The following is a 461,373-nucleotide window of genomic DNA, read 5'->3' as shown; positions in this document are numbered from 1 at the left end:
GGCTGGCTTTTAAATGCAAATCGTAGCCATCGTGTAATACGGGCTTTTTGTAATTGTAGTGCAATGCGTTTTCGGCAAAGCAAATGATACAATCCAGTATAGCCAGTATGTTACCGTTTACCTGTATAGGGGCTATAAATTGTTGCAGCTCCTGTAACAGCTCGTCGTACAAAGCAGATTCGATGGCCGAGATTTTATCTTCTGCACCGGTGATCTTCTCTTCATACTCTTTCAGCTCCGGAGTAATATATCTTTCTGCATTGGCCAGGGTTTGTTTGCGTATCCAATCGGCCGGTACTTTAGATTTATGAGAGTTGGTTACTTCCAGGTAGTAACCGAACACATTATTGAAGCTGATTTTTAAAGAAGAGATACCTGTTTTATCGGCTTCGCGTTGCTGAATTTCTACCAGGTATTCTTTACCGCCACTGGCTATTTTACGCAGATCGTCCAGCTCGGCATGTATACCTGCTTTAATAATACTGCCTTTGTTTACTGCCACCGGTGGGTTTTCGGTAATGGTATTGGTGATTCTGTCGGCAATAGGCAGGCAGGCGTTCAATAATCCGGATAAGTGTACCAGGTAGGCGTTGTCGCTTTGGGCGGTAATTTGTTTTACCTGGTGGGCGGCATACAGGCCTTTGGCCAGATGCAGTATTTCGCGCGGGTTGATTCTTTTTACCGGCACCTTACTTACCAGCCTTTCCACATCGCCTGATTCTTTTACCAGGTGTTGTATCTGTTTGCGCAGTTCGGTGTCTTTGATAAAATGTTCTACCAGGTTCAGCCTTTCGTTAATACGGGTGGCATCGCGCAGTGGTAATAACAACCAGCGTTTCATTAAACGGGCGCCCATAGGGCTTACCGTGTTGTCCAGCACTTTTAACAGGCTGTTGGTTTGCTCGCCGGAGTTGCTCAACAATTCAAGGTTGCGTATGGTAAACCGGTCCATCCACAAATAATCTTCCCTTTCCAGGCGTTGGATGGTGGTGATGTGTTGCAGGTTTGGATGCTCGGTATCTTTCAGATAATGGAGCACAGCACCGGCGGCAATAATGCCTACGGGCATGTTTTCGATACCAAAACCTTTGAGGCTATGTGTATGAAAATGCTTTAACAGGCTTTCGGTGGCAAAGGCTTCGTCGAATATCCAGCTTTCGAGTGTATAGGTGTAAAAGCGACTGCCATAGTTTTCTTTGAACTGCTTCTGGTAGCTGCGCTGGAAAATAACTTCGGCCGGACGCAGGCTTTGTAACAGCCTGTCGATGTATTCCTGGTTTCCTTCTGCTACAAAAAACTCACCTGTAGATATATCCAGGAAGGCGATACCCGATTGCTCTTCATTAAAATGTACGCCTGCCAGGAAGTTGTTGCTGTTATGTTCCAGCAATTTATCGTTCATGGCTACGCCGGGCGTCACCATTTCGGTAACTCCGCGTTTTACAATGCCTTTAGCCTGTTTGGGATCTTCCAGCTGGTCGCACACGGCTACACGGTAGCCCGCTTTTACCAGTTTGTGCAGGTAAGTGTCCAGGGCATGGTGTGGAAAACCAGCCAGTTCAGAAGCACCGGAGGCGGCTCCGTTATTTCGTTTGGTTAAGGTAATACCCAGTACGCGGGCAGTTACAATAGCGTCTTCTCCAAAGGTTTCGTAAAAGTCACCTACTCTGAAAAGGAGTATTGCATCCGGGTATTTTTGCTTGATAGCCCGGTGTTGTTGCATTAAAGGTGTATCGGATGCTGCTTTAGCCATAGGCGGCAAATATAAAGCAGGTGATAAAATGGCCGGCCGGGGCTGCAGGGAATGTGGACAAAATGAGTGTAAGGTGGGAAAGTTATACCTTTGCCGCATGCGGAAACTTAGCATGGACGAACTGGGACGTAAGACTGTAGCGGAATTTAAGCAGGCTTCTAAAAATCCGGTGGTAGCCGTTTTGGATAATATCCGGAGTATGCATAACGTGGGTAGTGTGTTTAGAACAGCGGATGCATTTTTGGCAGAAGGAGTAGTTTTGTGTGGCTATACGCCGCAACCGCCACACCGCGACATTCATAAAACGGCGCTGGGCGCTACGGAGTCGGTAGATTGGGTGTATACACCTACTACCCTGGAAGCCGTATTGCAATTAAAAGAACAGGGCTACCGGGTGCTGGGTATTGAACAAACCGAAGGCAGCATTTCGCTGGAAACCTATACGGCCCAACCGGGTGAGAAAATAGCAGTGGTGTTTGGGAATGAAGTAGAAGGGGTGGATCAGGATGTGCTACAACATTGCGACGGTTGCCTGGAAATTCCGCAACTGGGCATGAAGCATTCTTTAAATATATCTGTGGCGGCGGGCATTGTGTTATGGAAATTATCTGAACAACGCATTATTGATTTAAAAAGAGGATAACACTGTATATGAGTACTGTAAAGAATTATCTGAGCCTGGTAAAATTTTCACATACCATTTTTGCGCTCCCTTTTGCATTGATAGGTTTTTCGCTGGGAGCTTTTAATGGCGGCCTGCATACGGTAAGCCTGAACAAAAGCATTGGCTGGGCAGGTGATATTACCAATGGACTTAACTTTAAAGAAACCAGTATAAAGTTGTTGCTGGTATTGGTGTGCATGGTTACTGCCCGTAGTGCGGCTATGGCTTTTAACCGTTACCTGGATCGCAGTTTTGATGCTAAAAATCCGCGTACCGCCATTCGTGAAATACCCAAGGGCATTATTTCGGCCAACAGCGCTTTACGCTTTGTGATTTTAAACTGCGTGCTTTTTGTTATCGCTACTTTTTTTATCAATTCTATTTGTCTTTTCCTGTCGCCCATCGCTTTGTTTGTCATTCTTTTCTATAGCTATACCAAGCGTTTTACGCCTTTGTGCCACCTGGTGCTGGGGTTAGGCCTTTCGTTAGCGCCTATAGGAGCCTACCTGGCGGTAACAGGCCGTTTTGACCTGCTGCCTATTTTGTTTTCGTTCGCCGTTATTTTTTGGGTAAGTGGCTTTGATGTCATCTATGCCCTGCAGGATATTGATTTTGACCAGTCGCAGGAACTGTATTCTATACCCTCTGTATTGGGTAAGAAAAAGGCTTTGCGTGTTTCGGAGCTGTTGCATGTGTTAAGTGCAGCCTGCGTAATGGCAGCCGGTGTGTATGGTGGTTTTCATGTTATTTTCTGGGTGGGCATTGCGGTGTTTGTGGGGATGCTTATTTACCAGCATTCTATTGTAAAGCCGGATGATTTAAGTAAGGTGAATATTGCTTTTATGACTGCCAATGGTATTGCCAGCGTGGTGTTTGGCGTTTTGGTAATAGCTGATCTGTTGATTTTTTAAAACGTTTATGGCACGTATTATTTGTGTGGATTATGGTGGAAAGCGCACGGGGCTGGCAGTAACAGACCCGATGCAGATTATTGCCACCAGCCTTACTACGGTGGAAACCAAAGAACTTTTTCCGTTTCTGAAAAACTATTTTCAGCAGGAGCAGGTAGAACTGATACTGGTAGGAGAGCCTAAAAACTGGGACGAGAGCGATACACATGCCACCCCTTTGGTGAATGCTTTTGTGAAGCGGCTGGCGAAAGAATTTCCGGCTATGCCTGTGAAAATGGTGGATGAGCGGTATACTTCTAAAATGGCATCGCAGGCCATGGTGGAAATGGGAATGAAAAAGAAAGACCGCCAGAAAAAGGGCAATGTAGACCAGATTGCAGCAACTATTATGTTACAGGAGTATATGCGTAGTTTGCTGTAAGAGATTTTAAAAACACTAAAATTTGTTTAAGTTAGTATATGATTTTACCAATTGTAGCTTACGGTGCACCTGTTTTAAGAAAGGTGGCACAGGATATTACTCCGGAATACCCGGGTTTGGAGAAGCTGATCGCTGATATGTGGGAAACCATGTATGCCAGCAGTGGGGTAGGGCTGGCTGCTCCTCAAATTAACCGCGACATTCGTTTGTTTGTTGTAGATAGTGCGCAGATTTTTGAAAACCAGGAAGAAGATGAAAAGGGCGAATACCCGGACGAACCTGGTGTTAAAAAGGTGTTTATTAATGCGCATGTGATGGCTACAGATGGCAAGGACTGGCCTTATAATGAAGGTTGTTTAAGCATTCCTAAGATCAGGGAAGACGTAATGCGTGCGGAAAAAGTAACGCTTACTTACCAGGATGAAAACTGGAAAGAGTATACGGAAACCTTTAACGGCATTACTGCCCGGGTTATTTTGCATGAATATGACCATATTGAAGGCAAGTTGTTTATAGACTATCTGAAACCTTTAAAAAGAAAGATGTTACAGGGTAAACTGAATGACATTAGTAAGGGTAAAGTACGGGTAGACTATAAAATGACCTTTGCCAAATAATGCGGAGTTTTACCGCGATATTATTGTGTACCGTTGTATCCGGCCAGCTACTGGCGCAGGATACAACGGTTGTTTTTGAAAACACCACGCTGGCACTGCCGCCTGTTATTGTACGTAATAATATGGATTACAAAAGCCTGTTAGAGCGTATTAAGAACGATACCACTTTTTATAAAGCTTTCCGCAATCTTCGTATTGTGGAGTTCTCTGCCCTGAATGATATTACCATGCTGGATAAAAAGGGCGCTTCTATAGCCAGCTATTACAGCCGAACCAGGCAACACAGGGATAATGGTTGCCGCACTACCGAAGTACAGGAGTTAAAAACCACCGGTGATTTTTTAACCCCGGACAGTGGCTTTAACTACCTCACGGGTGAAATGTATGCCAGCCTGTTTTTAACCCGTGGCCGGGTATGTGGCGAAAACAATATTGTGCAGGGTACTGCTATTAGCACAGATGGTAAAAAGGGAATGGCCAAGCATAAAGAACAATTGAAAATGTTGTTTTTTAATCCAGGCAAGAAAATTCCGGGGATACCTTTTGTGGGCAATAAACTGGACCTGTATGACGACCGGGCGCATAAGTTATACAACTACCGGTTAGATTATACAGAGTATAAAGGACATTATGCCTATGTGTTTTCGGTAAAGCCTAAAGACGATTTGGGCACGTTTAAGAAGGATGATATTGTAGTAGATAATATGACCACCTGGTTTGATGCCACTACCATGGAGGTGCTGGCCCGCAACTACTCGCTCAGTTATAAAGCCGGTGTGTACGACTTTGATGTAAGCATGGAAGTGGAAATGACCCGGATAGGCGATTTGCTGGTGCCTGCCGTGCTGCGTTATTCCGGTAACTGGAATGTGATATTAAAAAAGCGGGAACGAGCCCGCTTTACTGCAACATTATTTGATTTTAAGAATTAGCCTTCCTGGTTAATCTGGCTGGCTTTGGCCTTTACATACGTACGCCATTTGTCCAGCACCTGTAAAATATCATCCGGTACAGGCGATTCAAAAAACATTTCCTTTTGAGTTACGGGGTGTATAAAGCCCAGTGTTTTAGCGTGCAGGGCACAGCGTGAACATATGTCAAAACAGTTATCTACAAACTGCTTGTATTTAGTATACACCGTTCCTTTCAATATTCTGTCGCCACCATATTCCCAGTCGTTAAACAGGGTATGGCCAATATGTTTCATATGCACCCGAATCTGGTGGGTACGGCCTGTTTCCAGCACACATTCCACCAGGGTGGTATAATGAAAACGTTCCAGCACTTTATAATGGGTAATGGCATGTTTGCCTACTTCGCCCTCGGGGTAGGCGGCAAACTGCTTTCTAAAGCGTTCGTGGCGTGCTATATGGGCTTCAATGGTACCTTCTTCCTGCTCTACATCGCCCCACACCAGTGCCACATATTTGCGCGAAACGGTATGGTTAAAGAATTGCTTGGCCAGGTGGGCAGCTGCTTCTGATGTTTTGGCTATTACCAATAAGCCGGTAGTGTTTTTATCAATCCGGTGCACCAGGCCATAACGTGGTAAATCTTCTTCTACCAGGCCGGGGTTTTGTTGCAACAGGTGATAAGCAATACCATTGAGCAGAGTGCCGGTGTAGTTGCCTACGCCAGGATGCACTACCATATTAGGTGGTTTGTTCACAACCATAATGGCATCATCCTCGTAAACAATGTTCAGCGGAATGTTCTCAGGTTTAACCTCTGTATAATCAGGGTTCACCAGGCTCATGAGCACTATTTCATCTCCGGGCCTTACTTTATAGTTATTCTTTTCCTGTTTGCCGTTTACCGTTAAAAAACCTGCTTCTATAGCATTCTGGATTTTATTACGGCTGGCACCTTCCAGTCGTATTTGAACCCATTTGTCAATGCGCATAGGTTCCTGTCCCTTATCAACGTGATACACTTTTCGCTCATACACCTCGTCGGGGGTTTCCTCCTGCGGTATGTCCAAATCTTCTGCCATGCCGCAAAAATAGGGGAAGTACGTACTTTTGCACTATGAAAGCCGTTTTTTTTGAAGACCTGGGCATGCGTTCTTACAAAGAAGTATGGGATTACCAGGAGGGATTATTGAAGGAAGGAGTAAGCAGGAAGTCCAGAGAGCCAAAAGAACAGGTGGAAAACCGGCTGATTTTTACGGAACACCCGCTGGTGTACACCCTGGGAAAGAGTGGCAAACCGGAGCATGTGCTGCTGCCGAAAGAGGGACTGGAGGAAAAAGGAATAGAATATTTTCACGCCAACAGGGGGGGAGATATCACTTTTCACGGCCCCGGCCAGCTGGTAGGGTATCCCATTTTAGACCTGGAGCAGTTTAAAACCGACTTAGGCTGGTATTTACGCAGCCTGGAAGAGGTATTTATTTTAACCATGGCCACTTATGGCCTGAAAGGGGAGCGTAGCGCCGGCGAAACAGGGGTGTGGATGGATGCAGATGTGAAGGGCAAAGAGCGTAAAATATGCGCCATGGGCATACGGTGCAGCCGGTGGGTAACCATGCACGGTTTTGCCTTTAATGTAAATACCAACCTGGATTACTTCAATTATATTATTCCCTGCGGTATACAGAATAAACAGGTTACTTCCCTGGAAAAAGAACTGGGCGGCCCGGTTCCGTTCGAGGAAGTAAAAGCAGAAGTAAAAAGAAACTTTGAAAAGGTTTTTGAAGCTAAAATTCTTTAGCGATATAGAATTTGTTGTGCTCCTTTAGTTTTCCATCTTCAAACAAGTCGAAAGAAAACCACCCGGCATGGATAAAGTCACTCTTGTCCAGTGTAAGCTGGGTGTCTTTTACCCGGTTAATGGTATACAGTACTTTGCCGTCGGCATCGTACATCACCACTTTGTAATGCTTTTGCATGGCATCGGGCAGGTGCATCATTACATATCCTTCTCTATTGGTGAAAATGTAAATGCTCGGGCGCCAGGTAGGAGGTTGTGGTATAAAAGGCTTAATAATAATTTCATCTTCGCCAACAGCAAAAAGGCTGTCTTTGGTTTTATACAGGATAGAATCTCTGAATTTTTTATACTGGGCAAACGGGATGCGCGTAATTACAGAATCACTCTTTTTAATAGTGAACAGGGTATTGGAGCTGGAGTCCAGCAAACCAGTACTAACAAAGCCGTCTGTAATTTTTTTAGAAGGTGTGAAAAAATAAGCTCCGCCTTGTAATACGTAGAATATACGATACCACATTTTAGGCGCAGGGGCCTTGGTATCTACAATACCGTTTTGTGGTAACTCGGGAGAAGGCGTGGAGAAAAAGGTTCGGAAGTTTTTTCCACTATCAAAAGAGCGTTGAACGTTCAGTTGAATGCAGGATTCGTAAGGGTTTACCCAACTGATGGATACCCTGTTCTGGCCTAAGTCTCTGATCGTAAATCCGGGTAAAGTATCCTGAGCCTGTAAAGTTGCTGCCACTGCTATCAAACAAACCAGTAAAATATAAATCTTTTTCAACATCCGAGTCCTGCAATTTGCACGCAAAGATAGGCCTGCGCGTGTTATGAAAATGGTAACGTACCTGTAGGTAACGAAAGGTTACCCTGTAATCCGCCGCTATGAATAAAAAGAACGTTACTACCCTGCGGGATAGTATGTGATTGTATCATTTGTTCCATAGCATAAAATGCTTTGCCTGTGTACACAATATCTAATGGTAACTGATATTGCTGCCAGCATTGTTTAATATAGTCAATTAATAGTGCAGGATGCTTGCCATACCCCCCAAAATGGTAAGCATGTTGTATGGTAAATTCAGCTGCTTCCTGCCCGGTGAGTAATTTTTTTACCTGTTGCTCCAATTCCATATTGCCTTTCATGGCGCTAATACCTATTACCTGCTGGCCTGCATGCGCTGCCCTTATTATACCGGCAAGCATGGTGCCTGTTCCCGTAGCGGCAACTATATGTGTATATTTTTCTATATGCGATGCCAGGTGCAGAATACTTTCTGCACCATGAGCGCCTTCTACACCATATCCTCCTTCATTTATCCAGTAGTATGCGGGATGTTGCTGTTGTATGGCTTCTTTGTTTTTGTAAGCTTCCCGGCTGATGTAACACAATTCCATGCCATAAGATTGCGCCGCTAAAAGTGTGTGGGAGAGCACTGCAGGCTTTTCTCCTCTTATAAAACCTTTACAGGGAATTTGTAACAGGTGGCAGGCGAAAGCGGCGGCTACAATGTGATTTGACCAGGCTCCGCCAAAGGTGGCTATAATTCTGGCATTATATTGGGTGGCCTCGTGCAAGTAATATTGGAGCTTAAACCATTTATTACCACTTATTATAGGGTGTATTAGATCTACTCGTAATACATCTACCATGCAATTATGGTGAGCAAAACCGACTGTGTTAACTGGTTGAGTAATAACCTGGTTAAAATCTAGGTAGTCTGCTGTAATGCTGTTAAATTTAATATTGGACACTTAAATCGTTTCAATTAGTTTCGCAAAGTTTAAAAAATAATCTTATGCAACCCACACTCGTGATACTGGCAGCTGGAATGGCCAGTCGTTATGGCAGCATGAAGCAAACAGAATCCTTCGGACCTGGAGGAGAAACCATTATGGATTATTCCATATATGACGCTATCCGCGCAGGTTTCCAAAAGGTAGTATTTATTATACGGGAGGATTTTGCTGACAACTTCAAAGCCATTTTTGAGCCTAAGCTGAAGGGTAAAATAGAGACAGCTTATGTGTACCAGAAGCTGGATGCTTTTACGGGTGACAGAGAAATACCTGCTGAAAGAACTAAACCCTGGGGAACCGGTCAAGCTATTTTATGTTTAAAAGGCACCGTGAATGAGCCATTTGCTGTAATTAACGCAGATGATTTTTATGGAGCTGACGCCTTTGTAAAAGCTTATGACTTTTTACTGAAAAAATGTAACAGTAAAGTATTTGCCGTAGTGGCTTACCGCCTGGTAAATACGTTAAGTGATAATGGTAGTGTTAGCCGTGGTGTATTATCCACCGGTAGCAACAACGAAATGCAAGGTGTTACCGAACATACCAAAGTGTTTAAAGAAGGCGATAAAATTGTGTTTGAAGAGGGCGACCGTAAAGGTGAGCTGACTTCCGATACACAGGTGAGCATGAACTTCTTTTGCTTTGGCCCTAATTTCATTGATTTATGTGAAAGCCTGTTTGGTAGCTTTTTGGATGCCAACCTGCAAAATCCTAAAGCTGAATTTTTAATGCCTTATGTGGCTGACCGTTTTATTAAGGATGGCCATGGTGTTATTGATGTAATTACAACAGACGCCAAATGGTTTGGTGTAACCTATAAAGAAGATGCACCGGTTGTGAAAGCCAGCATTGAAGCCCAGGTGAATTCAGGAGCTTATCCGCCTGCACTGTGGCCATAATGAGATAGAAAGATATTGTGTATAAAAAAGCCCCGTTATTAATAACGGGGCTTTTACATAGCTACCAGAGTAACTTAACTTTTCAAAACTTTTTCTGATGGCTTAGTTATATACGTTTACCAGGAACACGCAGTCTTCAATTTCAGCAATCTGCTGTTTGCGTTCTACTCCTTTTAAATTGGAGTTAACTGGTAACTTAATTCTTTTGGCGGTGGTGTCGGCCTTTTTCATTTCATCCAGCATTTGATAAATGCCTTTAGATTTGATAGCGAACACGGCACCTTCGGTTTGAGTTTGTCTTGAACTTAACACACCGATAATTTCCCCGTTTTTATTGAATACCGGGCCACCAGAGTTTCCTGGGTTGGCTGGTAAAGAAATCTGATAACGGTTGGTATCTCCTTCGTAACCGGTACGTGAGCTTAAATAGCCCATATTATATACAATGTCGTTACGTGGGTAACCTAAGGTAAATACTTCCTCGCCCAGTTCAGAACTATTTTTACGTATGCCATAAGGCAGGCGGGCAGCTGTAGTGAAATCTGAATCGTTGATTTTTAATACGGCCAGATCCTGTGCTGCATCAACATAAATAATGCTGGCGCTGTATTCTTTGCCTTTGTTTACCACCAATAAGCCTTTGGCGTCTTTAATAACGTGCGCATTGGTTAACAGGTAACCTTTTGAATCGAGTAAAAAGGCACTACCGCCACCTTTTAAGGTAACACCTTTGGGCAGTTTGCTTTCTACCTCATTTATTTTGCTATCCTGTTGCTGCTGGTTACGCTTAATCTGGTTTATTTCACGTATTAACAGCTTTAGTTCCGACTTGTTGTTATTAGGGGAGAATGCTGTTACCATCCAGCTGATGGCTAAAGCAGTAACACCTGCAATAGATGCCGCAATGCCTGTAACACGTCTGTACTTATGCCAGAACTGAATTACTTTACCCTTTTGAACAGGGGTGCTGTTTTCGTTAATAGCGCCTTTTTCTACCAGGCGGGTATGTGCATCGTGAAGCGACTGTTTTAAATCGCGGTGTTCAGCGTATGCATCCATCTGATGCAGAAACAGTTTATGCTCTACCACCATCTGGTCTATCTCCGGCGTATTTTTACGCAGTTGTTCAAATTCCGCTTTTTCCACTTCGCTCATGGTACCGTTTAAGTACCGCTCCGTTGCCTCAATTAATTGAATATCTTCCATTAATCTCCTATATTATATTGAGCAAAAAATAACTTCTTTAAACGCATCAGGCACTTGTATTTCTGATTCTTGGCATTGTCTGCGTTGGTATATCCAAAAGAAGCCGCTATTTCATTCATGTCCTGCTTTTTCAGGTAGTAGGCTTCCAGAATACCTTTGCATGGTTCGCCCAGGCTGCCTAAAGCCCGCTCCATAATAGCAAATTCTGTATTCCTTTTTTCATGAATGTCCAGGTCTTCTTCTACCGGCACAATATCTTCCAATGCTTCAGACTGTATTACATACCTGCCTGCCTGTTGTAAACGCTTTAGCCATAATCTTCTGCAAACGGAGTAGATGTAAGTTTTTATCTGGCAGGTTAAAACAAATGATTCGCTTTTCGCTTTTTCGTAAAGAGTAATCATTGCTTCCTGAAAAATATCCCTTGCATCGTCGTACGTTCCATTATTGTTCAAAACAAACGCCTGTATCATACCAAAGTTGTCTTTGTATATGGTGTCAACGGCTTTTGTGTCATTATTGGCCAGTCCTTTCAATAAAACTTGTTCGCTGCTCTCGGCTTTCACGTGTTACATATTTTAATACCCGAAGGCGGTAAAAGTAACCCAAAATAAAACCTGAATTTTTTTTCGAAAAAAAAGCAAAAGGCGGGGTTACCTTTTTCCATTACGGGTATAAATATGAAATTATTAAAACATCCTACGATGAAAAAAGTATTATTCGTTTTAGCTCTGGGCGCTTTCGCTGCTTGTGGTTCTGGTGAAAACAAAGAGAACACTGCTGATTCTACTCCTAAAGTTGATTCTCCAGTTGTAGTTGCTCCAGTAACTCCTGACACTACTGTTAAAGCTGCTGACACTACTGCTCCAGTTGTAGCTGACACTACTAAAAAATAATTAGCTTTTAGCTAAAATAGCTACCAACATATATGTCGGCTTGCAGGCATAGGTAGTTATCAAAATTTTTCATATGGCAAGCAATCGTTAGAGGCCGTCCTTATTCTTAGGGAGGGCTTTTTTTTTGCCTTTTTTGAAAAAAAATCTTTTTGAAGGGGGTTACCTTTCTTCAAAAACGGTATAAACATCAAATTTCCTCAAACTAAAAACTTATTTAAGATGAAAAAATTGTTATTCGTTTTAGCGATCGGTGCTTTTGCAGCTTGTGGTTCTGGTGAATCTACTGAAGCTAAAGCTGATTCTACTGCAAACGTTATTGATTCTTCAGCTTCTGCTAAGAAAGATTCAGTAAGCGCTGTAGCTGACACTGTTAAAAAAGCAATCGACTCTTCAGCTGCTGCAGCTAAAGACACTCTGAAAAAATAATTATCGCAATTATTTTATATAAAGGCTTCCTGTAAAGGAGGCCTTTTTTATTTTCTGCCATATGCAAAAAACAGCTGCTTATCTGCTGTCAGGGGTATTTGGAAGGAACATATTATACCAGAGCAGGGGCAGATAACTGCCTGTTAATAAACGAACAATTGTTTATTACCTGCAAAAGAAATTTGGACGGAATTACTTTATACTTACTTTTGAGGAGTAATGATAACAAAAGGCACATACAACTTTTTCTTTTTCTTCTTTTACTACTTTACCCAAAGTAGACCGGGTTGTATTGTCTAAATGAAAATTAAAAACAATCAGCATACACTCCCGGTCTTCAAAGGCCGGGAGTTTTTTGTTTTATGGCACAAAGAATTTCCATACAAGGGTACGAAGGCAGCTTTCACCAGGTAGCTGCAGAGCAATTTTTCGGCAAAGACGTACAGGTAATACCCTGTGCCACCTTTAGGGATGTAGTAAAAATTGCTGCTGATAAAAAGGAGAGTGAAGGCGGAATTATGGCTATTGAAAACTCTATAGCCGGCAGTATTTTACCCAACTATAACCTGCTGCAAAAGAGCAACTTACGCGTTACGGGTGAAGTATACCTGCAAATACAGCAAAACCTGCTGGTGAACCCGGGAGTAACGCTGGAAGATATCAGGGAAGTGCATTCGCACCCGATGGCCATATTACAATGTATTGCTTTCCTGGAAAAATACAACTGGAAGCTGGTAGAAACCGAAGACACCGCTTTAAGCGCCAAACATATTCACCAGCACAAAAACAAGCATGCAGCTGGTATTGCCAGTAAACGAGCTGCCGAACTGTTTAATCTCGATGTGCTGGCTCCTAATATTCATACACTACAGAATAACTATACCCGTTTCCTGGTTTTGGAAAGGGAAGAAGATGCTTTGCCTCCGGTAGCGGATTCCAACAAGGCTTCGGTAAACTTTGAAACAGATCATTCCCGTGGCAGCCTGGCCCGTGTGTTAACGGCTATTGCAGCGGGTGGCATTAACTTAAGCAAGCTGCAGAGCTTTCCTATACCGGGCAGCGACTGGAAATATAGTTTTCATGCCGATATGGAGTTTGATACATTGGATCAGTTCAACACCGTAATTGACACCATGAAGCCGTTGGTAGAAGAGGTGAAAGTATACGGAGTGTATCGTAAAGGCCAAACCGTTTAATGATAATAAAGGTCATCATCCTACAATAATTACTTACTATGATAGCAACTGCAAAAAGGCTGGATGGAATAGGAGAGTATTATTTCTCTACGAAACTGAGAGAGATTGACGAGCTGAATAAACAAGGTAAAAGCATCATTAACCTGGGCATTGGTAGTCCTGATTTACCACCGCATCCGGATGTGATAAAGGTGTTACAGGAAGAAGCTGCGAAGCCTGGTGTGCATGGTTACCAGAATTATAAGGGCTCTCCCATCTTGCGCAAAGCGTTTGCCGATTGGTATCAGCAGTGGTATGGTGTGGCGTTAAATGCAGATACAGAAGTGTTGCCGCTGATAGGTAGCAAGGAAGGTATTATGCATATATGTATGACCTATTTTGAAGAAGGCGTGGCAGTGTTGGTGCCTAATCCTGGCTATCCTACTTATTCCAGCGCGGTGAAATTATCGGGTGCAACGCCCGTGTATTACAACCTGGAAGGAGAAAATAACTGGATGCCCGATTTTGACAAACTGGACGAACTGGTGGCACAATATGCGCAAGCGCCTTTTAAAGGAGTGCGTGGCCTGTTTGTAAACTATCCGCATATGCCTACAGGGCAATTAGCTACGCCTGAATTGTGGCAGCAGCTGGTGGCTTTTGCTGAAAAACACGACATTCTTATTATACACGACAACCCGTATAGTTTTATATTAAATGACAAACCTGCCAGCATGTTAAGTGTGGAAGGTGCTAAAAACAGGGTTATTGAGTTAAACTCGTTAAGTAAGAGCCACAATATGGCGGGCTGGCGCTTAGGTGTGTTATGCAGTGCCAAAGAGCGTATTGAAGAGGTGCTACGTTTTAAAACGAATATGGACAGCGGCATGTTTTTGCCCATGCAACTGGCGGCTGCCAAAGCTTTAACGTTGGGTGCCGACTGGTATAATGAAGTGAATAAGGTGTACAGGGCCAGAAGGGAAAAGGTATATGAAATGCTGGATGTGTTGCAATGCACTTATTCCAAAGACCAGGTAGGCTTGTTTATATGGGCTGCCATACCAGCGGGAGAGAAAGATGGTTATGCTGTTAGTGATAAGGTGTTATATAATAATAATGTGTTTATTACCCCTGGTGGCATTTTTGGCAGCAACGGGGATAAGTATATACGGATAAGTTTATGTGGTTCTATTGAAAGATTTGAGGAAGCTATTAAGCGTATAAAACAATAAAAAAAGTGGTTGTCGCACCTGTTTTTGGGTAGCAGAGTTCCACTTTACAAAGATTTAACGATTAATTTTTCCTTTAACATTTTATGAAATCTTAAGGTATTGATTAATAATTAGCGACTGTCAATTATGGTAATAACAGTAACAGGGATAGGATTAATCGGTGGGTCAATGGCGCTGGCCTTGAAGGAAAAGGGCTTTGCTATGCGTGTTATTGGTGTTGACGCCAATGCCGAACACTGTAAGCAGGCTCTGGAGTTGGGTTTGGTAGATGAAATTGCTACGCTGGAAGCTGCTATTCCGCAATCGGACCTTATTATTCTGGCTGTGCCGGTAGGCGTTTGCCTGCAATTATTGCCAACCGTAATGGGGCTTATTACCAGCAAACAGGTGGTAATGGATGTAGGCAGTACCAAGGCGGGAATTGCTGAAGTAGTGGCTGACGCTGCTTTAAGGGGCCGGATGGTGCCCACGCACCCTATGTGGGGTACGGAATACAGCGGTCCTGCGGCTGCCGTAAAAGAAGCTTTTGTTAAAAAAGCGACTGTTATATGTGATAAAGAGAAGTGCGACGCAGATGCGCTGGCACTGGTAGAAAAGGTGTACGGCGTGCTGGGAATGCACATTGTGTATATGAATGCGGTGGCTCACGATGTGCATGTGGCCTATATCAGCCATATTTCGCATATCACCTCTTTTGCCCTCGCCAACACGGTTTTGGAGAAGGAAAAGGAAGAAGATGCCATTTTTGAGCTGGCCAGCGGTGGTTTTGAAAGCACGGTGCGCCTTGCCAAAAGTAACCCGGCTATGTGGGTGCCTATTTTCAGGCAAAACCGCGATAACGTGCTGGACGTGCTGAATGAGCATATTGCCCAGCTGCGAAAATTTAAGGCTTGCCTGGAAAAAGAGAACTACGAATACCTGCAGGAATTAATAGAAAATGCCAATAAGATAAGGAAAGTGCTAAATAGAGGGTGAATGGGTTACCTTTGCGGCAAATATTGAATTTCATGACAACATTTGCAGAATTGGGATTGGACGAAAGACTGGTAAAGGCTACCAGTGAATTAGGTTACGTCAATCCCACGGCAATACAGGAAAAGGCTATTCCTGTATTATTAGGAGGCACTACAGATTTTATTGGTCTGGCGCAGACAGGTACGGGCAAAACAGCAGCATTTGGATTACCGCTGCTAAATGTGATTGATGCACAGGCTAAACACCCGCAGGCGTTGGTGGTTTGTCCAACCCGCGAGTTATGTTTACAGATAGTAAAAGAAATAGAGCTCTTTAAAAAACATATGACAAGCGTGGCTGTAACGGCTGTATATGGAGGTACCTCCATCGGCCTGCAAATACGTGATTTAAAAAGGGGTGTTCAGATTGTGGTGGCAACGCCAGGCAGATTAATTGATCTGATTGAGCGTAAAGCTATCAACCTGGAACAAATTAAATATGTGGTACTGGATGAGGCTGATGAAATGCTGAACATGGGTTTCCAGGACGACATTGAATTTATTCTGAAGAACACACCTAAACGCGAAAGTACCTGGTTATTTAGTGCTACCATGCCGCCTGAAATTAAGAAGGTGAGCAAGCGCTACATGAACGATCCTGTAGAAGTGCAGGTAGGTAAGGTGAACACTGCTAACAAAAGCATCGATCACCAGTATTTTGTAGTGTCGGCGCAGCACAGGTATGAGGCTTTAAAGAGATTGATTGATTTTAACCCTGGTATTTACGGTATCATTTTTACCCGTACCAAGGCCGATGCTCAGGAGATCACGGAAAGGTTAACACGCGAAGGATATGATATTGATGCGTTACATGGCGATTTAACCCAGGGCCAGCGTGATAAGGTAATGGGGCAGTTCAGGGATAAAACCCTGCAGTTGCTGATTGCCACAGACGTTGCGGCAAGAGGGATAGACGTACAGGGTATTACACACGTTATCAACTTTGAATTGCCTGATGACGTAGAAGTTTACACACACAGAAGTGGCCGTACAGGTCGCGCGGGTAACACCGGTGTTTGTATGAGCATTGTACACAGCAGGGAATTGTTTAAGCTGAGACAAATTGAGAAAATTGTGCAGGCTCCTTTCCATAAACTGGAAATACCATCTGGTAAGGATGTTTGTCGCAAGCAGTTCTTTTCTTTCATGGACAGATTACTGCAAACGGATATCAGCCATGGCGACTACGAAACGTATGTGCCTATGCTGGAAGAAAAGTTTGCCGATGTAACCAAAGAGGAAGTGCTGAAGCGTGTGGCAGCTATGGAGTTTGACCGTTTCCTGAAATACTACGAAAATTCTGCCGATCTGAACGTAAGAACAGAAGAAAGAAGAACCCGTGGCAGAGATGGAGCCAGCGGACCTGTAGCAGGCGGCGACAGAAGAAGAGAAAGCCGTGAAGGTGGTGTTCGCAAGGAGTTTAACAACAATGGCGATTTTACCAGATTGTTTGTGAACCTGGGTACCAAAGATGGTTTTTACAAGGCTAGTTTTTTACAGTTTATCCTGGATATGAGCGATTTAAGAAAGGATGTACTGGGTAGAATTGATATGAAGGAGATGAACAGCTGGGTGGAGATTGACAAGCGTTCTGCCGGACAAATGATTAAGGCAATCGACGGTAAAAACTATAAAGGAAGAAGAATTAGAATGAACGACGCTAACAGTCGTTAAGATAGATTAAGTTGAATGGTTGACTTATGGTCAGGGTCGGCCAGGTTCAATCTTAATCGATATTAACCTGTTAGCCCTGGAATATTTTTTAACCATTCAACTTAACAATATATGGAAGCGACAAATGCAACCACCATGAAAGAAGTGGTACAGCAAAAATGGGGAAAACGTCCTTTGATTATTGCAGGACCCTGCAGCGCCGAAACAGAAGAACAGGTGTTGCAAACTGCTACTGAACTGCAAAAGACCGGCAAAGTGGATATTATGCGTGCCGGCATCTGGAAACCTCGTACCCGCCCGGGAAGTTTTGAGGGTATTGGAACCAAAGGTTTACCGTGGTTACAACAAGCAAAAAAAATTACGGGTATGCCTGTAGCTGTGGAAGTAGCTACTGCCAAGCAGGTAGAAGATGCACTGCATTTTGATGTAGATGTTGCATGGATTGGCGCCCGCACTACTGTAAACCCTTTCAGCGTTCAGGAAATTGCGGATGCTTTAAGAGGTGTGGATATTCCGGTACTGATTAAAAACCCTATCAATCCCGATCTGGAATTGTGGTTAGGTGCGGTAGAGCGTATTGCAAAAGCAGGTATCAAACAAATTGGTTTAATCCACCGTGGATTCAGCAGCTATGGTAACACAGAATACCGTAATGCTCCCATGTGGCACCTGGCTATTGAAATGAAACGCCGCTACCCCGAGTTAATGATTATTAATGATCCTTCTCATATCTGCGGTCGCAGAGACATTTTACAGGATGTAGCTCAAAAAGCTATTGATCTGGACTTCGACGGTTTAATTATCGAATCGCATATTGATCCGGATAATGCCTGGAGCGATGCCAAACAACAAATTACTCCTGCCCGTTTAGGCGAAATGCTGGATAACATTACATGGCGTAAAGAAGATTCTTCTTCTGAAGAATACCATGCTGCATTGGAAAAACTGCGTCAGCAAATTAATCACCTGGATGACGAACTGATGCAAATTCTGGGTCAGCGTATGAAGGTGGCTGAAAAAATTGGCCAGTACAAAAAAGACAACAACATTACCATCCTGCAAACCAACCGTTGGAACGAGATCCTGGAAAGGGCTTATGCCAAAGGTGATAAGCAAGGTTTAAGCAAAGAGTTCATTACCAAGTATTTTGATGCTGTTCACATGGAAAGTATCAATCATCAGAACCGGATTATGAACGCCTAAAATGACTGGTACAAAATCCTTTATATACGTACACGCCTTGTGGGCGGTAAAAGATAACCAGCCATTACTTTCGTTGCCTGTGCGCAAAGTTTTGTTTGTGCACACGCAGCAGGAAGCGAATGCCAAAGGCATTCAGCTTGTTACCATTAATGGAGTAGCCGATCATATTCACTGTTTGTTTAAAATGATGCCTGTACAAAATCTGTCGGGCATTATTAAACAGCTGAAAGAGATGACTGCTTTCTGGTTAAATGAGAATAAATTGCTGCTACAGCCATTTGAATGGAACGAACACTATGCAGCTTATTCTGTAAGTCCCACTACCATAGATAAGGCATCTGATTACATTTTGAAGCAGGAACAGTTTCATGCCGGCAAAACGCTGGAACAGGAACTGGAAGCGTTTGATAAAATGAATGCGCATTTATGACCACTAAGAAAATTACCTTCTCTTCGCAAACGGTTAACTATTATTTTGATGCTTCGCTGGATAAGCTGGCTGAGTTAACCAACCCGGACAATACTTTTATTATTACTGATGAAAATGTGTTTGCCAAACATAAACGCAAGTTTACCAACTGGCGCACTATTGTATTAAAGGCAGGCGAAGCTTATAAAGTACAGGCCACTGTTGACTCTGTAATTGATCAGTTAATTGAATTGGGAGCCGATCGTAAATCGTGCCTGGTAGGTGTAGGTGGAGGTGTAGTAACTGATATTACAGGATATATTGCCAGCATATACATGCGGGGTATACAGGTAGGCTTTGTGCCTACTACCATACTGGCTATGGTAGATGCTTCCATTGGTGGTAAAAACGGTATTGATGTAGGTATTTATAAAAACATGGTAGGCCTTATAAGGCAGCCTTCGTTTTTGCTGTACGATTACTCTTTATTAAAATCGCTGCCTAAAGAAGAGTGGGTGAATGGGTTTGCTGAAATTATTAAACATGCCTGTATTAAAGATGCCGCCATGTTTAAGCTATTGGAAGAAAACAAACTCACTGCTTTTCAAAAAGACAAGGTATTGCTGAACCAGCTGATTCAGCGAAACGCGTTGCTGAAATCGAAAGTGGTGCAGCAGGATGAGTTTGAACAAGGTGATCGTAAACTACTCAACTTCGGACACACGCTGGGACATGCCATTGAAAACAGCTACGAGTTATCTCATGGCCAGGCAGTAGCGCTGGGCATGGTGGTGGCTGCTGCTCTTTCTGCTGAATATAAAAAGTTTAAGGAGGTAGAAAAGCTGGTAAGTATGATTCAAAAGTATGGCCTGCCTGCTTTTGCTGAATTTGATGCCGTAAAAGCAATGCAGGTAATGCAAAGCGATAAAAAGCGTGTAAAAGGTGTGATACATTATGTGTTGCTGGAAAAAATTGGCAAAGGAGTAGTTACTCCTTTAACTCCGCAACAAATTGAACCTATTGTTAAAAAGTTAGCCCAACCTTCCAAATAAGAATAATGGATATAGTTACTATACAACCTTCCACAGTTACAGGTGCAATTACAGCGCCTGCTTCTAAAAGCTCTATGCAACGTGCCTGTGCGGCTGCCCTGGTAAGAAAAGGCGAAAGCATTATTGAAAACCCGGGTCATTCTAACGACGATAAAGCAGCGCTTACCGTGATACAGGCTTTGGGAGCTACTATTGTATCTGCTGATGAAGAAGAGCTGGTGGTGAACAGCAAAGGTGTGCATGCTGTAAACAGCGTAGTAAACTGTGGCGAAAGTGGTTTAGGTATTCGCATGTTTGCCCCATTGGTAGCATTAAACCCTAACCCCATTCGTATTGAAGGGCAGGGAAGCCTGGTAAACAGGCCTATGGATTTCTTTGATGATACATTGCCACGTTTAGGCGTAGATATCCAGTCGAACGACGGCAGGCTGCCCCTGGTAATAAAAGGTCCTTTGCAACCGCGTAATATAGAAATTGATGGCTCATTAAGCTCTCAGTTTTTAACAGGGTTGTTAATGGCTTATTCCGCAGCCAAGGCCAGCAATGTTACGATTGTAGTACATGATTTAAAAAGTCGTCCTTATATAGACCTCACTTTAAAAGTGATGGAAGATTTTGGATTGGTGGTTCCTGAAAACCACAATTACGAAGCTTTTTATTTTCCACCATTAGAAGAAGAGGAGGAAGATGAATCGCCTTTATATTATACTGTAGAAAGTGATTGGAGCGGTGGTGCTTTTCTGCTGGTAGCAGGTGCTATTGCAGCGGAAGGAAGAATTGTAGTAAAAGGGCTTGATCCGTATTCTACACAGGCCGACAAAGCCATACTACAGGCTTTAATGGATACAGGTTGTTTGTTAAGTGTGCAACAGGATAGTATTGAAATAGGCCCTTCTTTAAAAGCAGATTTACAGCCGTTTCATTTTAATGCTACTGATTGTCCTGACCTGTTTCCGCCTTTAGTGGCATTAGCTGCCTATTGTAATGGTACTTCTGCTATTGAAGGGGTTAGCCGTTTAACACATAAAGAAAGTAACCGTGCTTTAACCTTACAGGATGAGTTTGGTAAAATGGGTGTGGAAGTGGTGCTACAGGGCGATCTGATGCTGGTGAAAGGAGGAGAAGGCGTGGATGGTGCAACAGTACACTCCCGTCACGACCACCGTATTGCTATGGCTTGTGCGGTAGCAGCTTTACAGGCAGAAGGAGAAACGGTGATTGAAGAAGCAGGTGCCATTAGTAAATCTTATCCTGACTTTTACGAGCACCTGCAAAAGCTGGGTGCGGCGGTAAAAATAGAAGGGTAAATCTATTTATTCACTTTACATTCCTCCGGGGAGGGTTTAGTTATGAATTCATTTGGTCGCATTTTTAAAGTAACGATATTCGGAGAATCTCACGGTGAAAGCGTGGGTATTAACATAGATGGCGTTCCTGCCGGTTTGCCCTTATCAGTAGATGATTTTCTCGCTGATATTGAAAGACGCAAAGGTGGTACCCAAAAAGGAACTACACCACGTCAGGAAACAGACTTACCTATTTTTAAAAGTGGCGTATTCAACAATATTACTACGGGTGCGCCTTTGACTATATTATTCGAAAACAATAACACCCGCAGTGGCGATTACCAGAAACAGCGTGCCGTGCCCCGTCCGGGACATGCCGATTTTGTAGCCGGTAAAAAGTTTGGTGGCTATGAAGATTTCAGAGGTGGCGGCCATTTTAGCGGGCGCCTTACAGTTTGCCTGGTGGCGGCTGGTGTTATTGCCAAAAAATTACTGGCTACTTTAGATATCAGCACTGCTGCTACTATATTGGAAATTGGTGGTGAAGCTGACCTGGAAAAGGGTTTGCAAAAAGCCATTGATGCCAAAGACAGTATTGGTGGTATTGTAGAGTGTCGTGTACAAGGATTGCCTGTTGGATTAGGAGAACCCTTTTTTGACAGCGCAGAATCGTTGCTGGCACATGCTGCATTTGCTATTCCTGCGGTACGTGGTATTGAATTTGGTACCGGCTTTGCATCTGCCCGTATGTTTGGCGTGGAGCATAATGATGCCATTGCAGACAGCACCGGTAAAACGGTTACTAACCACGCAGGTGGTATAGTAGGTGGCATTACCAATGGTAATGAAATGGTGTACCGTATAGCTATCAAGCCTACTTCTTCTACTCCTAAAGAGCAGCATACCTGGAATAGTGAAACAAATGAAGTGGAAACCTTCTCCGTAAAAGGGCGCCATGATTTGTGTATAGCGCTTCGCGTACCTGTGGTGCTGGAAGCCGTTACTGCTATGGTGTTTACAGATCTGTTATTATTGGAACAAAGAATTGGCAGGGTTGTAAAACAGGCGTAAGAATGACTTGCTATCTGGTTATTACCAGTTGATATAATACTAAAGCGGCTTAATGCCGCTTTTACTTTTTTGTATGCTCATTGTATTTTTTTGAACCCGCAAAGACGGGGTTACTGCTTCTGTAAATCTTCAAACGAAAGATCTAATAAGGCAAAATTGCCCTTAGTATAGTAGTAATGCCACCATTCAGTGGCCAGGGCAGTAAATCCATGCTGTTCCATTACTTTTTTCAGTAAAGCCCTGTTTGCCAGTGTGGTACTATCCAGTTGCGCGTAATTATGATGTGCCCTTTCGGTAAAATCGTCGAATGGGGTGGGCATTGTTAAATTTTCTCCCGTTTTTATATTGGCCAGTGTTATGTCTACGGCTATTCCCCTGTTATGGCCACTTCCTTTGGCGGGGTTGGCCGCATATCTTTCGTCTGGCACTATTTCCCACATTTTTTCTGTAATCGAATAAGGTCGGTAGGCATCGAAAAAACGCAGGCTCAGGCCCTGCGTTGCCAGCTGCAACTGAATGTTTTTTAATGCCTTAGCCACAGGAAGGCGAACGAAAGCTTCCGGGTGGTTGTATAATACCGTTTTGGTAAAATTGCTGGTGGTGGCATATTGCCAGTCTGTTAACAGTGGCGAAACATAGTTTTTGAGGGCCACCATTTTATTATTGCTGTCTGCAACTACTGTTTGGCGGTAGGCTGTTAAAGTGTGGATAACGGTTAATCCATACCTGTTTTGTGGTATAGTATTTGGCGTTTGGGCGTAAGTCTGTGTAAAAAACAGTACTAAACTTAACAACGGTATACAGGAAGATTTGGTAAATTTCATAATCTGTAATGTAGAGTAGTCAATTGAAATAGGACCATCCGGTACCTGAATCCTTTTTTAAACAGGTTTACTAAAGCTATACAATGCTGCGGTAAACCAAAAACTAAAACCCCCTACGGATGAAGAAAAAAAGTATTATTCTTTTGCTGTGTATGGTATGTACTATACACGCCTGGTCAAGCCCCGACACTACCGCTGCTGCCCGTCAACCAGAAGGCAGTCAGAAGAAAGACAACGATAAAGAAAATGTGGTATATGGTGTCGCCAGCTTTTATAGTAAAAGCCTGGAAGGCACTAAAACGTCAACCGGTGAAACCTTCCGTCACCAGAAAATGACAGCCGCCAGCAATAATTTTAAACTGGGTACCTGGGTAAGGGTCACCAATCTCCGCAATGATAAAACAGTAATTGTGCGTATCAATGATCGCATGCATAAAAAGATGGCAAAGAAGGGGCGGGTGGTTGATCTGTCGTACAGTGCCGCCAAAAAACTGGCATTTATTAGCAGGGGAGTGGTAAAGGTGAAAGTAGAGGCAGTGCCTAAAGGAACAGAAGAATAGCGGCTGTAAATTATAAACAAAAAGCCCCGCGTTTTGCGGGGCTTTTTGTTTTACCGGGTAGTACCTGGTTTTTTATATACTGCTTTTGGTTGTTGGCTTTGTGGTAAAGTTGCCGGAGGGTTACCGGAAGGCTTATTTACCGGAGGTTTGGCCGGAAGCGGTGCCCCACTGGGAGCTGTTCCGCCATTGTTGGGTGAAGGAGCGCTTTCGTATCTGTTCTCTTCTCCTGTGTTCGCCGGTGGCACCTGCTCGTCTCCGCCATAATCACCAGAGTTGCCATTTACACCACCACCATCTTCGCCTTCGTTAATGGAGTCGGTAGAACCGTTCCAGTTATCAAAAATCAGCTCGTTGGTCATTACATCAGGCTTCGCAAAGGTTGATTTGGTATCTATACTCAGCGATTTGTCTTTTGATGCTTTCTCATAGAAATAAGCCCATATAGGTAAGGCCACAGAAGAACCTTGCCCCATAGCGGTGCTGGAGAAACGGATGAAACGGTCGTCACAACCTGTCCATACACCACCCAGCAGTTGCGGGGTATAACCCATAAACCAGGCATCACTGTTATCGTTGGTAGTTCCGGTTTTACCGGCAATATCACCGGTTACATCGTAACTCCACATACGGCGGCCGGTACCATATTTCATTACCTGCTGCATCATGCTGATAACAGAGTAAGAGGTTACCTCGCTGATCACTTCCTTACGTTGCGGTATAAATGTTTCCAGCACATTACCGTTTTTGTCTTCAATACGGGTAATGTACATGGGCTTTACGTTAAAACCTCTGCCCGGGAACATGCTATATGCCTGCATCATTTCATACAATGAAATTTCTGCGCTACCCAGTGCAATAGAAGGGAATGGTTCTATTTTGGTTTGGATGTTACACTCTTTTAAGAAATTCACAAACCTTTTAGCACCATCATTTCCCTGCGGGCCTAATTGTTTCATGATATAAGCGGTGGCGCAGTTTTTAGAAAGTGCCAGCGCTTTAAACATAGGCATGGTTTGGCCGCTACAGCTGGCTGTGGTAGCAGGCACCTGTCCGTAACTGCCAAAGCTTTGCTGAACGTCTTCTACCATAGTATTAGGCGTAAAGCCGTTGTCTTCAATAGCAAGGCTATACAATAAAGGCTTCATAGTACTACCTACCTGCCTTTTGGTATTAATGTTAACGTGGTCGTATTTGAATGTTTTAAAATCAACACCACCCACCCATGCTTTTATTTCCCCTCTTAACGGGTCCATGGCCATAAAACCGGCCTGTAATATCTGGCGGTGATATTTGATAGAGTCGTAAGGAGTCATGATAGTGTCTATATACCTGTTGTTATTCCAGGCAAATACACGCATCGGTATTTTTTCAAAGAAAGTTTTGCGTATCTCCGCATCAGAAGGGGGATTGGGATCTCTAGCGGCATTTTTCCAACGGTCAGATTGTTTCATGGCCGCTTCCAGTATGTTTTCATGTCCTTTCCATACCGATCCGCTTTTGATATCACTTTGAGAAGACAATACCTTTTGCATAGTACTATAATGCTTGGCTAATGCTTCTTCGGCATATTGCTGCATGATAGGGTTGATGGTGGTATATATCTTTAACCCATCTTTATACAGGTTGTAGTTATCGCCGTTGCTCTTTTTATGCTCTTTACACCAGGCTTTCATATCCTCACCCAGCACCATGCGGAAGTAAGGCGCAATACCAGAGGTTTCATCCATCTTTTTATAATTGATGGGGTTGGGTTTTTTCTTTAATCCATCTGCTTCGGCTGATGATAAAACACCGTTACGCACCATCTGGCTTATTACCACGTTTCTTCTTTCCAGTGCCTGTTTAGGAAAACGGCGCATATTGTATACACCACCTTTCAGCATACCTACCAGCATAGCGGCTTCTTCTACGCTTAAACGGTCAGGCTCTTTCTGATAGAAGGTTTTGGCTGCGTTGCGGATACCAAATACGTTATCACCAAAAGTTACGGTGTTCAGATACAGGGTGATGATTTCGTCTTTGGTAAAGTTGCGTTCCAGCTTAATAGCAATAATGCTTTCTTTGATTTTCTGCAGCATACGAAGCACTATGTTGCTGGTGCTCCAGTTTTGCGTAAACAGGTTTTTAGCAGTTTGCATGGTAATGGTACTGGCGCCACCGCTTGAACCAAAAGAAGATAAAGCCCTGCCTAACGAGCGCGGATCTACACCATTATGCTCATAAAAGCGTTCATCTTCTGTAGCTACCAGGGCATTGATCACATGCTTGCTAATGTCTTTAAAGCCAACATTCACCCGGTCTTCCAGGTAGTATTTGCCCATAAGGGTGCCATCTTCGGCATATACCTGGCTGGCCAGCGAAGCTGTTGGGTTTTCCAGTTCAGAAATGGAAGGCATTGTTCCCAAAGCACCTACGTCAGCTAATACAAATAATAATATCACCGCTGCCAGGCCTATTAAAAACAAACTCCATAATATTTTTATCGACTTCTTCATTACAGGATTTTCTGTTTGTACTGGATTTTTCACAAATTTCAACGCACGAATTTATACTATAACACCGATTAAAACTTATTCGGCAGCGCCAGTTTTAACAATTCCTGGTACACTGGTAAGTTTTGTTTTTCTTCCAGCAAGCCCAGGTTTGACGGGCTAATGATAATAAACTCATACTTTTCGGGTGTTAACCAGGGCAATATCCTGCTTCTGGCATTGGGACGCGCTTTATCTACATATTCCAGGGCCAGAAATGCTTTGGCAAACGGGCCTAATAATATGATAGAAGTGCTATCATTGAGCTTACGGTTGGTCATTGCTATCTTGTCTTTGTAGAAATAAGTGTTGTTATATCTTACAAATGCATTTTTTGCTTCATTTACATAAACCGGGTCCACTTTTTTTAGTAGCACCATTACATATTGCGAATCCTGCTCGTTATACGTGTATTCTTTCAGGGTTACGATAGCTACCGTGTCTACTTTGATAGAAATAGGACGGATAGCTGCCATTACTTTAGCCAGCGAGTCACGCTCAATGTCTTTGCGGGTGCGTGCAATGCCCAGCTGCGATTCGTCGGCCAGTATAGGCAAGTCGTCCTCTTCACGGGTAACCTGTAGTTTGGTCAAATATTCTTCAATCTCCTTACGGCGGCGTAACACATCTATCATAGTGGTGGCTTTTTCGGCCAGGGGAGAAGCGGAATCTTTTTGCAGTGTGGTAAGGCGTTGTATGGCAATACTGTCTTCACGCTGTTTAATGTAATACACGGCTTCTATGTACAGCAATTGTGGCGCCCATTTGGTGGTACCATAGGTACTGTCCGCTGTGTTCTTTTCCTTCTTGGCTTCATCAAAACTGCCTTCGATGAACAGGTCGTAAATATGCTCGTATTTTTTAGTAACGGTATTGCTTTGTTCCTGTTCAGGACTAATTCTACGGTCCAGCATTTGGGCAAACTTACCGTTCGGGAAAGATTGACGTAAAGCAGCCTGGGTAGAATCTTCGCCATACCGGTTATTGCTTCTTCTATAGCAGTAATATAAGTTCAGCAGTACTTCCTCTTTCAAGGGAGAAGCAGGATACCTGCGTAATAGCTCTGTGTAAGCAGCTATGGCCGATGGATAATCCTGTAGCTGGTTCTGGAAGGTTTTACCATTGTCCATCAGGGCTTTGGCTATGGCTTCATCAGAAGTGGCTTTTTTCTCCGGGGTGATAGGCAGTTTGTTGAGCATAGCTTCTGCCGAAAGCGTATCGGTAGTAACAGTTTTTTGTTGTGCTACGCTGTCTTCATCCAAGCCAGCCTGGGCCAGGTTTTTGGCTATCTGGTCAATGGCGGCATTCCGGCGCCAGTTATCAGAATTGGGGCGTTTGCCCCAGGTGGTATTAAACTGGGCAACACCGCTTGCTTTTAACGAAGGATTGTTGAAATACCAATCGCTACTGTTGCTGGTGGTTGCTGCAAACAAATCCTGTGCAGGCATGTTCATCAGCATAGCCGGGTTGCTGTTTTCCGAACTATTATCCTCTTTAGCACCCTGCGCTTTCTTTAAACGCTTAATCTCTTTTTTGATAAAAGCCAGCCGGTCGGCAGCTGGCATAGCGGCCAGTAGTTGTAAACTATCCTGGTTATGTATAGTGGCAACGTTGGCGGCAATGGCATTTAAATAAGGCTTGCGTTGTTGCAAACGTTCTTTATCGGCGGTTTTAGCTAATTGATTTTCTTCTACACTATCATAATAGTTATGTGCCCTTACATAATCCTTACTATCGTAATTGATGTCGCCTAACAACATAAAAGAGCTGCTGCGTTGCATGGCGTTGCTGCTACCAGCACCCTGCACACTTTTCAACAATAGCTTCTGCGCCTGTGTGGTGTCGTGCAGTTCCAGGGTTACCTGTGCGGCAGCATAGTAAATAACATCCCTGTACAGGATATACTTATCTTTTTTAGCCAGTTGTAGTAACTGACGTTGTTTTTGCACCAGGAATGCTTTGTCCGTTTTGCTCATTACTCTGATACCACTAAGGGTGGCATAGGCTTCCTGCACAGGGTTTAATGTGTGTGCAGCGCTTTGCATAAAGTAATAAGTTGCTTGTTCGTTATTTTGTGTAAGCTGGTATAGCTGGGCTATCAGGTATTCTTTCCTGGATCTGTCTTGTTTATTGTGGGTATGTTTTAAGGTGGCGATCAAGTGAACAATGGCACTGTCATATGCCTGTTGTGTATAACACCAATAAGCTATTTCTTCATCCAGCTGGTTATGCAGGCGTGCAGGAAATTGTGGATCGCTCTTTAATATTTCCAGTAAGCTGGCTGCTTCATTTACACGGTTGTAATCGGTATAGGTATGAGCCAGCCATAGTAAGGCTTCGTTTCGGGCGGGGTGGTGTGTAGTAAGCTTTTTATAAATGTTGCGGTGTTCGTTGGTAGAGATGGTGAACAGGCTGTCTGTATTGCTGGCATTGCTTCCTATGGGTATATCGTATCCATCATCTTTAGGAGCAAAGGCATAGTTAATGTATCTGAATACTTGTTGTGCGCTATCAAAATCTTTCCGGTAATAATAAGTTTTGCCTAATAAAAGATAGGCATCATCTATCCAGTCGTTGCGCAGGTCGTGCAGCAGCACAGCGGCTGTGCATTTATATATAATAGTATCAATTTCGTTTTTCTCCTGCGAGGTGGCATCCAGTGTAAAATCGTAAAAGGGAAGCAACTGTGTATAGTCTTCCCTGAAATTACTTCTGGCTCTTGCTAAAAGCGCATTTAATTTATTGGTAGCATTGAAATAGTAATTATAATGCGTAACCATATTCTGATAAATATGGCGTGAGGTGTTAAACTTTCGTTCTTCTGTTTTCTCGGAACCAAGTTTTCTGTTTTCGTATTTTTCCGGCTTATTTAAATAAATAGTAGAGCCTGGCTGGGCATGGACACTAACGGCCAAAACCAGCAGTAGCCAAAAAAAACAGCAGAATTGGAAGAGGGCTCGCTTCATAGTACCGCAAAATCGGTGAAATTATTTTAAAATACAACGGTTAAGTCGTTATCTTTATTACGCTTATTTGAACGCATGGCTAAGATTGAAACACAAACTACCCTACGACGGTTGAGAAATCGCTACAGGCTGGTGGTAATGAATGATGATACGTACGAGGAGGTGGTTACTTTTAAGCTATCGCGCTTGAGTGTATACATTGGAATGAGTGTGATTTTTGTATTGCTGGTAAGTTTTACAGTGGCTTTACTGGTTTTAACGCCCTTAAAATTTTACATTCCTGGTTATGGCAGCAGGCAAAGCCGTACTGAATTACAGGTATTAAAAATAAGAACCGATTCCCTGGAGCAATCTATTCGACTGAAAGACCAATATCTTGATAATATTAGAAAGGTGATGACCGGAAACACATCTATACCCCGAGATACAAACGCAATCAGCGTACCCAAGGCTGAATATCTAAACGACTAAACATCATAAAGCTATGTTTGCCCCTAAAAACAAAGCTGAAGAGCCAGTGATTTCTTCAGGAAAAACCAGTATGATTGGGTCTGGAATGACCATTCAAGGCGAGATTAACAGCCAGAGCGACATTCGTATCGACGGTAAAATGATCGGTAATGTGCATTGCACAGCCAAAGTGGTCATTGGAGTTGATGGTGAAGTTGAAGGAAACGTATTTGCATTGCAGGTAGACATTACAGGCAGGGTAACCGGTAATTTACAGGTGAAAGAGCAGGTGACATTACGCAATAATGCTGTTATCAATGGCGATATTCATACCGGCAAATTATCTATGGAGCCTACTGTAAACTTTAACGGTAAATGCTCTATGCCAGGCGCCACTTCTTCTCAGGTAGTGGAATTATTAACTGACAAAAATGCAACAGTCCAGCAAACGGAAAGAAAAATTGCCGCCGTCGCAGAATAACCATCGTTTATTGTGGTTATATGCAGGCCTGGCTTTTCAATTACTGGCAGCACTGGGAGTAGCGGTGTGGGCAGGTATAAGACTAGACAGGTGGATGGTAGCAAAAGTTCCGTTAATGGTTTGGATATTACCTTTACTGGTAATTATTGCGGTAATTGTTAAGGTGATAAAAGACACAGAACGAAAGTCGAAAGGTGAAAAGTAAAAGTTTATTTTTGACATCAGATTTTTACTTTTCACTTTTTGATTTTTTAGTTTGTATCATGGACCGATTAAAAATGCGCAATACTTTTTTGCCGCTGATAGCCATTTTTGTTATTGTTAATGGATTATGCCTGTATTTCCAGGATAAATTATTGCAACATCAGATTGCGCCTAATGTGGTGCAGGGTGGAAACGGGTTATTATTTCTGCTGGCTACCATTAGTGCCATGATGCACTACCGGGCCCTCAAAGCCGAAAATCCGCATGCCTTTGTAAGAAGCATTATGGGAGCTACTGTGTTGAAATTATTTTCCATAGCAGGTGCGGCTTTAATTTATATCTATTTCTCAGGAAAAGCCAGAAGCAAATATGCCATTATGGTGTGTATGGCATTGTATGTTATATATACTATAGTAGAGGTGGCAGGGGCTTACCGGTTGAATAACGAAAAAAATGGCAGCCGCTGAACACCCTATGCAGGCCCTGGCAGCCTACCTGCCGGAAGGAAGTTTTGATAAAGTAGTACAGTACATTCACAATTATAAAGTGCATCTTACTGTTACCCGGGCACGTAAAACCGTGTTGGGCGACTACCGCCATGCCACGCATGGCAAAAATCACCGTATCAGCATCAACGGTAATTTAAACAAGTACGAGTTTCTCATTACGCTTTTGCACGAGCTGGCACACCTGCTTACGTTTGAAGAGTTTGGCAACAGGGTAGATGCCCATGGCAAAGAGTGGAAAGGTGTTTACAGCAATCTGCTGGTAACATTTGTGCAGCATAAACTGTTTCCGCCGGATATAGAAACTGCCTTGCGCAGCTCCATCCTCAATCCTGCCGCCACAGCCAGTGGCGAAACGGAGTTGCTGCTGGTGTTACGTAAGTATAATGCCCGCCAGCGGGAAGGATATCATTTGCTGGAATCCCTGCCGGAAGGCGCGCTTTTTCAAACAGACAACGGGCGGGTATTTAAAAAGGGAGAAAAGCGCAGGAAAAGATATATCTGCCTGGAAGTGAAAACAGGGCATTTATATACATTTAGCCCTATTAGTGAGGTGAAGGTGTTGGAGGGCTAGGCTAAGAAGTAAAAGCCCGGTATAAATAACCCGCAACAAAAGTTATTAAAGTATAAGCGCAAAAAAGGCCCGAAGCTCAACACTCCGGGCCTTTTCTATAGTAATATACTTGCTACTAAGCAACAGCTTGCTTTACTAAGTCAGCCGCTTCGCTTAACAGGATAGCAGACTGTACTTTTAAGCCACTCTCATCAATCAGTTTCTTAGCTTCTGCAGCGTTAGTGCCTTGTAAGCGAACGATGATAGGAATGTTGATGTCACCCAGTTTGTTGTAAGCTTCAATAACACCGGCAGCAACACGGTCGCAACGAACGATACCGCCGAAGATGTTAATCAGAATTGCTTTAACGTTAGGATCTTTCATGATAATGCGGAAACCAGCTTCTACGGTTTGTGCATTAGCGGTACCACCTACGTCCAGGAAGTTAGCAGGCTCGCCACCGCTTAATTTAATCATATCCATAGTAGCCATTGCCAAACCGGCGCCGTTTACCATACAACCTACGTTACCATCCAGTTTTACGTAGTTCAGGTTAAACTGACCAGCTTCTACTTCAGTAGGATCTTCTTCTGAAATATCACGTAAAGCAGCCAGGTCAGAATGACGCATTAATGCGTTCTCGTCCAGGCTCATTTTACAATCTACTGCAATGATCTTCTCATCACTGGTTTTGAACAGTGGGTTAATTTCTAACATACCACAGTCTAAACCAACGTAAGCATTATATAAGTTAGTAACAAACTTTACGCAGCTTTTCAAAGCTTCGCCGCTTAAGCCCAGGTTAAAAGCAATTTTACGTGCCTGAAAACCTTGTAAGCCGCCGGATGGGTGTACCCACTCTTTGAAAATTTTATCAGGTGTGTTATGTGCCACTTCTTCAATGTCCATACCACCTTCGGTGCTGTACATGATTACGTTCTGGCCTTTAGCACGGTCTAAAAGAATTGACAGGTAAAATTCTTTTACAGGGTTAGGGCCTGGATAGTATACATCCTGAGCAACTAATACCTTGCTTACTTTTTTACCGGCTGGTCCTGTTTGAATAGTTACCAGTGTACCACCTAAAATGTTTTTAGCAATGGTGGATACATCTTCCAGACTTTTACCAACAGCAACACCGCGCTGTTCGCTACCTTCTATTTTGCCCTTACCGCGACCACCGGCGTGTATCTGCGCTTTAACCACAGCAAAGTTGTTGTTTGTCTGTGTTTTAATTTGACGATACGCTTCTTCAGCGGCCATAACGGTATCTACTGCAATGCCTTCCTGTACGGGAACATTGTATTTCTTTAATAATTCCTTTGCCTGGTATTCATGCAAGTTCATACAGTAAAAAATTTGATGGCGAAGATAGGGCAGATGGCGGGAAATGAAAAAAGACATTTTAGTAGTTTTAATACGGATATTTGATTAATGCGTACCCGAAATGAAGAAAATGAAATGAAGCCGGATGCGGAGGATAAAGCCAGGCAGGCCCTTCATGCCGCTGGTATGGGCATATGGCGGGCATTTCCACTCAGCAACACGCTGGAATGGGATGATATATGTATGCAGCTTTTTCACTGGCCCCAGCCAGAAGTATCTCTGACACAATTTATTGAATGTATTCACCCTGATGATCGTGGACTTGTTTATGCTTCGCTTGATAAAAGAGCAGGGATACAGCCGGAAGAACCGGTGTTAATGGAGTATCGTTTTACCAGTCCGCACGACGCCGCTACAATATGGATAAGGGCCAGGGGTAAATGTTCTTTTAATGCTGATGGCGTTCCCGAACTTTTTATAGGTACTGCTGCCGACGTTTCGGCCATTAAAGAAAAAGAAGCGGCAGAACATCGGGAGATGCGGCGGTTTCAATCGGTGTTTAACAGTGTAGCGGCAGGTATTTTCTTTTCTACGCCCGATGGTATTTTCATAAAAGCCAATCAAACCTATTGCAGCATTACGGGCTACACCGAAAAAGAATTGACTACATTAAGTTTTGCAGCACTGACGCATCCGGATGATTTACCACATTGTAGCGAGCTGGTAGCGCGTTTGCTAAAAGGAGAAATACCTTCTTTTAAAGTAGAAAAGCGCTATATCCGAAAAGATGGCCAGGTGGTGTTTGTCAGAAGCAGCAGCTCGCTGATACTGGATAAGAACGGGCAACCCGAAAACGTGGTTACCGTAGCTTATGATATTACAGAAGAAAAAAGGAAAGATGCGGAGTTGACCACCATGAGTGAAAGATTCAGGCTTGCTTTTGAAAATGCGGCGGTAGGTGTGGTGATTTTAGATCCGAAGGCCAATATTCAAATGGTGAACCGCTCTTTTTGTAAAATGCTGGGCTATACGCCGGAAGAGTTATATAATGTAAACCTGCAGGAGATTAGCCACCCCGAAGAAACGGCTTCGAATAAGCAGTTTGTGCAGTTAATGATAAAAGGAGATATTCCTTCGTTTGTAGTAGATAAAAGGTATTATACTAAAGACGGAAGAGTGGTATGGGGGAGGATCAGTTCGTCGCTGGTGCGTAAAGCGGATGGTACACCGGATGTTTTTATCAGCATCATAGAAGATATTACCGATAAGGTGGCTGCCCGTACAGAAGAACTGAAAAAAAGCAACCTGGAACTGCAAAAAGCCAACCTTCGTTTACAGCAATCGAATCAGGAGCTGGAACAATATGCTTATGTGGCTTCACACGATTTGCAGGAACCGTTGCGGAAGATCCGCGTTTTTTCGGAAATGCTGAACGATATGGACTGCTTTCCGGATAAAGCGGGTATTTTATTACAACGTATTATTAAGTCAAGCGACCGGATGTCGCTTTTAATTAAAGACCTGCTGGAATATTCCCGTTTACTGCAAACAGAAAACGAATTTGTAGCTACCGATCTTAATGTGGTATTGCAAAACGTGATGTCTGATTTTGAGTTGTCCATAGCTGAAAAAGGAGCTCATGTTAAATTGTCTGAGTTGCCGTTGATAGCGGCGAATTCGTTGCAAATGAATCAGTTGTTTTACAATTTATTCAGCAATGCCCTTAAGTTCACCCGTGCCGATAAAGCGCCTTACATTACTGTTTCGTCCCGCATGGTGGATAGTAACGAACTGGAAAAATACGATCTGCCCAACGAGCGGCAGCTATATTATGAGATCCGTTTTACCGATAACGGAATAGGCTTCGATCCTAAATACAGCGCCCAGATATTTGAAATTTTCCGTCGCCTGCATGGGGTGGGAGAGTACCAGGGAGCGGGTATAGGACTGAGTTTGTGCAGGAAAATTGTACAAAACCATAAGGGAATCATTTATCCTGAGTCGGAGGAGGGCAAAGGCACTACCTTCTATATTATTTTGCCTGTTAAGCAGGGGTAAGTTTCTTTATATTTGCGCCCTAACAGTATATCCGCATGGCAACACAATTAATGCAGCAACTACGTGAATCCGTAAATTTTATTCAAAGTCGTTATAAAGAGGTTCCCCAGGTAGCAATTGTGCTGGGCAGTGGTTTAGGCAATTTTACCCAGGAAATTAAAGTAGAGCATGAAATTGCCTATAACGAAATTCCTCATTTCCCGGTAAGTACTGTAGAAGGCCATAGCGGAAAGTTATTATTTGGTGAATTAGGTGGCAAGAAAGTGCTGGTAATGGCCGGCCGTTTCCACTTTTATGAAGGATATACTGCACAGCAGGTTACTTTTCCCGTACGTGTAATGAAATTGTTAGGTGTACAAACCTTGTTATTGTCTAACGCGGCAGGTTCGGTGAATAAAACTTTTAAAGTGGGCGATCTGATGTTAATTAACGATCACATCAGCTTTTTCACCGTTAACCCACTGTTAGGTAAAAATGAAGACGAGCTGGGTACCCGTTTCCCTGACATGACCGAACCTTATAGTAAAGACCTGTTGGCTAAAGCGCGTGCTATAGGCCAGCGTTTGAATATTGATTTAAAAGAAGGTGTATATACGGCAGTTACCGGCCCTACTTTTGAAACCAAAGCCGAATACCGTTTAATATTAGCAGTGGGCGGTGATGCCGTGGGCATGAGCACCGTACAGGAAAATATAGTGGCCATACATGCAGGCATGCAGGTATTTGCCGTAAGTGTTATTACCGATTTAGGCATTCGTGAAGATGAAAATGTAATTACACACGAAGAAGTGCTGGCCGCTGCTAAAGAAGCAGAACCAAAACTTACAGCCCTGTTTAGAGAACTGGTGGCTGCTATTTAGTATTTACCATTTCATTTACAGGTTTCGTTTTATTTTGCAAGCAATGTCACACCTCAGTCGCCTGGTAAAATTTGTATGTTGTGTAATAGCCATGCTGGCTGTTACACAGGTCGTAAATGGTCAGATCAGTAACTATTCCAGTAGCGATACTTCCTCTATCAGTTACGATAGCCAGGGAAGACCTATTAAAAAACAGAAAGGAAACGACTCGTTACAGCACCGCGATCCGCTGGAAGATTCTATCACTATTTCTTACAGATTTTACGATTCTACACGGCCCCGTAAAATAGATTCCTCTTTAAACGATTTTACTACCCGTTACCCGGTGCCGTATGATTATGTAGATTTAGGTAATTATGGCAATGCCACACATTCACTCACGTTTTTGCCCAATATGCAGGCTGGCTTTGATGCTGGCTTTCATGCGTATGATATTTACCAGTATAAAATAAGCGATACCCGTTTTTTTCAAACAACACGGCCGTATACCGAGCTGGCTTATATGCTGGGGAGTAAATCGGAACAAACCATAGGTGTGCTGCATACTCAAAACAGAAAGCCGAATTTTAATTTCACGTTTGAGTATCGTTTTATCAACTCGCCGGGTTCCTATAAAAGTCAGAATACCAGCCACAACAACATTCGCTTTAACACCTTTTACCAAAGCAAGAATAAAAGATATACTTCTTACCTTATTTTCATTACCAATACCATTAAGTCTGGCGAAAACGGGGGCGTACAAAATGATACAGCGGTAAGCAGTCTTTCTTCACAATCGTTAAGTGATCCGTTTACGGTAGCCACCAGGCTTGCCAACAATGTAACAGCATCTTCTAAAAATTTCTTTAGTTCTGATATCGGAACCAGTACGCAGTATAACAATGTTACCTTTTTATATCGCCACATGTACGATCTGGGGCAAAAAGATTCTATTGTTACCGATTCCAGCGTAGTACGTCTTTTTTATCCGCGTATTCGTTTTCAACATACTTTAAACTATAACTCTTCCCATTACCAGTTCAAGGATAACGAGCCTATACAAGCCAATTATCTTGAGTATTTTAACCTGCTGGTAACCAGCAATCCGTTAACGTATAAAGATTCGTGGAAGAGCCTTACCAATGAATTTTCTATCATTTCCTTTCCTGAAAAAAACAATCTTAACCAGTTTTTAAAACTGGGTGCAGGTTACCAGACCATGAAAGGGGAGTTTTTGTATTATGGTGGAGATACCACTTTTGGAACATCCTTCAACAACATATATGGCGATGCGGAATATCGTAACCGCACGCGCAACCAGCGTTGGGATATTGCGGCGGCGGCCAGGTTGTATTTAACAGGAGCATATTCCGGTGATTATTCGGCCCAGGCTAGTATCAAAGGTGTACTGGGTGCTAAAATCGGCTCTATTCAGCTAGGATTTCAAAACGTAAACCGCACGCCTTCTTACATCTATAATAACACGTCGTCATTTCCTTCTCTTTCAGGTATCAATTTCAAAAAAGAGAATACCACCCGCTTATTTGCGAATGTGGAAATACCTGCCATACAGCTGCGCTTAACAGGCGATTTTTACCTGTTAAACAACTATACTTATTTTGATGGTTTTATCAATGCCAACCAGGATACCTCTTTGTTTACTTTGCTACATGTAAGCGCTCAAAAAATGTTTAAACTAAGCAAATACTGGCATTGGTACACTACCGTTCACCTGCAGCAAAAAACAGGGGATGCTCCTGTAAACGTGCCTTTGGCCTATACTACCAACAGGCTGGTGTATGAAGGAAACTTCTTTAAAAACCTGTTCCTGGCAACGGGTATGGAATTACGTTACTACTTGCCTTATAAGGCCGACAGCTACTCGCCCTTAACCGGCCAGTTCTTTTACCAGAATAGCTGGACCACTTCCAACCGGCCGGATATTAATGTGTTTCTGCATTTTCGTATCAAAAGCTTTAAAGGTTTTTTACGCCTGGAAAATATCAACACTTTCGACCCTACTCAGGGCTTCTCGTTTAGCAAATACAATTTTGCAGCACAACATTACCCACAACGTGGCATGGTATTCAGATATGGCATATGGTGGAACTTCGTGAATTAGAGTTAATTACGCGTTTGGCACAGGCTTTGAAATTGTAGTTGCAAAACAACTTATATGAAAACGTACAAGCAACGCGTATTATCTTTCACTTTTTCTGTATTTGCAGTTACCATGCTTGCCATAGCAGGTAATGCACAAGGCTTTCATCTGGGCGCCAAAGCAGGTGCTAACCTGGGAAAATTAGATGGGGTAAGATTTAAAGATGGTTATGAACTGGGCTTTCATCTTGGTGGTTTTGCCGAAATTGATTTCAATAAAACCATCGGTATTCAGCCAGAGTTGTTGTTTAACCAAACCAACACCAAAGTAACCAATCAAACCAGTGATATTTTTAAACCAGGTGATAACATTCATCTTAACTACCTGAGCATTCCTATCCTTTTACGTATCAATGCAGGGAAGTTATTAACTTTAAATGCTGGTCCACAATACAGCATTCTGTTAAACAACCATAAAACCACTTTACAAAATGCCGGTGATGCTTTTAAATCAGGCGATTTTGCATTGGCTTTTGGTGCGCAGGTAAACTTAAGCGCTTTACGTATCTATGGCCGTTACAACATTGGTTTATCTGATGTAGGTGATGTAGCCTCACAGGATAAATGGAAAAATCAGCAATTACAATTAGGCGTAGGCTTACGTATTCTATAAATAATATTGATTTTTCACCGGAAATAATCAACCGGAAGCAAAAGGTGCCTGATTCACTTCATTACCTATTGTTTCCGGTTGTTCCGTTTTATCATCTGCTGATCTGCCATTTTTGGTATAAAATTTCCCTTTACTTCCCTTTGGCATTTTAATTGACCCCATATACTTCTGCCTGTTAGGTGTGCACCTACAGCGGCTTAATGACATTTTGACCACTAGAACCGGAGTATATGAATAATAATCAATTCTTTCTAAAGGGAGACGATGATACCGAATTTCTGCCCATAATACCCATTAACGAAGTTGAAAGCGATCTGGATAAAAACCTGGAAATCCCCGATTTACTTGCTTTACTGCCTTTACGCAATACTGTATTATTTCCTGGCGTGGTGCTGCCTATTACGGTAGGTAGAGATAAAAGCATTAAAGCTGTAAACGACGCTTATAAAGGTGGTAAGCTGGTAGGTGTGCTGGCGCAGAAAGATGGAAGCATTGAAGAACCCGGTTTAAGCGATTTATGCGATGTGGGTACGGTTGCCCGCGTAGTAAAAATGATAAAAATGCCCGATGGTGGCACTACCATCATTATCCAGGGCAAGAGACGTTTTAAAGTAACCTCTTTTGTGGAAGAAGAGCCTTATTTCAGAGCTAAAGTAGACTTGCTGCCGGAAGATGTATTACCGGAAGATGAAAGCTTTGAAGCGTATACAGTAACCATTAAAGACCTCGCTTCCCAGATTATACAGTTGTCGCCTAATATGCCTGCCGAAGCGGCTATTATCCTGCGCAACATCGAAAGCCCTTCTTTCCTCATCAATTTCGTGAGCAGCAATTTAAACAGCGAGCTGAAAGAAAAGCAGATATTACTGGAAGCAGATGATGTAAAGCAAAGAGCAGAAAGATTAACTGAGCTGTTACAGCGCGAACTGCAGTTTGCTGAGCTAAAGAATAAAGTAACCACCAAAACACGCACTGAAATAGATAAGCAGCAACGTGAATACTTTTTACAACAACAGTTGAAAAGTATTAAGGACGAGCTGGGTGGTGATAGCAACGACCGTGAAGTAAACGAACTGAAGAAAAAGGCGGAGTCGAAAAAGTGGCCGGAAACTGCAAAGCAGATGTTTAAAACCGGTATTGAAAAACTGGAGCGTATGCACCCCAGCACACCGGATTATTCGGTAGTATATAATCACGTGGACTTAATGCTGGATTTGCCCTGGGAAGAATATTCGCAGGATAATTATGATTTAAGCCACGCTCAGGACACGCTGGATGCCGATCATTATGGCATGAAAAAGATTAAGGAGCGTATACTGGAATACCTGGCAGTGTTAAAGCTGAAAGGAGATATGAAAAGCCCTATCCTGTGTTTTGTAGGCCCTCCGGGCATTGGTAAAACCTCTTTAGGTAAAAGTATTGCCCATGCAGTAGGTCGCAAATATGTTCGGGTAAGCCTTGGTGGGTTACATGATGAAAGCGAGATACGTGGCCATCGTAAAACCTATATCGGGGCAATGCCAGGTCGTATATTACAAAATATCAGGAAGGTGAAAACTTCTAACCCGGTAATGATCCTGGATGAGATTGATAAGATAGGTACCGACTTTAAAGGCGATCCTTCCAGTGCCCTGCTGGAAGTGTTAGATCCTGAACAAAACAATGCATTTTACGATAACTACCTGGAGCTGGAATACGATTTAAGCAAGGTATTGTTTATTGCTACTGCCAATAACCTGCAAAACATACAGCCCGCTTTACGCGACAGACTGGAGATTATAGACCTGAGCGGTTATGCTGTAGAAGAGAAGGTGGAAATAGCTAAACGTCATTTGGTGCCTAAGCAAAAAGAAGCGCATGGCTTAAAGGATGTAACGCTTACTATTGCAGATAAGGTGCTGGAGAAGGTAATTGAAAGTCATACCCGTGAAAGTGGTGTGCGCGAGCTGGACAGACAGCTGGCCAGCATTATGCGTTATCAGGCTAAAGAGTATGCTATTAAAGAAAAGATCAAAAGCACACTTACTGTTGCTGATGTAGAAAAAATACTGGGTTCGCCACGTTACAGCAACGAGATATACAAAACCGCCAATATGCCTGGTGTGGCTGTTGGTTTAGCCTATACCTATGTAGGTGGGGATATCCTGTTTATCGAAACCTTGCTGAGCGAAGGCAAGGGCGAACTGAAGCTAACGGGTAACCTGGGTAATGTGATGAAAGAAAGTGCTGCTACTGCTTTAAGCTACCTGCAAAGCAATGCTAAGAAGTTACAGCTGAACAGCGAAGTGTTTTCACAAAAAGGAATTCACATCCACGTTCCGGAAGGAGCTGTGCCTAAAGATGGTCCTAGTGCCGGCGTTACCATGCTTACGGCTTTGGCTTCTGCCTTTACGGGACGTAAGGTAAAACCCTATCTGGCTATGACAGGTGAAATTACCCTACGCGGGCAGGTGTTACCAGTAGGAGGGATTAAAGAAAAAGTACTGGCAGCCAAAAGAGCCGGGCTAAAAGAGATTGTAATGTGCTGGCAGAATGAAAAAGACGTGAATGAGATTGACAGCAATTTTATAAAAGGAATTGATTTCCATTACGTTAAAACAATGCAGCAAGTGCTGGAACTGGCACTGGTATAATATTACGTGAAAAAAACAGCCGGGAGTGCAACCAAATCCATTTTAGGTTGTAATAACTGGTATAAGATTTTTTTCATGTTGGTTGTTTTAAGGGTTAAAAGACTCCCCTATTTTCATAGGGGAGTTTATTTTTTATAATACCCATCGTTTTCTCTCCTGCAGTTTTTGGGTTGATCAAAAGAGCCGTCTTACTCAGGCTATTTACATGGCCATCCTACCTATTAGCTCACTAACTCAGTATCCTAATCCTTAATTTCAGATATTGGTAAAACAATATTGCACATGAAAACAAAACTAAAGCTAATGAGCTGGGCTTTGTTTTGCGCATTGGCAGCACAAGCGCAAAACAAGCCGGGAGGTAGTATGGAAGCTCCCGCAAAATCAACAGAAAAGCCTTTGCCGGGTATTACCGCCTTTACACAGAATTACAAAAAGTATGAAGGGTATTACAACTTCTATTACGATGAAAAGAGTGGTAAAGTGTACCTCGAAATCAGTGAATACGGAAAAGAATTCCTGTACTTTAATGCATTGCCTGGTGGTGTAGGTAACGGCGGGCCGGAAAGGGGGCAGGCCGCCGCAGTAATCACCAAATTTGTAAAAGCAGGTCCCAAAGTGTTATTATATCAATGTAATTACAACTACCGGGGAGCTACTGCCGATGAGCAGAATACAGTAGATAAAGCTTTTGCGGGTTCGGTATTGTGGGGCTTTTTACCGGTAGCACTAGAAGGGGATAAGGTGTTGGTAGACATTACACCTTTTCTTATCCGGGATAGCCAGAAAATAGGTGATAAGCTGGCTTCCGGTGGCAGAGGTGGCGGTGGCAACACCCGTTCTGCAACTCCGGCAAGCGGTGGTGCAGGTTACAAAGTGGATGAAACCCGTTCGGCAGTGTATTTGCCTAACACCCGAAATTTCCCGCTCAATACAGAGTTTGAATCGCTAATCACTTTTACAGGTGGCAGCACTACAGGGGCATTTAACTATGGTGGTGGCGCACCGGGTATAGCGCCTGATGTAAATGCTGTTACAGTATATATGCATCAGAGCTTTGTGGCATTGCCCGATAGCAATTACCATCCACGAAAGTTTGATCCCCGTTCCGGGTTTAACCTGTTCAGCTATATGGACTTTTCCGCTCCTATTGATGAGCCTATGGTAAAACGCTTCAGCCGGCGTCACAGGTTACAGAAAAAAGATCCTGCAGCGGCGGTAAGTGAAGCCGTTGAACCCATTGTGTATTACATAGACCGGGGCGCTCCTGAGCCAGTTAAAAAGGCATTGATAGATGGCGGTTCGTGGTGGAACCAGGCTTTTGAAGCGGCAGGCTATAAAAATGCTTTCCAGGTAAAAGAACTGCCGGCCGATGCAGATGCTATGGATATCCGGTATAATGTTGTTAACTGGGTAGATCGTACTGGCAGTCCTGCCCGAGCTTTCTCTTATGGCTCTTCTTACATTGATCCCCGCACAGGTGAAATTATCAAAGGTGTAGTTACTCTGGGTTCAGACAGGCACAGGCAGGATTACCTGATAGCAGAAGGCCTGCTGCAACCTTATGAAGAGGGCAAACCGGTTTCTTCCAAAATGAAAGAACTGGCTTTTGCACGACTGCGCCAGTTATCTGCACACGAAATAGGACATACCCTTGGTTTGTTTCATAACTTTTCATCCAGCTCTAAAGAGCGTGCTTCAGTAATGGACTATCCTTTCCCCCGGTTTACCTTACAAACCAATGGTGCTATTGATGTATCTGATGCTTATGCCAAAGGTATAGGCACATGGGATAAACGCGCCATTATATGGGGCTACCAGGATTTTCCTGCTGGTACCAATGAAAATGCAGCCTTGGATGCTATTATGAAAGAAACGCTGAAACAAGGGCATATATTCATTCCGGATGTGGGTGGTGGTGCGCACCCCTCTTCACACCAATGGGATGACGGGGTTGATCCGATAGATGAGTTAAACCGGATAATGGTAGTGCGCCGGCATGTGTTGGATAACTTTTCAGAAAAGGCCATTGTAAAAGATGCCCCTATGGCCACCCTGGAAGAAGTGCTGGTGCCTGTTTACCTGTTACACCGGTACCAGGTAGAAGCGGTAGCCAAATCGGTAGGGGGCTTGTATTTTACACATGCTGTTAAAAATGATGGCCAGGTAATTACCCGCATGGTAGAGCCTGCAACACAATGGAAAGCCTTTGACGCTTTGGTAAATACCGTAACGCCGGAAGCACTGGCCTTACCGGAAAAACTGATCAGTAAAATTCCTCCACGACCTTCAGGGTATCCTGCTTCCATTGAATCCTTCCACGGTAACACCGGTCCTGCTTTTGATCCTATTGCAGCAGCGGAGTCGGCAGCAGCTACTACCTTGTCTTATTTATTAAATGAAGAGCGTGCTGCACGGTTAATTGAATATCATGCCCGTAACAATAACTTACCCGGTTTTCTGGATATAGTAGATAAGCTGTTGAATAAAACATGGAAAACTACTCCTGCAAGTGGTTATCATGGTCAGTTACAGATGCTGGTGAATAACCTTACTTTAAAATATCTGTTACAACTGGCTGCTAATACTAAAACTGCCGAAAATGTACGCAGCGAGGCTTTATTAGAGATAGAGGAACTGAAAGAGTGGATGACGGCCAAACTACCTGGTGCAGAAAGAACATACAAAGCCAATTTGCTGTTTGGGCTTTCACAAATAGAAGCCTTTAAGCAGGAACCAGATAAATTTCAACCTGTTCCGGCAGCAGAAATGCCCCCTGGCGCTCCTATTGGAATGCCGGCGATGTTTGAAGAAGATAGCTGGTAACAAACAACATAAATGTAAAACGCCCCGGCATTGTTCGGGGCGTTTTACATTTATGTTGTTTTATAAAGCATTCAGTAAATCAAGCATCTGCTGCTGGCTGCACTTATGCGGTTTAGGTTTGGCCAGCTGCCAGTTGGAAGAGGTAAAGGTAATAGCATCGGTGTAATAGTTGCCATTTACCTTTCCTACAACGATCAGTATCACTTCTGTTTTGGTAGGAACGTTAGCTGAGCGGAAAGTGCGGGAGTTTAAGTTAGGACTCACCCGTACCACGCTACGCTGGTTGCGCGTTACTATATACACGCTACTGTTTTTATTGGTAAAATTAGGTGGTAGTAATACTTCTAATTTGCCTGTATCGGCAGCGTTGTTGTCTGCTATCCGGCCACAGCCTATCCAGCCTGCCTGCGTGCATTTCATGTCGTAGCCAATATAATTCCCCGTGTTATCCGATCCTGCAAAGGGTTGTAGCAGGCTGTTGTCGGTGTTGATATTCCAGGTAAAGTTGCCGGTATTACTCACTGTAGTGTCACCATTTAGCACCTGGTTATTGGAGTTAAAAGGAACACCTATCCTGAAATGTAATTTTATAAAGCTGCCCGAAGCAATGTCCAATGCCTGTCCGTTTTGCGAAACACTTACTTTAAAAGCGGCTGTATTATCCAGCAAGCCATCTGTTTCACTGAAAGTGGGTCTTGCATAACGCACAAAGTCACCTTTACTTTTTAAATACAGTAATGATACGTTTACATTACCCGAAACAACACTGCCATTATTGGCTGCAAATCCCGCAGGGAAAACAACATCCGCATAATTGCTAAAATGCAACGTACCACCTGTGGTGGCATTGGCGATGATGGTTTCTGTATTAGCCGAAGTAAACAGGGTGTCCAGCGGGTGTATAAAACTGCTGGCAACAGGACCCCATACCGTATCCTGTGTTGGATAAGGTACAAAAACTTCTGAGGACTGCTTTTTACAGGAGCCCAGAAGAAGAATAAGGATAAAGGAAAAACAGGACACGAGTTTCATACAAGCTTCCATTTATTAATCAGATACCAACACGTTTAATAACGTTGCCCGCCATTAATTCTATAACGTATACCCAGTGATAATCCAGCGGTGTTGAATTTCTGGTTAAAGGCCTGACCTTTTTGTGTCATATCAGATAAGTTGTACCGGAAATAAGGTTCGGCAAACAGATCGGTATTTTCATTAATCGATTTAATAATGCTGAAACCGGCATATAAACCTATGCCTATATTGTTTCTGTATATGCCACTTCCGTTTTTAACAGGCTGGTTAAGGGTGTCCGGTATTTCGCCGGAATACCAGGAACGGAGGTTAATAATAGCACCTCCGTTGGTGGCAAAACGCCAATTATTATTTCCCCACTCATAACTTAATATCACCGGTATGTCTATGCTGCGATAGCGGTTTTTAATGTTCCGCTGCAGGTAACCAATTTGTTCGTAGCTGCTGGTATCGCGCACCGTTATGGTTTGGCCATTGGCGTCAGTAATAGTGTGTGTGGTAATCACCGTTACCTGTTTACGTTCGTTTTCCTGCTTATACTTATAATCTTCATTAATCTGTGAGTATTGCAGTCCTGTTTTAATGAGCAGGTTTTCGGTCAGTGCTTTGCTAATGCGTACGCCGGCTGTAAAGGAAGTACGCAGCGATAAACTGCTGTCCCTGTTTACCATATAATTGCTGGCACCGTTATTGGCCGAAGTGCTGCGGAAAACCATATCAGGAGAAGCATAGGCTTCTATATATAAATCATTCGGTACCGGGTTGCGAACGCTGGGGCAACGTATAATAGGCGTAAACTTATTTTCCTGTGCTTCCAGGTTATGTTGCAGCGCTGTACGGTAATCTGCCTGCTGGTTGTTAATAACTGCTATAGCAGAAGGTAAGGTACCAAAACGCTCAAAAGCCGTGGCCTCCTGTGTGGCAGATACCTGTTTATTTGCCTGGTAGGCGTTGTAGAGCGTATTACTTTCTTCGTCAGTAGGATTAGTAACGGGTTTGCGGCGCTGGAATAAACGGTTATGCGTGGCTTTTGCTGGCTTTTCCTCACTGTTGTCAATGTTTGCTGAAGCATTGTGAGAAGCATCTGTATTGTTGTAAACAGTTGGCTGGTTGGGTTGGGCAGCTGTACCGGAGGTATTATTATCGCTATTCGCAGGCACATGGTTGCTAACCGTAGAGGAATGGTCGTTGCTGACAATTTTATCAGCATCTCCCGCGTTAATAGCAGTACCGCCTGTTGCTGTGCTTCCTTTGAAAGTGCTGCTGCTAGCGGCGTTGCTGGCCGATGGGGTAGCAACGGTAACTTCACTGGTATGTGAAGCTGACATATATAGCCACGCGGCGGAGGAAAGGGTTAAAACTAAAATAGCCGCGGCCCAATACCAACGGCGGAAAAGAAACACTTTTCTTTCCTCTTTATCTTCTTTGAGTTCTTCCTCTATACGGGCCCACATACCTTCCGAAACCGGAGTACTATGGTTGTGAAGCTTGTCATGTATAAAGTTGTCGAACAGTTTGTCTGTCATTGTTATACAGCAATTTTCTGCAGTTCTATTATTTGATTTTGCAGCATCTTCCGCGCTTTTACTAATTGGCTGCGGCTGGTGCTGGGTTGTACGTTCAAAAGTTGAGCAATTTCTTCGTGGCTATACCCTTCAATTACACTCAGGTTAAACACCACGCGGTATCCTTCCGGTAGCGCGTTAATCAACTTCATCAGTTCCTCTTCTCCAAGATTTGCATAAACGTACGGGTCAAGGCGCGGCGAACTGTCGTGATGATCAGAAATTTCTTTAAATACGATCCTCTTTTTCTGTAGCTGTTTCAGCGCACTGTTTACCACAATGCGGCGTAGCCAGCCTTCAAAAGAGCCTTCAAATTTAAACTGATGGATATACGAGAAAATACGGATAAAGCCTTCCTGCAGAATATCCTCCGCTTCACTCGCATCCGAGGCGTAGCGCATGCATACAGACATCATTTTACCAGCATATAACTCAAAGAGTTTACGCTGGCATGTAGCATCTTTTTTTATGCATCCTCTAATCAGTTCATGTTCTGTCACCAGGCAGTACTGTTTTACGCACCTTATAATAATAGATACCTAAAAGTAGCCTTATGCTGCTCCTTCCGGGTGGAAATTGCTGCATAAGCCATAAATGTCGCTACAATCGTCAAAATTATCTACCACTTACACTAAAAACTGTTTATGAATGTAGTCAGTTACAGCGGTAAGACTTTGGGTTTGATGGTATACTGCCAGTTGCCGGTCGGCGCCTGTTCCCTGTTCTAAAATCCGGTTTACATAAGCAATAGCATGCCGGCTACCCAGGTGGTCCAGCACGTCGTCGGTAAAATCCAGTAGTTCGGCTATCAAAACCCTTGTATTCACCTCCTGCTCCTTACCAAAATCAATCAAATCGCCGTCAATGCCATAACGGCTTGCCCGCCATTTGTTCTCGTTGATCAGCGAACGGTGATACATATTAAAGTTAAGATTCTGGCTTCGTAGTTTGTATAATTTGGCGCAAATAGCCTGGAATAAAGCTGTAATAGCAATGGTTTCTTCCACCGTCATCGGCACATCGCAAATTCTAAACTCTACTGTATTAAAAAACGGGTGAACACGCAGGTCCCACCATACCTTCTTGGCATTGTCAATACAGTTGGTTTTAATCAGCAGGTTTACATAGCTTTCGTATGCTTCCATGCTTTCAAAAAAATCAGGTATGCCGGTGCGGGGAAATTTGTCGAATATTTTGGTGCGGTACGATTTATAGCCTGTAGTGCGTCCTTCCCAGAAGGGAGAATTTACGCTAAGCGCATATACGTGCGGCAGGAAATAACGGGCCGAATTGGCAATGTGAATGGCCATTTTACGGTCTTCCATGCCCACATGCACATGCAGGCCAAAAATGAGATTGCTACGGGCAGCTTCCTGCAACTCGTTTACAATCTGGCTATAACGTATATGATCGGTAATTAGCTGGCTTTCCCAGTGACTGAAAGGGTGGGTGCCGCTGGCACCCAGGTAATAACCTAAATCGCCGGCCACTTCCGATACGGTTTTGCGCAGGTTAGCTACATCGTGCCAGGCTTCGTCTATGTCGGCGCAGATATCCGTGCCCACTTCCACTACTGCCTGGTGCATTTCTGCTTTAATCTTATCCTTAATCAGTTTGTGTCCTTCCGTAACAATCTTCTGCTCATGGCTTTTGAGCTCATACGTTTGAGGGTCCATAACCATGTATTCCTCTTCAACGCCCAGGGTAAAATGCTTATAATTGAGGTTGCCCATTCGGTGCAAAAATTACAACTTCTTTTCAACATAAAAGCCATCCGTTTCAGGGATGGCTTTTACTAAATGCTATTGGTAAACAATTATTCACCTATTACTTCAAACTCCATTTCAGTAACGTTACCGTTGCCAAAATCGATAGAAGCTTTGTAAGTGCCTAATTCTTTTACTTCGTCAACGATAGAAATACGCTTGCGGTCGATTTCGTAACCTTTTTGGTCACGGATAGCGCGTGCAATTTGTAAAGAAGTAACGCTACCGAAGATTTTACCACTGGTACCTGTTTTAGCACCTACTTTAACAGCAGATTCTTTCAGTTTACCAATTACTTTGTTAATCTCAGCCAGCATAGCTGCTTCTTTCTTCGCTTTCACTTTCAACTTCTCTTCCAATTGTTTCAGGTTAGAAGGAGTTGCTTCGATAGCGAATTTCTGAGGAATCAGGTAGTTACGTGCATAACCGTTTTTCACAGTTACCAGTTCGCTGCTACCGCCCAGGTTGTCTACGTCTTGAATTAAAATTACTTGCATGTTACTTTTTTTAGTATCCCAAAGAGCCCAATCATTTCTTTCAAAATTGATTCAGACTGTCTCCTGCATTGCGGCAGGATTAGGGAATGGTTACTAGATAAATGAAAAATCAACAATCGGGTGATTGTTGATTTTTCTACAATTCTATTTCAACAGATCGGTTACGTATGGTAACAGAGCCATTTGGCGTGCTTTTTTAATAGCTTCACCCACTTTACGCTGATACTTCAAAGAGTTACCAGTTAAACGGCGTGGTAAAATTTTACCTTGCTCGTTTACAAACTTCTTTAAAAACTCAACGTCTTTGTAGTCGATGTACTTAATACCGTATTTCTTGAAACGACAGAATTTCTTCTTAGGCTTCTCTTGCTTAATAGCGGTCAGGTACTTAATTTCATTTGCTTTTGCCATGGTAATTAACCCTCCACTTTTTCGGTTCCGGTAGATACACCACTTCTTTTCCTTGTGTTGTACTCGACGGCGTATTTATCGAGTGCAGTTACCATGAAACGCATGATTTGCTCATCGCGTAACATCTGGATTTTAAACTTCTCATTGAAGTCGGATGGCGCAGAATACTCCAGTACCCAGTAAATACCAGTGGTCTTCTTCTGGATAGGATACGCCAGTGATTTTAACCCCCAAGGGTTACTGTGCGCTACGTTTCCGCCGTTTTCTTTGATGAAATCAGCGTACTTTTTCTGAGTAGCTTTGAACTCGTCCTCAGAAAGCACAGGGGTAAAAATCACCATCAATTCGTAATTGTTCATTACCCTGAATTTTGATTAATTAAATAATTTGGGCTGCAAAGGTATGAATTCCCTATCGAAATTCAAAAGCATTTCTAAAATCAGAAATAAGTTGATTTTCAATAGGTTAAGTCTAGGATTACTTTAACATATTCCTCTTTCTCTTTTCTGCTGCTGGTATTGTTCTTGCATAAGTAAGATATAGAAAACCTACACTATGAAAAAGAATACCAATCCCGCTACAGAAAACGATTTAAAAAACGTTGCTCAACAATCGCCCGATTCCTTTAAAGTAAGGGAAGGACAGCCAGACAGTTCTATTCTGGCTGATAAAGACCCCATTACACGGGAAAATAAAGAAGATAAGCCCTATAAAGAGCAGGATGAGTTTATCAGCAGCAGCAGTAATAAAAATACTAAGCAGGATTAATTACAAATTGTGACATAGGTGGAAAATACAGCATCTTTTTCCAGTCAATGGAAAAAATCCTTTCTAAAACATTCTTCAGCTCAGGGAGGGAAGAAGGTTTAATAGCGTAAAGATTAGAGCCTTCCCGGTAGCAAAATTCAATATTGTTTAAATCCTGAAGGGAGGAATATACAATAATGGGAAGGGAGTCGTATTTACTGTTGGCCCTTATTTCCTTTAAACATTGATGGCCCGACTTGCATGGCATCAACATGTCCAGGAAAAGTATGTCCGGATGTTTTTCTTCCAGCAATTTCATCAACATGTCGCCATTTTCTGCCCTTGTTAGCAATACCGCAAAAGAAAGCTCATGAATGGCCAATGAAAATACAAAATAATCATCGTCATCATCGTCGGCCAGCATCACGTGGGTAGGATCTTCATGTAAAGCATTCATAAGTGATTATTTTTTTGCTATTCGGTATCGCTCATCAAAAGTAACTCATTGAGCTATTAAATGACAAGAACGCAAAATATTAAAAAAAATCATACAACTATGTGTACATTTACAAACAAGCCTTACGGGCCACCAATGGAACATTCAGATAAACTTATTGTGTTACTGCACAACCACTGTAGCCAGTGGCAGGAGGTGGCTACTGTTCTTGCCGTATGTTGGCCCGACGCCACTATAGAAGTTACAGAAGCTTTGGCTGACCTGTCTGCATTAATGAATAGGCAGGTGCCGCATCTGATTATATTGCTGGGGCTGGGCAGAGGAACGGAATATATCCATTATATAAAGAACATGCGAAGCAGCAGTGATAACCATCATATACCCATCCTGGTGTATAATACTATTCCCACACCGGAAGATGTAGCATTATTACGGCAGCAGTTTTCTGCTTCTACTTTTTAAGGCAGCTGACTGGCTGCCTTTTTTAATAGGATGATGTATACCGGAAAATGATCGCTAAATCCCCCGCTTGCCTGTATGCCATCCCAGAAACGTTTAGGATACCCCTTGTACCGCCCTTTGTTTTCCTGCATAAATTCCTTTTTAAATACATGGGCTGCATAAAAATAAAAATCAGTTTGCTGCAATAGCCAGTTACTGCTGATAATCACCTGGTCAAAAAGCCCCCACGCATCTCTGAAGGCCAGTGTGCCATCCCCCTTTTTATAGTTACGAACCCAGGGATTATATAATCTTGCCGGGTGTATAGTGTCTGCATCAGCATGGGCTTGTAAATAACGCGCTATACTCGGGCTTACGGGATCATCGTTAAAATCTCCCATCACCAATACTTTTGCCTGCGGATATTTTTTAGAAAGGGAATCGCTATGATGTTTGCATAACAAGGCGGCTGTTCTGCGGGCCGAGGCGGTGCGGGCTTCTCCTCCTAATCTGCTGGGCCAGTGATTTACATATATATGCACGGCTTCCCCATCCAGCTTGCCCTTTACCCATAATATATCCCTGGAATGATAATAGAAATTATCTTCCGCTACATCTTCTGAGGTTGTTTCCTGTTTGTCTTTAGCACGGGCAGCAGTGCCTTTAATCAGCACAGGCAGGCTACCGCTGCTGTCTGGTATAAAATACACCGGGTTGTATAATAGCGCCACATCTACACCACGCGCATCTTTACTGTTATAATGAATAATGCGATAGTGGCGTTGTTGCAGCAAAGGATGTGTTATGATATCTTCCAGCACAGCTTTGTTCTCCACTTCTGCCAGGCCGAGTATGGCCGGCCCGTCCGGATTGGCTTCTGTACCTATTGCTGCAATGACACGTGCCAGATTGTTGAGCTTGCAACGATAAGCTTCTGTATTGTAGTGACGTTCGCTTCCTGGCAAAAAATCGTCATCATTCGTAAGCAGATCGTTCAATGTATCATAAAAATTTTCACAGTTATAAAAAGCAGCAATTGCTATTTTATATTTTGTTTGTGCGGATGATTTATTGTAATAAATATATATGTATGCGCTGAATAGCCAGCAAATGCATACTATATGATGTTTTTTAATAATCATTTATGTAAAATAAGATGTAAATTTTAATTGGCAGATTAAAATGGAGACTACACATTTGCGCCAACCAATTACTAATGCTATGAAAACATCTGCAAAATTTGCATGTATTTTCCTGCTGTTACATGTGCGTCTTTCCGCACAGGATAGTATTCGGCTGATTACTATGGATGCGCTATTGCAAAGTGAAGAGAACACCACATTTATAGCCTCTTTGCTTACGGCATCCCGTGATAATATCAGTAACACGCTTGCATTTCAATTCAATGCTTTCCGGTTCAGGCAAAGAGGATATGGTACAGATATGTATGGCACATATGTGAACGGGCTTCCTGTGCAAAGCCTGGAAAATGGTAACACCTGGTGGGCATCGTGGAGTGGTTTAAATGATGTAATGCGTAACCGGGAAGGAGTTGCCGGCTTACGCAATGCCACCTTTGCCTTTGGGGCGCCCGGCGGAAATACGCAGATGGATGTGCGTGCAGGCAAACAACGTAAACAAACCAATATTACTTATGCTTTCAGTAACAGGCAATACACACATCGCCTGTCTTATAGTTATGCTTCGGGATACAATTCCAAAGGGTGGGCTATTGCCTTTTCACTAAGCAGGAGATGGGCTGCTGAAGGATATGCGCCTGGTACATCTTACAACAGTAACAGTTATTTTATGGCTATCGATAAAAAGGCAGGTAGCCATCATCTGTTGAGTTTGGTACTGGCAGGCGCCACCACCCGAAGCGGTATGCAGGCTGCTGCAGTGCAGCAAACTATTCAATTAACAGGTAATCCATGGTACAACCCTTACTGGGGTTACCAGGATGGTCGTAAGCGTAATAGTAACATCAGTAATGTTCATCAGCCACAAGTGTTGTTTACACACGATTTTCATCCTGCGTCACATACTACGCTTATCACTACTATAGGTTATACAGCAGGCGCCAGAAGCGTATCGGGGCTGGATTGGTATAATGCAGCAGATCCCAGGCCCGATTACTATCGTTACCTGCCCGATTATGTCGATAACCAGGCGCAGAAAGACCAGCTTACCCAAGCCTGGTCGGCTTCCCATTCTTCTGTCAGCCAGATTAACTGGGATCGATTGTACAATGTCAACAATAGCAATGTAACCACCATCTCCGATGCCAATGGTATAGCCGGTAATAGTGTAACAGGCTTACGTTCCAGCTATATCCTGCAGCAGCGTATAACACAGGTAAAGCAGGTGGCCATCAGCAGCACCCTTAATATACAACCATGGACACATGTATCTGTAACTGCCGGTGTATTGTATCAATGGCAACGAAACCGGTACTATAAAAAAGTAGAAGACCTGTTAGGAGGTGATTGGTTTGTGGATGTGAATCAATTTGCCGAAAGGGAGGAGCCGGATAATAAAGAAGCCTTACAAAACGACTTATACCATCCCAACCGCCTGGTGACAAAGGGAGGATTGTTTGGGTACCATTACGATGTAGTAATGACTAATGCTGCTGCCTGGCTGCAGTGTAACTATTCATTGGCCCATGCCGATGTGTTTGTTGCCGGAACGGTATCCTCTGCACAGTTTTATCGTATAGGCTATATGCGCAACGGGCTGTTTCCATACAGTTCTTTTGGTACATCGCCGGTAAATAGCTTTATGGGGTATGCCGGAAAAATGGGGCTTACCTGGAAATTCACTGGAAGACATTATGCGTTTGTACATGCAGGGTATTGGGTAAAACCACCTTATGCCAACAGTGTATATATATCGCCCCGCACAAGCAGTGCACAGCAGGATAAAGTAACAGCAGAAATAATACAACTGGCCGAAGCGGGTTATCAGTTAAATGCACCTAAGTTATCTGTGAAAACTGTGTTTTACCTTACACAAACACAGCATGGCCTTAAAGTACTTAGCTTTTATCACGATGAGTATAGAAACTTTGTAAACTATGCTTTGAGCAATATTGGCAAATGGTATGCTGGTATAGAAACGGGTATAGAAGCAAAGCTAACCCCAACGCTTACCCTTAGCATGGTGGCTGCGGTGGGCCGGTATTATTACCACCAGCGTCAACAGGCTACCGTTACGGCCGATAACAGCGCTGCTGTGCTGGAAAAAACCACTGTGTTCAGTAAAAACTACCGCTTAGGAAACTCCCCACAGGAAGCATATAGTGCCACGTTGATGTATCGATCGCCGGACGCCTGGTTTGTGAGTGCTTCCGGTAATTACGCACGTATGCAATGGCTGGAAGCCAATCCTCTTCGGCTTACGCCACAGGCCACAGACAATGTAAGCAATACAACACCGCTTTTTCAGCAGATAATACAACAACAGCAATGGCCTGCACAAGCTACCGTAAATGTGTTTGCCGGCTATACTTACCGGAAGGTTTCTAAAAAGAAAAAAAGCACTTACTACAACCTATACGCCAGCATTAACAACCTGCTCAATAACCGTAGTATAGTGGCCGGTGCTTATGAGCAGTTGCGATTCGATTTCGAAACTAAAAACCGCAATACATATCCTCCCAAACTATTATACGGCATGGGGGTAAATTATGCCATCAGTTTGGGAATCAGGTATTAATTCACATAAAGCAAGGATAATGAAATATCAGCTATGGGTGGCCTGCGTGTGTATGCTGGCCTGCAATAAACCTTTTGATAAACCGGAAACTTATGAAAATCCGGACATCACAGCCAACATCAGTATCAAACAATTAAAAACATTACACACGGTAAAAGGAAAATTTGAATCAATAACGGAAGATTACATCATTACAGGTGTGGTAACTGCTGATGACAGGTCTGGCAACTTTTACAAAAGCATTGTAATAGAAGATGCTACAGGGGGCATTTCATTGGTGTTATCGCGGGCTGCGCTATATAACGATTATCCGCTGGGCAGAAGGCTTTTTATTAAAGCAAAAGGGTTGGTACTGGGCGATTACCGGGGTTTAATGCAGTTAGGGGCAGGTATAGATGTAAGTGATCCTTCCGATCTGGCCGTTGCCGGTATTGCAGCACCCTTACTCAGCAAGTACATCATAAAGGGTAATTTACATAATACCGTAACGCCTGTTATTGTAACAGCTGATAAGCTTACCACTGCTTTACAGGATGAATACCAGAACAGGTTGATTCAATTGCAGGATGTGCAATTTGCAGCGGCCGATAGCATGGCCACTTATGCCAATAGTGTTACCAGGCAGGCCGGTAGTTTTACCCTGCAAAATTGTGAAGAAAGCGTAATCACTCTGCGAAACAGCGCCTATGCCAACTTTGCTTCAGCAGCACTGCCGCGTGGCAGGGGAAGTGTTACCGGTGTGTATACGGTATTTAACAGTGCAAAGCAATTGATGATAAGAGATACTGCCGATGTACAATGCAGGGGCGAGCGTTGTAATAAAGTACAGCCGGTAGAAGAGGACGTGCCTTACGAACAGGGAATACAACTAAAGGGATCAGGTAGCGTGTTATTTGATTGCAACAGGTTAGATAGTATATGGCCGGCAGGTATAAGTTTGCATACAGATGTTACTGCTATAGATTCTGGTGTTGTAGCGTCTTTTGCTGCTACTAAAGCATCCTGGGCTGCTACTACCGGTGGGTTTAAAAATTATGCTTCTGCTACAGGGTTATCAGTGAACAGCACACAGGCGCAACAACAGGCATCTGTTAACCGGGCCTTGGGCATCAGGCAGGTGTCCGCTACAGATAAGGGAGTAGCATTTGTGCTGGCTGTTAATAATACCTTGCAATGTAAAAACATCACCCTCAGTTTTCTGTTGCAATCACTGGATGCAGCTTCGGGAAGAGCTACTACATGGGTGGTAGATTACGCACAGGGTAGTTATCCTACTACATACACACCTGTTATTACTACACCTGAGTTGTTGGTAACAGGTAAAAACAGTTTTACCAGCACAGCAGTAAAGGTTGTATTGCCAGAAGCGGTAGCAAATAGCAACAAAAAATTAACTATTCGCATTGTGGCGCTTACGGCCACTACAGGCAGTGGTAGCAGGGCTTCTACGGCCATTGATGATATTAAATTAGAGTGGAATTAAAAAAATGGCAATAGCTACTATTACAGTATAACACATGCGGGTTGTATTTGATATGTCATTTAGCTTTACCTTGCAGCATCGGAAATTATAACCAGGGTTTAAAAAGGTAATTTATAGGTACGTATGGGTAAAAAAATAAGGATAAAAGACTTTTTAGGTCTTTTGCGCGATGCCTTCCGGCTGTTAATCAGTAACGATCCGTTACGGCTGGCCGGGGCTACTGCTTTTTTTACCAGCTTTGCCTTACCACCCATTCTTATCATCCTAACGCAAATATTAGGGTTACTGTTTAATCGCAAAAACATCAGCGCCAATCTGTATCACAGACTGGAAGAAATAGTGGGGGCTGATAGCACACACCAGGTAATTACTACGTTGAAAGGGTTTCGCGGCCTGGCGCATAACTGGTTAATTGGCATTGGTGGTTTTGTGTTCATGATATTTGTGGCTACCACGTTGTTTAAGGTTATTAAAAGCTCTATGAACCAGCTGTGGATGATTCGTGTGCCTGTAAAGCAAAATTTCAGGGCTACCCTGGAAGACAGGCTGCGTTCACTGGCGGTGATATTAATAGCCGGTATTCTTTTTATGGCCAGTGTAGTGGCAGAAAGTTTACAGGTGCTCATGGGGAACTATTTACAGGAAATGCTGCCCCAGGTAGCCCTCATATTCAATAATGTGCTTACACAGGTTATTTCTGTTATTGTAGTTACTGCCTGGTTTACCGTTATGTTTCGGTATTTGCCGGATGGCCGTCCTGCCTGGCGGGTAGCATTAGTAGGGGCTTTATTAACCAGCCTGTTGTTTACAGTAGGTAAGGTAGTATTAAAACGTTTATTGCCAGGTAGCAACATTGGTGTTATTTTCGGAGCATCAGCATCGTTGGTACTGCTGCTTTTGTTTGTGTTCTATTCTTCTATGATCCTGTACTTTGGAGCTGCCTTTACAAAAGTATGGAGTGTGTATAAAGGGTATCAGATACAACCTCAACGTGATGCATTGTTTTTTGAGTATTCCGATATTCCCCAGGAAGAAAAAGATTAAAAATATTTTTCGGCAGTGATACCAAAGTTCAGTAACAGGTTTTCGCGGTGTGTGCGGTTGAGCAGGTTGTAGTTAACGGTAGTAGTAAAGCTGAGCCATTTACGCAATTTCACTGATAAGTTAGTTACTGATTTTATAATATAATCTTCACTGTGCAGCAATGAGTTTTGCAGGAAGTGCGTGCCATCTATTACAAAAATATCTTTGATCTCAAACCGCAAACGCACACGTAGGGAGTTACGCGGCGTATGGTATATTTCCCGGGTGGTATCATTCAGCATCAGGTTACTCTTCTCGTATAAAATTCCATCACTCAGGTTTAAAAACATGGTTTTATTGTCAACAAAGGAATAAGCTACGCCTGCACCAGTCTGGTAACGTTCATTAATCTTCAATGAAAAGCTGTTATCGTAATTGGCCAGCCCCCAGTAGAATAGCTTGCTTGTGCGGTAAATATTAAAATCAAGCGAGGTGGAAAAATCATTGTTGGTAAGCGACTGGTTGTTCTGTCCGTATATCCAGCTATTGGTAGAGTTGAGCGAAATACTTTTTTTACGAACGTTAAAAGCAAACGCATTGTTCAGTACATACGAGTTGGCATCGTTGGTGTGGTTAATGATACCTGTAGTGGAATAGCTTACATGATAGTGCGTGCTGTCGTTATACTGTGCCATGCAAGGGCAGCAGCAAACAAGCAGCATTGCCAAACAAAGTATTTTCATGCAGGCGTATAACACAATTACTATGCCTGCCCGTTACAAAGCAATGGGTAAAAGCTTACTCAGTTATGGTTGCGCCAGCAGGGTGTTGCGGTTGTTGGCCCTGTTTTTAAACCATACAAAAGCGGCTATAGCGGTTAGGCCAATAGTACCTTCCACAAACACAGTGGCACGTGCGCCCCATATCTGTGCCATGTAACCGGCCAGCAAACTACCCACGGGTATAATGCCCTGGTAAGCCATTACATAATAGCTGATAGCGCGTGAACGCATGGCAGGCGCAGCGTGTGTTTGAATGTAGGTGTTGATGGCCGATGTTTGCGCCATCATGCCCACACCACTCAATCCCATAAATAGCAACGCCATGGGCAACGAACTGCTACAGGCCAGTAATAACAGGCTGGAACCAAAAATAACGGTGGCCACCGTCATTACGGAAATCATGCTTTTGCCATGTTTCAGATTGGCCAGGTAAATAGCACTGGCTATAGAACCCACGCCAGCCATGCTTTCAAACCAGCTAAAGGTTTTGGCTGTACCATTAAACAGGTCTTTGGCAAAAATGGGAATCAGGGTGTTAAAAGGTATTACAAACAGGCTGCTTATACCTATCATAGCAATCATGCTGCTTAATTGCCTGTCGCCCGAAACATATTTAAATCCTTCCTGTAATTCATTCCATATACTGGTGTCTTTAGAGCTTACAGGTGGCAGTTGCAGACGCATCATAAACAAGCAAAGCAACACAGGCACATAGCTTAAAAAGTTGCTGAAAAAACAAAAATCTTCGCCCAGCGTGCTTAGTATAATACCGGCGCCTGCGGGGCCGGCAATACGTGCAAAATTGGCCATGCTCGAATTCAAGGCAATAGCGTTAGGCAGGTCGTCCTTATCTTCTACCATTTCCATCAGCAACGACTGCCGGCAAGTAACGTCAAATGCGTTGATAATGCCTTGTATCAGGCTCAACAGCACTATTATGGGAATATTGTATATCCGAAAGTAAATAAGCAGTGCCAATGCGCCTGCCTGTAACATAGAAGCCACCTGTGTGGTAACCAGCACACGGTAGCGGTTACGCCGTTCTATATAACTTCCTGCCAGTGGCGATAGCACCAAGGAAGGAATTAAACTGGCAAACCCTACCACACCCAGCAAAACTGCCGATCCGGTTAAACGGTAAACCAGCCAGCTCACGGCTGTTTTTTGCATCCAGGTGCCTATTAACGAAATAGATTGTCCGTAAAAGAAGAGTTTGAAATTTCTGTATCTGAGCGATCTGAATATATGCATTGCCACGGGTACCATCCTTTTTTATTCACCAGCAAATTTCCCGCTATTCGCTAAATTTGAAAAATAGATTGTTTTAATGATATTGATTACCAAAAACGATTGATGTATGGAGGTAAGACAATTGACCTATTTTGTAAAGGCAGCTGAAACCCTGCATTTTACCGATGCGGCAGCAGCTATTTATGTTACGCAGTCTACCTTATCGCAACAGATAAAACAACTGGAAGAAGAGTTGGGAATGCTGTTGTTTGACAGGATAGGAAAGCATGTGGTGCTAACCGAAGCAGGGCAGGTGTTTCTGGAGCATGCCAGGCGTATTTTATCTGAAATAGACAAAGCCCGGCAGGCCATTATCGATTTAAATACCAGTGTATCCGGTGAACTTAAAATAGGTACTACCTATGCTTTTTCATCATTGCTGCTGCCAGTGTTATCGCCCTTTACTCAAAAGTATCCGCATATAAAAATACTGGTGGATTATGATGCGCCGGGAGCGCTGGAAAAGAAACTGCGTATGTCTGAACTGGATTTTATCCTTTCTTTTCACAATCATCCTGGCGATGAAGATTTAAACAGCCAGCCCTTGTTTGCGTCACGCATTGTAATGGTAGTAGCCAAAACCCATAGCCTGGCTGCGCTTAAAAAGGTTACTTTAAAAGAAATCGGGAAGCTAAACCTGGTGTTGCCAGGTAAGGGATTTATATCACGCGATTTCCTGGATGAATTGTTTGCCAAAAACGATATTATCCCCAAAGTACGTATTGAGCTGAATGATGTGCACTCGTTGTTATCACTGGTTAGAGATGAAAACTGGGTAACCGTACTAAACGAAAAGGCATTGATGGGGTGGGAAGAGCTGGTGCCTATTCCCATTACAGGCAAGGAGCTATCCAAGCAGTCTTTTATATTGTGGCAAAAAGGCGCTTACCGTAAAAAAGCAGCTTTATTGTTTGTGGAGGAAGTATTTAAGAAGCTATAATATCTTTATTAACAATCTGTTAATGTAACAGGCGCTTGCCACAAAAAACAAATAAGTGAGCATTGCAAACTAAACTCTATAGATATGCACAAGAGAATAGCAGGTATGTTGTGGTTGCTGCTGATAGCAGGTATATTACACGCACAGGAATACACGGTGGGCACTTTTAATCTCAGGTACGATAACAGGTACGATTCCGGTAATTTATGGGAAAACCGCGCGCCGGTGGTAGCTGCTTTAATCCGTTTTCATGGCTTTGATGTATTAGGCACACAGGAAGGCCTGCAAAATCAGCTAGCAGATATTAGCAAAGCGTTGCCCGAATACCAACGGTATGGTGTAGGGCGCGATAATGGAATTGATTCCGGAGAACACTCTGCCATCTTTTTTAGAAAAGACAAATTCACCTTGTTGAACAAAGGCGATTTCTGGCTTTCTCAAACCCCTGCTAAACCATCTTTGGGTTGGGATGCCAAATGCTGTAAACGTATTTGTTCGTGGATACAGTTGAAAGATAAAACTACCGGAAAATCGTTCTATTTCTTCAACGCACACTACGATCATGAAGGGGTAGAAGCCCGTATAGAAAGCAGCAGGCTGATGTTGCAAAAAGTAACAGCCATTGCTGGTAAAACACCGGCATTGATCACCGGCGATTTAAATGGTGGATACGAAACCGACTGCTATAAAATACTGGCTACCTCTGGTGTAGTAAAAGATGTAAGAAATGCGGCAGCCATTAAATATGTAAACAATGGCAGCTTTAATAACTGGGGTAAATCGGTAGAGCGGGCAGATGTGATAGACCACATCTTTGCTACCAGCCAGTTTACTGTAACTATATACGGTATTCTTACAGATACCTACCGTGGCAAATATCCTTCTGATCATTTCCCGGTATTGGCTAAGATAAAATTATAAAGCACTATACCTTAGTTAAGTTACAAAGCTTTAAAAGTCCCTGTTGCAACAGCAATGGGGACTTTCTGTTTTATACATATAACTTAAAAAAAAGTTTTAAAAACTTCTTTTATTCAAAATGCTTTTCTATTTTGTAATGATCGCTGCATATAGATTCATGAGAAAACAAATAAAAAAACGCTAACTGTTCTCCTTCGTGAACCTGAGATAAAACTGCCTTTTAGTATACCTCATACCCCCATGAGGAAGGATTATTTATCTTAAAAACTACATTACATGAGACAAACTATCGCTCTCTTTTGGGGGCTTATACTGCTATGCAGTATAACAGCCTTCCCTCAGTCCAGGTCTATTACCGGAAAGGTTACAGATGAAACGGGCCAGCCGGTAGATGGAGCATCTGTGCTGGTAAAAGGAACAACACGAGGTGCTGTATCCAATGCCACCGGGCTGTTTACTATTATTGCTGCACAGGGAGAGGTGCTGGTAATAACAGCCACCAACTATGCTGCCACAGAAGTAAAGCTGGGAGCAGGCAACACAGTGGCTGTGAAGCTGCTTCGGAAAGACAATGTTATTGATGAAGTAGTAGTAACGGCAATGGGCATAAAGCGTACCCGTAATTCATTACCCTATGCTGCACAAACCATAGCTGGTGATGAAATCAGTAAAACCCGTACTTCTAACATTACGGCTGGCTTGTCCGGCAAAGCTTCTGGCATAGAGATAAGACAGAACAATTCTATCGGTGGATCTACCAACGTAGTGATACGGGGTAATAAATCTCTGGTAGGTAACAACCAGGCGCTGTTTGTTATTGATGGTATCCCTATAGATAACTCCAACACCAATACCTCGCAGCAACGTGTAGGTAAGGGGGGCTACGATTATGGCAATGCTGCGGCAGATATTAACCCCGATGATATTGAATCGGTGAACATATTAAAGGGGGCAGCAGCCAGCGCGTTGTATGGTTCACGCGCTTCTAACGGGGTAGTGTTACTTACTACTAAAAAAGGGCGCAAAGGCAGTTTAGGGGTTACGGTAAATGCAGGCCTTACATTGGGGTCTATTGAAAAATCAACCTTCCCCAAATATCAGAAATCGTATGGGGCTGGCTATGGTACTTACTATGATACTGCTACGGTTCCAAAGGGCTGGTTCTTTAACATGGATGTGAATGGAGATGGTACTCCAGACAGGGTAACGCCTACTACAGAAGACGCTTCCTGGGGCTATAAATTCGATCCCAGCCTGCAGGTATACCAATGGGATGCCTTTGATCCGTCTTCACCTTATTATGGCAAATCCAGGCCCTGGGTAGCAGGCGCTAATGATCCTACTACTTTTTTTGAAAAGCCGCTGGCTTATAATACCAGCATTTTTGTTGATGGTGGTGGAGATAAAGGCACCTTTAAAATAGGATATACCCGTGTAGAAGACAAAGGGGTGATGCCTAACAGCAGCGTTAAAAAAGACCTGTTCAACTTCGGTGCTACACACAATATAACCGATCAGCTTACTGTGGGCGGCGCCGTTAACTTTTCTAAGATCAATGGCCTGGGACGCTACGGATCTGGATACAGTGGCCCTCACACGGCTAATATGATGACTAATTTCAGGCAGTGGTGGCAAACAAACGTAGATGTGAAAGAACAGAAAGAAGCTTACCTGCGCACCCGCAAGAATGTTACGTGGAACTTGTCCGACCCTTCTGATCCCGTGGGTGGCATCGTGCCGGCCTATTGGAACAATCCTTACTGGATACGTTACGAGAACTATGAAAACGATAGCCGTAGCAGGTATTTCGCCAATGCTTATGTCTCTTATAAAATCACATCGTGGCTGGATGTAATGGGCCGGGTAAGCCTGGATTAGTATGATGAAATACAGGAAGAACGTGTGGCAGTGGGTAGCCTGGAAGTGCCTTACTATTCCAAGTTCCTGCGTTCGTACAGAGAATACAACTACGATCTGCTCATTAACTTTAACCGCAACCTGAGTAACCAGCTTAACCTCAAAGCATCGCTGGGGTCTAACATCAGGCGCAACAATGTCAACTCTACTTTTGCTTCTACCAACGGTGGGTTATCGGTACCCAATATTTATGCGCTAAGCAATACCAAAAGCCCGGCTGTTGCCCCCACTGAAATAGTCAGTGAAGTAGGAGTGGATGGTTATTTTGGAACGGCTACCCTGGGCTACCTGGATTATCTTTTCTTAGATGTAACCGGCAGGCAGGATAAGTCGTCTACCTTACCTGCCAATAATAATTCTTACTTCTATTACTCCGGATCGCTGGGCTTTGTTTTTTCCAAATTAATCGCCAATGCTCCCTGGTTAAACTATGGCAAGCTAAGGGCTAACTATGCACAGGTAGGTAACAGCGCCGATCCGCAGTCGCTGATCGATTATTATGCTATCAATCCCAGTTTTGGTAGTGCAGGCTTATCAACACCGGGTAACAACAACTCTTATGCAGCGCTTACTCCCGAGCTGGTTGTCAAAAACAATCCTGGCCTGAAACCGGAGAAAACAAAGTCGTATGAAGTGGGTGTGGAAATGTCTTTCCTCAAAAGCCGGCTGGGGTTTGATGTTACCTACTACAATTCCAAAACCACCAACCAGATAGTGCCGGCTCCCGTATCCAGGGCCACTGGCTATGATGGCAAGTACATTAACGTTGGTGAGGTAGATAACAAAGGATGGGAGGTGATGGTGAATGGTACACCTGTACGTACCCGCGATTTTTCGTGGAATGTTACGGTCAACTGGACTAAGAACAGAAGCAAGGTGGTATCGCTGGGATCGGGTATCAAAAACTTTCAGCTGGGCTCGTTTCAGGCAGGGGTAACTATCAATGCTGCATTAAATGAACCTTATGGTACTATAAGAGGGGAAGGGTTTGTGTATAAGAATGGACAAAAGGTTGTAGGTGATGACGGCTTTTATGCCTTCTCTGGTAATACCAATGATATTATAGGCAATGTAACGCCCAACTGGACAGGAGGCATCACTAACTCTTTTAAATACAAAAATGTTGCTGTAAGCTTTTTAATAGATGTGCGTAAAGGCGGTGATGTGTTTTCGTTGGATATGTATTACGGACTGGCTACGGGCTTATATCCTGAAACCGCTGGTGTGAATGATCTGGGAAATCCTGTACGTGATCCTGTGGTCAATGGCAAAGGCGGCGGCGTAATATTTCCGGGGGTATTGGCTGATGGGACACCTAATACGCAAAGGGTAGATATCAGTGAACGTTTTGGTGCATTTGGTTACCGGCGCAACCCGGCTGCTACGTTTGTGTATGATGCCAGCTATGTAAAACTGCGCGACCTTACTATTACTTACTCATTACCTGAAAAAGTGATTGCCAAATTGAAGCCCTTCAAAGGTATTGACCTTTCCTTGTTTGGCCGCAACCTGTGGGTGATTCATAAAAACCTGCCTTATGCCGATCCCGAAGAAGGAGTAAGTTCCGGTAACATACAAGGTTACCAGGTAGGCGCCAACCCAATGGTGCGCATTATGGGAGCAAACTTAAAATTAAGGTTCTAAAATCTACTACAATGAAAAGATATATCATCATAGCGCTGGTAATAGCATGTGTCTCCTGCACTAAACATATCGAAGATCTTAACGATCAAACCAAAAAGCCTACGGGTGTACCTCCGGCATCTTTGTTTGCCAATGCCGAGAAAAACCTGGTAGATATTATGACCACACCCAGTGTAAACTATAATATTTTCAGGTTGAATGCGCAGTACTGGACCGAAACCACCTATAACGACGAAAGCAATTACGACCTTACTACCCGTAATATACCACAGTCGTTCTGGAATAGTTTATACCGCGATGTACTCTATAATCTCAAAGATGCCAAGCGGGGCATTCCGCAGCAGGACCCACAGTTCACCACCCCGGAACAGATCCGGAATGAGCTGGCCATTGCTGACATATTACAGGTATATGCCTGGTCGGTGCTGGTAAACACTTTTGGACACATTCCTTATTCACAAGCCCTGGACATAGATGCACATCCTTTGCCTGTATACGATTCGGCCCGTGCAGTGTATTACGATCTGTTCACACGCCTGGATACCTCTATCAATGCTCTGGAAACCGGTGCGGCCAGTTTTGGTTCCAGCGATATCATTTATGGGGGCGATGTTGCTAAATGGCTGGTATTTGCCAACTCCTTAAAGCTGAAACTGGGGCTGATTGTTGCAGATTTTGATCCGGTGACTGCTAAAAAAGTAGTAGAAGCGGCGGCTCCTTATGTAATGACTTCTGCCAATGATAATGCGGCCCTGATTTATAAAGAATCTCCTCCCAACACCAACCCTATCTGGGTAGAACTGGTGCAAAGCGGCCGGCATGACTTTGTAATTGGAAAAACATTTGTAGATAACCTGGTAGCGCTGAACGATCCCCGGGTGCCTTTGTATTTTACTGCCGATGCAGCAGGGGGGTATTCCGGTGGGGTGATAGGAGGGGATAACAAATACTCCACCTTCTCCAAACCGCTGGACCGTATCCAGGAGCCTACGTTTGAAGCATTGTTGCTGGATTATGCCGAGGTGGAATTGCTGCTGGCAGAAGCTGCGGCACGGGGCTTTGCTGTAGGGGGCACTACTATTGCGCATTATAATGCTGGGGTAACCGCTTCTATTGTATACTGGGGTGGTAGCGAAGCCCAGGCTGCGGATTACCTGGCTACCACGGGTAATTATGCAACCCTGCCGGGAACCTATAAGCAAAAAATTGGCCTGCAAAAATGGATAGCCCTATATAACCGGGGATTTGATGCCTGGACAGATATCCGTCGTTTTGATTATCCTGTTATGGAAACGCCCGAGTACGCTATATCAGGATATCCCCAAAGGTATACCTACCCGGCGCAGGAAGAAACCCTGAACACTGATAATTATGACGCCGCCTCTGCTGCTTTAGGGCAGGGAGGTGATGCCGTAAGCACGAAGCTTTTCTGGGACCTGCAATAGCGGTACAGAACTTGATATAATCAAAGCCGTACAGCAAAAAACTGTACGGCTTTCTAATAATACTGTTAGAATGTGCTTCAAAATTTTTTCATTACCGTAGCACTACCGATCTTCGTGTAAGAACAATTGTTAGTATGAATCTATCCTTTGATAATACAAGCGTGGCTTTTGCGTATAAGAGTGACAAAGAGTTGAAAGTTGCCCGTTGGCTGTTTGAAACCATGGGTTTGTCATGGGTGTCAGCTGCCGGAGTTCGCCTAACCCCGTTTTTAATGAAAACAGGTTTGCCGGTACATGGCATAATCCGTAAAACCATATTTAAACAGTTTGTAGGGGGCGAAACGCTGGAGCAAACAGCCGCTGTATGCAAAACCTTAGGAAACTACCATGTTCAGGTAATACTCGATTATGGGGTAGAAGGCAAAGAAGGCGATGACGCGTTTGAACACGCTACCCAGGAATTTATTCGTGTAATAGAGTATGCTGCTACGCAAAAGAATATCCCTTTTATCAGCATTAAAGTAACTGGTTTTGCCCGTTTTGGGTTATTGCAAACGCTTAATGAAGCCCCGCGTTTACGCAGTGGCATACACGACCATGAAGTAGAAAATGAAGAATGGAATAAAGTGCGTGAACGTATGTACCGCATTTGTGAGGTGGCTGCAGAAAAGGGCATTGGAGTGTTGGTAGATGCAGAGGAAAGCTGGATACAAGACCCCGTAGACAGGCTTACTATGGAGATGATGGAGGAGTTTAATAAAGAGAAAGTGATCATCTACAATACCATTCAGCTATATCGTCACGATAGGCTCCGTTTCCTCAAAATGTCGCACCAGATTACCCAAAAGCAGGGGGTGTTGTTAGGTGTGAAACTGGTACGTGGCGCTTATATGGAAAAAGAAAGATTGCGTGCTACACAGAATGCTTATGCGTCACCTATACAGAATGATAAATCGTTTGCCGACGGCGATTATAATGCAGCCGTGGAATATTGTATCAATAACCTGGAGAGTATAGGGGTTATCATTGCTTCTCATAACGAATACAGCAATCTGCGGGCTGCCGAACTGTTAGATGCCAAAGGTTTACCACATAATCATCCGCATGTGCACTTTTCCCAGTTATATGGCATGAGTGACAATATCACTTTTAACCTGGCTAAAGCGGGCTTTTCGGTGAGCAAATACCTGCCTTTTGGTCCTATCCGTGATGTTATACCCTACCTTATGCGCAGGGCACAGGAAAACAGCAGTGTAAGCGGGCAAACAGGCCGCGAGTTGGGATTGATTAAAAGAGAGCTGAAAAGAAGGCACAACGGCAGTGAAGTATAAATAGGTTATAGGATAACCACTTTGTTTTTGATAGCATATACGGCCAGGCCTACCCGGCTTCTTATCTGTAGCTTTTCAAATAATGTATCCCGGTAACTGTCTATAGTGCGTGGACTTAGTTTCATTTTATCTGCAATTTCCTTGTAGGTATAGTCACTGGCTGTCCATTGCAGAAATTCTGTTTCTCTTTCCGTTAAAAAAGCAGGTTGTTCACTATCGTTGGCACCCTGCTTTTGTGTTTGACTGTTTAAGTGGTTTATTCCTCTGCCTATTTGAACAGTCAGCAGCTCATTCACAAAGTATTCTCCTCTTGAGGTAAATAAAATGGCATTCTGTAGTTCCTCCGGATCACATTCTTTCAGTACATATCCTTTTACACCTGCCTGTAGCATTTTTATCACATTCAGTTCATCGTTCAGCATGGAAAGGGATAGCGTGTGTATTTGCGGATACCCGGCTGCCAGGGCCCGGGCGGTGTGGTAGCCATCTAAAAAGGGCATATTTACATCCAGTATGGCCACCTGTGGTAAAGTGGTGGCAGCAGCCAGTAAATCAAGTAACTCCTGTCCGTTTCCTGCCTGCATAATTACCTGGCAATTGGTAAAATCGTTAATCAGCGAAACCAATGCCTTCCGTAATAGTGTGTGATCGTCTGCTATGGCTATCGTTATCATAGTGGGTCGTCTTACGTATTAAATATAACATCTTCACAGCTATAATCATCGCTAAAAAGCAAGTTTTTGCTGCCTGTAATCAGGCAGTTACCGGCATTATGTTCATAAAATATAACATATGGCATGGTTTTCAGTCCCCTAACAGATCATACAAAAGGCGCATCTTTTTGTATCTTGCACCGTTATGCAACAATACCTACAATTACTTCAACATATTATAGATAACGGTACGGTAAAAACAGACCGCACCGGTACTGGCACTACCAGCTGTTTTGGTTACCAGATGCGGTTTAACCTGCAGGAAGGCTTTCCGTTGGTGACCACCAAAAAGCTGCACCTGAAAAGCATTATATACGAACTGTTGTGGTTTTTGAAGGGCGAAACCAATATAGCCTACCTGAAAGAGCATGGTGTGAAAATATGGGATGAGTGGGCGGATGCCGATGGAAACCTGGGGCCGGTATATGGCAAGCAATGGCGTAGCTGGGAAGGAGCCAATGGTGCTACGTTTGATCAGATTTCGGATGTAATAAAGCAAATTAAAACCAACCCCGATAGCCGCCGGATGATTGTAAGCGCGTGGAACGTGGCCGAGTTGCCCGAAATGGCATTAATGCCTTGTCACGCACTTTTCCAGTTTTATGTTACACCTGCCAGGGCAGAAGGGGAGCGTGCTAAACTATCCTGTCAGTTATACCAGCGTAGCGCAGATGTGTTTTTAGGGGTGCCTTTCAATATCGCTTCTTATGCTTTATTAACGATGATGATAGCCCAGGTGTGCAACCTGGATGCCGGTGAGTTTGTACATACTTTTGGCGATGTGCATTTATACAGCAACCACCACGAGCAGGCAAAGCTGCAATTAACCCGCGCGCCACATCCATTGCCGGTAATGAAAATAAACCCGGCAGTAAAGGATATCCTGGAGTTTACATTTGAAGATTTTACACTGGACAATTACCAGGCGCATCCACATATCAAAGGGGCAGTTGCCATTTAACTTATTACACTATGAAAATTTCGCTGATAGTTGCTGCGGCAACAGATAATGCAATAGGAAAGAATAACCAGTTGTTATGGCATTTGCCCAACGATTTAAAATTCTTTAAGAATATGACCTGGGGCATGCCGGTAGTAATGGGGCGTAAAACCTTTGAAGCTTTATCGGGCCAGCCATTACCAGGCAGGTTAAATATTATCGTTACCCGCCAGCAAGGTTGGCAACAAGATAAAGTAGTGGTGGTGAACAACGTAAAAGATGCGTTGTTTCTGGCACAGGAAAACAAGTATGCCGAAGTGCTGATATCGGGCGGTGGCGAAATTTATAAAGAAACCATAAACGAGGCAGATAAGATCTATCTGACACGTGTGCATGCTACTTTTGAAGGAGCAGATGCTTTTTTTCCTGAAGTAGATAAACAAAAATGGCATCTGACTTCTCACCAGGATTTTTTAGCAGATGACAAACATGCATACGACTATAGCTTCCAGGTGTGGGAGCGGAAATAAATCAAAATATGTATTCTAAACTACAGTTAGCTGTAAAGTATTTTCAATATTGGTGGAGAGGAGAGAACGGTAAGGGACATGGAGTGCATTCCCCGTTTGTATTTAGCTTTATAACAGATGTGTTAAATGATAACCGTGCTTATTACTGCTATCAACAGATAGAGAAGCAGCGGGAAAAATTATTGCAGGATAACACCTGGCTGGAAATAGCCGATTTTGGAGCCGGTTCACGTGTAAATTCGCACAAGCGCCGCCAGGTATCTTCTATAGCCCGCAGTGCTTTAAAGCCGGCAAAGTATGGCCAGCTGATGTTTCGCATGGTTAACTATTATCAGCCCGCTGTAATAGTGGAGCTGGGTACTTCTTTAGGTATTACCTCTTCCTATCTGGCCAGCGGCAATGGTAAAGCAGCCGTTACCACTATGGAAGGCGCACCTGCAGTGGCTTCGGTAGCGCGGTCGGGCTTTGCTGCATTGGAGTTGAAAAACATCCGGTTGGTAGAAGGCAATTTCGACGAAACGCTGGAGGATACTTTAAAAGCTTTGCCGGCCAAGGTGGATTTTGCTTTTGTAGACGGTAATCACCGCTATCAGCCTACTATGCAATATTTTCATCAATTGCTGGAAGTGGCGCATGAACACACCATCATTATCCTGGATGATATACACTGGAGCAGTGAAATGGAGCAGGTATGGCAGGAAGTGCAACAGCACGAAGCGGTTACTATGACCATTGATCTGTTTTTTATCGGAATAGTGTTGCTGCGCAAAGAATTTAAAATAAAGCAACATTTCACCGTGCGGTTCTAATAAAAGGGTATTGAAGCGTTACATGCGTATTACAGTTAATTTTGACGCTTCAAAATACCTATCATTTGTCAGGCAAACTACCCATAGCATTACTGGCCTCGCTGGAACAGTGTGCAGGCTTTAACCGCAATACTTTTGAAGCAGTTCATGCAGCAGAGGAAAAAGTAACTTCTGTACGGTTTAACCCGGCAAAAGGGCCGCAGCGCCTGGCTTCCGGGTTACCGCTTACGCCTGTTCCCTGGTGCAGGTATGGAGCTTATCTGCCCGAACGTCCTTCCTTTACTTTCGATCCGTTGTTTCATGCCGGCACTTATTATGTGCAGGAAGCCAGCAGCATGTTCTTATGGGAAGTGCTGCATCAGGTAGCGGGCAATCCCGCACAGCAAAAAGTATTGGACTTGTGTGCTGCCCCTGGTGGAAAAAGCACCTTACTGGCTTCTTATTTTGCCGATGGGCTGGTAGTGGCCAATGAGGTGATACGTAACCGCAGCAGTATACTGGCCGAGAATATTACAAAATGGGGTGCCGACAATGTGGTGGTTACCAATAACGATCCGGCTCACTTTCAGGCATTGGCCGGGTATTTTGATGTAATAGTGGCCGATGCGCCCTGTAGCGGCAGCGGACTGTTTAGAAAAGATCCTGAAGCTATTGAAGAGTGGAGTGAAGATAACGTAGCCTTATGCAGCCAGCGCCAGCAACGTATTCTGGCGGATATCTACCCGGCTTTAAAAGAAGAAGGTATACTTATCTATTCCACCTGTTCTTACAGCAAGCAGGAAGATGAAGAAATACTGGACTGGCTGATGCAAAACTTTGCACTGGAAAGCTGTTCTATCTCTTTGGAGGAAGAATGGGGCATTATTCCCGTTCTGTCAGAACAATACAAAGCTGCCGGTTACCGTTTTTATCCTGATAAGGTAAAAGGAGAAGGTTTTTTCATAGCCGCTTTCCGGAAAAAAGAAAGTAGCAGCGGAACCGTATTTGTTAAGAAAAACACATTAAATACCTTAACCAAACAGGAAGTGCAGGTGGTGGGCGATTGGTTAAAGGATACTGCTAACTTGTTTCTGTTTAAGCAGAAAGACACTATTATTGCGGTTCCGGAACAGTGGAAAGCCGAGGTGCTGACATTGCAGCAGTCGTTACATATTAAAAAAGCAGGGGTGGCTGTGGGCATGTTAAAAGGAAAGGATCTGGTGCCTGAACATGCACTGGCATTAAGCTTGCATGTAAAAGATACCTTACCAAAGCTGAACCTGGAACTGGAGCAGGCTTTACAGTATTTACGTAAGAAAGAGGTAGATGCAGGAGATGCCCCCAAAGGGTGGACGCTGGCACAGTTTGAAGGTGTGAATCTGGGGTGGATGAAGGTGTTGCCCGGTAGAATAAATAATTACTATCCGGTGGAATGGAGAATATTAAAAGATTAAAATTACCCGTATTTTTAACGCATGATGAATCGTATTGTAGTATTGATATCGCTGGGGATGTTTGTGAGTGGAGTTGTAAATGCGCAAACGAAGTTTACCACACATACCATAACAGCAGGCGAAACCTTATCTGGCTTGAGTGCGAAGTATAAAACCACTGTTGGTGATATCATGCGCTTAAACGGAATGAACTCGAACAGCAAACTGGCTATAGGACAGAAAATAAAAATCCCGGCAGCAGGAACTTCCGTTCCCAAACCAGCAACTCCGGCTGCTACTACGCCTGCCCAGGCTCCACAGCAAGTGGCTCCTGCAAGCAATGGCGCTGCAACGGTGCATGTGGTGCAGCAGGGTGAAACCTTATACAGAATAGCTACTAAATATCATGTGAAGGTGGATCAGGTAAAAGGCTGGAACAGCCTTGCTTCCGATAATGTTTCTGTAGGTCAGAAATTATACATTAATGGTCAGGCTCCGGCAGGAGGTGGCGAAGTGGCAGTGCAACAACCACAGCCCACCGCACCTAAGCCGCAACCGGTTCAACCACAACCGGCTCAGCAACCACCAGTGCAACAGGCAGCGCCAACCGAAGCCCCAGCTGCACAGACTCCTGAAGCTCAGGCGCCTAAGCCGGTAGTGGATACCAAGCCTGTTGTGAAAGAAGAAGTGGTGATTGATCCGTCTAAAGTGGGGCCTAAAGGATATTTTGAACCACTGTTTGGTAAAGATGTGGCGGGCCGCTCTTTAGAAACAGCATCAGGTGCAGCAATGACCTTTAAAACATCCAGCGGATGGAATGATAAGAAGTATTATATCCTGATGAATGATATCGCGCCTGGCTCTATTGTAAAAATAACTGCGCCGGCCAGCAATAAAACTATTTATGCGAAAGTGCTTTGGAATATGGGTACCCTGAAAGAGAATGAAGGGTTAACCTATCGCATTAGCAATGCAGCTGCCGATGCACTGGGCGTAACAGAACTGAAATTTCAAATCACAGTGGCTTACTACGATTAGTAGTAGCCACTGTGGCTTTTTTTAGGGCCGGTATCCTCTCAGGAAATCCTGCACGGCCATACGCTTTTTTCCTTCCAGCTGCATTTCCAGTACATGCACATAGCCATCTACACAGGCAAAGCGTAAATAGCTTTTCCCATCCGTATCTACAGTGCCAGGCGTTTGCTGGTGAGCAATCCACTCTTTTTTACTACGAAATATCTTCAGTGTTTTATCCTGTAAAATGGTAAAAGCCCCCGGAAAAGGACTTAGGCCGCGTATCTGGTTATGAATATCAGTGCAGCTTCTCTGCCAGTTAATAACACAGGTTTCCGTAAATATTTTAGGGGCATGCTTTAAAGTGGCTTCCGCATTTTCTGAGGTGCCAGATGCTATAGAAGATTGTGCTTTTTCCGATACATTACCAGTTGCCAGTTCTTTTATAGTGGTTACCAGCAATTGGGCCCCCAGTTCTTTCATGCGGTCGTGCACTTCACCGGCGGTTTCATCTTCGCCAATGGGCATAGATGCCTGTAGCAGAATGTTGCCGGTATCAATTTCGTGCTGTAATTTAAAAGTGGTAACCCCCGTTTCTTTTTCCCCGTTGATCACTGCCCAGTTGATAGGAGCAGCTCCACGATATTGCGGTAGCAATGAGCCGTGTACATTGATGGTGCCTAAAGAAGGCATATCCCATACTATTTCCGGTAACATACGAAAAGCCACTACTACCTGTAAGTCGGCTTGTAAAGCCTTTAATGCTTCTATAAAAGCAGGATCTTTTAGTTTCAGCGGTTGCAACACAGGCAGGCCTTTGCTTTCGGCATATTGCTTCACGGCACTTTGTTGCAGTTTCATACCCCTGCCTGCCGGTTTATCCGGGGCAGTTACTACGCCTGCAATAGTACAGCCAGCTTCTACCAAAGCATCCAGAGATGCTACGGCAAACTCGGGTGTACCCATAAAAACAATCCTGGTATCTTTATAACTCATAGCACAAAAATAATCATCAGAAATCGGCGTACAACAGGTATTTCTTCCTGATCTTTTTAAACGCCGTAAGATCGGGCTGCCAGCTGTTACGAATTTCGGTTTCCGTAAATCCCTGAATCAGCTGTTGCATCAGGTTACTATTGCCTGTCAGTTTATTGAAGAAATAATCCTCGGGCTTTCCGCTTGGGGCATTGATAAAAAAGTCTTCCTTGTCAGGAAATAAAGCATAAGCGTTGAGCAGCCAGCTAAGATGCAGTTGTCCTTTCAGGGTTTGTAAAGTGCTTTGCTCATCGGTATATACATTCCATCCATAGCAGGTAACATCTTTTAACTTAGGAGCAGTTGCGCCTTCCTTGCTGCGTGGCGTAAATGCATACAAGGTATCGGGTAAAGAAGGATGGCCGAATAGTGCAAACGGATGTTCGGTGCCCCTTCCTTCACTCAATACCGTGCCTTCAAAAAAGCAGGTAGAAGGATACAGGTAAATAGAAGTCATATCCGGCAGGTTGGGAGAGGGCTTCACCGGCAAACGGTACAGGCTTTTGTGTGTATAGTTTTTACAAGGTATTACCGTTAAGCTAAAACCCTTGCCAGTGGCAGGTTTGTGTGTAAGCCACTGCTCACCCACCAGCATTTTAGCATACTCGCCAATGGTCATACCATATACCACCGGCACAGGTTGCATGCCAATGCCACTGGAATATTTTCTATTCAGCACAGGGCCATCTACGTAAAAGCCATTAGGGTTGGGCCGGTCCAGCACTATCAGCGGTTTATTATTGATAATAGCGCTTTCTATATACTCCTGTAAAGCATTAATGTAAGTGTAAAAGCGTACCCCAACATCCTGTAAATCAAACAGCATCACCTCTACATCTTTCAAATCATCCTCCGAAGGCCTTACTTTTTTTCCATACAACGAAACAACTGGTATTCCTGTTTGTTGATCTGTATAATTGGCTACGTGCGCACCTGCATCGGCTGTGCCGCGAAACCCATGTTCAGGACCGAATATTTTCACAATAGAAACACCCAGGTGTAAAAGCGTATCAACAAGATGTGTATGATGAATAACAGAAGTAGGATTGGCAAAAACACTTATTTTTTTCCCTTTCAGCAGTGGGAGATAATTATTTAACTGCCAGGCACCGGGATAAACAGTGTTTCCCTGGCCATTGCCTGCCAGGAAAATAAAAAGAAACACCGGAAAAAGAACGGTTATTTTTTTCATGTACAATTAATTTACTGGTGCTGCATGGTGGTTACGATTCACAAAATAAATTCCTACCTTGCCCGCCTGTATAATGATTTTCGCACCTTAAAGAAACAATTATTTACCGCCGTTGCAAAGCGGAAAAGTGTAAAAAACTGCGGATAACGAATAAAACAAACATTTATGCAACAAGTAAAAAAAGGTGACACAGTAAAAGTGCACTATCATGGCAAGTTAACTGATGGCACCACTTTCGATAGCAGCGAAGGACGCGAACCACTGGAATTTGAAGTGGGTAGCGGTATGGTTATCCAGGGCTTCGATAATGGAGTACTGGGTTTAACAGCAGGTGAAAAAAGAACTGTGCATATTCCGGTAGATCAGGCATATGGTCCTAAAAGAGATGATCTGTTTATGGAGTTTCCATTAGACCGTTTCCCGGCCGACCTGACTCCTGAAAAAGGAATGGTGTTGAACATGAGCAATGGCGAAGGGCAGCAAATGCCTGTGGTAATTACTGATGTAAGAGAAGATGTGGTGGTACTGGATGCAAACCCGCCATTAGCCGGTCAGGATCTGGTATTCGACATTGAGCTGGTAGAAATTAAAGGCGGCAGTCCTTTAATTATTATGCCTTAATTCATCTGCCAGAAAATTTCTGGTGATATATTATAATGTGGGCCGGTGTTTCACCGGCCCATTTATATATATGCTACATTCTTCGGGGTGCATCATTCCAATGCAGTGATAGCAAGGAGTTTGGTTTCGAAAACAGCTGTTTGGAAGTGACTGGTTGCCCTTCAAAAAGGAGCTTTCCGTAGCCTCGTCCTATAGGACGAACAGCCCGCTCTATAGGACGAACAGCCCGCTCTATAGGACGAGCAGCCCGCTCTATAGGACGAGCGGCCCGCTCTGTAGGACGAGCAGCCCGCTCTGTAGGATGGGCTGCTCGTCTGTTGTGCTGAGCAAAAAGTTCTATAGAGCGAGTTGCCCGTCACTGCGGCCGAGTTGCTCGCTCTATAGAATGAGCATTGGGGTTGCACGAATCAGCAGCCTGGCCGATAGTATGGGCACGAAAAAAGCACGCTTCAGGTGCTCGAAAGTGCTTTCCCAGGCCTCGTCCTATAGAGCGAGCAGCTCGTACGCTAGGACGAAGTACCCGTCTGTTAGAATATGAGGGCAGAAAATGCTACTTTTCTTTATGCAGGTATTCAGGAAGCTTGTCGCCATTGCGCTTTATTTTTCCTGGTATGGGGCTGACCAAAAGGTTTAGCTTAAAAAAAGGTCGGACTCTAGTATTAAAATATACACTGACCTAAAAATAGCCAAAACCCTCAGTCGGGATATTGTATTTTAGGTGGCTGGCAGATGGTAACCGGCCCTACTTCCGTACCCTCTCCCCAAAGCAATAACTTATTCCCAGCTGCTTCATGGAACAATTGACTGCTTATCAGTCTTCTTCTCTGGAAAATATTTGCAAAAAGGGGTAATTATATTTGGTAGCGTAACAAAGGTTCTTATCTTTGCCGCCCACTACACAAATAGCGGGCAGTTCTTTAAACAGCAAGCGGTAAAAAAGGTTGAGAAATAACTAAAAATAAATTTGGTGAATGTTTCGAAACTGTTACCTTTGCACTCCCAATAAAACGGGAACAGTTCATTGAAAATCAGCGGTTTACAAAGAATTAACTTCAAAAATAATTCAAAAATAAATTTGCTAATTTGAAATAAAAACTGCTACCTTTGCAACCCGAATGAAACGAAAGTGACAGACGGAAACGCAAAAAAAGCTCTTCTACTTTGAAAATGATGACCGGCTCTAAGGCCTACGGGATCGAAACCTGACCATCAGCAATTTTTAAGTTCTTTGAAAGAATGGAAGCAACAGTACTACTTTAAATAGTAGGTAAGTGTAAGCAACGTAACAAAATTAAAATTCACAGACGCAATTTCGAGAGAAATTAAGTTAGTGATCAAAACTCATTTACAATGGAGAGTTTGATCCTGGCTCAGGATGAACGCTAGCGGCAGGCTTAATACATGCAAGTCGAGGGGTAGCACAGTATAGCAATATATGGGTGACGACCGGCAAACGGGTGCGGAACACGTACACAACCTTCCTTCAAGCGGGGAATAGCCCAGAGAAATTTGGATTAATGCCCCATAGAATAACGGCTCGGCATCGTGTTGTTATTAAAGATTTATCACTTGAAGATGGGTGTGCGTTCGATTAGGTAGTTGGCGGGGTAACGGCCCACCAAGCCTACGATCGATAGCTGATGTGAGAGCATGATCAGCCACACGGGCACTGAGACACGGGCCCGACTCCTACGGGAGGCAGCAGTAAGGAATATTGGTCAATGGACGCAAGTCTGAACCAGCCATGCCGCGTGGAGGATGAAGGTCCTCTGGATTGTAAACTTCTTTTATCTGGGACGAAACAACGTTTTTCTAAATGTCTTGACGGTACCAGATGAATAAGCACCGGCTAACTCCGTGCCAGCAGCCGCGGTAATACGGAGGGTGCAAGCGTTATCCGGATTCACTGGGTTTAAAGGGTGCGTAGGCGGGCATGTAAGTCAGTGGTGAAATCTCAAAGCTTAACTTTGAAACTGCCATTGATACTATGTGTCTTGAATTTCCTGGAGGTTAGCGGAATATGTCATGTAGCGGTGAAATGCTTAGATATGACATAGAACACCGATTGCGAAGGCAGCTGACTATAGGTGAATTGACGCTGATGCACGAAAGCGTGGGGATCAAACAGGATTAGATACCCTGGTAGTCCACGCCCTAAACGATGGATACTCGACATACGCGATACACAGTGTGTGTCTGAGCGAAAGCATTAAGTATCCCACCTGGGAAGTACGACCGCAAGGTTGAAACTCAAAGGAATTGGCGGGGGTCCGCACAAGCGGTGGAGCATGTGGTTTAATTCGATGATACGCGAGGAACCTTACCTGGGCTAGAATGCAGTTTGACCGTGGATGAAAGTTCATTTTGTAGCAATACACAGATTGTAAGGTGCTGCATGGCTGTCGTCAGCTCGTGCCGTGAGGTGTTGGGTTAAGTCCCGCAACGAGCGCAACCCCTATCTTTAGTTGCCATCAGGTTAAGCTGGGAACTCTAAAGAAACTGCCGTCGTAAGACGCGAGGAAGGAGGGGATGATGTCAAGTCATCATGGCCTTTATGCCCAGGGCTACACACGTGCTACAATGGTAACTACAAAGAGCTGCTACTTGGCGACAAGATGCTAATCTCAAAAAAGTTATCTCAGTTCGGATCGCAGTCTGCAACTCGACTGCGTGAAGCTGGAATCGCTAGTAATCGTATATCAGCAATGATACGGTGAATACGTTCCCGGACCTTGCACACACCGCCCGTCAAGCCATGAAAGCCGGGGGGACCTGAAGTCGGTAACCGCAAGGAACTGCCTAGGGTAAAACTGGTAATTGGGGCTAAGTCGTAACAAGGTAGCCGTACCGGAAGGTGCGGCTGGAATACCTCCTTTTTAGAGCGACGCTATACTTTTTAATTGTTGTTTCCTTCTTCTTTCAATTTTTATTTGTCTGATTAGATAAATAAAAAACGTAACTAAAAAATAAAGATCTTTCAGATACTGAATAGTATGACTCGTACAGACCCGTAGCTCAGTTGGTTAGAGCGCTACACTGATAATGTAGAGGTCACCAGTTCAACTCTGGTCGGGTCTACTTAATGTTTTACTGGGGGGTTAGCTCAGTTGGCTAGAGCATCTGCCTTGCACGCAGAGGGTCATCGGTTCGACTCCGATATCCTCCACTTTAAAAGCTGTAAGCAGGATGCAAACAGCAATAACACAAGTTCTTTTGAAATTAATGAGATACGGCATAATGGCCTAAAGGTTCGTAACCTTATTATCTACTAAAGTTCTTCCATTCGATCGCAAGAGAGGATGGGATGAATAGAGTTCTTTGACATATTGGGAAAGCAAAATTACTAAAGAGAGATTTTATATAGTGGAGTTCATTTTAGGATGAACAAATGCTGAATAAAAACATGTAAGTTTTTTAAAGCGAAATAAGGGCGCATGGTGGATGCCTAGGGTCTGAGAGGCGATGAAGGACGTGGTAAGCTGCGATAAGGCAGGGGGAGCTGCACACGAGCGTAATATCCCTGCATTTCCGAATGGGACAACCTAATATACTGAAGGTATATTACTCGAAAGAGAGCCAACCCGGAGAACTGAAACATCTAAGTACCCGGAGGAAAAGAAAATAACAATGATTCCCAGAGTAGTGGCGAGCGAAAAGGGAAGAGCCCAAACCGAAATAGCGTGCTGTTTCGGGGTTGTAGGACTACGTTTAGAAAGTGTTATCAAATCGAACTATCTGGAAAGTTAGGCCATAGCAGGTGATAGCCCTGTAGATAGAAATTAACATGGACGAGTAGTATCCTGAGTAGCGCGGGACCGGAGGAATCCTGCGTGAATCTGCCAGCACCATCTGGTAAGGCTAAATACTCCTCAGACACCGATAGTGAACCAGTACCGTAAGGGAAAGGTGAAAAGCACCCTGAACAAGGGAGTGAAATAGTACCTGAAACCGTGCGCCTACAAGCGGTCGGAGCTCAGTAATGAGTGACGGCGTGCCTTTTGCATAATGAGCCTACGAGTTGCTCCTCACTGGCGAGGTTAAATTCGTGAACGAATGGAGCCGTAGCGAAAGCGAGTCCGAATAGGGCGACTAGTCAGTGGGGGCAGACGCGAAACTTTGTGATCTATCCATGGGCAGGTTGAAGTTCTGGTAACACAGAATGGAGGACCGAACCCGTTGACGTTGAAAAGTCTTGGGATGACCTGTGGATAGGGGTGAAAGGCCAATCAAACTGAGAGATAGCTCGTTCTCCCCGAAATGTTTTTAGGAACAGCCTTGTATATAGAAGTTTAACAGAGGTAGAGCTACTGATTGGGCTAGGGGGCTTCACCGCCTACCAAACCCTGACAAACTCCGAATGCTGTTAAATATCTACAGGAGTGAGGCTGCGGGCGCTAAGGTCCGTGGCCGAGAGGGAAATAACCCAGACTAGCAACTAAGGTCCCTAATACGTAGTTAAGTTGATCAAACGAGGTGGGATTTCAATAACAGCCAGGATGTTGGCTTGGAAGCAGCCATTCATTTAAAGAGTGCGTAACAGCTCACTGGTCGAGAGATCCTGCACGGAAAATAATCGGGCATCAAACTACGAACCGAAGTTCTAGATTCAGATAATATCTGAGTGGTAGGGGAGCATTGAAATTGCATCGAAGCTGTTAGGCGACTAATGGTGGAGCGATTTCAAAAGAAAATGTAGGCATAAGTAACGATAAAAGAAGTGAAAAACTTCTTCGCCGAAAGTCTAAGGGTTCCTGATCAACGTTAATCGGATCAGGGTTAGTCTGGTCCTTAGGAAAACCCGAAAGGGGCATCTGATGGAAAGAAGGTTAATATTCCTTCACCTGCTATACATTAAAAGTGACGCATCGACGTGGTGGTTACGTACTGACAGAATAGTGCGTAGAGATGAATCTTCGGAGGAGTCGAAATCATAAAATTGGTGCCGAGAAAAGCGAGTATAGCAGCCAGTACCGCAAACCGACACAGGTAGACGGGATGAGTATTCTAAGGCGCTCGGGTGAGCCGTGGAGAAGGAACTAGGCAAATTGACGCTGTAACTTCGGGACAAGGCGTACCGTAGCGATACGGTCTCAGTAAAATGATTCAACCAACTGTTTAACAAAAACACAGGGCCCTGCAAAATCGAAAGATGACGTATAGAGCCTGAAACCTGCCCGGTGCTGGAAGGTTAAGGAAGGATGTTCGGCGCAAGCCAAAGCTTCTGACTGAAGCCCCAGTAAACGGCGGCCGTAACTATAACGGTCCTAAGGTAGCGAAATTCCTTGTCGGGTAAGTTCCGACCTGCACGAATGGTCTAATGAGTTGAATACTGTCTCCTCCACGAGCCCGGTGAAATTGTAGTATCGGTGAAGATGCCGGTTACCCGCCACGGGACGGAAAGACCCCGTGAACCTTCACTACAACTTTGCATTGATCTTGAGTAACAAATGTGTAGGATAGTTGGGAGACTATGAAGTAGCTTCGCCAGGAGTTATGGAGTCAACGTTGAAATACCAACCTTTTGTTACTTAGGACCTAATCCTGAGAAAGGAGACATTGCATGGTGGGTAGTTTGACTGGGGTGGTCGCCTCCTAAAAAGTAACGGAGGCTTGCAAAGGTACCCTCAGTACGGTTGGTAATCGTACGTAGAGCGCATTAGTATAAGGGTGCTTGACTGTGAGACAAACAAGTCGATCAGGAGCGAAAGCTGGCTAAAGTGATCCGGCGGTTCTGTATGGAAGGGCCGTCGCTCAAAGGATAAAAGGTACTCCGGGGATAACAGGCTGATCTTACCCAAGAGCTCATATCGACGGTAAGGTTTGGCACCTCGATGTCGGTTCGTCACATCCTGGGGCTGGAGAAGGTCCCAAGGGTTCGGCTGTTCGCCGATTAAAGTGGCACGTGAACTGGGTTCAGAACGTCGCAAGACAGTTCGGTCCCTATCTGTGGTGGGCGTTAGGAAATTGCGGGGACGTGACCTTAGTACGAGAGGACCGGGTCGCATGTACCGCTGGTGAATCTGTTATGCCGCTCGGTGTATTGCAGAGTAGCTATGTACAGTCAGGATAAACGCTGAAAGCATCTAAGCGTGAAACCTACCTCAAGATGAGTTTCCTTTTAAGGGTTGTCAAAGACTATGACGTTGATAGGCTATAGATGTAAAGTTGGTAACAACAAAGTCGAGTAGTACTAATTACCCGTAAGCTTTAATTTTTTTAATATCGCTCAAAAGCAATGGAGAGTAAATAGATATTAATACTCTTTAGTTGAGCTTCCCAATATGTATCTTATTACGGTTGAGAGATTGTAGTGCAAGTCAGTGAATAGAGTAACTGATAAGAAACGACTACAAACTAACAATTTAAGATCTTATGGTGATTATGCCGAGGGTGTTCACCTCTTCCCTTACCGAACAGAGAAGTTAAGCCCCTCATGGCCGATGGTACTGCAAAGAAATGCGGGAGAGTAGGTAGTTGCCATATTTATTGAAAGCGCCTCACTGGAAACAGTTGAGGCGTTTTTGTTTTGTATATATCCCATCTTGACTGGGGTTATCCCAACATATCCTGCTTGCTTGACTCTTCCCAATTATATCCTATTTTATTGTATTTATTGCTGCTACTCAAGCGTGTATTTTACCCTTCCATTCTTATACCTTTCTTTTAAACTACCAGTCAATTATTTCATTCAACGAAATGCTAATCTGTTGAAAATGAACAAAATGAATAACTTCTGAATATAATAGCGCTGTATATTCATTAGCTAAATGATTGCTGTGCCTATGGCAAATGAATATGATAAAATTCTTAAAGAGAGTGTTAGAGAACCTAAGCTAAACTTATTAAAGCAGTTACTGGGCATAGACACAAAGTATGTGAGAGCTGCCCCACCACGAATACAGCAAACGATTGTAGAAAGAGAAGCTGATACGGCACTGGAAGTGGAAACTATTGATGGCCGCAAATTTCTATGCCACATTGAGTGGCAATCTACGAATGACAAAAGCATGGCTTTACGGATGGCTAAGTATGACATTTTACTGATGGAAAGCTATGAATGTGAGGTAATGGGTATCGTGATTTACGTAGGTAATAAAGCGATGAGTATGAGGGGAAATATTCAGTCTTTTGGCTTGCATTACGAATGTCCGGTCATAGACATCCGCGATGTTCCTCCCAACGTATTTTTATCTTCAAAAGACCCTGGGGAGCTAATACTGGCTATTCTAACCGGAAAAGAACCAGAGCGGATGATCCGGGAAATTTTGATTAAATTGCAAGTACTAACAAAAGGAGATCAGGTTTATTTTAAAGAAAAAGTGAGACACCTGGAGGTGTTATCTCAACTACGTGGAAATGAATTACAAAAACAAGTAATAAAAGAGGAGGAGAATATGCCTATTACATTAGATATAAGACAAGACCTGAGATTCCAGGAAGGGGTACAGGAAGGGCGCTTATTGGATGCCCAAAAAATGATAGAAGAAGGCTTAAACCTTCCTTTAATACAACGAATTACTGGTCTTGAAATGGCTAAATTACAGGAACTGAAAAAGCAACTGGAAGCTTAGGTTTATAATGATACTTAAAGCAAACCGTCTCAACTGTTTCCAGTGAGACGGTTTGTCTTTTATACCAGCTTACATGACTTAACGTGTAGGGGAGTCGACAGGAATTGTCATAAAAAAAGGAGGAACCGCAAACGATACCTCCTACAAGTAAATGTTTCATTTGACAAACAGGTTATGATTGCCAACGAATTATGTAATTATTTGATCCTTTGCAACTTCGTACTGTTACCTCTGTACATGTCGCCCACCCAGAAAGTAACACCAATTACTGTAGCCAGTGCTACCACCGAACCTTCAAAGCCAAAGCTTCCTCCGGTGATAATATCAGAACCATCCAGTGATTGCTGCAGTACGCTGTTTACACTAATGCCGCTTACGGAATAGCCTAGCAATGGACCCTGAACCAGGTTCCAGCTAAAATGCAGGAATATACCAAACCAAAGGTTTTGTGTGTAAATGAAGTTGATGCCCAGTAATAAACCCAAGGCAAACAAGTTCACCAATGGTAAAATACCGATTGTAGGGTTAGGAAGGTGCAGTAATGAAAATATCAGCGCACTGATAACCAAAGCATACATGGGTGGCAGGCTCTGCATCAGGTTGCGGAGTATATAACCGCGACCTACAATCTCCTCTACAAATGCTACAATGGCAAAAAAGATGATGGCATATAACAATTGCAGGAAATTAGGCAATACGATAGATAAGCTTAAAGTACCTGTTATCAGCAGTATTAACGTTCCGGTAGATAACAGGTTAATGCCTGCAAAAAAGCCTGTCCACGCATCGGCTTCATACTCGCCCCATTCAAACCCCAGGCTTGAAAAAGATCTGCGGTCTACGAACCTGCAAAACAGGTAAGCGGGAATCAGCATAAAGCCGTTGGTGACCAGGTAGGATAGATATAACATCGGAAACTTCATCCCGGTAGTGTCATACAGCTCCCTAAATGGAATATATTGTTGTGTCGCCGGCAAAAACACCAGTAAGCCTGGCGTGGCAATAAGGATCACAAAAACTACTACACGTAACCAACCGTGCTTAATCAGGGGTTTCTTATTCATTCTCTTACGGGTTGTGAATTCGCCGGGTCAAGATACAACCATTTATTCAATTGGCTTGATTAAAGTGATATAAGTAGGGAAATGGTCGCTGAAACCACTCATATAGTTATCAAAATCGTAGGTACGCTTAGGATAACCTTTATACCTTCCGGTAGTCTGCACCATGTCGTCCCGCTTAAAAATATTGGCCTTGTAAAAACGGAAATGCTTAGGCATGGTTTTATCCAGCCATGATTGCGATAGGATAATCTGATCGAATAATGCCCAGGCATCCTGGTAAGCTAACGTGCCAATGCCACGGTTGTAGAAATCGGCCCATGGATTAAACAGCATATCCTCTTTCAGCTTATCCATCTTGCCGCCTGCTTTTAATACTTTGGTTACGCTTACGTTATCGGGGCTGTCGTTCAAATCGCCCATTACAATAATGTTGGCTTTGGCATCCAAACGGGTGATAGAATCTATAACCCGGCGTACAATACCTGCAGCCAGTGAGCGGTTGTCCGCTGCGCCTACGCCACCCAGGCGTGAAGGCCAGTGGTTTACCATTACATAGCAATATTCGCCATCCAGTTTACCTTTTACCACCAATATGTCACGGGTAGTGTGCGGTGTGGTGTCGTTGGGCGAGCCGGGCAATACTACAGGAACGGGAAAGCTGGTCTCAACGGTAAAGTATTTGGGATTGTAGAGTAAGCCTACATCAATGCCCCTGAAATCGGGCGACTCGTAGTGTTCTATTTTGTAACCTCTGCCGGCAATAGCTTCCTGTTTTACCAGGTCTTCCAGCACATTTCTGTTTTCTACTTCGCTTACACCGATGATAGCGGCGCCATCCGGACTTACATCGGTGCCAATGTCACGTAAAACAGTGGACAGATTTTTTAATTTGTCGAAGTACACAGCCGGGGTATATTTTTTAACGCCGGTGGGTAAAAAATCAAAGTCGTTCTTTCCTTTCGCATGTACTGTATCAAAAAGGTTTTCGAGGTTATAAAATGCCACGTTAACCACCTTGTACTGTTTTTGTTGTGCGTGTAAAACCGAAGTAGAAAGAGCAAATGCAAGTAGTGTGTGTAATAATCTTTTCTTAATAAACATATTGGATACCAGGGATTAATTAAGGCTGCAAAGGTAGTCAATGTACAAAAAACATTGAATATGTTAATTTTTGTATTTAATTTGTTAATTAAATGATCACTATTTGTTAATGTTGCGCCGTCAATGTTTGTCTACTTTTGCTGCCGTTTGAGAAGTTGCTACTTATGTTCTATACCGCCTAACTGTTAACCTAGGGGAGGCATGCACTGTCAGTATTTGATGATAAACCACATTACACACACATGATTAAAAAAACTGCCCGTGCCTGTTTAACTATGCTCGTGCCCTGTAGTTTGCTACTATTAGGTACTTCGCGGAGTTATTCACAGGTAAAAAAAGACAGTACAGAGCTACAGGAAGAAATTAAAAGTAACATTCCTGTGATCGTACTTGACGACAACGATGCAGAAAACGGTTCCAGTTCCTCGGGACAAAGTATCTCATCTATCCTTTATGGTGGTCGCGACCCTTATTTTTCCAGCGTATTTAATTGGAGTGCCGCCAGGTTTAAAATCCGCGGTTACGATGGTTCTTACACGGAAACTTACATTAATGGCGCGCCCGTAAAAAAACTTACCAACGGTTACACCTCCTGGAGTTTATGGGGAGGATTGAACGATGTAATGCGCAGCCGTGTTACTTCTAACGGCCTGCGTCCGGTAGATTACGCTTTTGGCGACATTGGCGGTACCAACTACATCGACACCAGGGCTTCTAAGCAAAGTCCGGGTTTAAATGTAAGCTACGCTTACTCTAACCGTAACTTTAACCATCGTGTTATGGCCAGCTGGGCCTCGGGCATGAGCAAAAAGGGCTGGGCTTTTGCAATATCAGCTTCTTACCGCTATGCCGATCAGGGCTATGTTAAAGGCACTTTCTATAATGGTGCTTCTTATTTCCTTTCAGTGGATAAGAAGATCAATAGTAAGCACCTGCTGTCTTTCACCACTTTTGGAACGCCTACACAAAATGGTATGCCTACAGCTGCTACGCAGGAAGCATATAACCTGGCAGGTTCCAACTACTATAACCCATCGTGGGGTTATCAGAATGGAAAGGTGAGAAGCAGCAACTATTACACTATTTTTCAGCCTTACTTTATTCTTAACCACGAGTGGACTATCAGCAGTACCAGTAATTTAAAAACGTCGGTATCTTATTCTTTTGGAAACAGAACCCGTACTACATTAGACTGGTATAACTCGCCGGATCCAAGACCTGATTACTACCGCAATCTACCTAGTTATCAGACTGATGATGCTGCCACAGCTAAGCTGGTAGCAGATCGTTTCAGCACCGACGAGTATATACGCCAGGTGAAATGGGACCAACTATATGATGCCAACCGTATTAACAAGCAAACGGTGAACGGTGTTACCGGACGCAGATCACGTTACCTGTTACAAGACAGGGTAACACATACCGATCGTGCTTCTTTCAACAGTGTATATAATTCCAAGCTGGATAAGCATGCCGACTTTACTGCCGGTATTACTTACAGCATTCAGAAAGATCATAACTATAACAGGGTAAACGATTTGTTGGGTGGTGATTACTATGTGAACAGAAACCAGTTTGGTGAGCGTTCTTACCCCGGTGATTCTGCTAAAGGCAACCCTAACCTGGACGATCCTAATCCGATTAAAAGAGTGGGTGATAAGTATGGTAACGACTACAGCCTGAACCTGAACGAGGCGAAGGCATTTATGCAAACCAACTTTACTTTTAACCATGTTGACTTTTTTGTAGCGGGTTCTTATGCTGCTACTACTATGTGGCGCGAGGGTTATGCACGTAACGGTTTGTTCCCTACTACCTCTCAGGGCAAATCACAGGAGTTAACCTTCCTGAACTATTCAGCAAAAGCAGGTGTTACCTATAAGATAGATGGCAGAAACTACATCTTTGCCAACGGATCGTACGGTTCACGCGCTCCTTTTATTGAAAACGTGTTTGTATCGCCACGTATCAGAAACACTATCCAGGATAACGTGCGTAACGAGCAGGTGATCAGTGCAGAAGCAGGTTATGTATTAAACTGGGAAAAACTGAAGTTTCGTTTGAATGGTTATTATGCCCGCTTTGCACATGCAGTGGATGTAATGAGCTATTATGATGACAGCCAGCAGAACTTTGTAAACTATGCGTTATCTAACATAGGCAAAGAAAACTTTGGTTTGGAAATTGGTTTTGAAGTGCCTTTATATAAAGGACTTACTGCTAAAGGTGCTGCCAACATTGGTCGTTACTACTACACCACCCGTCAGGAAGCTATTGTAACTGTAGATAACAGTGCAGCAGTGGTGGCTAAAGAAACCGTGTATGCTAAAAACTACCGTGTTGGTCAAACTCCACAGGAAGCCTATTCATTGGGTTTGAACTACTCTGGCAAAGGCAACTGGTTTGCGAACATTAACTGGAACTATTATAATAGCCTGTGGATAGATATTAACCCGGTTAAACTCACCGATCGTGCTACGGAAGGGGTGAAAAATGGTTCTGATCAGTGGAAGAGCATCTTAAAACAGCAAGAGATTAACGGCCAGTACACTGTCGATTTCTATGGTGGTAAAACATTCCGCGTAAGAACAGGTAGAAAATCTTCTACGGTGGTTTTATCTGCTGGTATCAACAACCTGCTGAATAAGCGCAACCTGATTACCGGTGGTTTTGAGCAATTACGTTTCGACTACACAGACAAAAACGTAAACAAGTTTCCGCCAAAGTACTACTACGGTTATGGTATCAACTACTTCATAACCCTTGGTTTAAAATTATAATTACAACTACTCTTTGTTAAACATATTTATAAACTGATTATAATGAAAAAGTTTAGTAAACAACTGATGCAGCTGTCGGCTCTTTTATTTGCCCTGGTTGTAATAGTAACCGCCTGTAAAAGAACATTTGACGAGCCGCCTTACAGAAGCGGAGACCCTGATTTAAAAATAACGCACACCATTAAGCAATTTCAGGATTTATACAAGGGCTCTGCCCTTACCATTACGGATGATGTAATTATTGCAGGTGTGGTTGTAGGTGATGATGCTTCTGGTAACATATTTAAGTATATCGTTATCCAGGATAGCACTGCAGGTATGAACGTTCAGCTGGATGCTTCCAGCCTGAATGCAACTTACCCTGTAGGTCGCAGAGTTTTTATCAAAGCAAAAGGCTTAACATTGGGTACGTATGGTGGCATGCTGGAACTGGGTTTAGGTGTGGCATCTGCAGGTTATCCTGCCCGTATTCCACAGGCGCAGATTGCTGACTTCCTGGTAGCAGGTAGCACTGAAAACGTAGTAAATCCTATTGAGCTGAACATTGCCGATGTAAAAAACGCTTACCAGAACATGCTGGTAAAATTAAAAGGAGTGGAAGTGGCTAAGGCTGATTTAAGCAAAGCATATGCAGATACCTCTTTAGTGAGCACTGCTGTAAACATTTCCCTGGAAGATTGTAACGGTGGTAGCATTGTTTTACGTTCCAGCAGCTATGCTAACTTTGCAGGAAGTAAAGTGAAACAAGGTAAAGGTGATATCGTAGGTATCTATACTTTCTATAACACTACACCTCAGTTTGTAATTCGCGATACTACTGACGTAGCTGCTATGACAGGTACCCGTTGCGACGGTTCTACCGGCGGAACTGCTCCCAGCACTGGCACCAAAGTTGATTCTATCAGAGCGCTGAGAAATTTATATGTGGGTAGTGATGTAATAGCTTCTGGTACTATCACCGGTGTGGTAATTTCTAACATCAGCAACGAATCTTCTGCTAACTATAGAATTGCCCAGGAAAACAACCAAGCTGGTATTCTGGTGTACACTAAAAGCGCTAACAGCAGCTTAGCTTTAGGCACTAAAGTACAATTGACTTTAACAAATGCGGATACGCTTACTACTTACAATGGTGATCTCGAATATAAAAGCTTTACCACTACCAACTTCACTACTTTAGGTACAGGTTCTGTAACGCCACGTGTAACTACTATTGCAGCTATCAACGCAAACAGAAGCCAGTGGTCATCTACAATGGTTACCCTTAATAATGTTACCATTGCTGCTTCTACCACTAACGGCACAGGTACTAACTACACTTTAACAGATGCTACCGGTTCACTGGTAACTTTCGTGAGAAGCGCAGCTAATATTACTGTAACGCCTGGTACTGCTACTTCTGTAACGGGTTATGTGTCTATTTATAAGCCTGCTGGTGTTGATACCACTACACAGCTGACTATCCGTAACACGGCTGATATTGTAATGGGTTCTACTACACCGCCAGTTACAACCGCTAATTTTACTGGTTTGTATGGCTTTGGTTCTGTAACAGCAACTTCAGGCACTACCGATCCTACTGCTGTTCCTACAGCTGATAATATGACCTTTGGTTCTTTCACTGCTAATGGTGTAAGTGCTAATCCTAATACGAGTGGTCGTTTCTCATTCACTACATGGGCTACTGGCGCAACTAACGGTTCTAATACCTTTACCGGTTCACTGGATGCAGCCAAATATTATGAAGTAACTATTACGCCGGCTTCAGGTTATAAACTGAATTTCGATTCACTGGCATTTACTGTTCAGCGCTCTGGTACTGGGGTTCGTCAGTGGGCCGTTCGTTCCAGCGTTGATGGATATGCCAGCAATTTAGCTGCTTCTATCAGCAATGGTAATGCAAATCTTTCTGTGGTAAGCACTGATGTGTTCCAGGTAGATGATGCTATCTCTACTGCACAGGAAGGAAGTAAAATCACTTTCAGCACTGGTTTTACTAATCTAACAGGTGCTGTTACCTTTCGCTTCTATGGCTTTAATGCAGAAGGTACAGGTGGTACATTCAGCTTAAATAAAGCTGCTTTCTACGGTTCTGCTGCAAAGCAATAAGTAATAATAGTTTTTATATAACTGGCCCCGTCAACAATATTGGCGGGGCTTTTCTTTGTGCATATATCAGGCATATATGACCTTGATCATCTATAGAAATGATATTGATCTATTATTTGTTTTGATAATATTATAATAATGATAGAATCCTCTAATCAATATATATAACCTGCAACTTTGCCTTCGATTTTTACACACACACACACTTTAAACGTAATGAGAAAAAGAATTTTACCCTTACTGGTATTCTTTTTGCTTGCCGCGAACTTTGCTTATTCCCAGCTTATTTTGAATGAAGTATCGCAGGGAAGCAGTGGTACAAAAGAATACTTTGAGTTTGTGGTTGTAGGTACCCGCACCTGCACCGACAGTACAGCCGATTTGCGTGGCTGGATTATTGACGATAACAACGGATGGATTCAAGCCGGCAGTGGCAATGGTATAGCGCAGGGAAATATACGCTTTGCCAATGTAAGCAACTGGGCTAAAGTGCCATACGGTTCAGTTATCCTTATTTACAATCCTACTGATAAAAACGCAAGTATTACTATAGCGGATGATGCTACTGATGCTAACCATGATTATACGTATGTATTACCTACCAGTTCTACTTACATAGAAGTGAATACTGCTACGCCGGTTTCACCCTCCAGTGCCACGTTTACTTATGGTACAACCGGGTATGCGAGCAGAACTACAGGTTCCTGGGATCCGGTTGGACTTGCCAATGGCGGGGATGGCGTAATTATTGTAAAACCAGACAATCTTTCTAAAGCCTATTTCTCATTTGCTTTTGCTATTGGTAGTGCTGCTACGGCAACTATCTATAAAACAAGCATGGCGGCTCAAAAGAACTGTTATTTAAGTGACGCTAACTATACCACTACAGCCAGTTGGATTGTAGGTGATGCTCCGGCTAATGAAACACCAGGCAAGCCTAATGGTGGTGATAACACTATTTGGATTAACAGCATGCGTGTGCAGGTGAACCCACCAACTGTGGGGGCTATCAGTGGCAACAATACCGTATGCGCAGGTGCGAAAACTACCTTATCTAATTCTACCAGCGGTGGTGTATGGAGCAGCAGTAATACTGCTGCAGCTACCATTGATGCCAGTTCTGGTGAAGTAACCGGCGTAGCTGCCGGCAACACTACTATTAGTTATGTAGTAACGAGTGGTACTTGTTCAACTACGGCAACCTATGCTGTAACTGTAACTGCGACACCAACTGTGGCAGCTATAAGCGGTAATAATAAGGTATGTGAAGGCGCTAAAACCACTTTAGCCGACGCTACCAGTGGTGGCGTATGGAGCAGTAGTAATACCGCTGTAGCTACTATCGATGCCAGTAGTGGTGAAGTAACCGGCGTAGCTTTTGGAAATGCTACCATCACTTACACGGTTACCAGTGGCAGTTGTTCTGCATCGGCTACTTATGCCATTACTGTGCAGGCTTTGCCTACAGTAGATGCTATATCCGGAAATAATACATTGTGTGTAGGTTCTACCACTACATTACAAAATACCACAACAGGTGGCACCTGGAGCAGTAATAGTGCTGGTGCTACTATAGCCAGCAATGGGGAAGTAACAGGTGTAACACCTGGTAATGCTACCATCAGCTATGTGGTAACCAGTGGAACCTGCTCTGCAACGGCTACTTTTTCTGTTACTGTGCAGGCGCTGCTGACAGTAGGCGCTATTTCGGGTGATAATACTATATGTGTAGGTTCAAATGCTACTTTACAAAGCGCTACCACGGGTGGTGTATGGAGCAGTGGTAATACTACAGTGGCTACTATAGATGCCAGCAGTGGTGAAGTAACCGGCGTGGCTTCCGGAAACGCTACTATCACCTACACAGTTACCAGTGGTAGCTGTACAGCATCGGCTACTTATGCCATCTCTGTACAGAGCTTGCCAACAGTGGCAGCTATTTCAGGCAGCCAAACGGTATGTGTGGGTTCAAAAACAACTTTATCCAATACTACCAGTGGCGGTGTATGGAGCAGCGATAATACCACTGCGGTAACCATCGATGCCAGCAGCGGTGAAGTAACCGGTGTGGCTTCCGGTAATGCTACTATCAGCTATACAGTTACCAGTGGCAGTTGTTCTGCAACGGCTACTTATGCTGTTACTGCACAGGGTTTACCTGTAGTAGATGCTGTTTCAGGTAACAATACAGTGTGCGTAGGAGCAAAAACTATTTTATCTAACGCCACAAGCGGTGGTGCATGGAGCAGCGATAATACAACAGCGGCCACCATCGATGCCAGCAGCGGTGAAGTAACCGGCATAGCTTCCGGCAATGCCACTATCAGCTACACCGTAACCAGCGGTACCTGTTCTGCAACGGCCACTTATGCTATAACCGTGAATGCGAAACCTGTAGTACAGGCCATTACCGGTAACGATATTATTTGTGTAGGATCAAAAACTACGTTACAGAATGCTACCAGCGGCGGTACCTGGAGTAGCAGTAATACTGCCGCGGCTTCTGTAGATAACACCAGTGGGGAAGTAACGGGCATGACTGCCGGTAACGCCACCATCAGCTACACAGTAACCAGCAACGGTTGTTCTGCCAAGGCAACTTTCAATATTACCGTAAAAGAGGTTCCTGTGGTGCCGGCTATTACAGGTAATAACAATGTATGTGCGAATGAAACTACCGCTTTGAGTAATGCAACTACGGGTGGAACGTGGAGCAGTGGCAGCACTGCAATAGCAACCGTAAATGCTACCAGCGGCGTGGTTACCGGTATTGCCGGCGGACCTGCCATTATCACATACACTGTAAACAACGGCGGTTGTCAGGCAAGCGCTAATTTCTCTATCACGGTAAATGAAGCTCCTGCTTTAACAGTAAGTAATAATGTAACCATCTGTAAAGGCGCTGCTACTACATTGCAGGCATCTGGTGCAGGTACCATTCAATGGCAGGGACAGGCAGCGGGTAACAATGTGGAAGTAAAACCAGAAGCTACTACTACCTACACGGTAACAGCCACCAGTAATGGCTGTACCACTACCAAACAGGTAACTGTGTCTGTTGATGCTTTCAGTATGCAACTTACAGCTACGCCCAACCCAGTGGCGAAGGGCACATATGTGGCCTTTGCTACTTCGGCCAATACCAGTTATTCGGTAACTGCATGGCAGCCTTATACTGATTTTTCGAGCCAGATAGCCAATACACAAACTATTGTAGCCAGCGATTCTAAAGAGTACTATGCAGTAGGCAAGTCTGCCAATGGCTGTATAGATACGGCCCGTGTGATGCTGCAGGTATCAGTAAATGAATATGACGTATTTGCTCCTAACTTCTTTTCTCCTAACGGTGATGGAAAGAACGACTTGTATTATATATATGGAACGGTGATTAACGCCATTGACTTAAAAATCTTTAATCAGTGGGGAGAGCTGGTGTTTGCGGCCAAAGATAAAAATGTGCCATGGGATGGCACTTTCAAAGGCAAACAGCAGCCTGCAGGGGTGTACATATTCGTAGCGAATATTACACTTAACAATGGCGCCAGTGTGCAGAAAAAAGGTTCAATTAACTTAATACGCTAAGGAACATGAAAAAGATAGTAACAGTTTTATTCACTGTATTCATGATAGGGTACACAGGTGCATTGAATGCGCAGGTTGACCCACACTTTTCACAATACTATGTGTACCCTATGCAGTTAAACCCTGCATTGACTGGCACCATGAATGGCGACTACAGGGTTACGGCTATTTACCGTAACCAGTGGAACAACATTACCAATGCCTTTTCTACAGCGGGTGTATCGGCCGATTTTGCTACAAAAAAGAACATCAATTTTGGTGTAAACATACTCAGGCAAACTGCGGGTGATGGTGGATACACTTATACCAATGGCATGGCTTCTGTGTCTTACACAGGTATTAAATTCGGTGCAGCCGGTAACCATAGAATCTCCCTGGCCTTACAGGGAGGTTTTATAGGCCGCAGATTTGATGTTACGAAATTTAAAGGCGGGGAGCAGTGGGTGCCGTTAATTGGTTATACCTCTACTTTGCCGTTAAATGAAATGTTGTCAAAAACTTCTGCTACTGTATTTGATGCAGGTGCTGGTATTGCTTATTATGATGCTTCTGTTGATAAAAAAGTAAATTTCTTTGCCGGTTTCTCTGCTTCGCACCTTACCCGCCCGGAAGAGCCTTTTTTACAAGGTGGCAATAAAATGACCTTACCAGTACGATACAGTTTGCATGCCGGCGCCAGGATATATGTGTCGGAAGGAACCTACTTTGTGCCCAACGCTTTATACACCATCCAGGGCAATGCCAGTGAAAAAATGGTGGGTGGGTACATGCAGCTGGCTGCCAACGAAGTTACCGACTTTATGTTTGGGGTAAACTATCGCTTTAAAGATGCGATAGCGCCCTATGTAGGGTTGGTATATAACAACCTGGCTATTGGAGCCAGTTACGATATCAACATGTCGCAACTGGGCAAAATGGCTCGGGGCAGCAACAGCTTTGAGATATCATTAACGCTGCTGGGTAAAAAAACAGAAACAGTTGACTATTTTAAATGCCCCAGGTTTTAAAGACATTTTACATGACAACGAAGAATACAACTCTATATAAAAAATGGCTTGTGTGGGGCATGCTATTGCTGGCAACCGGCAATAATGCATCAGCCCAATCTGGAAGCTACATTCGCAAAGGCGATTTGCATTTTGAAAACCATAGTTATTATGAAGCAGCGCAGTGCTACGAGAAATTTTTGAATCCTTCTTTACGCAACGGAGCCGTCGAACCTTATGTACAACGTAAAATAAGCTACTCCGATAAAACAGCCACTACCAGCAAACCTGCGGATATATGGTATAAACTGGGAGAATGTTATTTATTACTGAACATGTACACGCTGGCAGAAAAAAGTTACCGGCAGGCTATACAACTGGATAGTATACAACAAATGCCGGCGTTTTTAAAACTGGCAGTATGCGAGTGGTCGAATGGAAAATTAGCGGATGCTGAAAAACATCTGAATCAACTAGCAGCAAGCAAAGAGGTTGATGCATCATTGCGTAACCAGGCTGCTAAAGCATTGGAAAGTTTGCAATGGACAAAGCAGCAATTGCAAAATAGCGAGCCGTTTGCTACTGTTAGTAAACTGAATGCAGGCAGCAACTTTGCCAATGGTATCTATGCCCCCTTTATAACTAACCTTAACGGGCAGCTGGTATTTACAGCTATCAGTAAAGAACAGGCTAAGCAATCGCCGTTGTATATCAATGGTATTTATGCGGTACAATGGAATGACAGCATAACAGCAGCTCCTGCTGTATTACAGCATAGTGATGAATGGCATTATGGAACGGCTTCTTTTACCAGTGATGGCAAATACATGTACTTAACGGCTAAAAAAGTCAAGGGAACGAATAGTAGCTGTATAATGGTGGCTATAAAAGACAAGCAAGGAAACTGGAGCACTCCTGTTGCATTAAATGCAATAGTGAATGTGCCTGGTTACAATAGCATGCAGCCTTTTATCAATGCCGAAGGCAACCGTCTTCTCTTTTCCAGCAACCAGCCTGGAGGTATAGGTGGTAACGACTTGTGGATGGCTGATATAGATGCTGCCGGTAAAGTAGTAAAGGCTAACAACCTGGGATCTGTTATCAATACGCCTGCTGATGAAGAAGCGCCTTTTTATCAGGCGAATTCACAAACACTGGTATTTGCCAGCAATGGCCGTATTGGCATGGGCGGCTTTGATTTATACAGCAGTAAAGGCGAAGGTGTTCATTGGCAAACACCTGTGAACCTGGGCTATCCTGTAAACTCGCTAAAAAACGACATTTACTTTTTCAGCAATGCAACTAATGACATATTACAGCATGCATTGATCAGTTCTGACAGGGAATCTGATTGTTGCTTGCAACTGTATGCTGTTACTCAAAAGCCTGCGTCGGTGAAGCCTGCGCCGCCTGTAGCAGAAAAGGTACCTGTTACGCCGGAAACGCCGATGGCTGTGCCGGACACGGTAGCAACACCCGTAACACCTGAGCAGGTAGGGTTAAAAAGTGTTACGTTGGAAATGGCAGTTCGTTTTGCTTTTAATAAGTCAACGCTGGATAAAAGCGGCCGCACTGTATTAGATTCTCTGGTACAAATGATGAAGGAAGATACAACGGCAATTGTTGATATCACTGGCCATACAGATGCGGAAGGTGCAGCAGCTTATAACCTCCGGTTATCACGCGCCCGGGTAAACAGCTGCCTGGAATACCTGAAAACAAAAGGAATAGATACTACCCGCGTTAACAAGGATGTGTATGGAGATACCCGCCCGGTGGCAGCTAATAAAATAGGAGAGAAAGATAACCCTACCGGAAGACAGGAAAACAGGAGAGTGGAGATTAAAGTAAAGTATACAAAACAATAAAGCCCCCCATCAACCCTAAATCCATAAAAAAAAGCAGCTCCCCACCAGGAAGCTGCTTTTTTATTATCGCTACAGCATAAACTATTAATTATATTTTTTCTTTTTCAATGCTGCTTTTACAGTAGCATTCAGGTTAGACAATAAGTCTAAGTTTACACCATACAGCTTAGCATCAGCCTCCAGATCGTTAATGGTAGTAGTATAATTTTGCCATGCGCTTTTACCAGCGCTGTTGGTGCTATATAAATTGTCATAGTTAGGCATGTTAACAGCCAATATGGTTGTGCTTTCGGTAATACGGTTAAGATCGTTGTTACCAGCTGGCAATATCACCGCTATCTTCCATACTTTTTTAGGTACTGCTACACGGCCTTCGTCTAAAGTACTAACTGTGTCGGTATGGTTACGGCCTAAACCACCGCTGCCGTAGTTACCCATAATAATATAAGCTTCTCCCGAAGTGCTTACCAGGGTGTTGCGGATATAGTCTTCCAAACCTTCCCATGGTCCCTGGTTCAGGTAGGCTGCCTGTGGAATCATGTTGGTCATATAAAACGTGGTGCTGTTGGCGGCAGTGGTGCTGGTGCGGTCGCCGGAAGGACAGTTGTGTCCTCTGTCAAAGCCGGAAGCGCTTCCATTATAACTGGATGCACCTACCTGATACCAGCCACTGGGTAAACCTGTATACGGTCTGAAATCATCCTGTCTGCTGGCAGTGCCTACATCTGAAGCCTGTAAATGCCAGCTCACCCATACCGGGATACCTCTGTCGCGGCTATACGCTTCTGCGTAATAGGTTTGGTTGATCAGGTAGTTGTTGGGATAAGCGCTGTTGGGTAATGCATTGGTGGGGTTACCCAGCAACAGGTTGTTGTTATCACCCGCTGTAATGGTATCTTTAACCTCTACAGGGATAGTTACATTAATAGTGTCGGGAGTAGTGGCTGGTGGCTCTTCCGCTTTGTTTACGGTTTGTTTGGTACAGGATATAGTAAACAATAATGCTACTAATGCCCCTGGTAAAAATTTCTGCTTGTTCATGTGTGTAATTAAAATAAGTAAGGCATTGGATAAAAAGTGCAAAGAAATAAACAGTTAGGCTATAAAATAGGTTTTTATACGATAATTTGCCGCATTAAATTTAGGTTATGTTTACGAATTATACATTTACAGTTGTTGAAAAGTTCATGCGTTATGTGCAGGTGGATACACAGAGCGATCCGGCATCTGCTGCTGCTCCTACCACAGAAAAGCAGAAGAACCTGGGCAGTGTGCTGGCAGAGGAATTAAAAGCAATGGGGCTGGCCGATGCGCATATGGATGAGTATGGATATGTATATGCAACAATACCTTCCAATATTACGAAGCAAGTTCCGGTGATCTGTTTCTGCAGCCATGTGGATACGGCCCCTGATTGCAGCGGCACTCATGTAAAGCCTATCCTGCATAAACAATATAATGGTGCAGACATAGTTTTACCTGACGATGCCACCCAGGTTATTTCTGTAAAGGATTACCCATATTTACAACAACATATAGGTCAGGATATTATCACTGCCAGCGGCTTAACCTTATTAGGTGCAGATGATAAAAGCGGTGTAGCGGAAATCATGGATATGGCTAACTACCTGTTACAACATCCGGAGGTAAAGCATGGTGAAATTAAAATACTGTTTACACCAGATGAAGAAGTAGGCAAGGGCACTGCTCATGTAAACCTGAAAAAGCTGGGAGCGGAGTTTGCCTATACATTGGATGGCGGCGAGCTGGGCACCTTTGAAGATGAAACCTTTAGCGCCGATGCTGCTAAAATTACCGTGAATGGTGTAATAGCGCATCCGGGCTATGCAAAAGATAAACTGGTAAATGCCTTAAAAATAGCAGGTGAAATACTGGCTGCACTGCCTGCAGGTGAGTTTAGCCCCGAAACTACTTCCGGCAGGGAAGGTTTTGTGCACCCTGTGGCTATAGGTGGCATTGCTGAAAAAGCTACTATTGATTTTATAGTACGCGACTTCACTACTGCCAACCTGGTCAAACACGAAGCCAGGTTAAAAGGTATTGTAGAAGAGGTGCTGAAAAAGCATCCCCGTGCTACCATGACTTTTGAAGTACATGAGCAATACCGTAATATGAAAGAGGTGTTGATAAACCATCCCCAGGTAGGTGCTTATGCCGAAGAAGCATATCAAAGAGCCGGTTTACAGGTAACCAAAGAGCCTATCCGTGGCGGCACTGATGGCAGTCGTTTAAGTTTTATGGGACTGCCTTGCCCTAACGTATTCACCGGCATGCAGGCTATTCACAGCAAGCACGAATGGATTGGGGTAAGGGATATGCATAAGGCTGTAGAGGTGCTGGTACACCTGGCACAGGTATGGGCCGAAAAGTAATGCTGGTATAACCGCCTGCGGATCAAATTAGCTCCGCAGGCCGTAATTATAGAATGTTTCGTATTTTGTTACCCTAAACTCGTTGAAAATGACCGTTCCAATTGTAATTCTTGTAGTAATTCTGCTTATTCTACTAAGCGGACTGGCTACAGTGAACCAGGCTACCATTGCGGTAACTACCGTATTTGGAAAGTATAACCGTATTCTTCGCCCGGGATTGAATGTAAAGATCCCGTTTATTGAAAACATCTATCGTCGCATCAGTATCCAGAACAGATCGGTAGAGCTGGAATTCCAGGCTGTTACTATTGATCAGGCTAATGTGTACTTTAAAAGTATGCTGCTGTATGCTGTGTTAAATGCCGACGAAGAAACTATTAAAAAGGTAGCATTTAAGTTTATTAGTGACCGCGATCTTATGCAGGCGCTCATCAGAACTATTGAAGGTAACATACGTTCTTATGTAGCCACTAAAAAGCAGGCAGAAATACTGGGCTCCAGAAGAGAGATTGTAGATTCTGTAAAGTCGGAGGTAGACCATGTGCTGGAAGAGTGGGGATATCATTTGATGGACTTGCAGATCAACGATATCACGTTTGATAAAGCAGTAATGGAAAGTATGAGCAAAGTGGTGGCCAGTAATAACCTGAAAGCCGCAGCTGAAAACGAAGGTCAGGCTTTACTGATTACCAAAACCAAAGCTGCCGAAGCAGAAGGTAATGCTATTAAAATTGCTGCGGAAGCAGAAAGAGAAGCCGCCAAATTACGTGGTCAGGGTGTGGCGCTGTTCCGTGAAGAAGTGGCACGTGGTATGAGTCATGCTGCTGAACAAATGAAGCAGGCTAACCTCGATACCAATGTCATCCTTTTCAGTATGTGGACAGAAGCCGTGAAAAACTTTGCGGAAGCAGGTCAGGGAAATATCATTTTCCTGGATGGCAGTCCCACCGGTATGGAAAACAACATGAACCAGATTATGGGCATGATGAAGATGGGGATGGACAAAAAATAGGATAAATTCTTCTTAAAATGGCAAGACAACGAAATTTATTAACACTCAGAGCGTTGTTTTGCCATACACTCTATTTTAGCGCTCATATAAAATTGTAAGAATGGGATTACTGTTACAGGTGGATAGTGCCAAATTGTTGAATGCAGCAGCCAATGCTGTGCAACAGGCACCTCAGCAAATATCACTTTGGAGTTTGTTGAATAAAGGGGGCTGGATCATGTATCCCTTGTATTTACTGCTGGTAGCATCCATCTTTGTTTTCTTTGAAAGATTGATTGCCATTCGCAAAGCTTCCAGGATTGATTCCAATTTTATGAGCATTATACGGGATAATATCATGACCAATAATTTGTCTGCTGCCCGCAATATGGCCCGCAATACAGACAATGCCGTGGCGCGTATTATCGACAAAGGCTTACAGCGTATAGGCAAGCCTATTGATGTGATTGAGAAAAGCATGGAAAACGTAGGGCAGCTGGAAATGTATAAAATGGAAAGAAACCTGAACATTTTGTCACTGGTGGCTGGTATTGCACCCATGTTCGGATTTCTGGGTACCATTGTAGGTATGATTCAGTTGTTTTATGAAATCAACAGCACCGGTAATTTCGAGTTAAGTGTTATTGCAGGTGGTATCTACGTGAAAATGGTTACTTCCGGTACCGGTTTAATCATTGGCTTAATTGCCTACGTGTTACATAATTTCCTCACTACACAGGTAGATAAAACAGCTAATAAAATGGAAGCGGCCAGTGCTGAATTCATAGATATTTTGCAGGAGCCGACAAGATAGTAGTTGTAGAAGCGTTTATTAATTGATTATTTCCAAACAGTAGTATGAATATAAGGAAGCGTAAAAAGTCTCATACCGAAGTGCATACAGGTGCATTAAATGATATTCTGTTCATACTGCTGTTGTTTTTCCTGATCGTATCTACCCTGGCCAATCCCAATGTAGTAAAGGTGAATAACCCCAAAGGCCAGAAAGACACCAAAGCCAAACAAAACATCGTAATTTCTATTGATAAAGATCAGAAGGTGTACATGGGACAAACAGAGGTGCCCCGTGAAATGCTGGACTCTTTATTGAAAATGGAAGTGACAAAATATACCACTAATATTGACACCCCTTCTGTGGTGATCAATGCCGATAGCATCGCGTTTTATGGCGAGGTATTCCGTATTATGCGGGTAGCTAAAAAATCGGGTGCTAAAGTGGTTGCCAACGTGCAATAAAACTGTACGTATAGCCGTGCTAACCGGCTTTTACTGCCTTTATCATCCGGTCTTTACCCTGCATGTCTTTTTTTAACTCTATTTGGGTAAAGCCATTATGGGCAAGTAGTTGCACTGTTTCTTCTCCCAGTGCTTCATTAATTTCAAAAAACAACAGGCCCTGTGCTTTTAAGTGTTGTTGTGCAAAAACGGCAATAGTGCGGTAAAACAACAGCGCATCCCTGTCCGGTACAAACAAAGCCAGGTGGGGCTCGTGCTCCAGCACATTGGAGTGCATGGCTACTTTTTCCATCTCACGGATATAAGGAGGGTTACTTACCACCACGTCAAAAACCGGAAAGGTAGTCCAGTTGGCGGGTTGCAGAATATCGGCCTGGTGAAAGGTAACCGCGGCTTCCAGCTTAGCCGCATTTTGCCTGGCCACGGCAAGCGCCTGTAGCGATATATCCAGCGCATGAACCTGCGCTTGTGGCAATTGTTTTTTTATAGCAATAGGGATACAGCCGCTTCCTGTGCCAATATCCAGCAGAGCAGGGGCCGGTAAGTGAGTGGCTTCCTGTACAATCCATTCTACCAGTTCTTCTGTTTCGGGACGGGGAATAAGCACATGGGCATTTACCAGAAAGGGCATATTGGCAAACCAGGCTTCTTCCAGCACATACTGCAACGGCATGGATTGTAGCAGTTGCAGGGTGTACAAAGTAAGCTGGTTGGCTTCGGAATGCGTTAAAGACCGTGTGCCATGTATCAGCCTGTCGGTACGGCTTAGCCCCGTAATATGCACTATTACCAGCTCGGCTATGTTGGTTGCCTCCCGGCTGTCGTATAACCCCGCTAATTGTTCCTGCGTGCGTTTGTAAGCCTCCTGAACGGTCATACTGCAATGTTAGCACCATTTCAACTACTTTTGCACAAAATGTTCAGCCACGAATCATATATGCAACGATGCCTGCAGCTGGCAAAGCTGGGGGCGGGCAGAGTAGCGCCCAACCCTATGGTAGGCTCGGTGCTGGTATATGAAAATCGTATTATAGGCGAAGGATACCACGAAGTGTATGGAAAAGCGCATGCTGAGGTAAACTGTATAAACAGTGTACGCCCCGAAGATGCACATCTGATACCGCTTGCTACCATTTACGTGTCACTGGAGCCTTGTGCGCATTTTGGTAAAACCCCACCTTGTGCTGATTTAATTATTAAACACGGCATTCAAACGGTAGTGGTGGGCTGTCGCGATCCTTTTAAAGAGGTGAATGGCAAAGGCATTGAAAAGTTGCAACAGGCGGGTGTTACCGTAATAACAGGTGTGCTGGAGCAGGACTGCCTGGAATTGAACAAACGCTTCTTTACTTTTCACACCCGGCACAGGCCCTATATGATATTGAAATGGGCCAAAACCGCTGACGACAAAATAGCATCTTATAGCAATACCAGGCTTATTATCAGTAACGAATTCACTAACCGGCTGGTGCACAAATGGCGCACCGAAGAAACGGGTATACTGGTAGGTACGCAAACTGCACGGGTAGATAATCCGCAGTTGACAGCCCGCTTGTGGCAGGGAAAGCACCCGGTAAGAATGGTGATTGATAAAGACCTGAAACTGCCTTCCTCCCTGCATCTGATGCAGGGCAGCCCGGTAACCATTGTGTTCAATACGCAAAAGCACAGTGAGGAACTGGATGCTAAATTAGTGAATGCCCGCATCGAAGGTGTGTATTATTACCAGGTGAACAATGATACCAGTTTGCTGCACCAGGTATTGAATGCCTGTTATCTATTACAGATTCAAAGTGTGCTGGTAGAAGGGGGGGCTTATTTGCAACAGTCTATTATAGCGGAAAACTGCTGGGATGAAGCCCGTGTTATTACCAACGAACAGCTATGGGTAAAGGAGGGGCTGGCTGCTCCTAAGCTGGAAACTGCTACACCGGTAGCTACTTGTCAATTACAAAACGACCGTATCGATACTTACATTAACAATCAACAATAAAGGAATTGCATAAAAGGTTATGACGGACCCTGAATTTTTTCAAACTATTGCCCAACCCACCACTGCTGAGTTTAAAGACAAAGGAAGCCGCTTCCTGGCCTATGCTTATCCTGTTTCCAGTGCAGAGCAGTTTAAAGAAAAACTGCAGCAACTGAAAAAAGAACATCCCAAAGCCAATCACCATTGCTTTGCCTATCGTTTGGGCATTGATGGTAATAACTTTCGCGCCAGCGATGATGGTGAACCCAGCAGCAGTGCAGGTAAACCCATACTGGGGCAGATTGACAGTAAAAAGCTAACAAATGTAGCGGTGGTTGTGGTACGCTATTTCGGTGGCACTTTACTGGGCGTGCCGGGATTGATCAATGCGTATAAAACGGCTACGGTAATGGCTTTACAGCTAACCCCTACTATACAAAAGCCCATTGAAGTATTGTACGAACTGCAATTCGATTACACCCGCATGAATGAAGTGATGACACTGGTAAAGCAGCACGATTGCTCTATTCAGAGCCAGCAGCAGCAGCTGTTTATGCTGTTAACTATTGGCATTCCCAAAGCGCGTCTGGAAGAAATGCTGTACCGGTTAAAAGACATGCATTATGTAACTGTACAACGTTTGCAGAAATAGTTATTGGAAGCTTTTACTCACTACCAGTTCTTTTGATCCGGCGGTGTAAACATAAAAACCTTCCCCACTTTTTACACCCAGTTTGCCGGCGGTTACCATATTCACTAATAACGGGCAGGGCGCGTATTTAGGATTGCCAAACCCATCGTGCAGTACGCGCATAATGCTCAGGCAAACATCCAGGCCTATAAAGTCGGCCAGTTGCAAAGGCCCCATAGGGTGGGCCATACCCAATTTCATTACGGTATCAATTTCCGATACACCAGCGACACCTTCAAACAGGCTGTAAATAGCCTCGTTGATCATGGGCATCAGAATACGATTGGCAATAAAACCAGGATAATCATTTACCACACAAGGCTCTTTACCCAGTTGTACACTTAGTTGTGTAATGGTTTCTGTTACCTCTTGCGTAGTAGCATAGCCATTAATAATTTCCACCAGTTTCATCACTGGCACCGGGTTCATAAAATGCATGCCTATTACCTTACCGGGGCGTTGGGTGGCAGCTGCAATTTTAGTAATGGAAATAGAAGAGGTATTGGTGGCTAATATAGTTTCCGGAGCAGCCAGCTGATCCAGCTGTGTAAAAATTTTCAGTTTTAAATCGATGTTTTCAGTAGCTGCTTCTACTACCAGTTGCACACCGGCTAGTCCGGCCTGCATATCGGTATAAGTAATAATACGTGATAAGGCTTCGTTTTTCCCGTTTTCTGTTATCAGCCCTTTGGTTACCTGTCTGTCCAGGTTTTTGCCAATGGTGGCCACTGCCTTTTCCAGCTGACTGGCATTCACATCAATCAGGCTAACAATAAAACCTTTCTCGGCAAATACGTGGGCTATTCCGTTGCCCATTGTACCTGCACCAATAACAGCAACATTTTTCATATGGCAAATGACTTAGTACTTCTTTTTCTTAAAATCACCTCGTTTCCAGGCCTTGATAAAGTCAGCCCAGGCAAACGGGTTAAATAAATTGATAGGCGGCTGCTGGCCATTGTAGTAATATTTGGTGGCCTGCTGGCGCAATTGCATGTTTACTGCTTCGCGGCCATCTTTAGGCAGGGTAGCTGCTAAAATGCGCCGGGTAGCTTCGTCAGTATTCTGGCGGGCAATTTCCAGCTGATCGGCCGGAATGTCGGTATTGGCAAAATCCCGCTCAAATTGTTCCCGGCTGGGGCGGGGTTTTAAGATGGTGGCGGGAAGGTTTACCGTATCATTCACCAGTAACTGAAACACATAATAATCGTTTCCAGACAATGTGTCAGGAACGGTAATGATCTTGTCTTTAAAACCGGTACTGGAAAAACGGATCTGTTCGCCGCGTAGCACCACAATAGAAAATACACCCTGATCGTTACTTAAAGTACCTCGTCCGGTACCCTCTACAATCACACTGGCCTGAGCAAGCGCACGAAGGCTGTCGGCACTCATAATAACACCATACAATTGTACAACCGAATCTTTTGAAACCGTTTTGGTTTGTGCTTCGGATTGGGTTACTGACAAAAAAATAAAACCTAAAAGAAAAAACTGTAAAAGTCGCTTCATGCCAAACAGTTAATTATTCTTCAATGATACGTATTTCTAAGTAATCTATACTAACATAACAAAGTAACCCCCTCATGGGTTAACTTTGCGGCAGAATTTCTTTTTTAACAAAATTATGGGTGATGACTGAATCTGATATTCTAAAGGCTTTGAGCAACGTGCAGGAACCCGATTTAGGTAAGGATCTTGTGACGCTGAATATGGTGAAAGACATTGTAATAGAAGGGAATAATGTATCATTTACAGTAGTACTTACCACACCTGCCTGTCCTATGAAGGACATGATGCAAACAGCATGTGTTAACGCGGTTAAAATACTGGTGAATAGGGAGGCAGTGGTGAAGGTGAACTTTACCGCCAATACCAGCTCCAACCGTAAAGATTCGCAGATGCTGTTACCGGGTGTAAAAAATATTATAGCAGTAGTGAGCGGTAAAGGTGGCGTGGGTAAAAGCACGGTAGCTGCCAACCTGGCACTGGCCCTGAGCAAAGGCGGCGCCAGTGTAGGATTAATGGATGCGGATATTTACGGCCCCAGCGTACCTATTATGTTTGGCGTACGTGGCCAGCGTCCGATGATGCGTGAAGTAGATGGCAAAGGCATTATTGTGCCGATGGAAAAACACGGCATTAAACTGATGAGCATTGGTTTGCTGGTAGATGAAAAAAATGCAGTGGTTTGGCGTGGCCCGATGGTAAGCAGTGCTATCAGGCAGTTTGTTACCGATGTAGATTGGGGCGAACTGGATTACCTGGTTATTGATATGCCGCCCGGCACCGGTGATATTCACCTCAGCTTAATGCAAACAGTGCCTGTTACGGGCGTGGTAATTGTAACCACTCCGCAGAACGTGGCCCTGGCAGATGCTAAAAAAGGTATTGCGATGTTTGGGCAGGCGCAGATTAAAGTGCCTATCATTGGACTGGTAGAAAACATGGCTTACTTTACCCCGGCCGAACTGCCTGATATGAAATACTACATCTTTGGCAAAGAAGGTGGACGTAAGCTGGCTGAGGAATATGATCTGCCCTTCCTGGGACAAATTCCACTGGTGCAAAGTATCCGCGAAGCAGGTGACGAAGGCATACCGGCTATCATTAACAATGATCCGGCTACCGTAGCGGCATTTGAGGCTTTTGCAGGTGCAGCAGCACGTAACATTGCCATCCGTAATGCATCAGCAGCGCCTTCACAGGTGTTAGCGTCAATTGCATAATTCCGTTGACATACAAGATATACTTTATACCATTCAATGCTTCTTGTTCGGGTGCTTGGGCGCTTAGGCAAGAAGCATTGTTAAACATACTATAACCGCGTACAATAAAATGAACAAACAACAGCTGGTTGCAGCCATACAGTCGTCCAAATCGTATCTCTGTGTTGGCCTGGATACAGATATCTCTAAATTACCTGCACACCTGAAACAGCATCCTGATGGTGTTTTTTTATTTAATAAAGCGATTATTGATGCTACCAAAGCATCTTGTGTAAGCTATAAAATCAACACTGCTTTTTACGAAAGCATGGGATTGAAGGGGTGGGAAGCCATGGAAAAAACATTGCATTACATACCTGATACCCATTTTACCATTGCCGATGCCAAAAGAGGGGATATTGGCAACACCTCAGCCCAATACGCACGCACTTTTTTCGAAACCTTACCTTTTGATGCTGTTACGGTAGCACCTTATATGGGGGAAGACAGTGTACGTCCTTTCCTGGAATACGAAAACAAGGTGGCTATTGTGTTGGGATTGACTTCTAACAAAGGCGCAGAAGATTTTGAACTGCAACAGGCCGGTGGCGAAAAGTTGTATGAAAAAGTATTGCGAACTGTAAGCAGCTGGGGAACATCCGATAACCTGATGTTTGTGGTAGGGGCCACCCAGGCTTCTGAACTGGCTAATATCCGCAACATTGTTCCTGAACATTTTTTACTGGTTCCGGGTGTGGGCGCACAGGGCGGTAGTTTAAAAGAAGTATCTTCCTATGGCATGAATGCACAATGCGGTTTACTGGTAAATGCCAGCCGTGCTGTTATCTATGCCAGCAGTGGAGAAGACTTTGCCGTTCGTGCACAACAGGTATCGGAAGAATACCAGCAGGAAATGGCGTTATACCTGAACAAATAAACCTATATACGATGGCTGCCCGTACAGACTTATTTCAATCGCCCGATTACTACCAGCTGGATGAGCTTTTTACCGAAGAGCAAAAGCTGATACGTGACACCGTGCGCACTTATGTAAAAAAGGAAATCTCCCCTATCATAGAAGACTATGCGCAGCGTGCAGCATTTCCCGAACAGATAGTAAAGCAGTTGGGAGAGCTGGGATGTTTTGGTCCCACTGTTCCGCAGGAATATGGAGGTGGCGGGTTAGACTATATTAGTTATGGTTTAATGATGCAGGAGCTGGAACGTGGCGATAGCGGTGTGCGCAGTACTGCCAGCGTGCAGGGCTCGCTGGTGATGTTTCCTATTTATGCCTATGGCAGCGAAGAACATAAAAAGAAATACCTGCCTAAACTGGCCAGTGGCGAATGGCTGGGATGTTTTGGCTTAACCGAACCCGATCACGGCAGCAACCCTGCCGGTATGGTTACCAGTTTTAAAGAGGCAGGCGACCATATTATACTCAACGGTGCTAAAATGTGGATCAGTAATGCGCCATTTGCACAGGTGGCTGTGGTGTGGGCTAAAGATGAGCAGGGAGATATAAGAGGGGTGATTGTAGAAAGGGGAATGGAAGGTTTTTCCACGCCTACTACACATGGTAAGTGGAGCCTGCGTGCCAGCGCTACCGGTGAACTGGTGTTTGATAATGTTAAAGTGCCTAAGCAAAACATACTGCCCGGTGTAAAAGGCATGAAAGGCCCTTTAAGCTGTTTATCCAAAGCCCGTTATGGCATTGCCTGGGGGGCATTGGGGGCTGCTATGGACTGCTACGATACTGCTTTACGTTATTCCAAAGAGCGTGTTCAGTTTGACAGGGCTATTGGCGGATTTCAGTTACAGCAGAAAAAGCTGGCTGAAATGATCACTGAAATTACCAAAGCGCAGCTGCTGGTATGGAGGTTGGGTGTGCTGATGGATAAAGGCGCCGCCACACCGGCACAGGTAAGCATGGCTAAAAGAAACAGTTGCGAAATAGCTACTAATATTGCACGCGACGCCCGGCAAATGCTGGGGGGCATGGGTATAACGGGGGAATACAGTGTTATGCGACACATGATGAACCTGGAAAGTGTAATAACCTATGAGGGCACGCACGATGTTCATTTGCTGATTACCGGCATGGACGTAACAGGATTGAATGCGTTTAAATAAAGAGGATGAAGTTATTTTTAATTGGAATGATGGGTACCGGAAAAAGCCATTGGGCAAAATACCTGTCTAAAAAAGTAAAAACCGGTTGTTACGACCTGGATTACCTGGTAGAAACCAGCGAAGAGAAAACGATTACAGAAATTTTTGCAGAAGACGGCGAAGATCATTTCCGTAAAGCAGAAGCGAAAGTGTTGCGTTGGTTTGGTGAAAAGAAAGCTTATGTGTTGGCTACCGGTGGTGGCACTCCTTGTTTTTCGAATAATATCCAATGGATGAATAAAGAAGGGGTGACTATCTGGATTGATGAGCCGGTGGAAACATTAGTAGATCGCGCCAAACAACAAATAGAGCATCGCCCGGCTATTCAGGGATTGTCTGATGATGAAATTCTGCAATTGTTTCAGAAACGACTGGCTGAAAGAACACAATACTACAGCCAGGCACAGTATCACCTGAAGGGAGAGGGAATTACAGAAGCTGCCCTTTTAAAAATTGTAAAACAGCATGCATAAGCCATTTTTTAAACTAGCGGCTTTTTTAGGGGCGCTGGCAGTTATTTTGGGAGCATTTGGAGCGCATAAGCTTAAAGAAATAGTTCCCGCACCTGCATTGGCTATTTTTGAAACCGGAGTAAAATACCAGTTTTACCACGTTTTTGCCTTATTGATTACGGCACTAGCGTGGAAAGAGTTCCCCAATAAGTGGTTGCAATATGCAGGAACTTTATTCGTATTAGGAATTATCTTATTTAGCGGATCATTGTATGTGCTTACGTGGTTAACTGCTGCTTCTGAAGGAGGGCCATTACCTGCAATAGGCAAAGTGATTGGTCCTGTAACGCCTGTAGGCGGCTTATTTTTTATTGCCGGCTGGTTACTGCTGGCAAAGGGAGTAATGGAGCATAAAGATTAAAAATGGTACGATCAGAAAGGACCTTTGACGTATTGGTGAATAAACTACTATGTTGAAGGTCTTTTTGATTGGCGCTATTTTTAACTCTGGTCATTGTTGTAGTGGTAGTTTTATTGGTTTTTCTCGCTAATTGCAGATAGGGAGTTGCTTTACCTGCAATTTTGTTCCTCATTTGTTGGTTTTATTCCTTTTTCAGTATTAATCCCTGTCTTTTTCCCTGTGATCATTAAACAGTGGCTCGCTGTCGTCCAGCAATTCACGTTCAATTTCTTCCATCTGAACAATATCCCAGGCTTCTGTTTCAGTAGGTGCTGCATTTAAAAATTCCAGTATTTCCAGTTCTTCCAGAAAGTCTTCCATTTTTTCGTTCAGGCAACAAATCACAAAAGAAACGTTGTACTCGTAAAATTTTTGTTGCAATGAAGCCAGCGTACCAGCAAAATCTGCTTCCATGTGCTTTACCTCTTTCAGGTTAAGTACAATGTTTTTTATGTCTTTTTGCAGGTAAGGCAAAAGCATTTGGGTAGCCGATTCTGCTAAATTGTCATATAACACAGGGTCTACAGGCGTAATAACTGTAAATTTTTCCTTGGTATCAATTTTGACCTGCATATTCATATTATTAAATGATTAACACGGGGTGCACAAAAGCAGCGTGTCAAGGCTCAAAAATATTCGTTATAATTGTATCACCGCTAATTAACATAATTATTTTATCATGGATAATAACTTTTCAGCCCAGGTAAAGGAGATCATTTCGTTTAGCAGAGAGGAAGCACTTAGGCTGGGGAATGATTTTATTGGTACCGAGCATTTATTATTAGGTTTAATTCGGGAAGGCGAAAATACAGCTATTAAGATTCTAAAACAGCTGAATGTTGATTTGTATGAACTTAGAAAAGAGGTAGAACTAGCTGTTAAAGACAAAACCGGTAAAAATATTGCCAACATCAATAGTCTGCCATTAACCAAGCAGGCCGAAAAGGTGATACGCGTAACCGTTTTAGAGGCAAAGGCGCTAAAAAGTCCATTGGTGGAAACAGAGCACCTGATGCTTTCTATACTGAAGAATAAAGAGAACATAGCTACTCAGATTCTGAGCCAGTTTGATGTTGATTATGACATTTTTAAAACTGAATTAGGTATGGTAAGAAGCAACGATCCCCGTAGCGAGTATACGGAAGACAATGACGACGAATTCGAAGACGAAAAAAGAAGTTTCTCTTCCTCACAACAACGCAGCAAACAACCGGGCAATGTTAAAAGCAAAACTCCGGTGCTGGATAACTTTGGGCGCGATATCACCAAGCTGGCCGAAACAGGGGCATTAGACCCGATTGTAGGCCGTGAGGAAGAAATTGAAAGGGTTTCTCAGATTTTATCACGTCGTAAAAAGAATAACCCTATACTCATCGGTGAACCTGGTGTGGGTAAAACTGCTATCGTAGAAGGCCTGGCCCTGCGTATAGTACAACGTAAGGTAAGCCGTGTATTGTTTGATAAAAGGGTTATCTCTTTAGACCTGGCAGCCCTGGTGGCAGGTACCAAATACCGTGGCCAGTTTGAAGAGCGTATGAAAGCGATCATGAATGAACTGGAAAAAAACAGGGATGTAATTCTGTTCATTGACGAAATTCATACCATCGTAGGGGCAGGTGGTGCCAGCGGATCATTAGACGCCAGCAACATTTTTAAACCAGCGCTGGCTCGTGGCGAACTGCAATGTATTGGTGCTTCCACACTGGATGAATACCGCATGTACATTGAAAAAGATGGTGCATTAGACCGTCGTTTCCAGAAAGTAATGGTAGACCCACCAACCGTGGACGAAACCATCCAGATTTTAACCAACATCAAAAGCAAATACGAAGAGTATCACAACGTAGCTTATAACGACGAAGCAATTGAAGCTTGTGTGAAGTTGAGCGATCGTTATATGACCGACCGTTTGTTACCTGATAAAGCAATTGATGTAATGGATGAAGTGGGCGCACGCGTTCACCTCAAAAACATCAACGTACCACAAAATATTCTTGACCTGGAAAAACAGATTGAAGAAATCAAACAGGAAAAGAACAAAGTGGTAAAAAGTCAGCGTTTTGAAGAGGCTGCTGCACTGCGTGATACGGAAAAGCGCCTGGGCGAAGACCTGGAAAAAGCGAAAGGTATCTGGGAAGAAGAAAGCAAACACAAGCGTTACCCTATTGATGAAGAGAACATCGCAGAAGTGGTAAGCATGATGACTGGTATTCCTGTTAAACGTATGGTTCAGGCTGAAAGCGAGAAACTGCGCAAGATGTCTGACGATATGAGAGGTATGGTAATAGGCCAGGAAGATGCGATCTCTAAAGTGGTGAAAGCCATTCAGCGTAACAGGGTAGGTTTGAAAGATCCTAAAAAGCCCATTGGTACTTTCATTTTCTTGGGACCAACCGGTGTGGGTAAAACAGAGTTAGCCCGTTCACTGGCCCGCTATATGTTCGACTCAGAAGATGCGCTGGTGCGTATTGATATGAGTGAATACATGGAGAAATTTACTGTAAGCCGTTTAATAGGTGCGCCTCCCGGATATGTAGGTTATGAAGAAGGTGGTCAGCTTACTGAAAAAGTACGTCGTAAGCCTTATAGCGTAATTCTGCTGGATGAAATTGAAAAAGCACACCCGGATATCTATAACATTCTGTTACAGGTGCTGGACGATGGCCAGTTAACAGATGGTTTAGGCAGAAAGGTAGATTTCAAAAACACATTGATCATTATGACCTCTAACATTGGTGTACGCCAGTTGAAAGAGTTTGGTGATGGTGTAGGTTTTGCTACTGCTGCCCGCGTTCAAAGTCAGGATGAGAACAACAAAGCAGTGATTGAAAAAGCACTGAAACGTACATTCTCTCCAGAGTTCCTGAACCGTATAGATGATGTGGTGATCTTTAACTCACTGAGCAAAGACAATATCTTCCAGATTATCGATATCCTGATGCAAGGTGTGTTAAAACGCCTGACCACATTAGGCTTTACACTGGAAATTACGCCTGAAGCGAAAGACTTCATTGCCGATAAAGGTTATGATGTTCAGTTTGGTGCGCGTCCGCTGCACAGAGCTATTCAGAAATACCTGGAAGATCCATTGGCAGAAGAAATTCTGAATATGAATGTGAAGCAGGGTGATGTGTTAATAGCCAACCTGGATAAAGAAAACAATAAGATTGTTTTTGAACTGGGCAGAAGGAAAGAAGAAGCTGCAGACGTCAAATAATCAGAGGAGCAAACATCCATAAAAGATAAATCCCGCTTGGAAAAGCGGGATTTTTTCTTTAATAAACCAACCAATCTATAACTATGAAAAAATCAAAAATCCTATGAACAAAGCACCAAATATGGTGGAGTAATCTTCTGTTGTATTAGTTCATTCCCATAATAAAATGGAAAGCCGGTAGTTCAGCTGCCTGGTACAAATCGAAACTTCTTTTGCGACTGGTAATTTTTTTATGCTTGCGCATATCGAAAATTTCGTACGCGTTACGAAACATGAAAAACGATGAAGCGAATGCAGTGATGTCATTGATTCGTCTTGCTTCCAATTCCAGGTTCTGTGTGCTGGTGTTGTTGTTGTATTGAACCAGCAATATTTCGTTTGGCATATGTAGCTGTTTAATTACAGTACAAGATTACGCCACATCTGCACAATAGGGGGTTTAAAACCACTTAAAAGAATGTTGATAACCCATTAAATAGGCTTAAACCTTTTTAACCGTAGCGCCAATGCTAACCTATTTTAGCATTGGCACTTGCAAAAGTGACTGTAATTGAATCAGTTAAAGGACTGGCAGAGCAGAGGCTGCTTTCTTTTTAGCATGGATGGCAAAATAGTAAATAGGAATGCCCGAAAGGGTTATCAGCAATCCTGGCCAGGTGTAAGTGGGCTTATAAGCTATCAGCAACAGGCAAAAAGCCAGGCCCATGATAATATAGATTACCGGTAACACGGGGTAACCAAAGGCTTTATAAGGACGTTCAGCCGCAGGCTGCTTTTTGCGTAAAATAAAAATACCTGCAATGGTAAGCATATAAAACACTACTACCACAAATGAAATCATATCCAGCAAATCGCCGTATTTACCGCTAAGGCTCCAGCCACAGGCAAACGCGCACTGAATCCACAATGCAAAGCCGGGCACCGCCTGCTGGTTTAAATTGCCGGCTTTTTTAAAGAAAAGGCCGTCCGATGCCATGGTATGATATACCCGTGCACCAGCCATTATTAAACCATTGTTGCAGCCGAAAGTAGATACCATAATCAGTAGCGCCATAATCATGGTGCCGTACTGTGCAAAAATGACCTGTGCGGCCGAAACGGCAACCCGGTCTTTATCGGCAGCAGCAATTTGCTGTAACGGTAATACTGCTGTGTACATGATATTGGTAAGCAGGTAAATAAGCGTAACAATGAGGGTGCCCAGAAACAAGCTTAAGCCGATATTGCGTTTGGGATTTTTTACTTCGCCTGCAATAAAGGCCACGTTATGCCACGAGTCGCTGCTGAAAATAGAACCCACCATAGCGGAAGCAATAGCGCCCAGGGCAACAATGGTGGTATAAGAAGAAAGCGAGCCATCAGGTGCCATTTTTTGCAGGGTAAAAGCGTTGGTCCAGTTACTTTTGAGTACGCCGGAATTGGTGGCTAAAAAGCCAAAAATGATAAGCCCGAAAATGCTTACCAGCTTCGTCAGCGTAAAAAAGGTTTGCAGTGTTTTACCTGTTTTTACCCCACGGGTATTGAGCCAGGTAAGAAACACAATTACCACAATGGATACCAGCTGTGCAGCGGCTATTTTAAAATTGCCAGCCTGCAGCACAATATGATCTTCACTTAAGGCGGGTACCAGGTAAGCGGCAAATTTGGCAAAGGCCACGCCCACTGCGGCTATGGTAGCAGTTTGAATCACGGCAAAAAAACTCCAGCCATACAAAAAGGCGGTAAGTGGGTTGTACGCTTCTTTCAGATATACATATTGTCCGCCTGCTTTCGGATACATGCCACTGAGTTCTCCATAGCTTAATGCAGCAATAATGGTCATAAAACCGGTAATAATCCAGGTAAGCATCAGCCAGCCTGCGCTGCCTGTGTTTCGGGTGATATCGGCGCTCACTATAAAAATGCCCGAACCAATCATACTACCCGCTACCAGCATGGTGGCATCCAGTAAAGAAAGAGAAGGTTTGAAAGAAGAAGCGTGTTGTGTCATATTCTCAAATAGTTTGCAGTTTGTGTTGAGTTTAAAGCTAGCAATGAGAATCACGCTTGTCTACACCATTTTTATCCCTTTGTAGCCCAATATTGTCTTGAATGTTAAGCGCATAAAAAAAGCCGTTGCTATGCAACGGCTTCAAACAATTTAAAGAGTTTGTGGCTAACCAATCACCTTTACGTTAACTGCGTTCGGCCCTTTCTTGCCTTGCTCTATATCAAATTCAACTACGTCGTTCTGCTTAATCTGATCAATTAAACCATTAGAATGTACGAAAGTTTCTTTTTCTGAATCGTTATGCTTGATAAACCCAAATCTCTTTTCGTCATTAAAGAACTTTACAGTTCCTTGAATTTTTGTGCTCATAATTGTATTGATGTATAAAATTAGGTACAAGATAGTGTTTAACGCGCAGAACGGTTCATAAAATGGAGGTTTAATTATTTTTCCAAATTAACTGTCTCATTTCGTGCTCGATAAGTAGCTGTTTTTGGTGTATGACGGAAGTGTGTGTGGTCAATTCCTGCAAAAGCCTTCCTTTTAACGGAAGGTGCTCTTTTGTGTGCGGGCTGGGGTGCAATGGCGTAAAAGGAATAACGCTGGCGGGCAGTTTTTCCAGTTTGTCGAAATAGGCATTCAGCACGTTCTTTTTATCATAAAAGCTGGCGGCGCTTTTAATGCTTTCTTCAATATGGCAGGTATAGAAAGACAGGAAGTCCTTTTCGTTATAATCCATAGACACCAGCAGCTCAATAAAGGCATCTTCAAAGGTGATGCTGCTTTGGTGCTTACGCAGCAGATCTTCCAGGTTCTTTAACAGGTCTTCTGTATATAAAAAACGTTGCCAGCTAATGCGGGTATGCTTTTCAGGCTTGCATTTTCTTACCAGTGTGCGCATCACTGCATACAACTCATCCTGTGTAATCATCTGGCTCATGCGCTGCTGTACCCAAAGCCAGCGTGGAGTGAGGTTGCGCATTTTTTTATATGAAAAAGCAGCAGGCACTTTTAACTGAAGGTAATTGCAGGAAGGCCATTTGGAAATGATGGTAGTAATGGTATGGCTAAGATTATCTGTAATGTTACCTAGAAAAGTAATTTTCTGGGGTACATGCTTTTTGATAAGCATGCTATAATGATGTAGCTTGTCCGAACTGCGTGTAATACTTTTCAGGTATTGGTTAACAATAGCAGCCGGCTGGGCTATTTGCTGTGCAGCTATATAACCACCTAATTCTTTTACTATATTCTGACGTACTTCTTTAAATTCTACCAGGGTTTGCAGGCCTAAACACATTTTTTCCGGCCCCGTTATTTTTTCAGCCAGACAATGTAACCGCATCAGTGATGGGCATTGGGTTTCGTCGAAAAAATATTCCATGTTATACATAAACAGGTACAAATACGTTTTGGTTACCAATAAAAAAGTTATGTAAAATGGCTTTTTGAGGGGAGATAGAGCAATAATGCCTTACGGTGATTACTGCGGAGGGCTAAGTTAACTAAAAAAAACTTATTAAAAGAAATGGGGATAAGTATTTTGCCCCCAATAGGGGCTTTCTACTAAAAATGAGTAGTAGCCTGGTTGGCTCAGGAGATAAAATAATATCAATGTCAGCCGGTTATTAGGAGAGCAGGATCATAATTGTATCAGAAATTTTCAATGGCTTCCGAATGAAAATCCAATACCTGTAATATAAAATCTTTGATAGGGGGTAAGCTATCGTTTTCGTCTGTTGCAATGTGAAAGCAAAAAGCTGGTTCAGTAGGTTGCATCAGGTCTGTTTTATTATAAAAGTGGGTAAGTAGTTCTTTTTTATCCTGGTAACTGTCAGCATTAGCAATGCTGTTTTCAATATGCTCTATGTAATAACAAATAAATTCCTCATCATAATATTCCCAATACAGCAGCGAGTCGGTGAAAACTTCATCCACAGGAATGTTACGGTCAACGGTAGCCAACAGGGTTTGCAGCTTATCCAGTAAATGATTGTTATACATTAATCTGCGCCAGCATAATTCATTATCCAGTGAAGGGCGGCATTCTCTTACCATGTTCATTGCTACCAGCTTTATTTCCGGGTCAATGATGCGTGCTACCAGTTGCTGGTGTATGGAGTGCCATTTATGACGGTTCGCTTTCATATCGCTGGCTATAACAGCCAGGTGCACGCGGCCGGCAAGCGGATCAAAACGTGGCCAGTGATAAGCCATCATCATAATCATTACCATCAGGTTTTGATGAATGGCTTCGATAACGGCTGCCTTTCCTTTAAATTTTCTTTGAATAAGCTTTTTATACTTGTATAAATCGTCGCTGATTTTACGAATAGCTTCCAGGTATTGATGCATTAGTTGCATCATATCATCGTGCTCTGTGATGGACTCAATGGATGCACGAAAATCTTCAATCAGTGGTTTATTCAATAAACTTACATTTTGACCCACCGATTCCGGAGGAAGGGGGGAGGAATTGGTTATTATATCCCTTACAAATATTTCCAGTACGGTTAACGTTCGCCATTGTACTGGTGTATGTGCTCTGTTAATCATAGCATTGACTAGTTATAAATAGGAAAAGCGTGCAGCATATACGCTGCAAGGGTTTAACAGAGAAGATTGGATCGGGAAACAGCCTGTGGCTGTTAATAGATAAGAAAGATAGTAAATTATAGCATTCGACAAAAAGAAATGCTGAAAAAAGTTGAAGGTGATATAGGCGCAGAATAAAGTATAATAAAAATGATGTATTGATGTTCCTGCTTTCTGCAGCTGTGTTCCCGGTGAGGTTGTAGTGAAAATATTATATAGCGTAGGCAGGGCTTGTAATAAAAAAAACTCCTGGAAACCATAGTGTGTTTCAGGAGTTTTTAAAGAAGGTATTGCGTTAATTCTCCGCTTCGTAGCCTACATCTACCAGCAGGTTTTTGCCATCGGCAGCCTGTGTGGCCAGTTGGTCGCAACGGTTATTGTAAGGGTTATCGGCATGGCCTTTCACCCAACGCATTTTAATGTTAAAGTCTTTAGACAGTTTATAGAAACGTGTCCACAGATCCTTGTTTTTTTTGCCACCTTTAAAATCGTTTTTAATCCAGCCATCTACCCATTTTTTTTCGATGCTGTTTACTACATATTGGCTATCGGTAAAAACGGTAAGTGCTACGCCTTTTTTAGTAAGGGCTTCCAATGCAACTATTACGGCCAACAGCTCCATCCGGTTATTGGTGGTGCGACGGTAGCCGGCAGAAAGTTCTTTTACTTTCTCACCCCACATTAAAATAGCTCCATACCCGCCCGGTCCGGGGTTGCCCCTGGATGCTCCGTCGGTATAAATAATCAGTTGATGGCCTTCAGACATGTATGCAAATTTTCGGGCTGCAAAGTAAGCACATTATCATACCTGAAAAACGCCCAGCTTCAAATCATTTATTACCGGGTTGTGATTTGCTGCTGCAATGCCTTCGCTGATTACTTTTCGCGTATCGGCCGGGTCAATAATTTCATCCACCCATAGCCTTGCTGCTGCATAGTAGGGGCTGGTTTGGCTGTTGTAACGGTTTTTAATGGTTTGCAATAACTCCTGCTCTTCCTCAGCTGTAATGGTTTTTCCCTGGCTTTTAAGGCTGGCCACCTGTATCTGTAACAATGTTTTAGCTGCCTGATCGCCTCCCATCACTGCTATTTTAGCACTGGGCCACGCATAAATAAAACGTGGGTCGTAGGCTTTGCCACACATGGCATAGTTGCCGGCGCCAAAGCTGTTGCCGGTGATGATAGTGATTTTAGGCACTACACTGTTGGCTACTGCGTTCACCAGTTTGGCCCCATCTTTAATAATGCCTGAATGTTCGCTACGGGTGCCTACCATAAAGCCGGTTACATCCTGTAAAAACACCAGGGGTATTCTTTTCTGGTTGCAGTTTAATATAAAGCGGGCAGCCTTATCGGCGCTGTCGTTATAAATAACGCCACCCATCTGCATTTCGCCTTTTTTATTTTTGATCACCAGGCGTTGGTTGGCTACAATGCCTACGGCCCAGCCTTCAATACGGGCATAGCCACATACAATGGTTTGGCCATATTCTTTTTTAAACTCGTCAAATTCACTGTTGTCCACCAATCGCTCAATCAGGTCTACCACGTTATAGGGTTTACTGTTGCCTTCGGGGATAATGCCATACAACTCGTCGGGGCTTTTGACAGGAGCTACTGCTGCAATACGGTCAAACCCGGCAGTGGGGGAGTGTCCTATTTTACTTACCAGTTTTTTAATATGGTCAAGACATTCTTCTTCCGTGGTAAAGCGATAATCGGCAATGCCGCTTATTTCAGTGTGTGTGGCGGCGCCGCCCAGTGTTTCGGCATCGACTTCTTCGCCAACGGCTGCTTTTACCAGGTAGGGACCGGCTAAAAAAATGCTGCCGTTGCCTTCTACCATTAGTGTTTCATCGCTCATAATGGGCAAATAGGCTCCCCCGGCTACGCAGGGACCCATTACAGCTGCAATTTGTGTAATGCCCATGGCGCTCATTTGCGCGTTATTGCGAAAAATGCGTCCAAAATGTTCTTTGTCCGGAAAAATTTCATCCTGCATGGGCAGGTATACCCCGGCACTGTCTACCAGGTAAATAACCGGTAGGCGGTTTTCCATGGCAATTTCCTGCAGGCGCAGGTTTTTTTTGCCGGTGATGGGAAACCAGGCGCCTGCTTTTACTGTTTGATCGTTGGCCACTATCACGCATTGCCGGCCGCTGACATAGCCTAAACCAGCTACGGTGCCGCCGGCGGGGCAACCCCCATGTTCTTCATACATCTGGAAGCCGGCAAAAAGCCCCAGTTCTGTAAAACGGCTACCCTTATCAATCAGGTAATCAATACGTTCCCGCGCAGTAAGTTTGTTGCGCTCTTTTTGTTTTTCAATGGCTTTTTTACCACCACCCTGTTTAATGCGTCCTGTCTGCTGTTTCATTTCACTCAGTAACAGACGCATCCAATCTTCGTTCCGGTTAAATTGTATGGTCATAAATGTATCGTTAGAACCAAAAAATATGCTGGCCGGATAAATTTACAGTTATTTTAAGGGTATTTGAATCTCATTTTAAGTAGTTGCCAATCAGTTATATGTACTTTAGCAACCTCTATTCATGACCAACACGCTAGAAAATGGATGTAATACAACGGAATAATATCAAAGTATTTGGCAACGACAGCGCAACGCAAACAATGCTTTTCGGCCATGGCTTTGGTGTAGATCAAACATCTTTTAACCAGTTAGTACAGTTTTTTGGTAAAGATTACAGGGTGATCCTGTATGACAATGTGGGTGGTGGAAATGCTGATCCGGCGGCTTATAGTTCTGAGCGTTACAGTACGCTCAATGGCTATGTGGCCGATCTGCTGGATATATGCAATTATTTACATTTGAAAGATGTCATTTTTGTAGGACATTCTGTTAGTGGCATGGTAGGTATGTTGTCTTCTATCAGAAACCCCGAATATTTTAGCAAGCTGGTGTTATTGGGGGCTAGTCCACGGTATCTGAATGAGGAAGCGACTGGTTATATCGGAGGTTTTGCACAAGAGGATCTGGAAGGGTTATACCAGGCAATGAGCAATAACTATTATGCCTGGGCCAGTGGTTTTTCGGCTTTGGCAATGAATAATCCCGATCGTCCGCAACTGGCAGAGGCTTTTGCCAGCACTTTATCTGCCATCAGGCCGGATATAGGTTTGGCGGTAGCGCGGGCTATTTTTGAATCAGACCACCGCAATGATCTGGGTAAAACTTCAAAGCCAACTTTGATTGTGCAGTCCAGTGATGATATAGCCGTACCTGCTTATGTAGCCAATTATCTGCATCAGCATATTCCGGGTAGTAGCCTGGCTAATATTAATTCAAAAGGACATTTTCCGCATATGAGCTCGCCTGGCGAAGTAATTTCGGCCATGCAGCAGTTTCTGTAATTATTTTCGTAACCTATAACACAACCAACATTTATCAGTGCTTAACTGGAAAGCTCTTGCTGCAAGCTTTGTAAACGGTATCACCAGGGAAAGTGATAAACATGGTAAAGACCTTTTGCCCGCAGGCATTACTTTACTGCGTAATTTAACCGGTGCCTATGCCTCTATGCAGGTAATGTTTGCTGATAAGGTAACCGCTAAAGTAAAATATACTACCCCCTCTTTTCTGGATGAGCTGGTGTTGAATCCAGCGCCTATACAAGAATTATTAAAAGCTTATCTCAACAAACCATTTGCCTGGCCCGATATTCCTGCCAAGCAAAACGTATTTCAGGAGCTGCTTACCGCTTTATCTTCCGCAGTGATCATTCCGGTTAATTTTCATCAGCAATCAGGTGTGATCGTATTAGGCTGGAGCGAGCCGCAACACTTTGATGCTGGCTTTGCAGAAGGTGCACGTATTATCAAAGAAGCATTGGAAAGTGCTTTAGAGCAAAGCAGCCGCACCGAAACGTTACAGCGAAGCAATGCTTACCTGAGTGCTATACTGGAAAGCCTGTCGCAGGCGGTGATATTTATTGATGATAATGGATACACCGGTTGGGTGAACAAGCAGGCGGCACGTTTATTAAAGCTGCCTATGTCGGGCGAATTACCTCCCAGTGAATTTGCGGGCGCATTGGCTGCCTGGCGTAACGCTGCCACAAACATTACGGATATCAACCAGCAGGCAGCTGCCTTTTTTGCTAAACCTGGTAGTGCTATTAAAGACTGGATATGGCGTTTTGAGCAACCTGAAAAAGTGGTGTATAGCGTTAGCTGTACGCCTTTGAAAACAGTTCAGTTTTCTGGCAAAGTATGGGTGTTTGATAATGTTACACTCTTTTTTTTCTGAAGCATTATAGTTTTAATAATCCATACTTGTGTAAAGTGTTTACCGGTTTGTTATCCCAAAACAGTTCAAAATCTTCCAGGCCGGCAGCTTCATAACTGTCTTTCACTTCCTGTAGTGTATGCACTTTCATGTTGGCAGAAGAAAGCTGTTGCAACATATCTGCCAGCCATATGCCTTGTGGCTGGTTTACACTTATCTCCATGCTGTCTTTCTTGCCCTGAAATGTAAGGGTAGACATTTCCCAGGTATTGCCTTTTTTGCTTTTGGTGAAGTTTACCACCTGCGGCTTTTTGCCCAGCCACACTACTTTGGTAGTGGGTTTAAAATTGATGATCTCAGGTTCTAGCAGGGCATTGGTAATAAAGTCGGGCGCCACCTTTGTTTTAGGCACTTTAAACTCAAACCATTTTTGCAGGGGATAATCAAAGCAGGCGCCGTGCATGTAGTTGAGCAATGATTTTTTTAAACCATATCCAAACGAATCATGATCGGCCCCGGTAGGATCTACATGTACTATATCATTATTGGCAAAGGTGCCTATGAGATCAGATTCTTTTTTAACGCCGAATTTCTCAGGATTCAGGCCCACAGGGCTGTGTGCTGTCATCGCAAACTGGTGCCAGAAGGCGCTTTGTAAAATGCCGGCCTGAAACATTTGCCGCACCATTTCCAATGAGTCTATGGTTTCCTGTTCTGTTTGTGTAGGAAAGCCATACATGAGGTAAGCGTGTACCATAATGCCAGCTTCTGTGAAGTTGCGGTTTACACGTGCTACCTGAGCCACTGTAATACCTTTCTGAATCAACTCCAGCAAACGGTCACTGGCCACTTCTAAACCGCCCGAAATAGCAATGCAGCCAGATGCTTTTAACAGCAGACACAGATCGCGCGTAAAGCTTTTTTCAAAGCGTACGTTTGTCCACCACGAAACGGTCATTTTACGGCGGATGATCTCCAGGGCTAATGCACGCATGAGGGCAGGAGGGGCTGCTTCATCTACAAAGTGAAAACCGGTTTGCCCGGTCTGGCGGATAATCTCTTCCATCCGGTCGCATAGCAATGAAGCGGCAATAGGTTCATATACCTTTATGTAATCCAATGAAATATCGCAAAAGGTACACTTGCCCCAATAGCAACCATGCGCCATCGTAAGCTTGTTCCAGCGGCCATCGCTCCACATACTGTGCATGGGGTTTACCACCTCAATGGCACTGATATACTGGTCCAATAAAAAGTCGCTATAGTCGGGAGTGCCTACCTGGCCTTGCTTGTAATCGCTACAGGCCTTATTGTTGATGTAAGTGACATGCCCGTTTACCAATGTAAAAGTGCGTTTCAGCTCTTCTACTGTTTTCTCTCCTTTTACATGCTGTATCAGATTTTCAAAAGGTGCTTCCCCATCATCCAGCGTTACAAAATCATAAAATTCAAACACCCGTGCATCTGAAAGTGAGCGCAGTTCGGTGTTGGCAAAGCCGCCACCCATGGCCACTTTTACACCGGGGTAATGTTGTTTAATCCATTGTCCACAACGTAATGATGCATACAGGTTGCCCGGAAAAGGAACCGAAATGGCTACCAGGGAAGGTTGCACGGTTTGCATGCGTTCAGAAAGGAGGGATAGCAGTATACGGTCTATATAAGTATGTTCCTGTTGTAGGGCGCTGTACAGCTCGTCAAAGCTGTTGGCGCTGCGTCCCAGGCGTTCTGCATAGCGGCTAAAACCAAAATGAGCGTCCACGCATTCAGTGATCAGATCAGAGAGGTCTTCCAGGTACATCGTGGCAATATGTTTTGCCTTGTCCTGTATGCCCATGCTGCCAAAAGCCCAGTTTAAATCATCCAGTTGGGCAAAACGGCTGGCTTCCGGTAAAAAATCCCTTTTGCTGATGAGGTGCGCCAGTGTTGGATTTTTGCCTTGTAAGAATAATACCACATCGTCAATGGTTTGCAGGTAATCGTCCTGTAAGGCCAGGATACGGCGAATATTGTCCGATAAAGTGCCGGTTTGCTGGTTCACCTGTTCAAACAGCTGTTGCAGGCCCTTTTGAGAGAATAAGGCCAAGGTAACCTCAATACCCAGGTCGGCCTGAAATGAAGAGATGTTTTTTGTGTTCAAAAAACCTTTCAGATAGGCGGTGGCCGGGTACGGCGTGTTCAGCTGCGTAAACGGAGGCGTGATCAGAAAAACCGAAGCGCTCAAATTCTAGTGATTTAAGCCGCAAAAATATCTTTAAATAGGCAAAAAAGAGAGGGGATGGGCGGGAATCTGCTTAGGGGTGTTGCGCTGCTGCCTGTATTTCGTCTATTTTTTTGTCCAGCTCAGGCCATTGGTCATTATTGTAGATGGTGTAGTGTTGGTAAGTTTCTAAAAATTGCCTGATTTTTTGGCTGAGTTCTTCCGGCGTAACATAGCCTTCCAGGTAATCGTCATTGATATACTCAATGTAGTAAATAGTGTTGGTTTCGATGCCATTTAAATTGGTAGTGATTGTTAAACTATAGAGAGTTTGGATGGTTTTGGCCAGGTCAAAATTGCTGGATTTATATTGGTGATGTAGTAACCCTAATAAAGGCCGGCCGTGAATTGTATCAGCATCACCCTGACCGAGATAATGGTAAGTCTCCTGTATGCTTTTAGAGCCAGAAAGTACTAAGTCAATAATAATGATATCGGGTTGTTCTTCCTGGTCTATAATGTGATAGGCCCAATTCATCACATCCTCCTTAGTCAAAAGTCCGTGTGTTAAAGCTGTATATATAACAGGAAGTGTATGTGTGAGATAGTTGTTATTATCAGATTGCATCTGAGTTCAATGATGATTGTGATCTACTTATTTGAACGCCACCCTTATGTGGATAGGGGATATATCCGTCTGCCGGTGATGGTAGTTGGACTTCACACGTTGCTGAGCATATATTTGCCAGCAAAGGTAATACATCAGTACCCACTTCTAATGAAATCCATAGTTGATTGGTTGCTGCATATGTCAGCTCTTTATTGCAAATACTGCATTGTACATGGTTCCCATGATAGCGAACAGGATTGTTTTCGAGGTTAGGAAACCCCTTCCTGTTTTTATAGTTGCCATACAAAACACGTGTGCTGACACAACTGTCGTTAAGATATTTACATTTTGTGATTTCATAAGGAAACCAGAATAAATTGTAGGAGGTATATGGAATAAAGTTTTCCATATGCTCCATATAGCCTATTTCTGGTGGAATGCGTTTTAGATTGCTACCATACAAATTCACCTTTTTTACTTTGGTAAGTTTTGAAATGGATTCGGGTAAAGTATATATCTGGGAAAATAGCTCACGACCAATTGCTTCTGCTGGTGAAAATGTTTCATTACCTTCTTCTGCAACTTTATCTATGTAATCACATAAGGCAATCCATGCAGGGGAATTTCTATCCTGTACATCGTTTTCTATCCTTTTTATTAAGTTATTCATAGTTACTTATTCATCAACTTATCATAAGCTTCTTCCGTCATGTATTCGAGAATTTCGCCGGGCTGGCAGTCCAGTACACGACAAATTTCTTCGAGGGTTGAAAATCGGATGGCCTTGGCTTTGCCGCTTTTCAATATACTTAAGTTGGCTAGTGTAATGTCAACCTGTTCGCTCAGGTGCGTAAGGCTCATTTTGCGTTTAGCCAGCATTACATCCAGGTTCACTACTATGGGCATGGTGCTAAAGTAATTAAAGTTTTATACCGTTAAATCATGCTCTTCCTGTAATTCCAGGCCGCGTTTAAATGCGCCGGCAAATAAAAAAAGCAAATAGCCCGGAGCCAGCGATAGAATGTTGGGGCCCTCCTTGTTAATAAGGAAGACGTCGCCGCCAGCCTTAGGTAGGTAAATCCATGTCATGATAGTGCTTACAAGCCAGTTAATAAAGAAGGGAGTAAAAACGGCAGCAGCTATAATGTATAACCGGTCAAGGTTTTTAGGCGTGAAAAATTGACCATCAGCAATAGCCAGGCATAATCTTATCACACAAAACAGCACACAGAAAAAAGCCACGCCATAAGAGAACATGGAAAGATAAAAGAGGATTTTAAAAGTTATATAACCGGCTTTGCTGGCAGGAAAAAGTATAGCTTTTTGACTTTCATAATAGTAGAAGGGGGATGCTTTTTTACGGGTTACCAAACTGTCTTCTACATGTTCATATTGTCCTCTGGCAGGCACCAGATCCCAATATTTAATGGAATCTTTTCCGTTGTTGTGAAAGAAGACAGGTTTGTCTGCAATACTAATCTGGTTATTTATCTCGTATCCGGATATGCCCATGTAAAAAACGGGATCTTTAAAGTCACTTACCGAAGGGAATGTAGGCGTTTCCACCCTGGTGTTTTCTTCCATGTGGTAATTGGGAAATTTAAGAGAGCCGCTGATGCCTGCTACCCCATTACCTATCGAAAAGGCTTCACTAATAAAGAAGCTGAATTTTTTATGTTGTTCCACTGCCCGAACACTATCTGTTAGCCTTTTATATAGATAATGAGGAAGGTCAACTGATAAGGTATCCAGAAAAGCGGAATCAGGATCACGTATTTGCCCAAGTATATAATCACTGGCATCCCGCGGTAAATTATTCCGGACATATTTGGGAAGATAATTATAGATGAAAACAATAGAAAAAAAGATAACCGGGGCAATTTTAAGGATTCGGGTGAATTTTTTCATGGACAGTATTATTTGTCCATAAAGGTATATTGTTTATTGAAAAACGATAAATAAATGTTGGTAATTAATGTTTGAGGGAAGCGATGCTATGCCAGTATTTATACACTGACTTCATCATATCTTCCAGCGATTGATAGGTAGATGGTTTAGTGATAAAGGTGTTGGCGCCTGCATCATAACTATAGGAAATGTCCACTTTATTGGTGGTGGTAGAAAAGATGATCACGGGAATAGATTTAAAAACAGGGTGCTTTTTTATCTGGTCCAATGCTGCTTTTCCGCCCATTACGGGCATATTTAAGTCTAATAGAATTAACGATGGCATGGCGCTTTCTGTGGCGTATAACTGTTGCAGGTGATGAATTAATTCTGCACCATGAACAACAAAGTCTAGTTGTACGTCATTGGTAAAGCTTTCAAAAGCGGTTTTAATAAAGTAACGATCGTCTTCATCGTCCTCCGCTACGAGTATATGCAGGTGTTTTCTCAAGTACGTAGTGCGGTGTCCTTTTTTATGTATGAAAAATGAGTGAACAGGCTGTAAATCAATAATAACGAAGGGCCGCAACCGACATAAATGAAAAAACTATGCCATCTTATAGTGTAGAAAGTTAAAACAGGTTCAGTTGTTGACTGGCAGGAGGTTGTGCCTTACCCATCACTGTACGGCCCTGGTATTTCCACGAGTCGTTACGTTCTTTTTCAATCAGTTCGTCAAAGCGGGCGTTAGGGGTAAAATCCTGTTCGGCCTGCTGTGCTATTTCGGTGAGCTTTTTAATAGCCTGTAGTTTATCGCTGCGGTCTATTTTAGCTTTTTCTACCGCGTTCTGCAATACACGGATGGTATCGTCATACACTGTCTCCGGAACTGGAAAAGGATGTCCGTCTTTACCGCCATGTGCAAAAGAAAAACGTGCAGGGTCTTTGAAACGGGAAGGAGCACCATAGATCACTTCGCTTACCAGTGCCAGGGATCGCAGGGTACGTGGGCCAACACCTTCCAGTAGCAGCAGTTCGGCAAAGTCGGCAGGCCGTTTATCATGTGCCAGCCATAACACGCTACCCAGGCGTTTTAAATCCACATCTTTGGCTCTTACTTCATGATGGCCAGGCATAAGCAGGCGTTGTGTTTCCAGTATTATTTTCTCCGGTCTTTCATCCGCCATTTGTAATACGGTTTGCCGCGCACTGGCCGCCTGGTGGTGCGTCATGTTTAATATCATGCCTGCATTAGCACCGCCACAGATAGCAGTATGTGGTTCTTCTACAAAAGACTGAATGCTGGGCGAGTGCCAGTGATAACGTCGTGCGGTGCCACTGTTTTCGCGCATGCCTTGCTGCACCACAGCCCAATGTCCTTCGTCGCTTACAATAAAGCTGTGCAGGTATAGCTGAAACCCATCCTGTATGGCGGTATTGTCCACCTTGGCGCTCAGCTTACTGCAACGCGAAAGGTAATGGCCATCTAATCCTGTTTTTTCACCAATGGCCAATAGCTCGGCAGGAGTTTGACGGGAGTGTTTGCCTTTGCCGCCACAGATATAAATGCCCAGTTCTTTGGAAAGAGGATTGATCGATTTTTTTAAGGCACCCATTACCGAAGTGGTAATGCCGCTGGAATGCCAGTCCATGCCCATTACAGCACCCAGGCTTTGAAACCAGAAAGGATCGCTCAGGCGGCGTAACACTTCTGCTTTACCATATTCGGTGATAATAGCTTCTGTAATAGCCAAACCCAGCTTCGCCATCCGTTGTGCCAGCCAGGGCGGCACGGCACCGGAATGTAAAGGCAAATCAGCTGTTCCTGAGCGTTTCATGCTAACGAAGTTAGCGTAAAATAATTACACCTTCAGCCCGCCGAACATGCTGGTAAGAATGATACATAGCACTATCAATGTAATCACCACATACATCTTATCCTTCTCCAGCATAAAAGAAATGAGGGATAGTACTATTCGCAGGATAGGAGTGGCAATAAGAATGCACACCCCCAATTGTATAATTTCACGGGCGCTGCCGCTGCTAAGTCCTTTGATAATGCCGGGCAGGCTGGTGTAGCCTGCCTCTTCGCCATGGAAAGTGCCATAGTCGGGCATTTGCTGCATACCATTACTCACCAGGTACAGCAGCCCGCCTACCAGGGCTACCCCACACGATACCAGTGTTCCCAGGCGTAAAAACCTGCCTATAAAAATCTCTATGTTTTTATCGTCTATAATTGCTTTGCTTTCTTGTTTCATAACAGGTGTAATTGGGTGTATGAATTAAAACTTCTGCTGCAGGCCGTTATAAATCATTTGCAGGGCCACCAGGGTGATAGCGATGCTGAATATCAGGCGCAGCTTCTTAGGATTAATGCGCATCAGCAGCTTTGTGCCAGTAAAAGCGCCTGCCAGCACACCAATGATCACCGGCATAGCCAATGCAGGATCTATATAACCTCTCTGTAAATACACCACAGCACTGGCAGCAGCGGTGACACCTACCATAAAGTTGCTGGTAGTGGTACTTACCCGAAAAGGAATGCGCATAGCAGTGTCCATTGCCAGCACCTTTAATGCACCGGAACCTATGCCCAATAAGCCTGATAAAACGCCGGCCAGTGTCATGATAGAAAAACCGCCGCCCACATTTCTGAGTTTGTAATGCACCACGCCATCTTTAGTAGGGTAGCTGCCATTCAGCTTTAACTTCTCGGCCCATGGGCTGCCGTTGCTTTCTGCATCTTCATGTTTTTTGCGCAGGGTCATAGCTGCCGAAAATATAAGCGTGGCGCCAAATAATATAGCTACCAGGTTCACGGGTGTGTACACGGCTATTAATGCACCGGTAACTGCACCTATGGTAGTAGCTATTTCTAAAAACATACCTACTCTTATATTGGTAATGCCTTCCCTTACATAAGCACTGGCGCTGCCCGATGAAGTGGCAATAGAGCTTACCAGCGCTGCACCAATGGCATAACGCATATCAATATGAAATGCCAGTGTTAGCAGGGGGATAATAACCACACCACCGCCTAAACCTGTTAACGAACCTACCAACCCGGCCAGGTATGCACCTGCCAGTAAAATGAGTGTAAAAGTGAGAATATACATAGGGTACCTATTTGTTATTAGCTATAATTTGCTTTACCACCGAAACCGCCTGCCGGGGCTTACCATTTTTAATGGCTTCAAAAAGCTCCACATGCAGGTCGTGGCTCGCCGCAAAAAAACGAACCGTAGTAGCATCGCGTTTGTCGAAGTATTCCCGCATTACTACGGTAAAGCCTTTGTATAAATCGGCCAGTACGGCATTGCCCGAAGCGGTGGCCAGGGCCAGGTGAAAGCCTATATCTGCATCAGCGCACTCTTTTGCCTGCTCGTGCGCAATGGCTTTAGCCCGTTTATCCAGCCATTGGCTGATAGCAATAATATCTTCCGGAGTTTTGTGTGATGCGGCTAAGCGTACAATTTCTTCTTCCAGCAGCACACGCACGCTGTTAATGTCAACAGCATCGGCGCGACGCAGGCGCTCATCCAGCGTTTCGCGTTGTATGGCACCGTTTACATAGGTGCCGTCGCCTTGCTTTACACTTAGTATGCCGCTGATGGCTAACGTTTTCACGGCTTCCCGTACCGTAGAGCGTCCTACATTATATAAATGCATTAACTCCGGCTCGGCAGGAATTTTTTCGCCGGTTTTAAACGTACCCTTGGCTATATCACGTTGTATAGCTGCAATGACTTTATCAGAAAGTTTTGCCATAATACCTTCATTTAAACATCTGATGTTTCAAAGGTACGGCTTTTAGGTAATAACGTCTGATGTTTTATTGGAGAGAGGATATTATGGTTTGTGTTGTACAGCGCGCCAGGCGGTTAAATCCGTAGCGTCGAACTTTTCTTTTTCCATCAGGTCAATGGTTTTGTTAATCATTACCATCTGGCTGTTGTGCAGTGTGTCTTGCTCGTTAAAGGGCGATTCATAGTTTTTATCTACCAGTATATTGCCACTGATCACCTGTACTTCTTCTCCATCTTCTTTAGAAAAGGCTATTACACGAAAAGAAGCTTTGCCTTGTACAGTCAGCTGTAGCAGGCGTGTGTTAATGATTAACGGGGTAGGCTCGTCTGCCACATCCAGGAAGGCATCTCCATCTACGGTAAGCTGGCGTTTCTGCGGAAATCCATCAACAGGCGTGATGCGGGTATCTTTTTGCAGCCATACTACTGAACTATCTTTTAAAGTAGTTGTTTGTACAGGCATAGGTATAGGACCTGTATAAGCTGGTGGTGTGCTGTAAATACGATAAATGGGAATAGCGCCGGCTGCTGCTATCACAACAGTGGCAATAATAATAAGCAGTTTCTTCTTGTTTTGGTTGATAGGCATGCTGCAAACTACAATAAAAAAAGGAGGGAAAAAATACCCCTGTATGTATATAAGGTTATTGGCAAAGGAATTGCAGCCGACATAGTAAGTTTTAACCGTAGCTTAAATATACACTATGAAAATTGTAATTGTGGGAGGTGGCTTTGCGGGCATTAATATGGCCAAAAAGCTGGCCGATAACGAGCATACACAGGTGGTACTGGTTGATAAAAATAATTATCATTTCTTCCCGCCATTAATTTACCAGGTGGCTACTTCTTTTATTGAAGCCAGTAATATCAGCTATCCGTTCCGTAAACTGTTTCAACATAAAAAGAACCTGCGCTTTCATTATGGCGCTTTGTTACAGGTGGTGCAGGACGAAAATAAAATCATCACTACATCGGGCGAAGTAACATACGATAAGCTGGTGCTGGCCCTGGGCACCGAAACCAATTACTTTGGCATGCAAAACGTACAGAAGCACGCCATTCCTATGAAAACGATTAACAACGCCCTGGATTTGCGCAACCATTTACTGCAGGTGTTAGAGAAAGCAGCCCTTACCAATGATAAACATGAAAAAGAAAAACTGTTAAATATTGTTATAGCCGGCGGTGGCCCTACCGGGGTTGAGCTGGCGGGAATGATGGCTTATATGGGTAAGCATATTGTTAAAAAAGATTATCCCGATTTGCCCGCTGCCCGCCGCGCCAACATATACCTGGTAGATATGTTGCCTGTGTTGTTGGGGCCTATGAGCAGGAAGTCGCAATCTGAAGCCTATAACGTACTGGATAGTATGGGGGTGAAAGTAAAGCTGAACAGCAGTGTAAAAGATTATGTGAATGATGAAGTTGTGTTTGGTGATGGCACTACTATTCCTACCTATTCACTTATATGGGCGTCGGGTGTAATAGCCTGCGAAGCGCCAGGGCTGCCCAAAGAAAGCATTGGCAAGGGGCGGCGTATTATGGTAGATGCTTTTAATAAGGTGAATGGCACTACTAACATCTACGCCATCGGTGACGTGGCTTTGCAAACAACCGACACGGCTTTTCCCAATGGGCATCCGCAGCTGGCGCAGGTAGCCATACAGCACGGTCAATTGCTGGCGCAAAACCTGGCCCGCGAGCAAAAAGGCCAGCCTATGAAGCCATTTATTTACAATGATAAAGGCAGCATGGCTATCATCTCCAAAAATAAAGCGGTGGTTGATTTATCAAAAAATGTGTTCTTAAAAGGCTTTTTTGCATGGTTGATATGGTTGTTCATTCATATTCTTCCTATTGCTGGTTTTCGTAATAAGTTAAAGCTGCTGAATAACTGGATATGGAGTTTTATCAGTAACGACCCCAATTTGCGCCTTATCATAAGGCCTAAAAACGATTGGGCCGCCGGTACAAAGCAGGAATGAATCGTTAAAATTTCCCTCCTTATCTTCATCTCGCGAAAAATACTATCATATTTGTAAAACGGAACTTTTCGTAAGTACCCTTATTTTAAATGAAAAGCAGGTTGAGAATGAAAAAATGGAATGTGTTGCTAGCTATATGTGGCACACTTACAATAGCCCACGCCCAGATGCCTAATTGGCAAAACCTTGATTTACAAAAGGACTCGGTTTTTGGCATTAGCACAGAAAGGGCCTACAATGAATTGCTGAAAAACAAAAAAGGCACTAAAGTAATTGTAGCAGTAATAGATAGCGGGGTAGATACTGCCCATGAAGATTTGAAGTCGGTTCTCTGGATCAACGCCAAAGAAAAAGCCGGTAACAATAAAGACGACGATCGTAATCATTATGCAGACGATATCAATGGCTGGAGTTTTATTGGCAGTGACAAAGGCAATGTAGTATACGATAACCTGGAACTTACCCGCATTATACGTAAGCAACAGGCCCGCTTTGGCAGCCTGAACAGCGTTCCGGAAGATACTACCGGCTTAGGCGCTTACAAACAATTACGCACCGAATACGACAGGCAGTTACTACAGGCAGAGCAACAACTGAAAGGTGTTACTCAATTTGCTACTGTGCTGGATTCGTTAGTGGCACATATAGGCAAAACCCCTGTTACGCTGGCTGATTTAAAAGCTTACAAAGCCACCAATGGTGCGGAAGCGCGCATTAAAGGTATACTGGAACAACAGCTGGAACGTTATCCGGATGTGGCTACTTTCAAAGAAAGAGAAATTCAGGGTGCTTTAGATCATTTTAAAGAACTAGTAGATTATCAATTGAATTTATCCTACGATAGCCGCCCTGTGGTAGGCGACGATTATAACAATGTTACGCAGCGTTACTATGGTAGCAGTGATGTGTGTGGGCCCGATGCAGATCATGGTACACACGTAGCTGGTATTATAGGTGGTATCCGTCATAACGGTTTGGGTATAGATGGCATTGACGATCAGGTACAGATTATGGCTGTAAGAGCAGTGCCTAACGGTGATGAAAGAGATAAAGATATTGCCAACGCTATCCGTTATGCAGCAGATAATGGCGCAAAAGTCATTAACATGAGCTTTGGTAAGCCTTATTCACCTGATAAGAAAGAAGTGGATGATGCCGTGAAATATGCATTGTCAAAAGATATTTTATTTATCCATGCCGCGGGTAATGATGGCGAAAACATTGACAGCATCAATGTATTTTACCCACGTCGCGAGTTTTTAGATGGCACTGTTGCCAACGCCTGGATAGAGGTAGGCGCATCTGGTATGGCAGATGACGAAAATCTGGTAGCTTCTTTTTCTAACTATGGTAAAAATACGGTAGACGTGTTTGCGCCGGGAGTGGCTATCTATTCTTCTGTACCAGGTTCTAAATATGCTTATCACGATGGCACCAGTATGGCTGCTCCGGTGGTAAGTGGTTTAGCCGCTTTAATCCGTTCTTACTATCCTAATTTAACTGCTGTGCAGGTAAAAGATATTATATTGAAATCGGCTGTGCCTGTAAAGCACCCGGTAGCTATTGCTGCAGAGGGCAACGAAGAACCAGCCATGGTTTCTATGCTGGACTTATGCCGCACAGGTGGTGTTGTAAATGCTTACTATGCGCTTAAAATGGCAGCAGGTATGTAGTAATAACTTTATTTACAGAGAAGCCGTATATGTCATGTATACGGCTTTTTATTTTCGCATATGTGAAAAAGGCAGGCTGGGATTGAGTGTTGCAGGGTGAGAACCTGGGTTAAGGATGGATTGCTGCCAGTACTCTTGCATACAGTTGAGGATGCCCTTTAGGGATGTGTTTTAATAGCTGCCTGGATTCCCGCAAATACACTTCGGCAAAATCGGTCTCCTGTAGCATAATCTCCATACCGTTGTCCAGTATGTCGGCATATTTAATGGTCTGTGCGTCAGCGCAGGTTTTTTCCATGCGCAGGCATTCGTGTTCTTTTCTTTTCCGTCTTTTCCAATGCGGGTAGCTATTTTTTACATACACATCGGTTAGGTCTATTACCAGTTGCATGGTTTTGCCAGTGTCTGCCGGGGATAGTACCGTTAGCAGAAATTCCTGAATCATTTGTTCGGTTACAGGGGTGTCTTCCAATACATCATGTAGCAGCGCGGCTGCCAGCACGGGCAGCTCTGATGTATACTCTCTGCATATTTCCATTACCCGTATAGGATGTACTATATAACGTTCTGCTGTAAACTTTCTTTGCTGGGTACCATGTGCCTGATCGGCAAAGTTTTTTATCTGTTCTAATACTTTATTCATCATTCGTGTACAAAATAAAAGAAGAGGTGCGCAATGGTGTTGCGTAGTGTTTGGTGGCCCTGATGTACCTTCTCATTATTCCTTATTTTTGGATACAACGGTGTTGTTGAAATGTATCCGGTATAGTTGTGAGAGTATATAAATTTGAAGTCTTTACCTCAGACATCGAGCAAAATATCCTTAACGGGGTATATAAGCCAGGTCACAAACTGCCTTCTGTGCGGGAGCTGAAAAAGCAGTACCAAACAAGCGTGAATACCATACAAAGTGGCTATGAGCATTTAATGGCAACAGGTCTGGTGGTAAGTATTCCTAAATCGGGGTATTATGTGGCTTCGCTGCTTCATAAACCCGAAGAAAATGTCACCTCACTTCCGTTGGTGGTGCGCGATGCTACTTTTGAACGCCATGTAGAGTTGACCACTTCTTCGCGGGGGAAAAAGAAGATAGCCGAGTTTAATGTGGCTATGCCGGGCGATCTGATCATTTCTCAGAAGCTATTGTTACGAACCATGCAACAGGTTATCCGGGAAAACGGAGTGGCCTTGTTGAGGTACTATCCTACCAGCGGTTCGGAAGAATTAAAAGCTAATATTATAAAGCATGCAGCCAGCTATCAAACCCGTATTCATCCACAGGAGTTATTAATTACAGATGGAGCCTTACAGGCGCTGCATATTGCACTGGCTGCCATTTGCAAGGCCGGGGATATTATAGCAGTAGAAAGTCCCTGCGTGTTTTCTGTATTAGAGGTGATAAGGGTGTTGGGACTTAAGGTGATTGAAGTGCCTGTAGATAGTACGAGTGGATTTGATATACATTTTTTCAAAAAAGCCTGTGCAAAAAAGAAGATCAAAGCACTGGTTATTACGCCGAACTTTCATAATCCCACAGGTGCGTTGCTGGCCGATGAACAAAAGAAAGAATTGGTTGCTATTATACAGCAACATGATGTAGCTGTGATAGAGAATGATATTTATGGCGATCTTCATTTTAACAGCAAGCGACCGGTCACACTCAAAAGCTTTGATGAAAGCGGACTGGTGCTAACTATAGCATCCTACGCAAAAACGCTGGCGCCGGGTATTCGTTTGGGGTGGTTGTCGGCAGGTAAATTTTTTAAACAGGCCGAGCAGATCAGGTTCTCGATGGGGAGTTCTGTTTCTCCTGTTTACCAGGAAACCGTAAATCATTTATTGTCTTCCAATAGTTATGCCCGTCACATCCGGGCTTTCAGAACACAGCTTGCTACAAACGCCCACTTTACCTTACAGCTTTTGTCTACGTATTTTCCTGCCGCAACACGGGTGGTGCTACCTGCCGGTGGTTACAATATCTGGGTGCAAATGCCGGATAATATAGATATGGATGGCTTTTATAAACACTGCGAGAAAATAGGGGTGAAGTTTACGCCCGGTTATACCTTCTCTTTTTCCGGGATGTTTGAAAGATGTTTCCGGATTGTATTTGCTGATAAATACGCTGCTGCCAAGATAAAAGCGCTGGAGTTGGCGGGGGCATGGGCTTCCCGTTAACTGTACTGGTTAGTTTTAAAAGATGTGTACCCAAGCCGTGGTGGGAGCGGCTCCTAATTTTGGTGTATTAACACAAAATAATGGACTCAAAAATTGTTACTCAATTTGTAGTGGCCTCAGAGCAAGGTGTGAAGGCATTGCTGGAACTTGCGCAAACCATTACCCGGGAAAAGTTTGCTTCCCTGTTATCTCCACAAAAAACAGACAAGTACCTCGCTGCAAAGTATAGCAAGCAGGCGTTGATTGATGAGGTGAACAACCTGTCTAATCAATGGCTGGTGGTGTATGTGAATGATAAGCCTACAGGCTTTGCCAGGATTACTTCTAAAGGAGAAAGACCAGAAATGCTCGCTCAAAAGCGTGTAGTAAGAATTGCTGATTTTGGAATACTGAATGCATGTGCCAACGAAATGGTAAGGCAATCGTTATGGGATAAGTGCTGTGCTGTTTGCAAATCCTATGAAGCCATCTGGATGCATGAATATGCCGAAAATCCACTGATCGCTTTTTTTGAATCGCAAGGTTTTCGCCAACAGGAAGAAGCAGCCGCTCCGGATGAGTTGTTATTACCATCTGTTTACCTGATTAAACAAGCATAAACATACCTGCAATTTAGTATCAGATATGAGTAACCCATCAATAGCTATTCAGCCTGCCAGGGCCACAAAGGGGGAGGTGGTGCTGGTGTCGCTTGCCACTTTCCTTGTTTTCTTTCAGGGTTTTATGGTGGCTCCTTTATTGCCGGAACTGGCAGATTTTTTTCACACCTCTGTCCGGCGAATGAGTTTTATAGAGCCTGTTTATTTATTAGGATATGGTTTGTTTACACTTGTGTATGCTCCGTTGAGCGATCGTTATGGCAGGTTTGCTATCATAGCGTTTTCTTTATCCCTGTTTGTTGTTTTTACTTTTAGTACGGCATGGGTAGCAAATGCGCATCAAATGATTTTGTTACGGCTGTTAACGGGCATCAGTGCTGCCGGTATAGCGCCTACCACCATTAGCTGGATCAGCGATCGCTTTCCTTATAAAGAAAGGGGATATGCGTTAGGTGTGTTCTTTGGTTGTATGGCAGGAGGAACGGCTTTAGGCTCTAGTACCGGGGCGTTGTTGGCTGGTGTAGTGGGATGGAGAGTGTTGTTTGTGGTTGTTGCATTTGCCGGGTGTATGGTATTGTTGTTGAATGTGTATTACCGGCGTCGCATTTTTCTGCAGGTGCCCCGCCTTTCGCAACAAACCTCCCTGGTAGCCACTTTCAGAGAAATACTATCCACGTCAAGAGCAAGGGGTACTTACTTTTTCGTTTTTGAGAATGGATTGTTTCATAGCGGGGTGTTTGCCTGGTTAGGGGTTTATTTCTATCACTATTTTCATTTAAATGAGCGCGAGATTGGATTGGCGCTTCTAGGGTATGGCATACCGGGTTTGTTATTGGGTTCTGTGCTCGGGCGTATGGCAGATAGAATAGGTAGAAAGAAAGTGATTCCGGCAGGTATTCTGTTAGGGGGCTGCGTTGTTATTGCTTTAAGCTGTATCCCGCCGTTGTTTATTGCATGCGTACTTGTTACTTTATTATCGTTCAGCTTTGATCTTACCCATCCGTCATTAGCAGTGATTGTAACCTCTTTTAATAGTAAAAATGCAGGTGGCTCTACCGGGCTATTTGCTTTTTTTCTTTTTGCCGGATATGGTTTTGGAAGTTTGCTGTTTAGTTTATTGGTTTCGGCAGGGTTTGTTGAAACACTGCGTGTATTTGGTGTAATGGCGGTGCTGGCATCTTTGGCAGCAAGGATGTTTTTTAAAAACGAGCATTAAAGCCAACCTTCCATGGGATAACAGTGTAACATGCCATCTGCTATGTCAAAGGCGGTTGCACTGTTGCCATTGGAAAAACCTATCACTGTCATCCCCGCCTTTTTTCCTGCCTGTATGCCATGGTACGAGTCTTCAATCACTACACATTCTTCCGGCAGTACCTGTAGCTTCCTGGCTGTGGTAAGATATACATCGGGGTGTGGCTTACTGTTGGCTTCCTGTTCTGCAGAAGATACCACATCAAACAAATGCGCTATCCCGGCACGCTCCAGGCATAAGGGAATAAAGAAAGCCGGCGAATTGGTGGCCAGGCCGATTTTGAAACCTTTTGATTTTAAATGTTGTATAAATTCTCTGATATATGCAATTTCGCAATCAGTAGTTTTTATCAGCTCCATTACTCTGGCTATTACCATTTGTTCTACTTCTTTAACAGCCACATGTGCCCAGGGGTATTTTGCAAACCAGAACAGCGACGCTTCCGTCATTGTCATGGTGCGGGTTAGCTGGCAGTCTTCCTCCGTCATGGTTACGCCCAGTGAAGTAAAAACTTCGCGTTCTGCTGTTGACCAGAATCCTTCACTGTCAATAACAACTCCGTCCATATCAAAAATCACCGCCTTCTTGTTGTAAAAGAGTTCTTTCATTGCGTACTGTATAAAACCGGGAGATGATAACAGCCTATATTATATACGCTGTGTTTAATATATGTGCTTCAGGAGAAAACGAAACAAACGGGAGGTTGATAACTGGTTCCGGTTGCTTTTCCCTTCGTCGGTATTAACCGCATCAGGTTCAAAGAGTTTTTCTCAATTCTGCTGTTTGGCAGAATACCCCTAAAGCACTACAAAGATAACTGGCCGGCTACCTGAAAAACGTGATTTTGTACAATAATTTCCGGATATGGGTATTGTGCCCTAGTTTTGCTGCACTTTATTAACAGTATTTGCGACATCTTTCTGTTATATTACTCCTGGTAGCTTTTCTTGCACAATGTTTTTGCAAGACGTTTATCGTTGCAGATTACTATGTAAATACGGCGGCCTTTGCACAGAATTGTGAAAACAAGGCCAAACCGATGATGCATTGTAATGGTAAATGCCAGATGATGAAAAAGCTGAAACAGCAGGAGAATAAAGAAAAACAAAACACCGGGCAGAAAGGCGAGAATAAAACAGAGGTGTTATCCAGGCAATCTTACTTCGCTAGCGTAGAGTATACTCAATCATCCTTTTCACAAAGCTTCTTTACCCGGAACAACAACCTGGTAAAAGACATGGCTGCCGAAATCTTCCATCCGCCTGCAGCATAGCCTGCCTTCTTTTCAACAGCACATGGGGTGTATCATGCACATGCCGTAATAGCGGTATCTGTTCTGTTATATCTGTAGCTGTATTCATTATTCCCACTTTCATTTTATCGTTCCAGGCTGGTATGCCTTTTATCTGTATCACTCTATAGTGATGTACGGATAGGGATAGGTGTGTCCGGCTGGTGCATTCAACTGTATTTAAAAAAAAAAGGATGAAAAAGATATTGGCATTCGTGTGCACCATATTCCTGTTTGCCTATGGGCATGCGCAAAAGGCAGGAATGTTTACGGGTAAAGTATATGATGCATTGAGTAAAGAACCTGTGGCGGGCGCCGTAATTACCGGGGTAGACACACAAACGGTTATTACTGATGTAAACGGCAGTTTTACTATTTACACCAACGGTACCACTTTAACCGTTTCGTGTATGGGTTTTGAGAAAAGGACAATTAACGCTGGCAATACCTCATTAGCGGTGGCATTAAAACCATCGGACAAACAATTACAGCAGGTGGTGGTAAGCGCCAACCGCACTGCCGAAAAAAGGAACGAGGTGCCTGTAGCCATTGCAGTCATCAGCAAACAAACTATTGAAGACACCAAAGCGCAGCGTTTAGATCAGCTGCTAAACAAGGTGAGTGGTGTGTTTATGGTAAACCTGGGTAACGAGCAGCACGAAATGAGCATCCGTCAGCCCATGACCACCAAAAGCGTTTTCCTGTATATGGAAGATGGCATACCTATTCGCACCACCGGCGTGTATAACCACAATGCGTTACTGGAAATGAACATGGCAGCAGCTAAAAGCATAGAGGTGATTAAAGGGCCTTCTTCTGCCTTGTATGGTGCAGAAGCTATTGCGGGCGCTGTCAATATTATCACACAATCTGCTCCTGCGTATACGGCTGGTACTGTAAGCGCACAAATGAACAACAAAGGATATAAAAGAACCGATGCACAAATAGGTACCTCTATTGGCAAATGGGGCATTATGGCCAGTGGTTATTATGCCAACAGAACCGATGGGCCTATTGAGTTCAGCAATTTTCATAAGTCTATTGTATCGCTGCGTACAGACTATCGCGCCAGTGATAAGCTTACCTGGGCCAATACTTTTACCTACATGGATTATAACTCTGATATGACCGGCACGCTGGACAGTATCAAGTTTGCGCAGAAAAACCTGAGTTCGCAACAATCGTTCACCTACCGTAAAGTATATGCGTTGCGTTACAAGTCTATGCTCAATTATCAATGGAAGCAGGGTAGTGCCAGCAATGTTTCTTTCCTGTTCCGTGATAACTCGGTAAAGCAAAATCCTTCTTATTCTATTGGCACTACTACTGATGCTACCCGTTTTCGCGGACAGATTAATGAAAACGCTTTTCGTACGTTTGCTTTGTTCCTGCAACACACACAGCAATTCCATTGGTTGCATAGCAAGTTGATTGCAGGCGCCAGCGTGGATGTAAGCCCGCAGCGTTACAAGGCGCAGTTTATTTCTATTCATAAAGATGTGGCTTCTGGCAAGTATGATAGCTATTCTACCAACACGCCCGATTCTTTGCTGAGCAATTATACTACTGGTATCACCAATTATGCCGCGTATGTAGATTATGAAGTAAGTCCCATGCGTAATGTGAAACTGGTGGGTGCTGTCCGTTACGATGCTTTCCGGTATAACTATACCAACAAGCTGCCGGTAAGTACTACTTCTGGCGCGGCTTCTACTATTAACAACTACAGTAGAATAGCGCCTAAATTAGGGGTAACGTACAATACGCGTTATATAGGCTTTTACGGCAACTACAGCCAGGGCTATGTACCGCCTCAGTTGACTGAGCTGTATAGCGGGACAGTGAATGCCCCTTACCTGCAACCACAAACTTTTTATAACTATGAAGTGGGTGGCTGGATTTCGTTACTGGGCAATAAACTGTATGCCGATTGGAGTGTGTACCTGATGAATGGCAGCAATGAAATTATATCTGTAAAGCAGCCGGATAATACCTACGTGAACCAGAATACGGGCAAAACAAGGCATAAAGGTATAGAGTACGGGATTACCTATCGCCCCGTTGCAGATGTAGCTGTAAGGTTGAGTGCTACTAATGCCAAACACACTTTTGTAGAAAACGTAGTAAAGGGCGTGGATTATAGCGGTAAGGAAATGAGTGCTGCACCACGGTTTACGGGTAATGCAGAAATTACCTACAAGCCTCATTTTATAAGAGGTTTACGCATCAGTGCGGAGTGGCAGCACCAGGGTAAGTATTTTATGGATGATTTGAATAAGACCACTTACACCGGTTTTGATGTGATTAATGTGCGTGCAGGCTATTTGATTGGCAGGATGGAGTTTTGGGTAAACGCATTGAACGTGGCCAATAAATACTATTCCACTTTTGCTTCTAAAAATGCGGCCAGCAGTGGCACTGCTGCTTATTCTTATAACCTGGGCGATCCCCGGGAAATTACGGTGGGCATTGCCTGCAGGTTTGGAAAAAAATAGCGGATATATAATTGAATTACATGCTTAGGAAAAATATATACAAATGGCACCGGGTGTCTTCTCTTATCATAGCCATACCGGTGCTGTTGTGGGCGGTGAGTGGCTTTCTGCATCCTATTATGACCAATATCCGTCCACAGGTAGTCACACAGGGTATTGCACCTGCGGTAATAGATAGCGGTAAGGTAAAGGTGTCGTTGCAGGCGGCTTTGCAACAAAATAAAGTAGACAGTATTTATAGCTTCCGTTTCATTCATATTGATACCAACTGGTTTTACCAGGTGAAAACGGTGGTGGATGATGAGCTGCAGTATTACAGTGCCCTTACGGGCAAACGTTTAAAAAAGGGCGATGTGTTGTATGCGCAATACCTGGCCAGGCTTTTCCTGGAAGGGCCGCCGCATGCGCATGATTTGGGTAAGCACACACCGGCAACAGATGCACCGGCAACACATGACTGTTGCGATGCGGCCACTTCCTGTGTGCTGTATAACCCAACAGGGGCGGGCGTGGAAGACGTAACCCGCGTAACAGATTTTGATAAGGAGTATAAAAGCATTAACCGTTTACTGCCTGTGTACAAGGTAGCCTTTAACAGGGAAGATGGTATACGCATTTATGTAGAAACAGGTCAAAGCCGTTTTGCATTGGCGGTAGATAACAAGCGGGCTGCGTTTACACAATTCTTTACCCTGGTGCATACGTTTGGCTGGCTTAGCTTTTTAGGAGTGGGCAGGCTGTGGGTAGAAGCATTACTTTGTGCATTGGCGTTTATTACCACGTTAATGGGTTTGTATATCTTCTTTATCACTAAAACTAAAAAAGCGAATGGTAACAGCGTGGTAAAGGCAAGGCGTAATCACCGCTATACTGCCTTGGTAGCTTCTTTGTTCACACTGATGTTTACATTTAGCGGCGCATGGCATGCTTTGGATAAAGTGAACGGTGAAGTGGAAGAGGTGCACACGGCGTTGCCGGCAATTGCTGTAACAGCCATACATGATAGCTTACCGGCTTTGCAGGCAGTAGTGCAGCAACCTATCACTAACCTGGGTTTGGTACAGTTGCAAAATAAATGGTGCTGGCAGGTGTATACGGCTTCCAAAGGCAAGGCGCCTGCGGGAGGAAAAGACTTGATGAAAGAGATGAAAGCAGCACCAGCGCAGGTATGTTATGTAGATGCGGCCAGTTACCGGTTATATCCCCAGGCAGAGCAGCAGTATGCCAAAAGCCTGGCAGGCTATTTTACCGGTTACGATACTGCTGATATTACTTCTGTTACACTGGTTACTGCGTTTAACGAGGAATATAACTTTGCCGATAAACGCCTGCCGGTGTGGCGTGTGCAGTACAAACGAAATAAGGGGGAAAGGGTATATGTAGAAACGGGTTCGGCGGTACTGGCCAAGCAAATCACCGATAAAGACCTGTACCAGGGCTACAGTTTTGCTCTATTGCACAAGCATCATTTCATGGATTTTGCCGGCAAAGCCTGGCGTGATGCCAGTACCCTGTTCTGGGTGTTTGTACAAATTGTAATGGTAGTGATGGGGCTGGTATTGTATTTTCGATGGCGTAATAAAAAAAGATAATATGTGAAAGGCTTGCCATTGGGCAGGCCTTTTTTATGAGAAAACCATTAGGATTTTAACCGTCCTAAACACATTTTTAATCTGTTTCGTCCCTCTTATCGGCTAATTTTGCAGCTCAATTAATAACATTGTCATTAACAACGCTATAAATTGAAACATACTGTACCTGTACTGATGTATCACGCTATTTTACATGAGGAGGATGATACATCAGGTTATATACATATTTCATTGAATGCGTTCGAGCGCCAGATGCAATGGTTGGCGCAGCAAGGCTACCAAACTGTCACAGTTTCTGAACTGGGGCAGGGAGTGTCTGCCAGTGCGAAATGCGTGGCCATTACATTCGACGATGGGTACTACTCCCTTTACCAACTGGTTACGCCGGTATTACGGCGATATGGTTTCACGGCAACCCTGTTTCTTACCACGTTTCCGGTAGGTGCGTCTGGTTATGATGTATTGCCGCAACTGGAAAAATCATATCCGGTTGGCGACAGGCCTTTAACCTGGCAGGAGTTAACCGAAATGGAGCAATCGTGCTGGGATATTCAGGCGCATGGGCACAGGCACCTGGTGCATAATGCTTTGCCGGAAGAAGAGTTACACCGGGAGATAGAGGAGAGTAAGAGTTTAATTGAACAGCACCTGCATAAAGTGGTAACGTATTATGCCTTCCCGTATGGACGATATAATAACTTATGTCTGCAGTTGTGTAAACAGTTAGGGTTTGGCGCGGTTTTTACAGTACAACCAGGATTGGCGCCAGATGCTAACCAGCTTTTTGCACTACCAAGGGTGGAGATAAACAGGTGGGTGAATGATGAAGTGTTTGCTACTAAAATGCGTACCGGTTATAGCAACCGCAAACAGCAATGGAAGTGGGCTTTTGGAAAAATATTGTATCGGAATATCAGGTTGAAAGATGTCTTGAAAAGGATGTACGATAAAGTAAAAAAATAAAATGGCGAGCGAGATGATGTGCTATAAAAACATAACCTTACTGATTACACACTACAACAGAACAGTATCTTTAGAACGGTTATTACATTCTATACAACAACTGAATATTTTTTTTGCTGAAATCATAGTGTCTGATGATGGCAGCGATACCGGGCATATCAGGCTGTTACACGCTTTGCAGCAAAAATATCCTTTTCGTTTAATTACCACCGCTAAAAACCAGGGCTTAGGCGCCAATATCAATAAAGGACAACGTGCTGTTGTAACTCCCTATATCCTGTATGTGCAGGAAGATTTTGAAATAGCCCCATTGTTCATTACTACGTTAAAGGAAGCATATGACATTATGGAAACAGACACCGGGCTTGACCTGGTGCGTTTCTTTGCGCATTTCCGCTATCCTTATTTAAAGCCGTATAATAATAACTTTGAAGAGGTGGCTATTCCAGCATTGGCTACTGATTATAATAAGATATACTCCTATAGCGATACGCCGCATTTAAGACGTGCAACCTTTGAGCAAAAGTTTGGTCCTTACCGGGAAGATCTGGCTTCTGACAGGATGGAATACCGTATGTGTATTTCGTTTATCGTTAACGGAGGGCGTTGTATTATCAGCAATTATTTCAGTTCGCTGTTCATTCACGATAACCTGGCAGTAGAACCCAGCACGGCAGTAAGGCCACCACGCCAGCGCAGCAGGGCTATGATAATAGCTGTTGCCCGCTTCTGGTTCAGGCAGCTGCGTTACAACTGGGATTTGATACGTACGCCTAAAAATGCCCGTGCTTACGAGGCATAATTAAATTGTATGTCAATTTTACGTGCCGTCAATTGCTCCCACTGTGCAGTTGCTTTCAGGTTGGCTATACGGGTAATGAAATCATCCAGCACAAACTTTTCAAAATCGCCTATTGTGGGCATGCCTGGTACCAGGTGAATATTAATTTTGCCACTAAAGCCTGCATCCTGCTGACCAATCAATTGTTTGCAGGCCTGCAACAGGGTATAGGTAAGGTAACTGGCATTTACATGCCCTGCATACATCACTTCCCGCGTAAGTCCATCCGCTTCGGTAACTGTTTGGGTGGCTATGTTGGCGGGTTGCAGTTGATAGGGGATAGGTGTTTGCCCTACATACACAGGTAAAGGCACTTTATTGCTAAACAGCACGGGTTTGCCCACCCGCTTAAAAAGCTGGCCGCTTTCAATGCCCAGTATCTTTTGACCTATCATTACGCCTAAGGTGGCGCTATTATCAAATCCTTTTATCAGAATGATATCCTGGTCTTCTTCCAGTCCGTTTTGTATGCGGGCTTCCACGCACATTAATGCCTGTTCAAACGGATACAACAATTGCTGTAAGGCTTCGTCAAATAAAGCATCGGGTTTGTCGCCAATCACTTCTCTTACCTCGCTTATTTTGCCGCCGTTAAAAAACAGCATAAAAGGCAGTAAGGGTTTGGGTGATTGATGACGCAGCCATACTGCATAATCAACGCCTGCATATAAAGCGGCTTCCAGTTCTTTGTTTTCGCTTAAAACATCCATGTGCTACACAAATAAGAGCCGCAAATATAGGGCACTTATGCGGCCCTGTATGCAGAAGGCGTGAGTGCTACCTGCTTTTTGAAGAAATTATTGAAATGTGCAGGCTCTTCAAACCCCAGGCAATAGCTTATTTCGGATATGTTCCAGCTGGTATGTTTCAGTAATGCCTTTGCTTCGCTAACCAGCCGTTCAAAAATATGCTCGGTAGTGGTTTTGCCCGTAGTTTCTTTAATGGCTCTATTCAGGTGGTTTACATGCACCGACAGTTCTTTGGCAAAATCGTTGGCCGAACGGAACAGAAAACGCTGGTTGGGCGATTCAATGGGAAACTGACGTTCCAGTAGTTCGGAAAAGATAGTGGCTATGCGTGATTTGGCATCCGGATGTTTGTATAAGGTTTCAGTAGGTTGCATTTTCAACGCATAGTGTATGGTTTCGGTAACATAGTTCCTTATCAGGTCATACTTGTATACATAGTCCGAATTAATCTCGGTCAGCATTTTTTCAAACACCTCCGACACTTCTTTATCCTGCTGTTCGTTTAAAAAATACACGGGTTTGGCTCCTGGGGCAAACATGGGGAAGTCGTTAATGCTGCCACGCAGTTTTTCTGTAAAAAAGGCTTCTTTAAAAATGCAGAAGAAGCCGGTATTGTCCGGGTTGTGACACTCAAATTTGTAAGGCACGTTGGGATTAAAGAACATCAGCGAAGTACCGCTTATTTCCAGGCTTTTATCTGCATAATGGCAAATGTTATTGCCGCGTATCAGGCTTATTTTGTAAAAGTCGCGGCGACTGTATCGCACCGGCTCCCGGTGGGGGCCGTTAAAGTCTTCCATCCTGAACACATTAAAATGGCCCATATCCTGTTTCAGGTTGTCGGGTAACCAGTTCATTTTCCGCTGGTAAAAGTCTTCTAATGTTTCTAGTTTTTCCATTGGTGAAAATTGATAGCTCCACAATACAAATACCCGACAAAATTACTACTCTACCGGGAAATGTGCTTGCAGCTATCAATCTCAAACTTGCAAAATTCAAACAATTTTGCCTACAGGTCCATAAACTCCCAGGCGCTCTGGTAGGCGTTCTTTTCCTCGGCGTAGGCTATAAAATCGGCATAAAAAGCCAAATTGCTCAAAGTGCCGCTGTCGCCAATCACTACCAGTTTTTTGCGTGCCCGCGTCATGGCCACGTTCATACGCCGGATATCAGATAGAAAACCGATTTTGTTTTCGGTATTGCTACGTGTTAAGCTGATATACACAATATCCCTTTCCTGCCCCTGAAAACTGTCAATGGTATTGACGGTAATATATTCCGCATAAGGCTGCAGTTCGGGTGAGTGCAGCAGTTGCTCTTTCAGCAGCTGCACCTGTTGTTTGTAAGGCGAAATCACTGCTATGCTTGGGAAGTGACCGTTGGTATAATGGCCCTGTAAACCTGTAACAAATTGTGTTAAGTGTTTAAACAGGAAGGCGGCTTCTTCGGGGTTGGTGGTGCTGGTGCCTTCTATTTTTTCGTCAAAGCCACAACCTGATGTATCTACAAAGTTAAGCGCGGTATCTGCATCGTGCAGCAGGTGTTGTGCTACAGAGGTGTGTGCTTTTAACCGGCCTTCATAAAACACCTGCGAGCTGTAGCCCATAATGTTTTCATTCATCCGGTATTGCTCTTCCAGCAGGGTTACTGCTTCCGGGTGCAGGGCGGTACATTTTTCCAGCAGGGTAGTGCTTAAGCCATTGCGGGCTGCTTCAGACGATTTTACGGTAGGCGGCAGCTGACAATGATCTCCCGCCAGTACCACCTTTTTGGCTTTTAATATAGGAATCCAGCAGGCTGGCTCTAATGCTTGCCCGGCTTCGTCTATTACTACAGTATGGTATTTCAGGTGGCGCACGGTGTAGTGGTTAGAACCCACTAATGTGGCAGTAATTACCTGTGCTTTGGAAATAAGGTCGTTCACAATGTATTGTTCCGTGGATTCTACCGACTTCATAATATTACGGGCTTCGGTAAACAATGCCTGGCGTTGTTCCCGCTCCGCTTTACCAAAATTGCGCTTGTATTTATGTGCCATATCCCTGAACTCACTGGCCTGCCTTTTCAGTTTTTTAATTTCCTTCATGCTGTTGTGTTCGGAAGCCTTGCTGTCCAGTGTTAACGACATCAGCCTGTCCGATACTTTGGCGGGGTTGCCTACACGCAGCACATTCAATCCTTCGTCTGACAGCTTTTCGGTAAGCAGGTCTACTGCTGTGTTGCTGGGGGCCACTACCAGAATTTGTTTATGATCCTGTTTCCATAACGCTTTAATAGCCTGCACCAGGGTAGTGGTTTTACCGGTGCCGGGAGGGCCGTGCACAATAGCCAGTTCGTTCGCGTTCAATATTTTGTTCACCGCCTCTTGTTGCGATGCATTGAGAGAGGGAATGGTATAATGCGGAATATCTGTATGAAAGGTAGGCTGTTTAGCGCCGGTCAATATCTGAATCAACCGGCCTTCTTCCGGCTTCTCCTGTAAGGTGGTAGCCAGTTTCAGGGCGTTTTGCATTTCATCATAGCTGTTGTCATCAAACAACAGGTCTATGCCCAGCTTGCCATCACTGCTCCAATCGGGCAGCTCATCTGTGCGCAGGGTTATTTTAAGGGTGTTGCGGCTTTGATAAGTAATAGTGCCTTCTACCCGGTTGTTTTTGGCGTCGTGGTTGGAAAACAATACGGCAGATACGCCAAAGCGAAGCTGATGGGCTACATCCTGGTGCGTAGTCCTTTCTACTTCTACCGTAAGGTAATCTCCCCGGCTCATTTCCGAACCCCTTATGGCAATAGGGTACCAGCAGAGTCCATTGGCCCTGCGTTCGGCTACAGAGGATGTTTCGGTTAGTTCCTGGTAGGCTTTTCTATCCTCTTCCCGTTCCGTTTTCAGTAAATCCAGCAGCTTCTTAAAATAATCCATCCGGCAAAGGTAACTGATGCCGCTGTTTTTTTCTATATGGTCACTACCAGGCCTTCCAGGTCCATTTCTTCCGGAAGGTTCACTTTTTTACGAATGCGCTGCCGGGTTTTTTTGATGGTGTCGGGCGATACGCCCAGCATTTCGGCCATCTCTTTTTTGGAAAGGTTAAGCTTCATCAACGCCAGCAGCCGTACTTCCGATTGGGTGAGTGCGGGAAACTTACGTTTCAGCGAATCGAAAAAGCCTTTCTGCACTTTCTCAAACAAATGCCTGAACTCGTTCCAGTGCTCTTCTGTTACAATAGTGTATTTTTTCAGCTTGTCCGAAATCTCTTCTTTCTCCTTCAACATATACCGGTAGTCGGGCATGGCATGCAGGCTTTCAATCTCTTTTTTAAATTTTTCAATCAGGTCGTTTTTTTCCTGCAGGCTTTCCAGGTAAAAGTTGAGCTGGTACACCGCGTTGTTCAACAGCTCTTTGTTCTTCTTCTGTTTTAACTGTTGGCGGAATATGAGTTGCGCAGCTACCAGCAGCAATAGCATAATCACTACAATAATAAAATTGCGTATCAGCACCGCTTTTCCTTTCTCACTTTCCATCAGCTTTAACTCGGTTAAATACTTGTCTACCTCCATGTTCTTTTCTATCTGTGCCAGCAGTATCACATCCTTCCTGTTGGTAACCCTGTTCTGTAATATCCGGGCAGAGTCGAGGTATACGGTGGCGCATTCAAATTGTTTCAGTTGTTTACAAAGCCGGGCTTTGGCTATGGTATACAAGAGCATCATTTTGTCATCGCCAATTTCATTGACCATTTGCAATGCTTTTTGTAAGGCTTCATCTGCTGCATGTGTGTTGCCCTGGTTCAGGTATATTTCAGCCAATACGCATAAGGTGTTGCCTGCACTGATGGTTTCTTTATTCTTTACGCTCAGGTCGTAGTCATTGAGCAGCAAAGGCATGGCTTCGTCAAACTTTTTCAGTTTGTAGTAGATCATGCCCAGGTTGCCCGATGCAATGCCTACCCAGGCGCTGTGTTTAAGCTTATGCGCCAGCTCAATGGCTTTCTGAAAGCAGATGGCTGCCGAATCGTTATTGCTCATCGACCGGTAGGTAAGGCCCAGGGTATTATACGTTTCAATGGTGCGCACGGTGTAGGTGTTGGTATAATACAGCGCTTCCTGTAAGTGTTGTTTGGCTTTAGGATAGTTGCCAAAATCGTAATACACCAAACCAAGGTCGTATAAATAGCGGCAACTGTTGGGGTATCTGCCGTAGCCAATACTGTATTGGATAATACCGTTGGCTTTGAATAAATTTTCAAATGCCTGGGCAAATTTATTTTGCCTGTACAGTAGCAGGCCGGTGTTGTGATATACTTCGGCAGTAAGTTCCTGGTGGTGGTATTGTAAAGCTAAAGCCAGCGCTGCTTCAAAATGTAGCAAGGCTGGCAGTAATGTGTCGCGGTAACGTTCTTTATAATAAATGCCCAGTGCTTCTGTAAAATAAATCTGTAATCCTTCGTCCTGTATTTTATCTGCCTTGCTTTTCAAATCTTTCATCGCTGCAATGGCAGCGGTGGAGTCAAGGTGAATGATCTGGTTTTCGAAAATGTCTTTTGCAGTGTTTAATCTTTGTTCTCCACTAGGTTGCTCAAAAATTTTCTGGTACTGCTGACAGTATCCTACAGTACCGAAAACCCATAAAAAAATGAAAAGGTGTAAATGTTTTGCCATCTGTTTTCCATTTATGTGCTTTGGGGGAATAGGGGGGCCAGGCCCCTGTTACCAGGGGCGGGATGGCCAATCTAAAACAGGCAGCAGGGTTCATATGTATCTTGCCGTGGTGCTACTTAACGCCGGATACTTTGAATTCTACTCTGCGATTTAATTTTCTACCGGCAGGATTGTCTTGCCCGTCTGGCGTAAACTCTTTTTCAGCCGGACAGCATTCTCCATAGGCTTTTATAGTTAACCGGTCAGCATTGATATGTTTTTGTTGAACTAAATATTGGTAACATGCTTCTGCTCTTTTTTGCGAAAGGGCAATGTTATATTCTTCTGTGCCTTTACCATCTGCATAGCCTGCTATTTCAATGGTGAGCGCAGGCGCTTTAGCCAGCACAGTTACCAGCGAGTCCAGCAAGGTGTAGGCGGCAGGAATTAATATGCTTTCATCAAACTCGAAATATATTTTTATTTCTACAGGTTTGGCTGGTGGGTCGTTCACTACTACACTGGTAACCGGTGGGGTAGTAGCTGTGTCTGGTTTTTCCACGGGCGGTACTGTTACCACTACAGCAGGTGGTGGTGGCGGTGGTACGGTGTTAATGGCATACAGCTCCAGGCAGCAGGTAGAAGAACGGTCAGAGCTTAGCCACGCTTCTTTTAACAGTGTATCGCTTCCTGCACTGGCAAAATAAATATCATCCTTAATGGAGTTTACCGGATAACCCATGTTTTCAGGAGCCGTCCATTTACCGGAAGTGATATTGCCATTAGTGATATACAGATCGTAACCTCCCATGCCCGTTCTGCTGTCTGATGCAAAAACCAGCGAAGCAGATGGCTGATGATAAAAAGGAGCCTGCTCATTACCAGTGGTGTTGATTTGCCGACCTGCATTGTTAGCCTTTTTGTGGCCGGTAAGTGGAGTGTACCAGATATCAAAGCCACCAGCGCCACCGGGCCGGTCCGATGCAAATAGCAGGTATTTACCATCCGGTGTAATACAAGGTTGCTGTGTGTTATAGCCTTCTATATTTAACAGGCTGTCGGCCTTAGGTTCACTCCAGCTGCCATTTGCAGTTAACTCGCTGGTGAATAGAGAAGAGATGTTTTTGTTCTCAGCATTTTTTTGCCAGCGGGTAAGGTACATTTTTTTACCATCGGGAGTAATGGAAGCCACACCCTGCTCCCAGCTGTCTTGCTCTGGAATTCCAGCTTTTTCGGTACCGCTGCTGTCTTTGCTAAACTTGTACAGGTTGTTGAAATACGGGGCATCTTTTCCCTTGCCGGCAGTGTCGCGTCGTGTGCTGGTAAAATACACTGTGTTGCCACTTACTGCCGGGGCGTAGTTGGCAAATCCCTTCGGATTCACTGTGCTGTTGAGTTTTTGTATAGCGTAAGTGATGCTGTCTTTTTTTGCCAGCTGTGCTTTGATAAAAGAAAGGTTAGCTAATTCTTTACGTGCGCTTTGTGAATAAGCGTCTGTTTGACCATACGTTTTTGAAAACTGTGTCAATGCTTTTTCCGCTTCGGTATACTTACCATTGGCGCGCAGGATTATGCCATACCAGTACAAAGCCAGTGGATAGTTATTGTTACTGTTATTAACTGCTGTTTTTGCATACCACTTTTCGGCGTGCTCATAATCGTTCAGCTGACGGTAGCTTTCTGCCAGTTGATATACTGCCTGTAATTTGTTTTTGCTATAGGTTTCTTCTTCGTTAGATTTATCGCCTTGCTTTTGAATCACATAAGGATTTTGCCGGGCGCTTTTGGTTTTGCCGCTGCTATCCAGGAACAGCTCGTAATATTTAGCAGAAGAATAGTAGTCGTGGCCGGCATAAAAAAGCGCTGCTGTGCGCGCATAGTCTTCTTTATACTGTCCCAGGCTTATAAAAGGCAATGCCATCATGCCGGGAAGCAATAAAGCTGTAATATGGTATCGTTTTATCATTGTATACTTCGTTGGGTGTCAGGTAAAGGTTTACAGGCGCGGACAGGTGAAGTAAGCCCGGCTCAGTTTTTTGTTTTTAGGTGCGATGAAGGATAGGGCAACTTCAAAATTGCCTGCTTTGGTGGTGCCTGCTATGCTGCCCAGGTCGGAGGTGTTTACATCGTAACTGGCCGATAAGGTAAAGCCATTGTAAAACACGCCTACGTAAGGCGCTGCGGCATCTTTAAACCGGTAGTTGGCGCCTACCAGTAAATCGGTAACATCATTTACCATAATCTGCAGGTACCCGCCTGCCATTTTTTCCTCTGCATTACCTTGTTTCATATACAACAGGTTAGGTACAGCAGTGAGTGTTTCGGACAGGAAAATTTTGGCGCCACCATGTATGGTGTAACGAATGGGGAGTTTGGTTTTAAAACCTTCTCCTAAAAACGGATCTTGTGGCTGGTTCAGGTGAAAGGCAGAGAAGCCGCCAAAGAAATTCACCTTTTTATCGGGTGCACTATCGTAATACACTACTCCGGCACCCATATCTGCCGCCATGGCTGATGTTTTGGTAAGCGTTTCGTTGCCGGGCAAGGTTGGGTCGTAGCCAGTACCATTCCATTGGCTGCCATAGTTAAATTTGGCAGGGTTGAATTTACGGTTGATAACACCGCCTGATAAACCTATGGAAATAATCTGCTCCCCATTTTGTCCAAACCGGATTCCGTTATAGGCTACCGATAAATAACCGTTCAGGTAGTTGTAGCCACCACTACCCGCTGTCTGGTTCATAACGTTCATGCCCAGGCTTAGATTTTTGCCTGTGTTCACATCTGCCGAAATGCCTGGTGTAGAAAATGCATTGCTAATGCCCGACCATTGGTTGCGGTAAATACCTGTAATGCGATAGTCGCCATCAAATGCACCCGTTAACCCCGGATTTAACCAACCGGGGTATATATAATATTGGGTGAAATGGGGATCTACCTGTGCTTTTACCTCCTGGTTGGCTACCCAAAGCAACAGCGCTGCCGTAACTGCTGAAATTTTTCTCATAAAAGTTCTGGTATATGTGTTATTTGTTTTTCGTAGTGCTTACAAGTTGCATCATCTATTGTGTATGGCCTTGTTTCAGGGGGGACAATATGGTGACATTATTTAATAAGCTTCCTGGTTATCTTTTGATTACCAATATTCACCACTAATAAATACATGCCCGATGCCAGCCTGCTTACATTATCTATGCTAACGGGTGTGTAGCCTGGTTGAAAAGTTTGCTGATTGCGGTAAAGTAAACGGCCGCTGATATCGAACAACTGTATGTTAGCAGATGCGGTTTGTGATGTAGTAATGCCAAACTGGATAATGTTGGTGAAAGGATTGGGTTTTACATCGGTAATTTGTGCATCGCCGGAATTTATTACCGGGATAAGTGGTACTATGTTACTATATTTATAATTACCATCTTTATACAGCAGTTTTACTCTGTAATAATAGATGGAAGCATTTATGGCAGGCTGGTGTGTGGCAGTGTAAGTATTTGTTACGCTGCTGTTACCTTTTGCCGGTATGGTTGCAACTGTAACAAAGCCGGTGTCGTGAGTAGAAAATTGTAATTCAAAATTGCTTGTGTTGGTTTCTGTGCTGGTTTCCCAGTGTAGTTGATTTGTGCTGCCTTCATTTTCTCCTGTAAGCCATAGCAGAGAAGCCGGTAGTGTAGATGCTACTCTGAAATATTGCGTATAGCCACATCCAAAATCGGCGGCAAGTGTTGCAGGGTATGCCGGCAATCCGTTAGTTAATGGCAGATAGCTACCTGCACTGTTGGCTGCATATAAGTAGCCTTTGCCTGCGCTGGTATTGGCCCACCAGTATAAGCCGTCACAACCATTATCTGTTACTACCAGTTTATAACAGCCATCGGCCAGGTTTTTAATCTCGTCGGTGTAGGTAGTATTAGCGGCAACAGGTGAACGTGCTGCTATCACTGTTCCAAACGAATTCTCTATACGCCAATTCGTTTCTGTTGCTTTGCTGTTAGTTTTTAATACTACTTTAAATTGCTCCGGCCAATCAGGTGTAGTTACAAACGCGCTTTGTATCGTATTGTTAATAGCATAGCCATCAGTAGCTCCGTTCACTTTAATAATATGTGCTACAAATTTGCTGGTGTTGCCACCGGCAATTGTTTGCAGCGCTTGTAATGTTTGTAAAGTAAGCGTGGTGTCTTGTAGTGAAGTCAGTGTTAAGTTGCTGATAGTATCCGTTGTTAGTGGATAATTTTCTACACCATATTCAATGATAATGCTGTTGATGGTTGCTGAGCCGTTGTTTCGGATCACTACTACAGGATTGCTACAGATGGGATTGGCTCTGAAATCGCCTTCATAATCAGAAGGAGCCACCACGCGTTCTAAGGAAGCATCTGTAGTATAATTATAAGCGCCATAAAAAAACAAACCTGTTTCGGTTATATAAGAAGCGCCTCCGTTGCCTGAATACGATTGAAAGTTAATATCTATGGGAAGAATGCTGCCAGGTGTTGCCACTGTAATAGGGTGTATGTTAGGGTATATGAGTTCGCCCGGACACCAGTTGGCTCTGTTATATACCCAGGTGCCCGACTGTGGATACAAATCGTTGCTGCCACAGTTGTCTTTCCAAATATACTTGCGTGCCAGTAAATTATTGGCGGCATATACATCATAATATTTACTACAGAATTCTGAACAGTAGTTTTCATCGCTGCCATGACCGGTTACTGTAAATTTAATAGCAGCCTGTTGGGTGCCTGCCGGTACGGTTACGTTTTGTGCAGCGAAATGATTTTCTATCGGATCGCCTGCTTTACCATAAGCAAAAGCACCGCTCCATAAGCGTTTAATGCCAGTTACGTTGCGTGGCGGTGTGCCTTCGATAAACGCAAAGCGAATACTGCCCGTAAAACCTCCGGAATAGTTGTGATAACTTAAACGGATGGCCGCATTGTTTTTTAAAACGGGGTAAAAATCGGTAACGTCAAAATAATAGCGCTGCTTCCAGCTCCAGGGCGTGCGTGGATAGCTGGCATTGGCATAAGGTGTAATTAAACGTGATAGCTCAAAAGTATCTGTTGGGGTCATCAGATAATTTTGTACGGTATAATCCCAATCGCCGCAATATTGTTCAGTAGTGCCACACTGATACTTGCCCAGCGTAAACTCCATAATTATTTTCCGGTAACTGGTATTGCCATTCGGGAAAATAACATTCACATCAAAGTCGTTGTAATAATCCAGTTGTGTGTTATTGTGAGCTTGTATCCAGGTAGTGTCCCCTGGTGCTGCATAGGTTTTACACAACGTAACTAATAATAGAACTAATAAAGTAAGTCGGGGTTGTAACACAGTCTTGATTTTGCAGTTAATAATGGATGTATGTGATCAGCGGTCCGCTACTTATAAAAATAGAATCAGGTAAGAGATAACGATTGTATTTCAAGGGACAAAAATTGGACAAATGCGTTGTCCCTTTTTTGTCCCCTGAGTAAAATGGGAAGGGTAAGCAGGCTTGTATACTTTCAGTTTATCATATTGATTCAGGAAATATTTTAAACTATACAGGTCATTTATGAAAAACTGCTTATCGGGATTACTCTTTTTATTATTGTCGGCGTATGCCTCGGGGCAAACTTTTTCGCCTATTGCTGTCACAGGCTTTAATCATGATGTTATTGCGGAAGGTACAGGTAGTAGCAGTCTTACTACTACTACCAAAGAAATGGATGCTATTTCTATATCCAATAATGTTATTTGTACCAAGCAATTTGCTGCTGCCAATGGTGGGCCCACCTGGTTTGGTATTCCTAACGACGGTTTAATTGCCAATGGTACCAGAACCTGGCAACTGGCTGGTTATACAGGTAATAATACCTTAAGCCTGCTTACTCAGGAAAGTGGTACGCTGGCATTAACCACTCCGGATATTTATGGTAGAATTACATTACTGGCCACTTCTACTGAGGGAAACAGTACGCTTACCGTTACTTTTAACTTTGATGATGGAACTACTACTCAGTTTACCAGCCAGGTTTTTTCTGACTGGTTTAATATTACTACTAACGTGGCTATAGCGGGTTATGGGCGTGTGAAAAGACAAAATGGCCCGTTTGCTGCCGGTGATTGGGATGGCAGTTCTACCAACCCGCGTATGTATTTTAAAGATTATTTGCTTCCCTGTTTTAAAAAACTGGTATCTATAAGCTTTAAAAATAATTCTTCTACTATTGCAGGAAGCGGTAGCTTTCGTACTTATATATTTGCTGTGGGTGGTTTAAAATCACCGGTACCTACCAAACCTGTTGCTGCTGATGTTTCTTTATGCGCGGTAGGGCCGGCTACATTAACGGTATCCAATACTTCTTCCGACTTTACCTATGGTTGGTCTACACTGGCGGGAGCCACATTGGCTACCTCTGCTACCGGCACCTTTACTACGGGAACGGTAACCAGCGATTCTACTTTTTATGTTGGGGGCATCAATAATATTGGATGTGTGGGTGAACGTACACCAGTGAAAGTAATTATATTACCGAAGGTTCCTTCTCCTAAAACAGATACGGCCAAGTTGTGCGGTGCTTCTACTGCTACTATAACGGTCACAGATCCTAATAGTGCACTTACTTATAATTGGTTCAGCAGTGCTGCCGGTGGAACGGTTATAGGCACGGGTACCAGTTTTACGTCCGGAACAGTTTCGTCAGATTCGGCTTTTTATGTAGTAGCAGTAAGCAGTGCCAATTGTGCCAGTGAGGTAACTCAGGCCAAAGTAATTTTTGTAAACCCGCCTTCGCCGCCGGTGGTGGATGATATCAATGTATGTCCGGGCAGTTCGGCAACATTAACTGTAGACAATGCACAAAGCGGAATTGTGTATGAATGGTTTGATGCGGCTACCGGCGGCACTTCTTTAGGCACGGGTACCAGTTATACTTTTCCTTACAGCAGCGGTGCTACCACTTATTATGTATCGGCCAGCACCAACAGCTCATGTGTGAGCACCCGTACAGCAGTGACGGCTACTGCTTTAACTGCTATTGCCAAACCTGTGGTAACCGCTACTTCTATTGGTATTGATGAGGTTACTTTTACCTGGGGCTTAGTGTCTGGCGCTATTGGTTATGAAGTGTCGGTAGATGGTGGTGCGTATCAAACGCCCAGCTCCGGATCGGGAGCCAATGCTACCACGCATACGGTAAAAGTTACCGGGTCGCAGCAGGCTACGGTTTCTATCTCTGTTATTGCGTTGGGTCAGCAGGAATGTCAGAACAGTGCGCCTGGCCTGGCTAGTGCCAAATTGCTGGCTAAAGAGGTGTATGTGCCCAATGCCTTTACGCCTAACGGCGATGGTAAGAACGATGAGTTTAAAGTGTATGGTAATGGAATAGCCACTATACAACTGAAAATATTTAATCAGTGGGGCGAACTGGTGTTTACTACTTCCGATGTAAACAAGGCCTGGGACGGCACCTTCAATGGAAAGCAGCAACCTGTAGGGGTATATATTTATGCAGTAAAACTAGTTTTAACAACAGGGGAAGAGGTTGTTAGAAAAGGTGATATCAACCTCGTTAGGTAAGGGGTTATGGTATCATGTATAGAGAGGGCAGCGGTAATGCTGCTCTCTTTTTTTCTTATCCTATGTTAAGTTTAAGGGATAGGTTTTAAGCGCCACGTGGTTTGCAGTCTTCCTGCTTTCTGTAGTTTTAATAATTGTGCTTCTGTAGCATGTTGTTGTAACCAGGGCATGCTGCTTAATTGTGAAATATCTGTACGTGCTTCTTTGTCAATTTCAAAACCTACCTTGTTAAAAAAGAGTTCTGCTTCTTCAAAGCTGTCAAACATTTTTTCGGTAATGCGGTGTTCTTCAAAAAAGTTGTTCAATTGATCATCCAGTTGTTTGCTTACACGCTCGTGTTTGTTCTTAATATAAATATCACCGGTGATCCAGTAACCGCCGCGTTTTTGCAATATGCTGCGTATAATCTGGCAAAGGTGTTCTTTTTCGTGATTGTCCAGATACATTAACAATCCTTCATTTACAAAGTTAACAGGGCCGGTGTGAAAATGGGAGCTGGTATATTGTACCTGCTGCTGGTCTAAAGCATTCATTGATACAATTTCTAAACGGCTGCCAGGGGCAGGTGAAGTAGTTTGTAAGGCGGGTATCAGTGATTTTTTTAGTGTAATGATACCAGGCAGGTCGGTATCTATATAATGAATGCCGGGCTTTTGTAATGCTTCCAGGCCACGGAACGAAAAGCCGGAGCATATTTCCAGTATGTTATGAACGGAGGTTTCCCATAATAACTGATTAATATTTTTATACCTTTTTTCAAAGTGCAGCACTCTTGCCCAAAACTTGAAATCAGGATTGGCATAATCCGGCTCAAACCTGTTGGGATATAATAACAGGGAAGCGGCTTCCCTGGCAAAGGGAACATCTGTATGTCCTTTCATTAACAACAAAGCCCTCGCAGAGGGGCTTATAGTGCTGTAATCGCGTGGGTTGGTGTGGTGCAGATCGGTTTCATTCATATGGTTACTTATTATAGTATAATTTATAAAAAATAAAGCGTAAAAAAGCAAAAACCTTCTCTGCTTTTTTACGCTTTATTCTGCTTTGTAACAGCGTTTATCTGATTATTCCGATTTCAGGCTTTTTACCGGGTTGGCAAGTGCTGCTTTAATACTCTGGTAACTTACCGTTAACAAACTGGTAACCATAGCGCAGATGCCTGCCAGTAAAAATATCCACCAAGGGATGTTGGTGCGATACTCATAATTACTTAACCATTGCTGCATGCCGGTGTAGGCAATGGGAACAGCGATGAAAAAGGCTATTAACACTAATAACATAAAGTCTTTGGATAACAGCTGCCATAAGTTGATAACTGATGCTCCTAATGTTTTGCGAATCCCTATTTCTTTAGTACGTTGCTCGGTAACAAAAGCGGCCATACCAAATAAGCCCAGGCTACTGATGAATATTGCCAGTATGGCAAAAAAGCCGGCAAGTTTTCCTATACGTTCTTCGCTGTTAAACTTCGCTGCAAAGTCTTCGTCCACAAACTGGTAACGGAAAGGTGTGCTGGGAATAAACTGTTTAAACACGGCTTCGGTGCGTGTCAACGCTTCTTTTACCGGCAATGCTGCGTTGAGCCGAAGGTTTAAATAGGCCACATCACGATCATCTATATAAAAAATAGTTTGTTTAACAGGCGAATAAGGAGATTGCATCAGCAGGTTTTTTACTACGCCTATTACCTGTATTTTTTGTTTGCCCCAGCGTAAAATGCTGCCTACAGGATTTTTCAATCCCATATATTCTACGGCTGCTTCGTTGATGATAACAGACATAGAATCACTGCTAAACTGTGAAGAAAAATCACGGCCTTCTTTGATTTGCCAGCCTACTGTTTTACCAAATTCGTGCGACACATTAATAGTGCCTATATCGCTGGTCATACCGGGTGCTTTGCCTTCCCATTCAAGGCTGCTGCTGTTGCTGTGTAGCCCTGTAACAGGACTTCCGGAAGTAGCTACTGCTGTTACTGCCCCGGTTTTCAGTAACTCGTTGCGTATAGTCAGGAAATGGGTGGTTAATTCACGTGTTTCGGCTTCTATAGAAATCAGGTTGGCATTATTGTAGCCGGTAGGCCGGCTTTTGGCAAATTCTATCTGCTTAAAAACGACTACAGTACCTGTTATTAATATCACAGAAACCGTAAACTGCAACACTACCAGCACCTGACGGGGCAGTGCTGCTTTCCAGCCTGTTTTGTATGTGCCTTTTAAAACTTTTACGGGTTGAAAAGAGGAAAGATATAGAGCTGGATAGCTGCCGGCAATAAATCCGGTGATCATACCCATAACCGCCAGTGTAAGCCAGCACCAGCCATTGAGCCAGGGTAGTTGTATTTGTTTATCGGCAACCCTGTTAAAAGCAGGTAAAGCTAACCACACCAATAATATTGAAACGGATAATGCAAGAAACACCGTTAACATCGATTCACAAAAGAACTGGATAATCAATTGCGATCGTAAGGAGCCAACGGCTTTGCGAATGCCTATCTCCTTACACCTTTTTTCGCTGCGTGCGGTGCTCAGGTTCATAAAGTTGATGCAGGCCAGTAATAATACAAAAAGACCAATGCCGCCAAACAGCCATACAAACTGTATGCGGCCACCGATGTTTACTCCGTTTTTAAATTCTCCATATAAATGCCAGCGATTCATGGGGTGTAGCAATATCACCGGTTTAAAGCTGGCCATATCCTTGTCCACCACTTTTAACTTAGCGTCTTTTACATGTTGTGCAGATTGCTGGTAATTGATATTGTTCTGTAGCTGTGCAAATAGCTGGAAAGAATTGTTGCCCCAATCGGTGTAACAACGTTTAACCCAGGGGTCGGCAGCATACAGTTGCCAGGTAGCAATGAATTGCAGGTTGCGGAAGGTTGTGTTGTAGGGTAAATCTTCATACACGCCTGTTACTTTTAATACATCCTGATTATCGAGCTTCAGGGTTTTACCTAAAGCGGATGTATTGCCAAAGAGTGCTTTGGCCGTAGCTTGCGACAGAAACACCGCGCTGGGATCGCGCAGGTCGTTTGAGCTACCTGCCAGCATATGCAGCCCAAGCAATGCCGGGGCATCTACATCCATATAGTTACCTGTTTGGGATATGGTGTTATTGCCATTACTGAGTACATGGTGATTGTTCCAGGAAGAAAGGACAAGGTATTTAAAATCGCTGCCATAACTTTTACGAAGTTCTGCATCCAATGGAATAGGAATAGCTTCTCCGGTAAGCGTTTTGCCTGCAAAGGTTTGAGTTTGCATTACCTGCACAATTTTATCGTGCTGTTGATGGTAATGGTTAAAAGAAAGTTCGTCCCATATCCATAAACTGATTAAAACAGCCACGGCTAAACCCGCAGCCAAACCAGCTATATTAATGAACGAGGCCGCTTTGCTTTTGGCCAGGTTGCGCCAGGCTATTAATAGGTAATTTCTAAACATAAGGTGCTGTGTTTTTAAAAACAGTGGTTATGTCCTGAAAAATATGCCAAAGGGTATTACTGTTGGTTTACAACAGGTTGTATTGATTTAGCCTGGGGCAACTGTCCGTTTTTGCAACACTGTTTGTTCGTTTTCAAAGGTTGTCTGAAATAGCCCTGCATATTGGCGTTTTTACCCAACCCTTACTCCTTTGTTATAATTAGGTTTGTTATCTCTTCTAAAATACAAAATCAACACATATGGCAACAATTAATCCCTACCTGAATTTTCCGGGTAATACAGAAGAAGCTTTTAATTTTTACAAGTCTGTTTTTGGAGGTGAATTTCTTGCATTACAACGTTTTAAAGATGCGCCGGCAGATGCACCAGGTTGCAGTGATATGTCTAAAGCTGATGGTGAAAAAATTATGCATATTGCTTTACCAATTGGTAAAAGCAATGTGTTGATGGCTACAGATGCCCTGGAATCGATGGGGCAGAAGCTGGAAGCAGGTAACAACTTTACATTAAGCCTGTTTACTGAAAGTGAAGAAGAAACAGAACGTTTGTTTAACGGTTTGTCGGCAGGTGGTACCATACAAATGCCATTGGAAAAAACATTCTGGGGCGCTTATTTTGGCATGTTCATCGATAAGTTTGGTATGCGGTGGAATATCAACTACGATTTACCTAAGTAAGCAGCAAAGTACTAACAAAGGTGGCAGGTTAAGGCCTGCCACCTTTGTTGAGTTACCATTTTTGCCCGATCTTACTGTAATGAATCACATTCGCCATTACCTGGAAAAGCTGGCCCCGTGCAGTGAGGCAGACTGGAAGGAGTTTTCATCCCGCCTTGTGCAAAGGGTATTTACACGCAAAACGGTGTTACTGCCTACCGGTAAAACCGAACAACACCTGTCTTTTATAGAAAAAGGCATTATTCGGTTTTATATACCCGGAGAAGAAAACGATCTTACTTTCAGCTTTGCTTTTGAAAACAGCTTTGTTAGTGCTTACGATTCTTTTTTAACGCAATTACCCTGCACTTATCATGTGCAGGCAATTACTGATACGGTATTATGGAGTCTTACCTATGCCGATTTACAGGCTATTTACCAATCTACTACAGTAGGTAATACCATCGGGCGTTTGGCGGCAGAAGATCTTTTCTTAAAGAAATCGCGCCGGGAATTATTACTGCTAACACAAACACCTGAGCAGTTATACCATTATTTGCTTACAGAACAGCCGCATTTAATAGCCCACATACCACTTAAATACCTGGCGTCTTATATAGGCATCACGCCGCAGGCGCTTAGCCGCATTCGCAAACGTATTTCTTAACCCGGGTTCATTTTTTGAAAGCAGGTGTGTGCCGAAATTTGTGATAAATACACAGCTATGAAACCATTTATTGTATTACTGACAGGTACCCTGCTGGCGTTAATGATTACGCGTTGGGTTACAGGTGCGTGGCAATGGCAGCTGGCGGCACGCATTGGGTTAAGTATGATGTTAGTTTTTACTGCGATAGGGCATTTTGCCTATACCAAAGGCATGGCCATGATGTTGCCGCCAGCAGTGCCTTTTAAGGTGGCATTGGTATATATCACCGGAATATTAGAAACAGGTGCCGGGTTGCTATTGCTATTACCCGCTTTTACTGCTTTTACAGGATGGTTTTTGATCGTGTTTTTTATATTGTTGCTGCCTGCTAATATATATGCCGCCATTCATCATATTAATTACCAGACGGGCAGTTTGGATGGGCCGGGTTTATCCTACTTGTGGTTTAGAGTACCTATGCAACTGGTGTTGATAGCATGGGCTTATTACGTAGCTGTGTTTTAATAGTTTTGGGGTGTTATGTGTATGCTGTTTACAAACGTTGTGGCTTCGGGCATTTCATATCTGGTGTTGTGAAAGTAGTTGCCGCGGAAGCGATACTTCACGCGGCAACTATATTGGGTTAATGGAATGTTTTTTCCAGCTTAAACAAAAAGCTCGTTTCCGAGCGGGTAAGGCTACTGTCTGATATCGCTTCCTTAAAGGGTTTGTGATACAGCTCATCGCCCACTTTGGCATGTTGTTGCAAAATGGTAGGCATGTCTAATGATAAAAGCTTTTTCAGCATTTTCAACCGTTTAATCTCCGTGTCAGATACATACAGATTTTTTAAGCAATGCTGCAGGTAGGTGGCATAGAACGCAGCTACATGTGCTCTGAAATCTTTTTTGGCGTACGCTTTATTCTTTTTTTCAATAGCGGCTATTTCCGATATAGAAATGTTTTCGATAGAAAGGGTTGCCAGCAAATTGTTGATTTCTATTACAGCAATGTCGGGCGATGGTCTGTGAAAAAGTTTTTGAAAAAGGTTTCGTTTTTTTAATGGCATGCGTTTGAATGCATTGTTAAACATAGTAATAAAGTTGTTTTGTTACTTGCTAACTCAGCAGATCTACAAGACGGGGGACATGTGTAGCTGTAGTTGCTAAAGAATGTTGTTGTTACAGGTTGTGTGTTCTCATTTGTTGTGCATGGCTCCAATCATTTATAGGTTTACAGATAATAATACCATGTTACCCTGCTTCAAAAACAGGTAACCGGGTTTGTATAGCCTATTGGATTTTGAGTAATCTGGTGGAGGAGTTATCCAAATATAATAAAAAGCGGGCAAAATGCCTATTTTAGCAAATCGGGTTTTTATGATAGCATAAGCCGGATTACCCTTAAAAAATGGCATGAAAAAAATACTCTTTGCATTGGCTTTGTTGGTTGGAATAACAGGTTGTGATAGCGGCAATAAAAGCACTCAACAACAGTCTTCATCAACCTTTGCACCTGTAGATAGCAATATTATTTCCAATATTACACCTGTCAATGATAGTGTAGCCATAATCTCTTTATTAAAAAAGGTGTACCAGTGGCACAATGCTAACCAGGATAGTTTACGTGACTTTGAAGTAGTGGTGGAACAGGATACCTTACAAACCAGGCTTGATCAGGCATCGTTTGATAAAACTTTCTACGCCCTTCGGAAAACGGGCTATTTTTCCCACTCTTTCCTGGAAGGTTATGATGCATTGGGAAAGCTTGTAGACAGGACGCTGGTGGATGCGCAGCCTAAATACCTGAACGAAATTAACTTCGATTTTCAGGATGCTGATCCATGGACCTGGTTTCAGGATGATGCCGGACAATTCTGGAATACCTGGGTTATCAATAATTATCATGCTACTGTTAACACTGCTTCTCTGCAATGGAGTCTCAAGGACAGGTTGGGTGATACCCAGGGATATGAAGTTGGATTTTTGAAAGAAGATGGCCAGTGGAAGGTAGATCATTTAGAAGGGTTTCATCTGGCGCGTTACCTGGAAAAGAAATGATTTTACAAAGTAACAATAACTGAATAGTAAGGTAGCGTGCGCTACCTTTTTTATTTGCCGATTTACGCTAATTTTAAATGCAGCTGCTATCCATGAAAAAGTGGTGGTACATCTTAATAACATGTTATGCGCCTGATCGATTATTTAGATATACTGGTATTCGCCGGCTCTATCCAGGGAATTATTACCGGAATTCTTTTGCGCTATGCAAAGCCGCGTCGTTTATCTAACCGGTTGCTGGCGGTAACGGTATGGTTGATTGCTCTACCGGGTATTCATTTATGCGCCCACCATGTACATTTCTTTGATGGCTCTCTGGCTACAGACTGGATGCATGCACTTGTGCCCTGGGTGGCTATTATGGCATTAGGGCCACTTATTTACTTTTATATCCGCTCTGTTCATGAACCTGCTTTTGTATTCAAACGAGAATATTGGCGGCATTTTCTGCCGGCTGGCTTAGACCTGGTTCCTAAAATAGTAGAAATACTGTTTTTAGTAAACCTGGTTCCTGTGGCGTGGATGCATGGGCGGGAGCAGTTGATTGGCTTTCTTGATACGTATAATAAATATGCGGACTTGCCACGCTGGTTATCATTGGCTTATTATATATACCTCTCTGGTAAATATATCAGGCAGGTAGCCCCGGATAGCAGTGCAGCTACCTGGACAAAGCATTTTGTTGTTGCTATGCAGCTGTTTGTGCTGGTTTGGTTTGTTTACCTGGTGCCTTATTTAATACCAGCCTTCTCGGTAGTGCTGGCGAAAAGAGTAGGTTGGTTTCCGGTATATATTCCATTAGCAGTGTTGATTTACTGGATTGGTATAGCCGGATACAGGCATATGCTTTCAATCGCTTATGAGGTGAAACCAAAAGTAGCCGAACCCGGGTATGCCCGCGAGTTGCTGGTACAAACAGCAGAAAAGCTAACCGCCTGTATGGAAGCGGATAAATTGTACCTGAATCCCGAACTGGACGTGGCAGGTTTGGCGCAGGCAATTGGCGTACCGGCAAAGTTAATTTCGGCTACATTCAATCAGCACCTCAACAGTAATTTCAGCCAGTTTGTAAACGAATACCGGGTGGCAGCGTTTCAACAAAAATTGCAGCAGCCCGAAGCGGGGGAGTTAACCCTGGCAGGACTGGCTGCTTCCTGTGGTTTTTCTTCCCAGGCTACTTTCCAACGTATCTTTAAACAGCTGACAGGGGTTACGCCGGCTGCATACCGGAAAGCCGGAGTGCAGCAGCCCGAAGAAGCATCCAATAATGCTCAAATCCGGATTTGAGCAGGCTTATTTTTGAATGGCGCAGGCGAATTTCCCAGCTTTGAAATCAAAAACAAATGCGGACTATTGCCTTATTTACCAGCCTGTTACTGTTTGCCCATTCTATTACACAGGCGCAAGCTTTCTCCTTATCCTCCCTGTTAGAACCTGCGGGTATGAAAGGTGATTTCAGGTACTTGCGCACCAGGGTGGAACAAACCTATCCGGCCTTATATGTGCACCAAAGCCGGGAAAGAATGCAATGGATTTTTGATAGCCTGGAAAATACTTTACAACAGCCTTTGCCTTTTGGAGAGTTTTATAAAAAGATCGCCTTCCTGATAGCGGAACTTCGGTGCGAACATACCTATTGCAGCACGGGAGCAGGGTATAACCAGCTGGTAAAACAATTCGCTTTTTTGCCTTTGCAATTGTTTCTGGCAGGCGATAAGCCGTTTGTGATGGTGAATTTTTCAGCGGACACTACCATTTTTCCCGGTGACGAAATTATCAGCATTAATGGTCGCTCTGTAGATAGCATTTGCCGGGAGTTGTACCGTTATATGCCTTCGGATGGATTTATGGAGGTGTCTAAAACCTATGCGTTATCTTCTATGGCGTTTGGGATAGCTTATAATATGTTTATTGAGCAGCCCCGTAGTTATACGGTAGTAGTAAAAAACAAGAAAGGGAAGTTGTTGCAGCGACAGTTTACCGATCATCTTTCTATCGATGAGTTCAGCAATATAGCGCTTAAAAACCCGGCGAACAAAGTGATATGGGATGCAGAGAAGCGGGCGAAAGCATTGAACAGCAAAGACTGGCGGTTAGAAATATTACAGCCAAAGACCGCCTTGCTTGTTATCAGAACATTCAGTGCCGATAAGCATGATTTTAAAAGGGCTATGGATGGTTATTTCAAAACCATCCGTGAAAACCAAATAGAGCATCTTATCATTGACCTTGGCTGGAATGGTGGGGGAGAAGAAGAATTGTCGGCCTATGCAATGAGCTACCTGATAGATACGCCTACCCGTTTTATGGATGCAGAATACTTGATCACAGATGCAGATTCGGTGCTGGCATCCAGCAATGTGCCTGATGAGATCAGGAAAAACAAGTATGCCTATATTGAACCGTTGAAAAATGGTAGAAGCTATGCGCGCATCAGTGAATATGCCCGGGAATTAGAGGTGATGCAACCTAAGCCTAACGGCTATCATGGTAAAGTATATGTGCTGGTAAATGGGGTAACCTCTTCCGCAGCTTCCACTTTTGCTGCAGTGGCGCAATCTAATAACCGTGCTGTTATTATAGGACAGGAAACCGCAGGTTCTTTCCTTGGCGGAGGCACTGTGCTGGGGCTGGATCTTACATTGCCTTATTCTAAAATAGCCACGCATACTTCCATTGTTTATCAGGAGTTCAGCACCCATGGCCGTGATGGTAATAGAGGTGTTGTGCCGGATAAAGTGTATAAACCCACTTTTGAAGATATGACAGGTAGTTATGAGAATTGGAAAAAGAAGTTGTTGCAGATGGTGTTATAAAGAGTGAATATTATTTACACAAAAAGTCCTCCCTCAAAACGGAAGGAGGACTTTTTTATACCTATATGTTTATAACTGTGCTGTCTGGCTGATGCCTTAATTTCTGTTCCAGAAAGCGGGTGGTTCTACACCCAGGCTGCGCAGGTATACAAAACCCTGGGCGCGATGGTGTATTTCGTTGTCAATGAAATACAGGAGACTGGAATATACATGGCCTTCATATTGGCCAAAGGATTTTACGGTTTCCTGGAAACGTTCTTCGCTGATTTGAGGAAACCAGTGAATGATGGCTTCGGTAGACAGGTCCCATTGTTGCAACAGGTATTCCTTGGTCTTTTGCTCGTCTGTCATGTGGTGGTTATTGAAGTCTGTAGTGCCCCAGTCGTTGGTAACCATCCCTTTTACACCTGTTGCGCCAATGTCCAGCAATTCTTTTACCATGGCTCCAAAAGTACGCATACCACCTATCTGAAAAGTGAATAACTGGTCTTCGGGGAAGGCTTCAATCACGCGGCGTGTCAGGCGGCGGTGTCCAATCCACTCGTTCAGCAGGTTCTCGGAAGAGATAAATGTTTTTACTTCTGTTGCGGTGTCAGCTTGTTGCATAGTCATACTGTTGATTTTTACTGTTTGATACAACAAAGTAAAAACCGGCTACTGACAACCCTATGTCAGTCTGTTTCTGACGAAATAAAAAATGATCTGTTTTAATTCAAACTAGCCTGTTTTCTAAATTCCAGGGGTTTCATTCCTGTTTGTTTTTTGAATAACCGGGTGAAATATGATGAATTTTCAAATCCCAGGTAGTAGGCTATTTCGGCCACGCCCTGGTCGGCTGTTTTCAACAGGTTTTTGGCTTCCGAAATCAACGCCAGGTGAATCAGCTCCAAAGCTGTTTTCCCGGTTTCCTGTTTCAGCAGGTCGGTAAGATAGCGGGGTGAGAGGTAAAGCCGGCCGGCTATATTATTCACCGATGGCAGCCCCTGTTCCTGCAATCCCCCGTCTTTAATATACTGCTGTAATGCTGCATTGAATTTGGTCACCATCTTACCCGATAGGTCGGTGCGGTTGATAAATTGACGTTTATAAAACCGCTGCGAATAGGTAAGTATAGATGCCACATGACCCAGCATAATTTCACGACTGTACTCGTCCTGGTTTAAGTTATATTCCGTTTCTATTTTATCCCGCAGCTCCCATATAGTAGCTTCTTCTTTGGGCGACAGATGTAATGCTTCATTCACTTCGTAATCAAAGAACCCGTATTTCTGGATGATATTGTATAACTCGTGTCCGTTCAGGTAATCTTCATGTATGAAAATCATAAAACCTGCCTCTTCAAACTCCAGGCCGCTCATCTGAATAATTTGCCGGGGCTTCATAAAATACATCGACCCATTGGTATGGTCGTATGGCGTGCGGCCATACATGATAACACCGGCTTTCAGCTTTTTAAAAGCAATCACATAAGCATCTGTTGTAAACTCCCGGTCGCCCAGGGGACACGCTTGCTGGCAACCCGCCATGCTGATCATTGTATTTTCCGGCAGCGGCCATCCGTTTTCACGGTGAAGCTCGGTTAAGGTTTTAAAATGTTTCATCCCTGTAAATTTAGTGAAAAACTGAAGCAGTTGTTATTAGCCATGCGCCGCTACAGCAACATCATTCCAAAGTTCCCACTCCGCAATTTTACCTGCGAATTCTTCTTTGGTTTTGCGCAAACCCAGGTTGCCCAGAAACAGTCGCAAAGGTGGATTTTGAGCATCTATCAATTGCAATAGGGCAGGTATGGTAGCTTCGGGGTTGCCATATTCTTCAGCGGGCATACCTTCCGTTCTAAACAGCTGTTCACGCACGCCGTCATAAGCGGCGATAGGATTGCTTCTGACGGCCGAACCTCCACCAAATTCTGTTTTATAACCATTGGGTTCTACCAGCGTTACATGTATGCCAAAGCCTTTCACTTCATGCGCCAAAGCTTCGCTCAAGCCCTCTACTGCAAACTTGCTGGCATTATACATGCCCAGGATGGGTAACGACCAAACACCTAATACGCTGGACAGTTGTATAATATGTCCATGGCCCTGGGCTCTTAAAATAGGTAAGGCTGCCTGTGTTACAAATAAAGTTCCCAGTACATTGGTATCCAGTATTGCACGGGCATCTGCTTCTTCCAGTTCTTCCACAGCGCCAAACAGGCCATAGCCGGCATTGTTAATAACTACATCCAGCGAACCAAAGTGGGCTTTGGCCTGGGCTAATGCTTCGTTAACTGCTTGTTTATGGGTAATGTCCAGCGTCAGGGGTAAAAAAGTATCAGGATATTTTTTCACCAGGTCGTCGTAGGCATGGATGGTTCTGCTGGTGGCTACTACCTTGTCACCTCTTTCCAGTAATGCATTGGTCCATATTCTGCCGAATCCTTTAGAAGCGCCTGTTATAAATATTGTTTTTGACATGATGTTGTATGTTTTATATGTTGAGTGATGATTAATGTCCGTGTGCAGCAATGCTTACTTCTTTCCAGTTTTCAATGTCTTTCAGCCTTTGGGTATATACCTGCTGCATGGCATGGTAGGCTATTTTGCCCAATAATAATCTTTGAGGTGGGGTGGCGCTGTCTATCACTTCTAAAATAGGTGCTACCGTGGCTTCGGGCTTGCCCCAGGTGTCAGGATTCTCGCCGGATTTAGCAAAACCTTCCCTTACTGGTGTATAGTCGGCAATAGCAGCACTGGTTTGTGTGGCGGAAGCTCCTGCCCATTCTGTAGCAAAGCCATTGGGTTCTATCAGCGTGGTTTTAATACCTAAATGTGCCACTTCCAGGCCAATGGTTTCAATTAATCCTTCCACTGCAAATTTGGAAGCGTTGTATACACCCAGCATAGGTATGGCAGTTAAACCCAGGAAGCTGGACACCTGTATGATATGACCGCTTTTTTGTTTACGCATTACCGGTAACACTGCCTGTGTAACCCATAACGAACCAAAGAAATTGGTTTCCATCTGCAATCTTGCCTGCTCTTCCGATGTTTCTTCTGTAGTGCCAAACAGGCCATAGCCGGCGTTATTGATCAATACGTCAATACGTCCCAGTTGCTTTTCTATGGTGCTTACTACAGACAGTACTTCGTTTCTGTTATTTACATCCAGTTTAATGGGTAATACGTTGTTGCCATATTTTGCTACCAGGTCGTCCAGTGCAGCCACGTTGCGGGCTGTGGCTACTACTTTATCACCACGCTGTAACAAGGCTTCAGCCCATAATTTCCCAAATCCTTTCGATGCACCTGTAATGAAAATGATCTTGCTCATATACTATTGTTTTGAATGATTTTGATAACACAAAGCTAGCAGGGGAGGTGCCGGAGAAATAGCTCATTTGAGCGGAAGAATAGCACAGAAATACAGAAAAGAGATGCTTACTTTTGGGGCCTTAAAAAACAATCCTATATCCTTTATGCGCCCTATTCTTCTGTTAGTTATCTCCTGTATGCTGATGCAATGGGCTTTTGCACAAACCCGTAGTACAACACAAACCACTGTGAAAGGCCCGGCAAAAGAACCGGTAAATGTATATGCTATTACCGATTCGTTGGCTTTGCTGGTGCCGGAGTCTGCCACACATACCACTGATGGTATCGCTGCTTATATCTCCGCCCATTTTAAAAGTGACACGGATAAAACCCGCGCAGCTTTTATATGGATCACCCATAATATTCATTACGACGTGAAAAATATGTTTGCCATCAACCCGTATGTGAGTGATGCAGAAAAAATCAGGAAAGTGCTGGATACCCGTAGCGGCATTTGTGAGCATTTTTCATTGTTGTTTCAGCAGATATGTAGCAAAGTGGGTATTGACTGTCATATTGTAAGTGGTTACACCCGTCAGAAAGAATATGTAGATTATATAGCGCATATATGGTGTGCTGCCAAGGTGCAGAATAAATGGTTTTTGTTTGATCCTACCTGGGGGGCGGGATCTATTATCAACGGGACGTTTGTTCCTTCTTTAAAACCGCAGTACTATAAAGCAAAGGGTACCGCTTTAATGGCTTCGCATATGCCTTTTGATTTTATATGGCAGCTGCTCAACTATCCTGTTACCGGCGACGCCTTTTATACAATGCCTGTAAGGCCGGATTCTTCCCATGTCTATTGCCAGTATGCCGATTCTATTAAAGCTATGGAGCAAATGGATACTGCGTTGCAATACGCTACTCAAATGAGAAGGCTGGTAAGCAATGGGGTAAAAAACACGCTTTGTGTAACGCAGCTTCAATATTGGCGGATAAAGTTGCAAAACCTGGCGGTAGTGGATTATAATGCAGGTGTAATGGGGTTTAATAAGTATATTGACTATTATAATAAGCAGTTTAGGCCTGCAAGGCCGGATGCTGAAATACAAGGCATGCTTACACAATGTACTATTCAGTTGAAGGCAGCGGCTGATAAACTGAATATAGCAGAAGCGCAGTGGGAAGGGTTGGACGAGAGCGGCCGTGCACTCCGGCGTCAGATTACGGATATGCAGGCTAAAGTAAAAACTCAGGAAGAATGGTTGCAGCAGCATTTTTCCAAAAAAGCAGGGTAATAAATAAAATAAAAAATAGTAGAGATGAGTCATGAACATGCTAAAGGTGACCAGGAAGAAAGGCAAGATATATTGGACAATATAGAGCAATATGGCTGCCACCTGGCTTTACTGGAACCGGACAATTATCTACCGGGTTTTGCTTATTCCATTGGATTGTTTAAAAGGTTTGCACACCCGGAAATTATTTGTTTTGGGTTGACTACAGAGGTGATGTCTTCGGTGCTGAACCATGCCTGTGAATTGATTAAAAAAGGGGAAACATTAGTGGCTGGCAAGCTGTATCCCGGTTTTCTGGATGGGTATGATGTACAGTTTATAGAAGTGGATAAGTCCTATTATCCTGATTATGTGGGGTATGCAGGATGGTTTTATGACAACTCATTTGATTTCCCGTTATTGCAGTTGGTATGGCCTGATAAGGCCAGTCATTTCCCATGGGAAAATGATTTTAACGCCGAATGGAAATTCATACAGCCCTTGCTGGACAGAAACACAGATTTTAAATTTTACGAAGAAAGAAACCTGGGTGTTTATACCACAAAGCAGGTGTTAGCAGGTGAGCCTGTACTATATGTATATCATGATGCGGATGGCGACTGGCAGTTTCATGCTGTTGCGGAGCCTGATATGAATGATGCAAAACTGGTTTGCCTGGAAGAGCTGGTAAAGATGGACACATCCATTAATGAGATATTTCATTTGCAACTGGGATGGCGCGCCTGGCGGGATACAAAGGAAGATGATTGGCAATACGATGAGGATGGTGAGGAGGAAATGGAGTAATAGTTGACTCATTCATGCAAGACCCGGGAAGGATGGCAGTTTGAAAAAGCAGTACTGGCGCGTGCTGCGATATATGTGGCGTGGCAATTCTGATAGCTGCAGTAAAATGATGTATACCTCGCGCACGGCAATGTACATTTGGGGCACGCTACTGCACAGTTGGCGCATTGCGGATCAGGTATGATGAAAGATTGTGCATATGTGCCTGCACAAATTGTCAGTTGGAGTGACGGAGGGTGAGTGTTGATGTATACCCGGGTGCGGGTGTCGGGAAATCAACCTTATCTGCCTGAGCAAAAAGAATAGCTGGCGGATGGGAATGCACATTGGCACGATCATTAATAATGTTTCCAGCAGGCTGTTGTGCAATACCCCGGGGGAGTATGCGATGTTGAAGGGGATGGTGCAGATGTGCATGGTAACGCGTACTATGTGAAGTGGGATGGGCGAAGTGTGCAGTAGCGTGCGCCAGGTGTGCATTGTCATGCGCCGGATGTAATCTGCGACACGCCAGACGTGTAATGTCATCCGGGAGAGGGGCAATATTTCGGGCGGCATGTGTAAGCTGATAGTGCATATGTGCATTAGGGTGATGCAGTTGTGCCGCCGGGTAAGGTATAGTGACATCAGTGAGGTGCAAATGTATGGCAGGATGCGCCACCATTACCTTGTGTTAAGGCGGTTATGCTTTGTTATCGGCCAGAGCTACCCTCCATTTGTGCAATAATCTTATTGACTTCGGCTTCTGTGGATTTCAATTTGGTTTGACAAAAAGTAATCAGGTCAGAAGCCCGCTTTACTTTTACGGCCAATACATCTACCGAAACAGATTCGTTTTCGATATCCTGTGCAATCTGTACCAGCTCCTGGTACGCATCTTCATATGTTAAAATCTCTTCCATCGTAGGGGGCTTTGCTGGTAACTGTGGCTTGTATTTCTGTACTGGATAAAATTACCTCAATACTATCGCCCGGCAAAATATCGGCGGGATTGCTGGTAACGGCCTGGCGTGCTTTTACAATAGCAAATCCTTTTTTCAGAATATTATCGGGCGACATTAATTTTATCAGGCTGCTGTAATGGCCCAGGTGGGTGGCCTGGTTTTTCAGCAGCTGTGTGTTAAACACTTTGATATGATGGATAGCGTTGCTCAGTTCATTTTTTTTATCCTGCAATATCATACGGGGTAAAGCGGATAGTTGCGAGGATAGGTTTATCAGTTCGGTTTTCTGATTAAACACAATAGAACGGGAGGAGTGAATAACCGCCTGGTTTAATGAGGTTAAGCTGTCTTTATAGTCGGCAATAGCATCCCGCGTATTGTTAACAATACCACTTTGTAAAGCAGCCAGTTGTTGCCATTGCAGTGAAAACAGTTGCTGCGATTTTATAACAATGTGTTTTTGCAACAGTAGCAGGGTGTCTTCAAACTGCTTGTTGTGGCTGATAATAAATTCAGCTGCCTGCGTAGGTGTTTTAGTGGCGGTATGCGCCATCATATCGGCAATGGTTTCATTTTTCTGGTGACCAATACCGGTGATAACAGGAACAGGAAATTTGGCTATGGCTTTTCCTACCTGGTAATTATCAAATAACAGGAAATCGGTTTGTGCCCCTCCACCACGAATGATTACTACCGCATCGTAAGGCTGGTTTGCCTGAAAAATGTCAATCAGTTTCTGCACCAGTAAATCGGCGTTATTTTCACCCTGTACAATGGTGAAAAAGTTATCCAGGTAAAACTGGTAGCCATAGGGGTTATTAGCCAGTGTATGCCGGAAGTCTTCACCGCCGGCAGAGGTGGCAGAAGTAATAACGGCTACGCGTTGTATTACTTTGTTAAGCGGTAGTTGCTTATTGCGGGTATCATATACCTCCCCTCTTTTAGTAATAAAACCGGGATTTTCATCCACCAGTTTTTGCAGGGTGGCCTGCCGTTGCTGTTCCAGCTTACCCAGTGTAAAGCTGGGGTCTATATCGTGCAGGTTTATCTGCAGCCCATATACGGGATGGAACTGTACCGATATGTTTACCAGCACCTGTATGTTGTTGGTAAAGGGTTGCCCGGTAATGGCTTCAAACCGGGTAATGCTGGTGGAGCCCATGCCCCAGGCTTTGCCGGATATTTTGGCGATGATATTATTGGAGTGCGTGTCTTTCTCTACCAGGTCAAAACTGTGGTAGTTTTTAGCGGCCCGGTAAGTATGGCTGGTTACATCGGCAATCACCCAAAAGGATACAGATGAAAAGGCCTGCTGAACCACCTGTTGAATTTTGTCGTTCAGCTGCGATAGCCTTATATGTTTTTCTGCCTGCATGTGTTTATTTCACCAGTTTTTCTGCACGGAATATATTGTCTGCCGCTTGCAATATTTTATCTCTCAGTTTGGGATTATAGCCCGGATGCGTTTTTAGAAAGTTGCGTACAATGTTGCCGGCAGCAGTGGTTTGATAGTAACCCAATGTGGCGCCCAGCCAGTTTTGCGGAAAAAAGATATCGCCGGTTTGTTGAATTTCTTCCAGCATGTGAAGGCTTTGCGGCAGGTAGCTGATGGCTTGCGAGGTGCGTAACGGATGATGCAGATAGCTTAACGCGGTACCTACCCAGGCTTCTTTGCTACGATTGCTGCGTTGTTGCAGTGAAGTGAAAAACTGGCTGCGTTGTGCTGTATCGTTGGATAAAGCAGGAAGCAGGAATTGCCAGCGCAACTTGCGGTCGGCATTTTCTATACGTTGTAACTGAGCCAGTAAAACAGTGTCATAACCAGGGTAGTTTCTGATAGCCAGGGTGGCTGCCAGGTTCTGGTAATCATCTTCATACAGCTTTACCTGTAAAGGCGGTTGTTTCTTTTGCCAGATATGGAAAAGCGTGTCCTGTGCACCTTTGGTTAATGCGATGTTGCTATAGGCTTTTAATAATAATTTTTGCTGGTTAGGGTAGCTGTTGCGGTTCATGGCGTCCCATAAAGCTATTTCCAGGGCAGGCGCCAGATCGGTACGTTGTTGCTGGGATAAAAAACGCCAGAACACACTGGAAAACTGGTCCAGTAACAGGGTGAGGTTGAGTTCTTCTCTTTCCTGTGTAAACCCTTTGTGGTATAGCTGAATAAGTTGTAACGGGGTAATGCCTTTACCGCTTAATGCGTTCTCGTAACAGTTTAAATAAAACGAAGCGCGCATAAGTGGCGTAAACAGGTTATAAACAGGAGTGTTACTGGCCAGTGTGGCAGGGAATACCCCATAGCCCTGGCCATTGGCATTAAACACCAATGCCTGTGGCACCGGCCGGCCGGATAACTGGGAAAGGCGCATGATGGCGCTGTCTGTTGACACGGTTATTTCTTCGGTATGATCTTCATACACCAGTGCTATTGCAAAAAATTGCGGCCATATTTTTTTACTGCCATCTTCTGCGTGCTGGGTAAGTACAAAGTGCTGGATAATGCCGCCGGTGGTGTCCATGGTGTAATCAAACACCGGACGGCTGGACTCATTTACCCATACTTTGTTCCAGGCCTGCAGGTTGGCTGTACAATGCTTGTCCAGTATATTAATTAAGTCGGGCCAGGATGCATTGCGGTTGGCATAGGTGCGCAGGTATTCGCGCAGACCTTCGCGTAACGAATCTTCGCCCATCAGCAGTTCCAGCTGGCGCATCATAATGGGCGCTTTGTGGTAAATAATATTGCCATACATACTGCCTGCATCTTTTAAGTTATCCAGTTGCTGGCGTATGGGGTGTGTGCCTTGTGTGCGATCGGTGTTATAGGCGGCGGGGTAATGATCGGTGAGAAATTTAAGATCGAAGTTGTTGTTGGAAACGGTGAGGTTGCCAATTTTATCTGCCATAAAGTTGGCAAACACTTCTTTCATCCATACATCGTTAAACCAGCGCATGGTTACCAGGTCGCCAAACCACATATGAGCGGTTTCGTGCGAAAGCAGGTTGCTGCGGGCATTCAGCTGGTCTCTGGTAGCGCTTTCTTCCAGGAAAAGGGTAGATGCTTTGTATTCAATAGCGCCGGGATGTTCCATACCTCCAAATTGAAAATCGGGAATAGCGGCAAAATCGAATTTTTTAAACGGATAGGGAATGCCGGTGTAGGTTTCCATAAACGTAAGTGCATCGTATTGTATCGCAAACAACGAATGCAGGCTGGCGCTTAATTTGGCGCTATCCGTTTCGCGATACAACCCGTGTATGGTGCGGTTGCCGGAGGTTACTTCGGTTTGGGCAAAGTTACCAGCTACAAAAGCAAACAAATAAGTGCTGATGGTATCGGAAGGTTGAAAATGATATGTTTTGCTGTTGGCGTTAATAACAGAATCCTGCAGGGGGCCGTTGGCAATAGCCTGCCAGGCCAATGGCAGCTGCAGGGTTAGTTGAAACACCGCTTTGATATTGGGCTGATCGAAGCAGGGAAATACGGAACGTGCTTTTTCGGGCACCAGCAGGGTATACAGGTAGTCGGCATTGCGGTTTAAAGAGGTACTGCCGGCTATAAACTGTATTTGCACGGTATTGCTGCCGGTACGCAGCCATTGCATGGGTATTACCAGGTGCTCGTTGCGTATGTCGGGTTTTACGGTTTTGCCGTTCACCAGCAGTTTACTTATGGCATCGGGTGGTGCTTTAAAGTCAATTTGCAGCGGCTGGCTGTTGCCCAACAATTTAAAACGTATGGTTTCTGTGGCAGGTATAGGAGTGGTTGGTGCTCCGGTAACGTTCAGGTCTAATGCATATTCTACCTGTTTAATGTTTTTACTGCGGTAATCGGCCAGGGGTAGTGGCACACCGGTGGTTACGGGTAAAGATTGTGCATTCGTAAACAAGGGAAACAGGAATGCCGCCCATATATGCTTTACATACTTCATAAACAGGGGATATTTTACACCTGTAAAGATGCATGATTTTGTTTAACCGGCAGTAACAGCCATTTGCCCGTTTATGGGCATCCTTAACATATTAAATGTGGTGGCTACTGTATATTCGCATCATTTTTAGCCCTTTCGCCTTATGTATAATCGTATAGCCCTGATGTTTTTTATTGCCTGCCCTTTTTTTACCGGATGCGACAAAGCTGCTAAAAAGCAGGCCGGTACGCAACAGCAGGGAGTACTGGAAACTCCATACCTTACCTACACACAGCAGCTGGATGTTGCTGATATTCAATCTGCCGCGCTGGCGGTAAAACAATACTGTAAACTATTTACCGGTGCAGGCCAGGATTCGTGCGATGAGGGATTTGTGATTTTTGAAAATTTTTGTAAACAGCAATGTAATACGTTAACGCAACTGGTACAAAACAAAGAAGAGTATCAATCGCTGGTGGCAACAGATGAATGGGGGGTAACCCGTGAACTAACCGGTGAACTGAAAGTGTTTAGTAACAGGTTACGGGAGAATGGGTATAAGGTAGTGCTGGCAGGAGGGAAGATGATGGTGGTGCAGGATTGGGATTTGGTAGCGGCCCGTATGTCGAGGTTTGTATCGCCCGATGTAAATGCCTATATCGCCCGCATGAACAAAGAATTTAAAGAGACGGTGAATGTGCATACGCAGGTGGCAGTATCTCCGGAAACTTTGATTGAAAATATGATCTGGCGCGAAAACTTTGGAGCACAGCATGCAGCTTTTATTTTACAAAAGGATATGAAAGAAAGCCATAGAACCCTGCTTACTTCGCTGATGCGGGGAACAGACAGTGTGTTCTTTCTCTCGGCCTGTGCTTATCTGGGCAGGCAATACCCGGCTTCCGGAACTAACAAAATTGTGGCTCCTTACTACAAAGCCAGGCAGGAACATAATTTGTCTTTTGCTAATGCGTTGTTAGACAGGTATTACAAGCAAGGGTACATTTATAACGCACAAAGGTAGAGTCCTTAGTTTAAGGGGTGTAAATAGGCTTTGTTCAATAGCCTGCTTTTTAGATATTGTAGTAATTTTCCACCAAACCTCCCCCTGCTATGACTTACCGTTCTATCCCTACATCCCTGAGGTTAAAAGCTATGCTTGTTGACCACTTTTGTATGACTTGTATAAGTCTTTTCTTCGCCATTCCGTTAATTGTATACCTGGTAATAGACCCGTTGGGTTATGCTCATTTTGAGCTGGCTACTTACCATAATCTGTATTACCTGCTGGTGTTTGGCTTGTCGTTGTATTTCTGCAAAGACAGCTTAAACGGGCAGAGCTATGCGAAGCGTAAGTATGATTTTCAGGTAATTGACAGAATCACCGGCCAACCGGCTTCACCGCTGAAATGCCTGGTGCGTAATATTTTTTGCCTGGTGTGGCCGGTAGAGGTACTGGTTTCGCCCGAAACCATGCATAAAAGAATAGGGGATAAAATTACCGGTACCGAACTGGTAAAGTCTCCCCGTTTATCTGAGGTGCCTAAAGTAAAATACGGCCAGGTAGCACTTTGTGTATGCATTTCCTTTGCCGTACATGCAGGTGTATTTTTCCTGATCTTTTAAGCCAGTTCTTTTTGTAAATAGCCTTCGATCATATCGCAGGGTACAAACATAGGCTTATCCGTAATGTCTACATTTAATGTTTCACCTGCTACGGTGTAATTGCCATGCACAGCTCCCAGTGGTGTTTGCACTACAAAATTGCCTTTGCTGCTATCTCCATCGAAAGAGCCTTTGGCGGCGGTAATACGCGATCTTAATTTTTCTACTACTGCATCTGCAGTATTGTTTAAAGGAACGTTGAAATTGCACTTAGACATGGATAAATAGATTTTAGAGCGTGTACAATCATTAGTTAAAAGTCAAACTTAAGCTTTTCGGAAATACAACTTCTTCATATTGTATTTTTCCTGCCTTCCCCGGCGCCCTTTGTAAATTTTTTAACCTTAGCAGGCCTGCTACCAGTTCGGGTACTGTAACCTCACTGATATATTTTCCGCTGCATACATGCGGACCATATCCAAAGTGCATGTATTCTACGTTGCGATTAGGATCTATCTGTTTGGCGTTATGTACAATGTCTTCATCAAACATGGCCGACAGGGTGGCGGCATAGATAGTGCTACCTGCGGGTACACGGCGTTCGTATGGGGTGTCTTTGCCTATTACTGCACCATGTTTGCAATAACGCAGTATGATGGGGTTATGTGGGTTAAAGCGCAGAATATCGAAGCAGTAACTACGCAGTGTTTCCATATCATTAGCATGCACTGCCTGTTGGCAGGCTTTCATAATATCAGGCCGCTTTAACAACTGGTCGATAATATGGGTAACTACTTTGCTGGTGTTTTCCACTACACCCAGGATGCATAGGATGTTTCTTCTGACTGCATCGTTGTTTAGCCAGCTGTTGTAAGGTTGTAGCTGTATAAGCCGGTTCAGCACATTGTCTTCCAATGGAGTGGTTTGCTGCTGGCGTTGTTGTATCAGCTGGTTTAAGTGGGCGGCTATTTCTTTGGCTGCAATCATGCCTCTTTCGCGAATGGCCTTGTTATCGTTGAGGTTGGCAAAGGCTTCGCTGAAAATGCTTCTTTGCCAGCGCATCATGGTTGCCTCATCAGCCGGTACGCCAAAGTATTGTGCCACCACCCTTACCGATGCCAGGCGTGCATAACCGTTAACGGTATCAATAGTATGGTTAGGTTGGGCCTGTTCCAGCAGGTCGTTGGCTATGTGGCGTATCATTACGCGTATAGTTTTCAGGTCTTCCCGTTTTATCACCTGTCTGAGTATATCACGGTCGCGCGTGGTTTCGGGCGAGGCGTCCATGCCCAGCACAAACGGGTTACCCATTCTTTCCATTTTATACCCGTCAATTTCATACACGGTAAAATCGGTTTCCCTTTTTAACACGTCCATTACATCTTTGTAGCGTGTTACTACAACAGTTTTGCCTATACGCGCTACCGGTTTGTATTTGCGCAATATCGAAAACACCGGGCGTAAAACGGGAGCACTGCTCACCCATACTTTCAAAGAATTACTGATGCTCATATAAGGCGGTGTTTATAAAGTGGATAAATAGGAAAGGGCTTTAATGCCCGGCATAAAAAAGTAAGCGCCACCCTTTACAGTTACAAAGGGGGGAATATTGCTCAGTCTTTTACGCAGCCCGTTGCGGGGCGTACTGAAGAAGCCTGATTTGTGTTCATCTTCCGGGTGATGGTTGTTGCCTATAATGGGATCACGTTCATTATTAAGATTAAACAGTTTGGGGTTGTTTACCCAGGCATTTTGTATAAACTCAAACTGGCGTGCGATACTGGTATTGAAGCAGAGGAAGTGCAGCCCTCTTTCGCCCTCAAAGTTTTTGGAACTGAGTATTTCGGAAGGCTCCAGGCTTTCACATACAGGCTTTCCATAGCTGCGGCCACGGCGCAGGATACGGTGTTTGTTGGATATTTCTATAGAGGTTTTTAAATCCACATCCATAGCATCACGCGGATTGGTGCGCCGGATGTGCGAACCTATAGGGCATTTCAGGCCTTCACTGTCCGATGCCCGGTAGGCAAAGCTGTCGTGATTTTCCATGCTGCTGTCGTCTTTGTCCGGCGAAAGGCATATAGGAGCACCACTGGGCCAGCGTCCCATCATTTTGGCAGCCAGCTTAATCATTTCCTCTGCATTGGTTTCGCCGTTTTCGGCAGTAGCATCGTGCATGTATTGCCAAAACTGCTGCACGTTCTGTTCCATTTGCCGGAATACCAGGTAACTACCGTTTTTACCAAGATCGTGCGTGTTGTTTGTAGTGGCTTCCGGTAAATGTGTAGCAGCAGGTGTGCTGGTTACCACGGGACTATCGGGGTATTGCTGGTAACTGTTTTTGTAGCCAAGTATAAACTCTCCGGCTGCTACGGTGTTTTCCGGTGTGTCAGTGCGGCTTAAGCCTTCAATAGTAGGCTGTGCTATACCATCCCTGAAACCAAAATGTTCTTTCCGTTTGGATAATACAGAGGTTTCCAGTTTTTTAATTAATCGCACCCCCGTTGGTAACTGTTGCACTTGTTGCTGGTATAATTCATCCAGCGTGTCTTCGTCCAGTGCATACAGCATTAACAACGCATGTACGGGTTCATTGGTTGGTCCGCCCCAATGCCATTTTCGTGGATCGTTATAGTCAAAGTCGCCCAGGAATAATTGTTTATGCGGGGTGGTCATGCCGTCTTCCAGTTCCAGCGGAAAGGTTTGCATGGCATCAGCAGGCAGGCCTAATGCCTGTAGTCCTGTATAGGTAAAAGCAATGTTTAACGCCTGTGTGGTGGGCTTGCGGTTGCCGGGCATCACCTGTTCGGCCACTTTTTGTAACCAGGGCCCCACCTGGTTGTTAGAGTCTATGGCAAGTAATAGAAAATGACTTGCCGGTAGCTGGGCATATCCTTTCAGAATAATGCCTTGTATATCGTGTGTGTCTAAGGTGTTCATATGTGTTTGTTTAAATAAGGCTTAACCATTGGGTGGCCTCTTTTTCTGTAAACTGGCCCGACAGGCCTTTGCGTATACGTGAATTGCTGAAAACATTTTTTACGGTCACTTCTTTATTGGCAGTGTACCACACATTGGTGATCACCTGGTGGTGCCGGGCCCATTCCATAAACTTTTTGGCATCTTTGGCGCCACCGAAAAGCATCAGGTAGGTGCGTGGGTAGTTAATGGTGTGCGAGAACAATAGTGTTAACTGTTTGGCTGCTATATTAATAAAGTCGGTAAGATAACTTTCCGAATTGCCATCAAAGTTGCTGAGGAAAAGCATTTGCCTGCCTTCGTTGATAATGAGCCAGCGGGCAAAATGCACAGTAGGGATGCCGGACAGCTTTCCTTTGCTAAACAGGTAGGGCGCCAGAAAATTGGTGAGCCATAACAGAAATTGTATGGTATTACGGCGTAGAAAACCGGGCTTTACATTACCTACTGCTGAAAACTGTGCCTGTACCATGCCTGTTTCGCGGTCGGTTAATGCACGCAGGTGTTCCTTTGTAACTATATTGGGTTGTGGTTTATCTCTTATTTCATCTATTACTATTAACAGAAGCCAAAGCACCAGCAAAGGCAACAAGGCTATAGCCAGTACCAACAGTAACAGCACGCCGCCCACCAGCTTTCCATAATGTTTTAACTTCCACGCCAGGCCAGGTTCGGGCTCAGGCTGCAAGGCCCAGGCAAACGATGGAATACCTGCTATATGTTCTTTGATTGCGTTACGAATGTCTATGGCACTTTTGTTGGCGAAACTGGCAAATTGTGTGTCGGAAAAACGTTCTATTTCTTCGCGCAGCAACCGCTCCTGTCGTATTTGCTGTACCGACCGGTAACCAACACCTACATAAAAAGTAGCTGGCTTTTTGCTGTGTTGCAGCAGGTAATTGGCCAGATCGTGCTGATTATAAACACCTCCGGGAAACTGGGTGCAGCACGAAAATACTTTCCATAAGCCGGGTCCTGCCTGCGTAAGCAGCTCTTCCAGGTGTGGTTGTAAGGCGCCGTCGTAATTAGTAGTAAAGGCCAGTTGTGCAGGAATGTTCTTGCCGGTTACATCCGTTCGTTCGGGCAGTAACACAAACCGGGCAAAATGGATAGTAGTTACCTGGGTAAAGGGAACGCTGCTATTCGCATCATTCTTCTGTAATTCAATATCAGCCAGCAATTTACTCAGCAAATCCTGCATTCCCGGCTGTACGCCGGCGAGCACAGATAATGCGCCATGTTCTGTCATGAGGTGTATTTTGGTTATCGTGTTATCAGCCCCCTAATAGGCAGGAGTGGATAGTGTGATAAATTATATATTATAAAATATTTACACGCTTTTGGGGGAAGGCGCTTCTGCAATATACAGTTTCCTGTACCTATATAAAAGAAGAATGCCGGGTAAATTTGAGAAAAAGCGTTATTTTTCTATTGAATATATAATTTATTATTAATGCTTGTCATCATCAGCGATCTGCATCTTACCGATGGAACATCCGGCGAAATCATCAGCAAATCTGCCTTCCGGTTATTTAAAAACCGGTTAAGTAATATGGCCTACGATGCATCGTGGCGCAGGGAAATAAAGGATTGCTCTACATGCACGAACGGTAAGGTGTGCAGCAATTGTTACCGGCCCGTGGAATGTATAGATATATTGTTGCTGGGCGATATATTAGATGCCATACGTAGTGAAAAATGGAACAAAACGGTGAGTGATGTTGTGCCATGGACCACGCCCCGGGATAATGGTTTTTACCAGGAAATAGATAAGATAGTTACCGGTATACTGGATTATAACTCAGACTCGTTGCGCATATTAAGCGGCCTGGTAAAAGATAGTGACATTTCTATTCCACTGGAAATGTACAGGGCCACCCAGCAGGATAAAGACAAGGAGAAAATTGATTACAGCGCCAGTAAGGAGCGGTGGAGGGTGCCTGTGAAAATATATTATATGGTAGGCAATCACGATTGGTTTTTTCATATTGATGACCCTCGTATGGTGGCTATTAATAATAAAGTGATTGACCGGATGGGGCTGGCTAACGAAAAAGGAAAGCCTTTTCCTTACCATCGTTGTGATAGTGCCGCTATAGCAGCTACACAGGATGCACACCGGGTGTTTGCAGAGCATGGCGACCGGTTTGATAAAACCAACTGCCAGTACCCGAACCGCAACGAGTCGTCGGTAGGAGATGTAGTGGTAGTGGAATTACTGAACTGTATTCCGGAGCTGGTGGGTGAATATTTGCAGCAGCATGCCGGCCGGCGGTACGGAGCCAAACAGATAGAAGCGTTTGTGAACCAGTTAAGAGAAATTGATAACCTGCGCCCCTATACATTGGCACCGGCCTGGATAACGCATGTGAAAAAACAACTGGGTATGGAAGATCCCGTAGTGAATGATGCTATTAAACATACTTTACAAACTGTGTTGCAGGCATTTATTAAAAGTCCGCTGGTGGTTCGTAACAAAGGTCTTGTGTGGAAAATGAAGTTAGCCCGCTGGTTACTGGGGCATATTAGTGTAGATACATTAGCCAGCTTATTGCAGCGAACACCGGTGGTAAAAGACAATATAGAAACTTACCAGGCCTATGCCCGGCAGCTGGCTGCCGGGGAATCGAAAGACTTTTTTGTAATGGGGCATACGCATTATGCCGAAGTAGTGCCGTTGAGCACTTATATAGGAGAGGATGGCGAGGTGCGCAGCAAAATTTATATTAACACCGGCACCTGGCGCAGTGTGCACCTGCAAGGGGTGGAAGGCCGCTTTTTTATCAGTTACAAAACCATGACAATGGCCGGCTTTTTTAAAGGAGATGAGCGGAAGGGGCGCCCGTTTGAATGCTGGACTGGTTCACTGGCCTTATAGAATGGCCGGAAGGGCATGAATGCTATGGTTGCCTTGTTTTTCCTGTAGTAGCAAACTTGCTTTCAGTTGCTTGTATTCCGCGTAATATTGTTTAATTACCGAAAAGGGTTCGTTATTTCTTATCGCCTGGAAATATTGCATTTCCATCCTGGTAAGCAGTTGATTTTTATCAGTTTCTCTCAGGTGTACGCTCATATGCGAATAAAATAGATTTAAGTGGGCTGGTTAAGGCGTTTGGGGGAGTTGTTCTTTTAGCAGCCTACATATAATAAAGAGTAGTTGGGCGAATAAAATACGTATAGGGGAACTGATTTTTTTTTCGGTCAATGCCTGGATTTCTATTGTTTGCTATACCGCAAAACACATTAAATTGCGGCGTAACGAATCAACCCCTTTATGACCCAACGATTTATTGTAGCCGTATTGCTTGCATTTTCCGGCATTTTTCAGAGTAGTGCGCAAACCGGAAACACTTCAGATGATTATTATACACTGGTAAGCGATATGATGGTTTCGTATGGCAACCAGCAATACGATAACGCGCTGAATACTTTTAAAAAGGTACTGGTGTTTAAAGAGCAATGTAATGCAACCGATTATTATTACGGGGCTGCCTGTGCAGCTATTACTCACAAACAGGCACTGGCATTTACCTATTTAAGAGAAAGCGTAAAAAAAGGCTGGCTGGACACCTTGCGTATACAGGAGAACAGCGAGTTTGATACGGTGCGTATGGCCAAAGAGTGGAAGCCCTTAATACAGGATATCAGGGCCCGCTATCAAAAATTACTGGAAGTGTTTAAAGGGGTGAAAGGTAAAAAAACGGACGACCTGGTGCCCTATACTAACAATGGCAACTGGGGGTGGATGGATAAAAATACCGGCAGGGCTGTATCGCCGGCGTTTTTTGATGAAACCGGTTTTGCCGAACAGGGTGCGCTGGTGTTTAAATACAAGGATATGGATTACCATTACCTGAACAACAGGATAACGGTTTTAAACCTGGAAGCGGGTATGGAGTTAAAGGATATGGAGCGCCTGGAAGATGCTGTGCCTGCAACGGATGGCGGGGAGCAAACCGTTGAAATAAGCCATCCGGGTAATGTGCCTGCTGAGCTGGTGAAGCGTTATGTGGCTGTAAAAACTGCCAAAGGCTGGAACGTATTGGATAAAAGCTCCCAAAAGGTAATAGGCAAACATGATTACCAAAGTATTAAACGCATAGCGGGTAATGTATACTTTTTGGTAACTACTGCCAGCCGTGAATTTTATATGGACGCTAACGGCAAGGAATATATAGTGGCAGCCCCGTAGTTTGCCGCCAGCGTATTGCGCAGGAACCGGGTTTTTATCATGCTGGAAATGATTCATTTTTGCATGGTAAAAACCCGGTGTTATGTTGGAGCTGTTTAGTGAAGCGGTAGATAAAAATAAAAACTGGTTGCCAAAGGATGGTACGGTGCACTATTATGGGAAGCTGCTAACCCTGGCACAAGCCAATCATTACCTGCAGGTGTTGCTCAGCACTATTGAGTGGAAAAACGACGAAGCCGTTATTTACGGGAAAAAGCTGGTGACCAAACGGAAGGTTGCCTGGTATGGTGATAAGCCTTTTGCCTACACTTATTCTGGCGTAACCAAACTGGCTTTACCCTGGACGGCCGAACTGCTGGAATTGAAAATGATGGTGGAAAAAGCCAGTGGTGAAACCTATAATTCCTGTTTACTCAACCTGTATCATACCGGTGAAGAGGGTATGGCCTGGCATAGTGATGGGGAAACTGATTTGAAAAAAAATGGCGCTATTGGTTCGTTCAGCTTTGGGGCCGAACGCAAATTTGCTTTTAAGCATAAACAAACACAGGAGAAGGTGGAGTTAAAGCTGGAGCATGGTAGTTTGCTGGTAATGAAAGATGTTACGCAAACGCACTGGCTGCACCGGTTACCGCCTGCAAAGCAGGTAAGAACAGCACGGGTTAATTTAACTTTCCGTACCATTATGCAGCCGCTTTAGGGAATATGTTCTACTTTTGGCCGGAACCTTTAAAAACTCTGGCTATGAAATATTTTCTGAAGCTGACTTTCTTTTGTGTAGTGGTAGTTGTGATGTTCAGCTGCAGCACCTCCAAAGCAACGGTAGATAAAGCGTTGTTATCCGGCGAGTGGATTACGATTACTCCTGAAAATTCTCCCAACGTTACCATTGAAAGCGACAACAGCTTGTTTATGCTGATGTCTGCTGAAGAAGAAGGAACCATCGATACCCTGCGTTTTAATTTTGTGCTGAAAAAACGGAAGCTTACTTTGTTTATGGATCAGAAAGAGGTAAGTACCAGTGAAATTAAAAAACTAACCCGTGATTCGCTGGTGTACAGGCGTGAAAGGGATAATGAGGTTTTCTCCTATAAAAGGCGTGCAAAATAGTTACATTCATTAACTTAATGTGAATAAAGGATAAGCGGTAAGCCTGCTTATCCTTTGTTTTTTTACACTTGCCGAAGGGGTGCGGTATTGTGTTTGTGGTATGGTAAATCTGTTTACATTTAGCGTAAATAGGTGGGGAAATTCTACTCTTCAAATGTGAGTTATGAACAAAAAGCCGGGAATTTTGAGTTTACTAAGGCCTTACCGGGCGTTGGTGCTGGTGTTGCTATTGTTTACCCTGTTGGGTAATGCCATTAACCTTGTTCTTCCTTCTATTATTGCACATAGTATAGATGCTTATACGGCGGGTACGTTTGATAGCGTGGCCGTGTTGTTGCAGTTTGGGGTGGCAGTGGGTTTTATTTTTATATTCACCTATCTGCAAAGCATTATTCAAACCTATGCTTCGGAAAAGGTTGCCCGTGATTTGCGCACGCGTTTGTCGGATAAAATATCCCGGCAAAGTCATGCATTTATTGAGCAGGTAACGCCGGGTAAACTACTTACCAATTTAACGGCCGATGTTGATTCTATTAAAATGTTTATTGCACAGGCCATTGTTTCTATCATTTCTTCGGTATGTATCATTGTTGGAGCCAGTGTGTTGCTGCTTTCTATTAACTGGAAGCTGGCATTGTGTGTAATAGCTATTATTCCTATTATCGGTATTACTTTCTTCCTGGTATTGCGCAAGGTGCGTGGTTTGTTTATTCAAAGCCGTGCAGTGATAGACTGGCTGAATAAGGTAATTAATGAAAGTATACTGGGCGCTGCTATTATACGGGTGGTGAACTCGCAGCAGGGTGAGTATGTAAAGTTTTTAGAAGCAAGTACCAAAGCGCGCAATTTTGGGATGGCCATTTTAAAACTGTTTGCGGGGTTGATACCGGTAATTACGTTTACTGCCAACATGGCCATGTTAAGCATATTGGTGCTGGGTGGGCATTATGTTATTACGGGCAGCATGAGTTTGGGTGAGTTTGCCGCCTTTAACAGCTACCTGGCCATGTTGATATTTCCCATACTGGTTATCGGGTTTATGAGCAATGTGATAGCGCAGGCAACTGCGGCGTTCGATCGCATACGTGGTGTGCTGGATGCGCCGGAGCCGGAAGAAACCGGGACACTTACGCATGCTTTGCAGGGGGATATTGCTTTACGGGGAGTGAATGTATTATATGGGCAAACGCCGGTGTTAAAGAATATTTCTTTTGAGGTGAAGGCGGGGGCTAAAATTGCCATTATCGGTCCTACGGCAGCAGGTAAAACGCAGTTGCTGTATTTGCTTACCGGTTTAATAAAGCCGGCAACCGGCGCGGTTACTTTTGATGGACATGTGTTTACCGATTATAACAGTGAAATTTTTTACCGCCAGGTGGGCTTTGTGTTTCAGGATAGCATCATCTTTAACATGAGCATTCGGGAAAACATTGCGTTTAGTGATAAGGTAACAGATGCTGCGTTGCAAAAAGCAATGGAAACAGCCGAACTGATGGATTTTGTAAACAGCCTTCCGGATAAACTGAACACTATTGTTTCGGAACGGGGCAGTAGTTTGTCGGGTGGGCAAAAGCAGCGTATTATGCTGGCCCGGGCATTGGCGATAAATCCGAAAGTGTTGTTGCTGGACGATTTTACGGCACGGGTAGACGCCAATACAGAAAAGCGTATACTGGACAATATTGAACGCAATTATCCGGGTATTACTTTATTGAGTGTTACACAGAAAATAGCTACGGTAGAACATTATGATCAGATATTATTGCTGATGCAGGGCGAACTGATAGCCAGTGGTAAGCATGATACGTTGATGCAAACCAGCCCTGAATATGTGCAGTTATTTAATTCACAACAAAGCACCAGCAATTATGAATTACAATCTTAATCAACTGGGGCAGCAAAGGCCCAAAACATCTACACTGGCTGCTTTAAAAAGCCTGCTGCAATTGATATCGCACGAGCGGCGCAATTTGCTGATTGCATTGGTAGCCATTTTGTTGAACTCTACCTTAAACCTGTTAGGGCCTTACCTGATAGGGCATACTATTGATACTTATGTAGTGCATAAACAATATCATGGGGTGTTGGTGTTTGCCGGCATACTGCTTTCTATGTACCTGGTGGCTTTATTCACCAGTTACTTTCAAACCAAACTAATGGGTGGCGTGGGTCAGCGTATGTTGTTTACCCTGCGCAACGAAGTGTTTCAAAAGTTGCAGGTGTTGCCTGTTGGCTTTTTTAATGCGAATAAAGCGGGTGATTTAATATCAAGGGTGAATAACGATACAGACAAGATCAACTCTTTTTTCTCGCAGTCGCTTATGCAGTTTATTGGCAGCATTGCTACTATGACGGGAGCAGGTATTTTTTTACTGGTGATTAACATCCGGCTGGGGGTGGCGGCATTAGTGCCCGCGGTGTTGATTGTGTTGTTTACGAGAATTGTATCGCCCTGGGTAAAGAAGAAAAATGCGGTGAACATGTCCAGCGTAGGAGGCATGAGCGCAGAGATACAGGAAAGCCTGGGCAATTTTAAAGTGATCATCGCTTTTAACCGCCGCGACTATTTCAGGCAGCGGTTTCAAACGGCGAACCAGCAAAATTATACTACTGCTAAAGGCGCAGGTTTGGCCAATAATATTTTTGTGCCGGTATACAGTATGCTGTCCAGTATGGCGCAGCTTACAGTGTTGTTGTATGGTATTTACCTGATAGCACACCAGGAGTTTTCGGTAGGGCTGCTGGTGAGTTATCTTGCCTATGCCACTAACTTCTACAATCCTTTGCGGCAGCTGGCTGCTTTGTGGACCAGCTTTCAGGTAGCCATGGCCGGCTGGGACAGGGTATCGGTTATTTTATCGCTGGATACTAACTTGCCGGTGATGGAAACGGCAGAAGAAGTGTCGGCTGCCGGGCCTTTAATTGAATTAAAGAACGTGCATTTTGGTTACCTGCCTGGTAAGGAAATTTTGCATAATATATCCCTGCAATTGCAAAGGGGGAAAACTTATGCTTTTGTGGGCCCGACAGGGGGAGGTAAAACTACTACCGCGTCGCTAATTGCGCGTTTATACGACCCGGTAAGTGGTACTGTTTTGCTGGATGGCAAAGATATACGCAGCTATACGGCAACAGAAAGGACTAAAAAAGTAGGCTTTATTTTACAGGAGCCATTTTTGTTTACCGGTACCGTGAAAGAGAATATCCTGTATGGTAACGAACAGTATGCAGCCTATAGAAACGAAGCTTTGGAAGAGGTGATTAAAAATGCCAACCTGCAAAGTTTGCTTACTATTTTTGAAAACGGATTGGAGACAAAAGTTACTTCCGGTGGCGATAGCATCAGCTTAGGACAAAAGCAACTGATTGCTTTTATGCGCGCGGTGTTGCGTAATCCGGATGTGTTGATACTGGACGAAGCCACTGCTAATATAGATACAGTGACAGAGCAATTGCTGGAGGATATTTTAAACAAGTTGCCGGCAACCACCACACGTATTATTATTGCGCACCGGTTAAATACCATTGAAAATGCGGATGAAATTTATTTTGTAAATTCTGGTGAAGTAACCCGTGCCGGTTCTTTTGAAGATGCTGTAGATAAATTGCTGAAAGGAAAACGAGTAAGCTAATTACATTCCGGGTTGCTGGCTTATGACCGGAAGGCATAAACGTGCTGTGCCTTCCAGGGGCCTTTCATATACAGCCATGTTTTAAAGCCTGTGGTGGGGATGGAAAACGGTTCAAAATTTTGTTGCAGGTGCTGATGCACCTGTTTTGCTTTATACTCTGTTGTTTTATTCAGAATGGTAATGTGTGGATGTAATGGCTTGCTGTCCTGTTTACAAAGCCAGGGCGCAAAGGCTTCCTGCATTTGCAGGTGCAGTGCTTGTAATGCAGGTGATTGCAGGTGATAGGCTACCCAGTTACCGGCTTGTTTTATTTGCACTACGTCCAATACCAGGGGCGGGCGTTGGGCAAACTGTTCCAATGCAGCCTGAATGCCTGGTTGGTGGGAAGGTAGTTTGTAAAACAGGGTGATATGTGCATCGAGGTAATTGGCATGTGATGGGAAAAATTGTGTGCGCAGGAGGTTGAACCGGTGTTGTTGTTCTTCTTCCATTTCCAGTGTAATGATCAACGGGCGGGAAGGCAGGTTACTGTAACGCTTCATTTACCAATTTATTCAGGGTTATATACCGCTCTTGCCTGCCTTCGCTTTTTATATAAAATGCCATGAGAAAAGCGCAGTAATGATGTGTGTTGCTGATCCAGGGAAAGCTGCCAAACAAACCAGGGCTGGTAATAGATTCGTTGCCGGTGGTGCTGGTGCGGTTGCCCATTACCCACTCGCCAAAGCCATAGCCAAACTGCCCGGCTTCGGCAGGGGCGTACGCTACTGTTACTTCTTTGGTAACGCGGTTTACCTGCATGGCGGCTATGCTGCTTTCACTCAAAATTCTTTTGCCATTGAACAGGCCTTTGTTCAGTATCATTACCAGGAAGTTCATGTAATCATTAGGCGTGCTGAATGCGCCACCGGCGGGTAAGGCTACTTTGCCTTTACCAAAATCGGTGTTTTGCATATTCAGCGGCCGTGCAATGCGTTCGGCAAAAAGTGTTTCAAAGCTTTTGCCGGTTATTTTTTCCAGCACAGCACCGGCTATTTGCAGACCGGTGTTGCTATAGCGGAATACTTTACCGGGCTGGCCTTCCATAGGCAGGACGGCAATGTTTTCAATGGCTTCGTCCATGCTGTTCACCTGGCGCATTTCCTGCAGGCTTTCTTTTAGGTCCGGTGCATGTATGGCGGTAAGGTGCGACAGGCAATGACTGATAGTGATATTGCCTTTGCCATGTTGCGATAGCACGGGCAAAAACTTTCCTACTGTATCGTTGAGCTGTAGTTTGCCTTCATCTACAAAAGTCATTACCAATGCAGCGCTCAGCCATTTGCTGCAGCTGGCTATGGCCTGGCGGCTGGTGGTGGTGTAATCGTCCAGGTTGGCTTCCTGCCCCTGCCGCCTGGCTATGATCTTATTAACGGCTTTTTGCCGGAAGTTCATACTGTTGACCGATTGATTATATACAATCTTTCCATCTTTATACACCATCAGAATAGTGCGTCCCCCTAACTGAGGGGAATTGGTGGTTAACCAGTTATCTACTTTGCTAAAGTTATACTGGGCAAAAGCATTACTTGCAGGCCAGTATATAAGACCTGCTAACAGTACAATATTCAACAGTGATACAAGGGTACAGTTCTTTTTCATAACTATAGGGGTAGGTAGCTAATGTAGAGATAATTGCAGGGCCGTCAAAATAAAATTACTATTACCCGGAGGGGGGATATTAAAGGGGGGCGTTCATAGATTAAAATGTATTATTTTCATTTTTCAATGCCGTAAGTAAAATTAACGGAAACATGAAATTCAGACAAGCTACAACTGCGGATATACCACAAATCCAGGTTGTGCGACATACCGTGAAAGAAAACACTTTATCAGACCCCGGTTTGGTAACTGATAACGATTGTGAAATATTTATAAACCAACGCGGCCGTGGCTGGGTTTGCGAAGTAGATGGTTTACTGGTGGGTTTTGCTATTGCCGATTTACAGGACAATAATATCTGGGCTTTGTTTATACGACCCGAATTTGAAGGAAAGGGTGTTGGAAGGCATCTGCATTCCCTGATGCTGGAATGGTATTTTTCACAAACCCAAACAACGGTGTGGCTGGGTACGGCACCGGGTACACGTGCTGCTGTTTTTTACCGGAAAGCCGGTTGGACAGAGGTGGGGATGCACGGCTCGCGTGAAATTAAGTTTGAAATGACTTATGAGGATTGGATGAAACAGCACACTTAACAATATATTTGTAAAACCTAAACCGAATTACTTTTACAACCCGCCCTAAACTATATGACTACACAATATGCTATTTTATTGTTAACCTCTATAGCTACCTGTGGGTTTGTGCAACAACGAACCGAAGAACCAATATCTGATATATCCCCTTTAATTAATAACTGAGATCAATGAAAACAATCTTGAAAAGAGGCTACCTGGCAGCAATCTGCTTATGCGGTATGGTAAGCAGCTATGGCCAGGCAACGGAGAAAATTGACATAGTAAGTACTGCTGTGCCATTTTTACGTATATCGCCGGATGCACGTGCCGGTGGCATGGGCGAAACCGGTGTATCCACTTCACCCAATGCCAATTCTCAATTTTATAATGTTGCGAAATATGCGTTTGTGCACGATTTAAGTGGTGTAAGCGCTACTTATACTCCCTGGTTAAAAGACCTGGGTTTAAAAGATGTGTATTTAGCATCTGTGGCCGGGTATTACAAACCCGGAGAAGAGCAGGCTTTTTCTGCTTCGCTACGTTACTTTAGCCTGGGTAATATAGAAATTTCTGATGCAGATGGTAATGATCTGGGGCATCAGAAATCGAGTGAGCTGGGGTTTGACCTGGGATATTCGAGAAAGCTGACTGCCAATCTTTCGGTAGGGGCAGCCTTACGGTATATTTATTCCAACCTGGCAGGTACAGTTTCTACTACGGGAAGTATGTATAAAGCGGGTAATGCTTTTGCTGCCGATTTGGGAGTGTATTATAATAAAGTGGATGAAGCGGGTGAGGGCTGGCATGCAGGTGCAGCGCTTACTAACCTGGGCAGTAAAATAGGGTACACCAATGATGCTACCCAGAAAAATTATTTGCCTGCCAACCTGGCTTTAGGAGCGGGTTACAGCTGGGTGTTTAATGAGGTGCATAAAATAAGCCTCCATGGCGAAATTAATAAGCTGATGGTGCCTAAGCTGCCCGATGCGTCTGATTCGGCTGCTTATGCCAAGTATGGCAGTGAAGGATCGTTAAGCGGATTGTTTAAATCATTTGGCAATAGTGCTATGGCCTACTCTATAGGTAGTGAATATGTATATAACCGCTTATATGCACTAAGGTTAGGCTATTATACCGATAGCCGCAGCATGGGTAAACGTAACTATTTAACCGCAGGCGTAGGTATTAACTATAGCATGTTTGGTGTAAACTTCTCTTACCTGGTGCCTTCGGGTAGCGGGGTAACGCGCAACCCATTATCCAATACGCTGCGTTTTAGCCTGCTTTTTTACATGAGCAAAGAAGCGAAATAACAATCCCCTTTAAAAAAACTATATGACAACGGAATTCTATTCTTTTCATAAACAACAAACGTTGCCCAGGTGGCTGTTTGTGGTATTATTGATAGCAGCCTTAGGTGTTGGCAACAATGCCTGGGCGCAACCTTCGGGCTGGAAGTATAAAACAGCTATACGTATTACCAACGCCACGGCTACGGCTACCATCGACTTTCACCAGATGCTGCTGATAGATACCAAAAGCCTGGTAGATGCCGGCCAAATGGACGCCAGCCTGAAAGATCTTCGTTTTGGTAAGGATGCAAAGGGTGTTACCCTTTATCCTTATTTTATAGAAAGTGGCGCTAATACGGCCAGTACTAAAGTGTGGGTGAAAATAGATTCGGTGCCTGCTAATGATGTGGTGATATTTTATATGTTCTATGGCAACAACGCGGCAGTAAATGCTTCTACTTTAAACACTTTCCTGGGGCCTTTTAATACTACCGATTCTACTACAGAGAAGCAGGTGGGTAGTCCGGCTAATAACTCGCAACGAGGGATCTGGTTCAGGCCCAAACAGAATATGTTGTTAACCGGGCTGGGTAAACAAATGCCTGTGGCTTCTACTAATACGGTAACGCTTTTTGATCTGGATACCGAAGATATCCTGGAACAAACCAGTGTAGGTGGTGCAGCGGAGCAGTTTAACTATACTTCTCTATCTAATTATCGTTGGTTGAATAAAGGAGCGGATTATGTGGTAGAGTTATTTGTGCCCAGCGGATTGTATTACCAGGCCAACCTGCAGAATGTTAACAAGTATATGAGCATTCCCCGGATGGTATTTTGTAATGGTTGTGATGCTTCTACTTTGCCTGATCCTACCTCTAACAGTACCAGCTTTGCGGGCTTTAACGGTGGGTATGCCGATATGCAGTTTTATGTAAGGAATGATTCTATCGATATGCCTTCTTATGAATTCGGGCCTTTCATTATGGTGTCGCCCGATACATTAAAACATCCGGTGTATAAAATAGCATTTGCAGATACACTTACTGCTACAGATGGTATAGAGCCATTTACCTATGAAGTGTATTCGGGCAGTTTGCCTAAAGGGTTTAATTTAAGCACCACAGGTATTATTACCGGTACGGCTAATGATATGGGCACTTATAATTTTGTGGTAAAGGTGACGGATGCTTCGGCAATTAACGGGGTGCCTGCCTTTGTGACCAAAAAATATACACTGACGATAGATAAAGCGCCACAGACCATCACTTTTAATAATCTGGTGGACAGGGTGTATGGCGATACTTCTATGATATTGAGCGCCACTGCTACATCGGGCTTGCCGGTGACTTTTTCTGTAGCGGGTGGTCCGATAGATATTAGAAATGATACGGTGGTAATGATCCAGGGCACAGGTGGTGCTTTGATAACAGCCCGTCAAGCGGGAAATGAATATTATTTGCCTGTAGTGTTTTCGCAGGGCTTTATGATCAATGCCCAGCCACTGACGCTGATAGCAGATGATAAAGACAAGATATATGGAGACGATAATCCTGCATTAACGGTTACCTATGTAGGTTTAGTAAATGGCGATTCTACAGTGCCAGGTGTAGTGGTTACCACCAGTGTGGTGAAAAACTCTGATGCCGGAGAATATGAGATTGCTGTGGATGCTGATGGTAATACCAATTACGAGTTAAGCTACCAGGCTGGTAAATTCACCGTGAAGAAAAGGGATATTCATTTTAGTCTGAATGCCAAACCCGCCATTTCCAAGGTGTATGATGGTACTGACACGGTAATTTTATCTAAAGATAACTATATGGTTACGGGCATTGTCCTGGATGACGCTATTGAAGTAAAACGTACGATACATTATTCTGATGTCAATGCAGGTATGGCTAAAACCATTACCGCTGACAATATAGAGGTAACCGGTGCTAAAAAAGACAACTACCTGCTGGTGGATTCTTCTGCTACTGTTACGGGTGATATACTCAAGCGGGAACTGAACTTTACCTTAAGTGCCAGCCCGCTGATTACAAAAGTGTATAATACCAATGATACGGCTGTATTAGCAGCTGCCAACTATCACCTGGATAATGTGGTATCTACCGACACTTTAAGCGTTAGCTGTGTAACTACTTATTCAGATAGCAAGGTGGCCAATGGTAAAACCATTACAGCCACCAACCTTGTGCTGAATGGAACGGCTAAAGACAACTATACCTTACTCACTACCACCACCACTACCACGGGTAATATTACTACGCAGCCGGTTTCAGTTACATTATTGTCAACGCCGGTGATTGCTAAAACTTATGATGGTAACGATACCGCTGTTATTGCAACTGGCAATTACAGTATGACAGGGGTGATAGGAAATGACAATGTAGTGTTGAACAACCCTGTGTATGGCTCTTACGATAGCAAGCATGCGGGTGAAAATAAAAAGGTTACCGTAAACGGCTTGCAGTTATTAGGTAGCGATTCGGCTAACTATAAACTTACTGCTACTTCTGCTTTTGCCAGTATAGGTACTATTGTGAAGAAAGATGTAAGCGTAATTGCCGACTCTGCCAGCAAGGTATACGGTGAGGAAGATTCTGTGTTAACTTACCAGATTACCGGCCTGGTAGCTAAAGAGTCGTTGAATGGTGCTTTACAAAGGGAAGAAGGCGAAAATGTAGGGAAATATGTAATTACCATGGGATCGCTGGCGAATGATGATTATAAGATCATTAATTACACGCCGGCTTACTTTAGCATTACACCAAAAGAGATTGTGGTTACAGCAGATGACAAAGAAAGAGAACAGGGACAGAAGAATCCGGAATTAACGTACACCTATACGGGTTTTGTGCGTGGCGAAGATTCTACGGTGTTTACCAGCCCTATTCAGATAGCTACTGCTGCTATTCCTATTTCTCCTATCGGTTATTACGATATTGTTCCTTCCGGCGCAACAGCTGCTAACTACTACTTTACTTTTGTAAATGGTAAGTTAACCATTGTGCCTGCCAGCGACAAAGTGCGGGTATGGTCCAGCAACCGCAGTACCATGCAGGTAAGGATATTCAGCGAAAGAACACAGAAAGTAACGATACAGATGTTTACCGAATCGGGCCAGCGTGTGTTGGCGCGCCAGGAAACTATAGTAGACGCTATTAATAATTTTGTAATACCAGTGGGACATTTACCGGCTGCTTTCTATGTGGTAAGAGTAGATGCAGAAGACTTTATGGAAGCACATAAAATAAATATCAGGTAATTATAACCTTTTGGATATCTGTAACGAAAACGGCGCTGATTCAGCGCCGTTTTTATTTTTTGCCTGTTGGAGTATTCATCCTGTATCTATAATATACAATAAATGACTGAATAGTGCAAGGAGCATTTTGATGCCGAAAAATTACTGTAACTATAACGGGAGAAAATATGAAATATAAATATTAAGATATATATTGCTATACATACAGAGGTTCGGATAACAGGTGTGTTTAGCTTACCGGAAAAAAATCAGCAACCTTGAGTAAGAAGTATAAATATTATTACAGACCGGAATACGGATCGGACAAACTGCTGATAGAGTTTTTTGAAGGGGTAGGTGATGACTCCTTTTTTAAAGACCTGTTAGAAGCTATTGCAGATATTCAGCCCGTGGTAAAGCACATTGAAGATATACGGGTAATAGATGACATGGCGCTTACCATAGAAACAGACTATGGTGAGTTTTTGTACTCTAAGGATATCTGGAATATGGCTATTATTATGTCGGAAAGCAATCAACGTTTAATAGACGCTATTGAAGAGCATTTGTCGGTAAGTCCCTATTTTGAAAGGGAAGCCTGGGTAAATGCGTAAACAAACGGGGCTGTAACATGTACAGCCCCGTTTGTTTTATTCAATGCCTGCCTTTTTGCTTAAGGACCTGCGTTGTATTTCTTTTTTAATTAACGACAGTTCCCTGCCCGTTTGTCCTGCCACGGAGCTGTTCTCCTGCGCCCTGCGCATGAGGTAGGGTATTACATCGGCAATGGCGCCGTAAGGAAGGTATTTGCTTACGCTAAAACCACCCTTTGCCAGGTTATAAGTGATATTATCGCTCATGCCATACAGCTGGGAAAAATGAACCGGCAGAGATTCGTTGTTCGTTGATTTGTTCTCCATCAAACGCACTGCCATCAGGTTGCTATGCTCGTTATGAGAAGCCACAATGGTATGAATGGACTGATGAAAGTCTATACAATAAGCCACAGCCTGGTTAAAAGCTTTATCGGTATCTTCCTTTGTATCCTGTATGGGGGATGAATAGTTGAGTTCGGAAGCGCGTTTCCTTTCTTTTTCCATATAAGCGCCGCGTACCAGTTTTACTGCCAGTATATAGCCATCGGCCTGCGCCAGCTCGTGCGATTGTTTTAAAAAAGTATATCCTCTTTTACGATAGAGTTGAATGGTGTTGTACACCACTGCTGTTTCGAGGTTGTACATGCGCATAAGTTCGGTAGTGGCTGCGTCAATGGTATCCTGTATCCATGATTCTTCTGCATCTATCAGCACACTGGTTTGGTGCAGGGCTGCCTGTTGGGCAATGCGGTGCAGTCGTTGCATCACGGCTTGCCATTCGGCAGCTTCCGCTGTGGTAAGGCTGCTGGTATTCAGGGTACAGTTATCAGGGGTTACCAGGGAATTGCATTTTTCCAGCAGGGCAAACCGGGCAATGGCGGTTAGTTTTACACTGATAAAAGGAATGCTGTTGTTGCCGGATGCATATTCGATAATACGTAAGAATTCACTCGTGGCGGCTTCAAAGCTTTCTTCATTTTCGCGGCCTTCTGCACCATAGTCCAGTATTACTGCTACGTTGTGCTGTTTCAGGTTGTTAATTACCGGTGCGGTATCGGGCAAACTTTTACCGCCTACAAACTGGGCAAAAATGGTTTTTTCAATCAGCCCATTGATGGGAAACTTCCATTTCAGTAATAAAGGGGTAATGATAGTGCCTGCTTTTACCAGCAAAGGATAATTCATCATATTAAACAACTGGTGGGCATTTTTCAGCTGTTTGTCGGTTTTATGAATAAAACCCTGTTTGGTATTGGAAAACGATATACGGGTCAGTTGCTCGTGCATGAATGCGTTTTGCCCGTAAAAATAGCAGTGGGAAATACACAACCGGTAAAATGACAATCTATGCACATCATTGGATAATTTTGCGGTGGATAAGGTGTTTCGCGGATTGTTCTTCTGTTAACCGTAATTGTCCATAGGGGAGGGGTTATTGGGGGAAAATGGCCGACTTGTTTAAATTAGCTGTGCATTTTACTGCTTTTGATAGAAACTGCTATGTTTGACGCGATGAACCCAAAAACAACGAAGTGATGAAAGCAATTCCTTACCTGGTATCTGTGCAAAAGGAAAGTTCAATTGTGGTGGAGGCAGATGAATTGCCCTTTTTTTATAACCAGCTGCATCATCATAAGGAAATGCAGATTACCCTTATTGAAAGTGGCGAAGGGGTGTTGATTGTGGGTAATTATTCACAACCCTTTGAAGCAGGGCAAGTGTATATCATCGGCGCTAACCAGCCGCATATGTTTAAAACAGATGCTTCGCTTATTCAGAAGAAAACCAAATCGAAGGCGGTGCATATTTTCTTTGATATGGAAAAGCTACGCCCCTGCTTTGGATTATTACCAGAACTTACCGCCGTAGAAAAACTGGTAAGCAGAGCTTCCTGCGGTTTGCAGTTGAACGAGGGACATCGCAAACAAATTGGCCGTGAAATTCAGTTTATAGAAAAATCGGAAGGGCTTACCCGGTTAACCACCTTATTGCATTTACTGGAATATATAGCAGCCGAAGTGCAGCTTTGCCGCGATTTGGGCACAGGAATAAGCAGTCCGGCCAAAACATTCAGCGGTTTTAGAATGGATGACGTGTATAAATACACTCTGGAAAACTATCATAAAGACGTTTCCATACAACAGATAGCAGAGGTGGCCTGTCTAACCCCGCACGCTTTTTGCAAGTACTTCAAAAAACACACCCGCAAAACATATCTTACTTTTTTGAATGAAATAAGGATCAGCGAGGCTTGTAAAAAGATTACACTAGGCGAATATGAAGGGCTTTCGTCGTTAGGATATAGTACCGGTTTTAATAATGCGGTTACTTTTAACCGGGTATTTAAACGGGTAATAGGAATGGCACCATCGGATTATGTTAAAAAAGTAAGGGGAGAGCGGGTAATGAGTGAGTAAATTACCTGTACGATGAAAACGAATGTGCGTGCTTTATGTATGCTGCTGCTGATAGCGGCAGTAGCTGCCACAGCCTGGCAAATAGTTACTCCTTCTTATCCGCAACGTAACTACCTAACCAATGCCTTGCAGGGCAAACCAGTTACCTCTTATATATCCAACATCGCTGCCTGGCGCGCTACACAAAAGCAGACGCTGGAACAGAAAATAGCCGTTTTGCCGGATTCGGTGAAAAAAACATTGTTAAAGCAGGCCGATGCGGGTATGGCATTCGACTGGCCCACCTTATCCGATTCGCTATACCTGGAATACAAAATAACCGGCAACCGTAATCATTTTGAGGATAAATATAATAGCAGGCGTAGTGTGCTTAGCAACCTGGTGATTGGCGAACTGCTCACGCATAATGGGAAATATATGCCGCAGATTGTAAAGGGTTTACAGGTTTTGATGGAAGAGAAAACCTGGGTAGCACCTGCACATATAGGCATGCAGAAGGCCGGGGTAGGATTGCCGGATACCCATGAGGTGGTAATTGATTTGTACAGCGCCATTACTGCTGCTACCGTAGCTGCCACCCAATGGATGCTGTATGATCAGCTGGATGCGGCTTCGGCAGGTATGAATAAGCGTATAGCGGCCGAACTGGATACACGTATTATGCAGCCTTACCTGCAACGGAGCGATTTTTTTTGGATGGGCTTACAAGGCCAGGTGGTGAACAACTGGAATGCCTGGATCAATACCAATGTGCTATACACGGTGCTGTGCACGCAGCAAAGCCAGGTGCTGGATGATATAGTGCCTAAAATACTCAAAAGCACAGATTGTTTTATTAACCAATATCCCGAAGATGGTGGTTGTGATGAAGGGCCCGGCTACTGGAGTGTGGCAGGTGGTAAACTCATACGTTTGCTGGCATTGCTGCAAAGCGCCAGTAACGGTAAGTGTAACTTTGCCAACAAGCCTTTATTGCAAAGAATGGGCGATTATATTTATAAACTGCATATTGCCGATAACTACTTTGTAAACTTTGCCGATGCTCAGCCTGTTACTTATCCCGGTGCAGAAAGTGTATACTATTATGGCAGTATGTTTGGCAATGATACCATGACGCATTTTGCTGCCTATCTGTTCCGGCAAAACAAACAACGATTGGGCAATGGCAGCCTGGTTGATTTTTTACAGCAGGTTGCTATGTATGATAAGCTTGCTACCACTACACCAGGAGAAGGCTTGCCTGCTGTGTCGTGGTTGCCCAACCTGCAGGTGCTGAGCGTAAGAAGCAAGGGCGGAAGTACGGAGGGATTGTTTATGGCTGCGAAAGGGGGCAATAACGGCGAAAGCCACAACCATAACGATATTGGCAACTTTGTATTGTATGTGAATGGCAGGCCGGTGATAGTGGATGCAGGTGTAGGTGGTTATACCCGTAAAACATTCAGTAAAGACCGCTATTCTATCTGGACCATGCAATCGCAATGGCATAACTGCCCTACCATTAACGGCGTGATGCAGCAGGACGGCAGCAAGTTTAAAGCCACGGAAGTGAGCTGCAAGCATACGGCACAGCAAACACGGCTGGATATGGATATAGCAGGGGCATATCCTCCCGAAGCCATGGTGAAAAGCTGGAAGCGAAGCCTGGTATTTGATGCTGCCAAAGAGCAGGTGCAGGTAAATGACAACTACCTGCTCAGTGAATATAAAGAAGCTACCCGCATTCATTTTCTTACCTGCGACCAGGTAAATGAAGCCGAACCAGGGCAACTAACGTTTACTAATACAAAGGGGAAAGTGCAGTTATTACTAAAGTATGATGCAGGTAATTATACAGCTAGTATAGAGCCCAGGCCTATTGATGATGATAAAATGAAACCAACCTGGGGCAATAGTCTGTACCGGGTTAGTTTCATTACAAAGAGTCATCAATTACAGGGTAGCGCAGGGTTTGTGTTTAGCCTGCCGGTAAGGTAAATGCTAACTATGGTTGCTGGTATAAGCTGCGGCCGGGGTATTCCAAATATTTGCCGGATGCGGCTTTGATAATATCAGGTTTGTTGTAAGGCTGATACAGGCGTGATTGCTGTTGTTTTTCCGGTGTATGATAAGGTGTAATCAGTAGCGCGAAGTTGTAGTATAGCACATCGCCTTGTTTCAGGTTACGCGGGCCATTATAGGTTTCTGATAGAATAGACTTCCCTTTTAATGCCAGCCAGGTGCTGCCCTTGCCTTCATTGCTCCAGGAAGCAGGAATGTTAAGCTTTTTTTGAGTGGCAGATTTACCCGTAGCAGGGCGGGTGTATTTTTCGTCATACAGGGCGTATTGCAGTCCACCATTTACGTTGCCAATCCATGCACCGTTGTTTTGTGGCGTTTTTGCATTCCAGGTCCATTTTACAGAGTCGGGGCGTGCGCCACCTTTCTGGCCGGGGGCCATTACATATTTGGCTACGTTAAAATTAAAAGGGAGGTGGTACCGGATATCATCCAGGTTTACGTTTTGTAAAGCGGTGAGTTTTACCACAAAAAACAGGTAGCCATCCAGTTCCAGCGATCCGTTCACCTCCATTTGTAAAAAGGGGGATATGTTGGTGGCCTGCCATTGAATATAATGGGGTTGTTGTTGCGTATAGGTGACGCCCTGGCTGGTAAAGGCAATGTCTTTATGGGTGGCATTGTTCACGATATGGAAGTGAACCGGCTCGATAATAAAGTTATTGGCAGCGGTGTCTATACTATTGCCATCGGGTGTAAAAAAGGTGCGTATTTGCTCAGGAAAACCGGTTTTATTTACCAGCACCTGCTTGCCATACCAGCTGATGGTATTACCCGTTTGCTGAAAGGGGGCAAACAGCGCGGCGGTATCTGTGGTTTGCGCCTGTGCGGTGTGCAGCTGGCAAAGGCTGGTAGTGGTTACCGCGGCAATCGTAAGCAAGCGGAATAAGCGGGAATGCAATAACATGAGGTTGATTTAAATATAGCTTCAAATCTAAGCGTTCTGTGGTGGATTTTGACAGGCGGTAACTGCCCGAATACCGAAAATGGTAACTTTATTGCCGCTTTCCGCGATAAAAAAGGTGAGCAATGGCAAAAGATGAAAAAGCAATGGAGAAAGTTAGAAGAATCGGCAAATTACAAGGACAAGCGTTTCCAGAACCTGTCGCTTACACCCACTATGGCAGAAGGGGTAAGCATGGCAAAAATACTGCGTGAGCAGTTTAGTCCGCTACCTACTGTGAGGCCTGCACAACCTGTGCCTTCTGTGCGCACAGATTTAAAATCTCTTTATTCAGAGCAACCGGTAATTGTATGGTTTGGGCACTCCTCTTACCTGATTCACTGTAAAGGAGTGAATATTTTGGTTGACCCTGTGTTCAGTGGGCATGCTTCGCCCATCAGCACCATGGTGAAAGCGTTTCAGGGCGCTGATGTGTATAAGCCGGAAGATATGCCTGCGATTGATTACATGATCATCACGCATAACCACTACGACCACCTGGATAAGAAAACCATTGGGGCATTGCGCCCTGTTACCAAAGCGTATTATACCTCGTTGGGAGTAGGAAAGGATATTGCTGACTGCACAGGCGACAATGGTAATATTACCGAAATGGACTGGTGGGAAACAGAAACACTGGCCGAAGGCATTACCTTAACAGCCACACCCGGCCGACATTTTTCAGGAAGAGGATTAAAGCGTGGTGGATCGTTATGGTCTTCTTTTGTGCTGCAAATATTTGGTTACAAATTGTTTATTGGTGGCGACTCGGGCTACGACAAACATTTTCAGGAAATAGGTGCGAAATACGGCCCCTTTGACATTGTGATACTGGAATGTGGTCAGTACAATGAAGCCTGGCCTTATATACATATGATGCCGGAACAAACGGCACAGGCGGCGGTTGAGTTGCAGGCAAAACTATTGTTGCCGGTGCATTGGGCGAAGTTTAAACTGGCTTTGCATCCGTGGAACGAGCCTATAGAACGGGTAACGGCTGCGGCGGCTGCCTTGCATATGCCTGTTACTACGCCTATGATTGGCGAGCCGGTGCAGGTAGGGGCCGATTACCCTCAACGCCAGTGGTGGCGTTGAGCGGATAACCAACGGTAAATGGCGGCTAACGGTATTTATACCATGCGCCTGTGTTGAATAGCAAGGCTGTTTCATCCTGATGAATCCAGTCTTTTTCAATCAGCTTTTTTAGTCCTTCGTAGGTAGCGCTGCCTTCCGGAGAAAGCAACAGACCTTCGGTAGCCGCCATTTCCTGCATACCGTTTTCTATTTCATCTTCTGTTACTGTTAAAGCTGCACCATCGCTATGGTGCAGTACTTCCAGCATCATGTCTTTAGCAAAAGGCTCGGGAACGGCTAAGCCATAGGCCATTGTAGGTATCGCCTGAAAACCAGGCGCTATTTTACCTTGTTCAAACAGTTGTATCATGGGTGCGCAATTTTGAGTTTGTATTACTACCATACGGGGTAGTTTGCCGGTTATCCAGCCCAGTTGCTGCATTTCGCGAAAGGCCTTCCACATGCCAATTAACCCGGTACCACCACCGGTAGGATATATGATAACATCGGGCAGCTGCCATTGCAGTTGTTCGGCCAGTTCGTAGCCTATTGTTTTTTTTCCTTCCAGCCGGTAGGGTTCTTTCAGGGTAGACATATCAAAAGCACCTGTTTCTTCTACCATTTGCCGGGCCAGTTTGCCACAGGCATTGATAAGCCCGTCTACCAGTATTAGCTCTGCGCCATACATGCGGCATTCTTCCTGTAAGGTAACAGGAGTAATGCGTGGCATGATCACTGTGGCTTTGATGCCGGCTTTGGCGCAATAGGCGCTTAATGCCCCCCCTGCGTTACCGGCTGTAGGGATGATACAATGTGTTACGCCCAGCTCTTTGGCTTTGGATACGGCCACGCTGATGCCCCGTGCTTTAAAAGAGCCCGTGGGGTTTACACTTTCATCTTTTAGCAGCACCTGCCGGCCAAAGCGTTGTTGTATTTTTTGCAGCGAATGAATAGGCGTCCAGCCCTCGTTGAGACTTACAATATTATCCGGGTTTAGCACGGGTAACATTGTGGCATAACGCCACATATTGTATACGTTATGTGCTATGTCCTGTTTGTTTGCTGATAAATGATAACGGGTAACCAGTGGTTGCTGGCAACAGGTGGCATAACCCTGTAGCTGATGCATAGGGTAGGTTTTGCCGCAGGAAGGACATTGTAATGTGCTTGCCAGGGATGTTGTATTGGCCACTAATTCCATTGCATAAAAGTAGGCCGCATCTATAACCTTGCAGATACCTTTATGTTATAACCTATAACTTAACGTTATACACTTTACGCGCCTGCTGTATCAGTTTTTTATTCATTTCGCTGGTTTCGCCCTTGCGTTGTATGAAATAAAAGCTACGTTCTATCAGCAATCCATCGAAGTGAATTTCTGTTAACTCGCCGTGTTTCAATTCTTTAGTAACAGAGCGTTGTGGTAGAAAGCCTACACAGTCCGATTCAATCAAAAAGTTTTTAAGCGCTTCCGTTCCACCCAGCCGGGCCTTTACCTGCAGGTCGTTTAATCCTATTTTATGTTTTTGTAAAGTGTATTTTAATGCTTCCAGTGTTCCGCTACCGCGTTCCCGTAAAGCAATAGGCATTTGTGTTACCTCCTGCAAAGCATATTTCTTTTTAGCTGCAATACTGTTTTTTTTGCTGCACACAGCAATTACCCGGTCGTTCATAAAAGGCTGATACACTACGTTGGTAAGCTTTTCACGGCCTTCTATAATGCCCAGGTTAATCTCCTGATTTAATAAGGCTTCCAGCACAATTTCGGAGTTGCGGTTGAGCAGGGTAACTTCCATCTGTGGGTACTGTCGCAGGAACATGGACAACACTTTGGGGAGTATATACAAAGCAATGGTGGTGCTGGCGCCCAGTTTTAAAATGCCTTTGCCGGGCGACTGATGATTTAACAGCGATAAATCGAACTCGGTTTCTTCCTGTATGGCTTTTACCTGTAGCACCCGTTGCTGTAGCAGCTTGCCGGCTGTAGTGAGTTCAATATGAATGCCCTTTCTGTCGAACAGTTTTATCTTATAGTATTCTTCCAGCTGTTTAATATGCTTGCTGATAGCGGGTTGGGATATAAACAGCGTATCGCTGGCTTTGGAAAAGCTTTTTTCCCGGGCAACCTCTATAAAAACCTGGTGGTGAGTAGAAAGCATAACAGAAGGCAGGTTAATGAGTAACAATGTTACGCCAAAAAGCGGGAACTGGCTTAAAGTGTAAAATGTCGGCCAAATGCCCCAAATTTGGCAACGGAAACATGGTATATACTTTTTACAACTTTGATATAAAGCAACTTAACACGCTGTTGATTCAACGTGGCAGGGGAATGGCTTTGCATACAGATGCCCGGGGCTATAACGAGCTGCGCCCGTACACGCTGCAGGTGAATGCCGCTGGCTTTACTGTAGATGTGGCCCCTTATACGGTTACGGTGGTAAAGGAAGACGCGGTGCTGGTGGTATCGTGTACCTGCCAGGCTTCATCAGATAAGCTGTGCGAACATGGTGCGCAGGTATTGTATAACATTTCGGAGCGGGAAGACCTGCGTATGTTTTTTGATGAAGCACTACGCAGGCAAAAGCTACAGCAGTTTGCAGCTGCTTATGGCCTGCAACATGAGTATTACCCGGAACATTTTTTTGTGCTGGAATATATAGATGGGAAAATAAGCATGCGGCCTAAAACGCCGGAGTTATATCCTGTAACGGCAGAAAGTACCCGTTTGTTGCATAACAGGTTGTTTGCGCCGCAGGAGCATACGGTGATAGAAAGGGTACAAACGCATGACCTGTTTACCAGGGCAGTGGTGTTAAAGCAACATAAGTATTACCATCACCTGGTAATAGAATTATATGAGGGGGAAACCACTAAGTCAGGTAAGCTGAAAAATCCGTTGCAGCAGGTGCATCCCATAGAAGCAGTATGGAAAACGGATCATGCACTGGAAGTAAAGTTTTATACCGGCATCAGCCGTTTTCAAAACCAGGTAAAGGAAGCGCAGAGTGCAGCGGATATGAACGCGCTGAAAGCTATTGTTAAAAACCCCTGTAAATATGCTTTTTACCGGCTCAACGCTGCTGCATCGGAAAACGTTACGGCTACCAGTATTGAACAGGTGGTAATAGGGCAGCTGATTTATCATATTACATTGGTGGTGCATAAGAAGGGACACTTTTTTGAAGTGATGGTGCAGATTCGGATGAATGGGGAGGGATACCGGTTAGAGCAGCTGCCTTTGGAATACGATTATTTTGTAGCTATTAACAATGTGCTGCATTTGCCTGCCAGTTTTCAATTGCTAAAGGTGCTGCAGTTTTTTAAACAGCAACAACGCCTGCTGATACACGACTCTAAGTTCAAAACCTTTCAACAGGAGATACTGGATAAGCTGGAGGAAACAGTAACGATAGACTATACTTATCTGAAACCTGCTACTCCCGAACAGCTGGCAGAACAGGCGTTAGATAAGCCTTTTGAAAAGATGATCTATCTTACGGAGAGTGAAAATTATGTGTTGCTGAACCCGGTGATCAAGTACGGTGATATTGAAATTGCTGTGCGTACCAAAAGGCAGATCTATGCCAAAGACAGCAAAGGGGAGCTGTTTACCGTGAAGCGGGATGATATGGCAGAACTACAGTTCACTGCCCTGTTAATGAAACAGCATCCTGATTTTTACGAGCAGATAGATAATGAACTTACCTGGTTTTACTTACATAAAAGCCAGCTTTTAAACGAGAACTGGTTTTTGGATGCTTTTGAAAGCTGGCGTAATGATGATATTGCCATCTATGGCTTTAATGATATTAAAAACAATAAGCTCAACCCTTATAAGGTAAACATTAACATACAGGTTACCAGTGGCACCAACTGGTTTAATATAGACATTTACGCGGGTTATAACCGTAGAAGGGCATCGTTGAAAAAGTTACATAAAGCGGTAAAGAACAAAAGCAGGTATGTAGAGCTGGACGATGGCACTATAGGGATATTGCCGGAAGAGTGGCTGAGTAAAATGGAAGCTATATTCCAGGCCGGTGAAATAGAAGACGAAGTACTGACCATGCCCAAAATATGCTTCTCTGCTGTAGAACAGTTGTATGAAGATAGCATGATGGATGAGCAGGTGAAGGAAGAACTGAAAGAATACTCCCTTCGTTTTTCGCGCTTTGAATCTATTACCGAAGTGCCTGTGCCGGAAGCATTGGCAGGAACGCTACGCCATTTCCAGTGGCAGGGATTGAACTGGCTGAACTTTTTGGATGATTTTAGCTTTGGCGGTTGTTTGGCAGATGATATGGGATTAGGGAAAAGTATACAGCTGATTGCATTTATATTGCATTTACGGCAAAAGAAAGGCCCCTCTACCCATTTACTGGTGGTGCCCACCTCGCTGGTGTTTAACTGGCGAGAGGAGTTGCAAAAGTTTGCCCCCTCTTTAACGTGGTATGTGCATCATGGGCAAAGCAGGGATTATCATGTAAAAGCTTTTGCCTCGTATGATGTGGTGATTACCACTTATGGCACTTTGGTGTCGGATATCAAACTATTAAAAACTTTCGGGTTCAATTATGTCATAGCTGACGAATCGCAGAATATTAAGAACCCGGAATCGCAGCGATACAAGGCTATACGGTTATTACAGTGTAACAACCGCATAGCGGTAACCGGTACGCCAGTGGAAAACAATACTTTTGATCTATATGGGCAACTATCATTTGCCTGCCCCGGCCTGTTGGGAGGGAAACAATACTTTAAAGATATTTATGCGCTTCCGATAGACAAGTTTAAGGATAGCAAACGGGCAGCTGCTTTGCAAAATATCATTAACCCTTTTATGCTAAGGCGTACCAAGCAACAAGTGGCAACAGAGCTGCCGGATAAAACGGAAATGGTGTTGTATTGCCCTATGGGCGAGGAACAGCAGAAAGCCTATGATGCTTTTGAAAAAGACCTGCGCGATTACCTGGAAGGAAAAGCGGACGATGATATGCCGCAATCTACCATGCATGTGTTAAAAGGCATCACTAAACTCAGACAAATTTGTAACTCGCCGGTGTTATTATCGGAAGAAAGTTTATATGGTAATGCTTCTGCTAAAATAGAAGTGTTGCTGGAGCAGCTGAAAGAAAAAACAGGCAAACATAAGGTGCTGGTGTTTTCACAGTTTGTGGGCATGCTTGACCTGATAAAAGACGGGCTGGATAAAGAACGGATTGCCTATGCCTACCTTACAGGCAGCACTGCTAACCGCGAAGCGGTAGTGCATCAATTCAGGGATGATGAAAACACCCGTGTATTTTTAATCAGCTTAAAAGCGGGTGGTACAGGGCTAAACTTAACAGAAGCAGATTACGTATTCCTGGTTGATCCCTGGTGGAACCCGGCCGTAGAAAACCAGGCTATTGACCGCAGCTACCGCATTGGCCAGAAAAAGAATGTAATAGCGGTGAGACTTATTTGCCCGGATACTATTGAAGAGAAGATTCGTAAACTACAGGAGAATAAAAAGGAGCTGGTGAATGAACTGATTAAAAATGATATGTCGTTTTTTAAAGCATTAACGCGTACTGATCTCTTGTCGTTATTAAAGTAATGGGCAGGGTTTCCCTTTTTTAAAGTCTACCAGCGGCCATGCAAGCGCCGCCGGTAGCTGGTATAAGATGCTAATCTAGTCCTGGTAATGAATACTCTCTCACATAATCGCGTGGCGATTTACCTGTAACGGTTTTAAACACCCGGTTAAAGTTGGTGATGCTATTAAAGCCGCAATGATAGGCTACCGTAGAAATACTATCATAGGTACCATCTGCCAGCTTTTTACATGCCTCATTAATACGCACTTCGTTTAAGAAAGCCACAAACGTTAAGCGGGTATGCTTTTTAAAATAGCGGCAAAATGCCTGTGGGGTCATGTGTGCGTGTTTGGCAATATCTTCCAGCATAATATCGGTATCGTAATGCTGCATAATGTAGTTATAGATATGCCCGATGCGCAACCCCTCATGATCACTTACAGAAGATAGTTTAGACCCGGATACCAAAGGTTCTAACTGCGGGGCTGCCTGCAGCAGTTTCAGCATTTCTATAAAATGGATAAACTGATCAACCGGCCTGGCCTGCTGAATGCGTAGCATACAGGCAGCTACTTCGGCTACCATTATCTCGGGCAGTTTAAAGCCGTGCTGATACTTGTTTAAAAAAGCTTTGATGTTCTTCAGCTCTTCCAGGTTGAAAACAGGACCCAGCTTACCATCGGGGTTAAAAAAGATGTTGAGCGACTGGATTGTTTTTTTACCTCTGCCGGAAAAATAAGAAGGATCGTTTTTAAACAGATGTGGCTGGTTGGCGCCCAGCCAGAAAATTTCGTTATGCCGGAAAGCATGCATGTTGTTTTCGGCAATTAAAGTGCCTTCGCCTTTCTGTACCCACGTTAATTGAATTTCTTCATGCCTGTGCAGGTGTGGGTAGAAGTGCGGCAACACATCTTTTTGTACGATAATGGTTTTATCGTGTGCAACAGGAATGGTAAACTGAAGAACTTTCATAAGGAACTATTTTTTTGTTGGCGGTCATTTATTAAGCAGTTATATGTAAATGTGCAGAAATTATCCGATAGAATGGTTCTGGTAATATTATCGGTTAAAATATGAAAGTAAATTACTAATAAATGCGAATTGCCCCCGGTTGCAGCCCGTTAATTTTGAAAAAAAAGATTTATGAGTTTACAATGGAAAGGGGTGTTCCCGGCTATTACAACCAAATTTACTGCAGAAGGAGAATTGGATCTGGCTGGCTTTTCGGCTAACGTAAAGGAGCAGCTTGCTGCTGGTGTGAATGGGATTGTGTTGGGCGGAAGCTTAGGCGAAGCAAGTGTATTAAATACGGCAGAAAAGGAGTTATTGGTGAAAACCACATTAGAGATTACAGGAGATAAAGTGCCTGTAATATTGAACATTGCGGAAAGCGTTACTACAGAAGCAGTAAGGCAGGCTAAGCTGGCTAAAGAATGGGGAGCCAGGGGGTTGATGTTGCTGCCACCTATGCGCTACAAAGCAGATGACAGGGAAACAGTTACCTATTTTAAAACGGTAGCTGCTGCCACTGATTTGCCTGTGATGATATATAACAACCCGGTTGATTACAAAATAGAAGTAACCCTGGATATGTTTGCCGAGCTGGCAGAAGTGCCTACCATTACTGCGGTAAAAGAGTCGTCAAGGGATGTTACGAATGTAACCCGTATGATCAATCGTTTTGGCGATAGATTCAGCATATTATGTGGTGTGGATACTATTGCTATGGAAGAGTTATTACTGGGTGCTAATGGCTGGGTTGCCGGACTGGTGTGTGCTTTCCCACGCGAAACAGTAGCTATTTACCGTTTAACCAAGGCAGGAAGGATTGAAGAAGCCACTAAAATATATCGTTGGTTTATGCCCTTGCTGGAATTAGATATTCATCCTAAATTAGTGCAATACATTAAGCTGGCAGAAAAGCAGGCTGGTATAGGTACTGAGTATGTAAGAGCCCCCCGGTTAACCTTGATTGGTGAAGAGCGGGAAAGAATACTAACTGTTATTAATACTGCATTGGCCAACCGTCCTCAATTACCTGAATATTTATCTATTGCTGTTCATTAATTTATATACACAGTAACGCAACCGCATGGCAACAGAACTATTGGAAGAGAAAAGTGTACAGGCTGCCACTATTATGCAGCAGGCACAGGAAGCATTTGACAGTTATAAGAAGGCAGGTGCTGCCGTTAAAGCTGCATTTTTGCAGCAGATAGCCGCAAGTATTGAAAGCTACCGGGAAGTATTGGTAGCGACAGCACAAGAAGAAACGCATTTACCTTTACCAAGACTGAACGGAGAAATTTCACGAACTACCGGACAACTGCAGCTATTTGCCAATGTATTACTGGAAGGCAGCTGGGTAGAAGCAGCCATAGATATGGCTGATGACACCCGCACACCTGCGCGGCCCGACATTCGTAAAATGAAGGTGCCTTCGGGGCCTGTGATTGTCTTTGGCGCCAGCAACTTTCCTTTTGCTTTTTCTACTGCCGGTGGCGATACGGCCAGCGCGCTTGCTGCTGGTTGCAGTGTGGTGATTAAAGCCCACCCTGCTCATGAGAAAACGTCGAACTTAGTATATAAAGCTATTGAAGAAGCGATACAAAAAAGTAACCTGCATCAACATGTGGTACAGCATGTTAGCGATAAGGGCAATGCCTTAGCCAAAGCACTGGTGCAGCATGAGCATGCTGCTGCTGTAGGCTTTACCGGCTCGTTGGCAGGTGGAAAAGCCATCTGGCAATATGCCAATGAAAGAGCATGTCCTATTCCTGTGTTTGCAGAAATGAGCAGCATAAACCCTGTAGTGTTATTCCCCGATAAACTACAGCAACAACCGGCCCAACTGGCGCAGCTATATGCTGCGTCCATTACCGCCGGCATGGGGCAGTTTTGTACCAACCCCGGTTTATTGCTGGCGGTAAAAGGCGAAGGGTTTCAACTGTTTTTACAGCATTTGGGTGAAGAAATTGGCAAGGTTGCGCCGCAGCCTATGCTGCATGAAGGTATTTACTGTAACTGGCAGCGTGCTTCGGAAGAAATATTGCAACAACAAAAGGTAGAGATTGTGGTGCAATCGGCACAGCAAGCAACAGGTATTTGTCCATTACCTGTAATAGCCAAAGTGCCCGCGGCCACTTTTATACAAAACGGTGTGTTGAAAGAGGAAGTGTTTGGTCCGCTTTCGCTGGTAGTGGAATGTGAAGATGTGCATGAACTGAAGCAGGCGTTGCAGCAGGTGAAAGGGCAGCTGACCACTACCCTGATGGCTACCGAAAAAGATTTAGAACAATTTACAGATATTATAGCGCTGCAGCAATCATTGGCTGGCAGAATTATCATTAACAGTGTGCCTACCGGTGTAGAGGTTTGTGCAGCCATGGTGCACGGGGGACCTTTCCCGGCAACTACTGATGCGCGTTTTACCTCGGTGGGTAGCAGCGCTATACAAAGATGGGTTAGGCCTTTATGTTTTCAGGGTTTTCCCGATGCATTGTTACCTGATGAATTAAAGAATAGCAATCCGCTTCATATCTGGCGCATAGTAAACAATCAACTGACTAATTCTGCTTTGTGATGAAAAAAACATTCTTCTGTATTGATGCGCATACCTGCGGTAATCCCGTGCGTTTGGTAGCCGGTGGAGGACCGGTGCTGGAAGGGAATAACATGAGTGAAAAGCGCCAGCATTTTTTAAAAGAATATGACTGGATAAGAAAGGGGCTTATGTTTGAACCCCGCGGGCACGATATGATGAGTGGCAGTATACTGTATGCCCCGCATGATAAAGCCAACGATGTAGGAGTATTGTTTATTGAAACCAGTGGTTGCCTGCCCATGTGTGGCCATGGTACCATCGGCACTATTACTATTGCTATTGAGGAAGGCCTGATAACGCCCAGGGTGCCGGGCATTGTTCGCATGGAAGCGCCTGCGGGCCTGGTGATGATCAACTACCGGCAGGAAGGAAAGAAAGTAAAAAGCGTAAAGCTTACCAACGTGCCTGCCTACCTGGATTCGACAGAGTTAACGGTAGAGTGTCCTGAATTGGGCGAGCTGGTATTTGATGTTTCTTACGGTGGTAATTTTTATGCCATTGTGGATGTACAAAAGAATTTTAAAGGACTGGAACATTACAGTGCCGACAAACTGATTGCCTGGGCCAGGGAAATGCGCAGCCGAATTAATGAGAAGTATCAGTTTGTACATCCGGATAACCCTACTATTAATGGATGCTCGCATGTATTGTGGACGGGAGCTGTTTTAGACCCTACCTCTACCGCACGCAATGCGGTGTTTTATGGTGATAAGGCAATAGATCGCAGTCCCTGTGGTACCGGTACATCGGCACGGATGGCGCAATGGTATGCTAAAGGCATGCTGAAAAAAGAGGATGTATTTATTCATGAGAGTATCATTGGTTCTACCTTCCGGGGAACTATTGAAGAAGAAACCACTGTAGCGGGCAAACCGGCTATCAGACCTGGTATTGAAGGGTGGGCAAAAGTTTATGGCTACAATACCATTACTATTGACCCCGAAGATGATCCATATGCTTATGGATTCCAGGTAATATAACTTTTGCGTAAACCCGTTAAACAACATTACAGATGAAAGCTATTGTTATAGGTGGTGGTATTATAGGATTAAGCTCGGCCTGGTTTTTAAGAGAGGGTGGTTGGGATGTTACTGTCATTGATAAAGGTGATTTTACCGATAACTGTAGTTATGGTAACGCCGGTTATGTTTGCCCCAGCCACTTTGTACCGATGGCCGCACCCGGTATTGTAATGCAGGGTTTTAAATGGATGCTGAACCCGCAAAGCCCTTTTTATGTAAAGCCAAGGGTGAATGCAGCTTTGCTGCAGTGGGGGTTTCAGTTTATGAAAAGCGCCAATGCGCGTAACGTAGAGAAAAGTGCCTTGCCTTTGCGTGATATAGCGCTGTTAAGTAAAGCGCTGTATGAAAGCTGGGCTACTACGCCTGGTTTTGATTTTGCGTATGAAACAAAAGGGATGCTGGAAATGTTTCAGACCGAAGCAAATGAGCATCATGCCCATCATAGTGTTGAACAGGCAAAGAAGCTGGGCCTGGATGCTGTTTTACTCAGCAAAGAAGAAGTGGCCCAACTGGAGCCACATACACAACTGAACATAAGAGGAGCGATACATTTTAAATGTGATGCACACTTATATCCCGGCAACCTGATGAAGAACCTGTTAAGCCAGCTGGCACAGCGGCAGGTTACTTTTATAAAGAACGAAGCCGTAACCGGCTTTGAAAAGAACGGTAAGGACATAAGCAAAGTAATTACTGCCAACGGGCGTTATGAAGCTGACCTGGTGGTAGTGGCCGCCGGCTCGTGGAGTAAGGGGGTGGCCGATATGTTACATACTACTATGCCTATGGTAGGAGGACGTGGCTATTCTGTTACATTTGAAAACTCGCCCTACCGCTTACAACATCCGGCTATATTAACCGAAGGACGGGTGGCGATATCCCCTATGGATGGTAATAAGATCCGCTTTGGAGGTACTATGGAAATTACTGCGCTGGATGCGCCGCCTAATTTTAAAAGGGTACAGGGTATACTCTCCTCCGTAAAACAATTTTTGCCGGAATATGATATTCCTATGCCGGAAGCATCTAAAGTATGGTATGGCTACAGGCCCTGTTCGGCAGATGGGCTGCCCTATATTGGGTATCTGAAAAAAGTTCCCAATTGTATTATGGCAACCGGCCATTCTATGCTGGGGGTAAGCCTGGGACCCGCAACGGGTAAGCTGGTGAGTGAGCTGGCTGCACAAAAAGCCACATCTTTAGATATGGCTCCTTTTACTCCCGAGAGATTCGCTAAGTAAAGTTTCTTTATTTTCAGAATATATTGAAAGTTTAGAAAGTGTATTTATATTTGTGGTGTCATTAAAGCACTACAATATGAAGACCTTAAAAGACCATCTGATTTTATACGACGCCGATTGTCCTATGTGTCACCTGTATACCCGGGCTTTTGTTAAAGCGGGGATGCTGGACAACAATGGGCGGGAAGCTTACCAACATACAGCATCACATAGCTGTTTTGATATTGATATGCAAAGGGCGGTGAATGAAATTGCCCTGGTAAACAGGCAAACCGGTGAAGTTACCTACGGCATCCAAAGCCTGTTTACCATTATTGCCCATTCCTTTCCTGTTTTCAGGCGCTTGTTTCAAAGCAGCTCTTTTATTAGCGTGATGGGGCGTTTATACGCTTTTGTATCCTACAACCGGCGGGTAATTATCCCTTCTGCCGATGCTACCCATCACTTAGCCTTACAGCCTTCTTTTAAAAAACGGTATCGTATTGCCTGGCTGTTGTTTACCTGGCTGGTAACGGCCTTTATTCTTTCGGCTTATGCATGGCGCATTACTACCGTACTGTCTGCCGGCGGTTTTTACAGGGAATATCTTGTGTGCGGGGGGCAGATTATTTTTCAAGCGTTTGTACTAAGCCGCATTGCACCACAAAAGACCTGGGACTACCTGGGTAATATGATGACTGTTTCACTGGCAGGAGCTTTATTATTGTTATTGGGTATGATGGTGGGTAGCCTGTTGCATGCCAGCGTTGTTTTTTATGTAAGTTTTTTTATGACTGTGGCCGGATTGATGTTCCTGGAACACCTGCGTCGTTGTTCTTTGCTCGGGTTGAATTATATCCCTTCTGTTACCTGGGTACTGTATCGTTTATTACTACTGGCAGTATTGCTTAAACTCTACTAATATGTTGTATCAGAAAATTGTGCTGGCAGGTGGCAATGGCTACCTGGGGGGAGTGCTTGTGCGTTACTTTAAGGATAAAGCAGCTTCTATTATTATATTGGCGCGCAAAGCCAGCCCGGATGTTGACAATGTTCAAACCATAGTGTGGGATGGTGTTACACAGGGGGCGTGGTGTACGGCGTTGGAGGGAGCAGATATGTTGGTAAACCTATGTGGTAAAAACGTAAACTGCCGGTATACTGCACAAAACCAGCGGGCACTTCTTGAGTCACGGCTATTGCCTACCCGCGCATTAGGTGTTGCTGTGACAGGCTGTAAACTGCCGCCTGAGCTTTGGATCAACGTTACTTCGGCCACCATTTACCGGCATGCAGAGGATAAGCCACAGGATGAGGCGACGGGACAGATTGGATATGGGTTTTCGATCGATATCTGCAAAGCATGGGAATCTGCTTTCTTTGATATGTCTGCGCCCCGTACCCGCAAAATTGCTTTACGTATGGGTATTGTGTTGGGACGTAAAGACGGTGTTTTTCCAAGATTGCTAAATATGGTAAAGCTGGGGCTGGGTGGCAAACATGGCGTTGGTGAACAATATATTGCCTGGATACATGAGCAGGATGTAGCAGGAAGTGTGGAATGGTTACTGCAGCATACAGAGATAGAAGGTGTGATAAACTGCACGGGACCGGAACCTGTGCGGAACAAAGACCTGATGAAAGATATTCGCCGTGCCTATGGCGCTCCTTTTGGTTTACCGGCTCCGCAATGGTTGCTGGATGCCGGAGCGATGCTGATTGGAACGGAAACGGAACTGCTTTTAAAAAGCAGGTGGGTGGCTCCGCAAAAATTATTGGATAGTGGTTATGTATTTTTGTTCACCCGTGCATCTTATGCCATACACGACATATTAAGCATACGCATATAACACTAACTCTTATGCCGCTCATTCAATTAGAAACTTATATTAACGCCCCGGTAGATGTTTGTTTTAATTTATCCCGCAGCATTGACCTGCACACCCAAAGTATGGAGCAGGCCGGTGAAAAGGCCATAGCGGGTGTAACCTCCGGTTTTATTAACGAAGGAGAAACGGTTACCTGGGAAGCCCGCCATTTTGGAATTGTGATGCATATGACCAGTAAAATCACGGCCCTGCAGCAACCACATTATTTCAGAGATGAAATGGTGGAAGGGCCTTTTAAGAAATTGAAGCACCATCATATTTTCCGGGAAGAGAACGGAGGAACCTTAATGATTGACGAATTTGAGTTCGCTTCCCCCCTAGGATGCATGGGGAAATTAGCGGATATATTGTTTTTAAAAACATATATGAAGTCCTTACTGCAAAAGAGAAACAGCGTAATTCAGCAGGTAGCGGAAGAGCAGGTAAATGTGGTAGTGCGATAGATGGAATAGTGCGTGAAAACGATTATGTTTGCGCATACCGTAAGGCTATGGACTATACCAGGGAGTTTAGGAAATTTATCACGGGGCAATATTTGCATTCAGGCATACGTATTACGGCAGGGGCTGTTATACCGGCTGTAGTATTATATCACTTTGATTTGCTGGCTGCATGGATGGCCATGCCGCTGGGCGCGCTTTGCGTAAGCTTAACAGATAACCCTGGTCCGCCGCATCACCGCAAGAATGGTTTAATTGCCAGCATCCTTATCAATTTTGTAGTTGCTATCATTACTGGCTTTAGCAGGGAATTGCCCTGGTTGCTGGGAGTGGAAATAGTGGTGTTTGGGATGTTTTTTACCCTGATAGGCGTATATGGCACCCGCATTAGCAGTATAGGGCTTATTGCCCTGCTGGTGTTTATATTTAATGTAGACAGTCATTTACAAAGTCACTCTATCTGGTGGGATGCCTTGCTGTTTGCGGCAGGCGGTACCTGGTATGCTTTTTTAAGCATGGTATTGTATAATCTGCGTCCGTTTTTACATATACAACAGTTGATGGGGGAGTGTTTAATTGACATGTCAACCTACCTGCGTATTAAATCGGGCTTTTATAAACTGGAGCCGGATTACGAGCATTTGAATACAGAGCTGATGCGTTACCAGGTACTGATTCAGCAGCATCATACCGATTTGCGGGAAATGCTGTTTAAGTCGCGCCAGTTTGTAAGCGAGTCTACCACCAAAAGCAGAACGTTGATGATGATGTTCCTGGATAGCATTGACCTGCTGGAAAGGGTAATGACATCGCAACAGGATTACACATCGCTGCATGAAGAGTTTGATAACTCGGACATACTGGAAGATTATGCCTGGATGATTGCGGCGTTGGCGGATGAACTGCATGAAATTGGTTTGGCCGTACAAAGCGGTACAGCCAGCAAAAGCAAGAATGACCTGGATGCTTTGCTGAAAGTGACCATGGATCATTTTTTTGAACTGCGTAAAAAATACCTGAATCCGAACACCATTGAAGGCGTTATTAAACTGCGCCAGATATTATACAGCATACAGGATATTACAGAAAGGATTAAACGTTTGCATGCAGCTACTGCTTTTGATAAGCGAATAGCTCGCCAGTTTAAGGTGCAGGAAGATGTGAACCAGTTTGTGACCCGCTCGGAGCTGGACCCCAAAATTCTGCTGGCCAACCTGTCGTTGAAAAGTGCCAGTTTCCGGCATGCGGCCCGGGTTACCGTGGCGCTGATGATTGGTTATATCATATCCCTGTTTTTTACATTGGGGCATGGCTACTGGATATTGTTAACCATTGTCACCATTATAAAACCGGCCTACAGTATAAGCAGGAAACGAAACCTGCAACGTTTGGCAGGCACATTAATAGGTGGTGTAGTGGGCATGGCCATATTGATATATGTGCATGACAGAACCGCCTGGCTGGTGTTTATGTTGCTGGCCATGATTATATCTTACAGCTTTTTAAAGTTGCAATACCTGGTGGCTTCGGCCTGTATTACTATTTATGTATTGCTCAGCTTTGCCTTTTTAAATCCTGCGGGATATGAAGCGGTGCTGCACGACAGGGTGCTGGATACTTTTATAGGCTCGGTGGTGGCGTTTATTGTTGCGCAGTTTGTGCTGCCAACCTGGGAACAGGAACAGGTAACCACTTTAATGCTGGAAGCTTTGCAGAATAACCGGTCGTATTTTGATGCTGCCGCGGAATGCTTTACGGGTAAACAACCGGATGTAACTACATTTAAACTGGTGCGTAAAAATGCTTTTGTGGCCCTGGCCAACCTGAGCGATAACCTGCAACGGATGCTGAGTGAACCTAAAGACAAACGCCCCAAGCTGAAACATTATCATCAGTTTGTAGCTACCAGCCATATGTTGACTTCTCATATAGCAGCCCTGAGTTATTATGCACAGCGGAATGCAGCACAATATGAATCACAGGAATTTCAGCCATTGGTGCAGCAGGTAGACCTTCAATTCAGACAGTCTATTGAACTACTGCAACACCACCGTTCGGTGGAAGTGCTGAATGTGGCTGCCAAGCTACCTATCAGTGACAAAATTCAGCAGTTGATGGACATACGTCGCAAAGAGCTGGAAAGCGGCGGTACGGAAGATGACGGCGCTGCCACCCGCAAAACATTAAGTGATATGAAAACGATCACTGATTCGTTTGAGCTGATCAGTACCATGACAGTAGACCAATTACGGATTATACAGAAGCTGGTTAGCGAACAACCAGATGGTGACAATGATTAAGTAGTTCAGGACTGTGTATTCCAGCGGTAGCTGGTAATATCCAACCCTGCCAGATCCAGCACGCGATCGGTTACTGTAGCAGCTACTTCTTCAATGGTGGTGGGCTTGCTGTAGAAGGAAGGGGTGGCCGGACATATAATGCCGCCAGCCAGGGTAACCGCTTCCATATTGCGGATATGAATAAGATTGTAAGGCGTTTCGCGGGCCAGTAATATCAATTTTCTCCTTTCTTTCAATACTACATCAGCAGCGCGGGTAATAACATCATCACTGATGCCATTAGCTATGCGGCCCAGTGTGCCCATGCTACAGGGAGCTACAATCATAATATTATAGCGGGCAGAACCTGATGCAAATGGCGCCTGGAAGTTATGCTTATCGTAAAATTGTACGGGATAGTTGAGGTAGCTGGTGTTGTCCAGTTCGGTTTGCCATACTTCTTTGGCATTGTTACTCATCACCACACTTAGCTCATCCCATTGCTGTGGTATCGTTAATAATTTTTCTATCAGCAATTTGGGATAAATAGATCCGCTGGCCCCGGTAATAGCAATGACAATTTTATTAGGCATATGCAAAAGTACAAGCTTATTGGCTGTAAAAAGAAATCCCGCCTTGTGGCGGGATTCTTTACCTGGACTTTCTCATGCGTGTACTTAAAAACGGAACTATTTATAGAGCAGTTCGTAATACTCATCGGCCATACGGTTACTTTCAAATTTCAGTAACACGTCGCGCATACCGTTTTGTACTATCTGCCGCCACGTGTGGTAGTTGTTGTAATACAATGGAAGAATTTCATTCTCCAGTATTTCATATAGTTTATCCAGATCGTACTGATCCTGCTCTTCAGTGCTCATGCTGGCATAGTTGCCTTTAGGCACCACAAAGCTGTTGTTGCCATGATCGGCAAATTCTGGTATCCAGCCGTCATCGGTAGAGAGGTTTACAGCACCGTTCATAGCGGCAGTCATGCCACTGGTGCCTGATGCTTCGCGTGGAACGCGTGGGTTGTTTAACCAAACATCGGCAGCCTGTTTTAGTCGCTTGCTTAAAGCCAGCTCGTAGCCGGTAAGCACTGCTATGTTCTTATAGTTCTTACTCAGGCTAACCAGGTGGTTAAATTGGTTAATAGCAGGGTAGTCACTCGGATAAGGTTTACCAGCCCAGATAATTTGAACAGGGTAATTGTTGTCGTTGATCAGTTTTTCAAAACGCGCCATATTTTGCGTTAAGAAATCAGCGCGTTTATAACCAGCAAAGCGGCGTGCCCACACTATGGTTAATGTATCGGGGTTAAACTGCTTACCGGTTTGGTCGGCTACAATTTCAAAAGCTCTCCACTTTAACCACTTTTTGCGGTCGTCGAACTTTTCATGGTTCTGCTCGTCTGAAAAACGGTATAACTGTTTATCGGCCCAATAGCGCAGGTTTTGTGCGTTGGTGATAGAAATGATAGGACATACACCAGGATATTTCTGCCACATTTCGCGGGATACATGGCCGTGCAGTTCAGACACGCCATTGGCTAACCGTGCAAAGCGTAGGGCGGCCAGCGAGTGGTTGAACAGATCGTCCTGGATGCCGGTAACCTTTCTTACCTCATCAATGCTAAGGCCACAGAAATAGCTCATTTTATGGCACAGGTAAATGTCATGTTTTTCGTTACCTGCTTCTTCCGGTGTGTGTGTAGTAAACACCAGGTGTTCGCGCAGGGTGTCAAGGCTTTTAAACTTATTCAGCAGATAAAAAGCGGCTGACAGGCCATGTGCTTCGTTGAGGTGATAACGGTCGGGGTTGAAGCCCAGCTCATCTATTAATTTAGCGCCACCCACACCCAGTAAAATAAACTGTGCCACTTTGGTGGCTACGTTGGCATCGTACAGGCGGTGTGTGATGGTTTGTGAAATGTAATCGTTTTCAGGAAGATCGGTGCTTAATAAAAACAAAGGCGCCGTGTTAAAGGTGGTAGGGGGCAGGTACATTGCCTTTACCCAAACCGGTGAATCGTGTATCAGAATCTGGTAACGGATGCCGGTATCTTCCAGAAAATTGTATATTTTCTCGGTCCAGGTAACCTGCAGGGTCTGATCCTGGTTACGGGCCTGGTCGTAATAGCCGAACTTCCATAAAATGCCAATGCCAATCATATTTTGACGTAATTCATAGGCACTGCGCAGGTGAGAACCGGATAAGAAACCAAGTCCGCCGCTGTAAATTTTTAAAGGCTGGTGTACAGCAAACTCCATGGAGAAATAAGCTACCTTCTTTGCATAACGTTCGTTTACCTGGTATGGAACCTGGAAATTTCTAAAATTCATTTATTGCGGATTTAGTCAAAAATCGTGGCGAATATAAAGGAAAATGACAAAATGTATTTTTTACACAATGGCTGGTTGGTGTTATTTTTTCTTTTTCTCCTTCTTTTTGGTATAGCTATCATTGAATAAACACCTGATACCGCGATGGTTACCACAGCTGCCTTGCTCTTTCACAGATATGCTGCCGGTAGAGAAAGAAAAATCTATAACGCAAGGGTCGCCGTTTTGTTGGTATATGGCTTTATTGTTAGCGCCTACTGTAAACTCGCCTTTCAGCTCACCGGTACAGGCTCCATTGTTCTTTTCAAAGTGGATAAAGAAATAATAGTGCTGGTCGTTTTTACCATCACGTACGGCAATAAAATTCTTCTTGTTTTCTATATAATCACCGCTGAACTTGTTTTTACGTGGCAGAGTGTCGATAGGATTGTATATGTCGGTGCTTTTCTTTTGTTCGTCGTTGGTTTCATTAATAACCATCATAAACTCAGTAGAGCCATCCAGATAAGCATATCCATTACGGGTATAAAGCAGCTGGCTGGCGCTGACAAAACGTTCTTTATTTAAGGTAAACGTAGGTTCTTTATTAATAGACACACTGTAATGGTAGTCATTATCACGCTTAGCAGGTAATATTTCCAGTGCGGCTTTGTAGGTATTCTCTTTATCAAAGAAGAAAGCGGCTACAGAAGTACGTTTATTATGTGTAAAGGTGGTAATAAGGTAGGTGCCGTTTTCTTTTTCAATTTTCCCCAAAGGATTAATGCGGGTTTTGGCTGTGTATTTACTGCCTCCTTCCAGTTTGGTGAGGACACTATCAGGCACAAACTGCACCAGCACCTGGTGGCTGATAGAAGTAGTATCTTTTAGCCTGTTTGCATTGGAGTCGGCTATAAGGGCCGGAAGTTTGAGGGACGTAAAGGCTGCCTGCAACTGTTTGGCCGTTACAGGGGCATCGCCGTCTAATGCAGCTGTTTTGCTTTTACAGGCTGCCAGCGAAAAAAGAACCAGGGTGATTGCCAGACAGGTTTTACGCATGCTGAAAAAAATTTAAAGTGATACCGGGGATTGGTTATTACTCAAATATGATGAATTTTTTATTGCCATGATGCATTTTTTGCGGTAAGATGTTTCGTATTTATAACTTAGATTTGTCTAACTATGGCAAGGCTTCCCGTTAGCAACAGCAATCAATCATTAGGAGAGGTACATGAAAGCGTAGATGTTACCACAGGTAAAAAAGGTTGGCGTCGTTTTCTGGCCTATATCGGTCCTGCTTACCTGGTAAGTGTGGGGTACATGGACCCTGGTAACTGGGCCACTGATTTACAAGGTGGCGCGCAGTTTGGATATAAGCTGATATGGGTGTTGCTGATGAGCAACCTGATGGCTTTGCTGTTGCAGGGCTTAAGTGCCCGCCTGGGTATTGTGCGCCGGCGCGATCTGGCGCAGGCTAACCGCGAAGAGTATCCGCCCGTTGTTAATTTTTGTTTATACCTGCTGGCCGAGCTGGCCATAGCTGCCTGCGACCTGGCCGAAGTGCTGGGGATGGCTATAGGCATTCAATTGCTTACGGGGCTGCCGGTATTATATGGGGTACTGATCACCGTATTTGATACCTTTTTATTGTTTTACCTGCAAAAGCTGGGCATGCGCAAAATGGAAGCGTTTATTATTGCATTGATTGCAATAATAGGTGGTTCTTTTTTAGTGCAGCTGGTGATTGCCAAACCCGACCTTGCCGATGTGGCCAAAGGTTTTGTGCCTACATCGCTTAACACAGGTGCCTTATATATAGCAGTAGGTATAATTGGAGCCACTGTAATGCCCCATAACCTTTACCTGCATAGTGCATTGGTGCAAACACGGAAAATAAAGAGTGACCCGCATAGTATTAAAACGGCTTTGAAGTTTAACCTGGTAGACAGTACCATAGCCTTAAACCTGGCCTTTTTGGTAAATGCGGCTATCCTGGTGCTGGCAGCTACTGCTTTTTTTACTACTGGTAATACACAGGTAGCTAAAATAGAAGATGCACACCGCCTGATGGAGCCTATGCTGGGTAGCAAACTGGCGCCATTTTTATTTGCGGTAGCCCTGATAGCTGCGGGACAAAGCAGTACGGTAACAGGAACACTGGCAGGGCAAATTGTAATGGAAGGGTATCTGCGTTTACGTATCAATCCTTTAATACGCAGGTTGCTTACCCGTGTAATTGCCATAGTGCCTGCGGTGGTGGTAATATTGATTTATGGTGATCAGGAACTGGATGCCCTGCTGGTATTTAGCCAGGTGATTTTAAGTCTGCAACTGGGTTTTGCCATTATTCCCCTGATACATTTTGTAAGTGATAAAAGCTCGATGGGCCAGTTTGCCATTCGCTGGCATGTGAAAGTGCTTTCGTGGCTGGTTGCTGCTATACTTATCTTTTTGAATGTGCAGCTGGTAGCTGATTCCAGCATCAGTGCCTTTGCGCAGCCGGGACATGTGGGCATGAAAATTCTGATAGTAGTGGCCTGGGTGTTATTTGCCTGGTTGTTTTTGGTAATGACTTTTTTACCGCTGGTGCACCGCCACCGGAAGAAGGCCAATATGAACATGCATAGTGAAGTAACGCCTTTGAACAATTTGTCTATTCCTAAAGTGAACACCATTGCAGTGGCACTGGATTTTGGTCCGGCAGATGAAAAGGTGATAGCACATGCATTGGCGCAGGGGCACACGCATGCCACTTACCTGTTGCTGCATATAGTGGAAACGGTATCGGCCAGTTATTTAGGCGCTTCGGCAGATGATTATGAAACCCGTAAAGACCAGGAGCGTTTGCAATGGTATGCTTCGCAACTGGAAGGCATGGGGCACCAGGTGCAAATTGCGCTGGGGTATAAAAACCGTATTAACGAAATTGTGCGCATTGTAAAAGACGTGAAGGCTGATATGTTAATAATGGGAGCGCACCGGCATACGGGTATAAAAGATTTTGTATATGGGGCCACAGTTGATCAGGTAAGGCATAAATTAGCAATTCCTGTTTTGATTGTGAATTAAATAGAAATGGAACACATAGAGAAAACGCCCCTGATAAGGGAGATTGCATCTGCCGATAATGCGGCATTGGCCAGTATTATTCGTGCTGCGTTAGCAGAATTTAAAGCGGATAAACCGGGTACGGTTTATTTTGATCCTACTACAGACCATTTATTTGAGTTATTTCGTACACCCCAATCGGTATACTGGATACTGGAAGTGGATGGTGTAATTATGGGCGGTGGGGGTATATTTCCTACCGAAGGACTGCCGGAAGGGTGCTGCGAGCTGGTTAAATTATATTTAAGTCCTGCCAGCCGTGGAAAAGGATGGGGGAAGCTGCTGATTGAAAAATGTGCGGCTTCGGCTGTGGCTACCGGTTTTACCTCGCTATACCTGGAAACCTTACCTGAACTGAGTAATGCCGTGGCTTTGTATGAAAAATGTGGCTTTACCATGTTGGAGAAAGCACTGGGTGCATCGGGTCATTTTGGATGTAATATCTGGATGTTGAAACAACTGTAAAATGTAACGGAAACGATTGCGGAAATCGATCTGAATTACGAATGTTACAAACCCCTACTTTTGTACCCGTTTTTAGTAACCAAAATTTTTTGAAATGGCTGAAAAAATTAAAGTAGCCAATCCGGTGGTGGAACTGGATGGCGATGAAATGACCAGAATCATCTGGAAATTTATTAAAGACAAGCTGATACTGCCTTACCTGGAAGTAGATATTAAATATTATGACCTGGGAATGGAATACCGTGATGAAACGAACGACCAGGTTACTATTGACGCTGCCAATGCTATTAAACAATATGGCGTAGGTATTAAATGTGCTACCATCACTCCTGACGAAGCCCGTGTAGAAGAATTCAAGCTGAAGCAGATGTGGAAAAGCCCTAACGGAACTATCCGTAACATCCTGGATGGTACTGTGTTCCGTGAGCCGATTGTTTGTAACAACGTTCCCCGCCTGGTACCTAACTGGACCGCACCTATCTGTATTGGCCGTCACGCTTTTGGCGATCAGTATCGTGCTACCGACTTTGTAACCAAAGGAAAAGGTAAACTGACTATCAAGTTTGAAGGTGAGAATGGTGATGTACAGGAGTTTGAAGTGTTCAATTTCAAAGGTGATGGCGTAGCGCTGGCTATGTACAACACTGACGAAAGCATTAAAGGTTTTGCACGTGCTTGTTTCAACCAGGCATTAAGCAAAAAATGGCCTTTATACCTGAGCACCAAAAACACCATCCTGAAAAAATACGATGGTCGTTTCAAAGATATCTTTGAAGATATTTATCAGAACGAATTTAAAACTGCATTTGCAGAAGCAGGTATCGTTTACGAACACCGCTTAATTGATGACATGGTTGCCAGCGCTCTGAAATGGAACGGTAACTTTGTTTGGGCTTGTAAAAACTACGATGGCGACGTACAGTCTGATACCGTAGCACAAGGTTTTGGTTCATTAGGTTTAATGACCTCTACCCTGGTTACACCTGATGGTAAAGTAATGGAAGCAGAAGCTGCACACGGCACTGTAACCCGTCACTACCGCGAGCATCAGAAAGGTAAGCCAACTTCTACTAACCCTATCGCGTCTATCTTTGCATGGACAAGAGGTTTAGAGTTCCGTGGTAAACTGGACAACAACCAGGAGTTAATTGACTTCTGTCATGCCCTGGAAGCTGTTTGTATTGAAACAGTAGAAAGCGGTAAAATGACAAAAGATCTGGCTGTTTGCGTTCACGGTAACAAAGTAGAGCATGGTAAACACTACCTGTATACTGAAGAGTTCCTGGAAGCACTGGATCAGAACCTGAAAGCTAAACTGGGTAAATAATCCTTGTTGCTTTTAGTAAGCATAGTAAAACGGCCCGCAATTGCGGGCCGTTTTAGTTTTTGGGCATAAAAATGTCAGAGAAGTTAGGATTGTATGTTAATTTAGATAGATTCAGAAGCTATAGGCATTGAAGTGTGCCGAAGAACATCCCATAGTTTCTGGAAGCACGAATTGCTTACCAGCTTACCCGATATATTAAATATTCAAACAGTGCAATTTTCTTTACTGTTGTCAGAAATTTATGAGGGAACTTTACTATATGAACAAGTATGATGTTTTGATTGTGGGCGGAGGACCTATAGGATTGGCATGTGGTATAGCTGCAAAAAATGCAGGATTAAGTTATGTGATTATAGAAAAGGGGTGCCTGGTAAACAGCTTGTATAACTATCCGCTGTTTATGACCTTTTTCAGCACCAGCGAGCGATTGGAAATAGGGGGCGCGCCCTTTATGTGCATGGCTGCCAAGCCGGGCAGGCAGGAAGCAATAGAATATTACAGAAGGGTTACACAAATGCACACACTGGACATTCATTTGTTTGAGCAGGTGGAAAACGTGCAAAGCAGCACAGTACCCGGATATCGTTATAGTGTTACTACTTCTAAAGCTGAATATGCAGCTAAGAATGTAATTGTGGCTACCGGTTTTTATGATATTCCTATTTACATGAATGTGCCCGGTGAAGACCTGCCTAAGGTAAATCACTATTACAAAGAGCCGCATTATTATGCGTTCAGGAAAGTGGTGGTAATAGGGGCTAATAACAGTGCGGTGGATGCTGCATTGGAAACCTGGCGCAAGGGTGCGGATGTAACGATGATTATAAGGCAGGAAGGTATAGGAGAACGCGTGAAATATTGGGTAAAGCCGGATATTGAAAACCGCATTCAGGAAGGAAGCATTAAAGCTTATTTTCAATCGTCTGTAGCCGCTATACGGGAAAACGAAGTGGATATTCAGACGCCTGATGGAATAGTGACTATAGAAAATGATCACGTATTGGCAATGACAGGCTACAGACCCAATTTTGACATGCTGGAAAGGTTTGGTGTGGCGTTATCTGACGACTGGAAAAAATGTCCGGTATATAATGCAGATACCCAGGAAACAAACCTGCCAGGCATATACCTGGCAGGAGTGGTTTGTGGCGGAATGGAAACCCATAAATGGTTTATAGAAAACTCAAGAGACCATGCCGATAAAATTATTCAACATATTCTTACTTCATCACCTCTTCAATAACATGACCTACGCAACCGCTGGGCATTTGAATGTGTAATAAAGCAGAGATTGTTGCGGATATATCAGTCATATATGTTTCGCGGTTGGTGCTGCCATGCTTAATGCCCCAGCCGTAAAACAGCAATGGAATATGTGAATCATAAGGGTTCCATAAACCATGCGTGGTGCCTGTTGCGCCCACGTCCATATAACCAGGCTTTAAAATATATTGTATATCGCCGCAACGGGTAGGATAATAACCGTTGGTAATTCTGTCTTTGATAGTAGCGGTTAGAGTAGTTTGCGCCAGCTTGCTTAATTCAAAAGCATTGGCTACACCATCCTGTTTCATCAGGTAATTGATAATAAACTCCACTACATCATCCCTGTTCAGGTCGGAGCTGTCTACCAGTCCTTTATTCAATACCAGCTGATAGTTAAATCTGCCTTTTACAATATCGTTTTTGCCAAACTTCACTTTCAGGGCTTCGTTAATATCTTTTACCAGTGTTTCGCCAAATGAACCACCTGGCAGGTTGTTTTCTTTAGAAAAACCAGGAACGTGCGCTACACCATGATCGGCAGTTAAAAACACGGTCCACTGATTTTTGCCTACCTGTGCATCCAGGTAATCAAAGAATTTTCCCAGGGTTTCGTCCAGCTTAATATAGTCATCCAGTTGTTCCCATGAGTTAGGACCAAATGTGTGTCCGATGTAATCAGGAGAAGAGAAACTTACGGCCAGGAAATCGGTATTGCCATCTTTACCCAGGTGCTCTGCTGCTACTGCTGTTTTGGCTAATTCGGCAGTGATGGTATTTCCCTGTGGAGTAGAAGACAGTTTTTCGTAATCGGAGCCGGCATACTGAGATAAGGTATACGGCATGCTCATGGCCTCTTTGCCAAAAGGACGGCCTTCGTAATTTTTTATATCATCTGTGCAGTACTGGCTGTACACTTCTTTGGGTAAAGACAGGTTCCAGTTCAGCGCATATAATGAATCGGGTAATTTTCTATCATTAAACTGTTGAACCCAATCTGGTAATTCGCTGGTGTACCAGGTGCTGGTAACGAATTTGCCGGTTTTACCGTCGTACCAGAAAGCGCCGTTGGCAGTGTGGCCAGCAGGCATAATAGCGCCGCGGTCTTTTAAGGCAATGCCAATTACTTTACTGTTGAAATTAGTAGCTACACGTAATTCGTCGGTTACGGTAGTGGCCAGCAGGTTGCGGGGGCTCATCTGGCCAACTGCAACGGTGCTGCTGCCTACGGTGCTAACAGTGTTGTCATCGGCACAGTATACTGCTTTTTGTAACAGGTTATCGTACCAGTTATTACCGGTAACACCATTGATGGCTGGTACACTGCCGGTATATACGCTGGCATGTCCTGCTGCAGTATAAGTAGGCGTATAAGGAATAAATGTGTTTTCGCAGGTGTATCCCTCGTTTAAGAACCTTTTGAAACCACCGTTTACCTTAAACAGGTTGTTAAAACGGTACAGGTAATCCCAACGCATCTGGTCAATTACTATACCTACTACCAACTTGGGACGGGCTACGCCGGAAACCGGTTTGGCCACAGGTGTAACCGTCTTTTTCTGACTAAACAGGGCAGACCCGGCCGTCAGTAAGGAAATAACAATGAGTACACATCTTTTCATCAGATTGGATCGTTTTATTAGATGGCAAATGTATTACTTACCAGCCTGTTAATTCCGTTAACAAAAGGTGAATGCTTAATTTAAACCGAATAAGTTATTTTTGCGACAAATTTTACTGAAACCCCAAATACCAGAGTAAACGTAAATACGTATGGCAGACATTTTTGAAAGATTAATTAAGAATTACGGCCCCATTGGTCAGCATCGTGAGAGAGCGCATGGCTATTTTGCATTTCCTAAGCTGGAAGGTGAAATAGGCAGTCGTATGAAATTTCGTGGTAAGGAAATGGTGGTATGGAGCCTTAATAATTACCTGGGTCTTGCCAATCACCCCGAAATACGTAAAGCTGATGCAGACGGTGCTGCGCAGTATGGTTTGGCTTTGCCTATGGGTGCACGTATGATGAGCGGTAACAGTAACTTTCACGAGCAATTGGAAAGAGAACTGGCCGAGTTTGAAGAAAAGGAAGACGCCATTCTGATGAACTTTGGCTACCAGGGCATTATGAGTGCTATTGACGCTGTATGCGGCAGGCATGATGTGATTGTGTATGATGCGGAAAGCCATGCCTGTATTATTGATGGTTTACGTTTACACCCCGGCCATCGTTATGTTTTCAAACACAACGACATGGAAGATTTTGACAAGCAGATGGAGCGTGCTACTGCCCTTATTCAAAAACAAGGTTCTGGTGGTATACTGGTGATTACCGAAGGTGTGTTTGGTATGGCAGGTGATCAGGGTAAGCTGAAAGAGATTTGTGATTTAAAAAGCAAATATGAATTCCGTTTACTGGTAGACGATGCACACGGGTTTGGTACTCTGGGCAAGCGTGGCGCTGGTGCGGGTGAGTTACAGGAATGCCAGGATGGTATTGACCTGTATTTCTCCACTTTTGCCAAATCAATGGCTTCTATCGGTGCATTTTTAGCAGGTCCGCGTGTTATTATCGATTACATCCGTTATAACATCCGTTCCCAGATTTTTGCGAAAAGCCTTCCTATGCCCATTGTTACCGGCAACTTAAAAAGGCTGGAAATGCTGCGCACTATGCCTGAGCTGCGCGAAAAACTGTGGGACAATGCTTTAAAACTGCAGAAAGGTTTAAAAGAGCGTGGTTTTGATATTGGTTCTACCAATACCATGGTTACGCCTATTTATATGAAAGGTGGGGTAGAAGAAGCTACCGCAATGGTAATGGACCTGCGTGAAAACTATGGTATCTTCTGTTCTATAGTAGTATACCCTGTTATTCCTAAAGGACATATCATTTACCGTTTAATTCCTACTGCGGCGCATAACGATGAGGATATCCAGCGTACTTTAACTGCTTTCAGCGAAACCAAAGCCCGTTTGGATGCTGGTGCTTACAAAGTAGAAGCCATCCCGGATATGGCTGATGCCCGATAAAACAAGCGGTTTGTATATAATTAAAATCCCGCCGGCTGTTTCAGATGCCGGCGGGATTTTTTATGTATTTACTACCAGTAAAGGGTAATGGTTATTCAGCCACTTCGGCTTCCTGTGCTTCGGTAGCTACAGCTGCGGCAGCTTTGGAAGCTTTGGCAGGCTTGGCTGCAGGAGCTTCTGCTACCACATCACCGGTTACCAGTTTAATGTTCAGTGTAAGCTCGCTTTCAGGAGCGTCGAAGCTAAACACCTGTGGTATGTTTTGCGGATTTAACTGGTACAGTTCTTTATAGCTGCTGGGAGCCAGGATGTCCAGTTTTATCAGTTCTTCAATTGCTGCTTCCACTGCTGCTGCGTCTAATTCTGTTTTCTCTTTCACTTCTTCCAGCGGCATACCACTGTACTTGCCAACCTTCTCTGCTTTAGTGGCAAACTCCAATACTTTAGAGCCGTTAGCTGAAAGAGGGTTTAAGGTATCCTTGATAAAGGAATAAAGGCTGCTTAATTGTTCAGGGGTGACGTTAAAATTACCTTTCAATGAGGCTGCTTTCATACTAAAAATTTTGGTATGTAAATGTATTGCTTTTATTCATTTGGCAAAGGGGTAGCTGTAATTTCTGCAATAATTTCTTGATCATTTAATGCAAAAATGAAAAAACAGCCAGCTGCTTTGCTACATTTTGCCGGTTGTTGATCGTTTATTGATCTGTTGCTTGATAACATAGGCTATTATGCCGGCCACTGTTACCGCAACGCCCGATAGCATCATGTAAGGCCCGGTAGAGTAGAAGATACCTGCCCATATTACAATGGCCAGCAGCACAGGAAAAGGGTATAATGGCATGCGCCATTTGAAAAAGGAGCGTCCTTTTTTCCGGCTTAATAGCAGTAATCCGATTGCCTGGGCAATAAATTGGATTAAAATGCGCATAGCTAGAATGGCGTTGATCACTTCTTTTATTTTAAACAGGAGACTAAACACAAAAGCAATTCCTCCTAAAAATAATAGCGAAATATAGGGGAAGTTTTTAGAAGGGTGCAGTTTGGCAAAAATGGAGAAAAAAGCCCCGTCTTTGGCAGCTGCATATGGAATACGGCTATAACCGAGTGTGGCAGAAAACACAGAGGCGAAAGCTACCCATAAAATAAGCACGGTGGCTAAGGTAGCAGCACCAGGGCCGGCTATTTCCTGAATAAACTCACTTACTACAAATTGGCTTTTGGTTATTTTTTCCAGCGGCAACACAGAGGCTACGCTGATATTCATCAGCAGGTACAGCACCGCTATACCACCAATAGAAATGAACATGCTGCGGGGAATATTTTTTTCGGGGTTTTTTATTTCACCGCCCAGGTGGCATACGTTATAATAGCCCAGGTAGCTGTACATGGTTTTAACACTGGCAAAGCCGAGTGCGGCAGCAAAGGCATGATTCAGCTGCAGGCCATCGTTCATGTGTTTTACCGGGGCTAAAAAGTTACCATGCAGCATGCCGCCGCTGATAATCCACACCATAGTTACTAATACACCGCACCACAGTAGTACACTTATTTTACCAATGGTTTCAATATTGCGGTACAATAGCAATACGATTAAAATAACTACTCCACCACTTAACAGCTTACTTTCTACGGTGGTTAAAGGCATGATATAGCCAAAATATTGCGCAAACCCGATGGCGGCCGAAGCTATTACCAGCGGCGCCTGTATCATGGTTTGCCATACAAATAAAAAGCTCATCAGCTTGCCCCATTTAGGGCCAAACCCTTCTTTTAAGAAATTATAGCTACCACCCGCTTCCGGAAAAGTGGCTCCCAGCTCGCTCCATATCATTCCATCTGTAAAAGACAGCACTGCACCAGCCAGCCAGGCATATAAAAACCAGGGACCATTCATGGCTTCTGCTACCACGCTTAGCACCACAAAGGGGCCAATGCCTACCATATCGGTCATATTAATAGCAGTAGCCTGTAAAAGACTTATTCTTCGGGAAAGTTGAGGTTGGGACATGTGTTGGTAAAAGTAAAACCTTACTTGTGAAAATTAAAACCGGAAACTGGTGCGCATTTTGACTTTTGGTTGGTAACTTTTTACTTTTGAAACATATGAACAAACTTTTTGACGCTGTAGCGTGGGGAGACGGAGCGAACATATACGAGGTAAACATCAGGCAATACACGAAAGAAGGCACTTTCAGCGCTTTTGCGGAGCATTTGCCCCGTTTAAAAGACATGGGAGTGGAAATTTTATGGTTGATGCCTATTACTCCTATTGGTGTGGAAAAAAGGTTGGGAAGCCTGGGCAGTTACTATGCCTGTAAAAGTTATGTGCAGGTGAATCCGGAATTTGGTTCGCTGGACGATTTGAAAGCATTGGTAAAGCAGGCGCATGATTTGGGTTTTAAGCTGATTATAGATTGGGTTGCCAATCACACCGGCTACGATCATGAATGGGTAGAGGGGGGCCATACTGACTGGTATGTGCTGGATGAAGCAGGGAATTTTACAGAGAAATATGGCTGGAATGATGTGATAGACCTGAACTACAACAATAATCATATGCGTGAGGCTATGATTAATGCCATGCAGTTTTGGATAAACGAATGTGATATTGATGGTTTCCGGTGCGATATGGCTCACCTGGTTCCATTGGATTTTTGGGTGGAAGCACGCAAGCGGTGTGATAAAGTAAAACACCTGTTCTGGCTGGCTGAATGCGAGGTGCCTGCCTATCATGAAGTGTTTGATGTGAGTTATGCGTGGCAGTTTATGCATGTGACCGAGAAATTTATGCAGCAACATGCTTTGCTGAATGATGTAATACATGTACTGGAACAATATGCTCATTATCCTGCGGGGGCTAAGAAATTGTTTTTTACATCCAATCACGATGAAAATAGTTGGAATGGTACGGAATATGAAAAATACAGAGAAGCAGCTAAAGCCTTTGCCGTATTTACCTGTACCTGGCCAGGCATGCCATTGGTGTACAGCGGGCAGGAAATGGCTAATAAGAAGCGCCTGAAATTTTTTGAAAAAGATGCGCTGGAATGGACGCCTACCCCGTTGCTGCACGACTTTTATAAAACACTACTTCATTTGCGCCGCAATAACAGCGCTTTGCAAAATGAAAGCAGATTAGTGAAACTGCCCACCAATGTAAATGAGCAGGTGCTGGCCTATTTGCAGGTACACGATAACCAGAAGGTGCTGATAATAATTAACTTTTCCGGTTCGGGTCGTTTGAAGGTAGAGATGCAGCATACCGATTTGCCTGGCAAATACTATAACGCGTTTACCGGGATAGCCCATCAGTTGGAATTTGATGCTTCTTTTGAGCTGCAGCCCTGGGAGTTTATTGTATGGACTACTTCATAAACCTTTATTAACTATATGCGAAAATTACTACTGCTTATGTTAGGCCTGTGTATTACAGGCTGTATGTTGGCGCAACCGGCGGTAAAAGTGAAAAAGCGCGACCGGAAGAAAGATGTGGAAATGGTAACTACAGAAGGAACTATGATGCTGCGTTTATCTGATTCCACACCTTTGCATCGCGATAACTTTATACGACTGGTGAAGACACATTACTTTGATAGCTTGTTGTTTCACCGGGTGATTCAGAAATTTATGATACAGGGAGGGGATCCTGACAGCAAGCGGGCTGTTGCCGGTAAGCCGTTAGGAGAAGGTGGCCCCAGCTATACTATCCCGGCGGAATTTAATCCGGCTTTATTTCATAAAAAAGGAGTGCTGGCAGCTGCCCGGGAAGGAGATGATGTAAATCCTAAAAAAGCCAGCAGTGCCAGTCAGTTTTATATAGTGCAGGGTAAGGTGTTTACTGATGGTGGACTGGATACTGTAGAAAACACCCGGTTAAAAAGAAAGATTCCCCCGGCTATACGTGAAGTATATAAAACGTTGGGTGGAGCTCCTCACCTGGATATGAATTATACCATCTTTGGCGAAGTAGTGAAAGGGATTGAGGTGGTAGATAAGATTGCAGCAGTTCCTACCAGTAAAGGTGTGGACAAGGACAGACCTGTTACAGATGTAAGGATCATAAGTGTGAAGCTGGTAAAACGCAGAAAGTTTTCATGACATCAATTGACTTGTTATGAGCGGACATAGGCTAAGCTGCCTGAATTGCAGTGTCTCATAAATACCACATAAAAAAAGCGGATACATTTGGATGTATCCGCTTTTTTTATGTGGAAAATGGTTTAAATCCGTTTACAGGAAAATGTTATTGGTTGTCGCCATTTTCTTCTTCACCAGCACCGCTCAGGTTTAATGGATAACCATAAGTGCCTTCGTAGCCTGGATATATACCTTCTAACTGAATTTGACCACTTGCGCTTTTCAGCAGATCGGCCAGCTCGTCAACAGTTTTTACATCCTGACCGTTTACGCGGGTAATGATAAAGCCAGCTTCCATACGTGTGCCTTTTAACAGGCCGCCATTGATCTTTTTCACTACTACACCACCGGCAATATTATTTTTTTGTGCAACAGCTTTATCTACTGTAGCTAAATCGCCACCCAGTTTATTGAGTATATTGGTGGGTTCGTTTTTAACGATATCCGTATTGCCTGCAATGTTTTTCAGTGTAACATTGGTAGTATATTCTTTACCGCCGCGTACATAAGTAACTGCTACTTTATCACCTGGTTTGAAGCGTGTAACCTGCTCTTGTAATTGGGGACCGGTTTCTACTGAAACGCCGTTGATTTTAGTGATGAAGTCTCCTTTTTGAATACCCGCTGCTTTGGCTGCACCATCAGATGGAACACCGGTAACATAAATCCCTTCTCCATCTTTAATACCCGCTGCTTTTTTCTGCTCGTCGGTGGCTGCTTCATTAGCAAACTGAATACCGATAAAACCTCTTTGAACAGCGCCGTATTTGATAATATCATTTACAATTTTCTTGGTGATATTAACCGGAATGGCATAAGAGTAACCTGCGTAAGAGCCGGTAGGAGAAGCGATAGCACTGTTAATGCCGATTAACTCGCCATTGGTGTTAATTAAAGCACCACCGCTGTTACCAGGGTTTACAGCGGCATCGGTTTGAATGAAAGATTCTACCGCATTTTTGCTTTTGTTAATGTTAATAGAACGGGCTTTAGCACTTACGATACCAGCGGTTACCGTAACATCCAGGTTTAATGGATAACCTACTGCCAGTACCCATTGGCCCAATTTCAAATCATCACTGTTACCATATACCAGGTAAGGAAATTTGCTGCCTTCAATTTTAATTACTGCCAGGTCGCTGCTGTTGTCGCGGCCAATAACAGTGGCTTTGTAGCTTTTTTTGTTGGCTAAGGTTACATTGATTTCATCGGCACCTTCTACTACGTGGTTATTGGTGATGATGTAACCATCTTCACTGATTAATACGCCGCTACCGCTGGCTCTTTGTTCAGGAATCATCTGAACACGTGGGCCACCGAAGAAATCAGAGAACGGATCGTCGTCGCCAAAAAAGTCGCTCAATGGGTTCCTGCCTCTGTTAGGTAGATTGTTGGTAACCTGCTTGGCTTTGGTGCGGGTTTTAATATGCACCACTGCCGGAGTGGCAGAAGTGGCTGCTGCTGTGAAATCAACTGGTCCTGCAGGGGCATTGTTCTTATCAAAGAAGCCGGCGTAATTAACAGGAAGTTTACCTGATTCTTGTGTACCGGCATATTGTTTTTGCATCCACTTACTATATCCCCATACACTCAAAACTGCTGTTAACGCACTAATTACAACTACTAATAAAATGCTTTTGAGTTTCATATGCATCTATCAATTTAAATGAGTCAAATAGAATTCTTATATATTCAAATAGTATACCTTTTCGATAGCAAATAAACGAATCTGTTTAATAGTCAGTAACTCCCGCCAGGGCTTTTAACAAAGAATTGACGAAGGTTGTCGTAGATCTGCCTTTATGCCAATTTGGCCAGAAACTCCATCGTGTCTACTCCATCTGCATAATCTGCTAAAGAAGGTTGCTGGGCACTGCCAAAAGGAATATGTCCGTGACCTGTTATACATTGAATATCGGAAGAAGTTTGCAGTTGTTCTTCTATAACAGCTTTATTATCGTAAAATTGGTAATGTATCTGGCTTACCGGTGAAAAAGGGGATACGTTTTCGGCCAGTATAACGCTGCCATTATTCATGTAAAACTTACTGTTCATGATAAGCAGGGCCAGGTGGTAGTCGAAATTATGCTTGTATTTATGGTTGTCGGCTACATAATCATAGGCTTTCAGTGCCTCCAGCAGGGGAATGAAATCGTAGCCCTGCGGCACAAACAGCTGCGTAATATTACGACATCCCATTCCAAAGTACAGTTGAATATCGCCTGCCAGCAATGCCAGTTCCTGTTCGCTTTCGGAGCCATCGATAATGGCCACCGAAGTACGGTTGCGACGGATGATGTGCGGGTATTTGCTGAAATAGTATTCAAAATAGCGGCCGGTGTTATTGCTGCCGGTGGCTATGTAGGCGTCGCAGCCTTTAATAATGTCGGCAAAAGTGAAGTAGTCGGCCAGGCGGTTGTCCCATTGCTCCAGCAGGTTTACCAGGTGGGGGATCAATATTTCATCTTTGGAGCTGAGCTTAATTTTTGCCTTGTGGCCCTGTATAAACACACACAGAAAATCGTGAAAGCCTACCATGGGAATATTTCCTGCCATTACAATTCCGACAGTTTTAGGCGCAGGTTGCTGGTTGGGTACTTGGTAATGCGCGGCCCAGCGTTGTAATTTTTCCTGTTGCAAAAACTGGCTGGCAATATTATCAGCGGCCAGTTTTATAAATTCAGGCGCAAACCACGCATTGTTACGGCTGGCTTTTTCAGTAGCCGCTTGCCATTCTACTCCGTTCTGATGCAGGTAGTTGCCCAGTTTTACCAATAATTCTATTCTATCCTGTAAGTTCATTGACAGTTATTTAAGTATCATAAGGTGTGTACATAGTACAACTTTATCCTATTTACCCGTATTTTTACACGCGCAAAAATATTCTTATTAAAATAACAAACACGGATTTATATGTCGATTAAGATAACGGAAGAGTGTATTAACTGCGGCGCCTGTGAGCCGGAATGTCCCAATAACGCCATTTATGAAGGCGGTGTGGAATGGGCCATTGCCGACGGAACAAGCGTAAAAGGCGCATTTACCACTTCCGAGGGTACTGTGATAAATGCAGATGAGCGTTTTGCTCCTATTAGTGTTGATACCTATTATATCGTTCCAAATAAATGTACCGAGTGCCAGGGGTTTCATGAAGAACCTCAGTGTGCAGCGGTTTGCCCGGTAGATTGTTGTGTGCCTGACGAAATGTACCAGGAAACTATCGATCAATTAATGGCTAAAAAAGACAGATTACACGTATAAGTCTGGAAAACTGCCAAATTTTAATTGGAATCCGGATTTCGATAGTTGTAACTTAGTATAACAATGATTGTTGCTTTATGGCGACAAAAGTAACGGTGGGTGATATTTCCCGCTCATGAAAGGTGAAGGATGGAGTTTTTATTCCCTTCACCTTTTTTTGTTATATTCTCCATTTCTTTTATTTCTTTGCCAAAATCAATAGACGAGGAAAACCGTTTCATCATGCAGAAGAAAATTGCCTTAGTTACCGGAGGTTATAGCGGTGAAGCTGAAATAAGCTATAAAAGCGCTATAACTGTTGAGAATAATGTAGACCGGAGCAAATTTGATGTATACAAAATTGATATAAACCCGGAAGGATGGTATTATTTGCCTGCAGATGGCGAAAAGGTTCCCGTAAACAAAAGTGATTTTACAGTTTCGTATAATGGCACTACCATTCATTTTGATGCGGTGTTAATGTGCATACATGGCACACCTGGTGAAGACGGTAAATTACAGGGTTATTTTGATATGCTGAACCTGCCTTACACCAGCTGTGATGCAGCCACCTCGGCACTTACTTTTAATAAAAGATACACAGTAGCAGTAGCTTCTTTTGCCGGCATTAAAGTGGCTAAAAGCGTTCTGCTGATAAAAGGCAGAATGGAAAATGCCGATGAAGCGGCATTGTTGCAGTTTCCGGTGTTTGTGAAACCCAATAACGGTGGCAGTAGCATAGGTATGAGCAAGGTGAACAGCAAGGATGGGCTGCAAGCTGCTATTGAAAAGGCATTTAAGGAAGACAACCAGGTGTTGGTGGAAGAATTTATACAGGGACGTGAGTTTACCATTGGTGTGTTTAGAAAGAAAGGCGAGATTATTACTTTGCCTATGACAGAGGTGGTAAGCAAGAACGAGTTTTTTGATTATGAAGCAAAATACCTGGGTAAAAGTGATGAGATTACACCAGCGGTTGTGGAGGAAACTATTGCAGAAAAAGTGCGTGAAACAGCCCGGAACATTTATACGGTATTGAATTGCCGGGGCATTGTACGCATTGATTTTATTTATAACGAAGCAGCGGGCGCTCCTTATATGCTGGAGGTAAACACGGTACCAGGGCAAAGTGATGCCAGCCTTGTGCCACAGCAAGTACGCGCTATGGGCGCTACTTTGCAGGACTTTTATACAGATGTAATTGAAGAGGCGTTATCGTAATTATCTTAACTTGTGAATTAAACCGATAGTAATACAGTGTTCAAATTCTTAACCAACCGACCCTTTTGGGTAAACTTACTGGTAGCAATAGGTATTGTTGTTTTGCTACTGGTGTTACTTTTCAGCTCACTGAGTTTTTTAACCAGGCATAATAAAAATTCCAAAGTTCCCTCCGTAACCGGCCGCAATGTAGAGGAAGCCAAACGCTTGCTGGAATCGCTGGGATTTGATGTAGAAGTGCAGGATTCGATTTACCTGGATAATGCAGCCCGTTTATCAGTAACGAAGCAGCAGCCCGAAGCTGATGCGGTTGTAAAAAATGGCAGAACGGTATATCTTACCATTAACAGGGCAGTAGCTCCTTTGGTGGAAATGCCTGACTTACGTGGTTTTTCCTACCTCAGTGCCAAGCTGTATCTGCAAAGCCTGGGTTTAAAAATGGGGGATACTTCTTATACGCCTGATATTGCCAAGAACGCAGTAAGGGAACAAAAAATACATGGCAGGCCTGTAGCTCCTGGAACAAAGGTGAATATGGGTACAGAAATAGATTTTGTGCTGGGTAGCGGAATAGGTAACTCGGAAATGAATGTGCCAGATCTGTTAGGAATGACTGTGGGACAGGCACGTGAGTTTCTGGCCACTTTAAGCGTGTCGTTGGGTGCGGTGGTTACAGAAGCCGGCGACGCTGTAAGCGATACTGAAAATGCCTACATTACCCGCCAGAAGCCTATGCCCTACGAAATTTTGTCAGATGGTTCCAGAAGTTCCAACAAAATTCGCTCTGGTCAGTTATTGGATGTATATATTAGCAGCAAGCCGCCATCTGCGGATAGTGCACATTAACATAAACTAACAGCCATATGAGAAAAAAATAAACATAATCAGATACCCTAATTAATTATAATATACAAGTACAAGTATGAACACAATTACATTTGAAGAACTCAAACCACGGATGGATAGTGGGGAACAGGTAAATCTGCTGGATGTTCGGGAAGACCATGAGAGAGCTGATTACAACATAGGCGGAGCACATATTCCACTTGGCAAAGTACAGATGATGCAGTTGGATGATATTGAAGACTGGAAAGATAAGGAGGTGATCGTTTACTGTCGCAGTGGTAACAGAAGTGTAGTAGCAGCTATGTTTATGGAACAGATTGGTTTTAAAAATGTAGTGAACCTGGTGGGTGGCATGTTAAACTGGAAGGAGAAAGAAGAACAGCAACACGGCTAATATTTTTCCGGGTATTATACAGGCATTAGAGAAATCAAAATAAAAAATGGGGTAGTGATCGCTACCCCATTTTTGCTTTTTATACCAATAAACTATTACAGTTTGATGTTAACACCCAACATAAAGTTAGTGCCTGCCATAGTAGAGTAATAGATGTAGTTAGTAGGTGTACCATCATAAATACCGGGGTAATTGGCGCCATTAGCTTCGTATTTCCGGTTAAACAGGTTGTTTACCTGGCCGGTAAAATTCCATTCATTAAACAGGAAGTGTTTTACAGTCCAGATTACTCTGGCATCCTGTACATAGTAATCGTTTAGCTTACGCTCATTATCCTGCGTGTTATCCAGGTATTGTTTGCCTACATATTTGCTTAGCAGGCTTAGCTCCAGGTTTTTTACCGGGGTAAGGTTAATGCTGCCACCTACAATAATAGCAGGAGAGAAGGATATGTCTGTGTTACTATAAGCTGTAGCCTGTTGTCCTAACAGTTTGCCATTGCCGTCATATTCATCTATATAAGAGGTAAAGGCTTTTATTTTGTTGCGGCTGATGGTGGTGTTGGCCTGTATATTTAACCATTTGTTCAATACTACGCCACCTTGTAATTCCAGACCCAGACGATAGCTGTTAGGCGTATTGATGCGTGTGTAGGCGCCTACATCGTTTCTCGCGCCTGTTAGCACCAACTGATCTTTATATAACATATAGTATACAGTAGCGCCCCAGTTGTAACGGCCTTGCTTTCTTTCCACGCCCAATTCAAAATCGTGCAGGGTTTCTTTTTTAGGCTGTTGAACCTGTTGTGCTTCAAAATCGGTACGGTTGGGCTCTTTATTCGCTAAAGCATAGCTGAAATAAGCGTTCCAGCCATTACGGTTGTAGCTGATGCCTGCTTTGGGATTAATGAAGTTGAAGTTGCGCTTGATAAATAAACCAGGATTACTTTCAAAGCCATCTATATTGTATTGTACGTGTCTGTATTGAAGGTCTCCAAATAGGCTCCAGTTACGGTTGAGCTGGTGAAGCCATTTGGCGTACGCATTCATATCTGTTTTACGGGCAGTAAGATAATAATATTGATAATCTTTAGGAATGCCCATGTTGGCCCAGATGATGTTGCCATAGTGCTTGCCATCGTAAATAGTCCAGCTACCACCAAAGGTTATTTCATTACTAGGTTGCTTGTATTGCAATGAGAAGGTTTGTCCATAAAAGTAGTTGTTCAGCCACAAGTCTCTTACCAGGTCGGTAGAATCGTAAGAGGTGCCATTGAGCACTACGTTTGGTAAGCCATAATCGGCATAAAACTGGTTGGCTACATACTCTTCATAATAGCCTTTACCCCTGGTTAAGAAAGATGCTATGTTCAGAGTCCAGTCGTTGCCCAAAGCCTGGTTCACAAATAACTGGTAGTGATCCTGCTGGTAGTTATCGGTTTGGTTGTCGTAAGGAGTTCCGGGTTTGTCCAGGCCGGCAGGGTTATAGGTTCTGTTGCCGGTTGCCAGTATATAATCTGGTACACCATACCAGGCCTGGTAGGTTTTTTCTTTGCCGGTAATAAGATTAAAACGTACGGATGTGTTTTTGCTTACATAAGCTCCGGTAAGGTATAGTGCTTTCAGATCGGAAGATGCTCTGTCTATATATCCATCACTTTGTAAACGACTGATACGTGCATCTACTGTAAAGTGATCGTTAATAAGGCCTGTACCTGCTTTAATAGTATTTTTCCAGGTATTGAACGAGCCAAAGCTGTTATTGCTTTCGGCATACGGCTTTTCACTGAACTCGTTGGTGGCTATGTTAAGGGTGGCTCCGAAAGCACCGGCGCCATTGGTAGAGGTACCTACACCCCGTTGTATCTGAATGCTGCTGGCAGAAGATGCCAGATCGGGAAGGTCTACAAAAAAGCTACCCTGACTTTCCGCATCGTTGTAAGGGATACCGTTTAATGTTACGTTAATGCGAGAGCCATCGGTGCCCCTGATGCGCATGGCAGTATAACCAACACCATTACCTGCGTCTGAGTTGACAATCACGGAAGGCGTTTGATTGAGCAGGAAAGGTAAGTCCTGCCCCAGGTTTTGTTTAGCGATGTCTGCTTTATCAATATTGGTTTTAGTAAAAGGAGCTTTGTCGGATGCCCGGATAGCGCGAACTTCCAGTGGAGCTAACATGTAGTCCAGCTCTTCCAGCGTAAGTGTAAGGCTTGAAGCGCCCTGCTGTAAAGTAACGGACTGCTTCACTGTTTTTTTACCTACCGCTTCCAGCGTCAGGTCGTAATTGCCGGTTTCACCTGGTGTAAATACAATATCTCCGCTATTGTTGCTGATGATGGTCCACTTTTTACCCTCTTTGCTGAAAGTAGCGTTGATGCCTGCCAGTGGCTGGTGTTGCTGGCTGTTTACTTTTAAGTTTAGAGTTTGTGCTTGGGTAAAAACGGCTGCCAATACAGCGGTTAATGTTCCCAGAAAATGCTTCATGTTCCTGTTAGTTTACTTGCGTTAAATAAATGAGGAACAGAGAAATAGTACTGGCAGAGGAAAGAGGGCACACATATACACAAAAGAAAGCTGGCCTTTCCCTTCGCAGGCATTACCCTGTTCAGGTTCTACGGGTATTATCTCAGCCTTTTGCCTGTTACAGCGCAAAGCACCCCGAGGAATATTGTTTCCGGTGTTAGACCCGGAATAACGCTGCAAATTAAACACAGAAAATTTAAATTCACTGTAACATTATTTTTTTACAGCCGTTACACGTATAAATTCGTTGATATGAAATTGAAGTTAGTAGCCCTTTTAGGAATATTCTGCCTGGTGGCAGGTTGCGATATCACTGCCCAGGAAACGATAGTGCACGATGCCAATGCCCAGGTGCGTACTGTAGGCGCTTTTACAGGCGTGGAAGTGGGCGGGGCCATGGTGGTATATATATCACAGGGAAAAACACAGGCAGTGGCTGTAAGCGCCAGTGATGAAAAATATGTGGCCAAGATTAAAACAGAGGTAAAGAATGGTGTTTTATATATTCATCCGGAGTCTGGTGCGTGGAATGGCTGGAACTGGGGTAATAAAAATATTAAAGCCTATGTAACTGTTACTGAATTAAACAATCTGGAAGTGAATGGCGCTTCAACGGTGCAGGTAAGTGGAAGCATTCATGTGAAACAGCTGAATATGGAAGTTTCCGGTGCCAGTTCATTTAAAGGTGCATTAGCCGGTTCCTCCATTAACCTGGAAGCTACAGGGGCATCCAGTGTTACTGTATCTGGTAGTGTGGATGTGTTCAATGTAGAAGCCAGTGGCGCCAGCAGTGTAAAAGGCTACGACTTAACTACTGCCACCTGCAATGCAGAAGCTTCCGGTGCATCGGGCATCAGCATTACTGTAACTAAAGAATTAAGTGCAGAAGCCAGTGGTGCTAGCAGCATAGGATATAAGGGTAGCGCGGTTGCTAAAAACATTGAAACAAGCGGCGCTTCTTCTATAAAGAGAAAAGATTGATAAACAAAGTATTAAAAGATTTGGCGGGTGTACTAATTGCTCCTACATTTGCAATCCAAATCGCGAAGTAGAGCAGCGGTAGCTCGTCGGGCTCATAACCCGAAGGTCAGAGGTTCGATCCCTCTCTTCGCAACTTCTGAAAGGTCTCATTCGAGACCTTTTTTCGTTTATGTATTATCCTTGGAATTAATAGTAAAGTATATCTGGTCATGTATGTGGTTTATATACTTGATCCGGCTATTCTGCTCCACAAGTTTTACACGGTCCCTGATAAAATTTATGAATCGACAACACTTCTTCGTTAGGATAAGCACAAGCTAAAATTCTTAAAAAAATAATTTCTTCTTGTTTATATCAGTAATAGTTCTACATTCGCTGTCCAAATCGCGAAGTAGAGCAGCGGTAGCTCGTCGGGCTCATAACCCGAAGGTCAGAGGTTCGATCCCTCTCTTCGCAACTTAATAAATAAAAAAGGCTTCATTTTGAAGCCTTTTTTATTTTCTTTAATCTTTACTTCGTTGATTCGAGTGCTTTAATTCTCTCTTTCATTTCCTGCATGTCTTTATTTTGCTGGATAATATACAGCGTAAGCTCTTCTATTTTTTTTAGCAGCAATACTTGGTTGGTACCTAAATCAATACCGCCTGTCTCTACTTCAGCAGCAGTAGGAATTTCAGGTAAATGTTTATTCTGCTGAATATATGTTTCTACCTGGCTCAGAGACTTTAAAGGATAAGAGGAGTCAAATACATAGTCCGCCCAATCTTTTAATGTTACTTTTATTTTTTGAGAAGTAATAGTGCCTTTTACTGCTAGTTCACTTTGGGGAGCCACAGTACCAATGCCAACTCTTCCAGCATAAGCACCTGTTAAGCCAATATACATGCTGGTTGATGCTCCTTGATAATTTTGAAAATAAAATCCATTATCACTGCTCGAATTATTGGCTCTGTAAGCTCCATTAATGGCATCCTGGTAAAAGCCTTGTACTCCGCTTCCTATAACTGCATAATCAAAACGGCTGGTACCACTTACATCCAGCTTGTAGGCAGGCATAGAAGTGCCAATGCCAACATTGCCAGAAGGTTTTAAAAACATTTGTGAGGTATGACCACCCGAGGCAAATAAGACATCACCTACATCATTTCTTATTCCCAGGTCATTGATTCCATTGATAGTATTAATGAACATGGTACCATCTCCAAAATGTTGGGTTTTGTTATTAAAACCTATTCTTGTTTGAAAATCTGCTGTTCCATTAACAGACAACCTGCTAACAGGCGATGCGGTGCCTATTCCAACAAAACCATTGCCATCAATGGTAAGCCTTTCTGTTGTGTTTGTCCATAAGCTTAAAGGGTTATTACTACGTTGTATGATTCTAAAGCCCTGAGCATTGGTGTTATAAGCATTTACCTGAACCGGCTGCAGACCATTAGAATTCATATTGATAAAATCTGTCGTCAGGGTCATATTGATAGAAGTTGTGGTGCTGTTGCCTCGTTCCATTACAGTTTGTAAAGTTTCTGGATCTGAGGAGGAGGGCTGGGTAGACGACTGTGCAGACAATGTTTTACAGATGAATAAGGCTGCTGATAATAAAATGATGTGTTGTTTTTTCATTTTTTAGGATTGAGTATTGAAAATGTAAATGCAAGCTACTCTCTAATAAAACCTTAGATAACTATTTTCTCAAAAAACTAATTTCTTCTTGTTTATATGAATAATAGTTCTACATTTGCAATCCAAATCGCGAAGTAGAGCAGCGGTAGCTCGTCGGGCTCATAACCCGAAGGTCAGAGGTTCGATCCCTCTCTTCGCAACCAAAAAGGCCTCTTAGGGGGCCTTATTCATTTATAGCAACGGAAGTGCTAGTTTTATAGTATATGAAGGCAGGTTTTGTTAACATATTCGGTAAGCCCAACGCGGGAAAAAGCACCTTGTTAAATGCATTACTCGGTGAAAAGCTAGCTATTGTATCTTCCAAAGTTCAAACTACACGCCATCGCATCAAAGGCTTTTTAACAGAGCCAGGTCAATACCAGATCATATTTTCCGATACACCGGGCATTATAGAGCCTAAGTATAAGTTGCATCAAAAAATGATGGGCTCGGTAAAAAATGCATTGGAAGATGCGGATGTGGCGCTGTTGATGGTGGATGCCAAAGACAGTAAGGAAGAAAACCATGAACTGTTTAGTAGTTTACGGTTGAAGGTGCCTTGTGTGGTGGTGATTAATAAAACGGATGCAGTAAAGCCGGCAGCGCTGGAAGAAGTGAAAGCCTTTTTTGCGGCACAGCCTTATGCCAAACAAGTGATTACTATTTCTGCGTTGAAGCAAAGTAACCTGGATGAATTAAAAAATGCCATCATTCATTTTTTACCGGAAGGTGATCCGTTTTACAATGATGAAGATCTGACCGATTTACCCACTAAGTTTTTTGTGGGCGAAATGGTACGTGAAAAGGTGTTTCTGTTGTTTGGTGATGAAATACCGTATCATACGGCGGTGTTGGTGAATGAGTTTAAAGAAAAGGATACATTAATAAAAATACAGGCAGATATTATTGTTCAGCGCGAATCGCAGAAAGCGATATTGATAGGAGAGAAGGGTTCTATGATTAAACAGATAGGCTCGGCTGCGCGTGAAGACATTGAAGCCTTTTTGCAACAAAAAGTATTTCTTCAATTGTTTATTAAAGTGCGACCTAAGTGGCGCGATAATGACCAGCAATTAAAAGAATACGGTTACCATTAATAATAGTTATTATGTCATTTACTGTAGCGATAGTTGGTAGACCCAACGTGGGAAAGAGTACATTTTTTAATCGTCTTCTGGAATCGCGTAAGGCGATTGTGGACGATGTAAGCGGTGTTACGCGCGATCGCCAGTATGGCATAACAGACTGGAATGGGAGAACTTTCAACGTAATTGATACCGGTGGTTTTGTGGTTGGTTCGGACGATGTGTTTGAAACCGAAATTCGCAAACAGGTAAAAATAGCGATAGATGAAGCTGATGTGCTGGTGTTTATGACAGATGCAGCTGTGGGTATTACGGAGCTGGATGAGGCTATGGCTGATATGCTGCGTCGTACTAAAAGACCAGTGTTTTTAGCAGTGAATAAGGTGGATAACAGTGAAAGGCAATTGGCTGCTACTGAGTTCTATAGCATGGGCTTTGATAGTATCTTTTTCCTGAGCAGCATGACGGGAAGCGGCACCGGCGAATTACTGGATGCTGTTACTGAAATGATGCCTGTTGATGCGGAAGAAACTGAAATAGGTGAAAATGAATTGCCACGTTTTGCTATTATGGGGCAACCGAACGTAGGTAAGTCATCTTTATTGAATGCACTGATTGGTGAAGAGCGTACCATTGTAAGTGATATAGCTGGCACAACACGTGATACTATTCATACCCATTATAACCTGTATCAGAAAGAGTTTATATTAATTGATACAGCCGGTATTCGTAAAAAGAGTAAGGAAAAAGACGATCTGGAGTTTTACTCCATCATCCGTGCTATTAAAGCAATGGACGAAGCGGATGTGTGTTTATTGCTCATTGATGCCGACAAAGGCATTACTGCACAGGATATCAATATCTATTCTTTAGCTGCCCGTAAGGGTAAAGGTATTGTAGTGTTGGTGAACAAGTGGGATTTGATTGAAGGAAAGGAAACCAACACTGCCCGTGATTACGAGAAAAACCTGAAACAACGCCTTGCACCGTTTAATGATGTGCCTATTGTGTTTATTTCAGCAAAAGATAAAACCCGTATTTTCAAAGGCATTGAGCTGGCTATAGAAGTATTTGAAAACAAAAAGCGCAAAGTACAAACCAGCGTGTTGAATGAAGTGATGTTGAAGGCGGTGCAGGCTTATCGCGCACCGGTAGTGCGTGGGCATGCCATTACCATTAAGTATGTGACCCAGTTGCCTACTCAAACCCCTTCATTTGCTTTCTTCTCCAACTTCCCGGATGATATTAAGCAGCCTTATAAAAACTATCTGGAAAATCAACTGCGCAAAAACTTTGATTTCAAAGGGGTGCCGGTGAGATTGTTTTTCAGGAAGAAGTAAATTGTTTTTATTCGTTAGAAATATAACTAAGTATAACGCATGACTAAAAAGCTATTGTTTGCTTTGTGTATTGGTTTGATGGCAATGAGTTGTAGTAATAACGAGCAAAAGGAATCTACCACTCAGGATTCTGCTATTGCAACGAAAGTTACAGCAGATAGCGGCGCAAAAACAACAGCAAAGCCGCAATTAAGTATTGCAGATAGCGTAAAGCAATTGGAGGAAAAGGACACCGCCAGTAAAATGATTGAAAGTGCTCCTGCTTCTGTAAGCATTCATTTAGATAGCATTCCACAATAAAAAGATATTATAAGCGCACATAAAAAGCCGGTAAATCAATTGATTCACCGGCTTTTTTATGAATACACGGTATGTTATAATGCCAGTGTTTTTTTAAGTGCTTTTACCTGCCGTTTTAATGTGGCCAGTTCATCCTGCTGTTGTTGAATAAAGCTGTTTTCTTCCAGCTTACCCACTACCTTATCCATTTCCGCTTTGTTGCTGTATACCATTTTACGGAAAGCGTTCTGATAGTCTTTAGCCCTGGAAGAATAGATACCTTCTGTCATCCATTCTTTGGTGTTGATGACACTGTCGAATATACTGGTAAACACAGCCTCGTCTGCTTTTTTTATGTTTGTTTCCAGTATTTCGGAAAGGCTGGAAAGTGCATGCTTCAACTTCTGTTGCGGATACCTGTTACTGGCTTCTGCATAATAATTGTGTACCGCGTCCCAGGATTTAATTTTATTCTCTTTAATCCTTGTTTTCAGCGTTTGCACATCTTCCGCAGGCATTAATTGTCCGCCAATATTCAACCATCCGCCTTCATTACCACGGGCAAGAGATGGAGGAAGGGCCGCTTTTATTTCGTTTAAAGAAGTGAGTTTGTTTTCTTTAATAAAGCCTATCAGTTGTTGGCCACCATAGTATATAACCAGGTCTCTGAATATGCTCCATGCTTTGGCGGCTTTGATGATCACTGTTTTGCGCTTTGCATTTTCAAAGCCATCTGCTACTACTTCCAGCTCATTTAACACAGTATTGTTGGCTGCCAGCAACTCTTTGCCTTTGTTTTGGCAAACCGTGTCGGAAGGAGTGGCTTTGCCAGGACGTTCTTTTGAATACCAGGCTTTGCCTATCAACTTTTCCAGCAGATAAATAGAGGTAAACAATTCATTTACACTATCAGGAGCCAGGTAGTCGTATTCGAGGTATTGCGATTTATCAGTGCGCTTGTCTCTGTCTTTGTACTTCCAGGCGTTGCGGGCCAGGGCGTACATGTTATACATAAGCCAATAACCAGGCATAACCGTTAACTGGTTCAGGCTTTCATTAATGCTTACCAGCGAGAAGGGCATTGGAATGTTCAACTCATAATCGTAGTTGCCTTTTGCCAGTATGGTAAAGCTGGCTACACGTGAGTTGTGTTTAATGCTTACGCATAAGCCTGGCCAGAAACCGCGTCCGGCAATAAATTCGCCATCTGGGCTGCGTGAATTGTGATTAGAGCCGATAGTGGCACCAGCGGCAATATTGCTTTGCCCCATAATCAGCGCAGCGCATAAGAACGAGTTGTTATGGTGCTGCTCGTGTGCAGGAAATATTAAAGAGTTTAATACCTCACAGCAGGATATGGTGGCATTGCTACCGAGATAGGAGTTGATAAGACGCGCTCCATATTTTAATTGAGAGTGGGAAGCCATTACAAAACGTACCGCCTTCACTCCATAGAAAATACGACAGCCAAAACCTATAATACCATTTACTATTTCACATCCTTCTCCTATCTGGGTTTTGCCCTCAGGACCGGAATTGATGGTGAGGTTTTTAAGCTTGTTAGCACCTTTGATATAGGCATCTGAACCTATCCACACATCTTTAATAATGCTGCTGTTTTTAATAACAGTTCTATCGCCTATTTTACCGTAATACCCTCTTTCTTTTTTAAACTGTTGCTCGGTAAGTATTTTAAACTGCTGCAGCAAAGCGTCGTCGTCACGGTATTTGCTCCATAAATAGGCATCGCCAGGTAACATGCCGTTGAATGGAATGACACTGCGGCCCCCGTTTTCATTGCATATTTCCAGCCATATGCGTATAGATTCGTTTTCGCCGTCTTTTATGATACCGTTTCCAAACTTAGCATGGTCGGTAGCAGTAAGCTCGTTTACATTTACAATGATCACCTCATTGCCTATAATGTAATGCGATAGGTAGTTAACGTTATCTATTACCACATTATCGCCCAGGTCGCAGGCAATAATGGTAGAGTTATAAAGACCTACGGCTACTTTTAAATCGCTGAACTCCAGACAATAGGGCTCCAGTTTGCCTATGCGTACCAGGCCGTAAAACTTGCAATGCTTTACCTGCTGCGGGTTAAAGGCATCTGATACCAGTATGTTGTTCCAGTCGTCGCTGGTGTTGCCATTCCGTACCAGTATCTCTATTTCGTAAGCGGTGAGCTTACGGTAAGCAATCCCACTTCTGTTTTGCAGATTGCGCAGGTAATATTCATCTTTATTTTTAGGTAAGTATTCGGGTTTGACAAAGCCATACCCGATACTTTCAATCGCACTTTTCCTGATTATGTTTTGCGACATATGGCAATGGTTTATTCAACGGTAACGCTTTTAGCCAGGTTACGTGGTTTGTCTACATCGTAGCCTTTGGCAACTCCTACATAGTAAGAGAATAATTGTAAAGTAATTACACTTAACATGGGCGCTACTATTTCATGTGCAGCGGGTATGATAATTACATCGTCTGCCAGTGTTGGAGTAACGGTGTCTCCTTCTGTAATTACTGCTATGATCTTGCCTTTGCGGGCTTTGATTTCCTGCATGTTGCTTACCACTTTCTCATGATAAGAATCTTTAGTGGCAACAAATACTACCGGCAACTGATCGGTAACCAGTGCAATAGGACCGTGCTTCATTTCTGCAGCAGGGTAGCCTTCGGCATGTATGTAGGAGATTTCTTTCAGTTTTAAAGCGCCTTCCAGTGCTACCGGGAAATTGTAACCTCTTCCCAGGAACAAAGCATCAGCAGCGTCTTTGTATTTTTCAGCCAGTGCTTTTATCTGGCTATCCAGCTTCAATACTATTTCTGCTTTCTCTGGTATCGCAGCCAGTTCTTTACATAATAACAGAAACTTGTCTCTGTCTAATGTGCCTTTTTGCTGACCCAGCATTAACGCGGTCATGGTAAGAACAGCTAATTGTGCAGTAAAGGCTTTGGTACTGGCTACGCCTATTTCTGGTCCGGCATGGGTGTATGCGCCTGCGTGAGAGATGCGTGCAATAGAAGAGCCTACTGCGTTTACTATGCCTAATATGATAGCGCCTTGTTCTTTTGCTTTTTCAATAGCTACCAGGGTATCGGCTGTTTCGCCGCTTTGTGAAATAGCTATAATTACATCGCCTTTGTTAATGATAGGATTGCGGTAACGGAATTCCGATGCGTATTCTACCTCTACCGGTATACGACACAGCTCTTCAATGATGTATTCTGCTACCAGGCCTGCGTGCCAGCTGGTTCCGCAGGCTACAATCATGATACGGTTGGCGTTCATGATCTGTTCGGCATATTTTTGAATACCACTCATGGTGATATTGCCGGTCTCCGCATCCAGTCTGCCGCGTAAGCAGTCGTAAATGGTAGTGGGCTGTTCAAAAATTTCCTTCAACATAAAATGGTCATAGCCGCCTTTTTCAATAGCAGTTAAGTCCATATCCAGTTTGGTGATGAAAGGAGTTTGCTTTTCGTTACCCAGGTTTTTCAGAATCAGTTCATCCGGGCGTACAATCGCAATTTCATAATCATTTACATACACTACTTCTTTGGTGTACTCTATGATGGGAGAAGCGTCAGAAGCCAGGAAGTGTTCCCCTTTGCCAATGCCAATTACCAGCGGACTTCCTTTACGCGCAGCAATGATAGTTTCCGGATCATCTTTATGAATTACCAATATACAATAAGCGCCTACTACGCGGCGAAGGGCTATACGTACCGCTTCTTCCAGTGGGCATTCATTGTTAATACGGATGTCGTCAATGAAGTTCAATAAAACTTCTGTGTCGGTATCACTTTTGAAAGTATAGCCTTTGGCCAGCAGATCCTGCTTTAACTGGGCGTAGTTTTCAATAATGCCGTTATGAATGATGGCTATTTCACCGCTTTGAGAAAGATGGGGGTGGGCGTTGCGATCGTTAGGTTCGCCATGTGTGGCCCAGCGTGTGTGGCCGATGCCGATATGGCCTTCCATGTTTTTACCAATCAGTGTATCTTCCAGTTCTGCTACTTTCCCTTTTTTCTTATACACATGCAGGCCACCGTTTAATAATGCTACACCTGAACTGTCGTATCCTCTGTACTCAAGCCTTTTTAATCCTTTTAACACAATAGGATAAGCCTGGCGCGGGCCTGTATAACCAACTATTCCACACATAGGTATAATCAATTTAAGAATGCAATATGCTGCATTTTGTTGTAATAAAATATCGGCTAAAACCTAAAAAAACGTATAAATTAATACGATACGGTTTTTTGCCGGTTTAGTTGCTGGTTGTTTCGGGGATAATGGATTTTATGATATGATACCTACAACAGCAAGCCCTGTAAAAATAAGTAAGCCACGCTAAAGTATATCACCAGGCCGGTTACGTCTACCAGGGTAGCCACAAACGGAGCAGAAGAAGTAGCGGGGTCGGCGCCCAAACGTTTTAAAACCATGGGAAGCATTGAGCCGCTAAGCGATCCCCACATTACTACGCCTATCAATGAAAAGCCAACCGTAAGACCAATCATAATGTAATGTTCGCCATACAACCCGGGGGCAAAGCTGTGCCAGGCAATAATGCGGAGAAAGCCGATAATTCCGAGTACGCAACCCAGCAAAAAACCGCTTACGATTTCTCTTTTCATTACACGCCACCATTTGCTCAGGGTAATTTCTCCCAATGCCATGGCCTGAATAATTAAAGTAGAAGCCTGCGAGCCGCTGTTACCGCCGCTGGAGATAATTAAGGGAACAAACAGTGCCAGCACAGTGGCTTTGGCTATTTCATGCTCGAAGTAGCCCATGGCGGTGGCGGTAAACATTTCACCAATAAACAGCACTATCAGCCAGCCAACCCTTTTACGTAATAGTTTCAGCAACGGAATATCCAGGTAGGGTTCGTCCAGTGCTTCGGTACCACCAATTAACTGCATATCCTCGCTATATTCTTCATTGGCAACCCATAACATATCGTCGATGGTTACAATGCCCAACAATACGTTGTTGTTATCGGTAACCGGAAGAGCCACACGGTTATTCATTTTAAATACCTGGCTGGCATGTTCCTGGTCGTCCGTTACATTCAGGGCAATGACGCGGCCGTCAATCAGTTCGTCTACCTGCTTGTCGGGCGCTGCAAGAATTACATCGCGTATCCGGATATCATCTACCAACTCGCCTTTTTCATTAATAATGTAAATGACGTCAATGGTTTCGCTGTTTTTGGCAAACTTGCGAATGGTGGCAAATACTTCTTCTACGGTGTTATGGGCGTATACGTATACATAGTCGGGCGTCATTAAACGCCCCACGCTGTCTTCCGGGTAGCCCAGCATAGAGAGTGTGATTTTCCTTTCCTCCGGGTCCAGCAGTTTCAGCAGGTCGCGAATTACCTCTTTAGGCAGTTCTTCCAGGAAATCGGTACGGTCATCCGCGGGCAGATCATTCAGCAGTTCGGCTGTTTTAAACGAGGGCAATTCCAGAATAATATCCTTCTGTGTGCTTACGTCCAGTATTTTAAATACACTGGAAGCACGGTGAATAGCCATATTGGCTATTATCTGCGAGGAGAAATCGGGATATTCGTTAATGAGATTGGCTACATCACTGATATTCTGGTGATTGAGGAAATCCCTTATCTGCAACTTGTCTTCCGTTGCTATAATACGCTCAAATTGTTCAAAAAGGTCTTCCTGCTCCAATTCCAAACTCATATCCGGTAATTTTTTAATGCCTGCAAATGACTGGTAAAAGTGGGTGGCAAAATTAGCTGTTAAAACCCGAAAAACCGGGTTTTATATCAGGCAACTAGTCCACTGCCAGGTGGTAGGCTGGATCTTCCATAATATTTACTTCAATTACAGCGCCCGCGTTTTGCAATAATTGCCTGCATTCGCTGCTTAAGTGGCGCAGATGCAGTGTTTTACCTGCTTTTCGGTAACGTTCAGTAAGCTTGTTCAGGGCATCCATGGCGCTCATGTCGGTTACACGGCTTTGTTTAAAGTCTATTATTATTTCGTTACTATCCCCTTTTACATCAAACAATTCCAGGAAAGTAGTGACAGAGCCAAAAAACAGCGGCCCATATATTTCGTAATGTTTCACGCCAGCTTCATCCTGCCAGCTTTTTGCCTGAATTCTTTTGGCGCTTTGCCAGGCAAACACCAGTGCGGAAATAATCACGCCTGCCAGCACTGCCAGCGCCAGGTTATGCAGCCACACGGTAATGGCGGCTACCAATATACCCGTGATCACATCGGCCCATGGCATTTTATTAATAATGCGCAAACTTCCCCATTCAAAAGTGCCAATAGCTACCATCATCATCACACCTACCAAAGCCGCCATCGGTACTTTTTCAATAATGGGAGCGCCCAGCAGTATCACCAGTAAAATAGTGATAGCGGCAATAATGCCCGATAAGCGTGCGCGGGAGCCGGCACCCAGGTTTACAAAGGTTTGCGCAATCATGGCGCAGCCGCCCATGCCGGTAAACAAGCCATTGGCTATGTTGGCGCTGCCCTGTGCTATACATTCTTTATTGCCACGGCCGCGGGTGCCTGTTATTTCGTCTACTACATTAAGGGTTAGCAATGTTTCAATCAGGCCAACGCCCGCCATTACCAGCGAATAAGGGAAAATGATGCTTAATGTTTGCAGGGAAAAGCTTACCGCAGGAATATGGAAAGGCGGGAAGCCACCACTGACAGAAGCGATGTCTTTTACTGTTTTAGTGTGAATGCCTAAAAGCATTACCACACCAAACACCGCCAAAATTGCTACCAGGGAAGCCGGAACGGCTTTGGTGATTTTAGGCCAGAAAAGTACAATCAACATAGTAAGCGCTACCAGGCCCAGCATCGTGTACAGGTTGGTGCCTGAAAGCCAGGCAGCTGCAGCACCACTACCGGTTTTAAACTGTTGAATTTGCGACATAAAGATGATAATAGCCAGGCCGTTTACAAAACCATACATAACAGGCTGTGGCACCAGGCGAATAAATTTGCCCAGTTTGCATACGCCCACTAAAAGCTGTAAAACACCTGCCAGCAACACTGCAGCAAATACATACTCTACCCCATGTGATTGCATTAAGGCTATCAGTACAACAACTGTAGCGCCAGCGCCACCTGAAACCATTCCGGGCCGGCCACCAAAAACAGCTGTCACCAGCCCCATAATAAAGGCGGCATACAAGCCTGTTAAAGGAGAAAGACCTGCCAGGATTGCAAATGATAATGATTCGGGAATCATAGTCATAGCTACGGTTAGCCCTGCCAATAGTTCTGTTTTATAGTTTACTTTTTGAGTAAAGTCAAATAAGTTTAAGTAAGCCTTCATGCTAATGAGATATAAAAAAGACAACAGTAAAAATAATAAGGGAATGCGTCTGCCAGGTATTACAGCAGATCAGTAAATAGTGGGTACCTGATTATCAGGGTGGGGTAATATCCGAAGGTATTATTACGCTGTTCATGCAGCGCGAAAGTACTGCAAAACGCAATGTAAACCAAAGCAGGCAGAAGAGCTAGGCGTTGATGCAAGGCTCGTGAAAGGTAATTTGCAGCTTCTCTTTCATGTGCTTTATTTCCATATACAGCTGCTTCACCAGCACAAAGGCTTCATTTTCCTGAATGGCTTTAGCGTACCTGGCTTCCAGCTCTTTCAATAATGTTATTTCTGCTGCCACTGGCCTGTTAATTTCAGATTGGTTTAGCATAGAACATGTTTTAGGAGAAGAGAGAGTTTAAAGTTAGGGAATAATCCCCCCTAACCCAATGGCTTTTTCTTAAAATTACAAATGACCAGAAAACGGGTGAAGTGGATAATATTTTCAGGTTGAATTCGTTACGGCATTTTTGTTTCAAATGGGGATGCAGGCATTAACGCTTTGTTATATAAATTGGCAGACTGCGGTTTACATCCCAGGCATATGTTACTGGAACATGCTGTTACTGTAATCCATGAAGCAATATTATTCATAAGGGGCAGGCACATGATTATGGTTCTAAATATATTTAATTTTGGAGATGGCTAAAAGTAAAGCAACGGATTTACTGGCATCTCATAAAAAAATACAAACCACACTTTCTACGCCTTTTAATGTAGGAGTGATAGCATTAACTCCGCAGAAGAGTAATGTGGTGTACAATCGCCGGGATTATTATAAAATTTCATTGATTACCAAAGGTTCCAGTAATATTATTTATCCAACCCGCGGGCTACATGTAGACAGGCCTGCATTGATTTTTGCTAATCCGCGTATACCCTTTGCCTGGGAAAATACCAGTGAGGATATCACGGGTTATTATTGTGTGTTTAAAGATTCCTTTTTCCGCGATAAAGAGCGCCGGGAAGTGTTTCGTGATTTTCCTTTGTTTAAAGCAGGGGGTGACCCTGTGTTTTTTTTGAATGATGATCAGTTGCCTTACCTGGTATCGTTATTTGAAAGGATGAAGGTAGAACTGGAAACAGACTATGTGTATAAGTACGATGTATTACGCAGCAGCCTGCACCTGGTTATTCATGAAGCATTGAAAATGCAGCCTGCCAACAATTACATTCCCAATGTAAATGCCGCGAACCGAATTGCCAACCTATTTGTGGAATTGCTGGACAGGCAGTTTCCGGTTGATTCGCCACAGTTTATTTTTCAATTAAAAAAGCCCGCTGATTTTGCCGCTAACATGGCTATTCATGTAAATCATTTGAATGCGGCTGTGAGTGAGGTAACAGGTAAAAACACAACCACGCATATTAATGAAAAGGTGATGGCAGAAGCCAAGGCGTTGTTGAAGCATACGGACTGGCCCGTGGCTGATATTGGCTATAGCCTGGGGTTTGAATATCCTTCTTATTTCAATATTTTCTTTAAAAAACACGAAGGAGCTACACCACTAGCCTTTAGAAAGACACTTTGAAAATTATAATTTTTGCTTTGAAAGCTGTTATAACTGCCCTGCCCGGATGATTTAATTTGCTGAAATAAATCATTCTATATGAAATACAGAGTATTAGGAACAACGGGTGAAAAGCTTTCTGCACTGGGGCTGGGATGTATGGGAATGAGTTTTGCCTATGGACCTGCTGACAAAAATGAATCGCTGGCTACTTTACACAAAGCATTGGAGCTGGGTGTTAACTTCTTAGACACTGCTGATTTATATGGCTTTGGCGAGAACGAGCTGTTGCTATCGGAAGTGCTGGTGCCTAACAGGAACAAGATTTTTTTAGCTACCAAATTTGGGTTTCAGCAAAAGGATAACGGATATATTATCAATGGACGGCCTGAACATGTAAAGGCTGCAGCTGATGCCAGTTTACAACGTTTAAAAACAGATGTTATTGATTTGTACTATGCCCATCGCATAGACCCTGATGTGCCTGTTGAAGAAACAGTGGGCGCTATGGCCGATCTGGTAAAAGCTGGCAAGGTGCGTTACCTGGGTTTGTCAGAAGCTTCTGTGGAAAGCATACGTAAAGCACACGCTGTTCATCCAATATCTGCTTTACAAACCGAATACTCTTTACTTACAAGGGATGTGGAAGCTGCTATTTTACCTGTGTGCCGGGAACTGGGGATAGGATTTATTCCTTATAGTCCGCTTGCCCGGGGAATTGTTACTGCTGCTATTACCGATATCAACTTATTAGACCCCACCGATTATCGCAGGGTAAATGGTCGTTTTACAGGGGAAGCCTTTGAGAATAATAAGAAACTGGTAGCTGAGTTTGCCCAACTGGCAGCTCAAAAAGGCTGCACGCCTGCTCAATTGGCTATTGCCTGGGTACTGGCGCAGGGAGAAGATATTATTCCAATACCTGGTACCAAAAGAGTGAAATACCTGGAAGATAACCTGGGAGCCATCCAGGTGGAGGTAACCGAAGCCGACAAACAACAGCTTGATGTGCTGGTAAAGAAATACCCGAACGTTGGCGCCCGTTATGATGAGCGCAGCATGAGCATGGTAAACAGATAGAACCTGGTTTACTAAAACGGGAAATTCTTAAAAAATGTAAAAAGTAAGTAATTAATTGTCAATAGGTTGAAAATGGCACAAAGGTTGACTTTGTCGGGTGTCCGTTTTTAATCCTGATCAGGGCCTTGAACAAAATGAGTGACTGTGAAGAATCGTCTATAATCGCTTGTTTGTAGATGATTCTTCGCTACTCTGACTGTTTTTACTCTACAACTTCTGTCCCTTTCTTCTATTCTCCACGTAGTTTTCTCTTGCTCTTCGTCTGAAAAACGGCAACACCGGAATAGCTATTTATATTCCGGGAAAGGCAGGAAGCCCAGTATAATAAATAGAACAATAAACATGAGATCCCAGATTACTCCTCTGGTAATAATCCTGCATTCTATTCCTGCAATATGCTTATTCGGATAAGAATATGGCTAGATAGAAGGCATAATCTATTTAATTATAGTTTCTTAACCCTTGCCTTGAACTGTCATTAAAATGTCATGTTTCGAAAACCATAATACTTTTTCCCGACCTCGTAAACAGTTAAGAAATTGTAAAATCACCTTTGCGGTCTAATTACTTGTACATGATCTCGAAGTTTTTGACCCCCATGTGTCTTCTTTTGACACTATTATTTTCCACAACCATATTTGCACAAAAAGAAACAGGTTCTATCAACGGCGTAATTACCACCAGCGAAGGCAAGTCGGCTGCAGCGGTAACTGTTAAATTGAAAGGAACTAATAAAGCAGCTTTAACCGAAGAAGATGGTGACTTTGTAATAAGCAACATCAAAGCTGGTGATTATGAACTGGAAATATCCCTGGTAGGATTCCAGACCTTGTTATACCCCGTTAAGATTAATGAGGGCAAGATGACTCCTGTAAAAATTCAGTTGAGTGTAACCGACAAACAGCTGGAAGCGGTAATCATTTCTACCACACACAATAAGTTCAGGCCAGCTAACAGCCCTACTGTAGCAAAGTTGCCTTTAACTTACCTGGAAAACCCACAGGTGTATACTTCTGTGAACAAAGAGCTGATTCAACAACAGGGGTTATTTTCTGCCGATGAAGCCATGAAAAATACATCTGGTGTGGTTAAAATATGGAATGCTACCAACCGTGTAAATGATGGTGGTGCATTGTATACTTTAAGAGGTTTTCAAACCGGCGCTTCTTTACGTAATGGTATTACCGGAAACATTACCACTACTGTAGATGCGGTGAACCTGGAAAGACTGGAAGTGGTAAAAGGTCCTTCTGGTGCTTTATATGGCAGTACCCTGGTATCTTATGGTGGCCTTATTAACAGGGTAACTAAAAAGCCTTATTCCCGTGTAGGTGGTGAGGTTACTTTATCAGGTGGCAGCTATGACTTTAGCAGGCTGAGCGCTGATTTCAATACGCCGCTGGATACTGCTAAAACTGCTTTGTTACGTATTAATACTGCGTATAACAGCATTGGTTCTTTTCAGGACAACGGCTTTAGCAAAAACTTTGCCTTTGATCCTTCTTTCTCTTATAAAGTAAACGACAAGCTTACTTTATACCTGGATGCGGAAATCAATCATTTGAATGCAACTGTACCTTCTATATTCTATATCAACACTGCTAATATTGGAGTAAACAGCGCAGATAAGCTGACTGTTGATTACAAGAAATCATATCAATCTGATGATCTGGCTGGTACATCTGATGTAGCTAATTTTTACGGGTTGATAGATTATAAACTGTCTAAAAACTGGACTTCTCAAACCAATTTCAGCACTGGCAGAAACCAGTCTACCGGCTATGGTCCTTATTTTGACCTGGACGCAGGTAATGCTTCTATTACCCGCCACGTATGGATACTGGATGGCCATTCTAACAGCTTTCAGTTTCAGCAGAATTTCATAGGCGATTTTACCATTGGTAAATTAAGAAACCGCCTTGTGGCAGGTGTGGATGTGTTGAACCAGAAGTATGATATGAGAATTGTGGCTTCTAACCATGGTTATAATTTTGACCAGGTAAGCACTGTAGGTGCGGCAAGCAACTACTACAACTTTAATAAATTTTCTGTAGATACTTTCTTTAATTCAGGTCAGGCTGTATATCCATACCTAAGCAATATTTACATGTACAGTGCTTATGCTTCTGATGTGCTGAACATTACGGATAATTTAATGGCAATGGTAAGCTTAAGAGTTGATCACCTGAATTCAAAAGCTATTCCTGATCCTTCTTCCGGTACAAGTTCAGAAGCTTTTACCCGTACCAATGTGTCGCCTAAATTTGGTTTAGTGTACCAGGTAATTAAAGATAAAGTATCCTTATTCGGAAACTACATGAATGGATTTAAAAACCCAACTGCGCCACAAAACAAATATGATGCTGCTTCCAACACATTAAAGCCACATGTGTTTAATGCAGAACAAGCTAATCAGTGGGAAGGTGGTGTTAAAGCTGATTTATGGGATGGCCGTTTAACCGGTACTATCAGCTATTATAACATTGCTGTAAAAGATATTGTTAGAACTGACGTAGCTCATTCTGATGCTGCTAGCTTTGTAACCGCTTACATGCAGGATGGAACGCAGTACAGCAAAGGTTATGAAGTGTCATTAACCGCAACCCCTGTTGCTGGTTTAAACCTGATTGCTGGTTATTCTCACAACGATAGCAAACTGGATAAAGCTGATGCGAGTGTAAACGGCAGAAGACCTGAAACAGCAGGCCCTGCCAATACAGCTAATTTCTGGGCCAGTTATACAGTAAGTGCCGGTAAGGGCAAAGGCTTAGGTGTTGGCTTTGGTGGTAACTATGCCAGCAAAGCATATGTTATCAATAATGCCAATACAGGTGAGTTTTATGCACCATCTTATACACTGTTGAATGCCGGTGTGTTTTATAACCTGCCTAAATTCCGTTTCTCTGTAAACGTAAACAACCTTACAGACAAGAAATACTGGACTGGTTACGGCTCTATGATTCCTCAAATGCTGAGACAAGTGATTGCCAGTGTTTCTTACAAATTCTAATCAACGTTTCAATACAGTGATAAAAGCGGGAACTCCAGGGTTCCCGCTTTTTTATGGCATTATGGCAAGTGGTTATCATTAGCTTGTGGTAGTTATTTTTATTAATTTCCGCTCTCAATGTTGTAATTGTATGATGCTACCGATTTTATTTATTGCACCTTCCAGCAAAGGTGGAAGAGGAGTTTTTGCTACGGAAAAGATTGCTGCCAATACGGTGCTGGAAATTTCCCCGGTAATTGTGTTTTCTGTGGCAGACAGGGCTATTATCGAAAAGTCAAAGCTGTATAACTATATATTCGAGTGGGGGCCTTCTCATAAAAAGGCGGCTTTAGGTATGGGGTATGTGTCTATGTATAACCACGATTATAACGCCAACTGTGTGTATGATATGGATTTTGAAACCGAAACCATGACTATTCGCACGATAAAAGGAGTGAAGAAAGGAGAAGAGTTGTGTATTAACTACAATGCCGACCCTAATGATGAAACGTTGGTGTGGTTTCATAAAACAGAGAAAAGCCGGAAGTAACAATATAAAAAAGAAGCCGCCCTTGCTTACGCTCGGGCGGCTTTCATCACCAAAACCAACTGTAGAGAAAGTTTTACCAGTATTTGTAACCCATTAATCTGCTCAGCTCAATTTTAGCCTGGCATAACTGGTATTCATATTGTAATTGTGTATACAAAGCACGTTGATAGTTACTGCTTGCATTAGTAATATCAAGGTTGGTACCTGTACCGTTCATAAAACGACTGGAAGCAATTTGTTGTGCTGCGCGTGTTTGTTCTATTTGGGTGTACGTGTTTTTAATACTTGACATGTTAGAATTGATATCCGTTAATGCCTGTTGAATGTCTTTCAGGTAAGTATTGTTCATGGTAGCCATAGCCAGTTCGTTCTGGTGAATGTTGCTTTCGGCCAGTTTTACCTGCTGCTTCATTTTGTTACCATTGTAAATAGGCACATGCAGGCTAACACCCGCGATATAGTTAAAGCGCAGCTTTTCCACAGCAGGCACATAACCGTTTTTGTAGCCGGTAGCACCACTCAGGTTTACAGAAGGCTTATCAGCCAGTTTAGCAATATCCCTGTCGCTTTGTGACTGCTTTATTCTGTCTTTCGCCAGCACAAACTCCAGGTTGTTGGCTTGTGCTTCACTTAAAGCGGCATTGGCATCTTTTAAAGTAACATCAAAGTCGAAGGTTTTGCCAGCACTTTGTTGTGTGCCTGTGGTATAGCTCAGCAGGTTTAACTGCTTTTGCAGCTGGTTTTGCAGGTCTATCTTGCGATTTTGTTCCTGGTCCAGGCTGGCTTGTATATTCAGCAGGTCTATTTTAATGGCATCGCCATTTTTCAGTTTACTTTCAATTACCCTTTTGTTTTCGGTAAGGTAGGCCACTACCGAATCTTCAATTACCAGTGCTTTCTGAAAATATACAATGTTGTAATAGATAGCGGCAACCTGATAGGCCAGCTGGGTTTTAGCATAGTCTACATTGTCTTTTGCATATTGCAAATCGGTTTTCGCTTTTTCTACATTGTTTTTGATGCGTCCGAAGTCGAACAGTTCATAATCTACATTGATAGAAGCACCGCCACTATTTACAGGAGCAAACTGGAATTCCTGCGTTTTGCCGTCCACTTGCAGTGGAAGGGTGATTTTTGGCCTGATATAATTGTAATTAGCATTACCACTTATTTCGGGCATTCTTATCTGTGCTATCTGCACACGCTGCTGGGCAGTACTTACTGCGTTCTCTGCCTCTTTCAGTCTGGGGAAATATCCGAACGACTGATTAATCAGCGATTGTAATTCTGTATTGCTCTGCACTTGTGCATAGGCGCCATGTGCCAACAATACAGCGGATGTTATGATGAATAATTTTTTCATTGTTTCTTTTTTATCAATGTGACTCAGCTACTGCTGCACGGGCTGCTGCTTCTTCTTCAGCGCTTTTCTTTTTCGTTTTCAAAAACACCGCCAGTGGCAGCACTATTATAAAAAACAGGGCAATCAGGCGGAAGGTATCCAGGTAACTGAGATAGTAGGCCTGCCTGTCTACTGCACTACTGATCATTGCATGTGCAGTATGTGTAGCTGTGTTAATATCGGCTCCTGTTTTGCTGATAATGCCTTGTGCTATAGCGGTGGTACGTTGTGTTACCAGCGCAGCGCCATCGGTGATATTAGCCACCAGATCACTTCTATGTTGTGCATAGCGGTGCGAGATATACGTGTTAGCCAATGCAATACCGAAGGCCCCACCCAACTGGCGAATCATGTTGTTTAAGGCAATACCTGCCGGATAGTCTTTCGGTTGCAGGCCTGCTACTGCCTGGTTAATCAATGGTAACTGAACCATAGATATACCAAAGGCGCGTAATGCCAGTGGGAAAAAGAACGCGCTGATACCTACTTCAGGGCTAACCCGCGCTGTAAGCCAGCAATATGCGGCAAACAGCACTAAACCTACCACCACAAAGCGTACTGCGGGAACCCCTTTGGCCATAGACTTACCAATAATGGGCATCATTAACACGCCTATCATAGTAGGGGCTAACAGGGCCAAACCCGTTTCGTATGCGGTATAGCCTAACACTCTTTGTGCCAGTACAGGATATACGAATACGGAGGTGAACAGCCCTAAGCCGGTAACAAAGGTGAATATGGTAGTAAAAGCCAGGTTTCTATCGCCGAGTACACGCAGGTTTACTGCCGGGTTTTTAATACGTAGTTCGTACCACACAAACAGCACCAGGGTAACAGCAGCTACAATGGCACATATACGTATAGTTTCACTGCTAAACCAGTCGTCTGTTTCGCCACGCTCCAGCACATATTGCAAGCATCCTATCCCTGCTGCCAGCAGTAGTATGCCGTTGTAGTCAATATGTATATTCTTCCGGTTCTTGCCTTCATTGGGTTTCTTTTCAATGTAGGTGTAGGTAAGAATAGTAGCGATGATACCAATAGGCAGGTTGATCATAAAGATCATGGGCCAGCTGAAATGTTCTATCAGGTAGCCACCCAGGGTGGGGCCGAGTGTAGGACCCAGTACCAGCCCCATCCCAAACAAACCAGCCGCAATAGGCCTGTCTTTCGGTTCAAAGGCATCGAACAGAATCGCTTGTGAGGTAGATAGTAACGCACCACCTCCAATACCCTGTACAAAGCGCCATATGATAATTTCCATCAGGCTTCCAGATTCGGCACACATGTACGAGGCTAGTGTAAACACGATCATGGATACCAGGTAATACCGTTTCCGGCCAAAGTATTCGGCCAGGAAGCCTGTAAGGGGTATGATGATAACGTTAGCAATGGCGTAAGCGGTAATTACCCAGCTTACATCTTCAATGCTAACCCCCAGGCTACCTGCCATATCACTCAGGGCAACGTTTACGATAGACGTATCTATCAGTTCCATTACCGCGGCTGATACAGTAGTTAAAACAATAATGAATTTTGCAAATCCTTTCGCAGCCATGTGAAATTATTTTACAGGCACACTTACATCGGCGCTTAAGCCGGCACGCAGTATACCCCTGTATTTGTTGATGTCTTTAATAGCAATTTTAACAGGTACACGCTGCGTCACTTTTACGAAGTTACCGCTGGCGTTATCCGGAGGTAACAGGCTGAAACGTGCGCCGGTAGCTTCACTCAGGCTTTCGATAGAACCTTCTATTTTTTCACCGGGATAAGCATCCAGTTCAAATTCCAGTGGCATGCCTTCGTGAAAATGTTTGATCTGGGTTTCTTTAAAGTTGGCAACTATCCAATAAGTAGTATCATTCACAATAGAGAACAGGGGAGTGCCTGCCTGTACAAACTGACCTAAGGTAATGTTACGTTTACCAATTTTACCCGCTTGTGGAGCATAGATCTTTGTCCAGGAAATTTTTAATTTCTGTTGCTCAATAGCTGCTTTTTTAGCGTCCAGTGCTGCTTCTGCTTTTTTAATGCTGGCTTGTATTACTGAAATATGGCTTTGTGCCGAACCTAAATCGGTATGGCTGTTTTGTTCTTGCTGTAAAGCCTGCTCGTAAGCAAAGCGACTATCGTCCAATTGCTTTTTAGTAATGGCCTGATCGGCAAACAGGTTTTTGTTACGGTTGTAATCTTCTGTAGCCTGCTGCAGTTTTACTTTGCTTAAGCTGATATCGCCTTTGTTTACATCCAAACCAACCACCGTGCTGTTTAAGCTGGCTTTCGCGTTTTGAATATCTGCTTCAGAAGCTTTCACGTCCGCTTCCATCTGCAACAGTTGTGTTTGCAGTTCTGCATCGTCCAGTTCCACAACCAGCTGACCGGTTTTTACACTGTCATAGTCATTGATAGCAATGGTTTTTACATATCCGGCTACGCGGGGTAATACGGGTGTGATCTGTGTTTCTACCTGTGCGTTATCGGTTGATTCGTGGCTAAGAGCATAAGAGATTTTCTTGTAGCCAAATATCACGCCCACTATCAGTACAATACTTACCACTACGGTACGTATGAGTGATTTTTTCTTCTTTTCGGGGGTTACTTGATTTTCCATAAAACTTTGGTGATAGTAATTAATATATAGTAGTTACAATTAGGCTTGTTTCTTTACCAGGTAGCCGCATATCATGTTTTGTAAATGGCTTTTTACCCTGTTTTTTACCTCTTCATCTTCGTAGGGATCGTAATTGGGAACGTCTTTGTTACCCAATATTTTAGAACAATAGCCGCTGGATAACAATATCTGATTAATAGTGCCTACCAGGGAAACGGTTGTTAATTTGGCATCTACCTGGTTAAACTCGCCGGCTTTAATACCATCATCAATAAGGGCGCTGATAGTACGGGTATTAGGATAGATGATGTTATTAACTATGTTCAATTGTAATTCGGGACGGGTGTTGGTCACCAGCTCGTGATACAACAAGCGGTGAAAATTGCGATTCGAGAACAACCGGTCTACATAACCATCAATGATCTGTGAAATCTTCTGCTGATAACTTAACGTGGTATCGTTTACCAGGTCGGCAATGGCACCGCGTGAATAGGTAGCCTTATAATCGATAATGCTTTCGAAAAGCTTTTCTTTCGAGCCAAAGTAATAATTGATCATGGCCAGGTTTACGTTGGCGGCTGCCGCTATTTCGCGGATAGAAGTGCCTTCGAAACCCTTGGTGGCAAATAAATTGATGGCGGTGAGAATGATATGTTCTTTTTTATCTGTACTCATATCACTAAAATGAATTTGGTACAGCAAAGTTAAACGTTTGTTTGATTTCAAACAAACGTTTAATTAAAGTTTTCTTTAAAAGAACCTTAAGAAGGAATTAACTCTTGTATTATTCCGTTGAAAATATGTCGTTTACGTTTCTCTGAATGTTTTCTGATATACGTTGTAAAGGTAAATCGTTAGCGTCGCTACCAAAAGGATCTTCAATTTCCTCGGCAATTAGTTCCAGGCTGGCCATTACATAAAACACAAAAACCACTACCGGAATATTCAGGTAACCCAGTTTAAAGGCAAAACCGAAAGGCAGGGTCATGATATAGAAGAAGATGAATTTTTTAATGAACGAACTGTAAGAGAAGGGGATAGGTGTGTTTTTGATGCGCTCACAGGCTCCACAGATATCCATAAAGGATTGTATTTCATTATTCAGCACTATCAGCTGGTCGCCGGTAATTTTATTTTGCTTGTAGAGCTGGTTAATTCGGGAAGTCATTAGCGACATTACCTGGACGGGCACATGTTTGCTGGTATCAAAGTCAGGAATTTCGGGGTGTGGCTGCACATCCAGTTGCAGTCGGGTGCTTTCTTTTTGCAAATGACGTTGCAGTTCGAAGGCAAACCGGGAAATGAGTTTGGCGAAAAAAGCGCGGGACTGGGTGTCTTCTGCCGGCAAAAAGGCATTGATTTTAATGGCCAGGTTGCGGCTGCTGTTTACTAATGCTCCCCAACTTCTACGCCCTTCCCACCAGCGGTCGTAGGCGGTGTTGGTGCGAAACACCAATAGCATGGAAATAGCAAATCCCAGCAAATTGTGCATTAACGGGATATTTTCCACGATGCCTTTTTCGGCCAGGTGCATATAGTGTAGCTCCAGGTAACTAACAAGGAAAGTGTACACAGCTATTACCAGCATTAAAGGCGCTAATAAGCGAACAGTGTCGGCCTTATGAAACCGGAAAATAAACGTGAGCCAGTTTTTGGGGTTATAGCTTATCATAGATTCAAATATATTCAGAATTGTATTGTGGCATCTCCGTTGATGGGGTAGCCCTGGCAGGTGAGTACCCGGCCTTTGGCTATTTCATCATCCATCAGCACTTCATTATAGGCCATCCATATATCGCCCCGGGTGCAGGTGGCGGTGCAGCTGCCACAGCGGCCTGCTTCACAACTATAAGGTAACACTATTCCCCGGCTTTTAGCTGCTGCCAGAATGCTTTGAGGGTATTGTACGGTAATACTATGTACTTGTTCCGCTACCTGTATCTCTACCTGGTGGGCAGTGATGTCGGGCGGCTGTGGTTTATGAACCGGTTTAAAAGGACTGAAATCTTCTTTCTTAATATTAGCTGCCGGTGTGCCTTCTGTTAGCAGCGTAATGCTAATGGTGCGCATGTATTCAAAGGGGCCACATAAGTAAAACGCACATTGAGCTAAGGGCACCTGTAACAGCTTTTTTAATAACTGCAACAACAGCCAGTTACTCAGCCTGCTTTTGTAAACACTGGAGTGGGAGCTGTTTAAAAACTCAATAGATAATCGCTGTGGGTACTGTTGCTGTAGCTGTTGCAAGGGGGCCAGGAAAATGGTTTCCTCTTCCGACCGGTTACTGTATACCAGGGTTACCGGTAAACTGGTGGTATGCAATGCTGTTTGCAGCAAGGCGTATACCGGGGTAATGCCACTGCCGGCAGCCAGGAAAAACAGTTGCTGCACAGGAGCATTTTTTTCAGGCAGCCGGAAATACCCGCTGATACCGGAAGTAATAAATATATCCCCTTCCTGTGTATGGTCCAGTAAGTGGCGGGAGTACATGCCATTCACAACTCTTTTAATGGTAATGCGCATGGGCTGGTGTAGCTCGGGGGCGCTGGAAAAAGAATAGGAGCGTCTTTCCTCTGTGCCGTGATGGGTAAACACCAGTGTAATAAACTGGCCGCTCTGATAACCGGGTTGCCAGCCATCCAGTGGGGTTAACTCAAAAGTAGATGCATTGGCTGTTTCACGTATAATACGTGTTACCTGCACTCTTTTATAAATAGAATTATTAGCCTGCATAATGGGTAGTACAATATAGGGCAAAATAAAACCGGAACCTGTGTGGAAGGCTCCGGTTTATATAGTTACAGCATTGTAACGGTATTAGTTACCAGCTACCTGCTTTCTGATAATGTTTAATGCACCGCCTGCTTTAAACCATTCAATTTGTTGCTGGTTGTATGTGTGGTTTACCAGGATGGTATCAGAAGAACCATCTTTGTGGTTTAGCACTACTGTTAATGGTTTACCTGGTTCAAAAGAGGTAAGGCCAATAATATCTACTTTATCGCTTTCTCTGATTTTGTCGTAGTCAGCTTTATCTGCAAATGTTAACGCCAGCATACCTTGCTTTTTCAGGTTGGTTTCGTGAATACGGGCGAACGATTTCACCAGCACCACACGCACACCCAGGTGACGGGGTTCCATAGCTGCGTGCTCTCTTGAGCTACCTTCGCCATAGTTTTCATCACCTACCACGATAGAACCGATACCAGCAGCTTTGTAAGCGCGCTGTGTAGCAGGTACAGGACCGTATTCGCCAGTAAGGTCGTTTAATACGCTGTCTGTTTTATCGTTATAGTAGTTTACCGCACCAATCAACATGTTGTTAGAGATGTTGTCGAGGTGACCACGGAATTTTAACCATGGACCCGCCATGGAGATATGGTCGGTAGTACATTTACCTTTTGCTTTGATCAGCAGGTTCAGGCCTTTCAAATCGGTACCTTCCCATGCAGCAAACTGGTCTAACAGTTGTAAACGTTTAGAGGTAGGAGATACTTCTACTTTTACGCCAGAACCATCTGCAGCAGGAGCCTGATAGCCCGGATCGTCTACTGCAAATCCTTTTGTAGGTAATTCATCACCGCTTGGAGGATCTAATTTCACCTGCTCGCCTTTTTCGTTGGTTAACGTGTCGGTAAGCGGGTTAAAGGTTAAGTCTCCTGCTATGGCTAAAGCAGTAACCAGCTCAGGGCTTGCTACAAACGCGAAAGTGTTGGGGTTACCATCGGCACGCTTTGCAAAGTTTCTGTTGAACGAGTGTACGATGGTGTTTTTTTCCTGCTTTTCGGCACCTACTCTTTCCCACATACCAATACAAGGGCCACAAGCGTTGGCAAATACGGTAGCACCAATTTGCTCAAACACGTTCAGGAAGCCATCTCTTTCAATGGTGAAGCGAACCTGCTCCGAACCGGGAGTGATAGTGAAATCTGCTTTGGTTTTCAGGTTCTTTTCAGCCACCTGTTTAGCCAGGCTTACTGCGCGGCTGATATCTTCGTAAGAAGAGTTGGTGCAGCTACCAATTAAACCTACTTCTACTTTGGTAGGCCAGCCGTTTGCAGCAGCAGCTTCTTTCATTTTAGAGATAGGAGTAGCTAAATCCGGAGTGAATGGTCCGTTCAGGTGTGGTTCCAGTTCGCTCAGGTCAATTTCAATTACTTCATCGAAGTATTTTTTAGGATCTGCATATACTTCCGGATCGGCATTCAGGTGTGCTTTTACAGCATCGGCAGCTTCTGCTACATCTGTACGGCCGGTAGATTTCAGGTAACGGCTCATGCTATCGTCGTAACCGAAGGTGGAAGTGGTAGCACCAATTTCAGCACCCATGTTACAGATAGTGCCTTTACCAGTACAGCTCATGCTGGTAGCGCCTTCTCCAAAATATTCTACAATAGCACCGGTACCACCTTTTACGGTTAAGATACCAGCTACTTTTAAAATCACGTCTTTAGGGGCAGTCCAGCCGTTTAATTTACCGGTTAATTTTACACCGATTAATTTAGGCCATTTCAGTTCCCATGGTAAGCCGGCCATTACGTCGCACGCATCAGCACCACCTACACCAATGGCAATCATACCTAAGCCACCTGCGTTTACTGTATGAGAATCAGTACCAATCATCATACCGCCCGGGAAAGCGTAGTTTTCCAACACTACCTGGTGAATGATACCTGCACCTGGTTTCCAGAAACCGATGCCATATTTATTAGAAACGGAAGAAAGGAAATCGTACACTTCTTTGCTTTCGGCGTTAGCCACTGCAAGGTCTACTTTCGCTTCTGTTTTAGCAGTGATCAGGTGATCGCAGTGTACGGTAGAAGGTACCGCTACTTTAGGACGGCCAGCCTGCATAAATTGCAACAGGGCCATTTGAGCGGTAGCATCCTGCATGGCTACACGATCTGGTGCAAAATCAACGTAGCTTTTTGCACGTTCAAAGTTTTCCAGTTTTTGATCGGGATGCAGGTGGGCAAATAAAATCTTTTCTGCTAGTGTTAAAGGCCTGCCTAATGCCTTGCGTGCAGTCTCTACCTTTCCAGGCAAAGCGGCGTACACGCTTTTGATCATTTCAATATCAAATGCCATGACTATTCGTTTAAGGTAAACTATAAAAAAGTGATCCAAAATTACGAGAATTCAGATTAACGCCTGTTCCTATAGTTTTTTTACTCAATATGATAGGATTTTTTTATATTGCGGGTATGAATAAGTTGAGACATTTCATCGAATGGCAGGCATTTGGTGTATGTTCAGCCTTAGGCGAAAAACTGGGAATTGCTACCTCCCGCATCAGAATGTGGTTTATCTACATTTCTTTTCTGACTATGGGATCGCCGGTGGTAGTTTACATGATCATGGCTTTTTGGTTGAACATAAAGAACTACATATTGTCAGCCAGACGTAATCCATTGAAATACCTTTAAAACTGTGAATACGGATGATGTTTTAAAGATTGAGTATGATCACATAGACTATGATGATCTGCTAAAGTATTACTCCCGCATATTTAAAACGAAGTATCACAACAACATCCTGGAAATGCCCGGTGACTTTGGTGAGGGGCATATGAAACTGTTAGAAATTCCCAACGGGCTGCAATGCCTGCTGGGTAATTATAAAGTAAATCACAACCTTGTTTTTCAACGCACCCGTAATGAAACTCCCTTTTTTGTATTGCGTTTTGATGAGTTGAAAGATGATGAGGAGAATCCACAGGCACAACCACGTTCTGCTGCCTGTTTAACCAGTAGTGATGTTAGCGGTCATTTCATAATGGAAACCAAAGGTTCTAAAATCAAGAGCCTGAAAGTAAAAATAGGAGAAGACTGGCTGAACAATTTTGTAAAGGATGAACCGGCAGGCGAAAAACTAAAACATCATCTGTTACACAAAAGCAGTGTGTTTAGTTATGAGCCTTTGGATAAAGAGTATAAAGAGCTGCTGAACCAGATATTATATCCCGATTGCGATGAGCGCTTTCAACTGCTGTATCTGCAAAACAGGGTAATGTTGCTAATTGAGCGTTTTTTTACGCATTTTCTGCGCCGCGCCGAGTTGAATATGGTAAACATTAAACTACCTAACAGTGATATTCAACGGCTGAAAGAGGCCGAGCGTGAGCTTACGAGGGATTTAACGAACAATCCTTCTATCAGCGTGCTGGCAAGGAAAATAGGTATGAGTGAATCGAAGCTGAAAGTGTGTTTTAAAGAAATGTATGGCCTTAGCATTTATCAGTATTTCCAGCGTTACCGGATGCAGATGGCTAAAGCAAGGCTTATTTCTAAAAAGTACACTATCAGGCAAATAAGTGAAGAGCTGGGGTATGATAATACGTCCAGTTTTTCTAAGGCATTTTATAAGGTGTTTGAGCAATATCCAAGTGATGTAACAGGAGAACCGTAACCAGGAATGCGAACTGATTGCTTTTCCAATTTTAATTAAGTTGCCTGTGTTGACCCTACAGTATAATTCAGATAATTACGTTGATTTTCTGCGTGTGATTGCCAGTAAAATGCAGGCAGACATTACAGGCAATCAGATGGTTGTACCCGAACAATTCGGGCAGGGATGTATTAAAGCGGTAAGTATGCCGTTTAATGCTTCGGTAATGGTAGGGGAGATAACACCAGTAGCAGATCTGGCACTGGAAAGAACGGGTGGCACCAATGCCTTTTATTCTTTACAGTTTACGGAAGTACTGGAAGAAAAGCCGCAAACGGTTGCTGCCAGTAAACAACAGGTGCTTTCTTACCTGGATAACAGCTTTATTGCTTTGGCAAACGGCCAGCTGGAAGCTAAAAATGTAATAAGGGCCGGTACCCGTTTACGTTTTGTGCTGGTGATATTTGAGCGCAAACACCTGGCGCAGTTTTTTGAAGAATCGGTGATTGATCTTTTCCTGGGAACTTATTTTGCGCAGCAATTACAGAAAGGGCATTTTATGCCTATTGATGCCGACTATCGTTTGCTGATGCAGCAATTGATGGAGGTGCCTGCCGACGATCCTTTGTGCAATAACTATATTACCACCCGTTGCATGTTGCTGCTGGAGCGCTTCATTACCCGCTTTATGCAACGTGCAGAAGCGGGCAAGCCTTTAAGTATTAAAACGGCTGATGAAATTAACCGGCTTATGCGGGTGGAGAGTAAGCTGGTGCGTGATTATACGCAACCACCGCCTACCATTGACGTGCTTTCGAAGGCGGCTGCCATGAGCCCTACTAAGTTGAAGAAAGATTTTAAGCAGTTGTACGGACTGCCTATCTATGAATATTATCAAAAAAACCGGATGAGAAAAGCGCATACTTTACTATCCGGTAATAATTATTCTATTAAAGAGGTTGGTATAATGGTAGGTTATACCAACCTCAGCCACTTTGCGGTAAGCTTTAAAAAAGAGTTTGGCGTGTTGCCCAGTGAGCTGCTTACCCGTGATGAGGTGCTGCCCATGGGCGAGCCAGATTTATAATGCCGAACTTATATCACCGCTTTTCTCAGCTTCACCAGTTGCTCTAACAATGGTTCCAGCAAATCTAAACGTAACATATTAGCGCCATCGCTTTTTGCTACAGCCGGGTTGGGATGTGTTTCAATAAACAAACCGTCTACACCTGCTGCAATAGCTGCTTTGGCTATGGTGCCAATTAATTGTGGGTTGCCACCGGTTACGCCGCTGGTTTGGTTAGGTTGTTGCAAACTGTGTGTGCAATCCATTACCACGGGAACACCATGTTCCTGCATCCAGGGAATATTACGGTAGTCTACCACCAGGTCCTGGTAGCCAAAAGTGGTACCTCTTTCGGTAAGGATAATTTTATCGTTACCCGCTTTTTTCAACTTATCCACTGCAAACTGCATAGAAGGTCCGCTCAGGAACTGGCCTTTTTTCACGTTTACAATTTTGCCGGTTTCGGCAGCAGCTACCAGCAAATCGGTCTGGCGGCATAAAAAGGCCGGAATCTGCAAAATGTCGATATGTTCAGCTGCAGGCGCTGTTTCGTCGTGCGCGTGCACATCGGAAGTGGTAGGCAAATGGTATTTTTTGCCAATCTGGTTTAACAGCTGCAACGCATTGTCATCGCCAATTCCGGTAAAGGAAGAAGCGCTGGTACGGTTGGCTTTGCGGTAGCTGGCCTTAAATACATACGGAATTTCCAGGCGGGCACAAATGCGGGAAACAGTGCTGGCTACTTCTTCCAGCAACTCTTCACTTTCTACCACGCATGGGCCGGCTATCAGGAAAAAATTATCGGGATTGTAAGATTGTTTTTGAAACAGGTCTTGTAAGTAAGATGGTATCATACAACAAATGTATTAATTATCTGAATTTTACGAATAAGACGAACGTATGTTAACTTTTGCTTTCTTTGCGCAAAATTATCAAGCTATATGTCGGCTATAAAGGAAAAAATTCTGGTGATCGGCGCCAGTGGGCAAATCGGCGTGGAGTTAACGCTGGCCCTGCGTAAAATTTATGGTGGCGCTAACGTAATTGCAGCAGACCTGCGTGAAGAAAATGAATTGTTAAAAGGATCGGGGCCGTATGTAAGCCTGGATATTATGAATAAAGAAATGCTGCACGTGCTGATATTGCGTCAGAACATTACGCAGATTTACCTGCTGGCAGCTATCCTTTCTGCTACCGGGGAAAAAAATCCAAACCTCGCCTGGCACCTGAACATGCAGGGTTTATTGAATGTGCTGGACATAGCACGTGAAGAAAACCTGCATAAAGTATACTGGCCCAGCAGCATTGCCGTGTTTGGCCCTACTTCTCCCAAACAAAACTGCCCTCAGCAAACCATTATTGAACCTACTACGGTGTATGGTATCAGTAAATATGCGGGTGAGTTCTGGTGTAACTACTATCACCAGCGCTATGGGGTGGATGTAAGAAGCCTGCGTTATCCCGGATTAATCAGCTATAAAAGCGCTCCGGGCGGTGGTACTACCGATTATGCGGTGGAAATTTATCACGATGCACTGGAAGAGAAGCATTACGAGTGTTTTTTGAGCGAAAACACGTATTTGCCTATGATGTATATGCCGGATGCTATACGGGCCACTATTGAGTTGATGGAAGCGCCGCAGGAAGCTATTAGTGTGCGCCATTCCTATAACTTATCGGCTATCAGTTTTTCGCCTAAAGAAATTGCAGCATCTATTCAAAAGCATATTCCTGACTTTACTATCAGCTATAAACCAGATTCCCGACAAACTATTGCCGACAGCTGGCCGCAAAGTATTGACGACAGCGTAGCGCAGCGCGACTGGAATTGGAAGCCGGAGTACGACCTGGATGCTATGACGGCAGATATGTTGAAGAACCTGACTAAGTAGTTCAATCTATTTCAATAAAAAAACCGGCCTGGCCGGTTTTTTTATGAGTTACAAGCTGAGGGCAGCTATATCAGCAACAGTTCGTGTTTCGAGGATGGACAACGATGCATCCCGCACATCACCCATTACCTTGTTTAAACCGCAGAATTTTTCATCGCAGTTTTTACATCGCTGGTAAAAATTTAAACTTACGCAAGGCAGTAAGGCTATAGGGCCTTCCATCAGGCGCATAATTTTTGCCAGGTATACGGTATTGGGCGCCACGGCAAAAAAGTAGCCGCCACCTTTCCCTTTTTTGCTTTCTAAAACGCCGCCTTTTTTTAGCTCCAATAGAATATTCTCAAGGAATTTTAATGGAATTTTCTTCTTTTTGGCAATCTCCGCAATTAAAACAGGCCCCTCATTGTGTCTTTGTGCCAAATACATTAATGCCTTGAAAGCATACTGCGTTTTCTTAGAAAGCATAAATTAAATAGTATTTCAGTAATTTAAAAACCAACTTTTCGGTAGGTTTGAACCGCTAAATTACATTTTTATGAACATGCGCCTCGCTTTAATGTTCCTGTTAGTTGGAACATTGTTTTTTTCTCATGCTGGTAAAGCACAAAAACTGTTTTTTGTGTATGCCAACGGTATGTACAATACTCCAACCGGAAAGTTTAAAGAGAGCCAGTACAACTATGGTTTAGGTGGTGAAGCTGGTGCAGGTTTTGGACTGCTAAGTTCCACATTTATTACCGGAAGTATTGGTTATAATACTTTTCACAACAAGGTGGATGGTGTTTCTAATTTGAAGGTTACTCCTATTAAGTTTGGTTTACGTCATTACCTTTTCGCTAAAATGTTGTTTGTTAAAGCAGATGCCGGCGTGGCAGCTATTAAAGGGGATGGCGATTCTAAATCGAAGTTCACTATGGGAGCTGGTGCAGGTGTTAAATTTGCCGGTTTAAACCTGGGAATTGATTATAACACAGTTAATACAGGTATTTCCGGGGCAAACTGGTATGGCTGGTTTGCATTTAAGGCTGGTTTCTCTATTGGAATATAAGCGTTAACCCAAAAGCATTAAAAAAGGTAGCTATGTTATACAGCTACCTTTTTTGATGCTTTTGGTATATGTCCGGTATTAAAAACCGAGTACCTGCTTCATATTGTATACACCTTTTTTGCCAGCCATAAACTCGGCTGCTAAAACGGCGCCGCTGGCAAAACCCTGTCGGTTATGAGCGGTATGGATAATTTCAATATCATCAATAGCTGAATGGTATTTGATGCTGTGTGTGCCGGGAGTAGGATCTACACGTTCGCTGATAATTTCCAGGTCAGCGGCATTATCTGTGTGCTCATTTACCCATCCTTTTTTACCGGTAATATGGGCCATTACACCCTCTGCCAGGGTAATGGCTGTGCCACTGGGGGCATCTTTTTTCTGAGTATGGTGTATTTCGGTCATACTCACATTGTATTCGCTGTGTGGGGCCATTAAACGGGCCAGGTAATTGTTCAGCTCAAAAAATAGGTTTACACCCACGCTGAAATTGCTGGCGAATAAAAAACCGCCGTTTTTCTGTGTATTGTAGTCTATAACTTCTTCCCAACGCTCTAACCAGCCTGTTGAGCCACATACTACTGCTACTCCGGCATCCAGGCACTTTTTAATATTGTCTATGGCCAGGTGCGGGTTAGTGAACTCTATAGCCACATCCGCTTTTTTAATGGCTTCGGTGGTGAAATCAGCAGTATTGCTGCTGTTGATTTTCAATACTATCTCATGGCCTTTGGCAACGGCTATTTCTTCAATGGCTTTTCCCATTTTGCCGTATCCAATTAATGCTATTTTCATGCGTTTGTGTTGTGGATGCTTATCTTACTTCGGGTAAGGGCTTTAACCTGTGTTCCGGCTTTTTAAGGCTGAAAGCCAACCCTATATTGGTTCTGCTACTTTCCATATTAAAAGTGGGCTTCACTTTCATACTTAAATCGTCGCTGATATCAAAGTTTTTCAGGTGGCCAAACACGGTAGCATCTACCACGTTTACACCCCAGAGTATCAGAAACCAAAGCACGGAATAATCCCGGTTTTGGCGGTAGAAGTTTCTGTAGGTGGAATAGGTAGATAACGTAAAAGGCTCGCCGGTTAAGCTGTTAAGAAGCTCCGCATCAATACCAGCCAGGTCGTTTTTGTCTCCACTCAGGCTGTAATTGTACACCTTTTCGTAAGCTACTTTGGTTTTGTGGTAGTATTTGTTATTGAATACAAAAGTGGCTACGGGTATAGCTAAAGCCCCATATACAATAGGTATTTTCCAGTACTCCCTGTTGTAAGCCTGACCCCAGCCCGGAATAATGGCCGAGCGAATGGTGGCTTTACGTGGGTCGTGTACTCTTTTCTTTACTATAGAGGTGCTGTGAGCGGTATCGGGTGGCAGCGTGGTGCGCGAATTAATGATAACCGGCTCTAGTTTGGGCTTAGGCTTTGATGCTGATGTGTCGAACATGCTTCGCCCCATTAATTTCTGCTTGGTAGAATCCTGGGCAGAAAGAGTAAAGCATGCGCTGCAACACAGCAGCAATATGAGAAACAGTTTTTGTGACATTGTGCTTTTAGCTGGCCTGCACATTCATTTGTTCAAGAATTTTGTTCAGCTCCTGCAATGAAAAATATTCAATGGTAATGCTGCCGTATCCTTTTTTGTTGTGCGCCAGTTTTACTTTGGTTGAATAATGTGAAGCTAAGTTATCTTCTATACGCTTATAGGCAGGAGGTAAGTCGGCTTTTGAAGATACTTTAACATCGGCAGATGCCTTGTCGGTTTTGTACAGCTGGCGTACCAGGTCTTCTGTCTGGCGCACGTTCAGGCCCTTTTCCTTTATCTGTGCGTAAACGTATAATTGTTTATCAACCGTGTCAATGTTCACCAGTGCACGTGCGTGGCCCATGCTCATGGTGCCGTTGCGCACAGCCAGTTGAATATCTGGTGGTAATTTTAATAAGCGGATATAGTTGGTTACGGTGCTTCTTTCTTTTCCCATGCGTTCTGCCACCTGCTCCTGCGTATAGGTTAATTCTTCCATCATACGCTTGTAACTGAGGCCAATTTCAATGGCATTGAGGTCTTCACGTTGTAAGTTTTCCAGCAATGCCAGCTCCAGCAGTTCCTGGTCGTTAGCCTGGCGAATGTAAGCGGGAACGTCTTTTAGCTCGGCAATTTTAGAAGCGCGGAAACGGCGTTCGCCGGCAATCAGCTGGTATTTGCCATTAGCCAGTTTGCTAACAGTAAGTGGCTGAATAATATCGTGCATTCTGATAGAGGTAGCCAATTCGTTGAGGGCCACTTCGTCAAAATCTTTACGTGGGTTTTTCGGGTTAACCTGAATTTCGTCCAGGGATATACGTGTAATGCCCACCGCCTGTTCTACAACATTGCTTTTTAAAGCTCCGGCACTGGTTTTCAGGTCGGAGTCAATATTCTGCAACAGGGAACGAATACCCTTTCCCAGCAATTCTTTGTTATTGTTATTCTTTGGCGGTGTCATTGTAAAATCAAAATTTTAAAGTCAAAAATTAAAATGCAAAAAGGCGAAACCAACCTCTTCCATTACTCTATAATCCGCTCTTCGTTTTTAATTTTCGTAAGATCGTTCTTTTGTAATACCTCTTTAGCCAGGTTCAGATAATTGACTGTGCCCTTGCTTTCAGCATCGTATAGAATAACCGGCTTACCCACACTCGGCGCTTCGCTTAAACGGGTGTTACGGTGTATAATGGTAGAAAATACTATTTCATCAAAGTGACGGCGAACCTCACTTACTACCTGGTTACACAGGCGTAAACGTCCGTCGTACATGGTCATTAGAATTCCTTCAATTTGCAGGGCTGGGTTCAGGCGGCTTTGAACAATTTTAATGGTGTTCAATAACTTGCCTAAACCTTCCAGGGCAAAGAATTCGCACTGAACCGGTACAATTACGCTGTCGGCCGCTACCAGGGCGTTAACGGTAATTAAGCCCAGGGAAGGAGAACAGTCGATGATAATAAAGTCGTACTTATCTTTTACAGGCTCCAAAATCCCTTTCATTACATTTTCCCTGTTGGGGTAATTGATCATCTCAATTTCCGCACCTACTAAGTCAATATGTGAAGGAATCAGGTCAAGATTAGGTATTTCACTTTTGAGTATTACTTCTTCTGCAGTCGTATTATTAACCATGCAGTCGTATAAACTGTTGGTAATATTATGCAGATCAAAACCCACGCCAGTGGTACTGTTAGCCTGCGGATCCGCATCTACCAGTAACGTTTTGTATTCGAGTACTGCAAAACTGGCTGCCAGGTTAATAGCCGATGTGGTTTTACCTACTCCGCCCTTCTGATTTGCTACACCAATGATTCTTGCCATTTAATTTGGGGTTGTTAAGTTGCCTGCTTATCTAACTAAATATCTATTGTTTCACCTATTCCCGGTAATATTAATATTTTTTCCGCTGCTGCAAACGATGCCTTTGCTTTTTCGGTATCAATGGCAATAGGGGGGAAGGTATCGTAATGAATGCCTACCACCTTATTACATTTTACAAAATCGGCTGCACGAATAGCATCGTCTACATCCATTGTAAAGTTGCCGCCAATTGGTAAAACAGAAAAATCAAGTTTTGCCCATATGGCAATTAATTGCATATCAAGAGTTAAGCCTGTATCGCCCGCGAAGTAAAAATTACCCGACGGGGTGGTGAAAACAAAGCCTAACGGGTTGCCGCCATAGCTGCCATCGGGAAAGCTGGACGAGTGCAAAGCACTAACCCCTCTTACCTGGCCAAAAGGAAACGAAATAGGCCCGCCATGGTTCATTCCATGCACATTTTTAATGCCTTGTTTGCCTAACCAACCGGCCACTTCTGCTGCGCCTACACATACTGCATCGGTATTGGCGGCAATTCGTACCAAATCGCCAATATGATCGCCGTGTGCATGCGAAACAAATATATAATCAGCTTTAATGCTGTCCACATCAATATGTGCCGCTTTACTGTTTCCTGAGATAAAAGGATCAAATAAAACGGTTTTATCCCCAATTTCTACCGAAAAGCACGCATGTCCGTAAAATGTCAGTTTCATAGCTCGTCAAATTTTTAATTCGATTATTTCAAGGGGCGACAAAAATAAACGATTTTTACTCACTTATATCTAATGATCGTTCGTGTAAATTTTATGGTGTATGAGAAATTGGGGTAGTTGGTGGGGAGTGGCTTTGTGTATGCTGGCTTTAGACTGGTATGTTTTTATGGCTTTAAGGGCTGTAACAAGGCGTTTTCCTGTCGTTGTTAAGCGTGTGTTATATATTATATATTGGGTTTTAGCAGTGGGCTGCGTGGTATCTATTGCCTATTTCCCTTATATGCAGGGGGTGGCTGCCGCCAAATTTTTCCGCAACTACCTGTTTGCCATTTGTATAGGAATGTTTTTTGCCAAACTGCTGGCCGCTATATTTTTTGCACTGGACGATATCCGCCGCTTGTTTCAGTGGCTGGCACGCCGCTTTTTTCCACCTAAAAAGGTATTAGACGATGATAACCCTGAAGCAATTCCCCGTTCGGCTTTTTTAAGCTGGCTGGGTATGGGCATTGGCGGTTCGCTGTTATTGTCTCTTATATATGGTTTCTCTAACAAATACCGCTATAAGGTGCACCGGGTAAAACTTTCTTACCCCAACCTGCCACCTGCTTTTAAAGGTTTACGCATTGTGCAAATCAGTGATATTCATAGCGGAAGCTTTCAAAACAAGCCAGCCGTGAACCGCGGGGTGGATATGATACTGGCCGAAAAAGCTGACCTGATATTGTTTACCGGCGACCTGGTAAATGATCGCAGTGAGGAGATGGAGAACTATATGGATGTGTTTAACCGCCTGAAGGCGCCTATGGGGGTATATAGCACCCTAGGCAACCATGATTATGGCGATTACCTGGTTTGGCCTTCGGACGAAGCCAAAGTAGCCAACCTGGAAAGGCTGAAACAAATTCATGGCGAGCTGGGCTGGCGTTTATTAATGAACGAACATGTGGTTTTGGAGCGGGAAGGCCAGAAAATAGCCGTGCTAGGTATTGAAAACTGGGGTGCTAAGGGCAAATTCCCTAAATACGGCAAAATGGATCAGGCTTACGCCGGAGCAGAGCAATATCCTTTTAAAATATTATTGAGCCACGATCCCAGCCATTGGGATGCAGAAGTAAGGCCGCATTATCCTTCTATTGACCTGGCACTGGCTGGTCACACCCACGGTATGCAATTTGGCGTGGAACTGCCCCATTTAAAATGGAGCCCGATTAAATATATGTATAAAGAGTGGGCAGGTTTGTATGAAGAAGGAGCGCAGAAATTATATGTAAACCGGGGTTATGGATTTTTGGGGTATCCGGGAAGAGTGGGGATATTGCCAGAGATTACAGTGATTGAATTGGTATAAATAGAAAAGCCGGATTACATCCGGCTTTTCTATTTGCTTATTTATTGACTTTCCTTAGAATGCAAAACGGAATGCTAAACCGGCATATAAGTTAAAATCAGAGCCTTGTGTAAGGCGGAAAGTTGGGTTAAGGTCTAATGCTACATCAATAGGAGCGCCAGTGATCTTATAGTTAAGACCGATGGTGCCTTTTAAAGCAAGCATAGCATCGTTATCACCAGGACCAGAATAGAAACCTAAGTTAGCACCTGGGCCAACATACCATTTTAAGCCTGGTGCATCGTTAATGTTGCCGTGCCATTCGTACATACCTTCCAGCATGACAAAATGACTTTTGAAATAGATACCGCCTTCAATTGCGCGGTCTTGTCTGATAAAATGCTTTACGTTTATACCTCCAATAGAGCCATCACCAAAATAACCTTTAAAGCCTAAAGCTGTTTTGTAAGTGCTTCCGGTGCTTTGAGCCTGGGTTTGGTTGCTTATAGCAAGGGCGCTGCAGGTTAACAACAAGATAAAAACGATTTTCTTCATAAAAGGTGACTTTTTGTTAAAGCCCATTAACCAAAAAGTTTGCCAACATAGTAAAATAAGTACCTAGAGCATATTATATATGACGAATTATTATGAAGGGGGCTTTTTAACAACACTATTGTTTTCTAAGAGCTTTTGATTTGCCCAGGGCGGTAGCATTAGCTGGCCAGATGGTTGTAAGTTTTGCGAAGAGAAATGGTATGTTTCGTCAAGAAGTTGCTTTATACCATCTTGAAGAGTCTTCTAAAAGAAATGAGATATAAAAACAGGAGAAGTTGGTGAATAACCTCTCCCGTTTTTATTTTATAACTGTTGCAAAGCGCTTCCAATAATATCAATGCTTTCCAAAACCTGCTCTTCTGTAATGGTAAGGGGAGGGGCAAAGCGAATTTTATCGCCATGGGTAGGTTTGGCCAGTAAACCTCTATCTTTTAACTCCAGGCACAATGTCCAGGCTGCTTCCGGGTCTTTGTGGGTAATCACTGCTGCGTTCAGCAGGCCTTTACCGCGAATGGTGGTGATATGTGGTGATTGCAGTGCAGCCAAACGGGTTCTGAATAATTCGCCCATAGCAGCTGCATTTTCCGCCATGTTTTCTTCTTTCAGCACTTTTAAGGCTTCCATTGCTACTGCACAGGCCAGCGGATTGCCGCCATAGGTAGAACCGTGTTCGCCGGGGCGTATGTTCAGCATTACCTCGTCATCTGCTAACACAGCCGATACGGGTAGGGTGCCGCCGCTGAGGGCTTTACCTAATATAAGAATGTCGGGGCGAACGTTTTCGTGATCGCAGGCGAGCATTTTGCCGGTACGTGCCAGCCCTGTTTGAATTTCATCGGCTATAAATAACACGTTGTATTGGGTACAAAGTTCGCGTACACGGGTAAGGTAACCGGCATCAGGCACTACCACGCCTGCTTCGCCTTGTATGGGTTCTACCATAAAGGCAGCTACGTTTTTATCCTGCAAGGCTTTTTCCAGTTCGGGAATATTGTTGTAGGGAACGAGTTCAAAGCCGGGCATATAAGGGCCAAAGCCTTTATAGCTGGAAGGGTCGGTGCTGGATGATATAGCGGCCAGAGTGCGGCCCCAGAAGTTGCCTTCGGCAAAGATGATCTTAGCCTTGTTCTCTTCCACGCCTTTTTTATCGTAGGCCCAGCGGCGTGCCAGTTTAATGGCTGTTTCGCCACCTTCTACGCCGGTGTTCATGGGAAGCACTTTCTGGTATCCAAAGTACTGTGTGATAAATTGCGAGTATTCGCCCAGCAAATTACTGTGAAAAGCGCGTGAGGTAAGTGTAAGGCGTTGCGCCTGTTGTATCAGGGCCTGTATTACACGTGGATGGCAATGCCCCTGGTTTACAGCGGAGTAACCACTTAAAAAATCGAAATAGCGTTTGCCCTCTACATCCCACACAAAAACTCCTTCGCCTTTTTCTAATACTACGGGAAGGGGGTGGTAATTGTGCGCGCCATATTGTTCTTCCAGGCCCAGGTAATAAGCTGATTGCCCGGCCATTGTTTGAGTAGCCATAACAAGTGAATTATAATGTAAATAAATGTGAGGGAACGTATAGTTTCCCTATATGAGTTGCAGTTGCACCAAAAGTTATATGGAGGTAATTATCCCCAAACGGGATGATTCAGTAAGTCCAGATTATAAGATAGGAAGTGCCTCATATATCCTCAAAGCTATTGAATTTATATGAGAAACTACTGTGGGTATCGCTCTAGTAGTGGGGATGAATTATAGCTGCACTATGTATTTAGTATAGCTGAACTACGACTGATGCCTATACACGTATCGCTATAAGGTCGCTATAAACACGCTGTAAGGTCGCTATAAACTCGCTATGACTAAGTAGGTTCTGATAAATATTCTGTAATAGAATAGTACGTTACCTGCTATACAGGCGTAATGGAGTGATAATTAGAGCTAATTTAGTCAAAAGTGGTGATAAATTGGGTAGAAATGTGAAGAAGCTTCCTAAAAACATTGGGAAGAGCAAGTGTAAAAACGTACCTTCGCGCCGAACAATCCTTTTTAACAATACGGGGTTGCAAATGTTTTCTTTTCCAGAATTATTTTAAAAAATAAAGTGTTTTTCTTTTGGTAGTTCGGTGGATTTGACGACCTTTGCCGTCCGAAAAAATTACTGTCATGGCTAGAGTATGTCAGGTAACAGGTAAAAAACCAATTGGTGGTCATTATGTTTCTCACTCAAACATTAAGACTAAACGTCGTTTTTTACCAAATTTACAGACGAAACGTTTTTATTTTGCTGAAGAAGACCGTTGGGTAACTTTAAAAGTATCCACAGAAGCATTAAGAACTATTAATAAGAACGGTCTGTCCACTGTGATCAAAGAATTGAGAGCGAAGGGCGAGAAGATCTAATCTTTTCATTACCAATAGCTTTCAACATATTTAAAGTTTATAATAATAAATTGCTTATACAATGGCAAAGAAAGGTAGCAGAGTTCAGGTGATATTGGAATGTACCGAGCACAAGACCAGCGGTCAGCCTGGTACTAGCCGTTACATCAGCACCAAGAACAAAAAGAACACTCCAGAACGTCTGGAGCTGAAAAAGTACAATCCAATCCTGAAGAAGGTGACTGTACACAAAGAAATTAAATAATACGGCAACGTTTTAAAATAGTAAGACAATGGCAAAAGCAGCTTCCAAGAACGCGAAGATTAAAGATGCTAAGGCTTCAGCTGAAGCTAAAAACTGGACTAAAGTGATTAAGGCTGTTCGCAGTCCTAAGTCTGGTGCCTATACTTTTAAAGAAGCTATTGTGCACAAAGACAAAGTTAAAGATTTCTTAGCTGAGAAATAATTTAGCTTTAGCCTGATAATATTCAAGAGCTTTCATGTAAGTGCATGAAGGCTTTTTGTATTTATTTTTGGTTTATTATCCTACAAATAGTACAGGTATGAGTTTTTTAGGAAAATTGTTTGGTAAGAAGGAGAAAGAGAGTTTAGACCAGGGATTGCAGAAAACCAAAGAGACCTTTTTTTCAAAGATCACCAAAGCCATTGCAGGCAAAAGCTCTGTTGATGAGGAGGTGCTGGATAATCTGGAAGAAGCATTGGTAAGCGCCGATGTGGGTATTGAAACTACCATACAGATAATCAAAAGAATTGAAGCGCGTGTAGCACGTGATAAATATGTAGGGGCCGGCGAACTGAATAAGTTGTTGCAGGAAGAAATTGAAGCGGTGCTGGTAGAAGCACCTGAGCAAGGCTATCGCAACTTTGAGATACCGGCCGATAAAAAACCTTACGTAATACTGGTTGTAGGTGTGAACGGTGTGGGCAAAACCACTACTATTGGCAAGTTGGCGCATAATTATAAGAAGGCAGGCAAGCAGGTTATTCTGGGTGCAGCCGATACTTTCCGTGCAGCCGCTGTTGATCAGCTGACTATCTGGAGCGAACGTGTAGGGGTGCCCATTGTAAAACAGGCTATGGGTAGTGATCCTGGTGCTGTGGCTTTTGACACCATGCAAAGTGCTATGGCTAAAGGGGCCGATGTGGTAATTATAGATACCGCGGGCCGCTTGCATAACAAAGCACATTTGATGGAAGAGCTGGGTAAAATTAAAAGGGTGATTAAGAAGGTGGTTCCCGATGCGCCGCACGAAGTGTTGTTGGTGCTGGATGGTTCTACCGGACAAAATGCCCTGGTGCAGGCGCAGCAGTTTACTGCTACTACCGATGTAAGCGCTTTGGCCATTACCAAACTGGATGGAACCGCTAAGGGTGGTGTGGTGTTAGCCATTGCCAGCCAGCTGAAAATTCCTGTAAAATACATAGGTGTGGGAGAGAAGATTGATGATCTGTTGATATTTGACAGACATGAATTTGTAGATAGCCTATTTAAATTGTAAGTACAGCTAATAAACTTTTTTGGGAAAACACCGTTTATTATTATCGTATCCGTTTTTTCACCCAAAAGCCCGTGATATATGACTATGAAACTACTACTGGTGATGGCATTTTGCACGCTGACCATTAATAGCCATGCTGAGTATAAAGCATTTACCCTTTATAAAGGCAAAACAGTAGCTTCTGCCAGCGCAATCGTTACGCGTCTGTGTTCCGAAATCACTATTACAGCAGATCAGAAAACGAAGGTTACAGAAATTATCAGCACTTTTATTGATGAAAAAAATAAGATTCTTCCCTTACAGGAGTCTAATAAAGCAGCCTATGAAGAAAAACGGGCCAGCTATTTTAAAATATTAAAAGCGAAATTATCAGAGGTGTTGCTGAAAGTGCAATTGGAGAAATTTTTACAACTGAAACCCAAAGTCGCTGAAACAGATAATACTTTGTATTATCTGTTTTATTAATACAGGTTAACTGGGTTTTATTGTATCACTATATTTAATCAGGAGGTGAGCCAGTAATACTGTGCTTTCCTCCTGATTCTTTTTTTTGGGGGGGTATCTATTAAAGAGTATACCGTATGCCCAAACCTCCCCAGCCTCCTTCAAAGTAACTGTAGCCGATCAGGTTTAAAGATGGTTGCCAGTCGAGACTGATGTTAATGGGGGCTCCGGAAATTTTATAATCCAGGCCTAAAACGCCATCAATACCCAGTGCAATGCCGCTGCTACGATCGGGGTATTTGTCTTTCCAGTTATTATTGTAAAAGCCCAGGTGCGCGCCGGGGCCTACATACCATTTTAATCCTTCTGCGCCTTCAATATCACCATGAATTTCATATAAGCCGGTGGCTCTAAAGCCATTGCTCCAGAAATAGGCCAGGCCTTCTATGGCTGTGTTGTCGTTGGTGAAGGTTTTAAACGAAAGAGCGCCCGGGTAAACTTTTACACCAATAGCAGTTTGATAATCACTACCCAGGTTTTGGGCTTTAACACCGGATAGCATTGCAAGTGCGATAACGAGTGCCAGCATTGATTTTTTCATGTGTGGTTCTTTGATTTTTGTATAGATAAATGCCTGTCTGCTTAAAACGTATACCTGATAGCAATGCCGCCAAAGTTGGGGGTAAAGCCTTCCGAACCGGCTAAAATGATAGATGGTTGCCAGTCTAATGATATGTTAATGGGTAAATCTGGGATTTTATAGTCTAATCCGAGAATGCCGTCAATGCCAAATTCAGCCGAACTATTCGATTCAGGCTTGTATTTATTCTTCCAGAAACCTATATGCGCACCTGGGCCGGCAAAGGCTGCAAGCCCCGGAACTTCGTCAAATGTGTAAAAGGTAAATTCGTACAGGCCGCCTACCCGGAAGCCTTTTTGCCAGAAGGTAGCCTGGGCTTCGATGTTTTGCGTGGGGTTCAGAAACTTTTTCCAGGTAACAGATAAGCCGCCGGGAAATTTAAGACCCAGGGCCTGGTCGTAGTGGGCATCCTGCGCACGTGCCTGCAGGCCCAGCAGGATAACCACCAGCAGAAGCAGTATTTGTTTTTTCATGTTGTTATTTGTGGCGTAATAGCAGGAAGTGTACCAAATTTAGCTTTAACCCCTACTTTAAACCTGAAACGCTACCTTTGCATTCTTTATTATGAAGGCGAGAACATTACAGAAAGATAAAGTAAACATTATTACCCTTGGTTGCAGTAAAAACCTGGTGGATAGTGAAGTGTTGAGCGGGCAACTAAAGGCCAATGAAATTGACGTAGTACACGAAAATTCCAAGCTCGATCATAACATCGTTGTGGTAAATACCTGTGGTTTTATTGATAAAGCCAAAGAGGAAAGTATTAACACTATTCTGGACCAGGTAGCTTTAAAAAAGAAAGGCAAGCTGGACAAGGTATATGTAACCGGTTGTTTAAGTGAAAGATACCGTGGCGACCTGGAAACTGAAATTCCGGAGGTGGATGCCTGGTTTGGTACGTTTGAACTGCCTTTGATATTAAAACAGTTTGATGCTGATTATAAAACAGAACTGGTAGGTGAGCGCTTTTTAGCTACTCCCAAGCACTACGCTTATATGAAAATAAGTGAAGGCTGTAACCGTACCTGTTCGTTCTGTGCTATTCCGTTAATGCGTGGGCAGCACGTGAGCCGTTCTATTGAATCACTGGTAGCAGAAGCGGAAGGGCTTGTGCAAAAAGGTGTGAAAGAAGTGATGTTGATTGCACAGGAGCTTACTTATTATGGTTTAGATCTGTATAAGAAAAGGCAGCTGGATGTGTTACTGAATAAACTGGCCGATGTAAAAGGGCTGGAATGGATTCGTTTGCACTATGCTTATCCGAATAAATTTCCGATGGAAGTGCTGGATGTAATGCGCGAGCGTGATAACATTTGTAACTACCTGGATATGCCTTTACAGCATGCCAGTGATAACATGTTAAAAGCTATGCGCAGGCAAAGCACCCGCGCCGAAATGGAAGATATTATTGCGGCTATACGCGATAAAAATCCGGGTATTTGTTTACGTACTACTTTAATCACCGGCTTCCCGGGCGAAACCCGTGATGATGTAGAGGAGCTGAAAGACTTCCTGGTAAAACAACGCTTTGACCGTGTAGGTTGTTTCACTTACAGCCATGAAGAAAACACCAGCGCTTACGATTTGGAGGATAACATTCCGGCTGATGAAAAGCAAAGACGTGCACAGGAAATTATGGAAGTGCAGCAGGAAATCAGCTACGAGAAAAACCAGGAGAAAATTGGTAATACTTACAAAGTAATTATAGATAAGAAGGAAGCGGGCCGTTATTTAGGACGTACTGAATTTGATAGTGTTGAGGTGGATAATGAAGTGGTGATACAATCTGATAAAAAACTGCCGGTAGGCGAGTTTGTAAATGTAAAAATTACTAAGGCATACGACTACGACCTGGAAGGTGAGGTGGTAAGCCAGTAGTTGGGAGTGGATAGTTGGTAGTTAATCGGGGCTGATAGAACAGGCATTTATAGTAACTGACAGTTAAGAATTGTTTAAGATGAGTGAAGCAACTTTACAGCAATTGATGAAAACGGATTGTAAGTATATCACGTACAACGAAACCGGTTACTTTAGTAAAATTGTTTCTGACTACTTATCGCGTGATGAGAAGATGAAGCCTTTTTACGAGCATGAAACTTCGTTGGAAGGTATTAAGCAAGCTATCCGTAACAGGCAGGCATTTGCTACCAACAGACCGTTATTGGTAAAGGTGTTGAAAGAGCAGTATCAGGGGTTGGAAACAACGGCCCTGGTTCAGCAGCATATAGAAGCGTTAGGTGATGATAAAACCTTTACCGTTACCACCGCACACCAGCCTAATATTTTTACCGGTCCTTTTTACTTTATATACAAAATACTGCATGCCATTAAACTGGCCGCTTCTTTAGCGCAGCAGTTGCCAGAATACAAGTTTGTGCCTGTGTATTACATGGGTAGTGAAGATGCCGATCTGGACGAAGTAGGCACTACTACCTTACAGGGCAAGAAGTATAAATGGGAAACCAAACAAACAGGTGCTGTAGGTCGTATGAAAGTAGATAAAGCTTTTATACAGCTGATTACTGAAATGAAGGGGCAGTTGGGCGTTCTTCCTTTTGGCGAAGAAGTAACCGGGCTGTTTCAGGCTTTTTATACAGAAGGTACTTCTATACAACAAGCTACCCTGGGTTTGGTAAATGCTTTATTTGGCAAATATGGTCTGGTGGTGTTAGTGCCCGATCATGCGGAGTATAAGCGTGCTTTTGCTCCGGTGATTGAAAAAGAACTGAAAGAACATTTTTCTCATACTGCAGTGGCAGAAACGCTGGAGCAGCTGAGCAAGCACTACAAGGTGCAGGCTGGCGGCCGCGAAATAAACCTGTTTTATCTTACGGAGAACAATAGGGAACGTATAGAAGAACCAGCTTTTCCTTTGGCGCAAATGCTGGAAGAGCTGCAAACGAATCCAGAGCGCTTTAGTCCTAACGTTATTTTACGCGGTGTGTTACAGGAAACCCTGTTGCCTAACATTGCCTTTATTGGTGGTGGTGGCGAGCTGGCTTACTGGCTGGAACTGAAACAGGTGTTTGCTGTCGCCCAGGTGCCTTACCCGGTGCTGTTAGTGCGAAACTCCTTTGTGTGGGTGGAAAAGAAACGTGCAGATCAATTGCAGGAGATGGGGCTGGAACTGGTGGACCTGTTTTTATCGTTACACGACCAGATGACCAAGGTTACCAAAATTAAAAGCGAAAACCCCACCAGCTTGCAAAGCGAAATAGCGGCTGTAAGAGATTTGTATGCCACTATTGAAAAAGCAGCCTCTAAAACAGAAACCAGCTTATCGCAGCATGTGCAGGCATTGCGCACGCAGGCGGTGAAAAAGCTGGACCAGCTGGAAAAGAAAATGCTGAAGGCCGAAAAACGTAAGTTTGGCCAGGAAGAGTTTCGTTTACAGCAAATAAGGCAAGCTTTATTACCCAATAATAACCTGCAGGAGCGTGTAGAAAACTTCTCTACCCTGTACAGTCAATATGGGAATAAGATACTGGATGTGTTGCTGCAACATTCGTTAACACTGGAGCAGCAGTTTGGAATTATTATTACTGATTAGGCGGTTACAAATCGTTTTGTGTAACCAGCCCGCTACTATAATTTATTTCATCCTGTGGTATTAACCATTGCCACAGGATGCTTTCTACAGGCACAGTAAACACCTCGGCCAACGTAGCATCGTGATTAGCCCCTGTTCTATCCAATGGTAAGTTTAAGCGTTTTAAATCGAGGAAACGGAATCCTTCTCCCCATAATTCTGTGCGGCGTTGTCGCATTATTTCGGTAATCAGCGCCTGACCTGTGCGTGTAGATTTTGTATACATAGAGTCGCGCTGAAAAGCTAGTTGGTACAGTGCATCCTGCGCGCCACCATTATCCCCGGCGCGGGCTTTGGCTTCTGCTTCAATTAAATACATTTCGGCTGCCCGCATATTGGGCACATCGCCAATGCTGCTGCTGGTAGCAGTTAAAAACTTCCGGTTCATATACTGCTTACGAACGCCATTGGCGGGGATTGGGAAGCTGGTATTGGCCCCGGTAGAATCCCACAACTGCTTTCTTACATCCGTTTTGCTAATGTTTCTATACAGCATTGAGCTGATGGCTTTGGGGTTGGTGCGAATGTCGGATGACGCATAATTCGCACTCATATAAGCAAAGAAAGAATAGAAGTAGGTGGTTTGATCGGCTGTTTGCTGGCTGCCCCACATCCACTCTATATTGGAAATGTTATTAAAACCCGTGAGGTAGTCGGCGCGGCTCATCAAGCTGTAGCCTTGCCTTGCAGTGGCGGCATACACTGCGGCGCTATCCCAGTTTTGCATGGTTAAGGCCACCCGGGCTTTTATTCCCTGTGCTACCTGCACGTTAAAGTGCGATTTATAGGTTCTGTTATAGCCTGTTAAGTTGGTGATAGCGCTGTCTAAATCTGTATTCACCTGTGTGTATACCTGTTCCACAGTGGCACGTGCCAATGGATCGGTGCTACTGCTTAAACGTAAGGGAACGCCGGGCTGGGTATTAGGCGCTGCGTCTTTGTTGTACCTTTTCCCGTATAACTGCACCAGCACAAAATGAGCCCAGGCGCGATATACATAGGCTTCGCCTTTGATAGCCCTTTTGTCAGCAGCGGGTCCGGTGGCCCTGTCCACATTTTCAATGATCATATTGGCATTGTGGATGATTTTATAGTAAAAGCGATAAGGATATAAATCGGTAGTTCCGGTAACGGCCCGGTGTGCTTTCCAGCGGTACGAATTGGTGAACCAGCCACTGCCTGTGCCTGTTTTTACCAGGTCTTCGCCCATATAGTCCAGGTTAATGGCCACTGAGCCTTGTCCACCCTGATCCTGCTGGGCATATTGAATGTACAGCGAGCGATGAATGCCGTTGATAGCACCCCATGCGGTGGTAGTGTTGGCAAAAGCTTCGTCTATAGTTGCGCTATCGTTGGGGGTGGTGTTGAGGTACGACTTTTTACAGCCAGTGAGTAAAAGACCGGTAATAACCAATGATGTAAGCGATATGGACTTTAAAAGATACATTCTATAAAGTTATGTTTAGGCCCAGGGTGTAAATGCGTGCCGGTGCGTAAGCATTAAAAGCTAAACCCGAGTACGCTTGTTGCGGGTTCATGCCTTTGCGTGCTGTTAACCAGCCCAGGTTTTCGGCTGTAATATAAAGCAGGGCATCCTGTATATGCAATAACGCCGTTGTTTTTGCGGGTATTGCCCAGGTAAAGGTTGCTGAGCGAAAGTTAAGGTAGCTGCTACTTACCAGGTAGCGGGTGCTTTGTTGCTGGTAGTTGCTTACCTGGCTGTAATCCATACGCGGCACATCGGTAATATCGCCCGGTTTTTGCCAGCGGCGTAATACATCGGTATGTAACGCTTCGCCATAATTACCGGTGTTCATCAGGTAGGCATAAGGGGCATCGTAAGTTTTGCCGCCTACCTGGTAGGTGATTAAAAAGCTTAGTTTGAAGTTTTTGTAGGCTACCGTGTTGCTAATGCTGCCATAAAAATCAGGTATAGCAGTGCCGGAATAAGCAAAGCGGGCATTAGAGTAATCGGTTGTTACAGTATCTCCTTTTGCGTTAATGCGTGTGGTACCAGCCACAAATTTATCGGCTACAAACAGGCCTGCTCCATCATTTGGGTCTACTCCGTACCATTGACGCAGCCAATAGTCATAGATAGAATGCCCCACCATTCGTTTGCTGGTTTCTTCAATAATTTCCTGTTGGGGTTGGCTGGTAATTTTATTAGAGAAAATAGTCCAGTTGAGGGTAGTGGCCCAGCTAAAGTTTTTCTTCTGCAACCAGGTGCCAGTAAGCTGCACTTCTAAGCCGCGGTTGTAAGCGGTGCCAATGTTCATGTTCTTAGCATCAATACCTCCTGAAACCGGCAGGGGAACACTGTACAACAGATCGTATGAGTTTTTGTTAAAGTATTCTATGGTACCGCTCAACCGGTTGTTGAATAAGCTAAAGTCTACACCCAGGTCCAGCTGTCGGTTGGTTTCCCATTTCAGGTCTTTGTTTTCCAGTGACGATTGCAGGTAACCGGGTTCCAGCGCGTTGTTCCTGTTTAGCTGGTACAGGGCCTGCCAGGCGTAGTAGTTGTTGTCGCCGGTAGAGTTGAGGATAAAGTTGTTGCCTACCACACCATACGAGCCGCGCAGCTTTAACATATTCACCCATTTCAGCTGGCTGATATATTTTTCCTGGTCTAAACGCCAACCTGCACCTACCGACCAGAAATTACCCCAACGGGCATGCTGGTAAAAGCGGGAAGAACCATCACGGCGAAAGGAAGCTGAAAAAAGGTATTTGCTTTTAAAATCGTAGTTGATACGTGATAAATAGCTTTCTGTACGGTCTTTATAGGTATAGGAGGTGAGGTCTGTAGTAGTGGTAAAGTTGATCAGTTCTGTATTGTTTTCTAATATCTGTCCGGAGCGTGCCCCATAAGAATACCGGTAATTGAAATCGTAGTTTTCGTGACCGGCCAGCACATCTATATGATGCTGGTTGAATGATTGGTTATAGGTGAACAGCTGGTTAAAAGTATAGCTGGTGGTGGCGCTGCTGGTTTTGCTGGCCCGGCCATTGTCGCCTGCTCCATCACCTACAATTTTGTTGTCGTAGGTAGGGTTGTCGAGGTTGGCGAGGTCTACACTTATGTTGGAGGTAAAGTTTAAGCCTTTATACAGGGTGATGGTGCCGTAGCTGCGGGCGCTGATAGTGTTTGTTTTTTTGATGTTCTTATTCAGAGCGGTTTCAGCTACTACGTTGCGGCCTGCTTTGCCACCTGATGCCCGGTTTAGGCCCAGCTCGTATTGCTTTTGACCGTTATTGTCCAGTATAAATGCGCCTGTGGTGGCATTGTGCTGGTACACGGGGTAAATAGGGCCAATGTCGCGTGTAAAGAAGAAGGGGTTTACGAAACCGGTACTCAATTCGTCGTTGGCATTATTGCCATTGGCTATGGCAGCCGACAGGTTAAGGCCGGTTTTAAACCAGTTCAGGGGCTGAGTGTTCACATTTACACGGCCGGTGAACCTGCGAAAGTCCGACTGGTTAATAAACCCTTTTTCATTGTTGTAACCCAGGGAAATATAATAGTCCCTTCTTTCTGTGCCGCCGCTGGTGGCCAGTGTATAGTCCTGCCGCTGGCCGGTGCGTGATAGCGCTTTGTACCAGTTGAGATCATCTGGGTATAATAATCGGGCATTGGGGTTAATGGTGCCATCCACTCTTACTATATCTGTGCTGGCTACGTTAAACGGGTTATTCACCAGCAGCTGGCTGATATCGGAATAGGCGGTGCCATTGTAGTTTTGTTTGCCAGCATTGGCACCTGTTGTAAAACGGGGATACACGCCGGAAGCCAGCTGGTTGGCGTCTGCTATGGGAATTGCATTAGTGCCGGAGGCCGGGTATACCAGGCTGTTACGCAGCGCTTCCCACATTAAAGGATAGTATTGATAGGCATTCACCCGGTTGTATTCGGGCATGCCACGGGTGTAAATGCCCTGGTTCACCCGCAGCTGCACGCGGTTTTGCCCTCTTTTTCCTTTTTTGGTGCTGATCATAATAACACCATTCACGGCTTTATTACCATATAAGGCGGTTGCGGCCGCGTCTTTTAAAATGGAAAAGTTGTCAATATCGTTGGCGTTAATATCGGAGATGTTGCCATCGTAAATAGCCCCGTCCAATACAAACAAAGGCGCGTTGGAAGCGCTAACCGATCCAAAGCCCCTGATGCGTATGGTGGGGGATGAGCCGGGCTGCCCGTTGGAGGAAGTGCTTTGTATGCCTGGTGCAGATCCTTCTATATAATTCAGTACGTTGGTTACGGAGCGTTCGGCTATTTTTTCTGAATTAATCTGTGCTACTGAACCGGTATAAGCGCCTTTACGGGTGGTGCCATAAGCTACCACCACAATTTCGCTGAGCGATTCGGCAGTAGCTTCCATCATAATGCGATAACGGGTAATGCCGCTGCTAACGGTTAATTCACGTGGTACAAAGTTTAAAGAGCTAATATCTAAAGTAAAGGCCGGTGCTGTAAGTGAAATGCTGAATGTGCCGTCAGGCGCACTGCTAATGCCTTTATTGGTTCCTCTTACCTGTATAGCTGCGTTGGCAATAGGTTTGCCGTTTTCATCTACTACGGTACCATGTATGGTAATAGTATCGGGTAGTTGTGGATAGGGCGGAGGAAGGGGAATAGAAGAGGGCGCTGTTAAACGGGTATCGGTAATGCCTATTACCTTTTCGCTCATCAGGCGGTGGCTAAGCCCCAGCTGTTTTAGCGTGCGGGTAAGTAGCGTTTCCAGTGATTCGTTTTTGGCCCAGATATCTACCTTTTTGTGTATGGGAATAACAGCTGCGCTGTAAGAAAAGCGGTAGCCGGTTTGGCTTTCAATGATATTGAAAAATTGTTCGAGGCTTATTTGTTTTACACTTAACGTTACCCGGGCGCTTTGTGCAATGCCTTTATCGGCAAAAAACAGGCAACCACAGAGTAACACAAAGGTGGTCAATCTCATCATGCGAAATAAATAGTTTAACCCTTTAGGTAAGGGCATGCCAGGATATACAATTTTGTATACCTTAGTTTTGGTTTTGTAAGTTACGGGAAATGCAAGAGCCTCGCAAACCTTTACATTCTCCCTGGTAACTTTTTTAAAGAGAAGAGGCGCCGGGCGGCGCCTCTTTCTTTTGTCTTTCTCATGTATATACCCCGTTAGTACAGGATTAGTTTTCGACTACCCTCCATTTTGTAATGGAGCATAGGAATAGAATATTTAATGGCATCCATCACTTTTTCAAGTGTTTCGCCTTCAAAACTACCGGTGTAAGGAATGTTTTTAATGGCGTCGTTTTTAATTTCAACGGTAATGCCATACCATTTTTCCATTTTATCGGCCACTGTTTCCAGTGTAGCATTGTCAAATGCCAGTTTATTTTCGGTCCAGGCTGTTTCGGGCAGGTTGTTCAGCAATCTGTTTTTAAACAAACTGTCTACATGTGGCGTTGGACTGCTTACCGTGTGGTTGTTAGCCGAATCGCCCTGCCTGCTTTTTGCTACCACCAGTTTTTGCATGGGCAGCAGTATATAGCTTTTGCCTGATTCTCCTTCTTTTTTCAGTGTTACCTGCACCTTGCCGCGTATAAGCGAGGTTTCTTCTGCAGCTTCATCGGGGTAAGAGCGCACATTAAATGCAGTGCCCAGTACCTCTATATCCATTGTCATAGTGTGTATGATAAATGGATGTGCAGCGTTTTGCGAAACATCGAAATAAGCTTCTCCGGATAAAGTCACTTCCCTGTTGCCAGTAGTGAAGTTTTCCGATAAAACCAGGTTGCTTTCACCGTTCAATATCACTTGTGAGCCGTCGGGTAAACGAAGACTTCTTCTTTCGCCCGGCTGTGCTGCAAATGTTTTTGTTTTTTCTACTATGGGCGACAGGTTTTTGAACCCCCAATATCCCACTACCACCAGGCCTGTTACGGCAGCGGCTGCGGCATAGGTGCGCCAGCTTAACTTTACCTGTTTGGCAGGTTGGGTTTGCCGGATCACTTCCGTGTCTACCAGTTTTTTTATATTGTCCAGCTTGTTTTGCAGTGTGGCGGGAATAGGTTCTCCATTTTGCTGCAAAGCAGTCCAGTTAGTGATGTGTTGTTCCAGTAGCTGCTGCTGCTCTTCTGTTAATTCGCCGCTTGCTAACTGCTCCATTAGAAAAGCAGTTTCTTCCGGTGAACAGTTATTGTTCAGGTAGCGGACGAATATGGTATTGAAATCAGCCAGCGGCACTTTCTCTCTTTTTATTGAAGACGCGCGGTGAAACTTTTCCATCGGCTCTGTTTTGAAAAAAAAGTGAATATTTTTTAATTAGTTGTTTAGTGTGCTGATAATGAGTAAGATAATGGGAAAATATCTTTTGATATGTTTGGTAGCTTTTACGATATGATCGTTTACCGTGCTTACACCGATGCCCAATTCTTCTGCAACTTCGTCGTATGATTTTCCTTCCAGTTTACAGAGCTTAAACACCTGTTGGCGCACAGGAGGAAGGGTGGAAATGGCGCGGTGAAGGAGGGTGCGATTTTCTTTAGACAGCAGGTTTTCTTCAATATGGGTGTATTCTTCGGCGGCTACAGCTATTATTTGTGAACGCAGCTGTTTGTCCTGTTTCGCTTTTCTAAAGAAATCATACACCAGGTTCTGGCTTATCTTAAACAGATAGTTGCCCAAACCTGTGTGTATGTCCAGTGTATCTTTCTTATTCCAGATTCTTACAAAAATCTCCTGTAACAGCTCTTCGGCAATGGCTTCCGATTTGGTAAGCTTTAACAGGTTCAGGTACAGGGGATGGCTGTATTGCTGATACAGTTGATCAAACGCCAGTTTATCGCCTTTTGATAAACGCGTTAATAGTAGTTCATCCCCAACCTGCGAATTATTCAAAATATGCTTTGCTTACTAATCAAAGTTGTTAGGCCAGTCTTTGCTTAATTTACCCGCTTTATCCAATACGGCCTGGTTCATGTTAGCTTTATAGGTATCCATCTTTTGCGCAATAGCACTGTCGGATGTGCCAATGATCTGAGCTGCCAGCAAACCGGCGTTTTTGGCTGCATTTAAAGCCACGGTAGCTACCGGAACGCCATTAGGCATTTGTAAAATAGACAATACCGAATCCCAGCCATCAATAGAATTAGACGATTTAACGGGAACGCCAATTACCGGTAAAGAAGTAACAGAAGCTACCATGCCGGGTAAATGTGCTGCACCACCCGCACCGGCTATAATTACTTTTAACCCACGTTGAGCCGCCTGCTGTGCATAGTTAATCATGCGCAGGGGAGTGCGGTGGGCCGATACTACCGTTAATTCAAAAGGAATTCCAAACTCCTGCATTACTGCAGCAGCATCCTGCATAATATTCAGGTCGCTATCGCTACCCATTATAATACCAACCAGTGGTGCGTTTTGTGCTGTCATATCCTATGCAGAAATTACTTTTAAAGTGTTTTTGATTTTATGTGCCTTATAGGTAAGGTCAATTCTTTCGTTGCTGATGATGGTAACGTGACCCATTTTACGGCCCGGTTTGGTTTCGGTTTTACCGTACAGGTGTACAAACACGTTTTCCATTTTCAATACTTCGTCCAGCCCTTCGTATACGGCCTTGCCGGTGTGTCCTTCGGAACCTAAAATGTTTACGATGGAAGAGGGCAGTATGGCGGCTGTGTTACCTAAAGGATAACCCAGCATAATGCGCCACAGCATATCATACTGGCTGCAATAGTTGGCTTCAATAGTATGGTGGCCGCTGTTATGTACACGTGGTGCGGTTTCGTTCACCAGCACTTCGTCTTTTTCGTCAATAAACAATTCCACTGCAAACAAACCTGGGCTTTGCAGGCCTTTTACCACCCGCAGGGCAATGGCTTCTGCTTTCCACAGTTGTTCTTTTGGTAATTGTACGGGGCTTAACTGGTAGTCGAGCAGGTTTAATACCTGGTCAAACACCATTTCGGCAGGAGGGTAAATAGCCGTTTCGCCTTTTTCGTTCATAGCCACAATCAGGGCTATTTCCTTTTTAATCCTTACCATTTTTTCTAAAACGGAAGGTGCGTTAAAGCCTTTTTCCAGGTCTCTGGCATCCTGTATTACCTGAACGCCTTTGCCATCGTAGCCACCTTCGCCTACTTTATGTACGGCTGGTAAAAAGGAAGCAAGGTTTTGCAGGGCGGCCAGGTTTTCGGTTACTTCAAAAGGGGAGGTAGGCACTTCCTGCTGCTTATAAAATTGCTTCTGGGTTATTTTATTCTTGATGGTTTTAATAGCCGAAGGGCGTGGAAATACTTTTACGCCTTCTGCTTCCAGCTTTTCCAGGGCTTCTACGTTTACGCTTTCAATTTCAATGGTAATAGCGTTTAGCTGTTTGCCAAACTGGTATACGGTATCGAAATCACGGATATCTCCTTTCACAAAGTGGTGACACAAATGCGCTGCAGGGCAGTTTTCGTCGTTTTCCAATACATAGGTTTCTACTACATAATTGGCTCCCGCCTGTAATAACATACGGCCCAGCTGGCCACCGCCTAAAATTCCAATCTTCATAATGTGGTAAATCTGTAATCTGCGAAGATAAGGTTACGGTTTGGTATCTCTTTTCGGTTCTTTTGTTATATTTGTTAGCAACGATGCTACCAGATTACCCACATAAAAGATTTGGCGACCGCCGTGGTGGTTACGTGTTATTAATGGAGACCCTGGCCATGGGTTCGCTATAGTATCTCTCCTTTACTGTATTTACACAGAAATATACTACTGATCAGATAGTTATCATTAACGCTTATTACAATTATTTATGGAAACGATGATTGCCGGAAAGGCTGCGGTAGATGCGCAGGCCGATTTCCTGCCTTTGGAAGGCACGGATTATGTTGAATTTTATGTAGGAAACGCCAAACAAGCCGCCCACTATTATATGAGCGCCTTTGGTTTTCAGGCCCTGGCCTATGCGGGTCCTGAAACAGGGGTAAAAGACAAATCCAGTTACGTGGTGCGTCAAAACAAACTCACTTTTGTGTTAACCACGCCTATCCGCCCGGATAACGAAATAGCCGATCATATATATAAGCATGGTGATGGGGTGAAAGCCCTTGCCCTGCGCGTGAATGATGCCACCGATGCCTGGGAAAAAACCACCCAGCGCGGCGCCGAAAACCATTACATTCCACAACGCCTGGAAGATAAGGATGGTGCTGTAGTGTTAAGTGGTATTAAGCTGTATGGCGATACGGTGCATTTGTTTGTAGAGCGTAAAGATTACAATGGTGTGTTTATGCCGGGTTATGTAAAATGGGAGAACCCCCATTTTAAACCTACCTCTACCGGCTTATTATACGTAGATCATTGCGTAGGCAACGTAGGCTGGAACCAAATGAACAAATGGGTAAGCTTTTATGAAGATGTAATGGGCTTCCGCAACATTCTGTCGTTTGATGATAGCGATATCTCTACCGAATACTCTGCTTTAATGAGTAAGGTGATGAGTAACGGCAACGGCTTTGTAAAATTCCCGATCAACGAACCCGCTGAAGGCAAAAGAAAGTCGCAGATTGAAGAATACCTGGAGTTTTACAATGGCGAAGGCGTACAGCACGTAGCCATAGCCACCAATGATATCGTGGCCACCGTAACGGAACTGATGAACCGCGGCGTTGAGTTTTTAAAAGTGCCCAGCACTTATTATGATGACCTGTTAGACAGGGTAGGTAAAATTGATGAAGATATTGAGCCGCTGAAAAACCTGGGTATCCTGGTAGATCGTGATGATGAAGGCTACTTGCTGCAATTGTTCAGCAAGCCGGTACAGGACCGTCCAACCCTGTTTTTTGAAATTATACAGCGTAAAGGCGCTAAAAGCTTTGGAAAAGGAAACTTTAAAGCCCTGTTTGAAGCCATTGAGCGCGAGCAGGAACTGAGAGGTAACTTATAAAATAGGTTTATAAATTCGAAGTGTACAGTCCATGACTTTTCCAAGTCATGGACTTTTTAATTCTTCCCTTTTAGCAGCATTTTTAAAATAAACCTTCCTTTGTTGCGTTAGTCTGCATGTACGTATAATAGAAATTTAAGTATTCGTAAATGGCGTAAATGCCATTTATTAGATAATTTCGACTCTATGAAGAGAAGTATTCTGGCCATTATTTTGGTTTCCTGTGTAAATGTGATGTTTGGACAACAGACTTTTTTAGATCTGCAGAAGGCGCAACCCCGTGTGGCTTATGCGGTTAAGTTGAAGGAGGATACCTTGAAAAAACAGTTTGCAGCGGCTGGTTTACAGTGGCCTGCAAAACAGATATATGTTCGTTCTTTTAAATACGATAGCCAGCTGGAAGTATGGGTGCGTGGTTCTAATGCAGAAGACTTTAAGCTGTTTAAAACTTATAAGGTGTGTGCTATGGCCGGTTCTATAGGGCCTAAACGTATTTCGGGCGATTACCAGGTGCCGGAAGGTTTTTACTATATCAACGAGTTTAACCCGCGTAGTGTGTACCACCTGTCGTTAGGTTTGAACTATCCGAATGCTTCTGACCGTATTTTAAGCGATTCCTTAAAGCCCGGTGGTGATATTTATATTCATGGTAGCTGTGTAACCGTGGGTTGCATTCCTATTCAGGATTCACAAATTGAAGAATTATACATACTGGCCGCCAATGCTAAAAGCAATGGGCAGGACTTTATCCCCGTTCATATTTTCCCCATCCGTTTTAATAACCCTAAAAGCATGGAATACTTTTCGAGGGTTACTAAAGACGACCAGGATTTACAGCACTTTGCTGTGAAACTGAAAGAAGCTTACGATTTCTTTGAGAAAGAAAAGAAACTTCCCCTTATCTCCGTAAACGGCAAAGGGGAATATGTTCTGATGAATTAATTATAGTACAGTACCTGTGTTGTTTCTTTGGTTTTTTGTACCAGCACAATGTTTTTATCTGCGGTTCTTTCTTCGGCCTGCTGTGGGGTATAGTGCCTTATCGTTAACAGGGTAAGGTCTTTTTCTACCTGCACATCAAACGTGTTGCTTACTGCTGTTGCCAGTTGCTCAATTTTATCGCTGTTATTATCCAGGCAAATTTGCAGGCTAATAGCGCCGGATTGCACCAGGTTAGGAGTAATATTTAGTTGCCCAAACACCTGGTATAACTGGCTCATAGGTTGCTCTCCCACAAACGAGAAATCGTGTGTACGCAGGTGTATCAATGCCTGGTGTTGCTTTACCACCATAATAGGAGGTAGGTTTTTTACCCGTTGGCTGCTGATAACAGTACCTGGTAAAGAGGTATCTAAAAAGCATTTCACCAGCAGGGGAATGCCCTTGTTCTGTAAAGGTTTGATGGTTTTGGGGTGAATTACCTGTGCACCATAATACGCCATTTCTATCACCTCGTTAAAGCTGAGTGTTTGCAGCAACTGCGCTTCCGGAAACTCTTTTGGATCGGCATTCATTACGCCTTCCACATCTTTCCAGATAGTGAGGTTTTCAGCTCCTAATATATTGGCAAAAACAGCGGCCGTGTAGTCGCTGCCTTCGCGGCCCAATGTGGTGCTTTCGTTATCGTCGGTGCAGCCAATAAAGCCCTGGGTGAGTACAATGTTGTCTACGTCTTCCACAGCCTGTTTCACGCGGGTTTCCGTTTCGGTCCATTGGATATTGGCGTTTCGGAAATTGTTATCGGTGCGTATAATGTCACGCACATCCAGCCAGGTGTTGTTGATGTCTACTTCCTGCAGGTAAAAGCTTACAATAGTGGTGCTGAACAGCTCGCCAATGCAAACAATCTGATCGTAGTAATAGGCATAATCACGCACGGGCTTGTCGTGTAATAGCCATTCTACTTCGGTGAAAAAGTCGTTCAGCTGTGCGTAACAGGCGTTGTATTGTTTTACCAGCAGGTATTTGGCAGTGGTAATATGTTGGTTTTTAATAACGCCAAACAGTTCCAGCGCTTCTTCTTTTTTACCAGCATAAAAAGCTTCCGCTACTTTTTCCAGGGCGTTGGTGGTTTTGCCCATGGCGGAAATGATGATGACCAAACGCTCTTCGGCACTGTATTCGCGAATAATAGCGGCTGCGTGCTGAATTCTTTCTATGCTGTTAACACTTGCTCCTCCAAACTTAAAAACTCTCATATCTGATAAATGCTATTGTATTATTTGGCCAGGCTTTGAATAACATCGTATTTGGTTACAATGTGGTAATCGCCTTTTTCGTCTTTTGCCAGTACGGCGCCGTTGTCTTTATTAATTAAGTTGCTTAAACGTTCTACCGGGGTATCGAACGATACTACGGGGTAGGGAGCTTCCAGTACTTCCTGTACCTGCGCTGTTTTAATTTCGGGGTTGCTGAATATTTTCTGAAACAGCCCGCCTTCGCTAATGGCACCTATCAGTTCGCCTTCTTTAATAACGGGGATATGTTCAATGTCAAACTTCTTCATCAGCTCTACCGTCTCTGCCACTGTGGTTTCGGGTGTGGCGGTAACCAGGCGTTTGCTGCTGCGGCTGTTGACAATATCTTTAAACGATTTCACATCCAGGAAACCTCTTTCCATCATCCACTGATCGTTGTATATTTTGGCCACATAGCGGCTGCCGTGGTCGTGAAAAATACATACTACCAGGTCACCTTCTTTCAGGTGGTTTTTCAACTGTAGCAAACCTTGTAAGCAGCTGCCAGCGCTGTAACCGCAAAACAGGCCTTCTTCTTTGGCTATGCGGCGTGCCATAATAGCCCCATCTTTATCTGTTACCTGCTCAAAGTGGTCAATCACGCTCATATCGTAGTTTTCGGGAACAAAGTCTTCTCCAAAACCTTCCGACACATAGGGGTGTACTTCATTCATATCCGTTTCGCCGGTATGAAAGAATTTGGTTAACAGCGAGCCGTATACATCAATAGCCCATACTTTAACGTTGGGGTTCTTCTCTTTCAAATACATGGCTGTACCGGTTACGGTGCCACCTGTTCCGGCTGTACATACCAGGTGGGTGATACGGCCTTCGGTTTGTTCCCATATTTCGGGGCCGGTGGTTTCGTAGTGCGCCAGCCTGTTGGCCAGGTTATCGTATTGATTAAAATGGTAGCTGTTGGGTATTTCAGCTGCCAGCTTTTTAGCGATGGAATAATAACTGCGCGGGTCGTCGGGCTCTACATTGGTAGGGCATACAATCACCTCAGCGCCTACGGCTTTTAATATGTCTATCTTTTCTTTGGATTGTTTGTCGGTAGTGGTGAAAATACATTTATAACCTTTTACCACTGCGGCCAGTGCCAGGCCCATGCCGGTGTTGCCGCTGGTACACTCTATAATGGTGCCGCCGGGTTTTATTTTACCTTCTTTTTCGGCCACTTCCAGCATTTTCAATGCCATGCGGTCTTTGATGGAGTTACCGGGGTTAAAGTAATCTACTTTAGCCAATACGGTAGCGGGCAGCTCTTTCGTTATTTTGTTTAACTGTATCATAGGTGTGTTACCTATGGTTTCCAGTATGTTGTTTAACCACATATATTAAGGTGTATTATAGATTTTACGGTTATTGCTATAAAAGTAGAATAATAAAAGGCAACAGAAAAAATAATGCCTGATAACTGACGAAGGCGAATCTTTATCAGTTACCAGGCATTGTATATAAGAAGTGCGGTGGTTTATTGTTCCAGCGCCTTTTTAATCATAGGGTCCTGCATGTTCATTACCTCAAAGTAACCTTCTGTACGCCAAATCTGGCGGGCCAGGTAGGCTTTAATGGTTTGCAAAAAGTCTGTTTTGCTTTTACCGGTAATAGGTTTCAGGTCAATAGAATCTCTGCGGGCATAATTGGAAATCGCTTCCCATTCTTTATCACCGGCATTAAAGTCGCGTGCAAAATCGGTTGCTGATTTAAACTGCTTAAAGAAGCTTTTGTTGTTTACATAATAGTTATATACAAAGCTGTTTAAGGTTCCTTTTAAATACAGTTCAATGATCTGGCGTGGCTGACTGGCTGTGTCAAAAGGCACAAAAATATCAGGGGTAATGCCACCGCCACCATATACCGTATGGCCTTTCGCTGTTTTATAAGCCTTGCCTTTAGGGGTGCTGGTGTCTGCTTTTACCAGCTCGCCATTGTGCAGGCGTTCGATGAGGTCATCTTCGTATTTGTCTTTGCCTTTGTTATAAGGCTTTTGAATGTTGCGGCCTAACGGGGTATAGTAGCGTGCAATGGTAAGGCGTAACATGCCTCCATCACTCAGTTGAAATGGTTGCTGCACCAGGCCTTTACCAAAGGTTCTGCGGCCGATAATAGTGGCGCGGTCCCAATCCTGTAAAGCACCTGCTAAAATTTCACTGGCCGATGCAGATGTTTCATCTACCAGCACAACCAGTTGGCCTTTTTCAAATAAACCATCCAGTTTGGCATTGTAATCCTGGCGCGGCGTTTTGCTACCTTCGGTATATACAATCAGCTTGGTATCGCTTAAAAACTGGTCGGCAATGGCTACTGCTTCGCTCATGTAACCGCCGCCGTTTCCGCGCAGGTCTAACACCAGCTTTTTCATGCCTTTTTTCTGCAGGGTTTCCAGGTTAAACATAAACTCCTGGTAGGTAGTTTCTGAAAACTTGTTCAGGCGTATAAAACCGGTTTCTGGGGTAAGCATATAAGCTACATCCAGTGAAGGAAGTGGAATAGTGCCGCGGGTAATGGTGATTTTTTGGGTATCGCCGTTGCGTAAAACAGTCACCACTACTTTGCTGCCACCAGCGCCGCGCAACAGTTTTTTTACGTCATCGGCTTTAATCTTCTTACCGGCTATCATAGCGGTGTCGTTTACCGCCAGTATTTTATCGCCCACTTCCAGGCCTGCTTTATAAGAGGGGCCGTTTTCTATTACGTTTAACACGTTCACGGTATCTGAAAATACCTGGAACTCAACGCCAATACCCTGGAAATTGCCGTTCAGGTCTTCTGTAGCGCCTTCAACCTCTACCGGTGGAATGTATACCGAGTGTGGGTCCAGGTGAGCAAGCACATCTTCAATCACCGCATTGCTTAAACTATCCTGGTTAATATCATCCACGTATCGGCTGCGTACCAGGTCGTATACTTCCTGTAAGCTGTTTTTTTTCGCATTTTGAAAGAACCCCGGTGTTACAGTCTCTCCTCTTAACTTAAACCCTAAAAACATACCTGCTGTCAATACCAAAGCAAAAAGCAGTGGTAGCCAAACCTTCAATTTTTTACTTACCATTGGGCTGTTGTGTTTGATCCTTTGTTTTCAAAATGCGAATATCCAACAAATACATTAAAAACACAATCCTGCATACACCAGCGGCGAATGCGCATTTTTATGCGTTTTTATTGGCTTATTATTAAATTACACGACATTACATCTAAATTTCCTTTTATGGCAGTGAAGCTAATAGCCGATAGTGGCGCCACCAAGTGCGAGTGGCAGCTTTTGGATGGGGGTAAGAAGAAAAAAATGATGACATTGGGCATTAGCCCCTACTTTTTATCATCCGAACAGATTGTGGCTTTACTGCAAAAGGAGCTGCTACCCAAGCTAAAAGGGGTTACTGTGGAGGAAGTGTATTATTACGGCACCGGGCTTAGCAATCCCAACAATGTGCAGATTATTAAAGGCGTGCTAAAAAAGCTGTTTCCGCAGGCGCATAAAGAGGTAAACCACGATATGTTTGGCGCTGCCCGTGCCTTATGCCAGCACGACAAGGGAATGGCCTGCATATTGGGAACCGGCAGTAACATTTGCTATTACAACGGGAAAAAGATTGTGAAAGACAGCCCGGGTTTGGGCTATGTGCTGGGTGATGAAGGCAGTGGTGCGTACCTGGGCAAAAAGGTGATTCAGTACTTTTTGTATAACACGTTTGATGAAGATTTGAAGGCGCGTTTTGTAGCCCGCTTTGAAACCAATGGCGTGGAGATATTGGAAAACGTGTACAAGAAGCCACTCGCCAACCGCTACCTGGCTTCTTTTGCGGTGTTCCTGGCCGAAAACCGCGGACACTACATGATTGAGAATATTATTGAAGATGGCCTGAACGACTTTTTCTTCCAGCATTTATATAAGTTCCGGGAAAGCTGGACCATGCCTATTCACTTTGCCGGTAGCGTAGCCTTCGGTTTTAAAGATGTGCTGAAAGACCTGTGCGGTACATACGAGCTGGAACTGGGCCGTGTGTTAAAAAGCCCCATGCAGGGTTTGATCCAATTCCATTCCTGATGCTATATTACTATGAATAACCTCATAAAGGTAACAGAACAACCATCACACTATCGCCACCTGGAGCAAATGCAGGTGAGCGAGCTTTTAATGCATATCAACCAGGAAGATCAGCTGGTGCCGCAGGCGGTGCAAAAAGCATTGCCGCAAATTGAGCAACTGGTACATGCCGCGAGCGATAAAATGCTGGCAGGTGGCCGCCTGTTTTATATTGGCGCAGGCACCAGCGGCAGGCTGGGCATATTAGATGCCAGCGAATGTCCGCCCACGTATGGTGTGCCTTATGGCCTGGTGGTAGGTATTATTGCCGGTGGCGATAATGCCATTACTATGGCGGTAGAATTTGCCGAAGACAGCCTGGAACAGGGCTGGGCCGATCTGCTGCATTACCAGGTATCGGCAAAAGATGTAGTGGTAGGGGTGGCAGCCAGTGGCACTACTCCATATGTGTTGGGTGCTTTAAGGCAGTGTCGTAAAAAAGGCATTACCACGGGGTGTATTGTATGTAACCCCGGTAGTCCGGTGGCCGAAGCGGCTGACTACCCGGTGGAGGTAATAGTAGGCCCTGAGTTTGTTACCGGCAGCACCCGTATGAAAAGCGGCACCGCACAAAAGCTGGTACTAAACATGATCAGCACCAGCGTGATGATACAACTGGGGCGTGTGCACGACAATAGCATGGTGAACATGCAGCTGAGTAATGATAAACTCATTGACAGGGGCGTTAAAATGGTGCAGGAGCAGCTAGGTAATCTGCAACTCAGCTACGATAAAGCCAAAGAATTACTGTTAGCGCATGGCAGTGTAAAAAAAGCAGTAGAGGCGGCAATGGCTTCTTAATAACATTGCTGGTGTACCTTCGTGGCTAGTTTATGTTCGCATGAGAAAAAGCTTGGCTATATGGGCTGCTTTCGGCCTGGTGATGTGGTGTTTTCCGGTTTTTGCGCAGCGTATGGTGGCTGTTACCCCGCAGCTGGAAGAACATATTTTTGTGGCAGATGAAATCTCTTTTCTAAAAGACAGTTCTGGCTCCATTCCTTTTTCTACGATACTGCATTCGGGCGATGCCCTGTTTCAAAAAAATCAAGGGCCGGGTACTCCACAGATTGTACAACTAGGTATTTATTACTGGTACCGGGTAAAAATAAAACACGATTCGGCAGTAAATAAGCCGTTTATCCTGGAATTTTTCGATCAAACCATTGACGATATCACGGCCTACCTGCCAGATAACCAGGGAAATTACCATGAAACGCGTATTGGCGATTTACAACCGTTTGAACACCGTTTGTTCCGTCATAAGAATTTTGAGCTACAGGTAGATAATAACAATAACCGGGAGCAGGTGTACTACTTCCGCATCAAATCGTCGCAAATTGCCGACATTATTATTGTATTGCGGTCTGTAACCCGTTTTGTGGGGTATGCCTTAGACGAGTATTTATCGTTCGGGCTTTTTTATGGGATGATCTTCATTTTTGCCCTGTACAACCTCATCGTGTTTTTTGCAGTAAGGCAAATGCAATACTTATATTATGTACTGTATATATTAAGTGTGGGCCTGTACGAAATGTGTATTGATGGCATTGCTTACCAATACCTGTGGCCACATGCCATCCATTGGAACCAGTATGCTTTTGCGGTGCCGCAGCTGGGGCTAAGCGTGTTTACCTTGTTATTTGCCAGCAAACTGCTGCATGTGAAGGAAAGCCTTCCCCGTGTGTACCGGCTTATTATGGCGGTAATAGCCTTGCGGGTAATCTTTTTTCTGTTTTGCTGGTGGATAAAACCGGTTTGGTTCAATTATAAGTTTTTAGAACTTATTCCTTTGTCGGTAGCTTTTGGAGCGGGCATTTACCGTTTTAAAACAGGCTACCGGCCCGCCCGCTTTTTTGTGCTGGGCTACAGCTTTTTGTTTACAGGCTTTATGCTCAAGTTTTTTATTATGCTGGGATACCGCTGGTTAAATTTTGGAGCGGTAAGTTATTATAGTCTTACACTGGGTTTTATTCTCGAAATGTTTTTCCTCTCTTTTGCTATTGGCGATAAGGTGCGTTTGTTGTTTATCAAGCGTGAGCGTGCCCGGCAGGAAGTGATTAAGCAAATGACTGCGAATGTGCTGTTGAAAGATGCTTTAAACCAACGGTTAGAGCAGCAGGTGGCAGAAAGAACGAAAGAGCTGGTAGAAAAGAATAGCGTTATTGAGCTGCAAAACAACGAGTTAAATGAAGTAAATGTGCTTTTGCAGCAGCAGGCAGAAGAAATTTCGCGAATGAATGCCCTGCTGGAGCAGGATAATAAAAGCCTGCGCACGAATGTAGAAAAGGTAACCAAGGCGAGGGTGCTTTCTGCATCGGTTGATTTTGAAGAGTTCAGCAAAATTTATCCGGATGCAGATAGCTGTTACCAGTTTTTGGCGCAATTAAAATGGGGCAGCGCTTATGCCTGTAAAAAATGCGGGCATCACCACTATTTTGCCGGACACCAGCTATTCAGCCGCCGGTGCGGCCAGTGTGATTATGAAGAATCTGTGCTGGCCAATACCTTGTTTCAAAACAGCCGTATTCCCATTACCAAGGCTTTCTACATGGTTTTTTTGATCTATAATTCCAAAGGGAAAATCTCTTCCCAGAAACTTTCCGACACTATTGGCATCCGGCAAAGCACCTGCTGGACCTATTTAAACCGGGTGCGCACCCTAATGGAAGAGCGTAAAAAAGAACTGAAACAGGGGGATGAGCAGGGGTGGAGCAAGCTGGTTTGCTAATTTATTTAACGGTAACAAAGCGTATTAGCTTTTTTCCGGCAACTGGCTTTGCACCAGGGAAACTGCCTGTAAAACAGGCATTTCCTGTTTTTATAGTTACGGTAATGAAGCGTATTGGAATTGCTGCAATTGTTTATTTATCAATTAGTTACGTGAAAAATATTTGTTTTTGCCTTTGAATTCTCTCTAATTTTGACTGGTAAGTTTTAACATTTCAACCAGCTAGGAACATTCGGATTGCTTGTATCAACCCCGTACTTCTTAACAACGATTTGCAACGTCCTCCGTATGCCATTAGCTGTTTAGTGAACAGTTCTTCAATTACATCAAACATTATGAAGCAAAAAATTTTGTTGCTGACTGCTTTCTTTATGATGCTTTGCCTGGTGTCAATAGGGCAAACTACCATTAAGGGGGTAGTTAAAGATTCTTCCGGTAATGGAATTGCCGGAGTATCTGTTCAGGTTAAAGGTACTGCTGTGGGTACTGTAACCACTAGTAATGGAGAATACTCCATTGCGGTAAAAGATAGCAGGGCTGTACTGGAATTTTCATTTATCGGGTATGGCACGCAAACTATTCTGGTAAATGGCCGTAACGATTTTAGTGTAACATTATTACCTGCCACTGGCGAAATGGATGCGGTGGTAGTGGTGGGCTATGGCTCGCAAAAAAAGAAAGATCTGACAGGTTCTGTAGCAGTGGTTTCTGCTGCCGACCTGGCCAACAGGCCATTGGTTAATGCCGGAGAAGCATTACAGGGTAAAGCGGCTGGTGTGCAGGTAACCTCGGTTTCGGGTAAGCCTGGTGCAGGGCTTTCTATCCGTGTTCGTGGTTCTTCTTCCATTAGTGCCGGTAATGACCCTTTGTATGTAGTGGATGGTATTCCTATGACGGATATCAGCGCTTATAACCCTAACGATATTGAATCTATCTCTATATTAAAAGATGCGGCTTCTGCTGCTATATATGGTACCAGGGCTGCCAATGGGGTAGTGGTAATTACTACTAAAAAAGGCAAGAACGGACAGTCGAGGGTAGATCTTACTTCTTACTACGGCACCAGCACTACTACTAAAAAGCTGCATGTGCTGAATGCGAAACAATACCAGGACTATGCCAATGAATTATATCAGTCTACTATTGTTACAGATGCTATGGTAGCTGCTACAGATATTAACTGGCAGGATGAAGTGTTTAAAACCGGTAATCAACAAAACTACCAGGTGGCTGTTTCCGGTGGTAGTGAAAAAACGCAACATTATCTGTCGTTGGGCTATATGGACCAGACAGGTATGGTAAAGCCGGCTTCTTTCAATCGTATGAATGCCCGGTTAAACCTCTCTACCAAAGTAAGCAAGTGGTTGACTTTAAATACTTCTACCCTGGCATCACGCAACAGAAGTAATGATGTAACTGATAATGCCGGTGTGGCAAGAGGTGGTGTGGTGCTGTCTGCATTGGCTACGCCTTCTACCGTTCCTTATTACCAGGCTAATGGTCAATATATTGGTCAAAACCCGCAAACGGGATGGGAAAACCCGCTGGGTGCTATCAAAGGCCAGTATAGCAAAACAGTAAACGACCGGTTTGTATCTAATTTAGGAGCAGATGCTACTTTGTTAAAGGGTCTGGTGTTTCAATCTCGTTTTGGTATTGACTACAAATCCAACGAAAACCATTATTACAGAGATCCGGTAGCTACGCAGCAGGGCCGCACCGATCAGGGCTCGCTTAACGAAACCACCAGCAGGGAATGGGTATGGTTAAGTGAACAAACTTTAAACTATACCAAAAACTGGAACAGCCATCACTTTTCTGCACTGGCAGGGTGGAGTGCGCAGGACTCGCATTTTGATCAAACCTATATTTCTGCATCCCGTATCGATTCGCAATATCGTTATGAAGACTGGAACCGTTTGTTTGCCAGGGCTAAGGTAAAAAGTGCACCTTCCAAAACCATTGATGAGTGGGGCCTGATGTCTTATTTTGGCAGGGTTACTTACGATTATGCCGGCAAGTATCTGTTCCAGGCTAATATGCGCGTGGATAAATCTTCCAAATTTGCACCAGGCAACAGAACAGCCGCATTTCCTTCTTTCTCTGCCGGTTGGAGAATTTCAGAAGAAAATTTCATGAAAAATGTGCGTGTGGTGAGCGATTTAAAACTGCGTGCATCCTGGGGTAAAAATGGTAACCAGGAAGGTGTAGGCAGCTACGAATATTTAAATCTGAACAACTTCACCAGCACAGGTGACCAGTCGGTAGGTACTATTGCGCCGCTTTCGCTTACCTGGGAAAAGACCACACAAACCAACGTTGGTATTGATGCGGCATTCTTAAACAAGCGGTTAACCTTTACTGCCGATTTTTATGTGAAAAGAACCAACGATGTGTTGGTGCGTGTACCGTTAAGCGGACAAATTGTATCCAGTGTGCTAATGAACAGTGGTTCTATGCGTAACATAGGGGAGGAGTTTGTGATATCCAGTAAAAACATTCTCAAAAAAGACTTTAGCTGGACTACCGATTTCAATATTGCCTTTAACCAAAACAAGGTACTGGCTATTGCAGGTGATATTGGTAATCTTACTGCATTTGGCGCTATCTACGATAAGGGTAATGCTATCAGCCTTTCTAAAGGATATGGTTTAGGTCAGTTCTTTGGATACCAGGCTGCTGGTGTTGATCCTGCAACGGGTAAGCAGTTATATGTAAATAAAAATGGTGAGCAGGTGGATTATTCCGGCCTGGTGCCCTCTGACCGTAAGTTTATTGGTAGTGCTTTACCTACGTTTACGTATGGTATGACCAACACGTTTTCTTACAAAAACTTTGATCTGAGCGTGTTTTTGCAAGGTTCACAGGGTAATAAAATTTATAATGGCGTAAGGTCTGAAACAGAAAGTATGAAAGACTCGCGTAACCAAAGCACAGCGGTATTGCGCAGATGGCGTAAGGCAGGTGATATTACCGACATTCCGGGTGTAGAACGTGCCAGTGATAATAACTCTGCTATCTCTACCCGTTTCCTGGAAAATGGTTCTTACCTGCGTTTTAAAACCATCACTCTTTCTTACAGGCTGGATCAGAAGCTGATGAGTAAAATAGGTTTCAAAGGCGCTTCTGTATACATCTCTGGCCAAAATCTGTTTACTATCACTAAGTACACTGGCTTTGATCCGGAAGTGAGTTCTTATGGATCTTCCAACAACAGCCAGGACAACAGGAACGTATCACTGGGTATTGATTATGGAGCCTATCCGCAGGCTAAAATATTCCTGGCGGGAATTAACGTAAACCTGTAATTACAAAGGGTAATCACCAAAAAGCTTTACAATGAAAAATAAAAATATATTATATAGTTTACTGGCGGCAGTCATTACCTGGGGGGCAGCGGGCTGCTCTAAAGTGCTGGATAAATCGCCTGTAACCTCTGTAGTGCGACCGGATTCTACAATAAACATTACGGCAACAGATGCAGAAAGCCTTATCTCTGGCATGTACCTGTATTATAAAGGGTACGATATTATGGAGTTCAGCATCCTGGACAGGATGACTAATGGTGACGCCGTTGCTGATAATTGTTATGCGGGGGGTGATAACACCGCTAACATTACATTGGACGAGTTCACTGCCAATTCATTAAATGCCAATCTTAACCGTGACTGGCAGTATGCCTACAAAATGATAGGCCGTACCAACATCATTCTGCCACAGATTGAAAGCTGTACTGATGCTGCGTTAACAGCAGTACGTAAAAGCCAGATGCTGAGCGAAGCCAGGTTTTTCCGCGCGTTTTGTTATTTTGATTTGGTGCGCCTGTTTGGTGATGTTCCATTGTTGTTAAAAGCACCGGATGTTTCATCTTCGGAAAGCCTGTTAAATTCTACTATTGTAGCCCGTTCTTCTATAGATACTGTATACACCGCCATATTAAACGATCTATGGTTTGCAAAGGCAGGTGCAACGGAAACGAATAGCGCGGCTACCAGGTATTTAATTACCAAAGGTGCTGTAAATGCATTGCTTGCAAAGGTGTATGCTTCTATGCCTACCCCAAACTGGGATTCGGTGGCGTATTACTGCAACCAGGTAATACCACAGTATAGCCTGGTAAGTGATTATGCTTTTCTTTGGGACAATAACCACAAGAATAACAGCGAAGCCATCTGGGAAGTGAATTATTTTGGTTATGGCGGTGCAGATAATATTGGTAACTGGATTCCTTCTAACCTGATAGGCGGACAAATAGGTAAGTATGAGGGTGGATCATGGAAGAAGTTTAATATTCCTACCAACGACCTGGTAAACCTTTTCAATACGGAAAATGATGCTGTACGTTTAAACAGTTCTATTGCCTTTTTAAACATCACCGGCTCGTTCTCCGATCCTAACTGGCCAACAACCGCTTATCCATTCATTGTGAAGTATAACGATCCTTCTACCGGACTCAACGATTTCTATATTATGAGGTTACCCGATATTATGTTGCTTAAAGCAGAAGCATTGGTAAAAAACAACGACATTACGGGTGCCATGGCGTTGGTGAATGCAGTTAGAGAGCGTGTTCACCTGGGCGAAAAATCGGCAACTACTGCTGCTGATGCGGAAACGATTATAGCCAATGAAAGAAGGATGGAACTGGCTTTTGAAGGCCATCGTTGGTTTGATCTGGTACGTACCGGTAAAGCCATTCAGGTGATGAGTGCGCAGCAGGGTGGCATTGTAAATGGTGTACAAAATCAGCTACATTATAATGTGCAGCCTTATCGTTTGCTAATGCCTGTTCCGCAAAATCAGATTGATTTAAACCCGGCATTGATTCAGACTCCGGGTTATTAGCGTATAGTGTGTTAAAAGAGCCCGGAATACATCCGGGCTCTTTATATTGAATGTATTAAAACAAGTATTGGACTATGAAACATATAGCGCTGGTTACGGGTGCTTTTTTTTGCCTGGCAGGGAGTTTCGCGCAAAAAGCTCAAAAGCAAACGCCTGAGGTGTGGGTTACTGATGCTAAAAAACAGGTATTATTTCAGCGTAGCAAATTGGATATAAAGGCTACTGCCATTACTTCCGGTTTGCCTGTTATCAATATAGATGATAGCAAGCGGTTTCAGCAGATGGATGGTTTTGGCGGAACGCTTACGGGGGGGAGCGCCATGGTAATGGAGCGTATGGAAGCCAAAGCCCGCAAAGCTTTGTTGCTACAATTGTTTGATACCACCGGCAGTAATATTGGCATCAGTTATATCCGCATTAGTATAGGCGCTTCGGACCTGGATGAAAAAACGTTTTCTTACAACGATTTGCCAGCCGGCCAAACGGATACAGCTTTAACGCATTTCAGTCTGGGGTACGATACTTTATACCTGCTTCCCTTGTTAAAAGAGATACTGGCCATTAACCCGCGTATTAAAATACTGGGCTCTCCCTGGAGTGCACCGGTATGGATGAAAGATAATGGTGATACCAGGGGTGGTAGCTTGCAGGTAAAATATCAGCAGGTATATGCAGAATACCTGGCCAGGTATATCCGGGAAATGAAAAAAGAGGGTGTTGTAATAGACGCTATTACTGTGCAAAATGAACCATTACACCCCGGTAATAATCCAAGCATGTTTATGACAGCCAGCCAGCAGGCCGATTTTGTAGGCAACCACCTGGGGCCTGTATTTGAAAAACAGGGTATCAGCACAAAAATTATTGTATACGATCACAACGCCGACAGGCCGGATTACCCTATTGCTGTAATGGATAACGAAAAAGCACGCAAGTATGTAGATGGTAGTGCTTTTCACTTGTATGGAGGTACTATTGATGCGTTAAGTAAGGTGCATGAAGCTTATCCGAATAAAAACCTGTACTTCACCGAGCAGTGGCTGGGAGCACCGGGAAACCTGGGTAAAGACCTGGCCGAGCATGTGCAAAACCTTACTATAGGTGCTTCACGAAATTGGTGCAAAACTGTATTGGAGTGGAACCTGGCGTCAGATACGCTGTATAATCCGCATACAGACAGGGGCGGTTGTGACCGTTGTTTGGGCGTAACTACTATTGGCGGCAATGCTTTCTCTAAAAATCCGGCCTGGTACATTCTGGCGCATTCGGCCAAACTGGTAAGGCCGGGATCGTTTCGCATTGCATCGGATGAGTTGGCCGACCTTAAAACTGTTGCTTTTAAAAGGCCCGACGGCAAAAAGGTACTGATTGTGCTGAATACAGGCGCAACATTGAGGCGTTTTGACATTAACGATAATGGCAAAAGAGCTGTTACCAGCCTTAACGCAGGGGCTGTAGCTACCTATATATGGTAAAACAGGGCAGGAATGATTACCTTCGTGCCTTGTTATGTTTCAATCAAAGAAAAATATAATAGCCGGGCGTAACCCGGTTACAGAGGCTTTAAAGGCCGGTCAGACTATTGACAAGGTATTAATGTTTAAAAATGCTTCCGGCGAAGCTATTAACGAAATAAGACAGTTAGCAAAAGACAACAACGTTCCGGTACAGTACGTGCCCAATGAGAAACTAAACAGTCTCACTAACGTACAGCATCAGGGCGTTGTTGCTTTTAAGTCGGCTATACGTTACCAGGATTTGCAGCAGGTAATTGACTGGGTGAATGAAAAAGGCGAAGTGCCTTTGTTTTTGATTCTGGATGGTGTAACGGATGTAAGAAACATTGGTGCTATTGCGCGTACAGCGCTTTGCTGTGGCGCACAGGCCATCATTATTCCTGACAAAGGGGTGGGAGCGTTGAATGAGGATGCTGTAAAAACCAGCGCAGGCGCGTTAGAGTTAATACAAATTTGCCGTGTGAACAGCCTGATGAAAGCGGTGGACGAACTGCACTTAAACGGTATTAAAGTGTTTGCCAGCGAAATGACGGCTAAAAAACGCCTGTTCGATCTGGAACTAAAGGAGCCTGCCGCTATTGTAATGGGCGGTGAGGAAAAAGGCGTATTCCCTGCTTTAATGCGCATTTGCGACGAGCAGTTTCATATTCCCATGTCTAATGGTTTTGAAAGCTTAAACGTATCGGTAGCTACCGGTATGATTTTGTATGAAGTGATGAAACAGCGCATTACCGGGTAAGGATGTTTCCTGTATTCCGGTGCATTTGTGTTATCTTGATGATATGTTGCAGCACAATGAGCATATGAAAATAATCGAATGTCCGCGGGATGCCATGCAGGGCTGGCCGCATCACATACCTACAGCAGAAAAGATACAATATATCAACAGCCTTTTACAGGTGGGTTTTGATACTATCGACTTTGGCAGCTTTGTATCGGCCAAAGCCATTCCGCAAATGGCCGATACAAAAGAAGTGCTGGCCGGGCTTGATTTGAGTAACACCCATTCGCGATTGCTGGCTATTGTGGCCAATGTACGTGGTGCAGAAGAAGCCCTGGTGTATGATGCAATAGATTACCTGGGTTTCCCGTTTTCGTTATCGCCCACTTTTCAGCAGCGCAATACCAACAGTACAATGGAAGAAAGCCTGCAACGTGTGCAGCAGATACAGGAGCTGTGCCTGGCAAAAGGTAAAACCCTGGTGGTGTACCTGAGCATGGGCTTTGGCAATCCTTACGGGGATGCGTATAGCGAAGAGGTATTACTGCAATGGGTGGGTCATATGGCGGGCATGGGTATTGGTATTATTTCACTGGCCGATACGGTAGGTATGGCTACACCAGAGCAGGTGCATACTGCTTTATCTACTGTTATTCCGCAATACCCGCAGGTGAGCTTTGGTGCGCATTTGCACAGCACCCCTTACGGCTGGCACGATAAATTACATGCTGCCGTGCAGGCCGGATGTACGCGTATAGACGGTGCATTAAAAGGCATTGGGGGATGCCCTATGGCACAGGACGAGCTGGTGGGTAATATGGCCACCGAAAATATATTGCATTACCTGGCACAGCAGCAAGTGCCGGTATCTGTCAACCAGGAAGCGCTGGCGCAAAGCATGCAAATAGCCAACTACTTATTTAATTCATCTCATTAATATACCGTTTTGCAGTTTCAGGTTCCTATACACATAAAGCCGCTGGACACTCCTATCACTTACCGCGATAAGTTATTATTGATGGGTTCGTGCTTTACGGAGCATATTGGTAATTATCTGGCCGATATGAAGTTTCAGGTACTGCAAAATCCTAACGGTATTCTGTTCGATCCCATGGGTGTTTGTAACAGCCTGGTGTCTTACATGGAAAACAAACAATACACCACGGGTGATCTGTTTCAACTGAATGAAGCATGGCATAGCTGGATGCACCACAGCCGCTTTTCCCATATAGATGCGTCGGAAGGTTTGCGTATTATCAATGCATCGCAACAACAGGCGCATACTTTTTTAAAGCAGGCAGATTGGCTGATTATTACGCTGGGTTCCTCTTTCGTATACAAGCTGAAAGAAAGCAACCGGGATGTGGTGAACTGTCATAAAGCCCCGGCGCAAACGTTTAACAAGCACCTGAGTTCGATAGAGGAAATGGTAACAGCACTGGATGGCACCCTGCACAGGTTGTTTCATTTTAATCCTCATGTGAAGGTGATATTTACCATTAGTCCTGTACGGCACATACGCGATGGGGTAGTGGATAACAACCGCAGTAAAGCCCGGTTGATTGAAGCGGTGCACCATCTGGTAAACAAACTGGATCGTTTATATTATTTCCCGGCCTATGAGCTGGTGATTGATGTGCTGCGTGATTATCGTTTTTTTGATATAGACATGGTGCATCCGAATTACCCGGCCACACAGTTTGTACTGGAGCATTTTACGGCCAGCCACCTGCATAAAGATACACAGGCGTTAATGGAGGACATGAAAAGCCTTGTTATTGCGCGCAAGCATAAACCTTTTCATCCCACCTCACAGCAGCACCTGGCGTTTTTGAAAAAACACCTGGACAAAGCGCTGCTGTTACAGCAAACACATCCTTATCTGAACCTGGAAGAGGAAATTGCTTATTTCCGTCAGTGAATGCGATCGCCACGCAATTCCAGCTGCGACATTACTTCCACTTCGTGTTGAAGCCAGAAATGCCAGCGTTTGCGCACTTTTTCTTTATCCATATACAGCTCGGCGAGTTCTATAAACAGGGCATAATGGCCGGCTTCGCTCTCCATAAAGCGGCGGTAAAAGTTTCGCATGTACTCTTCTTCCATGCCTTCGCTTAGCAATTTAAAGCGCTCGCAGCTGCGGGCCTCAATGAGGGCGCATACCAATAGCTCGTCCAGCAGACGGTTTTCTTCCGAATCACCTTGCAGCCTTTTGTTCATCAGCAGGTTTACATATTCGTCTTTCCGCTGTTTGCCCAATGGAAGATTGCGTTTGCGCAGCTCCTGCAGCACCAGGCGAAAATGCCCCCATTCTTCTGTAACAATAGGAGATAACTGGTTCACCAGTTCTTCTTTTTGTGAGTAGCGTTGTATGATGGAAATGCAGCTCAACGCCGCTTTTTGCTCGCAATAAGCATGATCGGTTAAAATAGCTTCCAGGCTAATTTCGGTGAGGTTTACCCAGCGTGGGTCGGTAGGTAGCTGTAGGCCAAGTATATTTTTAAGCGCGTCCATTGAAAAAGTGAAATGGCAAATGTCAAAAAGGGAATATCCCCGGCGTCAAAAATAAAAAATTGCTTGTAAGGGTGGGGATTTTACTTTTGGTTCTTTACTACCATACACATGTATAACGATCTGTTTTTGCAACCAGCTTTAGCGCAACGAACTGAAAATAACGCTTTCCGTAGCTTGCGCCTGCCTTCGGGCAGCATTGATTTTTGCAGCAATGATTATCTGGGGCTGGTGCATTCAGGGGTGTTGGCACGGCAAATAGCGGAGCAAACACTTTACGCTTCGGGTAGCACAGGTTCGCGGCTGCTGGCAGGTAACAGTGTGCTGGCCGAAGAAACAGAAGCCATGCTGGCAGGCTTTCACCAGGCTGGGGCAGCCCTTTTGTTTAATTCGGGGTACGACGCCAATATTGGGGTATTATCTGCTATTCCGCAAAAAGGGGATACTATTATATATGATCAGCTTTGCCATGCTTCTATCCGTGATGGCATTCGCCTGTCTTTTGCTCAGTCTTTTTCGTTCCGGCATAATGATAGGGAACACCTGCAACAGCGGCTGGAGCGTACCACAGGCAATGTGTTTGTGGTGACGGAATCGGTATTCAGCATGGATGGAGATACCTGCCCATTGCCGGAGCTGGTAGCTTTGTGTGAGCAATATGGCGCGCATATGATCATAGACGAGGCACATGCAACAGGCGTAATAGGCAACAGGGGAGAAGGATGGGTACAATACCTGGATATGCAGGAGCGGGTGTTTTGCCGGATGCACACTTTTGGTAAGGCCTGTGGTTGCCATGGCGCTGTAGTGTTAGGTAGTAAGCGGTTGAAAGATTTCCTCATTAATTTTTCGCGCAGCTTTATTTACACTACCGCCTTGCCCGACCATGCCATTGCTGCTATCCGGGCCAGTTATGCCCTGTTTCCGGGCATGCAACAGCAACGTGCTCATTTGCAATCGCTGGTGCAACAATTTACCCATAACCCCCTCTCTTATCAGCTAACAAGCTCTAACACCCCAATTCAAGGGGTGTTGGTTCCGGGCAACCTGGAAGTGAAAAAAATGGCCCGGCATTTACAGCAGCACAACCTGGATGTGCGTGCTATACTATATCCTACAGTACCCAATGGCAGTGAGCGTTTGCGGGTGGTACTGCATGCCTATAATACGCCGGAAGAGGTGGGTTTATTGCTTTCGTCTATTGAAAATCAATAATATTACTAAACCGTTATAGGGGTTCCGCCGGGGGGCAATTGGCCCAAACATGTTTGCCAAACAGCAAAACATATTTATATTGCCTCCGCAAATGTATTTTTTTCAGACTTTTTAAAACACTCAACCTGCTCCTCATGAGAGTGATACCCTCTATCCTGGGTGCTGCCGTTACCATTGGGCTGATCATCCTGCTTAATATACAGCTGCCTGTTGCCGGCACCCAAACCCCAAGGTTGGGTAATTTCCTGTGCCCGCAAAAAGGTTTCTGGCAAAACGCAGAAAGCGCCAGTACTTTATATGTGGTTGAAATTAAATCCGACGATTTAAAAGGCAAAGTAGAGGTATACCTGGATGAAAGGCTGGTACCGCACGTGTATGCTGAAAATGAAAACGACGCTTACTTTGCACAGGGCTACCTGCATGCCAAATTCCGTTTATGGCAAATGGAGTTTCAGACTTACTACGCGGCCGGTCGTTTAAGTGAAATCATGGGCGAAAAGTCTAATGGTATCGATTTTCTGGCAGTAGATAAGAAATTCCGCCGCCTGGGCATGGTGTACGCTGCTGAGCGTTCACTGGAAGCCATGGAAAATGATAAGGCTACCAAAGATGCGCTGGATGCGTATACCGCGGGTGTAAACAGCTATATTGATCAGTTAGATCCTAATGATATTCCTGTTGAATATAAATTACTGGATTATAAGCCAGAGCATTGGACTAATTTAAAAACAGCGCTGTTTGTAAAATATATGGCCTACGACCTGGCAGGTAGGGAAGAAGACTTTGAAAAAACAAATGCACGTTCTGTTTTTACTGCAAAAGAGTTTGAAAAATTATATCCCTACGGACAGGACCTGATGGCGCCTATCATCCCTAAAAATGCGGTGATGTACGAGCCGGATGAAAGATTGCCTGTTCCGGCTATTGCCGATTCGCTGTACTTTTTGTTTAAGCCGGAGCCTATACCAGATTCAACAACATTGGCATTGGCCGATAGCACACGCAAAGCAGATAGCCTGGCAGCAGCAAAAACTGCACAACCTGCCAAAGCAGCCCCGGTAAAACCGGTGAAGGGTGGTAAAGCACCGGCTGTAAAAGGGGCAACTGCAAAGCTGGATCAAACCAAACCAGATAAAGATAATGGTAGCAATAACTGGGCGTTAGCGGGCACCAGAACACAAAGCGGTAAGCCTATTTTGTGTAACGACCCTCACCTGGGCCTTAATCTGCCTGCTATCTGGTACGAAATGCAGATTACCACACCAGCGTTTAATGCCTACGGTGTTTCATTCCCGGGTGCGCCTTATATCGTAATTGGTTTTAACGATAGTTGTGCTTTTGGTATGACCAACTCTGAGCGTGATGTAAAAGACTACTACGAAATTAAATTTAAAGATTCCTCTATGCAGGAGTATTGGTACAATGGCGCATGGCAGCGTACCAGTTTCCGCGATGAAGTGATTAAAGTAAAAGGCGGTGCTAACAAGGTAGAACATATAGCTATGACTGTATGGGGCCCTGTAATGTACGATGCGCATTATCCCGATCCGTTACAAAGTGGCAAAGCTTACGCTTGTAAATGGATGGCGCATGAGCCCAGCAACGAATTAAAAACCTTTAGCCTGTTAGACCGTGCCAAAGGATATATCGATTACCTGGACGCATTATCTTATTTCAAGTGTCCTGGCCAGAACATGATTTTTGCAGCCAAAAGCGGCGATATCGCTATCAGGCAGCAGGGCATGTTCCCGGCTAAGTGGAGAAGACAAGGTGATTTTATTATGCCTGGCACTGACAGCGCTTTCGGCTGGCAGGGGGATGTGGCTATTGAAGAAAACCTTACGATGTATAATCCGGGTCGTGGCTATGTAAGCAGCGCCAACCAATATCCTTACGATACCACTTATCCTTATTACCAGGGGGGTACGTTTGAGTTGTTCCGTGGTTTAACCATCGATCGTTACCTGGCATCTTTAGAGAATGTTACCGTAGCGGATATGCAGCACATGCAAACAGATAACTATAACACGTTTGCCGAAATAGCACGTCCTGTGTTATTACGCAACCTCAACGAGAGCATTCTGAATGCGGATGAGAAAAAGTATATAGATCTTTTTAAATCATGGAACCTGCGCAGCGATGCCAAAGAGAAAGCGCCAACTGTATTGAAAATATGGTGGGATAGTCTGACGGTGTGCATGTACCAGGATGAACTTTCACAGTCATCTAAGCCCATGCCCATGCCTGAAAAAGCTACCCTGATAGAAGCTTTGTTAAGGGAGCCTGATTATGTATTTGCAGATGACATTTATACTCCGGAAAAGGAAACTGTTGCAGATATCGTATTGAAAGCTTACCGTAAAGCTATCCCTGCCCTTAAAAAGGCCGAAGCGGATAATCAGCTGGAGTGGGGTGCTTATAAAGATGGTGCGGTAACTCACCTGTTACGTTTACCTTCTTTCAGCCGTTTGCATGTATTAGGTGGCGGGGGTGAAAATATCATCAATGCCTTTAAAGGTAAACATGGTCCCAGCTGGCGTATGGTGGTGGAATTAACTGATAACATCAACGCATATGGTGTGTACCCTGGTGGACAGAATGGTAACCCCGGCAGTAAGTATTACGATGCTTTTGTTGATTCGTGGGTGTCTGGTAAATACTACCGTCTGGAAATGGCTCCTAAATCCAATATGGTAAAGCATAAGGGGCTTACAGGGAAACTTACATTTGAAAAAAATACTAAATAAGAATACATGAAGTTTTTAGTAGCTACCGTATTAACAGCTTTATTAGGCTACACTATTACTTTATTTTTACCCTGGTGGTCGTTTGCTATTACTTCACTGATAGTAGCGGTAGCCATCTGGCAAAAGCCATTGCTCGGTTTTTTAGCGGGCTTTACAGGTGTATTCGTATTGTGGAGTTTTCATGCCTGGGTAATTGATAATGCTAATAACCACGTGCTGGCTCCTAAAATAGGGCCCATCCTTCACCTGGGTGAGTCGTACATGACATTGATACTGGTTACTGGTTTCGTGGGTGGCCTGGTTTCGGGTTGCGCTGCTATCACCGGTAGTTTTGCAGGCGCGCTTACTGCCGCTCCTAAGAAATAACGATACTTCATATTGGCAGGTATTTTGTCATACCTGCCAATATGAAACCTATCAGTCTCCTATGTTTACTGCTTTTTTTCTCTCTTCCGCTTTTTGCGCAACAGCATGCTGATAGTGCCTATTCCGTTATCGCTAACGCCATTCAAAAACGTCCGGTTTACGAAAAAGAACTCACCCGTTTTCAGGATCAGATTTACATAGAAGGTCATTTACAGCTTCGCGATTATCCTGATCGTTTTTTGGGGCATCCTGTGTATTTAGGGGGTGATTCGGGTAAGCCGGTAAATATTTATACCGTACAAACCATGGCCATTCATTCTATGGATGGGCCTGAAAAGTACAAGGTGCAGGTACTTTCTTCCACAGTTACCGGCGATGGCAGTGCATATGGGTTCAGTTATCCGCAATTATTCTCTTTTTACCAGCCGGTGGTAAAAGTGGGGGATAACCTCAGTCTGCGTGGTTTTCTTTCGCCGTTGGCTGATAATGCTTTTCAACACTACCGGTTCCGGCTGGATAGTGTGTATAATGCAGGTAACATCAAAGTGTTTCGTATAGCGGTTACACCTCATAAAAAGTATGAACCGCTGTTTAGCGGGCATATAGATATTATGGATGGTAGCTGGCGCATTTATGCCGTACATTTTCAGTTGTTGAAGCAACAGCAAATGCAAATTCTCGACACACTTAACATAGAGCAACAATATGGTTTGCAGGACAGTGTTTGGGTGGTTAAAAGAGTAAAGCTAACCCCTACAGTGAAACTACTGGGTTTTGATACACGCGGCAGTTTTGTGCAGGTTCATCGCTATAACCTACATCCTGCTTTTGAGCCAGGGTATTTTAATAACGTAGTGCTGGCATTTGATACTACCACCAACAAAAAATCACTGCCCTACTGGGATACCGCCCGGGCTTTGATTGTACAGTCTGACGGGCTTACCGATTATCATATCAACGACAGTTTGCAGGGGCAGAGCCGCAGGGCTTATTACCTCGATTCTATGGATCGTATACGTAATAATCCAAGCTGGTTTAGCTTGTTCATCACCGGCGAAACGTTTAGCCGCGCCCGCAAAAAACGGTATATCAGCATGCCGGGTATTATTGATATGGTCAATTATAATACGGTAGAGGGTTGGGTGGTGAATATTGCTCCTGAAACGCGTAAATACTGGAACAATGGAACCTACCTTAACCTGCTTACCAATGTGCGCTATGGTTTCAGTAACAGGCATTTTAATGCCCATATAGCAGGGGTGTACCGCTTTTACCGGTCGCTCAGTGCTGTGCGTTTTTCGGTGGGGCAGCGCGTGCTGCAGTTTAACAACGATCAACCTATTACTCCCCGGGTAAATACTATCAATAGCCTGTTGTATCGCAGCAATTTTATGAAGCTGTACCAGGCCAGATTTGCCAGCCTGGGTTATGATTATGACCCCGGTAAATTTTTCGCTATTAAAGGAACAGTAGATTACCAGCAACGTACACCGCTGGTAAATACCTCATTTAGTTCTATAGGTCATCCCAAAGGCAAGGATTTTACTCCTAACTATCCGGTAGAACTTACCGATACCAGCATGGTAAAAAACAATGCATTGTCCGCCACCATTCTGCTGCGATGGCAGCCGGGCACCCGATATGTGCAACTGCCCGATCGTAAAGCCAGCATAGGGTCGCCTTATCCGGCGTTTGAGCTGTCTTACACACATGGTATTCCTAACCTGTTAGGCAGTGATGTGAATTACGGTAAATGGTATTTGTCTGCCACGCAAAGCATTGATTTAAAAATGAAAGGTGTGTTTAGTTATAAGGTATTTGGAGGAGGATTTGCGAGCAGGAAGAAGGTGTTTTTGCCCGATTATCAGCACTTTAGTGGTAACGATGGATTGTTTAACTCTAACTACCTGGGAACTTTGCTGATGGCTTCGTTTTACAAATACAGCACCACTGCATCTGTTTACGGCGGTGCCAGTGTGGAGTGGCATTTAAATGGCTTGCTCAGTAACAAAGTGCCCCTGTTGCGCAAACTCAACTGGTTTTTTATTATTGGCGGAAACAGCCTTGTGCTGGAGGGTGGTAATGATTATGCCGATATTTTCTTTTCTATAGAAAACATTTTTAAACTGGTGCGCATCGACTTTGTGCAGTCGTTCAGAAGCAACAGCATTAACCGCTCGGGCATTAAGCTGAATATTCCGCTGGTAATAGGTAAACGGGAGCCCTGATAGCTCTTTTTAGGTAGTGGCTGTGTTGGTAGTATGGTTGCCGGATGGTAATAGCGCTTCTAACCGGGTTAACAGCCAGTACATAGTTCTATCATGCACTTTTGCAAACAGATAGCCATCTACAATTCTATCGGTCCATATAATATATGTCAGTGTTTTTAATACCACTTCCAGGGGCATGTGTTGAATGTGATGCTCCGGGTTGGGGTATTTGGCGGTGTGCTGTTGTATAATATCGTAATCCGTATCAGCCAGTTGATGCTCGCAAAAAATATTTACAAAGGCTTGTACCTGTTTCTTTAAAAAGCTGCCAGGAGCGGTTTTGAGTAAGGTTTTAAAACTCAAATGATGGGTGTTTTCGTCCGGAGTCAAACTCTGCTTATACGTAAGCAGTTGACCTATTCCATGTAGTTGATATGACGTAAAGTTTTTCATTGGGATTGCTATGAAAGGTTATACGAATGTACAGGGCAATAGACATAGAATCAGGTTATTAAGTTTATTTTATACTTATTTTAAGCCCCCCTGATTTCTATGTCGGTGAACTCCAATATATTTGCGGCGAAATTTTGCCCACCCTGCAAGTGGGTCCATAATTCACTCATGGAATATTAGACTTTAGGGTCTGATGTCTGAAATTGTAAAACATGGCAGTACTACACAACAGAGTTTCCCAGGAGGAACTGAAGCGCCGTTTGTATGAAGAAACAGAACCGCGCACTACAATTAGTTTTTACCAGTATTTTCCTATTGTTAATCCCCAGGAGTTTCGCGACAGCTTATACAAAAGCCTGGTGACGTTAAAAGTTTTCGGACGCATTTACGTGGCGCACGAAGGTATTAACGCGCAAATAAGTGTTCCCTCTTCCAATTTTGAAGAGTTCAAAGCTGCTTTATACGCTATTGAGCCACTCAACAACCTGCGTTTAAACATTGCGGTAGATGATGATGGTAAAAGCTTTTGGGTATTAAAGATTAAAGTGCGTGAGAAGATAGTGGCCGACGGCATTACCGATGCCGGATTTAATATGGAAAACAAGGGCAAGTATGTAAATGCTCAACAGGCCAACGATTTAATCAACGACCCTGAAACGGTGTTTGTAGATATGCGTAACCACTACGAATATGAAGTGGGGCATTTTGAAAACGCGATAGAAATTCCTTCCGATACTTTCAGAGATCAGTTGCCTATGGCAGTAGATATGCTGCAGGGCAAAGAAGATAAGAATATAGTGATGTATTGTACCGGTGGCATTCGTTGCGAAAAAGCCAGTGCATGGATGTTGCATAAAGGTTTTAAAAATGTATTTCATCTTGAAGGCGGTATTATTAATTATGCCAAACAAATAAAAGAGGGAGAGTTGCCCAGCAGGTTCATCGGTAAAAACTTCGTGTTCGACGATCGTTTAGGTGAGCGTATCACGGAAGATGTGATTGCAAAGTGCCACCAGTGCGGCAAGCCTTGTGATGAACACACTAACTGTAAAAACAACGGCTGTCACTTACTGTTTATTCAGTGTAAAGAATGTGCTGAACAATACGATGGTTGCTGCAGCACAGAATGTAAAGACACTATTCACCTGCCACAAGAGCGCCAGAAAGAATTACGCAAAGGCATTGATAAGGGGCAGAACATATTTAATAAGTCCAGGGTGCGTTTACGCCCACGCTTAAATGAAAAAGAAGAATAATATTTATTAGATATTGTAATAGCAAAAAGCCTTAGCAGTAATCACTGCTAAGGCTTTTTGCTATTAATGATGTGGCGGTTGCCCGTGGTGGCGTTCGTGATGTCCGCTACGTCCACCTTCTTGTGGTGGCCTCACACAGGAAGTATACATAGTGGTAAATGCTATCGCCAGTAATGCCAGTGCTAATAATCTTTTAGTCATAATCTAAGTTTAGTGTTGTAGCGTCAAAACTGTGCCATCAAAAAGCAGCAGTGCAGCGCATTGTGCGTATGCTGTAATGTTGTGTTAGTTCGTCTACACATTCTGCAACTACATCGCTGAAAAAAAATATAAAATTTATCAGGCATTGAATTTGCCTGCAGCTGCCGCTTTTCACCTGTGTAATAATTGCTTTATATGTATTCGTGTGTATGTCATTTGAACATACTACGCTGGTATTGTGGCATATGTTGCAACAATGTTTTTGTATGTCGATGAATTTTGCAAGTACATCGTTTTAAAACAATGGAAGGTATATCAGGCATCCGTTTTGATTTACATAGAGCAAAACCATTTAGTATGAAAAAGTTAATGACCCTTTTAATCGCTGCTACTGTTTTTACAGTAACCGCTAATGCCCAGGTGAGTGTTAGCATTAATATTGGTACCCAGCCTGTTTGGGGTCCTACAGGTTATGATCATGTGGATTATTATTATTTGCCTGATGCTGATGTTTACTATTATGTACCTGAAAAAGTATATATCTATCAAAACGGTAACACCTGGCGTCGTTCCAGCAGCTTACCTGCCCGTTATAAAAACATCGATTTGTACCAGGCACATAAAGTGGTAATCAATAACGTTGATAAGCCTTACTTAAATCATGCACAGTATCAGAAGCAATACGCCAGCTTTAAAGGTAAACACGATCAAACACCTATTCGCGACAGCAAAGAAGAGAAGTACTTTGAAAACAGGAAACATCCTCAGCACAGTCAATGGGTAAAAGATCATCCTGATCAAGGTAAAGGAAACAACGGAAAAGGTAATAATGGCAAAGGCAATAACGGAAACGGTAAAGGTAATGGAAGGCATTAATGGATACTATTCAAGATAGCAAGCGCCACTTCGTAAGAAGTGGCGCTTTTTGTTTTACTACACATGTTCATTATGTTGTTGCATTTATTATATGGAGAGTTACGTGTATTGCAGATAATATAATACAGATGCTGTTTGATATTGTACAAAAGCATTATGTGCAGTAATGCATTAAGGAGAGCGCTAAACATCTGCATTATTCCGGATTATATCTTATGGGAAATAAAGCAAATCTGCAGTGCAGGGATACATATGTGCATTGTTTTAGGTAATATCTTACGTGTAGTGCTGAATATGTGTAACGTGATGTTGTAATTGTGTACTACGGGGTTGCAGGTGTTTTTTGTGCTACTGCACATATAACGCGAAATATTGCAGATGTTATGGAGTATGCAGTAAATGTATTTCAGGATGCGGAAGATGTTAAGGGAGTTGTTGCATATGTGCAGTATGTTGATGAACATGTGCAATGGTTGCCGTACTGTTGTACGCGTCTTATGTACAATGTACTGTATGACAGGTAACATAGAACAAGGCATATTGCAAATGTACATTGGTACACTGCAGATGTACAATGCTACGCGGCACATGTTTTTGAAAATATTGCATATGTGCAAGAAGATGCAATAGATAGTGCTAAAAATGGGTAAGGTGTGCAGGAGCTTAGTAGCTAAGTAAAAAAAAACAGCATACTACTAATGGTAGTATGCTGCAATAATAGGTGAACCGGTAAAGTGTATTAGATAGTATTTGATCTGACAAACGAGGATTAAAACAAAGATATTAAGCTGCTGAATATAGGTCATTCAGCAGCTTTTGTTTTGCTAAAGGTAGTGATTCGATAAATGTCTGCATAGGAGTTTTACCAAAGCAATATCTGCCACTATGTGGTCTTTCATTGTTGTAGTACTCCATCCAAGCATCCAGATCATTTTGCAGATCGTCGATGCTGTCGTACAGTTTTTTCCGGAATGTGACCGCGTAAAATTCTTCTTGCATAGTCCTGTGAAGCCTTTCACAGATACCGTTCGTCTGTGGATGCCGCACCTGGGTTTTGGTGTGATCAATACCCTCGATTTGCAGGTATAGTTCATATTCGTGGTGCTCTGGTTTGCCTTTGTACTCAGTGCCACGGTCTGTAAGAATTCGAAGAAGTGGGATCTGATGTGATTCAAAGAAAGGCAATACCCGATCATTCAGCGTATCTGCTGCTGTAAGGGCTGTTTTGCCGTCATAGAGCTTGGCAAAGGCCACACGACTATAGGTATCAATGAAGGTTTGCTGATAGATCCTGCCCACGCCCTTAATTGTGCCCACGTAGTAAGTATCCTGGGAACCGAGGTAACCTGGATGCATAGTTTCTATTTCACCCTGGGATTCCCGCTTTTCTTTTTTGCGCTCCATTGCTATCATCTGAGCTTCGGTAAGTATCAGACCATCCTGAGCCACACGGGCTTCTAATGCTTTCAGGCGCTTATCAAATACTTCCAGATCATGGCGTTGCCAAACACTACGAACACCACCGCCTGAAATAAAAATACCCTTCTTGCGCAGTTCATTACTGGTCCGCTGCTGCCCCCAGGCAGGATTCTCGAAGGCCATAGTAACCACTGCTTCTTCGATGGCTGGCTCAACGCGATTCTTGATAATAGGTTTCTTTCGGCTGATTTCGTGAAGGGCATTTTCTCCTCCGGTATCGTACAGCTCTTTAATTCTGTAGAAGCTGTCGCGACTGTAGCCCATTACCTTGCAAGCTTGAGATACATTGCCTAAATGAGCCGCTAAATTGAGGAGTCCTAACTTGGTTTTGATTAACTTAGTTTCAGATTTCATGGTCTGACATTTTGGGATTGGTTAAAAGTGTGGTTACTTAAAATTAATCCCATTTGTCAGATCAAATCTTAACTTCTACAGGTAAAGTGTAATTATTTCACTACTTTTTCCAGTTCTTTCGTAGTAGCTTCAAAGCGCTGATCGTCTGTCCAGTCTTGTGGTACAAACTTTTCGCCAATGATCTGCTCGTATAATTCAATATAGCGCTGGCTGATAGTGTTAATCCATTCAGTGGTCATTTCAGGCACAGTCTGTCCTTCTTTACCCATGAAGTTGTTAGCAATAAGCCATTCGCGTACAAACTCTTTGCTTAATTGTTTTTGTCTTTCGCCGGTGGTTTGTCTTTCGTCAAAGCCATCAGCATAAAAATAGCGGGATGAATCGGGGGTGTGTACTTCATCCATCAGGTACACCTGTCCGTCCAGTTTGCCAAATTCGTATTTGGTATCTACCAATATTAAACCGCGTTTTGCAGCTATTTCTTTGCCACGTGCAAATAAAGCCAGTGCATATTTTTCCAGGATGGCCCACTCTTCAGTAGTGGCTAACCCCTGCGCAATAATCTCTTCTTTAGAAATATCTTCATCGTGTCCTTCGGAAGCTTTGGTAGAAGGAGTGATGATAGGAGTAGGGAAAAAGTCATTTTCTTTCATCCCTTCGGGCATGGTAACGCCGCATAGAACACGTTTACCACTGCTGTAAGTACGCCATGCGTGACCGGTAAGGTTGCCGCGCACTACCATTTCAATTTTAAAGGGCTCGCATCTTTTGCCTATGGCTACATCGGGTGCAGGGGTGGCTACCAGCCAGTTAGGGCAAATATCGGTAGTGGCTTTCAACATATAAGTAGCTACCTGGTTCAATACTTGTCCTTTGTAAGGGATAGGAGCAGGTAATATTACGTCAAACGCCGAGATGCGATTGCTGGCTACCATTACCAGCCAATCCTTATTAATAGTATATACATCTCTTACCTTGCCTTTATAAAATGCAGTCTGCTGCGGAAATTGAAAATTTGCCATGCGCAAAAGTAAATAAAGAATTTGTTTTGTTTTCCGGCTAAATTAAATGAAGATTAATGTTTATGTATGTTAATTTAATTCATGTGTAACAGTAATATCTTGTATTAATATTGTAAATTCAATTATAAAGCCTGCCTAAAATGAGAAATTTACTAATCCAAACAACTGCGGTGATAGTAGTATTGTTTGCTATTATCAGTCCGTCTTTTTCGCAAAACGGGGTTGTTGTGTCGGGAGTGATCAACAACAGCAATACTGGCGAAAAAGTGTCTGCCGTATCGGTTACCATTAAAGGAACCAAAACCGGCACTTACACAAATGATAGAGGATTCTTTCATTAACTGTTTTCAAACTACCCGTAACACTGGTTATCAGCTCCATCGGCTTTGCCAGCCAGGAACTGGTGGTAACAGATGCTACACCTGTTACTATTGCTTTGGCTCCCGGCTATGTGCTGGGTGAAGAAGTGGTAGTGGCTGCTTCCCGCGTACAGGAGCGTTTGCTGGAAAGCCCGGTTTCTATTGAGCGGGTAGGAAGTTCTACCATCCGCAATGCGCCTGCTGCCAACTATTACGATATCATTGGCAACCTGAAAGGGGTGGATATGACCACTTCCAGTATTACCTTCAAAACCATCAGCACAAGAGGTTTTAATGGCAGTGGTAACCTGCGGTTTAATCAGCTGGTAGATGGTATGGATAACCAGGCACCCGGCCTTAACTTCTCCGTGGGTAATATTATTGGTTTAACCGAGCTGGATGTAGATAACATGGAGCTGCTGCCCGGCGCTTCTTCTGCCTTATATGGTTCAGGAGGCATGAATGGTACGCTGTTGATCAATAGCAAAAATCCTTTTAAATATCAAGGTTTTAGCGCACAGGTAAAACAGGGTGTTATGCACCTGGGCGATCCTGCACAAAAGGCAACACCTTACCACGATATCAGCATACGCTGGGCGCATAAGTTCAGCGATAAATGGGCGTTTAAAATAGGGGCACAATATATTAAGGCAGATGACTGGCGCGCCAGCGATACCCGCAACCTGCAACGTAACAACGTGTTAAGCCAGTTAAAAGGCGGCGATCGCAGCAGTGATCCTAACTACGATGGTGTAAACGTGTTTGGTGATGAAGCCAGCGCGGGTATGCAGGCATTTGCGCAGGCGGTAAAAGCTCAATTTGTAGCGGCTGGTGGTACCCCGGTTGTTACAGGTGTAAATACCCAGGTAAATGCAGGTTTAAGTCCTACAGCTATTTATGGAAGTTATCCGGCTGCTTATCAGCCATATGTTCCTTTTTTAATACCACTGGCTCCTAATAGCCCTAATAATCCATATGCCGGTACGTTTGGAGCACAACTGGTAAGCCGTGATGGATATAATGAAAGCGACCTGGTTGATTATAACTCTTACAACGTAAAATTATCTGGTGCATTACACTATAAAATAACGCCGAAAGTAGAAGCTTCTTTAGCGGCTAACTGGGGCACAGGTACTACGGTATATACCGGGGCCGACAGGTATTCTCTTAAAAACCTGCAAATGGGCCAGTATAAACTGGAAGTGAAAGGGCAAAACTGGTTTGGCCGTGTATACACTATACAGGAAAATTCAGGAGATTCTTATACTGCCAACACGGCTGCTATAGCCATTAACCGCAGCTGGAAAAGTGATGCTACCTGGTTTCAAACCTATACTGCCGCTTATGCAGCCAATGCTTTAGGTATTACCACGGGCGGAACGCCTACCTCCAGCGCAGTGGCACATCAAAATGCCAGGTTAGCGGCTAACGTGGGGAGAATTTTACCGGGAACAGCTGCTTTTCAGCATGTACTGGACAGCGTAACCAGCATTTCCATTAAAAACGGCGGAGCCAAATTCGCTGACAAATCTGCTTTATACCATGCAGAAGGCCAGTACAACTTAACCGATGCGGTAAAAGTGGTAGAAGTATTGGTAGGTGCCAGCTTCCGCAGGTACTCCCTCAACTCTAACGGAACCATTTTTGCCGACACCACCGGTGCCATTGGTATTAATGAATATGGCGGGTACCTGCAACTGCAAAAACAGCTGTTAAGAAATGTATTGAAAGTAACCGGTTCACTGCGTTACGATAAAAATGAAAATTTCCAGGGCAGGTTTACGCCACGCTTTACCGCATTGGTAAAAGTGGCAGAAGATAATAACCTGCGTTTTTCTTATCAAACAGCTTATCGTTTCCCTTCTACGCAAGATCAGTGGATTAACCTCAAAACTCCTGCGGCTACATTAATAGGCGGCTTGCCTTCTTTTAATAAATTTTACGGGTTTGATAACAGCCCTGCTTATACTGCTACCAGCATTGTAGACTACCGCAATTCTATTGCAGCCGGTGCGCCCGATCCTACTAAATTAAAAGTGGGCACTTTTGCCCCGGTGAAGCCAGAGAGCGTGCAATCGTTCGAAGCTGGTTACCGTGGTGTGATTGCTAAAAAACTGTTGATTGATGTGTATGGCTACTACAGCCGCTATAAAAACTTTATAGCCCGTGTAGCGGTTGGTCGCGGCCAAAGCGCCATTCCTGCCAATGCTTATACCGAGCTGGCCAGTCCGTTCACTACCACCAACTACTCTTTTGTATATAATGTAAACGAGCCGGTAAATGCGTATGGCTGGGGCGCAGGCCTGGTGTATCAGCTGTATAAAGGCTATAATGTCAGCGCTAACGTGTACAGCGATGATTTAACCAAAGTACCTGAAGGAGTGGTTACTTTCTTCAATACCCCTAAAATAAGGTATAACCTGGGCTTTGGTAACGATAACGTGTACAAAAACATCGGTTTTAATGCTATCTACCGTTGGCAGCAAAAGGTAAATTGGGAGGGTACTTTTGGTACCGGCGAGGTGCCAGCCTACGGTGTGCTTGACGCACAAGTGAGCTACCGCCTTACTTCCATTAAATCACTCATTAAATTAGGGGCCACCAATATCACGAACAAGTATTATACGAGCGCTTTCGGAAATCCGCAGGTAGGAGGTTTATATTACATCAGTTTTGGATATAATGTGTTTTAATTTCGGGTTTACTTTTCTTTTATATGGCATAAACCTATATTTTTGCCGTGCTTTTTTGAAGCGCTTAAAACAACAATCGATCAATTATTATGCGACAAATTGCTTTTCGTGAGGCTTTACGTGAAGCCCTGAGTGAAGAGATGAGAAGGGATGAACGTGTGTTCCTTATGGGTGAAGAAGTGGCTGAATATAATGGTGCCTATAAAGTAAGTCAGGGTATGCTGGCTGAGTTTGGTCCTAAACGTGTGATTGATACTCCTATTGCCGAGTTAGGTTTTGCTGCTGTTGGCGTTGGTGCCGCGCAAAACGGCCTGCGTCCGGTAGTAGAGTTCATGACCTGGAACTTCGCAGTTCTGGCCCTGGATCAGATTTTGAATACCGCTTCAAAAATGCTGGCGATGAGTGGTGGTCAGTTAAGCTGTCCTATCGTTTTCCGCGGACCTAACGGTAGCGCTGGTCAGCTGGGTGCACAGCACTCTACAGCTTTCGAAAGCTACTACGCTAATATCCCCGGTTTAAAGGTAGTTTCTCCATCTAATGGTTACGATGCCAAAGGTTTGTTGAAACAAGCTATCCGTTACGAAGAAGATCCCGTGATGTTCATGGAGAGTGAAGTAATGTATGGCGATAAAATGGAAGTTCCGGAAGAAGAATATTACATCCCATTAGGTAAAGCTGACGTAAAAAGAGCTGGTACCGACGTAACTATCGTTTCTTTCAACAAAATGATGAAAGTTGCTTTAGGTGCTGCGGATGAATTACAGAAAGAAGGCATTAGCGCTGAAGTGATCGACTTACGCACTATCCGCCCTCTGGACTGGATGACTATCCTGGAAAGCGTTAAGAAAACCAACCGCCTGGTAATTGTAGAAGAGCAGTGGCCTTTTGCATCTATCAGCTCTGAAATTTCTTACCGTATTCAAAAAGAAGGTTTCGATTATCTGGATGCGCCTATTCGTCGTATTACCTGCGCCGATGCTCCTATGCACTACGCGCCAAACCTGGTAAACGCTTACCTGCCAGATGTGCCACGCACTGTTAAACTGGTGAAAGAAGTAATGTACATGAAGAAGTAATTCTTCTGACAATAAATTCGATAAAAGGGTTGACAATTATAAAAGTTGTCAACCCTTTTTATTTTGCATGCGATTTGATGTAAACTGCAACTTATGATACTGCGCATTTCTGCTACTGCCATTTTACCACTTATTGTGCTGCCAGCCTTTGCCCAATCGTTAGGTAATAGTCGCACCGGCGATACTTTAACCCGCATTACACAGCCCGATACCGTAATCGTTACTGCTTTTAACAGCGCCAGCCGCTGGAAAGAAGCGCCTGCAGCTGTGTTTGTAGCTGATCAGCAGGCATTGGCGCGCACCGGACAGCCATCACTGGTTCCGGCCTTGAATGCTGTAGCAGGAGTGAGGATGGAAGAGCGGTCACCGGGAAGTTACCGGCTATCTCTCCGGGGCAGCTTGCTGCGTTCTCCTTTTGGTGTGCGTAATTTGAAAGTATACTGGAACGATATTCCTTTAACCGACGCCGGGGGCAATACTTATTTCAATCTGGTAGATATCAGTCAGTTGCAATCGCTGGAAATTATCAAGGGGCCTGCTGCCAGCATGTATGGGGCTAACACAGGCGGGGTAGTGCTGCTACACAGCGATGACAACAGCGTTTTGCCAGCTAAGCACAGCTGGCAGGCGGGTGTTACAGGTGGGGCCTATGGTTTGTTCCATGAAAATGCAGGTTATCGTTATGCAGATACGGGAGTGAATATACAGGTGAGCCAGGTGCATTACCAGCGGGATGGGTATCGCGAGCAATCGCGTTTTCGCAAAGATGGGGTACAGGCTACCGGCACTATTCGCCTTAACCGCGCGCAACAGCTATCAGTAATGGGGTTATACACTAACCTGATGTACCAGACGCCGGGTGGTATTACCCTGCAGCAGATGCAAACCAACCCGCGTTTAGCCCGTCAGAAAACGGCTACGCTGCCATCTGCAGCAGATCAGCAGGCGGCTATTTATAATAGCACTGTGTTAGGAGGTATTTCCTTACAAAGCGCTATTAGCAGGCATGTTTCCAATACTACCGTAATCACGCTCAATCATACCAACTTTAGAAACCCGTTCATCACCAACTACGAAAAACGGAACGAATGGAATTATGGCGGGCGAACAGCCTTTCATTACTTTGTCCAACAGGGTATTGCCCAGTGGCATGTTACAGCCGGGGCAGAATGGATGCATAACACTACGGGGGACGATAATTATGATAATAACGCCGGGACTACCGGTAATGTGCAATATAAAGACAAGCTAAAAGCCACACAATCTTTTGCCTTTGTACAGGGCGAAGCCCGGTTGGCTAATGCCTGGGTACTACAGGCGGGTATAAGCCGCAACCTGCTTACTTATCACTATCAGCGTGTAACGGATAATACGCCTGAGCAACAGCGGGAAATGGGTAGTTTATGGGCGCCGCGTATTAGCCTGCTCTATAAAATTTTAGCATCTGTATCGGTATACGGCATTGCCAGCCGCGGATTTTCACCGCCATCCCTGGCGGAGGTAAGGCCCTCAGATGGTAATTATTATGGCGATTTGCAGCCTGAGCATGGCTGGAATTACGAGTTAGGGGTTAAAGGCTTTTTGTGGGATAACCGTATTCAGTTTGATGTAAATGGCTATTATTTCCGTTTGCAGGATGCTATTGTGCGCCGCACTAACGAAACCGGTGCTGAGTATTTTGTAAATGCAGGCGGCACTTCTCAAAAAGGGGTGGAAGTTTTTGTGCGTGCCCGGCTGGCTTCGTGGATATCGGTATTCAACAGCTTTAGCTATCAGCCTTATACATTTACCAACTATAGCGTAGATAATAAAAATTACTCCGACAATCATCTTACCGGCGTGCCACGTACCGTAAATGTTTCGGGGCTGGATATTAGTATACCACATGGCTGGTATGCAACGGTACAGTTGAATCAAACCTCCTCCATTCCGCTGGCCGATGATAACAGCGTTTTTGCTGCCCGTTACCAGCTTTTACAGGCTAAAGCAGGCTACACGCATTATTGTAAAAACTTTAACTGGAACGTATTTTTAGCGGGAGATAACCTGCTAAACCAGGTGTATAGCCTGGGTAACGACATAAATGCACTGGGAGGGCGCTATTACAACCCTGCTCCTGGCCGTAATTTATCAGTAGGTATGGCAGTTCGTTGGCGCTAAACGGCTATTTTCTTCTAAATTAGCAACTTAAACTACGGTGAAATATATGTCCACGATTCTGATTATAGATGATGAAAAGGCGATCAGGAAAACCCTGAACGAGATATTGACCTTTGAGGGATATAAGGTAACAGAAGCTTCTGATGGGGAAGAAGGACTGAAAGTATTTGGCTCCACAGTATTTGATGTGGTGTTGTGCGATATAAAGATGCCTAAGGTAGATGGCATAGAGTTTCTGGTAAAAGCTACCGAGCTGAACCCGGATGTGCCTATTATTATGATAAGTGGCCACGGTACTATTGAAACAGCGGTAGATGCTGTGAAGAAGGGCGCTTTTGATTATATCTCCAAGCCACCCGATTTAAACCGGATGCTTATTACCATTCGCAATGCGATGGATAGAAACCAGCTGAGTAAAGAAACCCGCACGTTAAAACGTAAGGTGGGCCGTATTCAGGAAATGATTGGTGAAAGTGAAGGCATTGCCCGCATTAAAGATACCATTGAAAAAGTAGCGCCAACCGATGCCCGTGTACTGGTTACCGGCGAAAATGGGGTAGGTAAGGAAATGGTAGCCCGTTGGATACACGAAAAAAGCAACCGCAATGGTGGCCCGATAGTAGAAGTGAACTGCGCGGCTATTCCTGGTGAACTGATTGAAAGTGAACTATTTGGTCACGAAAAAGGTTCTTTTACCTCTGCCATCAAACAGCGTATTGGTAAGTTTGAGCAGGCCAGTGGCGGTACTTTATTTCTGGATGAGGTGGGCGATATGAGTTTAAGCGCCCAGGCTAAAGTGTTGCGTGCTTTGCAGGAAGGTAAAATTACCCGTGTAGGTGGCGATAAAGAGATTTCGGTAGATGTGCGTGTGGTAGCTGCTACCAACAAAGACCTGCTGAAAGAAGTAGAAGAGAAGAATTTCCGTCTTGACTTATACCACCGGTTAGGTGTGATTTTAATACACGTTCCTTCTTTGAACGAACGTCGTGATGATATTCCGTTGCTGGTAGATAAATTCCTGGGTGATATTGCCAGCGAATACGGACAAGCGAAAAAAGGTATTGATAAAAAGGCCATGGATGCGCTGCAAAGACATAACTGGTCGGGCAACATTCGCGAATTGCGCAATGTGGTAGAAAGGCTGGTTATTTTATCCGGCAAAAGCATTATGCTGGAAGATGTAAATAATTACGTGTTGCCCAGGTAAGCGTTTCATGGAAATTTTAATGTAGAAGGTTTTGAATTGTGTAATTATTATAGCCGGCCCTACAGCAGTAGGTAAAACAGCTTTATCACTGCAACTGGCGCAGCATTTTAATACGGCTATTATTTCGGCAGACAGCCGTCAGTGTTTTCGTGAGCTGAATATTGGCGTAGCCAAGCCTGAGCCGCAGGAGCTGGCGCTGGCCCCACATTACTTTATCAATTCTCATTCTATACAGGAAGAAGTGAATGCTGCGGTTTTTGAGCAATATGCGCTCGATGCCGCAGCATCTGTTTTTACACATAATCCCGTGGCTGTAATGGTAGGAGGCACCGGCCTGTATATCAAAGCTTTTTGTGAAGGGTTGGACAACATTCCTCCTGTTCCTGACGAAATACATGAACAGGTAGTAGCGCAATATCAGCAACATGGGTTGGAATGGCTGCAACAACAATTACAGGAAAAAGACCCGGAATTTTGGGCTGTGGCCGAACAGCAAAATCCTCAGCGCCTGATGCGTGCGCTGGAAGTATGGAATGCTACGGGTGCTTCCATTCATTCTTTCCGGGTAGGCAAAAAGGAGCAGCGTTCCTTTGCGGTAATTAAGATAGGGCTTGAATTAGATCGCCCTGTATTGTACCAGCGTATTAATGCCCGGGTAGATATTATGATGCAACAAGGTTTGCTGGCAGAAGCCACCGAATTATATCCTCAAAAACACCTCAATGCCCTGCAAACGGTAGGCTATCGCGAGTTTTTCGATTATCTCGATGGCAAAACCACACTTCCACAGGCAGTAGAACTGCTCAAGCAAAATACACGGCATTACGCCAAAAGACAAATGACCTGGTTTAAAAAAGATGCAGCCGTGCAATGGTTTCATCCGGCTGATAGTGAAGCTGTTATAGCATATGTTACCACTATGTTAGCACAGTTATAAACAAAAAACGCCCGTATTGCTACGGGCGTCAAGCAGGTATGTTTGGATTGTCATCCCAAATTTAAGGGAAATAATTTTCATTTCCTACTATCTTCCTATACTTTTAAAAGTATAGTTGGGCATTATTTTCTTCATTATTCAAGGCAAAACCTGAAATAATCTCCGGAAATGCCTGGTTGTATATTCTCCTAAATCTTAAACCCAATTGTCATAATCAGGTTGCCCCTGTTATTATTTAAAGAGGAAAATGTATTAGCTGCATCATTTAACCGGTAGGGAAAGTCAACATCTTTGTTGAACATATAGGCATAAGTAACATCTATAAAAATGCCCCTGTTACGGTAGCCAATACCACCGCTGGTCATCATTCTGTTTGCTTTTAGCTTTTTATCCTGGTAAGGGCTGCCATAATAGGCTGCACCCAGGCGTATCATCCAGGGGGCAAACTTAATTTCTCCGCCTACTCTAAAGTTGAAAGCATTTTTTAAATAGCCTTTGGTAGCTTCATTTACAGCTTTGTAATAAGCTTTCAAACCTGGATTATCATCTTCCGAAGTAGAGTAACGGGATCCTCTATGGTTAATATATTCAATATCGGCGGTAATAAAAGCACGCTGGCGTCTGGTGTTGGCCGCTTCTCTGAATACATAGCTACCACTTACAATGAAGCGATAGGGAGTAAGCTGGTTATAATTACGTTCTACTGCCTTGCCGCTGTTCAGGTTGTCTGAGGTTTCGGTGAATACCCGGTAGCCGGTATAATTTTCCAGATCGGTAGTAATGGATGCTCTTAGTTGATCTTTAAAGGAAATGAGGGAGGGGGTGTGGAAAGCAAAACCAAGACGGAAATAGTCGGTTGGCTTATAAATAACACCCAGTTTGGCATTTAAGCCAATGCCGGAGGAAGTGAATTTTTCGCGATATTGAAAAGAGTTGAAGTCATTATTCGTGTTGCCGGTTGCATCTGTTTCCTGATAAAACAGTTCCCGGTGATAAGATACAATGGGGATGCCCAGGCTACCGCCAATATAAAACCGGTCGGATTTATTACCGGCAAAGGCCAGATTTATTTCATGAAAACCACCACGGGTTACTGCATTGTATTGCTGGTAAATACCGCTTGCAAAAGGAACCAGGGTTTTATAACCTATCTGAGCGCCGCTGCTGTTGTTTAACGTATCTACCAGGTAAGTGCGAAAGGCCAGGGAGCTACCGTTGATATAGTTGTTTTCAGCGGCATAGCTATCTGCGTTATCACCTGCCAGTTCTTCTACATACTGTTCAGAAAAAGAGCTGTAGTTATTATAACCTGCATAAGAAACCTGGTTGTTGTAGCTGGCTAATTGTGTTACAGTTAAGGCAAAAGCCGAGCTGGTCCATCCATTTCTTCTGCCTTCCGGGTTGCCCAGTACAAAGCCGATGGGGCCATAGGCAAAACCGGTTTTAGATGATTTGGTAGTGCTATCTCTGAAATTGCTTTTTACGCTATTGAACACAAAGCCGGGTGTAAACACAATCTCTTTGGTTTTGTACAAACCTATGCCGGCAGGGTTTACACTGGCGGCACTAATGTCGCCACCTAACGATCCCATCGCACCGCCAATGGCCATGCTTCTGGCGCTTCCTCTGGGTATAAACCAGCTGCTGCGTAAGGCGTCGTCCGGAGTTTGTGCCTGACCTGAAACGCAGGTCAATAGCAATAGAGTAGTAGCTGCAATGCTGCAGCAGGTAAATTTTGTCATAATTCTATTCATGGGTTAGTGACCTCTTGATGGACGGCTGCCTGCGCTGCCTGAACCGCTAGAGTTATAACCGCCGCTGCTGCCACCAGCGCTGCCTGATGGGGCCGAACCACTGCTAAATGTTCTGGTTTGGCTGCTGGTACCATAGCCATTGTTGTTATAGCTGTTGTTGCTGGTATTGTTGGTAGAACGGCTGGGAGTGTAGTATCTGTCGCCGTTGCTGTTACTATTGGATGTGCTGTAACGGCCACCATTGCGTCCACCGTTGTTGCTGTTGTTGTAGTTACTGTTGTTATAGCTACGGTTGCCAAAGGCGGTTAAGTTTTTATTGCTGCTGTAAGTGCGGTAAGTGTTCGGGTTTTTATACCAGATTACCGTTGAATACGGGTTATAATAGCTGTTACAGTAGTTACCATAATAGCCATACCAACCCAGTCCCATGCCCATGTAGTTGAAATAATAGCTGTCATTCCACATCCACGGGTTATAATAGGCGTAGTTATTTGTGTAGTAATAATTATTATAGAAATTAAAGTCTGAATAATAATAACGGCTATCGTTCCAGTAGGAATAGTCGTCAATATCCGACCAGCGATAGTGATCACGTACCTTCATTCTCAGGTAGTTGTCATCACTGGATGTGGTATAGTCTTCATAGTAGCCCATGCCATCGTCATCTACGCTTTCGCTTTTGGCAGGGGAATAATACACATCATCCGGTGTCTGGCTTGATTTATATACGCCGGAACAGCTGCCCAGCAGGGCTATAGCTGCAAACAGTATGGGTAATATTTTCATTTTCATGGCGTCCTCCTTTTAAAAGGTTTATTAGGTCTAAGTTCCTACATTTGCGGTCGGTCTTTGTAAGCTACAAAAACGCCCTTAAAACTAATGCTAACGAATGTTAAAGGTAGTTTAAATGGTGCTAATAGCAGATAAAACCGGGTAATTAGTCGGTAAAAAGAAAAAGCGTTGACTTTAATTATATGAGTAAAGAAATTACTTCAAGAGCGGAAGATTATTCCAAATGGTATAACGACCTGGTAGTGAAAAGCGACCTGGCCGATCATAGTGCAGTACGTGGTTGTATGGTTATTAAACCCTACGGCTATGCATTATGGGAGAATATGCGTGATGTGCTGGATAAAATGTTCAAAGAAACCGGCCACGTAAATGCCTACTTCCCTCTTTTTGTGCCCAAAAGCCTGTTTGAAGCAGAAGAAACCAACGCAGAAGGCTTTGCCAAAGAATGCGCAGTGGTAACCCACTACCGTTTAAAAGGCGACCCCAACAATAAAGGAAAACTGATTGTAGATCCGGAAGCTAAACTGGAAGAAGAACTGGTGGTTCGTCCTACCAGCGAAGCTATTATCTGGAACACTTATAAAGGCTGGATTCAAAGCTATCGTGATTTGCCTATTCTCATTAACCAGTGGGCCAACGTGGTGCGCTGGGAAATGCGTACGCGCCTGTTTTTACGTACGGCTGAATTTTTATGGCAGGAAGGCCATACTGCACATGCTACCCGTCAGGAAGCAGTAGCAGAAACTACTAAAATGCTGGATGTGTATGCCGATTTTGTAGAAAACTGGATGGCAGTGCCGGTGATTAAAGGGGTGAAAACACCTAACGAGCGTTTTGCCGGTGCAGAAGATACCTATTGTATCGAAGCTTTAATGCAGGACGGTAAGGCGTTACAGGCAGGTACTTCCCACTTCCTGGGGCAGAATTTTGCCAAAGCGTTTGATGTGAAGTTCAGCGATAAAGAAAACAAACTGGATTACGTTTGGGCTACCAGCTGGGGCGTTAGCACCCGCTTAATTGGTGCCTTGATTATGGCGCATAGTGATGATGAAGGTTTGATCCTTCCTCCTAAAATTGCTCCTTTACAGGTGGTAATTGTACCTATTTATAAAGGCGACGAACAAAAAGCGCAGATAGATGCTAAAGTAAAAGGTGAAATTGTCCCTGCTTTAAAAGCAGCGGGTGTTTCTGTTAAATACGACGATAACGATAATGCCCGTCCAGGATGGAAATTTGCCGAGTATGAGAAAAAAGGCGTTCCTGTACGTATTGCCATTGGTGCACGTGATCTGGAAAACAATGTGGCAGAAGTGGCCCGTCGTGATACCAAAGAAAAAAATAGCTACAGCCTGGATGGTTTACCAGCTAAAATAGTGGCGCTGCTGGATGAAATTCAGCAGAACATTTACAACAAAGCCCTGAATTTCCGTAATGAGCATATTACAGAAGTGAATAACTGGGACGAGTTTGTAAAAACACTGGACGAAAAAACGGGCTTCGTGGCAGCACATTGGGATGGCACCGGCGAAACAGAAGAGAAGATTAAAGAGCTTACCAAAGCAACTATCCGTTGCATTCCGTTGAATAACAAACAGGAAGAAGGTGCGTGTGTGTTAACCGGAAAACCTTCTACGCAGAGGGTGTTATTTGCGAGGGCCTATTAATATGAAGCAGAAGCCGGTTCACGAGGCTATGAAACCATACCTGGAAGGTCAGGTAATGCTGGTGGATAAGCCACTGAGATGGACATCTTTCGATGCAGTTAAAAAGATACGTAACCTTACGGGAGTGATGAAAGTGGGGCATGCGGGTACATTAGACCCGCTTGCTTCCGGCATGCTTATTATTTGCACGGGCAAATTCACTAAGAAGATCAATGAATACATGGGCATGGAAAAGGAGTACACAGGAACTTTTACCCTGGGTGCTACCACGCCTACTTATGACCTGGAAAGTGAGCCGGAAAATTTTAAAGATATATCCCAGCTTACAACAGAGCAGTTGCATAAAGCTACCCAGCCTTTTACGGGACCTATTATGCAAATGCCACCCATTCACTCTGCTATTAAAAAAGATGGCAAGCCGGTTTACCTGGCTGCCCGCAAAGGAGTGGAAGTGCAGTTGGATCCCAGGCCCATTACTATTTATAGTTTTGAAATTACTAAAATAGAGCTGCCTGTAGTGCATTTTAAAATAGTATGTTCTACTGGAACCTACATTCGTAGCATGGCCAACGACTATGGCAAAGAGTTGGGGGTAGGCGCTTATTTAAGCAGTTTGTGCCGCTCCCGGATAGGCGAATTTTCGCTGGATCAGGCGCAGTCGCTGGAACAGGTGATGGAACACTTAAAACAACTAAAAACAGATAAGGAAGCCGGCAGTTAATGCTGGCTTTTTTTATGTTATCCGGTAATGATGTTGCTAGAAGGGTAAACCAATGCCCAGCTGTATAGCGTAGTTGTTGCGGTTGATTAAACGTTGGCCAGAAGCATCTGTGGCATCCTTAATGGGCTGAAACTCATCGTTACGCCAGGTAAAACGGGAGATATCAAGCCAGCCATTGTTGGCCTGGCGGGCGGGGTCTTTTAGTTTAATGCCAAAATCAACACGTATCAGGAAATAACTAAAATCCATCCGTATACCAGTGCCTATGCCTATGGCAACATCTTTGCCCAGGCGTCTTAAATTAAACTCGCTGTTGGGGTTGCTTTCCGTTCTTTTAATATTCCAGATATTGCCAATGTCGGTAAACAAAGCGCCACCAATACGCACGCTGCCCATAGTAGCCAGCGGATAACGGTATTCTGCGTTTACTTCCAGCTGCATATCGCCATAACGGTCACGGAACGATCCGGATGTGTCGCTGAGAAGAGAAGAGCCTAAACCCAGCTGGCGCAAGCCCCAGGCGCGCATACTGTTGGGGCCGCCAGCAATAAATTGTTTAAAGAAGGGGAGTGTAGAGCCAAACTTTGCCTTGTCGCTGTAGCTAAGGCCTATGCCGCCATAGGCACGAAGCGCCACAGTGGTTTTACGGAAAGGAATGGTGCGTTTATACTCGCCTTCAAACTTGATGTATTGGTAAATGCGATCCTGCATTTCCTTAAATCTGCCCAGTAAAAAACCGGCTTCTTCCATGCTGAACCTTACATAGTTGTTGATGCCGGGATTCTTTTTATCGGGGTAGCTTACAATATAACTTAACTGCTGGCTCACTACCGATCCGGTGTTAAACGCAGTACGTAATAAAGGATTGGTTTGGAAGGCTTCACGCAAGCCTTGTAAGGTATCCAGTGCGTATAGCTCAATGTTCAATGGCTTGTAGGTCCAGATCCTGTTCTTGATTTTCCATTCATATCCCCAACCGGTTACCAGCGAACGCAGTTCGTAATAGTCGCGCCTGTTGATGTAAGAAGCGTTTACGCTAAAGGCGGTTTGCATGGCGTCCAGCTTATTGCTTCCTTTAATGCGGAAAGGCGTAATAAAGCGGGGGAAGGTAAAGCGTTGACTGGCTGATGCCTGGGTTGTTTGAATAAGGTTGCCGTTATTGCTGTTGTTCAGGTTCAGCTCCACGCCACCACGCAGGCTGGTGGCCGACTGTATGGCGCGCTTTGCCACATTTCTATGGCGATAGGTAACGCTGGAGGCAATACCGAAAAGACTGTTGGCGGCACCAATTACATCTCCGGTGTTGTAGCTGGCTTCCAGATCGTAGGTAATGTTCTGCCTTACAGCTGGTACCAGGAACATGTAAAAATCTACAGAGTCGCCACGTATTACACTACGGGTATCTACCCGGGCCCACGCCCCTATATTAGAAAGGTTGTTTACCGTTTTATAATAGAGGTCTTCGTTATACAATGTGCCACGACGCATATAATTATGATCACGAATAGGCCTGTCTATAAAAGTGCCTTCTTTGTAAAACATGGTAAACGACTTATGTTCTTCGGCTTTAAAGCCGTTCGCATTCATGAGCGTGTCGGGTATTTCGGTGGCTTTGGTTTCGGGGAAATAGTACAGATTGCCAATATAATAAGGTTTTAAATTAGCGGAGTCCTGGATAGAGCTGTCTGAATAATGCTTCCGGTAATAATCGCCCCGCTGAAAAACGGCTACGTCAACAGTAGGGTTCTTTTTACGGCGGTCTGCTGCCGAAGCCAGGCGGCTGGCCAGTTCAAAGGGGTCAATGGTTAATTGTAATAATGCTTTATCTGTAGTGTCTCCTTCTGCGATCAGGTAGTCACGGGTGAGCAGATAGTAACCATTCTGACGATACTGGTTCACCAGCCGGTCCAGTTCGCTGGCTACTGCTTCTTTTGAATAAGGCCCCCCGGGTTTTAACTTGCTATCCTGTCGTTTGGCAAGGGCCAGTTGTTGCAGGTTACTATCCAGCAGGCTGTAATATACCGAGTCTATTTCCATGTTCTTGCCAGGCTCTATCGTAAGCTCAACGGTTGTTTGCAGTTGTAAATCCCGTTTTTTGTGCCACCTGCGGTATCTGCGGTACTTCCTGATATAAAAGGTGTCCTGGTATTTGGGGTAGTAATATCCCTGTGAGTTTAAATAGCCGTTCATAAACGTGGTGGTACGGCTAATGTTTACGCTGTCGAACAACGGTGGATTTTTCAGGGTGTAAAAAAACAGGAATATTTGTTCTCTTCGCGCCAGTAAACTGTCATCCCAGTAATTCTCCAGTGCGGTTAATAGTCTCTTTTTCTCATCTTTGGGCAAATTTCCTTTCAGAATAATTTTGTTGTTGTACACGAAAGGCGTGTCTATAGGAAAGTTTTTCACTACTGTGCGCCTTTGTTCCGAACAGGATATTGTAAACGTGCAAACCGTTGTCAGCAAAAACAAAACAATAAAAATGGGTTTGCAGTTAAACATCATATGATATGGTTAGTAAAAACGAGGTCAAATATATCCAAAGTTTATACCAGAAAAAAAACAGGATGGAAGCGGGGCTTTTTGTGGTAGAAGGCCCCAAATTGGTAGAAGAACTGCTGCAATCCGGTTTTGAGGTAAAAACGGTGTACGCTACTGCTGATTGGTGCAAAGCGCACCCTAAGGTAGTAACTATTGAAGTAACTGCCGACGATCTGGCAAAATTAAGCCATCACCAAACGCCTAACCAGGTGCTGGCCGTGGCTGTGCAGCAGGTGCAAAACGGTTTGCCCACCCTGAAAGATAACGTAACCCTGGTACTGGATGGTATTCAGGACCCCGGTAACCTGGGCACTATTATACGTATTGCCGATTGGTTTGGCATCCGCCAGATTGTGGCTACGGACGATACTGTTGAGTTATACAATCCCAAAGTAATACAAAGCACTATGGGCAGCTTTCTAAGGGTGAAGGTTTGGTATAGCGATGTGGCAAAGCTGCTGTCAGAAAGTACAGTGCCTGTATATGGCGCTCTTTTAAACGGAACCAATGTGTTTCAGCATCCGGCTGTAAAAGAAGGCCTGCTGGTAATAGGGAATGAATCAAAAGGGATACGGGAAAACATTATGCCGCGTATTACGCATGCTATTACCATACCCAGGATAGGGGAGGCCGAATCGCTCAACGCAGCAGTAGCCACCGGCATTCTGTTATCACATATGATTCCGCAATAGCGATATTAACTAAAACGGATAGCTTTTACCGGCTTAATGGTTTTTACCAGCAGTGTGGGAATGATAAGGGTGGCTATACATACCAGCAAGGTAATAAGGCATATGGCAGCCACCTGCCACCATACCACATGAATAGGCGCTACGGAAACATAGTAAGCGCTTTCGTCCAGGGTAATAAAGCCGGTGTACTGTTGAAACAGGCAAATGCTTAACCCGGCTACCAGGCCTATGGCTATGCCCCTGCCCGAAATAATAGCGGTATGGTAGAGGAATATTTTCTGAATGCCCCAGTCAGGGTTGCCCAATGCCTTTAAAATACCCACCATACGCACCCGTTCCAGCACCAGTATCAGCAGGCAGGTGATGAGGTTGATAATGGCTATTATACCCATAATAGCAAACAGTACATTCTGGTTTACATCAATAATATTCAGCCAGTCGAAAATATTGGGATATACTTCCCTGATGGTGCGGCTTACCCAGGCATCCGGCAGCTTATCGTACAGCTGTATGCTAAGAGTGTCCATATCGCGGTAGTTGTTCAAAAACAACTCATAGCCGCCTATCTCGTTATTATCCCATTTATTAATGCGGCGCAATAACCGTATATCGCCAATAGCAAACAGGTTATCATATTCTTCAATGCCGGTTTTATAAATACCACATACCTGCAACTTGCGAAAATTGCTTTTGCCTGTTTCGGGAGATATGAAGTATACGTTTACGGAGTCGTTCAGCTGTATATTCAGCTGGCGTGCTACAATCTGTGATACAATAATGTCTTTGCTATATAAGCTATCGGTAAAACGTGGCCAGCGCCCTTCGGTTAAAAAGTTATCCAGGTTGCTAAAGTCGTAGTGTTCATCCACGCCCTTAAACATCACGCCTTCTATTTCCCGGTTTTTATCAATGACGGCCGATTTGGTGGCAAATGCCTGTACCTGCTTTACACCTGGCGTATGTTGCAGAATCCGTACCACTTCCTGGTTTTGTGCCAGGGGCGTTTCTTCTGCTACCAGTGCTTTGCTTGGCTCAAACTCCTGCACACGGATATGGCCCCAGAAGCTGAATACTTTTTGACTGATGGTGTTTTGAAAACCATTTACAAACGAAACGGTAATAATCATAGCCGCAACACTTAATGCAGTGGCGGCAGTTGCCAGGCGTATAATAAATCTCGAAAAAGAGCGTTGCCTGTTAAATGCTATTCGTTGTGCTATAAAAGCCGGTACATTCATTTGTCGGGTAAAGCTAAGGAATAGCCAGTGAAAAAGTTTTATTTTCGGTGCTGTGCTACAAAGCATTACTCATTTTAAAAAAATAAGATGAAGCAATATTGTATCCTGGCTATAGGTGTGTTGATGACGGTAACAGGTATGGCGCAGCAGCGCTTGCCCGATCAGGTGTATATGGATAATATACAGGCTGTAAGTTTGTTTGCTGCAGGCGATCAAACCACTTATCCTGCCATGACCACCGGATCGATAGGGGCGTTGGAGCTGCATTTTGACGATCTGGATGCTTATGTTAAAAACTACAGCTATACTTACCAGTTATGTAATGCTAATTGGACGCCGGTTGATTTAAGTCCGTTCGATTACCTCGCCGGCTTTACACAAAACCGGTTGACGCAATATCGTAATTCTTCTATAGCCACCACGCAATATGTACATTACCAGGCCACATTGCCCGAGCGTAACTGTGTGCCTAATAAAAGCGGTAACTATTTGTTGAAAGTGTATTTGAATGGCGATACCTCACAGCTGGCTTTTACCCGCCGCATACTGGTGTTTGACCAGGTGGTGCCTGTGAGCGCCCAGGTATTACAGCCTTTCGATCAAACTAAAATACGCTCACACCAGAAAATACAGTTTACGCTGGATAAAACGGCATTGAACATCTTAAACCCATCGCAGCAATTGCAGGTGGTGGTAATGCAAAACTATCGCTGGGATAATGCTATTGCCGGTAAGCAGCCCATGTTTATGCGTGGTAACCTGTTTGAATATAATGGTGAGCGCGACTTTCTGTTTCCTGCCGGAAAAGAATACCGTTGGGTGGATTTGGGAAGCTACCGTTTTTTAAGCGACAGAATGGATCATGCCAACCTGAAAGAGCAACCTTTTCAGGTATGGCTGAAACCGGATGGGGAGCGTACACAGGGTCGTTACATGACCTATGCCGATTTAAATGGTTTTTCGGAAGCCAGATCTACCGACAATATTAATGTATGGTGGCAGGGGGATTATGCTACCGTAAACTTTGTATACGTGCCGCTGAGCCGTCAACCCTATCCGGGTAAAGATGTGTACCTGGCCGGGCAGTTTACCAATTATCAATATAACGATCAAACGCGGTTAACCTTTAATGCAGAAAAGGGTGTGTATGAAACTACTATGTTTTTAAAACAAGGCTATTATACTTACACTTACGCTACCACCAACACCGGCGAAAGCAATCATGCCGAAGTTGCCTTAACTGATGGCAACTACTGGGAAACCGAAAATGCTTACACCATACTTGTATATTATCGTGGTTTCAGTGATCGTTATGATAGGTTAGTAGGCTATACTACCATCAACAGTCGTACTGTAAAAGATTCCTCTATAAAATAGAGCGAAATATTTGGCGTTCAATTGCAAATGACTACATTTGCACCCGGCAGGTCATACACGACCAGCTCCTGCTGAACTCCCCCAGGACCGGAAGGTAGCAAGGGTAGGTGGTTGAGCGGTGCGATGTATTAAGCCTGCCTTTTTTCTTTTATCCTCCTAATCCCCTGAAGGGGGTGATTATCATAAGTTTCTCAGGGGTTATTATCTAACTCAAATTGCGCCCGCTCCGGGTAAATTTTATGAAATTTTTTATCGACACGGCCAATCTCGACCAGATCAAAGAAGCCAACGACTTAGGAATTTTAGATGGTGTTACTACTAACCCTTCATTAATGGCAAAGGAAGGCATTAAAGGTACTGATGCTATTAATAATCATTATAAAGCCATTTGCCAGATTGTAGGTCAAAAGGATGTTAGTGCAGAAGTGCTGTCTGTGACTTTTGAAGAAATGGTAGAAGAAGGTAAAAAGCTGGCAGCTTTAAATCCGAACATCGTTGTAAAAGTTCCGATGATTAAAGATGGTGTAAAAGCTATCAAATGGTTTACTGATAACAAAATCAGAACCAACTGTACTTTAATATTCTCTGCTGGTCAGGCTATTCTGGCTGCTAAAGCAGGAGCTACATATGTTTCTCCATTCCTGGGTCGTATTGACGACAGCGGTTGGGATGGCGTTCAACTGATTGAGCAAATTGCACAAATCTTTGCTGTTCAGGGCTTCAAAACTGAAATCCTGGCTGCTTCTATCCGTAACGCTAACCACATCATTCGTTGCGCAGAAGCTGGTGCAGATGTTTGTACTTGTCCTTTAGATTCTATCCTGGCGCTGTTAAAGCATCCTTTAACTGATATTGGCCTGGCTAAGTTTCTGGAAGATGCTAAAAAAATGTAGTCTTAACTTACTGATCATAAAAAAGGCTGATGCATTTGCATCGGCCTTTTTTATGATCTTATATTGATGATGTATTTCTATAAAACTTTTAAAGCTGCCATAAAAGAGGAAGCCTGTTGTTCGTTTTTTATAATCTGATGCAAAGATGATCTACGGCGTATAGCAGACACCTTCGCCTTAGATAAATCTGCTTTAGGCTTTGTTTTTGCTTTTTCAATTAAGAACGTCACTTTATCTTCTTATCCTTCATGTACATAAAGTTACAATTTTTTAAATGGAGATTTCTGGATTAGTTAATTCTTGTCTTTGTTGTTAAAAATGAAATAGTTATACATATGATCAACTCGTTTAGGGCTGTCTTTTGTAATTTTTACAACTTCAGGGAGTATATCTGTGAAGTCGAATGGATTTTCGTAGTGCGTTTTTCCAAAACGGGTAATTCGGACATAGTATTTTAAAGCCCCCATGTTAAAATGTTCATCCAGGTAGGCGAAATTTCGAAGCATTTGACGGTAATAGAGAAAAGCTCTTGCATTGTTAGAACCATCTATGCCTAAATAATGATCCGGATATAAGGTTAGGTATGCTTTGGCATGAAGCAAAATTGTTGAAAAGACTTTTGAATAGTTTTGATGTGTTAGTTCAGCGCTGTCGTCTAACTCTCCTTTTTTATCATGTGGGCCAAAGGCCAGATTGTATACTTTAGGCAATAAATCACTTGGTGGCTGAATTTCTATCCAAAGTGGTGTAATTGTTCCATCTGTAAGAATAGTAGAAAAGGTTGCAGAGGTCATCTCTTCGGATTCCGGATCTATCTCATATACATCGTCAAAGTCAATTTTTACAGCAATGGCCATAAGTTGTATTTGAATAGTGAATTTGTTAGCAATACTTCTTTATAAGAAGTGAAAAAGGTGTTTTTCGAAACTTTTAGTTCACTAAAAAATATCTTGCTTTGGCTACCATCTTCTTTTCAACTCCGCTTCTGTTTTCAACGGAGGGTCAGGCAATACTTTCATGTATATTTTAACACTGCGGGTTAATTCCGGTCTGGATTTCAATGTTGCTTTTACTTCTACATAAGCGCCTTTAAAAGCGGTGTCAATAATCAGGCTGTTTTCATCCCACTTGCCATAGGATGTTTCCAATAACAGGTCTTTGCTGGTTAAAGGACGCCAGCTGCCGTTGCTCATTTTGGCATCTACGTTAATATAATTGTACACGCCTTTTTTCAGGCTGTCGGTATATAAATGGAAGTAAATACTGTCCACCACAGGAGGTTGCTGGGCTTTAGCAGTAGTGCTGCACAGGATGAAAAACAGGCAAATGGCCGATAAATGCATCAAACGCTTCATAGTAGGATATACTTGTAGGTGGCAAAGCTAACTACATCGGTTAATACAAAGCGATTAGTAGTAAATTTGTTCACTAGATCCCTTACATATGTACATGAAGAAAGTAACCGTATTGGTAATGGCAGTGCTGGCCTTTGGACAGTTTGCAGCGGCGCAAAATAAGTTGACTACCGGAAAATGGCGTGCTTTACTGCACCGGGCAGATGGTAACGATATTGTTTTCAATTTCCAGCTTGCCTGGCAAAAGAGCAAACCTGTACTATACATTCTGAATGCGGCTGAAAAGCTGGCGGTAACAGATGTGCAGTTGCAAGGTGATTCTATGAATTTTAATATGCCTTTCTTCGAATCGGCCTTTCGTACCCGTATCTTCTCTAAAGACAGCATAAGTGGTGTTTGGGTAAAAGCCACTTCATCCGGTAAAAACATTGAAATGCCATTTACGGCTTCTACCCGTTATACCTACCGTTTTCAGCCGCAGGCAGGTAGCACTGCAGGTACGGTAACCGGTAAGTGGTCTGTGCAGTTTTTAGATAAAGAAGGCAAACCCGATGAACCCGCTATTGGCGTGTTTACCCAAAAAGGAAAAGCGGTTACCGGTAGCATACTAACTCCTACAGGCGACTACCGTTTCCTGGAAGGGCGTATGAATGGTAACACCCTGCTGTTGTCTACTTTCGATGGCAGTCATGCTTTTGTAATCAGGGCTGAATTAAAAGAGGGGAAATTGACAGATGGCATGTTCTACGCTGGCTTAACCAGCAAACAGGGCTGGACAGCTGTGCGTAACGATACCGCTACTTTGCCCGATCTGGCTGCTATGTATGTGAAAAAAGGCGAAGAGGGATATCCCGATTTCCGTTTTAAAGACATGGAAGGCAAGGAAGTAAGCATCAAAGACGATCGTTTTAAAAACAAGGTGGTGATTATTCAGTTAATGGGATCCTGGTGTCCTAACTGTATGGATGAAACCGCTTTTCTGAGCGAATACTACCGCAAAAATCAGGCGCGTGGGGTAGAGATAGTAGCATTAGCGTATGAGTATACTACCGATTTCAACCGTTCACAGCAAAGCCTGCGTAAATTTCAGCAGCGTTTTAATGTAACTTATCCTATTCTTATTACCGGAGTATCGGTAACGGATACTTTACGCACCGAAAAAACCTTACCTCAATTTACCAGAATCAAATCATTTCCCACCTCTATTATACTGGACAGAACGGGTAAAGTAAGGAAGATTGACAACGGGTTTGTTGGTCCGGGCACCGGCGCTTATTTCACCACTTATAAGAATGAATTTGAAAAGCTGATGAATGAATTGCTGGCCGAAGGAGCGGTAACAAAACCTTAACACAGCAAATTGGAATAGCTGTTGCATGTTTGCTGTTAAATATGCAGGCACTATGAGCGTAATCCACAAGGGGGGTAAACTGGCAGCCAGCCAGTTTGGTGATGATTTTTTGTGGGGAGTGGCTATGGCAGCCCAGCAAAATGAAGGAGCTTATAACATTGACGGTCGCGGGTTATCCATATGGGATGTGTTCTCGCGCCGTCAGGGCAAAATAAAGGGAGGTCACAAACCTTACGAAGGATGTGATTTTTACTACCGTTATAAAGATGATCTATTATTGGCCAGGGCATTGGGATTTACGGTGTTCCGTTTCTCCATATCCTGGCCACGTATTTTACCGGATGGCACTGGTAAGGTAAATAAAGAGGGCATTGCCTTTTACAATAAGGTAATTGATGAATGCCTGAAACTGGGACTGGAACCTTATGTTACCCTGTATCATTGGGATTTACCACATGCCCTGGAAAAGGAAGGGGGCTGGACCAGCTACCGCATGACCCGCTGGTTTACCCGTTACGCTACCATATGTGCCGAAGCCTTTGGCGACCGTGTAAAAAACTGGATTATACTCAATGAACCTATGGGCTTTACCTCGCTGGGATATATGCTGGGTAAACATGCTCCCGGTAAAACAGGCATGTCTAATTTTCTTCCCGCTATACATAACGCTGTTATGTGCCAGGCCGATGGTGGCAGGGTTATACGCGACCTGGTACCGCATGCCCGTATAGGCACCACTTTCTCCTGCTCGGAAGTAATCCCTTATAGTGACCGTACAGAAGATGTAATGGCTGCTAAAAGAATGGATATTCTGTTAAACCGTTTGTTTGTAGAGCCGGCATTGGGAAGAGGTTATCCCAAAGATGATTTTAAATTCCTGGAGAAACTGGAAATACACGCCAAAGCCTGGAAGTATACCGAGCGCATGCGTTTTAATTTTGACTTTATAGGTTTGCAAAACTACTTCCCTATAGTAATCAAGTATAGCCCTATCATACCTGTTATACAGGCTATGGAAGTAAAAGCCAAAACCCGTAAGGTGCCTTACACAGGTATGGGCTGGGAAATTAATGGCGAAAGCTTTTACCGGTTAATTAAAAAATTCTGGCTGTATGGCGGAGTAAAAGAAATCATTATCTCTGAAAACGGCGCTGCTTTCAAAGATGAGCTGGTAAATGGAGAAGTGAAAGATGAAGCGCGCATTGCTTATTTTCAGGAATACTTACAGGCTGTGCTAAAAGCCAAGCAGGAGGGAGTAAATATCAAAGGTTATTTTGCCTGGACCCTGATGGACAACTTTGAATGGGCGGAAGGCTATAAAGCACGTTTTGGATTGATCTATGTAGATTTTGCTACCCAACTGCGTACCATTAAAAATTCAGGCTACTGGTTTCGTGATTTTTTACATAAGAAGAGTAAGTAGCCGCTAAAAAATACTGTTATTGTCGTCGTTATTCAATTGAATAATGCCTGGTGCTTTAATATAAGTGCTGTTAAAGCGGAAGTTGAGCCCGGTGTTGATCATAATTTTAAACTGACTGGTATAGGGTAGCACCTTTGGATAATACAATGCCCGTAACTCAATCGTTCCAAATACAAAGTTCTCGTTACGGGTTCTTACACCACCTCCGATGAAATAATACAGATCTGACTTTTGAAGCGATGCTTTTTCCGGAGTAATATAACTGGCATCGCCAAATACAAATGGTGCAAACTTAAAGCCGAATAACTTGTATTTCAGAAAGAAGTAAGTTTCGCTGTGCATGCTGAAACGACGGTTGCCTATAGCGCTGTCTGAGCTAAAGTAGCGTATGCCAAAAGGATTGTCAATGCGTAGCGGATCAAATGTTAGCCTGTTATACTGCCGCGTGGCACTAAAACGAAAATACTGTCTCACCTTTGTATTACGCATCATTAACAGCCTGCTGTAATAACTGGCGCCAGCCAGTATAGCGGCATCCTGCAGGTCGCCCTCGTGCATAAAGCCCCGGGCACGTAAAAAATACTGGATAATATTGCCTCTCAGAGTAACAATATAACGGTTGGCATCCACACCGGCATAAGCCCTTCCCAGTGTGTTTTGCTCATACCAACCACCTGTTAAAGCCACATTGTAGCCATAAGGTACATCCTCTGTAGTACCAAAGCCGTAGAGGTAGTTGGTTTTATAAAAGTTTTGTTTAAAGAATGTATATGAACCTAATATGGCTTGTTTGCTGTTGTACCTTTCATCGTACTTGTTGCCAATTTGCGCAGGCTGAAAAGCAAAAGGTGTGTTCATATACCGGAAGCTTATCAACTGGCGGTTATATTCTGTAGTACCTGTACGCAGGTTATAACCAATCCAGCCATCAATTACCTTATACCGGTAATGGTAAAACACACTGTCTGGTTGGAGGTAGTTGTTGAACGATTCGCTGGTGCCCAGTACCAGTGCCCCGGTATAGTGTGCGTATTGTGAATATAAAGGCCGGTCGAAGCTTACGCGCCAACTGGTTTCATTTTGCCGGCCATCACGCAGGTTATTGTTAATGCGGGAATAGCTTAAACTGGCGTTTACAAAAGTATTGCACACGTTGTTTTTGGTATATAAAAATTCAAATCCCGATCCCGGCTCGCGCTGTTTTTCAAATAACCATCTCACCTGCATCAATTGTCCCATACCAAAAGCATTAGCATCGCCAATTTTACCCCTGGCCCTGTCTGTGCTGGCATCGCTTAGCTCAAATTGAATAGAGAACAGGTCTTTGGTAATTACTTCCACATCTACCGAATCCTCATCATTGGCAATAGGTTTTACTATAATCCTGGCATCCTGTATAAAATTAAGCGAACGTAAATAGCGTTCGTTATCGGCCATTCTCAAAACACTGATAGGATCGCCCGCTTTTATAAACAGGTTATTTCGTATTACCCAATCCCGTGTTTTACGGTGGGTGTTGTTAAGCAGGCGGGTGCCAAAATAAGTGATACGGTGCGAAGTGTCGGTAATGGGGTTTTCAAAACCCAGCTGTTTAATGTAAATGCTCCGGATAATTTTATCCTTATAGGGCAGGTAGGGGTCTTCTACTCTTACGTTTAAAATAGCCTGCGTGCTATCGTTGCCTGCGCTGCGGGTTACGGTATTCAAGATAAACTCGCCCGCTTTTTTAAAAATGTTGTCGTGCTTTTTAGGCACTTTCTGTGTGCTGTCTGCGGCAGAGGAAATAATGCTGTCTTTTTGCTGGCTTATACCTGAATAGTACAGGCAAACAAACAAACAGAACAGAGATATTTTAGTAATAAAACCCACAGTTGGTTGAAAAAATTTAAACTACCAAATAAGATGACACCTTAATGAGCATGAAATATAACGCTTTGTTGCATACAATAATTATGCTCAATAAAGCTGTGTAATAAACTGTACAAATGGATTGTGGTTTTCCGTAAATCGATAGCCCTGAAAACGGTTTACGGCTGCTGTTTTATCGGTATTTGAGTCGTTTACGTCGGTAATGTTTTAGGGGAGCCTGCCTGAAAATGCAACAAATGGTTTTGAAAAGACAACAAATATAGTTTTGGCATCGGGTTAAATAATTGAAAAATCAGTTCCAATGTTAGTTTACCGGAGTAAGGGTCAGATTTAGGGGAAATGCTTTATTGCTGCATAAAATACCTTAAAGCAAAATGTTCCTCTTCAGGAGCACACAATTAAATAAAAATGAGCAACCTGTTTTTCGTTAGAAGGAATAATGAAACGTTGGATAAGAGCTTGTTTAAACAGAAAATTGTTTAAATAATAAAAAAGTAATTTAACAATGCAGGCTTACTTTCTGCGCATAGATGAGCTTATATTATATATTGTGAAAAGATTTACTATTAAGCAGATAAGGGGCTATAACCTTAAATAAGCAATAAAAAAAAGTTAAAAATACTCTTGTTTATTACATATTCTTTCTACATTAGCTGAAATCCATCCTGGAAAAGCCATTGTAAGTAGGTTTTTTATTCATCAATATAAACCAATCTCAATGGAAGCGTTCTTATCAGCAATTCTCTTATGGGCCGCAAATTTTGCCCCACGCGGCTGGGCATTTTGTCAGGGGCAGATCCTTTCTATTGCTCAAAACACTGCTTTATTTTCTTTGTTAGGCACTACTTATGGGGGGAACGGACAAACCACTTTTGCATTACCCAATTTTGCCAGCCGTGTTCCGGTAGGTACCGGTCAAGGCCCGGGGCTTAGCAGTTATGTACTGGGACAGCAATCAGGTGTGGAAACTGTTACTTTAATCACCACACAGATTCCGCAACATACACACATTGCAACAGTGGCAGCCGGTTCGGGAGCAAGCAGTGCTACTGCAACCTTAAAAGGTATTAACGGTCCTGGCGGTTCTGATTTGCCTGGTGGCAATTACCCTGCGCAGGATACTGCTGCGGGTGCTACTGTTTATGGCAGTGCAGGTACACCGGTAAACATGAATGCAGGTGCAGTTACTGTTTCCAATATCACTGTTCCGTTACCTACAGTAACCAACAGCCTGACAGGCGGGAATCAGCCACACGATAACATTCAGCCTTACCTGGCTATTAACTACATTATTGCTTTGGAAGGTATTTATCCATCCAGGAACTAATTCAACAAACATACTACTTCACGCCAACGCATTGTAAACACCCTTTTGTTATGCCTATACGCATCGGTTTGCTTGTTCCATATTCTTCCATCTACCCGGAATTGTCCGGAGCCCTGGTAAGTGGCGTTTATGCTGCATTGCCGCAAGCTATTATTAAAAGCGGCTTTTTCGAGTTTATCCCCGAATATGTAAAACAAGGAAGCCAGAAAGAGGTGGAAGAGGCTGTTAAGAAGTTATTGTTTTTTAACCAGGCCGACATTATTGCCGGCCTGGTTAGTTATAAAACTGCAAAGGCGCTGGTGCCTTTACTGGAAACTGCTAACCGTATAGGTTTTTTTACAGATATGGGCGAGTGTATTCCCTCACAGGAGTTGCAGTCCAGTCACGTTTTCTTTAACAGTTTTCAATTCTGGCAATCGGAATATGCTTTAGGTTATTGGGCACATAAACAATTTGGCGACAAAGGTGTGGTGGCAATGTCGGTGTACGATGCGGGCTATCATTTACATAGCGCTTTTCGCCAGGGTGCTGTGATGGCCGGGGCCACAGTAATGGATTACGAAATATTGCATGGGGGAGATTTAAGCAGAAGCATGGTGCAACAGCACATACATGTATTTGTAGAAAAAATGCGTGCTAATCCACCCGCTTATATACATGTAATTGTATGTGGTAAAGAGGCCATTGAATTTTTAAAGGCTTACAAAGAGTCTGGATTAAGTGAACATATTCCGCTGCTCATCAGCACGCATATGGCGGCTGATGAAATGTTGCAGCAGGTGGCCGATTTGCAGTTGGAGTGCTATGCAGCTCCTATGTACAACTACGAATCGGAAGAACGAAATAATACAGAATTTAAAAAGGCTTACATCCACCTCACAGGAAGAAAGCCTGATGTATTTGCACTGCTGGGTTACGAAATGGGCCTGGTGCTTACGGCACTTTTTCCCGAGTTGCAAAAACGCGATTGGGCAAAAGTGCAACAGTTGTTACAAAGCCAGGTAGTGTATAGCCCCCGTGGCGAGCGGAATTTTTATCTGAACAGTGCTTATAAAACTCCTCTCATTGATATAGAAAAAATAAAACTGGGTGCAGGTGCAGTTGCCAAACTGGTGATAGCACAGGGGCGCTCATTAGAATATAATCACGATGTTTTTAAACAGATACACGACGAAAATGTAAGCGGCTGGCAAAACCCTTACCTGTGTGTATAAACTAACTTTCACTTTTTGAACCGTACCATATGATTACATTTCTACTCCAGCGTAGTAAACGCTTGTTTTTACTGTGTTGTATGCTTTGCTGCCTTTGTAAGGTCAACGCACAAACGCTTAGTCCCGGTGATATTGTAATGACGGGTTGGAACACCTATACCAACGTTGTAAACTTTGTTACGCTGGCCACTATTCCTTCCGGAACGGTGGTTAAATTCACCGACTATGGATGGAACAACAGCACCCAGCAATGGACCGGCACAGCTACCGGAGATGGAGTATTCACCTGGACGGTAGGGGCAACAGCTGTTCCGGCAGGAACATTGCTATCCATTCGTTTTCAGCAAAAGAATTCAGACCCCAACAGTGGCCCCAAAATGGCTAACAATTCTACTGGTGACAGTTTGAATGCACAGCTTTCCAATGTGGTAGGTTATACGGTAACTGATCCTATTACCAATACTGGTGATGGGATTTTTATTTACCAGGGAGCTGATAATAATCCATATTTTATTTATGGGTTTAATAACACCAATGATGGCGCAGTAGATGCTACGGGTTGGAATACTGTTGTGACTATGTCCTTGCGCGATTCCAACTTTCCTGATGGAAACGGCAGTCAGAATACACTTACCAAAGGTACTACTGCTGTGGGCATGACGGGAGGTGCGGGTTTTCAGAGGAACGTACAATATAACGGGCCAACAACCTTTACTGATAAAGCTACCTGGCTGGCCCGCTTAAACAACACAAGTAACTGGACGGGAGATAACACCTCACCTGGTTCTACTACCAATGGTATCAGCACCACTTCTTCTACCTTGAATATTAATATTCCTCCTGTTTTTGCGAGAACTTCTCCTACTACATTGGCATATTGTCAAAACGGGGGAGTGGTAAACTTAAATACTTTGTTAAAAGGGTATGATGGTAATACCGGTCAAACGCTTACCTGGAGTGTAACTACTGCACCCGCACATGCTACACTAGGTGGTTTCCCTTATTCTACTACTTCTACAGGAGATAGTGTTACACCTGCTGGTTTAACGCTTACACCTAATACAAGCTATACAGGTACGGATAATTTTGTGATTACATTAAGTGATGGTTCTGCTTCTAGTACTTTAACTGTAAATGTTACTGCTAACACAATGCCGGCAGTCGCTGCCATTACGGGCACCACTACGGTTTGTGCCGGTTCAACAACCCAACTGGCCGATGCTACAGCAGGAGGTAGCTGGAGTAGCAGTAGTACAGGCATCGCTACTATCAGCAGCACAGGTCTGGTAACCGGCGTATCTGCTGGTACTGCCACCATTACATACACTTATAACAATGGAACCTGTACGAATACTGCCACCACTACTGTAACAGTAAACGCTCAACCAGCAGTGGCTGCTATTACCGGCACCACTTCCGTTTGTGCAGGTTTGACTACCCAACTGGCCGATGCTACCACCGGCGGCAGCTGGAGCAGCAGTAATACTGCTGTGGCTACCATAGATGCCAGTGGGCTGGTAACCGGTGTATCTGCTGGTACGGCTACAATAACTTATACCTATAATAATGGTACCTGTACCAACACGGCCACTGCAACGGTTACAGTAAATGCGCTGCCGGCAGTTGCTGCCATTACAGGCACTACATCTGTATGCGCAGGTTTGACTACCCAGCTGGCAGATGCTACTGCCGGTGGCAGCTGGAGCAGTAGTAACACTGCGGTAGCTACTATCAGCAGCACGGGCCTGGTAACAGGCGTGTCTGCAGGAACCGCTACAATAACTTATAACTATAATAATGGTACTTGTACCAACACGGCCACCACTACTATTACTGTAAATCCAGTGCCGGCAGTGGCTGCCATCACTGGTGTAACTACGGTTTGTGCCGGTTTAACAACACAGTTGGCAGATGCCACTACCGGGGGCAGCTGGAGCAGCGGTAGCACAGGCATAGCTACCATAGATGCCAGTGGGCTGGTTACCGGTGTATCTGCCGGAACCGCTACCATTACCTACACTTATAATAATGGTACCTGTACTAACACGGCTACAACAACGGTAACCGTAAATGCCTTACCTGCAGTTGCTGCCATCACTGGCACCACATCTGTATGTACCGGGTTCACTACTCAACTGGCCGATGCTACCACCGGCGGTAGCTGGAGCAGCAGTAACACTGCTGTGGCTACCATAGATGCCAGTGGTTTAGTAACAGGTGTAACAGCCGGTACTACTACCATTACCTATACTTATAATAATGGAACCTGTTCTAATACGGCTACGGCAACCATAACTGTAAATGCCACTCCGGCAGTAGCCGCTATTACCGGTACCACATCTGTATGTGCCGGTTTAACTACCCAGTTAGCCGATGCTACCACTGGTGGCAGCTGGAGCAGCAGTAATACAGCTGTGGCTACCATTAACAGCACTGGCCTGGTAACGGGCGTGTCTGCTGGTTCCATTACGATTACTTATACCTATAATAATGGCACCTGTAGTAATACGGCTACCACTACTGTAACGGTCAATGCCTTACCTGCAGTTGCTGCCATCACCGGCACTACTACTGTTTGTACAGGTTTAACCACCCAACTGGCCGATGCTACTGCAGGGGGCAGCTGGAGCAGCAGCAATACAGCTGTGGCTACCGTTGACGCCAGTGGCCTGGTAACCGGCGTAACGGCAGGTTCTGCTACTATTACTTATACCTTTAACAATGGCACTTGTAGTAATACTGCCACTGCTACAGTAACGGTAAATGCAACACCGGCAGTAGCTGCTATTACCGGAACTACTACTGTATGTGCCGGATCTGATACACAGCTGGCTGATGCTACCTCTGGTGGCAGCTGGAGCAGTAGCAATACGGCTGTAGCCACTATCAGCAGCACAGGCCTGGTAACCGGTGTTTCAGCTGGTACTACTACTATTACCTATACTTACAATAATGGCAGCTGTACCAACACAGCTACTGCTACCGTAACAGTAAATGCCGTTCCTGTAGTGGATGTTATTACAGGAACTACAGCCGTGTGCGCTGGTTTAACCACGCAGCTGGCTGATGCCACTGCCGGTGGTAGCTGGAGCAGTAGTAACACTGCTGTGGCTACAATAGATGCCAGCGGGCTTGTAACCGGCGTATCTGCTGGTACCGCCACTATTACTTATACTTATAATAATGGTACCTGTAGCAATACGGCTACTGCTACCATTACAGTGAATGCTTTACCGGCAGTAGCCACTATTACCGGCACCACAACTGTGTGTGCCGGTTTAACTACACAATTGTCAGATGCTACTACCGGCGGCAGCTGGAGCAGCAGCAACATTGCTGTGGCTACCATAGATGCCAGCGGGCTTGTAACCGGCGTATCTGCTGGTACCGCCACTATTACTTATACTTATAATAATGGTACCTGTAGCAATACTGCTACTGCTACCATTACGGTGAATGCTTTACCTGTTGTAGCTGCTATCACCGGAACCACATCCGTTTGTGCCAGCTTAACTACGCAACTGGCAGATGCTACCGCTGGTGGCAGCTGGAGCAGCAGCAACACTGCTGTGGCTACCATAGATGCCAGTGGGCTTGTAACCGGTGTATCTGCTGGTACCGCCACTATTACTTATACTTATAACAATGGTACCTGTAGCAATACGGCTACTGCCACCATTACGGTGAATGCATTGCCGGCTGTTGCTGCTATTACTGGTACTACCTCTGTTTGTGCCGGCTTAACTACCCAGTTAGCTGATGCCACTACCGGTGGCAGCTGGAGCAGCAGTAATACGGCTGTAGCTACTATAGATGCCAGTGGGCTTGTAACCGGCGTATCTGCTGGTACTGCCACTATTACTTATACCTTTAACAATGGTACCTGTAGCAATACGGCTACTGTCACCATTACGGTGAATGCATTGCCGGCTGTTGCTGCTATTACTGGTACTACCTCTGTTTGTGCCGGCTTAACTACCCAGTTAGCTGATGTCACTACCGGTGGCAGCTGGAGCAGCAGCAATACTGCTGTGGCTACAGTAGATGCTGCTGGCCTGGTTACGGGTGTAGCTGCGGGTACAGTCACTATCACCTATACTTATAATAACGGTACCTGTAGCAATACTTCTACTACAACCGTAACTGTAAATGCTTTACCTGCAGTAGCCGCTATTACTGGCACCACTTCTGTGTGTGCGGGTTTAACTACCCAGTTAGCTGATGCCACTTCCGGTGGTAGCTGGAGCAGCAGTAACACAGCTGTAGCAACCATAGATGCTGCTGGTCTGGTAACCGGCGTATCTGCTGGCACCGCCACTATTACTTACACTTATAATAATGGAACCTGCAGCAATACTGCTACTGCCACAGTAACGGTAAATGCTTTACCTGCCGTAGCTGCCATCACGGGCACTACTACGGTATGTGCGGGCTTAACCACGCAGTTGGCGGATGCCACTACCGGTGGTACCTGGAGCAGCAGCAATACTGCTGTGGCTACCATAGATGCAGCTGGCCTGGTAACCGGCGTAACTGCGGGTACTACCACCATTACCTATACCTATAATAATGGAATCTGTACCAATACGGCTACAGCAACCGTTACTGTAAACGCACTGCCAGTAGTTGCTGCTATTACCGGTACCACTTCTGTGTGTGCGGGACTTACTACGCAACTGGCGGATGCAACCACCGGCGGTAGCTGGAGCAGTGATAATACGGCTATAGCTACAGTGGATGCAGCTGGCCTGGTAACCGGCGTAACTGCTGGTACCGCCACTATCACCTATACTTATAATAATGGAACCTGTACCAATACGGCTACAGCAGCCGTTACTGTAAACGCACTGCCAGTAGTTGCTGCTATTACCGGTGCCACTTCTGTGTGTGCGGGACTTACTACGCAATTGGCGGATGCTACTTCCGGTGGCAGCTGGAGCAGCAGCAATACTGCTGTGGCTACCATAGATGCCAGTGGTTTGGTAACCGGTGTATTGGCAGGAACTGTTACTATTACCTATACCTATAATAACGGCACCTGTACTAATACGTCTACGGCAGCTATAACTGTAAACGCATTACCTGCGGTAGCTGCTATTACAGGAACAACCAGCGTGTGTGCTGGTTTAACCACTCAATTATCTGACGCTACTACCGGTGGCAGCTGGAGCAGTGATAACACTGCTATAGCTACCATAGATGCTGCTGGCCTGGTAACAGGTGTGGCAGCAGGTACCGCTATCATCACGTATACGTATAATAATGGTATTTGTACCAATACGGCTACTGCTAGCCTCACTGTAAATGCACTGCCGGTGATAGATGTTATTACGGGCACTACCAGTGTATGTGCCGGCTTAACTACCCAGTTGGCTGATGCTACTACCGGTGGCAGCTGGAGCAGCAGTAATACAGCTGTTGCTACTATAGATGCCAGTGGCCTGGTAACCGGCGTGTCAGCTGGTACCACCACCATTACATATCTGTACAATAATGGAACCTGTAGTAACCAGGTTACTACTACGATAACCGTAAATGCGTTACCTGCCGTAGCTGCTATAACAGGCACTACCACGGTGTGTAGCGGTTTAACTACGCAGCTGGCCGATGCTACTACCGGTGGCAGCTGGAGCAGCAGTAATACGGCTATCGCTACTGTAGATGCCGCTACCGGCCTGGTAACCGGTGTGTCGGCAGGAACAGCCATTATCTCTTATACCTATAATAACGGTACCTGTGACAACACTGCCACTGCTACTATAACCGTAAATGCCACTCCTGTGGTAGCACCTATTACGGGTAGCACCACTGTTTGTTCGGGACAAACCACGCAGCTGGCCAATGCTACTTCAGGTGGCACCTGGAGCAGCAGCAGCACCGCATCAGCTACTATCAGCAGCACGGGACTGGTAACTGCTATAGCAGCGGGAGCCTCTACTATTACTTATACTTATAGTAATGGTCTGTGTACGAATGCTGTTACTACTGTAGTAACGGTAAGACCGTTGCCGGCAGTAGAAGCTATAACAGGCACAACGTCTGTGTGTGCAGGATTAACTACACAGCTGGCCGATGCAACCGCAAGTGGTAGCTGGAGTAGCAGTAATACTGCAGTAGCTACTATCAGCAGCACAGGCCTGGTAACCGGCGTGTCGGCTGGTACATCTGTAGTGTCTTATACTTTCAACAATGGAACCTGTAGCAATGCAGCAACGGTTACTATTACCGTAAATGCTTTGCCGGTGATGGCGGCTATTACCGGAACTACTACTGTTTGTGCAGGACTTACTACCCAGTTGTCTGATGCCACTACCGGAGGTAGCTGGAGCAGCAGCAACACTGCTGTGGCTACTATTAGCAGCACTACGGGGCTGGTAACCGGTGTGTCAGCTGGTTCTACTACTATTACCTATACTTATAATAGTGGCACCTGCGTAAATGCTGTTACTACTACAGTAACTGTCAATGCGCTGCCTGCTGTAGCGGCCATTACCGGAACAACTGCGGTATGTGCGGGCTTAACCACACAACTGGCTGATGCTACTGCTGGTGGCAGCTGGAGCAGTAGTAACACTGCTGTGGCCACAATCAATAACAGTGGTTTGGTAACTGGTGTATCTGCTGATACTACCATTATTACGTATACTTATAATAATGGAACCTGTAGCAATACAGCCACTGCTACCGTAACAATAAATGCCTTACCGGTATTGGCAGCTATAACTGGTAACACAGCTGTTTGTACAGGATTAACCACGCAGTTGTCTAACACCACCGCCGGTGGAAGCTGGACCAGTAGCAATACTGCTGCGGCTACGGTTAACAGCAGCACTGGTTTGGTTACGGGAATAGCCGCTGGTACAGCTGTAATCACTTATACTTATAGCAATGGAACCTGTACGAAGGCTGTTACTGCAACTGTAACAGTAAGCAATGCACCTGCTATACCGGTTGTTACGCCTGGTGGTCCTTTAAACTTCTGTTTAGGTGCCAGTGTAACACTTACTTCCTCATCAGCTACCGGTAATCAGTGGTTTAATAATGGGGTGGCTATTGCGGGGGCTACAGGAAGCACTTATAGTGCTACCGCCAGTGGTATTTACACGGTGCGTGTTACCAATGGCGCAGGCTGCTCGGCTGTATCTCTGCCGCAGATAGTTGTAGTGTTTACCTTACCTACAGCACTGGTAACGGTAAGCGGTACATTAAACATCTGTACAGGAGGCAGTGTAACGTTTACTTCGTTGTCTGCAACCGGCAACCAATGGTATCTGAATGGAACGGCTATTTCCGGTGCAACCGGTCAGTCTTATACCGCTACTACAGCGGGTACTTATTCACTCACTGTTACCAACGGAAACGGATGTATGGCTACGTCTCTGCCTTATGTAGTAACGGTAAGCCCATTACCGGTACTTACTGTAAGCAGTGCGGCAAGCAGTGTTTCTAAAGGAGATGCCACAAAACTGTCTGTAAGCTCTACCACTACTATAGCTATTGCCAGCTGGACTCCGGCTGCTTCGCTTACCTTCCCATTAAGTACATCGCCAACGGCCCGTCCGTTTGTAACCACGCAATACACGGTAGCGGTAACGGATATTAATGGCTGTAAGGCAACAGGGAATGTGACTGTACAGGTAGTTGAAGACTTTAAAATCACTCCACACGTGATCATTACCCCTAACGGTGATGGTATTAACGACAAGTTTGTGATTGATAACATTGATGCTTATCCGGATAACGTGCTGCGCATCTTTGACCGTAGCGGTAAAATGATTTATGAAAAAGAGCATTACAGTAACGACTGGGAAGGTAAATTAGCCCTGCGTGTGTTCCAGGACGACACTTATTTCTATGTGTTAACTGTGCAAGGCAGGATTATTAAAAAAGGAACCATTACACTTACCCGTTAACAGTATTGTAAACAAGAAAATCAGGAAGTATGAAAAAATATATAATTGGGATGGTATTGATCAGTTGCCTGGCCTTACAGGGTAAAGCGCAATTGTATTACAATAACCAGTCTGCCCGTTTCTTCCGTAATAACTATCTGGCGAATCCTGCTTATGCAGGAAGCCGTAACCAGCCTTTTTTATATGCTCTGGTAAATCGAAGCTGGATAGGATTTGATGGTGCACCTACTTTAATACAGTTTGCTGGTGACCTGCCTTTCGGTGCCCATTCAGGTGCCGGTCTACAGGTCGCTTCTGACAAAAGTGGGATGTTACAACGTACCTACGCCAAACTCAGCTACGCTTATAAAATAAAGCTGGGTGGTAATTCAGAATGGATAAAGCTGGGCTTTTCCTTAACCGGTTATCGCCAACGGTTGGATGCGGCAGCTGTTTCCAGCGGTGGCGCTATCGACCCGGCAGCCAAGGCGTTTAATGATCAGAATTGGCATATAGATGGCGATTTTGGTGCTGTATATCAGACAGAGGGATTCCAGTTTAGTGCTACTACTTTTAACCTGCGCAAGTGGTTCCCCGACTTTAGTAATCAACCTGTTGACCTGGAAACCCTTGCTTTAATGACTTCTTACACCTTCCAAACATCTGATAATATAGAATTGAAGCCTTTACTGGCTGCCCGTTTCTTCACCAAATCGAACTGGGTAGCAGCAGTAGGTGGGCAATTATCGTACGATCATTTGTTTCATGCAAGTGCCATATGGCAAAATACAGGAAGCGTTGTTGGTACTTTAGGATTAATGGTAAAGCAGCTGGGTGAGCTTAATTTTACCTATGCTACCAATAATAAGCAGGGGTATGGGCAACAATATGAAGTTGGGCTGGGTGTAGCTTTACCTGGTAAAAAATTGAATGAAGTGAAACAAAAGCAGTAAACCCACGTAGTAAGGTTTATAATATTTAAGAAAGGCCCCGATAGTAAATGGCTATCGGGGCCTTTTTGTGAAAAATGTGTTATGCTGCTATCTGCCGAATACAAAACGGGCGCCTATTGACACTGAGCCTATATCAGAAATCTGGCTCAGATTGCTGCCAATATTAAAATCGCTGGTGGTGCTTTGGTCGGTGGTGTAGCTATATTTTGTTTTAGAACGATTATAACTTACATAGGCAACATTGTTCAATTGTATCTCTAATTGAAACTTCTTGTTAATGTCGTAGGCCAGGCCAGGAGAAATTCCTGCGTTAGCGCCATATGATTTTACCTCTGAACTTGTTGGGGAAGATTGATTTCCGAATCCGTAGAGAAGTGTTAGTCCTTCCTGCGCAAAAGCGTAAAATCCTTTACCAAGTGGCTGATATTGTCTTAGAAAAGCAGTTACACCAAAGTTATTTGATTTCTGAATGTAAGAGGTTTGAAGGTCGGTGCGGGCATAAAGCAGTGATAAGCCCCAGGCGAAGTTGTCTTTATAAGCGAATGCAACAGATGGAGATACGCCTACGTTAATTTGTTTGTAATCTTCATAGCCGTTGTTTCTGATATTGCTTCTGCCGTAACCTACGTTACCTCCGAGGTAAACTGAGCCTTTGTTAATTTGTGCGGAAGCGGTAATGGCGGTGGTGATAACTACTAAGACTGTTAAGAGTAGAATTTTTTTCATAATAATTGGTTATTGATTTAAAGGCTAAAATAGGGGAGTTGGTGTATAGTTAACAAACCACTGGTGTTTGTTTAACAATAACTTATGTTGAATAATAAATATGTGTTAATGTGGTATGTAAACAGGTAGGGTGGACGTATGCTGGTGTGTTATAAATAAAACGAGGTGTGTCATAGTTGATACACCTCGTTTGGGGAAAGATTGGTAGAGTGGAATGTTGTGCTTGATTCTTAAGGAGTGTGTGGCTTTTAATAAAGCCTTACTGTGATCTGAAATAAATACTACTATTTAGCTTTTTTTACATACTTCTCTAACCATTCATATTCTTCCCAGAACATATGCAGTAAGTTTTCTTTACCACGATAGCCATGCGCTTCGTAAGGCAGGCTTACAAAACGTACCGTGCCACCATGTCCTTTAATCGCATTGTATAAACGTTCGCTTTGAATAGGGAAGGTGCCTGGGTTATCATCAGCATCACCATGAATCATTAGTAATGGTGTTTTAATTTTATCAGCAAAGCTGAAAGGGCTCATGTCGTTGTATAGCTTTGGTGCTTCCCAGTAAGTACGTTCCTCATTCTGGAAACCAAAAGGAGTAAGTGTTCTGTTATAGGCGCCACTGCGTGCAATACCAGCTTTAAACAGACTGGTGTGTGCCAGCAGGTTGGCGGTCATAAATGCTCCATAACTGTGGCCACCTACCGCAACACGGTTTTTGTCACCTACACCTAGCTCGCTTAATTTATTAATAGCTGCTTCTGCGTTCATTTGCAGTTGCTCAATAAAGTTGTCGTTCGGTTTAGTTTTCTCATCCTTGCCTACAATGGGCATCTCTGCATTATCCAGTATCGCATAGCCTTGTGTAACCAGGGAGATGGGCGATCCGTAGCTGAGTGTTGTAAAGCGGTATTGCGATCCTCTTATTTGTGCAGCATCTGCAGCAGAATTGTATTCACGAGGATAGGCCCATATTAACACAGGTAATGGCCCGTTTATAGCAGCATTATAGCCTTTAGGCAAATATAAATCGCCGGTAAGTGTAACACCATCTGCTCTTTGGTAAGAGACCTTTTGTTTGCTTACGCCTTCCAGTTGTGGATAAGGGTTGGCAAAATGGGTAATTTGCCTGTCGGCAATACGTAGTACCAGGTTTTTAATAAAGTAGTTGGGGGCATCGGTCTGTGTTTCGCGGCGGGTAAGTAATACCAGCTTTTGTGCATCCAGCACATCGCTTACATATTCAAAGCTGCCTTCTTTACAGCGCCAGATAATTTCGCTTTGTTTGCTTTGAAGGTTAAAGCGTGCAAGGAAAGGTAAATCGCCTTTAGGGGAGCTGCCCGTTTGGTTATTAAACAATAATTGCGAACCGTCTCCTGTTATCAGCAGTACATCACGTCCATAATTGTTTTTAGTTGTTACTGCCGAGCCTGGACTATTATAGGCATCTGTAGTATTACGCTCAATCAGCTTTTCTGTTTCGCCGGTAGTGGGGTTTAAACGGGTGATTGCAGCGGTTTGTTTGCCTTGTAAACCATCGTACAGTAAAGCCAGTGTACTGTTGCCCCAGGTGATGCCCCTGAAACGGTTTTGTGTTTTGGCCAGTTCTTTGGCAGCACCCGTAAAAGGCGCGCTCAGGCTGTATATCACATCGTGATACGGTACTTTATTTTTAATCATACCACTGTCTAAAGGATGTACCCAGGTTACAGTAGCAGCTTCATCATCACGCCAGTCAAAGCGTCTGTCTATATTTTGTACGTTATCAAAGCCGGAGGGCGAGGTTTCGGCAGAAGGTAATTGTGCCAGCACTTTTACTGTCTGACCGCTAACGGTCAGTATGCTTATTTCAGATGGGAAACCCGAAGCTCCCACCAGATAGGAGTAGGGCTTTTGAATTTGTTCGGCCAGCAGGTATTTTTTATCTGGCGATACAGCGTAGGATTGCCACACTGCCGGCTTGCCAACGGCTGTTTCTACTCCGTTGGTGTTTTTTACCAATTGCGCAGTGGCATAGAAACCGAACAGCTGTTCGTCGTAAGGCGATTTAATTAAATCCTGGTAAGTACGGCTTGGGGCGGCTTTACCCAAGTTCTGTTGTACAGTAGGGCCCTTTGGCATGGCAGGTTTGGCAGGTGCTGCCGATGCAGGCTGTGTAATCACTTTATATAATAGTGTGTTATTGTCCAGCCATTCTATTGCATCGCCCAACACCACGTTTAACGGTTGTTTGTTTACACGGGTGGCTTTACGTGTAGCTATATCTATCACATATAAATCCACCTGTTTGCTGGTATTGTTGGTAAAAGCAATCTTCTTTTCATCAGGGCTCCAGTGTACATCGGTAGCCAGCATATTGGCTGGTAAGCCGGTTACAGTAAAGGTTTGGCCACTGTTTACCTGTTGCAGGGTGAAGTTGTTAATGAAGTTTTGACGGCTGGGCGAGAAGTTGTTGGGGTTTAACCGTAAGCCTGCGATGCGTAATTCAGGGCGCGCCAGTTCTTCTACCGAAGGGTAGCTGTTGCGGTCGCTTATCAGCATCCAGCTTGCTTTTGCGTCAATACTAACGCCTGGTGTAGGGCGGGCGGTAACTAAGTCCGCCATGGCTTTCGGGGGCGTTTGGTAACCTATAGCATCCTGCGCCTGTAAGCCTATGCCGATGCATAAGGCTACGGCCAGCAATGCCGTGTCCAATTTTCTCATCATGAATATTGCTTTTAAAGGCTAAAGTTAAGTTGCTGTAAATTTTAAAACTTTCTTTTGCAAAAACTTCGGTGAAATAGAAATTCCTGTACTTTTGCCACCATGAATACACAAATGCATATCCATCACCATCATCATATCTTACCGAAAAGGTAGGCCGGTGGTGTTTTGTGCATTACATCATAAAAACATTAGAAGGGCTTACCGCAAGGTAGGCCCTTTTTTATTTTCCATAATTCAAACGTAAAAAGCGAATATCAATCATATGGCACAGCAAAATTCAAACGCACCCGTAGCTAAATTGAAACTGGCAATCCAGAAATCGGGCCGTTTACACGACGACTCTATGCGTTTGCTGAAAGAATGCGGTATAGACATTAGTAATGGTGTAAACAAGCTAAAAAGTGAAGCCAGCAACTTTCCGTTAGAAGTGTTCTTTTTAAGAGATGACGATATTCCGCAATACGTTGAAGACGCCGTGGCAGATATTGGCTTTGTAGGTGAAAACGTAGTGTACGAAAAGAAAAAGAAAGTAGACGTTACTGAGAAACTGGGCTTTGGCAAATGCCGCTTATCTATAGCCGTTCCTAAAGGAGAAGACTACGGTTCTGCGGCCAGCCTGCAGGGCAAAAGAATTGCTACCAGTTATCCCGTTCTGGTGCAGGATTTCCTGGATCAGCAAGGTGTAAAAGCTGAGATACATGAAATCAGCGGTAGTGTTGAAATTGCTCCCGGTATAGGTTTGGCCAGTGCCATCTGTGACCTGGTAAGCAGCGGGTCTACCTTGTTTATGAATGGTTTACAGGAAGTAGAAACCATTTTGCAATCACAAGCTGTATTGATCAGAAACAGTAACCTGAAGCCAGAGCAGCAAGCGATCCTGGATAAGTTATTGTTCCGCATACAATCCGTAAAAAAAGCGCGCAATACCAAGTATGTATTGTTAAATGCGCCTAACGATAACCTGAAAGAAATCATTTCCCTGTTACCTGGTATGAAAAGCCCAACCGTGTTGCCACTGGCCGAAGAGGGATGGAGCAGTGTACACAGTGTGTTAAGCGAAAGCGAGTTCTGGGATATTATCGAAAAGCTGAAAGCAGCTGGTGCACAGGGTATATTAGTAGTTCCTATTGAAAAAATGATCTTATAAAGCCGTACACATGCAGGTATATATCAATCCCGCCAAACAAACCCGCACTGCTTTATTACAGCGCCCCGCCATTGATGCCACTGCCTTACAGGAAAAAGTAAAGCAGGTGTTGAATGATGTACAGCAACAGGGCAATGCTGCATTGCAGAAGTATACGCAACTATTTGATGGCGTTACACTGGATAACTTCCAGGTAAGCGATGCAGAAATGAAGGAAGCTGTACAAACAGTATCTGATGAGTTAAAGCAAGCCATCGATATTGCCATAGCCAACATCACTACATTTCACCAGAAGCAGGTAGCTGCTCCTGAGCTTATACAAACCATGCCTGGTGTACAATGCTGGCGCAAAAGTGTAGGCATTGAAAAAGTAGGGCTGTACATACCCGGTGGCACGGCACCTTTATTTTCTACTATCTTAATGCTGGCCATACCCGCACGTATTGCAGGATGTAAAGAAATTATCCTTTGTTCTCCTCCGGGTAAAAACGGGTTATTGCACCCGGCTATTTTATATGCAGCTTTCAAAACAGGCGTAACCCGCATTTATAAGCTCGGTGGCGTACAGGCTATAGCTGCTATGGCTTATGGCACAGAAACCGTACCACAGGTATATAAAATATTCGGCCCGGGTAACCAGTATGTAACCTGTGCCAAACAACTGGTGCAGCAGCAGGGCATAGCTATTGATATGCCGGCAGGTCCCAGTGAAGTATGTGTGTTGGCTGATGAAACTGCCAATGCAGCATTTGTGGCAGCTGATCTGTTATCGCAGGCCGAACATGGTATAGATAGCCAGGTGTTGCTGGTAAGTACACAGGAAGCATTGGTGCAACAGGTGCAGCAACAAATAGCAGCGCAACTGCAACAATTGCCCCGTCAGGATATTGCCCAAAAAGCACTGGAAAACAGTACTGCTATAGTGGTGGGTTCTATGGAGGAAGCTATTGAACTGGTGAATGAATATGCAGCTGAACACCTGATCATTTCCTGTAAAAATGAAGATGCCATCAGTGATCAGATCATCAATGCAGGTTCGGTATTCCTCGGTAATTACTCGCCCGAAAGTGCAGGGGATTATGCCAGTGGCACCAATCACACCCTGCCTACCAATGGTTTTGCCAAAGCTTATAGCGGTGTAAGTGTAGATAGCTTTGTAAAAAAGATCACTTATCAGAAGCTTACTACCGAAGGCATACAAAATATAGGTAATGCGGTGATTCAAATGGCCGAAGCAGAAGGGCTGCAGGCGCATGCCAATGCTGTAAAAGTACGCCTGCAAAACCTGTAACAAACCAACACAACTAAACTAGCAATCATGTTCGATATCAATAAACTGGTACGTAGTAATATAAAAAATCTGGCTCCTTATTCTTCTGCCCGCGATGAATTCAGTGGCGAAGCAAAAGTATTTTTAGATGCCAACGAAAACAGCCTGGGCTCTCCGTTAAATAAATGGTATAACCGTTACCCCGATCCACACCAGGTAAAAGTAAAACAGGCAATCAGCCAGGTGAAATCTGTAGCCGCTGAAAGCATTTTCCTGGGCAATGGCAGCGATGAATGTATCGATCTGTTGTACCGTTGCTTCTGTACACCGGGGAAAGATAATATCATTATCTGCCCGCCTACCTATGGTATGTACCAGGTGAGCGCTGAAATTAATGATGTGGAAATTCGCAAAGCGCCATTGCTGGACGATTTTCAGTTAAATCTTGCACACCTGGAAACGCTGGCAGATGAGAATACTAAAATCATATGGATCTGTTCTCCTAATAATCCTACCGGTAACAGCTTACACAGGCAGGATATAGAAACCGTACTCAACAATTTTAACGGCCTGGTAGTAGTAGATGAAGCCTATATCAACTTTGCCCGCCAGAAATCGTGGGTGCAGGAGCTGGCTGAGTATCCCAACCTGGTGGTGCTGCAAACATTCAGTAAAGCCTGGGGGCTGGCTGGTTTACGCCTGGGAATGGCATTCGCGTCCAAAGAAATTATCAATGTCATGGACCGAGTGAAGCCGCCCTATAATATTAACCAGGTTACACAGGAGCTGGCGCTGAAAGCATTGGAAGAAGTGGGACAGGTAAACGATATGATCCGTTTGCTGGTAGATATGCGTAATGCATTGGCAGAAGTGCTGGTGCAGTTGCCCGGTGTGCAGAAAGTGTATCCTTCCGACGCTAATTTCCTGCTGGTGAAAATTAATAAGGCGCGTGACGTTTATAATTATCTGCTGGAAAAAGGCATTGTAGTGCGCGATAGAAGCAATGTGCTGTTGTGTGAAGATTGTTTGCGTATTACCATTGGTACAGAAGAAGAGAATACGGCGTTGGTTGATGCCCTGAATCAGTTAAATTAGCAGAGTATAAACAGATATACTATGAAAAAGAAATGGCTGTACGCATCGCTCATCGCCTTCACAGCTTTTGCAGTGACTCAAACCGCAATGGCCGCCGGTGATGATAGCGCCAGGATAATAAAAGCAACCGTAACACCAGACGCTGATAATGCCGGATTGGTATTGCCCTCCGGATTTAAGGCCCTGCAGGTGGCAGATGGCATTGGAAAGGCTAGACATATAGCTGTAACCGCAAAGGGCGATATCTATGTGAAATTGCAAAGAACAAAAGATGGCAAAGGTATTCTGCTGCTAAAAGACACCAATGGCGATGGTAAAGCTGATAACATTACTGGCTTTGGCAATTTCAATGGCACTGGTATTACTATTAAAAATGATTACTTATATGCATCTTCCGATAGTGAAGTTTTTCGCTACAAACTGGATGCGCAGCAACAGGTAGTGAATAAAACTGCACCGGAAAAAATTATCACAGGCTTGTTATTCCGCCGCCAGCACGAAAGCAAGTCTATAGTGTTGGACAACAACGGAAACATCTATGTAAATATCGGCGCACCTTCTAACTCCTGCCAGGAGCAGGACAGGCAAAAAGGTTCTAAAGGCAAGTATCCTTGTCCATTGCTGGATTATGCAGCCGGTATCTGGCAATTTAAAGCCGATAAACCTGGCCAAAACTTTACAGAAGGCACACGCTATGCCACCGGCCTGCGTAACGTAGTAGGGTTAGACTGGAACAACACCAATAACCAGCTGTTTGTAATGCAGCACGGGCGTGATGGTTTGTTTGATATGTTTCCTGAATATTACAACGAGCAACAAGGTGCTGAATTACCTGCAGAGTGTTTGTACGCATTAAAGCAGGGCGATGATGCCGGCTGGCCGTATATCTATTACGATCAGTTACAGAAAAATAAAATGGTGGCTCCTGAATATGGTGGCGATGGCAAGAAAACAGGTGGTGAAAAAGCAATAAATCCTATCTATGCTTTCCCTGGTCATCTGGCGCCTAACGGACTGCTGTTTTATACCGGCACTATGTTCCCTGAAAAATACCGTAATGGTGCTTTTATTGCTTTTCACGGTTCATGGAACCGCTCTCCACAACAACAAGGTTACTTTGTAGCATTTGTGCCTTTCAAAGATGGCAAGCCTGCCGGTGAATGGGAAATTTTTGCCAACAACTTTGCCCTTGCCGATAAGATTGTTTCTACCGGAGAAGCCAAACACCGTCCTTGTGGACTGGCGCAGGGCCCGGATGGATCACTGTATGTAAGTGATGATGTTACCGGTCGCATATATCGTATTATTTACCAATAGAAAAAGGAATTCGTTACTGTATGAAAAGAGTTTTGTTTATAGATAGAGATGGCACATTAATAAAAGAAGCGCCGCCCACTTACCAGATTGATAGCTGGGAGAAGCTGGAATTTTATCCAGGTGTGTTCACCTATCTTTCCCGCATTGCGGCAGAACTGGATTATGAACTGGTAGTAGTGAGTAACCAGGATGGGTTGGGTACAGATAGTTATCCCGAAGATACTTTCTGGCCTATTCAAAACTTTGTTATGAAAAGCCTGGAAAACGAAGGTATCCGTTTTAGCGCGGCCTTCTTTGATAAAACATTTGCAAAAGATAATCAGCCTACCCGCAAGCCTGAAACAGGGATGCTTACGGCGTATATCAATAATCCGGACTATGATCTGGCCAATAGCTATGTTATTGGCGACCGTATTACCGATGTAGTGCTGGCCCGCAACTTAGGTTGTAAAGCTATCTGGTTAAACAACGATCCTTCATTGGGTGCCGAAGAGCTGCAAAAACAAACACCACCTGCTGGCGGTTGGGATGCTTGTATTGCATTGGAAACCACGGAGTGGAAGCCTGTTTATGAATATCTGAAACTGGGCCTGCGCCAGGTAGTACATGACCGCAACACCAGCGAAACTAAAATTCATGTGGAATTAAACCTGGATGGCAGTGGTAAAGCAGCGATTCATACAGGACTGGGCTTTTTCGATCACATGCTGGATCAGATTGCTCGTCATGGTAAAATGGACCTCACTATCCAAACACAAGGCGATTTACATATAGATGAGCATCATACCATTGAAGATACCGGCATTGCGTTAGGTGAAGCATTTGCCCAGGCACTGGCAGATAAGCGTGGTATGGAACGCTATGGTTTTGCGTTACCTATGGATGAAGCAGAAGCTAAAGTGCTCATCGATTTTGGTGGTCGTAACTGGATTGTATGGGATGCCGAGTTTAAAAGAGAGAAGATAGGAGAGATGCCTACAGAAATGTTCTTTCACTTCTTTAAATCGTTCAGCGATGCTGCTAAATGCAACCTGAATATTGAGTGTAAGGGTGAAAACGAACATCATAAAATCGAAGCTATTTTCAAAGCATTTGCCAAAGCCATACGTATGGCGGTAAAACGCGATCCGTTGCATAATTACCTGCCCAGTACCAAGGGAGTGTTGTAATATTTTGCAGAAAAATTGATTTTATTTGGTGGTATCAAATCTCTGTCGCAATTTCGTAGGGTTATGAAAGTACAGTTGATCAATAAAATTTGGTGGTGGCATACTAACTCCTGTCGGGGCTGGTAGCGGCATTGCCAATACTCAACTATATTAAAAGGCCTCGACAGACGTGTCGGGGCCTTTTTGTTTTTACCATGTACAATTGAAAATTAAAAAATGAAAAAAGTAGCCATTACTACCCGGTGCAAAAAGATGCTCTCGGATGTGTACACACCGGTAGGAATTTACCTCAGGTTGCGGGATCGGTTCAGAGATACCATATTGTTGGAAAGTACTGATTACCACGCCGCTGAAAACAGTTACTCCATCATTGCCATTAACGCCATTGCAGGCATAGAAATTATCAATAAAGAAACGCTGGAGTTAAAATACCCTACCCAAAAGCCTGAAAAACAATCCATTAAAAACACCCAGGACGTACCACAGATCATCTGGAGTTTTATGGATTCTTTCGAAGCGGCTGAAACCAGCGAGGCGACGGCCAGAATAGCACAGGGTTTATTTGGTTACACTTCTTACGACGCCGTTCAGTTTTTCGATACCATCTCTTTTTCTCCCAAACAAAATGCTGCCGTTAAGCCGGCCACTATAGCCAACGAAACAAGGCCTTCACTGCCTTTGATGCGTTACCGCTTATATCAGTATGTGATTGCTATTAATCATTTCAAAGATGAAATGTACATCTGCGAAAACCAGGTGCCCGGTTTGGAAAGTGAAGTGAACATGGTAGAGTCACTGATCAGAAGCAAAGACGTTCCTGTATATCCTTTCAGCCCTAAAGGCGAAGAAACATCCAATATGGAAGATGAAGATTACAGGGCTATGGTGCAAAAAGGCATTCAAAGCTGTTTAAGAGGGGACGTGTTTCAGATTGTATTAAGCCGCCGTTTTCAGCAACAATTCACTGGAGACGACTTTAACGTATACCGCGCATTGCGCAATATTAATCCGTCACCCTATTTATTCTATTTCGATTACGGCGATTATAAATTAATGGGCTCCAGCCCCGAGTCGCAGCTGATTGTAAAAGATGGCGAAGCAGTAGTACATCCTATTGCCGGCACTTTTAAAAGAACAGGTGATGCTGAGAAAGACAGGCAACTGGCAGCTGAATTGCTGGAAGATGCCAAAGAAAATGCAGAACATACCATGCTGGTTGATCTGGCCCGTAACGATTTAAGTCGCATCAGCCATAACGTTACGGTAAAGCATTACAGGCAGGTGCAATACTATTCGCACGTGATACACCTGGTAAGTGAAGTGACCGGTAATACAGAAAAAGGCGTGAATCCTTTCTCTTTACTGGCTGCCACTTTCCCCGCAGGTACTTTAAGCGGTGCGCCTAAGTTCAAGGCTATGGAGCTGATTAACAGCAACGAACCCACACAACGTGGTTACTATGGTGGTTGTATTGGTTTTATGGGCTTTGATGGTAGTTGCAATCACGCTATTATGATACGCACTTTCTTAAGCAGGCAAAACACGTTGTACTACCAGGCTGGCGCCGGTGTAGTAGCTGCTTCCAAACCAGAAAGTGAATTGCAGGAAGTAAACAACAAATTAGGTGCGCTGAAAAAGGCTATTGTGCTGGCCTCAGAAATCTAAACATTGCTCAAGCATTAAATAAGAATACCGTGTCTAAAATATTAGTGTTCGATAACTACGATTCATTTACCTATAACCTGGTTCACCTGGTGGAGAAAATTACCGGTGATAAGGTAGATGTAGTTCGCAACGATAAAATAGCATTGGAAGAGGTGAAAGCTTACGATAAAATTATCTTATCGCCCGGCCCTGGCATTCCTTCCGAAGCAGGCTTGTTACTGCCTTTGATTAAAGAGTACGCCGCTACCAAATCTATACTGGGTGTATGCCTTGGCCATCAGGCCATTGGTGAAGCTTTTGGTGGTACGCTCACCAACCTGTCTACCGTGTATCATGGTGTGGCCATGCCTATGAACATACTGGCTACAAAGGCTCCTTTGTTTGCAGGTCTGCCCTCCCGTATGGATGTGGGACGCTATCACTCCTGGGTAGTAAGCAAAGATAATTTTCCCGCAGAACTGGAAATTACTGCAGAAGACGACTTAGGTTTTATCATGGCATTGCAACATAAAACCTATGATATACGTGGTGTACAGTTTCATCCCGAAAGTGTGTTAACGCCCCAGGGAGAATCCATTATCCGCAACTGGCTGGCCCAATAAATAACCACAGTAACGGAAAACCGGATTTCAACACATACACAACAGATAACAATGAAAAAGATATTACAATACTTATTCGAACATAAAACACTTAGCCGCGAGCAGGCTAAGGAAATTCTCACCAACATATCTAATGGTCATTTTAGCGAGCATGAAGTAACCGCCTTTATCACGGTGTTTTTAATGCGCAGCGTAACTATTGAAGAATTACAGGGTTTCAGGGATGCGTTATTGGGCTTATGTGTGAAGGTGGATTTGGGCGATCATAAATTGATTGATATAGTTGGTACAGGTGGTGATGGTAAAAACACCTTTAATATTTCTACACTGGCTTGCTTTATTGTAGCAGGTGCCGGTCAGAAAGTAGCCAAGCATGGCAACTATGGCGCTACCAGCATCAGCGGTGCTTCTAATGTAATGGAGCAACTGGGGTATACATTTAAAAGTGACGCGGCCCAGCTGAAAAAAGAAGTGGAAGAAGCGGGCATCTGTTTCCTGCATGCACCGGTGTTTCACCCGGCGTTGAAATCAGTAGGGCCTATCCGTAAAAACCTTGGGCTGCGTACCTTTTTTAATATTTTAGGCCCCATGGTTAACCCGGCGTCTCCTGCTTACCAGCTGGTGGGGGTGTATAACCTGGAAATGGCCAGGGTGTATAATTATCTCCTGCAGCAGTCCGGCAATCCATTCGCTATTATTCATAGCCTGGATGGGTACGACGAAATTTCTTTAACTGCCGATACCAAGGTAATCACCCATTCCGGTGAAGCTATTATGACGCCGGAGCAACTGGGCAAACGCCAGGTGGCGCAGCAGGATATTTACGGTGGTAACACACCGGAAGAAGCTTGTAAAATATTCAAAACCATATTAAAAGGCGAAGGCTCCTGGGCACAGAATGCCGTAGTGCTGGCGAATGCGGCTATGGCATTGCATTGCACCGGAAACTATGCAACGTATAACGATGCGTATGTGGCTGCGGTAGATAGCCTGGAATCGGGTAAAGCCAATGCCTGTTTGACTAAATTGATTGCCTTACAGTAAATCCAATACTATGAACATTCTGGATACCATTATAGCAAGGAAAAAAGAAGAAGTAGCTATTCGCAAAGCAACGGTAAGTCTGGATCAGCTGGAAAAAAGCCAGCTATATACCCGCCCCACGTTGTCGCTGGCTGCTTCACTGGTGCATCCGCAGCGTACAGGTATTATTGCGGAATACAAGCGTAAATCGCCTTCCAAAGGCATTATCAATGCCAACGCCCAAGTGGCTGATGTAACCAGGGCGTATACACAATTTGGCGCATCGGGGCTGTCGGTATTAACGGATGAGCATTTTTTTGGGGGTAGCAGCGACGATTTGCTGGCGGCCCGGGAAAATAATATCCCCATTCTGCGGAAAGATTTCATAATTGACGAGTATCAGATAGCAGAAGCTAGGGCTATTGGCGCAGATGTAATACTTTTGATAGCAGCGAATTTAACCACTGTTCAGGTGCAACAACTGGCAGCATATGCCAAAAGCCTGCAGCTGGAAGTGTTACTGGAAATTCACGACGAAACGGAACTGGATCATATTTGCGACGAAGTGGATATGGTAGGTGTGAACAACCGGAACCTGAAAACCTTTGAAGTAGACATTAATACCTCTTTGCGCCTCATTAGCCGTATGCCGGCCCACAAGCCGGGAGTAGCGGAAAGCGGTATCAGCAGCCCGGAAACCATCAAAACATTACGACAGGCTGGTTTTAAAGGCTTCCTTATCGGGGAAAACTTTATGAAACAACCTGATCCTTCGGTTGCCTTTGCAGATTTTGTTAAACAATTGTAACTAAAACAAGCAGGGCTATGGAACAGAGCACGTACGACAATCCAATGCATCCCGGCGCTTCTATTGAAGCGCACCGTGGTATCAGAGTAAAAGTATGCGGAATGACCCGCGTAGAACAGGTACAGGAACTGGACGCACTGGGCGTTGAATTTGCCGGGTTTATTTTTTATCCGCGGTCGCCGAGGTATGTATTCAAAAGCATGCCGGCATCGGACATTAAAAAAATAAGAGGGCGTATCAACAAAGTTGGTGTGTTTGTAAATGCTGCTATTGATGATGTACTGCGCACGGTAGATGAATGTGGTTTATACCTGGTACAGCTGCATGGTGATGAAAGTCCGCGCTATTGCGAAAAAATAGCCGACTACGTTACGGTAATCAAAGCGTTTCGGGTGTCAGAAGAAGATAACCTGATGTGGAAGATTAAAGATTACTACGATACCGCAGATATGTTCCTGTTCGACACGGAAGGTTCTGGCTATGGCGGCACGGGCAAAAAGTTCAACTGGGAACTGTTGAACGGGCTTAACATTCAGAAACCCTATTTTCTCAGTGGTGGCATTGCCCCCGAAGATGTGGACAAGCTGCACGAATTTCAGAAAACTGCTGTGGCTAAAGATCTGTTTGCTTTAGACATCAACAGCAAATTTGAAGTACTACCCGGTGTAAAGGATATGGGCAAAATACGCACCTTCCTCGACGGGCTTAAACTATACTAAATTATCATGGCTACTACAACCTACCAGCAACCAGATAAGCAGGGCTATTACGGCGCATTTGGCGGAGCTTATATCCCCGAAATGCTGCACCGCAATGTAGAAGAGCTACGCAGCCGTTACCTGGATATTATGCACGAAGCTGGTTTTCAGCAGGAGTTTCAACAACTGCTGCGCGATTATGTGGGCCGTCCCACGCCTTTATTCCTGGCCGAAAGGTTAAGCAAAGCTTTTAACACCAGCATTTACCTCAAAAGGGAAGACCTTAACCATACGGGTGCGCATAAAATCAATAATGCTATTGGCCAGGTATTACTGGCGCAGCGTTTAGGTAAAAAGCGCATTATAGCCGAAACCGGTGCAGGTCAGCACGGGGTGGCTACTGCTACCGTGTGTGCATTAAAAGGCATTGAGTGTATTGTATACATGGGCTCTAAAGATATTGAACGCCAGGCGCCCAACGTAGCACGTATGCGCATGCTGGGTGCCACGGTAATACCTGCTACCAGCGGTAGCCAAACGTTAAAGGATGCTACCAATGAAGCTATTCGCGACTGGATTAATAACCCTACCGATACGCATTATGTGATAGGTTCTGTAGTAGGCCCGCATCCTTATCCCGATATGGTAGCGCGTTTTCAAAGTGTTATCAGTGAAGAAACGCGCTTACAGTTAAAGCAACAAACCGGTAAAGAGCTGCCTACTCATGTAATAGCCTGTGTAGGCGGTGGCAGTAACGCTGCCGGTGCATTCTATCATTTTCTGGACGAACCTTCGGTGCAACTGGTGGCGGTAGAAGCTGCCGGTCATGGTGTGCATTCCGGTATGAGCGCTGCTACTACACAACTGGGCAAACCTGGTGTGTTGCATGGCAGCAAAAGCCTGGTGATGCAAACAGAAGATGGTCAGGTGGTAGAACCGCATAGCATTTCGGCAGGATTGGATTACCCTGGCATTGGTCCCTTGCATGCACACCTGTTTCAAAGTGGCCGTGGCAACTTTTTAAGTGCTACGGATGAAGATGCAGTAAAGGCCGCATTTCAGCTGTGTAAGCTGGAAGGCATTATTCCTGCATTGGAATCGTCACACGCACTGGCAGCCTTAAACCAGCTGAAGCTGGCCGCTACCGATACGGTAGTGTTATGCTTGAGCGGCCGTGGCGATAAAGATCTGGCCACCTACATGAAACATTTATAATTGAACCAGTAAAAGCCAAAAAGGATGAGTCGTATAGCTGAACTTTTTGCTCGTAAAAATAACCGGGTGTTGAATGTGTATTGTACCGCAGGATACCCTGCCCTCGATAGCACACTGCCTGTAATGAAAGCCCTGCAACAGCATGGTGCTGATTTAATTGAACTGGGAATGCCCTATAGCGATCCCCTGGCCGATGGCCCGGTGATACAGGCCAGCAGCATGAAAGCGCTGGAAAATGGCATGACCATCGCTGTTCTGTTAGGTCAGTTGAAAGAAATGCGCAAAGAGGTGAATGTGCCTGTGATTTTGATGGGCTACATGAACCCTGTGTTGCAATACGGTTTTGAGAAGTTTTGCAAGGATGCCGCAGCTGCTGGTGTAGACGGGTTAATTTTACCCGATTTGCCCGCTTATGAATTTGAAACAGAATATGGAGCTGTTATTAAGCGCTATGGTCTTGATTTTATTTTCCTGGTAACGCCCGAAACTTCCGAAGAACGTGTGCGTGCATTGGATGGTTTAACTACCGGTTTCCTGTATGCGGTATCTTCATCTTCCACCACAGGTAAGGATAAAAACATGGCCGATCAGGAAGCGTATTTTAACAAGCTGAAACAAATGAACCTGAACAACCCGGTTCTCATTGGTTTTGGTATTAAAGATAAAGCTACGTTTAATGCAGCCAGCAGTTATGCCAATGGCGCTATTATTGGCACAGCGTATATCAAAGCGCTGGATAATGCTAATGGCGATGTTGCCCAACCCACACAGCAATTTTTAGAAAGCATATTACAATGAACATCGTAATTATAAAATACAATGCAGGTAATATCCAGTCCGTATTATACGCACTGGAACGTATTAATGCCGAAGCATTGGTAACTGACGATCACGAGCTGATAGCCAAAGCCGATAAGGTAATTTTTCCCGGTGTAGGCGAAGCCAGTAGTGCTATGCGGTATTTAAGAGAAAGGCAGCTGGATAAAGTGATCACCAGCCTTACACAACCTGTGTTAGGTATTTGCCTGGGTATGCAGCTGATGTGCAAAACATCGGAAGAAAACAACACCGAGTGCATGGGGATATTTGAAGAGCCGGTGAAAAAGTTTATCGCTACAGATGTAGCGTTTAAAGTGCCGCAGATAGGCTGGAATAATATCTACGACCTGCAAACGCCTTTGTTCGACCAGGTGCCGGAAGACAGTTACTGTTATTTTGTGCATGGCTATTACGCGGCGTTAGGCGAGCATACTATTGCCACTACCAATTATATACAGCCGTATAGCTCTGGCTTACATAAAAACAATTTTTTCGGAGTGCAGTATCACCCCGAAAAAAGCGCTAATGTGGGCGAACAGATATTAAAAAATTTTATTGAAAAAATATAGGCAGGCCACCCGCAGGTAAGAAGCATGGAGATAAAAGAAGTACCACTGGATATTATATGGCAAATGCGCAAAGAGGTGATGTATCCAAGCTTTACCATTGATGAGGTAAAGTTAGCGGATGATGCCACCGGTTTGCATATGGGGGTTTATGAAGCAGACACACCGGTTTCGGTGGTATCAGTTTTTATTAAAAACCAGCAATTGCAGTTTCGCAAATTTGCCACATTAACCACTTTACAGGGTAAAGGTTATGGTAAAGCTTTGCTTTCGCATGTAATGCAACTGGCGCAGCAACAACAGTGTACGGCCGTATGGTGTAATGCCCGTGTAAGTGCAGCCCCTTTTTATCAGAGGTTTGGCATGCAGCCGGTGGGGGAGCAGTGGCAGCAGCATGGGCACGAGTTTGTAAAAATGGAAAAACAGTTATAACAAATGCAGATCATTCCCGCCATAGATATTATAGATGGCAAGTGCGTACGTCTTACGCAAGGCGATTATAATCAGAAAAAAATATACAACGAAAATCCGCTGGAAGTAGCCAAGGTATTTGAAGGGGCAGGTTTACAACGCCTACACCTGGTAGACCTGGATGGCGCTAAAGCTGGTGCCGTGAAGAACTGGAAGGTACTGGAAGCACTTACTTCCAAAACCAACCTGGTAATAGACTTTGGTGGTGGTATTAAGCAGGAGGAAGACCTGACCATCGTATTCAATTCCGGAGCAGCTCTGGCTACAATTGGCAGCCTGGCAGTAAAAAACGAAGCACAGTTTGTAGCCTGGTTACAGCAATACGGCGCTGATAAGTTTTTACTGGGTGCGGACGTAAAAGACGAGAAAATTGCAGTAGGCGGCTGGTTAGAAACCACAGATGTTGATATCTACAGCTTTATCCATAAATACATGCAGCACGGTATACAACAGGTGTTTTGCACCGATGTAAGCAAGGACGGTTTGCTACAGGGGCCTTCTGTTGAACTGTATACAAACATTATTGGCCGCTATCCGAAGCTGCATTTTATTGCCAGTGGTGGTGTGGCTACTGTGCAGGACCTGGAAGACCTGCATAAAATAGGATGCAGCGGTGTAATTGTAGGTAAAGCCTTTTATGAAGGCCGCATTAGCTTAGAGCAGCTTGTGCAAATGAACCAGGCATAAACGTAGCTACTGGCTACATTCAACTATATCTTATGTTGGCAAAAAGAATTATCCCCTGCCTGGATATTAAAGATGGCAGAACCGTAAAAGGTGTCAATTTTGAAAGTTTGCGCGATGCGGGTGATCCGGTAGAGCTTGGTGCCTTATATGCACAACAGGGAGCCGATGAACTGGTGTTCCTGGATATCACCGCTACCAACGAAAAGCGTAAAACACTCAGCGAGCTGGTCAACCGCATTTCACACCATATCAATATTCCTTTCACTGTAGGTGGGGGCATCAGCAGCGTAGAAGATGTGCAGGTGCTGCTGCAAAACGGGGCCGATAAAATATCGGTGAACACGGCTGCTTTTAAAAGGCCGGAACTAATAAAAGAGCTGGAAAAGGAGTTTGGTAGCCAATGCGTTGTGCTGGCAATAGATACCCGCCTGGAAGAAGACGGTGAATGGTATGTATATTTGAACGGAGGCCGGGTAAAAACCGATACCCGCTGTATTGACTGGGCTAAACAGGCGGTAGACCTGGGTGCCGGCGAAATATTGCTTACTTCAATGAACCACGATGGCACCAAACAAGGCTTTGCCGTTGATATTACCCGCACGTTGGCTACACAGCTGTCGGTGCCGGTAATTGCTTCCGGAGGTGGGGGCAATATGCAGCATTTTGAAGAGGTGTTTCGTGAAGCAAAAGCCGATGCAGCCCTGGCCGCCAGCATATTCCATTTTAAAGAAGTGGCTATACCCGATCTGAAGCAATACCTGAAAGCAAAAGATATTGTGGTAAGAACTTAAAAATAGAGCTTTATGCGAATTGACGTTCCTGTTGGTCTTATTGCTATTTTTATGGCGCTGTATTTTTTTTACGCGTTCATCAGGATACGAAAGCGCAAAAAGGAGCAAAGACAGCAACGTCATGCCGGCATGTTGGATGCATTGCTGGAAATGTTAAAAAATAAGCCGCACTGATTATGAAAATGAACATTGACTTTAATAAATATGCCGATGGACTGGTGCCTGCCATTATTCAGGATGCCAGCACCAATAAAGTGTTGATGCTGGGTTTTATGAACCAGGAAGCGCTGGATACTACCGAGCATTCGGGCCGTGTAACCTTTTTTAGCCGCAGCAAACAACGCCTGTGGACAAAAGGCGAGGAGAGTGGTCACTTTCTGATGCTGAAAGAAATTAAAGCAGATTGTGATGATGATACCCTGCTGATTAAAGTAGAACCTATGGGGCCGGTATGCCATACCGGTGCTGATACCTGCTGGAACGAAACCAATGAACAGGATGACTTTTTATCGCATCTTGAACAGGTGATAGCGTTGCGCAGGCATGCTTCGCCCGACGAATCGTATGTGGCCAAACTGTTTCAGAAAGGCATTAATAAAATAGCACAGAAAGTAGGGGAAGAAGCAGTGGAAGTGGTGATTGAAGCCAAAGACAATAATGATGAGCTGTTTAAAAGCGAAGCAGCCGATCTGTTGTTTCACTACCTGATATTGCTGAATGCCAAAGGTTACTCTTTAAAAGATATTACGGCTGTATTACAACAGCGCCACAAATAATCAACAGCATACTATAAATAATCTACTAATGAAGCGCATCGTTTCCGCATTATTACTGGCATTACCTGTTGCGTCTATCGCACAAAACGGTTTTACCATCCAGGGCAACATCAAAGGTTTGCCGGATAATTCATTGGTATACCTGGCCGGCAATTCTGAAACAGATACCATTGCCAGGGACTATGTAAAAAAAGGAAGCTTTCTGCTGAAAGGAAAGGCCGATGAAACCAACACCCGCATGTTGGCCATCCCTGCCCTTAATCAACAACAGGTAGTTTTTATGGGTAACGATGCCTTAACTGTTACAGGTGACGCCACGGGTAAAACAGGGGCGAATGCAACACCGGTAGAACTGGCTGTAGCCGGTACCGGACCTCACCAGGATTATGAAGAGTTTATCTACTACATCAAGCCTTTATATGATTATGTAGATTATTACCGCCAGCTGATGCAGAATGCCCGTATCCGGGAAAGTAAAGATTCTGCTATGATCATGCTGAATACGGCGTATACCCTATATCAAACCAGTATTGATCGTTTTGTCAACCGTAAGCCTGCCAGCGCCATGTCGGCCCTGTTACTGGCTTACAGCTACGATACCGATCCTAATAAAGATGTTTCCTTGCTGGAAAGGCGTTTTGCTACTTTAAAAGGCGATGCGTTGAATAACCGTTTTGCCAAAGGTGTACAGGAGGTAATAGCTACCAGCAAAGCGGGTGCTATTGGTACACAGGCCATACCTTTTACACAAAACGATGTGGATGGTAAGCCGGTTTCCTTATCACAATTTAAAGGGCAGTATGTGCTGGTTGATTTCTGGGCCAGCTGGTGTGGGCCCTGCCGGATGGAAAACCCCAATGTAGTGGCTGCTTACAAGCAGTTTAAAGACAAAGGTTTTACCGTGCTGGGCGTATCGCTGGATCAAACCAAAGATGCCTGGGTAAAAGCCATTAAAGCAGATAATCTTACCTGGACACAGGTAAGCGATCTGAAATACTGGAACAATGAGGTGTCCCGTGCTTATCATATCGAATCTATTCCCAGCAACCTGCTGATAGATCCGAATGGTATGATTATAGGCAAAAATCTGCGTGGGCAGGAATTGCTTAAAAAGCTGAGTGAAGTATTAAAATAATAGCTGGAATGGGCATCTGCTTCTTATCCCGGAAGTAGATGCTCATCTATATAATTTCTGATCTGTATCATTGAGTCAAAAAAATACTGCTGCGCTATCCCTTTAGTAATGCCCAGGTCCCGGGCAATATCTTCGTAAGGTTCCTGATAATAATATCTCAGTTCAAAAACCTGCTTCATTTGCTGAGGTAAAGTATTAATAGCTATCGGAACAAATGTTTTCAATTGTTCTTCTGTCATAGGAAGGCAAGGGCCTGTAAAAAGGCCACTGGTGAACTTTTTAATCAATTCTCCCAGTAAAGTGCTGTTCTTCTTCAACAATAGATATTGTTTGGTAATATGGTCCAGCGTAGTGCTGATGTAATGGTCGCCATTCTCCACGGCGGTAAGCAGTGTTCTGCTTTTCCAGATATTGTCGAAAAAGCCTTTGGTTATCTCTTCCGCTGCGTTCCAGCATTGGGTTTCCTGGAAAGCCTTTCCCATAATTTTATGCTTATACAGGTGCGAAAACTGGTCAAAAGCGCTGACATCACCTGCTGCAATAGATGTAAAATAATCGTGTAACACAATATCCTCCTGGCTCATAAAAAACTTGTTGTTAAAACGTGTTATAAGTCTTATCAGGCTCAGCACTGAAATGGGCAGGTAAATAATATTACCTGTAGAGGATATTGGATGTGCTGAAGAACAAAGCTAAGATAAGCTTATTGGCATTTCCAGGCAAAATAATAGCATAAAAACCAAAAAGGCTAACCGTGCGGTTAGCCTTTTTGAAAAGCTTTCTGGTAGGCATCTTCTTCAAAACCAAGGGCTACCACTTTATTATTTTTTTCAATTAACGGGCGTTTTATAACGCTTGTTTTTTCCTGCATCAGTGCAATGGCGGCTTTTTCACCGGTAACCTCGGCCTGTGCAGCTGCATCCAGCTGACGCCAGGTGGTTCCTTTTTTATTTACCAGTGCTTCCCAGCCGGTTTGTGCGGCCCACGACCCTAGTTTATCGGCAGTAATGCCTTTTTTCTTATAGTCATGAAACTCGTATTGGATACCGTGCAGGTTTAGCCAGTCCAAAGCCTTTTTTACAGTGTTACAATTAGGAATGCCGTAAACAGTATACATAATTTGCTTCACTCTTACTTAATAGTAAATTTCACTACATGATCGCCCCATAATAAAGAAACTTCACCGCTTTTGCTGATGGTGTAAGTAAGCGTTTCTGTAAATGTTCCTTTACCGTCTTTTACAGTTACCTGTAAAGCGTCTTCTGCTTTGTTTTTCTCGTAATCGTAAGCGCCCCAGGTTTTAGACACCTTGTTGAAGATCAGCGTCCATTCCTTGTCGTTGTGAATAGTGAAAAAAGCATATTTACCGGCTGGTAAAGCTTTGCCTTCTACGGTTACTGCTTTGGATACTTCAAAAGTAGTGGCAGCGTTAGCACCTGCACGCCATATTTTGCCAGGCAGGGGTTCCAGGTCTTTACCAATGGTTCTGCCTTTTACTGATGGGCGGCTGTATACGATAGAAACAGCAGCGCCGCTTTTAATGGTGGCAGATACACTGTCCAGCGGACTAGCGGGTTTCTTTTGCTCTTGTGCAAACACCGATCCGCTAATGGCGCAAACAACGGCCAGCAATCCGAGTACTCTTTTCATGATTGTAATAGTTTATTTAAATGTAATAATTCCGCAAAAACTATGCGAGCTGTCTTTTATACAGTTGCACTGCATTTTCGTAACCCAGGTATAAAGCATCACAAACCAGTGCATGGCCAATGCTTACCTCATCCAGCCAGGGAATACTTTTGCTGAAAAAATCCAGGTTATACAAGTCCAGATCGTGCCCGGCATTCAGGCCCAGACCCAGTTCTTTCGCTTTCTGCGCTGCAGCAACGTAAGGGGCTACGGCTTTTTCTTTATTGTTCTCAAACTTACGGGCATACCCTTCGGTATATAATTCAATACGGTCGGTGCCTGTTTTGGCAGCGCCTTCTACCATTTCCATCACAGGATCTACAAAAATGCTCACCCGTATACCGGCTTTTTTAAAAACACCGATCATTTCGGTCAGGTAGGCCTGATGTTCAATGGTATTCCAGCCATGATCGCTGGTAAGCTGGCCCAGGGCATCCGGTACCAGGGTTACCTGGTGGGGGCGTGTTTCCAGCACCAGGTCAATAAACTTCTGTTCGCTGCAGTTGCCCTCAATATTAAATTCAGTGGTGATTTTTTTTCTGATATCCCTTACATCCTGGTAGCGGATATGTCTTTCGTCCGGACGGGGGTGTACCGTAACACCATCAGCCCCAAAACGCTCTGCATCAATGGCAGCCTTTAAAACATCGGGATTATTACCCCCGCGGCTATTGCGCAGGGTGGCAAATTTGTTTATGTTAATACTCAACTTGGTACTATGGCTCATGGGGTAAAGTTAGCGGGTTTCACAATCTTTTTGTAATAATACACTCGCCTTCAATACCAATATACCTGTAGAATGGTATTTTTGTCACCACTAATTTAAAAAATATGGGTTGGATCATCTTCCTGGTTGGTATAATTGGTTGGCACATAGGAATGTATGGAATGTTTAAGAAAGCGGGACTGAACCCCGTGCATGGACTAATTCCCTTGTATAACACCTGGCTTATTGTTCAAAAAACCGGTATACGCAAAATCTGGTTCTGGTTACAGTTAATTCCCATTGCGGGACAGTTTATCACTATCTGGATCACTATTATCTGGGTAATGCATTTTGGTAAGTTTACTTTAATTCAACATGCCCTGGCCGTGTTTGTACCTTTTGTGTATCTGCCTTACCTGGGCTTTTCCAAAGATGTACGTTATGGCGGTCCGGAAATATTGACCAAGTATAAAAAATCACCTGCCAGAGAATGGATCGATGCTGCTGTGTTTGCCATAGTAGCTGCAACCATCATCCGCACGTTTGTATTTGAAGCGTATGTGATTCCTACCGGTAGTATGGAAAAAACATTGCTGATAAGCGACTTCCTGTTTGTAAACAAAATGACCTACGGTCCGCGTGTTCCGCAAACGCCGCTGAGTTTTCCTTTTGTGCACAACACGCTGCCGTTCTCTAAAACTTCACCATCTTATATATCCAGCGTACAGCTGCCTTATAAAAGACTGCCGGGTACTTCACCCGTACTGCGCAACGATGTGGTAGTGTTTAACTTCCCGGCGGGCGATACCATTATCAATTTACCGGAATATGGTTCGGCAGTGCCTTATTATGATGTGCTGCGTGAAAGATATAATGGCGACAGGGAAGCCCTGATGAATGAATACCCTATCCTGGTACACCCCATGGATAAAACAGATAACTATATTAAGCGTTGTACGGCTATTCACGGCGATGAGCTGCGTATTGACAAAGGCGTTTTATATATCAATGGCCAACCTGCTTTAGTACCGGAAGATTCACAGATCGATTACCGTGTAGAAACCGACAGCACCGCTTTAAATCCTGAATTTTTAGAGCAGGAGCTGGGTATTGAAAACCTGGATGAGAGCGATCAGCTGCGCAAGCCTAAAGGCAATTATGTGTTCCTGAACATGACCCCTTCCGAAGCGGAGAAAGTGCGCAAACAGCCGAATGTAAAAAGTGTTACTATTGAGCCATACCCGGTGGTACAGGTGTTCCCTTACGATCAGTACCATAACTGGAATGTAGACAGCTTCGGCCCGATAAAAGTACCTGCCAAAGGCGCCACTGTAACCCTTACACCGGAAAATATGGGCTTGTACAGACGTATTATCACTACTTACGAGCATAACACACTGGAAGAAAGCAACGGCAAGTATGTGATCAATGGCACACCCACTACCACCTATACTTTTAAACTGGATTATTTCTGGATGATGGGAGATAACCGTCACCGCAGCCAGGATAGCCGCTTCTGGGGTTTTGTACCAGAAACCCATGTGGTAGGTAAAGCTTCCCTTATCTGGTTTAGCTGGAACGGTGGCCCACGCTGGAAGCGCTTGTTTAAAAGCATCCATTAATTACTTATCTTTATATCATAAGGATTGTTAAATCCTCATAGCTACCAGCTATGAGGATTTTTTTTCCTTTAGAATCTGATAATTATGCACACACACACACAACGCTATCACTTCGATTTCGAAGAATACAATTCTATTCATGAGTTGTTACCAAACGACGCACAACTGCTAAAAAAGGCGCAGGAGGTAACTGCCATGGCCTACGCACCCTACTCAAAATTCCATGTAGGCGCCGCAGCAATATTATCAAATGGTGAAATTATTACCGGCACCAACCAGGAAAACGCCAGCTTCCCCGCCGGAACCTGTGCCGAACGGTCACTGTTAACTACTGCTGCTACTTTGTTTCCTAATGTGCCTATCCATACCATGGCCATCAGCTACCATAATCACAACGGCACCAGTAATTCCCCCATCAGTCCTTGTGGCATTTGTCGCCAGGCGCTGGCTGAATATGAAACCAGAACCCACCAGGGGATACGGTTGATATTGGGTGGACAGGAAGGGAAGGTGTTTGTGATTCCCAGGGCTACTATGTTGTTGCCGCTGGTGTTTACGGCGGAGGATATGAAGTAATGAGGGAGCTAATAAGAATATAAACTGTATTATACTACACATTTGTGTTAAAATGGGTTTGTTAATCCATGGATGTTTTATGTACCTTTGTCACGAACTCATAACAAACCCTGACTCACTATGAAACGACCCTTAAAATTAGTTTTGTTTACTGCCTGGTAGTAACTGTTTGTACAACTGCAAACTCCTTATTAAAAGTTAGTAACCGTTATCGAAATTTATAAAGTTTTTCAACCCTTATCGTAATGAAATATATGCAACTGCCGCTGCCTGCCATTGCATTCTGTGAAAATAACACAGATCCATTCCCGGCTGGCTATTCAAACTGTTTCGGATAATTATAATATTTTTTTCTATTGCTGCAATAAATGCCGGGTATAACCTTATGCTGATAAGTATACTTGTATGTGTACTGCATATAGCTGGAAGAATAACGCAGCCTGTTAACGCTTAAATAAACCTTCAACCTTATACTCATAGTGAGAACATCGCTACTGTACATAGTTCCTATTATAGGTATATGCTTATGTAATAAGCTGTACGGCCAACAGGCTAACCCTGGCGGTAAGGTAGCTGTTGTAGCGCGTCCTTATTATATTCCCAAAGATTCTGCTTTTCGCACAGGTTACACAGATACACTACATCAAAAAAAAGATACTTTACAAAATGTCTTTATCATGCCTAACACAAAGCAGGCTGGTAAAGAGGGGTATGCATCTTATGCTAATCTGCCGGAGCAGAAAAAAGTGAGGATACAAAGGGTAGAAAGAGAAAACGGGAAGCAAGAAGATGCATTGTTGAAGATACACGGCAATGTGTTATATAATGTAGACTACCGTTCCTATATAGATACGCCTTATGCAGAGCATGACGTGTATTACCATACCATTCAAACATACCTGGATGTAACTTACAAAAAAAATTACCCGATAAGGATATATCTCACCAATCGTTTTAGTAACTCTTCTTTTACACGCCGGTTTACAGATGTGAACATGCAGTTTAATACGAATGATTTTCGTAACAGGTTAAGGCAGCGGATAAAAGAATACAGGCCTGTTGATATGTTAGCTGATTCTTTACAGTTCTGGCAACGGTCTATCTCATTAAAAAAGATGGAGTTTTCTCAAATGAACAGCTCTGTCAACAGTTCTGCTGCTATTCAAAAGGTGATTGAACAGAAAGAGCGCATGGCGTATCCGGAGGTGCAGGAAAAAAAGAATGAGTTTCCTGAATTACCAGATCCAGGTTTTAAAAAGCCGAATGCACCCGCTTTTAAAAAAGTGCCGGATTATTTAGGTGATTGGTTTGGCAAGCATGGGCAGGAACAAGTGGAGAAGCCCAAACAACCCGCTGTTGATACAGGATTTATACAAAGTTTGGAGGCTAAAAAAAGGAAGATGGATTCTTTGCAACAGGAAATTATGGCAATGGAAAAAAAATACAAAGATTGCCGTAACCGTTGGGAAGCATTACAGAGCCGTAAAAATGCGAAGCTGGATCAGGCAGGAAGTATAGAGGAACTGGATGCGGAAATAAAAGCACGTAATATACCAGATACAGCATTGCCGGCAGGATATAAAACACTTTGGGCAGTTAAAAGCTTTGGAATAGGGCGTACAATGGTGGATTATTCAGAATTGTCTGCCAAAAATGTAAGTATTAAAGGTGGCCAGGTTGAGTACAATCCTGGCTATTATATAGCCGTAGCCGCTGGCACGGTTGATTATCGTTTCAGAGATTACGTTGTAGAAAATAAAGCCACACGCGGGCAATATCTTGCGCTGGTAAGGGTAGGTAAAGGGCTGAAAAACGGCAATAATATTATCCTTACCTGGTACACCGGGAAAAAGCAATTATATAATAGTAGCTCTGCCAATGCCAGTCAGCCCGATTATCGTTTGATGGGTTTTACATTGGAGGGGAATTATAGAATAACACCATCGACGTATCTTACTGCAGAAGTAGCAAAATCCTCACTTCCATTTTATAACAGACCCGAAGCGGCTAAAAGCCTGCTGAAAACAGCAGTAAACTTTAATGAGCATTCTAATGAGGCTTATTCTATAAAAGTTCAATCTGTTATTAAAGCTTATGGCACAAGGTTGTCTGGCTTTTACAAACACTATGGTGCAAGTTTCCAGTCTTTCAGCCTTATAACAACAGGGGTAGAACAGGACGCCTGGATGGTAAAGGTAGATCAACCTTTGATGCGTAATAAGCTGATGCTGGGCGCATCTGTAAAAAAGAACGATTACACAAATCCAACAACAGACTTAACGTATCAGAGCAATATGGTATTTAAAAGTGTACAGGCCACACTGCGTATTCCTAAATGGCCGGTGCTGTTTGTAGGATATTATCCAAGTTCCCAGTTAACAAAGCTGAGTGATAATGAATATATAGAGAACATGTTTTATTCATTGGTGGCGAGCGCTAATCATTATTATAAAGCGGCAACTATTAATATGAGCACTACTGCCATGTATACGCGCTTCTATAATAAAATGTCCGACAGTGCTTTTATTTATTCCAATAGCAGCACCTTTTTATTTAACCAGGCTTTATTTTTTAAACAGTTAATATATCAGGCAACCGCTACCGTATCGTTAAGTGCCGATTATAATTTATATACCCTGCATAATAACGTTCAATATAATTTATTGAAATGGCTTACTGCTGAAGGAGGTGTCAAATTCAATAAACAAACCAATTACAATATCGGGCAAACAGGCGTGAATGCAGGTGCTATTATTAAAGTAAATAAACTGGGAGAATTTCAGTTTTCTTATGAAAAAGGATTTATTCCGGGTCTGAATCGTCAATTAGTATCGAATAATACAGGTCGTTTTAGCTATTTCAAAATATTCTAAATATAAAAGTATGCGTCTTCGGGTAATAGTGGTTTTGGTACTGGTGACATTATCGGTCCGGGCAACAAGCCAGGTAAGTATGGCGTTGCAGGTGCCGCCAACAGGAGTTGTACAAAAAAGCCAGCTTTGGAATATGGTGCTGGTCAATGGCAGCAATGAAACTTATAGCATTGATATTACTTTAACTTTATTAAGTACCGCTGATAATAATCCTGTACTTACAGTAATCAGCCGTGGTATTATTTTAACCAAGGGAGCACACCAATTGAAATATGCGGATGTAAGCCCGGTAAACTACCGGTATACGTCACCCGCTTTTGGTGCAGATATGCGCCCGGAAGGATTATTGCCTGTTGGTAGTTATACTGCGTGTTATACCATTAACAAATGGAAGGGGGATATTTCGGAACCATTGATGGAAGATTGCATCAGTCTGGAAATACAGCCATTGAGTCCTCCGATATTAACTACTCCGGCCGATAAAGATTCTATTGAAACCGACTATCCGCAGTTTACCTGGTTGCCACCTTCGCCGATTTTATTGTTTGGCGACTTATCGTACAACCTGGTAGTGGTAAAGGTATTACCCGATCAAAGCCCTTTACAGGCTGTACAGCAAAATATTCCTTTGTTTAATCAAAGCCGTCTGCGCCAGCCATTCTACAATTTATCCTCTGCAACAGCAGGTATAGATACGGGTAATGTATATGCCTGGGGGGTTATAGCTAATAACAATAACCAGTTTATTGCTATTAGTGAGGTACGAACCTTTACGCGAAAAGGGATTGTGAAAATAGAAACATCTTTGCCTGTTGCGGCTTATGTGCAATTAAGCCGTGGCGAAGATGGCAGTGTGATTGTTACATCCGGAGCATTAAAGCTTATATATAATAACCTGCTTTCTGATGCCAGGCTTACTTATAAAATAACCAACTTATCTGATAAAGGCAATGCCTTAGTCGCTTCCGGAACTACGGTGCTGACAACCGGCAGCAATTTCATCGATCTGGATGTGCTTAAAACGAGCAGGCTGGAAAATGGAAATACCTATCAGTACACTGCTACTAACTCCAGAGGGGAAAAATGGACCATCAAATTCATTTACCGGAAAGAAAAATAACAAAATTGACTACCAATATTACTAGAATGATAGTTTCTGTTTCGTACTATAAGAAGTGTATAGCACTTCTGTTTATGGTGATTATGTACAGTGAGTTTGTGCTGGCAGGATATACTTCTGTATTGCATTACAATAATAATACCGTCACCAGTAACCGGCAGCGATATGTTGCTGCTACAGGTAACCGGGTAAAGGAGAAAAGTGATGCATATGCTGTTTCAATAGACAGTACTTATACTCCTGCTTTTTCTGCCACGCCTGATAACCGGGTTGTGGAAGAAGCATCCGCAAACTTCGGTAGCGGTCCTACACAGCCAGAAATGTCAGCTTTCCAGTCTGTCGGTTCTGGTAACATGGTAAATCTGTTTTCAGGTGATTTCTCTTATAATATCCCACTAATGGATGTTGGTGGTTATCCTGTTAACATATTCTATCAAAGTGGCATTACTATGGAACAGGATGCCAGCTGGGTTGGACTGGGCTGGAATATTAACCCGGGCGCTATTACGCGTAACATGCGTGGCTTGCCTGACGATTTTACCGGCAAGCAGGATTCTATATGGAGAAGTATTTCCCTGAAAGAAAATAAAACAGTAGGAGTTACCGCTGGTGCGGATGTGGAGTTGAAAGATGTGCCGATGGATCTGGGATTTAGCCTGGGTGTTTTTCATAACACTTATAAAGGCTGGGGCATGGAAACGGGATTAAATGCCAGTGTGCGTGTGGCGTCAGGGTCAAAAGGAAAATCCACAGTAGGACTTGATTTGAATAATAACTCACAGGAGGGCTTTTCCATTTCGCCTTCTTTCCAATATAAATTGCATGGGAAAAATTCAGACGATATCAGTAATTCTTTTGGATTGTCATTTCCTATGAATAACCGTACAGGATTAAAGGCCATACAGTTGTCTTATGGTATGAGCAAATACAAGACTGATCCCAAAAATAGTGTCTCAGGTGGGCTTGGTTCTTCCCTTATTTCTTTTTCACGTCCTGCCTACACACCCACTATGTCATATCCCATGACTAGTACGCAATATACTTTTACGGCTAAAACAGGGGGGCAGTTATGGGTCATTCACCCTAACGTTTCTCTTTCCGGTTATGTAAGCACTCAAAAAATAGAAGAGGCGGATAAACGCATGTACATTCCCGCCTATGGCTACCTGAATTACCAGGCAGCCATGAGCAACCCTTCGGTATTGCTTGATTTTAACAGGGAAAAAGATATTGCCTACAGTGAAAAGCCGGTTGTTTCCAGCATTGCAGTTCCTGCCTATACATATGATGTGTTTTCTATTACCGGGGAGGGTACGGGAGGTATGTTCCGGGCTTACCGGGGCGATATAGGATATGTATATGATAACTTTTTGAAATCAAAAGATAATTCGTTGCGGGCTAGTATTGATCTGGGTGGGGGGGCTCTAGCTCACAGCGGTGCCGACCTTAATCTCAACCGCGCATATACACAAACCGGGCCGTGGCAGGATGCTAATGCTATGCGTACAAACGTAGCATTCCAGTCGTCGGATAAAAATTTTGAAGCGGCCTATTTTCGGAACCCTGGCGAAAAAAGTATTAATTCCAGGGAATTTTATAAGGCTATTGGCGATGATGATCTGGTAACGGTGAAGCTGGCTAAAAGTGGTAGCTATTTGTCTGCTACCAATATACTGAACAGATATAATAAATCCGGCGTATTGGCTGAGGAAATAAAACTTCCGGCATCGCGTGCGGTGAAGCCTGTTCGTGATAAAAGAGCGCAAGTAATTTCTTATTTAACGGCACAGGAAGCGAGTATTGCAGGCGTAAATAAATATATAGAAAACCATATTTTAAATACATACGGGCTCAATAACTGTAAGGACAGTATCAACGATTTGAATTATGGTGCCGGTGAGGGACTTATGGGGTATTACTACAACGATAAAACATTTAGCAACCTGTTTGCTACCCTCAACGATGAAACCATCAATTTTTCTAATTACTCGTATATCTATGACCCGATGGGTCCAGACTACAGGAATTTTGACAAAGTAATTGGTCAAAGCAGGCAAAAATTCAGTACCAGGTGGTTGGGCCGGATAAAAGCACCTGCTACCGGTACTTTTAAATTTATGATTGTTTCTGATGACCAATCAGGCTTATATGTGAATGACTCATTGCTTATAGCAGGAACCAAGCCTGGTGGTGTTTATACCAGTGTTCCATTGAATATGGTGGAAGGGCAATTTTATAATATCAAGGTCGATTATATTCAGGATGCCAGCAGCATTGTTATGCACCTGGGATGGTCTTATAATGGAGGTGATTATAAAACTGTACCGAAGGAATGTTTATATCATGTGGCTGAGAAGTTACAGGATACAGTAAGTAATTCCCTGGTTATAGAAAAGCGTATCAACTCATTCAGAAAGCCTACGCACATTTCTCAAATCAACGTATTAAATCCGGATGGCAGAAGATATGTGTATGGTATACCTGTTTATAATCTCTATCAGCGTGATGCTACTTTTTCTGTAAATGCAGCAGGAGGTAATTTAAAGGATGGACTGGTAAAATATGAGCATGGTGTAGATGATACCACTACCAACAACCAGGGTAAAGAAGGGTATTATAACGCAGAAGACATGCCTTCTTATGCGCATAGTTTTATGTTAACCAATATTCTTTCTCCTGATTATATTGATTTAACGGGTGATGGTGTTTCGGATGATGATCCGGGCGATGCCATTAAATTTAACTATAGCCGTGTGGCAGGTTTGGATAAGCCTTTCGAATGGCGTGCACCTGCAGTGGCAGATAGTGCTTCTTATAATGAAGGGTTCCGGTCTTATAGCAGAGATGATAAAGGCAGTTATTCTTATGGCCGTAAAGAATTATGGTATCTCAATTCTATTGTGTCTAAAAACATGATAGCTACTTTTAAGGTGTCTGACAGGGAAGATCTATTGTCGGTGAATCAGCGGGGTGTGAAAGATCGCAATCGCCACCTGGCTAAAAAGCTGGATGAAATAAACCTGTATTCTAAAGCCGATTTCTTAAAGAATGGCAGTAATGCCACTCCTGTTAAAACAGTGCATTTTGAATATTCGTATGAACTATGCAAAGGGGCTAACCGTTTAAAAGATACTACGAATGGATATTCAGGTAAGCTTACTTTAAAAAAGATATGGTTTAGCTATAATGGCAATAATAAGGGAAAACAAAATCCCTATAACTTTTATTACCATTCCAATAACCCCGGGTATAATTTAAAATCTTTTGATCGCTGGGGCAATTTTAAAGATCCTTCACAGAATGTGGGAGCTACAGCTGGCAATCTGGTTACTAACCAGGAATACCCTTATGCGCTACAGGATAGTACGTTGGCGGGATATAATGCTGCAGCCTGGACATTAGATTCTATCGGGTTGCCGTCAGGAGGAAGTATCAAAGTGCAGTATGAAAGCGATGACTATGCATTTGTACAGGATAAAAGAGCGATGCAAATGTATCGCGTTGTGGGGCTTTCCCGCTACCAGCCTACTCAATTGCCATTAACGGAAGTGTCTTTGTATTCCAATAAAGGAGAGCATACTTATGTAACGGTGGCTGTAAACGATCCGGTGAGCAGTAATCAACAGGTATTTAAAAAATACCTGGAAGGATTGGATATGATCTATTTCAGGATGCGGATAAAAATGCCTAAAGATGATTGGGGAGAAGGATTTGAAAATATACCCTGCTATGCATATGTGGATAAAGATGGTGGCTATGGATTTGTAGATGCCAATCATATCTGGTTTAAAATAAAGCATACTCAAATAGACACTTTTGGTATTACGAATGCGAGTCCTTTATTCAAGGCTGCCATGAATTACCTGCGTTTGAATTTGCCTTCTAAAGCCTACCCGGGATCGGAAGTGATGGACGATTTTGGTCCTGTAGATGCCATCAAAGGTATTTTTGGATTAATCGCCAATATTGTAGACATGGTCAGGGGATTTGAAAGTAAAGTAAAGTCTAATAACTGGACCAATGTGGTAGATACCGCACGCTCTTTAGTACGTTTAAATACCCCATTCTATAAAAAATATGGTGGGGGGCTGCGTGTGAAAAAGGTGCTGATCTACGACAACTGGAAAAAGATGAGCAAAGGCAATGCAGAGTCGGTATATGGCCAGGAATATGAGTATACAACCCTTAAACAAATAGATGGAACAGACCGGTTGATAAGCAGTGGTGTTGCTGCCTACGAACCATTTATTGGCGGAGAGGAAAATCCTTTTCACATGCCCGTTCAGTACGGAGAGCCTGTTTCTGTGATGGCACCTACTACAGTGGGATATGCAGAAGAACCTTTAGGGGAAACATTTTTTCCATCTGCGAGCGTGGGGTATAGTAAAGTGAGAGTGAAATCTATTCATACTAAAAATGTGAAATCTGCTCCGGGATATGAAGAAACGGAGTTTTATACAGCTTACGATTTTCCTACTGTAGCAGAAAGAACGGTGTTGGGAGATAACAAGGAACGATATTTTCCATCTATCCTTAATTTCTTAAAAATAGAGTCCAGTCATTTATTGGCGTTATCGCAGGGGTTTAAAATTGAACTCAACGATATGCATGGAAAAGTGAAGAGGGAATCGAGCTATTCATCTAATAATAGTTTAATCAGCCAAACGAGTAATTATTATAAAACGGAGCATACAGGGAAAGAAAAAGAAAAACTGGCTAATACTGTTTGGACGATTGGGCCAGATGGGAAAATTGATACAGCATCGGTGATAGGGAAGGATATTGAAATTATGATGGATATGCGGGAGGAGCTAAGTGAAACTGCTGCCAAAAATTTCAACGTTGATGGAGATATGTTCCAGGCAGGTGTATGGCCTGTTATATTATTGGGTACACTCAATATGTTTCAACATGACAGAACCGTTCTCAAATCTATTGCTACTACCAAAATTGTTCAACGATATGGTATATTAGATAGCATTGTTCATGTGGAGAAAGGGAGCCGTATTACCACCCAAAACATCCTGTATGATAGCGAAACCGGCGATCCTGTGCTTAACCGTACCGAAAACGAGTTTAAAGATTCTATTTACACCTTCAGCTATCCTGCGCATTGGAGTTACGAAGGCATGAGTGGAGCTTATCAGAATATCGATTTGTCGTTAAAGAACGTATTTATCAAAAGCGGAAAAATAATCAGTGGAATTACAGAACCGGATAGTGTCTATTTCGCAAGTGGCGATGAAATATTGATTGGTTCCAGGCAAAAGACCGATCTGGCCAATACAACCAGTTGTAAAGATACACTTGCCTGGTATCCAAGTTATGGCCAAATGTGGGCAGTAAACGTTAATGAACTGAAAGGTGGCCCTAAGGACTTTTACTTTATGTGGCGTGATGGAAGTCCGGTAACAGCTAATGATGCTACTTTAAAAGTAATCCGTTCCGGCAGAAGAAATATTGCCGCTCAACTGGGTCAGGTTGCTTCGTTGCATAGTCCTGTAGTGAAGGCTGGAAGCGGGTACCAATTACAGTTTGATGTAAATACAGGTATTATCAATGCTTCTGCTGTGGAATACAAGCAGGATTGGAAAGTGGAAGATAAAATGAAATCAAAACTGCAATGTCTGTTGCAATAAATAATTATATATGAACAAGATACTTATAGTAGTGATGTTTTTGATGGGGTTTTCTATCATTTCTGCTGCTCAAACAGATAATGCGTCTTTAACGTTGTCCGGAACCTGGACATTAGATACCGTCCATTTAAAAGTGTATGATTTAACCACCAAGGTGCTTTTAAGAGAAAAAAATCTGGTTTCCAGAGATTCTATGTATAGAGTGCCAGGTGTATTACCCTATGTAATGCGTTTTGTTGAGAACAACCTGGTGCAGATAGAGGGAGTTGCTAAAAACAGTTTTCCTGGCAGGTATCTTATACAAACCGGAGACTTTTTACTCTGGAATGTAAATACTGGGTCGGGTAGCGGCGATGCTGTACAAGTCCCATCCTGCCAGTATAGATATGTACCTAACGGCGAAAACAGGATGGAGTTGCAAATAAAATTTGCTCATAAGGAAAAAGCTTCCGGTAAAAATGTGGTGATTCATTTTGCCTATAAATATTCACGTAAAAGCTGATTGAAGAACACGATTAATAAAGAAACTTATGGGTGTATATAATTTGCTAACAAGAGGGAGAAAGGCATTAATGGGTGCTTTGCTACTTTTTATAGGTCAGGCATCGGTTTTTGCACAATGTGATTTTGGATTTTATACAACTGTAGAAAATTCGGCATGTTATGCTTCCGGAAAAATTACAGTAACTCTAACAGGTGGTAATACTTCCAGATTTACGAGTATACTGTATAGTATAGATTCTGAAACGGGAACCGGCTACCATGTTTCCGCTAACCCTTCTCCCGTTTTCGAGAATGTGCCTCCAGGTACACATACGGTTACCGTACAGATAGTATGCGATAGTGTTCCCTACAGCCAGACTTCCACGGCTACTGTAGGCGGCAATTATCAGGCTGTAGAAGCGACTGTTGCAGAAGGCAGGCGGTCGCTTTCGTGCGGCGGTTACGGACAGGCTGTTGTAACAGTTACAAAAGGTTTAATGGCTTATCAGGCAGTTATTGTAAATGCTCCACAGGGATATACAGGGGCTACTACGTTTAGCAATTTTGGCTCTCCTATTTATATTGATAGCCTGGTTGCTGGTGAGTATTCAATAGTGGTAAAAGATAGATGTGGAACAGCTACCTCGCCTATGTCAGTTACTATACATACTATTGATAAAGTTGATGCATCCATGTTTTATATCATAGCATTGCCGGGAACTAATAACGAAGAAGATTGCAGTGTTTTTTATGCTACTAAACCAGAGTACGCCGGAGGTTCAGTATTGAGTGGTTACACCGGAAGCCTTAATTCTTATTATGCAGTAAGTCTTGACGGTATTCCCAAAAGTGATTATGTTCCTTTCGGAGAGGCTGCTGCAATTCATTTGCCGGAAGGGGTTAAGAAAAGCGATACGTATGACAAGAATATCTATTATCATATACGCCCGATTTGTGGCGACGAAATTGTGATAACAAGTTCTACGTTTGGGGTGGGGTCGACGACTGCTTATAGCTATAATTGCAATACAGGATTTGATATATGGAATGATTACCCGCATCGTTATATTTTTTGTTACCCTATGTATCTCACCGTGAGAGATTCTGCTACTGGCATGGAGTATAAGGATACTGCCTATACCTATGGTCCAGGTAAAAAAATAAAAAACTTACCGTTTGGTAAATATTATATTACTACACAAACAGGAGATGGTTATTATGTAACTAACAACCAGTTATTGAATATTGCGGCGCCTGAAACAGATCGGTATTATGTTAGTCATGGACAATTGTATGGTCAATTTGGAAATGATGGTGCCTGTTACTTTTTTGTAAGCCCCTCACAGGGATTAGTAAAAGAAGGAACAAAAGTGGAGATAATAGGTAATGGGGTGTACGGATCAGCCATATATGACAGCAAAGTGAATTCGGGAGGGATAGCTATTAGTGCAGATAGTAGTGGCCGTTTTTTATACCCGGGTGAGTATGTTCTTCGGGTAACAGACGAATGTGGTGTATATGAGATGACTGATATAGTTACAGATGATGATGTGTACAAGTACACCATTTCGCTGAAAAATGAAAGAACATGTGATGGTTTAACCGTTACGCCTTCTGGAACATGTCGTTACCAGGGACAAAACTATCCCGTTTATTTTCAATTGACTAAACTGGAACCATGGCAGCAATGGGGAAACCCTATCCCGACAGGGCAATCCTGGAAGATAACCGCCGGAGGCACCTATAATGCAACCGTAGGAGCGGTTTCTAACCTTGTTAATAACTATACCTATACGGAAGGTGGGAATGTTGCAGTATTAGTGTACAATCCCAATCCTGTAATGGTTGATGTAAATAAGTCGGGTGGTTATGTGTGTCCCCGCGATTCGATAAATGAAGGTAAGATAAGAGTAACGGGCAAAGGTGGTTTATCTGATAATTATACTTTTAAATTGGCTGCCCAGGGTACAGGAGCCACTGGTCCGTATTGGGCTACCAATACTACGGGAGAATTTAATAGTATGGACAGCATGGATAATGCTGGTACACCCTATATTTTATATGGCAATATGAATTACGATGTACAGATAACTGACACATGTGGTGCGTCTTCTGTACAAACCATTAAAATCATTGAGTTAAAAACCGCGCAAATTGCCAGTTCCGATAAACAAAGTTATTGCATTGGCGACCCGGTAAAGTTTTCTGTTATTAATCTTCCTTCTACAGCAAAAAAATTCACCTGGACAGGTCCGGATTATTTTAGAAGCGAAATGGAATCGCCCTCTTTCAGTGCTGGCCCTAATAGTGCGGGAACCTATCATGTGGTTATTAATTCTGATGCCTGTCAGGATCCTATAGAGGCAGATATACCTATTGCCATCTATCCCTTTATGTCTGTTTGTTATAGTGCAGTAACAGATACAGTCGTAAACCCTTATCTAACAGGCATGCTGGGTAACTGGCACACCAATAAGTCGTATGTATATTATAGTCGTCGTGCAGAATCTGATCCTTTGCAGGAAGTGAATTTGAGAAAAAACGGAACCTACGCAGAGTTTTCTTCTTTCTGGTCATTCCTGGGAAAGAAAATGAATGTGAACCCTGATAAGGGCAAGTGGGTTTGGAATGCTGCCAGTACTTTGTTTAATAACAGGGGGGCAGAGATAGAGAATAAAGATCCATTAGGCAGGTATAATGCAGGTTTATATGGTTATGCGGGTACATTACCAACAGCGGTGGTACAAAATGCCCGCTATAGGGAAAGTGTTTTTGAGGGTTTTGAAGATTATGGCTTTTTCGCTACAAGATGTGATAATGCCTGCGCAACAGGTCGTCACTTCGATTTTAGCGGGTATGCTGCCTATATGACTACCAACCAAAGCCATACAGGTAAATACTCCTTGCTGATACCTAAAGATAGTGTTGTAAATATGCTTACAGCTGTGGACGCACCGGAAAGTGATGATGTGGAGATGAGTATTACGCTAAAGGATAATAGTTGTGTGCCTAGTGGGAAAGGGTTGGAAGGAGTACGCACTACCAGTAACACCTTACTTCCTGTGTTTAAACCGGTTAAAAATACGCGTGTTTTATTCAGTGCCTGGGTAAAAGAGGCTGTGCCTTGTAAAGGGCTTTCTTACACGGGTAGCCAGATTGAGCTGGCTGTTGGGTTAGAAAATGGTACGGCACAGTCGGTTATCATCTATCCCAAAGGCAACATTATTGAAGGATGGCAGCGTTTTGAGCAGGTGGTGGATGTGCCGGCTACTGCCAAAAGCTTTTCGGTGATACTGAAAGCTACTGGTGATGCCGATATATATGTAGATGATATACGCATTCATCCTTACCTGGCTAATATGAAATCGTTCGCCTACGATCCGGTGTCGCTACGTTTGATGGCAGAACTGGATGAAAACAACTACGCGACTTTTTATGAATATGATGACGATGGAACGTTGGTGCGGGTGAAGAAAGAAACAGCGCGCGGCATTTCTACTATTAAAGAAACCAGGAGTGCGTTGTTAAAAGAGAACTAGCATTTTAAAATATTATAATACTATCAGGGTGAAAGCATTTTTATTATTCATGGGTTTGTGGGTAGCACAGTTACAGGCTGTGGGAGCTGATATTGACCCTTATATGATATTCACTAAAATACAGCAGGCATATAGCGGTGCCGGTTATATAAGCTTTAATATGCATTATAAATATGCGGCTAAAGCCACGCCTGCTATTTTAACGGACTCGCTGGAAGGGCGTGCTGTTATTCATGGAAACAATTATTATGTGGTACTGGACAATGTAGAAAATATGGCAAATGACAGGCATGTATTCCAGGTGTTTCCTAAAGAAAGTGTGATTGTTTTATCCAACAGAACGGCAGCCAATCAAAGCAATGCCGCTTTACCCGGAATGCTACCAGATACTGCCATGATCAGGAAAAATGGTTTGCTGCTAACAGCAGTAGAGAATGGGAAGAATTACCAATTGACTATTACGTTTCCTGCCAGGCATACCTATAAAAAGATAACCCTCCTTGTGGCTGCCAACAGTGGATATATTCAGAAGGCGATTTATGAAGTAGCATCTGATGCTTTGGCAAATGGCGAAATAGCTAAACAGGAAGGAGGAAATCAGCAGTCTGGTTTGTCTGGAGAAGACGCTTTGGTTACTGTTCTTTATTCAGATTACAGCACTGCGGCTATTGATGAATCTATTTTTACCGACGAACGGTTTGTGGTGCAGGAGAATACAGAAAAGAAGCCTGCCAGCAAATACGCCGGATATACTATCTACAACACCAACCCTAAATAGCAAAGAACAAAATGAGACATAAAAACTCATGTTGGAATAGCAGACTACTGCTGTTGTGCGCAATGATATTGCTGAATATAGCCAATGCTGCTATGGCACAAACGGAAAAGATATTCCAGGTAAGATTGACTGGTGCCGCTAATGAAATTAAACCAGGCGCTTCCAGTACCATTTCCGAAGCGGGCGTATTTGATGCTGCCGCAAGGGCTAAAATGCTGGCAGATTATCCTATTAAAAATAGTGTGAGCCTGATATTGGATGAAAATTCACCTGTTTACCTGCGGGATAGCTTTTCCCTGGTGGTAACCGTGCGTATTCTTTCCAAAGATGTGAACGGGGTGCTTGACTCCTTAGACAAACAACTGAAAGTTACTTATAGCAAAACGGGCAAATACCAGGCGCTTAGTACGTATGTAACCAGGAATAAACATGAGGTTACTACAAAAGTGATAAATGTAGCTTCCTCCGTAAGCTGGGATGTAATGCCTGTGATGATATTGGAAACCCGTATGGATATGCAGCCGCTTTTTACTTTTTCGTGTGATAATGATAAGGTAGAAGCATTGAGCTATAATAGTGTTATTGCTGACGGGGTTGATGAATTACAAGTAAGCTGGGCAGGCGTATTAGGTATTGATATGTATGACCTGGAATGGTGTTATATAGATACTTCTGCATTGAAAGGAAAAAAGAGTAACAATATTTATGATCCTGCTTTGATCTTTACCAATAATGCCAGCCGGGTAAGTATTACTGGTACTTCGTATAAAATTCCGTTGTTGTATGATGGGGATGGTATGCTATTCTTTAGGGTGCGTCCTGTACAGATAAAAGCCGGAGCAGGAAGGTTGGAAGGTAAATGGAGCAGTGATTTTACTACAGGTTTAGGTGCCGCTTCTTTTACAGGACATGAGCGTGGATTAAACTGGCAGGCAAGTACCAGTTTTGCAGAAGAAGGAAAAAGGAAATCGGTAGTGCAATATTATGATGGCAGTCTTCGTAACCGACAAACGGTAACCAAAGACAACACCACTGATACTACTATTATAGGAGAAAGTTTTTACGACTACCAGGGGCGTGCAGTGATACAGGTGTTGCCAACTCCTTCTTTAAGTAATGTCATTAAATACACAAGAGGATTTAATGTGGGCCTGAACGGTGCAGAATACGACAAGGAGAAGTATGATGTGGTGCTGGACGAAAAGTTGTATTGTAATACAATGGCGCAGGGTATGTCTGCTGAAAAAGGGAGTTCCAATTATTATTCCCCTCAGAATCCTGCTAAACAGTATGGAATGAACCGGTACATTCCAGATGCGGAGTTGTTCCCCTTTACCCAAACAGAATATACCAATGATAACACAGGGCGGGTAAGTCGCCAGGGTGGCCTGGGACCTAACTATCAATTAAACAGCGGGCATGAAACCCGGTATTTTTATGGTGGTGCACCTGATAAAAATGAGTTATATGCCTTGTTTGGCACAGCCGTAGGAGATGCCAGCCATTATGTAAAAAATTTAGTACGTGATGCCAATGGGCAATATAGCGTAACCTACCTGGATATGCATGGCCGCACTATTGCTACTGCCTTAGCCGGAAATGTTCCGGATAGCATCCAATTGCAGGCTTTGAGTAGTAATAAAGATACCATGCAGCTGGAAACCATTGGAGGGCCAACCGGTAACGTTGTGAACGACCTGGTAATGGAAAGTCAGAAGGCTTTAGTTGTTACCAAACAATCAGACTATGTATTTGACTATTGGCTTGATCCCGAACGTATCAAAATGGAGTCGTGTACGGTGGGAGATACTATCTGTTATGATTGTTTGTATGATCTTGAAATTATTATTACCGACGATTGTAATAACCAGAAATTAGGGCGTGCTTTTGATACGGTGTTTCATAACTTCTCGCTTGCGAATAATCCTACGCTGCAAACTGATTGTAATAACAAGCCGGCAGGGTTTCATATAAATTTCACCCTGCCAGGACTTCCTGAGGGGAGTTACCTGGTAACCAAGCGTTTGTCTATTAGCAGGTATGCAGTAGACTATTACCGGGATAGTGTATTTGCTATCAGGAATACCTGTAAAAGCCTGGATTCGATTATCACAGAGCGGCGTGAATTGCAAATGCAATCAACCTGCTTTCCTACCTGTGACGAATGCAGAACCAATATGGGGAGCTGGACCATTTTTCGAAATAAATTTTACCTGCAAACGGGTATAGTGGCAACCGAAGCGGAAATAGCAACGCTGGATACAGCTACATACACCGCACAGGTAATGGTTGCCTGGAAAGATGCACTGGCTGCCTGTAATGAATTGTGTGATACCAATACGGATATTGATAAAGTGCGTAGCAGCATGTTGCTGGATATGTCGCCTCCTTCCGGACAGTATGCCAATATTTCTGATACGCTTGATCCGTACTCTATATTCTATTTTGACGCCAATAATAAAAATAGTGACCCGATATATTCCAACTCTTCTATTGTGTATAGAGAGCTAGATGGAACTATCAGCAGGGTATATAGCAATGCCACCAATACGGAAGGATTACCCCAAGCATTAGATAGAAATGAATTTGCTTCAAAGTTTGTTGCTTCCTGGGCAGAATCTCTGTTACCTTATCACCCCGAATACTGTAAGCTGCTTGAATATGAAAAATATCGGGAAAGCATGCTGTGGGATAAGAAAATGCAGGAAATTAATACCTACCAGGAAGCTTTAAATAGAGGATATCTGAACCCTATCGGGTATACTGATGCTCCCTATAATAAATTTACTATAAAGGATAGCATTGATCCTTTATTTAAAATACCTGCACTGCAATCCAAATTGAGAGCGGGCATGTTATCGTATGCAGTTGATAATAATACGGCTGTTTCTATATGGAGTGTTGCCAGTATTGTAACCGCTTGTGGCTCTACCAATACACAAGCTTGTAAAGTTAAATACCAGGATGGAAATAATGCCTTTGGACCGGAAATGTGTGAAGGGGATAAAGATCTTGCCTGGAGATCTTTCCGGGAGTTTTACCTACAATTGAAAAAAGATGTTATTGCGGCGCAGGTTTCAGCTGCCAATTGTGCTGGTAAGCCGTCCAGTGCTGTGCTGTCTGCCACCCATGCCTTAAATTTTATTGTAGCTTCAGAAGCTATGGCTCAGGAAGGCTTGTCTGACATCCTGAATGCAGCCAACCCTGATCAAACCAAAGCGAATGTGAGTGCAGCCACAGCCCAATACTATGATGATAACTGTCGCGCTTATGCTGTCATGTGGTTAAAACAGCTGGCACCTTGTGTCAACTATAATTCTGTTAAGAATGAGATGATAGAGGAGCTGGTGAAGGTTTGTAAAAAAGGCTCTGATGGAAACCATCCTTACGGTTCAAGGGATATCAGCCCGGATAGCACGAATACCTACAAAAGCTTTGACGAAGTAATAGCTGCTTACAACCAGCGTTTAGGCGTAACAAATGCTGCGCTTATTAATTGTAATGCGGAAGTGCTCACCAATCCTTTACCTTATAATCAGCAGCAGGCTTATAGTAAACCTTTGTACACAAAACCGTCTGATTGTGAATGCGAACGAATTCAATATTGGCAATCGAAATACAATGCTAGTAAAAAATCTGGTGAAGTCTTTTCAGCATTCCTGGCCCGTATGGCTGGTACTACTATCAGTGAAAGCAACCTTACAGCGTTGTTGAATATGTGTAGTAGCACCAATACCAATTGTACATTTTTAAGTAATCCTATCACACTGCCGCCAGCGCTACAATGCTATACTGGTGATGTGTGTGCTGATTGTATTTTGGTGGATAGTGTGTATAATAATTATAAAAGCATTTATCCGGCTTATTTGCCTAAGGTGGCTTCTGATTCTGTTCAGATTGATAGTATCCAGGAGACGGCTAATGGGTTGTTTGAGAAATACATGAATAACCATCTTGGTTTTAGTAAGCAAACCTGGGAGTATTTACAGTTTATTGATAGTTGTAAGAATAGTGGGCCGTTTTATGAGTCTCAATTGCAGTCTACTACGTTTTTAAGAATGTATAATAATGCCGACGGTACAGCATCTGTTATCAATGGCATGATGGGGACTGCTGATGGAGGAAGTATTGTAGTAGGGGAATATAAAAATACCGGACGCGGCATTTCAGATAGAGCTGGATACTTTAGCAAGGTGGATAACAGAGGAAGTGTGGTATGGGCTAAAACTTATGAATTGTACAAAGAGGTAAACCTTAATAAAAGGATAAGTTTTAACAAAGTTGTGAAAACTAATGATGGAGGGTATATAACAATCGGCTCTTTTATTGTGGAGGGTGTTGAAAATGTTTCCAGTTACTTTCTATTGGTAAAATTTAGTGAGTCTGGTGAAGTGATATGGCAAAAAGCATATAGAGATGGTAATATTTCTTATTATGGAGAACAAGGACGTGATCTCTATGCATTAACAGGTGGTGACTATGTGTTTGTAGGAAATTATAATTATGGTACAACGGGTACGCATACAATGGGCCGTATAGGTAATGATGGTTCATTGAAGTGGCTGCGCAATTTTGAAGGCGACAATGATTTCGGCACAAAAACCGGATATGTTGCCGAAAATGGAGATACATTAGCTATTGCGATTTCAAATCGTAGCCCTGGTGCTGCATTCGGGTTGTTTAAAATGTCTAAAGAAACGGGCGTGGCATACAGGGGTACTTATTATGCTTTTGGGGGAACTTCAGGAATCAGCGGTCTGTATTATAGTGTGCCTTATAAAGTTGACAGGGAATCTGATGGATATCTGGTATTAAGCATGTGTTCACCTACAAGTGGTAGTGGTTTGAATAATGTAAGTTGTCTTTTTAAAGTGAACGATTCCGGAAATGTGGTTTCAAGGGTGGTGTTAAATAAAATGCCTAATTCTCCGGCTTCTTTATCCTTGTCCGGCGTACGTCTTAAGAATGGTGGCTACCTGGTAGTACAATCAGATACAATAGCAGGAAATTATAGTTCTTTATATATATCAAAAGTAAATGCAACATTTGATGCCGTTACTACAACATATCGTGTTAGAACAGACAGACATATGGTTGTATATGATGTAAAAGAAGGCGAAGACGGAGAAATTACTATAGTAGGGAAGTCCAGACGTAACGATGATAAGCCTTTATTGATAAAGTTAGATAGCGTTGGCAGGAGTTTTTGTTATGATTCTACAATTGCATTAGGAGAATTGGGTATGAATATCACTCCGCGTGCAGTACCATCATTTACTCAATCAGGTGTTGATGCGATTGACTTTGCATTGAGCTCGATTGTTGTTTCAAGTCTGAATGAAGGAACTGATACTCTTAATTGTTATGTCACAAAACCTGTCGGTGGAGCATATGCAGGTCCTGTTCTTTGTGGCAGATCCGTATGGCCTTTGGATAATGCCACTTTTACACAGGTAAGTGACTGCTCTGATAGTTTGTCTTATGCTATTAATAAAGCTACTGACATCTTCATAAGAACCAAAGATTCGTTGAGAGGTGCGTTCGAGTCGGCCTACCTGTCTAAGTGTTTGCAGGCAACAAAGTATGAGAAGTTTACTGTTTTGCATTCCGCGAACGAATACCATTACACTCTTTACTATTACGATCAGGCAGGTAACCTTGTTAAAACCATTGCACCACGGGAAGCGCACCCTAATCGTAATGCAACATGGCTGAATGAGGTAGATGGCCTGGTTCAAAACAAAAATGGCGAGAAATATCCTGATCATGGCATTGGTACAAACTACCGATATAATACATTAAACCAGGTAGTAGCTCAAAACTCTCCCGATGGCGGAACCAGTCATTTCTGGTATGATACACTTGGAAGGTTGGTGCTATCACAAAATGCACAACAGCAACAGGAAGGTAAATTCAGTTATACGTTATATGACCCATTGGGGCGAATTACCGAAGTAGGACAAACTGCTTCTGAAGAGAAGGTAGTAGATAGTATTGCCAGGAGTACTCAACACTTATCGGGTTGGTTGGCCAGGGCTGCTTCCCATAAAGAGCAGATAACAAAAACGGTGTATGATGCGCCTTATGGCCTGATTGATACTGTTCTGGCAGCAGAGAATGTTAGGAGTAGGGTGGCTTACTCTGCCATTTTTGAGAACAATGATAATCTGATCGCTAATAAGTATACTACGGCAACCCATTTCAGTTACGATATTCATGGAAATGTAGATACCTTATTACAGGACTATCGTATAGGCGCGATGGCTGATGGTGGTAACCGGTTCAAGAAAATAGTGTATCAATATGATTTAGTCAGCGGAAAGGTGAATCATGTAGCCTATCAGCCGCAAAGCTGGGCAAAAGATGCATTTTATCACAGATATCAATATGATGCAGAAAATCGGTTAACGAATGTGGAAACCAGCAGCGATAGTATCCATTGGGCGAATGACGCTTTATATAGTTATTATAAACATGGGCCATTAGCACGCCTGGAATTAGGAAATAAGTTGCAGGGCATTGATTATGTGTATACTCTACAGGGATGGATTAAGACGGTGAATCCTTCCATGCCTTCAACGGATAATGGTGATGGAAGCTCGGGCTGTCCGGAAGGTTCGGCAATAAAAGACCTGGTAGTAAGCAATCGTCCTGTGAATGGTCCGGCTAAATATACTGCTATCGAATCGATCTCTTTCATCGAAGAATTTGATTCTTATGGGGAAGAAATGGAAAGTGTGCTTGACTCTTCCTTACTTGTATGTAATAGTAACATTGAAAAAAGCGAAGAGGAACTTGCTGGCGTAGCTCCGGATGCGTTTAGCTATGTATTAAATTATAATGATAAGGATTATAAAGGAATCAATGTTGTTAGTGTAGATGCACAAGTGAAATCCCTGCTGGGTAGTAATTATCGACCACTGTATAATGGTAACATTACCGGTATGGGAGTGAACATAGGCAAACTGAACAAACCTATCTGGTATAATTACCAGTACGATCAGTTAAACCGGCTTGTTAATATGGATGCCTATTACGCTTCCAATGCAAATTGGAATTCCTTGCAGCCAACCACAGACTATCATGAAGGTATTACGTACGATCCTAACGGAAATATTCTCAGTTACCAGCGCAATGCTACACCTGTGACTGGGGCTACTGATGGTAATGTGATGGACTTGCTTACTTATAATTACAAGACAGGTTCCAACCAGTTAGATCATATTATAGATCATTCTGCGGATGTTTATCATAACGATATTGTTACACAAAATCCTGGAAATTATCAATATGATCATATCGGTAACCTGATTAATGATAATAAGGACACTATTTATTGGAATGTTTATGGTAAAATAAAAAACATTAGAAAAGCGAACGGCGATAAAATTTACTATTCATATGATGCGTCTGGTAACAGAATTAGTAAAACAACAGGTGATAATATTACCACCTGGTATGTACGGGATGCTCAGGGCAATGTGATGAATGTGTATACTTCTGGTGACGCAAATGTGAATGATGCGAGATTAACACGGACAGAGTCACATTTGTATGGCAGCAGTCGTCTTGGTATTTTACATGACAATGTTGATGTTACAGTTGGGTATGAGAATATTAGTTATCGATATTATGATTATATTAGAGGAAATAAGTTCTTTGAGTTAAGCAACCATTTAGGGAATGTGCTGGCTACTGTGTCGGATAAGCGTTTGCAGGTGAGTGCAGGGGGGAGTGCAGTGGATTCTTATGCGGCTGATGTAGTGAGTGCGCAGGATTATTACCCTTTTGGGATGCTGCAGCCGGGTAGGAGTTATAATGCTGGTGGGTATAGGTATGGGTTTAATGGTAAGGAGAATGATAATGAGGTGAAGGGGGATGGGAATAGTGTTGATTTTGGCGCAAGGATTTATGATCCTAGGATTGGTAGGTGGTTGAGTACTGATCCTGATAAAAGAGGATGGTTTAATCCATATCAGTCTTTTGGTAACAATCCGATACTATATAAAGACCCAGATGGAAGATGGCAAACAGATGGCCACTACTGGACAGTGTTTTTGTTGGCAACTATTTTGCAATTGCCTAACGCTGAGCAAATAGCACATTATACTGAATATCCAGATACTTATATTCATGGAAACAGAGCAGACGAAAGATATACATGGGCGAGTCCAAGCGAGCAAACTAGAACACATTCTTTAACTGGTGGATATCACACGGAAGAAAGGGCTAATACAATAAGTGATTTATTAGCTGTTCCTGCTAGCAATATTGAAGAATTTGGAAGGTTAATGCACAGACTTGGAGATACTTATGCTCATTCTAAACTTACAAATGGTGATAGAATGTATGGTGCAGGGCACTGGTATAATGCAGGAGGAGGATATACATTTGATCACTTGGTTTCTGCTGGGTCAGAACCAGATATGATATATAACAGAATTGGAGATAATGGAAAGTATGTAAGCTATGCGAAAGATGTTCTATTTGTTTTATCTCAGAAATTTGATACAAAAGTTAATTATTCTGCTGCTCTTGAAAAGGCATTGCCAATTTTGAAAAGTATGATGGAATATGCATCTAAAAACAGGGTTTCTTTAATAGGGATTATTAATTATGAATTAGCTAATTTAAAAGGTGAAAATAGCTTTTATGTGTATGCTCCACAAAGCATTCTTTCTACAGACTATCAAACACATTTAGTGAATACTAAAAATTACCTAACTTCTAAAGGAGTTAAGTTCACTGAAGAGAAAAAATATGAGAAATATACAACTACTGAGAGCGAGTTTGATTCAGATGGAATGTATTTGGGTGAACGTACAACTGAACATCAAAGAGAAGTTGGCACTAAATTTACCATTCAAAAATAAAAGCCTAGCATGAAGCAGTTTTTAATTAAGATATTTATACCGGGCTTACTCACTTTAATTGGTACAATTTTTTACTTTGGCTTAAAAAAGGGCAATGATGATCGGTTAAATCTTCTTTTTTGTGTTGGATTTCTAATTTATCTTGCTATAGGAATTGTCATCTTTCTATTAACTTTTTTTTGTGCAAAACTCCTTGAATTAGATAGTAAGGCGACTAACCTCTTTACGAGCTTGGTAATTATATTGTTTACTTGTTTTTGGTATTTAATATTTTATCGAGGTGATTTTGGTGTGACTTGTTTTTTATTTATATTAATACATTTGATCATTTTATGGGGTGAAAGAAAGAGGGGTAATGGGTAATGTACAAAACGTCACCTGGGTAGTGTACACAACGTCACCTGCGTGATTTATAAATTTGTAAGGGAGCTGATAATCAATCGGCTCCCTTATTTTTGTCTGGTAAAATAAGGTGTGTGCCTACGTATCTTTTATAGTTTATTGTCACGGAAAGCCCACTATTATTGAGTTTAATAAACCCTCGTGTACACTTTGTCACCTGCTCATGAAATGTAAGTATTGTCAGGGAGTCTGCATCAAAAAAGGATGGTATAAGACTGTTCAAAAGTATCGTTGTGTAGAATGTGGTAAATACCAACGGAGTCTTTATCGCATCCGCCGATATACTTTACATACAGAACAGCAGGTGCGGTTATTGAATAATGAATGCGTGGGAATAAGTTCTATGTCACGTATTTTGCAAATACCTAAAAGCTCAGTTCAAATGTTAGTTCTGAGGGCCGCCTCTAAAGTGACAAGGCCTATGTTTTCTTCTTCTCACGAATCTTATGAGGTGGATGAGATGTATACTTTTATCGGCAGTAAAAATACAGCCTGTTATATTGTATACGCAATCAACAGGAAAACGAGGCAGGTGTTTGATTTTATTACTGGTTCGCGCAGCAAAGAACAGATTGGCGGATTAATAAGAAGGCTCTTGTTAGTAGCACCAGCCAAAATTTATACGGATAGATTAAATATTTACAAATCTTTAGTGCCACGAAGTGTTCACCGTACCTTTCAATATATGACTAACAGGATAGAGCGAATGAACTTAACGTTAAGAACTCATTTGAAGCGGCTAGTAAGAAGGGGGATTTGTTTCAGTAGAAGCGCTGTAATGCTTGAAGCCTGCTTGAAATTATATATGTGGGGCAAAAGTTCACCCAAGGTTCATTGAAGAGGTGAACCATACAAATCCTGGTCAGGTAAAAGCTTCGGCCAAAAGTTCATCGAAATGGAACACAGGATATAAGCGAGACGGAGAATATAAAGCTCAGGGAGGGTAGGGTGAGCATAAATGGAACCAAAAGGAATAATGAAGGGGTTTTGTTATCCGCAAAGCTGGTAATAGGATTACACAGTTACCTGGAGCTATTACCACCAGACCAGGAGAAACTGTTTGATTGTAATGCCAGGAATGCATTATTTACCATTATGAACGAATTAAAGGGCAGCAATCCAGTTATACAGAATGCAGTATACATACGGAGCTGTGTAATATTAAGCTGCTCCGTAAACATAATAAAAAGCAGGTACAGTATATTGCAGGGCATGATGTTCATAAGAAGGTACAGGCATAAATCTGTTATGAACACATGTTGCTTTATAGACCCAGAGTGATTACTTATCTTTGCATAGAATTTATAGGAACAATCCTTTATCCCTTAACTCTTCAGTATGAAAAAGCTATATCTGGTGCTGGCAGCAGCCATTGCGCCATGGCTGCCGGCAATAAGTCAAACCGAACAGCCAACGCTACAGTCGGTCACCACAAATGGCAGCATCACCACCAATCCCATTAACATTAACAAAGCAGTAATTACTACAGCGGCCAACGCGGTGTCTCCCATACTTACCCTACGACCTGAGTATAACCGGGTAGGGGCAGTAACCATGATTCTTGATGCCACTTATCCCAATGCAGCAGTGGGTACATACTCCGTTTCTCCTACCAATGTTACGGGAACAGGTACTGGGCTGGTAATTTCTCTTACCATCACGGCAGGGGCGCTGGCTGGCAAAGCAACGATTGTAAATGGAGGATCGGGCTATCGTGTTAGTGATGTGGTGAATGTGCCGATAACATTAGTGGGCGGTACTATTGCCGGATCTTTTAATTTATTTATTACAGATGTTTCCGGCGCCAATTTATACGACATTAAAAATGCACCGTTGGCTATTACCCCAGGTGTTAATGAATGGGGATTTGAAAATGCTTATATGCCAGTGTATCAGTTGAAGACGCTTTTTAGAAATGATACACAGGCATCGGAAAACGCGCTATCATTTGGGTATGCCTGGCGGAATTCTCAAAAAGCGTACTGGGCTTTTAAACTGGATACCAATTATATAATGGGTATGGATAGTGGTGTTGTTGATATGCCACTACTTAGTTCATCCAGGGGCACTTTTCAAACTACAGCCAGTGGAGGTATCGGGGCTACAGGCAGTATGGTGAATGTGGGTCAGTTTAATCAATCTTTCGTAGATAATGTTTTCAGGGAGTACGGATATAATGATACAACGGGGAGTTCGTTTGTTTCCCGTCAGAATATTATTCCGGGCACTATTGGTGATGTAACTCTTGTCAATACAGGTTCTAACTATCGTATTGGCAGGTATACGAATGTGCCTGCAACCGGAGGGTCGGGTACTAATCTGTTCCTGGATATTACTGTAGGTCAGGATGGAAAAGTGTTTGGGGTGGTGGTAAGCGCTGAAAAGCCCAATGCAGGAACGGGTTATGTGGATGGCGATTATGTGAGGGCAGATTTGCCGGGAGGCGCTGGTTTTATAGCTTCTGTTACCACTAACAAAGGCAATAACAGTTTTGCAGCACTCTCCAACAGCAGCATTTATAAAAGTAAAACAGCAGACAGCTTTTATACGGTAAGGTCGGTACCAATAATTAACCAGGTAACTGGTGCAACAGGTAATGTATTTGGTTTTTATCATAATCCTAACCTGTTAAACCTGCAAGGAAAGAATATCGCTTTTCACAATGTTACTGGTGATGTATATTTCTCCACTAAATCCGGTAATGTAGGTATAGGTACTACTAATCCTACGCAAAAGCTTTCTGTAAATGGTACCATGCTGGGACAGCGAATAAAGATTACGGAGTTGTCAGCTGACTGGCCCGACTATGTGTTTGCTGCATCTTATAAAAAATGGTCTGTTGAAAAGATTGCTGCCTTTATAAAAATGAATGGTCATTTGCCGGAAGTGCCGGATGCAGCTACAGCAGCCGTTGATGGTGTTGATTTGGGAGATAACACTGCCGTTCTGTTAAAAAAGATAGAGGAATTAACCTTGCTGATGATAGAACAGAACAAATTGATGGCACAGCAGGCTAAACAATTGGCAGTGCTGGAAAAGGAGAAAAATTGATTGTCGTAAAAGCTGTTTACAAAACACAACACCCTTAACAAAACAAGAAATGAAAAGAATTATTATCATAGCCATATCAGGAATAGTATTAGCAGCAGCAGCAGGGCATGCTCAAACTTTGCAAACTGTTACAGATAACGGTGGCAATACTACAACCAACGCCATCACAATTTCGCCATCGGTTACGGCTACTGTTGCCAATACGGTAGCGCCGGCATTAAATCTTAACCCCAATTATAGCAGGGTTGGTCCTGTAAGTGTCATTGCTGATTTTAATAGTGTGGATGGAGTGGCAAAAACATATACTAGTATTTATCCTGCCAGTGTAACGGGTTCGGGCACAGGGCTGATGGTGAGCATCACTGTAGCGTCGGCCAGTCCCAGGATTGCTACTGTAGCTATTGTAAATGCGGGAACCGGCTATAACGTAGGGGATGTACTTTCTATACCGCGGTCTGCGGTAGGTAGTGCCACTGCTGGTTCATACTTGTTGTATGTAGGTAATGTAAATGCTACCGCTTCTTTTAGCGTAAACAATGCGCCTTTTATAATTAATGGTTATTCGCAAGGGCATTCTTACCAGGGCGCATTTACTCCTATGATGAATTTTAGCGCTACTTTCAAAAATGGCTCTCCGGCGGTTTCGCATCCGGCAGCCTTTGGTTATTACTTCAAAACCAGTCAGAATCCTTTTTGGTCGTTCCTGTTCAATGGTACCTATGCTTTAGGGATAAGTGGAACAACAGGGGTAGATATTCCTTTGCTAAATGCAACCAGGGCTAATATCGATTTTATTAATACCGGGTATATTAACAATTCCAATGGGTATATGATCATCAGCGGAACTACCAATAGCTCTTACCTGGATAATTCTGTTAAGTTTTATGGCAATACGGCTGTTACTGGTAGTTCATTTGCGGCTAATTCAACCATTGTTTCCGGAGCTGTTACTACGCTCAATATTACTAATGCGGGTAGTGGTTATGCTCCGGGCACTTATTCTAACTTAAAGGCAACAGGTGGCTCTGGCTCGGGATTGTACATTACGGTAATAGTAGGTTCTGCCGGTACGGTTACTAATGCAGTTGTTGCCAACGGTATCTCCTATGCAGGTCAGAATTATGCTCAGAATGAAACTGTATCTGCTCCTTTATCCGGTGGTACCGGGTTTGCAGCAACTATAAATCTGCGAACCAATCATAATTTTTCTGCGTTGGTTAACGTATCCACTTTTAAAACTAAAACGGCAGATACTTTCTTTACCGTTAAGTCTATCCCTAACATCAGTCAGGAAACGGGCGCTACAGGCAATGTGTATGGCTTTTTCCACGACCCGAGAATTACCAGCTTACTAGGTAAGAATATTGCTTTTCAGAATATAACCGGTGATGTATATATGGGTACCACTTCGGGCAATGTAGGCATAGGAACCAGCAACCCTACACAAAAATTATCCGTAGCCGGCACTATCCTGGCTAAAAGGGTGAAGGCATCGGTGGCAAAAGAAAACTGGCCTGATTATGTGTTTGCCAGTGATTACCAGCTGCCATCATTGGAGCAGGTGGATGCCTATATCAAGCAAAATCAGCATTTGCCGGAAGTGCCTTCGGCCGATGCGGTGAGTAAGCAGGGGTTGGATGTAGGAGATAGCCAGGCATTATTGTTGAAAAAAATTGAAGAGCTTACCCTCTACCTGATAGATCAAAATGAAAAGATTAAAGCACAGGGGGAGCGCATTAAAAAACTGGAAGAAAAGAAAGCTATAGGTGTGGTACGCTAGTGTATATAAGATAAACAAAAATAAGCTGTTGGGGGAATGTATAGCAAATAGTGTTCTTCTCCCATATGTAAAAGCCCGGTACCAAACAGTACCGGGCTTTTGCATATCAACTAAAACGAAAAACATCGCATCTGCTTCCTCGATTTACTATCCCCTTCTTTCTTCACATAATACCCCACCGATATTTCATGCGTACCATTATTATAGCTACGATACCGGTTCAACGTATAATCATAAGCATACCCTATACGCAGCTGTGGCGTAGCATACAGCTCTATCATGCCCACGGCTGCACTACGTTTGGTAAGGTCGCTCTGCAAATTATTTTTGGGATAAATAGTAACAGCGGTACGGTAACTTACACCCACCCATAACATGCGGTTCAGCAGCACAAAACTGTTCAGGTCTATATTAGTAGGGCCGCCGGTATCATCCTTTAACAGGAAGGAGGGTTTTAAGTAAATATCATTCCCCATATCCAGCAATGCGCCTGCGGTAAGATAAATATGCGGTTTGGGCGTAGGTACAGTAAACGTAGAGGGCTTTTTATTATCCAGGTGTTGTGCGGTAATATTATCTACGGAGGCCCCCACAAAAAAGCGGGTATTGCTGTAATAGATACCCGCCCGTGCATCCAGCAGGGTAATAGTTTGCTTGCCGCCATTAACCCCGGGTTCAGCAGTGGTGGTAGTAAGCAGGCTGCCGTCCAGCCCCGGTTGTATAATACCTGCGCCAATGCCCAGTGCCAATGTAGCGTCTTCTTCATTTAACGGAAAACGGTAAGCGTAGTTGCCATACATGCTAAGCATGCTTTGCGCGCCAATTTTATCATAGGCCACCTGCAATGCCAAACCCACACGATTATCGTTCAGGCTGCCGTCTATGGCCATAGACATGGTTTGCGGTGCGCCGGCAACGCCTACCCATTGATTGCGGTAAAAGGCATGGGCGTTCAGTTCTTGCCGGTACCCGGCGTAGGCGGGGTTAATATAAATGCCGTTGAAAATATACTGGCTGAATTGGGCATCCTGCTGTGCAGCAGCGTGCCAGCAGATGCAATATCCTATACATAAACAGATAAAACGTTTCATAACCTCATTGTTGAGCAGATTATTTAGGACGCAACAGCGTAATGTATCCTTTAAACTCCTGCCACTTGCCGCTGTTGTCTTTGATGCGTAACAGGTAGAAATAAGTGCCTTCGTTCAGTCCGTCGCCCTTCCAGTTGTTCTGATATCGTTTCTGTTCAAATACGTGATTGCCCCAGCGGTTAATAATAATCATCTCGTTGTCGGTATAGCTGGCCAGCCCCGAAACAATAAACTGGTCGTTGTTGCCATCGCCATTCGGTGTAATGGTGTTAGGTATCATCAGCCCAAAAATCTCTTTGGTATAAGAAGCCCGGTTATTGTCCTGTACACTGTCGGGGGTAGTAGCGGTAACTGTTGCTATGTTCTCTACCTGTCCTTTGTCTTTGGCGGTAACGGTGTAGGTGAGTCGTGATGACTGATTCACGGTTAACTGCGGAATCTTCCATTCAATAGTGCGGCTACCGGCATCGTAAGTGGCGGTGCCATCATCCGCTGTTAAAGCGCCGCTAAGTGTAAGTGGTGCCGGCAATACATCGGTAACCACAATACCCGAAGCGCTCACCGGGCCGTTGTTGAGTATAGTGATATAATAGTTGTAGGGTTGGTTCATCACTACCGGCTTACTGTCGGCCTGCTTACTCACGGCCAGATCGGTATTGGCTACCGGACCTCTATCGGCTATAATGGCTATACGTATGGGGTCGGAAATGTCCGATCCGCAATCTGTACCATTAAAAGCCTGTATGGTGTATTCTCCGGCCTGGTTGGCCACATAAGTAGTGGTGGTAGCGCCGGTAACAGGTTGACCATTCCAATACCATTGGTATAGTGTAGCATTGGTGGCAGTAGCTGTAAGCGTAACCCATTCACCCTGGTGTATGTATTTGGTATAGACATGCGGGGTTAGCTGTGCTACAGCTTTTGCCGCACATCCATACATACAAAGGAGTAATATAATGGTCTTCTTTAGCATATTGCCTTGCAGCTGCTATAATTACTGGATAGTGATAGTTGGTTTGCCTGGTTTAGGTGTAACAGTTACGGTAGCGGTAGTGGTGCTGCCGTTTAAAGTAGCTGTGCCTTTATAAGTACCACACGCTTTTACAGAATAGGCCGCTGTTAATTCGTAGGTATACTGTGTAGTGGTAGTGGCGCCTGGTGTAGCGGCTTCTACAATGGTGTAATCTTTAGTAGAAGCAACGGTAGTGGCGGCGCTGGTGGCTACGTTAATTTTTTGCCAGGTATAAGTGACCTCAAAATCATTTATGGTAAGGTTTTCCAGTCCTGGTAAAGCATTAGGTGTGCCGTCAAAAGCTACACTACCGGTAAAGGTGATAGCATCAGCAGGGGCAGTAGGGGCGCCGTTTTCCGCACAATACGTATGGGAAGCCGCGTCTGCTTTGTTACTGGAGGCAGTTACTACCAGCTTAGGCAGTACATATACATTGTAGTAAGCGGGCTCTGGCGGACACGCATTGCCTGCCAGCGCTGCGGTAACCCGGTAAGTATGCCAGCCAGGTGTGGCGCTGGTAATTACCAGCGTTTCGTTAGTGGCAGTGCCGCTGGTAACGGGGCCAAAAGTAGCAGCACCGGTTTGTTGTTCTTCCCAGGTGTAGCCGGTGTAAGTGGCATGGGTTACCGGATCGGTAGTGCTCGACTTTAACGTAAAGCCGCTGTTCTCCGCACAGAATAAGGTAGTACCGTCGTTGGTAGAAGTACCCTTGGTAGGGGCGGCGGTTACGTACAAGTCGGCTGGTACTTTTACGGGTTTGGTAACGGTTTGTGCTGTTGCCTGTAAGGCGGTCATCAGCAGTAAGCCTGCCATACTTCTTTTTACGCAGCTTAGTACAAAAGTTTTCATTGTCGTCCTGTTTTTGATATTATTTATTATTGCTGTGATATACATATTGAATGATTATGGATGAGGTAGAATACTTAATGTGGGCATGCCGGGTTTAGGAGTAACTGTTACGTTACCGGTGCCACGGCTGCTGCTGGTGCAGCCGGTGCTTGTGTTGGTAGCTTCTGCATAATAAATGGCGGCAGCAGGTATGCCGGTAGTATAGCTGATGCCGTTGGTAACGGTATTGCTCAATGCGGTGGTGCCCAAAGCTGTGCTGTACCAGGCATATTGTACGCCGGTGGCGGCATTGCTGATAGTAAGCGTAGCTGCCTGATCTATACACACGATAACCGGTGGTATCACAGGCACATCGGGCAGCGATAACACCGTAATGGCTACAGGCGTTTGCGCAGTGCTGTTGGTACAGCCTTGTCGCGATGCCTTTACATAGTACTCGTAGGTGCCGGCAGTGGTAATGGTTGGCGCATAGCTTAACCCACCATTGCTTACCCCCGTAGTAAGCTGGTTGTTGCCGGCATCATACCAGGTATAAATAGCGCAGCTTTCGTTATTGGTTACGCTAAACTGTAAACCAGCGGTCTGGTTTAAGCAAAGCGGTCCGGTTGCGGGTATGCCGTTTACCGTAAGTGTGCTGGTGGCTGGCACATGCCGTATACGGCTGATATCATATATGCGTAAATTGGCTAAGGCGCTGGCTACACCACCCATGGTTATTTCTATCCTGTCGAAAGGCGTATTCACCGCAGCAGTAACAATGTATTTATCAGCGCTGCCGGGTAATAACCGCAACGAAAGAAAGGTAGGATTGTTGGTAATAGCAGGTCCAGCCGTGGTATTGCCCAGGTAAGGTTGTATGGTAAAGCCGGTAAGCAGGCTCAGGTCTAACAGGCCACCACCAGGATTTTGTACTACAATACTCACCGAATCACCCGCCACAGAAGGTGTTTGAAAAATAACGGTTTCAAATACATTACTTAACACCTGCACACCGGTGCTCATTAAAGCGTAAGTGGTATAGGTAGGGTCGTTGTCTACTGCATTCCACGGATTGGTAACACTACCGGTGGCACTGGCCAGGTTGGCCAGCACGTTGCCTTTAACACCGGATAGTACATCTATTCTGTCGTCACACCCAATATTCCCGGTGGCGTCCTGCATAATATAAGCGTGAAACACATTGGTGCTTAATGCCAGCGATACCAATGGTGCATTCAGTTTTACATAAACGCCATTATATATTTCCGCCGGGGTAAAAGTAAGTTCTACTTCTCCCGCTGCGTTTAAAGCATCTACTACCGTAGTGCCGGTATAATATTGTGTTTTGGTGGTGGCATCGTAACCGGCATTATTCCCCAGGCCTATAAACGCTGTTTGTTGTGCAACAGTATGTAAGCCACTAAAGGTGCCTATTTCAATGCTGTTTAACACTCCAAGCAAACTGGTGGGTACGGTAAATTTCACTGTTACGGGGGTACCTGTGGCAATGGATTGCGCTGTAGTACCGTTGGAGGTAAATTGTAAAAACTGGGTAACACTGGCCAAACCCAAAGCGGTTAATGGCATATTGAGGGTGGATGCGGTAGCGGGGTTGTTATCCGTTGCATAGTTGTCGTTGGTAACGCTGCCATATAATACAGGCAATCCTAAAGCGTATAATACCGTTTCATACTTTCCCTGGAAATCGGCATACTTTCTTATCTGCCTGGTACATTGCCCGTGCACTTCTCCAATAATAATAACAGTAAATAACAGGAGTAAAAGCGTGCAGGAAGTCACCCGCCCGAACCTCATAGAGGAAGAGATTGTTTTTTGATTAATATGTGCATACGCCCGTTTTTGTAGCGGTGTGTGCATAGATTAATTGGATTTAGGGTGACAGATTAGTTGTTTAAATATGATTCCAGTATGCAAATGAATAGCACACCTGCTGCATAAACAACGAACCGGAAAAAGGAACAGAAAATGAACAGGAGGGGTGTTGTGAACAGAATGAACGGGAAAGAAGAAAAGATAAAGGAGTTTTGATTGTCAGCAGGTTAACACAAAAAAGGCTGGTGTATACACACCAGCCTTTTCTATACATGGGAGATTATTAAATAGAATCGTAAATCACCACTTTCTCAAAAAACACCCTGTTTTCTTCCAGGAATGCTTTGTGCAGCGGGTGCACCTGGTACACATCGTGACCAGCCATATCTTCAAAAAACAACACCAGTGAAAAAGTATAGGTGGTGTCAACTACAGCACGCTCAATAGTAGAGGGAACGCCTACGTGAAAAGCTTTTACACTTTCTACTTTCTCTAACGATTCCAGTCCTTTGCGAAAATTCGCCTTTTGTTCTTCTGTAGTATCGGCTTTCAGCCAGAATAATACGTGATGTGCTAACATAACCTCGTTTTTATTTGTTCACAAATATAAGTGTAACTCCCTTTTACAGGTGCGTAGTGAAATAATCAGTGATCTTTTGCATCAGGTGCACACGGTCTTTACCATACACATTATGCAAATGGCCGGGATACACAAAGTAATCTACCTGCTTGCCATTGTCTACACAGGCTTTGATAAAGTCAATGCTGTGCTGCCAAACCACCACATCGTCACTGGTGCCGTGTATCAGCATCAGGTTGCCCTGCAGGGCCGGGGTTTTGGTAAGCAGGTTGGCTTCGGCATAACCGGCAGGGTTTTCCTGTGGAGTATCCATGTAGCGTTCGGTATACATTACCTCATACATGCGCCAGTCAATAACAGGGCCACCAGCTACGGCTGCTTTAAACACACCGGGCTGGCGTAACATGATAGAAGTGGTCATAAATCCGCCAAAGCTCCATCCATGTAAGCCCATACGGCTGGCATTTACATAAGGTAATGATTTCAGGTAAGCCACTCCCTGTAACTGGTCGTCTATCTCAACAGTGCCCAGGTGGCGGAAGGTGGCCTGCTCAAATTTCAAGCCTCTGTTGCTGCTGCCGCGGCCATCCATGGTAAATACAATAAAGCCATGCTGTGCCATATACTCATACCACAGGTTGCCGCTGGCAGGGTAGCTGTTATGCAGCAGCTGAATGCCAGGGCCATTATATAAGTATACAATAACAGGATATTGTTTGGTGCTGTCGAAGTTTACCGGCAGTATCATTTTGGCATATAAAGGCGTGCCATCATTAGCCTGTAACTGTATGTTACGTACGGTAGGACGTTGAAAGCCGGCCAACGGATCGGTAGCTGTTAATATATTCTGCTGCCATTTACCGGTAACATCTGTAACCCTGGCCACGTAAGGCGTGGTTCCCGAACTGTAGGTATCTAATATATATTCACCGGTGCTGTTGCTAATGGCATCGTGCCAGCCGGCAGCGGTGGTTAGTTTGCGCACCTGGCCGGTTACGGTACTTACGGCGTAAATATGTTTTTCCATAGCACCTTCCGCACTGGAAGTGTAAATCACTTCTTTACGCTGACTGTTAAAGCCGATGATATCGTTTACCAGCCAGTTGCCTTTGGTAAGCTGGCGTACAATTTCGCCTTTGGTATTGTACAGGTATAAGTGATCAAATCCATCACGCTCGCTCCACCAGATAAACTGATCGTTATTCCAGGGTATAAATTGGAGAGAGTGCATAGGGTGTACATACTTGTCGTTCTTTTCTTCCAGCACGGTACGTAGCAAAGCACCGGTGGTGGCATCGTACTGATTTAACTGCAGGTGGTTTTGTTCCCTGTTTAACAGGGCAATGTACATAGAAGCTTCATCGGGTGACCAGCTTACACAGGTAAGGTATTGATCGGCAGGTTTGCCCGTGGCCATATATACCGTTTTGCTGCTGTGTGCGTCATGTATGGCCAGGGTTACCTGGTGGGAAGAATCGCCGGCCATGGGGTAACGGATATTGTTTACTCTGGCGGGAGTGGCGGTCCAGTCAGGAATAGGGTAATGGGTAACCATGCTTTGGTCCATGCGGTAATAGGCTACCTTGTTTCCTTTGGGTGAAAAGAAAAGGCCGTGGTCGATACCAAACTCATCGCGGTGTACACTCTGGCCATATACAATATCGGCACTGCCATCCGTGGTAAGGCTTACCTGTTGTCCTTCCTGGTGACGCAATACCAGGTTATGATTTACTGTATAAATAAATTGCTGGCTGGTTTTGTCGAAGGTGATATTCTCGGCCTTGTCCTCAAATTTGGTTTGCGGCAGCCATTGGAAGGAGTTGTTTGCCAGAGTGCCTATATAATACACATCGTCTTTGGCAAACCATGCTTTATTCTCCGACAACCAATGAAGCGCCGGTAATGCTTTCAGTGGTGTTTTGGCAAACAGCTGACTGTTCAAGTCGGCCAGTTTTAATAAGGTATCCGCTTTTAGCGAAGGCAGGGTATAACTCACCCAGCATTGTTGCTGATTAACGGTCACCACCCGTGTAAATGCTTTTTTACCGGGAATCCATTCAAACTGTTTTAATTTTTCGGGGGCCAGTTCCTGCCGGAAGCCGTTGGTGGCCTGCGCCATGGTAAACTGGCGGTTTTGTGCAAAAGAGATAGAGGTAAGGCTGCCCAGCAAAGCAACAACCCAAATATGCCGGCTCAAACGCATGGTACAAATTTTAGCCGGGCAAGGTAAGCAAAAGCGGCTAAAACAGGGTTTGCACGCCGTGGGCAATTTTAAACTCGTGGTCCAGCAGCCATTTCTTGCGCCACAAGCCGCCGCCATAGCCTACCAGCGATTTGTTCTGCCCAATCACCCGGTGGCAGGGAACTATAATAGCCAGCTGGTTTTTACCGTTGGTGGTGCTTACGGCCCGTAGGGCTTTAGGATCGCCCAGGCGAATGCTTTGCTCCATATAGCTGATAGTGCGGCCATAGGGAATAGCCAGTAGCTGGGCCCATACCCGCTGCTGAAACTCCGTGCCTTCCTGGTGCACGGGGATGGTGAATTGCCGGCGGGTGCCATTAAAAAACTCAATTAATTCTTCTGTGCATTCGTGCAAAAGGTCTGGTATGCCAGGCTCGTCGTGCACAATATCATCTTCATTGTCTACAAAATGCACTACCGAAATATACTGTTCTGTACCCCCGATCTTTAATAACCCTACCGGACTCTGGTAATAGGTATAATACATGGCGGTTTGGTTAGCCAACAGGTTGCCCGTTGGCTACCGGTGTTGCTGGCTGTAATAAAATTACCTGATTATTTTCATCGTACACACCCAAAACCAGGCATTCGCTGAAAAAGTTAGCAATTTGTTTACGGGGAAAATTCACAACAGCCACAACCTGTTGACCTTTTAGTTGTTCTTTCGTGTAATGATGGGTAATTTGCGCAGAGGATTGTTTTGTACCCAATGGCCCAAAGTCGATGGTGAGTTGATAAGCAGGTTTGCGCGCTTGGGGAAAGTCCTGAACATCTATAACTGTACCGGTGCGTATTTCAATTTTTTCGAAGTCGTCCCATGTAATCATTTGTCCTTTTTTATTAAAAATAATACATATGAAGAGAAATGCAACAGCCGTGTGGAACGGGTCTGGCAAAGAAGGTAACGGAACACTTACCACTCAAAGCACCGTATTAAATGAAACCCAGTATTCTTTCAACTCCCGTTTTGCGGAAGGTGTGGGCACAAACCCCGAAGAGCTGGTAGCAGCGGCCCATGCTGGTTGCTTTACTATGAAATTAAGCTTTGTGTTGAATGAAGCTGGTTTTACGGCTGACACCCTGGAAACAAAAGGTTTCATCACTTTTGAAAATGGTGAAATCACCAATTCACACCTGGTGTTGAAAGCAAAAGTGCCTGGTATCAGCAAAGAGCAGTTTGATGCCGCTACTGCGGATGCTAAAGCAAACTGCCCTATCAGCAAATTGTTGAATACCAACATTACACTGGAAGCAGAGCTGTTATAAGCACAAAAATAAAAGTCAACATACGAAAGGATAGTTGCCTCTCCCTTTTGCATGTTGACTTTTACTTTTACCGGATCAACCGGTACACCTGTTACCTTACACTAAGTAGCTTCTGATAAACCAGGCCCACTTCTCGTGTTTCTCCATCAGGCCGGTAACAAAATCGGCATTGCCTTTATCGTGGTTGTCTTCCAGCGTATCAATGTCGTTCCTTAATAAACGGATAATGGTTTCATGATCGTCCAGCAGAATTTTTAACTGCTTTTTCTGATCATTGGTATATTCTTCTTCCAGCAGGCTGGTTACCTGTAAAAAATCTTTTAAACGCCCCTGTGAGTAATGGCCCAGCATGCGAATGCGTTCTGCCACCTCGTCAAACACCTCGTCCAGCTCGTTATATAACCGCTCGTAAAACTCGTGCATGGCCAGAAAGTTTACACTTTCAATGTTCCAATGGTAGTTTCTGGTTTTAGTGTATAATAAAAACTCGTCTGCCAGAATTCTGCCCAGTATCAGGGAAGAACTCTGTTTTTGTTCTTCTGTTAACCCAATGTTTGCCTTCATAGAAAAAAGTGTTTTGATCTACATAAAGTTATTCATGTATTTGGAACAAACAACAGGCCACAATGTTAATTCATGATCAATGTAACAGAGATGCTAATTCCAACAATTCTTTTTGCTTGTATAAGTTGAGTGGAGCAGAAAAACAGCGGGACAATTCTTCGAGTAATAGCTGGATAATGCTAATGTGGTTATAAGGTTTGAAGTATTCGGGCATGGCAGGAGTGGCCGTTCGCTTAAAATACAGCTCCAGGTCGTTATGGCTGAAAGGCTGACCTGTTTTGCCATCCACATAAAAATGAATTTTATGCTGTGGGTTGCCTTTATAGGTGCAGGCGTCGTAATCGGTATGAAAAAAGGCCAGCACAAACTGCTGGGGTATATGAATGGCTTTTACCGAAATATCTAATTGTTCGGCCAGTATCAGGTAAAGGATACCATTGGAAACGGAGTTGCCTTTTTTGGTGCGCAATACCTGGTGAATAAAGAAATGATCGGGATTGGTATAATCCAGATCGGCCCCTTTTAAACTGTAGTAGTTGTATACAATGCTGGAAATTACATTGGCCTGCTCTAATGGCGTGAGGTAGCTATTCAGCTCCAGCCATACATTGCGGCGTATTTTTTCCATTTCCTGTAACACAGGGGTGGTATGCAAATCGGGATATTGAAATTTGGCTACCAGCAAAGCGCCAAATAAAAGATCGTGGTAAGCGCCATCGCGCCACTCGGTTAAATCTGTTATCAGGTCGGTATAATGCAGGCGGTGTATCAGCATTTCAATGCGGGTCTGCATGTCTTCGCGGGGAGAGTTTTCCCAAAGGTTCTCTAAGTTGGGTATGATGTTCCTGCCGTAGTCAACGATCCGCTGCGATACCGTAGAGAAGACCTCCTCATCGGGATCATCCAGTAAATGAAAAAGTGCTGATATTTCTCTATTTTCCTCCATAAGCCAGGACCCACTTTATAATATACAAACTAAACAATTTTTTTATAATAATGCTAAAATAAGTTATCCAGTATTGTGGAAAAAGCCATTGGTTATCAATCAATGTGCGTATGTTTTTAAAGCCGTGTTTTCTATACACAGACCTCTATTCTATAACGTGCTTTCGTTAATATTGTTCAAATCCTTTACAATGAAAAACCGAGTAACACTCGCATTGGTACTCTGTGTGTTTACCACACTTGTTCAAGCACAATTTTATAAGTCGGTACTCCCTTCGCCCGGCTTCACCAACGCCCTTGAAAAAATCGTTCTTGACTTCAGGCTCGATTACAAAACCATTCAGGGAGAGCAGATTTCCCGGGAGTCGGAAGTGGAAAGTTATCTTTCCGGTGTGGCTTTGCCAGGAGCTAAAGGCTGCACCATCTCTCGTTTTCACTCCAAGCAGGACACTACAGCCAGCTGGCAGGCGGTGATGTATGAAGGAGATAGTTATGCAGACGCCGTGAAGGAGTACAAGAACGTGGTGCGCCTGGTAAAGAAAAGCCAGATGCGCTGGATTGACAGAAGCGTGGTACATTTTGTAGGTGAAATGGAAGAACCCAGTGAAGAAGTAGGTTTTGCAGTAACCATTCTGGGGCTGGACGTGGCCGATAAACGCTATACGCATTTTGTGGCAGAGATTGAATTATCGGGCAGTGAAGCCGAGTGGTCGGTGAGAGTGAACCTGCATAAGAAAAGAGACGACAGGGATATGTAAAATATTACTTACTCAACAGCATGATGGTAATAAGTACACCGGCCAGTAAAATGGCCAGCGGAATTTTATACTTATTCCATAACATCTGTCTCTTTTTTTCCAGTAAACAACTTTGAATATCCTCTTCGGTTTGTGGTAACACAGGCGTGATATTCTTTAACAAAGCACTTATCGGCTGCACATATTCATAAGGCAGCAGGTAAGTGCTTTGTAGTATATTGTTGATAACAGCGCTGTTGGTATGTATCTCGCCCTGCAACTGCAGTATGCGTATGTAATCGTTGCTGAGCAGTTGTTTTATCTGCGCAAACAAAGTATCCTGGTTTAAACGAAAGGGATCCTGGTTGCTGTACTTTTTATATAGCTGAATGCTTTGTTGTAAGATGTCATCGGCCGAGTAGGCAGTGGGAGCGCTTTTTTGCAGTGGATTGTAGTGCTGATAATGCCAGGCATCCCGTTTTTGTTTATCACATAGCACCTCGTAAGCTTCTTTTATCTCCTGGAAACGTAATTGGGCCAAAGGGTTGCCCGCATTTTTATCGGGGTGAAACCGTTGGGCCAATGCACGGTAGGCTTTGCGTATTTCCTGGCTTCCGGCGCTGGGTTTTATCTCTAATATGCGGTAATAATCCTTTGTTGACATATGTTCTGCCACGTTCTGCATGCAGATAATACAAACTTACGCTTTAATTGTTGGGATGTGGTTACCTTTAAGCCTGATGAGGCGGAACATTCGGTTATTATACTTTGTATTACTTTTTAACTGCATAACAACCTGGCCCGCAGCCCACCTGCCGGCACAGCGTTCGGCAGCGCCCGTGCAGTTACATTTGTTCAACACGGCAGGCGGAAAAGCTATTGCTGCCGGCGACAGCTGCATCAATCAATACCACGAAACCTTTACGGTACGCAATTTTCGCTATTATCTTTCCCATATACAACTGGCAGATAGCACCGGCAAATTTTATGAAGCCGGGGAGGCAGAAACCTACCTGGTAGATTTTACCGACAGCAGCTCGCAACACATTACTTTACATCACCAGGGTAAAGCCTGGTTTATCCGTTTTTTACTGGGTGTAGATAGTAGTAAAAATGTATCGGGCGTACACACCGGTGTGTTAGACCCGGCCCGCGGCATGTATTGGACCTGGAACAGCGGTTATGTTATGGCTAAGCTGGAAGGCCGGAGTGAGCAATCTACTGCCCCTGGCAGAAACTTTACCTATCATATAGGGGGCTATAAACCACAACAGCAAACGGCCCGGAGCATTACGCTTGCTTTGTCACCGGCTGTAGCAGCCTCAAAAGATATTACCTTGGTGGCCGATATATTGCAATGGTTTGGTGGTAAAGAAAACATATCCATCGCTACGCATCCCATCTGTCACGAGCCCGGTGCGCTGGCGGTAAGTATTGCCGATAATTATACGCGCATGTTTACAGTACAGGAACCCGTGGAAACCGAGCCATGAAAACGGGTATTGTCATATCAGCTATTGTATTAGGTGTGTGCCTTTGCACTGCCTTTGTAGCCCGCTATGGTCCGCACCCGCATATTACCCGCGTAAACTTTCCACAACCGGCTGGCTGGCCACAGCCTCATTATAATTTCAAGGCTAACCCGTTAAGCCAGGAAGGTATTGCGTTGGGGCGCCGTTTGTTTTACGATGGCAGGCTGAGTAAAGACGGCAATTTTCCCTGTGCCAGCTGTCACCAGCAGTTTGCCGCTTTTACCAACTACGATCATAACCTTAGTCACGGCTTTAACAATACCCTCACCACCCGCAATGCGCCGGGTTTGTTTAACCTGGCGTGGCAACAGGAGTTTATGCAGGATGGAGGTATTAATCATCTTGATCTGCAACCGCTGGCTCCCTTAACGGCGCCCAATGAAATGGCGGAAGACATAGACAGTGTGTTGATGAAACTACGTGCCGACAAGCCATACCGCCGCATGTTCAAAGCTGCTTTTGGAGATACGGCTATCAATACCCAGCGCATGACCAAAGCGCTGAGTCAGTTTATGCTGATGATGGTAAGTGCCGACAGCAAATACGATCAGGTGATGCAGGGGAAGGCGCAGTTTAATTTGCCGGAACGACTGGGGTATGGCATCTTTCAGCAAAAGTGTATTACCTGCCATCCACCACCACTGTTTACCGATTTCAGTTATCGTAACATAGGCATGGAAGATGATCCTTATAACCACGATATGGGCCGCATGAAAATAACCGGTAAGCGGGAAGATTCGCTGAAGTTTCGTGTGCCTTCGCTGCGCAATGTAATGGTAACCGCGCCTTACGGACATGATGGCCGTTTTTTCAGTCTTATTGAAATATTTGAGCATTATCGCAAACGGGTAAAGCAAATGCCCAACACCGATTCGCTGCTGCGTAAAGGCATTCCTTTATCCAACTTTGAAATAGGCCAGTTGACGGCTTTCCTGTATACTTTAACCGACAGCACTTTTATTACTGATAAACGGTTTGATGTGCCGGATAATATGTTGGTGTCGCAGGCTGCCGATGCAGCAGATCATCCCTTACCTGCGAAGAAAAAGCTGTGATAATCATACGCGTATGCACATGGCATAGATTTTGGCTAACATAGGGCAACCGATCAATTCTCTTAAAAAGTAACAAATGAAAAAACACGCTCTGCCTTTCATTGCAGCCGCTGCCTTAGTGTACGCCTGTAATGGCCCGGAAAACCACACCGTTCATGACACCGTTGTTCAGGAAGTTCATGTTATTGATACTTTACCGGATACTACTCCCCAACCTATAGCAGTAGAAACGTTTGATATTACCAATATCCCGGTAAGTACGCAGGATATCGGTATTTTTCCTTTTTTCAAAGCGCCGGAAGGATATAAATACCAGAATGCTGAAACCAGTGATGCGGGTAAACAATACCTCGCTATCAATGGAAAACTGGTGCCTTTTGAAGGAAAGGTGTTTAATGCCAACCTGGATATTGACCAGCTGAAAAACAAAAGCACCTTCAACGCCGCCTTACTGGAAAAAAGTTACAACAAACTGATTGTTGACCTGGGCGGGGTAAAACTCAACAGTGCCCCTGTTACCAACACCGAAATGGAGCGGATTGGTAAAGGAGAGCTGATTGAGAAAAAAGCAGGCTTTGCACTGGATTATAATGGCCGTACCATACACACGTATGTGATCAGGCAGAAGGATGCAGAAGTATGGATTCAGTTTTCTTTACTGGATAAAGAATCGGGCAATATTACCATTCTGCAAAAAGGGGATGCGCAAACCCTGAAAATAGACCTGTTGAAAGCTGATGATATAAAGAAGGAAATTGCCGCCAAAGGCAAGGCCATATTGCATATCAACTTTGATGTAGATAAAGCTACATTGGGTATGGAGGGGCAGGTAGCGGTTACCGAAATTCAGAAATTATTACAGGAAGATGCTTCTCTGAAATTATCTATTGAAGGACATACGGACAATACCGGCAGCGCTACCAAAAACAAAGAGCTGTCACTGGCCCGCGCCAATACCGTGTTAAACACATTGGTGAAAGCAGGCATAGCCAAAGACCGGCTGAAAGCCAAAGGTTTTGGTGCTGAAAAGCCGATGGTGTCTAATGATACCGATGAAGGCAAAGCGCAAAACCGCCGCGTAGAGCTGGTGAAAATATAGCAGGTAAAAACTGGTAAACATGGCGCGTTGTGATACTTCTGCAGAAGTACTACAACGCGCCATATATGTTTTGCAGCATGCCTTGTGCCTATTGCAGCGTCACGGGGGAGTGTTGCCATACGCCAGGTGCATATTCCTTCACGCCACGAATATATTGTTGCCTTGCCGGGGAATATGGCAGCATCCGAAACCGATATTACTATACACTGTGTAACTGTTGCCATGTGGCAAAGGAGTACTGCATGATGGCTGGTAAGTACTACACCTTACCGGGTAGATGTTGCGGCATTACGGGGAAGTATGGCAGCAAGAGAGGGAAGGTGTGCATGGTGGCATGTGATTGTTGCAGGAGGAGGGGAGGAGCTTACAATACGCCGGGTAAGTTGTGCGGCATGCCTTGTCATAACTGCTATGTAACCGTAGAATGTTGCACTGCCGGGGTGCAGTACTGCCATGCGGCAGGGAGATATTACATAGGGCTGGGAGAACATTGCAGGGTGCTGAAATAGTGCTGTAGCAGAACGGGGGATTCCTGTAGTAAGATATTGCAGTGTTTTCGGAGGTGTCAGGAATGTTCCTGGTTGAATGAGGAAATTTTTTGGATGAACAGGAAAGCTTTTCTATTGGTTCGGGAAGTTTCCTGGTTTAGTAGAGAATATTCCCGGATTGGCAATGAATGTTTTCTATTGAGTAAGGAAGCTTTCTGGTAGTACCGAAAAACTTCCTCATTCAACCAGGAAGATTGCGGATTCGGTAGGGAAGTTTTCTGACTTGTCCGGGAAGATTGCTGATTAGGTAGGGAAGCTTTTGAGGTTGTTCAGGAAGATTCGGGATTCTGTTGTGAAGTTTTTCGGTTTGTCCAGGAAGGTTTCCGGAGGAATCGTGAAACTTCCCGGTTGCCTCGTGAAGCTTTCCGGACAAACAGTGAATATTCCCCTCTTAGCGGAAAAGCTTTCCGGTTCTGTGGAGAAGTTGGCTGGCTGGCCGGGGAACGAACAGATTCTGCGATTACGCAAGTTTCGATGTATACAGGGGCAGCGTAATGCACCCTGGTAAAAAGCTTTGTGAATATACGTATAAAAGTAAAGGACCACTTTCGCGGCCCTTTACTTTATTTATAATGAAATAATTTATTTCATGTCCCATACTAAGGCGCTGGCGCCCAGTATAGCTGCATCGCTCTCTTTCAGCTCGCTGAAAAGCAACTGTACCTTATTCTGGAAAATAGGCAACAGGTTGGCTTCCATATGTTCCCGGGTAGGGTTTAATATCAGGTCGCCTGCTTTACACAAACCACCAAACAGGATGATGGCTTTAGGAGAAGAGAACATTACAAAATTGGCTAATGACATACCCAGTACCTCGCCGGTAAAACGGTATACTTCATTGGCCATAGCATCGCCCTTCATAGCACAGTCATACACTACGCGGCTGTCAATTTTGTCGGCAGGATATTCGCGCATCAGGCTGGGCTGATCCGGGTTTTTCTCCAGCATTTCCAGTGCGGTAAAGCGTACTCCGGTGGCAGAAGCGTAAGCTTCCAGCGAACCGTGTGCGCCGGTAGAATAGTGTTTGCGGCCACCGGGAATAGCAATAGTATGCCCCAGTTCGCCCGCAAAACCATCATGACCGTACACCAGCTGGCCATTTACAACAATGCCGCTGCCTACACCTGTGCCCAGGGTAATAACGATAAAGTCTTTCAGGCCTTTGGCAGCACCATACATCATTTCGCCTACAGCGGCTGCGTTAGCATCGTTGGTTAATGCGGCTGGTATGCCAAACTTATTGGTAATTAATTCCGCCAAAGGAATAATACCCTTCCAGTTCAGGTTGGGGGCATATTCAATAGCGCCGGTGTAAAAGTTACCGTTAGGCGCGCCTACACCAATGCCTTTGATATTTCCTTTGCCACCCATTTCTTTAATGGCAGGGGCTATGGCGTTATATAATTCGTTAATGTAATCTTCTACGTTCTCATGCTTTTTGGTAGAAATAGCACCTCTATACAGAATGTCGCCACGGTGGTCAACAATGCCAAACACAGTGTTGGTGCCCCCGATGTCAATTCCTAAAGCAAGTTGTGGTAAACCCGCGCTCATTGTTTTCTCTGTTTATGTATATAGTATGTAGAAATATCTAGTATTAGTGACCACCTTCAATTTGCTGGTCAAAATCGAGTCCCTGCGCTTTCAACACACCTCTTAATTTCAGCGCCAGGAATGCCAGGAAGGCAAAGCCCGCAGCCGCTATAATATAAGAGTGGTGCATGCCAATAGCAGGAATATCGCCCAACACGCCCTGGAAAGGAGGAATTACCGCACCGCCCAAAATCATCATAATCAGGAAGGCAGAACCCTGGCTGGTGTATTTACCTAAACCGGCAACACCTAGTGCAAACACACAGCTCCAGATTACCGAGCAGCAAAGACCACCCGCTATAAAGGCATATACACTCACAATGCCATTGGTAACAATACCAATTAACATGGCAGCGGTAGCCAGTACAGAAACGGTAAGCAGGGTTTTCACCGGCTTATCTTGTCCAAAGAAGAAAGCTGCAATAATCAGGGCAATGCAAATAACATAACCATACAGGTCGCTTACATCACTGCCATTGAGTTTGTTTACATACAGGATGATAGCAAATGCGATAAAAGGAACCACAATAGTGGCGATTTTTTTCCCTATTGAGCTGAGGTTGAACACGCTGATGGCACCAGTCCAGCGACCAATCATTAAACTACCCCAGTACAGAGAAACATAACGCGAAATCTGGCTTTCGTTTAACCCTTCGGCCGTTAAATAGCCCGGAGTTTTTAACAATGCACCAAAGTTGTTGTCGATGGTTACTTCCACACCTACATACACGAAAATGCCAATCATACCGTAAATCAGCTGCGGGTATTTCATAGCACCCCAGCCTTCCGGATTTTTAATGGCCGCGCTGTTGCTGGCAAATAAAATAGCTACCACGCCAATAATCACTGCTACCAGTAATATCAGTTTAGATACATTGGTAAACTGACCAATGAGAATAATAGCCATTACCAGGCCTGTTAACTGTAATAGGGAACGGGATGCTTTGGGGGCTTTTTCAAATGCCGTATCGTTTTTGCCATCGGGCAGTTTGGATATAGCAAAGATGATGGCCACTAATGCAAACACGGCTGCTACAATCATGTACAGGGTTTTGATGCTGCTTACCGAAGTGGCTTCTGCATCGCTGGTAACGGTACCAAACAGGAAAAAGCTTACAATGATAGGCCCAACAGTGGTACCAAATGAGTTGACACTACCACCCAGGTTTAAACGGGTAGCGCCTGTAGCCGGGTCGCCCAGCATAATAGCAAAGGGCTGTGCGCAGGTTTGCTGCAACGAAAAACCTAACGCAATAATGAATAACGCCAACAAAATGAAGGGGAAGTTACCAAACGCCACCTGCTCACCTTTCAGGGCTTGCACAATAGCTTCGGCTTTGTCATCAGCAAAAGTGGCGGTTACTTTACCTTGCTTACTGTTTTCTGCAACATGAAACGCAGTAGCCAGGTTAGAAGTAATTGCCGGATTGTTGATAAAGGTTTTACCCTGTTCGTTGTTGGTAACGGTAATACTGTAACCGGAAGCCTCTTTTTTCAACGTTACTGCTTTGTCGGCAGTCGTGATTTTTTGATCGTGCTTCAGGTTTTTCACCGTTTCCACTTTCTGCTCAATTGGCTGCAAATTTTCATTGCTTACCGCAGGGATCATCAGCAAAGCCCCCGCAATAGAAATAGCCAATCCCAGGATGATTCCTTTTTTGTATCCAATCTTGTTTAAGAGGTCGCTTCCACGGCTTTCAGAAATAACGTACAACACAAGCGAGCCGATGAAATAAGCTCCGTAGAAAGCGGTACCAATTAACTGGGATTCAAACTGGGTAAGGTTAAAAAACGTTTTACAAAAGGGGATAAAAATGCTGTTGGATGCAGCAATGAACCCCCAAAAGAAAAAAACCAGCACCAACGTAGCTAACGCGCCTCCATTGGTTTTTTGGGAAGATGCAAGGTCCTTCATGAATGTTGGTATGAAATTAGGTTTAAAAAAAAGCCCAAAATAAGCAAAAATGTAAAGCGATTTTTTTTTACCCGCATTATGGCGGTATTCATTTGATGCTTAACTTGTATGCGTATGGAAATAGTTCATGTAAGTGCGGAATGTTATCCGGTTGCGAAGGCCGGCGGATTAGGAGATGTAGTAGGGGCTTTACCGAAATACCTAAGTAAATCAGGCCATACAGCCAAAGTGGTAATGCCTATGTACCGGACCAAATTTCTGTATCAGAATGAATGGACGGTAGATTTTAAAGGCAGGGGCCAGATGGGAAGTTTTTGGTTTGATTACACCATTATCCGTGAAAAACACGATAAACTCGGCTTTCACCTGTACCTGGTGGATATAAACGGCCTGCTGGACAGGGAAAAGATATACGGGTATGGCGATGATACCGAACGGTTTATTGCTTTCCAGATTGCGGTTACCGACTGGATTAACCACTGGCAGCACAAACCGGATGTAATACATTGCCACGATTATCATACAGCATTTATACCCTTCATAGTTAAACATTCCTATCAGTATAATCGTTTATCTGATATACCAACGGTGCTTACCATACATAACGCCCAGTATCAGGGTTGGATGGGTTGGGACAAAGCCGCGCTGCTTCCGGTGTTTGATACCTGGAAGGCAGGATTGCTGGAATGGAACAAAACCATTAACCCCCTGGCAGCGGGTATCAAAGCTGCCTGGAAAGTAACAACTGTTAGTTGGAGCTACCTGGAAGAGATGAGATACCACGCCAATGGCCTTGAAAAGTTATTGGAATATGAAAAAGGAAAATGTGCAGGCATTTTGAATGGTATTGACACGGATGTGTGGAACCCTGAAACAGACCCTTTCATTCATACCCATTATAATTATAGTAACGTAGATGCCGGTAAGGAAGCGAACAAACGCCAGATATGCCAGGAGTTTGAGCTGGAACAGCACAACCCGCTGGTAGTGTTCATTGGCCGTTTGGTAGGCGAAAAAGCTGCTGATATTTTACCGGATGCTATTTTATCATCGTTGTACAGCCTGCAGGGCCAGGTAAATTTCCTGGTGCTGGGTAATGGCGAGCCGCATGTAGAATGGCAGCTGAACCAATTGAAAGAGCATTTTCCGGGTAACTACAATGTTTTTATAGGATATGATGAAGCATTGAGTCATCGTATTTATGCTGGCGCGGATTTTTTATTGATGCCCAGCAGGGTAGAGCCATGTGGCTTAAACCAGATGTATGCCATGAAGTATGGTACCGTGCCTATGGTGCGCAGCACCGGGGGCTTAAAGGATACCGTAACCGATATGGGCGATTGGCAGGGATGGGGCATACGCTTTAACCATGCCAGTGCAGGGGATGTTTCGTACTCAGTAAACAGGGCGGTGGATGTATTTGCAGACAAGAAACAAATGACAGCCATGCGCACACATATGATGCAGATTGATCATAGCTGGGAACACTCCGTGCAGCAATACGTTGACATTTATCAAAGTTTGAAATACTAGTACCATTTATGTTTAACATCTCAACCTCCGTTCTTGCTGTGATATTGGGAGGTGGTGCGGGCACACGATTGTATCCGTTAACTGCCAGCCGCTCAAAACCAGCAGTGCCTATAGCCGGGAAATACCGACTGGTGGATATTCCCATCAGTAACTGTATTAACTCAAATATCAACCGCATGTTTGTGTTAACACAGTTCAATTCCGCTTCCCTTAACAAGCACATTAAAAACACTTACCAGTTTAACTCGTTCAGTACTGGTTTTGTAGACATCCTGGCAGCAGAACAAACCCCCGATAACCCAGGCTGGTTTCAGGGAACAGCCGATGCAGTAAGGCAAAGCCTGCGTCATATCTACAACTTTGATTTTGAACACCTGTTAATTCTCAGCGGCGATCAGCTGTACCAGATGGATTTTCAGGCTATGATTAACGATCACCGCGCCCGTGGTGCAGACATTTCTATCGCTACCATTCCGGTAACTGACAGGGATGCTTCGGACTTCGGTATTTTAAAGGTGGATGAAGAAGGTTTGATTTCTTCTTTCATTGAAAAGCCGAAGAAGGAATTGCTGCCTGAATGGGTAAGCGACACCGGAGAAGAGATGCAAGGTGTGGGGAGAAATTACCTCGCTTCGATGGGTATTTATATCTTCAATCGCAGCACCTTACAACAAATTCTGAAAGGCGATTTTCCGGATTATCCTGATTTCGGAAAAGAAATTATTCCGCAAAGTATTTCGCGTTACCGGGTAGCCAGTTATCAGTATGATGGGTACTGGACAGATATCGGAAATATTTATTCCTTCTTTGAAGCCAATATTGCATTAACCAAGGATATTCCGGAGTTTAACCTGTTCGACAGAACCAAAACTATTTTTACCCGCGCCAGAATGCTGCCGCCGGCAAAAATTAGTGGTCCTGCTATTCATAATTCTATTATTGTAGAAGGTTCTATTATCCTGGGCAGCAAAATAAGCAACAGTGTAATAGGTATCCGCGCCCGCATAGGTAAAGGCACCAGCATTGAAAGCGCGTATGTAATGGGTAACGATTTCTACGAAACCCTCGAAACCATTGAATTGAAAAGACAAAGTGGTATACCGGAGCTGGGTATTGGAGAAGATTGTTTTATTAACAACGCTATTATCGATAAAAATTGCCGCATTGGTCATGGTGTAAGAATTAACGGCAGTACCGATCTGGAAAATACCGATCATCCCCTGTATACTATTAAAGATGGTATTGTAGTGGTGAAAAAAGGTGCTGTGCTGGAAAACGGCTTCACCATCGGATAAACCGGCTTTTCTGAACTCTATAATTAACATCCTTTACAGGATGTTTTTTTTAATTCGCTTGGGCAATATGTAGTTTTTACACACTTTTGTAACCTAAACGATTGTTATGTCGCTTTCAACCTCACCGTCTTCGCCTTCCGTTAAACCACGTTTAAGCCTGCCGCAGATTTTTACGATGAGTGTGGGGTTTTTAGGAATACAGTTTGGCTTTGCTTTGCAAAATGGTAATACCAGTCGCATATTACGTTCTTTTGGCGCGGATGTAGAGCAGTTGCCTATGTTCTGGATTGTAGCCCCATTGATAGGCATGATTGTACAGCCGCTGATAGGTCATTACAGTGATAGAACCTGGAACCGTTTGGGCCGTCGTAAACCTTACTTTCTTACCGGTGCTTTGTTGTCGTCCCTGGCACTGGTGTTTTTACCTAATTCCGCTGCTTTGTCTGCTATCGTTCCGGCCCTATGGGTAGGGGCAGGTATGGTAATGATAATGGATGCTTCTTTTAATGTGGCTATGGAACCCTTTCGCGCACTGGTGGCAGATAACCTGCCCGACTCGCAGCGTACGCAAGGGTTTGCTATCCAAACTTTTTTAATAGGCGTAGGTGCGGTTGCCGGTTCTTACCTGCCTGGCTGGCTGGCAGATTTGGGAGTATCGCAGGTAGGTGATGCCACGCATGTGGCAGATAATATTACCTGGTCGTTTTATATAGGTGCAGTTGTATTTGTCATCGCTATCCTGGTTACCGTATTCTTTTCTAAAGAATATCCACCGGAAGAATATGAGCGGTATCACGCTAAGCCGGATGCAGTGCCCGCAGCAGAGGTGGAGCCTGTGGCAGGTGAGTTTGATCAACCTAAAGTGGCAAAGCATAGTGGCCTGCAACAGATTTTTACCGATTTTAAAACGATGCCTGTTACGATGCGACAGCTGGGGCTGGTGCAGTTTTTTAGCTGGTTTGCGTTGTTTAGCATGTGGGTGTTTACTACCGATGCAGTAGCTACCCATGTATATGGCTTATCAGGCGCCGACACGCATTCTGTTGCTTATAACACTGCCGGCAATAAAGTAAGTGCGGCTTTTGGTACTTATAACCTGGTAGCAGCTGTGTATGCCTTGCTGTTGCCTGTGCTGGCTAAATTCATTGGACGTAAAGCCACACACGCGTTTTCATTAACCGCAGGCGGCATTGGGTTAATCTCTATTTACTTTATTAAAGATCCCGAAATGCTTACCTGGTCTATGATAGGAGTAGGGTTGGCATGGGCCAGTATATTGGCCATGCCGTATGTAATATTAAGCGGCGCTATACCGGCAGGCAAGCTGGGTATTTATATGGGCATATTCAATTTCTTTATTACCCTGCCGCAAATAGTGAATGGATTGCTGGGCGGCTTTATTGTAAAGCATTTGTACGGCAATCAGTCCATTTATGCCATTGTGCTGGCGGGAATCTTTTTGTTATGCGCAGCCGTAAGTGTGCTATTCGTACTGGATGTAGGGGAAACAAGAAAAAGCAGTAAGACTATTATTAAAGCATAATTCAGAAGTATCACATGAGAACGTTGTTTATGGGATGGGGCCTGTTTTTGCTGGCTGTTTGCAGCAACGCAGTGCAGGCGCAGCAGGTAACGGTGTACCCTACCAACTGGTGGGCAGGTATGAAGTATAACAAAGTACAGTTGTTGTTGAAAGGGGAAGAGGGGCTGAACAAAAGCCAGGTGCGCATTAGCTATCCCGGCATTACGTTGGGCAAGGTGCATACTATAGAAAACAACAAATACCTGCTGGTAGATATTACGGTGCAACCCACTGCCAAACCGGGAAATGTAGCCATACAACTAACAGCTGCCGGCAGCAAAACACAAACCCTGCAATGGCCTTTGCTGGCACGTGCTAAAGGCAATGGAACCGTATATGCAAAGGGAGTAACATCGGAAGACTTTATTTACTTTCTGATGCCTGACCGCTTTAGTAATGGCGACACTACTAATGACAGGGTGCCGGGCATGCGAGATCAATCGTTGAACAGAAGTGATTTAGGCGCCCGGCATGGTGGCGATTTACAAGGCATTATCAATCACCTGGACTATTTGCAGAACATGGGGGTAACCGCATTATGGTTAACGCCTGTGCTGGAAAACGATATGCCGGAGCGCACCGAACATGGCTATGCTTTTACCGATCACTATGCTATTGAAAGAAGGGTAGGAGGGGCAGCAATGTATAAAAAGCTGGGTGATGAATTGCATAAGCGTGGTATGAAACTGATACAGGATGCGGTGTATAACCACACCGGCAGTTTTCACTTCTTTATGCAAGACCCGCCTGCCAAAGACTGGTTGCACCAGTGGCCCACATTTACACAAACTAATTTTAAAGAGCAGCCGGTGTTTGATCCGTATGCCTCTGCCAAAGACCGTAAAATCACTTCTGATGGCTGGTTTGTGCCTTCTATGCCCGACCTGGATCAAACCAATCCTTATGTGGCCAACTTCCTTATCCAGCATGCCCTGTGGAGTGTAGAAGCTTTTGGTGTGGATGGCTGGCGCATTGATACCTATATCTACAACGACTTACCGTTTATGAACCGTTGTAACAAAGCCCTTACCGATGAGTATCCTAACATGACCATGTTTGGCGAAACCTGGGTAAATGGTACTGCCAACCAGGCATATTTTGCTGAGAACAACATCAACGTTCCGTTCAAAAGTAACCTGCAGGGTGTGGTTGATTTTCAGTGTTTGTTTACAGGCATTAAATCAGCTTTAACCGAAACTAACAACGGCGATGGTGTATACAAGTTGTACAATACACTGAGTAATGATTTTTTATATAAAAACCCGATGCGCAATGTGATATTCCTCGATAACCATGATATGAGCCGCTTTTTTTCAGAGGTGAAAGAAAATGTAGCTAAGCAGAAAGCGGGGATAGGCTGGTTGTTAACCGAACGCGGTATTCCACAAATGTATTATGGTACAGAAATACTGATGAAAGGCTATAGCAATCCTGATTTGCTGGTGCGGGCCGATTTTCCGGGCGGCTGGGAAGGGGATGCTGTGAATGCCTTTACAGGTAAAGGACTTACTGCCGATGAAACGGCTATACAACAGTATACGAAGCTGATAGCGAACTTCCGCAAAAGCAGCAGCGCTATTAAAACGGGTAAGCTCATGCAGTATATGCCCAACAAAGGCACCTACGTATATTTCCGCTACGATAGCAGGCAAACAGTCATGTGCGTGTTAAACACCGCCGATACTGCCGTGCAGGTAAATTGCGCGGATTATGCAGAACGTACCAGCGGTTTTACCAAAGCACACAATGTGGAAAGTGGTATTATTTTGCCGGTAACAAAGGCGTTGGAAATACCGGCTATGTCGTTACAGATACTGGAGTTACAGTAACTTCTTTTTATACAAAAGTCAGCAGGAAAATCAGGTTCATAATTTTTCCTGCTGACTTTTAATTTTTGCTATATCTTCGCTTTTTAATGAAACTATCTACGCCACATCTCCTTGGTATTAAAGATCTTACGCGGGAAGATATTAGTCTGATTCTTTCCACCGCACAACAATTCAAAGACGTTTTACAAAGACCGGTTAAAAAAGTTCCTTCTCTCAGAGATGTAACTATTGTGAACCTGTTTTTTGAAAACTCCACTCGTACGCGTATGTCGTTTGAGCTGGCAGAAAGAAGGTTGTCGGCCGATGTACTCAATTTTACAGCAAGCGCCAGTTCGGTGGCGAAAGGAGAAACTTTACTGGATACCGTGAATAATATACTTAGCATGAAGGTAGATATGGTGGTAATGCGCCATAGCGCCAGCGGAGCCCCGCACTTTCTGGCTAAGCACATTTCGTGTCCGATATTGAATGCAGGTGATGGTATTAACGAACATCCTACACAGGCTTTGCTGGATGCTTTTTCCATGCAGGAAAAAACCGGTAAACTGGAAGGTTTGAAAGTAGCTATCATTGGTGATGTAATGCACAGCCGTGTGGCGCTGAGCAATATTTACCTGCTTACCAAAATGGGCGTGGAAGTAACGGTGGCGGGTCCGCCAACATTGATACCCAAGCACATGGCCGAAGCGCTGAACGTGCGTGTGGAATACAATGTAAAAAAAGCGTTACAGTGGTGTGATGTGGCCAACGTGCTGCGCATACAGCTGGAAAGGCAAAGCCAGCCTTTGTTTTCTTCTTTACGGGAATACAACCAGGCTTATGGTATTAATCGCAGAATGCTGGAAAGTTTGAACAAAGAGATTGTTATTATGCACCCCGGACCCATTAACAGGGGTGTGGAGCTGGATAGCGATGTGGCAGACGGGCCGGCTTCTATTATATTAAACCAGGTGGAGAATGGTGTGGCTGTTCGTATGGCAGCACTGTATCTGCTGAGGGTAAACAGGGAGAATTAAACGGATTCCCCTAACTTGCACAAAACATACTGCAATTATGCAACGTATTTGTTTGTTTCCCGGCACCTTCGATCCATTTACACTGGGCCATCTGGATATTGTAAAACGCTCCGTAGGATTGTTTGATAAGCTGGTAATTGGCATTGGTAAGAACATCAATAAAAAGCCCATGTTCAGCGATGAACAGCGTCTGGTATGGGTAAAGGATATTTTTAAAGAAGACCCGCGCATAGATGTGATCATTTACGAAGGTCTTACGGTTCAGTGCTGTAAGAAGATTGGTGCCAAGTACATTGTACGGGGTATACGCTACGTAAACGACTTTGAATACGAAAAGGTAATTGCAGATATGAACCGCAGCCTGGATGCCGAAGTGGAAACGGTATTCCTTACCTGCTCTCCTCAATTTACATCTGTGGCTTCTACCCTGGTGCGCGACGTGTTAATGAACGGCGGCGATGCCAGCCAGTTTTTACCCGAGCCGGTAAAGAGCCATATCCTCAACATGCAAAAAGACAGGCAACCCTAAAAGCGTTTCTGGTCTTCTTTTTGCACTTATCTGCGCAGCGTTAACAATAGCAGATATGGGTAAACATTTGTATCAGACAGGTTTAATTGGAAATTGCGCCTTCCTGGCGCATGTGCACAAGAACACAAACATTGAATGGCTATGCTGGCCGCGCTTTGACAGCTCGTTTATTTTTGGCGGGCTGCTGGATAAGCACAAGGGCGGGGAGTTTAGTATTAAACCGGAAGGAGAATTTACTTCCCGGCAATACTATCTCGAAAACACCAATGTGCTGTGCACCGAAATTGAATGCGAAAGCGGCAGTTACCGTGTTACCGATTTTGCTCCGCGTTTTTATCAATACGAAAGATATTTTAAGCCGTTGATGCTGGTGCGCAAAGTGGAAGTGCTGAAAGGCTCGCCACGCATTTGCGTTACCTGCAAACCGGTGCGTTGCTACGGGCAGGAAAAGTTTGAAGCATTACGTGGCAGCAGTCACGTAGAGTATGTAGGGGATGATGAAAAGATAAGGCTCACCACCAACATGCCCATTAACTACGTGTTCGATCAGCAACATTTTACCTTAAACGAAACCAAGTATCTGGTGCTTACTTATGGCAAACACCTGGAAGCGCCACTGGTAAGTACGATGGATTCGTTTTTGCGTGAAACCATACAGTACTGGCGCACCTGGATTAAACGCACGAGCATTGCCCAGTTTCACCAGGAAGTGGTGATTCGTTCGGCGCTGGTGTTAAAAATTCATCAGTTTGAAGATACGGGCGCTATTATCGCCGCCAGCACCACCAGTTTGCCGGAGTTTCCGGGTAGTGGCCGTAACTGGGATTACCGCTACTGCTGGATGCGCGATACCTATTATATACTTACCGCGCTCAACCACATTGGCCATTTCAGCGAAATGGAGAACTACTTTAACTACATTACCGATATTTCGTTTAACGAGCCCAACCGTTACCAGCCCTTGTATGGCGTAACCGGTAAAAAACAGCTGATAGAAAAAGAGGTGGAGCTGGAGGGCTACTTAGGCAATAAACCGGTGCGCATAGGTAACCAGGCTTACGAGCATATTCAGAATGATATTTACGGGCAGGTGCTTATTTCGGTGCTGCCCTTGTACACCGATCATCGTTTTATTTTCTCCGAAAGGAAAGATTCTGCACGGGTGGTAGAATACCTGCTGCATAAAATTGAAGCTACGGTAGATGAAAAAGATGCGGGTATATGGGAGTTCAGAAACTTTGCCAATATACATTGCTACACCAATCTGTTTCAATGGGCGGGTTGCATGGCGGCGGCAAAAATGGCGCGTACCATTGGCAACGAAGCGCTGGAAAAAAGGGCGCTGGCCCTGCGCGATCAGGCCGCTGCACATATTGAAAGCTGTTACGATGAAAAGCGAAAAGTATATACCCATGCAGCCGGTAGCGAACACCTCGATGCAAGCACGCTGCAATTAATTATGATGGGATATCTTGATCCTGCTTCGCAACGCGCCAAAGATCACCTGGCGGTATTGGAAGCTGCATTGAAAACACCAGGCGGATTATTTTACCGTTACTTACATGCAGATGATTTTGGTAAACCTAAATCAACCTTCCTGGTGTGTGCTTTCTGGTATGTAGAAGCATTGGCCTGTGTGGGCAGGATAGAAGAGGCGAAGGAAGAGTTTGCCAGACTGCTGCAATACAGTAACCACCTGCTTTTATTCAGTGAAGATGTGGATGAAGAAAATGGCAGCCAGTGGGGGAATTTTCCGCAGGCATACAGCCATGTGGGATTAATGAATGCCGCTTACCGGATAGCCATGAAATTAGACAGGCCCATATTTGCATAAATACCGGATATTGTCAATGAGACACCCCGCTCATTGACTATTTTTGCCCCATGAACTACAAGTCTTTAGAAGAATGTCTTACTGACCTGGAAAGTGTTGATCAGCTGGTACGCGTTACAGAAGAAGTAGATCCTCATTTGGAAATGGCCGCCATACACCTGCGGGTGCATGAAGCCGGTGGTCCTGCACTGTTATTCGAAAATGTAAAAGGCTCGCCTTACCGGGCCGTATCCAATATATTCGGCACACTGGACAGAAGCCGCTTTATCTTTCGCTCCACACTGGAACAGGTGCAGCAGCTGGTAGAGTTAAAGAACAATCCCGCCAAAGCATTCAAAGCGCCTTTTAAACATATGAGTGCCGGCTTATCGGCATTAAAAGCATTGCCTAAGCACAGCTACCTGAGCAAGCCGGTAATGGCCGATCAGATACAGATAAGCGATTTACCTTTAATCAAACACTGGCCTAAAGATGGGGGTGCTTTTGTAACCTTGCCACAGGTGTACAGTGAAGATGTAAACCGCCCGGGTATTATGAACAGTAACCTGGGGATGTATCGCATACAGTTATCGGGCAATCAATACGAACTCAATAAAGAGATAGGACTGCATTACCAGATTCACCGGGGCATAGGGGTGCATCAGGCGGCAGCCAATGCAGCTGGCAAGCCTTTAAAAGTGAGCATTTTTGCAGGCGGACCTCCCGCACACACACTGGCAGCAGTAATGCCATTGCCCGAGGGATTAAGTGAATTAACCTTTGCAGGGGTGCTTGGTGGCCGGCGTTTCCGGTATACATATGAAGATGGCTATTGCATTAGCACAGATGCCGATTTTGTAATCACCGGCGAAGTGCATCCTGGCGAAACCAAGCCCGAAGGGCCGTTTGGCGATCACCTGGGGTATTACAGCTTAACCCACCAGTTTCCGTTAATGAAGGTGCATAAAGTATATGCCCGTAAAAACGCCATCTGGCCGTTTACGGTGGTGGGCCGTCCGCCACAGGAAGATACCAGCTTTGGTTTGCTCATTCACGAACTTACCGGTAAAGCTATCCCTTCAGAGGTGCCGGGATTAAAAGAAGTTAATGCCGTAGATGCGGCAGGGGTGCACCCTTTGTTGCTGGCTATAGGCAGCGAACGCTACACACCTTACCAGCGTGTGCAACAGCCGCAGGAACTGCTTACCATTGCCAACAGGGTGCTGGGTACAGGGCAGTTAAGCCTGGCTAAGTTTTTATTTATTACTGCTGATGATACCAACCAGCTTTCCACACATCATATTATAGCGTACATGCAATATGTACTGGAGCGTATTAACTGGCAGCGGGATGTGCATTTTTACACACACACAACCATAGATACCCTGGATTATTCCGGTACTGGTTTAAACAGTGGCAGTAAGGTGGTGTTTGCAGCTTATGGCCCCGTACAGCGGCATTTGTGTACCGAAGTGCCATCGCTGTTGAAAGAACTGAAAGGTTTTGAAAATGCGCAAATGGTAATTCCGGGTGTGGTGGTGGTGCAAGGGCCTGCTTTTATCGATTATGGTACCGCCGCGGAAGAGATGCAATTGCTGGATAAACAGTTACGTGCTGCTGATTATGAAAACGGGCTTGCTTTAGATGGCGTGCCTAACATGGCACAGGCACCATTGATCATTGTTACAGATGATACTGACTTTACCGCAGCTACACTGAATAACTTTTTATGGATCACCTTTACCCGTTGTAACCCCTCACATGATATTTATGGTATCAACAGTTTTTATGAAAACAAACATTGGGGATGCCGTGGATCGCTGGTAATAGATGCCCGTATTAAAACGCACCATGCGCCGCCATTAATAAAAGATGCTGCTGTGGAAAAGCAGATAGACCGGTTATTTGCTAAGGGCGGAAGCTTGTTTGGAATGATCTGATAATGAAGGAAGTATATAAAAGAAGAAGGGGCTGTGGGAAACCACTGCCCCTTTTTTCAACCCTAAACCCTTAAAAAACTGATATTAAAAACGAAAAACCCTGCCGGTTATTGTGGCAGGGTTTTAATTTTTTGCTTAGAAACGTTCTAAACCAGAGAAGAAGAAGTTTCCTTCGATGGCTGCGTTTTCATCGCTATCGCTACCGTGAACCGCGTTTTCTCCGATAGAAGAAGCGAAGTTTTTACGGATAGTACCAGCATCAGCTTTAGCAGGATCAGTTGCACCGATCAGCGTTCTGAAATCAGCTACCGCATTGTCTTTCTCCAGAATGGCTGCTACGATAGGACCGCTGCTCATGAAAGATACCAGCTCGCCGTAAAATGGTCTTTCTTTGTGTACTGCATAAAACTCGCCGGCTTGTGCAGTGCTCAGGTGAATCCATTTCATTGCTTTTACTTTAAAACCAGCTTTGATAATCTGGTCCAGTATAGCGCCGGTATGCCCTTTAGAAGTAGCATCAGGCTTAATCATAGTAAATGTTCTGTTACTCATATAAAGTGTTATAACTTTTCGCCGGCAAAAGTAGTAAAAATTGCGAAGGCCGCTAACCGCCTAAATAATATTTGAAGGAATGACCCGAATCCCTGAATTTTGCCGGCACTGTATGCAAAGTATTGAATATTTTTTCCCATTACTGGCTAAGCCGCACAAGGCTGTAATTACCATGCATCAAAAGCCGGATGGCGATGCTATGGGGTCTACTTTGGGTTTATATCACTTTTTAAAAGCACTGGGGCATGAGGTGGTGATTATTTCGCCAACCAACTGGGCCAGCTTCTTAAACTGGATGCCCGATTGTAACAAAGTGATTGATTATGAAGCTAATAAGGAGAAATCAGCCACAATAGTAAATAATGCCGATTGGCTGTTTTGCCTGGATTTTAACGTGCTGCACCGTACCAAAAACATGGAGCAGTTGCTTACCCAGGCTAAATGTGTTAAAATATTAATAGATCACCACCAGCAACCACAGGAAGAAGCTTTTAACTATGGCGTTAGCGACACTGCTAAAAGCAGTACCTGCGAAATGGTATATGATTTTATAGCCGCTTCGGGTTATGCCGATAAGCTGGACGTAACTATTGCCACCTGCCTGTATACGGGTATTATGACCGATACCGGTTCGTTTCGCTTTCCGGGCGCATCTGCCCATGTGCACCGTATTGTGGCGCATTTTAAAGATCTGGGGCTGCAACATTCCCCCATTCACCAGAACATTTATGATAGCTCACTGGAAAACAGACTGCGTTTATTAGGTAACGCCCTGTTAAACCGCATGGAGATATTATATGAATATAACACTGCCATTATGGTAGTGCCCAAAAGCGATTTATTGAAGTTTGACGCCAAAACCGGCGATACAGAAGGGTTGGTAAACTACCTGCTTTCTATACAGGGTATTAAAATGGGCGCCCTGGTAATTGATCGTGACGAAGAACGTAAATGGAGCTTCCGCAGTAAAGATGGTTTTGATGTAAACGCCTTTGCCCGTGAGCATTTTGAGGGAGGTGGCCATAAAAATGCTGCCGGCGGTCGCAGCAGCGATTCGCTGGATGTAACAGTTCGCAAATTCAAACAAGTTATACAACAATACGAAGCACAACTACAGTAACATGAAGCAATTACTATTTGTAGCCGCCATGGCAGCTACATTCACTGCATGCCAGGTGAAATACGAAAAAACTAAATCTGGCTTATTGTACAAGATCACCAAAGGCAAAGGCGGCGAAAAGCTGGGCGGCGGTGACTTTATCAAATTCAATATCACTTACGCTTTACCTGAAAAAGACACCGTTTTAAACACTACTTACGGTAAAATTCCAGGTTACGCTATGGTAGATACCAGCCAGCGTGCCAAATTCACTTTCATGGAAGTGATACCACAATGTTCTGTAGGTGACAGCATTGCTTTCAACCTGAGCATTGATACCTTAAAGAAACTGGGCGCTATTCCTGAATACAACAATGTATTTACCAAGGGTGGTATGATACATGGTACTGTAAAAATCTTAGGTCGCTTTAAGTCTGAAGCAGAAACTACCGAAGATTACAAGAAAGAAATGGAATTGGCCAAAACAAGAGACGTAAAATCAGTAGAAGACTACCTGACTAAAAAAGGCATCAAAGCGCAAAAGACCAAATCCGGTGCGTTTGTAGAAATCACTGTTCCTGGTGATGCTGCTTTAAAAGCTGATTCCGGCAAACAGGCTTCTATTATGTATAAAGGTACTTTAATGTCTAACGACAAAGTATTCGATACCAACATGGACACTTCTATGCACCACACCGATCCGTTTAAACTGGTTGTAGGTGTTGGTCAGGTGATTAAAGGCTGGGACGAAGCTTTACCTTACTTTGGTAAAGGCGGTAAAGGTAAAATCTATGTTCCTTCTATGCTGGGCTACGGTCCACAGGGCATGGGTGCTATCCCTCCTTCTTCTAACCTGGTGTTTGAAGTAGAAGTACTGGACGTTACTACACCTCCTCCGCCAGCAGCTGGCCCTGCTATGCCTGGCATGCCACCACACGGCGCTGTTCCAGGTGGTGCACCACATGGCGCTCATCACTAGTATAAGCTTTATCCGTATAAAAAAGGGAGTTGCAGCAATGCAGCTCCTTTTTTGTTGCTGGTACCGCAAACGCTTGCAGGGGAACAGTTTCAGAAAGTGCCGCCGCCGGTAGATGCCCCCAGTTTACGGGACAACAGCGTGACTGGTAATACTTTATTTTTAGAGTATAGCAATATCCTGTTTGTATAAAGAATTTAATGTAGATTTTATACTTTCATAACAACAAGGAAACAGGGGAAAGCTTATTTTACAATACCAAATCCAAATAATCCCCCATGTTATCCCTGAAGCGTGCAATACCCCTGTGCCTGTTACTTTGTGTATTCTATCAACTGAATGCGCAGGTGGTAACACTGGACAATGCTTTTTCACACAACGACTACTGGCGTAAAAATCCTTTATATGATGCATTGTCTAATGGCTACACGTATGTAGAAGCGGATGTGTATTTGCGGGGCGAGAACCTGGTGGTGGCACATCTGTTACCCTGCCTGAGAAAGAAGCAGACATTGGAGCGTTTATACCTGGAACCATTGTTAACCGGAAGCTATAAAGATGGTAAGGAATTACCCGATCATCCGATCACTTTACTGATAGATATTAAATCCAACGCAGAAAGAACTTACCGTGTACTGGAGGTGCTGCTGGAAAAATACAAATCTATTATCACCAGCTACGAAGATGGGGTGGTTACCAAGCGCAAGGTAACGGTGGTAATAAGCGGTCACAGACCTTATAACACCCTGCTGGCGCAAACCAGCCGTCGTGCCTTTATTGATGAAGATTTAAAAAAGCTTACCCGCGATTCGGTAATAGCACAAACTACTGTTACTGCCAGCTGTAAATACAAACGCCTGCTTTCGTGGTCGGGCAAGGGTGATTTACCAGCCGGACAACGCGCCAGGCTGTGCCGTTTTATACAGATAGCGCACCGCAACGATGAAAAGGTAAGATTGTATGCTGCGCCGGAAAATGCCAAAGTATGGGAAGCCCTGCTTACCTGCGGCGTTGACTTAATCAATACCAACAAGATCGTTAAACTTAAAGAATTTCTGTTGTCGCGCGAAATGCAACAACCGGTATCTGGTTTGTAGGCGTGGTTACAGGTGTTGCATCAGTTGTATTGCCTGCATGGCTTCTTTCACATCGTGTGCCCGTAAAATAACCGCACCGTTTTGCAGCCCCACGGTATGTAAAACGGTGGTGCCGTTTAAAGCTTCTTCGGGTGTAATATGCAGGGTTTTGTAAATGGTAGATTTGCGGGAGATACCCAGCAAAACAGGTTTTTCCAGTATTTGCAACAAATGCATCTCTTTTAACAGCTGAAAATTATGGGCTATGGTTTTGGCAAAGCCAAAGCCAGGGTCGATGATCACGTCATGAATACCTGCCTGCCTGCAGGCTTCCAGCCGTTCTATAAAAAAATCCAATACTTCGCGGGTCACGTTTTCGTAATGGGCAAACTGTTGCATGGTTTCGGTGGTGCCTTTCATATGCATGCACACATAAGGCAGTTTCAGGCCGGCTACCGTATCCAGCATAGCCATGTCGAGCGTGCCGCCGCTTACATCATTAATAATGCAGGCACCTGCTTCGGCGCTTTCCCTGGCAACCTGGGCAAAATAAGTATCTACTGAAATAAAGGCTTCCGGAAAACGCTGGTGTATGGCAGCAATTACGGGTACTACACGGGCAGCTTCTGTGGCGGCATCTACCTGTGGTTTACCGGGGCCGGTGCTTTGTCCGCCCAGGTCTAATATAGTAGCTCCATCCGCCAGCATCTGTTCGGCCTGTGCCAGGGCGGTATCTATATTTTGCTTTCTGCTATCGCTGTAAAACGAATCGGGAGTGGTGTTGATAATGCCCATAACAACCGGGCGGGTAAGCGCTAATAAACGGCCATTACAATTGAGTGTATATGCACTGCTTTTTCGTTGTACCATGTGCAAAAGTAAACACATTGTAGGATAAACGCTTATTTTTGGGCTTCTTACAAACCACATCAAAAGCAACCGATTATGGCTGATACCAGCACGCAGTACGATGAAATAGTGGAAGCAGGCATGGATATTTTTGTGAAAAAGACGAAAGACTATGGCACCTCGTGGCGGGTATTGCGTACCATTTCTGTAGTAGACCAGATTTTTATTAAAGCTTTGCGCATTCGCACCATACAGGAGAAAAAGCAGCAGAAAGTAGCGGATGATATCTCTTCTGAATTCAAAGGCATTATCAATTACGGTGTAATAGGGTTGATTCAGTTACAGCTGAACAATCCCGCAGTAGAAGACGTACCTGCTGAAACAGCCGCAGCCTGGTACAAAGAACAGATAGTGGTGGCTAAAAACACCATGCTGAATAAAAATCACGATTACGGAGAAGCATGGCGTAGTATGAGCCAGGAAAGTTTTGCCGACCTGATATTGGTGAAACTGCTGCGCATTAAACAGATACTGGCTAATGACGGCAAAACGCTGATCAGTGAAGGCATTGACGCTAACTATATCGACATTATTAATTATGCCGTGTTTGCATTAATTCTGTCGTATGAGAAAAATAACTTAATTTAACCGATACCCTTAATCAATTGTAGCATAATGAAAGTTGTATTGACTATTATACGTTGGATAGTAGGATTGTTGTTTATCTTCTCCGGCTTAATTAAAGCCAACGATCCATTAGGATTGAGTTATAAAATGCAGGAGTTTTTTGAAGTGTGGGGCTGGGATGCTTTTCATAACTACACCCTTTTCTTCTCTATTGTAATGAACGTGTTTGAGGTGCTGGCTGGTGTGGCTATTATTATAGGCTGGCGCATACGCCTGTTTACCTGGTTGTTGCTGCTGCTGATTATCTTTTTCACCTTCCTTACCGGATATGCTTTGTTATCGGGCAAAATAAAAACCTGTGGTTGTTTTGGCGACTGTTTACCGTTATCGCCATTGCAATCTTTTATGAAAGATATTTTTCTGCTGGTGCTGATTCTGGTGCTGGTGTTTAAGCAAAAGGCTATTGGTACGCTGCCTTCTTCTTCGGCTTTAGCCGGACTGGTGCTTACTGTGGTGGCTACCGGTGGTTTACAGTGGTATGTGTTGCAATACCTGCCTATTGTGGACTGTTTGCCTTATAAAAAAGGTAATAACCTGGTGAAACAAATGGAAGTGCCAGCGGGTGCGGTGATCGACAGTTTTGCTATTACTTTCC

At 43.9% G+C, this 461,373-nt stretch carries 381 protein-coding genes, 5 tRNA genes, 3 rRNA genes, 1 other RNA gene and 2 riboswitches (2 of these 392 running past the window's edge); of the genes, 234 read left to right on the top strand and 156 right to left on the bottom strand.

The window, feature by feature from the left end:
• On the bottom strand, window positions 1–1,753 hold the 5' portion of the coding sequence (gene mutS / locus FLA_RS21870; RefSeq protein ID WP_076382572.1) for a DNA mismatch repair protein MutS. 884 nt of this gene lie to the left of the window's left edge; 1,753 of the gene's 2,637 nt are visible here — the first part of the coding sequence; its start codon is at window positions 1,751–1,753; the stop codon falls past the left edge of the window.
• Between the two features lie 97 nt (window positions 1,754–1,850).
• Here mutS and FLA_RS21865 point away from each other — a divergent pair, with 97 nt between their 5' ends.
• The 5 genes from FLA_RS21865 to FLA_RS21845 are packed head-to-tail and all read left to right on the top strand — an operon-like array spanning window position 1,851 to window position 5,298.
• On the top strand, window positions 1,851–2,396 hold the full coding sequence (locus FLA_RS21865; RefSeq protein ID WP_076382521.1) for an RNA methyltransferase: 546 nt from the start codon (window positions 1,851–1,853) through the stop codon (window positions 2,394–2,396).
• Between the two features lie 8 nt (window positions 2,397–2,404).
• Window positions 2,405–3,328, top strand: a complete 924-nt coding sequence (locus tag FLA_RS21860; RefSeq protein ID WP_076382520.1) for a UbiA-like polyprenyltransferase — start codon at window positions 2,405–2,407, stop codon at window positions 3,326–3,328.
• Window positions 3,329–3,335: 7 nt separating this feature from the next.
• Entirely contained in the window at window positions 3,336–3,749 is a 414-nt protein-coding gene (gene ruvX / locus FLA_RS21855) for a Holliday junction resolvase RuvX (RefSeq protein WP_076382519.1), read from the top strand.
• A gap of 38 nt (window positions 3,750–3,787) precedes the next feature.
• A complete protein-coding gene (gene def, locus FLA_RS21850) occupies window positions 3,788–4,366 on the top strand; it encodes a peptide deformylase (RefSeq protein ID WP_076382518.1) in 579 nt (192 codons plus the stop codon).
• Window positions 4,366–5,298 carry a hypothetical protein gene (locus tag FLA_RS21845; RefSeq protein WP_096511240.1) on the top strand — a complete coding sequence of 311 codons (933 nt, stop codon included), beginning with the start codon at window positions 4,366–4,368 and terminating at the stop codon, window positions 5,296–5,298. Before def ends, FLA_RS21845 begins: the two co-directional genes overlap by 1 nt.
• On the opposite strand, the gene FLA_RS21840 is transcribed toward FLA_RS21845, so the two are convergent.
• Window positions 5,295–6,359, bottom strand: coding sequence for an RluA family pseudouridine synthase (locus FLA_RS21840; RefSeq protein ID WP_076382516.1), 1,065 nt, complete (start codon window positions 6,357–6,359; stop codon window positions 5,295–5,297). The two genes, FLA_RS21845 and FLA_RS21840, sit on opposite strands and share 4 nt — an antisense overlap.
• A gap of 35 nt (window positions 6,360–6,394) precedes the next feature.
• Here FLA_RS21840 and lipB point away from each other — a divergent pair, with 35 nt between their 5' ends.
• Entirely contained in the window at window positions 6,395–7,078 is a 684-nt protein-coding gene (gene lipB, locus FLA_RS21835; protein WP_076382515.1) for a lipoyl(octanoyl) transferase LipB, read from the top strand.
• On the opposite strand, the gene FLA_RS21830 is transcribed toward lipB, so the two are convergent.
• Both FLA_RS21830 and FLA_RS21825 read right to left on the bottom strand, forming a co-directional pair.
• The gene (locus FLA_RS21830) at window positions 7,065–7,862 is read right to left on the bottom strand and encodes a hypothetical protein (protein WP_076382514.1); all 798 of its coding nucleotides are present in this window, start codon (window positions 7,860–7,862) and stop codon (window positions 7,065–7,067) included. The genes lipB and FLA_RS21830 overlap by 14 nt on opposite strands.
• Before the next feature lie 41 nt (window positions 7,863–7,903).
• Entirely contained in the window at window positions 7,904–8,653 is a 750-nt protein-coding gene (locus tag FLA_RS21825) for a 1-aminocyclopropane-1-carboxylate deaminase/D-cysteine desulfhydrase (protein WP_231940310.1), read from the bottom strand.
• A gap of 221 nt (window positions 8,654–8,874) precedes the next feature.
• Between FLA_RS21825 and FLA_RS21820 the strand changes: the two genes are divergently transcribed.
• Window positions 8,875–9,774: a nucleotidyltransferase family protein gene (locus FLA_RS21820; protein WP_076382512.1), complete on the top strand. Its 900-nt coding sequence runs from the start codon at window positions 8,875–8,877 to the stop codon at window positions 9,772–9,774.
• A gap of 102 nt (window positions 9,775–9,876) precedes the next feature.
• On the opposite strand, the gene FLA_RS21815 is transcribed toward FLA_RS21820, so the two are convergent.
• Window positions 9,877–10,980 carry a S1C family serine protease gene (locus tag FLA_RS21815; RefSeq protein WP_076382511.1) on the bottom strand — a complete coding sequence of 368 codons (1,104 nt, stop codon included), beginning with the start codon at window positions 10,978–10,980 and terminating at the stop codon, window positions 9,877–9,879.
• Window positions 10,980–11,546, bottom strand: coding sequence for an RNA polymerase sigma factor (locus tag FLA_RS21810; RefSeq protein WP_076382510.1), 567 nt, complete (start codon window positions 11,544–11,546; stop codon window positions 10,980–10,982). Before FLA_RS21810 ends, FLA_RS21815 begins: the two co-directional genes overlap by 1 nt.
• 138 nt (window positions 11,547–11,684) lie before the next feature.
• Here FLA_RS21810 and FLA_RS21805 point away from each other — a divergent pair, with 138 nt between their 5' ends.
• The 11 genes from FLA_RS21805 to FLA_RS21755 all read left to right on the top strand — a co-directional run bounded on the left by FLA_RS21805 (window position 11,685) and on the right by FLA_RS21755 (window position 22,417).
• On the top strand, window positions 11,685–11,876 hold the full coding sequence (locus FLA_RS21805) for a hypothetical protein (RefSeq protein WP_076382509.1): 192 nt from the start codon (window positions 11,685–11,687) through the stop codon (window positions 11,874–11,876).
• A gap of 219 nt (window positions 11,877–12,095) precedes the next feature.
• Window positions 12,096–12,302 carry a hypothetical protein gene (locus FLA_RS21800; protein ID WP_076382508.1) on the top strand — a complete coding sequence of 69 codons (207 nt, stop codon included), beginning with the start codon at window positions 12,096–12,098 and terminating at the stop codon, window positions 12,300–12,302.
• Window positions 12,303–12,664: 362 nt separating this feature from the next.
• Window positions 12,665–13,498: a prephenate dehydratase gene (locus tag FLA_RS21795; protein WP_076382507.1), complete on the top strand. Its 834-nt coding sequence runs from the start codon at window positions 12,665–12,667 to the stop codon at window positions 13,496–13,498.
• Window positions 13,499–13,539: 41 nt separating this feature from the next.
• A complete protein-coding gene (locus FLA_RS21790) occupies window positions 13,540–14,709 on the top strand; it encodes a pyridoxal phosphate-dependent aminotransferase (RefSeq protein ID WP_096511510.1) in 1,170 nt (389 codons plus the stop codon).
• A 126-nt stretch (window positions 14,710–14,835) separates the two neighbouring features.
• Window positions 14,836–15,684: a prephenate dehydrogenase gene (locus FLA_RS21785; protein ID WP_076382505.1), complete on the top strand. Its 849-nt coding sequence runs from the start codon at window positions 14,836–14,838 to the stop codon at window positions 15,682–15,684.
• A gap of 32 nt (window positions 15,685–15,716) precedes the next feature.
• Entirely contained in the window at window positions 15,717–17,396 is a 1,680-nt protein-coding gene (locus tag FLA_RS21780; RefSeq protein WP_076382504.1) for a DEAD/DEAH box helicase, read from the top strand.
• Window positions 17,397–17,507: 111 nt separating this feature from the next.
• Window positions 17,508–18,599, top strand: a complete 1,092-nt coding sequence (locus FLA_RS21775; protein WP_231940309.1) for a chorismate mutase — start codon at window positions 17,508–17,510, stop codon at window positions 18,597–18,599.
• Between the two features lies 1 nt (window position 18,600).
• Window positions 18,601–19,029, top strand: coding sequence for a transposase (locus FLA_RS21770; RefSeq protein ID WP_076382502.1), 429 nt, complete (start codon window positions 18,601–18,603; stop codon window positions 19,027–19,029).
• Window positions 19,026–20,060, top strand: coding sequence for a 3-dehydroquinate synthase (gene aroB, locus FLA_RS21765; RefSeq protein WP_076382501.1), 1,035 nt, complete (start codon window positions 19,026–19,028; stop codon window positions 20,058–20,060). Before FLA_RS21770 ends, aroB begins: the two co-directional genes overlap by 4 nt.
• Before the next feature lie 5 nt (window positions 20,061–20,065).
• Complete coding sequence (gene aroA, locus FLA_RS21760) at window positions 20,066–21,367, top strand: 3-phosphoshikimate 1-carboxyvinyltransferase (RefSeq protein WP_076382500.1); 1,302 nt, start codon at window positions 20,066–20,068, stop codon at window positions 21,365–21,367.
• A gap of 42 nt (window positions 21,368–21,409) precedes the next feature.
• Window positions 21,410–22,417, top strand: a complete 1,008-nt coding sequence (locus tag FLA_RS21755; RefSeq protein ID WP_076382499.1) for a chorismate synthase — start codon at window positions 21,410–21,412, stop codon at window positions 22,415–22,417.
• 110 nt (window positions 22,418–22,527) lie between these two features.
• On the opposite strand, the gene FLA_RS21750 is transcribed toward FLA_RS21755, so the two are convergent.
• Window positions 22,528–23,241: a M15 family metallopeptidase gene (locus FLA_RS21750; protein WP_084206542.1), complete on the bottom strand. Its 714-nt coding sequence runs from the start codon at window positions 23,239–23,241 to the stop codon at window positions 22,528–22,530.
• Between the two features lie 119 nt (window positions 23,242–23,360).
• On the opposite strand from FLA_RS21750, the gene FLA_RS21745 reads away from it, so the two are divergent.
• Window positions 23,361–23,801 carry a septal ring lytic transglycosylase RlpA family protein gene (locus FLA_RS21745; protein WP_076382498.1) on the top strand — a complete coding sequence of 147 codons (441 nt, stop codon included), beginning with the start codon at window positions 23,361–23,363 and terminating at the stop codon, window positions 23,799–23,801.
• A 50-nt stretch (window positions 23,802–23,851) separates the two neighbouring features.
• Here FLA_RS21745 and FLA_RS21740 read toward each other — a convergent pair whose 3' ends face one another.
• Together FLA_RS21740 and porW are read right to left on the bottom strand one after the other, a co-directional pair.
• Window positions 23,852–26,296, bottom strand: a complete 2,445-nt coding sequence (locus tag FLA_RS21740) for a transglycosylase domain-containing protein (protein ID WP_084206544.1) — start codon at window positions 26,294–26,296, stop codon at window positions 23,852–23,854.
• Window positions 26,297–26,364: 68 nt separating this feature from the next.
• Window positions 26,365–29,247 (bottom strand): type IX secretion system periplasmic lipoprotein PorW/SprE, encoded by a 2,883-nt coding sequence (gene porW, locus FLA_RS21735; protein WP_144264181.1) that lies wholly within the window; start codon window positions 29,245–29,247, stop codon window positions 26,365–26,367.
• 126 nt (window positions 29,248–29,373) lie between these two features.
• Here porW and FLA_RS21730 point away from each other — a divergent pair, with 126 nt between their 5' ends.
• The 5 genes from FLA_RS21730 to FLA_RS21710 are packed head-to-tail and all read left to right on the top strand — an operon-like array spanning window position 29,374 to window position 31,513.
• Window positions 29,374–29,769, top strand: coding sequence for a hypothetical protein (locus FLA_RS21730; protein ID WP_076382495.1), 396 nt, complete (start codon window positions 29,374–29,376; stop codon window positions 29,767–29,769).
• 13 nt (window positions 29,770–29,782) lie between these two features.
• Entirely contained in the window at window positions 29,783–30,229 is a 447-nt protein-coding gene (locus FLA_RS21725) for a bactofilin family protein (RefSeq protein ID WP_076382494.1), read from the top strand.
• Window positions 30,180–30,434: a hypothetical protein gene (locus tag FLA_RS21720; RefSeq protein ID WP_144264180.1), complete on the top strand. Its 255-nt coding sequence runs from the start codon at window positions 30,180–30,182 to the stop codon at window positions 30,432–30,434. The genes FLA_RS21725 and FLA_RS21720 overlap by 50 nt, the downstream gene beginning before the upstream one ends.
• Before the next feature lie 58 nt (window positions 30,435–30,492).
• Complete coding sequence (locus FLA_RS21715; protein WP_144264179.1) at window positions 30,493–30,900, top strand: hypothetical protein; 408 nt, start codon at window positions 30,493–30,495, stop codon at window positions 30,898–30,900.
• On the top strand, window positions 30,887–31,513 hold the full coding sequence (locus FLA_RS21710) for a SprT-like domain-containing protein (protein ID WP_084206541.1): 627 nt from the start codon (window positions 30,887–30,889) through the stop codon (window positions 31,511–31,513). Before FLA_RS21715 ends, FLA_RS21710 begins: the two co-directional genes overlap by 14 nt.
• A gap of 115 nt (window positions 31,514–31,628) precedes the next feature.
• Here the strand turns inward: FLA_RS21710 and sucC are convergent, their stop codons facing one another.
• Window positions 31,629–32,840 (bottom strand): ADP-forming succinate--CoA ligase subunit beta, encoded by a 1,212-nt coding sequence (gene sucC / locus FLA_RS21705; protein WP_076382569.1) that lies wholly within the window; start codon window positions 32,838–32,840, stop codon window positions 31,629–31,631.
• An 87-nt stretch (window positions 32,841–32,927) separates the two neighbouring features.
• Here sucC and FLA_RS21700 point away from each other — a divergent pair, with 87 nt between their 5' ends.
• From FLA_RS21700 to FLA_RS21675, 6 genes are all read left to right on the top strand, one after another.
• Complete coding sequence (locus FLA_RS21700; RefSeq protein WP_076382491.1) at window positions 32,928–34,877, top strand: sensor histidine kinase; 1,950 nt, start codon at window positions 32,928–32,930, stop codon at window positions 34,875–34,877.
• A 35-nt stretch (window positions 34,878–34,912) separates the two neighbouring features.
• Window positions 34,913–35,737 carry a purine-nucleoside phosphorylase gene (locus FLA_RS21695; RefSeq protein ID WP_076382490.1) on the top strand — a complete coding sequence of 275 codons (825 nt, stop codon included), beginning with the start codon at window positions 34,913–34,915 and terminating at the stop codon, window positions 35,735–35,737.
• A 43-nt stretch (window positions 35,738–35,780) separates the two neighbouring features.
• A complete protein-coding gene (locus FLA_RS21690; protein ID WP_076382489.1) occupies window positions 35,781–37,838 on the top strand; it encodes a putative porin in 2,058 nt (685 codons plus the stop codon).
• Between the two features lie 54 nt (window positions 37,839–37,892).
• A complete protein-coding gene (locus tag FLA_RS21685) occupies window positions 37,893–38,489 on the top strand; it encodes a porin family protein (protein ID WP_076382488.1) in 597 nt (198 codons plus the stop codon).
• Window positions 38,490–38,719: 230 nt separating this feature from the next.
• On the top strand, window positions 38,720–41,122 hold the full coding sequence (gene lon, locus FLA_RS21680; protein ID WP_076382487.1) for an endopeptidase La: 2,403 nt from the start codon (window positions 38,720–38,722) through the stop codon (window positions 41,120–41,122).
• A 282-nt stretch (window positions 41,123–41,404) separates the two neighbouring features.
• Window positions 41,405–43,945, top strand: coding sequence for a zinc-dependent metalloprotease (locus tag FLA_RS21675; protein WP_076382486.1), 2,541 nt, complete (start codon window positions 41,405–41,407; stop codon window positions 43,943–43,945).
• 60 nt (window positions 43,946–44,005) lie between these two features.
• Here FLA_RS21675 and FLA_RS21670 read toward each other — a convergent pair whose 3' ends face one another.
• The 7 genes from FLA_RS21670 to rpsF all read right to left on the bottom strand — a co-directional run bounded on the left by FLA_RS21670 (window position 44,006) and on the right by rpsF (window position 49,578).
• Window positions 44,006–44,977, bottom strand: coding sequence for a hypothetical protein (locus tag FLA_RS21670; protein ID WP_076382485.1), 972 nt, complete (start codon window positions 44,975–44,977; stop codon window positions 44,006–44,008).
• Between the two features lie 35 nt (window positions 44,978–45,012).
• Entirely contained in the window at window positions 45,013–46,506 is a 1,494-nt protein-coding gene (locus tag FLA_RS21665) for a hypothetical protein (protein ID WP_076382484.1), read from the bottom strand.
• Window positions 46,507–46,508: 2 nt separating this feature from the next.
• Window positions 46,509–47,045, bottom strand: a complete 537-nt coding sequence (locus FLA_RS21660; RefSeq protein WP_076382483.1) for an RNA polymerase sigma factor — start codon at window positions 47,043–47,045, stop codon at window positions 46,509–46,511.
• Between the two features lie 126 nt (window positions 47,046–47,171).
• The gene (locus tag FLA_RS21655; protein WP_076382482.1) at window positions 47,172–48,278 is read right to left on the bottom strand and encodes a carboxylate-amine ligase; all 1,107 of its coding nucleotides are present in this window, start codon (window positions 48,276–48,278) and stop codon (window positions 47,172–47,174) included.
• An 83-nt stretch (window positions 48,279–48,361) separates the two neighbouring features.
• Window positions 48,362–48,808, bottom strand: coding sequence for a 50S ribosomal protein L9 (gene rplI / locus FLA_RS21650; RefSeq protein ID WP_076382481.1), 447 nt, complete (start codon window positions 48,806–48,808; stop codon window positions 48,362–48,364).
• A 144-nt stretch (window positions 48,809–48,952) separates the two neighbouring features.
• Window positions 48,953–49,219: a 30S ribosomal protein S18 gene (rpsR, locus tag FLA_RS21645; RefSeq protein ID WP_076382480.1), complete on the bottom strand. Its 267-nt coding sequence runs from the start codon at window positions 49,217–49,219 to the stop codon at window positions 48,953–48,955.
• A gap of 5 nt (window positions 49,220–49,224) precedes the next feature.
• Window positions 49,225–49,578 (bottom strand): 30S ribosomal protein S6, encoded by a 354-nt coding sequence (gene rpsF / locus FLA_RS21640; RefSeq protein WP_076382479.1) that lies wholly within the window; start codon window positions 49,576–49,578, stop codon window positions 49,225–49,227.
• A gap of 196 nt (window positions 49,579–49,774) precedes the next feature.
• Between rpsF and FLA_RS21635 the strand changes: the two genes are divergently transcribed.
• The gene (locus FLA_RS21635) at window positions 49,775–49,987 is read left to right on the top strand and encodes a hypothetical protein (protein WP_076382478.1); all 213 of its coding nucleotides are present in this window, start codon (window positions 49,775–49,777) and stop codon (window positions 49,985–49,987) included.
• On the opposite strand, the gene FLA_RS21630 is transcribed toward FLA_RS21635, so the two are convergent.
• Complete coding sequence (locus tag FLA_RS21630) at window positions 49,974–50,423, bottom strand: response regulator (RefSeq protein WP_076382477.1); 450 nt, start codon at window positions 50,421–50,423, stop codon at window positions 49,974–49,976. The two genes, FLA_RS21635 and FLA_RS21630, sit on opposite strands and share 14 nt — an antisense overlap.
• A gap of 99 nt (window positions 50,424–50,522) precedes the next feature.
• Here FLA_RS21630 and FLA_RS21625 point away from each other — a divergent pair, with 99 nt between their 5' ends.
• On the top strand, window positions 50,523–50,885 hold the full coding sequence (locus tag FLA_RS21625; RefSeq protein ID WP_144264178.1) for a hypothetical protein: 363 nt from the start codon (window positions 50,523–50,525) through the stop codon (window positions 50,883–50,885).
• On the opposite strand, the gene FLA_RS21620 is transcribed toward FLA_RS21625, so the two are convergent.
• Window positions 50,882–51,862 carry an endonuclease/exonuclease/phosphatase family protein gene (locus FLA_RS21620; protein ID WP_231940308.1) on the bottom strand — a complete coding sequence of 327 codons (981 nt, stop codon included), beginning with the start codon at window positions 51,860–51,862 and terminating at the stop codon, window positions 50,882–50,884. The genes FLA_RS21625 and FLA_RS21620 overlap by 4 nt on opposite strands.
• Before the next feature lie 223 nt (window positions 51,863–52,085).
• Between FLA_RS21620 and FLA_RS21615 the strand changes: the two genes are divergently transcribed.
• The 3 genes from FLA_RS21615 (at window position 52,086) to FLA_RS21605 (ending at window position 57,108) form a co-directional block, all read left to right on the top strand.
• Window positions 52,086–54,581, top strand: a complete 2,496-nt coding sequence (locus FLA_RS21615; RefSeq protein ID WP_076382474.1) for a TonB-dependent receptor — start codon at window positions 52,086–52,088, stop codon at window positions 54,579–54,581.
• A 19-nt stretch (window positions 54,582–54,600) separates the two neighbouring features.
• On the top strand, window positions 54,601–56,064 hold the full coding sequence (locus tag FLA_RS21610; RefSeq protein WP_076382473.1) for a DUF5689 domain-containing protein: 1,464 nt from the start codon (window positions 54,601–54,603) through the stop codon (window positions 56,062–56,064).
• Between the two features lie 123 nt (window positions 56,065–56,187).
• On the top strand, window positions 56,188–57,108 hold the full coding sequence (locus tag FLA_RS21605) for a YihY/virulence factor BrkB family protein (protein ID WP_076382472.1): 921 nt from the start codon (window positions 56,188–56,190) through the stop codon (window positions 57,106–57,108).
• On the opposite strand, the gene FLA_RS21600 is transcribed toward FLA_RS21605, so the two are convergent.
• On the bottom strand, window positions 57,105–57,782 hold the full coding sequence (locus FLA_RS21600; RefSeq protein WP_231940307.1) for a DUF481 domain-containing protein: 678 nt from the start codon (window positions 57,780–57,782) through the stop codon (window positions 57,105–57,107). The genes FLA_RS21605 and FLA_RS21600 overlap by 4 nt on opposite strands.
• 111 nt (window positions 57,783–57,893) lie before the next feature.
• Window positions 57,894–59,120 carry an MFS transporter gene (locus FLA_RS21595; RefSeq protein WP_076382568.1) on the bottom strand — a complete coding sequence of 409 codons (1,227 nt, stop codon included), beginning with the start codon at window positions 59,118–59,120 and terminating at the stop codon, window positions 57,894–57,896.
• Between the two features lie 106 nt (window positions 59,121–59,226).
• Between FLA_RS21595 and FLA_RS21590 the strand changes: the two genes are divergently transcribed.
• The 6 genes from FLA_RS21590 to FLA_RS21570 all read left to right on the top strand — a co-directional run bounded on the left by FLA_RS21590 (window position 59,227) and on the right by FLA_RS21570 (window position 67,357).
• Window positions 59,227–60,099: a LysR substrate-binding domain-containing protein gene (locus tag FLA_RS21590; RefSeq protein ID WP_076382470.1), complete on the top strand. Its 873-nt coding sequence runs from the start codon at window positions 59,227–59,229 to the stop codon at window positions 60,097–60,099.
• Between the two features lie 84 nt (window positions 60,100–60,183).
• Window positions 60,184–61,020 (top strand): endonuclease/exonuclease/phosphatase family protein, encoded by an 837-nt coding sequence (locus tag FLA_RS21585; RefSeq protein WP_076382469.1) that lies wholly within the window; start codon window positions 60,184–60,186, stop codon window positions 61,018–61,020.
• A gap of 276 nt (window positions 61,021–61,296) precedes the next feature.
• The gene (locus FLA_RS31885) at window positions 61,297–62,898 is read left to right on the top strand and encodes a TonB-dependent receptor plug domain-containing protein (RefSeq protein WP_231940306.1); all 1,602 of its coding nucleotides are present in this window, start codon (window positions 61,297–61,299) and stop codon (window positions 62,896–62,898) included.
• Window positions 62,899–62,922: 24 nt separating this feature from the next.
• A complete protein-coding gene (locus tag FLA_RS31880) occupies window positions 62,923–64,581 on the top strand; it encodes a TonB-dependent receptor domain-containing protein (protein WP_231940305.1) in 1,659 nt (552 codons plus the stop codon).
• Window positions 64,582–64,592: 11 nt separating this feature from the next.
• Entirely contained in the window at window positions 64,593–66,026 is a 1,434-nt protein-coding gene (locus tag FLA_RS21575) for a SusD/RagB family nutrient-binding outer membrane lipoprotein (RefSeq protein ID WP_076382468.1), read from the top strand.
• A 134-nt stretch (window positions 66,027–66,160) separates the two neighbouring features.
• Window positions 66,161–67,357: a proline dehydrogenase family protein gene (locus tag FLA_RS21570; RefSeq protein WP_076382467.1), complete on the top strand. Its 1,197-nt coding sequence runs from the start codon at window positions 66,161–66,163 to the stop codon at window positions 67,355–67,357.
• A gap of 5 nt (window positions 67,358–67,362) precedes the next feature.
• Here FLA_RS21570 and FLA_RS21565 read toward each other — a convergent pair whose 3' ends face one another.
• On the bottom strand, window positions 67,363–68,031 hold the full coding sequence (locus FLA_RS21565; RefSeq protein ID WP_076382466.1) for a response regulator transcription factor: 669 nt from the start codon (window positions 68,029–68,031) through the stop codon (window positions 67,363–67,365).
• Between the two features lie 184 nt (window positions 68,032–68,215).
• On the opposite strand from FLA_RS21565, the gene FLA_RS21560 reads away from it, so the two are divergent.
• Genes FLA_RS21560 through FLA_RS21540 form a run of 5 tightly spaced genes read left to right on the top strand, consistent with a single transcriptional unit; the run spans window position 68,216 to window position 72,799 of the window.
• Window positions 68,216–69,031, top strand: a complete 816-nt coding sequence (locus FLA_RS21560; RefSeq protein ID WP_076382465.1) for a thymidylate synthase — start codon at window positions 68,216–68,218, stop codon at window positions 69,029–69,031.
• Window positions 69,032–69,042: 11 nt separating this feature from the next.
• The gene (locus FLA_RS21555) at window positions 69,043–69,540 is read left to right on the top strand and encodes a dihydrofolate reductase (RefSeq protein WP_076382464.1); all 498 of its coding nucleotides are present in this window, start codon (window positions 69,043–69,045) and stop codon (window positions 69,538–69,540) included.
• 8 nt (window positions 69,541–69,548) lie between these two features.
• Window positions 69,549–70,349, top strand: a complete 801-nt coding sequence (locus tag FLA_RS21550) for an O-methyltransferase (protein ID WP_076382463.1) — start codon at window positions 69,549–69,551, stop codon at window positions 70,347–70,349.
• A 41-nt stretch (window positions 70,350–70,390) separates the two neighbouring features.
• Complete coding sequence (locus tag FLA_RS21545; protein ID WP_231940304.1) at window positions 70,391–71,782, top strand: methyltransferase RsmF C-terminal domain-like protein; 1,392 nt, start codon at window positions 70,391–70,393, stop codon at window positions 71,780–71,782.
• 21 nt (window positions 71,783–71,803) lie between these two features.
• Entirely contained in the window at window positions 71,804–72,799 is a 996-nt protein-coding gene (locus tag FLA_RS21540; RefSeq protein WP_084206539.1) for a LysM peptidoglycan-binding domain-containing protein, read from the top strand.
• Between the two features lie 21 nt (window positions 72,800–72,820).
• Here the strand turns inward: FLA_RS21540 and fmt are convergent, their stop codons facing one another.
• Together fmt and FLA_RS21530 are read right to left on the bottom strand one after the other, a co-directional pair.
• A complete protein-coding gene (fmt, locus tag FLA_RS21535; protein ID WP_076382460.1) occupies window positions 72,821–73,771 on the bottom strand; it encodes a methionyl-tRNA formyltransferase in 951 nt (316 codons plus the stop codon).
• A 16-nt stretch (window positions 73,772–73,787) separates the two neighbouring features.
• Window positions 73,788–75,002 carry an exo-beta-N-acetylmuramidase NamZ family protein gene (locus tag FLA_RS21530; protein ID WP_076382459.1) on the bottom strand — a complete coding sequence of 405 codons (1,215 nt, stop codon included), beginning with the start codon at window positions 75,000–75,002 and terminating at the stop codon, window positions 73,788–73,790.
• Window positions 75,003–75,167: 165 nt separating this feature from the next.
• Here FLA_RS21530 and FLA_RS21525 point away from each other — a divergent pair, with 165 nt between their 5' ends.
• From FLA_RS21525 to FLA_RS21495, 7 genes are all read left to right on the top strand, one after another.
• Window positions 75,168–75,623, top strand: a complete 456-nt coding sequence (locus FLA_RS21525; RefSeq protein ID WP_076382458.1) for an FKBP-type peptidyl-prolyl cis-trans isomerase — start codon at window positions 75,168–75,170, stop codon at window positions 75,621–75,623.
• A 1,347-nt stretch (window positions 75,624–76,970) separates the two neighbouring features.
• Window positions 76,971–78,499 (top strand): 16S ribosomal RNA (locus FLA_RS21520).
• Between the two features lie 128 nt (window positions 78,500–78,627).
• A tRNA-Ile gene (locus FLA_RS21515) sits at window positions 78,628–78,701 on the top strand.
• 14 nt (window positions 78,702–78,715) lie between these two features.
• A tRNA-Ala gene (locus FLA_RS21510) sits at window positions 78,716–78,789 on the top strand.
• A 247-nt stretch (window positions 78,790–79,036) separates the two neighbouring features.
• Window positions 79,037–81,837, top strand: a 23S ribosomal RNA gene (locus FLA_RS21505).
• Between the two features lie 157 nt (window positions 81,838–81,994).
• A 5S ribosomal RNA gene (gene rrf, locus FLA_RS21500) occupies window positions 81,995–82,106 on the top strand.
• Together the 16S, 23S and 5S rRNA genes with 2 tRNA genes alongside form the textbook arrangement of a ribosomal RNA operon.
• A gap of 299 nt (window positions 82,107–82,405) precedes the next feature.
• A complete protein-coding gene (locus tag FLA_RS21495) occupies window positions 82,406–83,194 on the top strand; it encodes an RpnC/YadD family protein (RefSeq protein WP_096511234.1) in 789 nt (262 codons plus the stop codon).
• Window positions 83,195–83,391: 197 nt separating this feature from the next.
• On the opposite strand, the gene FLA_RS21490 is transcribed toward FLA_RS21495, so the two are convergent.
• Entirely contained in the window at window positions 83,392–84,258 is an 867-nt protein-coding gene (locus tag FLA_RS21490; protein WP_076382281.1) for a CPBP family intramembrane glutamic endopeptidase, read from the bottom strand.
• Between the two features lie 42 nt (window positions 84,259–84,300).
• Window positions 84,301–85,272 carry an endonuclease/exonuclease/phosphatase family protein gene (locus tag FLA_RS21485; protein WP_197705816.1) on the bottom strand — a complete coding sequence of 324 codons (972 nt, stop codon included), beginning with the start codon at window positions 85,270–85,272 and terminating at the stop codon, window positions 84,301–84,303.
• A gap of 329 nt (window positions 85,273–85,601) precedes the next feature.
• Here FLA_RS21485 and FLA_RS21480 point away from each other — a divergent pair, with 329 nt between their 5' ends.
• The 5 genes from FLA_RS21480 (at window position 85,602) to FLA_RS21460 (ending at window position 96,684) form a co-directional block, all read left to right on the top strand.
• On the top strand, window positions 85,602–88,139 hold the full coding sequence (locus tag FLA_RS21480) for a TonB-dependent receptor (protein WP_096511232.1): 2,538 nt from the start codon (window positions 85,602–85,604) through the stop codon (window positions 88,137–88,139).
• 42 nt (window positions 88,140–88,181) lie between these two features.
• On the top strand, window positions 88,182–90,248 hold the full coding sequence (locus FLA_RS21475) for a DUF5689 domain-containing protein (RefSeq protein ID WP_076382278.1): 2,067 nt from the start codon (window positions 88,182–88,184) through the stop codon (window positions 90,246–90,248).
• A 216-nt stretch (window positions 90,249–90,464) separates the two neighbouring features.
• On the top strand, window positions 90,465–93,830 hold the full coding sequence (locus FLA_RS21470) for an Ig-like domain-containing protein (protein WP_076382277.1): 3,366 nt from the start codon (window positions 90,465–90,467) through the stop codon (window positions 93,828–93,830).
• 5 nt (window positions 93,831–93,835) lie between these two features.
• The gene (locus tag FLA_RS21465) at window positions 93,836–94,837 is read left to right on the top strand and encodes a PorP/SprF family type IX secretion system membrane protein (RefSeq protein WP_076382276.1); all 1,002 of its coding nucleotides are present in this window, start codon (window positions 93,836–93,838) and stop codon (window positions 94,835–94,837) included.
• A gap of 11 nt (window positions 94,838–94,848) precedes the next feature.
• Window positions 94,849–96,684, top strand: coding sequence for an OmpA family protein (locus FLA_RS21460; protein ID WP_159445188.1), 1,836 nt, complete (start codon window positions 94,849–94,851; stop codon window positions 96,682–96,684).
• 84 nt (window positions 96,685–96,768) lie between these two features.
• On the opposite strand, the gene FLA_RS21455 is transcribed toward FLA_RS21460, so the two are convergent.
• Window positions 96,769–97,725 carry a DNA/RNA non-specific endonuclease gene (locus tag FLA_RS21455; RefSeq protein ID WP_076382274.1) on the bottom strand — a complete coding sequence of 319 codons (957 nt, stop codon included), beginning with the start codon at window positions 97,723–97,725 and terminating at the stop codon, window positions 96,769–96,771.
• Between the two features lie 107 nt (window positions 97,726–97,832).
• Here FLA_RS21455 and pepT point away from each other — a divergent pair, with 107 nt between their 5' ends.
• The 4 genes from pepT to FLA_RS21435 all read left to right on the top strand — a co-directional run bounded on the left by pepT (window position 97,833) and on the right by FLA_RS21435 (window position 101,325).
• Entirely contained in the window at window positions 97,833–99,077 is a 1,245-nt protein-coding gene (gene pepT / locus FLA_RS21450) for a peptidase T (RefSeq protein ID WP_076382273.1), read from the top strand.
• A gap of 88 nt (window positions 99,078–99,165) precedes the next feature.
• On the top strand, window positions 99,166–100,089 hold the full coding sequence (locus FLA_RS21445) for an SPFH domain-containing protein (RefSeq protein WP_076382272.1): 924 nt from the start codon (window positions 99,166–99,168) through the stop codon (window positions 100,087–100,089).
• A 100-nt stretch (window positions 100,090–100,189) separates the two neighbouring features.
• Entirely contained in the window at window positions 100,190–100,882 is a 693-nt protein-coding gene (locus FLA_RS21440; protein ID WP_076382271.1) for a MotA/TolQ/ExbB proton channel family protein, read from the top strand.
• Between the two features lie 44 nt (window positions 100,883–100,926).
• A complete protein-coding gene (locus tag FLA_RS21435; protein WP_076382270.1) occupies window positions 100,927–101,325 on the top strand; it encodes an ExbD/TolR family protein in 399 nt (132 codons plus the stop codon).
• A gap of 19 nt (window positions 101,326–101,344) precedes the next feature.
• Here the strand turns inward: FLA_RS21435 and prmC are convergent, their stop codons facing one another.
• On the bottom strand, window positions 101,345–102,202 hold the full coding sequence (prmC, locus tag FLA_RS21430; RefSeq protein WP_076382269.1) for a peptide chain release factor N(5)-glutamine methyltransferase: 858 nt from the start codon (window positions 102,200–102,202) through the stop codon (window positions 101,345–101,347).
• 60 nt (window positions 102,203–102,262) lie between these two features.
• Between prmC and ribD the strand changes: the two genes are divergently transcribed.
• Both ribD and FLA_RS21420 read left to right on the top strand, forming a co-directional pair.
• Window positions 102,263–103,318, top strand: coding sequence for a bifunctional diaminohydroxyphosphoribosylaminopyrimidine deaminase/5-amino-6-(5-phosphoribosylamino)uracil reductase RibD (gene ribD / locus FLA_RS21425; protein ID WP_076382300.1), 1,056 nt, complete (start codon window positions 102,263–102,265; stop codon window positions 103,316–103,318).
• A 19-nt stretch (window positions 103,319–103,337) separates the two neighbouring features.
• Complete coding sequence (locus FLA_RS21420) at window positions 103,338–103,949, top strand: IMPACT family protein (protein ID WP_076382268.1); 612 nt, start codon at window positions 103,338–103,340, stop codon at window positions 103,947–103,949.
• Here FLA_RS21420 and FLA_RS21415 read toward each other — a convergent pair whose 3' ends face one another.
• On the bottom strand, window positions 103,950–104,837 hold the full coding sequence (locus FLA_RS21415) for a 3-hydroxybutyryl-CoA dehydrogenase (protein ID WP_076382267.1): 888 nt from the start codon (window positions 104,835–104,837) through the stop codon (window positions 103,950–103,952).
• Between the two features lie 12 nt (window positions 104,838–104,849).
• On the bottom strand, window positions 104,850–105,500 hold the full coding sequence (locus tag FLA_RS21410; protein WP_076382266.1) for a carboxypeptidase-like regulatory domain-containing protein: 651 nt from the start codon (window positions 105,498–105,500) through the stop codon (window positions 104,850–104,852).
• Between the two features lie 122 nt (window positions 105,501–105,622).
• Here FLA_RS21410 and FLA_RS21405 point away from each other — a divergent pair, with 122 nt between their 5' ends.
• The 5 genes from FLA_RS21405 (at window position 105,623) to FLA_RS21385 (ending at window position 109,741) form a co-directional block, all read left to right on the top strand.
• A complete protein-coding gene (locus FLA_RS21405; protein ID WP_076382265.1) occupies window positions 105,623–106,717 on the top strand; it encodes an Mrp/NBP35 family ATP-binding protein in 1,095 nt (364 codons plus the stop codon).
• 109 nt (window positions 106,718–106,826) lie between these two features.
• Window positions 106,827–107,633, top strand: coding sequence for an orotidine-5'-phosphate decarboxylase (gene pyrF / locus FLA_RS21400; RefSeq protein WP_076382264.1), 807 nt, complete (start codon window positions 106,827–106,829; stop codon window positions 107,631–107,633).
• A gap of 11 nt (window positions 107,634–107,644) precedes the next feature.
• Entirely contained in the window at window positions 107,645–108,829 is a 1,185-nt protein-coding gene (locus FLA_RS21395; RefSeq protein WP_076382263.1) for an acyl-CoA dehydrogenase family protein, read from the top strand.
• A gap of 5 nt (window positions 108,830–108,834) precedes the next feature.
• Complete coding sequence (locus FLA_RS21390; protein WP_076382262.1) at window positions 108,835–109,341, top strand: shikimate kinase; 507 nt, start codon at window positions 108,835–108,837, stop codon at window positions 109,339–109,341.
• On the top strand, window positions 109,334–109,741 hold the full coding sequence (locus FLA_RS21385) for a DUF423 domain-containing protein (protein ID WP_076382261.1): 408 nt from the start codon (window positions 109,334–109,336) through the stop codon (window positions 109,739–109,741). Before FLA_RS21390 ends, FLA_RS21385 begins: the two co-directional genes overlap by 8 nt.
• A 198-nt stretch (window positions 109,742–109,939) precedes the next feature.
• On the opposite strand, the gene FLA_RS21380 is transcribed toward FLA_RS21385, so the two are convergent.
• A complete protein-coding gene (locus tag FLA_RS21380; RefSeq protein WP_231940303.1) occupies window positions 109,940–110,359 on the bottom strand; it encodes an STAS domain-containing protein in 420 nt (139 codons plus the stop codon).
• A 100-nt stretch (window positions 110,360–110,459) separates the two neighbouring features.
• On the opposite strand from FLA_RS21380, the gene FLA_RS21375 reads away from it, so the two are divergent.
• Window positions 110,460–112,997 carry an ATP-dependent Clp protease ATP-binding subunit gene (locus FLA_RS21375; protein WP_076382260.1) on the top strand — a complete coding sequence of 846 codons (2,538 nt, stop codon included), beginning with the start codon at window positions 110,460–110,462 and terminating at the stop codon, window positions 112,995–112,997.
• Between the two features lie 145 nt (window positions 112,998–113,142).
• Here FLA_RS21375 and FLA_RS21370 read toward each other — a convergent pair whose 3' ends face one another.
• From FLA_RS21370 to FLA_RS21340, 7 genes are all read right to left on the bottom strand, one after another.
• Window positions 113,143–113,382 carry a hypothetical protein gene (locus FLA_RS21370; protein WP_076382259.1) on the bottom strand — a complete coding sequence of 80 codons (240 nt, stop codon included), beginning with the start codon at window positions 113,380–113,382 and terminating at the stop codon, window positions 113,143–113,145.
• A 174-nt stretch (window positions 113,383–113,556) separates the two neighbouring features.
• Complete coding sequence (locus FLA_RS21365; RefSeq protein WP_076382258.1) at window positions 113,557–114,987, bottom strand: APC family permease; 1,431 nt, start codon at window positions 114,985–114,987, stop codon at window positions 113,557–113,559.
• A 165-nt stretch (window positions 114,988–115,152) separates the two neighbouring features.
• Window positions 115,153–115,356, bottom strand: a complete 204-nt coding sequence (locus FLA_RS21360; protein WP_076382257.1) for a cold-shock protein — start codon at window positions 115,354–115,356, stop codon at window positions 115,153–115,155.
• A gap of 70 nt (window positions 115,357–115,426) precedes the next feature.
• Entirely contained in the window at window positions 115,427–116,371 is a 945-nt protein-coding gene (locus tag FLA_RS21355; protein ID WP_148666374.1) for a hypothetical protein, read from the bottom strand.
• A gap of 269 nt (window positions 116,372–116,640) precedes the next feature.
• Window positions 116,641–117,543 carry a hypothetical protein gene (locus FLA_RS21350; protein WP_076382255.1) on the bottom strand — a complete coding sequence of 301 codons (903 nt, stop codon included), beginning with the start codon at window positions 117,541–117,543 and terminating at the stop codon, window positions 116,641–116,643.
• 334 nt (window positions 117,544–117,877) lie between these two features.
• A complete protein-coding gene (rnhA, locus tag FLA_RS21345; RefSeq protein WP_076382254.1) occupies window positions 117,878–118,348 on the bottom strand; it encodes a ribonuclease HI in 471 nt (156 codons plus the stop codon).
• 36 nt (window positions 118,349–118,384) lie between these two features.
• Window positions 118,385–120,013: an acyl-CoA carboxylase subunit beta gene (locus FLA_RS21340; protein WP_076382253.1), complete on the bottom strand. Its 1,629-nt coding sequence runs from the start codon at window positions 120,011–120,013 to the stop codon at window positions 118,385–118,387.
• 140 nt (window positions 120,014–120,153) lie between these two features.
• Between FLA_RS21340 and FLA_RS21335 the strand changes: the two genes are divergently transcribed.
• Window positions 120,154–120,954 (top strand): alpha/beta fold hydrolase, encoded by an 801-nt coding sequence (locus FLA_RS21335; protein ID WP_076382252.1) that lies wholly within the window; start codon window positions 120,154–120,156, stop codon window positions 120,952–120,954.
• Window positions 120,955–120,991: 37 nt separating this feature from the next.
• A complete protein-coding gene (locus FLA_RS21330; RefSeq protein WP_076382251.1) occupies window positions 120,992–121,849 on the top strand; it encodes a PAS domain-containing protein in 858 nt (285 codons plus the stop codon).
• Window positions 121,850–121,853: 4 nt separating this feature from the next.
• Here FLA_RS21330 and FLA_RS21325 read toward each other — a convergent pair whose 3' ends face one another.
• The 11 genes from FLA_RS21325 to FLA_RS21275 all read right to left on the bottom strand — a co-directional run bounded on the left by FLA_RS21325 (window position 121,854) and on the right by FLA_RS21275 (window position 130,923).
• Window positions 121,854–124,052, bottom strand: a complete 2,199-nt coding sequence (locus tag FLA_RS21325) for a B12-binding domain-containing radical SAM protein (RefSeq protein ID WP_076382250.1) — start codon at window positions 124,050–124,052, stop codon at window positions 121,854–121,856.
• 70 nt (window positions 124,053–124,122) lie between these two features.
• On the bottom strand, window positions 124,123–124,584 hold the full coding sequence (locus FLA_RS21320; RefSeq protein ID WP_144264170.1) for a hypothetical protein: 462 nt from the start codon (window positions 124,582–124,584) through the stop codon (window positions 124,123–124,125).
• Between the two features lie 61 nt (window positions 124,585–124,645).
• The gene (locus FLA_RS21315; protein ID WP_076382248.1) at window positions 124,646–125,308 is read right to left on the bottom strand and encodes a hypothetical protein; all 663 of its coding nucleotides are present in this window, start codon (window positions 125,306–125,308) and stop codon (window positions 124,646–124,648) included.
• 2 nt (window positions 125,309–125,310) lie between these two features.
• Window positions 125,311–125,544, bottom strand: a complete 234-nt coding sequence (locus FLA_RS21310; RefSeq protein ID WP_076382247.1) for a helix-turn-helix domain-containing protein — start codon at window positions 125,542–125,544, stop codon at window positions 125,311–125,313.
• 21 nt (window positions 125,545–125,565) lie between these two features.
• Entirely contained in the window at window positions 125,566–126,324 is a 759-nt protein-coding gene (locus FLA_RS21305) for a DUF2975 domain-containing protein (protein ID WP_159445187.1), read from the bottom strand.
• A 286-nt stretch (window positions 126,325–126,610) separates the two neighbouring features.
• The gene (locus tag FLA_RS21300) at window positions 126,611–127,036 is read right to left on the bottom strand and encodes a response regulator (protein WP_076382245.1); all 426 of its coding nucleotides are present in this window, start codon (window positions 127,034–127,036) and stop codon (window positions 126,611–126,613) included.
• Between the two features lie 121 nt (window positions 127,037–127,157).
• A complete protein-coding gene (locus tag FLA_RS21295; protein ID WP_076382244.1) occupies window positions 127,158–128,363 on the bottom strand; it encodes a DUF763 domain-containing protein in 1,206 nt (401 codons plus the stop codon).
• Between the two features lie 24 nt (window positions 128,364–128,387).
• A complete protein-coding gene (locus FLA_RS21290) occupies window positions 128,388–128,786 on the bottom strand; it encodes a DUF1634 domain-containing protein (RefSeq protein WP_076382243.1) in 399 nt (132 codons plus the stop codon).
• Window positions 128,787–128,810: 24 nt separating this feature from the next.
• On the bottom strand, window positions 128,811–129,644 hold the full coding sequence (locus FLA_RS21285) for a sulfite exporter TauE/SafE family protein (RefSeq protein WP_076382242.1): 834 nt from the start codon (window positions 129,642–129,644) through the stop codon (window positions 128,811–128,813).
• Between the two features lie 7 nt (window positions 129,645–129,651).
• Window positions 129,652–130,296, bottom strand: coding sequence for a FadR/GntR family transcriptional regulator (locus FLA_RS21280; protein WP_076382241.1), 645 nt, complete (start codon window positions 130,294–130,296; stop codon window positions 129,652–129,654).
• Between the two features lie 81 nt (window positions 130,297–130,377).
• On the bottom strand, window positions 130,378–130,923 hold the full coding sequence (locus tag FLA_RS21275) for a FecR domain-containing protein (RefSeq protein ID WP_076382240.1): 546 nt from the start codon (window positions 130,921–130,923) through the stop codon (window positions 130,378–130,380).
• Between the two features lie 115 nt (window positions 130,924–131,038).
• Between FLA_RS21275 and FLA_RS21270 the strand changes: the two genes are divergently transcribed.
• Both FLA_RS21270 and FLA_RS21265 read left to right on the top strand, forming a co-directional pair.
• A complete protein-coding gene (locus FLA_RS21270) occupies window positions 131,039–132,319 on the top strand; it encodes an NAD(P)/FAD-dependent oxidoreductase (protein WP_076382239.1) in 1,281 nt (426 codons plus the stop codon).
• Between the two features lie 107 nt (window positions 132,320–132,426).
• Window positions 132,427–133,992: a S8 family peptidase gene (locus FLA_RS21265; protein WP_231940302.1), complete on the top strand. Its 1,566-nt coding sequence runs from the start codon at window positions 132,427–132,429 to the stop codon at window positions 133,990–133,992.
• A gap of 109 nt (window positions 133,993–134,101) precedes the next feature.
• Here the strand turns inward: FLA_RS21265 and FLA_RS21260 are convergent, their stop codons facing one another.
• Entirely contained in the window at window positions 134,102–134,638 is a 537-nt protein-coding gene (locus FLA_RS21260; RefSeq protein ID WP_231940301.1) for an HD domain-containing protein, read from the bottom strand.
• A 125-nt stretch (window positions 134,639–134,763) separates the two neighbouring features.
• Here FLA_RS21260 and FLA_RS21255 point away from each other — a divergent pair, with 125 nt between their 5' ends.
• The 3 genes from FLA_RS21255 to FLA_RS21245 all read left to right on the top strand — a co-directional run bounded on the left by FLA_RS21255 (window position 134,764) and on the right by FLA_RS21245 (window position 137,985).
• Window positions 134,764–136,170, top strand: a complete 1,407-nt coding sequence (locus FLA_RS21255) for an aminotransferase-like domain-containing protein (RefSeq protein WP_084206504.1) — start codon at window positions 134,764–134,766, stop codon at window positions 136,168–136,170.
• An 80-nt stretch (window positions 136,171–136,250) separates the two neighbouring features.
• Window positions 136,251–136,769, top strand: a complete 519-nt coding sequence (locus tag FLA_RS21250; protein ID WP_076382236.1) for an N-acetyltransferase — start codon at window positions 136,251–136,253, stop codon at window positions 136,767–136,769.
• Window positions 136,770–136,794: 25 nt separating this feature from the next.
• Window positions 136,795–137,985 (top strand): MFS transporter, encoded by a 1,191-nt coding sequence (locus FLA_RS21245; RefSeq protein ID WP_076382235.1) that lies wholly within the window; start codon window positions 136,795–136,797, stop codon window positions 137,983–137,985.
• Here FLA_RS21245 and FLA_RS21240 read toward each other — a convergent pair.
• The gene (locus tag FLA_RS21240) at window positions 137,982–138,632 is read right to left on the bottom strand and encodes an HAD family hydrolase (protein ID WP_076382234.1); all 651 of its coding nucleotides are present in this window, start codon (window positions 138,630–138,632) and stop codon (window positions 137,982–137,984) included. The genes FLA_RS21245 and FLA_RS21240 overlap by 4 nt on opposite strands.
• A 102-nt stretch (window positions 138,633–138,734) precedes the next feature.
• Window positions 138,735–138,833: riboswitch (TPP riboswitch) on the bottom strand.
• Between the two features lie 230 nt (window positions 138,834–139,063).
• Between FLA_RS21240 and FLA_RS21235 the strand changes: the two genes are divergently transcribed.
• The 5 genes from FLA_RS21235 to FLA_RS21215 all read left to right on the top strand — a co-directional run bounded on the left by FLA_RS21235 (window position 139,064) and on the right by FLA_RS21215 (window position 145,167).
• Window positions 139,064–139,297, top strand: coding sequence for a hypothetical protein (locus FLA_RS21235; protein WP_144264169.1), 234 nt, complete (start codon window positions 139,064–139,066; stop codon window positions 139,295–139,297).
• 212 nt (window positions 139,298–139,509) lie between these two features.
• The gene (locus tag FLA_RS21230) at window positions 139,510–141,810 is read left to right on the top strand and encodes a TonB-dependent receptor (RefSeq protein ID WP_076382232.1); all 2,301 of its coding nucleotides are present in this window, start codon (window positions 139,510–139,512) and stop codon (window positions 141,808–141,810) included.
• Window positions 141,811–141,830: 20 nt separating this feature from the next.
• A complete protein-coding gene (locus tag FLA_RS21225; RefSeq protein WP_076382231.1) occupies window positions 141,831–143,402 on the top strand; it encodes a PepSY domain-containing protein in 1,572 nt (523 codons plus the stop codon).
• 150 nt (window positions 143,403–143,552) lie between these two features.
• Entirely contained in the window at window positions 143,553–144,365 is an 813-nt protein-coding gene (locus tag FLA_RS21220) for a polysaccharide deacetylase family protein (protein ID WP_076382230.1), read from the top strand.
• 1 nt (window position 144,366) lies between these two features.
• The gene (locus FLA_RS21215) at window positions 144,367–145,167 is read left to right on the top strand and encodes a glycosyltransferase (RefSeq protein ID WP_076382229.1); all 801 of its coding nucleotides are present in this window, start codon (window positions 144,367–144,369) and stop codon (window positions 145,165–145,167) included.
• Here the strand turns inward: FLA_RS21215 and FLA_RS21210 are convergent.
• The 7 genes from FLA_RS21210 to FLA_RS21180 form a co-directional block, all read right to left on the bottom strand.
• Window positions 145,155–145,916, bottom strand: coding sequence for a hypothetical protein (locus FLA_RS21210; protein WP_076382228.1), 762 nt, complete (start codon window positions 145,914–145,916; stop codon window positions 145,155–145,157). The two genes, FLA_RS21215 and FLA_RS21210, sit on opposite strands and share 13 nt — an antisense overlap.
• Window positions 145,917–145,951: 35 nt before the next feature.
• Complete coding sequence (locus FLA_RS21205; protein ID WP_076382227.1) at window positions 145,952–146,854, bottom strand: helix-turn-helix domain-containing protein; 903 nt, start codon at window positions 146,852–146,854, stop codon at window positions 145,952–145,954.
• A 110-nt stretch (window positions 146,855–146,964) separates the two neighbouring features.
• Window positions 146,965–148,872, bottom strand: coding sequence for an AAA domain-containing protein (locus tag FLA_RS21200; RefSeq protein ID WP_076382226.1), 1,908 nt, complete (start codon window positions 148,870–148,872; stop codon window positions 146,965–146,967).
• Window positions 148,873–148,904: 32 nt separating this feature from the next.
• Window positions 148,905–150,608 carry a tetratricopeptide repeat protein gene (locus tag FLA_RS21195; RefSeq protein WP_076382225.1) on the bottom strand — a complete coding sequence of 568 codons (1,704 nt, stop codon included), beginning with the start codon at window positions 150,606–150,608 and terminating at the stop codon, window positions 148,905–148,907.
• 112 nt (window positions 150,609–150,720) lie between these two features.
• Entirely contained in the window at window positions 150,721–152,553 is a 1,833-nt protein-coding gene (locus tag FLA_RS21190; RefSeq protein ID WP_084206503.1) for an OmpA family protein, read from the bottom strand.
• Between the two features lie 30 nt (window positions 152,554–152,583).
• The gene (locus FLA_RS21185) at window positions 152,584–153,594 is read right to left on the bottom strand and encodes a PorP/SprF family type IX secretion system membrane protein (RefSeq protein WP_076382224.1); all 1,011 of its coding nucleotides are present in this window, start codon (window positions 153,592–153,594) and stop codon (window positions 152,584–152,586) included.
• A 98-nt stretch (window positions 153,595–153,692) separates the two neighbouring features.
• Window positions 153,693–155,924 (bottom strand): T9SS type A sorting domain-containing protein, encoded by a 2,232-nt coding sequence (locus FLA_RS21180; protein WP_144264168.1) that lies wholly within the window; start codon window positions 155,922–155,924, stop codon window positions 153,693–153,695.
• Window positions 155,925–156,147: 223 nt separating this feature from the next.
• On the opposite strand from FLA_RS21180, the gene FLA_RS21175 reads away from it, so the two are divergent.
• Window positions 156,148–158,154 carry a gliding motility-associated C-terminal domain-containing protein gene (locus tag FLA_RS21175; protein WP_076382222.1) on the top strand — a complete coding sequence of 669 codons (2,007 nt, stop codon included), beginning with the start codon at window positions 156,148–156,150 and terminating at the stop codon, window positions 158,152–158,154.
• Window positions 158,155–158,225: 71 nt separating this feature from the next.
• On the opposite strand, the gene FLA_RS21170 is transcribed toward FLA_RS21175, so the two are convergent.
• The gene (locus tag FLA_RS21170) at window positions 158,226–159,113 is read right to left on the bottom strand and encodes a class I SAM-dependent methyltransferase (RefSeq protein ID WP_096511225.1); all 888 of its coding nucleotides are present in this window, start codon (window positions 159,111–159,113) and stop codon (window positions 158,226–158,228) included.
• 105 nt (window positions 159,114–159,218) lie between these two features.
• Window positions 159,219–161,600, bottom strand: coding sequence for an ABC transporter permease (locus FLA_RS21165; protein WP_076382220.1), 2,382 nt, complete (start codon window positions 161,598–161,600; stop codon window positions 159,219–159,221).
• A 239-nt stretch (window positions 161,601–161,839) separates the two neighbouring features.
• On the opposite strand from FLA_RS21165, the gene FLA_RS21160 reads away from it, so the two are divergent.
• The 3 genes from FLA_RS21160 (at window position 161,840) to FLA_RS21150 (ending at window position 163,430) form a co-directional block, all read left to right on the top strand.
• The gene (locus FLA_RS21160) at window positions 161,840–162,277 is read left to right on the top strand and encodes a VOC family protein (RefSeq protein WP_076382219.1); all 438 of its coding nucleotides are present in this window, start codon (window positions 161,840–161,842) and stop codon (window positions 162,275–162,277) included.
• Window positions 162,278–162,356: 79 nt separating this feature from the next.
• Window positions 162,357–162,923, top strand: a complete 567-nt coding sequence (locus FLA_RS21155; protein WP_076382218.1) for a Crp/Fnr family transcriptional regulator — start codon at window positions 162,357–162,359, stop codon at window positions 162,921–162,923.
• A 57-nt stretch (window positions 162,924–162,980) separates the two neighbouring features.
• The gene (locus FLA_RS21150; RefSeq protein ID WP_076382217.1) at window positions 162,981–163,430 is read left to right on the top strand and encodes a DoxX family protein; all 450 of its coding nucleotides are present in this window, start codon (window positions 162,981–162,983) and stop codon (window positions 163,428–163,430) included.
• Window positions 163,431–163,548: 118 nt separating this feature from the next.
• On the opposite strand, the gene FLA_RS21145 is transcribed toward FLA_RS21150, so the two are convergent.
• Window positions 163,549–163,998, bottom strand: coding sequence for a hypothetical protein (locus FLA_RS21145; protein ID WP_076382216.1), 450 nt, complete (start codon window positions 163,996–163,998; stop codon window positions 163,549–163,551).
• 322 nt (window positions 163,999–164,320) lie between these two features.
• On the opposite strand from FLA_RS21145, the gene FLA_RS21135 reads away from it, so the two are divergent.
• The 3 genes from FLA_RS21135 to FLA_RS21125 all read left to right on the top strand — a co-directional run bounded on the left by FLA_RS21135 (window position 164,321) and on the right by FLA_RS21125 (window position 167,781).
• Entirely contained in the window at window positions 164,321–164,965 is a 645-nt protein-coding gene (locus FLA_RS21135) for a hypothetical protein (protein WP_076382214.1), read from the top strand.
• A gap of 126 nt (window positions 164,966–165,091) precedes the next feature.
• Window positions 165,092–166,252 carry a helix-turn-helix domain-containing protein gene (locus tag FLA_RS21130; RefSeq protein WP_076382213.1) on the top strand — a complete coding sequence of 387 codons (1,161 nt, stop codon included), beginning with the start codon at window positions 165,092–165,094 and terminating at the stop codon, window positions 166,250–166,252.
• Window positions 166,253–166,308: 56 nt separating this feature from the next.
• Entirely contained in the window at window positions 166,309–167,781 is a 1,473-nt protein-coding gene (locus tag FLA_RS21125; RefSeq protein WP_076382212.1) for a S41 family peptidase, read from the top strand.
• 96 nt (window positions 167,782–167,877) lie between these two features.
• Here FLA_RS21125 and FLA_RS21120 read toward each other — a convergent pair whose 3' ends face one another.
• The 4 genes from FLA_RS21120 to FLA_RS21105 all read right to left on the bottom strand — a co-directional run bounded on the left by FLA_RS21120 (window position 167,878) and on the right by FLA_RS21105 (window position 171,096).
• On the bottom strand, window positions 167,878–168,393 hold the full coding sequence (locus FLA_RS21120) for a DinB family protein (RefSeq protein ID WP_076382211.1): 516 nt from the start codon (window positions 168,391–168,393) through the stop codon (window positions 167,878–167,880).
• Window positions 168,394–168,488: 95 nt separating this feature from the next.
• Entirely contained in the window at window positions 168,489–169,382 is an 894-nt protein-coding gene (locus FLA_RS21115) for a helix-turn-helix domain-containing protein (RefSeq protein WP_076382210.1), read from the bottom strand.
• A 36-nt stretch (window positions 169,383–169,418) separates the two neighbouring features.
• Window positions 169,419–170,240, bottom strand: coding sequence for an SDR family NAD(P)-dependent oxidoreductase (locus FLA_RS21110; RefSeq protein WP_076382209.1), 822 nt, complete (start codon window positions 170,238–170,240; stop codon window positions 169,419–169,421).
• 31 nt (window positions 170,241–170,271) lie between these two features.
• On the bottom strand, window positions 170,272–171,096 hold the full coding sequence (locus tag FLA_RS21105) for an SDR family NAD(P)-dependent oxidoreductase (RefSeq protein ID WP_076382208.1): 825 nt from the start codon (window positions 171,094–171,096) through the stop codon (window positions 170,272–170,274).
• A gap of 145 nt (window positions 171,097–171,241) precedes the next feature.
• On the opposite strand from FLA_RS21105, the gene FLA_RS21100 reads away from it, so the two are divergent.
• Window positions 171,242–172,378, top strand: a complete 1,137-nt coding sequence (locus FLA_RS21100; RefSeq protein WP_159445186.1) for a transglutaminase domain-containing protein — start codon at window positions 171,242–171,244, stop codon at window positions 172,376–172,378.
• A 24-nt stretch (window positions 172,379–172,402) separates the two neighbouring features.
• Complete coding sequence (locus FLA_RS21095; RefSeq protein WP_076382206.1) at window positions 172,403–173,164, top strand: DUF4262 domain-containing protein; 762 nt, start codon at window positions 172,403–172,405, stop codon at window positions 173,162–173,164.
• Between the two features lie 217 nt (window positions 173,165–173,381).
• On the opposite strand, the gene FLA_RS31245 is transcribed toward FLA_RS21095, so the two are convergent.
• Genes FLA_RS31245 through FLA_RS21080 form a run of 4 tightly spaced genes read right to left on the bottom strand, consistent with a single transcriptional unit; the run spans window position 173,382 to window position 178,040 of the window.
• Window positions 173,382–173,828, bottom strand: a complete 447-nt coding sequence (locus FLA_RS31245) for a hypothetical protein (RefSeq protein ID WP_144264166.1) — start codon at window positions 173,826–173,828, stop codon at window positions 173,382–173,384.
• Between the two features lie 28 nt (window positions 173,829–173,856).
• Entirely contained in the window at window positions 173,857–174,066 is a 210-nt protein-coding gene (gene xseB, locus FLA_RS21090) for an exodeoxyribonuclease VII small subunit (RefSeq protein ID WP_076382205.1), read from the bottom strand.
• On the bottom strand, window positions 174,044–175,483 hold the full coding sequence (gene xseA, locus FLA_RS21085) for an exodeoxyribonuclease VII large subunit (RefSeq protein ID WP_076382204.1): 1,440 nt from the start codon (window positions 175,481–175,483) through the stop codon (window positions 174,044–174,046). Before xseA ends, xseB begins: the two co-directional genes overlap by 23 nt.
• Window positions 175,484–175,487: 4 nt before the next feature.
• Complete coding sequence (locus FLA_RS21080; protein ID WP_076382203.1) at window positions 175,488–178,040, bottom strand: M1 family metallopeptidase; 2,553 nt, start codon at window positions 178,038–178,040, stop codon at window positions 175,488–175,490.
• A 142-nt stretch (window positions 178,041–178,182) separates the two neighbouring features.
• On the opposite strand from FLA_RS21080, the gene FLA_RS21075 reads away from it, so the two are divergent.
• Window positions 178,183–179,043, top strand: a complete 861-nt coding sequence (locus tag FLA_RS21075) for a hypothetical protein (RefSeq protein WP_076382202.1) — start codon at window positions 178,183–178,185, stop codon at window positions 179,041–179,043.
• A 152-nt stretch (window positions 179,044–179,195) separates the two neighbouring features.
• A complete protein-coding gene (locus FLA_RS21070) occupies window positions 179,196–179,645 on the top strand; it encodes an RDD family protein (protein WP_159445185.1) in 450 nt (149 codons plus the stop codon).
• Here the strand turns inward: FLA_RS21070 and FLA_RS21065 are convergent.
• Genes FLA_RS21065 through FLA_RS21050 form a run of 4 tightly spaced genes read right to left on the bottom strand, consistent with a single transcriptional unit; the run spans window position 179,642 to window position 183,852 of the window.
• Window positions 179,642–179,902 (bottom strand): hypothetical protein, encoded by a 261-nt coding sequence (locus tag FLA_RS21065; RefSeq protein ID WP_076382200.1) that lies wholly within the window; start codon window positions 179,900–179,902, stop codon window positions 179,642–179,644. The genes FLA_RS21070 and FLA_RS21065 overlap by 4 nt on opposite strands.
• Window positions 179,903–179,933: 31 nt before the next feature.
• Window positions 179,934–181,136: a cytochrome P450 gene (locus tag FLA_RS21060; protein WP_076382199.1), complete on the bottom strand. Its 1,203-nt coding sequence runs from the start codon at window positions 181,134–181,136 to the stop codon at window positions 179,934–179,936.
• Window positions 181,137–181,148: 12 nt separating this feature from the next.
• Window positions 181,149–182,564, bottom strand: coding sequence for a Dyp-type peroxidase (locus tag FLA_RS21055; RefSeq protein WP_076382198.1), 1,416 nt, complete (start codon window positions 182,562–182,564; stop codon window positions 181,149–181,151).
• 10 nt (window positions 182,565–182,574) lie between these two features.
• On the bottom strand, window positions 182,575–183,852 hold the full coding sequence (locus FLA_RS21050; protein WP_076382197.1) for a hypothetical protein: 1,278 nt from the start codon (window positions 183,850–183,852) through the stop codon (window positions 182,575–182,577).
• A gap of 204 nt (window positions 183,853–184,056) precedes the next feature.
• On the opposite strand from FLA_RS21050, the gene FLA_RS21045 reads away from it, so the two are divergent.
• A complete protein-coding gene (locus tag FLA_RS21045; protein WP_076382196.1) occupies window positions 184,057–185,481 on the top strand; it encodes a metallophosphoesterase family protein in 1,425 nt (474 codons plus the stop codon).
• Here the strand turns inward: FLA_RS21045 and FLA_RS21040 are convergent.
• Complete coding sequence (locus FLA_RS21040; protein WP_076382195.1) at window positions 185,476–185,676, bottom strand: hypothetical protein; 201 nt, start codon at window positions 185,674–185,676, stop codon at window positions 185,476–185,478. The genes FLA_RS21045 and FLA_RS21040 overlap by 6 nt on opposite strands.
• A 201-nt stretch (window positions 185,677–185,877) precedes the next feature.
• Between FLA_RS21040 and FLA_RS21035 the strand changes: the two genes are divergently transcribed.
• From FLA_RS21035 to FLA_RS21015, 5 genes are all read left to right on the top strand, one after another.
• Complete coding sequence (locus FLA_RS21035; RefSeq protein WP_076382194.1) at window positions 185,878–186,795, top strand: hypothetical protein; 918 nt, start codon at window positions 185,878–185,880, stop codon at window positions 186,793–186,795.
• 82 nt (window positions 186,796–186,877) lie between these two features.
• Window positions 186,878–187,495, top strand: a complete 618-nt coding sequence (locus FLA_RS21030) for an alpha-ketoglutarate-dependent dioxygenase AlkB family protein (protein ID WP_096511223.1) — start codon at window positions 186,878–186,880, stop codon at window positions 187,493–187,495.
• A gap of 44 nt (window positions 187,496–187,539) precedes the next feature.
• Entirely contained in the window at window positions 187,540–187,905 is a 366-nt protein-coding gene (locus FLA_RS21025; RefSeq protein ID WP_144264165.1) for a hypothetical protein, read from the top strand.
• 163 nt (window positions 187,906–188,068) lie between these two features.
• On the top strand, window positions 188,069–189,790 hold the full coding sequence (locus FLA_RS21020) for an ABC transporter ATP-binding protein (RefSeq protein ID WP_076382192.1): 1,722 nt from the start codon (window positions 188,069–188,071) through the stop codon (window positions 189,788–189,790).
• Window positions 189,774–191,537, top strand: coding sequence for an ABC transporter ATP-binding protein (locus FLA_RS21015; RefSeq protein ID WP_076382191.1), 1,764 nt, complete (start codon window positions 189,774–189,776; stop codon window positions 191,535–191,537). The genes FLA_RS21020 and FLA_RS21015 overlap by 17 nt, the downstream gene beginning before the upstream one ends.
• A gap of 20 nt (window positions 191,538–191,557) precedes the next feature.
• Here the strand turns inward: FLA_RS21015 and FLA_RS21010 are convergent, their stop codons facing one another.
• Both FLA_RS21010 and FLA_RS21005 read right to left on the bottom strand, forming a co-directional pair.
• Window positions 191,558–192,079, bottom strand: a complete 522-nt coding sequence (locus FLA_RS21010) for a 2'-5' RNA ligase family protein (protein WP_076382190.1) — start codon at window positions 192,077–192,079, stop codon at window positions 191,558–191,560.
• On the bottom strand, window positions 192,063–193,178 hold the full coding sequence (locus FLA_RS21005) for a serine hydrolase domain-containing protein (protein ID WP_084206502.1): 1,116 nt from the start codon (window positions 193,176–193,178) through the stop codon (window positions 192,063–192,065). The genes FLA_RS21010 and FLA_RS21005 overlap by 17 nt, the downstream gene beginning before the upstream one ends.
• 152 nt (window positions 193,179–193,330) lie before the next feature.
• On the opposite strand from FLA_RS21005, the gene FLA_RS21000 reads away from it, so the two are divergent.
• The 4 genes from FLA_RS21000 (at window position 193,331) to FLA_RS20985 (ending at window position 198,909) form a co-directional block, all read left to right on the top strand.
• Window positions 193,331–193,774 carry a GNAT family N-acetyltransferase gene (locus FLA_RS21000; protein ID WP_076382189.1) on the top strand — a complete coding sequence of 148 codons (444 nt, stop codon included), beginning with the start codon at window positions 193,331–193,333 and terminating at the stop codon, window positions 193,772–193,774.
• Between the two features lie 170 nt (window positions 193,775–193,944).
• Entirely contained in the window at window positions 193,945–195,069 is a 1,125-nt protein-coding gene (porV, locus tag FLA_RS20995) for a type IX secretion system outer membrane channel protein PorV (RefSeq protein ID WP_084206501.1), read from the top strand.
• 22 nt (window positions 195,070–195,091) lie between these two features.
• A complete protein-coding gene (locus tag FLA_RS20990) occupies window positions 195,092–198,316 on the top strand; it encodes a DUF2341 domain-containing protein (RefSeq protein WP_076382187.1) in 3,225 nt (1,074 codons plus the stop codon).
• A gap of 257 nt (window positions 198,317–198,573) precedes the next feature.
• Entirely contained in the window at window positions 198,574–198,909 is a 336-nt protein-coding gene (locus FLA_RS20985; protein ID WP_076382186.1) for a hypothetical protein, read from the top strand.
• Window positions 198,910–198,945: 36 nt separating this feature from the next.
• Here the strand turns inward: FLA_RS20985 and FLA_RS20980 are convergent, their stop codons facing one another.
• Window positions 198,946–200,178, bottom strand: coding sequence for a proline dehydrogenase family protein (locus tag FLA_RS20980; RefSeq protein WP_076382185.1), 1,233 nt, complete (start codon window positions 200,176–200,178; stop codon window positions 198,946–198,948).
• A 248-nt stretch (window positions 200,179–200,426) separates the two neighbouring features.
• On the opposite strand from FLA_RS20980, the gene FLA_RS20975 reads away from it, so the two are divergent.
• Entirely contained in the window at window positions 200,427–201,308 is an 882-nt protein-coding gene (locus FLA_RS20975) for an AraC family transcriptional regulator (RefSeq protein ID WP_076382184.1), read from the top strand.
• A 12-nt stretch (window positions 201,309–201,320) separates the two neighbouring features.
• Entirely contained in the window at window positions 201,321–203,285 is a 1,965-nt protein-coding gene (locus tag FLA_RS20970) for a heparinase II/III domain-containing protein (RefSeq protein WP_084206500.1), read from the top strand.
• A 7-nt stretch (window positions 203,286–203,292) separates the two neighbouring features.
• On the opposite strand, the gene FLA_RS20965 is transcribed toward FLA_RS20970, so the two are convergent.
• A complete protein-coding gene (locus FLA_RS20965; protein WP_076382182.1) occupies window positions 203,293–204,273 on the bottom strand; it encodes a glycoside hydrolase domain-containing protein in 981 nt (326 codons plus the stop codon).
• A 48-nt stretch (window positions 204,274–204,321) separates the two neighbouring features.
• Between FLA_RS20965 and FLA_RS20960 the strand changes: the two genes are divergently transcribed.
• Window positions 204,322–205,404, top strand: coding sequence for an MBL fold metallo-hydrolase (locus FLA_RS20960; RefSeq protein ID WP_231940300.1), 1,083 nt, complete (start codon window positions 204,322–204,324; stop codon window positions 205,402–205,404).
• A 25-nt stretch (window positions 205,405–205,429) separates the two neighbouring features.
• Here FLA_RS20960 and FLA_RS20955 read toward each other — a convergent pair whose 3' ends face one another.
• Window positions 205,430–206,512 carry a threonine synthase gene (locus tag FLA_RS20955; protein ID WP_231940299.1) on the bottom strand — a complete coding sequence of 361 codons (1,083 nt, stop codon included), beginning with the start codon at window positions 206,510–206,512 and terminating at the stop codon, window positions 205,430–205,432.
• 124 nt (window positions 206,513–206,636) lie between these two features.
• Entirely contained in the window at window positions 206,637–207,542 is a 906-nt protein-coding gene (locus tag FLA_RS20950; RefSeq protein ID WP_076382293.1) for a LysR substrate-binding domain-containing protein, read from the bottom strand.
• 26 nt (window positions 207,543–207,568) lie between these two features.
• On the opposite strand from FLA_RS20950, the gene FLA_RS20945 reads away from it, so the two are divergent.
• Complete coding sequence (locus FLA_RS20945; RefSeq protein WP_096511221.1) at window positions 207,569–210,982, top strand: DEAD/DEAH box helicase; 3,414 nt, start codon at window positions 207,569–207,571, stop codon at window positions 210,980–210,982.
• Between the two features lie 70 nt (window positions 210,983–211,052).
• Here FLA_RS20945 and FLA_RS20940 read toward each other — a convergent pair whose 3' ends face one another.
• The gene (locus tag FLA_RS20940) at window positions 211,053–211,934 is read right to left on the bottom strand and encodes an AraC family transcriptional regulator (protein ID WP_076382180.1); all 882 of its coding nucleotides are present in this window, start codon (window positions 211,932–211,934) and stop codon (window positions 211,053–211,055) included.
• Between the two features lie 171 nt (window positions 211,935–212,105).
• On the opposite strand from FLA_RS20940, the gene FLA_RS20935 reads away from it, so the two are divergent.
• The 8 genes from FLA_RS20935 (at window position 212,106) to FLA_RS20900 (ending at window position 221,437) form a co-directional block, all read left to right on the top strand.
• Window positions 212,106–213,029 (top strand): dihydrodipicolinate synthase family protein, encoded by a 924-nt coding sequence (locus FLA_RS20935; protein ID WP_076382179.1) that lies wholly within the window; start codon window positions 212,106–212,108, stop codon window positions 213,027–213,029.
• 25 nt (window positions 213,030–213,054) lie between these two features.
• Window positions 213,055–214,545, top strand: coding sequence for an aldehyde dehydrogenase (NADP(+)) (locus FLA_RS20930; RefSeq protein WP_076382178.1), 1,491 nt, complete (start codon window positions 213,055–213,057; stop codon window positions 214,543–214,545).
• Window positions 214,545–215,546: a 4-hydroxyproline epimerase gene (locus tag FLA_RS20925; protein ID WP_076382177.1), complete on the top strand. Its 1,002-nt coding sequence runs from the start codon at window positions 214,545–214,547 to the stop codon at window positions 215,544–215,546. Before FLA_RS20930 ends, FLA_RS20925 begins: the two co-directional genes overlap by 1 nt.
• Before the next feature lie 32 nt (window positions 215,547–215,578).
• Entirely contained in the window at window positions 215,579–216,829 is a 1,251-nt protein-coding gene (locus tag FLA_RS20920) for an NAD(P)/FAD-dependent oxidoreductase (RefSeq protein WP_076382176.1), read from the top strand.
• A 76-nt stretch (window positions 216,830–216,905) separates the two neighbouring features.
• Complete coding sequence (locus FLA_RS20915) at window positions 216,906–217,730, top strand: DUF393 domain-containing protein (RefSeq protein WP_076382175.1); 825 nt, start codon at window positions 216,906–216,908, stop codon at window positions 217,728–217,730.
• A gap of 1 nt (window position 217,731) precedes the next feature.
• Complete coding sequence (locus FLA_RS20910; RefSeq protein ID WP_076382174.1) at window positions 217,732–218,658, top strand: TIGR01777 family oxidoreductase; 927 nt, start codon at window positions 217,732–217,734, stop codon at window positions 218,656–218,658.
• A gap of 11 nt (window positions 218,659–218,669) precedes the next feature.
• Complete coding sequence (locus FLA_RS20905) at window positions 218,670–219,140, top strand: SRPBCC family protein (protein ID WP_076382173.1); 471 nt, start codon at window positions 218,670–218,672, stop codon at window positions 219,138–219,140.
• Between the two features lie 47 nt (window positions 219,141–219,187).
• Window positions 219,188–221,437, top strand: coding sequence for an FUSC family membrane protein (locus tag FLA_RS20900; protein ID WP_076382172.1), 2,250 nt, complete (start codon window positions 219,188–219,190; stop codon window positions 221,435–221,437).
• A gap of 5 nt (window positions 221,438–221,442) precedes the next feature.
• Here FLA_RS20900 and FLA_RS20895 read toward each other — a convergent pair whose 3' ends face one another.
• The 3 genes from FLA_RS20895 to FLA_RS20885 form a co-directional block, all read right to left on the bottom strand.
• Window positions 221,443–222,009 carry a UbiX family flavin prenyltransferase gene (locus FLA_RS20895; RefSeq protein ID WP_076382171.1) on the bottom strand — a complete coding sequence of 189 codons (567 nt, stop codon included), beginning with the start codon at window positions 222,007–222,009 and terminating at the stop codon, window positions 221,443–221,445.
• Window positions 222,010–222,105: 96 nt separating this feature from the next.
• Window positions 222,106–223,758, bottom strand: a complete 1,653-nt coding sequence (glgP, locus tag FLA_RS20890; RefSeq protein ID WP_076382170.1) for an alpha-glucan family phosphorylase — start codon at window positions 223,756–223,758, stop codon at window positions 222,106–222,108.
• An 81-nt stretch (window positions 223,759–223,839) separates the two neighbouring features.
• Window positions 223,840–224,796 (bottom strand): hypothetical protein, encoded by a 957-nt coding sequence (locus tag FLA_RS20885; protein ID WP_076382169.1) that lies wholly within the window; start codon window positions 224,794–224,796, stop codon window positions 223,840–223,842.
• A gap of 123 nt (window positions 224,797–224,919) precedes the next feature.
• Between FLA_RS20885 and FLA_RS20880 the strand changes: the two genes are divergently transcribed.
• The 4 genes from FLA_RS20880 to FLA_RS20865 all read left to right on the top strand — a co-directional run bounded on the left by FLA_RS20880 (window position 224,920) and on the right by FLA_RS20865 (window position 229,880).
• The gene (locus FLA_RS20880) at window positions 224,920–226,806 is read left to right on the top strand and encodes an Nramp family divalent metal transporter (RefSeq protein ID WP_076382168.1); all 1,887 of its coding nucleotides are present in this window, start codon (window positions 224,920–224,922) and stop codon (window positions 226,804–226,806) included.
• 6 nt (window positions 226,807–226,812) lie between these two features.
• A complete protein-coding gene (locus FLA_RS20875) occupies window positions 226,813–227,310 on the top strand; it encodes a GNAT family N-acetyltransferase (protein WP_076382167.1) in 498 nt (165 codons plus the stop codon).
• A 94-nt stretch (window positions 227,311–227,404) separates the two neighbouring features.
• Complete coding sequence (locus FLA_RS20870) at window positions 227,405–228,637, top strand: NADP-dependent isocitrate dehydrogenase (RefSeq protein ID WP_076382166.1); 1,233 nt, start codon at window positions 227,405–227,407, stop codon at window positions 228,635–228,637.
• Window positions 228,638–228,896: 259 nt separating this feature from the next.
• Window positions 228,897–229,880 (top strand): YpdA family putative bacillithiol disulfide reductase, encoded by a 984-nt coding sequence (locus FLA_RS20865; RefSeq protein WP_076382291.1) that lies wholly within the window; start codon window positions 228,897–228,899, stop codon window positions 229,878–229,880.
• Here FLA_RS20865 and pafA read toward each other — a convergent pair.
• The gene (gene pafA / locus FLA_RS20860) at window positions 229,858–231,522 is read right to left on the bottom strand and encodes an alkaline phosphatase PafA (RefSeq protein ID WP_076382165.1); all 1,665 of its coding nucleotides are present in this window, start codon (window positions 231,520–231,522) and stop codon (window positions 229,858–229,860) included. The genes FLA_RS20865 and pafA overlap by 23 nt on opposite strands.
• A 151-nt stretch (window positions 231,523–231,673) precedes the next feature.
• On the opposite strand from pafA, the gene FLA_RS20855 reads away from it, so the two are divergent.
• Window positions 231,674–232,933: an aminotransferase class I/II-fold pyridoxal phosphate-dependent enzyme gene (locus tag FLA_RS20855; protein WP_076382164.1), complete on the top strand. Its 1,260-nt coding sequence runs from the start codon at window positions 231,674–231,676 to the stop codon at window positions 232,931–232,933.
• Between the two features lie 91 nt (window positions 232,934–233,024).
• Here FLA_RS20855 and FLA_RS20850 read toward each other — a convergent pair whose 3' ends face one another.
• Together FLA_RS20850 and FLA_RS20845 are read right to left on the bottom strand one after the other, a co-directional pair.
• Window positions 233,025–233,486: a hypothetical protein gene (locus tag FLA_RS20850; protein WP_076382163.1), complete on the bottom strand. Its 462-nt coding sequence runs from the start codon at window positions 233,484–233,486 to the stop codon at window positions 233,025–233,027.
• A gap of 120 nt (window positions 233,487–233,606) precedes the next feature.
• Complete coding sequence (locus FLA_RS20845; RefSeq protein WP_076382162.1) at window positions 233,607–234,944, bottom strand: APC family permease; 1,338 nt, start codon at window positions 234,942–234,944, stop codon at window positions 233,607–233,609.
• A 95-nt stretch (window positions 234,945–235,039) separates the two neighbouring features.
• On the opposite strand from FLA_RS20845, the gene FLA_RS20840 reads away from it, so the two are divergent.
• Together FLA_RS20840 and FLA_RS20835 are read left to right on the top strand one after the other, a co-directional pair.
• Window positions 235,040–236,311, top strand: coding sequence for an alpha-amylase family glycosyl hydrolase (locus FLA_RS20840; RefSeq protein WP_076382161.1), 1,272 nt, complete (start codon window positions 235,040–235,042; stop codon window positions 236,309–236,311).
• Between the two features lie 15 nt (window positions 236,312–236,326).
• Window positions 236,327–237,034 carry a peptidylprolyl isomerase gene (locus FLA_RS20835; protein WP_076382160.1) on the top strand — a complete coding sequence of 236 codons (708 nt, stop codon included), beginning with the start codon at window positions 236,327–236,329 and terminating at the stop codon, window positions 237,032–237,034.
• Between the two features lie 145 nt (window positions 237,035–237,179).
• On the opposite strand, the gene FLA_RS20830 is transcribed toward FLA_RS20835, so the two are convergent.
• On the bottom strand, window positions 237,180–238,721 hold the full coding sequence (locus FLA_RS20830) for a trypsin-like peptidase domain-containing protein (RefSeq protein ID WP_076382290.1): 1,542 nt from the start codon (window positions 238,719–238,721) through the stop codon (window positions 237,180–237,182).
• Between the two features lie 152 nt (window positions 238,722–238,873).
• Window positions 238,874–239,875: an acyl-CoA reductase gene (locus FLA_RS20825; RefSeq protein ID WP_076382159.1), complete on the bottom strand. Its 1,002-nt coding sequence runs from the start codon at window positions 239,873–239,875 to the stop codon at window positions 238,874–238,876.
• Window positions 239,876–239,986: 111 nt separating this feature from the next.
• Between FLA_RS20825 and FLA_RS20820 the strand changes: the two genes are divergently transcribed.
• The 4 genes from FLA_RS20820 (at window position 239,987) to FLA_RS20805 (ending at window position 242,774) form a co-directional block, all read left to right on the top strand.
• Entirely contained in the window at window positions 239,987–240,334 is a 348-nt protein-coding gene (locus tag FLA_RS20820; protein WP_076382158.1) for a 4Fe-4S dicluster domain-containing protein, read from the top strand.
• A gap of 222 nt (window positions 240,335–240,556) precedes the next feature.
• The gene (locus FLA_RS20815) at window positions 240,557–241,534 is read left to right on the top strand and encodes a D-alanine--D-alanine ligase (RefSeq protein WP_076382289.1); all 978 of its coding nucleotides are present in this window, start codon (window positions 240,557–240,559) and stop codon (window positions 241,532–241,534) included.
• Window positions 241,535–241,570: 36 nt separating this feature from the next.
• Window positions 241,571–242,380: a PASTA domain-containing protein gene (locus FLA_RS20810; RefSeq protein WP_076382157.1), complete on the top strand. Its 810-nt coding sequence runs from the start codon at window positions 241,571–241,573 to the stop codon at window positions 242,378–242,380.
• A gap of 76 nt (window positions 242,381–242,456) precedes the next feature.
• Window positions 242,457–242,774 (top strand): rhodanese-like domain-containing protein, encoded by a 318-nt coding sequence (locus FLA_RS20805; RefSeq protein WP_076382156.1) that lies wholly within the window; start codon window positions 242,457–242,459, stop codon window positions 242,772–242,774.
• A gap of 95 nt (window positions 242,775–242,869) precedes the next feature.
• On the opposite strand, the gene FLA_RS20800 is transcribed toward FLA_RS20805, so the two are convergent.
• Window positions 242,870–245,260 carry a TonB-dependent receptor gene (locus FLA_RS20800; RefSeq protein ID WP_076382155.1) on the bottom strand — a complete coding sequence of 797 codons (2,391 nt, stop codon included), beginning with the start codon at window positions 245,258–245,260 and terminating at the stop codon, window positions 242,870–242,872.
• An 80-nt stretch (window positions 245,261–245,340) separates the two neighbouring features.
• Window positions 245,341–245,447, bottom strand: a riboswitch (TPP riboswitch).
• 104 nt (window positions 245,448–245,551) lie between these two features.
• Between FLA_RS20800 and FLA_RS20795 the strand changes: the two genes are divergently transcribed.
• From FLA_RS20795 to FLA_RS20785, 3 genes are all read left to right on the top strand, one after another.
• On the top strand, window positions 245,552–246,280 hold the full coding sequence (locus FLA_RS20795; protein WP_076382154.1) for a head GIN domain-containing protein: 729 nt from the start codon (window positions 245,552–245,554) through the stop codon (window positions 246,278–246,280).
• A gap of 61 nt (window positions 246,281–246,341) precedes the next feature.
• Window positions 246,342–246,413, top strand: a tRNA-Met gene (locus FLA_RS20790).
• 252 nt (window positions 246,414–246,665) lie between these two features.
• Window positions 246,666–246,737, top strand: a tRNA-Met gene (locus FLA_RS20785).
• A gap of 53 nt (window positions 246,738–246,790) precedes the next feature.
• Here the strand turns inward: FLA_RS20785 and FLA_RS20780 are convergent.
• Window positions 246,791–247,903, bottom strand: coding sequence for a hypothetical protein (locus FLA_RS20780; protein WP_076382153.1), 1,113 nt, complete (start codon window positions 247,901–247,903; stop codon window positions 246,791–246,793).
• A 128-nt stretch (window positions 247,904–248,031) separates the two neighbouring features.
• On the opposite strand from FLA_RS20780, the gene FLA_RS20775 reads away from it, so the two are divergent.
• From FLA_RS20775 to FLA_RS20760, 4 genes are all read left to right on the top strand, one after another.
• Window positions 248,032–248,106: transfer RNA gene (locus tag FLA_RS20775), tRNA-Met, on the top strand.
• 60 nt (window positions 248,107–248,166) lie between these two features.
• Window positions 248,167–249,039: a GTPase Era gene (gene era / locus FLA_RS20770; protein ID WP_076382152.1), complete on the top strand. Its 873-nt coding sequence runs from the start codon at window positions 248,167–248,169 to the stop codon at window positions 249,037–249,039.
• Window positions 249,040–249,050: 11 nt separating this feature from the next.
• Complete coding sequence (der, locus tag FLA_RS20765; RefSeq protein ID WP_076382151.1) at window positions 249,051–250,367, top strand: ribosome biogenesis GTPase Der; 1,317 nt, start codon at window positions 249,051–249,053, stop codon at window positions 250,365–250,367.
• A gap of 39 nt (window positions 250,368–250,406) precedes the next feature.
• Window positions 250,407–250,667 (top strand): hypothetical protein, encoded by a 261-nt coding sequence (locus FLA_RS20760; RefSeq protein ID WP_076382150.1) that lies wholly within the window; start codon window positions 250,407–250,409, stop codon window positions 250,665–250,667.
• A gap of 74 nt (window positions 250,668–250,741) precedes the next feature.
• On the opposite strand, the gene FLA_RS20755 is transcribed toward FLA_RS20760, so the two are convergent.
• From FLA_RS20755 to FLA_RS20735, 5 genes are all read right to left on the bottom strand, one after another.
• Window positions 250,742–252,973, bottom strand: a complete 2,232-nt coding sequence (locus FLA_RS20755; RefSeq protein ID WP_076382149.1) for a DUF4954 family protein — start codon at window positions 252,971–252,973, stop codon at window positions 250,742–250,744.
• An 11-nt stretch (window positions 252,974–252,984) separates the two neighbouring features.
• On the bottom strand, window positions 252,985–254,820 hold the full coding sequence (gene glmS, locus FLA_RS20750) for a glutamine--fructose-6-phosphate transaminase (isomerizing) (protein ID WP_076382148.1): 1,836 nt from the start codon (window positions 254,818–254,820) through the stop codon (window positions 252,985–252,987).
• A gap of 152 nt (window positions 254,821–254,972) precedes the next feature.
• On the bottom strand, window positions 254,973–256,364 hold the full coding sequence (gene mgtE, locus FLA_RS20745; RefSeq protein ID WP_076382147.1) for a magnesium transporter: 1,392 nt from the start codon (window positions 256,362–256,364) through the stop codon (window positions 254,973–254,975).
• 94 nt (window positions 256,365–256,458) lie between these two features.
• A complete protein-coding gene (locus FLA_RS20740) occupies window positions 256,459–257,991 on the bottom strand; it encodes a SulP family inorganic anion transporter (RefSeq protein WP_076382146.1) in 1,533 nt (510 codons plus the stop codon).
• A 187-nt stretch (window positions 257,992–258,178) separates the two neighbouring features.
• Window positions 258,179–258,370: a hypothetical protein gene (locus tag FLA_RS20735; RefSeq protein WP_076382145.1), complete on the bottom strand. Its 192-nt coding sequence runs from the start codon at window positions 258,368–258,370 to the stop codon at window positions 258,179–258,181.
• Between the two features lie 310 nt (window positions 258,371–258,680).
• Here FLA_RS20735 and FLA_RS20730 point away from each other — a divergent pair, with 310 nt between their 5' ends.
• The 4 genes from FLA_RS20730 to FLA_RS20715 all read left to right on the top strand — a co-directional run bounded on the left by FLA_RS20730 (window position 258,681) and on the right by FLA_RS20715 (window position 264,169).
• Entirely contained in the window at window positions 258,681–259,571 is an 891-nt protein-coding gene (locus FLA_RS20730; RefSeq protein ID WP_084206499.1) for a helix-turn-helix domain-containing protein, read from the top strand.
• Window positions 259,572–259,649: 78 nt separating this feature from the next.
• Window positions 259,650–260,630: an aldo/keto reductase gene (locus FLA_RS20725; protein WP_076382144.1), complete on the top strand. Its 981-nt coding sequence runs from the start codon at window positions 259,650–259,652 to the stop codon at window positions 260,628–260,630.
• 610 nt (window positions 260,631–261,240) lie between these two features.
• Window positions 261,241–263,640, top strand: coding sequence for a TonB-dependent receptor (locus FLA_RS20720; RefSeq protein WP_197705815.1), 2,400 nt, complete (start codon window positions 261,241–261,243; stop codon window positions 263,638–263,640).
• Between the two features lie 130 nt (window positions 263,641–263,770).
• Window positions 263,771–264,169 carry an SET domain-containing protein gene (locus tag FLA_RS20715; RefSeq protein ID WP_076382142.1) on the top strand — a complete coding sequence of 133 codons (399 nt, stop codon included), beginning with the start codon at window positions 263,771–263,773 and terminating at the stop codon, window positions 264,167–264,169.
• A gap of 73 nt (window positions 264,170–264,242) precedes the next feature.
• Here FLA_RS20715 and FLA_RS20710 read toward each other — a convergent pair whose 3' ends face one another.
• From FLA_RS20710 to FLA_RS20680, 7 genes are all read right to left on the bottom strand, one after another.
• Window positions 264,243–265,532 carry a TolC family protein gene (locus tag FLA_RS20710; protein WP_076382141.1) on the bottom strand — a complete coding sequence of 430 codons (1,290 nt, stop codon included), beginning with the start codon at window positions 265,530–265,532 and terminating at the stop codon, window positions 264,243–264,245.
• A gap of 13 nt (window positions 265,533–265,545) precedes the next feature.
• Complete coding sequence (locus FLA_RS20705; protein WP_076382140.1) at window positions 265,546–267,129, bottom strand: DHA2 family efflux MFS transporter permease subunit; 1,584 nt, start codon at window positions 267,127–267,129, stop codon at window positions 265,546–265,548.
• A gap of 6 nt (window positions 267,130–267,135) precedes the next feature.
• Window positions 267,136–268,185: an HlyD family secretion protein gene (locus FLA_RS20700; protein ID WP_076382139.1), complete on the bottom strand. Its 1,050-nt coding sequence runs from the start codon at window positions 268,183–268,185 to the stop codon at window positions 267,136–267,138.
• A 39-nt stretch (window positions 268,186–268,224) separates the two neighbouring features.
• Window positions 268,225–268,860 (bottom strand): TetR/AcrR family transcriptional regulator, encoded by a 636-nt coding sequence (locus tag FLA_RS20695; protein ID WP_096511219.1) that lies wholly within the window; start codon window positions 268,858–268,860, stop codon window positions 268,225–268,227.
• 109 nt (window positions 268,861–268,969) lie between these two features.
• Window positions 268,970–269,857 carry a bestrophin family protein gene (locus FLA_RS20690; protein ID WP_076382137.1) on the bottom strand — a complete coding sequence of 296 codons (888 nt, stop codon included), beginning with the start codon at window positions 269,855–269,857 and terminating at the stop codon, window positions 268,970–268,972.
• 14 nt (window positions 269,858–269,871) lie between these two features.
• Window positions 269,872–270,918, bottom strand: a complete 1,047-nt coding sequence (locus tag FLA_RS20685) for a flavin reductase family protein (protein WP_076382136.1) — start codon at window positions 270,916–270,918, stop codon at window positions 269,872–269,874.
• An 84-nt stretch (window positions 270,919–271,002) separates the two neighbouring features.
• Window positions 271,003–273,273 (bottom strand): aconitate hydratase, encoded by a 2,271-nt coding sequence (locus tag FLA_RS20680; RefSeq protein WP_076382135.1) that lies wholly within the window; start codon window positions 273,271–273,273, stop codon window positions 271,003–271,005.
• Window positions 273,274–273,389: 116 nt separating this feature from the next.
• Here FLA_RS20680 and FLA_RS20675 point away from each other — a divergent pair, with 116 nt between their 5' ends.
• Genes FLA_RS20675 through FLA_RS20665 form a run of 3 tightly spaced genes read left to right on the top strand, consistent with a single transcriptional unit; the run spans window position 273,390 to window position 275,659 of the window.
• Window positions 273,390–273,611, top strand: a complete 222-nt coding sequence (locus FLA_RS20675; protein ID WP_076382287.1) for a PspC domain-containing protein — start codon at window positions 273,390–273,392, stop codon at window positions 273,609–273,611.
• Window positions 273,612–273,615: 4 nt separating this feature from the next.
• Window positions 273,616–274,593 carry a helix-turn-helix domain-containing protein gene (locus FLA_RS20670; protein ID WP_076382134.1) on the top strand — a complete coding sequence of 326 codons (978 nt, stop codon included), beginning with the start codon at window positions 273,616–273,618 and terminating at the stop codon, window positions 274,591–274,593.
• A gap of 46 nt (window positions 274,594–274,639) precedes the next feature.
• On the top strand, window positions 274,640–275,659 hold the full coding sequence (locus FLA_RS20665) for a helix-turn-helix transcriptional regulator (RefSeq protein WP_144264163.1): 1,020 nt from the start codon (window positions 274,640–274,642) through the stop codon (window positions 275,657–275,659).
• 8 nt (window positions 275,660–275,667) lie between these two features.
• Here FLA_RS20665 and kdsA read toward each other — a convergent pair whose 3' ends face one another.
• Entirely contained in the window at window positions 275,668–276,492 is an 825-nt protein-coding gene (gene kdsA, locus FLA_RS20660; RefSeq protein ID WP_076382132.1) for a 3-deoxy-8-phosphooctulonate synthase, read from the bottom strand.
• A gap of 87 nt (window positions 276,493–276,579) precedes the next feature.
• Here kdsA and FLA_RS20655 point away from each other — a divergent pair, with 87 nt between their 5' ends.
• Window positions 276,580–277,530 (top strand): NAD-dependent epimerase/dehydratase family protein, encoded by a 951-nt coding sequence (locus FLA_RS20655; RefSeq protein WP_076382131.1) that lies wholly within the window; start codon window positions 276,580–276,582, stop codon window positions 277,528–277,530.
• 48 nt (window positions 277,531–277,578) lie between these two features.
• Here FLA_RS20655 and FLA_RS20650 read toward each other — a convergent pair whose 3' ends face one another.
• Window positions 277,579–277,995, bottom strand: a complete 417-nt coding sequence (locus FLA_RS20650; RefSeq protein ID WP_076382130.1) for an RrF2 family transcriptional regulator — start codon at window positions 277,993–277,995, stop codon at window positions 277,579–277,581.
• Window positions 277,996–278,065: 70 nt separating this feature from the next.
• Between FLA_RS20650 and FLA_RS20645 the strand changes: the two genes are divergently transcribed.
• A complete protein-coding gene (locus FLA_RS20645) occupies window positions 278,066–278,578 on the top strand; it encodes a porin family protein (RefSeq protein ID WP_144264162.1) in 513 nt (170 codons plus the stop codon).
• Between the two features lie 78 nt (window positions 278,579–278,656).
• Here the strand turns inward: FLA_RS20645 and dapB are convergent, their stop codons facing one another.
• The 5 genes from dapB to FLA_RS20620 form a co-directional block, all read right to left on the bottom strand.
• Window positions 278,657–279,373, bottom strand: a complete 717-nt coding sequence (gene dapB, locus FLA_RS20640; RefSeq protein ID WP_076382128.1) for a 4-hydroxy-tetrahydrodipicolinate reductase — start codon at window positions 279,371–279,373, stop codon at window positions 278,657–278,659.
• Window positions 279,374–279,392: 19 nt separating this feature from the next.
• Entirely contained in the window at window positions 279,393–280,127 is a 735-nt protein-coding gene (locus tag FLA_RS20635; protein ID WP_076382127.1) for a DUF5683 domain-containing protein, read from the bottom strand.
• Window positions 280,128–280,134: 7 nt separating this feature from the next.
• Complete coding sequence (locus FLA_RS20630; RefSeq protein ID WP_076382126.1) at window positions 280,135–281,067, bottom strand: ParB/RepB/Spo0J family partition protein; 933 nt, start codon at window positions 281,065–281,067, stop codon at window positions 280,135–280,137.
• Between the two features lie 62 nt (window positions 281,068–281,129).
• Complete coding sequence (locus FLA_RS20625; RefSeq protein ID WP_076382125.1) at window positions 281,130–281,930, bottom strand: ParA family protein; 801 nt, start codon at window positions 281,928–281,930, stop codon at window positions 281,130–281,132.
• A gap of 35 nt (window positions 281,931–281,965) precedes the next feature.
• Window positions 281,966–282,646 (bottom strand): metal-dependent hydrolase, encoded by a 681-nt coding sequence (locus tag FLA_RS20620; protein WP_076382124.1) that lies wholly within the window; start codon window positions 282,644–282,646, stop codon window positions 281,966–281,968.
• A 100-nt stretch (window positions 282,647–282,746) separates the two neighbouring features.
• Here FLA_RS20620 and FLA_RS20615 point away from each other — a divergent pair, with 100 nt between their 5' ends.
• Window positions 282,747–283,994, top strand: a complete 1,248-nt coding sequence (locus tag FLA_RS20615; RefSeq protein ID WP_076382123.1) for a metallophosphoesterase — start codon at window positions 282,747–282,749, stop codon at window positions 283,992–283,994.
• Window positions 283,995–284,048: 54 nt separating this feature from the next.
• Here the strand turns inward: FLA_RS20615 and FLA_RS20610 are convergent, their stop codons facing one another.
• Window positions 284,049–284,528, bottom strand: coding sequence for a hypothetical protein (locus tag FLA_RS20610; RefSeq protein ID WP_076382286.1), 480 nt, complete (start codon window positions 284,526–284,528; stop codon window positions 284,049–284,051).
• A 303-nt stretch (window positions 284,529–284,831) separates the two neighbouring features.
• On the bottom strand, window positions 284,832–286,061 hold the full coding sequence (rocD, locus tag FLA_RS20605; protein WP_084206497.1) for an ornithine--oxo-acid transaminase: 1,230 nt from the start codon (window positions 286,059–286,061) through the stop codon (window positions 284,832–284,834).
• A 627-nt stretch (window positions 286,062–286,688) separates the two neighbouring features.
• Between rocD and rpmB the strand changes: the two genes are divergently transcribed.
• From rpmB to FLA_RS20580, 5 genes are all read left to right on the top strand, one after another.
• A complete protein-coding gene (rpmB, locus tag FLA_RS20600) occupies window positions 286,689–286,925 on the top strand; it encodes a 50S ribosomal protein L28 (protein WP_076382121.1) in 237 nt (78 codons plus the stop codon).
• A 61-nt stretch (window positions 286,926–286,986) separates the two neighbouring features.
• Window positions 286,987–287,169: a 50S ribosomal protein L33 gene (gene rpmG, locus FLA_RS20595; RefSeq protein WP_076382120.1), complete on the top strand. Its 183-nt coding sequence runs from the start codon at window positions 286,987–286,989 to the stop codon at window positions 287,167–287,169.
• Window positions 287,170–287,197: 28 nt separating this feature from the next.
• The gene (locus tag FLA_RS20590; RefSeq protein WP_076382119.1) at window positions 287,198–287,371 is read left to right on the top strand and encodes a DUF4295 family protein; all 174 of its coding nucleotides are present in this window, start codon (window positions 287,198–287,200) and stop codon (window positions 287,369–287,371) included.
• Window positions 287,372–287,468: 97 nt separating this feature from the next.
• Window positions 287,469–288,425 (top strand): signal recognition particle-docking protein FtsY, encoded by a 957-nt coding sequence (gene ftsY, locus FLA_RS20585; protein WP_076382118.1) that lies wholly within the window; start codon window positions 287,469–287,471, stop codon window positions 288,423–288,425.
• A gap of 78 nt (window positions 288,426–288,503) precedes the next feature.
• On the top strand, window positions 288,504–288,890 hold the full coding sequence (locus FLA_RS20580; RefSeq protein ID WP_096511213.1) for a hypothetical protein: 387 nt from the start codon (window positions 288,504–288,506) through the stop codon (window positions 288,888–288,890).
• Window positions 288,891–288,990: 100 nt separating this feature from the next.
• Here the strand turns inward: FLA_RS20580 and FLA_RS20575 are convergent, their stop codons facing one another.
• Window positions 288,991–289,470, bottom strand: coding sequence for a hypothetical protein (locus FLA_RS20575; RefSeq protein WP_076382116.1), 480 nt, complete (start codon window positions 289,468–289,470; stop codon window positions 288,991–288,993).
• A gap of 41 nt (window positions 289,471–289,511) precedes the next feature.
• Window positions 289,512–289,982 (bottom strand): hypothetical protein, encoded by a 471-nt coding sequence (locus FLA_RS20570; RefSeq protein WP_076382115.1) that lies wholly within the window; start codon window positions 289,980–289,982, stop codon window positions 289,512–289,514.
• Window positions 289,983–290,073: 91 nt separating this feature from the next.
• On the opposite strand from FLA_RS20570, the gene rimO reads away from it, so the two are divergent.
• Both rimO and bshC read left to right on the top strand, forming a co-directional pair.
• Entirely contained in the window at window positions 290,074–291,387 is a 1,314-nt protein-coding gene (gene rimO / locus FLA_RS20565; RefSeq protein ID WP_076382114.1) for a 30S ribosomal protein S12 methylthiotransferase RimO, read from the top strand.
• 79 nt (window positions 291,388–291,466) lie between these two features.
• Window positions 291,467–293,059, top strand: a complete 1,593-nt coding sequence (gene bshC / locus FLA_RS20560) for a bacillithiol biosynthesis cysteine-adding enzyme BshC (protein WP_231940298.1) — start codon at window positions 291,467–291,469, stop codon at window positions 293,057–293,059.
• A 4-nt stretch (window positions 293,060–293,063) separates the two neighbouring features.
• Here bshC and FLA_RS20555 read toward each other — a convergent pair whose 3' ends face one another.
• The 6 genes from FLA_RS20555 to FLA_RS20530 all read right to left on the bottom strand — a co-directional run bounded on the left by FLA_RS20555 (window position 293,064) and on the right by FLA_RS20530 (window position 301,643).
• Complete coding sequence (locus tag FLA_RS20555; protein WP_076382112.1) at window positions 293,064–294,545, bottom strand: RagB/SusD family nutrient uptake outer membrane protein; 1,482 nt, start codon at window positions 294,543–294,545, stop codon at window positions 293,064–293,066.
• Window position 294,546: 1 nt separating this feature from the next.
• Window positions 294,547–298,062, bottom strand: coding sequence for a SusC/RagA family TonB-linked outer membrane protein (locus tag FLA_RS20550; RefSeq protein ID WP_159445184.1), 3,516 nt, complete (start codon window positions 298,060–298,062; stop codon window positions 294,547–294,549).
• Window positions 298,063–298,256: 194 nt separating this feature from the next.
• Entirely contained in the window at window positions 298,257–299,369 is a 1,113-nt protein-coding gene (locus FLA_RS20545; RefSeq protein WP_076382111.1) for a FecR family protein, read from the bottom strand.
• Between the two features lie 36 nt (window positions 299,370–299,405).
• On the bottom strand, window positions 299,406–299,981 hold the full coding sequence (locus tag FLA_RS20540) for an RNA polymerase sigma factor (RefSeq protein ID WP_076382110.1): 576 nt from the start codon (window positions 299,979–299,981) through the stop codon (window positions 299,406–299,408).
• A gap of 15 nt (window positions 299,982–299,996) precedes the next feature.
• Window positions 299,997–300,518 (bottom strand): 5-(carboxyamino)imidazole ribonucleotide mutase, encoded by a 522-nt coding sequence (gene purE, locus FLA_RS20535; RefSeq protein ID WP_076382109.1) that lies wholly within the window; start codon window positions 300,516–300,518, stop codon window positions 299,997–299,999.
• Window positions 300,519–300,521: 3 nt separating this feature from the next.
• Window positions 300,522–301,643, bottom strand: a complete 1,122-nt coding sequence (locus FLA_RS20530; protein WP_076382108.1) for a 5-(carboxyamino)imidazole ribonucleotide synthase — start codon at window positions 301,641–301,643, stop codon at window positions 300,522–300,524.
• Window positions 301,644–301,893: 250 nt separating this feature from the next.
• Between FLA_RS20530 and hppD the strand changes: the two genes are divergently transcribed.
• Window positions 301,894–303,027, top strand: a complete 1,134-nt coding sequence (hppD, locus tag FLA_RS20525) for a 4-hydroxyphenylpyruvate dioxygenase (protein ID WP_076382107.1) — start codon at window positions 301,894–301,896, stop codon at window positions 303,025–303,027.
• 186 nt (window positions 303,028–303,213) lie between these two features.
• The gene (locus tag FLA_RS20520) at window positions 303,214–303,969 is read left to right on the top strand and encodes a L,D-transpeptidase family protein (RefSeq protein WP_076382106.1); all 756 of its coding nucleotides are present in this window, start codon (window positions 303,214–303,216) and stop codon (window positions 303,967–303,969) included.
• Here the strand turns inward: FLA_RS20520 and FLA_RS20515 are convergent.
• The 3 genes from FLA_RS20515 to FLA_RS20505 form a co-directional block, all read right to left on the bottom strand.
• Window positions 303,966–305,225 (bottom strand): aspartate kinase, encoded by a 1,260-nt coding sequence (locus tag FLA_RS20515; protein WP_076382105.1) that lies wholly within the window; start codon window positions 305,223–305,225, stop codon window positions 303,966–303,968. The genes FLA_RS20520 and FLA_RS20515 overlap by 4 nt on opposite strands.
• Window positions 305,226–305,245: 20 nt before the next feature.
• Window positions 305,246–306,601: a pyridoxal-phosphate dependent enzyme gene (locus FLA_RS20510; protein WP_076382104.1), complete on the bottom strand. Its 1,356-nt coding sequence runs from the start codon at window positions 306,599–306,601 to the stop codon at window positions 305,246–305,248.
• 140 nt (window positions 306,602–306,741) lie between these two features.
• The gene (locus FLA_RS20505) at window positions 306,742–308,322 is read right to left on the bottom strand and encodes a S41 family peptidase (RefSeq protein WP_076382103.1); all 1,581 of its coding nucleotides are present in this window, start codon (window positions 308,320–308,322) and stop codon (window positions 306,742–306,744) included.
• Window positions 308,323–308,478: 156 nt separating this feature from the next.
• On the opposite strand from FLA_RS20505, the gene FLA_RS20500 reads away from it, so the two are divergent.
• The 9 genes from FLA_RS20500 to FLA_RS20460 all read left to right on the top strand — a co-directional run bounded on the left by FLA_RS20500 (window position 308,479) and on the right by FLA_RS20460 (window position 321,089).
• Complete coding sequence (locus FLA_RS20500) at window positions 308,479–309,318, top strand: N-acetylglucosamine kinase (protein WP_084206507.1); 840 nt, start codon at window positions 308,479–308,481, stop codon at window positions 309,316–309,318.
• A gap of 12 nt (window positions 309,319–309,330) precedes the next feature.
• Window positions 309,331–310,158 (top strand): N-acetylmuramic acid 6-phosphate etherase, encoded by an 828-nt coding sequence (gene murQ, locus FLA_RS20495; RefSeq protein ID WP_076382102.1) that lies wholly within the window; start codon window positions 309,331–309,333, stop codon window positions 310,156–310,158.
• Window positions 310,159–310,198: 40 nt separating this feature from the next.
• Complete coding sequence (locus FLA_RS20490) at window positions 310,199–312,085, top strand: 7TM diverse intracellular signaling domain-containing protein (protein ID WP_076382101.1); 1,887 nt, start codon at window positions 310,199–310,201, stop codon at window positions 312,083–312,085.
• Window positions 312,086–312,420: 335 nt separating this feature from the next.
• Window positions 312,421–315,393: a SusC/RagA family TonB-linked outer membrane protein gene (locus tag FLA_RS20485; protein WP_076382100.1), complete on the top strand. Its 2,973-nt coding sequence runs from the start codon at window positions 312,421–312,423 to the stop codon at window positions 315,391–315,393.
• 31 nt (window positions 315,394–315,424) lie between these two features.
• Complete coding sequence (locus FLA_RS20480) at window positions 315,425–316,930, top strand: RagB/SusD family nutrient uptake outer membrane protein (RefSeq protein WP_076382099.1); 1,506 nt, start codon at window positions 315,425–315,427, stop codon at window positions 316,928–316,930.
• A gap of 74 nt (window positions 316,931–317,004) precedes the next feature.
• Window positions 317,005–318,405 carry a glycoside hydrolase family 30 protein gene (locus FLA_RS20475; RefSeq protein WP_076382098.1) on the top strand — a complete coding sequence of 467 codons (1,401 nt, stop codon included), beginning with the start codon at window positions 317,005–317,007 and terminating at the stop codon, window positions 318,403–318,405.
• A 34-nt stretch (window positions 318,406–318,439) separates the two neighbouring features.
• The gene (gene rlmB, locus FLA_RS20470) at window positions 318,440–319,186 is read left to right on the top strand and encodes a 23S rRNA (guanosine(2251)-2'-O)-methyltransferase RlmB (protein WP_076382097.1); all 747 of its coding nucleotides are present in this window, start codon (window positions 318,440–318,442) and stop codon (window positions 319,184–319,186) included.
• Between the two features lie 64 nt (window positions 319,187–319,250).
• Entirely contained in the window at window positions 319,251–320,105 is an 855-nt protein-coding gene (locus tag FLA_RS20465; protein WP_076382096.1) for a hydroxymethylglutaryl-CoA lyase, read from the top strand.
• A gap of 9 nt (window positions 320,106–320,114) precedes the next feature.
• Window positions 320,115–321,089: a GSCFA domain-containing protein gene (locus tag FLA_RS20460; protein ID WP_076382095.1), complete on the top strand. Its 975-nt coding sequence runs from the start codon at window positions 320,115–320,117 to the stop codon at window positions 321,087–321,089.
• Here FLA_RS20460 and miaE read toward each other — a convergent pair.
• Complete coding sequence (gene miaE / locus FLA_RS20455; RefSeq protein WP_076382094.1) at window positions 321,083–321,682, bottom strand: tRNA-(ms[2]io[6]A)-hydroxylase; 600 nt, start codon at window positions 321,680–321,682, stop codon at window positions 321,083–321,085. The genes FLA_RS20460 and miaE overlap by 7 nt on opposite strands.
• 108 nt (window positions 321,683–321,790) lie before the next feature.
• On the opposite strand from miaE, the gene FLA_RS20450 reads away from it, so the two are divergent.
• From FLA_RS20450 to FLA_RS20435, 4 genes are all read left to right on the top strand, one after another.
• Entirely contained in the window at window positions 321,791–322,894 is a 1,104-nt protein-coding gene (locus FLA_RS20450; RefSeq protein ID WP_076382093.1) for an aminotransferase class I/II-fold pyridoxal phosphate-dependent enzyme, read from the top strand.
• Between the two features lie 134 nt (window positions 322,895–323,028).
• On the top strand, window positions 323,029–325,641 hold the full coding sequence (locus FLA_RS20445; protein WP_076382092.1) for a penicillin acylase family protein: 2,613 nt from the start codon (window positions 323,029–323,031) through the stop codon (window positions 325,639–325,641).
• A gap of 6 nt (window positions 325,642–325,647) precedes the next feature.
• Window positions 325,648–326,007, top strand: coding sequence for a hypothetical protein (locus tag FLA_RS20440; protein ID WP_076382091.1), 360 nt, complete (start codon window positions 325,648–325,650; stop codon window positions 326,005–326,007).
• Window positions 326,008–326,048: 41 nt separating this feature from the next.
• Window positions 326,049–328,235 carry a DUF5686 family protein gene (locus FLA_RS20435; RefSeq protein WP_076382090.1) on the top strand — a complete coding sequence of 729 codons (2,187 nt, stop codon included), beginning with the start codon at window positions 326,049–326,051 and terminating at the stop codon, window positions 328,233–328,235.
• Window positions 328,236–328,244: 9 nt separating this feature from the next.
• Here the strand turns inward: FLA_RS20435 and FLA_RS20430 are convergent, their stop codons facing one another.
• Window positions 328,245–328,670 carry a DUF6508 domain-containing protein gene (locus FLA_RS20430; protein ID WP_076382089.1) on the bottom strand — a complete coding sequence of 142 codons (426 nt, stop codon included), beginning with the start codon at window positions 328,668–328,670 and terminating at the stop codon, window positions 328,245–328,247.
• Between the two features lie 212 nt (window positions 328,671–328,882).
• Between FLA_RS20430 and trhO the strand changes: the two genes are divergently transcribed.
• Window positions 328,883–329,926, top strand: coding sequence for an oxygen-dependent tRNA uridine(34) hydroxylase TrhO (trhO, locus tag FLA_RS20425; RefSeq protein ID WP_076382088.1), 1,044 nt, complete (start codon window positions 328,883–328,885; stop codon window positions 329,924–329,926).
• A gap of 63 nt (window positions 329,927–329,989) precedes the next feature.
• Here the strand turns inward: trhO and FLA_RS31540 are convergent, their stop codons facing one another.
• Complete coding sequence (locus FLA_RS31540; RefSeq protein WP_159445183.1) at window positions 329,990–330,127, bottom strand: hypothetical protein; 138 nt, start codon at window positions 330,125–330,127, stop codon at window positions 329,990–329,992.
• Between the two features lie 357 nt (window positions 330,128–330,484).
• Between FLA_RS31540 and FLA_RS20420 the strand changes: the two genes are divergently transcribed.
• Window positions 330,485–331,003, top strand: coding sequence for a hypothetical protein (locus FLA_RS20420; RefSeq protein WP_076382283.1), 519 nt, complete (start codon window positions 330,485–330,487; stop codon window positions 331,001–331,003).
• A 783-nt stretch (window positions 331,004–331,786) separates the two neighbouring features.
• Here the strand turns inward: FLA_RS20420 and FLA_RS20410 are convergent.
• Together FLA_RS20410 and FLA_RS20405 are read right to left on the bottom strand one after the other, a co-directional pair.
• On the bottom strand, window positions 331,787–332,836 hold the full coding sequence (locus FLA_RS20410) for an IS481 family transposase (protein WP_076383033.1): 1,050 nt from the start codon (window positions 332,834–332,836) through the stop codon (window positions 331,787–331,789).
• A 92-nt stretch (window positions 332,837–332,928) separates the two neighbouring features.
• Window positions 332,929–333,858 carry a phosphoribosylaminoimidazolesuccinocarboxamide synthase gene (locus tag FLA_RS20405; RefSeq protein ID WP_076379329.1) on the bottom strand — a complete coding sequence of 310 codons (930 nt, stop codon included), beginning with the start codon at window positions 333,856–333,858 and terminating at the stop codon, window positions 332,929–332,931.
• A gap of 140 nt (window positions 333,859–333,998) precedes the next feature.
• On the opposite strand from FLA_RS20405, the gene FLA_RS31875 reads away from it, so the two are divergent.
• The 6 genes from FLA_RS31875 to miaA all read left to right on the top strand — a co-directional run bounded on the left by FLA_RS31875 (window position 333,999) and on the right by miaA (window position 342,290).
• Entirely contained in the window at window positions 333,999–334,199 is a 201-nt protein-coding gene (locus FLA_RS31875) for a carboxypeptidase-like regulatory domain-containing protein (protein ID WP_231940297.1), read from the top strand.
• 62 nt (window positions 334,200–334,261) lie between these two features.
• Window positions 334,262–336,910, top strand: coding sequence for a TonB-dependent receptor plug domain-containing protein (locus FLA_RS20400; RefSeq protein WP_231940296.1), 2,649 nt, complete (start codon window positions 334,262–334,264; stop codon window positions 336,908–336,910).
• Window positions 336,911–336,999: 89 nt separating this feature from the next.
• Entirely contained in the window at window positions 337,000–337,986 is a 987-nt protein-coding gene (locus FLA_RS20395; RefSeq protein ID WP_076379328.1) for a pyruvate dehydrogenase complex E1 component subunit beta, read from the top strand.
• A gap of 93 nt (window positions 337,987–338,079) precedes the next feature.
• Entirely contained in the window at window positions 338,080–340,146 is a 2,067-nt protein-coding gene (locus FLA_RS20390; RefSeq protein ID WP_076379327.1) for a TonB-dependent receptor, read from the top strand.
• A gap of 46 nt (window positions 340,147–340,192) precedes the next feature.
• Entirely contained in the window at window positions 340,193–341,353 is a 1,161-nt protein-coding gene (locus FLA_RS20385) for a sigma-54-dependent transcriptional regulator (protein WP_076379326.1), read from the top strand.
• Window positions 341,354–341,384: 31 nt separating this feature from the next.
• Window positions 341,385–342,290 carry a tRNA (adenosine(37)-N6)-dimethylallyltransferase MiaA gene (gene miaA / locus FLA_RS20380; RefSeq protein WP_076379325.1) on the top strand — a complete coding sequence of 302 codons (906 nt, stop codon included), beginning with the start codon at window positions 341,385–341,387 and terminating at the stop codon, window positions 342,288–342,290.
• 188 nt (window positions 342,291–342,478) lie between these two features.
• Here miaA and FLA_RS20375 read toward each other — a convergent pair whose 3' ends face one another.
• Window positions 342,479–344,032, bottom strand: coding sequence for an OmpP1/FadL family transporter (locus tag FLA_RS20375; protein WP_076379324.1), 1,554 nt, complete (start codon window positions 344,030–344,032; stop codon window positions 342,479–342,481).
• Window positions 344,033–344,047: 15 nt separating this feature from the next.
• Window positions 344,048–344,836, bottom strand: coding sequence for a hypothetical protein (locus FLA_RS20370; RefSeq protein WP_076379323.1), 789 nt, complete (start codon window positions 344,834–344,836; stop codon window positions 344,048–344,050).
• Between the two features lie 182 nt (window positions 344,837–345,018).
• Here FLA_RS20370 and proS point away from each other — a divergent pair, with 182 nt between their 5' ends.
• Both proS and truB read left to right on the top strand, forming a co-directional pair.
• Complete coding sequence (proS, locus tag FLA_RS20365) at window positions 345,019–346,500, top strand: proline--tRNA ligase (protein WP_076379322.1); 1,482 nt, start codon at window positions 345,019–345,021, stop codon at window positions 346,498–346,500.
• 1 nt (window position 346,501) lies between these two features.
• A complete protein-coding gene (truB, locus tag FLA_RS20360; protein WP_076379321.1) occupies window positions 346,502–347,221 on the top strand; it encodes a tRNA pseudouridine(55) synthase TruB in 720 nt (239 codons plus the stop codon).
• Window positions 347,222–347,257: 36 nt separating this feature from the next.
• Here truB and FLA_RS20355 read toward each other — a convergent pair whose 3' ends face one another.
• Entirely contained in the window at window positions 347,258–349,630 is a 2,373-nt protein-coding gene (locus tag FLA_RS20355) for a BamA/TamA family outer membrane protein (RefSeq protein WP_159445108.1), read from the bottom strand.
• Window positions 349,631–349,731: 101 nt separating this feature from the next.
• Between FLA_RS20355 and FLA_RS20350 the strand changes: the two genes are divergently transcribed.
• The gene (locus FLA_RS20350) at window positions 349,732–350,454 is read left to right on the top strand and encodes a TrmH family RNA methyltransferase (protein WP_076379319.1); all 723 of its coding nucleotides are present in this window, start codon (window positions 349,732–349,734) and stop codon (window positions 350,452–350,454) included.
• A 5-nt stretch (window positions 350,455–350,459) separates the two neighbouring features.
• Here the strand turns inward: FLA_RS20350 and FLA_RS20345 are convergent, their stop codons facing one another.
• Complete coding sequence (locus tag FLA_RS20345) at window positions 350,460–351,692, bottom strand: ABC transporter permease (protein ID WP_076379318.1); 1,233 nt, start codon at window positions 351,690–351,692, stop codon at window positions 350,460–350,462.
• An 87-nt stretch (window positions 351,693–351,779) separates the two neighbouring features.
• On the opposite strand from FLA_RS20345, the gene FLA_RS20340 reads away from it, so the two are divergent.
• The 3 genes from FLA_RS20340 (at window position 351,780) to fsa (ending at window position 353,962) form a co-directional block, all read left to right on the top strand.
• Window positions 351,780–353,069, top strand: a complete 1,290-nt coding sequence (locus FLA_RS20340) for a type IX secretion system plug protein (protein WP_076379317.1) — start codon at window positions 351,780–351,782, stop codon at window positions 353,067–353,069.
• 44 nt (window positions 353,070–353,113) lie between these two features.
• Window positions 353,114–353,212, top strand: an RNA gene (gene ffs / locus FLA_RS20335) — signal recognition particle sRNA small type.
• A gap of 96 nt (window positions 353,213–353,308) precedes the next feature.
• Window positions 353,309–353,962 (top strand): fructose-6-phosphate aldolase, encoded by a 654-nt coding sequence (gene fsa, locus FLA_RS20330; protein ID WP_076379316.1) that lies wholly within the window; start codon window positions 353,309–353,311, stop codon window positions 353,960–353,962.
• A 293-nt stretch (window positions 353,963–354,255) separates the two neighbouring features.
• Here fsa and FLA_RS20325 read toward each other — a convergent pair whose 3' ends face one another.
• Window positions 354,256–354,819 carry a DUF6934 family protein gene (locus FLA_RS20325; protein WP_076379315.1) on the bottom strand — a complete coding sequence of 188 codons (564 nt, stop codon included), beginning with the start codon at window positions 354,817–354,819 and terminating at the stop codon, window positions 354,256–354,258.
• A gap of 102 nt (window positions 354,820–354,921) precedes the next feature.
• Window positions 354,922–355,317, bottom strand: a complete 396-nt coding sequence (locus FLA_RS20320) for a hypothetical protein (RefSeq protein ID WP_076379314.1) — start codon at window positions 355,315–355,317, stop codon at window positions 354,922–354,924.
• Between the two features lie 94 nt (window positions 355,318–355,411).
• Here FLA_RS20320 and FLA_RS20315 point away from each other — a divergent pair, with 94 nt between their 5' ends.
• Both FLA_RS20315 and FLA_RS20310 read left to right on the top strand, forming a co-directional pair.
• On the top strand, window positions 355,412–356,668 hold the full coding sequence (locus tag FLA_RS20315) for a peroxiredoxin family protein (RefSeq protein ID WP_076379313.1): 1,257 nt from the start codon (window positions 355,412–355,414) through the stop codon (window positions 356,666–356,668).
• 52 nt (window positions 356,669–356,720) lie between these two features.
• The gene (locus FLA_RS20310; protein ID WP_076379367.1) at window positions 356,721–358,091 is read left to right on the top strand and encodes a GH1 family beta-glucosidase; all 1,371 of its coding nucleotides are present in this window, start codon (window positions 356,721–356,723) and stop codon (window positions 358,089–358,091) included.
• 3 nt (window positions 358,092–358,094) lie between these two features.
• Here FLA_RS20310 and FLA_RS20305 read toward each other — a convergent pair whose 3' ends face one another.
• The gene (locus tag FLA_RS20305; RefSeq protein WP_231940295.1) at window positions 358,095–359,927 is read right to left on the bottom strand and encodes a BamA/TamA family outer membrane protein; all 1,833 of its coding nucleotides are present in this window, start codon (window positions 359,925–359,927) and stop codon (window positions 358,095–358,097) included.
• A gap of 751 nt (window positions 359,928–360,678) precedes the next feature.
• Between FLA_RS20305 and FLA_RS20300 the strand changes: the two genes are divergently transcribed.
• From FLA_RS20300 to FLA_RS20285, 4 genes are all read left to right on the top strand, one after another.
• Window positions 360,679–361,287: a phage tail protein gene (locus tag FLA_RS20300; protein WP_076379312.1), complete on the top strand. Its 609-nt coding sequence runs from the start codon at window positions 360,679–360,681 to the stop codon at window positions 361,285–361,287.
• Between the two features lie 50 nt (window positions 361,288–361,337).
• On the top strand, window positions 361,338–362,501 hold the full coding sequence (locus FLA_RS20295) for an ABC transporter substrate-binding protein (RefSeq protein WP_076379311.1): 1,164 nt from the start codon (window positions 361,338–361,340) through the stop codon (window positions 362,499–362,501).
• Window positions 362,502–362,581: 80 nt separating this feature from the next.
• Window positions 362,582–370,414 carry an Ig-like domain-containing protein gene (locus tag FLA_RS20290; protein WP_159445107.1) on the top strand — a complete coding sequence of 2,611 codons (7,833 nt, stop codon included), beginning with the start codon at window positions 362,582–362,584 and terminating at the stop codon, window positions 370,412–370,414.
• Between the two features lie 29 nt (window positions 370,415–370,443).
• On the top strand, window positions 370,444–371,346 hold the full coding sequence (locus FLA_RS20285; protein ID WP_076379309.1) for a PorP/SprF family type IX secretion system membrane protein: 903 nt from the start codon (window positions 370,444–370,446) through the stop codon (window positions 371,344–371,346).
• Between the two features lie 87 nt (window positions 371,347–371,433).
• On the opposite strand, the gene FLA_RS20280 is transcribed toward FLA_RS20285, so the two are convergent.
• Window positions 371,434–372,072, bottom strand: coding sequence for an outer membrane beta-barrel protein (locus FLA_RS20280; protein ID WP_076379308.1), 639 nt, complete (start codon window positions 372,070–372,072; stop codon window positions 371,434–371,436).
• A gap of 284 nt (window positions 372,073–372,356) precedes the next feature.
• A complete protein-coding gene (locus tag FLA_RS20275) occupies window positions 372,357–374,777 on the bottom strand; it encodes a S9 family peptidase (protein ID WP_076379307.1) in 2,421 nt (806 codons plus the stop codon).
• 262 nt (window positions 374,778–375,039) lie between these two features.
• Here FLA_RS20275 and hisG point away from each other — a divergent pair, with 262 nt between their 5' ends.
• From hisG to FLA_RS20190, 18 genes are all read left to right on the top strand, one after another.
• Window positions 375,040–375,924 carry an ATP phosphoribosyltransferase gene (gene hisG, locus FLA_RS20270; protein ID WP_076379306.1) on the top strand — a complete coding sequence of 295 codons (885 nt, stop codon included), beginning with the start codon at window positions 375,040–375,042 and terminating at the stop codon, window positions 375,922–375,924.
• Window positions 375,925–375,934: 10 nt separating this feature from the next.
• Window positions 375,935–377,215 (top strand): histidinol dehydrogenase, encoded by a 1,281-nt coding sequence (hisD, locus tag FLA_RS20265; RefSeq protein WP_076379305.1) that lies wholly within the window; start codon window positions 375,935–375,937, stop codon window positions 377,213–377,215.
• Window positions 377,216–377,242: 27 nt separating this feature from the next.
• A complete protein-coding gene (gene hisC / locus FLA_RS20260) occupies window positions 377,243–378,289 on the top strand; it encodes a histidinol-phosphate transaminase (protein ID WP_076379304.1) in 1,047 nt (348 codons plus the stop codon).
• A 21-nt stretch (window positions 378,290–378,310) separates the two neighbouring features.
• Complete coding sequence (locus FLA_RS20255; RefSeq protein ID WP_076379303.1) at window positions 378,311–379,606, top strand: PQQ-dependent sugar dehydrogenase; 1,296 nt, start codon at window positions 378,311–378,313, stop codon at window positions 379,604–379,606.
• Window positions 379,607–379,626: 20 nt separating this feature from the next.
• Window positions 379,627–380,775 (top strand): bifunctional histidinol-phosphatase/imidazoleglycerol-phosphate dehydratase HisB, encoded by a 1,149-nt coding sequence (gene hisB / locus FLA_RS20250; RefSeq protein ID WP_076379302.1) that lies wholly within the window; start codon window positions 379,627–379,629, stop codon window positions 380,773–380,775.
• A 216-nt stretch (window positions 380,776–380,991) separates the two neighbouring features.
• Complete coding sequence (locus FLA_RS20245; RefSeq protein ID WP_076379301.1) at window positions 380,992–382,440, top strand: anthranilate synthase component I family protein; 1,449 nt, start codon at window positions 380,992–380,994, stop codon at window positions 382,438–382,440.
• Between the two features lie 29 nt (window positions 382,441–382,469).
• The gene (locus FLA_RS20240) at window positions 382,470–383,042 is read left to right on the top strand and encodes an anthranilate synthase component II (RefSeq protein WP_076379300.1); all 573 of its coding nucleotides are present in this window, start codon (window positions 382,470–382,472) and stop codon (window positions 383,040–383,042) included.
• A gap of 51 nt (window positions 383,043–383,093) precedes the next feature.
• Window positions 383,094–384,086 (top strand): anthranilate phosphoribosyltransferase, encoded by a 993-nt coding sequence (gene trpD, locus FLA_RS20235; RefSeq protein ID WP_076379299.1) that lies wholly within the window; start codon window positions 383,094–383,096, stop codon window positions 384,084–384,086.
• Between the two features lie 10 nt (window positions 384,087–384,096).
• Window positions 384,097–384,873, top strand: a complete 777-nt coding sequence (trpC, locus tag FLA_RS20230; protein WP_076379298.1) for an indole-3-glycerol phosphate synthase TrpC — start codon at window positions 384,097–384,099, stop codon at window positions 384,871–384,873.
• Between the two features lie 17 nt (window positions 384,874–384,890).
• Complete coding sequence (locus FLA_RS20225; RefSeq protein WP_231940294.1) at window positions 384,891–385,592, top strand: phosphoribosylanthranilate isomerase; 702 nt, start codon at window positions 384,891–384,893, stop codon at window positions 385,590–385,592.
• 6 nt (window positions 385,593–385,598) lie between these two features.
• Window positions 385,599–386,786, top strand: a complete 1,188-nt coding sequence (gene trpB, locus FLA_RS20220; protein ID WP_076379297.1) for a tryptophan synthase subunit beta — start codon at window positions 385,599–385,601, stop codon at window positions 386,784–386,786.
• A 24-nt stretch (window positions 386,787–386,810) separates the two neighbouring features.
• Window positions 386,811–387,584 carry a tryptophan synthase subunit alpha gene (gene trpA / locus FLA_RS20215; RefSeq protein ID WP_076379296.1) on the top strand — a complete coding sequence of 258 codons (774 nt, stop codon included), beginning with the start codon at window positions 386,811–386,813 and terminating at the stop codon, window positions 387,582–387,584.
• Window positions 387,581–388,174 carry an imidazole glycerol phosphate synthase subunit HisH gene (hisH, locus tag FLA_RS20210; RefSeq protein ID WP_076379295.1) on the top strand — a complete coding sequence of 198 codons (594 nt, stop codon included), beginning with the start codon at window positions 387,581–387,583 and terminating at the stop codon, window positions 388,172–388,174. The genes trpA and hisH overlap by 4 nt, the downstream gene beginning before the upstream one ends.
• Before the next feature lie 24 nt (window positions 388,175–388,198).
• Window positions 388,199–388,603: a GNAT family N-acetyltransferase gene (locus tag FLA_RS31870; protein WP_231940293.1), complete on the top strand. Its 405-nt coding sequence runs from the start codon at window positions 388,199–388,201 to the stop codon at window positions 388,601–388,603.
• Window positions 388,604–388,606: 3 nt separating this feature from the next.
• Window positions 388,607–389,329 carry a 1-(5-phosphoribosyl)-5-[(5-phosphoribosylamino)methylideneamino]imidazole-4-carboxamide isomerase gene (gene hisA / locus FLA_RS31865; RefSeq protein WP_231940292.1) on the top strand — a complete coding sequence of 241 codons (723 nt, stop codon included), beginning with the start codon at window positions 388,607–388,609 and terminating at the stop codon, window positions 389,327–389,329.
• Between the two features lie 32 nt (window positions 389,330–389,361).
• Window positions 389,362–390,120 carry an imidazole glycerol phosphate synthase subunit HisF gene (gene hisF / locus FLA_RS20200; RefSeq protein ID WP_076379294.1) on the top strand — a complete coding sequence of 253 codons (759 nt, stop codon included), beginning with the start codon at window positions 389,362–389,364 and terminating at the stop codon, window positions 390,118–390,120.
• Window positions 390,121–390,296: 176 nt separating this feature from the next.
• On the top strand, window positions 390,297–390,896 hold the full coding sequence (gene hisIE / locus FLA_RS20195; protein ID WP_262495941.1) for a bifunctional phosphoribosyl-AMP cyclohydrolase/phosphoribosyl-ATP diphosphatase HisIE: 600 nt from the start codon (window positions 390,297–390,299) through the stop codon (window positions 390,894–390,896).
• A gap of 28 nt (window positions 390,897–390,924) precedes the next feature.
• Complete coding sequence (locus FLA_RS20190) at window positions 390,925–392,031, top strand: TlpA disulfide reductase family protein (protein WP_076379293.1); 1,107 nt, start codon at window positions 390,925–390,927, stop codon at window positions 392,029–392,031.
• 23 nt (window positions 392,032–392,054) lie between these two features.
• Here the strand turns inward: FLA_RS20190 and FLA_RS20185 are convergent, their stop codons facing one another.
• The 4 genes from FLA_RS20185 to FLA_RS20170 all read right to left on the bottom strand — a co-directional run bounded on the left by FLA_RS20185 (window position 392,055) and on the right by FLA_RS20170 (window position 394,447).
• A complete protein-coding gene (locus tag FLA_RS20185; protein WP_076379292.1) occupies window positions 392,055–392,615 on the bottom strand; it encodes an RNA polymerase sigma factor in 561 nt (186 codons plus the stop codon).
• 176 nt (window positions 392,616–392,791) lie between these two features.
• Window positions 392,792–393,160: an ArsC family reductase gene (locus FLA_RS20180; protein ID WP_197705813.1), complete on the bottom strand. Its 369-nt coding sequence runs from the start codon at window positions 393,158–393,160 to the stop codon at window positions 392,792–392,794.
• A 2-nt stretch (window positions 393,161–393,162) separates the two neighbouring features.
• A complete protein-coding gene (locus tag FLA_RS20175) occupies window positions 393,163–393,681 on the bottom strand; it encodes a DUF2911 domain-containing protein (protein ID WP_076379290.1) in 519 nt (172 codons plus the stop codon).
• Between the two features lie 40 nt (window positions 393,682–393,721).
• Window positions 393,722–394,447 carry a pyridoxine 5'-phosphate synthase gene (locus tag FLA_RS20170; protein ID WP_076379289.1) on the bottom strand — a complete coding sequence of 242 codons (726 nt, stop codon included), beginning with the start codon at window positions 394,445–394,447 and terminating at the stop codon, window positions 393,722–393,724.
• A gap of 104 nt (window positions 394,448–394,551) precedes the next feature.
• Here FLA_RS20170 and FLA_RS20165 point away from each other — a divergent pair, with 104 nt between their 5' ends.
• The 13 genes from FLA_RS20165 to FLA_RS20100 all read left to right on the top strand — a co-directional run bounded on the left by FLA_RS20165 (window position 394,552) and on the right by FLA_RS20100 (window position 425,162).
• Window positions 394,552–396,048, top strand: coding sequence for a S26 family signal peptidase (locus FLA_RS20165; RefSeq protein ID WP_076379288.1), 1,497 nt, complete (start codon window positions 394,552–394,554; stop codon window positions 396,046–396,048).
• An 84-nt stretch (window positions 396,049–396,132) separates the two neighbouring features.
• Window positions 396,133–396,624 (top strand): cytidine deaminase, encoded by a 492-nt coding sequence (locus tag FLA_RS20160; protein WP_076379287.1) that lies wholly within the window; start codon window positions 396,133–396,135, stop codon window positions 396,622–396,624.
• 677 nt (window positions 396,625–397,301) lie between these two features.
• The gene (locus tag FLA_RS20155) at window positions 397,302–399,497 is read left to right on the top strand and encodes a hypothetical protein (RefSeq protein WP_144264036.1); all 2,196 of its coding nucleotides are present in this window, start codon (window positions 397,302–397,304) and stop codon (window positions 399,495–399,497) included.
• Between the two features lie 10 nt (window positions 399,498–399,507).
• Entirely contained in the window at window positions 399,508–400,617 is a 1,110-nt protein-coding gene (locus FLA_RS20150; RefSeq protein WP_144264035.1) for a hypothetical protein, read from the top strand.
• Between the two features lie 26 nt (window positions 400,618–400,643).
• Window positions 400,644–406,256, top strand: a complete 5,613-nt coding sequence (locus FLA_RS20145; RefSeq protein WP_159445106.1) for a PA14 domain-containing protein — start codon at window positions 400,644–400,646, stop codon at window positions 406,254–406,256.
• A 10-nt stretch (window positions 406,257–406,266) separates the two neighbouring features.
• On the top strand, window positions 406,267–406,758 hold the full coding sequence (locus tag FLA_RS20140) for a hypothetical protein (protein ID WP_076379283.1): 492 nt from the start codon (window positions 406,267–406,269) through the stop codon (window positions 406,756–406,758).
• Window positions 406,759–406,786: 28 nt separating this feature from the next.
• The gene (locus tag FLA_RS20135; RefSeq protein WP_144264034.1) at window positions 406,787–410,278 is read left to right on the top strand and encodes a hypothetical protein; all 3,492 of its coding nucleotides are present in this window, start codon (window positions 406,787–406,789) and stop codon (window positions 410,276–410,278) included.
• Window positions 410,279–410,306: 28 nt separating this feature from the next.
• A complete protein-coding gene (locus tag FLA_RS20130) occupies window positions 410,307–411,056 on the top strand; it encodes a hypothetical protein (protein ID WP_076379281.1) in 750 nt (249 codons plus the stop codon).
• 62 nt (window positions 411,057–411,118) lie between these two features.
• Window positions 411,119–419,929, top strand: coding sequence for an RHS repeat domain-containing protein (locus tag FLA_RS20125; protein WP_076379280.1), 8,811 nt, complete (start codon window positions 411,119–411,121; stop codon window positions 419,927–419,929).
• Window positions 419,930–419,938: 9 nt separating this feature from the next.
• Window positions 419,939–420,292, top strand: coding sequence for a hypothetical protein (locus tag FLA_RS20120; protein WP_076379279.1), 354 nt, complete (start codon window positions 419,939–419,941; stop codon window positions 420,290–420,292).
• Between the two features lie 202 nt (window positions 420,293–420,494).
• Window positions 420,495–421,169: an IS1 family transposase gene (locus FLA_RS32085; protein ID WP_076379278.1), complete on the top strand. Its 675-nt coding sequence runs from the start codon at window positions 420,495–420,497 to the stop codon at window positions 421,167–421,169.
• A gap of 500 nt (window positions 421,170–421,669) precedes the next feature.
• Window positions 421,670–423,382 carry an autotransporter outer membrane beta-barrel domain-containing protein gene (locus tag FLA_RS20105; protein ID WP_076379276.1) on the top strand — a complete coding sequence of 571 codons (1,713 nt, stop codon included), beginning with the start codon at window positions 421,670–421,672 and terminating at the stop codon, window positions 423,380–423,382.
• Window positions 423,383–423,431: 49 nt separating this feature from the next.
• Entirely contained in the window at window positions 423,432–425,162 is a 1,731-nt protein-coding gene (locus FLA_RS20100; RefSeq protein WP_076379275.1) for a hypothetical protein, read from the top strand.
• 110 nt (window positions 425,163–425,272) lie between these two features.
• On the opposite strand, the gene FLA_RS20095 is transcribed toward FLA_RS20100, so the two are convergent.
• The 8 genes from FLA_RS20095 to FLA_RS20060 form a co-directional block, all read right to left on the bottom strand.
• On the bottom strand, window positions 425,273–426,253 hold the full coding sequence (locus FLA_RS20095; protein WP_076379274.1) for a PorP/SprF family type IX secretion system membrane protein: 981 nt from the start codon (window positions 426,251–426,253) through the stop codon (window positions 425,273–425,275).
• Between the two features lie 19 nt (window positions 426,254–426,272).
• Window positions 426,273–427,226, bottom strand: coding sequence for a T9SS type B sorting domain-containing protein (locus FLA_RS20090; protein ID WP_076379273.1), 954 nt, complete (start codon window positions 427,224–427,226; stop codon window positions 426,273–426,275).
• 21 nt (window positions 427,227–427,247) lie between these two features.
• A complete protein-coding gene (locus FLA_RS20085; protein WP_076379272.1) occupies window positions 427,248–428,114 on the bottom strand; it encodes a hypothetical protein in 867 nt (288 codons plus the stop codon).
• 54 nt (window positions 428,115–428,168) lie between these two features.
• Complete coding sequence (locus tag FLA_RS20080) at window positions 428,169–429,971, bottom strand: immunoglobulin domain-containing protein (RefSeq protein ID WP_144264033.1); 1,803 nt, start codon at window positions 429,969–429,971, stop codon at window positions 428,169–428,171.
• Between the two features lie 238 nt (window positions 429,972–430,209).
• A complete protein-coding gene (locus FLA_RS20075; protein WP_076379270.1) occupies window positions 430,210–430,506 on the bottom strand; it encodes a Dabb family protein in 297 nt (98 codons plus the stop codon).
• Between the two features lie 43 nt (window positions 430,507–430,549).
• A complete protein-coding gene (locus FLA_RS20070) occupies window positions 430,550–432,709 on the bottom strand; it encodes a S9 family peptidase (RefSeq protein ID WP_076379269.1) in 2,160 nt (719 codons plus the stop codon).
• Window positions 432,710–432,746: 37 nt separating this feature from the next.
• Window positions 432,747–433,235, bottom strand: a complete 489-nt coding sequence (locus FLA_RS31990; protein ID WP_076379363.1) for a methylated-DNA--[protein]-cysteine S-methyltransferase — start codon at window positions 433,233–433,235, stop codon at window positions 432,747–432,749.
• 10 nt (window positions 433,236–433,245) lie between these two features.
• Window positions 433,246–433,575, bottom strand: coding sequence for a tRNA-binding protein (locus FLA_RS20060; protein WP_076379268.1), 330 nt, complete (start codon window positions 433,573–433,575; stop codon window positions 433,246–433,248).
• 28 nt (window positions 433,576–433,603) lie between these two features.
• Here FLA_RS20060 and FLA_RS20055 point away from each other — a divergent pair, with 28 nt between their 5' ends.
• Window positions 433,604–434,014 (top strand): OsmC family protein, encoded by a 411-nt coding sequence (locus tag FLA_RS20055; protein ID WP_076379267.1) that lies wholly within the window; start codon window positions 433,604–433,606, stop codon window positions 434,012–434,014.
• A 96-nt stretch (window positions 434,015–434,110) separates the two neighbouring features.
• Here the strand turns inward: FLA_RS20055 and FLA_RS20050 are convergent, their stop codons facing one another.
• Both FLA_RS20050 and FLA_RS20045 read right to left on the bottom strand, forming a co-directional pair.
• Window positions 434,111–434,578 carry a Dps family protein gene (locus FLA_RS20050; RefSeq protein ID WP_076379266.1) on the bottom strand — a complete coding sequence of 156 codons (468 nt, stop codon included), beginning with the start codon at window positions 434,576–434,578 and terminating at the stop codon, window positions 434,111–434,113.
• A gap of 76 nt (window positions 434,579–434,654) precedes the next feature.
• Entirely contained in the window at window positions 434,655–435,524 is an 870-nt protein-coding gene (locus FLA_RS20045) for a transglutaminase family protein (protein WP_076379265.1), read from the bottom strand.
• A gap of 190 nt (window positions 435,525–435,714) precedes the next feature.
• Here FLA_RS20045 and FLA_RS20040 point away from each other — a divergent pair, with 190 nt between their 5' ends.
• A complete protein-coding gene (locus tag FLA_RS20040; protein WP_076379264.1) occupies window positions 435,715–436,281 on the top strand; it encodes a hypothetical protein in 567 nt (188 codons plus the stop codon).
• Window positions 436,282–436,285: 4 nt separating this feature from the next.
• Here FLA_RS20040 and FLA_RS20035 read toward each other — a convergent pair whose 3' ends face one another.
• Window positions 436,286–436,924 (bottom strand): J domain-containing protein, encoded by a 639-nt coding sequence (locus tag FLA_RS20035; RefSeq protein WP_159445105.1) that lies wholly within the window; start codon window positions 436,922–436,924, stop codon window positions 436,286–436,288.
• A 76-nt stretch (window positions 436,925–437,000) separates the two neighbouring features.
• Between FLA_RS20035 and FLA_RS20030 the strand changes: the two genes are divergently transcribed.
• The 3 genes from FLA_RS20030 (at window position 437,001) to FLA_RS20020 (ending at window position 439,946) form a co-directional block, all read left to right on the top strand.
• Window positions 437,001–437,753 (top strand): MbnP family protein, encoded by a 753-nt coding sequence (locus FLA_RS20030; RefSeq protein WP_144264032.1) that lies wholly within the window; start codon window positions 437,001–437,003, stop codon window positions 437,751–437,753.
• Window positions 437,750–438,847, top strand: coding sequence for a cytochrome-c peroxidase (locus tag FLA_RS20025; RefSeq protein WP_076379261.1), 1,098 nt, complete (start codon window positions 437,750–437,752; stop codon window positions 438,845–438,847). The genes FLA_RS20030 and FLA_RS20025 overlap by 4 nt, the downstream gene beginning before the upstream one ends.
• A gap of 76 nt (window positions 438,848–438,923) precedes the next feature.
• A complete protein-coding gene (locus FLA_RS20020; RefSeq protein ID WP_076379260.1) occupies window positions 438,924–439,946 on the top strand; it encodes an OmpA family protein in 1,023 nt (340 codons plus the stop codon).
• Between the two features lie 1,130 nt (window positions 439,947–441,076).
• Here the strand turns inward: FLA_RS20020 and FLA_RS20010 are convergent.
• Together FLA_RS20010 and FLA_RS31735 are read right to left on the bottom strand one after the other, a co-directional pair.
• Window positions 441,077–442,048, bottom strand: a complete 972-nt coding sequence (locus tag FLA_RS20010) for an ROK family protein (RefSeq protein ID WP_076379259.1) — start codon at window positions 442,046–442,048, stop codon at window positions 441,077–441,079.
• 43 nt (window positions 442,049–442,091) lie between these two features.
• Complete coding sequence (locus FLA_RS31735) at window positions 442,092–444,002, bottom strand: MFS transporter (RefSeq protein ID WP_076379258.1); 1,911 nt, start codon at window positions 444,000–444,002, stop codon at window positions 442,092–442,094.
• A 114-nt stretch (window positions 444,003–444,116) separates the two neighbouring features.
• Here FLA_RS31735 and FLA_RS20000 point away from each other — a divergent pair, with 114 nt between their 5' ends.
• From FLA_RS20000 to FLA_RS19965, 8 genes are all read left to right on the top strand, one after another.
• Window positions 444,117–445,535 (top strand): glycogen synthase, encoded by a 1,419-nt coding sequence (locus tag FLA_RS20000; protein ID WP_076379257.1) that lies wholly within the window; start codon window positions 444,117–444,119, stop codon window positions 445,533–445,535.
• Window positions 445,536–445,543: 8 nt separating this feature from the next.
• A complete protein-coding gene (locus tag FLA_RS19995) occupies window positions 445,544–446,830 on the top strand; it encodes a glucose-1-phosphate adenylyltransferase (protein ID WP_076379256.1) in 1,287 nt (428 codons plus the stop codon).
• A gap of 106 nt (window positions 446,831–446,936) precedes the next feature.
• Entirely contained in the window at window positions 446,937–448,373 is a 1,437-nt protein-coding gene (locus FLA_RS19990) for an MFS transporter (RefSeq protein ID WP_076379255.1), read from the top strand.
• A gap of 14 nt (window positions 448,374–448,387) precedes the next feature.
• Window positions 448,388–450,241, top strand: coding sequence for a glycoside hydrolase family 13 protein (locus tag FLA_RS19985; protein ID WP_076379254.1), 1,854 nt, complete (start codon window positions 448,388–448,390; stop codon window positions 450,239–450,241).
• 86 nt (window positions 450,242–450,327) lie between these two features.
• Complete coding sequence (locus FLA_RS19980) at window positions 450,328–451,257, top strand: aspartate carbamoyltransferase catalytic subunit (RefSeq protein WP_076379253.1); 930 nt, start codon at window positions 450,328–450,330, stop codon at window positions 451,255–451,257.
• Window positions 451,258–451,294: 37 nt separating this feature from the next.
• Window positions 451,295–451,786 carry a pantetheine-phosphate adenylyltransferase gene (gene coaD, locus FLA_RS19975; RefSeq protein WP_076379252.1) on the top strand — a complete coding sequence of 164 codons (492 nt, stop codon included), beginning with the start codon at window positions 451,295–451,297 and terminating at the stop codon, window positions 451,784–451,786.
• Between the two features lie 55 nt (window positions 451,787–451,841).
• Window positions 451,842–453,620 carry a glycoside hydrolase family 15 protein gene (locus tag FLA_RS19970; protein WP_076379251.1) on the top strand — a complete coding sequence of 593 codons (1,779 nt, stop codon included), beginning with the start codon at window positions 451,842–451,844 and terminating at the stop codon, window positions 453,618–453,620.
• 50 nt (window positions 453,621–453,670) lie between these two features.
• The gene (locus tag FLA_RS19965; RefSeq protein ID WP_076379250.1) at window positions 453,671–455,539 is read left to right on the top strand and encodes a UbiD family decarboxylase; all 1,869 of its coding nucleotides are present in this window, start codon (window positions 453,671–453,673) and stop codon (window positions 455,537–455,539) included.
• A gap of 135 nt (window positions 455,540–455,674) precedes the next feature.
• On the opposite strand, the gene FLA_RS19960 is transcribed toward FLA_RS19965, so the two are convergent.
• Window positions 455,675–456,091: a nucleoside-diphosphate kinase gene (locus tag FLA_RS19960; protein ID WP_076379249.1), complete on the bottom strand. Its 417-nt coding sequence runs from the start codon at window positions 456,089–456,091 to the stop codon at window positions 455,675–455,677.
• A gap of 112 nt (window positions 456,092–456,203) precedes the next feature.
• On the opposite strand from FLA_RS19960, the gene FLA_RS19955 reads away from it, so the two are divergent.
• The 3 genes from FLA_RS19955 (at window position 456,204) to FLA_RS19945 (ending at window position 459,263) form a co-directional block, all read left to right on the top strand.
• A complete protein-coding gene (locus FLA_RS19955) occupies window positions 456,204–457,211 on the top strand; it encodes a DHH family phosphoesterase (protein WP_076379248.1) in 1,008 nt (335 codons plus the stop codon).
• Between the two features lies 1 nt (window position 457,212).
• A complete protein-coding gene (locus FLA_RS19950; RefSeq protein WP_076379247.1) occupies window positions 457,213–458,169 on the top strand; it encodes an FKBP-type peptidyl-prolyl cis-trans isomerase in 957 nt (318 codons plus the stop codon).
• Window positions 458,170–458,444: 275 nt separating this feature from the next.
• Window positions 458,445–459,263, top strand: coding sequence for a PI-PLC domain-containing protein (locus FLA_RS19945; RefSeq protein ID WP_076379246.1), 819 nt, complete (start codon window positions 458,445–458,447; stop codon window positions 459,261–459,263).
• A 6-nt stretch (window positions 459,264–459,269) separates the two neighbouring features.
• On the opposite strand, the gene folP is transcribed toward FLA_RS19945, so the two are convergent.
• Window positions 459,270–460,112, bottom strand: coding sequence for a dihydropteroate synthase (gene folP / locus FLA_RS19940; RefSeq protein WP_076379245.1), 843 nt, complete (start codon window positions 460,110–460,112; stop codon window positions 459,270–459,272).
• A gap of 75 nt (window positions 460,113–460,187) precedes the next feature.
• Here folP and FLA_RS19935 point away from each other — a divergent pair, with 75 nt between their 5' ends.
• Together FLA_RS19935 and FLA_RS19930 are read left to right on the top strand one after the other, a co-directional pair.
• The gene (locus tag FLA_RS19935) at window positions 460,188–460,739 is read left to right on the top strand and encodes a DUF1599 domain-containing protein (RefSeq protein ID WP_076379244.1); all 552 of its coding nucleotides are present in this window, start codon (window positions 460,188–460,190) and stop codon (window positions 460,737–460,739) included.
• Window positions 460,740–460,766: 27 nt separating this feature from the next.
• Window positions 460,767–461,373: the 5' portion of a BT_3928 family protein gene (locus FLA_RS19930; RefSeq protein WP_076379243.1), read on the top strand. 503 nt of this gene lie beyond the right edge of the window; the window shows 607 of its 1,110 coding nt (coding positions 1–607); its start codon is at window positions 460,767–460,769; its stop codon lies off the right edge, out of view.

The sequence above is a fragment of the Filimonas lacunae genome (genome assembly GCF_002355595.1).
Taxonomy (GTDB): domain Bacteria; phylum Bacteroidota; class Bacteroidia; order Chitinophagales; family Chitinophagaceae; genus Filimonas; species Filimonas lacunae.
The sequence above is the reverse complement of the archived record's forward strand: the minus strand, read 5'-3'. Positions and strand labels throughout refer to the sequence as shown.

Coding starts and splice junctions, on each gene's coding strand:
- era (WP_076382152.1), top strand. CDS start 248,167: ATGAAGGCAGGTTTTGTTAACATATTCGGTAAGCCCAACGCGGGAAAA.
- miaE (WP_076382094.1), bottom strand. CDS start 321,682: ATGGACGCGCTTAAAAATATACTTGGCCTACAGCTACCTACCGACCCA.
- FLA_RS21060 (WP_076382199.1), bottom strand. CDS start 181,136: ATGAGCATCAGTAATTCTTTGAAAGTATGGGTGAGCAGTGCTCCCGTT.
- FLA_RS20085 (WP_076379272.1), bottom strand. CDS start 428,114: ATGAAAACTTTTGTACTAAGCTGCGTAAAAAGAAGTATGGCAGGCTTA.
- truB (WP_076379321.1), top strand. CDS start 346,502: ATGAAGCAGAAGCCGGTTCACGAGGCTATGAAACCATACCTGGAAGGT.
- FLA_RS21230 (WP_076382232.1), top strand. CDS start 139,510: ATGAAAAAGATATTGGCATTCGTGTGCACCATATTCCTGTTTGCCTAT.
- trpA (WP_076379296.1), top strand. CDS start 386,811: ATGAGTCGTATAGCTGAACTTTTTGCTCGTAAAAATAACCGGGTGTTG.
- glmS (WP_076382148.1), bottom strand. CDS start 254,820: ATGTGTGGAATAGTTGGTTATACAGGCCCGCGCCAGGCTTATCCTATT.
- FLA_RS20190 (WP_076379293.1), top strand. CDS start 390,925: ATGAAGCGCATCGTTTCCGCATTATTACTGGCATTACCTGTTGCGTCT.
- FLA_RS21225 (WP_076382231.1), top strand. CDS start 141,831: ATGCTTAGGAAAAATATATACAAATGGCACCGGGTGTCTTCTCTTATC.
- FLA_RS20760 (WP_076382150.1), top strand. CDS start 250,407: ATGACTAAAAAGCTATTGTTTGCTTTGTGTATTGGTTTGATGGCAATG.
- rnhA (WP_076382254.1), bottom strand. CDS start 118,348: ATGTCTGAAGGCCATCAACTGATTATTTATACCGACGGAGCATCCAGG.
- FLA_RS21055 (WP_076382198.1), bottom strand. CDS start 182,564: ATGAACACCTTAGACACACACGATATACAAGGCATTATTCTGAAAGGA.
- FLA_RS21070 (WP_159445185.1), top strand. CDS start 179,196: ATGACTTGTATAAGTCTTTTCTTCGCCATTCCGTTAATTGTATACCTG.
- FLA_RS21210 (WP_076382228.1), bottom strand. CDS start 145,916: ATGGATGTTTTAAGCGAAAACAAAGAACTGGAAGCCGCTTTATATGCA.
- trhO (WP_076382088.1), top strand. CDS start 328,883: ATGGCAGTACTACACAACAGAGTTTCCCAGGAGGAACTGAAGCGCCGT.
- FLA_RS20805 (WP_076382156.1), top strand. CDS start 242,457: ATGAACACAATTACATTTGAAGAACTCAAACCACGGATGGATAGTGGG.
- FLA_RS20815 (WP_076382289.1), top strand. CDS start 240,557: ATGCAGAAGAAAATTGCCTTAGTTACCGGAGGTTATAGCGGTGAAGCT.
- bshC (WP_231940298.1), top strand. CDS start 291,467: ATGAGTGAAGCAACTTTACAGCAATTGATGAAAACGGATTGTAAGTAT.
- FLA_RS20740 (WP_076382146.1), bottom strand. CDS start 257,991: ATGAAGGCTTACTTAAACTTATTTGACTTTACTCAAAAAGTAAACTAT.
- FLA_RS21130 (WP_076382213.1), top strand. CDS start 165,092: ATGCGCCTGATCGATTATTTAGATATACTGGTATTCGCCGGCTCTATC.
- FLA_RS20990 (WP_076382187.1), top strand. CDS start 195,092: ATGACAACGGAATTCTATTCTTTTCATAAACAACAAACGTTGCCCAGG.
- FLA_RS20040 (WP_076379264.1), top strand. CDS start 435,715: ATGAAAAACCGAGTAACACTCGCATTGGTACTCTGTGTGTTTACCACA.
- FLA_RS21360 (WP_076382257.1), bottom strand. CDS start 115,356: ATGAGCACAAAAATTCAAGGAACTGTAAAGTTCTTTAATGACGAAAAG.
- FLA_RS20350 (WP_076379319.1), top strand. CDS start 349,732: ATGGTTAGTAAAAACGAGGTCAAATATATCCAAAGTTTATACCAGAAA.
- FLA_RS20730 (WP_084206499.1), top strand. CDS start 258,681: ATGGCTAAAAGTAAAGCAACGGATTTACTGGCATCTCATAAAAAAATA.
- FLA_RS20715 (WP_076382142.1), top strand. CDS start 263,771: ATGATGCTACCGATTTTATTTATTGCACCTTCCAGCAAAGGTGGAAGA.
- FLA_RS20095 (WP_076379274.1), bottom strand. CDS start 426,253: ATGAAACGTTTTATCTGTTTATGTATAGGATATTGCATCTGCTGGCAC.
- FLA_RS19990 (WP_076379255.1), top strand. CDS start 446,937: ATGTCGCTTTCAACCTCACCGTCTTCGCCTTCCGTTAAACCACGTTTA.
- FLA_RS21780 (WP_076382504.1), top strand. CDS start 15,717: ATGACAACATTTGCAGAATTGGGATTGGACGAAAGACTGGTAAAGGCT.
- hisA (WP_231940292.1), top strand. CDS start 388,607: ATGCAGATCATTCCCGCCATAGATATTATAGATGGCAAGTGCGTACGT.
- FLA_RS20870 (WP_076382166.1), top strand. CDS start 227,405: ATGGCTGAAAAAATTAAAGTAGCCAATCCGGTGGTGGAACTGGATGGC.
- FLA_RS21365 (WP_076382258.1), bottom strand. CDS start 114,987: ATGACACAACACGCTTCTTCTTTCAAACCTTCTCTTTCTTTACTGGAT.
- FLA_RS21480 (WP_096511232.1), top strand. CDS start 85,602: ATGATTAAAAAAACTGCCCGTGCCTGTTTAACTATGCTCGTGCCCTGT.
- FLA_RS20850 (WP_076382163.1), bottom strand. CDS start 233,486: ATGAAAGCAGCCTCATTGAAAGGTAATTTTAACGTCACCCCTGAACAA.
- FLA_RS20000 (WP_076379257.1), top strand. CDS start 444,117: ATGGAAATAGTTCATGTAAGTGCGGAATGTTATCCGGTTGCGAAGGCC.
- coaD (WP_076379252.1), top strand. CDS start 451,295: ATGCAACGTATTTGTTTGTTTCCCGGCACCTTCGATCCATTTACACTG.
- FLA_RS21385 (WP_076382261.1), top strand. CDS start 109,334: ATGCATAAGCCATTTTTTAAACTAGCGGCTTTTTTAGGGGCGCTGGCA.
- FLA_RS21710 (WP_084206541.1), top strand. CDS start 30,887: ATGGCAGCCGCTGAACACCCTATGCAGGCCCTGGCAGCCTACCTGCCG.
- FLA_RS21250 (WP_076382236.1), top strand. CDS start 136,251: ATGGACTCAAAAATTGTTACTCAATTTGTAGTGGCCTCAGAGCAAGGT.
- FLA_RS20780 (WP_076382153.1), bottom strand. CDS start 247,903: ATGAAAAAACAACACATCATTTTATTATCAGCAGCCTTATTCATCTGT.
- FLA_RS20475 (WP_076382098.1), top strand. CDS start 317,005: ATGAAACATATAGCGCTGGTTACGGGTGCTTTTTTTTGCCTGGCAGGG.
- FLA_RS20515 (WP_076382105.1), bottom strand. CDS start 305,225: ATGAGAGTTTTTAAGTTTGGAGGAGCAAGTGTTAACAGCATAGAAAGA.
- mgtE (WP_076382147.1), bottom strand. CDS start 256,364: ATGAGTTTGGAATTGGAGCAGGAAGACCTTTTTGAACAATTTGAGCGT.
- FLA_RS32085 (WP_076379278.1), top strand. CDS start 420,495: ATGAAATGTAAGTATTGTCAGGGAGTCTGCATCAAAAAAGGATGGTAT.
- FLA_RS20485 (WP_076382100.1), top strand. CDS start 312,421: ATGAAGCAAAAAATTTTGTTGCTGACTGCTTTCTTTATGATGCTTTGC.
- FLA_RS21110 (WP_076382209.1), bottom strand. CDS start 170,240: ATGTCAAAAACAATATTTATAACAGGCGCTTCTAAAGGATTCGGCAGA.
- FLA_RS21720 (WP_144264180.1), top strand. CDS start 30,180: ATGCAACAGTCCAGCAAACGGAAAGAAAAATTGCCGCCGTCGCAGAAT.
- FLA_RS20140 (WP_076379283.1), top strand. CDS start 406,267: ATGAACAAGATACTTATAGTAGTGATGTTTTTGATGGGGTTTTCTATC.
- glgP (WP_076382170.1), bottom strand. CDS start 223,758: ATGAATTTTAGAAATTTCCAGGTTCCATACCAGGTAAACGAACGTTAT.
- FLA_RS21185 (WP_076382224.1), bottom strand. CDS start 153,594: ATGAGAAAAATTTCAGCAGTTACGGCAGCGCTGTTGCTTTGGGTAGCC.
- FLA_RS20275 (WP_076379307.1), bottom strand. CDS start 374,777: ATGATGAGAAAATTGGACACGGCATTGCTGGCCGTAGCCTTATGCATC.
- FLA_RS21475 (WP_076382278.1), top strand. CDS start 88,182: ATGAAAAAGTTTAGTAAACAACTGATGCAGCTGTCGGCTCTTTTATTT.
- FLA_RS20630 (WP_076382126.1), bottom strand. CDS start 281,067: ATGACACCGCCAAAGAATAACAATAACAAAGAATTGCTGGGAAAGGGT.
- FLA_RS20690 (WP_076382137.1), bottom strand. CDS start 269,857: ATGATAAGCTATAACCCCAAAAACTGGCTCACGTTTATTTTCCGGTTT.
- FLA_RS21700 (WP_076382491.1), top strand. CDS start 32,928: ATGCGTACCCGAAATGAAGAAAATGAAATGAAGCCGGATGCGGAGGAT.
- FLA_RS21190 (WP_084206503.1), bottom strand. CDS start 152,553: ATGATAAAACGATACCATATTACAGCTTTATTGCTTCCCGGCATGATG.
- FLA_RS20965 (WP_076382182.1), bottom strand. CDS start 204,273: ATGTTATTGCATTCCCGCTTATTCCGCTTGCTTACGATTGCCGCGGTA.
- FLA_RS21770 (WP_076382502.1), top strand. CDS start 18,601: ATGACTGGTACAAAATCCTTTATATACGTACACGCCTTGTGGGCGGTA.
- FLA_RS21150 (WP_076382217.1), top strand. CDS start 162,981: ATGAAACCATTTATTGTATTACTGACAGGTACCCTGCTGGCGTTAATG.
- ftsY (WP_076382118.1), top strand. CDS start 287,469: ATGAGTTTTTTAGGAAAATTGTTTGGTAAGAAGGAGAAAGAGAGTTTA.
- FLA_RS20895 (WP_076382171.1), bottom strand. CDS start 222,009: ATGCCTAATAAAATTGTCATTGCTATTACCGGGGCCAGCGGATCTATT.
- FLA_RS19945 (WP_076379246.1), top strand. CDS start 458,445: ATGTTATCCCTGAAGCGTGCAATACCCCTGTGCCTGTTACTTTGTGTA.
- fmt (WP_076382460.1), bottom strand. CDS start 73,771: ATGAGTTATAAAGATACCAGGATTGTTTTTATGGGTACACCCGAGTTT.
- FLA_RS20370 (WP_076379323.1), bottom strand. CDS start 344,836: ATGAAAATGAAAATATTACCCATACTGTTTGCAGCTATAGCCCTGCTG.
- FLA_RS21295 (WP_076382244.1), bottom strand. CDS start 128,363: ATGAAACGCTCAGGAACAGCTGATTTGCCTTTACATTCCGGTGCCGTG.
- der (WP_076382151.1), top strand. CDS start 249,051: ATGTCATTTACTGTAGCGATAGTTGGTAGACCCAACGTGGGAAAGAGT.
- FLA_RS20615 (WP_076382123.1), top strand. CDS start 282,747: ATGAGAAATTGGGGTAGTTGGTGGGGAGTGGCTTTGTGTATGCTGGCT.
- FLA_RS21785 (WP_076382505.1), top strand. CDS start 14,836: ATGGTAATAACAGTAACAGGGATAGGATTAATCGGTGGGTCAATGGCG.
- FLA_RS21125 (WP_076382212.1), top strand. CDS start 166,309: ATGCGGACTATTGCCTTATTTACCAGCCTGTTACTGTTTGCCCATTCT.
- FLA_RS20710 (WP_076382141.1), bottom strand. CDS start 265,532: ATGAAAAAATTATTCATCATAACATCCGCTGTATTGTTGGCACATGGC.
- FLA_RS20755 (WP_076382149.1), bottom strand. CDS start 252,973: ATGTCGCAAAACATAATCAGGAAAAGTGCGATTGAAAGTATCGGGTAT.
- FLA_RS20950 (WP_076382293.1), bottom strand. CDS start 207,542: ATGCTTTCTACTCACCACCAGGTTTTTATAGAGGTTGCCCGGGAAAAA.
- rocD (WP_084206497.1), bottom strand. CDS start 286,061: ATGGCTACTCAAACAATGGCCGGGCAATCAGCTTATTACCTGGGCCTG.
- kdsA (WP_076382132.1), bottom strand. CDS start 276,492: ATGATACCATCTTACTTACAAGACCTGTTTCAAAAACAATCTTACAAT.
- FLA_RS20395 (WP_076379328.1), top strand. CDS start 337,000: ATGCGACAAATTGCTTTTCGTGAGGCTTTACGTGAAGCCCTGAGTGAA.
- xseB (WP_076382205.1), bottom strand. CDS start 174,066: ATGGAAGAGATTTTAACATATGAAGATGCGTACCAGGAGCTGGTACAG.
- FLA_RS20530 (WP_076382108.1), bottom strand. CDS start 301,643: ATGAAGATTGGAATTTTAGGCGGTGGCCAGCTGGGCCGTATGTTATTA.
- FLA_RS20550 (WP_159445184.1), bottom strand. CDS start 298,062: ATGATGAGATTGACCACCTTTGTGTTACTCTGTGGTTGCCTGTTTTTT.
- FLA_RS21175 (WP_076382222.1), top strand. CDS start 156,148: ATGAAAAACTGCTTATCGGGATTACTCTTTTTATTATTGTCGGCGTAT.
- FLA_RS20695 (WP_096511219.1), bottom strand. CDS start 268,860: ATGAGTACAGATAAAAAAGAACATATCATTCTCACCGCCATCAATTTA.
- porV (WP_084206501.1), top strand. CDS start 193,945: ATGAAAACAATCTTGAAAAGAGGCTACCTGGCAGCAATCTGCTTATGC.
- FLA_RS21440 (WP_076382271.1), top strand. CDS start 100,190: ATGGGATTACTGTTACAGGTGGATAGTGCCAAATTGTTGAATGCAGCA.
- FLA_RS21120 (WP_076382211.1), bottom strand. CDS start 168,393: ATGACTATGCAACAAGCTGACACCGCAACAGAAGTAAAAACATTTATC.
- FLA_RS21045 (WP_076382196.1), top strand. CDS start 184,057: ATGCTTGTCATCATCAGCGATCTGCATCTTACCGATGGAACATCCGGC.
- FLA_RS20920 (WP_076382176.1), top strand. CDS start 215,579: ATGAAAGCTATTGTTATAGGTGGTGGTATTATAGGATTAAGCTCGGCC.
- hisH (WP_076379295.1), top strand. CDS start 387,581: ATGAACATCGTAATTATAAAATACAATGCAGGTAATATCCAGTCCGTA.
- FLA_RS20025 (WP_076379261.1), top strand. CDS start 437,750: ATGAAAACGGGTATTGTCATATCAGCTATTGTATTAGGTGTGTGCCTT.
- FLA_RS19970 (WP_076379251.1), top strand. CDS start 451,842: ATGGGTAAACATTTGTATCAGACAGGTTTAATTGGAAATTGCGCCTTC.
- FLA_RS20620 (WP_076382124.1), bottom strand. CDS start 282,646: ATGAAACTGACATTTTACGGACATGCGTGCTTTTCGGTAGAAATTGGG.
- FLA_RS21755 (WP_076382499.1), top strand. CDS start 21,410: ATGAATTCATTTGGTCGCATTTTTAAAGTAACGATATTCGGAGAATCT.
- FLA_RS21820 (WP_076382512.1), top strand. CDS start 8,875: ATGCAACCCACACTCGTGATACTGGCAGCTGGAATGGCCAGTCGTTAT.
- FLA_RS21145 (WP_076382216.1), bottom strand. CDS start 163,998: ATGTTTAACAATGCATTCAAACGCATGCCATTAAAAAAACGAAACCTT.
- hisG (WP_076379306.1), top strand. CDS start 375,040: ATGGCACAGCAAAATTCAAACGCACCCGTAGCTAAATTGAAACTGGCA.
- FLA_RS31875 (WP_231940297.1), top strand. CDS start 333,999: ATGAGAAATTTACTAATCCAAACAACTGCGGTGATAGTAGTATTGTTT.
- FLA_RS21455 (WP_076382274.1), bottom strand. CDS start 97,725: ATGAACAAGCAGAAATTTTTACCAGGGGCATTAGTAGCATTATTGTTT.
- FLA_RS20375 (WP_076379324.1), bottom strand. CDS start 344,032: ATGACAAAATTTACCTGCTGCAGCATTGCAGCTACTACTCTATTGCTA.
- FLA_RS20645 (WP_144264162.1), top strand. CDS start 278,066: ATGAACATGCGCCTCGCTTTAATGTTCCTGTTAGTTGGAACATTGTTT.
- FLA_RS21670 (WP_076382485.1), bottom strand. CDS start 44,977: ATGAAACTCGTGTCCTGTTTTTCCTTTATCCTTATTCTTCTTCTGGGC.
- FLA_RS21000 (WP_076382189.1), top strand. CDS start 193,331: ATGAAATTCAGACAAGCTACAACTGCGGATATACCACAAATCCAGGTT.
- FLA_RS20940 (WP_076382180.1), bottom strand. CDS start 211,934: ATGAAAGTTCTTCAGTTTACCATTCCTGTTGCACACGATAAAACCATT.
- FLA_RS21740 (WP_084206544.1), bottom strand. CDS start 26,296: ATGAAGAAGTCGATAAAAATATTATGGAGTTTGTTTTTAATAGGCCTG.
- FLA_RS20325 (WP_076379315.1), bottom strand. CDS start 354,819: ATGGCCATTGCTGTAAAAATTGACTTTGACGATGTATATGAGATAGAT.
- FLA_RS20105 (WP_076379276.1), top strand. CDS start 421,670: ATGAAAAAGCTATATCTGGTGCTGGCAGCAGCCATTGCGCCATGGCTG.
- ribD (WP_076382300.1), top strand. CDS start 102,263: ATGCAACGATGCCTGCAGCTGGCAAAGCTGGGGGCGGGCAGAGTAGCG.
- FLA_RS21395 (WP_076382263.1), top strand. CDS start 107,645: ATGGCTGCCCGTACAGACTTATTTCAATCGCCCGATTACTACCAGCTG.
- FLA_RS21830 (WP_076382514.1), bottom strand. CDS start 7,862: ATGTTGAAAAAGATTTATATTTTACTGGTTTGTTTGATAGCAGTGGCA.
- FLA_RS20545 (WP_076382111.1), bottom strand. CDS start 299,369: ATGGAAAAGTTTCACCGCGCGTCTTCAATAAAAAGAGAGAAAGTGCCG.
- FLA_RS20980 (WP_076382185.1), bottom strand. CDS start 200,178: ATGCACGAGCAACTGACCCGTATATCGTTTTCCAATACCAAACAGGGT.
- FLA_RS21015 (WP_076382191.1), top strand. CDS start 189,774: ATGAATTACAATCTTAATCAACTGGGGCAGCAAAGGCCCAAAACATCT.
- FLA_RS21585 (WP_076382469.1), top strand. CDS start 60,184: ATGCACAAGAGAATAGCAGGTATGTTGTGGTTGCTGCTGATAGCAGGT.
- FLA_RS19980 (WP_076379253.1), top strand. CDS start 450,328: ATGAAACTATCTACGCCACATCTCCTTGGTATTAAAGATCTTACGCGG.
- FLA_RS19965 (WP_076379250.1), top strand. CDS start 453,671: ATGAACTACAAGTCTTTAGAAGAATGTCTTACTGACCTGGAAAGTGTT.
- pepT (WP_076382273.1), top strand. CDS start 97,833: ATGTTTACGAATTATACATTTACAGTTGTTGAAAAGTTCATGCGTTAT.
- FLA_RS21155 (WP_076382218.1), top strand. CDS start 162,357: ATGAATCACATTCGCCATTACCTGGAAAAGCTGGCCCCGTGCAGTGAG.
- FLA_RS20165 (WP_076379288.1), top strand. CDS start 394,552: ATGGGTTGGATCATCTTCCTGGTTGGTATAATTGGTTGGCACATAGGA.
- FLA_RS21615 (WP_076382474.1), top strand. CDS start 52,086: ATGAAAACATCTGCAAAATTTGCATGTATTTTCCTGCTGTTACATGTG.
- aroA (WP_076382500.1), top strand. CDS start 20,066: ATGGATATAGTTACTATACAACCTTCCACAGTTACAGGTGCAATTACA.
- FLA_RS21135 (WP_076382214.1), top strand. CDS start 164,321: ATGAAAAAAATACTCTTTGCATTGGCTTTGTTGGTTGGAATAACAGGT.
- FLA_RS20975 (WP_076382184.1), top strand. CDS start 200,427: ATGAAAGCAATTCCTTACCTGGTATCTGTGCAAAAGGAAAGTTCAATT.
- FLA_RS21570 (WP_076382467.1), top strand. CDS start 66,161: ATGAATCTATCCTTTGATAATACAAGCGTGGCTTTTGCGTATAAGAGT.
- FLA_RS21420 (WP_076382268.1), top strand. CDS start 103,338: ATGACGGACCCTGAATTTTTTCAAACTATTGCCCAACCCACCACTGCT.
- FLA_RS21490 (WP_076382281.1), bottom strand. CDS start 84,258: ATGAATAAGAAACCCCTGATTAAGCACGGTTGGTTACGTGTAGTAGTT.
- FLA_RS21635 (WP_076382478.1), top strand. CDS start 49,775: ATGAAAAAGAATACCAATCCCGCTACAGAAAACGATTTAAAAAACGTT.
- FLA_RS20300 (WP_076379312.1), top strand. CDS start 360,679: ATGGAAGCGTTCTTATCAGCAATTCTCTTATGGGCCGCAAATTTTGCC.
- FLA_RS21715 (WP_144264179.1), top strand. CDS start 30,493: ATGGACCGATTAAAAATGCGCAATACTTTTTTGCCGCTGATAGCCATT.
- FLA_RS20735 (WP_076382145.1), bottom strand. CDS start 258,370: ATGCTAAACCAATCTGAAATTAACAGGCCAGTGGCAGCAGAAATAACA.
- FLA_RS20030 (WP_144264032.1), top strand. CDS start 437,001: ATGAGGCGGAACATTCGGTTATTATACTTTGTATTACTTTTTAACTGC.
- FLA_RS20480 (WP_076382099.1), top strand. CDS start 315,425: ATGAAAAATAAAAATATATTATATAGTTTACTGGCGGCAGTCATTACC.
- FLA_RS21340 (WP_076382253.1), bottom strand. CDS start 120,013: ATGACCATACAATTTAACCGGAACGAAGATTGGATGCGTCTGTTACTG.
- proS (WP_076379322.1), top strand. CDS start 345,019: ATGAGTAAAGAAATTACTTCAAGAGCGGAAGATTATTCCAAATGGTAT.
- FLA_RS20590 (WP_076382119.1), top strand. CDS start 287,198: ATGGCAAAAGCAGCTTCCAAGAACGCGAAGATTAAAGATGCTAAGGCT.
- pyrF (WP_076382264.1), top strand. CDS start 106,827: ATGAACAAACAACAGCTGGTTGCAGCCATACAGTCGTCCAAATCGTAT.
- FLA_RS21860 (WP_076382520.1), top strand. CDS start 2,405: ATGAGTACTGTAAAGAATTATCTGAGCCTGGTAAAATTTTCACATACC.
- FLA_RS21355 (WP_148666374.1), bottom strand. CDS start 116,371: ATGGAATATTTTTTCGACGAAACCCAATGCCCATCACTGATGCGGTTA.
- FLA_RS21350 (WP_076382255.1), bottom strand. CDS start 117,543: ATGATTAACAGAGCACATACACCAGTACAATGGCGAACGTTAACCGTA.
- FLA_RS20840 (WP_076382161.1), top strand. CDS start 235,040: ATGAACAAACTTTTTGACGCTGTAGCGTGGGGAGACGGAGCGAACATA.
- FLA_RS20245 (WP_076379301.1), top strand. CDS start 380,992: ATGAAAAAAGTAGCCATTACTACCCGGTGCAAAAAGATGCTCTCGGAT.
- FLA_RS20795 (WP_076382154.1), top strand. CDS start 245,552: ATGAAATTGAAGTTAGTAGCCCTTTTAGGAATATTCTGCCTGGTGGCA.
- FLA_RS20390 (WP_076379327.1), top strand. CDS start 338,080: ATGATACTGCGCATTTCTGCTACTGCCATTTTACCACTTATTGTGCTG.
- lipB (WP_076382515.1), top strand. CDS start 6,395: ATGAAAGCCGTTTTTTTTGAAGACCTGGGCATGCGTTCTTACAAAGAA.
- FLA_RS20880 (WP_076382168.1), top strand. CDS start 224,920: ATGGCAAGGCTTCCCGTTAGCAACAGCAATCAATCATTAGGAGAGGTA.
- FLA_RS21245 (WP_076382235.1), top strand. CDS start 136,795: ATGAGTAACCCATCAATAGCTATTCAGCCTGCCAGGGCCACAAAGGGG.
- FLA_RS20875 (WP_076382167.1), top strand. CDS start 226,813: ATGGAACACATAGAGAAAACGCCCCTGATAAGGGAGATTGCATCTGCC.
- FLA_RS20885 (WP_076382169.1), bottom strand. CDS start 224,796: ATGCGTAAAACCTGTCTGGCAATCACCCTGGTTCTTTTTTCGCTGGCA.
- FLA_RS20935 (WP_076382179.1), top strand. CDS start 212,106: ATGAGTTTACAATGGAAAGGGGTGTTCCCGGCTATTACAACCAAATTT.
- FLA_RS21335 (WP_076382252.1), top strand. CDS start 120,154: ATGGATGTAATACAACGGAATAATATCAAAGTATTTGGCAACGACAGC.
- FLA_RS21750 (WP_084206542.1), bottom strand. CDS start 23,241: ATGAAATTTACCAAATCTTCCTGTATACCGTTGTTAAGTTTAGTACTG.
- FLA_RS20800 (WP_076382155.1), bottom strand. CDS start 245,260: ATGAAGCATTTTCTGGGAACATTAACCGCTGTATTGGCAGCCGTTTTT.
- FLA_RS20060 (WP_076379268.1), bottom strand. CDS start 433,575: ATGATTACATGGGACGACTTCGAAAAAATTGAAATACGCACCGGTACA.
- FLA_RS21080 (WP_076382203.1), bottom strand. CDS start 178,040: ATGAAGTATGTAAAGCATATATGGGCGGCATTCCTGTTTCCCTTGTTT.
- FLA_RS31540 (WP_159445183.1), bottom strand. CDS start 330,127: ATGACTAAAAGATTATTAGCACTGGCATTACTGGCGATAGCATTTACC.
- FLA_RS20705 (WP_076382140.1), bottom strand. CDS start 267,129: ATGGCTGCGAAAGGATTTGCAAAATTCATTATTGTTTTAACTACTGTA.
- FLA_RS20225 (WP_231940294.1), top strand. CDS start 384,891: ATGGAACAGAGCACGTACGACAATCCAATGCATCCCGGCGCTTCTATT.
- FLA_RS21730 (WP_076382495.1), top strand. CDS start 29,374: ATGGCTAAGATTGAAACACAAACTACCCTACGACGGTTGAGAAATCGC.
- FLA_RS20680 (WP_076382135.1), bottom strand. CDS start 273,273: ATGGCATTTGATATTGAAATGATCAAAAGCGTGTACGCCGCTTTGCCT.
- rimO (WP_076382114.1), top strand. CDS start 290,074: ATGAAGGCGAGAACATTACAGAAAGATAAAGTAAACATTATTACCCTT.
- purE (WP_076382109.1), bottom strand. CDS start 300,518: ATGACAGCACAAAACGCACCACTGGTTGGTATTATAATGGGTAGCGAT.
- FLA_RS21380 (WP_231940303.1), bottom strand. CDS start 110,359: ATGAATATGCAGGTCAAAATTGATACCAAGGAAAAATTTACAGTTATT.
- FLA_RS20555 (WP_076382112.1), bottom strand. CDS start 294,545: ATGTATCTTTTAAAGTCCATATCGCTTACATCATTGGTTATTACCGGT.
- FLA_RS21465 (WP_076382276.1), top strand. CDS start 93,836: ATGAAAAAGATAGTAACAGTTTTATTCACTGTATTCATGATAGGGTAC.
- FLA_RS20185 (WP_076379292.1), bottom strand. CDS start 392,615: ATGAGCCAGGAGGATATTGTGTTACACGATTATTTTACATCTATTGCA.
- FLA_RS21800 (WP_076382508.1), top strand. CDS start 12,096: ATGAAAAAATTGTTATTCGTTTTAGCGATCGGTGCTTTTGCAGCTTGT.
- FLA_RS31990 (WP_076379363.1), bottom strand. CDS start 433,235: ATGTATTATACCTATTACCAGAGTCCGGTAGGGTTATTAAAGATCGGG.
- FLA_RS21675 (WP_076382486.1), top strand. CDS start 41,405: ATGAAAACAAAACTAAAGCTAATGAGCTGGGCTTTGTTTTGCGCATTG.
- FLA_RS21550 (WP_076382463.1), top strand. CDS start 69,549: ATGTATTCTAAACTACAGTTAGCTGTAAAGTATTTTCAATATTGGTGG.
- FLA_RS20050 (WP_076379266.1), bottom strand. CDS start 434,578: ATGAAGGCAAACATTGGGTTAACAGAAGAACAAAAACAGAGTTCTTCC.
- FLA_RS21075 (WP_076382202.1), top strand. CDS start 178,183: ATGTATAATCGTATAGCCCTGATGTTTTTTATTGCCTGCCCTTTTTTT.
- FLA_RS21600 (WP_231940307.1), bottom strand. CDS start 57,782: ATGGCACAGTATAACGACAGCACGCACTATCATGTAAGCTATTCCACT.
- sucC (WP_076382569.1), bottom strand. CDS start 32,840: ATGAACTTGCATGAATACCAGGCAAAGGAATTATTAAAGAAATACAAT.
- hisIE (WP_262495941.1), top strand. CDS start 390,297: ATGAAAATGAACATTGACTTTAATAAATATGCCGATGGACTGGTGCCT.
- FLA_RS21405 (WP_076382265.1), top strand. CDS start 105,623: ATGACTGAATCTGATATTCTAAAGGCTTTGAGCAACGTGCAGGAACCC.
- rpmG (WP_076382120.1), top strand. CDS start 286,987: ATGGCAAAGAAAGGTAGCAGAGTTCAGGTGATATTGGAATGTACCGAG.
- FLA_RS20070 (WP_076379269.1), bottom strand. CDS start 432,709: ATGCGTTTGAGCCGGCATATTTGGGTTGTTGCTTTGCTGGGCAGCCTT.
- FLA_RS20725 (WP_076382144.1), top strand. CDS start 259,650: ATGAAATACAGAGTATTAGGAACAACGGGTGAAAAGCTTTCTGCACTG.
- xseA (WP_076382204.1), bottom strand. CDS start 175,483: ATGCAGGCAGAAAAACATATAAGGCTATCGCAGCTGAACGACAAAATT.
- FLA_RS21275 (WP_076382240.1), bottom strand. CDS start 130,923: ATGCCTATCAACCAAAACAAGAAGAAACTGCTTATTATTATTGCCACT.
- FLA_RS20010 (WP_076379259.1), bottom strand. CDS start 442,048: ATGAGCGCGGGTTTACCACAACTTGCTTTAGGAATTGACATCGGGGGC.
- dapB (WP_076382128.1), bottom strand. CDS start 279,373: ATGAAAATAGCATTAATTGGATACGGCAAAATGGGAAAAGCCATTGAA.
- FLA_RS20865 (WP_076382291.1), top strand. CDS start 228,897: ATGAACAAGTATGATGTTTTGATTGTGGGCGGAGGACCTATAGGATTG.
- FLA_RS21020 (WP_076382192.1), top strand. CDS start 188,069: ATGAACAAAAAGCCGGGAATTTTGAGTTTACTAAGGCCTTACCGGGCG.
- trpC (WP_076379298.1), top strand. CDS start 384,097: ATGAACATTCTGGATACCATTATAGCAAGGAAAAAAGAAGAAGTAGCT.
- FLA_RS21525 (WP_076382458.1), top strand. CDS start 75,168: ATGCAACAAGTAAAAAAAGGTGACACAGTAAAAGTGCACTATCATGGC.
- FLA_RS21590 (WP_076382470.1), top strand. CDS start 59,227: ATGGAGGTAAGACAATTGACCTATTTTGTAAAGGCAGCTGAAACCCTG.
- FLA_RS20075 (WP_076379270.1), bottom strand. CDS start 430,506: ATGTTAGCACATCACGTATTATTCTGGCTGAAAGCCGATACTACAGAA.
- hisC (WP_076379304.1), top strand. CDS start 377,243: ATGTTCGATATCAATAAACTGGTACGTAGTAATATAAAAAATCTGGCT.
- FLA_RS20650 (WP_076382130.1), bottom strand. CDS start 277,995: ATGCTTTCTAAGAAAACGCAGTATGCTTTCAAGGCATTAATGTATTTG.
- FLA_RS20580 (WP_096511213.1), top strand. CDS start 288,504: ATGACTATGAAACTACTACTGGTGATGGCATTTTGCACGCTGACCATT.
- hppD (WP_076382107.1), top strand. CDS start 301,894: ATGGAAACGATGATTGCCGGAAAGGCTGCGGTAGATGCGCAGGCCGAT.
- FLA_RS20155 (WP_144264036.1), top strand. CDS start 397,302: ATGCCTAACACAAAGCAGGCTGGTAAAGAGGGGTATGCATCTTATGCT.
- FLA_RS21025 (WP_144264165.1), top strand. CDS start 187,540: ATGAAATATTTTCTGAAGCTGACTTTCTTTTGTGTAGTGGTAGTTGTG.
- FLA_RS20285 (WP_076379309.1), top strand. CDS start 370,444: ATGAAAAAATATATAATTGGGATGGTATTGATCAGTTGCCTGGCCTTA.
- rpsF (WP_076382479.1), bottom strand. CDS start 49,578: ATGAACAATTACGAATTGATGGTGATTTTTACCCCTGTGCTTTCTGAG.
- FLA_RS31245 (WP_144264166.1), bottom strand. CDS start 173,828: ATGGTGGCGCATCCTGCCATACATTTGCACCTCACTGATGTCACTATA.
- FLA_RS21240 (WP_076382234.1), bottom strand. CDS start 138,632: ATGAAAGAACTCTTTTACAACAAGAAGGCGGTGATTTTTGATATGGAC.
- FLA_RS21370 (WP_076382259.1), bottom strand. CDS start 113,382: ATGCCAAACGAAATATTGCTGGTTCAATACAACAACAACACCAGCACA.
- FLA_RS19960 (WP_076379249.1), bottom strand. CDS start 456,091: ATGAGTAACAGAACATTTACTATGATTAAGCCTGATGCTACTTCTAAA.
- FLA_RS20410 (WP_076383033.1), bottom strand. CDS start 332,836: ATGAAATCTGAAACTAAGTTAATCAAAACCAAGTTAGGACTCCTCAAT.
- FLA_RS21460 (WP_159445188.1), top strand. CDS start 94,849: ATGACAACGAAGAATACAACTCTATATAAAAAATGGCTTGTGTGGGGC.
- FLA_RS20280 (WP_076379308.1), bottom strand. CDS start 372,072: ATGAAAAAAATTCTACTCTTAACAGTCTTAGTAGTTATCACCACCGCC.
- FLA_RS20635 (WP_076382127.1), bottom strand. CDS start 280,127: ATGTCACAAAAACTGTTTCTCATATTGCTGCTGTGTTGCAGCGCATGC.
- FLA_RS21690 (WP_076382489.1), top strand. CDS start 35,781: ATGTCACACCTCAGTCGCCTGGTAAAATTTGTATGTTGTGTAATAGCC.
- FLA_RS20080 (WP_144264033.1), bottom strand. CDS start 429,971: ATGCACACACCGCTACAAAAACGGGCGTATGCACATATTAATCAAAAA.
- FLA_RS31870 (WP_231940293.1), top strand. CDS start 388,199: ATGGAGATAAAAGAAGTACCACTGGATATTATATGGCAAATGCGCAAA.
- FLA_RS21610 (WP_076382473.1), top strand. CDS start 54,601: ATGAAATATCAGCTATGGGTGGCCTGCGTGTGTATGCTGGCCTGCAAT.
- FLA_RS20315 (WP_076379313.1), top strand. CDS start 355,412: ATGAAGAAAGTAACCGTATTGGTAATGGCAGTGCTGGCCTTTGGACAG.
- FLA_RS21445 (WP_076382272.1), top strand. CDS start 99,166: ATGACCGTTCCAATTGTAATTCTTGTAGTAATTCTGCTTATTCTACTA.
- FLA_RS20910 (WP_076382174.1), top strand. CDS start 217,732: ATGTTGTATCAGAAAATTGTGCTGGCAGGTGGCAATGGCTACCTGGGG.
- FLA_RS20385 (WP_076379326.1), top strand. CDS start 340,193: ATGTCCACGATTCTGATTATAGATGATGAAAAGGCGATCAGGAAAACC.
- FLA_RS21630 (WP_076382477.1), bottom strand. CDS start 50,423: ATGAATGCTTTACATGAAGATCCTACCCACGTGATGCTGGCCGACGAT.
- FLA_RS20570 (WP_076382115.1), bottom strand. CDS start 289,982: ATGAAAAAACAAATACTGCTTCTGCTGGTGGTTATCCTGCTGGGCCTG.
- FLA_RS21010 (WP_076382190.1), bottom strand. CDS start 192,079: ATGAAGCGTTACAGTAACCTGCCTTCCCGCCCGTTGATCATTACACTG.
- FLA_RS21565 (WP_076382466.1), bottom strand. CDS start 68,031: ATGATAACGATAGCCATAGCAGACGATCACACACTATTACGGAAGGCA.
- FLA_RS21685 (WP_076382488.1), top strand. CDS start 37,893: ATGAAAACGTACAAGCAACGCGTATTATCTTTCACTTTTTCTGTATTT.
- FLA_RS20505 (WP_076382103.1), bottom strand. CDS start 308,322: ATGGTAAGTAAAAAATTGAAGGTTTGGCTACCACTGCTTTTTGCTTTG.
- FLA_RS20125 (WP_076379280.1), top strand. CDS start 411,119: ATGATATTGCTGAATATAGCCAATGCTGCTATGGCACAAACGGAAAAG.
- FLA_RS21575 (WP_076382468.1), top strand. CDS start 64,593: ATGAAAAGATATATCATCATAGCGCTGGTAATAGCATGTGTCTCCTGC.
- hisB (WP_076379302.1), top strand. CDS start 379,627: ATGAAAAGAGTTTTGTTTATAGATAGAGATGGCACATTAATAAAAGAA.
- FLA_RS21050 (WP_076382197.1), bottom strand. CDS start 183,852: ATGACAGAACATGGCGCATTATCTGTGCTCGCCGGCGTACAGCCGGGA.
- FLA_RS20830 (WP_076382290.1), bottom strand. CDS start 238,721: ATGAAACTCAAAAGCATTTTATTAGTAGTTGTAATTAGTGCGTTAACA.
- FLA_RS20290 (WP_159445107.1), top strand. CDS start 362,582: ATGCTTTGCTGCCTTTGTAAGGTCAACGCACAAACGCTTAGTCCCGGT.
- FLA_RS20700 (WP_076382139.1), bottom strand. CDS start 268,185: ATGGAAAATCAAGTAACCCCCGAAAAGAAGAAAAAATCACTCATACGT.
- FLA_RS20510 (WP_076382104.1), bottom strand. CDS start 306,601: ATGTGGTTAAACAACATACTGGAAACCATAGGTAACACACCTATGATA.
- rpsR (WP_076382480.1), bottom strand. CDS start 49,219: ATGGCAAAAGCAAATGAAATTAAGTACCTGACCGCTATTAAGCAAGAG.
- FLA_RS21815 (WP_076382511.1), bottom strand. CDS start 10,980: ATGGAAGATATTCAATTAATTGAGGCAACGGAGCGGTACTTAAACGGT.
- FLA_RS21270 (WP_076382239.1), top strand. CDS start 131,039: ATGAAAATTGTAATTGTGGGAGGTGGCTTTGCGGGCATTAATATGGCC.
- FLA_RS20655 (WP_076382131.1), top strand. CDS start 276,580: ATGTCGGCTATAAAGGAAAAAATTCTGGTGATCGGCGCCAGTGGGCAA.
- FLA_RS20150 (WP_144264035.1), top strand. CDS start 399,508: ATGCGTCTTCGGGTAATAGTGGTTTTGGTACTGGTGACATTATCGGTC.
- FLA_RS21265 (WP_231940302.1), top strand. CDS start 132,427: ATGAAAAAATGGAATGTGTTGCTAGCTATATGTGGCACACTTACAATA.
- FLA_RS21260 (WP_231940301.1), bottom strand. CDS start 134,638: ATGATGAATAAAGTATTAGAACAGATAAAAAACTTTGCCGATCAGGCA.
- FLA_RS20465 (WP_076382096.1), top strand. CDS start 319,251: ATGAAAATAATCGAATGTCCGCGGGATGCCATGCAGGGCTGGCCGCAT.
- FLA_RS20825 (WP_076382159.1), bottom strand. CDS start 239,875: ATGAACTTACAGGATAGAATAGAATTATTGGTAAAACTGGGCAACTAC.
- FLA_RS21390 (WP_076382262.1), top strand. CDS start 108,835: ATGAAGTTATTTTTAATTGGAATGATGGGTACCGGAAAAAGCCATTGG.
- FLA_RS20500 (WP_084206507.1), top strand. CDS start 308,479: ATGGCAGTGAAGCTAATAGCCGATAGTGGCGCCACCAAGTGCGAGTGG.
- FLA_RS20610 (WP_076382286.1), bottom strand. CDS start 284,528: ATGAAGAAAATCGTTTTTATCTTGTTGTTAACCTGCAGCGCCCTTGCT.
- FLA_RS20930 (WP_076382178.1), top strand. CDS start 213,055: ATGGCAACAGAACTATTGGAAGAGAAAAGTGTACAGGCTGCCACTATT.
- FLA_RS21435 (WP_076382270.1), top strand. CDS start 100,927: ATGAATATAAGGAAGCGTAAAAAGTCTCATACCGAAGTGCATACAGGT.
- FLA_RS20160 (WP_076379287.1), top strand. CDS start 396,133: ATGCACACACACACACAACGCTATCACTTCGATTTCGAAGAATACAAT.
- FLA_RS19985 (WP_076379254.1), top strand. CDS start 448,388: ATGAGAACGTTGTTTATGGGATGGGGCCTGTTTTTGCTGGCTGTTTGC.
- FLA_RS21165 (WP_076382220.1), bottom strand. CDS start 161,600: ATGTTTAGAAATTACCTATTAATAGCCTGGCGCAACCTGGCCAAAAGC.
- FLA_RS20685 (WP_076382136.1), bottom strand. CDS start 270,918: ATGCAGGCTAATAATTCTATTTATAAAAGAGTGCAGGTAACACGTATT.
- hisD (WP_076379305.1), top strand. CDS start 375,935: ATGCAGGTATATATCAATCCCGCCAAACAAACCCGCACTGCTTTATTA.
- FLA_RS21530 (WP_076382459.1), bottom strand. CDS start 75,002: ATGAAAAAAATAACCGTTCTTTTTCCGGTGTTTCTTTTTATTTTCCTG.
- FLA_RS21285 (WP_076382242.1), bottom strand. CDS start 129,644: ATGTATATTCTCACTTTTACACTCATTTTACTGGCAGGTGCATACCTG.
- FLA_RS20420 (WP_076382283.1), top strand. CDS start 330,485: ATGAAAAAGTTAATGACCCTTTTAATCGCTGCTACTGTTTTTACAGTA.
- FLA_RS21035 (WP_076382194.1), top strand. CDS start 185,878: ATGACCCAACGATTTATTGTAGCCGTATTGCTTGCATTTTCCGGCATT.
- FLA_RS21415 (WP_076382267.1), bottom strand. CDS start 104,837: ATGAAAAATGTTGCTGTTATTGGTGCAGGTACAATGGGCAACGGAATA.
- FLA_RS20045 (WP_076379265.1), bottom strand. CDS start 435,524: ATGGAGGAAAATAGAGAAATATCAGCACTTTTTCATTTACTGGATGAT.
- FLA_RS20170 (WP_076379289.1), bottom strand. CDS start 394,447: ATGAGCCATAGTACCAAGTTGAGTATTAACATAAACAAATTTGCCACC.
- FLA_RS21160 (WP_076382219.1), top strand. CDS start 161,840: ATGGCAACAATTAATCCCTACCTGAATTTTCCGGGTAATACAGAAGAA.
- FLA_RS21605 (WP_076382472.1), top strand. CDS start 56,188: ATGGGTAAAAAAATAAGGATAAAAGACTTTTTAGGTCTTTTGCGCGAT.
- FLA_RS21310 (WP_076382247.1), bottom strand. CDS start 125,544: ATGCCCATAGTAGTGAACCTGGATGTAATGCTGGCTAAACGCAAAATG.
- FLA_RS20145 (WP_159445106.1), top strand. CDS start 400,644: ATGATAGTTTCTGTTTCGTACTATAAGAAGTGTATAGCACTTCTGTTT.
- FLA_RS21095 (WP_076382206.1), top strand. CDS start 172,403: ATGAGTCATGAACATGCTAAAGGTGACCAGGAAGAAAGGCAAGATATA.
- FLA_RS21105 (WP_076382208.1), bottom strand. CDS start 171,096: ATGAGCAAGATCATTTTCATTACAGGTGCATCGAAAGGATTTGGGAAA.
- FLA_RS21665 (WP_076382484.1), bottom strand. CDS start 46,506: ATGACAGACAAACTGTTCGACAACTTTATACATGACAAGCTTCACAAC.
- FLA_RS19995 (WP_076379256.1), top strand. CDS start 445,544: ATGTTTAACATCTCAACCTCCGTTCTTGCTGTGATATTGGGAGGTGGT.
- FLA_RS20020 (WP_076379260.1), top strand. CDS start 438,924: ATGAAAAAACACGCTCTGCCTTTCATTGCAGCCGCTGCCTTAGTGTAC.
- FLA_RS21560 (WP_076382465.1), top strand. CDS start 68,216: ATGCAACAATACCTACAATTACTTCAACATATTATAGATAACGGTACG.
- FLA_RS20175 (WP_076379290.1), bottom strand. CDS start 393,681: ATGAAAAGAGTACTCGGATTGCTGGCCGTTGTTTGCGCCATTAGCGGA.
- FLA_RS21200 (WP_076382226.1), bottom strand. CDS start 148,872: ATGGATTATTTTAAGAAGCTGCTGGATTTACTGAAAACGGAACGGGAA.
- FLA_RS20575 (WP_076382116.1), bottom strand. CDS start 289,470: ATGAAAAAATCAATGCTGGCACTCGTTATCGCACTTGCAATGCTATCC.
- FLA_RS20625 (WP_076382125.1), bottom strand. CDS start 281,930: ATGGCAAGAATCATTGGTGTAGCAAATCAGAAGGGCGGAGTAGGTAAA.
- FLA_RS21195 (WP_076382225.1), bottom strand. CDS start 150,608: ATGGCAAAACATTTACACCTTTTCATTTTTTTATGGGTTTTCGGTACT.
- FLA_RS20445 (WP_076382092.1), top strand. CDS start 323,029: ATGAGAGTGATACCCTCTATCCTGGGTGCTGCCGTTACCATTGGGCTG.
- FLA_RS20845 (WP_076382162.1), bottom strand. CDS start 234,944: ATGTCCCAACCTCAACTTTCCCGAAGAATAAGTCTTTTACAGGCTACT.
- FLA_RS20970 (WP_084206500.1), top strand. CDS start 201,321: ATGAAAACGAATGTGCGTGCTTTATGTATGCTGCTGCTGATAGCGGCA.
- FLA_RS21290 (WP_076382243.1), bottom strand. CDS start 128,786: ATGAAACAAGAAAGCAAAGCAATTATAGACGATAAAAACATAGAGATT.
- FLA_RS21030 (WP_096511223.1), top strand. CDS start 186,878: ATGTTGGAGCTGTTTAGTGAAGCGGTAGATAAAAATAAAAACTGGTTG.
- prmC (WP_076382269.1), bottom strand. CDS start 102,202: ATGACCGTTCAGGAGGCTTACAAACGCACGCAGGAACAATTAGCGGGG.
- FLA_RS21065 (WP_076382200.1), bottom strand. CDS start 179,902: ATGTCTAAGTGCAATTTCAACGTTCCTTTAAACAATACTGCAGATGCA.
- aroB (WP_076382501.1), top strand. CDS start 19,026: ATGACCACTAAGAAAATTACCTTCTCTTCGCAAACGGTTAACTATTAT.
- FLA_RS20405 (WP_076379329.1), bottom strand. CDS start 333,858: ATGGCAAATTTTCAATTTCCGCAGCAGACTGCATTTTATAAAGGCAAG.
- FLA_RS20055 (WP_076379267.1), top strand. CDS start 433,604: ATGAAGAGAAATGCAACAGCCGTGTGGAACGGGTCTGGCAAAGAAGGT.
- FLA_RS19950 (WP_076379247.1), top strand. CDS start 457,213: ATGAAGCAATTACTATTTGTAGCCGCCATGGCAGCTACATTCACTGCA.
- folP (WP_076379245.1), bottom strand. CDS start 460,112: ATGGTACAACGAAAAAGCAGTGCATATACACTCAATTGTAATGGCCGT.
- FLA_RS20925 (WP_076382177.1), top strand. CDS start 214,545: ATGAAAAAAACATTCTTCTGTATTGATGCGCATACCTGCGGTAATCCC.
- FLA_RS20490 (WP_076382101.1), top strand. CDS start 310,199: ATGAGAAAAAGCTTGGCTATATGGGCTGCTTTCGGCCTGGTGATGTGG.
- FLA_RS21315 (WP_076382248.1), bottom strand. CDS start 125,308: ATGAATAACTTAATAAAAAGGATAGAAAACGATGTACAGGATAGAAAT.
- FLA_RS20310 (WP_076379367.1), top strand. CDS start 356,721: ATGAGCGTAATCCACAAGGGGGGTAAACTGGCAGCCAGCCAGTTTGGT.
- FLA_RS20435 (WP_076382090.1), top strand. CDS start 326,049: ATGAAACCTATCAGTCTCCTATGTTTACTGCTTTTTTTCTCTCTTCCG.
- FLA_RS21215 (WP_076382229.1), top strand. CDS start 144,367: ATGGCGAGCGAGATGATGTGCTATAAAAACATAACCTTACTGATTACA.
- FLA_RS20345 (WP_076379318.1), bottom strand. CDS start 351,692: ATGAATGTACCGGCTTTTATAGCACAACGAATAGCATTTAACAGGCAA.
- FLA_RS20835 (WP_076382160.1), top strand. CDS start 236,327: ATGCGAAAATTACTACTGCTTATGTTAGGCCTGTGTATTACAGGCTGT.
- FLA_RS21040 (WP_076382195.1), bottom strand. CDS start 185,676: ATGAGCGTACACCTGAGAGAAACTGATAAAAATCAACTGCTTACCAGG.
- FLA_RS21775 (WP_231940309.1), top strand. CDS start 17,508: ATGGAAGCGACAAATGCAACCACCATGAAAGAAGTGGTACAGCAAAAA.
- FLA_RS21375 (WP_076382260.1), top strand. CDS start 110,460: ATGGATAATAACTTTTCAGCCCAGGTAAAGGAGATCATTTCGTTTAGC.
- FLA_RS20120 (WP_076379279.1), top strand. CDS start 419,939: ATGAAGCAGTTTTTAATTAAGATATTTATACCGGGCTTACTCACTTTA.
- FLA_RS21845 (WP_096511240.1), top strand. CDS start 4,366: ATGCGGAGTTTTACCGCGATATTATTGTGTACCGTTGTATCCGGCCAG.
- FLA_RS21625 (WP_144264178.1), top strand. CDS start 50,523: ATGTGTACATTTACAAACAAGCCTTACGGGCCACCAATGGAACATTCA.
- FLA_RS21725 (WP_076382494.1), top strand. CDS start 29,783: ATGTTTGCCCCTAAAAACAAAGCTGAAGAGCCAGTGATTTCTTCAGGA.
- FLA_RS21280 (WP_076382241.1), bottom strand. CDS start 130,296: ATGGCAAAACTTTCTGATAAAGTCATTGCAGCTATACAACGTGATATA.
- FLA_RS20320 (WP_076379314.1), bottom strand. CDS start 355,317: ATGAAGCGTTTGATGCATTTATCGGCCATTTGCCTGTTTTTCATCCTG.
- def (WP_076382518.1), top strand. CDS start 3,788: ATGATTTTACCAATTGTAGCTTACGGTGCACCTGTTTTAAGAAAGGTG.
- FLA_RS20100 (WP_076379275.1), top strand. CDS start 423,432: ATGAAAAGAATTATTATCATAGCCATATCAGGAATAGTATTAGCAGCA.
- FLA_RS20955 (WP_231940299.1), bottom strand. CDS start 206,512: ATGCATCAGCTACAGGGTTATGCCACCTGTTGCCAGCAACCACTGGTT.
- FLA_RS21470 (WP_076382277.1), top strand. CDS start 90,465: ATGAGAAAAAGAATTTTACCCTTACTGGTATTCTTTTTGCTTGCCGCG.
- FLA_RS21865 (WP_076382521.1), top strand. CDS start 1,851: ATGCGGAAACTTAGCATGGACGAACTGGGACGTAAGACTGTAGCGGAA.
- ruvX (WP_076382519.1), top strand. CDS start 3,336: ATGGCACGTATTATTTGTGTGGATTATGGTGGAAAGCGCACGGGGCTG.
- FLA_RS21495 (WP_096511234.1), top strand. CDS start 82,406: ATGGCAAATGAATATGATAAAATTCTTAAAGAGAGTGTTAGAGAACCT.
- FLA_RS21410 (WP_076382266.1), bottom strand. CDS start 105,500: ATGAAGCGACTTTTACAGTTTTTTCTTTTAGGTTTTATTTTTTTGTCA.
- FLA_RS21745 (WP_076382498.1), top strand. CDS start 23,361: ATGAAGAAAAAAAGTATTATTCTTTTGCTGTGTATGGTATGTACTATA.
- trpD (WP_076379299.1), top strand. CDS start 383,094: ATGAAAAAGATATTACAATACTTATTCGAACATAAAACACTTAGCCGC.
- FLA_RS20905 (WP_076382173.1), top strand. CDS start 218,670: ATGCCGCTCATTCAATTAGAAACTTATATTAACGCCCCGGTAGATGTT.
- FLA_RS20440 (WP_076382091.1), top strand. CDS start 325,648: ATGAAGTTTTTAGTAGCTACCGTATTAACAGCTTTATTAGGCTACACT.
- FLA_RS21805 (WP_076382509.1), top strand. CDS start 11,685: ATGAAAAAAGTATTATTCGTTTTAGCTCTGGGCGCTTTCGCTGCTTGT.
- FLA_RS21100 (WP_159445186.1), top strand. CDS start 171,242: ATGCGCCCTATTCTTCTGTTAGTTATCTCCTGTATGCTGATGCAATGG.
- FLA_RS21840 (WP_076382516.1), bottom strand. CDS start 6,359: ATGGCAGAAGATTTGGACATACCGCAGGAGGAAACCCCCGACGAGGTG.
- FLA_RS20520 (WP_076382106.1), top strand. CDS start 303,214: ATGAAGAGAAGTATTCTGGCCATTATTTTGGTTTCCTGTGTAAATGTG.
- rplI (WP_076382481.1), bottom strand. CDS start 48,808: ATGCAAGTAATTTTAATTCAAGACGTAGACAACCTGGGCGGTAGCAGC.
- FLA_RS20915 (WP_076382175.1), top strand. CDS start 216,906: ATGAAGACCTTAAAAGACCATCTGATTTTATACGACGCCGATTGTCCT.
- FLA_RS21655 (WP_076382482.1), bottom strand. CDS start 48,278: ATGGGCAACCTCAATTATAAGCATTTTACCCTGGGCGTTGAAGAGGAA.
- FLA_RS20255 (WP_076379303.1), top strand. CDS start 378,311: ATGAAAAAGAAATGGCTGTACGCATCGCTCATCGCCTTCACAGCTTTT.
- trpB (WP_076379297.1), top strand. CDS start 385,599: ATGGCTACTACAACCTACCAGCAACCAGATAAGCAGGGCTATTACGGC.
- FLA_RS20450 (WP_076382093.1), top strand. CDS start 321,791: ATGTATAACGATCTGTTTTTGCAACCAGCTTTAGCGCAACGAACTGAA.
- FLA_RS19955 (WP_076379248.1), top strand. CDS start 456,204: ATGCAAAGTATTGAATATTTTTTCCCATTACTGGCTAAGCCGCACAAG.
- FLA_RS20430 (WP_076382089.1), bottom strand. CDS start 328,670: ATGAAAAACTTTACGTCATATCAACTACATGGAATAGGTCAACTGCTT.
- FLA_RS31885 (WP_231940306.1), top strand. CDS start 61,297: ATGAGACAAACTATCGCTCTCTTTTGGGGGCTTATACTGCTATGCAGT.
- murQ (WP_076382102.1), top strand. CDS start 309,331: ATGAATAACCTCATAAAGGTAACAGAACAACCATCACACTATCGCCAC.
- FLA_RS20820 (WP_076382158.1), top strand. CDS start 239,987: ATGTCGATTAAGATAACGGAAGAGTGTATTAACTGCGGCGCCTGTGAG.
- FLA_RS20090 (WP_076379273.1), bottom strand. CDS start 427,226: ATGCTAAAGAAGACCATTATATTACTCCTTTGTATGTATGGATGTGCG.
- FLA_RS21235 (WP_144264169.1), top strand. CDS start 139,064: ATGATGCATTGTAATGGTAAATGCCAGATGATGAAAAAGCTGAAACAG.
- FLA_RS20945 (WP_096511221.1), top strand. CDS start 207,569: ATGTTACGCCAAAAAGCGGGAACTGGCTTAAAGTGTAAAATGTCGGCC.
- pafA (WP_076382165.1), bottom strand. CDS start 231,522: ATGAAAAGATGTGTACTCATTGTTATTTCCTTACTGACGGCCGGGTCT.
- FLA_RS21540 (WP_084206539.1), top strand. CDS start 71,804: ATGATGAATCGTATTGTAGTATTGATATCGCTGGGGATGTTTGTGAGT.
- FLA_RS20035 (WP_159445105.1), bottom strand. CDS start 436,924: ATGTCAACAAAGGATTATTACCGCATATTAGAGATAAAACCCAGCGCC.
- FLA_RS21695 (WP_076382490.1), top strand. CDS start 34,913: ATGGCAACACAATTAATGCAGCAACTACGTGAATCCGTAAATTTTATT.
- FLA_RS20855 (WP_076382164.1), top strand. CDS start 231,674: ATGGCAGACATTTTTGAAAGATTAATTAAGAATTACGGCCCCATTGGT.
- rpmB (WP_076382121.1), top strand. CDS start 286,689: ATGGCTAGAGTATGTCAGGTAACAGGTAAAAAACCAATTGGTGGTCAT.
- FLA_RS20675 (WP_076382287.1), top strand. CDS start 273,390: ATGAATAAGTTGAGACATTTCATCGAATGGCAGGCATTTGGTGTATGT.
- FLA_RS31735 (WP_076379258.1), bottom strand. CDS start 444,002: ATGAAGGACCTTGCATCTTCCCAAAAAACCAATGGAGGCGCGTTAGCT.
- FLA_RS21170 (WP_096511225.1), bottom strand. CDS start 159,113: ATGAATGAAACCGATCTGCACCACACCAACCCACGCGATTACAGCACT.
- fsa (WP_076379316.1), top strand. CDS start 353,309: ATGAAATTTTTTATCGACACGGCCAATCTCGACCAGATCAAAGAAGCC.
- FLA_RS19935 (WP_076379244.1), top strand. CDS start 460,188: ATGGCTGATACCAGCACGCAGTACGATGAAATAGTGGAAGCAGGCATG.
- lon (WP_076382487.1), top strand. CDS start 38,720: ATGAATAATAATCAATTCTTTCTAAAGGGAGACGATGATACCGAATTT.
- FLA_RS21795 (WP_076382507.1), top strand. CDS start 12,665: ATGGCACAAAGAATTTCCATACAAGGGTACGAAGGCAGCTTTCACCAG.
- FLA_RS21005 (WP_084206502.1), bottom strand. CDS start 193,178: ATGAAAAAGAACTGTACCCTTGTATCACTGTTGAATATTGTACTGTTA.
- FLA_RS21595 (WP_076382568.1), bottom strand. CDS start 59,120: ATGCATATATTCAGATCGCTCAGATACAGAAATTTCAAACTCTTCTTT.
- FLA_RS21205 (WP_076382227.1), bottom strand. CDS start 146,854: ATGGAAAAACTAGAAACATTAGAAGACTTTTACCAGCGGAAAATGAAC.
- FLA_RS21115 (WP_076382210.1), bottom strand. CDS start 169,382: ATGAAACATTTTAAAACCTTAACCGAGCTTCACCGTGAAAACGGATGG.
- rlmB (WP_076382097.1), top strand. CDS start 318,440: ATGTTTCAATCAAAGAAAAATATAATAGCCGGGCGTAACCCGGTTACA.
- hisF (WP_076379294.1), top strand. CDS start 389,362: ATGTTGGCAAAAAGAATTATCCCCTGCCTGGATATTAAAGATGGCAGA.
- FLA_RS20295 (WP_076379311.1), top strand. CDS start 361,338: ATGCCTATACGCATCGGTTTGCTTGTTCCATATTCTTCCATCTACCCG.
- FLA_RS20340 (WP_076379317.1), top strand. CDS start 351,780: ATGAAGCAATATTGTATCCTGGCTATAGGTGTGTTGATGACGGTAACA.
- FLA_RS20135 (WP_144264034.1), top strand. CDS start 406,787: ATGGGTGTATATAATTTGCTAACAAGAGGGAGAAAGGCATTAATGGGT.
- FLA_RS21555 (WP_076382464.1), top strand. CDS start 69,043: ATGAAAATTTCGCTGATAGTTGCTGCGGCAACAGATAATGCAATAGGA.
- FLA_RS20900 (WP_076382172.1), top strand. CDS start 219,188: ATGGACTATACCAGGGAGTTTAGGAAATTTATCACGGGGCAATATTTG.